We start from the raw sequence: 449460 nt of genomic DNA on the forward strand, positions 1-449460 counted from the left end.
TGCCCCTTTTGCCCACATTGAATCGCCCCAGTGGTTGACCTTGATTTCCGGCAACGGCGCGTCGACGCTGACGACGCCGTTTTGGACACGTGCCATCACCTCGTCTGAATGCAGGTAATCAAAGCGGCCTCTGGCGCCGGACAGGATAATGCACTCGGGGTCGAACAGATTGATCAGGTTCGAAACTCCCATCCCGAACATTTGGCCCGCGCGGGCCAGAACGGAAATGGATCGGGCGTCGCCGGCTTTTGCTGCTGCAAGTATATCGACAAGAGTGCGGGGATCCGTTGCTTCACTGGCGATCGTGGCTTCGCGGATCAGGGCGTATTCCCCCACATAGGCCTCGAGGCATCCGCGCTGGCCGCACTGACACAAGGCACCGTCCAACTGAACTTTGAGGTGCCCGAATTCTGCGCCGCATCCGCGTTCACCGCGATAAAGCTTGCCATCAAGGACGATGCCCAGGCCGATGCCATGTTCGATCGTAACAACCAAAAAGTTCTTCAGCCCCTTTCCCAACCCAAAAAGCTGTTCCGCCTTTGCGACCAGATTGGCGTCGTTTTCGATGAAGGCGGGGCAGGGGAGCACCTTGGACAACAGCGGGCTCAAATCCACATTTCGTTCCGTCAGCGAAGATGACCAATGCACAAAGTTCTGATTTGCATCGATAAGGCCAGCGATGCCGATGCAGACACCTGACAAATCGGCAAGGGATCGGTTTGCCGAGGCGCAGGCCTGATCAAGCACGCCGCGGATCTTCTTGGCAAACGCATCCGGGGCCATGCGGGCTTGGTCCAGCGGATGCGTGTACGAAGTGATTTCGGTTCCTTCAAAATCCACGAGAATGACTGAAACCTGCTGGCGGGCGACTTTCACGCCCGCGATCAGATGTGACGCGCCATTTAGTTTCAGCTGTACCCGCGGTCTGCCGCGGCGCGCTGATTTGGAAGGTGTTTCGCTTTCTATTTCCGCAATCAGACCGGCAGACAGCAGATCGGCAGTGGCGGACGTGATGGTCGCTGGGCTCGTCTCCAACGCGGTGGCGATGTCGATTCGCGAAATGGTGCCTGTGGCCCGGATTTTTTCCAGAACGCGCAGGCGAGTGACGTTCCTTTGGTCCGTGGCATTTGAAGAAGCTTTGCTTTTCAGCATCTTGCCCTCGCGAATCTGATCCCTGTTTCAACCTAGGTGGTTTTTTCAGTTACCGATAGCATAAATATTTTACCGACTGAAATAAATATGCTACTCAGAATTATCGGGGCCACGAATCATGAAACGATGGCTCAATGAAACCGGGAGGAAATCATGAAACGAATTCTCAGCGCCTCTGTCGTGGCGGTCCTGATGGGGACAGCCGCATTCGCAGAGCCCACGGTCGGCGTAAGCTGGTCGAATTTCCAGGAAGAGCGTTGGAAGACCGACGAAGCGGCGATCAAGGCCGCACTGGAAGCGGGCGGTGCGGAATACATCTCGTCGGATGCCCAATCTTCTTCTGCCAAGCAATTGTCGGATATTGAAAGTCTGATTGCCCAGGGCGTCGATGCGCTGATCATTCTGGCGCAGGATTCCCAGGCCATCGGCCCGGCAGTGCAGGCGGCGGCAGACGAAGGCATTCCGGTCATCGCGTATGACCGTCTGATCGAAGATGACCGTGCCTTCTATCTGACATTCGATAACGTTGAAGTCGGCCGCATGCAGGCCCGCGCGGTGTTCGAAGCGATGCCGAAAGGCAACTATGTGATGATCAAGGGCTCGCCCACGGATCCGAACGCGGATTTCCTGCGCGGCGGTCAGCAAGAGATCATCCAGGCCGCCGTTGACAGCGGCGATATCGTCATCGTGGGTGAAGCTTATACCGACGGTTGGCTGCCGGCGAACGCACAGCGCAACATGGAGCAAATCCTTACCGCGAACGAAAACAACGTTGATGCCGTCGTGGCCTCGAATGACGGTACTGCCGGCGGCGTTGTTGCAGCACTGACCGCGCAGGGCATGGAAGGCATTCCGGTCTCGGGTCAGGATGGCGATCACGCGGCGCTGAACCGGGTTGCCAAGGGTACGCAGACCGTTTCTGTCTGGAAAGATGCGCGTGAACTGGGCAAAGCTGCCGGTGAAATTGCAGTTGCGTTGAGCAATGGAACAAGCCCCGAGGACATTGAAGGTGCCATCAAATGGACTTCGCCTGGCGGAACCGAGATGAACTCGGTCTTCCTTGCGCCTGTACCGATCACCAAAGACAACCTGTCCGTCGTGGTCGATGCTGGCTGGATTCCGTTGGAAGACCTGTGCCAGGGCGTCGAAAACGGCCCTGCACCCTGTAACTAAACCAAGTTCCAAACTATAATATCTCTGGCCCGCAAGGGTGGGCCAGAGATCACAGCTGAACATGAAAGATCGGATATGACCGAAACTTCGTCTCAGCCGGTACCCCAAAAAGCAAAGGCCAACCTGTTTCAGCAACTGGAACTGGATATGCGGCTATTGGGCATGATCGGCGCCTTCATCATCCTGTGCATTGGCTTCAACATCGTGACGGATGGCCGCTTTCTGACGCCCAGAAACCTGTTCAACCTGTCGATCCAGACCGTCTCGGTTGCGATCATGGCCTGCGGCATGGTGTTCATCATCGTCATGCGCCACATTGACCTGTCGGTTGGGGCGCTGCTGGCGACCACATCTGCCGTTATGGCGATGACGCAAACCGAGCTGTTGCCGAATGTTCTGGGCATGGGATTGAACCACCCGGCGACCTGGGCGATCACGTTGGTGGTTGGCCTTGTGGTGGGCACATTGATCGGCGCGTTCCACGGTTGGATGGTGGGGTACCTGACCATCCCAGCCTTTATCGTGACGCTTGGTGGTTTTCTGGTCTGGCGCAATGTTGCTTGGTACATGACCGATGGCCAGACGATCGGCCCGCTGGACAGCACCTTCCTGATGTTCGGCGGTACCAACGGAACGTTGGGAACAACGGTCAGTCTTCTGTTCGGCCTTGCGGCCACGGCCGTCGCGATCTGGGCATTGTGGAGCGGTCGCCGGTCCAAAGCAGCCCACGGGTTCCCTGTTAAGCCGGTTTGGGCTGAAACAACACTGGCCGGGATCATTGGCATCGCCATCATGGGCTATGTCTTGATCGTCAACAGCTATGCCATCCCGACACGCCGTCTGGAACGTATGTTCGAAGCGCGGGGTGAGACCATGCCCGAGGGGTTGGTTGTCGGCTACGGCATTCCGATCTCGGTCCTGATCCTGATCATTGTGGCGGTGACATTGACCGTCGTGGCCCGCAAAACCCGCTTTGGCCGTTACATCTTTGCCACTGGCGGCAACCCGGATGCAGCCGAATTGTCTGGCATCAACACCCGTTTGATGACCGTCAAGATCTTTGCCCTGATGGGGTTTCTCTGTGCACTGTCGGCGGTTGTGGCCTCGGCCCGTCTGGCCAATCACTCGAATGATATCGGGACGCTGGATGAGCTTCGCGTGATTGCCGCTGCCGTGATTGGTGGAACCGCGCTGTCCGGCGGCATCGGAACGATCTACGGCGCAATCCTTGGCGCGTTGATCATGCAGGCGCTGCAATCCGGCATGGCCATGGTTGGCGTGGATGCGCCGTTTCAGAACATCGTCGTCGGCACCGTCCTGGTTCTGGCCGTCTATATCGACATCGTCTATCGCAAACGTCTGGGGGCGAAATGATGCAAGCACAAGAAACACAGAACCGGGCTTCGGGTCGCGGATCGGGCCAGCCTCCGCTGGTGGAAATGCGCGATATCTCGATTTCCTTCGGGGGTATCAAGGCGGTAGACCATGTGTCGGTTGATCTCTACCCGGGCGAGGTCGTGGGCCTTCTGGGCCACAACGGGGCCGGCAAATCCACCCTGATCAAGGTTCTTTCGGGCGCCTATCAGATGGACCATGGCGAAATCCTGATCGACGGCAAGAAGGTCGACATCAACAACCCCCGTGACGCGCGCGCCAACAATATCGAGACGATCTATCAGACGCTGGCGCTGGCGGACAACCTGGATGCAAGTTCGAACCTGTTTCTGGGCCGCGAAATGGTCACGCCCTTTGGTCTGGTCAACGACGCCGCGATGGAGGCGGAATGCCGCAAGATCATGGCGCAGCTGAACCCGAACTTTCAGAAGTTCAATGATCCGGTCTCGGCCCTGTCGGGCGGTCAGCGTCAATCGGTGGCCATTGCACGGGCGGTGTATTTCAACGCGCGTATCCTGATCATGGACGAGCCCACGGCCGCACTTGGCCCGCACGAAACACAGATGGTGGCGGACCTGATCCAACAGCTCAAGGCGCAGGGGATCGGGATTTTCCTGATCGACCATGATGTTCACGCGGTGATGGAGCTGTGTGACCGGGCCTCGGTCATGAAGAACGGGCAATTGGTTGGAACAGTCGATATCGCAGACGTCACAGATGACGATCTGTTGTCGATGATCATTCTGGGCAAAAAGCCCGGCGAAAAGACGGAATGAGGTAAGCGAAATGACGAGCGGTTTTTTTCAGGGAATTGAAGAAGTCCAATTTGAAGGCGAGGACAGCAAGAACCCGCTCGCATTCCGTCACTACAACCCGGACGAGATCATCTTGGGCAAGCGCATGGAGGATCGCCTGCGTTTTGCCGTGGCGTGGTGGCATTCCTTCGCGTGGGAGGGCGGAGATCCGTTTGGCGGCCCCACTTTCGAGCGCCCCTGGCACCCACAGGATGACATGGGCCGCGCCAAGATGAAGGCCGATATCGCGTTCGAGATGTTCCAGATTCTGGGACAGCCCTATTTCTGCTGGCATGATGCCGATATCCGTCCAGAGCAGGGGAACTTCGCCGACAATCTGCGCACGTTGAACGAGATCACCGACTATATCGGTGAAAAGATGCAGGCATCCGGCACCAAGCTGTTGTGGGGTACGGCCAACATGTTCAGCCATCGCCGCTGGATGGGCGGTGCCAGCACCAATCCCGATCCCGACGTCTTTGCCTTTGCTGCCGCCACGGTGAAATCCTGCATGGATGCCACCCACAAGCTGGGCGGCGAAAACTATGTGCTTTGGGGTGGGCGCGAAGGGTACGAGACGCTGCTCAACACCGACATGAAAACCGAGCTGGATCATATGGGCCGGTTCCTGAACATGGTGGTCGAGTACAAGCACAAGATCGGGTTCAAAGGTGCGATCCTCGTCGAACCCAAACCGCAGGAGCCATCAAAGCACCAATATGATTTCGATGCCGCGACCTGCATTGGTTTCCTGCGCAAATATGGGCTTGAGAATGAGGTCAAACTGAACCTCGAACAGGGTCACGCGATCCTGGCGGGGCACAGTTTTGAACATGAGATAGCCGTAGCCGCGGCCGAGGGGATGCTGGGCTCCATCGACATGAACCGGAACGACTATCAATCGGGTTGGGATACGGATCAGTTCCCCAACAACACCCCCGAGGTTGCGCTGGCCTATTACCACATCCTGAAGGCGGGTGGGTTTACCACCGGCGGCACCAATTTCGATGCCAAGCTGCGCAGGCAGTCGATTGATGCCGAAGATCTGATCGCCGCGCATGTGGGCGGGATGGATATCTGTGCCCGGGGCCTGAAAGCAGCGGCAGCGATGATCGAAGATGGCGGATTGGAACAGGCGCTGGCTGATCGGTACGCGGGCTGGAATACGCCCGAGGCGCAGGCAATGCTGACCTCTGGTCTTGACGAGATTGCAGCGCGGGTACTGGCCGAGGATCTCAATCCAACGCCGCGCTCGGGGCGCCAGGAAATCCTCGAGAACTACGTGAGCCGTTTTGTCTGATCCCCGTGGGTTCAGCCGGTCCTGAAAATAACTTGTGTACAATGCCCCGGAAACGCGTGAGTTTGCTTCAGCGTTGGCCGGGGCTTTCCCTTGCTGGGCGCAACGGCATCAAAGGCCCGTCGGGGCCGAACAGGTGGGGCGAACAGGGTTTTGGCGGATCAATCGGCAGGCAAAGCGGTGTTTCTGAGCGGCAGTCTGATGCTGCATGTGACACGCATGTCATTGACCACCAGCATTGGCCTGATGGCCATTTTTGCCGTCGACTTTGTCGATATGATCTTCATCTCGATGTTGGGCAACGATGCGCTTGCGGCGGCGGTGGGCTATGCCGGTACGCTGCTGTTTTTCACCAACGCGATTAATATCGGATTGTCGATTTCCGCCGGGGCGCTGGTTGCTCGCGAACTCGGGGCCGGGCGGGCTGAACAGGCAAGACACTACGCGTCCAGCGTGGCCGTTATTGGGCTGATTGCCGGGCTGACGACCTCGGGACTGGTCTTGTTTAACCTCAGCTACCTGCTGTCCTTGCTTGGTGCGGAAGGAGAGGTTCTGAGGCTGGCGACGCGTTATGTGTCGATCATCCTTCCGACCATGTTCGTGATGTCCATTGCGATGACGGCGATGGCCGTGCTGCGCGCTCATGGCGATGCGCGGAGGTCAATGATGGCCACGATCTACGGCGGAGTGGTGAATGCAGTTCTGGACCCGATACTGATCTTTGCGGTCGGGCTGGGGCTGGATGGCGCCGCTATCGCCTCGGTCCTGGCGCGGCTGTGCATGCTGGGGGCGGCGTTGTGGCCAGCGCATCGGGTGCATCGGGGATTTGCGCGCCCTTCACTGAAGCAGGTTGCAAAGGATTTGCGCCCCGTGCGGGCGATTGCAATTCCAGCGGTTCTGACAAATGTCGCCACGCCGATCGGCAATGCAATCGTTGTGCGGGAAATCGCGCAATATGGAACGGACGCGGTTGCGGGCATGGCGGTGATCGGGCGCCTTTTGCCGGTGGCGTTTTCGGTTATCTTCGCTCTGTCCGGCGCGATAGGGCCAATCATCGGACAGAATTTTGGTGCCGAAAAGTTCGATCGCGTGCGTGCTGCCTTTCTGGCAGGGATCAAGTTCACCGCCATTTATGTCGTTTGCATGTCGGCCATTTTGTTTTTGCTGCGCGCACCGATTGCGGATCTGTTTGCTGCCGAAGGCGAAACCCGCAGTCTGATCTATCTGTTCTGCGGCCCGTTGGCTTTGGCTTCGTTCTTCAATGGCGTGATCTTCGTGACAAATGCCAGCTTCAACAATCTGGGGCATCCGGTCTATTCCACATGGATAAACTGGGGTCGTCACACTATCGGCACTTGGGTTTTCGCGACGATTGGTTCACAGATCGCCGGCGCATCCGGCGTTCTGCTGGGGCAGGCGTTTGGAGGCGTCATCTTTGCAGTCATAGGCTGGGTTATGGTCGCGCGGGTCGTGGCGCGGTTGGAGCGCTCGCAAGCGCTCGAGCCTTTTTCAGATCAAGGTCGGCTTCATTCGCTGTTCGGGCGTCGCGGCTGGTGATCAGGTCGGATCAGTTCCCCTGATTGCGCGCTTCCAGCCGTTCCAGATTGACCACGGTTGACAGCATCAGGCGGTCATGGCTCCAATCCTGCGTTTGCTGGATCGACGCAGACCCCAATGCAAGAAGGGTGGCGAAGGTCAATGCCATCCCCAGGAACAGAGCGGGCAGGGTAGGCACCGCCGGTTGTGCATCGGTCAATGCAAGCACGCGCTGACGCAGCACGCGCTTGGCCTTGCCGCCCGTCACAAACGCAACATTCAGAACACGAGGATTGTTTGCCGAGATCGTACGCGCGCAATAATCCAGCAGGCAAGCCGTGTATTCGCGCGCGTCGATCCGTTTGCGGGCCACCACGGACTGGTCACATGCCAGTTCACGCAAGCGGCCGAACTGATATTTGAGCATCAAATAGGCTGGGTTCCAGAACAACAGCGGGCGCAGCATTTCAAAGCCCAGTTCCCATTCCACGTCACCCGCGCGAACATGCTGAAGCTCGTGCGCCAACGCAAAGCGCAGTTCGTGCGGGGTATCCAGCAGGTGGCTTGGCAGAACGACATGGCGACGGCGCAATCCGCGCACGGCGAACGGAACGGTGATGCGATCCGAAAGACGGATGTCAACCTTGGCCGACTGCCGCCAAAGAAAGCTGGATTTGACTGTCTGACGGATCATCGCCGCGTCCCGCAGAGCACGGGCCGCAAACACGGCGGCGACCAAAACAAGCAGCGTCACAAGGGCAGTGATCACCGGCTGTTGCCCCGACAACGCAAGATCCACCCACCGTTCACGGGTGTTCAGCAAGGCCTCGAACTGGGTGGCGGGCATGGCGATATCGCCGCGCAGATAGGCGGCAACGGCGATGTCGCCAAGCGCCATGGCGCTGCCCGGCCATGCATAAGAGGCGAGTGATGACACGCCAAACGCAAGAAACGGGCTGATCAGAACGCACACGCACAGCGCCTTGAGCGCACGCAACTGCGCGACATAGCTGTGGCGCAGGGCTGTTCGGGTCAGGGCTGCGCGGGCCGCCAGCCAGATGACGGCTGACAAGGCCAGCACGATGTTGAGTTCGATAAATGTGTCGAGAACCGGTCTAACCGCTGTCATTTTGCAGTCTCCTTTCTACCAGTGCTCGAATTTCCTCCAGGTCGGCTTCGCTCAGCCCCGCATCATCGACAAGCCGGGCCACCAGTGTGGCGGGTGTGTCGTCAAATAGAGTGCGGGACAGGTTTTGCAGAGAACGGGCCTGATATCTGTCCTTTTCCAGAAGCGGCTTATAGATCAGGGTCTTTCCTGTCTTGCGGCTTTCCACAAAACCTTTCTCGTCCAGAATACGCAGGATCGTGGCACCGGATGTATAGGCCAGATTGCGTTCCGAAGGCAGGCGGTCCAGGACATCTCGCACCGAGCCTTGCCCGAGGGCCCAGAGCTCGTTCATGAACTCCAGTTCAACCTCGGTCAGCAGATTTGTTGTCTTTTTCTTTCGCATCGATCTCGGTGTTGTCATGTTTAGTATGCCTGCCAGACAAGCATCCTTTCGCGATTTCTCAAAGTCTAAACTTTCCAGAACACAAAAACGCCCCAGCCGATAGACAGGAAAAGAGGTGTCCATACCGGCTGCCCGACAATGCCCAGCCATGCGAGGAAGATATAGGCGGACCCCAGAAGGGTGATGAAAAGCCGATCGCCCAATGTGGTTGTCAGCCCCAGTACACCGCGCCGTTCTATGCCATCGCGATACTTGAAGCCCTCAAGAACGCCAATCAGTGCGATGGCCGAAAAGATGCCGACAAATACGGCAAGTGTCGCCGGGGTCCAGGCCATCCAGAAATCGGGCCACAGTGGCGCAGTCCAGGAAAAGCCTTTTTCCTCTTGCTGGCCGACACTGCCCCATCCGGCCTGCTGGGCAAAGGTCGTAGAAGGAAGGAAAAGAAGGATGAGAAGAAGTTTACGCATATCAAACCTCACACACGTCCCATCGCGAAACCACGCGCGATGTAGTTGCGGACAAACCAGATGACGATGGCGCCGGGGATGATGGTCAGGGTGCCGGCGGCGGCCAGCAGGCCCAATTCATAGCCCGCGCTGGATGCGGTGCGGGTCATCACGGCGGCGATGGGTTTGGCCTCGACCGCGGTCAGGGTCTTGGCCAGCAGCATTTCCACCCACGAGAACATGAAGCAGAAGAAGGCCGCCACGCCCACGCCCGCTTTGATATTGGGCAGGAAGATCGTCACGAAGAAACGCGGGAAGGAATAGCCGTCGACATAGGCGGTTTCATCCAGCTCTTTTGGAATGCCGCGCATGAAGCCTTCCAAAATCCAAACTGCCAGCGGCACGTTGAACAATGTATGCGCCAGTGCCACAGCCAGATGCGTGTCGAACAGGCCGATCGAAGAATACAGCTGAAAGAACGGCAAGGCGAAGACCGCTGCCGGGGCCATCCGGTTGGTCAGCAGCCAGAAGAACAGCTGCTTGTCGCCCAAAAACCGATAGCGAGAGAACGCATAGGCAGCGGGCAAGGCGACGCTGACCGACAGCACCGTGTTCAACGTCACATAGGTGATCGAGTTGATATAGCCCCAATACCACGTCGGGTCCGTGAAGATGGTGATGTAATTCTCCAGCGTAAAAGTCTGGGGGAACAGGGAAAAACCCGACAGGATCTCGTTCGTTGTCTTGAAGGACATCGCCACCAGCCAATAGATCGGCAGCATCAGGAACGCGATATAGAGGATCGGGATGAGAGACCGCTTCTTCATTGCGCGTCATCCTTTGTCATGAGGGTGTAGAAGAGCCACGAAACCAGCAGCGTGATGGCGAAATAGATCAGGCTCATCGCAGCCGCAGGGCCAAGGTCGAACTGCCCCAGCGCGATTTTCACAAGGTCGATCGACAGCAGGGTGGTCGAGTTGCCGGGCCCACCGCCGGTCAGCACGAACGGCTCGGTATAGATGTTGAAACTGTCCATGAACCGCAGCAGGACCGCGATCGTCAGAACCGTCTTCATCTTGGGTAGCTGGATGTAGCGGAACACCGACCATGGGCTTGCGCCGTCGATCTTGGCCGCCTGATAGTAGGCGTCCGGGATCGACACGAGGCCTGCATAGCACAGCAACACGACCAGCGACGTCCAGTGCCAGACATCCATAACGATGACGGTGATCCAGGCCGAAAGCGGCTGTTGCGTCATGTCATAGTTGATGCCCAGAACGTCATTCAGGAAATATCCCAACAGACCGATTTTGGGCAGGGTGAAGATGTTCCACATGGACCCAACGACGTTCCACGGGATCAGCATCGGCAGGGCCATCAGCACCAGGCAGACAGGCACCCAGAAACCTTTGCGCGGCATCGACAGGGCCACGATGATGCCAAGAGGCACTTCGATGATCAGGATCAGGAAAGTAAACAGGAACTGTCGTCCAAGTGCGGCCTGAAACCGGTCCGACCGCAGGATCTGTTCGAACCAACCCAGGCCTTCCCAGAAAAACTGGTTGTTGCCAAAGGTTTCCTGCACCGAATAGTTGACCACCGTCATCATCGGCACCAGCGCGTTGAACGCGACCAGTGCCAGCACGGGCAGGACAAAGAACCACGCTTTTTGATTTTCTGTTCTCATTGGGCCCGCTCCTCGGTTGCGATCCACCCGTCGCGGTAGACGCGGGATTGTTCGGGTTTGAATTGCAGGAAAACCTGTGATCCGGGTTCGGGCACGCTGTGTTCGGTCACGGCCTTGAGGGCGGTATTGCCGACCATCGCGCTGACCACAAAGTGGCGACCGATGTCGGAAACCTTGGTCACATGCGCCGGGATGCCGGTCTCGCCGAAGCCGACATATTCCGGGCGAATACCCAGATCGGTACGGCCGCCATCACCGTGAATGGGACCTTCCAGCATGACTTCGTGCCCTTCGAACAGGGCGCGGTCGCCGCGCGCCTTGCAGGGCAGCACGTTCATACCGGGCGAGCCGATGAAATGGCCCACGAACGTGTGCTGCGGGCGCTCGAACAATTCGACCGGGGTGCCGATCTGCACCACTTCGCCCTCTTGCATCACCACGACCTCGTCCGCGAAGGTCAGGGCCTCGGTCTGGTCGTGGGTGACATAGATCATCGTCGCCTTGACGCGCTGGTGCAGTTCTTTCAGCTTGGACCGCAGCTTCCATTTCAGATGCGGGTCAATCACGGTCAGAGGTTCATCGAACATCACCGCGTTTACGTCGTCGCGGACCAGGCCGCGACCCATCGAGATTTTCTGCTTGTTGTCCGGGCTGAGGCCGCTGGCACGGGTGTTCAGCATGTCGGTGACATCCAGCATCTCGGCGATCGCATCGACGCGGCGCTTGATCGTCGCCGGATCGACGCCGCGGTTCTTCAGCGGAAAGGCCAAGTTCTCGCCCACGGTCATCGTGTCGTAGATCACCGGAAACTGAAACACCTGTGCGATGTTGCGCTGATCGGGGGGCAGGGCGGTCACGTCACGGTCGTCGAACAGGATCTGCCCTTCGGACGGGGTCAGCAGGCCCGAGATGATGTTGAGCAGCGTGGACTTGCCGCAGCCTGACGGCCCCAGCAAGGCATAGGCCCCGCCATCACGCCAGGTCACGTCGATTTCCTTCAACGCATAATCCTCGGGGCCTTTTGGCGACGGCATGTAGCTGTGGCGGAGGTTCGAAAGTTTGATCTGTGCCATGTCAGGCCACCCTTTTGCCGTCTTGGCCGAAATACCGGCAATGGGCCGGGTTCATGAAGAATGTGTGGTCCTCGCCCACCTGATAGGGATGGACTCCGGCGGCCAGCGACACCCAGGCGTCCTCGCCATGCCGAAAATGCGCGCTGGAATCCGAACCCGAAAGCTCGGTCACGATCACGCGGCCGGTCAGTTCCACGTCCGCGTCAGACGTCCGGAACGGCGTCACGCGATGCGGCCGCACCGCGACCATGTAATCTCCGTCGGCCATGTCGGTAACGGCCCAGCCACCTCCACCGGCCAGTTGCGCCTGCGCAGCGGAAACGGTGATGCGTGCGACATTGATCGGCGGGTCCGAAAAGACCCGCGCGGCGGCGATGTTCTCGGGGTTGCGATAGATGTCAGCGGTTGGCCCGAACTGGGTCACGCGGCCATCTTCCATCAGGGCGGTGTAGCCGCCCAGCAGCAGCGCCTCTTCGGGCTCGGACGTGGCATAGACCACCACGGCCCCGCGACCTGCGAACAGGTCGGGCAGCTGCTCGCGCAGTTCTTCACGCAGTTTGTAGTCGAGGTTGGCCAGCGGTTCGTCAAGGAACACGGCGCGGCTTTCTTTGGCAATGGCACGCGCCAGCGCGGTACGTTGTTGTTGCCCCCCCGACAGTTCGTGCGGGCGGCGGTGCAGCATCGGGCGCAGTTGCAGCAGGTCGGCGGCCTCTTCCACGCGGCCTTCGATCTCGGATTGCGCCATGCCTGCCACACGCAGGGGCGAGGCGATGTTGTCGAATACGGTCATATGTGGGTAGTTCACGAAGAACTGGTGCACGAGGCTGATTTTTCGCTTTTGCGTATTCAGCCGTGTGACGTCCTGCCCATCCATCAGGACCTTGCCCGAGGCGATCGGGTCCAGACCAGCCATCATCTTGATCAGAGAGGTCTTGCCCGAGCCCGTCGCGCCCAGCAGCACGTTGAAGTGGCCTGTTTGAAGGGTCAGGTTTGTGGGCTTGATATGGATGACGTTGCCGACCCTTTTGGTCGCGTCTTGAAGTTCGATCATGTCCGTGGGTTCCGGTCCTTCAGTGCAATGCACTGGTCTTGAGGTGGGGGTGCCTGACGCGGCACCCCCGGGTTTCAACGGCTTACTTTGACTGCCAGCGCTGAACCAGTTCGTCATAGTTGACGGTCTGGCCCTGCGGCTTTTCGTTCTCAAGCTTGGCCTTGGGTGAGCCCGGCTTTTCCAGCCAGAAAGATGGGTCTTGCGGCTCGTTCAGGCGCGGACCACAGCCGCCGTAGACACCGGCGCTTTCATCCGCGGCCTGCATCCGGGCCATAGTGATGTCCATCTCTTCTGCCAGACGATCCATCGCCTCTTGCGGGGTGAAGGCGCCCGAGTTCACGTCACCGATCTGCTGCCACCAGATCTGGGCCAGCTTCGGATAATCCGGCACGTTGATGCCAGTCGGCGACCATGCCACGCGGTCAGGCGAGCGGTAGAACTCGACCAGACCACCCAGCTTGGGTGCGCGTTCGGTGAACGACTCGTGGTTGACCGAGCTGTCGCGGATGAAGGTCAGACCCACATGGGACTTCTTCACGTCGACAGTTTTGGAGGTCACGAACTGGGCATAAAGCCAGGCTGCCTGGGCACGATCCGAGGGGGTCGATTTGAGGAACGTCCAGGACCCCACGTCTTGGTAGCCAACCTTCTGGCCTTCTTCCCAATAGGGGCCGTGCGGGCTGGGCGCCATCCGCCACAGCGGCGTGCCTTCGTCATCCACGGTGTTGTTGCCTTCGGACTTCGGCTTGACCATGTCGGCGGTGAAGGCCGTGTACCAGAAGATCTGCTGGGCCACGTTGCCCTGGCTAAGTGCCGGCAGTGATTGGTAGAAGTCATAAGACGCGGCACCCGGAGGCGCATAGGCCCGCAGCCATTCGTCCCATTTCCGGATCGCATAGACCGCGGCCGGACCGTTTGCAGCACCACCGCGCGACACCGAAGCGCCAACAGGGTTACAGGTGCCCGCTTCCATGCGGATGCCCCATTCGTCGACAGGCACACCGTTCGGTTCGCCCTTGTCGCCGGCACCGGCCATCGACAGCCAGGCATCGGTCATGCGCCATCCGAGGTCGGGCGCGCGCTTGCCGTAATCCATGTGGCCGTAGATCGTGGTACCATCGACTTCTTTCACATCATTGGTGAAGAACTCGGCGATATCTTCATACGCGGACCAGTTGACCGGAACGCCCAGATCATAGCCGTACTTTTCTTTGAACGCGGCTTTGTTCGCCTCATCATCGAACCAGTCCTTGCGGAACCAGTAAAGGTTCGCAAACTGCTGATCGGGCAGCTGATACAGCTTGCCGTCCGGTCCGGTGGTGAACTGAATGCCCATGAAGTCATCCAGATCCAGCGTCGGCGAAGTCGTCGCGGCCCAGTCACCGCCCATCATGTCCGTCAGCGGATAGGCCAGCTGCAAACGCGAATGGGTGCCGATCAGGTCACTGTCGTTGACATAGCCGTCATACAGGTTCCGACCCGTTTGCATTTGGGTTTGAACGGCCTGAACCACTTCACCTTCACCCAGAATCTGGTGGTTGACCTTGATACCGGTGATTTCCTCGAACGCCTTGGTCAGCACCTCGGATTCGTAGGAATGTGTCGGGATACCTTCGGACAGGACGTTGATTTCCATACCTGCGTAAGGCTGTGCAGCTTCGATGAACCACTGCATCTCGGCCATCTGTTCGTCTTTCGACAAGGTCGATGGCTGGAATTCGTCGTCGATCCAACGTTGTGCTGCGGCTTCGTCGGCCCAAGCAGGACCGTGCCCCGCAATGACGGCAGCCGCCGCCACTGCGGAAAGTAGATGTCTCCGCATCTGTCTCCTCCCAAAATTATGGTTCTCCGGCGGAAACCGGATGACGGACAGCATCAGCGATTTCTTGCGTATGTGTCAAACTAAAAATTTAGTAATTGACGTTCAGGCATCCCGGAAGAGGTGGCGCTGAACTCGTTTGCCAATTTGTGAATTCGTTGTAAGCTAGGATTGTCATTGCAAAAATTACCGCTGAGACGTGCGGCGCGAATTACGAAAAACGACTTGGAACAGTGAGGATAGGCAATGTCCCGAAGTCTGTTGAAGTACACGCGTGTTCTGGAAATCGTCGGGGACACAATCAAGGTCCGGGTTCCGATCCAGAACAAAGGAGAGCCGGCTGTCCGGTTCAACGACCTCGCTATGATCGAGACGGTGGATGGCCGAAAAACACTGGCCCAGACGATCTTCATCGACCGGGATGTCGTCACGTTGCAGGTGTTTTCCGGCACCAAGGGCATATCGACCGAAGCAACGGCAACTTTTCTCGGGCACCCGATGCAGACACCTTATTCGGCCAACATTCTGGGCCGCGTGTTTGATGGCGCCGGTGTGGCCATTGATGGAGGCCCCGACCTGTCTGCGGAACCGCACATCGATATTGGCGGACCGACCGTCAATCCGGCGGAACGCGCGGTTCCAAACAGAATGATCCGCACGGATGTGCCGATGATCGACGTGTTCAACACATTGGTCGAGAGCCAGAAAATTCCGATCTTCTCGGTTTCAGGCGAGCCATTCAACGCGTTCCTCAGCCGAATCGGTATTCAGGCCGACGCGGATATCGTGATCTTTGGCGGGCTGGGGCTGATTTTTGACGACTACCACACGTTTCGCACCTCGTTCGAAGATGCGGGTGTGTTTTCGCGCACCGTCATGTTCGTCAATCAGGCGATGGATCCTTTGGTCGAACGTCTGCTGGTGCCGGACATGGCATTGGCAGTGGCCGAGAAGTTCGCTGTGGAAGAGGGCAAACGCGTGCTGGTCCTGCTGACTGACATGACCGCCTATGCTGACGCAATGAAAGAGGTCGGCATCAGTCAGGAGAGGGTGCCATCTCAGCGCGGCTATATGGGGGACCTGTATTCGCAGCTTGCGCGCCGATACGAAAAAGCCTGTGACTATGCCAAAGGCGGGTCGGTCACGGTTCTGACCGTCACGACCATGCCCGGAAACGACGTGACCCACCCGGTGCCTGACAACACCGGCTATATCACCGAAGGGCAGTTCTATCTGCATTCCGGCGTGATCGATCCGTTCGGCAGCCTGTCGCGCCTCAAGCAGAACGTGATCGGCAAGACCACCCGCGAAGATCATGGGCAGATCATGAACACTATGATTCGTTTCTATTCTGAAAGCCGCGATGCCGCGCAAAAACAGGCGATGGCCTTCGACCTGTCAGACTATGATCACCAATTGCTGAAATTCGGCGGCCTGTTCCGGTCGCGGTTCATGGACATCAATGTTTCGATCCCGCTGGAAGAGGCGCTGGATCTGGGTTGGAAGACGCTGGCAGAGTGTTTTGCGCCGGAACAGTTGCTGATGAAGCAGGCATTGATCGACAAGTATTTCCCGAAGGATGCCAATGGCGCGGTTGCAGCTGAATAAATCGTCGCTTGCGCGCGAGCAGACACAGCTGAAAAGCTATGAGCGGTTCCTGCCGTCGCTGGACCTGAAGCGACAACAGTTGATGGCTGAACGGGCCCGGGCCCGGGAAGAGGTCGACCGCCTTGAGCAAATGGTGCAGGCGCTGGTGCAGCAGGTTGGTGAAAAGCTGCCGATGCTGGCCCAGCAGGGTGTCGCTCTGGATGGGCTGGTCAAGCTCAAGGACTACAAGGTCAAAGAGGTCAATGTGGTAGGGGTCAAACTGCCTGACCTTGATCGGATCGAAGTGGCGGTGCGCCCGTATTCCGTTTTGGCCAAGCCCCATTGGGTCGATGCCGCTGCGCTTTTGCTGCACGACGTCATCGAAGCGCGGGTGCGGGTGAAGATTGCCGAAGAACGCGTTCGCATCTTCGACAAGGCGGTGGCCACCATCACCCAGCGGGTCAACTTGTTCGAAAAGGTTCTGATCCCGCGCGCCAAGGCCAATATCAAGAAAATCCGCATCTACCTGAGCGACGAACAGATGCAGGCCGTCGTGCGGTCGAAGATATCGAAACGCAAACACGCGCAGGAGGCTTTGACATGAGCGTTGCGCGTCTGAAAAAGATGTCTCTGATCGGGCCTGCTGCCCGAAAGGCGGAAACGCTTGAGGCGCTTCAGGCCCTTGGCTGCATGCATGTTTTGCCGCTTGTTCCCACACCGAAAGAGCCGGAAAAGATCAGTGAGCGCGGTGCAAGAGAGGCGTATAAGGCATTGCGTTTCCTTGCAGAAGTGCCTGACCCGCGCCGCCAGGTCCAGCGTGCGCCTGATTTCGACATGGATCGTTTCGTGCGCGAGGTGACCGACCTCATGCAGCGCGTTCGGGATACGATGGACCGGCGTGACTTTCTGGCGCATCGCATCGCCCAGGTGCGACCCTGGGGGGATTTGGATTTTCCGCCGACCGATGCGCTGGCTGGCAACAGGCTGTGGTTCTATCAGCTGCCGCTGAAGCACCGGGATGCCCTGTCCAAGGTCAAGCTTCCTTGGGCGATATTGGAGGAAGACCACCGGTACCTGTATGCTGTTCTGATTTCACCTGACGAACCCGATGATGATGTTCTTCCTGTTCCGCGAACCCATGTCGGTTCGCTGCCGGTACACGAGCTTGAGGCCCAGTTGGAAGAGGCCGAGATCGCCCTCGAGGCGTTGGAAGCCGAACGCGTGGCGCTGACGCGCTATCTGACATTGATGCGCCGGAACCTGTCCGTCGCCGAAAGTGCCGCCGAGCTTGCCCATGCAACGCAGAAAGTGCGCGACGAAGAGGCAGTGTTTGCTTTGCAGGGGTGGGTTCCCGTGGATCAGGTGGATGCTGTTCTTGCCATGGCAAACGCCAAGGGTTCAGCCGTCCTGATTGAAGATCCGGGTTCGGGCGACGCGCCTCCGACCTTGCTAAAGCAGCCTGAAAACCGCAGGGCCGCTGTCGATCTGGCGCTGTTCTATCAGGTGCCCGGATATCAGAACTGGGACCCCAGCGTCATCGTCTCGGCGTCCTTTGCGATCTTCTTTGCCATGATCGTGGCGGATGCCGGTTACGGTGCTGTCATCCTGCTGGCGGTGCTGGCCTTTTGGAGACGGATGGACCGCACCGCTGGTCAAAGGTCCTGGCGTCTGTTCGGCCTGATCATCTCGGCTGTTACGATATTTTACGGGGTCATGGTGGGCAGCTATTTTGGGGTATCACCGGCTGCGGGTTCAATTTGGACAAGGCTCAAGGTGCTGGATTTGAACGATTTCGGCGCGATGATGATGGTCTCGATCGTCGTTGGCGTCATACACCTTGTCCTGGCCAACGCACTTGCGGCGCGCGCGGCGTGGGGGCAACGCAAGGCGGTTGCCAATCTGGGCTGGATTGCGGCCCTGATCGGCGGGTTTGTCCTTTGGCTCGGCTACATGAACGGCAAGTCGCCGGTGCCGGGCGCTGCTATCCTGACCGCCGGCATCGTGGCGATTGTCCTGTTTTCCAGCGAGCGGATCATCCAGCGGCCGATGGACTGGATCTGGCGTTTGCTCGAAGGGTTTCAAAGCCTTGCTGGGGCGATGGGCGCGTTTGGGGATGTTCTCAGCTATATGCGCCTTTTTGCGTTGGGCCTTGCTTCGGCCTCGCTGGCGATCACGTTCAATGATCTGGCGGTGTCGGTCATGCAGGCCCTTAGGGGGCCGGGCATTCTGTTTGGGCTGCTGATATTGATCATAGGTCATGTTTTGAACTTCGCGCTCGCGATGATGAGCGGCGTCGTGCACGGTTTGCGTCTCAATTACATCGAATTCTTTAAATGGGGTCTGCCGGATGAAGGCATCATCTTTCGTCCATTTGCCCGCAAGGAGGTTCAGGAATGAATGAGCTTGTTCTTACACTGGGTTGGCTGGGTATTTATGCGCCAATGGCGTTAGGGGCTGCGGCCAGCGCCATAGGGTGTTCGATCGCCGGTATGGCCAGTATCGGGGCCATGACGGAAACCGAGGGCGGCTATGGCCGTTTCGTGGGTGTATCCGCGTTTCCCTCAACGATGGTCATCTACGGGATCGTCATCATGTTTACCCTGAACCGCGACGTGACACCTGAAAACGCGGGCGGTCTGTTCGGGATCGGCATCCTGTCGGGTATCGCACTGATGTATTGCGGCATCTGGCAGGGTCGGGCCTGTGCGGCTGCGATCAATGCGACCAAGGAAAAGCCCGAGATTTTTGGCCTTGCTCTGGCCCCTGCCGCAATCATCGAAGGGTTTGGTGTTTTTGCCTTCGTGTTTGCGTTGGTCATCAGTGCGGGGATCAGCTGATGGCACAAGACAGAACGATTGCGCATGGGGTTGACGCGCTGATCGACAAATTGCGCAACGATGGGGTTGCCGCTGGTCAGGCCGAAGCCGAAAAATTGCGCGCGGAAGCAAAAGCCGAAGCCGCGCGCATCGTGGCAGAGGCAAAGCGCGAAGCCGAGGAGTTGAAAAAGAAAGCCCGCACGGAGACAGACAATTACAGGGCTGCCGGCGAAGAAGCATTGAACACCGCGATGCGGGATGCCGTGCTGACCATGAAGGCGGGTCTGACGGATCGCTTCAAGGCAGATGTCGAACGCCTTGTAACCAAAGAGATGTCCGATCCCGAGCTTCTGAGGCAGATGATCCTCGAGGTGGTAGGCCGGGCCGGGGAAGGTGCAAATTTGAATGGCAGGGTTTCCGTCGTTCTTCCTGCCCGGGTCGCCACGCAGGAAGACATCAAGCAAAACGCCGATGACATTCAATCCGGCAAGCTGACAAAATATGTTCTTGGGCTGACTGCGAAGATGCTGCGCGAGAATGTCGAGTTGCACGCAGCCGATGACGTGCAGGAAGGCATCCGCGTTCGCGCAGAAGATCAGGGTGTTGTTCTGGACCTGACGGATAAGGCGGTGGCGTCGCTGTTGATGGAGCATTTGCAGCCCCGGTTCCGTGCCGTTCTGGAAGGGGTCATCCGCTGAGATGTCAAAGCAGGACGCCTATATCGCGTTGATGTGCAGCCTTCCGGGTTCGGAACGGTTGTTCGTTGCCAGGCAGCCGCCCCTGTCACGTATCAGGCTGGACCGTCGATTGACGGCTTTGACACCGGAGGACAGCAAAGTTCTGAAGATCCTCGAGCACGCGTTGAGCTGGAGTGCCTACGACATGGATGTCACCGACGCTCAGGCGATCCAGCGCTGCAAGCAAGCGATGGTGGACATCCCTCAGCCCACCTTGCGCAAACTCTTCATGGAACGCATGGAACTGCGCTCGGCTGTTGCGGCGCTGCGCCTGAGAAAACGCGGAGAACCGGCGCCTTCAGGCCCATTCGGAGTCGGACGATGGAGCCGCCACATCCCAGCCAATTGGGGTGATCCCGGTTTTCGGTTGGAACGACTCATGCCCTGGATCAAAGAGGCAACCCAATTGCTGGAAAACGAAGATCCGCTGGGTCTGGAACGTCTGCTTTTGTCGATAAGCCACATGCAGCTCAAGCGGCACGCGGCTCGTCACATGTTCGATTTCGAGGCGGTCGCCATCTACGTTCTGATCTGGAACATCTTCGACCGCTGGGCGCAAAGCAGCGCTGCGGAAGCCGCCAAGAGATTTGAGAAACTGGCACAACAGGCCATGGCCGACTTCGCTGATGTCGATTTTGAGGGAGCAAGCGCATGACAGCCCCAATCTCAGCCAAACATTCATCGACCGCTCGCGTCGTCCTGGTTCAGGAAGGGCTTGTGCGGATACAGGCCAATCCGGACGCGACCGGTCGCCCCGGTCAACTGGTCAAAAACGAAGTGGTTTACATATTGCCTTCGCGTTCCGGCCCCGGTGGGCGGCAGGAAAGGCTCAAGGGCGAAGTGCTGCGCGTACGTGGGGATATGGCGGACGTTCAGGTCTATGAAAGCACTGATGGGGTGGCGGTCGACGACCCGGTGGAGCAATCAGGTCAGCTCTTGTCGGTCGAGCTGGGTCCGGGGCTGCTGGGGCAGGTGTTTGACGGGTTGCAGTCGCCTTTGCCCAAGGTGGCGGCAGCATTTGGTACCTTCCTGCCGCGCGGCGCAGATGTCGCTCCCTTGGATGAAAACGCGAAATGGTCCTTTACGCCGTCCGTGAAGGTGGGCGACACGGTCACTGCCGGGGACAGTATCGGAACGGTGCCCGAAGGCCATTTCAGCCACAAGATCATGCTGCCGTTCAACTGGACCGGCGCGTACAAGGTGGTCTGGGTGCAAAAAGGCGCGGCCACGATCCATGACATCGTGGCCCGCCTGGAAGATGAAGACGGTGGCGAGCATACGCTGACTCTTTCGCAGAAATGGCCTGTTCGGAGACCATTGCCGGAAAACATCCTGAAGCGCGCACTGTCCGAGCGGTTGTATCCCACGGAACCGGTTCTGACGTCGCAACGGCTGATCGACACGTTCTTTCCGATTGCACGCGGCGGCACCGCCTGTATTCCCGGGCCGTTCGGGGCGGGCAAGACCGTGCTGCAAAACCTGATCGCACGGAATGCGAAGGTTGATATCGTGATCGTCGTGGCCTGCGGCGAACGTGCAGGTGAGGTGGTCGAGACCATCGAGGAATTTCCGAAGATGACCGATCCAACCACCGGTGGCAGCCTGATGGATCGGACGATCATCATCTGCAACACGTCATCCATGCCGGTTGCCGCGCGCGAGGCGTCGATCTTCACCGGGATCACGTTGGGGGAATACTACCGCCAGATGGGCAATGATGTCTTGTTGATCGCCGACAGCACCAGCCGGTGGGCGCAAGCCATGCGCGAGACCTCTGGCAAGCTCGAGGAAATTCCGGGCGAAGAGGGGTTCCCGGCCTATCTGGAAAGCTCGATCAAGGGTTTGTACGAACGCGCCGGGGCGCTGAAAACGAATGACGGCGATCTTGGCAGCCTGACGCTGATCGGAACGGTTTCGCCTGCTGGTGGCAATTTTGACGAGCCAGTAACCCAGTCAACCTTGTCGACGGTCAAGTGTTTCCTCGGGTTGTCATCCGAACGCGCCTACAAGCGGTTTTATCCAGCGGTCGATCCGATGCTCAGCTGGTCTCGGTATACCGACCAATTGTCCGACTGGTATGACAGGAACGCCGAGCCGGGGTGGACAGCCAAAGTGCGCACCCTGTTGGCCCTGATCGAAAAAGGCGAACAGGTCGATCAGATGATGCAGGTCACTGGGGAAGAGGGCGTTACAATTGACGACTTTGTAACCCAACAGAAAGCCTTGTTCGTCGATATGGTCTACTTGCAGCAGGACGCATTTGACCCAGTCGATGCGACGGTGCCGCTTGAACGGCAGATAAAGACGTTCAAGCTTGTGTACGATGTGACGCAATCCAAAGCGGTCTTCTCGGACAAAGCCGAAGTGAGGCAGGTGTTCACGCGGCTGACCGGGCTGATGAAAAACTTTCACTACGCGGCAGAAAACACACCCGAATACAAATCCACCTGGCAAAAGATCGAAAACCTGTGCCGAGAAAAGTTCGGAGTGTGATCAGGTGAAATGATAGCCCGTAGGGGGCATATGAAATATTAATAAAAACAATATCTTATGTTGGCTAACTTTGTCCTTACTGTACCAGTCTGCACTTAGTAAAAATCAGTGCGATGGCTAACCTTATTTCAATATAAAGAGCCAAGGCATAGAAAAAAGGTTGAGGTCATAGCTACTTCCAATCTAGAAATATTGTTTCCAAAGTTGGGAAACATCAGTCAATTTGTTTGGTTTCTCAAAAAGCGCGATACTTAAATCAATCTATGCAGATGGTCGATGTGCGTAGCAATGCCAGCGGGCAGGTAATAGTGTGTCCTCTCCTCCTCACCGTCGGGACCGCGATATTCGTAGGTTTGAATTGGTTCCAGTTCGTATTGTGCGTTGCCAGTTATTACCCCAACGGCGACGAGATCAGTTTGACCGGATTTTCCCAACTCCTTCTTGAACACTGGTGCGCCGCTAGAACCCTTTAGCGCAGGAAAAGACAGTTCTAGACGGCGAGGGGCTTCCAATTGCTCGCGAAGAAAACAGACACAGTTTCCAGAACGAAGGCTTCCTAGGAACTTGGGAATATCACCACCTGTTTGCGATCTGGAATACTCATAGGTCAACAAGATGGGGTCGCTGGTGTCGAACTGAGGATCGGTTCTGAACACGAGCCTAGGTTTGAAGGAAGAGATATCTAACAGTGCTAGGTCTGAGTACGTTTCTTGGACTATCGGAGTTACGGGAAAAAGCAATGAATCAATATCAAGTGGGTGAAGTTTAGGTCCCCACAAATCAACCAAGAGGACTTCGTCTACTCCACGGATAACGTGCTCAGCCGTTGCGCAATACGTGCCGCCATCTAAGTCTACGGCAAATCCGGTTCCTAGAAATTGGAGTTTGTTGTCGACACGCGTGACAAGTGGGAAAACGGCGTCGGGTGGCAGCACTTCATTCATTCCATTCCATTCGGGCTTTCCTCATTTTCTTAAAGGAAACCGAACATAGCATTTCTTGACAATACTAAAAGATCATCTGCAAAGACGTGAAAAGCCCTGCTGACTGGCGACTTGAGTTAAAGTGTTGACTTTAAACAATAAAATGGTAGCCCGTAGGGGAATCGAACCCCTCTTTCCAGGTTGAAAACCTGGCGTCCTAACCGATAGACGAACGGGCCACGCTGGCTAACCTACGAAATCCCTAGGTTAGCCACAGCTAACCCATTGAAACATAGGCGAAAATACAAGCTGGTAGCCCGTAGGGGAATCGAACCCCTCTTTCCAGGTTGAAAACCTGGCGTCCTAACCGATAGACGAACGGGCCACGCTGGCTTGTGGAGGGCCTTTTACGGTTTCGCCGTGACCCCCGCAAGCCGAAAAACGCATGGATGAGAAAGTTTTTTACGCCGTCCGAGCGAGACGTCAATTTGCCTCTGCCGCGTCCTCGAGCCTGAGCTGCACGGATTGTCGCCCGCCCCAGGTGTTCACCTCAAGCCGGCCTGCAAAATGAAAGCGCGCGCCACCATGATTTGACAGTCTCTCGCCCATCGGACCGTCAAAGGCACCAAAGGCAATCGCATCCAGCCCACCACCCATGCCATCGGACAATGACAACTTCAGGTGCGTTTCCCCGACACGTTTGGCAAAACGCACCTGAAGATCCGGAAGCGCGTATCGCGGGGCAGGGGCTCCGGCGCCAAACGGTCCGGCCTGTTCGATCTGTTCGACAAGATCCACTGTCGCGGCAGCCGGCATAAGGGCGCCTTCCAGCTTCATATCCGCAGGGCCGCCCTGACCTGCACCTTGTTTTGCCAGCAACTCGCTGAGGCGTTCCATCGCAGGTTCCAGTTTGTCGCGCTTGACGGTAAGTCCAGCGGCCATCTTGTGACCGCCACCCTTGACCAGCAACCCTTCCGCCGCGAGCCGCTGGATCGACGCCCCCAGATCCACGCCCGAGACCGAACGCCCCGAGCCTTTGCCCTCATCACCGTCAAAGCCGATCACGATGGCCGGACGGTTGGCGGTTTCCTTCAAACGAGACGCCACGATGCCCACCACACCCGGATGCCAGCCTTCACCGGCGGCCCAGACCAGCGGCGCGTCGAGCCCGCGACCCTCGGCCTGCTCCATCGCGGCGGCGCGCACGGCGTTTTCAATGTCCCGGCGTTCTGTGTTCAGCGCGTCCAGACGTTCGGACAGGGCCTGTGCCTCGTGCAGGGAATCCGTGCTCAGCAGGCGGGCGCCCAGATCGGCCTGCCCGATGCGACCACCTGCGTTCACGCGGGGGCCAAGCAGAAAACCCAGGTGATAGCTGTTGGGCGCCGTATCCATGCGCGAGACATCGGACAGCGCGACAAGTCCGGGGCGCTGCCTTTGGGCCATCACTTTAAGGCCTTGTCGAACCAGGGCGCGATTGGCGCCGATCAAAGGCGCAACGTCAGCCACGGTTGCCAGGGCCACCAGGTCCAGCATCGATATCAGGTCAGGTCCCTTTGCGCCTGCCGCGCGGAGCTGGCGCCCTGCTTCGACCAGCATCAGAAACACGACACCCGCCGCGCAGAAATAGCCCAGATCACCGCTTTCATCCTGCCGGTTGGGATTCACGACTGCAACGCAATCCGGCAGGGTTTCGCCGCCGAGGTGGTGATCCAGAACAATAACGTCCGCCCCCGTGGCCGCGGCAATCGGTTCATGGCTGAGCGTGCCGCAATCGACGCAAATGATCAGGTCGTGGCTGGTTGCCAGTTCCCGCATTGCCGGAACATTCGGACCATATCCCTCATCAATCCGATCCGGCACATAAAGCGTCGCCTGCAACCCCATCTGTCGAAGCCAAACCAGCACCAGCGCGGCAGAGCAGCCGCCGTCAACATCGTAATCCGCGAACACCGCGATTTTCTGGCGATGGCGTACGGCGTCCAGAAAACGCGCCGCCGCCGTTTCCATGTCTTTCATGTCACGGGGATCTGGCAGCAGCTCCTTGAGCTTGGGGTCCAGAAAGCCGCGCGCCTCCATGACCAGCACGCCACGACGGGCCAGAACCTGACATACCGCACGCGGCAGGTCGGTCTGTTGAGTCATCATCTCGGCAGCCCGCTCCAGCTCGGCTTCCGGGCCAACCCAGCGCCGCCCGGTCAGTGATTGTTCTACGCCAAGAAAACTCATTGTCTGCCCCTTGTGAACCAAGGCCGGATCCTTTCGGACCCGGCCTCTTCATCTTTTTCCAAATACTCCCGCCGGAGGCAACGGCGCAAGCCGTCAGGCGTTATCGTGCGGCCACGTTGGGGTGCGATACGACATGCGGCGTACGGACCCGGTCTTTGAACGCATCAGCAGCGTCGTGGTTTCCACCCAACCCGGCTCGCGCTTGATGCGCGGCAACAGAGAACCGCCGGTTACACCGGTTGCGGCAAAGATCACATCCGCGGTCACCATCTCATCGCGCGAATAGACCCGTTCCAGATCGGTGATGCCTGCCTTGGCAGCACGGCCCCGCTCGTCATCGTTGCGGAACAACAGGCGACCAAAGATCTGTCCGCCCATGCATTTCAGCGCGGCAGCGGCAAGTACGCCTTCGGGGGCGCCACCCTGGCCCATATACATGTCGATGCCGGTCACTTCGCTTTCTGCGCAATGCATGACACCTGCCACGTCACCATCGGTGATCAGGCGGATCGATGCTCCAGTTTCGCGCACTTCGGCGATCATCGCCTCGTGACGGGGGCGTTCCAGAATGCAGACGGTGATGTCCGCAGGTTTGCAGTTCTTGGCCTTTGCCAAGGCTTCCACCCGTTCACGTGGAGACATGTCCAGATTGACGACGCCCTCGGGCAGGCCCGGACCAACAGCAAGCTTGTCCATGTAAACGTCGGGCGCATGCAGCATCGAGCCGCGCGGGCCCATGGCAATCACGGTCAGCGCGTTGGGCATGTCCTTTGCGGTCAGCGTTGTGCCTTCCAGCGGATCCAGCGCGATGTCCACGCCGGGGCCGTTTCCGGTGCCGACTTCTTCGCCAATATAAAGCATCGGAGCTTCGTCGCGTTCACCTTCACCGATCACCACGACGCCAGCAATGTCCAGCATGTTCAGCTGTTCTCGCATCGCATTCACGGCGGCCTGGTCGGCGGCTTTCTCGTCACCACGCCCCACCAGCGAAGCCGAGGCCAGCGCAGCCTGTTCCGCCACCCTTGCCAGCCCCAGAGACAGCAGGCGGTCGTTGAAATCGGTTTTGGCAGCACTCATTGTCATGTATCCTCTGGTCATTTAAGCCGTTTCTATCGGCATAGCTTGCGTTTCATACAGGCCGCAAGTTCAAACCTCTTCAATCCGCAACGCGACGGGGGCACCGGCAACCACATCCGTTTCCCGGAACCCGTCCAGCGCGACGTCCAGCGCGGCGCGGGTGGTTTTGTGGGTAACGATCAGCACAGGCGCCGTGCTTTCTGCATGGGCATACTGGCGCATCCTGTCTATGGAAACACCGGCATCGCCCAGAATGGCTGCAACCTTGGCCAGTGCGCCCGGTTTATCCAGCAGACCCAGACGAAGATAATAAGGCGCCGGCAGGCCCGTGACGGCGGGGGCCGCAGCCTCAAGCGAATTGGCCGGTCGGCCAAAGGTCGGGATTTGCAGCCCACGTGCCAGATCGCACACGTCGCCCATCACGGCGCTGGCCGTCGGGCCTTCACCCGCACCGGGGCCACGCAGAACAACCTGTTCAACCGCGTCGCCTTCGATCACCACCATGTTGGTGCCGCCTTCCAATTGCCCCAAGGGCGAGTCGCTGGGCACAAGGCAAGGCTGCATGCGTTGTTCCAGCCCGCGCGCGGTGCGCTGTGCCACGCCCAGCAGTTTGATGCGAAAGCCCATATCCTCGGCCTGATCGATATCGTCCAGACTGATGTGTTGAATGCCTTCGATCTCGATCCCGTCAAAATTTGGCTTTGTGCCAAAGGCGATCGAGGCCAGCAAAGCCAGTTTGTGAGCGGCGTCGATGCCACCCACATCCAGGTTTGGATCGGCCTCGAGATAGCCAAGCTCGGCGCATTCGTCGAACAGGGCGTTATAGCCCTGACGCTGCGATTGCATCCGGGTCAGGATGTAGTTGCAGGTGCCGTTCATCACCCCCATGACGCGGGTGATTTCGTTACCAGCCAGCCCTTCGGTCAGGGATTTGATCACCGGAATGCCGCCAGCAACAGCAGCCTCAAAGCGGATAACACGCCCCGCGGCCTCGGCCTGTTCGGCCAGTTCCTGCCCGTGAATGGCCAGCAATGCCTTGTTGGCGGTCACGACGTCTTTGCCGCTGGCCAGCGCGGCTTCGACCGAGGCCTTGGCCGGACCGTTTTCGCCGCCCATCAGTTCGACATAGACATCGATATCGTCACGTTTCGCCAGCGCAACCGGGTCGGTTTCCCAGGCATAATCCGACAGGTTCACGCCGCGGTCCTTGTTCGGATCCCGCGCAGATACGGCCACGATTTCAATCGACCGGCCCGTGCGCGCCTTCAGCAAATCTGCATGGCGGCGAACAATCTTGACGACACCCACGCCGACAGTTCCCAAGCCCGCAATTCCCAGCCGCAGTGCCTGTGTCATGTCGTGGGTTCCTTTCCGCTCGAAACTTGTCTGAATTCGGACGCCTGCCCGATCAGCGCTGCCTTATCGGGTTCAGGCCAAGGGTGCAATCCGTCACCGGGGGATTGTCGAGGTCAAATGTCACGCTTTAGTTGGTTTGCGCGTTTTGCAGCGCCTGGGCCTTTTTCGCAAGCGCCTCGCTGCGCTGCGTCAGGTCTTCCTCCACCTCTGCCGCCTGGCTTACGGGATCAATCGAAGGCCCCAACGTTTCCTGCACCGGAACAAGGCGCGGGTAGGGGGCCGATTTGACCGAGGCCGGTTCACTGCCTTCAAGTTCGGTAAAGTCTGAACACCCGGCAAACACAAGAATAAGAGGCAGAACAGGCAGCAGTTTCATGTGGCACGCTTTTCGGTTTCGTTCGTCCTTTCGTGATGCACCTTTTGCCGGCGCCGATCAAGCGGGGTTCTATATGAACATTTGTTCAGATACTGTGGGCGGATGGCACGTACTCAAGGCTCCCACTCTGACATCACAGGCCCGCGCATTCGAAAGGCGGCCCTGAACCTGTTTGCCCGCCACGGCTATGCCGCGGTTTCGATGCGGCAGATCGCGAAAGAGGTCGGCGTTCAGGCGGGGGCGCTATACAATTACACGCCGGACAAGCAGAGTTTGCTGTATCGGTTGATGCGAGAGCATATGCAGGATCTGCTTTCGGCGCTCAACGCGCTAGAGCGCTGCGATGACTGCCAGCAAGCGTTGCGCCGATTTGTCGGTTTTCACATTCGTTTCCACCTGCAACGCCCAGACGAGGTGTTCATCGCCTATATGGAACTGCGCAACCTCTCGCCCGAAAACTTCGCTGAAATCGAAGACCTTCGGCGCCAATACGAAAACGCGCTGGAGGACATTCTTCACTCTGGCCAGCAGGCTGGTCAGTTTGCGATACCGGACACCAAGATCGCCACGCTGGCGGTGATTGCCATGTTGAACGGTGTGATGACCTGGTACAGGTCCGGAGGGCGGCTGTCACTGGACGAGGTCGAACAGATTTATTGGAACATGGTGCATAAGGCGGTGACGGCCTGACAGGGCCAGACCGTCACTGTGTCAGTGCGCAGGGCGAATGAAGGTCCCGTTTCGCAGTTCGCGAAACGCTTGTTCCAATTCGGCCCGCGTGTTCATCACAATGGGCCCGTGCCATGCGACGGGCTCATTGATCGGAGCCCCCGAGATCAACAGAAACCGAACGCCTTCGGGGCCAGCCTGAACGGTGATTTCGTCCCCCGTCCCGAAACGGACAAGCGTGCGGTCACCCGACATATCCCGGATATTCACCTCTTGCCCGGCGACCTCTTTTTCCAACAGCACACCGGACGGGCGTGACGCATCTGCAAAAGCTGCCTGACCTTGAAAGACATAGGCGAAGGCTCGGCGATAAGTGTCGATGCGAAAGGTCTTCTTCACACCCGCCGGAACCGAGATGTCCAGATATTGTGGATCTGCCGCAATGCCGTCCACGGGGCCGGTTTTGCCCCAGAACTCTCCGACAATCACACGAACGGTGGTGCCGTCGTCATCAGTGACTTCGGGGATATCCTTGCTTTGAACATCCTGATAGCGCGGGTCAGTCATCTTCTGATCCGAAGGCAGGTTGCCCCACAGCTGAAACCCGTGCATCTGCCCCGAGGTGTTTCCTTGTGGCATTTCCTGATGCAGTATGCCGGACCCCGCCGTCATCCACTGCACGTCGCCCGCGCCCAAAGTGCCGGTGTTGCCCAGCGAATCCGAATGCTCGACCGATCCGGCCAGAACATAGGTGATCGTCTCGATTCCGCGATGCGGATGCCAGGGAAAACCGGCCTGATAGTCCTGCGGGCGTTCGTTCCTGAAGTCGTCGAACAGCAGGAAAGGATCAAGTTCGGAAGGGTCCTGAAACCCGAATGCGCGGTGAAGTTTCACGCCAGCCCCTTCCATCGTCGGGGTGGCCCTGCGTGTTTCCAGTGTGGGTCTAAGGGACATATTCGCCTCCGGTTCGTTTGATCAGCATGTAACCCCTGCGTGATTGCGGTCAATCAGCGTTAATTAACCGGAGCTGTGCAAAATTGCTAAGCAACCAAAGCCCTGTTGTTTCCCCTGGAAAGTCGCTAAGTCGAAGCGGAACGGACAGGAGACATCCATGCAGGACGAAGTGCTGGCAACGATTCAGGCATCATCCCCCAGACGGTGGATCGGAGTAGGGATGCTGTCGACGGTTGGGGTGCTGGTCACATACGTCGCTTTGGCATCTCCGCCCGAACCGGCGTGGCAAGTATTTCTTTTTGCTGTAGGGGGCGCGTCGCTTTGGCTGGCCTATCGTGTATGGCACGCGACCCAGGACCATATTGAACTGACACAGTCGGAATTGCGTACCGGGTCAGGTCAAATGATCGCAAAGGTGGCTGATATTGAGTCGGTGGATCGCGGCGTATTCGCGTTCAAGCCGTCAAACGGCTTTCTGGTTCGCACCAAGCACAAAGATACGTACCAATGGGCCCCCGGATTGTGGTGGCGGATTGGTCGCCGGGTAGGCGTTGGCGGCATGACGTCTGCCGCCGAGGCCAAGTTCATGTCAGAAGTCTTAAGCGCTATTATCCACGCAGACGACCGGAGGGCGCACTAGGTTGCAGGCGACCTTGGTGGAAAAGCGGGGACGGGTGAAGATGAAGTTTTGAAAGTTAATGCCGGTCGCCAGATCCCAGCCAGGTTTAAACTGAGGAATATACTCGTTGGATGTTTCCACCAGAATGACCGTGTCCTGATCCGGCATCGGCGGCAGACGGTTTTCGATTTCCTGAATGTTGTTGTCGTTCCATTCCGTGTCATAGCCGCGCACGGTCGACCAATCCACGTAGTGGCGGTTGTCGTTCTCGTCAAAACGGATCAGAGAGACACGCATGCGCACTTCAGACCGGTTGTTGACCATTTCGCCCATAAGTTCGTGAAGCGAGTCGATGTAAACATCAGTCACAGCGGCCGATTCACGTGAGATCAGATCGCTGACCGTATAGGCAGCTTTCAGGTTCGACGCGCTTTGACGAAATCCCTCGAATGCGGTGAACGTAAACGTAATCGTCCACAACAACAGCGGGAATATCATGATTGCCTCGACGGTCAGAATACCACTTTCGTCCTGCTTGAAGGCCTTGATGCGGTTTTTCACGTTTCTGAATACAAACATAGCTTTACCGTGGCTCCTGCACGAATGCGGTCGTTGCGGTCACTGCATAGTGGCCGCTTTCGTCGACCACTGTGTTTGCGATGATCGAGCTTTCCAGAACAGGATCGATACGCAGGCAGGCCCGCAAAATCATCAACTCGTTTGAGGCCCCGCTTTTGAAGTCGAGCACTGGTTTGGGGTCTTCCGAACTGTCGGTGCAGGGTATTTCGTCCGAAAGAACGATGCCATTGAATGCATTCTGGCGAAGCATTTGCAGCCGCAGGTTGGTTTTACAATTCTTGATACCGGAAATGTCGCAAATCCGGTCCTTGATTACATCGTGGCTCCAGTTGGTGCCTGTGCCCAGACGGATATCCCGAACGACCAGATCAACACCCCGTTCCAGCGCGGCGTGCTTGGTGGTGATTATCGACATCTCTCCACCAATACCAATGAATGCCAGGAAAAACGGAATGATCATGACAAATTCGATCGTCGCGTTCCCGCACTCGGATCGCTTGAAAGTACGGAGTTTTGACAGTGATTTGCGGATCATTGCGTCAGCCTCAATTTGCGGATGGACGAAGCAATCGCAGTAAACGCCTTGTCCAGATCCAATCCAGCTACATTGTGAACATGGCTGTCCGAGCTTGCGCAGGACTTGATGGTATTCAAGCCGCTGGTGGGGGCCTCGAAAGCGATGCCATAGATGATGACACCCTTGTCTTTGGCCGCGCCGCAGATGCTGGTCGTGCGCGCGTTTTTTGTGGAAGATCCCACTGATTTTCTGAGGCCGTAGTACCAGTTATTCTCGTGGTTGCTTTGCCAATAGAAGTTGTTCTTGGCGTTCCACCACAGCGAAGCTCGGGCAAAAAGCTCGGGATAAGTCAGGCGAGTGGCGGTGCCGATCTCTTCGTTAGAGGAGTTTTCATTGGGTGGATTCCCAAAAGGATGGCCTGCCGTGACATAGCTGCCGTTTTCTTCTGTATGTTGCATCCAGACCCAACGATCCGGGTTGGTCGAATAGCGGATACTATATTCACCCTTTTTCCCGTCGGGCCTTTGATAGTCAGGGTTGAACCAAACTTCAGTCAGTCCACTACGCGCGGACGAGTCCAACATGTACTGCGAAGTGTTTTGCCCGTCGGTCATTACGATTACGACCTTAAGCACGTCCGAGTCATAAGATTCCGGGCGCAGAGCGAATTTTGCAGGAACTTTGTTTTCGGTGGCCAAGGCGTTGATCACAGGCTGGAATGACGGATCCAGCATGCCGACACCCCATTTCATGCCTACGTCGATGGATGTGTTGCCACTCGCGGTCAGGGCATCGATGCGGTTGTGCAGATATTGGACATTGTCGGTGACAGCTGTAATTTCACTGCCGGCGCGAACAGGGCACACGAAATAGGCCGGGGGCTGTTCTCCATCGGTTGAGACGCCATTGACGTTTGCCCAATTGTATCGCCAAGGATCGAAATGCCCAGTGCGCTGATAGAAGGTATTCGGGCTAAGCGTCGCAGAACCGAATTGTCCGGAAGTAAAGTTCACGCAATGGGAATAGTTGTGCTCTGAGGTCACGTTGGTGAATTTACCCAGTATGTCCTGCCCGGCATTGACCTGAGTGGCATAGGGGACAATCGACATCGAAATCTTCGTTTCACCAGATTCTTCAAGCATTTTGGTGACAAAGCCCTTCGCCGCAGTTCTCAAGACTTCGATCTTCGACTTTCCGGCGGTCGCGGAAGACCTTGTCATGGACCCGGACATGTCCAGAACCAGCGAGATTTCGACAGAACCGATGGACTCTATGGCAGTGCTTGCCGCCTTCATATTCAGTTCGGTGACTTTTCCGAACCTCATAAAACGCGTCGGAACAACTGCATTGGCGGTCGCGGCCACCTTTCTGGAGCCAAATCCTTCGGTGACGGTCACGGTTTTCTCAAGATGGCCCAGCCCGGCCTTTTCCATATAGGCGTCGACAACATCCTTGGGTGGCAGCTTTTGGTCAAGATCAGCCGCAGCAAGCACCGCGCGGTCCAGCGTGGATTGCAGGCTGGCGCGGTCGCGCTCGTACGTCATCAGATCCATCGCCATGCCGGTAATGGCCAGCATCAGGATTAAAATGAGCAGGGTGAATATCGTAAAAGTGCCGTCTTCTTTTCGGGCAAACAGCCGCAACTGGGAAATCTTGTGTTTCGGCTTCGAGCCGTCGTTCTGAAGCGAGAAAATTATCATTTGATGACTCCGCCTCGCACATAGAAGTCGTGCGCCAAAGAAAGGAAATTCCGGTTAAATTTAATTTTCAAACGTGGCGTGAATTGGGCGAAAAAGGCTTGGTTTTGGCCTTTTTGCGCACTCAAGGGGTATAATTTTCACGTTTTCCCCTGGTCTGTCGATGAAATGTAGACAATCAGTTAAGCGATTGACCGGATTGGGCGACTCACCATCAGGAACTCAAGTCTCTGTTAAGAAGGTGATGAAAAAAAGTGCATTGTTTGATTGCAGCCAGACTTGAGTGGTGCGACAAAACGTCATGACGTTTCGTCATCCAGCGGTACGGAGGATTTTATGACCGGCATCCAAGAACCAAGCTTTCGCGAGAGTGTTGACCTGATGTTCAACAGGGCGGCCGCCCTGATGGAACTGCCGCCGGGGCTGGAGCAGAAAATCCGGGTTTGCAACGCGACCTATACAGTTCGGTTTGGTGTGCGTCTGCGTGGTGAGATCCATACGTTCACCGGGTACAGGTCTGTCCATTCCGAACATATGGAGCCGGTCAAAGGCGGCATTCGTTATGCCACTGCGGTGAACCAGGATGAGGTCGAAGCGCTGGCTGCGTTGATGACGTACAAATGCGCTCTTGTCGAAACGCCTTTTGGCGGATCGAAAGGCGGGCTTTGCATTGATCCCAGGAAATATGAAGAACACGAGTTGGAGCAAATCACGCGACGCTTTGCCTATGAACTTGCAAAGCGGGATCTTATTAACCCGTCGCAAAACGTTCCCGCGCCCGACATGGGAACGGGCGAACGCGAGATGGCCTGGATGGCCGACCAATACGCCCGGATGAACACCACCGACATCAATGCACGGGCCTGTGTGACCGGCAAGCCATTGAACGCAGGTGGTATCGCTGGGCGGGTCGAAGCCACCGGACGTGGCATTCAGTACGCTCTGCGCGAATTTTTCCGTCACCCCGAAGACGTCAGGGCGGCAGGCCTGTCGGGCAAGCTGGACGGCAAGCGTGTTGTGGTGCAGGGGCTCGGCAATGTGGGCTATCACGCTGCGAAGTTTCTGAGCGAGGAGGACGGTTCACGCGTTGTAGGTATCATTGAATGGGACGGAGCGCTCTATAACCCGGATGGTATCGACGTCGAAGCCGTCCGCCAGTGGATCGTCAAGCATGGCGGCGTCAAGGATTATCCGGACGCGACTCATTCAGCGGAAGGCACAAGCGTTCTGGAGGCTGAGTGTGATATTTTGATCCCGGCTGCCCTTGAGGGTGTCATCAACCTTTCCAACGCCGAGCGGATCAAGGCACCTTTGATCATCGAGGCAGCGAACGGCCCGGTCACCGCTGGCGCGGATGAGATTCTTCGCAAGAAAGGTACCGTTATCATCCCGGATATGTATGCCAACGCGGGTGGTGTGACGGTGTCTTATTTTGAATGGGTCAAGAACCTCAGCCACATTCGTTTCGGCCGGATGCAGCGTCGGCAGGAAGAGGCGCGACATGAATTGATCGTCAGCGAACTGGAGCGGCTGGACCGTTATCTGGGTGACGCGTGGTCGATGTCTCCGGACTTCAAGGCAAAATACCTCAAGGGTGCCGATGAGCTTGAACTGGTGCGCTCGGGCCTCGATGACACGATGCGTATCGCTTATCAGTCGATGCGTGAAGTGTGGCACAGCCGCGACGATGTCGAAGACCTGCGTACTGCGGCCTATATCGTGGCGATCGACCGCGTGGCCAAAAGCTATCGCGCCAAGGGGCTCTGAAGCAGGCGGGCGGGGTGATCATTTCGCCCCGCCGGTACACGCCGCGGCTTGAATGTCGATGGCGGCCCGTTAGTTTGACGGATAGTAGACACTCAGAGAAACGAATCCCGGAGACCTCCATGTTGCGTATAGCCATTGTCGCGGCTCTGCTGGCCACCCCTTTGGCCGCTCAGGAAACTAAGGAACAAAGCTGCAAGTATCAGGCGGATGTGGTGGCAGCGATCCAGAAGGCGCGGCTGGACCGCGTGAAAGAACGCGATGTGGCGCAAGCCGTGGCTGATAGTGGCCCGACATGGCCCGAGAACTACAACGCCGCGATTCCGCTGATCACACCGTGGGTCTATGAACAAAAGATGCGCGACGTGCGCAAAAAGGATCTGGGCGCTGCTTGGCTTGAGCTGTGTTTGCAGCAATAATCCACAGCCCGGACATTTCCCTGTGGACAAACGCGCGCCATCCCCTTGGCGCGCGTTCCTGTTTCTGTCAGGTTTGACCCATGTCACTGCCCCCCGGATTTCTGGATGAACTGCGCACCCGTCTGAGCCTGTCTCAGGTCGTCGGGCGCAAGGTGATTTGGGATCAGCGCAAATCCAATCAAGGCAAAGGTGACATGTGGGCGCCTTGCCCGTTTCATCACGAAAAGACGGCCTCATTCCATGTCGATGATCAGAAGGGGTTTTATTACTGCTTCGGCTGTCACGCCAAGGGCGACGCGATCAGCTTTGTAAAAGAAACGGAAAATGTTTCGTTCATCGAAGCGGTGGAGATCCTCGCCCGCGAGGCTGGCATGCCGATGCCTGCGCGGGATCCGAAAGCACAGGAAAAGCAGGATCGCCGCAGTCAGCTTGCCGATGTGATGGAACAGGCGGTGCAGTTTTTCCGCTTGCAGCTGAAAACAGGGGCGGGGGCAGAGGCACGGGATTACCTGTCGCGCCGGGGTTTGGATCAAAGCGCGCTGGATCGGTGGGAGATCGGGTTTACGCCGGATAGTTGGCAGGCGCTTTGGGATCACCTGCGCGGCAAGAGCATCCAAGAGGAGCTGATCCTTGGCGCCGGGCTGGCCAAGCCTTCAAACAAAGGCAAAAAACCCTATGACACCTTCCGCAACCGGATCATGTTCCCGATCCGTGATCCGCGTGGGCGCTGCATTGCATTCGGTGGCCGCGCGATGGATCCGAATGACAACGCGAAATACCTGAACTCGCCCGAGACCGAGTTGTTCGACAAGGGGCGCAGCCTTTACAATCAAGGTCCGGCGCGGCAGGCGGCGGGCAAAGGGCAGCCGCTGATCGTGGCCGAAGGGTATATGGACGTGATCGCGCTGGCCGAGGCAGGTTTTGGCGCGTCGGTTGCGCCTTTGGGAACGGCCATTACTGAACATCAGTTGCAGCTGCTCTGGCGGATCGCGGATGAACCGATCATTGCACTGGACGGGGATGCCGCGGGTCTGCGGGCGGCCATGCGGGCGGTTGATCTGGCACTGCCGCTGCTGGAGGCCGGAAAATCCCTGCGTTTTGCCTTGATGCCCGAAGGCAAGGACCCGGACGATCTGTTGCGCACAGAAGGCCCGGGCGCCGTTCAGGCCGTTCTGGAAGGGGCCATACCGATGGTCAAACTGTTGTGGCAGCGCGAGACCGAAGGAAAGGTATTCGACAGCCCGGAACGCAAGGCAGCACTGGACAAGGCACTTCGGGACAAGATCAAGCTGATCCGAGATCCCTCGATCCGCTTGCATTACGGTCAGGAAATCAAAGACCTGCGCTGGCAATTGTTCCGCCCGCGACGACAACCTCAAAACCGTCCTTGGCAACCGCGGGGAAAATGGCAGCCGCAGCCAACCGCGACGCCGGGCGCGCGCAGTTCGTTTCTTGCCTCATCGGAAAACGCGGATATCCAGCTGCGTGAAGCCGCTATTCTGGCGATCTCGATTCTGAATCCCAAGGTTGTTGTCCAATTTGAGCAACAGTTGGAAGAAATGGAATGCCACAATCCTGACTACGCGGCGTTGCGCGATGCTGTTCTGCGTCACGCAATTGATGATCCGGACAACCTGAAAGACCACATTATCGCATCAATGGGGCCTGACGCCCTTGAAAACCTGCTGACCCTTCGCCATGTGGCAGTCATCCCCTGTGTGTCCAAGCCAGGCGACGTTGAAAAGGCCGAGATGACACTGGCCGAGGAACTCGCAAAGATCAAAGCGCTCCGGGGGTTGGATGCCGAGATTGCCGAAGCGGCGGAAGAACTGTCCGATCTGCCCGATGAGGCGCTGACATACCGGCTGGCGCAAGCCGCCGAAGAGCGCAACCGCACGAGTCGAAGCCAGAACGAGGATAGGGCCGTTTTCGACATTGCTGACAATGGGGCGCGAATCAATCGTGACGAGAAAGACGCGTTTGCGGCGATCATGTCAGGCATCAAATTCGAGCGGAAACGCCGATAAGTGGTGTTTTCGTAAGGCACTGGAAAAGAAAAACGGGTAAACGGGTGGCCGAATCACTTATACGCGCTAATGATTCGGCTGAGACGAATCACCCATCCCTGCAGGAGCATTGAATGGCCGCCAAGGATACGAACGAAGACCGCAAATCCGACGAGCAGGAACAGGAAATCTCGCTGGACATGAGCCAGGCGAACGTCAAGAAGATGATCGCCGAGGCTCGCGAGAAAGGTTACATCACCTACGACCAGCTCAATCAGGTCTTGCCGCCTGATCAGGTCAGTTCGGAACAGATCGAAGACGTAATGTCGATGCTGTCCGAGATGGGCATCAACATCATCGAAGATGAAGAGGCCGAAGAAGAAGAGAACAAAGGCTCGACCGAACTGGTTGCCGCGGAAAGCAACCGTGAGGTTGCACTGGCCGGTTCCGGTACAGAAAAGCTGGATCGCACCGACGACCCTGTGCGCATGTATCTGCGTGAGATGGGGTCGGTCGAACTGCTGAGCCGCGAGGGTGAGATCGCGATTGCCAAGCGGATCGAAGCCGGTCGCAACACGATGATTGCGGGCCTGTGTGAAAGCCCGCTGACCTTTCAGGCGATCACCATCTGGCATGACGAATTGTTGTCCGAAGACATTCTTTTGCGGGATGTCATTGATCTGGAAACCACGTTCGGCAACCAGTTGGACGAAGACGGTGACGTTGAAGAGCCGGTCGTCGATACCTCGGCCGTGCAGGCGAACAAGCCAACCAAGGATACCGGCCCCGAGCTGGATGCGGATGGCAACCCGCTGAACAACGATGACGATGACGACGAAGACGATCAGGCCAACATGTCGCTGGCCGCGATGGAAGCGGCGCTGAAGGATCAGGTCCTGACCACGTTGGAGCGTATCTCGACCGACTTCTCGATGCTGTCTGAAATGCAGGACAGCCGGATTTCGGCCACGCTGAACGAAGACGGCACGTTCAGTGAAAAGGACGAAGAAACCTATCAGAAACTGCGGGCTGAGATCGTCGAGCTGGTGAATGGCCTTCACCTGCACAACAACCGGATCGAAGCGCTGATCGACCAGCTTTACGGTATCAACCGTCGCGTCATGTCTCTGGACAGCGCGATGGTCAAGCTGGCTGATCAGGCACGCATCAACCGCCGTGAGTTCATCGAAGCGTATCGGGGCCGTGAGCTGGATCCGAACTGGCTGGCCGAGATGGCCGAAAAGCCGGGCCGGGGTTGGCAGATGTTCATCGAACGCTCGACCGCGAAGGTCGAAGAGCTGCGCAACGACATGGCTCAGGTCGGCCAGTATGTCGGTCTGGATATCTCGGAATTCCGCCGCATCGTGCAGCAGGTTCAGAAGGGCGAGAAAGAGGCGCGGCAGGCCAAGAAGGAAATGGTCGAAGCCAACCTGCGCCTAGTGATCTCGATCGCCAAAAAGTACACCAACCGCGGCCTGCAATTCCTTGATCTTATTCAGGAAGGCAACATCGGCCTGATGAAGGCGGTGGACAAGTTCGAATACCGTCGTGGCTACAAGTTCTCGACCTATGCGACCTGGTGGATCCGCCAGGCGATCACCCGCTCGATCGCAGATCAGGCCCGCACGATCCGTATTCCGGTTCATATGATCGAAACGATCAACAAGCTGGTGCGCACGGGCCGTCAGATGCTGCATGAAATCGGCCGCGAGCCGACGCCGGAAGAACTGGCCGAAAAGTTGCAGATGCCGCTCGAGAAAGTGCGCAAGGTCATGAAGATCGCCAAAGAGCCGATTTCTCTGGAGACGCCGATTGGCGACGAGGAAGACAGCCAATTGGGCGACTTCATCGAGGACAAGAATGCTGTGCTGCCCCTGGACAGCGCTATTCAAGAAAACCTCAAGGAAACCACCACAAGGGTTCTGGCCTCGCTCACCCCGCGCGAAGAACGGGTTCTGCGGATGCGTTTTGGCATCGGCATGAACACCGATCACACTTTGGAAGAAGTCGGCCAGCAGTTCAGCGTGACCCGCGAACGGATCCGTCAGATCGAGGCCAAGGCGCTGCGGAAGCTGAAGCACCCCAGCCGTTCACGAAAACTCCGATCTTTCCTGGATCAATAAGAACAAAGGCATATCAGAACAAAGGCGCCCCTCAGAGGCGCCTTTTTTCGTTCACATTGGCTGGTTCTCGCATCACGTTGGCGCGAATGCACAAGGCCGGGGCGGTGTGCCTTTCTATATCGGTCTTGTCCACTCATGGGACAGGCGGGGGCGAGGCTTTTCAGGCTGATGACCCCCGGCCAGCTGTCCGAATGGGATGTTCCACTCGGGTCTTGAAGGCGCTGGGCGGCTGACCTGTCCACCGTTTGAAGGCCGTAGAAAAAGCTGCCTGATCGGCATACCCCAGCGCATATGAGATTTCAGACAGAGTCATGCCGTTTGTGATGAAAGTCTGGGCCAGATCACATCTTAGATCGTCCACAATATCGCGATAGCTTGTGCCTTCTTCCTTGAGACGTCGACTGAAGGTTCTGAGGCTCATCCCCAGATCAGCCGCCGCATCTTCGGCTTGCAGGATTGCGCCGGGCAGGGATCGGGTGATCAGACCTTCGACACGGGCGCGGGTCTGGTGCTTGGGGGGTGGTTTTTCGGCCAGCAGACGTTCACCGTATTCCAGCAAATGCTCCCGCAGCTTGGGATCATAGGTCGGCACTTTCAATTCCAGCGCAGATAGCGGCAGAATGATCTCAATCTTTTCAGCGCTGAAAACCACCGGGCAGCCTGCCAGCTTTTCGTAGGTTTTGGCGTGGCTTCCAACTTTGTGCTGAAAGCGCATCTCGATCGGGTGCAACTTCACCTGCGTGAGGTTTCTCATCCTGGCCAGCGCAGCGAACAACAGGAATTCCGTGCGCCGATGATAGCGGGCAAAGCTGGCGTCTTTCCAATCGGCCTCAAGGGCCGCGAAGTTGCCGGCAACACGGAAGCTGAGCCCGATGGCCGGATCGATGATGCCGTGAAAACGGGACAGGTTTTCCATCACCTGCCTCAAATCGCGGGAGTATTTACTGATATACCCTGTCACGGTCGAGGCCGACGTGACCTCGAGCCCAGTGCGTGCCGCAAATGTGATGTCACCAACGGCGTCACAGGCGTGCCGGATGAACAGGGCCTCTTTATGTGCGCTGTAGACTGCGGCAGGGGGCGCGATATCCTGCTGACGCAGCCCGGCCTGTTTCAATACCCGCTGGGATACTTTGCTGTTGCCGGCGTGGCGATCCAGTGCCTGGATCAAAAAATGTAGTCGGTCGATATCTACATCCATCGTGGTACAACACCTTACGTTCTCAAATACACTAACAGTTTACCAGGGAAATCCCTTTGTTGACTTTGGCTATTGGCAGAAAGGATTTTGCACTTGAGTACTACTTGTTGGCAAGTTCTCGAAAGCTTTTGACCGGAACGCGCATGAAGTGTAGCGCGCAGCTGTCCAAATCAGCTTTGTTGCCGGGTCGGGACCTTTATGGGGATGAGGTCAGAGCCTCGGAGAAATCACCAATCTCTGCTCAGGGCTCCCCGGCACGCTCTTTTTCCCGCAAGCGACGCGTTGTATTGCGACGCCGGGCTTGGGCCTGCTGATCCGCTGTCAAGGCTGGCTCACACCGGATCACGCTATGTACCAGACGGGCTGAATTGATCGTGAGGCACCCTGTGCACGCGGTGAAGTTCGACTAACCTATTCAGAGGTCACTATTTGGAACAAGCAATCAGGGAAGAAATTACCATGAAACAGTCATACACTTTCGCCGCGCTGGCAGCCTTGGCCTTCAGTGTTCCATTGACAGCAGATGCTGCGCGGAACGGATTTCGAACGGAACCCATAAACGCCACTGATTTTGAGGTCATCCCCCGCGGCGACATGCGTACCGAAGGCTATTGGTGCGCGGCCGCAGATTATGCGCGCCGAACCTTGGGATTGGGCTGGACGGACCGGATTTACGTGCTGCGGGGGTACGGGCCCAGTGTCACAACCGGTCGCAGAACAGCGGTTCAGTTTTCGATCAAGCAACCTCAAACGGTTGATGTGCAACCAAGCAGCTTTGTCTCGTTCGGGTTTCAGCCTGGCAACAGTGAATCTGTACAAGGTGCGAATGCACGGTGTAATTATCGACCGTTCTTCAACGACTGACAAACGCGCAGGATAGACACGATGCAGACCGAGTTCGTTTTGCACACCCGTGGACCGGGGCTGTACGAATTCACGTCCGACGTTCTGCAATGGCTTGAAAGGGTGGCGAAAGATGGGGTCTTGACCCTTTTCGTTCGCCACACTTCCTGCTCATTGCTGATTCAGGAAAACGCGGACCCCGAAGTTCAAAAAGATCTTCAGGCGTTCTTCGAACGGCTGGTTCCACCGTCAGACAACCCTGCCATGTCGTATCTGCGGCACACCTATGAAGGCCCGGACGATATGCCTGCGCATATCAAGGCCGCGCTCTTGCCGGTTTCGTTGACGATCCCGGTGTCGCAGGGACGACCTGTTCTGGGAACATGGCAAGGGATTTACCTGTTTGAACACCGCACTGCGCCGCATCAAAGGAAGGTTGCGGCGTATCTGGCCTGACCCACTATTTAGCGGTTTGAATTTCCGACTACCCAAACTCTAGCGGCTGCCCTATAGTTGTGGATAAGTAAGCCGCAGCGCTTACAAAAAGAGGCCGAACATGGGACGAGGAGACGGCGGATGCGCTGCCCGTTTTGCGGAAATATCGACACTCAGGTGAAAGATTCACGCCCGGCAGAGGACCACGTGGCAATCCGCCGACGCCGGTTCTGTCCGGCCTGTGGCGGACGGTTCACGACCTACGAACGTGTGCAACTGCGTGATCTGGTTGTCATAAAGACCAATGGTAAACGCGAAGATTTCGATCGCGACAAGCTGGAGCGTTCGATCCGCATCTCGATGCAGAAACGCCCCGTTGATCCCGAACGGATCGATCAGATGATTTCGGGCATCGTGCGCCGTCTGGAAAGCATGGGCGACACGGATATCCCGTCCAACAAGATCGGTGAGATCGTTATGGAAGCTCTGGCGCGGATCGACACTGTCGCCTATGTTCGCTTTGCGAGTGTGTACAAGAATTTCCAGGCGGCCGATGATTTCGAGGAGTTCGTCCACGAACTGCGCCCGCCGCAGCCTTCGACTGACGAGTGAACGAAACAGATAAGCGATTCATGGCGCTTGCCCTGTCTTTGGGGCGGCGCGGTCAGGGGACGTGCTGGCCGAACCCCGCTGTGGGGTGTGTCATCGTTCGTGATGACCGGATCATTGGGCGGGGCTGGACACAGCCGGGTGGCCGCCCTCATGCCGAGACCGAAGCCTTGGCTCAGGCCGGGCAGGGTGCGCGTGGTGCGACCGCCTATGTAACGCTGGAACCCTGTGCCCATCACGGCAAAACGCCGCCCTGCGCCGAGGCCTTGATTGCGGCAGGTGTATCCCGTGTTGTAGCCGCTGTCGAAGACAGCGATCCGCGCGTGGCCGGGCAGGGTTTTGCCATGTTGCGCGAGGCGGGGATTGACGTTGTAACTGGCGTTCTTGCGCAACAGGCAGAACGGGATCTGGCGGGCTTTTTCCTCAAGACTGAACAAGGCCGGCCTTTTGTGACGCTGAAGATGGCCAGCAGTTTCGACGGGCGCATCGCAACCTCGACAGGGCACAGTCAATGGATCACCGGACCGCAGGCACGTCGTGTGGTCCATGCCATGCGTGCACGTCATGATGCGGTGATGGTCGGGGCAGGGACGGCGCGCGCCGACGACCCCTCGCTGACCGTTCGGGATCTTGGGGTTGAGCATCAACCCGTCCGCGTCGTGGTGTCCCGCCATATGGATATTTCTCTGATGGGGCAGCTGGCGCGCACGGCCTCAAAGGTACCTGTCTGGCTCTGCCATGCGCATCACCCGGATGCCGAACGTGCACAGGCGTGGGAGGGATTGGGGGCAAAGCTGATCCCCTGTGCGTTGAAAGATCATCATATCGATGCGGTGGATCTGCTTCAGCAACTGGGTCAGACCGGTTTGACCAGTGTCTTCTGCGAAGGCGGGGCCGCGCTTGCGGCCTCGCTGCTGGCCGAAGATCTGGTGGACGAGCTGATCGGGTTCACTGCCGGCTTAACCATCGGGGCCGAAGGCCTGGCTGCGGTCGGGACACTAGGTCTGGAAACGCTGGAGGCCGCCCCCAGGTTCGAATTGATCGAGACGCAGGCGGTCGGCGGGGATGTATTGCACCGTTGGCGCAGAGCGTCGGAATAACGTCAACGCCAAAGATGAGCGTGCGTTGCGAACGCGCCCTGAAGCTTTGACAGAAACCGGTTGAACGGACCGGACGGTGCCGAATACCCCAGCGCCAAGCGTTCAACGGCCACTTCGACAGGGCAGGGTTGTCTGGTGATCGGATCGAAATAGCGTGGATAGTCAATCAAGGTGGCGTGCACCAAACCCATCAGCGACGGCCGTGCACCTCGCCTGACGGGGACGGCATCCAGATCGGTGGTCAGGCCCCATCCCGCATAGAAGGGCGCGCCCAGGGTCGTGACCTTCACCCCGCGCAACAATGCCTCGAACCCCAATAGCGATGTCATCGTCCAAACCTCGTCCACCTGCGTCAGCAGCGAGGCTGGGTCAGTCCGGGTCACGACAAGGTCCGCAAGAGACTCTGCGTCTATCTGGCCATCCCGCAACCCGGCTTCGACATCAGGGTGCGGTTTGTAGATCAGGATTGCATCGGGGTTGGCTTCGCGCGCTGTTTTCAGCAGGTCCAGATTGCTGCGCACCGTGTTGGTGCCCAGCAGGATCGAGGCGTCATCTTCAACCTGTCCGGGCACCAGAATTCGGTGCCCATGGGGTAGAACCGGCGCGGATTGGCCCGTGTTGTATTTGCTCAAACCATCGGCCAGCAAGCTCTCGACAAGCCGTTCAGCGCGCAATTCCTGATCCGGACGCAATGTTGCGCGCTCGCTGATCAGGTTTTCCAACTGGCTGGGCTTTGTGGGGTCATAGTAGATACCGATTTCGTCGGTTACCAGCGATAGGGGCGGAACAAGCGCCGCCCCAAGTCCGCGGGAACGCAAAAAGCCGTCTTCCACACGAACGGCCCCTTCGCTGTCGCGCGCCTGACTGGCCCAGACCATAAGGGGGCGATCCGAGGGGGCAGGCTGTGTGGCCGTAAAGCGCAACGTGCCATGCCGCCCGAAAATCTGCTGCATGTGCCGGCGTTTCCACAGACGCATGCCGGCCGCCGTCCAACCGTGCCTGTCCTGCCGCCATGCGCGGGTCTGCGCCTCCAAAATGTCCAGAACCGTTTCCAGTTCGCAGAGCTGATCGCGAAAGGGGTCGTACCAGGTCGGGTAAAGCAGCATCGCGGCCGCGAACAGTTGCGCGCGGGTCAGGTTGCGCTGTCGGCGTTGGACTGGGAATTCATCCTGCGTCAGGCCCCAGCCGGCATAGAACGGTTGGCCGAAAACGCGCGGTTTGTGACCGGCCAGGATTGCTTCAAAGCCCAGCTGCGAGGAAAGGGTATAAACCGCAACGGCACCCTCAAGCAGGGGCCAGGGGCTGATCGATTTGTCAAACCACGTGACCCGGTCTGACAGGTCCTGATCGGTGAAATGCCCCTGACGATGACCTGCCATCGTTTCTGGATGTGTCTTGATCAGAATGCGCGCGCCCGGGTTTTCCTCCTGCGCGACCACAAGCATTTCAAGAAAACGGGCACGATCGGCACCGCTTGCCGTGACGGCGGCATCGCCAACCGTCTGATCGATGACCAGTACATAACCGGGGTCAGGTGCGGCAAGATCGGGGTCAAACGCGGAATACTTGCTGAGGTGCAATTCCCTGACCCGCTCCATCGCCGCGCGTGCGCGGTTCAGCAGCGCGGTGTCGTCCAAGGGATCAGTGTTCAGCAGCTTCTCAAGGTCGGAAGGTTCTGCCGCATCGAAATGCGGGCCTGAACGGTCCAGCAAAAGACCCAAGGGCGGTTCACCGGCGCGCCCCGGGTGCAGAGACCTGAGAAAGGCATCCTCGACCCGCAGAACGGGTGCACGGTGTTTTTCGGCGATGCGCAGGCCCCGATACGCGGTCGGGCTGTTGCCCCATATGCCCACGCAATCGCCATCCTTGGGAAGACCCAGACGAATGTCATATCCGGCAAGCGTTAGAATCCGTCTCAGGCGTTTTTGCGTAAGAAACCCGCCGTTGTAGACGAACAGCCGGGTGCGCTCGGCCCCGGCTGTGCTGTCCGGATCGGGTACCATGCATCAGTTGCCGGTCAGCGTGGCGACGTTTGCGATGGGGGTCAGGCCACCAGCGATCAGCGAGATCGATTTGCTCCACTGTGCATAGGGCGCTTCGGTCACATAAATCGTATCATCGTCGCGGATCACGAAATCCCGCGCGATGAACAGGCCGTTGGGGGCCGTCAGGTTCAGCAGGTAGATCATGCGTTGATCCCCCTTCAGGTCGGCGCGTCCGGTGATGCTGCGCGCGATGTCCTGGCGCTCTTTTCGCAGAATGAAAATGCCGGTTGGATCAGAGGACAGTGTTAGCAGACCACCGACCTGAGCCAAAGCTTCCAACGCGGTAAGGTCCTGACTGTCAAAGGCCACGCGAGACTGACCTCCGGTCGCGCCGAGAGCTATGTATGATCTGCTGTCTTCTTCCACCAAAATGCGGTCGCCGCCACGCAAAGCGACGTCCAGTTTCGGGTTGCGGAACAGATCTTCGTACCAGACAGTGCCCTTTTGATCCCCTCGGATCAGTGTCACCAGTGCGATATCCGACGCTACTGAGACCCCGCCCGCCTTGGACAGCATGCCAAGCAGGGAACGGGTTGGGCGTTCGATCGGATAGATGCCGGGGGTTGCGACTGTACCCGTCAGCGAGACGGTGGAACCGTCACCCGCAACACGCCGCACTTCGATCTGTGGGTCGGGTGTCTGTTCCCGCAGCTTGTTCGTAATCAAAACGCGAAGCTGTTCGGGGGTATTGCCCGCGGCCCGAATCCGACCCGCATAGGGGACGAAAATGAAACCATCGCTGTCGACCTGAACTTCGTCCAGAATGGTCGCCGCACCGGTTTCGCCGGACAGCAACCCGTCGTCCACGTTTTCCCATATGGTCAGGCCCAGCACGTCACCGGGGCGGACAGTGTCGGCGGTCAGGGCCTGGGCGCTGCTGAACGAGGACGAAAAGCCAAACTGAGGCACGGCGGATGCAAGGCGTGTCACGCGGTCATCGACTTCGACGACAAACGCGTTGCCGCCATTCTGGACTGCGCCCGCCAGAATTTCGGTCTTGTTCGGCCCGGATTTCGGAAGTTGGCAGGCCGCCATCAAGCCGATTGCGGCTACAAGGGAAACCCCCCGCATCCATCGCTTAGGAGAGAATTGCACTGCCGGATATCCTCAGTCTTTTGTTGTTGCGGGAAGATTAGCCGGTAAGCAGCACAACTTCCAGTCACAGAGCGCCCGAATTACTCGACGATTTTCAACTGTGGCGTCGGTGCCTCGTTCTTGTTCAGAAGGGCCTGATAAGGGTCACTGCTGCTGAGCATCATGTCCACGGCGCGGCGCAGCAACTGCCGCCTGCCGCGCCTAGAATAAAACCCGCCCGGAATCTGGCTGGTTTCCAGCAGGAATTGCCGGTAACAGCGATAGGCGTCGACATCCGGCGCGTCTGGTGCCGCAAAAAATGCGGCGATCGACTGCTGTGATACGAAGTCGGTCTTGTCATAAACCGAACGTCCGAAAATACGCAGCGGAATACCCCGCCACAAGACCTGCTGCCCCGCAGTGGAATTCACGGTGACGGCCGAGTTCGCCTCATCCAGCAAACCTGCCAGTTTTCCGCCGGGGACATAGTGAACACGGTTCTGCACCCCGTGTTTCCTGGCAATGTCCATGGCACGCAGGTGCAATGGTTCACGGTGGTTTTCCAAAGGGTGCTCTTTTACAACCAGCCTGTGATGCGCCGGTGCGCCTTGCGCGAATCCTGCGATGACCAGTTCCAGAAAATCGGACATGCAAGAGAATTCGGAATGGGCCTGAACCGAACTGTCATGCCCCAGTTGCAGCAACACGAGGTGATAGGGGAAGCCCCCCCATCTGACGCGCGTCGTGGCAATGCTGCGTTGCAGGCGATGAACAGGCATCAGCATCAGGCGTTTGAAATACAACCGGAATTCCTGTGAAACCGACAGATCACGATGAGGCCGGAAATTACGGTATCCCTTGTTCAGGAACATGACGAACCAATGATAGAGGGCGCCGTAGAATATGTGTTGCCGCATATCCCCCCAATGCGATGGTGGCGGGGGCGTTTTGCCGTCCGACCGGGCCAGAGCCTGCCGCATCTGGTCGACATTCAGTGACATCAGGCGCGAGTGCCCGTTTGACCCGTCCCGCTCGTACGTAACCCACCAAGGCCGCAGGTAGCCTTCTTCGAAAACGTGAATTGTCAGCCCTTGAGACTTCGCAATCTCAACTGCGCGAGCGTGGACCGGTCTCGTGTCGCCATAGAGAACGATATCCGTGACGCCCTTGTCGGCAATCAACCTGTTCAATGTCTCGGGCCAATCGCCGGGCTTGTTCCGGAACGCGATGAAACTTGCCTTGTCGAACCAGAACGCCTGATCCCCCGCATTGAACCCAACCCGCCAGACCTGTGCCCCCGTGGCGCGCAACATCCGCCCGAGTGTTGAGAAAAACGGCCCGTGAGGTCCCTGAAGAAACAGGAAGACCCGTTTGTCTGAGCCTGAGGGCATTTGCGGCATCTAGACTGCTCTTTTGGTATTTGTTGCCGAAACTATGCCCGTTTGGGTCTTGTACGGCAAGGCGGGGCTTGCCCGCGCGGCCCATTGGGCTTACCTCGACGGTGAATAGCAGGCACAGGTTAGGAACTGAGGGTTAACGGAATGTTCACAGGGATCGTCACCGACATCGGCACCGTCACCGAGCTGGAACAGCAGGGGGATCTGCGCGCCCGGATCGAGACGGCCTATGACACGGCCGGTATCGATATCGGAGCCTCGATTGCCAGTGATGGTGTGTGCCTGACGGTGATCGCGCTGGGCGACGATTGGTATGATGTTCAGATCAGCGCCGAGACGGTTTCGAAGACCAATCTTGATACCTGGGCCGTCGGCAAACGCGTCAATCTGGAGCGAGCGCTGAAAGTCGGTGATGAACTGGGCGGTCATATCGTTTCGGGTCATGTGGATGGTGTGGCCGAAGTGGTAGCGGTCGAGGATGAAGGCGACAGCACACGTGTCACCTTGCGCGCACCAAAAGCACTGGCGCGGTTCATAGCGCCAAAAGGGTCGGTTGCGCTGAACGGAACATCGCTGACGGTCAATGACGTGAATGATTGCGAGTTCGGCATCAATTTCATCCCTCACACCAAGGAAGTCACGACCTGGGGCGATGTCGGTGTGGGCGATCGCATCAATCTTGAGATCGATACGCTGGCCCGGTACGTCGCGCGCCTGGCCGAGATGTCCTGATACGTCGCGTCGGAAAACCCCAGCGCCGTTTGTGGACTGGTCTTTGCGCCCTCAGTGGTCTATTCCGCCGAGCAAACCTGCCATGTGAAAGGCTGCCCCATGAGCTTTGAAACCCCCGGACCGGTCGAGGCCCAGTTGCGTGACGCGATCAGCCCGATCGAAGAAATCATCGAAGAGGCGCGCGCCGGCCGGATGTACATTCTGGTCGATCACGAAGATCGCGAGAACGAAGGCGATCTGGTGATCCCGGCCGAGTTTGCGGATGCCAAGGCGATCAACTTCATGGCCACCCACGGGCGCGGTCTGATCTGTTTGCCGATGACGGCAGAACGGATAGATGCGCTGGGCTTGCCTATGATGGCCGTGAACAACTCATCCCGCCACGAGACGGCCTTTACGGTTTCGATTGAGGCACGCGAAGGTGTCAGCACCGGGATTTCAGCCGCCGACCGGGCGCTGACCGTGGCGACCGCGATCAACGAACAGAACACGATGGCGCATATCGCCACCCCGGGCCATGTCTTCCCGTTGCGGGCAAAGCGGGGCGGGGTGCTGGTGCGCGCAGGCCATACCGAGGCCGCCGTGGATATCTCGCGTCTTGCCGGGCTGAACCCGTCAGGCGTGATCTGCGAGATCATGAATGAAGACGGAACCATGGCGCGCCTGCCGGATCTGGTCGAGTTCGCCAAAAAGCACAACATGAAAATCGGCACGATCAGCGACCTGATCAGCTATCGGGCGCGCAATGACAATCTGGTTGTCGAGACTTCTCGTCAAACAGTCACCTCGGAATACGGCGGTGAGTGGGAAATGCGGATTTTCACCGATCAGACCCACGGCATTGAACATGTTGTCATGATCAAAGGTGACATCACCACGCCCGAGCCCGTTCTGACGCGCACGCACGCCCTGCACGAAGCGCCGGATATCCTGGGGCTTGGCCCGAAATCATCGCGCGAGTTGCCGCGCGCGATGGAAAAGATCGCCGAAGAGGGCCGCGGAGTGGTCTGCCTGTTCCGCCAGCCGCGCAACTCGTTGTATGCGGTCGAAGATGAAGGCCCGCGCACCATCAAGCAAACCGGTCTGGGGGCGCAGATCCTGTCCAAGATGGGGATTCAGGAACTGGTGCTTCTGACCGACTCTCCTGAAACGGTGTATCTTGGGCTGGACGCGTTTGGCCTGTCCATCGTCGGCACCCGCTCGATTCTGAAGGAAGACTGAACATGGCTGAACAAGACAAACACGGAATTCTGCCGACACCCAGCTTCGACAAGCCGGTGAAACTGCTGATCGTGGCGGCTCCGTTCTACCGCTCGATCGCCGACAACCTGATTGCGGGTGCCACGGCCGAGATCGAAGCGGCTGGCGGCACCTGCGAAGTGGTCGAAGTGCCCGGCGCGCTGGAAATTCCCACGGCCATCGCAATGGCCGACCGACAGTGCAACTTTGACGGCTATGTCGCGCTTGGCTGCGTCATCCGCGGTGAGACCACGCATTACGAAACCGTCTGCAACGACTCCAGCCGCGCGATCCAGCTGCTGGGCCTACAGGGGCTGTGCATCGGCAACGGCATCCTGACGGTCGAGAATGACGAGCAGGCCGAAGTCCGCGCCGATCCGGAAAAGATGAATAAAGGGGGTGGCGCGGCCGCTGCGGCCTTGCATCTGATCGCGCTCAGCCGTAAGTGGGGCGCTTCGAAAAAGGGCGTCGGATTCAAGCCGCCGTCCGAGTCCATCCTGGTGGCGGGCGACAGCAACGGATCAACGACAGCATGACCCAGACAGACACGCCGAAACCGGCAAACCGGAAACGCCTGATGAAATCCGCAGCGCGGCTTTATGCCGTGCAGGCGCTGTTCCAGATGGAACAGTCGGGCCAGACGACCGAGCAGGTGGTCAACGAGTTTCTGGACCACCGGTTCGGCGCGGTCTACGAGGGCGACGAGATGCTCGAGGGCGACAGCACGCTGTTCCGCAAGCTGGTGGATGACGCGGTGAACTATCAGGCGCCGATCGACCAGATGACCGACCGCGCGCTGGTGGCGAAATGGCCGATCGCGCGCATCGACCCGACCCTGCGCGCGCTGTTTCGCGCGGCGGGTGCGGAACTGACCCAAAGCGGCACACCGCCCAAGGTGGTGATCACCGAGTTTGTCGATGTGGCGCGTGCCTTTTTTTCAGAAGGTAAAGAACCAAAATTCGTCAATGCCGTGCTGGATCACATGGCGCGCGAGGCCCAGCCCGAGGCGTTCTGACACGTTTACCTGAACCAGACATGCGCTAGCATTGTTGTCGAAGCGCAAGGAGGTTCGCCATGCCCAAACTGATCCGCCTGTATATCACGCAAGTCGCCTGGGGTTTCGTCATTTCGGCCGTGTTTGTCGGGGTGCTCTTGGCGCTGAACGTCGCGAACCTTCGGCATCTGATCACCGGGTCGGAAATCGGCCTGATCGCGTTGGTGATGATCTGGTTCATGAACGGCATCGTCTTTGCCGGCGTTCAGTTCGCGTACAAGATCATGAGCATGGCGGAAAAGCCGCAGGGGCCGCGCCGGGGAACACCGGTCGCACACAGCTTCGAGCCGGCAACCGTGAAACAGGAAGCCCGCGCAGGGCGCTAATATTTCAGGGAAAGTGCGGCGGGACCACCAGTCAACCGTGCGGTTTGATTCCCGAGGACCTGTATGTACAGGTGGGCGCCGGGTAATCAGGCCAGGACCTGAACAGAGCCAGCCCCCTCGGAATTGCTTAAGGCCACCAGAATGCTACCTGTCACAAGAAGGGCAGAACCCGCCACGCGCTTAAGTAGGGCGTCTGACGGGTTCGCGCAAGAGGTCAGGCGTCAACTGTTTCGTGCAATGACACACGCAACTTGCCGAAATGTTCATCCCATCCTTTGTCCAGGGCCAGGATCAGATCAAATGCTGCGACGCCTTGCGGCAATCCTTCGTGCACAAGCTCAAGACGTGTGCCGCCCAAGACCGGCTCCAATGTCCATTTGACCACGCTTACAGCGTCTCCCATCGGTTTGACGGTGAAGGTGTGTTCAAGATATTTTGGGGGGCGGGCGACACGGACCTCTCCCCAGATCAGCAAGTCGCCGCTTGTCGTGCCGAACATCTCAAGCTTCTGACCTTCTGCCAGTGTTCTTTCAGGTTTGTGGAACCATTCCGCCAAATGCTCAGGTTCCGTAAGATAAGCCCAAACGGTTTCCGGTTCCGCCCTGAGGAAAATCGATTTCTTCAATACGGCATCAGTCATTTTGTTTCCTTTCAATGGCTTCCTTGAGAGAGTTGAGGCGATCGTCCCAGAACTGGTCAAAATAGCTGAGCCAGTCGAGCACCGGGGCCATACCCTGTGGTTCAAGTCGATTGATGCGTTCCCGGCCGCGCGCTTCGACTGTGATCAACCCACCGTCGGACAGAATCGTCAGGTGTTTTTTGACCGCAGCGCGGGTCATGTCGAACCGGTCCGTCAACTGCCCGATCGTCATGTCCTGTGACGAGAGCAGTCGCACGATGTTCCGGCGTGTGGGATCGGCCAGCGCGCGAAACGCGTTTTGAGTTTGGTTCTCCATAAGCAACCCCAGAAATAGTACCTTTTGGTGTCATATTATTGCAATACCAAAAGGTACCATGTCAAGACGCAAAGGCACTTTACTTTTGTTCGCTAATTGTTCACATTTTCAGCTATGACTTTGGATCTGCAACCAGGACAGAGACTGGCACGTGGCGTCGCGCGGCATCTTGCGGCGCATGGCTTTGTTTCCGTGGAGGAATTCGTACCTGCGCGCGGGTTGCGCGTTGACGTGATGGGGCTGGGGCCAAAGGGTGAGTTATGGGTGATTGAGTGCAAATCCAGCCGTGCCGATTATCAGTCGGATTCGAAATGGCAGGGCTATTTGGAATGGTGTGACCGATTCTTTTGGGCCGTCGACACGGAATTCCCGACCGATCTGTTGCCTGATGAAACAGGCCTGATCATCGCCGATGCCTATGATGCGGAAATCGTGCGCATGGCGCCCGAGGACAAAATCGCACCGGCGCGGCGCAAGAAGATGATCCAGAAATTTGCAACGGATGCCGCGCGCCGTTTACACGCGCTTCGGGATCCCAGGCTGTAAGGTCAACCTTTGACGGCAAGGGCGGCTTGTACCGCAGCACGAATTTCGTCGGCGATTTCTTCTGCTTCTTCCGGGTCAAAATCCATCGGTATTTCGATGCCGTCAGCTTCGATGAACAGGCGGACCATACCCTGATCGGTCGGACCGATTTGCAGGTTTGCCTGAATGTCGCGTTCGGTATTGATGCCCATCTGTGCCTCCGAGACTGAGCGTTCCTGCTAGCGCGCACGGGGTTGAGAATCAAGTCACCTTTGCGGTCAGATGAGATATGGAAGACGCCGTTCTCAGACCCTTTCACCCCGATGACGCCGCGTGGCTGGTTGAACAGCACGGTCTGCTTTATGCGCGCGACGAAGGGTTTGATGACAGCTTTGCGCCCCTGGTGGCCAGCATCCTTGACGACTTCATGGCCAACAGTGACCCCGAGCTTGAAAGAGGCTGGATCGCCGAGCAGGACGGGCAGCGTCTGGGCAGTATTTTCTGCGTTGCTGTTGACCGGAATACCGCCAAGTTGCGGCTGTTTCTGCTTGTCCCGAAAGCACGAGGGCTGGGGCTGGGAAAGCGCCTGTTGCAAGCATGCACTGCCTTCGCACGCGGGGCAGGATACAAAGAAATGGTTCTGTGGACGCACGAAAGCCATACCGCCGCCTGCGCACTTTACAAGGCGTCCGGCTGGGAATTGACAGATAGCAAAGCGGTGCATTCCTTCGGTGTCGATCTTGTCGAACAAAGCTGGAAATTTCGGCTTTAATGCTCTTGCATTCCGCGGGCGTGTTCGGTACATCGCCCCTCACGAGTGCCGCCTTAGCTCAGTTGGTTAGAGCGCTGGATTGTGGATCCAGAGGTCCCCTGTTCAAGCCAGGGAGGCGGTACCACTTCTCCCCTTTTGAATGTGCTGAAAAACGTGCGGGCGCGCGGTGATTGGCGTTGATTTGATTTGGTGTCCAGACGTGACTGGCGCGCCGAAACTCAGCGCGCCAGGTTCAGTTTGAACCGCATCTTGGCCCGTTTTGCGACCGGCAGGTGCCGGTTCAGGCGTTTATTGATCAGGCCAAAGCCCCCGACAATCACCAGCGTCAGCAGGATGAAATAGAACGCCAGTATCGGGTATGGGATGAACGGGTTGAACGTCTTGTCCGCAAAGTAACTGGCGTAATACAGGGCGTCTCCGCGTTGCTGCCATGCCGGAAAGGCTGAAAAGAAGACCAGCGTTGTTGCGTGGAAAAGAAAGATTGCTTCGTTTGTGTAGGCAGGCCAGGCAAGACGCAACATGGTGGGCCAGACGATCCGGCGAAAACGGGCCCAGCCTGACATGCCATAGGCATCTGCGGCTTCGATATCGCCCTTGGGAATGGACCTTAGCGCTCCGTAAAAGATCTCGCCTGAATAGGCGGCAGTGTTGAGGAACAGCACGATCAGCGCCCCCAGCCAGGCCGAGGTGAAGGCGTCGAACATCGGGTTGGATTTCTTCAGCGACAGGAACAGGAAATAGGCGAAGAAAAACTGGATAAACAAGGGCGAGCCGCGAAACAGGAAAATGAACCATTCCGAAGGCTTGCGAAGCCATTTGTTTGCTGACGCCTTGCCGACGGCCAGGGCCGTGGCCAGAAAGAATCCGGTCGCCAGCGCCATGATCCCGAAATAGACATTCCAGATCATCCCCGACCCGATCAGCGTGAACTGTTCGCACAGGGTGAAGTCACTTTTGGGCAGTAGCCGCTCGCCGATACCCAGGGACCGCAGGCCGTAATCTTGAATCGTCTGCAAGCAGCTCATGCCGTGGTCTCCTTGCGCAGAAGCTCGCCGCCGGACGTGGCCTGCCCGTGGGACAGTTTCCGCATCAGCTTTTCAAGCCCAAGTTCAGATACGCGCGTCATGCCGAGGTAGAAGATAAGCAGGAACAGGAAGTACCACATGCGCCAGTCGCCATGCGGATACTGGGTGAACTTGGACGTCTTGGTGCCGCCAAGTTCGCGGGCCCAATAGACGATGTCTTCGATCCCCAACAGGAACAGCAGCGGAGTGGCCTTGATGAGAACCATCCAAAGATTCGACAGGCCGGGCAGGGCATAGACCCACATCTGCGGCACAAGGATGCGCCAGAAGGTCTGACGACGGGACATGCCATATGCTTCGGCGGTTTCAAGCTGCGCGTGGGGCACGGCGCGCATTCCACCAAACAAAACGTTTGCCGCAAACGCCCCGAAAACAATTGAGAAGGTAACGACGGCCAGGAAAAAGCCGTAGGTTTCATGCACCCATTCCGGTGCGGTCCCCAATGGCAGCTTGGCCGCCTGACAGACGATAAAGTCATTTCCCTGCCGGATCGGGTCGGTCCATTCGGGGCACAATATCTTGTGCCGCGTCCATTCGAATGCCTGATCCAAGGCTATCACGAAAAACAGGAAGAAAGCGATGTCCGGAACACCACGCACGATGGCAATATACCCTTTGCCCAGCCAGCTCAGCGGCGGGAAATGTGATCGGGCGGCCATTGCGCCAACAAAACCAAACGCCAATGCGACCGGCGCGGTCACCGCCAGCAATCCCAACACCTTGAGGAACGACAGGTAGAAGGACCAGTGCACGCCGTTGGTCAGGTAGCAGGAGAACCAGCGGAACGTTCCAAGCGTGTCAGGGTCAGCGCAATAGGAAAACATGAAGCGTCTTTCGAACGTCGTACCCGGTTGTTCCACCGGGCAGGGTTCGGCGCGAGGGACGCGCCGAACCGCTTGATACGGATTAGTTTGTAACGACCGAACCGTCAGCGTTGTAGGTCGGAACGCCTTCGCCGAACCACTTGATGATCAGTTCGTTCAACGAACCATCCGCTTTCATCGAGGTGATCGCCTCGTCGAACTTTCCGCGCAGTTCGCCATCCGATTCACGGATGCCCAGCCCGATGCCACCGCCCAGCGGAACGTCATCACCCACGAAGACCAGCTCTCCGGCGGACTCCTCGACGATCGGCACCAGGAAGTCCTTGTCGGCAAACACGGCATCGGCTTCACCGTTGCGGACGGCTGCGATGGTTTCTTCCGGAGTTGCAAACTCGACCAGAGTCGCGCCCGACTCGGCTACGTGGCCTGCCTGAATGGTGGCGGTCTGTGCGGCAACGACGCCGGTGGTAACATCAACATCCTCAGACGCACCGACATAGGCCGAAGCCGCAGGCGGGAAGTAGTTCTGGGTGAAGTCGATGACTTCGTCACGTTCGTCGGTGATCGACATGCCCGCGATGATGGTGTCGTAGTTGCCCGAGACCAGGTTCGGAATGATCGAATCCCAGTCGTTCTTGACCCATTCACATTCCAGGTTTGCACGCTTGCACAGTTCGTCGCCGACTTCACGCTCAAAGCCGTCGATTTCGCCCGCATCATTGATGAAGTTGTACGGAGGGTAGGCGCCCTCGGTTCCCATGCGGACCGTGTCGGCCATGGCGATACCGGCGGTCAGCGCCAGTGCGGCAGTGGACAGAATCAGATTTTTCATTGGTTGCTCCCCAGTTTGGTTCTGTTTTTGAAGTTAAGCCGCCTGAGTGGCGGAGAGAAAACCCCGAAGCCGTTCGGATTCAGGAGATGTGAAGATATCTTCGGGCGTGCCTTCTTCCTCGATCAGGCCCTGGTGCAAGAACACCACGTGGCTTGAAATGTCGGCGGCCATTTTCATGTCATGCGTCACGATGATCATGGTACGCCCTTCGGCGGCCAAGTCTTTGATCACCTTGATCACTTCCTGTTCCAGTTCAGGGTCCAAAGCCGAAGTCGGTTCATCAAACAGCAGGGCTTCGGGTTCCATGCACAGGCCGCGGGCAATGGCGGCGCGCTGTTGCTGCCCGCCGGACAATTGCGCCGGATAGGCGTCGCATTTGTCGCCGATGCCAACCTTGTCCAGATACTTGCGCGCGCTTTCTTCCACCTCGGCCCTGTCGCGCCCCAGAACGGTCACGGGGGCTTCCATCACATTTTGCAGGATGGTCATATGCGCCCAAAGATTGAACTGTTGAAACACCATCGACAGGTTGGTTCGTATGCGCAGAACCTGTTTGGAGTCGGCGGGGCGGCGCCCGTGGCTTTCCCCGGACCATTTGACAGGCTCACCCTTGAAAAGGATTTCTCCCTGCTGGCTGTCTTCCAGAAGATTGCAGCATCGCAGAAGCGTCGATTTGCCGGACCCGGACGACCCAATCAGTGATACCACGTCACCGCGATGTGCCGTGATATCGACCCCCTTCAACACTTCAAGATTTCCGAAGCTTTTGTGAAGGTCTTTGATTTCGATGACGGGTGCAGTTTCTGTCACGGGCAGTCCAGTGGTTGGTGGTGTTGGTCCGGTACTAGGACCGAAAAAAAAGGTCAATGCAATGTGCAAATGACAGAATCAAGCGGAGAAACACCCAAATTGGCCAAAATCAGTCGACAAATTGGGCAGTCGTTGATCCGCCATCTTTGGGGGGCGCCGGAGTGGGGACAGCCAAGTAGTGCGCCGCGGGAATATCGATCAACCCGCGAATATGCAGCAATCGTTGATCGTCGTCGCAAAGCTGGTCAATCGCGGCCCGAACAGCGCCTGCAATGACCTGCGGATCCCGACCCATCGACGTGATGTAGGGAAGGGTCGGAGTCGGAGTCGTTCTTGCCAGTTCGCGCAGTTTGGTCCCCAAATTGCTATGTTGTTGCAGCATCAGCCACGTCAGCATGTCCAACGCGGCAAAATCCGCTTTGCCATCTGCGACGGCTTGGGCAGACAGCGCATGCCCGCCGGTTTTCAACAGTCCGGCGGGGTGCAGGTTTGCCTGGGTCATATGTGTGATCGGGGCCGCCCAGCCGGATTGGGACAAGCCCTCATTATACGCGAACACGCCTGTGCTCAGCCCCGCCAGATCCCGGTCGTCGTCATTCCGAGACACAAAGACCGAGCAATAGTATCCGGGGGGACATCCGGGCAGGCCATAGTCCGGGGTGCCAACCAGTTGCACGTGACCATGCAATCGGGTTCGAAACGGCATGCCACAGGTTTGTGCCAGAATCAGTTTTGGGTCCCGCCAGACCGTCCACACGTCTTTGTCTCGGGTAAGGTGTTCCGGGCCTGATCCAAGTTGGGCGCGAATCAGGTTCCAGAACCTGTCATTGGCGGCTTGCAGGGCAGGCATGTCATACATGCCCAGCATGGCAATCACGATTTTGCAGCCTTTTGCCGTGCCAAAGCGGAATCCACGTCACTTACGCCTAGAAGACTGACCACCAGACGCAGCAGCGAATCTTCCTCGCTTGTGCGGTGCCCATCGGCCAACGCCACGGACCACAGTGCCTGAACGACCGCAAGCCGATCTTCATAGGCAACCGCCTCTTTGATGGCTCGGGTAAAGCGGACGGTGTCCGGGGCCTCGGCCTCAAGATCTTCTGCGCGGGCACGCAGGGCGGCGCATTCGAACGGGGAAAGGCCATAGCGTTGCGCCGAAATTCGGTCGATACGGGCCATTTCGGTATCGGAATAGTCATTGTCGGACCGTGCCAGACGCACCAGCAGGGCCGTCAGGGCCAGGCGGGCGTCATCGTCGACAAGAGGATCGGGCTGAGGCTGCGTGAGCCTGGAAAGAAATTCACTGAACATGCGTTAGATATAGCGAGCGACTAACTCACATCCAAGCGGCTTTGAACGCGTTCACGCGCAGCCTTGCTGTCGTTAAAGCTCAACCCCATGGCAACGCGGGCTTCCTCGACGATTTTCACCTCGCCTTCGTCGGTGTTTCCATCTGCCAGAACAACTTCCCACAGCGCATCCAGAGCGGCCAGGCGTTCCTTCAGATCCGTGGTCTCACGGATCAGCTTGCCGAAGGTATCGGTATCCGGCGCTGCCGCGTGAAGCTTTTCGCATGTGGCGCGCACCTTGGCTGCTTCGATCGCGTTGTGCTGGTAAAGACGGGCCAGGATTTTGTCGATCAGGCGGATCTCTTCCAGCTTGTAGTCCCGATCAGCCTGCGCCACGCGCACCATGAGCGCACCCAGAGCAAGTTCGGCATCCGGGTCCGGAAGATGTTCATGCTGGGGCGGTCTGAGCGCCTGAAGGAACTTTTTCAACATGGCAAAAGATTATTCCATATTTTGTGGTGCGCCAAGCTTAGTCTACCCGTCATAGCCCTGAATGATCACAAGATCGCCCATCGATACCGGGGCGCGCAGTGCTTTGGCTTTCTGGTATGCTTCGCTTTCGTAACAGGCAAGCGCATCCTCATAGCTGGGAAATTCGATCACGACGGTCCGGGCGCGCGCTGCGCCTTCCTTAACTTCGCGCTTTCCTCCGCGCGTCAGAAAGCGCGCACCATAAGCTGCAAAGGGTTCCGCATTTGCAGCAATGTAGGTCTTGTACGTGTCCATGTCGTCCACATCGACATGTGCAACCCAATAGCCTTTCATCAGGCTTGCCTCCTGTTCAGTTTCAAAAGCAGGGTGGTGAGAAGTGGCGGCAATTGCAATCCCACAACTTCAGGGTGATCAGTTTCGGTAGTGAATAGCGGCGTGCGCCTGATCTGTTAACCACTTGATCATCTGACGATAAGGAACCGGACCATAGCTGACGCGCGCAACCCCCAGTTCAGCCAGACGCGGTGTGCCAGGAGTGCCGGGCAGGGCGATGATGTTGACCGGCAGATTCGTACGCTCGCACAGACGGCTGATCATCGCCTCGTCTTTCAGCCCCGGAGCAAAAAAACCGCTGGCGCCCGCAGCCTCATAGGCCGAAGCACGGGCAATGGCGTCGTTCAGCATGGCCTCATCATGTGTTTCTGCCGGGGCTTTCAGGAAAATGTCGGTTCTTGCGTTGACATAGGCAGGTATGCCCGCGTCTTCGCAGGCCGCGCGCATGGCTTCGACGCGTTTGGCCTGAACAGCTGTATCGTACAGCCCGTCACCGCCGATGATCTGATCTTCGAAGTTGAAACCAACCACGCCGCAATACAGCGCACGCTTGACGTTTTGCGCAATGCCCTGTGGATCTTCGGCATATGCCCCTTCGAAATCCAGTGTCACCGGAAGTTCAACCGCTGCAACGATGCGGCGCGCATTGTCCAATGCGGCCTCAAGCGGGATGTTCTGACCGTCGCCAAAACCCTGTGCCATGGCGACAGGTGCGCTGCCTGTGGCAATGGCTTGCGCGCCTGCATCCCGCACCGCGCCGGCACTGCCAGCATCCCAGATGTTGAACAGAATGACGGGGTCGCCCTTTTTGTGAAGGCTGGCAAAGGTCTTCGCGCGTTGGGATTGATCGCTCATCGGGGCTCTCCTGTCGTTGTGTGATCAACAGTTAACCCCATGAGGGCAGACCGAGTAGAGGTTTTTTGCTCGGCAGCGTCACATTGAAGTGACGGAAACCGCACGGCCCGGTCCACGGCAAGATGGTCCGGGCCATGCTGGTGCATGGGCAAGCGGCGGTGCGTGCCTCAGGCTTCTTCTGCCGCGCCGGATACGAATTTTGCGCTGAAATTGGCCTCACCCAAACGCTTCAACAGGTTCAGCTGAGTGTCCAGCCAGTCCTTGTGGCCTTCTTCTTCCAGCAAGATGCGTTCGAACAGGGTCCTTGACCCGACATCGCCGACCTCGGCGGCCTGCAACGCGGCCTTGGTATAGAAGTCGACCGCCTCGGTTTCATCCTTCAGGTCCGCGGCAAACATGTCTTCCAGAGACCCCGCGGCGACTGGGCTTTTCTGAAACGCAAGCTCGGGCACGCCGCCAAGGAACAGGATACGCTCGATGAACGCGTCGGAGTGACCCAATTCTTCCTGCATTTCAGCGCGCATTTTTTCGGCAAGGATGTCCAGCCCCCAGTCCTCCAGCACATGGGCATGCAGCTGGTACTGGTGCGCCGCCGTCAGCTCCATATGAAGCGCTTGCTGGAGGTTGGTAATCGTTGTTGCGTTGCTCATCGGAAATCTCCTGAAACTCTGAACGGCATTGAGCCTGCGAAGCAGAAATTCTGCTTGCACATACAGTTAAGAGATCAGCCCGCACAAAACAACGCGGGGTGACAGTCCGACACAGCCCAGGGTCAGACCAGGCGCGAGGTGTCTTTCGCAGCGCGCACGAAATCGCGGAACAGGGGATGCGGATCGAACGGTTTGGACTTCAGTTCCGGGTGGTACTGCACGCCGATGAACCATGGGTGATCCGACCATTCCACGATCTCGGGCAGGCGTCCGTCCGGCGACATGCCCGAGAAGTTGAGCCCGGCCTTTTCAAGCTGCTCACGGTATTTGATGTCCACTTCATAGCGGTGACGGTGGCGCTCTTCGATCTGTGTGCCGCCATAAACTTCAGCGACTTTCGATCCTTCTGCCAGCACCGCATTGTAAGCGCCCAGGCGCATGGTGCCGCCCTTGTCGTCACCGACCTTGCGTTCGACCTTGTGGTTGCCCTGCACCCATTCCTTCAGATGGTACACGACAGGTTCAAAACGTTTCTTCCCGGCTTCGTGGTCGAATTCTTCCGAACCGGCTTCCTTGATGCCAGCCGCATTTCGGGCGGCCTCGATCACGGCCATCTGCATCCCAAGGCAGATGCCCAGATAGGGGACTTTGTGCTCGCGCGCATATTGCGCGGCCTTGATTTTGCCCTCTGTGCCACGTTCGCCAAAGCCTCCGGGGACGAGGATGGCGTGGAAACCTTCAAGATAGGGGGCGACGTCTTCGTTGTCGAAGACCTCGGCGTCAACCCATTCGACCTTGACCTTGACCCGGTTGGCCATGCCGCCATGGGTCAGCGCCTCGGCGATCGACTTATAGGCGTCTTCCAGCTGGGTGTATTTACCGACGATGGCAACCTTCACTTCGCCTTCAGCGTTGTGGATGCGGTCGCTGACATCTTCCCATTTCGCCAGATCGGGTTTCGGTGCCGGGCTGATCTGGAACGCATCCAGAACCGCCTGATCCAGACCTTCGCGATGATACGCCAGCGGAGCGTCGTAGATTGTACTCAGGTCCTGCGCGGCAATAACGCTATCAGGGCGGACGTTGCAGAACAGTGCCAGTTTTTCACGCTCTTTGGTCGGGATAGGCCCTTCAGAGCGGCAAACCAGAATGTCGGGGGCGAGGCCAATCGAGCGCAGCTCTTTCACCGAGTGCTGGGTCGGCTTGGTTTTCAGCTCGCCAGAGGCCTTGATGTAAGGCAACAGTGTCAGGTGCATGAAAATACACTGACCACGCGGCTTGTCCTGACTGAACTGGCGGATCGCCTCGAAAAACGGCAGACCCTCAATATCGCCCACGGTGCCACCGATTTCGCACAGCATGAAATCAACCTCATCCTCGCCGATGGCGATGAAATCCTTGATCTCGTTGGTGACGTGCGGGATCACCTGAATGGTCTTGCCCAGATAATCCCCGCGGCGTTCCTTTTCGAGCACGTTGGAATAGATCCGCCCCGAACTGACCGAGTCGGTCTTGCGCGCGGCCACGCCGGTGAACCGTTCGTAATGGCCCAGGTCCAGATCGGTTTCGGCCCCGTCATCGGTGACGAACACTTCGCCGTGCTCAAACGGCGACATCGTCCCCGGATCCACGTTCAGATAGGGGTCCAGCTTGCGCAGCCGTACCGAGTACCCCCGGGCCTGCAACAAGGCGCCCAACGCCGCCGAAGCCAGTCCTTTGCCCAAGGACGAAACCACACCACCAGTGATGAATATAAAACGCGCCATAGTTTTTCGGCTGCTCCCGTGAGACGTCATTATCAGCTGCCCGACGGTTTCGAAAAACCGCTGCATCACGGGACTTCACGTATAAAGGATTCGCGCCAAAAGCGCAAGAGAACCGCAAGATGCTGTTGCAGTCCTCTTCCATGTTTCTAGGTTTTGTAGGTCAGTCGGCCTGCGGGATCAGTGGCGCGTTGTCGCCCTGTGCAGGCGGCAGAAGGTCATCCGCCGACGGAATTGCCGGAGTACTTTCTTCGCTTGAAGCCGGCGCCGGCACGCCCAAACGGTCGATCACCGAGCTGCCCGAAGACTTCTGCGCCGCCAGAATGGTCAGCGTGATCGAGGTCACGATGAAGCAAGCGGCGAGGATCCAGGTCAGTTTGCCCAAAGCGGTCGCTGCTGCACGGCCTGTCATGGCTCCGCCACCACCGCCACCCATGCCAAGGCCACCGCCTTCGGACCGCTGCATCAGAACAACGGCAATCAAGCCTAGGGCCAAAAGAAGGTGGATGATGAGAACGACGTTTTCCATGGTGTTCCTGTACAGCGTGGCGTGTATCGCGTGGTATCTATGCAAGTTTGCCAGCGGGGGCAAGTGAGGAGTTCGCATCACCGCACGTGATATGTCATATCACGTCAAAGGGACTGGACAGAACGCCGATGCGTGACGCAGGCTGCGGCCCATGCCTCATGACGACCACGACCACCCGCACGCCCTTTTGCCGTCCGAACCCGCGCTGCGCGTCAAAGCGCTGGAAACGATTCTGACCCGCAAGGGCCTGATCGACCCGGCGGCTCTGGACGAAATCATCGACACCTATCAGAACAAGATTGGCCCGCAGAACGGTGCGCGGGTGGTTGCCAAAGCCTGGAGCGACCCAGCTTTCAAGGCCGCTCTGCTGGAAGACGCCACCTCGATGGTCGCGGATCTTGGCTATTATGGTCGCCAGGGTGAACACATGGTTGTTGTCGAGAACACGCCAACCCGGCACAACATGGTCGTCTGCACCTTGTGCAGCTGCTATCCTTGGCCGTTGCTGGGTATCCCGCCGGGCTGGTATAAATCTGATGCCTACCGTGCCCGAGCGGTGCGTGAACCCCGCAAGGTACTGGCCGAATTCGGCCTCACCCTGCCTGAAGACACTTCGGTGCGGGTCTGGGATTCGACGGCCGAGGTTCGCTATCTCGTTCTGCCGATGCGTCCCGATGGAACTGATGGGATGAGTGAGGAGGCGCTTGCCGCACTCGTGACACGTGACAGCATGATCGGCACGGGCCTACCGAAGGCCCCTTCATGACCCGCGTTCACGATATGGGCGGCCGCTTTGGAGATGGTCCGATAAATCCCGAGGCCGAGGATGGGCCGGTTTTTGCCGAAGACTGGCACGCACGGGCGCTGGCGGTGACACTTGCATCCGGCTTTCTGGGGCAGTGGAATATCGACGTATCCCGCCACGCAAGGGAACGGTTGTCGCCAAAGGACTATGCCCGGTTTTCATATTACGAGAAATGGATTTCGGGCCTGGCTGACCTGTTGGTTGAACGCGGCGTTCTTTCTCTGGATGACCTGCGCAGCGGCGGAGAGGATGGGCCGCATCCGTTGGCGGAACGGATGCTCAAGGCGGACGCCGTGTCAGCCGCCCTGGCCAAAGGTGGACCAGCGGACAGACCTTCGAACGTGGCGGTACAGTTTTCCGTCGGTCAACAAGTGGTCACGACCCGTCCGGCGGGAAATCGCATTGTGGATGGCGGGCACACACGCCTGCCGAATTATGCGTCCGGTGCCAGGGGTCGAATACTGCGCCTGCACGGAATCCATGTCCTGCCCGATTCCAATGCCCATGGGCTGGGCGAAGCGCCCGAACCGATCTATGCCGTGGTCTTCCCCGCTTCGGAACTTTGGACCAGCCCGGAGCATCCGGATGACGAAGTGGTACTGGACCTATGGCAAAGTTATCTGGAACCGGCATGAGCGGCTGCAACGAGCATTCAGCCCCAGAACCGGTGTTTGCCGAACCCTGGCACGCTCAGGTCTTTGCCGTCACCGTTGCCCTGAACGAGGCGGGGCGGTTCGATTGGTCCGATTGGGCGGCACGGTTCTCGGGCACGTTGAAACGCCACGGGCTCGCGCGAGAGCTGGACGGCGGCGACGACTATTTCCATGCATGGCTGGAAACGCTCGAGGGGTTGCTGGCCGAGCAGGGCGTCGCGCCGCCACAGGAGGTAAAAGGGCTACGTCAGTCCTGGGAAGAGGCTTATCTGACGACACCTCATGGGCAACCGGTGCATCTGCGTTGATGCCGGGCAGGGGGCTCTGCCCCCGCCGCCCGTTCCGTGCGGCTCCCCCGGGATATTTTCAGCCAGATGAAGCAGGGGACCGCTTTTCATCTGGCCATAAATATCCCCGCCGGAGGCATCGCGCGTTCGCGCGATTTTCATCTGCGGCGAAATATCGGTTTCCCTGCCGTTTGCGCCCCGCTATATGAGCCGGGTTTGATAACTCAGCGCAAAAGGACCGGATATGGCCAACGTGGTTGTTGTCGGCGCCCAGTGGGGTGACGAAGGAAAAGGCAAGATCGTCGACTGGCTCAGCGAACGGGCGGACGTGATCGCGCGTTTTCAGGGCGGGCATAATGCCGGACATACGCTGGTGATTGATGGCGAAGTTTACAAGCTGCACGCTCTGCCGTCCGGTGTCGTGCGCGGCGGTAAGCTGAGCGTCATCGGCAACGGCGTGGTGTTGGACCCCTGGCATTTGGTCAAAGAAATCGCGACCATCCAGGCACAAGGTGTGGAAATCACCCCCGATACGCTGATGATTGCCGAGAACACCCCGTTGATCCTGCCGATCCACGGCGAGTTGGATCGTGCGCGCGAACAGGCGGCCAGCAAGGGAACCAAGATCGGCACCACAGGTCGTGGGATTGGACCCGCTTATGAAGACAAGGTCGGGCGCCGTTCCGTTCGCGTCGCGGATCTGGCGGATGAGGCCACGCTCGAGGCTCGGGTGGACCGTGCTTTGCAGCACCATGACCCGCTGCGCAAGGGTCTGGGAATCGAGCCGGTCGACCGCGACGCGCTGATCGCCCAATTGAAAGAGATCGCGCAAGAGATTCTGCCGTTTGCTGCGCCTGTGTGGAAAGTGCTGAACGAAAAGCGCAAAGCGGGTAAACGCATCCTGTTCGAAGGGGCGCAGGGCGCTCTGCTGGACATCGATTTCGGCACCTATCCATTCGTGACCTCGTCCAACGTGATCGCTGGCCAGGCCGCGACCGGGGTGGGGATTGGACCGGGATCGATCGACTTTGTGCTGGGGATTGTCAAAGCCTACACCACCCGTGTCGGCGAAGGCCCATTCCCGACAGAACTTGAGGATGCGGATGGTCAGCGCCTTGGGGAACGCGGGCATGAGTTCGGAACAACGACAGGTCGAAAGCGCCGCTGTGGCTGGTTTGATGCGTGCCTGGTTCGTCAGACCTGCGCGACCAGTGGCGTGAACGGTATTTCTCTGACAAAACTGGACGTTCTGGATGGGTTCGAAACCCTGAAGATCTGCACAGGCTATGAACTGGACGGCGAGCGCCTCGACTATCTGCCGACTGCCGCAGAACAACAGGCGCGCTGCACCCCGATCTACGAAGAAATGCCGGGCTGGAGCGAATCCACTGAAGGCGCGCGCAGCTGGGCCGATCTGCCCGCCAACGCAATCAAGTATGTGCGCCGGGTGGAAGAGCTGATCGAATGCCCTGTGGCCCTTTTGTCCACCAGCCCGGAGCGGGACGACACCATTCTGGTGACCGACCCGTTTGCAGATTGATGAACAAAGAGCAGAAAACAGGTCTGAGCTATAAGGCGCGCCGGCGCTGGTCGTTGGTTATTCTTGTGATCGGCCTGCCACTTTACATTGTGGCGGTGGTGACGGTTCTGAACTGGCTGGAGCGCCCCCCGATATGGATGGAACTTCTGGTCTATATCGTTCTGGGCATTCTTTGGGCCCTGCCGTTCAAGTTCGTTTTTCGCGGCGTTGGCAAAGAGGACCCGGATCAATCCTGAGCCGGGCCATTGCTCGGACCAAGGCGGCTGGTCGGGCCCGGTACAATGGGCAACGCTGTGTCTTGTCTAACAACGTGCGTTTGTCTCTGGGCGCGCCATAGCAAAAGGGCCGGGGTTCACCCGGCCCTTTTTTGTCAATTGGCGCGGCAGTCAGCCTACTGCGCGCTCATCATCAGGTCGGAAGCCGATCAGGTCAGAGGCCGCAAAACGTCCGCCGCCGGCTTTTTCGATTTTTCCATCGCGCAGGAGCTGTCCGAAGGAGCGCAGGCTTTCTTCGCGATTGAACTCATCCTGCTTCAAAGAACGGACTTTGTTCATAAGTTGCGGGCGCGAGAATTGTTGCTGTCCTTCGATGAAAGACAGGTAGGCTGCGGCCGCTTCAAGCAGGTCCTGGAGCGACTGTGCACCCTGATCCTGTGCGAATTGCGCAAAACCGCCTTCTTCCGACCCGGTTTCTTCCACCTGAGTGGTCACGCGACGCGGCATCACGGGGCCATTGGATTCGCTTTGATCGTCCACGCGCTGCTCAGCAACCAGCTTCAACGGAGCCGGAGCGTCTGCTTCCGGGCGTATGCTGGTCACGTTCACTTCGGGGCGGCGCGGGCTGACCGCTGACGCAAGATCAACGCGATACTCATCAACAGGCGAGGTTTTCGGGGCCGGTTGGTCATCACGGTCGGCCTCGGTCGCGGCAACGGCGGTGCGAAGGTGCGAATAGGTTTCTCGCGCGTCGCTGCTGGAGGGATCCTCCATATGTTCACCGGTTTTGGCCATCAGTCGCGAGATATCCTGATCAGGGTCGGCGTCATCCGTCAGTTTTTGGCTTGAACGGCCTGCCATGTCTTTTTCGATTTCGGAAATCTCGGACAGCAGCTGAATTTCGTCCTCTTCCGACAATACTCCTTGCGCCTGATCGTCTTGCGGCTCGTCATCTGCTTCATCTTCGGATTCGATCGCCACGTCTTCGACGTTGAGGATGTTTGGAACATCTTCTTCGTCGATTTCCTCGTCGGTATCCTCTTCCAGATCCGAGAACAGGGGCTCAGCAGGAAGCTGCGCGTCGTCCGTTGCGACCTCGATTTCTTCATCCCGCAGGTGGTCGGGGGTCAGTTGCACCTGCTGTTCGGAATCGTTCTCGATAATCGGCGCGGCGGTTTCGAAGGCCTGTTTTTCTGATACTGCCGACGCGTCTTGTACGTCTTCGGCGTCAAGCGCTTGCAGATCCTCGATTTCTGCGGCCTCGGGCTCAGCAGGTTCAGCAAAGTCATCCGCATTGAGAGCACCTGCTTCGAACGCAGCGGCCACGGCGTCCACCGGGGGGGCGGTGTTGGCCAGCAGCGAAGTTTCCTCGTCTTCGGAATAGGCAGTGGGGGGGACGTCCGAATGGGAAACAACGGCCCGGATGCGTTGCAGTTTTGCGGCAATGCTGTCGGCCGGCGGAGATGTGGTGGCGTCGACGGTCTCCGCGTTCGTGAACGCGGTCTGCCCCGGGCTTGCTTGCGCATATTCGGGAGGGGAGGTGGTCATGGCATCTGCATTTTGCGCACGCGGGCCCTCTGCGTCAGAAGCGACTGGTGCCGGGGCTTCGGTGTTTGGAGCGGCACGCAGCAGAAGCCCGGATTCGTTTTGGCTGGCTTCGACGCGTTGCGATGCGTCGCGGCGTGCGATACGGGTCAGCATTTCGGCGTCTGGTTGTGGAGGCTCTGAGCCGAAGTAACGATCATCTGCAGCAAGATCGCGGAAATATTCGGCAATGGCTTTCATCGTTTCAAAGGAATCGTCGAATCCTTCCAAAGTGCAGGAGAAGGTTCCATATGAAACGGTCAATACCTTGTTATTCTGTACCATCAGACGCACGTCCTTTACAAACTACGAGAGCCCACTTACCCGGAATCGGGAGCACACGAAGGCTCTGAACTTTATGCATGAACCTATCATTTTGTGGTCTTAATGTGTCCAAATCCGGGAAAAATGGCCAATCTTTGGAAAAATGAACCAATTGTACGCTCTGCCGATCCAATCGGGTTGTTTGGGGGTGGTTTTGTTGGTTCCGAGGACCTGAATTTGGTGCTGAACCGCGTCACTTCTGTCGTTGCAGCGGATGGTGGAGCGGCAGTTCTGACAGAATCAGGCCGGATTCCGGATGCGGTCATCGGGGACTTCGATTCGCTGGACAAAGCAACGAAAGCCAAAATCCCGTCTGACCGGCTTTTTGCCATTCGTGAACAGGACAGCACCGATTTCGACAAGGCCTTGCGCAATGTGCAGGCTCCACTGGTTTTGGGGGCCGGTTTTCTGGGCGGACGGCTTGATCATCAGCTTGCCGTTCTGAACGTGCTGGTCAGACGTCGGGAACAGGCCTGCATTCTGCTGGGCGTGCATGAGGTGGTGTTTCACGCACCCCGCCAAATGCGGCTGCCGGTTTTGCCGGGGGATGTGGTGTCGCTGTTTCCAATGCGCCCTGTGACGGGGCGCAGCACCGGACTGGAATGGCCCATCGACGGCCTGCGGTTGCAGCCGGACGACCGGGTGGGTACCTCCAATCGCGCACTATCGGATGTTGAATTGCAGATGGATGGGCCCGGCCTGTTGGTGATGGTTCCCCGCGCCGCACTCGATCCGCTTATGCAGGTGTTTCTGTCGGGGCAGAGCGAGCGGTGGCCCGTTCGCGAAGAATAACGTACAAACCGGCGGCGACCGTGATCATGATCCCAACCGCCGCCAGCCCGTCCGGCAGGTCGCTGAAGATGGCCCAGCCAATCAGGGTCGCCACAGGGATTTCCAGATATTGCATCGGGGCCAGCGTGGCCGAAGGTGCATAGCGCAGCGACCATGTCATCAGCAGATGTGCGACAGTTCCCAAAACTCCTATCGCGATCAGCAGCCAAAACATGTCGGGGGCGGGCAAGGCGGCTGACAGGTTCCAGATACCAAGCGATGTTCCGATCACAAGGACAGGAACCAGCCCCACAGTTGCCATGACACCAGACACCGCCTGCAAGGAAATCGGATCAGTTTCCTTGGCGATTTGCCGCGTGACCAGCATGAACAGGGCAAAGACCACGGCAACGATCAACGGCAGCAGGGCAGGTAAGCCCACCTCGGCAAAGCTGGGCTGTATGACCAGTAGTGTGCCGATGAAACCGACGATGCAGGCCACCAGGCGCCGCGCGCCGACCTCTTCGCCCAGAACGTATCTGCCCAGCAGCAACATGATGAACGGCATGACAAATGCAATGGCGATGGCATCAGCCAGGGGCAGGAACTGCAACGCACTGAACATCGCGGTTATGCCGATGATGTGCAACAGCGTGCGGATGACTGTCAGGCGCAGGATACGCCCGTGCATCCGCCAGGGCCGGCCTGTTATCATCACCAACGGGATAAGAATCAGCGCTTGCACCGCGAACCGGGCTGCAACCAGCAAACCCAACGGTGTCGTTTCGCCCAACAGCTTTGCCATCGCATCCCCCAAGGGTGCAAGCACGCAAAAACCGAGCATCAAGAAGATGCCCAAGACGGGACGATCCTGAGTCATGTGCGCGACGCTATCTGCTTCGCGGCGCAGTGGAAAGGTCGAATGTCAGGCGTCGGGCAGGGGTTGAACCTTTGTGTAATCCGGCCCGGTGCAGGTGGGCAGGTTGTCATCCAGATGCAGCCAGCTCAGCCTTTCTTCAATAGACACGTGCAATGTGGGCTGCATTGCCTCGGGGGTCTCCAAAGTGGCGACGTAAAGATGCAGCACATCCGACATTTTGGCCGAGCGGAACGAGATTGGCGTGCCGCAATCCGGGCAAAAGCTGCGCTCGACTCCGGGCGAAGAGTTGAAGCGTTTCGGCTCTTCCCCGATCCAGCGCCACTGACCGTCACGAACCGCGAAATAGGTTGTCATCGGCGCGGCGCATTGGCGTCGGCAGCTGTCGCAATGACAGGTGACGCAGGACAGGGCAGGAGGGTCGATTTCGTACTTGATGCTGCCGCACAGGCAATGTCCACGCATATCGACCCCCATTTGTTGCGATCTCAGCAGTTTGGCACGTTCACGGCCAATCCACCAAGCGAGGTTTCCTTGTATTTTTCGTGCATGTCATGACCGGTCTGACGCATCGTTTCGATCACCGCATCCAGCGGCACGAAATGCTCTCCATCCCCGCGAAGGGACAAAGACGCGGCGGACACAGCCTTGATGGCCCCCAGCCCGTTGCGTTCGATACAGGGCACCTGAACCAGCCCGGCGACGGGATCGCAGGTCATGCCCAGATGATGCTCCAACGCGATCTCGGCGGCGTTTTCAACCTGTTCGGGCGTACCGCCCATCACGGCGCAGAGCCCCGCCGCGGCCATGGCTGATGCGCTGCCGACCTCGGCCTGGCACCCCGCTTCGGCCCCCGAGATGGACGCATTGTATTTGACCAGCCCGCCAATCGCGGCCGCGGTCAGAAGAAAATCTTCGATATGGCTCTCCGAGGCACCAGGAACGTGGTCCAGGTAATAGCGCAGCACCGCAGGAAGAACGCCCGCCGCCCCGTTGGTCGGTGCCGTTACGACTTGCCCACCGGCGGCGTTTTCTTCGTTGACCGCCATGGCGTAGACACTCATCCAGTCGTTGATCGTGTGCGGCGCGGTCAGGTTCATGCCGCGTTCGGCCATCAGCGCGTCATAGATACCCTTTGCCCTGCGTCGCACTTTCAGCCCGCCGGGCAGAATGCCGTCGGTCGTCAAACCGCGTTCGATACAGGCATTCATGACGTCCCACAGACGGGCGCATCCTTTGGCGAAACTGTCGGCGCAGCCGCGCGCAATCTCATTGGCGCGCTTCATCTCGGCGATGGTTTTGCCGCTGGATTTGGCCATCTTCAGCATTTCAGCCGCGGACTTGAACGGGAACGGCACCGGTGCGCCCTCATCCGTTGCCTTGCCTTCGGCCAGTTCTTCTTCGGTCAGGACAAAACCACCACCGATGGAATAGAACACCTGGCGCAGGATCACGTCCCCCTGCGCGTCCGTGGCCATCAGGATCATCCCGTTGGCGTGTCCCGGCAGGTTGGTGTCATAGTCGAAAATCAGGTCTGTATTGGGATCGAACTGAAGCGTCGGCAGGCCGTCGGGGGTAACCGTGTGCGTCTTGGCGATATCCGCCAATGCGGCCTCGGCCTTGTCGTTGTCATAGGTGTCCGGAACAAAGCCGGCCAGGCCCAGTATGGTCGCCCGGTCGGTCGCATGGCCGACGCCGGTAAAGGCGAGCGAGCCATGCAGCGAGCCCTTCAGACCCGCAAATTCAAAGGGTGAAGCACGCATCATATCCAGAAAGCGCGCCGCCGCCACCATGGGGCCCATGGTGTGGGAGGAGGACGGGCCGATGCCCACTTTGAACATATCGAAGACAGAGAGGAACATGTCAGGTAGCTGAGCCTTCTAAGGGGTTGGCGTAAATTGGAGAGGTGTAGGGTGCGGGGCCCAGACCCTCGGCCGCGATGGCCGTGTGGGTGGCGGGGCGTGTCTCGAGCTGTGCCAGGATGGTTTGCAGGGCCGGGGTGTCAGCCAGCGCATACCAGCTGCGATCTGCATCGGCCGGATACAAGGCCATCCAACGCATCATGCAGGCGACATAATAGGTCAAAACCGATGGGCATTCCGCGCAGAACCAGGCTGGCGCGCGTTTTGCCAGCGCATCCAGTAGTTGCAGGTGCTGCTTCAAACGGGGGCGGATGCCTGCGCGCAGGGTATCAGCCTGTGGTGGGGTGATGTATTTCTCGGCATAGAACATAATGCGCAGATCGGCGTGCAGCGTGTTGGACGTAAAGAACAGCCATTTCAAAAACTCGGCGCGTTCGGGGGCCTCTGTTGCCGGGGCCAGTTGCCCGTGGCGCTCGGACAGCCACAGCAGGATTGCCGCCGTTTCAAATATCGGCCCTTGCGGAGTTTCAAGCACCGGGATCAGCCCGTTGGGGTTCAATGCCCTGTACGCCGCGCTGTCCTGTTCGTTGCGACGGCGATCGACCAGCACAGTTTCATAAGGTGCCTCCATTTCTTCCAGCACCAGCCGGATCACCAGCGAGGCGTTGTCAGGGGCGTAGTGCAGGCGGTATCGGGTCAACATGCGGGCAATCTATATGACAAAGATGAGAGCGTAAGACATGATTGCGACGTTTCCGATAGGAAACGCGCAGTCTTCAGGCATCTTTACGCTTGCCGAACCGCAAATTGTGGTCGCAGTCGCGCGGCGCATTCCCTATAACTCCGGCAGGCCAAACTGGGAAAGCTGCCATGACCGGAGAACTGTCGCCCATCGACACCGCAAAATACGTGGCCGCATGTCGTGCCGCCGAGATGGTCGAGGACGGCATGCGCGTGGGTCTTGGAACGGGATCCACTGCGGCCTGGCTGGTCCGTCGTTTGGGCGAACGGGTGCAAGACGAAGGTCTGCGGATCAAGGGCGTTCCCACGTCCACCCGCACCGCGCAGCTGGCACGCGAAGTCGGGATCGAAGTCATTTCTCTGGATCAGGCCGGGTGGCTGGACATGACCATCGACGGCGCGGATGAATTCGACCCTGACCTGAACCTGATCAAAGGCGGCGGCGGCGCGCATTTGCAGGAAAAGATCGTTGCCACGGCCAGCGATCAGATGATCGTCATCGCAGATGCCGGGAAAGAGGTGGAAACGCTGGGTGCTTTCCCCTTGCCGGTCGAGGTTGTTCCATTTGGCTGGCAAACCACGCGAACACTGATCGAAGAAGCGCTGGACGCGATGGATGTACTTGGGACCTCGTCGGCGCTGCGTATGAATGGCGCGGCCCCGTTCGTGACGGATGAGGGCAACCACATTCTGGACCTGCACCTGCAACGCATCGGCAATCCCCGTCAGATGGCCCTGATCCTCAACCAGGTTCCCGGCGTGGTGGAAAACGGCCTGTTCATCGATATCTGTGACAAGGTTATCATCGGCCACGGCGACGGGCGGGTCGAACTGCGGGATATCAACGCGGGCACCCTGGAACTGGATCAGCTGCTGAGCGGATCCCGGGAAAACCTGTTTTCCGACCAAACGGACTGAGTTTTATGCAAGCCAATCGGACAAGCGTCGGCAAAAGATCGAAAATTCCACGCCCGGGGGTTGGCACCGGGGTTTTCGCGCCCAGATATCCAGAGGATTTTTGCAAGTTGAACGAAGGAACCCGGCATGAGCTTTGACTATGATCTTTTTGTGATCGGCGGAGGCTCGGGCGGGGTCCGGGCGGCACGCGTGGCGGCGGGTGAAGCCGGTGCAAAGGTCGCGCTGGCTGAAGAAGACCGCTATGGCGGCACCTGCGTGATCCGGGGCTGCGTGCCAAAGAAACTGATGGTCTTTGCCAGTGAATACTCGGGCATGATCGAAGATGCGCAAGCTTATGGTTGGGATGTTCAGCCCGGCGCGTTTGACTGGGACATGTTTCACGGCAAACTGGTTGCAGAACTGGACCGGTTGGAAGGGATTTATCGCAGCATCCTGAAAAACAACGGCGTTGAAAGCTTTGATCAGCGGGCGCGCTTGGTGGATGCGCACACGGTCGAGCTGACTGATGGCACCCGGAAAACCGCCAAACACATCTTGATTGCAACAGGCGGTCGACCGGTGGTGCCGGATTTCCCGGGATCGGATCTTGCGATCACGTCGAATGAGATTTTCCATCTGGACAAGCTGCCCGAAAGCATCCTGATCGTCGGCGGTGGCTATATCGCCAGCGAATTTGCCGGGATCATGAACGGTCTGGGCGTCAAGACCACGCAATTCTACCGCGGTGCGCAGATCCTGCGTGGCTTTGATGAAGAAGCGCGTGGGCTGATCTGCGAAGAGATGCGCCAGAACGGCATCGACGTACGGCTGGGCACCAATGTGCTGGAAATGGCCAAAGATGGCGACCAGATACGTGTCAAGGCGACGGACGGCACCGAGGATCGTTTTGACGTTGTCATGTACGCCACCGGTCGGGCACCGAATGCCGATAACCTCGGGCTGGAAGAGCTGGGCGTTGAACGTGGGCGCAAGGGCGAGATCGTCGTGGATGAATACAGCCAGACCGCCGTTCCGTCGATCTATGCCATTGGCGATGTCACCGACCGGGTCAACCTGACACCCGTGGCCATCCGCGAGGGTATGGCCTTTGTGGAAACCGTCTTCAAAGGCAACCCCACGCCTGTGGATCACGCGCTGATCCCAACCGCCATTTTCACGCAACCGGAATTCGGCACAGTTGGCCTGAGCGAGGAAGAAGCCTCGGCCCTGGAACCGATCGATGTGTATGCCACTTCATTCAAACCGATGCAGAAGGCGTTTGCCGGTGGCACGCAACGGGTTCTGATGAAACTGATCGTGTCTCAGGCCACGCGCAAGGTACTGGGTTGCCATATTGTCGCCCCCGGAGCAGGAGAGATGATCCAGCTGGCCGGAATTGCCGTAAAGATGGGCGCGACAAAGGAAGATTTCGATCGCACGGTTGCAGTACATCCCGTTATGGCGGAAGAACTGGTGACAATGCGGCAACCTGTACGCTCCGCTTGATTTGCAAGCGCGCGCACACAAGTTACAAGTGTGCCCGTGATCACACGGGCCTAAACGAAGGAAATGATACATATGGCGGGCAACAGCGGTGGCCCCTGGGGGGGCGGAGGCTCTTCAGGAGGTGGAGGAAATCGGGGTAACAACGGGGACGGGCGACGCCCACCCGAAGGCGAAGGCCCGCAGATTCCCGAGATCGACGAGCTGATGAAAAAAGGCCAGGAGCAGCTGCGCGTGCTGATGGGCGGTCGCGGCGGCGGTGGCCGTGGTGGCAGCGGTGGTCAGGGCGGTGGAGGCCCGGCCTTTACCAAAGGTACAGTTGCGATTGGTCTGGTGGCGGCTGCCGTTTTGTGGGGGCTGGCCAGCTTTTATACTGTAAAACCGGAAGAACAGTCAGTTGAGCTGTTTCTGGGTGAGTTTTCTGCGGTTGGCAATCCGGGTCTGAACTTCGCGCCATGGCCGTTTGTCACTGCCGAGGTGATTCCGGTCACCCGCGAACAGACCGAAGATATGGGCGGAGCCCGGGGCAGCGACGATGGCCTCATGCTGACCGGCGACGAAAACGTGGTCGATATCGACTATCAGGTCGTCTGGAATATCAACGACCCGGCCAAGTTCCTGTTCAATTTGCGTGATCCGCGTCAGACGATCCGCGCCGTGTCGGAATCGGCGATGCGCGAGATTATCGCGCAGAGCGAGCTGGCACCAATCCTGAACCGGGATCGCGGCATCATTGCCGAGCGCCTGCAGGAACTGATCCAGACGACGATGGACAGCTACGATTCGGGTGTGAACATCATCCGAGTGAACTTCGACAAGGCCGACCCGCCGCAGGACGTGATCGCCGCCTTCCGCGATGTTCAGGCCGCCGCGCAGGAGCGTGACCGCTTGCAGAACGTGGCGGACGCCTACGCCAACCGGGTTTTGGCTGAGGCGCGCGGTGAAGCTGCCCAGGTTCTGGAAGAAGCCGAAGCCTACCGCGCACAACAGATCAACAGCGCCATGGGTGAGGCCAGCCGTTTCAGCGCGGTTCTGGAAGAATATTCCAAAGCGCCTGATGTGACCCGCAAACGTCTGTACCTGGAGCGGATGGAGCAGGTTCTGGGTGACGTGGACAAGATCATTCTGGACGAAAACTCGACCGGATCGGGGCAGGGCGTCGTACCTTACCTGCCGCTGAACGAACTGCGCCGCAATTCCGGACAGGAGAGCAACTGATGCGTAAAGCGACCTTTATTCTGCCGATCGTTTTCATCGCGATTGTTGGTGTACTGTCTTCGATCTTTATCGTGGATGAACGTGAGCGCGCGTTGGTTCTGCAATTTGGCCGCGTTGTTGCGGTCAAGGAAGAGCCGGGTCTGGCGTTCAAGATCCCGCTGATTCAGGAAGTTGTCCGCTATGACGACCGGATCCTGTCCATCGACGTTCAGCCGTTGGAGGTTACGCCTCTGGATGATCGCCGACTGGTGGTTGATGCCTTCGCCCGCTATCGGATTTCTGATCTGGAACAGTTCCGTCAGGCCGTTGGTGTGGGTGGTATTCCGGTCGCCGAAGACCGTCTGGATCGTATCCTGCGCGCTGAAACCCGCGAAGTACTGGGTTCGGTGTCCTCGCGTGACATCCTCAGTTCAGACCGTGCCGCGCTGATGCTGCGCATCCGCAACAGCGCGATTGCCGAGGCACGTGCGCTGGGCGTCAACGTGATCGACGTGCGCCTGAAGGCAACCGACCTGCCGCAGGCGAACCTTGAGGCAACCTTCGACCGGATGAAGGCTGAACGTGAACGTGAGGCGACCGACGAGCGCGCCCGCGGTAACGAAGCTGCACAACGTGTTCGCGCGCAGGCAGACCGTACCGTGGTCGAACTGGTCTCGGATGCCCGTCGTGAGGCGGAAATCATCCGCGGTGAAGCTGACGCCGAACGCAACGCGATCTTTGCCGAAGCGTATGGTGCAGACCCGGAGTTCTTCGAGTTCTACCGTTCGCTGACCGCGTATGAAAATGCGCTGCAAGGTGGTAATAGCTCATTGATACTGAGCCCGGATTCCGAGTTTTTCAACTACCTCGCTTCGCCAACCGGACGGCGGGCACCGGCGGCTGCGGCGTCTGAATAATGGGTATGATCCTTCTGGCTTTCGGGCTGGTACTGATTGTCGAGGGGCTGGCCTATGCGCTGGCCCCTTCGCTTATAGAGCGGATGCTTGAAGCCTTGCGGGACATGCCAGAGCAAGCCCGGCGCCTGGTCGGATTGCTATGCGTGATCAGCGGTTTGGTCCTGCTTTGGGGCGCGCAACAATTGGGATTTTGACGCTGTGGTTTCACTTGCTGGTGATTTCGCTGCGATCCCGAGTTGCTCGTGGGGGCAAACTGACTACATTGGTTTGTAAGAAAGGCCGAGAACAAGCGGTCTTGGCGTGAATGTCGACAAGGAGAGCTCAAGTGCAGGCGAAAGCGCGCAGTGTATCCGTCCGGTGGGACGAAGTGAGTGTTTGGATGCGGCTGATGTGGCTGGCTTTTGCAGGTTCACTGCTGTTGCTGGCGCAATCGGTTGCAGCGCAGGCCAAAAGTGAAAGTCTGGCACCGCTGGCCGAGGAAATCAGCCCGGCGGTAGTGAACATTACCACCAGCACTTTGATCGAAGGCCAGACTGGACCGCAAGGTATTGTTCCTGAAGGCTCTCCGTTCGAGGATTTCTTTCGCGAGTTTCAGGATCGCAACGGTGACAACGGTGACAACGCGCCGCGCAGAAGTAACGCGCTGGGATCTGGGTTCGTGATCTCGGAAGATGGCTTTATCGTCACAAATAATCATGTGATTGCCGAAGCCGATGAGATACTTGTGGAATTCTTCCCCGGCGATGGCCAACCCAAGAAAGAGCTTGTGGCCAAGGTTATCGGAACGGATGAGAAAACCGATATCGCGCTGCTCAAGGTCGAGGCTTCGGGCCCACTGAAATACGTGAAATTCGGCGACAGCGACGTAGCGCGTGTGGGTGACTGGGTTATCGCCATGGGCAACCCGCTTGGGCAAGGCTTTTCGGTATCGGCAGGGATCGTTTCAGCCCGCAACCGAGCGCTGAGCGGAACCTATGACGATTACATTCAAACGGACGCGGCGATCAACCGGGGCAACTCGGGCGGGCCGCTGTTCAACATGGACGGCGAAGTGATCGGTGTGAACACCGCAATTCTGTCGCCCAACGGCGGTTCGATCGGCATTGGTTTCTCGATGGCGTCGAATGTTGTCGTAAAGGTCGTGGATCAACTGCGCAAATATGGCGAGACCCGCCGCGGGTGGTTGGGCGTCCGTATTCAGGACGTAACCGAGGACATGGCCGAGGCTATGGGCCTGGAAAAGCCGGGCGGGGCGCTGATCAGCGATGTACCGGATGGCCCCGCCAAGGAAGCTGGGTTGAAGGCGGGTGACGTGATCCTCAGCTTTGATGGCGTCGAGGTGGAAGACACGCGAGGTCTGGTGCGTCAGGTCGGTGAAGCAGAAGTTGGCAAGTCGGTCAGAGTGGTCGTGCACCGCGACGGCGGAACCCAGACCGTACTTGTGACACTGGGGCGTCGGGAAGATGCGGAACGCGCTGACACTGGCGAGGAGGAACCGCAGGAAGCTCCGATCGAAGAGAACGCGGATATTCTGGGCCTGACGATTTCCCCCCTGACCGATACGCTGCGTGCAGATTTGGGTCTGGATGGTGATGCAGACGGCCTTGTGATTACAGATGTCGATGAAGCATCTGAGGCGTATGCCAAGGGAATGCGGGCAGGTGATCTGATCACCGAAGCAGGCCAGCAAAAGGTGGAAACCATCGGAGATCTTGAAGCCCGCATGGAAGAATCGCGCGAAGCTGGTCGCAAGTCTCTGCTGCTGTTGGTGCGCAGGGGCGGCGATCCGCGTTTTGTGGCGCTGAGCCTCGAGAACTGATTGAACAGGCCGGGAAACCCTCCCGGCCTTTTTTTATTGCGGGCCAGACCGGGTATCACTGATGCGCCAAAAAAATGAGCCATACGCAGTGATTGCGTATGGCTCAGATACAGGGAGAGGTCAGTGGACAGATATCGGGGATGATTCTCTGACCTCCTACGGTAACAATCTCACGGTAGGTCAAAGCGTAATTGATGGTCTGTGAACCAGATCACACCGGATCAAATAAGATCTGAATCAGCCAATTCTCGCAGGGCTTCAAAGTCTTGGATCAGCAAACCACCTCGAGAGGCTTCGACCATGTTGTCGCGTTTCCAGATCGAGATGGTTTTGGATACTGCCTCGCGTGTGGCACCGACAAATTCGGCCAGTTCGCTCTGCGACAGGGTGATGCGCGCGGTCGGGTCGTCCTGTAAACTGGACAGGTGCAGCAGCTTGCGGGCCAGCCGAATAGGCATGGGCAGAAAGACCTGCTCGTTCAATTGCAATCCCATCCATCGCATCCGCAATCCGGCCAGACGGATCATATCCACGGCCAGATCAGGCTGTTGCCTGATCTGGTTCATAACGTCGTTGCGGCGCACACGCAGTACACGCGACTTTTCGGCCGCCGCAATGGTGGCCGTACGCGGACCATTGTCGAACAACGCGATTTCACCGAAGACTTCGCCGGGGCGCATCAAGGTAAGTGTCAGTTTGCGGCCGCTCATTGCCAGAAAGGAAACCTCTAACGTGCCTTCCAAAATGGCATAGAGAGAGTCGCCCTCGTCACCTTGTTCAAAAAGTATTTCACCTTGGGACAGAGATATTTCGGTCGCCTGCGCCGAAAGCATTTCTCTGAGCCCGTCGGAAGCTTCGGCAAGGAAGCCGCTGGTGGGAAAGGCCGTCATGTATGCACCGATCTTGGGCAGGGTATGAGAGTGGGTGGTGGCACAACTTCCCATAGCTGGGCGCTCAAGCCAAGAATTTTGTTTGTTTTGGCAGGTCTGGCGGGTGTAAAGGCCGCTATTTCTGCTCGGGATCGTCCATATAGCGTTGCAGAATGCTGAACTGAAGCATCAGGAAGGCCATCAGCGCGATGGGAAAGCCGAAGGTCTCGATCTTGACCCACAGATCCGTCGACATGGTGCGCCAGACGAATTCGTTTGCGGCGGCCAGAACGGCGAAACAAGCACACAGACGGCGCGTGAGTATCATCCAGCCTTCGTGTTTCATCGGCAGCATTTCGTCCAGAACATAGGCCAGGTAGGATTTCTTTTGCATCAGACCGATGCCGAGGATCAGGGCAAACAGACCATAGACAAGTGTGGTTTTCATCTTGAAGAACCGCTCGTCGTTGAACCAGGCTGTGAGACCGCCGAAGAAAATCACCATGATGGCCGTGAAGATCTGCATCCGGCTGAGTTTGCCGGTCAAATACCATAGGATACCCATTGCCCCCAGCATCAGGGGGACAAAGATAATCGTGGCGATAATAAAGCCGGAATACTCGATGCCGCCGATCAGAAAGCTGTCGTCGCGCAGGCGCAGGTAGATGAAGAAGAAGGCCAGCGGGGGGCCAAGTTCCAGAACCTGTTTCAGAAACGGGTTGATGTCTTTTTTGCCTGTCATCTGTACTTCCTGCTGCTTATCCGCCCATTTCAACTATTACGGCGCCAAGTGCAATCAATGCCATCAGGGCAATGCGTCTTGGGCCAACCGTTTCCTTTAGCACAAGCCAGCCGATCAGCGCAGCGAAGACTGTTGAGGTTTCGCGCAGAACGGCTGCTTCACCGACTTTGTCCAGCCGGGTGGCCAGCATGATCGCCCCGAAGGACAAAGGGGCGATGATACCGCCAGCGAGGCCGCGCAACATCAGCGGGCCAGGCGCAGGTCTGTGCGCCATCGCGCGCCACCTGAGAAATGCGTAGATCGGCATGGCCGCGCCGTCGATCATGAAGAACCAGGCCAGAAAGGTGAACGGATCGGCGGTGGCGCGAATGCCATAGGCGTCATAGGTGGTGTACAGGGCCACAAACAGGCCAGTGATGATCGCCAGTGTCAGCGCGATGCCCAGCGTATCCCTGTTGGTTTCCAGGAACCTGAAGTTGTAGGCAGCCAACCCAAATATCCCCGCCAGCAAGGTGGCCACGCCCAGCCATTGAACGGCCAAGAATGTTTCGCCGAACAGAAGATAGGCACCGATGACGGTGAACAGCGGACCCGTCCCGCGCACCACCGGATAGACGACGGTGTAAGAGCCTTTGGTGTATGCCATGGCTTGCAGGGTCTTGTAGGCGATGTGGATCAGCCAGACGAGCGCGAAGATCGGCCACATATGAGGTTCGGGCCAGGGCACCACGAAAAAGGCGAAGGGGGCGGCCATGAGGCAATAGCAGGCGTCGATCGCGCCGCGGGACAGCCACGGGTCATGCCTGCCTTTTTGCAATGCCCCGAAGACGGCGTGCAGGAACGCCGCCATCAAAGCCAGCGCCAATGCCAGCTGGTGTCCGGCTTCGGTGCCTTCGAGAGAGATCAGCCAGTCGCTCAAATACGCGGACCTTTTGCGGAGCGGAGAAGGTGGGGGGCTGTCTGCCCCCCACACCCCCCGAGGATATTTGGGGCCAGATGAAGCCTGGGATCAGCCTTTGTCGAGACCGGTGAGGGCGGCGGCGAATTCTTCGGGGTCGAAAGGGGCAAGGTCGTCGATCTGTTCGCCGACGCCGATCGCGTGGATGGGCAACCCGAATTTGTCTGCCAGGGCAACAAGAACACCGCCCTTGGCCGTGCCATCCAGCTTGGTCATGACCAAACCGGAAACGTCCGCCAGATTGCGGAACGTTTCCACCTGGCTCAGCGCGTTCTGTCCGGTGGTGGCGTCGAGTACGAGCAAGGTGTTGTGTGGAGCAGTGTCATCAACCTTGCGGATGACGCGGACGATTTTGGCCAGTTCCTCCATCAGGTCGGTGCGGTTTTGCAGGCGGCCCGCCGTATCAATCATCAGCAGATCGGCGCCCTCTGCCTGTGCACGGGTCAGCGCGTCAAAGGCGAGGCTGGCGGGGTCCGAGCCTTCGGGGGCGGTCAGCACCGGAACTCCGGCGCGATCACCCCAGACCTGCAACTGTTCCACGGCCGCAGCACGGAAAGTATCGCCGGCGGCGATGACGACCTTTTTGCCGGCCTCTTTGAACTGGCTGGCCAGTTTTCCAATTGTCGTGGTTTTGCCCGAGCCGTTGACGCCGACGACCAGCACCACTTGTGGCCGTTTGGGATAGATCGGCAGAGGCTTGGCCACAGGCTCCATCACGCGGGCGATTTCTTGTGCCAGAAGTTGCTTGATCTCTGTGGTCGACAGTTTGCGGCCAAAGCGGCCCTCAGCCATGTTCGACGTGACACGCAAGGCCGTGTCGACGCCCATGTCCGAGGCGATCAGCAGCTCTTCGAGCTGCTCCAGCATGTCATCGTCCAGGGTGCGGCGCATTTCCGTGATGGCGCCTCGATTGAACAGGCGGTTCAGGATACCCTTGGATTCCGGTATTTCCGGCGGCGGAGCGACAGGCGTGGGGTCAGCCGGGATCGGTGGCGGCGGTTCAACCGGTTGCGGTGCCGGGGCAGGCTCTGGCACTTCTGGAACGGGTTGCGGATCGGGCTGCGGCTGGGGGATCACCGGGTCCGGAGCCGCCGTTTCCTCGCCGCCATCCTCGACGATGGCTTCCAGCCCTTCTTCAAGACGAGATGAAGATTTGAACAGCTTGTCCTTTAGCTTTGAGAAAAACGCCATACTTGGTCTCCACAGGTGTTCCCTTCACCTAATGCGGATTTGCGGCAGTTGCAAAGGGTCACGCAAACGCAAGGACAAAGCCAAGCTGAGCACCCCAGTAAAGGGGCCACACAAGATAGGGCGTCACCTTGAGGGCCGGATGGTGCCGCGGCAGCAGGAACTTCTCGGTTGCGAGGATCAGATCTGACGCGATGAAGGCCATTGCGGCGGGAAAGGTCCACCGAAGGGGACCGGCATCCGGCAGTGCCAGCACCGTGATCCCCATGCCAAGAATGATGGGGATATAGGCCAGAACGGGCCCCTTCAGGTCTCCGGCGCGGGGCGCAAGCAATGTGGCCATGATGATGCCCAGAATGATCAAGGACCATACAATCGCAGGCGCGCTGAGGATCAGCCCGGCAGAACTGATCGGCAATGTCAGGAACAGAGCGATATAGGCCAGATGCCCGGCGGCAAATGCGGCGATGCCCGTCATGAAGGTGGCATCTGTTTCGCGCGACAGCAGCGCGTCGCCTGTCGCACAAAGAGCAAGCGCAAGAACCAAGAGCCAAGGCCCACCGTTCATGATGGCCGTGACCGCCAATAGGGCGACCGATGCGGTTTTCAGTACAGTGCGCAAAGAACCGGCGGGCCGGGAGGTCAGTGGCAGGTACCCAAGGGCACAGCCAAAGGCGATCCAGAACATTAGGGTTGTCATGTCATCTCCTTGCCGGTTCAGAATAATCTGATCTGGGGCGTGGCGTGAAATCAACCGCTTACGTTGAGTTAAGCGCCTTGTGATGACCCCGATCCAACAGGCGAATGGCATGACCGAAACGCTTCTGACAAAATGGAAGCATGTTCAGGTTCCTGATGATTCTCGTGACTATTGCCGCACATTCCGTGGCGGCACAAACGCCTCTGTCTGGCTCGGAGTTCGACAAGTATACGCAGGGCAAAACTCTATTTTACGGGTTCGAAGGTCAGATTTACGGGGTGGAGCGGTATCTTCCGAACCGTCGTGTGATTTGGTCTTTTCTCGACGGGAATTGCAAGGAAGGTATCTGGTATCAGCAGGGTGAGCAGATCTGCTTTGTCTACGAAGACAGGCTGGATCCGCAATGCTGGGTTTTCACTCAATCCGGTGGCGGTTTGATTGCGCAGTTCGAAGGCAATCCGCAAGCGACCGAGCTGTATGAGGCCGAGGACCTTGGGGAAGAAATGGTTTGTTACGGGCCGGACGTTGGCGTTTGATCAGTTGGCGCGCAGCTCATCATAATCGATCATAACATGGGTTTGGTAAGCCGTCCTGTCCGTCAACCCTTCATGATAGCGGCGCAAACTGCGCAGTGATGCGCGCGAAATATCGATGTCATAGTAGCGATAGAGTATGTGTCCCAACTGGATATCGGCCAAAGTCAGGCAGGAACCGCACAGGAAAGCGTTTTCAGAAAGTTGCGCATCGGCGATTGTCACGGCCCCAGATGGTGAGCATGGCTTAGAACAGTGATCCCTGATCCGGGGTGTCCGGCCTGGGTTTCTTCGAGGGTGATTTCGCGCCCGGGCCGGTGCTGAGAACACCATCGGCGAATTCGATCTCGAGCGCCGTTTGTTTGGCGGCCTGAACCTTGGTGGTGATCACATTCCCTTCGGCCCGGACGACTGCGTATCCGCGGTCCAAAGTGGCTTTGTAGCTCAGCGTCTCGCGCAGGCGGTCCGTCGCTTCGAGTTGCTGTTTGAGGCGGTCCAGTCGCGTGGTTTGGGCCGTGTGCATTCGATCGCGCAAACGATCGAGGTTTTGCCGCTGCTGGTCGATTTCTCTTTGGATCGGTCGCAAGGACAGGCGCGATGACAGGTTGCGCAGCGATTCCTGTCGCGTCGATATCAAACTTCGCAGGGTCGAGGGGCGCAGATGAGCAGACAATTCCACCACTTGCAGGCGACGGTTCTGAACCCCGCGGATCAAGGCGGGTGTGAGCCGATCTGCAATCAAATCAAGGCGTTGTCTCGGTGTGTTCAACAGGCTGTCCGGGCGCGGCAGGGCGCGGGACAGATCGCGCAGCCTTTGCGTTCGGCGTTGAACGGCATCCGTTGCCGCGCGGGACAGGCGCGCGGCTTGCTCTTCGGTCCAGGCAAGCAGTTCCATGCGCACCGGAACGGCCAGTTCGGCGGCCGCGGTGGGCGTCGGCGCGCGCTGGTCCGACACGAAATCAATCAGGGTGGTGTCGGTTTCATGCCCAACGGCCGAGATCAACGGTATGTCCGACGCGGCTGCGGCGCGGGCGACGATCTCTTCATTGAAGCCCCAGAGGTCTTCGATCGATCCGCCGCCACGGGCGACGATGATCAGGTCGGGCCGCGGCAACGCGCCGCCGGGTGTCAGTTGGTTGAAGCCTTCGATGGCGCGGGCGACCTCGGGGGCGCAGTTGGCCCCTTGAACCGCCACAGGCCAGATCAGCACCTTGCGCGGGAACCTGTCCCTGAGCCGATGCAGAATGTCGCGGATCACGGCACCGGAAGGGGATGTCACAACGCCAATGATCTGCGGCAGGTACGGCAGGGGTTTCTTGCGTTCAGGTGCGAACAGACCTTCGGATTCCAGTTGTTTCTTGCGCTTCTCCAGCAGCGCCATGAGCGCGCCCTGACCCGCGACAGAAACCTCATCGACGTTCAGGTTGTATTTGGATTGCGCCCCAAAAGCGGTAAGGCGGCCGGTGACGACGACCTCCAACCCTTCTTCGGGCACAACGGACAGGCCGGAAATCTGACCTTTCCACGTGGTGCAGGCCAAAACGTTCCGGTCGTCCTTGATGTCGTAATAAAGATGCCCGGATCGGGCTTTGAACACGCGCCCAACCTCACCGCGCACGCGGATTCGGCCGAATGAGCCTTCGAGCGTCCGTTTCACCTCACCCGAAATTTCGGACACTGTGTATTCAGGGGTGTTTTGGCCCGGAATCGGGTCATCAAGCAGGTCGGACATTTCAGCGCCTTGTTTCAAATGCGCGCCCAGCTTAGAACGCCGCGCAGGCAAGGCCAAGCAGATCGGAGAGCTTTCATGAATATCCTCATTCTCGGCAGCGGAGGGCGCGAACACAGCCTGGCATGGGCAGTGCTGCAAAACCCCAAATGTGATCGCCTGATCGTTGCTCCGGGGAATGCGGGGATCGCGCAGATCGCGGATTGTGCCGCTCTGGATATTGAAAACGGCGGGGCTGTTGTCGGCTTTGCCGAAGAAAATGCGATTGATTTCGTGATCGTCGGGCCCGAGGCGCCTTTGGCGGCCGGAGTGGCTGATCGGTTGCGCGAAGCCGGAGTATTGGTTTTTGGACCCTCGGCCGAGGCGGCAAAGCTGGAAGCGTCGAAAAGCTTCACCAAGGAAATCTGCGACGCGGCCAACGCCCCCACCGCAGCTTATGCCCGGTTTACCGAAGCCGAACCCGCCAAAGCCTATATCCGCGAACAGGGCGCACCAATCGTGGTCAAGGCTGATGGTCTGGCCGCAGGCAAGGGCGTTATCGTTGCGATGGACGAAAAGACCGCACTGGACGCCATTGACGACATGTTCGGCGGTGCGTTTGGCGGTGCCGGTGCGGAAGTCGTCATTGAAGAATTCATGGATGGCGAAGAAGCCTCGTTGTTCGTTCTTTGTGATGGTGAGGACATTCTTTCTGTCGGGACGGCCCAGGATCACAAACGGGTTGGCGAGGGCGATACCGGGCTGAACACGGGCGGGATGGGCGCGTATTCTCCGGCGCCGGTGTTGAGCGAAGAGGTGGAGGCGCGCGCGATGGAAGAGATCGTGCGCCCCACCATCGCCGAGATGAAGCGTCGGGGAACGCCGTTTCAGGGCGTTCTTTATGCAGGTTTGATGATCAAGGACGGGCAGCCAAGGCTGGTTGAATACAACGTCCGCTTCGGTGATCCGGAATGTCAGGTATTGATGATGCGGTTGGGCGCGCAGGCGATGGACCTGATGCACGCCGCCGCCGAAGGCAGGTTGGGTGAGATGCGGGTGAATTGGGCGGATGACCATGCCATCACGGTGGTAATGGCCGCCAATGGCTATCCGGGTGCTTACAAGAAAGACACTGCGATCAAAGGGCTCGAAGGCCTGCCCGAAGACAGCCGGAACATGGTATTCCACGCTGGTACAAAGAGTGTCGATGGAAAGGTGCTTGCATCGGGCGGGCGCGTGCTGAACGTGACCGCCCGTGGGAACACGCTGCAAGAGGCGCGCGACCGGGCCTATGAAATGGTTGAAGCTGTGGATTGGCCTGACGGGTTTTACCGGCGCGATATCGGGTGGCGTGCTCTGGATGGTTGACGGGGCAGGGGCTTTGCCCCCTCGGCCTTGCGGCTTCCCGGCGCTGCGCGCGTTCGCGGTCGAAATCGTCCACTGGACGATTTCCTTTCAACCGCTCACGCCCCGGGATATTTTTGGCCAGATGAAGAGGCGGATCAGCAGTTCAGGGCTTGGGCAAGGCTTTTGCGGCCGTTGAACGGGCCCCGGTCGGATGTGATCCAGCCGTCGTCGTAGAAGACGCTGACGATCCGCGTCCAGTCGGCGCTGGCCACGATCAATTCCGGGCGGTCGCCGCAGGTGCGCAGGCCACCGGAAATGAAATCTTCACCGATCCTGTGGTTGGTCAATCCGGGCAGAGCCGCGATTTCGGTCAGGGCGTTGTCTTTGTAGCGCCAGATGCGCAGCGTTTTGGCCAAGTGAGGGCGATCGACATAGGCGATCTCGATATGTCCGTCGCCGTCCAGGTCGGCTGCCCCGGTCGGGGCGAGCCAGCGGAAGCGGGTACCGATATGAGGCGTGGCCGCGATCTTGTCTCCGGCGGCGTCGTAGATCGCAAGTTGAGCCCCTGATTTGTCGTGGGATTCAACGACAATTGCTTCGCGCGCGCCGTCCAGGTTGACGTCTGCCAAACGCGGAGCGAGGTCTTCGAACACGCGATCCTGCGGCAGTCGAACAGTTACGACCGTAGTGTCGGTCGTAAATTCCATCGCGCCATATTCGATCGTGTCACCCAGGACGCCATGGGCGTAACGGGTGGTTGGTTCTGTGAAGCGGGCGTCGTTTATGGTTTCCGCCGCGCCAGCTTGTGGCAGCGCGAGCCAAAGTCCGAAAGATAGCAAAGCGCCGCGTGCCCGACGTTGCCAAAAGCGGCGGGGCAGGCGCGGCGCATCGTTGTGCATCAGATCTGCTTTTCGGGCATCTGAACGACCAGACCGTCCAGCGCATCGGTGACCTTGATCTGGCAGGTCAGGCGCGAGCGGGCCGGGTCGGGCTCATAGGCAAAGTCCAGCATGTCTTCTTCCATGTCATCCTTGGCCGGGATTTTCTCGACCCAGTCGGGGTGGACGTAGACATGGCAGGTCGAGCAGGCGCAGGCGCCGCCGCAATCGGCCTCGATGCCGGGGATGTTGTTGTCACGGGCCCCTTCCATGACGGTCAGTCCGTTGGCGACCTCGACTGTGTGTTCGGTACCGCCGTGCTCGACATAGGTGATCTTTGCCATTGCGTGCGTCTTCCTTTTGCGATGTTCGATTTCTTCCTTAGTGAAGGCATTTAGGTCTTTCCAGCCTCATTTGCGACTCAGCGCGCCGTGTATGGACTTTCTTGTTGTTTGTTCTATTTTTGTTCTCATGCTTGTTACACCCATTCGCCCTGTGGTTTCAAACCGGGATTGGCCGCGCCCGCCGTCCTGTCTGCCCTCCAGCCAACTGGATTCCCCGCCCGAGGGCGCGCGCGTGGCTGTGGCCGGGCTTGTGATCCTGCGGCAGAGGCCGGGGACGGCCAAGGGCGTGATCTTTCTGACGCTTGAAGATGAGACCGGGATCGTGAATGTGGTGGTCTGGCGCAAAATCTACGAACGGTTCCGCCGTGCGGTGATTTCGGGGCGTTTGCTGAAGGTGACGGGCCGGATGCAGCGGGCGCATTCAGTGACCCATGTGATTGCGGAAGAAATCGAGGATATTTCGGGGATGCTGGATATGCTGGTGCAGGGCGCAGGGGCGGCCTGCCGTGACGGACAATAGCGAGCGGCTGCCTTGCCGCCTTGCGCACAGCAAGACCTGTGCGCTGATGAATGTCGGTAAGTTTCCGCATATCACGCTGGGTCAAAGGCGCTTTTCCGCCAATTCGGCATTGGTCGGTCGACTCTTTGATGCCGTGTTAGTACTGCGGGCATCTCTATGCGTCGGCCTGTGTCTGAACGCAGGCGCGACGGCACGCTACTCAACATCTTCTCAGAGTCAGTTCAGATGCCCGAAGTAACACGAAATGGATCGTTCGAAAAAACCGTCCAGCTGGATGAGAGCCAGATTGCCGGTCGCCTTGGCGAACTGTTGGAGCATACGCGTTCAAAAGGATACGTGCATACCGCCAGAATGATCGAGGAAGCGTTGAGTGCCCACTCTTTCGAGCGCAGACACCTTGGGAACACCCAAAAATACCTCTCGGAATTGCAGCGTCTAAAGCGCAAAGAGATGACACGCTTGGTGCGGGAAACGGATGGGAAGAAGCAAGCGGCTTTTATTCTGACACCCCGGATGCGCGTTGACCACAGAAATCCTGCCGCGCTGCGCAGTGGAGCTTGGAGGAACACCCCGATGCCTTTCCCGGCGGAACCCGAATTCAAGTTTCGCTAGCCGAACCTGCCGTGGCCAAGGCGGACAGGGCTGATGATCCGCGTCAATCCAAACGGGTTTTCAACGCAGTCATCTCTTGAACAAGACCTCCTGCGCCTGCTTGTCACGATTGTCTCCTCGTAGCTCTGCGTGCAGAGCGCGCCCGGCCTGAACACCGGGGCGGGTGCCGACGGTCTTCAGCCATCGCGCAAAGTGGGGTTTGTCCTCCAGCACTTGCTGCTGCCCTTCCCACAGGCTGGCCCAGCCCCAGATCGACATGTCTGCAATCGAATAGAAGTCTCCGGCAACGTATTCGTTCTCGGCCAGCCGTCTGTCGAGCACCCCGTACAAACGACCGACCTCGGCCCGGTAACGATCTTTGGCATAGGGCAGGTCCTGTGGCGGGTTCAGTTGCGGGGCGTATTTCAGGAAGTGATGCGCCTGACCGGCCATCGGGCCAACACCGCCCATCTGCCACATCAGCCATTCTTCGACGGCGATCCGATCACGCTCGGTCCTGCCATAGAACTGCCCGGTCTTGCGGGCCAGATACATCAGAATTGCCCCGCTTTCAAAAACCGAGATCGGTGCACCATCCGGCCCGTCAGGGTCCACGATTGCGGGCATCCGGTTGTTCGGGGCAATTTTCAGGAACTGCGGGTCGAACTGATCGCCCTTTCCGATATCGACCAGATGCGTGGTGTAGGGCAGCTCCATCTCTTCCAAGGCGATGGACACTTTCCAGCCGTTCGGTGTGGGCCAGAAGTACAGATCAATCGGGTCGGCCATGTGTTCTCCTGATGTTGAAGGGATCATGCGGGTTTCTGCCGGTTCGGCAAGGGCCGCTTACGAAAGCGTGACCGAAACGCAGGCCGGGCTTGACCGCAAACCGCCCGGGGCGTATTGCCATACCAGAGCTTCGTGGCGATTTGTTACCGGATTGCGGGCCACGCTAAACAACACCGCTAAAAGGTCAGGATGAAAGACCCCTTTCGCTTGGCCGCGTCTGGGGTTTTTTGTTTGCCTCTGCCGGAGGCTGAAAGGGAATGAGATGAGCGAGAACTGGAACAAACGCACCCAAGCCGTCCATGGCGGTGTCCGCCGCAGTCAGTACAACGAGGTGAGCGAGGCGATTTTCCTGACGCAGGGCTTTGTGTACGAAACTGCCGAACAGGCCGAAGCCCGGTTTCTGGAATGCGGCCCTGATGAGTTCATCTATGCCCGCTATGGCAACCCGACGGTCTCGATGTTCGAACAGCGCATCGCGGCCCTTGAAGGTGGCGAGGATGCGTTTGCGACGGCTTCGGGCATGGCGGCGGTGAACGGTGCGCTGACCTCGATGCTGAAGGCCGGGGACCATGTTGTTTCAGCAAAGGCACTGTTCGGGTCCTGCCTGTACATTCTGGAAAACATCCTGACCCGTTTTGGCGTCGAGGTGACCTTTGTAGACGGCACCGATCTGGAGCAATGGAAGGCAGCGATCCGCCCGGACACCAAGGCGGTCTTCTTCGAGTCGATGTCGAACCCGACTCTTGAAGTGATCGACATCGCATCCGTGTCCAAGTTGGCCCATGCCGTCGGGGCGATTGTGGTGGTGGACAACGTGTTTTCGACGCCCGTCTTTTCGCGCGCGATGGAACAGGGCGCGGATGTGGTCGTTTATTCGGCGACCAAGCATATTGATGGGCAGGGGCGTGCGCTGGGCGGTGTCATCATCGGCACCAGGGATTTCATCCGCGGAACCGTCGAGCCGTATCTGAAGCATACCGGCGGCGCGCTCAGCCCGTTCAATGCCTGGGTCATGCTCAAAGGTCTGGAAACCATGGCGCTGCGCGTCAATGCGCAGGCCGACAGCGCACAACGGATCGCAGAGGCGCTGGAAGGGCATCCCGCGTTGGCGCGCACCCTTTACCCCGGTTTGAAGACCCACGCGCAAAATGCTCTGGTTCAATCGCAACTTGGTGGAAAAGGCGGGACCGTGTTGTCCCTGGATATCAAGGGCGGCAAGGACGCGGCTTTTGCTTTCCTGAATGCGCTGACCATTCCTGTGATCTCGAACAATCTGGGCGATGCCAAGTCGATCGCAACGCACCCGGCGACCACAACGCACCAACGTCTCAGCGATGCGCAGAAGGACGAGTTGGGCATTACGCCGGGCCTGATCCGTTTTTCCGTAGGCCTGGAAGACGCCAGAGACCTGCTGGCAGACATCCAGCAGGCATTGGAGGCTTCGCAGAAGCAAACAGCAGCACAGTGACAAGCCTCTTACCACTAGGGGTCGTCGCGTTGTCTGTGAACGGGGCGTCTTTTCGGGTGGTGTTCGCGGTTGAAGCCTGGCCTTTGTGTCTGCGAAAGGCGTATTTCGTTGCAGAATGACGGTTTTGCGCCGGTTTTTTCAATCCGGACTGCTATTGCCTGCGTATTGGGTTAAACTGGTAAATCACCTGCAGTCGTATATATTTCTACGACCAATCGAGGAACCGCAGCCGATGAACATTCACCCGCGCGACATTGATGAGACCCCGGATCAGGAAAAAGCCGCCGAGGCCCTGAAAGTTCTGCGGCAATGGGCGGAATCTGCGACGGCATCCGAGATCAGCCAACTGGATCCGGCTATTGCGCGGCTGGTGCCCGGCCTGACCCGGGTGAACTATCCTTCGCTTTCGCGCGAGTACCCGGAGGGTTTCTCGGTTGACGCGGATTACCGAGCGTCGTTGCCCGACTTGCAAAACGGCCCGTCCAGCTTGATACGCGGTGCCAAGCAGCAGATCCAGCATGTTGGCATCTCGAACTTTCGCCTGCCGATCCGTTTCCATCGGAAAGATGGGGAAGACCTGACGCTTGAGACATCTGTTACGGGCACCGTCAGCCTTGAGGCCGAGAAAAAGGGAATCAATATGTCCCGGATCATGCGGTCTTTTTACAAACATGCCGAGCGTACATTCAGCTTCGAAGTCATGCAGGCGGCGCTTGACGACTACATGACCGATCTGGACAGCTTTGACGCACGTATCCAAATGCGGTTTTCTTACCCCGACAAGGTCAAGAGCCTGAGATCGGGTCTGGAAGGATATCAATATTACGACATCGCTCTGGAACTGGTTGAGACGGGCGGTGTGCGCCAGAAGATCATGCACCTGGACTATGTCTATTCCTCGACCTGCCCGTGCTCTCTGGAGTTGAGCGAACATGCCCGTGTCATGCGGGGACAATTGGCAACACCGCATTCGCAACGATCTGTCGCGCGAATTTCCGTGGTCGTGGATTGCGATGCCGATTGTCTTTGGTTTGAAGACCTGATCGAGTTGTGCCGACGCGCGGTGCCGACCGAAACTCAAGTTATGGTCAAACGCGAAGACGAACAGGCTTTTGCCGAGTTGAACGCAGCCAATCCGATTTTTGTCGAAGATGCGGCGCGCTTGTTCTGCGCCGAATTGCTGGCAGATCATCATGTTGGTGATTTCCGGATAATAGCCAGCCATCAGGAAAGCCTGCATAGCCACGACGCTGTGTCGATTCTGACCGAAGGCCCAACCTTTGCGGCATCCAGCTTGGATCCAAGATTGTTCAACACTTTGTTTCACGTTGGGTGAACACCGCCGTGTAAGCGATTAGGATTTAATCAGAGATTTCGGCGGTAGGCGTTCTTTTGCCGCAATGCAGCAAAAATGCTGCATTTGCGCAGTCGTTTGTTGTATATCTATCGTGAATGCAGCAGCTGGATGCTTGCAATTTGATTGGCTGGCCGCCCCGAAAAGGATGCCGAGACGTGAGACGCCTTGGACTGCAAGACCGCGACCACCGTTCGAGAAATCGAAGAGGGCAAGGCGTTTTATCCATCACATTTGGGCTGCATCGTTATTACAGGAGAAGCATGTAATGAATCCGATTACCCAACCGCTGGAGTTTCAAGCTGCGGCAATTCGCATGGCTGGTTACGCAATGGTCAACCAGATGAAGATCATGCAGATCGTGGCCCGTTCAGCGTTCGAATTGCCGATGGCTCCTGTGCAAGCGTTGCACGTGGCTGCGGCGTCCCCGGAAAAGCCGGTGGAAAAGACGACAATCAAGGCAAAAGCCACTGCGCCGCGTGTGCAAAAACCTGCCGTCAAAAAGACCGCAGCAGTGAAAAAAACCGTAACGAAGGTCACCGCCGGTAAACCTGAGCCCAAACCTGCGGAGTTTTCCGCGAAGCCGCGCGCCGCCGTCACGCCAAAGGCTGAACCTGCGGCGATAGCAAAGCCCGTACCAAAACCAGCACCCAAACCGGCGCCGCAGCCAAAAACAGAATCGAAACCGGCTGCAGCTGTTGCAAAAAACGCCAAACCGGCTGCGCGGAACGCGACTGCAACCACGTCTTCCTCTCGCGCGTCGGCCCCGGCAAAAAAACCTCGTACCCGACCGGCGGCTTCTGCGACCAAGGCACCTGCTGCGCGTGCCAAAGCCGCTAAGCCTATCGAACAAACCGTTTCGACCCCAGCAAAAACCGCGCCCCTTGCTCCCAAAGCAGAAACTCAGCAGTCGGCGCCCGCTGCTGCGCGGTCAAAACCTGCGGCATCGGCAGAACAATCAAAACCGCAGGCGCGCAAAACGCGACCGCCGTCGAAACCGCCCGCAATGCCGGGAGCGGATACCAAAACAGACACGTAAACCGGGATCATCTGCTTGACACGGTCGGGCTGGCGCGCCAACGCTGCGCGTTATGATGGATCTTCGCCCGGTCGGATATGTGATTGGCTTGCTGGTCGCCATTCTTGGGGCGACCATGCTGTTTCCTATGCTCGCGGACATTATCGAAGGTCGCGGCGAATGGAATGTGTTCCTGGAAAGCGCGATAATCACAATGCTGACCGGATCCGTCCTGGCGATGAGTTGCTCGAACGGTGTGGGCGAGGGGCTGACCATCCGGCAGACCTTTTTGCTGACAACCGGTGTTTGGGTCGCGCTGCCGGTGTTTGGTGCAATCCCGTTTCTGTTCGGTGAAACCGAGCTGCGCTTTGTCGATGCCTATTTTGAGGCGATGTCAGGCCTTACGACGACCGGTTCGACCGTAATATCAGGGTTGGACACGCTGCCAAAGGGCCTTTTGTTGTGGCGCGGTATCCTGCAATGGCTGGGAGGCATCGGTATCATCGTCGTCGCGATGGTATTCCTGCCCGAATTGCGGGTTGGTGGCATGCAAATCTTCCGCTCGGAAGGATTTGAAACCATGGGGAAAATCCTGCCTCGCGCGCAGGAGATTGCGGGGCAGATTTCCCTGATCTACGTCTTCCTGACTCTTGTGTGCGTGCTGGTCTATGCCGCGTTTGGGATGAGCTTTTTTGACGCGTTAGTGCATGCTTTCACGACGGTGTCCACGGGCGGTTTTTCGAACTATGATGCCTCGTTTGGAACATTTTCAGGCCCGGCCGAATATGCTGCATCCGTCTTCATGATACTGGCGGCTCTTCCCTTTGTGCGCTATGTCCAGTTGGCCAATGGTCATACGGCGTCGTTATGGAAAGACAGTCAAATCCGGGCATTTCTGGCGACCATTCTGGTTCTGGTTGTCATCATGTCAGTCTTTCTGACCTCGGTCTTTCCGCATCATTGGGAACAGGCGTTCCGCGAGTCACTGTTCAACATCACCTCGATCATTTCGGGGACAGGATATGCCAGTGTCGATTACATGGGGTGGGGCAGCTTTCCGATCATGCTGTTTTTCCTGATCGGATTGATCGGTGGATGCGCGGGGTCGACTGCGTGTTCGATCAAGGTTTTTCGCTATCAGTTGCTGTTCGCCTCAATCAAAAGCCAGATCAAACGGATCAGGTCCCCGCATGGCGTGTTCATGCCGCTCTATGATGGAAGGCCGGTCGGACGGGACGTTCTGACATCGGTGATGAGCTTTTTCATGTTCTTCGTTCTGTCGATGGGAGTGTTGTCCTGGGCGTTGGCACTGACAGGTCTGGACTTCATTACTTCGGTGTCCGGGGCCGCGACGGCGCTGGCGAACGTTGGACCGGGTCTCGGCGATCAGATCGGACCGGCGGGTAATTTTGCAGGTCTCAACGATACGGCCAAATGGCTGCTGACAACTGGAATGCTGGTCGGGCGGCTCGAGCTTTTAGCGGTATACGCGATCTTCACCGTTCAATTCTGGAGAGGCTGATGAAAAGACCCCTTGGCGCGCAAATCTCGCATATGCTCAAGGATCGTGGCGTGGATGTGATTTTCGGTATACCGGGCGTCCACAACCAGGAAATGTATCGTGGTATCGAAGAGGCCGGCATCACGCATGTTCTGGCCCGGCACGAGCAGGGTGCCGGATTCATGGCTGATGGTTACGCGCGCGCAACCGGCCGCCCCGGCGTCGCCTATGTGATCACCGGCCCTGGTTTGTGCAACATCATGACCCCGATCGGACAGGCCTACAGCGACTCGGTTCCGATGCTGATTCTGTCCTCTTGTCTGGATGAAACGCAGGCTGTCCGGGGTCAGTTGCACCAGATGAAAGATCAGCGTGCTGCCGCCGGCACGGTTGCGGATTGGTCTGTCCAGGCCAACTCCGCCGAAGCTGCCTATGGGCTGATAGAACGGGCGTTTGAAGAATTCGAGCTTTCTCGCCCGCGCCCCAAGCACATTCAGGTGCCCATCGCGCAGTTGCAGGCAGAGGCCGACCCCGCGCCGTTCCCCAACCAGCCTGCGCTGCGCACCAAAGCCTTGCCGCCTGACGTGTCATCGGTCGCGTCCATGTTGAACCTTGCCCGCAGGCCGCTGTTCATCCTAGGTGGCGGATGCAGGTCGAATGATTGGCGTCAGATTTTGACACAGCTGGGGGCGGCCTGCTTTACCACTTATGCCGGGCGCGGGCTGCCGGGTGCAAATTATCCGCTGGACTTCGGGTCCATGTTGCCGCGTCCCGGCAGCGCCGAGGTAATCGCGTCGGCGGATCTGGTCGTTGCGGTCGGGGCCGAGCTGGGCGAGGTCGATTTGTGGCGGCAGGATTTGGGGCACAAGGCGACCTTGATACGCGTCGACCTCGACCCCGAGGTTCTTTCGGATCGCCATCGCGCCGCCATCAAGCTGCAAGTCGACAGCCAGAGCTTTGCCCGCGCCTTGTGGCACGCAACTCAGGACATGAAACCAGCAACAGGCTGGTCACCCGAGGAAGTCGCCGAGATGCGCGCCCGCTGGCGTGCCGAGGTGGATGCAGAGCGGCCCGGAATCGTGCCGATCGCGGATGCTTTGCGCGCTGCCATGCCGGCCGACACCATGATCTATTCGGACATGACGCAGTTTGCCTATGTCGCCAAAGAGGTATGGGACATGGCCTATCCTCATCACTGGCATCATCCGACGGGGTTTGGCACCCTTGGCTATGGGTTGCCCGCCGGTATTGGCGGGGCGGTTGCCCGGCGCGGCAAACCCACGGCGGTTATCGCCGGGGATTACGGGTTCCATTACACAATGCAGGAACTGGGCGTGGCGGTTGAGTTGGGATTGTCGCTGCCCATCATTCTATGGGACAATGGCAAACTAAAGGAAATCGAGGACAGTATGGTGCGCAGCCAGATCGCGCCCAACGCGGTCATGGCGCATAATCCCGATTTCTGCAAACTTGCCGAAGCCTTTGGTGCGCGCTCCTCGGCGCCTTCGAATGTAGCAGAGATGCAAAGTGCAGTAAGGGCCGCATTCGATGCGCCTGTGCCGACCTTGATCCACGTCACACCTGACATTCTGTAACGAAAATGCGCCGCACTTTCATGCGGCGCTTTTTTGCTGAGGTGCTGTCGGATCAATCCCAGCAGTGAACCAGAACCGTCATGCCGGTTGCGCGCCGGTTCAACTCATTGGGTGATATCTGTATGGTTTCTTCGCTCGATTGACCGGACACTCCGGCCTCTGCAAGAATTTCGGTCAACCGATCAACGGTGGCCGCAAGGCTGACCGAAGCGGGCAGGGTGCGCCCTTCGGACGGTGTGGGCAACAACATTCCGACGACGTTGCCGCTGTCGTTGAAGACCGGGCCGCCTGCATCACCGGGTTGGGCGTTCAGCGCCAGACGCTTGACGCCGGTCTCACCGTTCAGCCCACGTATGTCCGCGACCTGCCCGTAGGTCAGGGTGGGGCCACCCAATACGCCCTGATAGGAAAAGCCGGACACGGCCACCTCTGACTTGATGCGCGGCTTGGTGGCACTGAACGCGGCGACGCTCATGGGGGCGAGCGTTTTTGCAGGGCGCAGGACTGACACGCCAAGTTCAGGGTCAGTCAGGGCCAGTTGAACCTCTTGATCACCATCCAGAGTGATCCGCGTGCAGCTCTCCGCGGCCTCGGAAACCGTCAGTACTGTCCCGTTCTCATCCGCGAAGAAACCAGAGCGCGTCAGCCGAGGCTTACGGACCTGAAGGCCTGACACCAGATCGATGCGCTGTTCTGCGGATGCACCGGCGGCGGCATCCAGAACCGCATCCTTCGTGCGGAAGCTGGATGTCATCGCTGACAGAACTCGCAGGCGACGTGCCTCGTCTCCTTCGGGCCAGACAAGGGTGAAGCCCTTGATTTGTCCATCGGCCAATTGCGCTTGCGTAAAGGACACTTTGCCGTTGCCGCGTCCTTCAAGGGTAAACCGGTCGCGGCCCAGTTCACGAGGGCCATTCAGTGGAACGATCTCAAGCGATTGCATCACTTCGTAGAGCGCGCGGAGCGTGTTCTTGTCCCCCTCCTGGCTGATCAGGAGCGCCTTGGCGTTCAGGTCAGAAATGCTTTTGAAATGTGCGAAGGGGGCCTCATAGCGATCAAGGCTGACAGCGCCCAGAGGCATGTCGAGCACGATCCCGGCCTTGTCGTCGGAATACCGCTCCATTCCGACAGAGATCAGCGGCGCGTTGTATTCATCCATCAGGGCCTTGCGCTGCAACGTCGTCAGAACGCCCGTGGCGTCAAACCCGTTATAGCGCTGCCAATCGCTCATCGATCGGCGGGTGCCTTGCCCGAACGCACCATCAATGGTCGAGTTGTAAAACCCCGCCGCGCGCAGAGCCGTTTGCAGATCCTTGCGTTCCTGCGCGGTCAACAGACGTTCGGACTGAAGCGCCTGCGCACGGGTTTCATCCGAATCCTGTGGTGTGGCGACTGCCGGAGCCTCTTCCGGTTGTGCCGCTTGTTCAATTGGTGCCGCGACGGCGCCACGGTTCAGAACGTTTGCCCCGATGGGCCAGAACTGTTGCCCCATCGCGCTGGAAAACGCGATGTAACTGTCGCGCGGGATCTGGCCTTCGGCCCGATAGACGCGCAGCACCTGTTCGGCATCGGTCCGCGCATAGGGGCCGATGACGATCGCGTACCAGCCGCTGTTCAGGCGAAAACCGTTCACATCCGGCAAAGCACTGGCATAGGCCTGTGCCCGTTCCTGCGCTTCGCGCAGTGATGGCTGGGCCTCGACCTGGACCCAAACGCCGGGATCTTGTTGTGCGGTTGCGGCGCGCAGGCCGACCAGAAGAAACAATAGGATTGCTGAAAATACGCGTGTCATAGTCTGCCCGTCTTATGCAGTGTTCATGCTTTGGCGCAGAATACGCGAATTCATTTGCGAAAAGCCATGCCGCGAATGCGGGGAATTTACGGTGTGGCCCTGCAGATACAGGCTTGGCCCCAAGCCCCGTTGACGCCCCTTTGCCCCTTGCATAGGAAGGGCAAAACCGACCGGAACCGGGCGCAAAGGCGCCCAGAGGGAATGCCATGACCGAACCGACCAGCGCACCGCGTTCATTTCAGGAGATCATCCTGCGGCTTCAGACCTATTGGGCGTCTAAAGGCTGTGCCATTCTACAGCCCTATGACATGGAAGTCGGGGCCGGAACGTTCCATCCCGCGACCACCCTGCGCGCGCTTGGCTCGAAAGCCTGGGCTGCGGCTTACGTTCAACCGTCACGCCGCCCGACGGATGGGCGTTATGGCGAGAACCCGAACCGGTTGCAGCACTACTATCAGTACCAGGTGCTGATCAAACCCAGCCCACCGGATTTGCAGGAGCTGTATCTGGGAAGCCTCGAGGCGATTGGCATCGACATGGACCTGCACGACATCCGTTTTGTCGAAGATGACTGGGAAAGCCCGACGCTCGGCGCGTGGGGTCTGGGTTGGGAAGTCTGGTGTGACGGAATGGAAGTCAGCCAGTTCACCTATTTCCAACAGGTTGGCGGCCATGACTGCGCGCCGGTATCAGGCGAACTGACCTATGGGCTTGAGCGTCTGGCCATGTATGTGCTGGGCATCGATCACGTGATGGACATGCCGTTCAATGACCCCCAGTCGCCCAGTCCTTTGACTTACGGCGATATCTTCAAGCAGACCGAAGAGGAGTACGCCCGCTGGAACTTTGACGTGGCAAACACCGAGGTTCTGCTGCGCCACTTCGAAGAGGCCGAGGCCGAGTGCGCCGCCATTCTGAGCCAAGAGCATGTGGACCCGAAGACGGGCAAGCGCATCATCATGGCGCACCCGGCCTATGATCAATGCATCAAGGCCAGTCACATCTTCAACCTGCTGGACGCGCGCGGCGTGATCTCGGTGACCGAACGGCAGGCCTATATCGGGCGCGTCCGGGCGTTGGCCAAACAATGTGCGGATGCGTTCGTGCAGACCGAGGCCGCCGGGTTTCAGGCCTGATGAGGCAATCAGGCCAGCCCGGGCAAAAGCGCCTTGAGCCCGTCTGCGATCATGCTGACGGCAATGGCGGCAAGGATCATACCCATGAAGCGGCTCATGATCACGCGCGCGTTGCTGGACAGGCGTTCAGCCAGCCAGGCGGCGTTCCAGAACGTGATCAGAAGCAGACCGACCACGACAAGAAATACTCCCATAAAAACAAAAGCCTCGACCGTGGTTTTAACCTGATGTGCGTACAGGACCAGGGTGGTTATCGTGCCGGGGCCCACAAGAATGGGAAAGGCCAGCGGGTAAAAGGCGACCGTATCGGTTTCGGGGTAAGCTTCCTTCTCTCCTTTTGTTCCATGATGAGAGGTGCTTTCGTTTCCGTTCAGCATGTTGAGGCCGATCATCATAACGACCAGGCCGCCGGCGACGCGCAGGTGATTGACGCTGATGCCAAAAAGGCCAAGCGCCTGACTTCCGACCAGCGCAAAGGCACCGCCAAGGATCAGGCAATAGATCACCGTCTTCACCGCAATCTTGCGCTGGTCGGCAGCAGGCAGATCCTGAGTGACGCTCAGAAACACCGGCAGGTTGGAAACCGGGTTCATGATGGCAAACAATGCGCCGAAAAAACCGACAGCAAGCGTGGATTCCATGGTGTTGACCTCATTGATGCCTGTACCCGGACGAAACCTGTCCTATTTTACAAGAACTTGAAAGAGGCAGCCTGAAACATGACGGGAAAACTGCTGGCAATTGTTCTGTTGTTGTCGGCCTTGGTGGCCGGGGCCGGAATGTATTATTTGCAGATTTACGGTTTCTACTACGAGGTCGAACCGCAACCCGGCCAGGACGTGGTCCTGATGACGGACCAAAGCGATGCGCCTGTCCCGATCCCCTATTCAGACTTTCAGGCGATCGATGCGGACAGTTCTCCGATCCGCTACCGCGGCTGTTTTGAAACGGATCTGAAACCGGATCAGATGGCCGGGTTCATTGCTGTCGAAAACCCCGAACCCTTGACCGCGCCGGGCTGGTTTGACTGTTACGATGCCGTGTCGCTGGGCGATGCGCTGAAATCGGGGCAGGCGCAGGCGTTTTTGAGCGAAAAGAACATCCATTTTGGCGTTGACCGGATCGTGGCGATTACCAGGGATGGCAAGGGATATGTCTGGCACGCGTTGAACAACTGCGGTGAAAAAGCCTATGACGGTACGGTGGTGGGTGAGGAGTGCCCGAAACGCCCTGAAAACTGAGGAAAACCATGGCTGACGCCGTTTTGATCCCGGACTTCATTACTGCAACTCTGGGGTTTGCGGTGTATTTGTTGGGTGCCCGGATCAACGGCAAAGTCGCAGTTCTGAGGCAGTTCAATATTCCTGAACCGGTCACGGGCGGCCTTTTGGCCTCGCTCGTGGTCTTGCTTCTGTATCTCGCTGCCAATGTCGAGCTGTCATTCGAGTTGCAGACCCGGGACGCTCTGCTGGTTCTGTTCTTTGCCGGGATCGGGCTGAACGCGCGGCTTTCCGACTTGATTGCCGGTGGTAAGCCTTTGTTGATCCTGCTGATTTTGACGCTTGTCACGATTGTTGCGCAGAACGTTATCGGCGCGGCAGGGGCTTTCTTGTTTGGCTATCCGGCGCAAGCAGGCGTTCTGTTCGGTTCGGCCGCGTTGATTGGTGGACACGGAACCGCAATCGCATGGGCACCCGAAGTTGCCAGCGCAACGGGTCTGGACGGTGCAACCGAACTTGGCGTTGCCGTGGCGACGCTCGGACTGGTGCTTGCAGCGCTGGTGGGTGGCCCCATCGCCCGTCTTCTGGTGGAAACACGAGGCCTGTCGCCGGACCGACCTGACGAAGAACATACGGTCGGACTGCCGGAAGAAACGACCGCAGCCACCGAAATTGACCATGTGACCATCATGCGCGTGCTGCTGCATCTGAACCTTGCGATTATTCTGGGCTATGCGCTGGGCGAGGCGATTTCGGCAGCGGGGCTGAAACTGCCGCTGTTCGTGCCCTGTCTGATCATGGGCATCGTGATCTCGAATGTCCGTGCGGCCATCGCTCCGTCCGCGCCGCCGGTTGCACGGACACCGTCGCTGGCATTGCTGTCTGAATTTGCGCTTGGGGCCTTTCTGGCAATGTCCCTGATGAGCTTGCAGTTGTGGACCATCGCGGAACTGGGTGTGGCAATTGCCGTGATCATGACGGCGCAAACGGTGTTTACGGTTGCCTTTGTGATTTGGGTATTGTTTCCCCTGATGGGCTCGAATTACCGCGGAGCGGTGCTGGCAGCGGGCTTCGGAGGCTTTGCCCTGGGCGCCACACCCACGGCGATTGCAAATATGACGGCTGTAACCAAGCGATATGGGCCGTCGCCTATTGCCTTTATCGTGCTGCCCCTTGTATCCGCCTTCTTTGTGGATATCGCCAATGCCATCGTCATTCAGACGATTGTGAACTTCTAAGGACCGACTATGCCCGACCTGCTGATCGAACTGTTTTCCGAAGAAATTCCTGCGCGGATGCAAACCCGTGCCGGTGAGGATCTGAAAAAGCGGATTACCGATGGTCTGGTCGAGGCCGGTTTGACCTATTCAAACGCGGCCGCACTGACCACACCGCGCCGCCTGACACTGGCGGTGGAAGGTCTGCTGGCGCAAAGCCCGACAATCCGGGAAGAGCGCAAAGGGCCCAAGGTTGGCGCGCCGGACAAGGCGATCGAAGGGTTCCTGCGGGGCGCGGGCCTGACCCGCGACCAACTGGAAGAGCGTGAGACACCCAAGGGCGCTGTCTATTTCGCCACCATAGAGAAACCGGGCCGCCCGGCCGCCGAGATCATTGCCGAAGTGCTGGAAGCCACCATTCGCAATTTCCCATGGCCCAAATCCATGCGTTGGGGCAGTGGCAGTCTGCGGTGGGTGCGTCCGTTGCATTCCATTCTGTGCATCTTGTCGGATGAATCAGGGGCGCAGGTTGTTCCGATGCAGGTCGATGGCATTCGTTCCGGTGACACCACGGCCGGTCATCGTTTCATGGCCCCCAACCGGTTCTCGGTTACGTCTTTCGAGGACTATGCTGCCAAGCTGAAACGCGCATTCGTTTTGCTGTCACAGGATGAACGTGCCGAACACATCTGGAATGATGCGCAGAACATGGCTTTTGCCGCCGGTCTGGAAATCGTCGAAGACAAGGGACTGTTGGCCGAGGTTGCCGGGCTGGTGGAATGGCCTGTGGTGTTGATGGGGAAAATCGACGAGGAATTCCTCGAATTGCCGCCCGAAGTGTTGCAGACCTCGATGAAAGAACATCAGAAGTTCTTTTCGGTGAAGAACCCCAAGACCGGTCGGATCGAGCGTTTCATCACCGTCGCCAATCGCGAAACCACCGACAACGGCGCGACCATTCTGGCCGGCAACCAAAAGGTGCTGTCGGCGCGTCTGGCCGATGCCAAGTTCTTTTGGGAAAACGACTTGCGCATTGCCAAAGCGGACATCACCCAATGGACCCGCGCGCTGGAGAACGTGACCTTCCACAACAAGCTGGGCACGCAGGCCGAGCGTATTGATCGCATCGCTGCTCTGGCCCGTGAACTGGCCCCGGTGACAGGCGCGGATGCCGATCAGGCCGAAAAGGCTGCGCGTCTGGCCAAAGCCGATCTGAGTTCCGAGATGGTCTATGAATTCCCGGAACTTCAGGGGCTTATGGGGCGCTACTATATCAAAGCCGCAGGCGAAGACGCCGCCGTGGCCGCCGTAGCGCAGGAACATTATTCGCCTCTTGGCCCCTCGGATGACGTGCCGACCGCGCCACTGTCTGTAACCGTGGCTCTGGCCGACAAGCTGGACACGTTGACCGGATTCTGGGCGATTGATGAGAAGCCGACTGGATCGAAAGACCCGTTTGCGCTGCGCCGAGCGGCATTGGGGGTCGTAAGGCTAGTGTTGGACAACAATTTGAGAGTTGGCCTAACCTCTCGAACGATTGAGCGTCATTTGCTCGCTACTCTTATCGCGGTCAAAGGCAGTGAAGTACGTGCGAAAGGCGATGCTATTGGCCAAAGTGGGATAGCAGAATATCTGTCTAACGATCAGCTGAAGGAACTGGCTTACGCTGTCGTGGACAGCGATGGGGCGGCAACTGAAGAACAGCTTTTGGCACGACTGGACAAGGACAAGCTAAACCTCCTCTCCTTCTTCCACGACCGCCTCAAGGTCTTCCTCCGCGACGAGGGCATCCGCCACGACATCATCGATGCCTGCATCGCGATGGAGGGGAATGACGACCTCAACCTGCTGGTCAAACGTGCCCGCGCGCTGAATGCCGTGATCGCGACCGAGGATGGGGAAAATCTGGTGCAGGGGTTCAAACGGGCCAACAACATCCTGACCCAGGCCGAGGAAAAGGACGGCGTGGAATACTCCTATGGCGCGGATGTGAAATTCGCCGAGACCGACAGCGAGAAGGCGCTTTTCGCGGCTTTGAATGGAGCGCAGACGCAGATCGACGTTGCCCTGAAATCCGAAGACTTCCCAACTGCAATGGCGGCCATGGCCGCGCTGCGCGGGCCGGTGGATGCGTTCTTTGAGGACGTACAGGTCAACACCGACAATGACGTGATTCGTCGTAACCGGTTGAACCTGCTCAGTCAGATCAGGCAGGTTTGTTCCAGCGTGGCCGATCTGTCGCGGATCGAAGGTTGAAACCTCGGGCACGCAGCGATGCGTGCCCACAACGCCCTTGCACGAAGGGCGCAAGCGCTTATGCTGCAGGCAAATCAAAAGGTGCTGCAGTGCAGAATAATCCGCATACCACGCTCATTACATCCGATGCGCCGGTCACGGCCCATACCCATGGCGGGCGGGCCAAGTGTCTGCAGCGGCTGGTCCGACTGGACCTGCCGGTGCCCCGGACCGTCGCCTTGTCGTTTGATGCGGTCCATCAGATTGCGGAAGGCGACGTTCCGAACCTTGACGCGATCCTTGAGCAATTCGATCCCACGACCTTGCTGTGCGTCCGACCAAGTTCTGAAGATCCCGATTGGGGTGGGCCCGGTGCGGTTCTAAACATTGGCATGAATGATGCCCGCTATGTGGACCTGTCCGATACCATGGGGGCAGAGGCCGCTGCTGCGCTGTATCTCAGGTTCGTTCAAAGCTATGCGATCCACGTGGCGCGGCTGGACGCGGATGTGTTCGATGACATCGACATGGATGGCAGCGAAGGCCTGCGCCATTCCCTGCGCGCGTACGAAGATGAAACGGACGAAGCCTTCCCGCAGGACCGGGGTGAGCAGTTGATCGGGGTTTTACGCTCGATGGCCCGTGCATGGGACGGGACATCCGCCCGGCTGCTGCGGCAGGCCAAGGGGGCCCCGGCAGATGCCGGTCTTGGGCTTGTCATTCAAGAGATGATCCCGGGCGTCGGGCAGGGTGAGTGCGGATCAGGCGTGCTGCAACTGGTCGACTCCACCACCGGAATGCCGCAGATCACGGGGCGCTACCTGAGCCAGAGCCAGGGCCGGGATGCGCTGGGCGAAGATGTGGCAGCGCTGTTTCTTGAAAAAGACCCGCGAGGACCGTCGCTTGAAGAAGTCGCACCCAAGGCCTTTGCCGAGTTGAAAGAACAAGCCGCGCTGATGCGCGAAAAACTGCGCGAAGAAATGCAGGTCGAGTTCGTCATTCAAAACGGCAAAGTGCATATTCTGGATGGCGTCCGGGTTCAGAGAACGTCGCGCGCAGCGATGCGGATCGCCGTTCGTCTGGCTGAAGACGGGATCATACCGCCGCAAGAGGCGGTGATGCGTGTGGACCCCCATGCGTTGAATGAACTATTGCACCGGCAGGTCCATCCGGAAGCGCGGCGTGATGTGCTGACGACGGCCATCGGCGCCAGCCCGGGCGCCTCAACCGGAAAGATCGTGTTTACATCCGCAGAAGCGCAGGCCAGTGCCGCGCGCGGAGAGGCATGCGTTTTGGTCCGCCGCGAAACCTCGCCCGAGGATGTGCGCGGGATGCATGCCGCCGTAGCGGTTCTGACGGAAAAGGGCGGCATGACTAGCCACGCTGCCGTGATTGGTCGTGGACTTGGCCTGCCCTGTATCGTTGGTGCCTCAGACATGCGGTTCCAGACCAAAAAGAAGATGCTGACCGCACCCGATGGTCGTGTTTTCAAAACCGGCGATGTTCTGACCATCGATGGCAGTTCCGGTCAGGTGCTGGCAGGGCAGCCAGCCATGCTTGAGGCCGCGTTGGATGATTGTTTTCAGACATTGATGGCCTGGGCCGATGCCGAGCGTGATATTGACATCCGCGCCAATGCCGACACGCCGGCCGATGCGCAGACGGCGCGCAATTTTCAGGCTCAGGGGATCGGCCTGTGCCGGACGGAACATATGTTCTTTGAACCCGGTCGCCTGATCGTGATGCGCGAGATGATTTTTGCGCAAACGTCTTCGGGCAGGGCGGCCGTGCTGGAACGTTTGCTTCCGATGCAACGCGAAGACTTTGTTCAACTGTTCAGAATCATGGAAGGGCAGCCTGTCTGCATTCGCCTGTTCGACCCGCCTTTGCACGAGTTCCTGCCCACCACGCGCAGCGGTCAACGGGAATTGGCCGAGGCTCTGGATTTGCCGGTTTCCGATGTCGAACGCCGGGTCAATGCGATGACTGAATACAACCCGATGCTGGGTTTGCGCGGCGTTCGTCTGGGCGTAACGGTGCCGGAAATTTATGACATGCAAGCGCGCGCGATCTTTGAAGCCACGCTTGATGCCAGAAAGAACGGCGCCCCGGTCGTGCCCGAAGTGATGATCCCGCTGGTCTCTGCGAAACGAGAGGTCGAACTGGTCAAGTCCCGCATCGATTCGGTGGCGGCCGCGGTCGCGTCAGAACGAGGGCAGGAATTTGAATATCGGCTTGGTGTGATGGTTGAAACCCCGCGTGCCTGTCTGCGCGCGGAAGAGATCGCCCCGCAGACCGCGTTCATGAGTTTCGGTACCAATGACCTGACGCAGATGACCTATGGTCTGTCCCGCGACGATGCCGGCCGGTTCATGTCCGCCTATGTTCGCCAGGGTGTCTTCGGCGAAGATCCGTTTCACGTTCTTGATCCGGATGGGGTCGGGGAATTGCTGAAGCTGGGAGCCGAGCGGGGACGAGCCGCGAAACCGGATGTAACCCTTTCGGTTTGCGGAGAGCACGGCGGAAACCCCGAATCAATCGCCATTTGCAGGGATCTGGGGTTCGACTATGTTTCGTGTTCGCCGTTCCGGGTTCCTGTCGCTCGGCTGGCTGCCGCTCAACTGGCGATTTCCTCCAGACTTGGGGGTTGACAGGGGCTGAAAACCCAAGGATTAGTGGGTTATCAGAACACTCGCAGGCGAAATTTATCTTCGCTGCGGGCAAGATTCCACTTGCATTTTCCGAAAGACTGGACCTTTGCGCTCGATTGCGTTAGATGCCTCGTCGCGCCCGCCGGGGGAGGGTATGGCGCGTGAAGTGCCTGTGCGAGGTTATCTGATGCTACGTTACATAATGGCTGTTGCCACAATGGCGGCAACCGTGCTGCCGAGTGCGTCCTTCGCCGAGAGGGAAGCAATTGATACTGCAAAGAAAGAACTTGTCGCCCGCAGCGAATTGCCGGCGCAAAGCTTTCGCGACTATTTCAAACTGTTCCAGCCGCGCAAGGCGGCCAAACCTGTTGAAGTAACATACTCCAAGGACTGGCTTGACCAACAGCCCAAGGCGACCGGTGACGAAAACTGGAAGTGCCTGTCCGAGGCGCTGTACTTCGAAGCGCGAGGCGAAAGCGTGCGTGGTCAGTTTGCGGTGGCCGAGGTCATTCTGAACCGGGTCAAAAGCAGCCGCTTTCCAAGTTCACTGTGTGGTGTGATCCGCCAGGGCACCGGCAAGAAATACCAGTGCCAGTTCACCTATACATGTGACGGTCGCAAAGAGGTCATCCACGAGAAGAAAGCGTATGAGCGCGTGTCCAAGGTCGCTCGGGCGGCCATTGATGGTATCGGCCATGAGCTGACCGAAGGGGCGACGCACTACCACACGACCGCGGTTCGGCCATCTTGGTCGCGGGTCTATAAACAGACTGCGCGGATCGGTGTGCACATTTTCTACCGCCACAACTATCGGACAGCGAGCAACTGATTGACGCACCCGCGCTGGAAGCTTGATGGCGCGTGGCAGGTCGCAGTCTATATTACGGGCCAGGAGGCCCGTAATGCTTTTCACCCGACGACACATTCTGAAAACAGCCGCCGCAGTCGCCATTTTGCCGGTCGCGGCCGAGGCTGGTTATCCGCCGCTCAAGGCGCGTCTGAGCCGACAGCGCGTTGCGCCCGATGGGTTTCCTGACACGACGGTCTGGAGTTACGGTGACACAGTCCCCGGTACGATCATAAAGGTCGATCAGGGCGCACGCGTTCAGCGCAAGCTGGTGAATGACCTTCCCCAACCCACATCGGTGCATTGGCACGGAATACGCATCGATAACGCCATGGATGGTGTGCCCGGCCTGACGCAGGATGTTGTCGAACCGGGCGGCACTTTTGACTATGATTTCGTTGTCCCGGATGCGGGCACCTATTGGTACCACGCGCACAACCAGTCGATGGAACAAGTTGCCCGCGGGCTTTACGGGCCGCTGATCGTTGCAGAGGCCACGGCACCGGATGTCGATCAGGATCTGGTGCTGATGTTGGATGATTGGCGGTTGAACCCTGAGACCGCGCAGATAACGGATGATTTCGACAATGGCCATGATCTGAGCCATGCAGGTCGGATTGGGAACATCCTGACCGTCAACGGATCATTCGATCCCGCGTTTGCGGTACGCAGAAACGAGCGACTGCGACTTCGATTGGTCAACGCGTCCAATGCCCGGATATTTGATCTGGATCTTGATGGTCTTTCGGGGTGGATCGTCGCCTTGGATGGAATGCCCGTGGAAACACCGCTGCGGCTGTCGGGCTCTTTCCCGCTAGCACCTGCGCAGCGTGCGGATCTGATTGTGGATGTCGTCACCGAGGGCGAAACGGCAAGCCTGGTCAGCGTCGAAAGAGATGGTTCCTTTGGGCTGGCACGGTTCGAGGTTGGTGGAAACGCTGCCGGGGCGCACAGGCACGGCGTGTCAGCATTGCCGTCTAACCCTTTGCCTGAGATCGGAAATCTTCAAAATTCCAGAACGCACCGGATGGTTCTGCAAGGTGGCGCAATGCGCTGGCTGGAAAGCGCCCGGCTGGGTGATACGGAACTGTCGGGCCGCGAGCTGGCGCAATTGGGCAAATTCTGGGCGCTGAACGGTTACGCCGAGCGCCCCGAAGATCCGTTTCTGGATGCGACCGTCGGCAGTTTGCACAGGATCGAGTTCGTGAATGAAACCGCATTTCCGCACGCAATGCATCTGCACGGGCATCACTTCCGGCTGATCATGGACGATGGATCTCTGGGCCCCTGGCGTGATACCGTTCTGGTCGGGCGGGGACAGGCGCGCCAAATCGCATTGATCGCGGACAATCCCGGGGATTGGTTGCTGCATTGTCATATGCTTGGGCACGCTGCTTCCGGGATGATGAGCTGGTTTCGGGTCTCGTGACGCCGCATTCGGCGGTTGGAATGGCGCTTGTTTGAATGCTATAGGCCCTCGCGACGCCTATAGTAGGCAAACTATGCAACGAGCCCGAAAAGGCCTGACCCATGAGTTCTGAAATCCGTCTGGCATTCGCACACCCGTCCGAACGGTCCGAGGCGACGTCTCCTCGGGGGCCGTTGGATCGTATCTCGTTGCGCGACCATATCGTCGAAGTCGAAATCGGTGCCTTCCAGGCCGAGCGGGGAACAACCCAGCGGATCTGCTTCAACATCGTGGTCGAAGTCCGACCTCTGACAGACCCGATTGATGATGATGTGGATCGCATCCTGTCATATGACCGCGTAACGGAATCCATCGCCTATGAGCTGGCGGCCGAGCGCCTGAACCTGCTTGAGACATTGGCCGAACGCGTTGCGGAACGCATCCTGCTTGAACCTCAGGCTGTAAGAGTCTTTGTTCGCATCGAAAAACTGGATCGGGGCCCGGGTGCGTTGGGGGTTGAGATCGTGCGCGGAAAAGACTCGGTCCATCATGAGGTGGCCGAAGAAGAACGCCCGCATCCCCGCCTTGTCTTCCTGTCGAATGACGCCATCGCCTCGGAAAACCTGAAGGGTTGGATCGATCAGTTGGAGAACCGCCAGCGCCCGCTGATCCTGTGTGTCGGGGCGTCCGACCTGGCCGCTCCGCAAACGGGTCATGCGATGACGCAACGCCGAATTGACCTGTTGGCAATTGAACAGAATGCCTGGGTTCTGGCGGCACGGGACCATCGCTGTGTGGTGGTCTCAACGCGGACCGAATTGGATTGGGCGATGAAGAATGGCCAGATCTGTGTCTGGGCCCCATCCAAGATCGTACTGGATGCCGTTGACGGCCCGTCTGCCGCCCCGTCGGATGCCGTGGCGCTGGCTGCATGGTTCGCGGCGACCTTTGAAGCGAGCGAAATGATGGTGATCGGCGGCGCATTGCCGACGGAACCCAAAACGCCTTTGCGCGCTGTAGCGGTGGATCAGGCCCAGCTGTGAGAACCTATTTCAGACCACTGGTCCAGCATGGAACGACCCGTCCCGCAGGCGCTGTGCCGCTGGCGGGCCAACCCCTTTGGTTCACTCATGTCGAGGCCCTGCGGCGCGGGTCCGAACCCGAAATCGTCGCGGCCTCGGACGTTCCGTCAGATTACCTGAGCCGTTTGATCCAACCGCGGGCTGACGTGGCGGGCCTTGATATGCAGGTGCCTCATATCATGGGGATTCTGAACGCCACGCCGGACAGTTTCTCGGATGGCGGTGTTCACAGCTCGGTAGATGCTGCTCGCGTGGCTGCGGTGAATATGGTGGCGCATGGTGCCACGATTCTGGATATCGGCGGAGAGTCCACCCGTCCGGGTGCGGATTTTGTCCCGGCCGAGGAAGAAATCGCCCGAACCCGTCCGTTGATCGAAGCGATCCGGTTGGAAACAGGCGCTTTGATTTCCATCGATACACGAAAGGTCGATGTCGCCAAGGCTGCCTGCGCGGCCGGGGCAGGGTTGGTCAACGATGTCTCGGGCTTCACCTTCGATCCGGCATTGGCACCGTTCTGTGCCGCGCAGGGTGTGCCTGTCTGTGTCATGCACATGCAGGGTGATCCGGCGACGATGCAGATCAATCCGCGATACGACAATGTATTGCTGGATGTTTACGATTTTCTCGAAGGCCAGATTGCGTTGCTGGAGCGTCTTGGCCTGAGCCGCGATCAGATCGTTGTGGATCCCGGGATCGGGTTTGGGAAGACCGAGGATCACAACCTGACCCTTCTGCGCAATCTCAGCCTGTTCCACGGCTTGGGCTGCCCGATCCTGCTGGGCGTGTCGCGCAAGGGCTTTATTGGTAGCATCGGAAAAGAGCCTCGCAAGACTGCCCGCGCGCCGGGATCAATCGCGGTGGCTCTGGCGGGATTGTCTCAGGGCGTGCAGATCATCCGCGTTCATGACGTGGCCGAGACCTCTCAGGCCTTGCGCCTATGGGCTGCTGTCCGGTAATCCGGTCGCACGGCAAATCACGGAGTGACACCTATGCGCAAGCTGTTCGGAACCGACGGAGTGCGGGGCACCGCCAACACGCATCCGATGACGGCAGAGATGGCGTTGCGCATCGGGGCCGCTGTCGGGCGGTATTTCCGACGGGACGCGACAGGAGTGCACCGGGTTGTCATCGGCAAGGATACGCGTTTGTCCGGCTATATGCTGGAAAATGCGCTGACGGCCGGTTTGACGTCCACTGGCATGAACGTGCTGCTGCTGGGGCCCGTTCCGACGCCCGCCGTTGGCCTCATGACGCGGTCCATGAGGGCTGATCTGGGCGTCATGATCTCGGCCAGCCACAACCCTGCCGAAGACAACGGAATCAAGTTCTTTGGGCCGGACGGCTATAAACTGTCCGATCAGGCCGAGGTCGAGATCGAAAGGCTGATCGACGAAGGCGTCAGACCCGCCCAGGCGCAGAATATCGGCCGGGCGCGCCGGGTTGATGACGCACGGTTTCGCTATGGCGAACGTGTGAAGTCGTCGTTGCCGCGGAACGTCAGTTTGGATGGTTTGAAGGTGGTGATCGATTGTGCGAACGGCGCAGCCCACCGCACCGCACCAGAAGTTCTGTGGGAGCTGGGCGCAGAAGTGATCCCCGTGGGAATCGCGCCCAACGGCAAGAACATCAATCTCAACTGCGGATCGACCAAGCCACAACTGGCCGCAGAAACCGTTGTCGCGCATGGCGCCGACGTGGGCATTTGTCTGGACGGCGACGCGGACAGGGTGGTTGTCGTCGACGAAACCGGTCAGGTGGCTGACGGCGATCAGCTTATGGCTTTGCTAGCGACGGCATGGAAGAAATCGGGCCAGTTGAAGGGCGACGCCCTGGTCGCGACCGTCATGTCCAACCTGGGCCTGGAACGCCACCTGACAGCGCAAGGGTTGCGTCTGGAGCGAACGGCCGTCGGTGATCGCTACGTGGTCGAACGGATGCGTGAAGGTGGGTTCAACCTTGGTGGGGAACAGTCCGGCCACATCGTGATGAGCGATTATGCCACCACCGGTGATGGGTTGATGGCAGGGCTGCATTTCCTGGCGGAAATGGTTCTGTCGGGGCGCAAGGCATCTGATCTGTCTAACCAGTTCGAAACCGTTCCGCAGTTGCTGAAAAATGTGCGCTATTCCAGCGATCAAACCCCGTTGGAGGTTCAAAGTGTTCAGGCGGCCATCGCCGATGCCGAGGCGCGGCTGAACGGGCAGGGCCGGTTGTTGATCCGCAAATCCGGGACCGAACCTCTGATCCGCGTGATGGCTGAATGCGAAGACGATGGGTTGCTGACCCAAGTTGTCGACAGCATCGTGGCAGAGGTCGAAGCCGCCACAAGCTAATTCCCGAACAAAACCTTTCGCAGGCTGAACCACTGGCTGATGGCCATGCCGGTCAGGATCAGGGCCAGAGCGATGAAAAAGCGCAGGGGCAGGGCCTCGGACAGGATCCATGCGCCGAACACCATCGACCAGATCGGCACCTGGTAATTCACCAATGTCAGGAAAACCGACCCGGCGCTGCGGGTGATCGAAACGCGCAAAAGGGTGGCAAACGCGGTTGGCAGCAATCCCAGAACGATCAGGGCGATTGTCGGGCGTGGGCCTTGCCAGGTCGGCAGCCCCTCGGTGAGTAGCATTATGGGCAGAAGAAGCGCGGCGCCGACAACCAGTGTCAGGGCAGCCAGTACCAAAGGGTCAACCGGCGGGCAGCGTCGCGTCAACACGGATGAACTTGCGTAACACAGCGCCGCCGTGATGCAGGCCAGTTGCGCGACGGGTTCTGCCCCCTTGCCCAATTGTGCAAGGCCGGGTCCGATCAAAACCAGGGCCCCGGAAAAGCCAAGGCACACCCCCAGAAACCGGCGCAGGTTCAGTGGTTCATCCGAGAAGAAATGCGCCAGCGGCAGCACCATCAGCGGGATGGCAGCCATAGACAGCCCCGCAAAAGCAGATGGCACAAATTGCTGCCCCCAACTCAGCAACATGAATGGCACGGCAGTGGACAGCACGCCAATAAGGACAATCGAAACACTCAGCGCCGGTGTCAGAACCGGCAGCTTGCGACCGGTCGCCCTCATCATAAGCAACAGGGTAACAGCGCCCAGCGTGGTTCGTGAGGTGGCAACGGTGATTGGGCCATACCCTTCAAGTGCCATGGCAACGACCATGAAAGTCGCGCCCCAGATCAGGCCCAGCGTGAAGACGCCGCTCCAGTCCTGTTTTGTCGGCTGTTGAACCATTGATTGTCCTGTCGGAACGCGCGGGTGCGCCAAAAAAAAATAAACCTGACCGGCTGTTTATGTGCCTTGCCGGACCTTAGTTCAAACGAAAAAGGCGGCCACGCGGGCCGCCCTGTGAAAAGCTTCCGCCCTACTTAGTTCTTTTCTTTGTCGACCATCTTTCCGGCCGAAATCCACGGCATCATGCCGCGCAGCTTGGCGCCGGTTTCCTCGATCATATGCTCGTCATTGGCACGACGCGCCGCTTTGATGGTCGGCTGGCCAACGGCGTTTTCCAGCATGAAGTCACGAACGAATTTACCCTGCTGGATGTCGCTCAGAACCTCTTTCATGCGCGCTTTGGTCTCGTCGTATTTCAGGATACGCGGTCCGGTGACGTACTGGCCGTATTCGGCGGTGTTCGAGATCGAATAATCCATGTTGGCGATGCCGCCTTCATAGATCAGGTCAACGATCAGCTTCACTTCGTGCAGACACTCGAAATAGGCCATTTCAGGGGCGTAACCGGCTTCGACCAGAGTTTCAAAGCCGCAGCGGATCAGTTCGACCAGACCACCGCACAGAACGGCCTGTTCGCCGAACAGGTCGGTTTCACATTCTTCACGGAAGTTGGTTTCGATGATGCCCGAGCGCCCGCCACCGATGGCCGAGCAGTAGGACAGGCCGATTTCCAGCGCCTTGCCGGTTGCATCGTTGTGGACAGCGACCAGGCAGGGCACGCCGCCGCCTTTGGTGTATTCGCCGCGCACAGTGTGGCCGGGGCCCTTGGGGGCCATCATGATGACATCGACGCCTTCTTTCGGCTCGATCAGGCCGAAGTGGACGTTCAGGCCGTGGGCAAAGGCGATGGCCGCGCCCGGCTTGATGTTGTCGTGGACGTATTTTTTGTAGGTCTCGGCCTGAAGCTCGTCGGGCATGGTGAACATGATCACGTCACACCAGGCGGCCGCCTCGGCGATGCCCATGACTTCCAGGCCCTCTGCTTCGGCTTTCTTGGCCGAAGGCGAACCTTCGCGCAGGGCGATGACCAGGTTCTTTGCGCCTGAATCGCGCAGGTTCAGCGCGTGCGCGTGACCTTGCGACCCATAGCCCAGGATAGCCACTTTCTTGTCTTTGATCAGGTTGATATCGCAATCGCGATCGTAATAGACGCGCATTTCGCCGGTCCTTTCTGGTTTGATTGCGGCGGTTGTATCTGCCCGTTCGCGCAATGGCGATAGGGTTGGGCTTGAGTATTTGCGAAAAAGATGAAGAATAATTCGCGCTAATCGGAGAATGTGAAAAAATCATGCTTGATGATATTGATCGGCGCATTCTGCGCCACTTTCAAGCAGACCCGAGCCTGACAACAGCGGAACTGGCCGATCTTTGCCGGATCAGCGCGGGCGTCTGCTGGCGGCGTATCGAAAAGATGCAGGCCGCAGGGATCATCGAAGGTCAGGAGGCCGTGATAGACTGGGCCGCGATGGGATATGCCGTCGAGGTTTCGCTTCGGATCACGCTCGACAAGACGCAGGCCCGAGCTTTCGACGATTTCACGCAGGCGGCGCGTGAAGTGGCAGAGGTGATCGAAATCCAGACCTTTCTGGGTCGTGTCGATGTTCGTCTTTCCGTCATTGCAAGAGATATGAAGCACTATCAGCAGCTTTATCGCGACCGGATTCTGACCCTGCCGCATATTGCCGATATCGAGGCCCTTATGCACATCGCGCGGGTCAAGCGGGACGAGGTGCTGCCGGTATGATCGAGCTGGATGAGATTGATCGCCGTCTTCTTCGCGCGCTGCAACAGGATGCCACGCAAAGTGCCGGAGCATTGGGGCGCAGGTTCGGATTATCCCAACCCGCCACCTGGCGTCGCATTCGCCGGCTGGAAGAGGCAGGAATAATCAAGGGCCGTCGGCTGCGTCTGAATGCCGAGGCGCTGGGATTCGGTGTCACAGTCTTTCTGGGCATCAAGCTGGGGCGCAAGGGCCAAGTCAGCCTTGAAGATTTTGAGCGCGCTGTCAGTGCCGTTCCCGAGGTGCAGACCGTCGAGCACGTGCTGGGGCTGTATGATTATCGACTGCGTGTCGTGGCCCGGGACCTGGCCGATTTCGAACGTGTATTGCGGCGCCGGATCATGACTCTGCCGGGTGCAGGCGATGTCGAGGCCAATGTTCTGCTGAGCGAAGAACGTCTGCCCGGTCCCATCGGCTGACCAGAGTCAGTACTTGGTGCGGATGCAATAGCCCGGATGATGCGTCATGCGCGCAAAGGTAAGCGGCCTGTCTTCTTTCCAGGTGGTGCGCTCCATTTGAATCATGGATGTTCCCGCCGTGGTGCCCATGAATTCTGCCAGTCGCGCATCTGCGGAAATGGCGCAGAAAGCGACCTCGGCATCGGTGAAAGGTGCGGCCGTCAACAGCCATTCATGTGGCCCCTGTTCGAACAGGTCCGCGTCCTCCACATCAGGTACGGCCTCGATGTTGATCCATCGTTCTTCCATCTGGAAGGGCCGATTGTCCGCATAGTGCATACAGATTACATGTAGAACACGCGCGTCCGGTGCCACGTTGATCTGCGAGGAAAGCCATCCTGGGCTGGTGACGACATTCCTTTCAACAAGCGCATAACGATAGTTTGCATTCTGGCTTTCGACCACTTGCCGCGCCAATGACAATTCGAGTTTGGCGTGTTTGCTGGGCTCTTTCTTGACACGTGTGCCGCTCTTGCGTTTGCGCTCGACAAAGCCCTGGTCGGCCAGTTCTCTCAAGGCTCTGTTCACAGTGGCCCGGGCGCAATTGAACTCCTCTGCCAGCTGGGTCTCCGTCGGCAAAAGCGATCCTTGTGGCCAGACACGGCTTTCAATGCGTCGTTTTACTTCGTCTCGAACGAACTGGAAGCTGATCCGCTTTTGTATCGTCACGGGTGAATCTATCCCTTCAAGTATAAAGTGTGCGCATCTGTTCAGAAGCAAGTAGAAGTGTAAAGGGGAAGTGATACTGGTTGGCGTCATTTTCGTGCTTTCACGAATTTAAGCGAAAAAAATTAAGTGTTTGTTGAGCTTTACGTTGGGTCAAATTTTGCCGCGAAAGGGCTTTACCCGAACTGACAAAGCGGACAAGACTTCGAAAACGCTTTGGAGAGGATGCGCCATGCCAAGCTTGCTGGAAACTGTTGACCCGAATGGGCTCGAAGAATTCTCGGTCGTATTTACCGACCGCTCGCTGAACCATATGTCGCAGAAGTTTCAGCAGGTGATGCGCGACATTTCGGATATGTTGAAGGGAGTGTACAATGCAGATGGTGTGGCCGTTGTTCCCGGCGGTGGAACCTATGCCATGGAAGCGGTCGCCCGACAGTTCGCGCGCGGTGCAGATGTGCTTGTGGTTCGCAATGGATGGTTCTCGTACCGGTGGAGCCAGATCATTGAAAGCGGGTCTCTGACAAACTCGACCACGGTCATGAAGGCGCGCGAGACTGGCAATTCCAGCCCATCGCCTTTTGCGCCTGCGCCGATCGAAGAGGTCGTCGCCGCGATTCGCGAACAAAAGCCCGGTGTTGTTTTTGCTCCGCATGTCGAAACGTCGGCGGGGGTCATTCTGCCGGATGAGTATGTGACCGCGCTGGCACGCGCGGCGCATGAGGTGGGCGCGTTGATGGTGTTGGATTGCATTGCGTCGGGTTGCGCCTGGGTGGACATGAAAGCCACCGGTGTCGATGTTCTGATCTCTGCGCCTCAGAAGGGGTGGAGCGCGTCGCCATGTGCCGGTCTGGTCATGTTGTCTGAACGGGGCGAGGCACGTCTGGAGCAGACCAGTTCCGACAGTTTCGCCATTGATCTGAAGAAATGGCGGCAGATCATGCAAGCCTACGAAAACGGCGGCCACGCCTATCACGCCACGATGCCGACCGATGCTTTGCTGGCTTTCCGCGACACCATGGCAGAGACGCGTGAATACGGGTTCGAAAAGCTGCGTGCGGCGCAATGGGCGCTGGGTGACGGTGTGCGGTCGATGTTGAAGGACAAGGGCGTTGTTTCGGTTGCCGCCGACGGTTTCGGCGCGCCCGGAGTCGTGGTCAGCTATACCTCGGATCCGGAAATTCAGAACGGCAGGAAATTTGCGGCACTGGGTATGCAGATTGCTGCGGGTGTTCCGTTGCAATGCGATGAGCCCGAAGGGTTCAGCACGTTTCGGTTGGGTCTGTTCGGGCTCGACAAGCTGTACGACGTGGACGGCACCATCGCGCGTTTGAAACGGGTGCTGGATCAGGTTCTGTAAGCGGACCGGACCTTAGCGAACGCCGAGGCCCATCTGCATCAAAGTCTTGCGCACTGGCGGCAGGGAATAGAGCGCGCTCAGCCCCATCGCCCGTGCATCCCGCAGCGGCCGCGTCTCAATCATCGAGGCGCGGTTCAGCAGATCAATGCCTTTGACGCGCATCTCGATCTCGGTGTGACGGGCCTTGTGATAGGCACCCAGCATCTGTTCGTCTCCCAGACCTTCGGGCCGGGCCTGTGCCAAATCCAGCAGGCAACGCAGGTCGCCCAGAGACATGTTCAATCCTTGTGCCCCGATGGGAGGCACCACATGCGCCGCCTCGGCCATCAGCGCGATGCGTTCACCCGCCAGCCGTTCCGCCGATTGGCTGATGATGGGCCAGATCGTTCTGCGGGATGCTAATTTCAGCGGGCCGAACAACCCGCAGGACCGAGAGGTCATGGCGGCCTCGAATGCCTCGGGTTCCAGGTTCAGGAGTTCTACGGCCTTCGGTCCGCGTTCCATCCAGACGATGGCGGACGAGGGCTGCCCGTTCCAGTCCGGCAGAGGCACCAGCGTGAACGGCCCCCCGGATCTGTGAATCTCGGTCGAAACATTCTCGTGTGGAATGGGGTGCGTCACCGCAAATGCCAGCGCCTTCTGCCCATACCGTGTTGTGTGCACCCTGATACCGGCAGCTTCGCGCATTGGCGAGTTGCGACCATCGGCAGCAAGCACAAGCTTGCACCGGACGCGGCTGCCATCACTCAGGCTCACGCGCGCCTCGGCGGTTCGGGTGAACAGGCTGGTGGTCGCGGTGCCGGGGCGGAAATCGACATTCGGCAACTCGGCCAGCCGTGCCACCATTTCACGGCGCAACAGCCAGTTGGGCAGGTTCCAGCCGAAAGGCTGTTCCGAGATGTCGGCCGCGTTGAAGTCGCGGACGACGCGTGGCTCGGGCAAGTCGCCCCCGGCGTCAACGATCCGCATGACTTGCAATGGGGCCGCCTGTGCATCCAGTCTTGCCCACAGGCCGCATTGTTCCAGCAGGCCGCGCGCGGGCTGCAAGAAAGCCGTGGTGCGCAGATCTGACCCGTCCACGTCCCGCTCGGTGATCGGAGGGCTCGGATCAACGCAGATCACTTCAAAACCTGCCGTTCCGAATGCCGCCGCAGCGGTCAGACCGGCGATCCCGCCACCGGAAATCAGGATGTCACAGCTGTCGGACATGGCGCCTCTCATCATTCTGGGCAGAACCTAGTTCGGATCTGCCCCAAGTGCCAAGTGACATCCTGTCCCGTATTTCAGCCCCGTGAAATCAGGATGAGGATCAGAAACATCAGCGGCACCATCATAAGGGCTGGGATGTAGAGGCCGGGAAGGCCGAACAACATGATGGAACAGCCCCACATGCTGAAAATCGCAGCGGCGGTGTAACACAAGTCTTCTGCCTTGGCGTTGACCGCCTCGCGCGCCAGCCATCCAAAGACGGGAATTGCGAAGAAAAGGCGCTGCCAGATCGGCAGGCGCAGCGGCATGTCAATCGCGCTCATCGGGGTCTCCATCTGTTCGTCGCTGCAGCGCATATAAGGACGCAGATGCGTGTGCAGAACGTGCAGATCGTCGCACTGTGACAGCCTATCGCAGGCGCGCCAGGAACGCGGTCAGATCGTCCGTGTGATGGTGGATGTGATCGGCTTCATGCGGGTCGGGAGAAACATGAACCGTGCGCATTCCCATCTCGTGTGGGGCCGCGAGATTGCGTGGTTCATCTTCGAACATGGCCGCTATTTCGGTCTGAAGGCCGTCCTTTTCAAAGATCGCTTCGAACGCGGCTTTTTCGGGTTTTGGTCGGTACCCTGCATGTTCAACACCGTATATCGCGTCGAACAGGCCTGTCAGGCCGCGTGCCTCAAGGACACGTTCCGCGTAGGGCGCGCTGCCGTTGGTGTAGACGATCCGCCGGCCGGGAAGGGCGCGGATATGATCGGCCAGTTCCGCATCCGGGTCCATGTGGCTCATGTCAACCTGATGTACCGCGTGCAGGTAGGGGTCGGGGTCCAGATTATGTTCGGCCATCAACCCGGCCAGCGTGGTCCCGTATTCCCGCCAGTAATGCGCGCGCAGCCGGTCGGCCTCGGCCCGGTCAACACCGATGGCTTGCACCACGTAATCCGTCATCAGAACTTCTATCTGATCGAACAGCCGCATATGCGGTGGGTATAGGGTGTTGTCCAGATCGAACACCCATTGTGTGACATGACTAAACGAAGGTTTGACCATGGCTTGGGTTTAGGGCCCAGTCGGTCGGTTTTCAATGCTGTACTTGATCGCCGCCCCCTGTCACGGCTAGACATGTCCGAACGAGGAGACAAACGATCCCATGAGCCAGACCCGATCCCCGACCAAGGACGCCTACAGCCTTATCCTGGAAGCCATCGATGTGGGTGTTTACAAACCCGGTGATCGGTTGGTCGAAAGCGAACTGGCAGAGCGTTTCGGAGTGTCACGCACCCCGATCCGCGAAGCGTTGCAACGTTTGGAAACCCAGTCTTTGCTGGAACGGGACGGGCGGTCGTTGATCGTCGCATCCCTGGATCACAACCAGATGGCCGAGCTTTACATCGTGCGCCGGGAACTTGAGGGGCTGGCTGCGCGCCTGGCCGCAAAACACGCCACCGAAGAAGAAATCAAGGTTCTTCAGGACATGGTCGTCGAAGATGACAAGCTGATCGATGACCCAACGGCCTTGTCGCGCGCCAACCGACGGTTTCACGAACAGATTCATCTGGCGTCACACAACCGCTATCTGGTTCAGCAGCTTGATCTGGTTCACCGGACGATGGCCCTGATGGCGACCACTTCGCTGGCTGTTCAGGGTCGTGGCGAGATCGCGCAAAGTGAGCATAAGGGAATCGTCGATGCCATCGCAGCCCGAGACGAGGAGGCCGCGGGGCAGGCGTTGAAGGAACATATTTCGGTCGCCTTCATGACACGTCTGAAACAGGATGCCAGTCGTCGCGACAAGTGAACTTCAGGCCAGTGGAACGTCTTCGCTGGCCTGCCCGTGTTGGGTTTTGTCCCAAAAAAACGGATTTGTCGCCAGTTCCCACAGGGCTTTGTAGCCGGCAACCACCCCCAGCGGGAAATACAGGCACATCGTCGGAACCCACGGCAGCAAAAACCGACGTTCACGCGCGGATACAGCGATGATCCCGACGCATATGTTCAGGGCCTCGGTTGCCAGAAACAGCCAGATCAGCGCCGTCGTGATCTGCTGCGGCAGGATCTGTTCCATCGGATTGGGCATGCCCAGGGCGTACAACCAGAAAATCCATAGAACAGGAGCCAGCAGGAACTGACCCAGAGTGCCCAGAAAGAATGCCTGTAGGCCGATAAACTTGGCCGCACCCAAATCAGCATACAGTTTCCGCGGGTCCCGCATGTGCACAAGATAGGTGACCATGAACCCCTTGAGCCAGCGTGAGCGTTGCTTCACCCACGGCCAGGCGCGGAAATTCGCCTCTTCGAAGGTGGCGGTGTCCACCATCTCGGTCCGGTAACCCGCCCGGCAAAGCCGCACGCCCAAATCGGCATCTTCGGTGACATTGTGGGCGTCCCAACCGCCCAGTTCCAACAGCTTTTCGCGGCGAAAAAAGAACGTCGTTCCCCCAAGAGGGACGACCAGCCCCATACGTGCGATGCCCGGCAGGATCACACGAAACCAGCTGTTGTATTCGATGGTAAAACAGCGTGACCGCCAGTTCGTGCGCGGGTTGTAGTAATCCAAAACACCTTGCAGGCAAACCACCTCGGGCGAAGCTTGGGTGAAATGCGCAACCACGCGTTCGATCTGATCCGGTTGTGGTGCGTCTTCGGCATCCCAAACGCCAACGATGTCACCACGGCAAAAATCCAGCGCGTAGTTCATGGCGCGCGGTTTGGTGGTCAACCCGTTCAGTTCCGGTACTTCAACAACACGCATCCAACTGGGCAGAGCCACCCGCGCAAGGGCGTCGCGCGTCACGTCATCGGTCGCCTCGAGCACGAGAATGACGTCCAGCAGCGCTTTGGGATAGGTCAGCCTTTGAAGCCGTTGCACCAGAGCATTCGCGATTTCTCGCTCCTTGTACAACGGCACCATGATGGACACGCAGGGGTGACGCAGCGCGATCGCCGCCTCTGTTGGCTCGGTCGGCTTTTTCATGCGGTCGCTGAGGCAGGCCAGGGCGCCCATTATCCGAAAGGCTGCAAAAAGAACCAAACTGCCTACGGCCGCGCCCAACAAAACCATCAATCCAATCGAGGGGAACAGGGCAGAAAGACAAAGCACACCCAGCGTTGCCGCAGATGATACGAGCCGGGACCCGGCGGTCCAGTTGCGACAGCTTTGTTCCGCGTTCACACGGGTTTCGGCCGCTTTTGCGAGTGTCCGCGAGAAGTGCTGTGCAATGACCCGGTCGATCTGATGAGAATCCGCAAGAACCGGCAGGATGGAATAGTCGCAATCCTGCATCTCGGCTGCCACGGTTGCAAAACGATCGGGCCGGGCAGTGGCGACCAAAAGCAACGGGCCGATGCGCATCCAAGGGATAACATTGTGCTCAAGCCAGAAGTCCACCGGCTTCAGGTCACACAATCCGGGCATCGGTGGAATTTGTTCGAGGTCCGCGATCTGCCACCCGAACTGCATGGACAGAGCTTTCAGAACGTCCTGCCTGGTGGCATACCCCTCCCCAACCAGAATCTCGCCAAGCGGCGCTTTCTGCCTGGTCTGCAGGCTCAGCGCATGGTCCAGTTGCGAGCGCGTGATGACCTCGGTTTCCAGCAGGCATGTGCCCAGCGGTTTGCGAAATCCGGGCGCCGGGATCGGGGACGCGTTTGTAAAATCCTGAAGGTTAAGTTCAACCATTAAAAAACCCTGGCACAGTTACCTGCGCTCAGGGTTGATCAAACAAGGTTAATGTGCCGTTAACTCTGGTAACTTAAGGGTTTATGCCTGCTCTTTTTTCTTTTCCATCGCATCGGCGAAACGTTCGAACAGGTAAAAACTGTCCTGGGGGCCGGGCGAAGCTTCGGGGTGGTATTGCACCGAGTATACAGGTCTGTCAGTCATGCGGATCCCGCAGTTCGAGCCGTCAAACAGCGATCTGTGGGTCTCGACCACGCCTTCCGGCAAAGACTGCGCGTCCACAGCAAAACCGTGATTCATCGACGTGATTTCGACCTTGCCGGTTTCCAGATCCTTGACCGGGTGGTTCGCGCCGTGGTGGCCGTGGTTCATCTTGACTGTCTGACCGCCTAACGCCAGCGCCAGCATCTGGTGGCCAAGGCAGATACCAAAGACGGGCAGATCGGTTGTGTCCAGAATTTCCTTGATCATCGGCACAGCATAGGCACCCGTTGCGGCCGGGTCGCCGGGACCGTTCGACAGGAAAACGCCATCCGGCTGATGGGCCAGCACTTCGGCAGCGGTTGCCGTTGCTGGCAGCACGGTTACATCACATCCAGCCGAGGCGAGACAGCGCAGAATATTGCGCTTTGCACCATAGTCGACAGCCACGACTTTGTGGGCGGGGGCCTCTTGCCGCTTGTACCCTTCCGGCCACGCCCAGCGCATTTCATCCCAGCGGTAGCTTTGGGCACAGGTGACATCCTTGGCCAAGTCCATCCCCTCCAGCCCGGCAAAGCCGCGGGCCGCAGCCACCAGTGCTTCGATGTCGAAATTGCCCTCGGGATCATGAGCCAGCGCCACATGCGGCGCGCCCTGCTGGCGAATGGCGCGGGTCAGACGGCGGGTATCGACGCCGCCGATGGCGATGCGTCCACGGCGGGCAAGCCAGCCCTTGAGTTCTTCGGCCGAGCGCCAGTTGGACGGCTGGGTCGGATCCCATTTGACGACCATGCCAGCGGCAACCGGATCAGCGGTTTCGTCATCTTCGGGGTTCACGCCGACATTGCCGATATGGGGGAAGGTAAAGGTGACGATCTGCCCGGCATAGGATGGATCGGTCATGATTTCCTGATATCCGGTCATCGCTGTGTTGAAGCAGAGTTCAGCCACGGTCTGTCCGGTTGCACCGAAACCGATGCCGTAAAACAGCGTTCCGTCGGCCAAAGCCAGACATGCGGTGGGCTTGGACGGGGCGTTCTGGGCCATGGCGCGACTCTCCTGCAAGGTAAACCGGCGCATACCTAAGGGGGTTAAGCGCTTGGGTCAAGTCTGTTCAATTTTTGGGCTATCGTTATTTTTCAATGGGTTAAGCTTGTTCGCCCCCGGTTGTAACACGCTTTTTGTTTAGATATGTTCGGGGTTCCGTTGTCATGGGGATGGACAAGCCAAATGGACATGCGATCACGGGTGAATGCCGCCCTGAAGCAAGCAATGAAAGACAAAGCAGCCGAGCGTCTGTCGACGCTGCGGTTGATCAACGCGGCGATCAAGGACCGCGACATCGCCGCGCGCGCCTCGGACAATGAAGAGGTCAAAGGCTGCGGTGATGCAGAGGTGCTTGAAATTCTTGGAAAAATGACCAAGCAACGCAAGGAAAGTGCGCGCGCCTATGAAGAGGGTGGTCGCCTGGACCTGGCCGAGCGCGAGATGCAGGAAGTCGCCGTCATCGAAGAGTTTCTGCCCAAACAGTTGGATGATGATGAGGTGTCAAAGGCGATTCAGGCTGCAATCACTTCGACCGGTGCCGGTTCCATTCGCGACATGGGCAAGGTCATGGGCGAGTTGAAAACCCGTTATACCGGACAGATGGATTTCGGCAAGGTCGGGCCTATGGTCAAGGACCACCTCTGCGCCGCGTCAAACGGCGACTGCTGAGACATCAGGCTGAAACACCTACTGCGCGACAGGGTCGCGCAGTTTCCTGGCCAAATCGTCATAGAGCGTGATACGCTCGTCTTCCGACAGAAACGCCCCGATTTCGACCTCGCGCCCGTCTCCGACGAGCGTGACATAATGTGGCACCGGACCACCTTTTTCGTACATTTCAGGTCGTGCCCAATAGCGATTGCACGACCATTCCTGTTGGTCCTTGCCCGGGGTGTGATGCACCAGGCGGGCTTGTGAACCGGACAAGGTGAAAACCTCAAACGCACTGCGCGCGCGATAGTTCGCCTGAATCGCCAGCCAAAGCCCAAGCACCGTCAACAGCAGAAACGGTAACAGGCCCCACAACACGACCGACCCAAGCACGGCCAACAATGGGATCAAACCGAACAGAAATACGGACAGGATGGCAATCATCGCCCCACGTCGCGGCAGAGAGTTATGCGGCCAGAGGCGCAGTTCCTGTTCGGTTTCGGATGTCTGATTCCATTTGTACGGCATACCGGAAACATATCGCAGTGCCGCCTCATGTCGACGGATTTTGATCAGACCACGTGGCCCACACGCGCCCAGGACAAGGCGTCATCCAAACGGTCGTCGCCCCAGAACACCTCTTGCCTCACCACGAAGCTGGGGGCGCCGAAAACACCCAGTTTCACGGCGATGTCTGTTTCAGCTTCCAGCGCGGTGACGATATCCGGGCTGCGCGCGCGGGCCAGCGTCAGGCGAGGATCCTGCTGGCACCGCAGCAATGCTTCGGACAGGGCGCTTTCGCTGCCTGCCTCGACGCCATCCTCGAACCAGATGCGGTACAGGTTCTGGGTAAATGACTTGCCCCATCCATCCCTCATACCAAACAAAGCGACCTGATTGGCCAGGGCAAGATCGGAAATCGGATAGGGTGCGGGCAGGCTGGCGTGGATGTGATACTTGGCACAGCGCCGTTCGATATCACGCCACATATATGCGGATTTTTCGGGTTTTCCGGCGAACGGGATATTCTGCTGGGCTGACATGACCGTGCGCACATCAAAGGGCCGCCAGTTCACGGTGGCGTCATGTTCTGCGCACCAGTCGTCCAGCCGCATCACGGTAAGGAAGCTGTAAGTGCTGCCGATTGAATACCAAAAGTCGATTTCCGGCATTGCCGATCCTCCGACTGTTCTGTGGGGGTATCATAGCGGATTTTGGCACACTTGGCGAACCGATAGAGGTGGAAAACGAAAACCCCGCCACTTGGGCGGGGTTTCTTTGGATCAGATCGGGATCAGTGCGCGTGGCCTTTGTCCCAATCTTCCTGCTTGGGCAGCTGCTCGAACGTGTGTTCGGGCGGCGGTGTCGGCAGGGTCCATTCCAGCGTATCCGCGTATTCATTCCACGGGTTCGGACGTGTCTCTTTCGCACCACGGAACAGGGCGTAGAACACGATCCCGAAGAACAGCAGGAACGAGGCGAACGAGATGAACGCGCCGATCGACGAAACGAAGTTCCACTGGGCGAATGCCTCGGGGTAGTCGATGTAACGGCGCGGCATGCCCTGACGGCCCAGGAAGTGCTGCGGGAAGAAGGTCAGGTTGGCGCCGATGAAGAACATCCAGAAATGAACCTTGCCCCAGAACTCGGAGTACTGACGGCCCGTCATCTTGCTGAAGTAGAAGTACACCCCAGCAAAGATCGCGAAGACAGCACCCAGCGACATCACGTAGTGGAAGTGTGCCACCACATAGTAGGTGTCGTGATAGGCGCGGTCCACGCCAGCCTGCGACAGAACCACACCGGTCACACCGCCGACGGTGAACAGGAACAGGAAGCCAAAGGCGAACAGCATCGGTGTCTTGAACTCGATCGAGCCGCCCCACATGGTGGCGATCCACGAGAACACCTTGACCCCCGTCGGAACCGCGATGACCATCGTTGCCAGCATGAAATAGGCCTGCTGGCGCAGCGACATGCCGACGGTGTACATGTGGTGCGCCCACACGACAAAGCCCAGCACACCGATTGCGATAATCGCCCAGACCATCGGCAGATAGCCAAAGATCGGCTTGCGAGAGAAGGTCGCGATGACATGGCTGATGATGCCGAAACCGGGCAGGATCACGATATACACTTCCGGGTGGCCAAAGAACCACAGGATGTGCTGATACAGGATCGGGTCACCGCCGCCGGCCGGGTCAAAGAAGGTAAAGCCAAAATTGCGGTCCATCAGCAGCATGGTGATCGCGCCCGCCAGAACCGGCAGCGACAGCAGAATCAGCCACGAGGTGACGAAGATCGACCAGCTGAACAGCGGTACCTTGAACAGGGTCATGCCTGGGGCACGCATGTTCAGGAAGGTGGTGATCATGTTGATCGCGCCGAGGATCGAGGAGGCGCCCGATACGTGCACGGCGAAGATCGCCAGGTCCATGGACATGCCGCCTTCGGTCGTCGACAGCGGCGGATACAGAACCCAGCCCACACCCGAGCCGAGCTGATCGTTACCACCCGGGCTGAGCAGCGAGGCAACACCCAGCGAGGTGCCGGCGACATAAAGCCAGAAGGACAGGTTGTTCATCCGCGGGAACGCCATGTCCGGCGCACCGATCTGCAACGGCATGAAATAGTTGCCAAATCCGCCGAAAAGGGCAGGGATGACAACAAAGAACATCATCAGAACACCGTGATAGGTGATCATCACGTTCCACAAGTGACCGTTGGGGGTACATGGGTCGGCCATGAAGCCTTCCAGGCACATGTACTGAACGCCCGGGTGCATCAGCTCGAGCCGCATGTAAACGGTCATCGCCACCGAGATCAGACCGGCAAGGGCCGAAACGACCAGGTACAGAATCCCGATGTCCTTGTGGTTGGTCGACATGAACCAGCGCTGGAAAAAGCTGCGCTGATCTTCATGGTCGTGACCGTGAATGGCTGCGTCTGCCATTATAGGTGCCTCCTGTTGCAACTGCACCGCGCAGTCGGACCTCTCCAACGCGCGGGATTCCTGCTGGTTTTAGAATGTGAAGAGGGCACCTTCAATGGCCGAGTTTGATCTGGATCAAGATTAATTGTCGCGGGCACGCGGGTGCCGCACGATTTTCCGGCCTTGAATGTGGGGTATCTGGGCATGGCGGATGAGAATTCAAGCCCGGACTGTCGATGCGGCATGGACGTTGGCAGAGTTCCGCCTTGACCGTGGCCCGCACGCGTCTCAGAACTGTGCCGACACCCGCAATCCAGAGGTTTGAGATGGCTGATTACGACCCCGACAATATCTTTGCCAAAATCCTGCGCGAAGAAATCCCGTGCATGCGCGTGTACGAGGATGATGAAACGCTGGCTTTCATGGATATCATGCCGCGCGCGGACGGGCATCTGTTGGTGATCCCCAAAACACCATGCCGCAACGTACTGGATGCCACGCCCGAGCAACTGACGGCGGTTGTGAAAACGGTGCAGAAGATGGCCCGGGCGGTCAAGTCCGCATTCGACGCGGACGGGGTGACGATTCAGCAATTCAACGAGGCGGCAGGCGGGCAGGAAGTCTTCCACCTGCATTTCCACGTCCTGCCGCGCCACGAAGGGGTTTCCATGCGCCCGCCGGGCAAGATGGGGGATTTCGAGCTTATCGGGGAACATGCGAAAAAGATCAGCGCCGCACTCGTCTGATCATTAGGCGTTGTGAGGCCCCGTACACTCGCTGTGATCTCCAAACGCATGCAGCACGGCACAGACATGATCGTGCTGCCCGTCGCAGGCCGCTGAAATTCGGGTCAGTTCCGCTTCGAGGTTTTGCAGGCGGGCAATTCGGTCCCGCAGATCGGCCAGTTGTTTTTGGGCAATTTCGTGCGCCCGGTTAAGGTCGCTGCCAGAGGCGCCCTCAAGGGACAGCAGGCCCACGACGTCGGCCAGTGGCAATCCCAGATCACGGCAATGGCGAATGAAGATCAGCCGTTTCAACGCGGCTTCGTCATACCGGCGTTGATTGCCCGCGGTTCGCTCTGGTTTGGGTAACAGGCCTTTGTCTTCATAGAACCGGATTGTCGGAATTTTCACTCCGGTTCGGCGCGATAGATCCCCGATCGAATACATTTTTCGGTTTTGACCTCTTGAACCTCTAGTCGCTAGAGGAATTACATGCTCTGGGAAGCCGTAACAAGGGACATCAAACGATATGGCACACCAGCATTCCCACACCGGGCATGGTCACCAGCACAACCACATTGATCCAGACGCTGGCGATGCCCGCGTCGCCTGGGCGATTGCGGTGAACATGTTCCTGACATTGGCTCAGGTCATCGGGGGCATCATTTCGGGTTCTCTGGCGTTGATTGCCGATGCGCTGCACAATTTTTCGGATGCTGTTGCGCTGATCATCGCGTTTTTTGCCCGCAAGATTGCACGGCGTCCGGCCGATCCACGGATGAGCTTTGGCTATGGCCGGGCCGAAGTCGTTGCGGCATTGGTCAATTACACCACGTTGATCGTGTTGTCGGTCTATCTGTTCTACGAAGGCGTCATGCGGTTTTTTGAACCCGAGCCGATCAACGGATGGCTTGTGGTCTGGGTCGCCGCGCTGGCATTGGTGGTCGATCTCGTAACCGCTGCTTTGACGTATACCATGGCCAAGGACAGCATGAATATCCGGGCCGCATTCATCCATAATGTTGCGGACGCCTTGGGATCAATCGCCGTGATCGTAGCGGGCACTGCGGTGATCCTGTTCGGCTGGACATGGGTGGACCCGGCGGTGACGATCCTGATCGCGGTCTACATCATGTGGCATGTCAAAGAAGAGATAGGCGAGACAGTCCGCGTTCTGATGCTGGGCGCTCCGCCAAACCTGGAGCCAGAGCAGGTTGCCGCGGCGATCGAAGAAACGGAAGGGGTGGCCGAAGTGCATCACATGCATTTGTGGAGCATGCAGGAGCGGCAGCCCGCGCTGACGGCGCATCTGGTCATTGATGCGAACGCGTGGTCAGATGCCGAAATGGTACGGGACAGTGTCAGGCACACGCTGCAAGTTCGTTTCGGGTTGGGCCATGCGACGCTCGAACTGGAACAGGCTGGCCGCGCCTGCGTCGGTTCGTCCCGATTTGGCCACCAGGAAGAATAGCGGTGCCTGAAAGAGAATTGCCGTTCCGATTTGGGGTCGGAACGGCAGACTCGTAACCAAACACTTCTCGGATTTCGAGGGCGAGCCCTGGATCACCGGTTAACATACCACTCACTCTTGATTGGCAGTTCCATATTACTCGTTAACGGGGCCTTTGTATCTACCTGAGTTAAAAAATGCTTAAAGACTTCCATAAATCCACCGAATTCAGGGTTAATTGCCTTGCGCATGGGAAACAGAGCCAGCCGGCCACAGGGATTGTTGTTTGCGACAGTGGCGCGCAGCGATTCGCTGCGCAGTGATCGACAGATGGATTCAGGGTGCCACTGGGCCAAAAACGTCTGCGAAAGTCTTTTTCAGTGCGGCATCAAGGTCTGCCATCGTTACCGGCAAGCCCAGGTCGACCAATGAGGTCACGCCGTATTCGCTTATCCCGCAAGGGACGATGCCGGAAAAATGCTCCAGATCCGGTTCGACATTCACTGAGATCCCGTGAAAACTGACCCATTTGCGCAGGCGCAGGCCAATGGCGGCGATCTTGTCTTCCGCCGGTTTGCCGGTCGCTGTCAACGGCTTGTCATCACGCCGAACCCAAACCCCCACGCGCCCATCACGGATCTCGCCTTGCACGTTGAATTCCGCCAGCGCCGAGATCACCCAGGTCTCCAGCTGTTTCACAAACTGACGCACGTCGCGACCACGTTTGTTCAAATCCAGCATGACATAGGCCACACGTTGACCGGGCCCGTGATAGGTGTATTCGCCGCCGCGTTTGCTTGCGTAAACCGGAAACCGATCGGGGTCGGTCAGATCCTCGATCCTGGCCGAAGTGCCGGCCGTATAAAGCGGCGGGTGTTCCAGCAGCCAGACACATTCTTCAGCTTCGCCATTTGCGATTGCGGCGACGCGCGCCTCCATAAAGGCAACGGCGTCGTCATAGCTGGTCAGACCATCGGTGATTTTCCATTCCATGCCGGTCTCATATCCGTCTGAATCGGTCAAGAAAAGGGGTCAGGCGGCCTCGGACAGGCAACGTTGCAGCACCTGGGCATAGGTTTCAGAACCCTGTGCGCCGGTCAGCAGGTATTTCCCGCCAAAAACCATGGATGGCACGCCTGAAATTCCCCGGCTGGTCCAGAACAGCTGCTTTTCACGCACCGGGGCTATGTGTTCTCCGCTTTCAAGTGCTTGTCGCGCCGTATCCGCGTCCAGCCCGATGGATCGAACAACTTCCAGCAGAACATCCATATCGGAAACATCCCGCTGCGCTGTGAAATACGCGTCGAACAGAGCCAGTTTCAAAGGATGCTGTCGGCCAACTGATTCCGCCCAATCCAGCAACTGATGCGCTGCGAATGTGTTCACCATTCTGCTGTCATCGTCGAAGTTAAAGGCAAAGCCGAGCTCGGCCCCGATCGAGGTAAGCTTGTCCCGTGCCTGCTGACTTTGCTCGGCGGTCGAGCCGTATTTGGTCATGATATGTTCACGCAGGTTCTGGCCTTCGGGTGGCATGTCCGGGTTCAACTCGAACGGATGCCAGCGAAGCCGGGCAAGGACACCCTGTTGCTGCAACGCCATGTCAAGCTGTCGAAACCCGACAATGCACCAGGGGCACACAACATCCGAGACGATATCGATCTGAACGATCGGGAGGTTTTCGGGCGGGGGCATCGGCGGCTCCTGTCAGGTCAATGGCGTGTTGTCCAGTGGCAGAGATAAGCCCGTGGTGAAGGAATTTAAACCACTGCGTTTTTGCCTCTTCACATCGCGCGCACCAACGTCTATACGCCGCTTTACCAAGTCATTGGCAGTGCGGTCGTGGCGGAATTGGTAGACGCGCAGCGTTGAGGTCGCTGTGGGGTAACTCCCGTGGAAGTTCGAGTCTTCTCGACCGCACCATCTCTCAGTGAAAGAACAAGAAATTGAGGGCGGGCGCAAAGATTGCATCCGGTGTGGCGCCCACTGTGCGACGTCCAAAAGGGTTGCCGAAGACGACTGTACCACGTGAAAGAATTGCTTTCTGAACCTGAATCAGTTCCATGTTTTGGGCGTTCTATCGGAATGTGCAGGATTCTGTTTGGTAGCACCCCAACGGTGTCAACCTGGTCGGCCATTCTGAAACACTAACAGGCCGCAGCCTTGCTGAGCGTGACGTTTCAGGTGTTCAGGTGACGGGCGCAACCTGACCCATGACCTGAACCCAAGGCTTGGTCCTCTCTAGACCTTCTGGAAATAGACGCCCACTCCATCGATTTCGTTGATCGCGGGTGGCTCATAGCCCACCTCGTCAAGATAATCATGCACGGCCGCTTTAGCTGCGGGAACCACGTGATAGTCGTCAACGATGATCCAACCGCCTTCCGAGACCTTACCGAAAAGGTGCCGCAAAGGATCTATGGTTGATTCATACATGTCGCCGTCAAGACGCAGCACTGCAATCTGCTCACTGGGTACCAGTGGCATGGTGTCTTTGAAGAAGCCTTCAATGAACACGACATTATCGTCCAGGAGCCCGAACTTTTCAAAATTCGCCCTTACAGAATCGGCTGACACGGCCAGAGCGTCGTACTTATGGAAATCAGACCCCTTGTCGTGAGGATACAGTTCTTCATTCGGCTTGGGCAGTCCCATGAAAGAGTCACACAGAACGACACGTCTGTCATTCTGGCCATATGTAAAGAGAACCGCTTTCGCGAAGATGCTGGCACCACCACGCCATACTCCGGTTTCGACAAAATCGCCGGGAACCTGGTTGCCGATGACGGATTCCACCATGGCGCGAACATTGGCCAATCTCTTGCTGCCCACCATAGTGAAAGCAACAGACGGCCAATCCCAGCCGTATTCACGGTTTTTGGAGTCATAATCCGGTTTGGTGTCTCCAAACAGAATTGGTGGGTCTTCATAGATCGTGCCATCCAAGGCACGGGCAACCGTGGTCAGATATTGTTCCCGAAGTTCCGCGAGCATAGATTATAACCTTGCATAGATGTCTGGCTGGTTCTGACCTCTCTGCTGTGAAGTTTCAACAAGATTCGCTGGAAATCGCCTGCGGCGTTGGATAAATGGAGTCACATTTCCTGTTAACTGTGTTTTTTTTCAACTTAGACGTGCCTTAACTCTCAATTTTGACGTGCAGAGTGAAACATATCTTTTTTGACGCTAAGAATTACGCGAATGTTTGCGCCAACTTCAGCATAAGTCTTGGCAAATAAGGTCGGACCCAACCCATTTGTTAGGTCGTGAAACAACTGCCCTGCGTTTCTTTCTGCATTTGATGTTCAGTAAGCTTGTAAACCCGGGACTTTCAGGTGATGAAGCAGCACTACAACAAGTAAGGGCATATTGGTGAGCAAATTTAAGGAAGTCATCTCAACTGCTTTGCGCTCAATTTCAGGCAGTTCGAAATAGAAGAAGGTTCAACCGATTTTCTGTTCAGAGCGGAACAGATGTACCGTTGACGGCGTCAATTTTTTCGCCACGGTTGATGTTGAAGAGTATCATGAATTCGCATCGAGCGACTACGAGTTTCTGCTGGTGAAATCCCGCGAAATGATTGAGGCTGAACTTGATTGTACCTCGAAGTTCGATGTTCATAATGTCGTCGATATAGGAGTATGGCAGGGAGGGAGCGTTGCTCTCTTCGATTGTGTATTTCGGCCTGACAAACTGGTTGCAGTTGAATATTCGACGCGCGATCTGCCTCACCTTGAGGCGTATGTCGACAGGTGTTCGCGGCAGGATAATGTGCGGCTTTGCAAGGGGATAAGTCAGGCGAACATCAGTCGGTTCGGCGAATTGCTGGACGCAGAGTTCGGCAACGAGAAGATTGATCTCGCTATAGATGACGCTTCGCGCCAGTATTTGGAAACGATGTTGTCGTTCAACCTCGTTTTTCCGCGCATGTCGGAAGGGGGCATCTTCGTCATTGAAGATTGGCAATGGTCTACGATGGAACCACATTACAATTCCGACCACTTCAAAGGGAAAGAGGGGCTGGCGAACCTAGTGCTTCAAGCGTCATGTCCTGCGCCTGTCGCCCGGACATTGTTCGTGAAGTAATCGTCAAAAATCACTCTGTTATGGTTGTTCGGGCTGAGGCTGAACTGCAAAGCGGCGCTTTTGACATTACCGAGATCGCCCGCAATTGAGGCGAGATTGTTCCCCTGATGCTATAGTTCCGCATTGTTTTGGTAGGCGTGCTCTGCCGTCACGACGCCAATTGTTGTGAAGCCTGGTTTCTCAAATCAGGCTTGGTTATCCGGCGGGCAAGGCGGATGAATGGAACTTCGACAGCATAATAGATAACAGTTGCAATAGGTATCGCTACGGCAAGGGTAATAACACAGACAATGGGCACCACAAGATCCGGATTGTCCGTAAGTGTTGCGGCCCATCGGGTCAGGTTTGTGTTATAGATAAGAAACGGATGCATCAGATATAGGCTGTAACTGATCTTTCCAAGAAAGCGGGTAAAAGGGTTATAGAGAAAAAAAACGGGTCGAAGTGCCTGCGATAGCGCTAGGCTTGCAAAGGCGAAGCCCCAGCCCAAAACCAGTGCGAGTGGAACCGGTTTGTTTAGCGTTTGCGCCTGATCAAGAACCGGGCCAAACAGATACATGTAAATCAACCCGGCGATCCCGGCACCGAGCGCTAAATAGCCGACGGGGCGCTCGTATGACTTAGGTGTCCAACGGTAGGCGCACCAAACGATCAGACCCAACGCAAAGTACGGGGCGTTCGTGAAAAAGCTGGTCCAATAATAAAAATCGGGAACTTCACCCTGACTGGATAAGTTTACATACCCCCATCCCAAGCAGGCGAGCAAAAAGAGAAACACCGCTGACCAAATGTTCCGCCAAATCCAAAGGAAGGGGAACAGAAGATAGAAGATAGCTTCGACGCCAATTGACCAACCCGCCGGAACAAGACTGGTTTGTTCACTGGGGACAAACCCGAACAGAAATGTAATATTCCTGAGGATCGTACCTGTTTCGGCCTGGACCCCAATATACAGCCAAGCAAAGAGCATCACGTAGAAGAGTGGGGCAATTCGAAAAAATCTGCGCAAGGCATAGGCCCAGCTTCGATCGAAAGACACTCCCTTTGGATAAGCTAGCGACATGGACATCGCGCTTATTATGAAAAACAGCGGCACTCCCATCGCATAGTAGTCGGCACCCCAGTTTTTGTAGTAGACGCCGAGTGGATGAATGTGCACTGCGTGTACAAACACGACCGCAGACGCAGCGATACCGCGCAGTGAATCAAGGCCATGCGCCCTTTGATCTTTGAGATTACCTGTCATGATTCACTCGAGATACCGCATCCTTGCTGCCAAAAACCTTTGGCGACATTGAACGTCAGCTATAAATGGTTGGCGCCCGAAGGCAATCAAATTGTCGTTTTCAAGCATAAAGCCTTACGCATTGAACGCTGTCCACGGGGCTGCGATCGTCCGCGGAATTTGGAGTTGGCAGTCAGTTAACCGGCGGGCTCGTCCACTTGCATTGCATTTCCGGGGCCCGTAACAAAGCCGCAGGCAGGGATGCGCGCTATACATCTGCAAAGATGCGTTTTTTCCCGCTATCCTGAATTTGCGGGCCACGGGTACAGGTAGACGCGATGAGACTTGTCATATCCACGATGAAAGACGAAGGGCCGTTCATCCTGGAATGGATTGCATACTATCTTTCGATCGGCTTCACCCGTTTTATCGTCAATTCGAACGATTGTTCCGATGGCACCGACGCGATCCTCCAGCGATGCCAGGAACTGGGGTTTCTGGCGCATATAGACAATCCCGGCCCGTGGGAATTTGGACCCCAGGCTTCAGCTTATGCAAACGCCATGGAACACCCCTGGTGCAAAGAAGCCGAATGGATATTGGTCTGCGATGTGGATGAATTTCTTGATATTCGCGTCGGCGACGGAACACTGGACGATTTGTTTCGTGCATTGCCGCATGCGGACGGATTTGCCGCAATCTGGCAGCTGTTCGGGCACAACGGAATCGTCGAGTTCGAAGACAGGTTCATTGTCGAGCAATTCACCCGTGCGGGCGAGCTTGGCGCCGTCAGTCCTCACAACTTGCGGGCGTTCAAATCGCTGTTTCGCAACTACGGATCGTATCGCACAATCAGCACGCATCGACCGCGCGGTCCGATACCCAGCAAGGCGGATCGATTTGCCTGGGTCGACGGGGACGGTGATCCGTTGCCGCCGGCCATGCGAAGACGAGGGTGGGCGTATTCATCAACGGGCGCCGGGTTCGGGCGCAGGCTTTTTCGGATGAACCACTATGCGGTGAGATCTGTGGAAAGCTATCTGATGAAACGGTTGCGCGGGGATGTGAATACCTCGAGTTTTCATCCGAAGATGGAGGCAACAGGTCAGGCCTACTGGAAGCTGCATTGCTATAACGACATCGAAGAAACCTCGATCCTGTCCAAAGTTGCGCGACTTCGGGAGGTTTATGAAAAGCTGCGATCCGATACTGTTCTGGGGCAATTGCATCATCAGGCAGTTGCATTTCACAAGGAACGCATCGCAAGCCTCAGAAAAACCGAGGTGGCGCAGGATTTTATCGCTAAGTTCAGCCGCTTTCGCAGCGGGCGCTATGTCAAGGCGCTGGACCTCGGCGTGATGGAAGATGGCGATCTGTCTTTCAACGCTGAAATGTACAAGGACCCGGACATCACATTTGCCCAGGTCGCGAAATGGACGCGGCTCGGCAAGATGTCCAAGCCCGAGAACTCCAAGCCATACAATTTTCCTTGGTTCGTTCGGCTCGATGCCCTCGAAACCTCGTTCGATTACGAAGAGGCCGCCGCGCAGCACGCGCAAATTACGGATGCCAAACAGGTTTCGGTGCCATTCGATCCAAAGGATACTGTTTACCTGCCTGCTGTCCCTCCGGAAGTTGAAAGAACAAAAGACCAGCGGCAGAGTTTTCTTCGATCAATCAGTGGCAAGAAGAACTGGGTGCTGATCGGGCATGTTGAGACTGAAATCATTGAAGAAATACTTGATCTGGACGCTGTCGAGAAATTGACGGTCATAGGGCCGTGGGGGCTGTCATGGGACGGCTTCACATGTCCGGATGCAACTCAGGATCCCGAGCTACAGGAATTGGATCGCACGTTTTATGCGCTGCTGGAATATTTCCGCGATCCCATTCTCGCCGGACGATTGCACGTCTACCGGGCGCTGCCCCCTTTGATGTTGAAGCTGTTTGAAGACGAAAGCGTCGGCGTCGTCATCATCCGCGGGGTGCGGGCAGAGCAGGTGATGACCCAGCTGTTGCGCCGTATCGACCGGGTTCTTGCCCCCGGGGGCAGTATCGCGTTCACATCCTATCGCCGTCACGGAGGCGGGTCATATACGGGTATGAATGCGGCGATAAACAGTTTCATCGGGCGCAATGCTGCACGATACCGGATAACCAGCTTGCAGCCACCGTGGCTTGGCATCGACAAGTTGCCACCGCTTGGCAAAAAGGAAACATAGCTTCTGGTTCTTGAGGCTGTGGCGTGGTAGCCATGGCGCAATGAACAAAACGGGTTCTGAGTGAATGGGATACCCGTCTGCAAGTGAGGTCGAGATGTCAAACGAATCCAAGGTTATCGGTGTTGCGCCCGGCAGCCAGAAGAAACCGAAGGCTGACAAGGCGACCAAGCGCAAAAACAGCAAAGAAGCAATCCGCCGAACATTCCTTTCGCGTTTGCCAAAGGGGGGCTTGGCCGTTGAAATCGGTGTCTGGCAGGGTGAGTTCTCTCCGACCATCTTGAAACTGATCGAGCCCAGTCAGCTTTTTCTGATCGACCCGTGGAAGCATATTGGTGAGGAATCGCACACAACCGCGTTTGTGGGTCGGACCGAAGACGAAAAGATGGAGGCCATCTTCCAGAAGGTCGTAAAGACTTTCGAGGCCGAGATCGAAGAAGGCAAGGTCGGTATTATCCGCGATTTTTCGGTGCCTGCGTTGGAGCTTTTTGATGATGAAAGCATCTCGTTCGCCTATGTCGACGGAGACCATTCGTATGAAGGCGTGACCGCTGATCTGGCCGCTTTGTTTCCCAAGATCAAACCTGGGGGGATCATGGCGTTCGACGACTACCACCGCCGCGGCTGGTGGGGCGACGGCGTGATCCGTGCGGTCAACGAATTTCTGGGCCAGCACCCCCGAGAGTTGCGCATCCGCGCGATTGCCGGCGCGCAGATCGCCATTGAAAAGATTGTCCCGCAAGATGACAGCAAAGGTCAGAACGGCTAGGCGGCGGGGATAAGTGGCAGCGATGGAAAAGCCTGAAAAAGTCCTCATCACTGCGATGAAGAACGAGGGTCCCTATATTCTGGAATGGGTGGCCCATCACAAGGTTTTGGGGTTTGATCGGATCATTGTCTACACCAATGATTGTACAGACGGTACCAACCAGATTCTGAGACGGTTGCAGGACTTGGGCCATGTGGAGTTTCACAGGAACCGGGTTGGAACCGGAGGGATTCATCGGTCTGCGCTGAGACAGGCACGGCGTTTGCCGGTGGTGAAAGACGCAATGTGGATATACGTCGGGGACGCGGATGAGTTCCTGAATATTCACGTTGGAAATCACAGGGTTGATGATCTGATCGAGGCAACGCCCGGCGTTGACGTCATCTCCATCCCCTGGAAGATTTTCTCGAACAGTGGTCGGCATGTTATGCGCGATACGCTGGTGACGCGGCAATTCTTCGATTGTGAACTGGATTTCGAACAAGGCGGGGCAGGGCGCCGGTTTGTCAAATCCCTATTCAGGCAGGGCGATTTCTATCTTCGTTTCGGGTTGCACAACCCGCACCCCCGTGCCGACCTTCAGGCCGGCGTGTTCCGGTCCGTGCCCGGAGGGCACGCCACGGAACCTGCGCCCTTCGGCAACCATGTCTCGCCTCCGTTTGGTTTTGAAGTCGCACAGATCAACCACTATGCCGTCAGATCCACGCAGGCCTATCTGGCCAAGCGCAGCCGAGGTCGGGCAAATCATTCCTCGCAGACACTTGGAACCGAATATTGGGACCGCTGGAACCGTGGCGGTGCCAAGGATGAAACAATCCTGCGGTACAAGGATGAAGTGGATGCGGTGCTGGAAGAGTTTCGCGCTGACGACAGGCTTCGACGGCTGCATAGAAGAGCGTTCCGCTGGCACAAGGCCCTGATCAACGATCTGCTGAAGCTGCCCGAGTATGATGAGCTGTACCAGAAACTTCTTGAAAAACCGGCTGTGGATTTTGTCGCAAAGGACCGTGGCGTAAGGGAACGCCTGTCGTCCAGCGCGCCGTCTTCGACTGACGAAAACCGGACAGACTCCTGACAAAACAGCCCCTGGAGAAATAGACGAATGGTTGCGGATCACTCTCTTCCGACGATTGGGATGCTGTGGATGGAAGGCAGCCTGAGCTTTCTGGAGCAGATGTGCATGCTGTCATTCGTCGAATGCGGGCACAGGGTTGTTTTGTTCCACTATGGGCAAGTCGACAACGTTCCGGATGGTATCGAACTGGTGTCGGCAAACGAAATCCACGAGCCCAAGCAGTTCATCGTAAACAACCAGTTCAAGACGCCCGTGCCCCAATCCGATATCTTCAGATTGCATCTGATGAAGAAAACGGACTTTCTGTGGTGCGACACGGATGTGTTGGCGCTTGCCCCGATACCAAGGGCAGATCATGTCTTTGGGTATTTCAACCGTGATACCATCTGCAATGCCGTCATGCGGCTGCCATCCGACAGCCCCACGTTGAATGCGTATTCCGAATACTGCCAGGATCCCTATCCGATCCGCCCCTGGGTTGAAGGGGAAGAACGGAAAGAACTGGAACGCCTGAAACAGGCTGGGGAGTTGCCGCATGCGTCAGATCAGGAACACAGCGTCTACGGCCCCGGTGTCATGACGTGGTTTCTGCGCCACCACGACGAACTTAAACATGCCAGCCCCATACCGGTCTTTTATCCTTTGCCTTTCAGACGGGCAGGACAAGCCAATGATATTCACGTCCGAGAGTTCAGGGACGCGTATATCAAAGAGGAAACGCTTGCCGTACATCTGTGGGGGCGTCGGATGCGATGGTGGATTGCAAACGGGATCAAGCGGCATTCGTTTCTGGACCGACGTCTGAGGAACCTGGGGGTGAGACCGGGCGACGCGCCTTTGCCGCGCCACGGCCGTGGGGGCCTCAAACCGGTGGAGTTTCCGGCAAACCTGCCCACCTTGCGCGCTACGACCGAAGAAATCCACGACGCCACCGGCGGCGTCGTGTCCGTTGCTCTGCTCTCTAACAGGGAAGACTATCTCAAGGCGGCACAGGCTGATCTCGACGCAATTGCAGCCGACAATCTTCATGGCGCCAACACCCCGCCACGCGTCGGTTTTTCGCGCGGTTGGGAACACTATGGCAGTGATCCTGCGCGGCTGAATGCGCTTGGTATGTCTTTGTACAACTATGCGGATAGCCATCGGTCTCTACCCGATCTGCGCGCGCCAAAGACATTCGCCGAAAAACTGGTGGTCATGAAGCTGTTTGGCGAAGTCCCTGATCCGTTGATCTCTGACCGGTCCAAATACGTGGGCAGCGCCTCGGAATTGCTTGCCTGCCCACAGCGCATGTGGGAGGCGCACATTCCGGCATTGCCCGAGACACTCGACCTCGGGCCCGGCCAGTATTGGTTGAAAGGAACGATGAGCCATGGTCACAAGCTGGCCCTGTCGTTCCCGCTGGATCGTACGCAGCGCGACGATGCCAACCAGAAACTGGCCGCGTGGCACAAGACAAAAACGCCCGAAGGGTTCTGGACAGGCGAATGGTGGCGCGCCACGCAAAAGCCCCTCTATTACATCGAAGAAGACTTGTCCGCCGGGGATCGACAGGCCGGCACCTGGAAATTCTGGGTAATCGCCGGACGCGTGCAGCTGGTGCAGGTTGACCGTGACCGGGGGCGAGGGCGCATCCAGATGCTCCATGATCGCGACTACGATTACCTTGCAGATGAGCTGTATTCACCAACCAGCAGCACTGTTGAACCCCGGCCCGAACGTTTTGAAGACATGATCCGGATCGCTGAAACCCTGGGGCAAGACCTTGAATGCGCAAGCGTAGAGCTTTTCCCGGTTGGTGACAGGATTTGCTTGGGTGACATCATGTTGGCGCCGGTGTCGGGCAAGCACAAGATGCGGTCGGATGCGCTGGATCAGCGTCTGGGTGCCGCGTGGATCGGAACTCGGCTGTTTCCCGGCTGAGGCTGGACAATCCCCGGATCTTTCATGCCGCCGGAACAGTTGGCAGGGCCTATTCGACCGCGATTTCCTGGCGCAGTTTTCCAGTTGTTTTGTCAAAGATCAGAATGCGATTGTCATCGGTTGCGACGGCATACCAGTTTGCCCCGATGGTCAGGGCCTGCGCCCGGGCGCCGTCGGGCAGCGCGATCTGATCCGGCAAGGTGGGTGTGCGGTCCGATAGGCGGATGACAATCAGGGCGAATGTCACTAGAACCCCGCCAATCATCACCGCGGTCAACAGCATGACCATCCGCCGCAGCAATCGCAGTTGCGGAGTTTCCTGCGGTTCTTGAGGTTCGGAAGGGACAGTCATGGGCACCCGCCAGATTGAGTTTCAGATCGCGGCCGATCCGCCGCCTCGCCTTGATAAGGCGCTTTCCCGCGATGTGCCAGACGGGGAAAACCTGTCGCGCACCCGACTTGCGCGTCTGATCGAAGGGGGCGCGGTACAGATCGACGGTGCCGAGATACGCGACCCCAAGGCCAAGGTGGTGGAAGGGGCGCGGGTCACGATTGCCGTGGCCGAGGCCGAAGACAGCCATATCGGCCCCGAGGACATCTCGCTCGAGATTCTCTTCGAGGATGCGGACGTAATCGTCGTCAACAAACCCGCAGGCATGGTCGTACACCCTGCGCCGGGATCACCCAGCGGTACTCTGGTGAATGCTTTGCTCCACCATTGCGGAGACGATCTGTCGGGCGTCGGCGGGGTGAAACGCCCCGGTATCGTGCATCGCATCGATAAGGAAACCAGTGGTCTTCTGGTGGTCGCAAAGTCAGACGCGGCGCATCACGGTCTGGCCGAGCAATTCGCGGCGCATAGCGTCGAACGGTATTACCGTGCGGTGTGTTACGGGGTGCCGGATGCCAACGATCCTCGGTTGCGCGGTGTCAAAGGGATCAGCTTTGAACCCGGCAACATCATGCGCGTCACAACGCAACTTGCGCGACACAAGACCGACCGTCAAAAACAGGCGGTTCTGTTTCATGGCGGGCGGCATGCCGTGACACGCGCACGCGTTGTCGAGACATTTGGTGTGCCGGCGGGTCTTGCCCTGATCGAGTGCTGGCTTGAAACCGGCCGAACGCATCAGATCCGCGTTCATATGGCCCACGCAGGGCACGGGCTGGTGGGCGACCCGGTTTATGGCGGCAAGCGCAAGCTGTCCGCCAAAGCGTTCTCCGCCGCCGCCGCCGCTTTTGTAGGCGCTTTTCCCCGTCAGGCGCTTCATGCTGCTGTTTTGGGATTCGAGCACCCTGTCACCGGTGAATCCCTGCGGTTTGAGGCTGACTTGCCGCAAGATATGCGATGCCTTGTCGAACGTCTGCGCGCACCGCTGTCATAATAAGCAAACTCCTGTGAAAAAGGGCTTTTTACCTTTTCTTAACGTAAGATTAATTCCAGACTGTTAGCAGCACCTCTTGAATGGGAAGGGTTCCTTACCCATATCCTATGTTAAACATCTAAACATTTGTCGGAGGGACACAATAATGGCAAACTACGCAAATCTTCCCGCACCGACGCCCGAGGGCGGCCTGAATCGCTATATGCAGGAAATCCGCAAGTTTCCTCTGCTGGAGCCGGAAGAAGAATACATGCTGGCCAAACGCTGGGTCGAAGAGCAGGACACCGAAGCCGCGCACAAGATGGTGACGTCTCACCTGCGTCTGGCGGCCAAGATCGCCATGGGCTATCGCGGCTATGGTCTGCCGCAGGCCGAAGTGATTTCCGAGGCCAATGTGGGCCTGATGCAGGCGGTCAAACGGTTTGACCCTGAAAAAGGCTTCCGTCTGGCGACCTATGCCATGTGGTGGATACGTGCCTCGATCCAGGAATACATCCTGCGGTCCTGGTCTCTGGTGAAACTGGGCACGACCTCGGCGCAGAAAAAGCTGTTCTTCAATCTGCGCAAGGCCAAGGCCCGCATCGGTGCACTGGAAGAGGGCGACCTGCGCCCTGAAAACGTCAAGAAGATCGCCACTGATCTGGGTGTGACCGAAGAAGAAGTGATCAGCATGAACCGCCGGATGTCCGGTGGCGATGCGTCCCTGAACGCCACGGTCGGGTCCGAAGGCGAAGGCACCATGCAATGGCAGGACTGGCTTGAGGATGAGGATGCCGATCAGGCCGGTGATTACGAAGCACGCGATGAACTGGAAGCACGTCGGCAATTGCTGGCGGCGGCTTTGGATGTGCTAAATGATCGGGAAAAGGATATCTTGACCCAGCGCCGTCTGATGGATCAGCCTGTCACGCTCGAGGAGTTGAGCACTCAGTACAACGTAAGCCGAGAGCGCATTCGCCAGATCGAAGTGCGCGCGTTCGAGAAGCTGCAAAAGAAAATGCGGGATCTGGCGCGGGAAAAAGGCATGCTGGGCGTCAGCTAACAGTTGCGCCCCTGCTTGCCTCGCAGGAAGATTCTTTGCGTTCAAGCAATAACGGAAAACGCCCTCTGATGATCAGGGGGCGTTTTTTGCGAATGTTGGCGGAAACTGAACCAAAGCCCTGAATCAATGGCTGAAGGTCGAAAGCTGTGTTAGAAAAAGACGTGTTTTGTCTTTGATTTCGCAGCAGAACGAGCGCTGGTGACCCCTCGGGAAGCGCGTAATTTGAAACAAGCCGAGTACGGAGGGCGCAATGCAAAGACCGGTTCAATTTGGTGTATTGGGTGCCGCGAAATTTGCCCGCGAATACATGGCCCCGGCGATACATGCCGCAAATGGCGCGCGCTTGGCCGCGCTGGCAACCTCGGATGCCGCAAAAGCAGAGCCGTTTCAGTCCTTTTGCCCAGATTTGCAAGTATTTGACAGCTATGATGCGTTGTTGGCAGACGCCGGAATCGACGCAGTCTACATCCCGTTGCCCAATCATATGCATGCGGAATGGAGCCTTAAGGCTTTAAAGGCTGGTAAGCATGTTCTGTGCGAAAAGCCCATGACCATGAAGGCGGATGAATTCGACGCATTGATCCAAAAGCGGGACGAAAGCGGCCTGCTGGCCGCCGAGGCATACATGACCGTCCATCACCCTCAATGGCAGCTTGCAAGGAAACTGATCGCTGATGGTGCCATCGGCAATTTGGTACATGTGACCGGTGCATTCAGTTTCGACAATCGCTCTGACACTCGGAACATTCGAAACCGTGCGGAAACGGGCGGCGGAGGATTGCGTGACATCGGGGTCTACGTGATCGGTGGAGCACGCTTTGCAACCGGGCAAGAGCCTGTGTCGGTGCAATCCGCGATCCGTTGGCAGGATGATATCGACATCTTCACTGAAATTCGCGCGCAGTTCCCTGGATTTACCTATTCCAGCTATGTGTCCATACGGATGCATCCCCATCAAGAGATGGTATTTCACGGCGAAAGCGGTTTGATCCGTCTGACGACCCCGTTCAATGCGCGTGTGTTTGGCGAGGCTCGGGTTGAGCTGCACCGGCCGGGGCTTGAAGTTCAGGTCATTCGCTTCCCCGGAGCAGACCATTACAAGTTGCAGGTCGAGGCCTTTTGCCGATCAATCAGGGATGGGGCGGAATATCCTTGCCCTTTGGAATTCTCACGCGGGACGCAAGAGGTGATTGATCGTGTATTCGAGGGCGCGGTTTCACTGTAACTTGCGTTGCGGCCAACGGCTCAGCTATCCTGAGTTTCACAATTTCAGGAGATACCGATGGCCGGAGGTTGGGCACGCGACGGCGCTGTGAGCGAACAGATCGAAGCGTCGATCTCAGATGAACTGGCGCGGATGCAGGCGCAAAAGCGGCCCCAGGGCGAAAGCCTGGCCCATTGTGCCGAATGCGAGGAACCTATCCCGGAAAAGCGTCGCGTCGCGTTGCCGGGAGTAAAGCTCTGCCTGGATTGCCAGCAAGAGCGGGACGGCGCGTTCAAGGCGCGCGGCGGTGTAAATCGGCGTGGATCGAAAGACAGTCAGTTGAAGTGATCTTGGTATGGCCGCGATGAGCCCAAAGGCGACTCAGGCTATGGGCGCAGCATTTGTCGTTTGGGCGGAAAGCGGGAGTTCGCCGCACGCGCGCCCTGCAAATTGGGTAGTTCTGATAGCGGACGTTCACGCCAATCATTAAAAGCTCAAGTTAGTTAGCACGAACCGAGAAGCCTAATCTTTTCCGTTGTTCGGCACCAATATGTCCAAGTAAACCGTCCGTCTTCGACTTCCCGTGCAAGACTTTTATTGCGTGCAGATGAGCAGATTCTGGATTTCTATGTGACGTTGATGCGCTGCTTTGAGCGAGTGCCATAGCGCGATCTGATCCAACTTGTGTCTAGAACAGGAGGTCCTCAACGAGCTGTGAGATCAATTGGCTTTTGCCAGACACTCCTGCCTTTCTGTAAATCGCAGTACATTGAGCCTTAACAGTTCCAATTCGGGTTTGCCTCAGATTGGCGATTTCAGCCATAGACATCCCCTTCAGAACAAGCCATGCGATCTCTGTTTCCGCGCCGGTCAGGCCGAGCTTCTCGAAATACCCCTCTACTACGGTTGTGAACTCGCCGGACGTGATCCGGCGGGCAGTTTCGGCCCGATATGTCGCTTTTTGGGCCACGAGCGCAAGCCGGACACCCAGAAATGCACCAAGTATCAGCCCGATACTGGCGCCCGCTTCGACAAGCTCTCGCACACTCCAACGTAGCGGAACCGATGGGATGCCCAAAATAGATGCCAGGATTTCCCACAGGAAATACGCACCACACAGGCACTGGATGAGGACAAGGGTCCACACGACCCATGCACGGTTCATCATGCGCGGCACTCTGTGCAGGTCAATTCCGTTTCAGCAGGTTGCCTCATGTCAGATCACCCACCGTTTTTTCCGTGGCCGCCATGTCCGCCGCCACCTTTGGGGCCGCTGGATTTGCCATTCCCTTTGGGGCTATCGGATTTGCCAGCCCCTTTGGGGCTATCGGATTTGCCAGCCCCTTTGGGGCTGCTATGCGCATTTGGTTCGCTCGGCTGGGCACGTTTGTCTGGTTCATTGGCTGGCGGAGCAGGGCGCTCGTCGCCATGTGTTTCCTTTGAGAACCTTTGGTCTCGCAAAACCTCTCCGGACGTACGGTTCAGCACCACTTCGCGCAGTTCATTCTGATCACTCGCGGTGATGACGATGCGGCCGAGCCAAGACCGTTTTACTTCGTCGACCGTGAAACCTTCGGCCTCAATCCGCGCGATGACACCGTCAGCAACGGAAACCTGAGCCTGCGCCGGCGAGTGCAATAGCATGAACACCGCCAGGCTTGCGAGGATATATAATCTACGCATCATAAAGCTCCCGTACATTTGCACATTGGCTAAGTGGTTACCGCGCATCGTGTCAACCGGTGCGCGGTGGCTTTATGTTACCCGCGAGGACCGCCTTGACCGCCGTGGCCGCCACGACCTTCGCCGCCGCGACCTCCACGACCTTCGCCACTGCCGCCCCTTTCGCCGGAGTCAGCCGTCTCGCTGCCGGACTCTGCACTTCGGCCTTCACCATCGCGCCTTGCTGGGATCCCTTGTTCGGCCAGTTGATCGCCGATGTTCCGCCGATCTTCGGGGCTCAGGCTCGAGTGGTCGATATCCCCCAGCGCCACGGTTTCACCGGTTGAAGGGTCGACGACCTCAACCTCTGAAATATCAATGGCGTTCCGATCACGGCCGCGGGGCTGGACTCCCTGTTCTTTCAGCTGATCCCGAATTTCGGCACGTTCTTCCTCGGACAATGCTTCGAAATTCACTTCGGACAGCTCAACGGTTTCGCCTGTACTCGGGTCAACAACCGAGATGCTTTTGGCAAGTAGCGGCTGGAACGACACTGCGGTGACTAGGGCTGCAAGGATCAACGGGTTGTGAGGGAGTAAGAGAGTACGCATGTTTATTCTTCCTGTTTGTAAGATCTAACGCCGCTCGGATTGGCGCCGTGAAGCCTAGATGCAGTGAAAACTACGATCGGAATACTGGACGCGAGCCCGATTTTTGGCGCCATAAGCCAAAGTCATAGATCGGTGTAGCAGGGCCGAAATGCTCAAGATCGACACGCTCACAATGTGTTCTTCACGGTGAAGTTTTCGGTGTCAGACGTCTATATGACTTTGGCTTAGACCGCGCACTCGCAGCCTGGGTTCAATGGTTTTCAGGTGGAAAAACATGTCACTCAAGTTCCTTCAGCCGTCACGAATAGACTGGCCAGCAACCGAGAAGTGGACACAATATGCGACCAAGAATTCTGTGCTTTGTTTTGGCAAGCCTAACACCAATGGCGGCTTTGGCAGATGAGGAACCTGCGCCCGTCGATCAGCACAAATTATCGCGCATGATACAGAACAGAGAGGCAACCAAGGCGTTTCTAGAGGCCTTCTCGGCAGGGGATGAACTAACCGAGTTCAGCTTTGACGCAGCGCGCGGGGTCGGTGCTAATATCGGCGAAGGCCGTCGTTTCACGCGTATTCCCCGGGCTGATCTCGCCGATCTATCGGAGTGGGCTTCGCATTTTCCGAAGCGCGAAGGAGGGGCTAACGCGACATCTTGTATTGCCTGTCATAACGCACCGATTGCCAATGGGGCGGGTGACGTTGCAATGAACGTTCTTGTGGATCCCGCGCATACGGGCGACGCAACCAGATATCTTGAGAGAAATACACTCCCCCTGTTTGCGCTTGGTATCCCTCAGCGGCTTGCAGAAGAAATTAGCACGGACCTGTATCAACAGCGTGATGCCGCCCATCAGGTTGCCTGCACTTCGGGTCGCGCCTCAGTTCAGCTAGAGTCCAAAGGCGTAGACTATGGAACGTTGACACTTAAGCGTGCTTCGCAAGACCCCTGTTCCGTCGACACGGATTCCAGCGGATTGAGTGGCATCGACCCGGACCTCGTGATCAAACCGTTTGGATGGAAAGGTAATCATGCAACGATCAGAGGATTCACGAGGAATGCTGCGCACAACGAACTGGGATTACAGGCCGTCGAGCTTGTTGGAGACCAGGATGGCGATTTCGATGGTGTAGTGAATGAGTTGACCGTCGGCGATGTGACGGCGCTTACAGTATACATGGCGGCCCTCGAACGGCCAGTAACCAAGATTGAACTGGCCGATCTGGGTTTGATCGATCTTTCCGGGTCCGAAAGAACCGATATTCTGGCAGGAGAGGCGCTATTCGCTCAAACCGGCTGCGCCAGTTGTCACACGCCAGAGATGAGCCTTCGGGATACAACGTTCAAAGAACCCAGCGAAATTCCGGGTTTCTACGATGCCAGGTTTCCCGATGGATCTGACCCTAATACTCATGGCCTGACCGTCGCCAGTGCAATCACATTCAATCTGGCCGGAGATCAACCCAACAACTCGATTGAGCTGCTGGACGGTTCAATCCACCATCTAGGTGCAATGCGGCAGAATACCGAAGGTGAGCCAGTGGCCCGATGGTACACAGATTTTAAACGACACGATATGGGTTCCGACTTGGCAGATCCTGATGACCCTCTTGGGTTGGGGGCATCTATGTTTCTGACGCGATCACTGGCGGGTGTCGGCGCAACTGGACCCTGGCTACACGATGGTCGTGCGACCACTCTGCAAGAGGCAATTGTTAGTCATGCAGGTGACGCCTCAGACAGCGCCACTGCCTATAGCCACCTCAGCGAAAGCGAACAAACTAAAATTGTCGCCTTTCTGGAGAATCTAACCATATATAAGGCGGTCGAAGAATAAGTGCTGCCTGAGAAAAGTGGACCGGCAGATTTGGCCGGTGCCGAGTGAATTCTTGCCTCCCGGATACTGCGCGTTCAGTGAATGTCCGGAATGTGGGCAGCGACCGCTCCATGAGAGTTGAGCTGCCCACATCATCAGAATTCTGCAACCACAAACGCGTCTTCTAACTCAGCGCCCAGATACCTGACTGTACTGTCCATTTTCGTATGACCTAGCAGAGGTTGAACCGTACGCAGGTTCCTGTTTTCTTGGTTGTGCCGCAAACTCTTGGAGCGAACCACTGGTTTGGCGGGCCGCACCACGGCAAGGACGCCCATAAGCCAACGGCAGGTAAGGGCCGGGGGTCTTCAACCCAACCGCTTCTTGAACCTCAGAGTTGCCGCCAACAATCCGAATGCCGCAAATCCGATCATCCAGAGAATCCCCCAGCGCAACTCGTAGAGCGAAGCATCTCGAAGAACCACACCGCGAATCATGTCCATGAAGTGCGTCGCAGGTAAAACTTGAGCAATCATTTGGACAGGTTTGGGCATGCCGTCGAAGGGGAACATGAAGCCGGACATTAGGATTGAAGGCAGTAGGACAAAGATGGTCATTTGCATCGACTGGAGCTGGTTTTGAGCCAGGGTCGAGATCACCAGCCCAAGCGACAGGCTGGCGATGATGAACAACAAGGTCACTATAAGCAAAGTGCCCAATCCGCCGTTTATCGGGACATCGAACAGGATGTGCCCGAGGCCCAGGATGATTGCGACCTGTATCACGCCCAGAAAGATGTAGGGGATGATCTTGCCGATCATCAGTTCGATCGATTTGATCGGGGTGTTGATCAGCATCTCCATATTGCCCCGCTCGCGTTCGCGGACGATGGCGGCGGAGGTGAACAGGATCATCGTCATGGTTAGGATCACACCGACAAGACCCGGCACGATATTGACCGCCGACCGCTGCTCAGGATTGAAGTAAAGCGTCACCTCGAAGGTGGGCACCAGCCGGTTTGGTGGTTGTTTCAGCAGTTCTGTCAAAGGCATCGTGCGCAGGGATTTGATTGCGCTGGCGACCATGGTGTCCGAACCATCGACGATCCAATGGGCAACGGGCCGACTGCTGGTCTGGTCCGTTGCGTTGGGCAGACCCAAACCGACAGAGGGGCTGCGGGCAAGGCGTTGGCTGACATCGGGCGGAATGATCAGCGCGGCGCGCACGCGGGATTCAGTGATCGCGCGTTCGGCTTCTTGCGGGGTTGTTAGTTGTTCGGTGATGGTCACGACCTGCGTGGCTTGAACGATCTGCGCCAATGTGCGGGACAGCTCGGTTCCGGATTGGTCCACCACTGCTACGGGCACATGGCGCAGGTTGGTGTTGATCGCATAGCCGAACAGCAGCAGTTGGATCAGCGGGATCATGATGACCATGGCGAACGTCATCCGGTCTCGCCGTAGTTGCAGCAGTTCTTTCTTCAGTACAGCAACGATGCGGCGTGGCGAGATCACTGTTCTGGCCCCCGTGTGGCGCTGACGAACACGTCTTCCAGATTTGGTCGCTGCGGAGTCAGGGACAGGTCGGGAAACGCAGCAAGTTGGCCGCGCAACATGTCCACCGGCTGAGGTTCGGATTTTTCTACCAGCACACGTAGCCGCGACCCGACTTGCGCGGTCGACAGGATCTTGGGCTGGCCGTCCAACGCGTGTTTGACCTTGCGCAGGTCTGGGCCTTCAACTTCGACAACATCGGCCTGCAGATCGTCCATCAACTGACGCGGAGACCCGTCTGCCTTTTTCACCCCGTGTTGCAGGATCGCCAACCGGTGACAGCGCTCGGCCTCGTCCATGAAATGTGTCGAGACGATCATCGTCGCGCCCTGATCGACCAGATCGAACAGCTGTTCCCAGAATGTGCGACGGGTTTCAGGGTCAACGGCAGAGGTCGGTTCATCCAGAAACAGCAGCTTTGGTCGGTGCATGACGGTCGCCGCAAGCGCCAGTTTCTGTCGCTGTCCGCCACTCATGCTACCGCTTAGCTGATGCACATTGGTTGTCAGGTCATAGGTGTTTAGCAACTCGTCGATCCGGTTTGCCGCCGATTTGGCTGGAATGCCATAGATTTCAGCCGCAAACCGGAGGTTCTCCAGAACGGTCAGGTCGCGGTAATACGAGAAGATCTGGGTCATGTACCCGATCTCATCTTTTAACGGTTCAGCCGCGTCGGGCATTGACCGGCCCAAAACCGAGATCGCCCCACTGCTGGGGGTGAGCAAGCCGGTAAGCATCCGCATGGTGGTGGTCTTGCCGCAGCCATTGGGGCCGAGAAATCCGTAAATCTGGCCGGTTCGGATTTCGAGATCCAGATTGTTGACGGCGGTGTTTTCCCCAAACCGACGGGTCAGACCTTGCGTCGAGACGACGACGTCACTCATGGCATTTTGACCTGCACTGGTACACCGGCGGGCAGATCGGGTGTTGCAGTGGGCAGGTCAATCTCAGCCAAATAGACAAGGCGCGTGCGGTCGTCCTTGTTCAATCCGTAATAGGGGGTGAAGGACGCGTCGTCGCTGATCCAGCGGATCACGCCATCCAATGGATCGGCCAGCCCGTCAACGCGCACTTCCAGCGAATCGCCGGGTCTCAGATTGACGCGATGTGGCTCGGGAACGTAGACGCGCGCATAGGGGATTTGGCCCGTGACTATCACGGCCACCGGGCTACCGGATGTTACTCGTTCACCCAAATTCCACGGCAGGGAATCCAATACGCCGTCGCGGGTGGCCGTGACAGTCAAATTATCCAGTACAGTCTGCTCGGCGGCGATCGAGGCTTCTGCTGCCCGCACATTGGCTTCGGCAACCGCAAGGTCTTCGGGGCGGGTGCCGTTTTGCAGCTCTTTCAGGGATTGTTGAGCGCTGGCCAACTCAGCCCGCGCGGAATCGCGCAGGGCCAGATCATTTGCCACCTGAGCCTCGGTCACGACCGAGTTCTCGACCAGTCTGGCGTTTCGGTCATAGATAGCCTCGGCATCGGCAAGACGTGCAACAGCGCCCGCGACTTTGGCTTCGGCTATCGCAATCTCCTCCTCTCGCGGCCCCACCTGCAGTTTCAGAAGCGTGGCCTGGGCCTTTTCCAGTTCCGCCTGCGCCAGTGCTAACTTTGCGCTTTGCAATGTTGGATCAAGCTGAACCAGCGTGTCACCTGCCTTTACCACGGCTCCCTCTGCAACCGGTAAATCGACGACAATTTCGCTGGCTGTCGCGGTCAAGGCCACACGATCTCGTGCCAAAACGCCCAAGGCGACGCTGGTATCGGACCCAGAGCACCGGTCCAGAATGGCGGGCAGCACAGCGGCCAGTATCAAGGGTATGGGAATCGTCATATTCAGCAAGGTTACCCTCCGGTTGCTGGCCGCTATTCAGGTGGGCCGGTTACTGAACCATACAATCAGGAAATTTGATTTGTATATATCGCCCTGTAGAAACGTCGCGCAGGCAGGTGCGCCAGTCTTCGAACTTTTTCTCGATAAGGTAGGGATTGTCTTCCTACCGGAAATGCACGCCACTGCCGATATCCACCACTTCGAGATTCTGGATGTTCTGGCGGCAACATTCGACGTCGTTCGAGCCAATAATTCCGCTGGGTGTAGCGTGAGCAACGTACTAAAAGCTCACTTTGTCCCGCGAACTGCGTGTTCATACGCATCGGGGTTTTGCGCACGCAGCGAACGGCAGGTTTTATGGCTGCGACTGCAGCGCCAAGGCAGTAGGTTGAATGTCGACTCCGGGCCGTCCGTGAAGACGGCCCAAGCCTTCAGGTTTCCACCGCCTCGGCGATCGTCAAGGCATCCTCGAGTTCGACTCCTAGATACCGAACCGTGCCGTCCATTTTCGTATGACCAAGCAATAGCTGAACGGCCCGCAGGTTTCCTGTTTTCTTATAGATCTGAGTGACCTTGGTGCGCCGCATCGAGTGTGTACCATATGCGCTCGCTTCAAGGCCGATCGATGTTACCCAATCTCTGACGATTCGCGCATATTGTCGGGTGGAGATGTGCAGACGCTCGTGGAAGCGTCCGGGCCAAAGGTACTCGGAGCCGACCATGAGTTCGTCTTCCATCCATTTCTCGACCGAAACACGCGTGCCTTCCGAGATTTCGAAACGAACAGGTTTGTGGGTTTTGCTTTGCAGGACAGACGCACGTTCTTTGATTTGACCGGACGCCATGACGTCGACGACTTTCATCTTCACCAGATCACAGCCCCTCAGCTTGCTATCGATCGCCATGTTGAACAGCGCAAGGTCGCGATGGTTTTCGGCCAGGTCAAGTCGGACGCGGATCGCCCAGACGTGTTTTGGCTTGAGCGGGCGTTTCTGGCCGACGATGCGCCCTTTGTTCCAGGCTGGCCGAAACGCACGAATGGCAGGTAGGTTTGGTGTTTCCATGACTGATCCTCCGATCCGCCATGCTCGCCCAAAACGACAACCCCATGTTGCCGCTGAAGCATACCACGGGAGCCGGAAAATTGATCGCAGCGCCGACTTGCCTATCAAACTGAAAGAGTCTGAGACTTAGTCTTATTGAACTCGGGAACTTCTAGGTCTCATCTCGCGCAATAGCTGCAGCTGCTGGGATGAACATCCGTGATCGTGGTTTCGCGCAGGCGCTCCACGAGGTTTGCTTCGATATCGTCGAGGACTTCCGCAATACGTGCTTGCAGGCCTGTTTCGACGCTGCAGTCAGAAGGTTCAGCATCGCCGCCAGTCCCAGAAACAAGCCTTTCGTCGAGTGCCAAATAGACGTCCGCAAGCGTGATGCTGTCGGCTGACTTGGCCAGACGCCAACCGCCTGCATGGCCTTTCTCAGAATGCAAAAGCCCGGCTTCGCGCAGTTTTCCGAGGACTCGGCGCACGACCACAGGATTTGTTCCAGCGTGATCGGCAATGTCCGACGAAGTGCGCACGCGGTTCGGTTCTCCGGCCATGTGGCTCAGGGTATGCAAGGCAAGGGACAGGCGGCTGTTTCGCTTCATGGGCAATTCTTCTCCGGGTCAGATCCAAACGTAACAATGGCAGTTGCATTCGTCTAGTAACTGCGTAAGTTGCGTGACTGTTGCAGCAACCATTGGAGTTCAGACATGCCAGATTCCCGTCTACCCGTCACCGTCCTGTCCGGATTCCTTGGCGCCGGCAAAACCACCCTGTTGAACCGGGTTTTGAACAACCGAGAAGGGCGGCGTGTTGCTGTGATCGTCAACGACATGTCGGAAGTGAACATCGACGCCGATCTGGTGCGCGCGGACACCGAACTCAGCCGAACGGACGAGACACTGGTTGAGATGTCCAACGGTTGCATCTGCTGCACGTTGCGTGACGACCTTCTCAATGAGGTGCGTCGCTTGGCCGCTGAGCGCCGGTTTGACTACCTGCTGATCGAGAGCACCGGCATATCCGAGCCGCTGCCGGTAGCGGCCACATTCGAATTCCGCGACGAGTTTGGCGACAGCTTGTCTGATGTTGCGCGGCTCGACACGATGGTGACAGTCGTGGATGCGGTGAACCTGCTCAAGGATTTCTCCAGCCACGATTTCCTGCGGGATCGCGGCGAAGTCATGGGCGATGAAGACGAACGCACGTTGGTGCATCTTCTGACTGACCAGATCGAATTTGCCGATGTGGTGATCCTCAACAAGGTCGCTGACGCGACCGAAGGTCAGGTCGATGCTGCCCGCAAGATCATTCGCAGTCTGAACGCGGATGCCGAAATCATCGAGACGAACCATTCAGAGGTTGCCGCAGACAAGATCCTCGACACCGGGCTGTTCGATTTCGACAAGGCGCATGAGCATCCGATGTGGGCCAAGGAACTCTACGGCTTTGCAGACCACACGCCGGAGACCGAAGAGTATGGGGTGACCTCCTACGTTTACCGTGCGCGCCAGCCCTTCATCCCGGAAAAGATTCTCGCGGTTCTGAATGGGGATATGCCCGGGGTGATTCGAGCGAAGGGTCATTTCTGGATCGCAACCCGCCCTGAATGGGTGGCCGAGTTCTCTCTGGCCGGCGCGTTGTCCAGCGTCAAACCTATCGGGACATGGTGGGCATCTGTCCCCCAAGAGCGTTGGCCAGACCACGCATCAGCGCGCGAGTACATGCAGCGGCATTGGGTTGAGCCTTGGGGAGACCGGCGGCAAGAGCTTGTGTTTATTGGTTCTGGCGTTGATTGGCCTGCTCTCAAGGAAAAACTCGATGCCTGCCTCGTGCCATCGGTCATGGCTGCCGGACCAGATGCTTTGCCGCTGGACATGCCAGACCCGTTTCCCGGCTGGCGGCGCGTTGAGGACGCGGCATGAGCTTCGTCCGCAAAACATTCAAAGGCGCAGCAGTCGGCGTTGCTGTTGCGGACGACCCCGCGGGACTGCGCGCCTTTTTGCAGCCGGGATGCGCTGCGGCTATTTGGCGGCGAAACATGCCGAAAGATGTGCAGTCCTGGCTTGAATCCGTGCCCGAAGATGCCTTGCCGAATGGCCGCGTCATTCTCCCCAAGGGTGCCGTGGCCGAAACCGTTGGACATCTTTGCGATATGTCGGCCATGCCAAACGGAGGCGAACGTGCCTGGCTTGAGGCTGATATCGCGGAAATGGCGCGCATGTTCGCGGACCTGATGCAGACGGATTACCTGCGTCTGCGGCTGGACAGGATCCAAACCAACGCGTGTCGCAGGTTCCACATCGACGCGGTTACCGCCCGCCTTGTGTGCACCTATCGTGGCACGGGAACCCAATATGGTGTTTCCACGGATGGCGCCGAACCAAAGCGTGTATTCACGGTACCAACAGGCGCGCCAATCCTCCTGCGAGGCACGCTCTGGCCTGCCGAACCGCCGTCAGGCCTTTTGCATCGTTCACCGCCGATTGAAGGGACGGGCGAAACCCGTCTGGTGCTCGTTGTCGACCCAATTTTGGACCCGGACGAAGCTGAATGAAACGCAATCTCGGTCAATGCAGTCTGCGTCGCAGAAAGCGTGCAGGAGACCCGATGGATGCCTTTGACAGTTTGCCGCAACCCGTCCGACAATGGGTCGCACAAGCTGCTCTGCCATGGTCGCCCGCCTCGGTGCGCCGCATTTGGTCCAAGTCTCGGGCGCGGGGGCTGTCGGACGACGAGGCACTCGTTTCGCTTGCCCAAGCCGAAGCCCGCACACTTGCCCGTGATCGGCAATCCACCGTTTTCAAACTCAACTCCATGTCCTGAAGGAAACCCTTATGTCTTTCTTTTCCCGGTTGGCGGTAGCAGGAGCTATTGCACTCGGCACTACGCTGCCCGCAGCGGCCCAAGAGGGCGCTCTTACCATTTCCGTTGGCTTTGGTCCGACGGCCGAAGTGCCTGATCCGCGGGCCAGCTACAATGGCTGGATGTCGAACCAGACCGGCGTGACTGAAACGCTCATGGGGATCGACTATGACATGAACCTCTATCCGCGTCTGGCGGAGAGTATTGAACAGGCGTCGCCAACGACGTGGCGTGTAACCCTGCGCGAAGGGCTGACCTTTCATGATGGTAGCCCGGTAACGGCACAGGCCGTCATTGATTCAATCGCTCCGATCTCAGATGAGGAGCACCCCGGCCACAATGCACGGGCTTCCAAACTGCTCGATCTTGCGGGTATGTCGATCGACGGCGACCGCGTCGTTGTTTTTGAAACCAACAGCCCGAATGCCGCTTTCCCTTGGACTCTGTCCGAACCCGCGATTGCGGTTCTGGGTGAACCGTCCGATGCGTTTCCCATCAACGCTACGGGTCCCTACGTGTTCAAGGAAGCGGTGCCGGAACAGCTCTATCGTGCCGAGGCAAACCTGAATTACTGGCAAGGGACGCCCGGCCTCGAAGAAGTCCGCGTCGTCGCTTCGGCGAACCCTGCCACTGCGGCCTTGGCATTTGAGGCGGGCGAGATTGACCTGGTGATCAACTACCCGGAAACCGACTTTGAACGCATCAAGGAAACGGGTGCGCAGGGTTTCTCAGCGCCCACGGCACGGCTCTACTTCTTCACAGTGAACGCCAAGAATGGCCCCATGGCAAACCCGCTCATTCGCCAAGCGGTTTCCTATGCGATCGACCGTCAGGGCATCGTCGACGCGGCCCTGTCTGGCGTTGGTGGTGTCCCGGCAGGCACTGTTTTTCCCGCGGGCAAAGGCTGGGCAGCAGATATCTCTGCACCCTATGATCCTGCAAAAGCCGAGGCGCTGCTGGCCCAGGCGGGAGCGGTGAAGGAAGGTGGGACCTGGATGCTGGACGGCACACCGCTGGAAATTGATATTGTCACCTACTCCTCGCGGGCCGCACTGCCGCCGACGGCGGAGTTGACGCAAGCCTTCCTTGCAACGATTGGCGTCAAGGCCAACATAACCGTTGGCGAATGGGGAGCAAGCAATGATGCAATCGCGGCAGGTGACGCCGACCTTTTCCTGCAAGCCTGGGTGACAACGCCGCAGGGTGATCCGGGTGCCGTTCTGGAGACACTGTTGAAGTCTGATGGAAGTTCGAACTCCGGGCGCTTTGCGAATGCGCGTTTGGATGAGTTGCTTGATCTGGGGCGTCTGACGTTCGACCACGACGCACGCATGGCAATCTACGACGAGGTTCAGCACATCATTGCGTCCGAGGCCGCTTTGATTCCGGTGTTTCATGTCAGCCAGACCAATGTCGGTGTGCCGGGCCTGACCGGTTATCAGGTGCATCCCACCGAGACTTACTGGATCAATCATGAGACGAAACTGACCAAATGACGCTGAACGTGACCGGTCTGAGTGCGGCGCGCTCGGGTCGGACCATCCTTCACCCCACATCTCTGGAGATCCCACCTCGAAGCCGCATCGGCCTGGTCGGTGCGTCGGGCTCCGGCAAATCCACTCTGGGCCATGTGCTGATCGACGACTTGCGCGCGCGAGGTTACAGCGTCGCTCATGTTCCACAAAGCGCGGATGAGGCGCTCGATCCGTTGCGATCCGTGGCGTTTCACTGGCGCGAAGCGGAAATGGCACTTGGTCTCGCAACGGGCAGCACGGACCGGGTCGGGTTGTTCCAGGCGTTGAAGATCGAGGGCGGCGACATGCGCAAACGCCCTTGGGGCTGGAGCCGTGGGATGCAGCAACGTTTTGTCATTGCCATGGCGTTGATCGGCGCGCCTGATCTGATCGTGCTGGACGAGCCGACATCCGCGCTCGATCCCGTGGTGGCAGCCACAACAATGGACCTTCTGAGCGTCACTCTGAATGACAGAAATACGGCGATGCTTCTGATTACGCACGATCTTGGCCTCGCAGCGCGCTGGGTAGATACGCTCATGGTAATGGACGCAGGGCGCTTGGTTGAGCGAGGTCGCACCGAAGACATTCTGGAAAACCCGCAGACTCAGGCGGCGAAGTCGCTTTCCGCACATCGCAGTTGGTTGGCGCTGCCATGTTGACCGTGAGCAACCTCAAGGTGAAACGCGGGGCGCGTGTGACACTACACGACATCTCGCTGTCCTTGCCTGCTGGCGAGACCCTTGCCGTTGTCGGCGAGAGCGGTGCTGGAAAATCCACTCTGATTGCAGCGATCCTCGGTCTTCTGAAACCCTCAGGCGGGCAGATTACCTGGAACGGCGCACCGACGCGCATGGTCCGTCCAGCCCTCGTCATGCAAGAGCCCCGCGCGGCTTTCAATCCGGTGCTGAGCTTGCGCCAATCGATCATGGAACCGGTCGTCGCGCAGAATATCAAACTGGCGCAAGGGCGGCTGCAGCGACTTTGCGCCGAACTCGATCTGCCATTGGAAATTCTGGATCGCCGTCCCGGACAAGTCTCGATCGGGCAGGCCCAACGCGCGGGCATCCTGCGCGCTTTGATCGCATCACCCCCACTGATCCTGTTTGATGAACCGCTCTCCGCCTTGGATGCCGTTACACAGAAGCACACAGCGCGGCTGATATCCGATCTTCAAGGCGAAGAAGGCTTTGCTGCGCTGATTGTAACTCACGACCTCGGCTATGCCGTGGCCCATTCGGATCAGATCGCCGTTTTGAAAGCCGGGCGGATCGAGGAAATTGCGGATTCTGAAACATTTGCCTTGAACCCGCGATCAAAATACTGCCGCACCCTACGCGACGCTGCAATCGCACTTGGGGCACTCGAGGCCGTCGCATGATCAAAGCCATCTGTGGACTTTTGCTGCGCGCGTTCGTTGTGCTGTCTGGCACCACCATCCTCACGTTTGTCTTGCTATGGAATGCGCCGGGCGATCCGGCACAAGCCATTGCCATGGCTCGGTTCGATGCGCTCCTGACCGATGAGGTCGTTGACCAGGTTCGTCAAGAAGTCGGCTTGGACAGGTCATTCTGGCAAGCCTTCTGGGCATGGCTTGGGCCACTGCTCACATTGGACCTCGGCTTTTCATCGGTCACCGGCCGTCCTGTCTGGCCCGATCTTGCGGCGGCGATCAGCCATACTTTTCCGCTGGCCTTCTCATCACTGGCTGTCGGTCTCGCAGTGTCTATACCCTTGGCAATTCTGGCCACGAAACGTCCCGGCGGATTGATGGACAGGCTCGCCGTGGCGGCCGCCTCGCTCGGCAACGCGATCCCGGCCTATTGGCTGGGCCTGATCCTTATCCTGCTTTTCTCAGTAAAACTTGCTTGGCTACCCGCGCTTGGTGCAAGCACACCGGCTCACGCCATCCTGCCTGCGCTGACGCTTGGGCTGGGAGTTGCGGCATCGCTCACGCGGATCATTCGCTCCGGTATTCTTGAGGCGCGCGGCCAGCCTTTCCTTCCGGCGTTCAGAAGACGTGGGATTGTCGAAAAATCCATTGGAAGAGACCATGTCGCCCCCCACGCTGCGATACCCGTTGTCACTGTTTTTGGATTGGAACTGGCCTTCCTCCTCGAAGGGCTCGTCCTTGTTGAGGTAATCTTTGGCAGACCGGGCCTCGGCACGTTTCTTGTGCAAGCCATCCTTGCCCGAGACTTTGCCCATGTGCAGGCCGTTGTGGTCCTGACCGCGCTGGTGTTCGTCGCCGTCAACCTGGCCATCGACTTGACCTACCGCATCATTGATCCTCGGATCGGAGAGAGCGATGCGTAGCGTTTGGGTGCTGGCGATCGTCTTTTTGCTGCTGGCCGGTCTTGGACCCGTGCTTGCGCCTTACGATCCAACGGCAATCAATATCCCGAAACGTTTGTCACCGCCAAATTCCGATTTTCTGCTTGGGACCGACGCAATGGGTCGGGATATTCTGTCGCGTTTGCTGCACGGTGCGCGCTGGTCGCTGGGATTGGCCTTCCTGATCTCGGTCATCAGCCTTGTAATCGGCACCGCAATCGGGCTTGTCGCGGCTCTGGGCGGCAAACGTGCGGATTGGATGGTGATGCGGACCACGGACACGTTTCTTGCCTTCCCGGAGCTTGTGGCGGCAATCGTTATTGCCGGGCTGATGGGCGCCGGGACCTGGAGCCTGATCTTTGCCCTGAGCGTCACCGGCTGGATGCGCTATGCCCGCGTCGCGCGCGGCATCGGCTTGTCGGTTCAAAGCCGTGGCTACGTCGTGCAGGCCCGCCTCGCCGCTCTGTCGGCCTGGTCTATAGCCCGCTGGCACTATCTGCCATTTCTGATCCCGTCCCTCACAGTCGTCTGGACCGGCATGTTCGCCCGCGCGATCCTCGGCATCTCGGCACTCGGCTTTTTGGGATTTGGAGTGCAACCGCCGAACCCGGAATGGGGCTCGATGCTGTTGGATGTGCGGGTTCACTTGCGCTCCACCCCCTTGCAGATGGTCTGGCCCGGACTTGCGGTTGTCCTCTGCGTCTTGGCGATCAACCTGACAGGCGACGCACTGCGTGACGCCTTGGCGGAACGGGACTACCCCAAGTGAGAGATTATGACTTTCCAAGACTCGGGATCAGCCTGCGCATCCTGTCTGGGCTGCTCATGGCAGGCATGTTCGTCAGTGTGAAAGCCGTCAGCGCGGGTGTCCCGCTTGGGCAGATCGTATTTTTCCGCTCCTTTTTTGCCATTTTTCCGCTCGTAGTCTTCCTTTGGATTCGAGGGGAGTTTCCGAGTGGCCTCGCGACCGAGCGGCCCGGCGCCCATTTTCTGAGGGCCGGTTTTGGCGCTCTTGCCTTGTTTGGATCCTTTGCTGCCGTCGCACGTTTAAACCTTGCAGAGGCCATCCTGATCTCGCAACTCTCCCCGATCTTGATGGCGCTTGGAGCGGCAATCCTTCTGGCTGAGCGCCTGACCCGATGGCGCATCTGGGGCCTCGCGCTCGGATTTGCAGGCATTGTCGTGCTCATCTGGCCTGAACTGACAACCTATTCCTGGGAGCGCGGTCGGCTGATGGGGTACTTCTTAGGGTTTGCCACAGCTGTCTTGACCGCCCTAGCTCTCATCATGGTACGCAGCCTCAACAAGACAGAAAGCCCCGGGGCCATCGCGTTCTATTTCGTTCTGGCGTCAATGATAGGCGGCATCGCCACACTGCCTTGGGGTTGGGTCGTGCCCAACGGGCCGATACTTGGTTTCCTGATCTTGTCGGGTCTGTTCGGTGGTTTCGGCCACATCGCGATGACACTGGCATTTCGCTATGCCGAGGCATCGCGGCTTGCGCCCTTCGAGTACATCGCGCTGCTCTGGCCAATTCTCGCGGATGTTTTCATTTTCCGCCTGAGCCTTGCCACCAGCTTCCTACTTGCAGCGCCACTCATTTTGGCCGGAGCGGCGATCGCGGCGGCGGAAAAAGGTGGAGAGTCGCGCGGCAAGCATCTTTCCTAAAGGCTATTCTTGAATGAGACCCTCAATTTATCGGCAGCCGATCAATGTCCGCTTTGGCGAGGCTGCGCTGCCGCAAAGATGACTTTGGTGAAGGTCCGCAATGGGCCGTGTCAAACATCCAGACAAACTGACTTATCGGCAGCATTGTCCGCGTAGCGGGCATTCAAGGTCCCCTTGGGCGCGACATTGCCGGGCATGGCAAGTTTTTTCCACAAGGCAGATGTCGCCACCCTCTGTTACGGGCGTCTCAGCCCTCCATCGCCTCCAGCTCGTCAATGAAGCCCGAGATCATCGACAGGCCCTTGTCCCAGAATTTCGGGTCACTGGCATCCAGCCCGAACGGGGCCAGCAGTTCCTTGTGGTGCTTTGATCCACCTGCGCGCAGCATTTCGAAATACTTGTCCTCGAAACCTTCGGCGCCGCTTTCATAGACCGAGTATAGCGCGTTCACCAACCCGTCGCCGAAGGCATAGGCGTAAACGTAGAAGGGCGAATGAACAAAGTGCGGGATATAAGCCCAGAAGGTCTCGTACCCGTCCATGAATTCGAATGCCGGGCCAAGGCTTTCGGCTTGAACGCTCATCCACAGGGCATTGATGTCGCCCGGGGTCAGCTCCCCCTCGCGGCGGGCGGCGTGCAGTTTGCATTCAAAGTCATAGAAGGCAATCTGGCGGACCACCGTGTTGATCATGTCCTCGACCTTGCCGGCCAGCAGAACCTTGCGCTGTTCGGGCGTTTCGGCCTGGTCCAGCATCTTGCGGAAGGTCAGCATCTCGCCGAAGACGCTGGCGGTTTCAGCCAGTGTCAGGGGCGTCGAGGATAGCATCTCGCCCTGATCGGCGGCCAGCACCTGATGTACCCCGTGGCCCAGCTCGTGCGCCAGGGTCATCACGTCGCGCGGCTTGCCCAGATAGTTGAGCATCACGTAAGGATGCACCTCGGTCACGGTGGGATGCGCGAAGGCGCCCGGGGCCTTGCCGGGTTTCACCGCCGCGTCGATCCAGCCTTTCGAGAAGAACGGCGCCGCGATGTCGGCCATGCGGGGATCGAAGGCGGCGTAGGCTTCCATCACGGTTTTCTCGGCGTCCTCCCACGACACGGTGCGGGTGTCTTCCATCGGCAGCGGCGCGTTGCGGTCCCAGACCTGCATCACATCCAGCCCCAGCCACTTGCGCTTGAGCTCATAGTACCGATGGCTGAGTTTGGGATAGGCGGCCACGACCGCCTCGCGCAGGGCTTCGACCACTTCGGGTTCGACATCGTTCGACAAGTGACGCCCTGTTTGCGCGGTCGGCATCTTGCGCCAGCGATCGACGATTTCTTTCTCTTTGGCCTGCGTGTTGTGGACACGGGCAAATGTTTTGATGTTCTCCTGAAACACGCGGGCCAGTTCGCGCGCCGCGGCCTCGCGCTTGGACCGGTCCTGTTCGGTCAACAGGTTCAGGGTGCCTTCGATGTTCAGCTCTTCGCCGTCCACCGTAAAGGTCAGTCCGGCGATGGTTTCGTCGAAAAGACGCTCCCACGCGTCGCCGACAACGCCCAGATCGTGCAGGAATTTTTCCAGCTCGTCAGACAGCTGATAGGGCTTCATCGCGCGGATGCGCCGGAACACGGGCTCGTATCGGGCAAGATCCGGGTTGGCAGCAAAATGCGCCCCAAGCACATCATCTTCGATCCGGTTGATCTCGAGCGTGAAAAACACCAGAGGCGTTGTGAACACGGTGATCTTTTCCTGCATGTCCGACAGGAACTTGGCCCGCTCTGCGTCGGTGGTCAGCTGGTAATAGCGCAGACCGGCAAAGGACATGATACGGCCTGCGACGGCGTTGATCTTTTCATTGCGCTGAACGCAGGCCAAAAGGGCCGCGGCGTCCAGCTCTGCCAGCTTGCCTTCATAGTCGGCAGCAAAGGCGGCACATTCGCCTTCCAGCCAGTCCAAGTCGCGCGCCAGTTCGGGCGCCTCTTCCGAGGCGTAGAGATCCGTCAGATCCCATTCGGGAAGATTGCCCAGATTGTCGGCACCGCCCATTGCGTTTGCGTCACGGACGGGAAAGGGAAGGTCGCGCATGGATCACCTTTTGTAGACTGCTTTGCAAACATCTAGGGTTGGCGCGCGCGGATCACAAGCGGCCAATCCCAAGGTGAAAAGGTTTACGTGGAAACCAGCTTGGACGCCCCATTTGATTGGTTGGCCCGGAAATGACTGGCAAGCTGGTCCAGAACCGGGCTCCGAACGTCCGGTGCTTCCATCAGCACTTCATGTTCACCGTTCGGGATTTCGATCAATGTACCATTCGGCCAATTGGCCATGCGCGCCCGTATGGCCTTGCGATCCACGATTTGTTCGTGGCTGCCCAGAAAAGTCAGACAGGGTGTTTTTGGGGCGGGCTGTTCCATCAACCATTCGCATTCGTCCAGCGACTCGCGCAGCCAGCGGTTGGAAGGGGCACCAAGAGCCAGTTCGGGATGCGCATTCAGCTGATTTTGCATCATCCGGTACATGTCCGGGTCGCGGGTCAGCATATTCCCGTCGAAAGGTTGCGACAGGACATAGCTTTCAAGCGTCGTGGTCGGGGGGGTGCGTTCGCCAAGGCCAAGCGCGGTGCCCCAATATGCGGTAACGCGGCTCAGAGGTTTCATGACCGGAGTGAAGAAAATTCCCCACATCGGGCCGGTGAACGCGCACGCGGCAAAACACCCTTTTTCGATGACGGCACGCAACCCGATGGCACCGCCCATCGAATGCCCGACGACATACCACGGCTTGGGCAAATCCAGAGCGTTCGCAAGGTCCAAGGTTGACTGAACATCATATTGGTAATCGGTGAAATGATCGACATGGCCGATGCGTGGGTTGTCCAGCAACCGATCCGCAAGACCCTGGCCGCGCCAGTCCACGGCCAGCATCGCAAAGCCGCGCTTCGCGAATTCACCGGCGGTACTGCCATATTTTTCGATATATTCGGTGCGTCCGGGGAACATCATGACGGTGCCATGTGCGCCATCATCCGGAAGCCAGTGACCCACGCGAATGCGTTTTTGGTCAGACGTCGTCAACCAATGGGTCTTTCCACCGGCAGGTCCGCCGGCCACGTCTTCAAAAAAGGGGGCCGGCGACAACTCCATCAGGCCAGCACCGAGGCAAGCTTCATGGCAACACCCATGTCGCCGTCAATGCTCAGCTTTCCGGACATGAACGCGCCGGTCGGATTCAGCTCACCGCTGAGGATCTGTTCGAATGTCTCTGCATCAGCGCTCATGGTGACACTGGCCTCTTCATCGCTGACCCGCGCACCGTTTTCGTCCAGAACGATCGAACCCAGATCGGTGATGGCGAACTTGGCCGTGTCATCAAACGCGCCGCCATCCAGTTTTTCGTTCAGTGCGGCAGCCGCCTTTTCAAGAGTCTCGCTCATGCTTTTCCTCATATTGTTAGTGCGCCGTGAATGGACATCCCCGGTCGCAACGCTACACTGCCTATTGTTATGAGCATTGCAATTCACAATCTCAAAGGTACCGTTGCGGCACTTTTTGTCCTAGTCACGTTTTCCACCAATTGTTTCGCGCAGCAGGCGGATTCACGGGACGAGGATGAGTTGCTGCAAAAACTGGCGCAGTCGACCCCGGAACAGGCAATTGCACTGGATCGGCAGTTGCAGGCGCTGTGGTCGCAATCGGGGTCTGCGTCGGCTGATCTGCTGCTGGAGCGGGGACGCGAGGCCTTGGATGAGGGCGACGTCGACGCTGCTCTGGATCACCTGACCGCGCTGACGGATCACGCGCCTGATTTTGCCGAAGGCTGGCATCTGCGCGCATCTGCCTTTTTCGGGGTCGAGCGATTTGGTATGGCAGCCGCCGATCTGGAACATGTGCTGACGCTGAATCCAAATCACTATGAGGCTATTTACGGTCTGGGTCTGATCTTTGAAGTTATCGGGGAACCTCGGAAAGCCTACGAGGCTTATTCTCGGGCGTTGTCTATATATCCTCATCACGAAGAAGTAACCAATGCCGTGAATCGGCTGAAGCCTCAGGTTGAAGGCAAGGCGCTGTAAGGCTCGGGGCAGGGGGCGAATGTGAGCGGGTCATCCCGAATCGTGGCCGTACTTGGCCCGACCAACACTGGTAAAACCCATTACGCTATTGAACGCATGCTGGGTCATCGGACCGGCGTGATCGGTCTGCCGCTGCGCCTGCTGGCGCGCGAGGTCTATGACAAGATCGTTGCGATCCGTGGGCCGTCGGTGGTGGCGCTGGTCACGGGTGAAGAACGGATCGTACCGCCCCGCGCCCAGTATTGGGTGTGCACGGTTGAGGCGATGCCGGAAGGCATGGGCGCTGATTTTGTTGCCATCGATGAGATCCAGCTCTGTGCCGATCCGGAACGGGGTCACGTCTTCACCGACCGTCTGCTTAGGTCTCGCGGCACGAACGAGACATTGTTCCTGGGCTCGGACACAATGCGTGGCCCGATTTCGGCGCTGGTCCCCCAGGCGCAGTTCGTGCGGCGAGAGCGGATGTCACAGCTGGTTTACTCGGGCTCCAGAAAGATCAGCCGGATGCCTGCGCGCAGCGCCATAGTGGGGTTCTCGGTTGAGAACGTCTATGCCATCGCCGAATTGCTGCGCCGCCAAAAAGGTGGTGCCGCGGTGGTCATGGGGGCGCTCAGTCCGCGGACCCGGAATGCACAGGTGGAGCTGTATCAAAACGGCGAGGTTGATTACCTGGTTGCCACGGACGCTATCGGGATGGGGTTGAACCTGGATGTGAACCACGTTGCGTTTTCATCCCTGTCCAAGTTCGACGGGCGCAGGATGCGTCCGCTTGCGCCGAATGAGCTGGCGCAGATCGCAGGCCGGGCAGGTCGCGGGATGTCGGATGGCACCTTCGGCGTAACCGGAGAGGCCCCGCCGCTGGACGAGGGCGTGGCGCAGGCGATAATGGACAGCCGGTTTACGCCGATGAAAAAGCTGAACTGGCGGAACGCCGCCCTTCGGTTCGGCTCGATTGAAGCGTTGATCGACTCGCTTGAGGTCAGCCCGGATGATGAACACCTGATCAAGGCCCGCCCTGCTGATGACCTGAACGCGTTGAAATCGCTGTCGCAAGTGACCGAGGTTGTCGCCCGTGCAAGCGACGGCCCGTCCATCCGGTTGTTGTGGGATGTGTGCAGAATCCCTGATTTTCGCGGTATCAGCCACGCGGAACACGCCAGCTTGCTGGAGGTGATCTATGGCCATCTGCATGAACGGGGAACCATTCCCGACGAGTTCATGGCACGGCAGATCAGACGGATCGATCAGACCCACGGCGATATCGACGCTTTATCTAAAAGATTGGCATATATTCGCACGTGGACATATGTTGCGCAGCGGAAAGGGTGGGTTCGTGACGAATCACATTGGCGTGACGAAACCCGCACTGTAGAAGACAGACTGTCCGACGCTCTGCATGAGCGTCTCACGCAAAGATTTGTGGATCGGCGCACATCGGTTTTGTTGCGCCGGCTCAAACAGAAGGAGGCCCTTTTGGCCGAAGTAAATGACAAGGGTGAAGTGACCGTCGAAGGCGAATTCGTCGGTCGTCTGGAAGGGTTCCGGTTCATCCCGGACAAAAGCGCGCAGGGAACCGAGGCGAAAGCTCTGAAATCGGCGTCTCTGCAAGCACTCGCGCCGCAATTCCATCTGCGCGCCGATCGCTTCTACAACGCGCCCGATACTGAAATTGATTTCACTGATCAGGGTGGCCTGATGTGGGGTGAATACGCCGTTGGCAAGCTGGTTGCCGGGGCGGAACCTCTCAAACCCATGGTCGAAGTGTTCGTTGACGAAGCGGCGGGGCCGGATGTCGAGCAGAAAGTGCAGCGCCGTTTGCAGCACTTCATTGACCGCAAGGTGGCCGCTCTGTTCGAGCCGCTGCTGAACCTGTCCCGTGATGAGGAACTCAGCGGCCTTGCCAAAGGCTTTGCTTTCCGCATGGTCGAAGCGCTGGGTATCCTGCCCCGCGCCCAAGTCGCACAAGAGGTCAAGGATCTTGATCAGGACGCCCGCGGCGCCTTGCGCAAGCATGGTATCCGGTTCGGCCAGTTCACCATTTTCATGCCGCTGCTGCTGAAACCGGCCCCCACACGTCTGCGTCTCGTGCTCTGGGCGCTGTCCAGCGGGTTGCAGGAATTCCCCGAAGCGCCGCCTCCGGGCCTGGTGACCGTGCCGGTCGCCAAGGATGCACCGCAGGGCTATGACACCATGTGTGGCTACCGCGATGCGGGCGAGCGTTCGATCCGTATCGACATGCTGGAACGTTTGGCGGACATGCTGCGCGCAGAAGACAGCCGCGGCGGTTTCGAAGCGAAACCCGATATGCTGTCGATCACCGGTATGACGCTGGATCAGTTCGCAGACCTTATGCAGGGGCTGGGATACAAGGCGGAACGCGGCGAGCGGCCGAAAGTCAAACCTGCACCGGTCGAACAGCCGGCGGAAGCTGAAGCGGACAAACCGACCGCCGAAGAAGCCTCGGCAAGTGAAGTCGCGGCAGAAGAGGTCGCCGCACCCGCCGAGGCGGCAGCCGAGGCCACCGACGGCACCGAGGCGGCAGCCGAGGCTGGCGCGGACAGCCTTCCCGCGGAACCAGTGTCAGACGAACCCGAGGTTGAAGTGTTCTACACCTTCACCTGGGCCCGTCAGCGACAGCCCAATCGAGGCCCGCGCCGCGAGCAGGGGCAGGGCAAGGGCAAACCGCGCGGCAAACCGCAGGATGGCCGTGGCAAACCGCATGGCAAGAAGGGCGGCAAGCCTCAGGGCGCCAAGACCTTCTCGTCGCGGCCGCCGAAAAAGGAAAAGGCGATTGATCCCGACAACCCGTTTGCAGCCGCGCTGATGGGTTTGAAGGACGGCAACTGATCCGAAATGGCCGAGGCCAAGCTGCGGATTGACAAATGGTTGTGGCAGGCGCGGTTCTTCAAGACCCGCAGCCTGGCCGCCAAACAGGTCAGCGGCGGCCATGTCAGGTTGAACGGAAACCGGGTGCAAAAACCGGCGCAGGCCGTGGCACCGGGCGACGTTCTGACCTTTGCTCAGGGCCGTATCGTCCGCGTCGTTCGCATCGAAAAAATCGGGGATCGCCGTGGTCCGGCCCCCGAAGCGCAAACGCTGTATTTCGATATGACCGAAAAACAGGACGTTCCGCCCAAAAATCCGGGGTTTGAGGGAAAAGGTCGCCCGACAAAGAAAGATCGCCGTTCACTTGATCTTTCTCGCACCGAAGATCGCTGATCATATCTTGAAGAGTAGGCCAGACTGAATTAGCTAAACGCTCAAACCGCAAACGGGAATCCGATCATGACCTATGTTGTCACCGAAAACTGTATCGCCTGCAAATATACTGACTGTGTCGAAGTATGTCCGGTGGACTGTTTCTATGAAGGTGAGAACACGTTGGTCATCCATCCCGACGAATGCATCGACTGCGGTGTTTGCGAACCGGAATGCCCGGCCGACGCGATCCGCCCCGATACTGAACCGGGCATGGATCAATGGGTCGAATTCAATCGCAAGTACTCGGAAATGTGGCCCGTGATCGTCACCAAGAAAGATCCGCTTCCCGATGCGGAAGAACGCGACGGTGAAGAAGGCAAGATGGAGAAGTATTTCTCGGAAGCACCGGGCGAGGGTGGTTGAACGATTCGCGCTCAAACCCCTGTTTGATGCGCAAAGAACGCGGCACAACCTGTTGAAAACAGGTTGAATAGGAAAATTTACCGTGGGGTAAACTTTCGGGTGTCGTATTTTTGTGATATACTTGGTTCTTGTATGATGACCGAGATTGGGATGCGCTCCACAAGTATGCTCGCTTTGGAGATTTGAATTTGTGACAATATCGCCGCCTGTCGGGGCTGAAAAAGTCCCCGCATGTGGTGCTTTTGTTGTCTGTGTCCCGTCCGCAAGCAAGGAAAAAACTGAATGACAAAGTCGAAAAAGCTCGAGTTCCGCCCGAACGACTATGTTGTCTACCCCGCCCACGGCGTAGGCCAGATCATCTCGATCGAAGAACAGGAAGTCGCGGGATTCTCTCTGGAGCTGTTCGTCATCTCATTTGAGAAAGACAAGATGACACTGCGCGTGCCGACCAACAAGGTTACCGAATCCGGTCTACGGTCGCTCAGCTCGCCCGACGTGATCAGTCAGGCGATGAAGACGCTCAAAGGAAAGGCAAAGGTCAAACGCGCCATGTGGTCGCGCCGTGCTCAGGAATACGAGCAGAAAATCAACTCGGGCGATCTGATCTCGATTGCGGAAGTGGTCCGCGATCTGCATCGCACGGACGACCAGCGCGAGCAGAGCTATTCCGAGCGTCAGCTGTACGAAGCTGCCCTGGAACGCCTGACCCGCGAGGTCGCGGCGGTTTCCGGCGCCGGCGAAGTATCCGCTGCCAAACAGGTGGACGAAGTTCTGACCTCTCGCGCTGCCTGACAGCGAGTTCGATATGACAACAGGCCGCTCCACCATCGGGGCGGCCTTTTTCGTGGCTTGGTGAATTCCGCAAGTACCGCTAATTTCACTGTATATGCAGCAAGCTACAGGGCGGACATGAAGCAGACAGTTAGATATCTGTATATCGGACATGACCCGATTTCGGTCTGGTTTCGGTACGCTCTGATCCTGTTCGATGTTGCGACAATCATTTTCTTTGTCGCAACGGCTCACGTCCCTCATGGTCCCGGCTTGGTCCTTGCAAGCCAGTTGATCGGTTTTTTGATTTTCTTGGACTTCTCTGCGCGGCTTTGGATTTCAAAAGATCGTTGGAAGTTGCTGCGCCAGATTTATACGCTGGCGGATATTGTCGTCATCGTCTCGCTGGTTCTGGATCCGTTCCTGACGGGCAACCTGGCTTTCCTGAGGATTCTGCGGGCCTTGCGCCTGATCCACTCATACCATCTGCTCAGGGACTTGCGACGCGACAGCAGCTTTTTTCGCACCCATGAAGACGCGGTGATTGCGGCAATCAATCTGATGGTATTTGTCTTTGCCACCTCTACGGCGGTTTTGGTGTTCTTCATTCCGGAAGACGCCCAGACGCCTTACATAGACGCGCTGTATTTCACCATGGCCACCCTGACCACAACCGGCTTCGGCGACATCACGCTGAGCACCCCTTGGGGCAAGCTGTTCTCGGTGTTCATCATGGTCGTGGGTGTCGCGTTGTTTGTCCGTTTGGCGCAGGCGATATTCATGCCGCAGAAGGTACGTCACAAATGCCCAAGCTGCGGGTTGTATCGGCATGATCCCGATGCCGTGCATTGCAAGCATTGCGGTGGAACACTGCGGATCGAAACAGGCGGCGTGTCCTAGATCTGCGCGCTGATGGCAAGCAGAAACGCGATCTCGGCCAGTTGTTGCGATGCCCCAAGTATGTCCCCGGTCTGGCCGCCGATCTTCTTGCGCGCTGTCAGCGCCAAGATGGCAGCAACCGAGGCGGCAGAGAAGATGGCGGTGATCGCCGCACCCCCGCACAGGAAAACGGCGATTGGAGCGGCCAGGCCCAAGGACATGCTGACTGAAATCGCGCCGGGGGTTCCCACCGAATGGCTCAGCCCCGATTTTCTGGCGTTTGGCAGGGATGCCATCAAAACCGGCATCAGGGCGCGTGAGAACATGCAGGCTGCCAGAATCGCCCAAATCGACCCGGTTGCCAAAATTGTGGCAACTGCCGAAACACGAGCAAGCTGAGAAAAAACCAAAGCGAGAACACCATAGGTTCCGATCTGGCTGTCTTTCATGATTTCAAGTCGACGTTCAGCGGTGAACCCGCCCCAGAGGCCGTCGAACGTATCGGCCAGACCGTCCTCGTGCATCGCGCCCGTCGTCATGATCAACGTTGCAACCAATAGGGCCGCGGCAACAAAAGGGGGCAGATGAAAGACCATTGCCATCCATCCGACCAGACAGGCAATCGCTCCGACGGCCAGCCCGGCGATGGGGAAGGCCCATGCCGCCTGTGCCTGCCGCTCGAATACAGGTTCGGGCAATCGGGGCAGGGGCAGGCGGGTCAACAGCACCAGAGCCAGCGGAATATCCCACAGGGAAAAGGGATTGGTGTCGTTTTTATGCACGCCCGTGCCTTTCGGGGTCTTGTTGGTTTCGATGCTTCGGTTAAACACACAGGACCACTCTGATGCAATGAGGCTTTCATGTTGCCTGAACTGAATGATTTGAACGCGTTCCGTGCTGCGCTTGCAGCGGCTCCCGGGCCGGATGCCACCGCGGCACAGGGCGCGGCAGAGCGAAACGGACAACTGACGAAACCCCCGGGTGCGCTGGGGCGACTTGAAGACTTGGCAATCTGGTACGCTGGATGGCGAGGAGATGCCCGGCCACAGATCACGGCGCCACAGGTCATCGTCTTTGCCGGAAACCATGGAGTCACCGCACAGGGGGTCTCGGCTTTTCCGTCGGAAGTGACCGTGCAAATGGTGATGAACTTCGAACATGGCGGTGCGGCGATCAACCAACTGGCCCGGGCGGCGGGTGCGGCGATGGATGTACACGCACTGGATCTGGACAACCCGACCGCAGATTTCACCCAGGCACCGGCCATGACGGAAGCCGAACTGCTGGATGCGCTGCGCACCGGCTGGCAGGCCGTGGACCCGCAGGCTGATCTGTTGGTCGTGGGCGAGATGGGCATTGGCAACACGACCCCGGCAGCCGCCATTGCCTGCGCGCTGTTCGGCGGTGACGCGGCCGATTGGACAGGTCGCGGGACAGGCGTCGATGATGCAGGGCTGACCAACAAGACCCGCGTTGTGGCCGAAGGTGTAGCGTTGCACAAGTCAGAGGACGGCCTTGAAATCCTGCGCTGCCTCGGAGGTCGTGAGATCGCGGCGATGGCAGGGGCGATTGCCGCCGCGCGGATATTGCGCATTCCTGTGATCCTTGACGGTTTTATCTGTACCGCCGCCGCTGCCTGCCTGTGGAGGCTGTCGGACACCGCGCTGGATCACGCCGTGGCCGGCCACCAAAGCGCCGAGGCCGCACACGGTGCCGTATTGGCGAAGCTGGGCAAGGAACCGCTGCTGAGTCTTGGTCTTCGGCTGGGCGAAGGGTCGGGCGGGGCACTGGCGATCAATATTCTCAAAAGCGCCGTGGCCTGCCATTCCGGTATGGCAACCTTTGCCGAGGCAGGAGTGTCTGACGGTTGATTCATTGCCTGACCCGGGCACAGGCTTGGGTCAGGCGGACTTCTTGGCGTGTTTTTCGGCCAGCTCAAGCAGCGCGGTTTCCAAATCTTTTTCCAGCTGCTGTGCACGCTCGATGTATTTCTTGTTTTCGGCAGTTGGCAGACCCGGGACCCATAGTTCGGCGAGATCGCGAACAGACATCCGGTCATGGTGATAAAAGGTCTGTTCCGCCTGTGCGGCCTCGTACTCACTTAGCCCGACATTCTCCAGAACATAGCGGCCTGCGCGCAATGAGCTGTCGAAAAGTTCCCGCACGATGTCGTTGGCGCCAGCCTGATAGAGCTCGTACACATGCGTCCGGTCGCGGGCGCGGGCGATGATGTGAAGGTCAGGGCGCTGCCGTCTGGCATACCCGACAAGCCGCGTGACTTGCTTGTGGTCATCCATGGCGGCGACAAGGACCGACGCTTTTTCCAACCCCGCAGCGCGCAGCAATTCAGGGCGTGTAGGATCGCCCAGAAACCCTTTGACGCCGAAACGGCGCATCAACTGAATGGTTTCGATATCGTGGTCCAGTACAACCGTCTTGAACCCGCTGGCCCGCACCAGCCGGTTTACAATCTGCCCGAACCGACCAATCCCGGCGATGATGACGGGGCCTTTTTCGTCAATTTCGTCCGGCACAGGTTCTTTGGAAGTGTCGCCGATCTTTCGCGACAGAAGATCGTAGATGATAAACAGAAGCGGTGTGATCAGCATCGTCAAAGCGATGATCATCAGCAGTTTTTGGGACAGGTCGGGGGGGATGACATTCTGTTGCGTGGAAAATGCCAGCAGAACAAAACCAAACTCACCCGCTTGCGCCAAGCCCAAGGTAAACAGCCAGTGATCGCGCCCACGCAACTTGAAGGCCTTGCCCACAAGATACAGGATGATCCCTTTTGCAAGGATCAAAAGAAGCGCCAGACCGATCAGGTCAAGGGGATCATCAAAGAAATAGGCAACATCAATACCGGCACCGACCGTGATGAAGAAAAGCCCAAGCAAAAGCCCTTTGAATGGCTCAAGGTCGCTTTCCATTTCATGTCTGAACTCGGAACTGGCCAGAACCACGCCCGCCAGGAAGGCGCCCAGGGCAGGGGACAGTCCGACGAGGGTCATCAGGAAGGAAATCCCGACCACGATCATAAGCGCCAGGGCGGTATACATCTCGCGCAGGCGGGTCGCGTGGATGAAGCGAAACAGCGGGCGGGTCAGGTAGACACCGGCCAGAATGACAAACACCACTGCCCCGATCGTAACCAGCGTGACGGCCCAACCCGGCAGACCTTCGACCAGAGAAAGGCTGTGATGGTCCGCGCCGTGAAGTTCTCCGGCCCCGCGGTCAATCGAACCATCCGATTCGATATGTGGCATGGCCGGCAAGGCCAGAAGTGGAAGCAAGGCCAAGATCGGAATGACCGCTATGTCCTGCGTCAGCAGCACCGAAAACGTAGCTCGACCGCCATTTGTTCGCATCAGGCCCTTTTCCGAAAGAGTCTGAAGAACGATTGCCGTGGATGACAGCGACAAGGTCAGCCCTACGGCCAGGGCGACCGACCAGGGGTGGTTGGCGTACATTGCCACGGCAGCGATCGCAGCCGTCGACAACGCAACCTGCAACCCGCCCAACCCCAGCAACTTGTCGCGCATATCCCACAGGGCGCGCGGCTCCAGTTCCAGACCGATCAGGAACAGCATCATCACCACACCGAATTCGGCAACGTGCTGAAGGTTTTCCGTTTCCGCGCCGACAAGCCCAAGAACAGGTCCAATGATGATCCCGGCGGCCAGGTATCCCAGCACCGACCCCAGCCCCAGCCGTGCAGACAGGGGAACGGCGATGACCGCCGCTGCCAGATAGATCGAAGCCTGATATAGGAATACGTCCATAGGTGTCCTCTCGGGCCCGTTCAGGTGGGCAGGGGGGCGTCGCGTTTCAGTTGGTCCATTACGATCTGGCTATGGACCCTTGCAACGGCAGGATGCGGCAGGATGACCGAATGTAGCAAGCTGTTGAGCGCGGAAAGATCGTCACAATAGATGTGCAGCAGGTAATCTGCCTCTCCGGTCATCGTCCATGCGCTGGTAATTTCGGGGCGGGTGTCGACCATGCGGGCGAAGCTTGCAGATTGTTCAGGGCCATGTGTCCCCAGATGGACTTGAACAAAGCCTTGCACTTGCAGACCCAGTTTCAACGGGTCCAGCCGGGCGGCATACCCGGTGATGTACCCTTCGGCTTCAAGCCGCTGGCGGCGGCGCCCTGCCTGACTGGGCGACAGGTTCAGCATTTCGCCCAGTTGGTGCGCGGTCAGGTGTGCGTCCTTTTGCAAGGCGGAAAGCAATCGCTTGTCGGTCGCGTCCAGCATGTGCGGAAAAATCCTGCCTTTATTAACTTTTATGCGCGTTTTGCGCACCCATCGGCAGTTTACACGAAAACAATGCGCAGAAACAGCGTCACAAAAGTCATATTTTTGAATCAGCAAAGAAATTCCTGTTTTTGAAGGAGACGCGCCATGGGTCCTTTCCCACACAACGCCCCGAAATCTGTTATCAGCGAAGAAAACCCTGCCGGTACCGATGGGTTTGAATTCGTCGAGTTTGCTCATCCTGAACCGCAGGAGCTGCGTGATCTGTTCTCGAAGATGGGGTTTGACCTGGTGGCCCGCCAAAAAGAAAAACCCGCCGTCGAGCTGTGGCAGCAAGGGGATGTCACCTATATCCTGAACGCGGATCCCGACAGCTTTGCCGCGAGGTTCGTGGATGAACACGGCCCTTGCGCGCCATCCATGGGGTGGCGCGTTGTTGACGCGCAAAAGGCCTATGACCATGCCGTATCGAAAGGTGCAGAACCTTACGACGGCGCTGACAAAACCATGAATGTGCCTGCGATCAAGGGCATCGGCGGATCATTGATCTATTTTATCGATCAATATTACGACACATCGCCATACAATCAGGAATTCGAGTGGATCAAGGAATCCAAACCACGGGGTGTGGGTTTCTTCTATCTCGATCACCTGACGCACAACGTCTACAAGGGCAACATGGACAAGTGGTTCAAGTTCTACGGCGACCTGTTCAACTTCCGTGAAATTCGTTTCTTTGACATTCAGGGCAAGTTCACCGGGTTGTACAGCCGGGCGCTGACGTCTCCTTGTGGTCGTATCCGCATCCCGATCAACGAAGACCGCGGTGAGACGGGGCAAATCGTGTCTTACCTGAAGAAATACAAAGGTGAAGGCATTCAGCATATTGCTGTCGGCAGTGACGATATTTACGCCTCGACCGATGCAATTGCGGAAAACGGCCTGAAATTCATGCCGGGCCCGAACAAGGCATATTACGAGATGTCCAAGACCCGTGTGGCCGGCCACGAGGAACCGTTGGACCGGATGATGAAACACGGCATCCTGATCGATGGTGAAGGCGTTGTCGACGGTGGTGAGACCCGGATTCTGCTACAGATTTTCTCGAAAACCGTCATCGGACCGATCTTCTTCGAGTTCATTCAGCGCAAGGGCGACGACGGTTTCGGCGAGGGAAATTTCCAGGCGCTATTCGAATCCATCGAACGCGAACAGATCGAAAGCGGCGAGATTTCCGCAGCCTGATTGCAACGCACTGACACGCCGGGGGCAGTTCATCTGCCTTCGGCGCTTTCATGTGATGGTTGGTGCGTCAGAAGATCGATTGCCGGTTTTCAGCTGCGCGGCATCGCAAGGGTCACGTTGCGGCCCTTTTTCTGATATCGAAGCTCACTGTCGCTGATCGCGATCACTTTCCCGCCATCAAGGCGGTCTCCGACTTTCAGCTTTTTGTAACGCCCGCTGGGAAGCCGCACCAATGCGCGTCTGTTGGCTGGCGTTCCGTAGACCCCGATCAGGTTCAATCTGCGTAGGTTGATTGCGTTGTCGATCGTGGCTTGTCGTGCGACCGACGCGGTCGAAGGGATTTTGGGTGCGACGGTCTTTGGTTGGAACGATCCTGCTTCATCGGATTTCTGATCCAATGCTGCTGTGGACCCAAGATTCGAACTGTTTGAAACAGTTGATTTGGCAGGGGCCAATCCGGCAGGGCGGGATTTGGGGCGCGGTACTCTTACGACAGCCAAGGCCGTTGGTGCATCATCGACCTGTGGCTTGGTCTGAAGGCTTTCCGGGCGCGCTTTCGGCCGCTTGGATGCCAATTCCTCCAATGACCGGCCACCCAGTTGACCGCGCTCGAAATTCTCGACCAGATCAGCAGGGCGTGGCTTGGGTCGAATGCCTGCCAATCTGTCGTCGACCTCGTCGACCACCGGTTCTTCTTCGAAACGAACCGGAGTTTCAGGCGGAACCTTGGATGGGCGCCCCAGATAAACAACAACCCCCTCCGGATTTACGGTGCCTTCCGGTGTTGGCACGACCAAGCCGTTCTCATCCAGATCAAACCGAGTGCCCGCAATGTTGGGGGATACGTCGGGTTCAAAAGGAGCGTCGGTGTCAAAACTGGGGTCGGGCGGTAGGGCAACCGCATCCTCGAACAGATCGGCGTTGTCGAGTGATGCCAGATACAATTCCTGCGGTTCAACAGTTTCGGGTATTTCCGGTGCCGCTGGCGCTGTCGTGCTTATGCCCGTAACGGCCTCGACGCTTCTTTGCGTCTCGGGGTCCTGAGCGACGGATTCCACCGCGGTAGGGGCAACTTTGAGGGCCTCCAGAATGGCTGCATCTGTGGCAGTCAGATCCGGCTGCGTGCCGGTCTCGGTTTCCGAGGCCTCGTTCGCAGGCTCTTCGGCGTCATCGGTCGCAAGGTCCGGAACGACTTGTTGCGGGGTTTCCAGCGCAGCCGTGTCCAGTTCTGGTTCAGGCAGGGGCTCTGCGGCCGGTTCAGAAGTTGAAACCGCAACCTGCGCCGGGCTCTGTTCGGCCTGATCCTGTTCAGGGTCGGACCCCGATGCCAGCCATACGCCAACAAGCCCACCTACGAGAAGCACAGCGGCAAAGACCGGAATGGCAGACCGGTTTACCCTTGAAGATGCATCAAGGCTTTTCGCTGTTTCCCGGGGTACTCGGAAAGCCTCGGGCGCGGCGGTGCCGGCAATCGGATGGGTGGGCAGGCCGGAATCATCAGCCTGTTCAACTGCGTCCATTTCCACCGGAGATGGCTGGTTTTCCGGGTGTGACAGATCGGAAGCGTCCGAGGTTTCGCGAAACAACGCCTCGCGCGGGAACGCGCCCTCTTTGTCTTCGGCAGTGAACGCCACCACCACAAAACCATGTTCCGAGGCAAAGGTCCGTGCTTCGGCCAGAGTTTCAACCGCCACGGCAGCAACATAGGTCGTGTCACCTTCGGTGTGACTGTCATAACTCAGTTCCGACAGGGCGTAAGGCGTGGCCTCAGTCAGCGCAGTTTCGATACGTTCCGTCCGGTCTTGCGGTGGCACCCCATCGGTCGAAAGCTGTAGAAACCGAACCTGATCTTCTGGCAGCACGAGCTTGCAGCTCAGATCATTTTCCAGCGCAAATGCCTTTTCCCGTAACGCCTGTATCTGTGCGGACAAGTCCGGAACATCCAGCGGAATCGTACCGACGACAAACCAGTCGTCATCGGAGCGGTGGTGCAGTGTTATTCCGGTCGCAGAAAAAGACAGCGCAAAGGCGGGTTTCATATTCCGGAGGAACCATAATTATCAATGTCAATGCAAACGACTTTGCGTTTGCAGACTGACATTAAAGCAGGAACCCGCCGAGGGAAAGAAAAAGGCGGTATCCCCTCTTGTATCGCAAGGGCCCGTCAACCCATCTAGAAGCAGAGTAATTTGGAGTGATAACCTTGAAGACATTCGCTTTTCTGGCCGCGATGATGGCGGCTGCGGCTGCCGGGGCCGCTCATGCGGAAGAACGTCGCATCAGCGTTGATGCAACCGGAACAGTGCAGATTGCGCCTGATATGGCGACGATAACCCTGGGCGTGACCAACGAAAACGCCGAAGCCTCGGCTGCGATGCAGGCGACGTCGGATGCCGTTTCCAAAGTCCTGGCGCGTCTGGCCGAGATGGGTATCGAAGATCGTGACGTCCAGACACGGGATCTGTCATTGTCCCCCGTCTGGTCGGGTCGTCATGGACAGAATGGGGAGACACCCGAAATCACCGGCTTTACTGCGTCCAATCGCGTGTTTGTGCGTGTGCGCGACCTGACCCAACTGGGGAAGATCATGGACGCGGTCATTCAGGACGGCGCCAATGATTTCGGGGGTTTGAGCTTTGGCGTGCAGGATCCCAACCCGATCGAGGCGCAGGCGCGTGCCAAGGCCGTTGGCGAAGCCACGGCCAAAGCACAGCAGTTAGCAGAGGCAGCGGGTGTGACGCTTGGTCCGGTTCAGTCGATCTCGGAACAAACAGCTGGCATTCGTCCGATGGCAGAAATGCGCGCGCTGAGCATGGCGGATGCGGGTGGTGTTCCCGTTGCGGGAGGCGAGGTCTCGGTTTCCGTCAGTGTCTCGATGGAATTCGAGATTTCAGACTAAGATCACGCTTTCGCACGGGCCATCAGCGGTTTGCGCTGCTGGCCCGTGCCGTCAAAATTGTCGGACGACAGCCAGGCTTCGAATGCATCGCGAATGCGCGGCCATTCGGTGTCGATGATCGCGTACCATGCCGTGTCCCTGTTGCGGCCTTTGTAGTGGGTCGCCTGCCGAAACACCCCTTCGAAAGTAAATCCCAGCCGTTCAGCGGCATTGCGTGACGGTGCATTCAGTGCGTCGCATTTCCACTCGTATCGGCGATAGCCGAGCTCATCGAAAACCCGCTTCATCATGAGGTACATGACCTCGGTCGATTGCGGCTTGCGTTGCAGCAGCGGCGAGAAGTGGATGTGGCCGACTTCGATGGCACCCGCTGCGGGTTCGATCCGAAGATAAGAGGCCATGCCCACCGGTACTTCGTCCGCATCCAATACGGTATGAAACATCGGGTCCGCATCCATGCAGTTGGCGCGGGCCCAGTCTTCAAATTCCGGTTCGCTGACAAACGGGCCATAGGGCAGGTATGTCCAGTTGCGGCCATCCCTGTCATTGGCAAACGCCCGAAAAAGTCCGGGCGCATGGCGATTCACATCCAGCGGCACGACAGAACAGTACCGGCCTTCCATCGGTGTATAAGGCGGCGTCGGGCGCGGAAAGTCACCCGACACCGGCAAACCGATGGGCTGGCCAAGGTCGTTTGTGTCGTGCCCGGCCATTGTCAGGCGCTGGCCTTGGCGAGGGCCTGATCAAGGTCCGCGATCAAGTCGTTCACGTCTTCGATGCCGATAGACACCCGCACAACACCGGGGCCCGCGCCCGCGGCTTCCTGTTGTTCCGGCGTCAGTTGTCGGTGGGTGGTCGAGGCCGAGTGGATGATCAACGAGCGGGCATCGCCCAAATTGGCCACGTGGCTGAAGATTTCCAGCGCGTTGACCAGTTTGATACAGGCGTCATAACCGCCCTTCACCGCAAAGGTGAACAGTGCACCGGCGCCACGCGGATACTGTGATTTGACCCGGTCCTTGTAAGGTGATGACGGCAATCCCGCATAGGTGACGTATTCCACGCGGTCATCCGCTTCCAGCCACGCTGCGATTTTCTGGGCGTTTTCGACGTGACGCTCCATCCGCAGCGACAGTGTTTCGATCCCCATCAGCGTGTAATGGGCTGCCTGCGGGTTCATGGTCATGCCCAGATCACGCAGACCGATGGCAATGCCGTGGAAGGTGAAGGCCAGCGGGCCAAAGGTCTCGTGGAACTTCAGGCCGTGATAGGCAGGCTCGGGTTCGCTCAGTGACGGGAATTTGTCATTCGCGGACCAGTCGAACTTGCCAGAATCCACGATGCACCCGCCTGTGACGGTTCCGTTGCCGGTCAGGTACTTGGTGGTAGAATGCACAACCAGTGTCGCGCCGTGCTCGATCGGACGGCACAGGTAGGGCGTGGCCGAGGTGTTGTCGACAATCAGCGGAATGCCCGCTGCATCAGCAACATCCGCCAACGCACGGATATCAGACACGTAACCGCCCGGATTGGCGATGGATTCGCAGAACACGGCGCGGGTGTTTTCGTCGATGGCATCCTTCACGGCGTCCAGATCATCGGTGTCCACGAACTTGGCGGACCAGCCAAAGCGTTTGATCGTCTGGCTGAACTGCGTGACCGTACCGCCATACAAACGGGTCGAGGCGACCACGTTGCAGCCGGGCCCCATCAGCGGGAACAGCGCCATGATCTGCGCCGCATGCCCGGACGAGCAGCACACCGCCCCGACGCCGCCTTCAAGCGTCGCCACGCGTTCCTGCAGAACGGCGACGGTTGGGTTGGTCAGGCGGGAATAGATAAAGCCTACCTCTTGCAGGTTGAACAGGGCCGCTGCGTGGTCCGCATCCCGGAACACATAGGCCGTGGTCTGATAGATCGGTGTCTGGCGTGCTCCGGTCGCCGGGTCGGGGCGGGCACCCGCATGAATTTGCAATGTGTCGAAACCGTAGGTCGGGCCGTCAGACATCGTGAAAATCTCCTGTTGGTATCTGTCTTGCGGAATCTGTAGGCCATTGCCCGCCTGCGCACAACGATCCTGTCAGCGCAGCCAGAGGCCTTTGCTTTTGATCGCGTTGCGCAGTGCCTGTTCCCGCCGCGGCAGATTGTCCTGATCAAAGAGCGCACGGATTTTTTCGCCTTTGCCCTGAAGAACCAGCTTTTTCAGCGGATCATACTGTTTGAGCACTTTTTTGACCTTGTTGGGGGCCACGACGGTTTCCAGCACATCGATCACGTGATCGCTTTCGCGGGCATAAAGCAAAGGGAACAGGCGATAGTGGCAGCTGACGGACCCATCCAGAAGCCCGTCCGGCAAAGCATCTCGCCCACCGCCGAAAGAATGAATGACCAGCGGCAGAGCTGCCTGATCCAGCCATGGGTCAAGGTTCTGGCCCGTCAGTTCGGGAATGTTTTCATCCCGGATCGTTCTTGCGTAGTCCAGGTACCGTTCACCGAACATCCTGGGGCATTTGTAAAAGAAGTAACCCGCGTTGAAGTAAAGGTATCGCCGCCAGTAACCATCGGGTTGGTCCGGATCCACCGAGCTTTCGAAATCCAACCCGAAGCGTGCATAAAGCGCCCGCCAGATACCGTCAAAGCCGGGGCCGTACAGCGTCGGCTTTGGCCACGTGCCCTCGACCTTCAGTGAGGCTCCAGGGCGGTCGAAATCGAACGGAACGCTTGTGATGTCGCCGGTGATCAGCGTGTCCGTATCGAAGAACACAAAGGGTTCATCTTCCGGCAGGGCCAACAAAGCCTCGATCTTGTTGCCATATGGGTAGCTTTCGCCAAAAACATGCGAGTCGAAGGGCAGGATTTCGGCATCTAGCTGTTTCAGGGCTTTCAGAACGTCTTCGTCCTGGATGCCGGGGTTGTGGGTCCAGCGCGGGCCCGGGTTGGGTGTGGCGACAAACAGCCGGCCTTTGAACCCGGGCGAACAATGGCGAAGCGAGGCCGCGAACAACAGGGCCTCATATTGCAGGCGGTTGTTTTGCCCGACAACCGCGATGTTGAATTTCCGAGAACTTGCCTGCATCTATGCCCATTCCTGAAAGCTGCCGGAACCGGCACCCTTTGATCCGGGTTACAGCAAGCGGGGTGGGGCGTCAAAAGCCGAAAGTTTGATTTCTTGTTATCTATGGCATTCCTCTCATCGCGCCGAGGAAGGGCTCAGCAAGGTCATTTCGCGGATTTTCCGAGGTTGGCCCGGTTCATGTCGAAAGGTGAAATCGGTGGCGTGCGATGCTCACAGAACCTTGTTTGCCAATCCCCGCACATCCCTTTCTTGGCCAAATCCTGCCTTTGGACCCAATGTTTCAACGCTTTTCATGCTTAATCCGCGGGCGAAGTGCCCAAAAACACAGTTGTTTTTGCAAGGCTTTTCATTTTTTGACCATTTGGCAAATTTTACCAATTGATAAAAAATTTATTTGTGGCAAGCTGAGAGCATAACAAACATATCTACAGGGAGTAGAGTGATGGCACAGGGCCAGATGGCACCCGGTATCGTAGCCGGGCGGCTTTCAAGCGATGAGCTGACCTCGAATTTCACCGATCTGCACCCGCCGCTTGCGCAGCATGAGGCCGCAGTAGCCGCAGATCGCTGTTATTTCTGCTATGACGCGCCATGCGTGACGGCCTGTCCAACGGATATCGATATCCCGTTGTTCATTCGCCAGATTCAAGCCGGTCAACCGCAATCAGCAGGGCGCACGATTCTGGAACAGAATATTCTGGGCGGAATGTGCGCTCGGGTCTGTCCAACCGAAACGCTGTGCGAAGAGGCCTGCGTTCGCGAGGCCGCCGAAGGCAAACCGGTTGAGATCGGGCGCCTGCAACGTTTCGCCACCGATGAAATCATGGCCTCGGGTGTGCATCCGTTTGAACGTGCGCCTTCGACCGGCAAGACAGTTGCCGTTGTGGGGGCCGGGCCTGCGGGTCTGGCCTGTGCCCATCGGCTGGCGATGCTGGGCCATGACGTGGTGATCCACGAAAGCAAGCTCAAACCCGGCGGCCTGAATGAATATGGTATCGCGGCCTATAAATCGACCAACGATTTTGCACAGGCCGAGGTGGACTGGCTGCTGAAAATCGGAGGGATTGCAATCGAGACCGGTTCGGTTTTGGGCGAAAGCATCTCATTGGATGGGCTGGTCGAAAACTACGACGCGGTGTTTCTGTCCATCGGTCTTGCCGGTGTCAACGCCTTGCGTGCAGGCGGCGTCGACAAGGACGGTGTGCGGGCCGCGGTCGATTTCATATCGGACGTGCGGCAGGCCAGCGACCTTGCCGATCTGCCCGTTGGACGGAATGTGGTCGTCATCGGCGGGGGCATGACGGCTGTGGATGCCGCCGTGAAATCCAAGCTTCTGGGCGCCGAAAACGTCACGATTGCCTATCGCCGCGGCCGGGATGCCATGGGGGCCAGCCGGTACGAGCAGGACCTGGCAGCGTCGCATGGCGTTCGGATCATGACCAATGTTCAGCCGGTGGCCATCCACGGCAATGGTACCGCGACCGAGATCGAGCTGGAATATACATCCAGCCAGAACGGTCAGCTCATCGGCACCGGAGAAACGATCCGCTTGCAGGCCGATCAGGTTCTCAAGGCCATTGGACAGACCTTGGAGGGCGCGCCCGAAGGCCTGACGCTGGATGGCAACAAGATCGCCGTCAGCGGCGCTGGCCGAACCTCCTTGGCTGGTGTCTGGGCCGGCGGTGACTGCGCTGCGGGCGGCGAAGATTTGACCGTAACGGCCGTTGCCGAAGGTCGGGACGCAGCGATGGACATCCACGCAACGCTCGTTTCGTGATAGGGTGGGGTATTCACCCCATTCCTTTCGCTGCTGAGGTATTCCCATGTCCCAGATCGAACAAGCCGTTGCTCAACACTATACCACCGGTGCACTGACCGAACGCGTCCGCGCGGCGCTTGAGGCCAGCGGCATCGACCCGGATGCGGCCACGGTCGCTGATCTGAAGGCGGGGGATGAATTCCATACAGGCGGCGTTCTTGCGACCGACAACCTGTTTGCGCAACTTTCCCCGACCCATGCGACACGCGTTCTGGATGTCGGATGCGGTATCGGAGGCACATCCCGGTACATAGTGGACAAATATGACTCAACGGTGACAGGGGTCGATCTGACGCCCGAGTTCGTGGAAACCGCAACTGCGCTCAGCGATCTGGTCGGACATTCCGAAAAGACCAGCTTTCACGTTGGCAGTGCTCTGGACATGCCTGTGCCGGATGCCGGGTTCGACCTTGCCGTCATGATGCATGTGGGCATGAATATCGAAGACAAAGCGGGGCTGTTTGCGGAAGTGTCACGTGTTCTGGCCACCGGTGGCACCTTTGCCCTGTTCGACGTCATGGGCGGAGAGGTGGATGAGCCGCTGGATTTTCCGCTTCCCTGGTCCACTTTGCCGGAAACCTCCTTTGTTCACGCGCCGGAGGTATACAAAGACGCCGCGGCCGCGGCTGGTCTTGAGCTGGTTGCCGAAACAGACCGCACTGCGTTTGCGATCCAGTTCTTCGAAGACGTGTTTGCCAAGATAGCCGAGACCGGACCAGCGCCGCTGGGAATCCACCTGATGATGGGCGAAACGGCGCCCGAAAAGTTCCAAAACTACGTCAAAAACCTCAAGGCCGGGCGTATTCGCCCGACCGAAATGATATTCAAAAAAACCGGCTGAGCCGGGAAGGGAGAAGCCATGGCCGATCTGACGACAAACTTTCTGGGTATTTCCAGCCCCAACCCGTTCTGGCTGGCCTCTGCGCCGCCGACGGACAAGGAATACAATGTGCGCCGTGCATTTGAGGCCGGGTGGGGCGGGGTTGTCTGGAAAACGCTGGGCGCCGAAGGACCTCCGGTTGTGAACGTGAATGGCCCGCGCTATGGCGCAATCTACGGGGCCGACCGCCGTTTGCTGGGCCTGAACAATATCGAGCTGATCACGGATCGCCCTCTCGAAGTGAACCTCGAGGAAATGGCGCGGGTCAAATCCGATTACCCGGATCGCGCCTTGATCGCGTCGATCATGGTTCCGTGCGAGGAAGAAGCATGGAAGGCCATTCTGCCACGCGTGGCAGAAACCGGTGCGGACGGGATCGAGCTGAACTTCGGCTGCCCTCATGGGATGAGCGAACGCGGCATGGGCTCGGCCGTGGGGCAGGTTCCGGAATATATCGAGATGGTCACGCGCTGGTGCAAACAGTATTACGACCGCCCGGTCATCGTTAAGCTTACGCCGAACATCACTGACATCCGCAAACCGGCTGCGGCAGCCAGAAACGGTGGCGCGGATGCGGTGTCGCTGATCAACACCATCAATTCGATCACCAGCGTCAATCTGGACACGTTCAGCCCTGAACCGTCCATTGACGGCAAAGGCAGCCACGGTGGGTATTGCGGCCCCGCCGTCAAGCCCATTGCATTGTCGATGGTGTCCGAGATCGCGCGGGCCGAGGCGACGCGGGGCCTGCCGATTTCCGGCATCGGCGGCGTCACCACTTGGCGTGACGCGGCCGAGTTCATCTCGTTGGGTTGCGGCAACGTTCAGGTGTGCACCGCTGCGATGACTTATGGCTTCAAGATCATCGACGAACTGACGGCAGGGCTGTCGGAATGGATGGATGAGAAGGGTTATTCCAGCATAGATGAAGTGATCGGACGTGCGGTGCCCAATGTCACCGACTGGCAGTATCTGAACCTCAACTACGTCGCCAAGGCGAAGATCAATCAGGATCAGTGCATCAAGTGTGGCCGGTGTTATGCGGCCTGCGAAGACACCAGCCACCAGGCGATTTCCATGTCCGAGGACCGCGTCTTTGAGGTGATGGATGACGAATGCGTCGCCTGCAACCTCTGCGTCGATGTTTGTCCGATCGAAGGCTGCATCGATATGGTGCCGATGGCAGCGGGCGAGGTTGATCCCCGGACCGGAAAAGAAGTTCAGCCAACCTATGCGAACTGGACGACGCATCCGAACAACCCGATGGCCAAGGCGGCCGAATGAGGGGATTGCGACAGATCGTAAAGGGGCCGTTTTTTCGGCCCCTTTTTTCAGGGGCTCAGAAGTTTGCGGTACAACGTGTCAACAAAAGTTTCTGCGCCCTCGAACGGATCTTCGTTGCCCAGAATTGCACGAACCTGAACATCGAAATCTGCATAGTGCTGCGTCAAGGCCCAGATCGAAAACACCAGGTGGTAGGGGTGCACCCGCGCGATTTTTCCCTGATCCATCCAGCCGGTAAGGATCGTGACCTTTTCGTCGACCAGTGTCTTGAGGTCATTGGACAATGCATCGTGAATACGCGGCGCGCCCTGTACAAGCTCGTTGGCAAAAAGGCGGCTTTCCCGTGGTAGCTCCTGACTCATCTGCAACTTGCGCCGAATGTATGCCAGGATTTCCTCCATCGGATCGCCATTGGCGTCCAGATCATGCAGCGGAGCCAGCCAGGTATCCAGCAGGCCGGACAGCAATTCAGTATGGATCGCTTCTTTTGATGGGAAATAGTACAGCAGGTTCGGCTTGCTCAGACCTGCTTCTGCCGCGATCTGGTCTACGGTTGCGCCGCGAAACCCGTGGGCTGAAAACACGTTCAGAGCGGCCTCTAGAATCGCGGCGCGGTTCTTTTTCTGAATACGGGTTGGTGCGCGGTCTTTTGGCATGTTTTCAGCGTGTCTCTTTTTTCGTCGAACAGGTGCGGGACGTACTGAAAATTTCAGCTGAACCGCGCAAATTCTTGACTGATACCGAACCCGTGATAGCGTGAGTTTGACCATATGGTCAAATCAAGACATCAAAAGCGAGCCAACTCGCCAGCAAACAGGGAAGATGAACATGGCAGCTCCGGCGCAGAATCTCAGGATCAATGGCGACAGGTTGTGGGACAGCCTGATGGAGATGGCCAAGATCGGCCCGGGTGTCGCTGGTGGCAACAATCGCCAGACCTTGACGGATGAGGACGCGGAAGGCCGCGCCTTGTTCCAGAAATGGTGCGAGGAAGCAGGGTGCACCATGGGGCTTGACCAGATGGGCAACATGTTTGCCCGCCGCGAAGGCACTGACCCGGACGCGCTGCCGGTTTACGTGGGATCGCATCTGGATACGCAGCCGACAGGCGGTAAGTTTGACGGCGTGCTGGGTGTCCTGGGAGGGCTGGAACTGATCCGGACGCTGAACGACCTGGGGATCAAGACGAAACATCCGATCGTCGCCACCAACTGGACAAACGAAGAAGGCACGCGTTACGCGCCGGCGATGCTGTCTTCGGGCGTATTTGCCGGGATGCACACGCAAGACTGGGCATACAACCGCGAAGATGCTGAGGGCAAAAAGTTCGGGGATGAGCTGAACCGGATCGGCTGGCGTGGTGATGAAGAGGTGGGCGCCCGCAAGATGCACGCGTTCTTTGAACTGCATATCGAACAGGGCCCGATCCTTGAAGCCGAAGGCAAGGATATCGGCGTCGTCACCCATGGTCAGGGGCTGAGCTGGACGCAGATCACGGTAACAGGCAAGGACGCGCATACCGGATCGACACCGATGCCGATGCGCAAGAATGCCGGGCTGGCCATGGCGCGGATCCTGGAGAAAGTCGACGAGATCGCATGGTCTCATGCTCCGCATGCGGTGGGCGCGGCGGGGCATATCGATGTCTACCCGAACTCACGCAATGTGATCCCGGGCAAGGTGGTGTTTACGGTCGATTTCCGCTCGCCCGAGCTGGAGGTGATCACCGACATGGAAAACCGCCTGCGGGTGGCTGCCGAGGACATCGTTGACGAAATGGGTCTTCAGATCGAATTCGAGAAAGTCGGCGGGTTCGATCCGGTGAAATTTGACGATGCTTGCGTATCGGCCGTGCGAAACGCAGCCGAACGGCTGGGCTATTCGCACACTGATATCATCTCGGGCGCGGGGCATGATGCCTGCTGGATCAACCGGGTTGCGCCGACCGCGATGATCATGTGCCCCTGTGTTGACGGGCTGAGCCACAATGAAGCCGAAGAAATCAGCAAGGAATGGGCCGCAGCCGGGGCGGATGTACTGCTGCATGCCGTGGTCGAGACTGCCGAAATCGTGGAATAGGGGGCGCTGCCCCCGTCGCCCTAAGGGCGACTCCCCCGGGATATTTTTGGCCAGATGAAGCAAGCGGCGCAGACCGCATCAGGGAGTTCAAAATGAGTACTGTCATCAAAAACGGAACCGTCGTCACCGCGGATTTGACTTACAAGGCGGATGTATTGGTCGAGGGCGGCGTGATCACCGAAATCGGTATGAACCTGACGGGGGACAAGGAACTGGACGCAACCGGCTGTTTTGTGATGCCGGGCGGGATTGATCCTCATACCCATCTCGAAATGCCGTTCATGGGCACCTATTCCAGTGATGACTTTGAAAGCGGGACGCGGGCGGCCCTGGCGGGCGGTACCACCATGGTTGTCGATTTTGCACTGCCCAATCCGGGTGAAAGCCTGCTGGATGCGCTGAAACGTTGGGACAACAAGTCGACCCGGGCGAATTGTGATTATTCGTTCCATATGGCGGTGACCTGGTGGGGGGAACAGGTGTTCGACGACATAAAAACCGTGATCGAGACGCGCGGTATCAACACCTTCAAGCATTTCATGGCCTACAAGGGCGCGCTGATGGTGAATGATGATGAGCTGTTCGCCTCGTTCAAGCGTCTTGCCGAGCTTGGCGGTACCGCCCTGGTGCATGCCGAGAATGGGGATGTGGTGGCAGAACTGAGTGCCAAGCTGCTTGCTGAAGGCAATACCGGCCCCGAGGCACATGCGTATTCGCGCCCGCCGCAGGTGGAAGGTGAAGCCACCAATCGGGCGATCATGATCGCGGACATGGCGGGTGTCCCGCTGTATGTTGTACACACCTCGTGCGAAGAGGCGCACGAAGCCATCCGCCGGGCAAAAATGCAGGGTAAACGGGTGTGGGGAGAGCCCCTGATCCAGCACCTGACATTGGACGAAAGTGAATATTTCAATCAGGATTGGGACCACGCGGCGCGACGGGTCATGAGCCCTCCCTTCCGCAACAAACAGCATCAGGACAGCCTGTGGAATGGCCTGCAATCGGGAACGCTGAGCGTGGTTGCAACCGATCATTGCGCCTTTACAACCGAACAGAAACGCTTTGGCGTCGGGGATTTCACCAAGATCCCGAACGGCACCGGCGGGCTGGAAGACCGGATGCCGATGCTGTGGACACATGGGGTCAACACTGGGCGTCTGACGCCGAATGAATTCGTGGCTGTCACTTCAACAAACATTGCCAAGATATTGAATTGCTACCCTAAAAAGGGTGCGGTTCTGGTTGGGGCGGATGCTGATCTTGTTGTCTGGGATCCTGAGAAAAGCAAGACGATCAGCGCCGCGTCGCAGCAATCTTCGATCGACTACAATGTGTTCGAGGGCAAAGAGGTCAAAGGTCTGCCGCGCTTTACCCTGACGCGGGGTCAGGTGGCGGTGCATGACGGTGAAATCCGGACGCAGGAAGGTCATGGGGACTTTGTCGCGCGTGAGGCGAACACCACCGTCAACAAGGCGCTGAGCACCTGGAAAGAGCTGACCGCCCCAAGACCCGTCGAGCGGACAGGAATTCCGGCGACCGGTGTTTGATCAGTTGGGGCCACTTTGCTGGCGGCCCTGACACCACTCTTTTCAAGGCAATAAAATGAACACTGAAAGCACGACCCAGCCCGTCATCGAGGCAAGGCAGCTGGACCTGACATTCCAGACCAATGATGGGCCAATACACGCGCTTAAAGACGTGAACCTGACAATCGACAAGGGCGATTTCGTCAGTTTCATCGGGCCGTCCGGCTGTGGCAAAACCACCTTTCTGCGCTGTATCGCAGCCCTTGAGACTCCTACGGGCGGGACGCTGACCGTCAATGGCATGACGCCTGATGAGGCGCGTCGAAACCGGGCGTACGGGTATGTCTTTCAGGCGGCGGGCCTATATCCTTGGCGCACCATTGCAAAGAACATAAAACTGCCTCTTGAGATCATGGGATACCCTGCTGCCGAACAGGATGAGCGGGTGAGAAAGGTTCTGGAACTAGTTGATTTGGAAGGGTTTGGCGGCAAGTTTCCCTGGCAGCTGTCCGGTGGGATGCAGCAGAGGGCCAGTATTGCTCGGGCCCTTGCGTTCGACGCGGATATCCTGCTGATGGACGAGCCGTTCGGGGCGCTGGATGAGATCGTGCGGGACCATCTGAACGAGCAGCTTCTTGAGCTTTGGGCGCGTACGGAAAAGACGATCGGATTTGTGACGCATTCGATTCCCGAGGCGGTTTATCTGAGTACAAAGATCGTGGTGATGAGCCCACGGCCCGGGCGGATCGCCGATGTGATTGACAGCCCGCTGCCCAAGGAACGGCCGCTGGACATTCGCGACACCCCGGAATTCATCGAGGTCGCGCATCGGGTGCGCGAAGGTTTGCGGGGTGGGCATTCCAATGACGGCTGAGCTGAATGCGGATAAGATCCGGCGCGCGGCGCCAGACGATGTGCCTGCCTGCGCCAAGGTTGTTCATGACTGGGCCACGCAAACGGACTGGATGCCCGACGAACTTCCTGTCGACGAGCTGGCAAAGCTGATCAGTGACGTATTCGACAGCCGCGAAATGTGGGTCGCAGGTGATCCGGTCGATTGCTACATGTCAGTGGACCCGGCACAGAATAAAATCGGCGCGCTGTATTGCAGCCGGACGGGGCAGGGTATCGGCAAGCGCCTTGTCGACAAAGCAAAAGAGGGCCGAAATTTTCTCTGGCTGACGACGCACCGGCCCAATACGGCGGCGCAACGTTTTTATCGCCGTGAAGGGTTTGAAGTGACGGCCGAGGAACCCCCTGTGCCGCCGGATACCGTGCCCGTATATCGGATGGAGTGGCGTGCATGAAGCAAGTCACCGCCGTATTCACCGTCATCGCCGCAATTGTTTTGTTCTGGTACGTGGCCTGTATTCCGATGAACATAAAGGGCGTGTTGACCGAACAGGAACGCGCGGGGGCCATCGTGCAGCCGCCATCCGCCAAGGACCGGCGGGACATGTCTGAGGTTGGTCTTGTTTTGAACAACACATTCGCCATCCCGGCCACGTGGGAACAGGACAGGCCTCGTTTGCCGGCCCCGCATCAGGTCGCCGTGGAAATGTGGGAAACGACGGTCCAGAAAAAGATCACTTCGAAACGGTCGCTGATCTATCATGGCTGGGTCACGCTCAGCGCGACGATGCTTGGGTTTGCGATTGGCACCGGCCTGGGGATCCTTCTGGCCGTGGGTATCGTGCATAGCCGCGTGATGGACCTGTCGGTCATGCCATGGGCCATTGTCAGTCAAACCATTCCGATCATCGCGCTGGCGCCGATGATCATTGTGGTGCTGTATTCCGTTGGTATCCAGGGCATCATTCCCAAGGCGATAATATCGGCCTATCTGAGTTTCTTTCCGGTTGTCGTCGGCATGGTCAAGGGCCTGCGCAGCCCCGATGCGATGCAGCTGGACTTGTTGCGGACGTATAACGCCAGCCGGTCTCAGGGCTTTTGGAAATTGCGCCTGCCGGCATCCATGCCGTATCTGTTCACCTCGCTGAAAATCGGGATCGCCGCGTCGCTGGTCGGCGCCATTGTTGGTGAGCTTCCGACAGGGGCTGTTGCCGGTCTGGGCGCGCGGTTGCTTGCCGGCAGCTATTACGGTCAGACGGTACAGATCTGGTCGGCCCTGTTCGCGGCTGCCATTCTGGCGGCGTGCCTGGTCGGGTTGCTGGGGCTGATTGAACGGGCCGTATTGAAACGGATGGGGATGGCGCAATGATACTGGTTTTGTGTGCTGTCCTGCTTTGGCTTTTGGGCTGGTGGTTGAACAGCCGGTTGGCCTGCGGGCCTTATGCTGACACCCGAATGGTGCGGTTTCTGGCCCCGCTGATCTTTGGCCTGACGGTCATCGGGATCTGGGAGCTTCTGGTGCGCGGGCTTGAGGTTCCTCTGGTCATCCTGCCAGCGCCGTCGGTGATTGCGGTGCGGTTTGCGGACAGCCTTCCGATCCTGTGGGCTGACTTTGTGCAGACCATCATCAAGGGCGCGCTCAGCGGCTATGTCATCGGGTGCATCGCGGCCTTTCTGATGGCGATTGCGGTGGATCGCTGGGATTTCCTGCGTCTGGGCCTGTTGCCGGTCGGCAATTTCGTGGCCGCCCTGCCGATTGTCGGAACCGCCCCCATTCTGGTGATGTGGTTTGGGTTCGACTGGCACTCCAAGGCGGCGGTGGTGGTTGTGATGGTGTTCTTTCCGATGCTCGTCAACACCGTGGCAGGCCTGCGGGAAGCCACCTCGATGCAGCGCGATCTGATGGAAACCTATGCCGCAACCTATTGGCAGAGCTTCATGAAACTGCGTTTGCCCGCAGCGATGCCTTTCATTTTCAACGGGTTGAAGATTTCCACCACTTTGGCTCTGATCGGCGCTATCGTGGCCGAGTTCTTCGGTTCACCGACACTTGGTATGGGGTTCCGGATCTCTACCAGTGTCGGGCAATTGTCGCTGGACATGGTCTGGGCCGAAATCGTTGTTGCGGCACTGGCCGGCACGGCCTTTTATGGGCTGGTGGCGGGGATCGAAAAAGTGGTGACCTTCTGGCACCCGTCACAGCGCGGATAAAACAAAGAAATCAACAGACCCCGAAATTGGGGCACAACAAGCAACTAGGAGAAATGAAGATGAACAAGCTACTCAGCGGGGCGGTTGCCGCCTTTAGCCTGGCAGCCAGTGCGGCGCTGGCGGCGGATGAGGTGACATTGCAACTGAAATGGGTCACGCAAGCACAGTTCGCGGGCTATTATGTTGCCAAGGACAAGGGCTTTTACGAAGAAGAGGGGCTGGACGTCACCATTCTGCCCGGCGGGCCTGACATCGCTCCGACGCAAGTGATTGCAGGCGGTGGTGCCGATGTGACCGTCGAATGGATGCCTGCCGCGCTGGCTGCCCGTGAAAAAGGGCTGCCGCTGGTGAACATCGCGCAACCGTTCAAAAGCTCGGGCATGATGCTGACCTGCTGGAAAGACGCCGGGATCTCGTCGCCCGAAGACCTCAAAAACCGCACGCTGGGTGTCTGGTTCTTTGGCAACGAGTTTCCCTTCATGAGCTGGATGAGCCAGTTGGGCATCAGCACCGATGGCAAAAGCGAAAACGGAGTGGAAGTTCTGAAGCAGGGCTTCAACGTCGACCCGTTGCTTCAGCGTCAGGCGGATTGCATCAGCACCATGACCTACAATGAATACTGGCAGGTCATCGATGCCGGTGTCAGCCCGGATGAGTTGGTGACCTTCAAATACGAAGACCAGGGCGTGGCAACGCTGGAAGACGGTCTCTATGTGCTGGAAGAGAACCTGAGCGATGCGGCTTTCGCCGACAAGATGGAGCGGTTCGTGCGCGCGTCGATGAAGGGCTGGAAATATGCCGAGGAGAACCCGGACGAAGCGGCGGAAATCGTTCTGGAAAACGATGCAACCGGTGCCCAGACGGAAGAGCACCAAAAGCGTATGATGGGTGAGATCGCCAAGTTGACCGCAGGGTCGAACGGCGCGCTGGACCCGGCTGATTTCGACCGCACCGTCAACACATTGCTGGCAGGCGGGTCTGATCCGGTTATTACCAAAAAGCCCGAAGGGGCCTGGACACATCAGATCACCGATGCTGCACTGAATTGATCTCAGCCTTTCCTTCGGGAGTTGAAGCGCGGTCCCAAGCGGGGCCGCGTTTTTCATTCTAAATGCCGGATATGTGTCTGTACTCGACCTGAAATCAGAGTAGTATTTACCTGTAAACGAGCGCATTTCATACGAAATGTGAATTCAATGGGATAAAATGCAGGGATTTGCATCAGAATTCAGCTCTGCTATCGCGCTGATCTTTGAGGGAGACTCAGAGCTGTGGGCGATTGTGCTGTTGTCCCTGAAAGTATCCGTGTTTGCGGTTCTGATTTCTGCCCTGATCGGCATGCCCGTCGGTGCCGCCCTGGCTGTGGCCAGGTTTCCGGGGCGGAGGATGCTGATCGTTCTGATGAATGCCCTGATGGGGTTTCCGCCCGTGGTCGTGGGGCTGCTGGTCTATCTGATGCTGTCCCGTTCCGGCCCGTTGGGTGTGCTAGAGCTTTTGTATACCCCGACGGCCATGATCATTGCGCAGGTCGTGTTGGTCACTCCCATTATCGCGGCATTGACCAGGCAGGTGGTCGAAATGCTGGCCGAGGAATACTCTGAACAGCTGCGATCATTGGGCGTGTCGCGGCTGGCATCGGTTCCCGTGCTTCTCTGGGATGCGCGGCTGGCACTGGTTACGGCCTTGCTTGCGGGGTTTGGGCGCGCCATTGCCGAGGTCGGTGCGGTGATCATCGTGGGCGGCAACATCAATCATGTGACGCGCGTGATGACGACAACGATCGCGTTGGAGACGTCAAAGGGAAATCTGGCGCTGGCTCTGGCGCTGGGGGCAATCCTGATTGGGATCGCGGTGGCCGTGAACGCGATGGTCAGCGCGGTCAGCCTGCGGGCCGAACGGGAAGGGGTACGTCATGCGTGACCTGTTCTGCGACGCGGTGAATTGCCTGAAAGTCGAGAACCTGCAAATCCGCAGTAACGGCAAGGCGTTGTTGGACGTCTCGTCATTGGTTCTGGATGGGCCGGGGCCAACCTTGATTCTTGGCCCCAACGGTGCAGGCAAAAGCCTGTTGCTGCGCTGCTTGCACGGTTTGATCACGCCGGATCGGGGGCAGGTCGTCCAGGGTGGAAAACCGCTGGGCGCGGCACAGAAAGCCCGCCAGGCGATGGTGTTTCAGAAACCGGTTCTGCTGCGTCGATCAGTTGCGGCCAATCTTGACTTCGTTCTCAAGCGTCAAGGCATGGGGCGAAGGGCCCGTAAGGCCCGTATCGCCGAATTGCTGGCCGAAGGCGGGCTGGACGGCAAGGCCAGACAACCCGCGCGGTCATTGTCCGGGGGAGAAGCGCAGCGATTGGCGATTCTCCGTGCGCTGGCGCTGGACCCCGAGACCTTGTTTCTGGACGAGCCCACCAGCGCCTTGGATCCAAGCGCGACCCAGATGATCGAACGAATGATATTGCGGGCATCGGCTCGGGCCGTGCGGATCGTAATGGTGACGCATGATATCGGTCAGGCACGTCGTTTGGCCTCGGACGTGGTCATGATGCAGGGCGGGCATATCGTGGAACATGGTGTGGCAAAACAGGTTTTGGATTCACCCGAAAGCGATGCGTCGCGCCGCTATTTGGCGGGCGGATTGGTTACTTGAAACTGAGAAAGCGGAGAGAGTGATGTTCCGAAAAGCAATTCGGGCAGCGGCGGTGGCTTTGGGCCTGTTGACCAGCGCGGTTTCGGCGGAAGAGCCGTATATTGTGGTGCAGTCGACCACGTCCACACAGAACTCGGGACTGTTGGAATACATCCTTCCGTGGTTCGAAGCCGATTCAGGTATCGATGTTCGTGTCGTGGCGGTTGGAACCGGTCAGGCCATTCGCAACGCCATCAACGGGGACGGGGATGTTCTTTTGGTTCACTCCAAACCAGCCGAGGAGAAATTTGTTGCTGACGGTTGGGGCGTAGAGCGGAAGGATCTGATGTACAATGATTTCGTTCTGGTCGGCCCCAAGTCTGACCCTGCCGGAATTCGCGGCGGCGCCGATGTGTTGGCCGCGCTGTCGAAAATCGCCGAGGCCGAAGCGCCGTTTGCATCACGCGGTGACGACAGCGGAACACACAAGGCTGAACTGGGCTATTGGTCCGCAGCCGGGCTGGACCCTGCCGAAGCTTCGGGTACGTGGTATCGCGAGACCGGATCTGGTATGGGCGCGACGCTGAACGTGGCCAGTGGAATGGATGCCTATACGCTGACGGATCGGGCGACGTGGCTGTCGTTTGGGAACCGGGGAAATCTTGAGGTATTGGTCGAAGGGGATCCACGCCTGTTCAATCAATACGGCGTGATTCTTGTGAACCCTGACAAGCACGCGCATGTGCGAGCAGCTTCCGGCCAACGATTTATCGACTGGCTGACGGGGCCGGACGGGCAGGAGGCGATTGCGTCGTTCAGGCTGGACGGGCAGCAGGTGTTCTTTCCGAACGCCGACTAAGCCGGCCTGCGGCGGGCGCATCCCGACAAGGTAAAAGGCGGGTGAGGGCTCAACCGCTGGCACCGTTGTGGTGTATCGTGCCCAGGCCCGACAGGTCGTAGCCACCGAATTCACGGGCCCTTTGCGCAAATTGATCCGAGCGCAGCAGCGTTATCAGTTTCTGCATTGGCGGATCAAAATATGACCTGCGCCAAATCGCCAGATCCAGCCTCTCGGAATGGGTGGGGACGAAACCCAGGTTGTAAAGCCCTGCCAAAGCCCCCAGCCCAAAGCCGGCCTCGGCCTTTTCGCCGTGAAGGGCGATGGCCAGTTCCTCTTCGGTGCGTGCGCAGCCGGGGGTTGCGTCCAGATCGTCTCGGCTCATGCCATGGGCTTCCAGTTGGCTATCGAACAGGTGTTGGCTGGCCGCACTGTCCTGACGCATGATCACGCGGCGCGATTTGAGATCCTTGAACGATCTGATATCCGATATGCCCGGGGCAAGAAGCAGCCCGCGCTTGCGTCGGGCGATTTCGTACAACACCACCGGCCCTTCGCCCAAGGCGTCCCGCAGGGATTTTTCGTTGAACCCTCCGTCTTCGTGGATATGCAACACGGCCGCCTGTGCGCTGCGTTCGCTCAGCCGTGTCAGCCCGTCAAAGGAGCCGTCGTAATAGGTGGCAAGCCCCGATCCGCTTTCACGCAGCGCCCAGTCCAACAGAGGATCATGGCTGCCTGCTACAATCGGAGGCAGGGGCGGTTCGGCGACCTGCGGACCGGATCGCGACGCGTTGAGCCAAGCAATGATCTCGGCCCGCGGGAACAGCAGCTTGCCCATGGCGCGAACACAGGGCACCTCGCCCGAGGAGGCAAGATCATAGGCTTTGCGCTCGCCGATGCGCAGCAAATCGGCCAGTTCGCGGGTGGTCAGGTATTGCGACATTCAGTCGAGGCGCACGGCAGAGCCGGACGTGGCGTCGGCGGCGGTGAAACCGATCCGATCCAGCACGGCAGGGGCTGCCACTGCAATGACGACCATCGCGGCGACCGCGGCAAGAAAGGCTTTCATGGTCTCCTCCAGTTCAGTTCCGGGCACCCGTTGCGCGGCGCAGAAAAGCAATAAGATCCTGACGATCCTGAGCTTGTGTAATTCGCTGCATCGGCATCTTGGACCCCGGAATGTAATGGTCAGGCCCTTCGTCGAAAAGAGCATTTATCGTTTCGTCATTCCAAATGATATCAGAGCCTTGCAGCGTATCCGAGAACAAATATCCCGGTAACGTGCCCGCGCGTCTGCCGAAAACCCCGTGCAAGGAGGGACCTGCGCGGCGCCGGCTGTCGGGGGTGAGACTGTGACAGATCGAGCATTTCCGCGCGAACTGACGCTCACCATTGTCCATCTCGTCGGGGTTTTGCAAAAAACTCGGCTCGGCAGAAGCCATCTGTTGCCGGTTGGACAAGGCGTTGACCGGCCAACTGTACATGGCCTCGTCGATCCCGCCAGCATGGATGTTTTCACCATCGACCGAAAAGGCCAGGGCCCAGACTGGCCCCCGCAACGTTGCACGAAAGTCCTGCGCGATGCGCCAGTCCGAGGTATCGATGACCATGATATAGCCTTCGCCGTCACCAACGGCCAGAAACCGACGATCCGGGCTGAGCGCCATGGCAAGGATCGGACGACGATCCAGAGTGAAATCGCGTTCTTCACCGGTGGAAAGGTCCAGAATTCGGGTCACTCCGTCAACGGCACCGTAAGCGATCCAGTTGTCCTGTTCATTCAGGACCAATTCGTTGATGCCGAACCCGTGTTCGATGAGCCGGATGATCTCTTGTCCAGTCGAGATATCCCAAATGCGCAGCGACCCATCCATGCTTGCTGAATAAAGCTGTGTGTCGTCAGAAGAAAACACCACGGCATTCACACCGCTTCCGGTCGGTCCAAGAGTTGTGGGCGCGGCTCCGTTCACGGGCCAAATCCCAATCGTTCCGTCCCAACTGGCGGTTGCGACGTGGGTCTTGGATGCTGCCAGACCCACGATCTTGCCCTGATGTCGCCCAACCACGTCGCCACCGGGCCACTTGCGCAGGGTGAAGTCATCTCCGGCCGAGTAGATGGCCGTGCCATTGAAGGCAACGGCGTTCACGGCGGCTTCATGACCTTCCAGCCATTCGGGGGTCCGATCAGCCCACAGTCCGACGGAATTGTCGAAACTGGCTGTTGCGATACGCCCGTCCGGGGCTGTGGCGATCCCCATGATTGGGCCGCCGTGTCCCTTGAGTGTGAAGAATTCGGCCAAGGCGGGCAGAGGGATCAGCGCCAGGGCCAGAACCAGCCCCCGCATCTATTCAGCAGGCGAGGCGGCGGTTTTGCCTGCCTCTTTTTCCTGAACTTCTTCCAGCCACAAAGAGTGGTGTTCACGGGCCCATTGTTCTTCGACCTCGCCGGTGCCCATGGCGTCAAAGGCGCCCTCCATTCCGACAGAGCCGAGATAGATATGCGCCACGATGATCGCAATGAACACATAAGCAACCATCACGTGCCAGACCTGGGCATATTGCATTTCTTCCTGCGGCGACATCTGCTCCGGCAAGTTCAGGCCCATCATTTGTGGAATACCGGTCGCATTGGCGATCTGGAAGGTTTTGGCAAACAAGGGCATCTCGAATGGGAACAACAGCGACAGACCCGACAGGCTGATGGAGACGCCCAGCAGGATGCAGGCCCAGAATATGATCTTTTGACCGGCGTTGAACTTCTTTGCCGGTGGGTGGCTGTTCTTGGTGAACAACCCGCCACCTGCGGCCAGCCATTTCAGATCGACGCGGTTGGGGATGTTATGGGCAATCCAGTTTACCGTGACGATGATCAGGCCCAGCATGAAGGCCCAGGCCAGATTGTTGTGCAACCACTTGCAGCCCTGTGCGAGGGCCGCAAAGCCCTCTTTCCCGAAAACCGGGATCAGGTAGTCGCGGCCATAAAGCGTCAGCAGGCCCGTGACGCCAAGGATCAGGAACGACCCGGCAAACAGCCAGTGGCCGAACCGCTCGAACCCATTGAAACGCGTGACCGTGCGGCCGGTTTTCTCACCATCGATGCGAATTTTGCCTCGGATCAGGAAAAACAACAGGATGATGCCCAGCATCCCGGCAACGATATAGGTGCCGTATTCGCGCAGCGGTCCGGTGCGGAAGGTCAGCCACCACATGCCGCCATCCTGAATCAGCACGCTGTCTGCCGGACCATGAGAAGACACCGTCACATCAGCCGAGCCATAGCGCAAAGCGCGATACACGTCACTGTCCGAGGCCACACCGCGCGTGCCAAGCTGACCCAGCAACCCCTCGGCATTGCCCTGACCTGTGTTCTCGGAACGATAGCTGTTGTCGACGGTTTCACCACGCTGCCGGGCGAGAATGTCTTCCAGGGTTGTTGCTCCGCCGGTCGAGGTGCGCTCATCTGCCGTGGGTTCAGAGGTCTCTTGCGCCCATGCGGCTCCGGTCAGAAAAATCGAAACCAGCAGATACTGGATCAGACGCATAGGGGTATCCTCCTGTGCAATTTCATATCAGCGGTCAAACCCGCCAATTTGCTGGTGAAAGACGGCGCCGACCGGTGCGAGCGCTTCGCGAAGATCATCCTTGGCCGGACCATACACGTCCAACCCCACTGGCGTCAGAAGGGCCAGAAACCGTTCAGCGAAGTTAGCACCAAAATTTTGCATATGTATCATGGCATCTTCGGAACTAGCATAGCGTTCATAGATATAAACAGCCGAACCGGTCATGTGCCATTCATAGCTTCTGGCGCCGGTTTCTTGCAGCGTGGCCGCGACCATTTCCGCCATAAGCGCTTCGAACTCATCCTTTTTATCCAGATCGAGGTCAAGCTTCAGCAGCCAGTAAACATGATTGGTCATGCGCGCCTCTCAAATTTGTTTGCTGTGACGTTGCAGGAAACGGATCCCCGATCACATCACCTGAAAAGCCCCCCGCAAAGGGCGGGAGGCTGTTTTGTCAAAAGCCCGATTTCAACCGTCTTTCTGGTCGTAGGCCGTGCCCCAACCCCAGGCGCCCGAGCCGAAACCGCGCGCCACGACGCGCTCACGGTAAACTGCGGAAACCACGTCGCCGTCACCGGCGAGCAGGGCCTTGGTGGAACACATTTCGGCGCAGATGGGCAGCTTGCCCTCGGCGATCCGGTTGCGACCGTATTTGGCGAACTCTGCGGTCGAGTGCGTTTCCTCGGGGCCGCCGGCGCAGAAGGTACATTTGTCCATCTTGCCGCGCGATCCGAAGTTACCCGCCTGTGGATATTGCGGCGCGCCGAAGGGGCACGCATAGAAGCAATAGCCGCAGCCAATGCACAGGTCCTTGGAGTGCAGGACGACCCCTTCTTCGTTCTGATAGAAGCAGTCGACCGGGCACACCGCCATGCAGGGCGCATCCGAACAATGCATACAGGCGACCGAGATCGAGCGTTCGCCCGGGTTGCCGTCATTGATCGTCACCACCCTGCGGCGGTTGATGCCCCACGGCACCTCGTGTTCGTTCTTACACGCGGTTACGCAGGCGTTGCACTCGATGCAGCGTTCAGCGTCGCAGAGAAACTTTGCTCTAGCCATTAATCGTCCTCCTTACGCTGCCCAGATCTTGCAGAGAGTCGCCTTGGTCTCCTGCATCTGGGTTACTGAATCATAGCCGTAGGTCTGGGCGGTGTTGGTACTTTCACCCAGCACATAGGGGTCTGCACCTTTGGGGTATTTCTCCCTGAGGTCCTCGCCCTGGAAATGGCCGCCGAAGTGGAACGGCATGAAGGCCACGCCGGCACCGACCCTGTTGGTCAGCATCGCCATCACCTTGACCTTGCCGCCCTCGGGGCCTTCGACCCAGACCTGTGATCCGTCCCGAATGCCAAGGTTGTTGGCATCGCGCGGATTGATCTCGACGAACATGTCCTGCTGAAGCTCGGCCAGCCACGGATTGGACCGGGTTTCGTCACCGCCGCCTTCATATTCGACCAGACGACCAGACGTGAGGATTATCGGGTAATCCTTTGAAAAGTCGTTCTTCTGGATCGATGCATAAAGGGTGGGCAGGCGATAGGCCTGACGGTCCTCGTAGGTGGGATAGTCCGCCACCAGATCGCGCCGATTGGTGTAGAGCGGCTCGCGATGCAGTGGGATCGGATCCGGGAAGGTCCAGACAACCGCGCGGGCCTTGGCGTTCCCGAAGGGCGCACAGCCATGTGCGATCGCGACCCGCTGGATGCCGCCGGACAGGTCGGTTTTCCAGTTGGTCTTTGGTCCGGCCACGGCGTCGATGGCCGCGCGTTCCTCGGCCGTCAGATCACCGTCCCAGCCAAGATCCATCAGCATCTGCATCGTAAACTCTGGATAGCCATCCTGAATTTCCGATCCAACGCTATAAACCCCTTCGGCCAGCAGGTTGTCGCCGTCGCGTTCCACGCCGAAACGGGCACGGAAGGTCAGGCCGCCTTCGGCCACCGGTTTGGACATGTCATAGAGGTTTGGTGTCCCCGTATGACCCATCTCCGGCGTTCCCCAGCAGGGCCAGGGCAGGCCATAATACTCGCCGTCGTTTGGTCCACCAATGGCTTGCAGTGTGGTTCTGTCGAACGTGTGCTGGTTGGCCATATGGCTTTTCAGACGTTCCGGCGACTGACCGGTATAGCCGATGGTCCAGAGGCCCGAGTTGAACTCACGCGTGATGCTTTCAACATTCGGGGTTTCGGGATCTTCCATCTCGATATTGCGGAAGAACCGATCCGCCCAGCCGAATTTGTTGGCGAACTTGGCCATGATGACCTCGTCCGGCAGGCTTTCGAACAGCGGATCGACCACCTTGTCGCGCCATTGCAGCGACCGGTTCGAGGCCGTGACCGAGCCACGGGTTTCGAACTGCGTACAGGCGGGCAACAGGTAGACGCCATCGGTACGGTCATGCAAAACGGCGGAAACGGTGGGATACGGGTCGATCACGACCAGCATGTCCAGCTTTTCCATCGCCGTCTTCATTTCCGTCATCCGGGTCTGCGAGTTGGGCGCGTGGCCCCACAGAACCATGGCGCGGACATTGTTGTCCTGATCCATGTTGGCCGGGTCTTCCAGAACACCGTCAATCCAGCGAGAAACAGGAATGCCGCGCTCGTTCTGCAGCGGTTTGTCCTTGCCGTCCTTGTCCTTGATCGTGGCGAATTGACCGGCCAGCCATTCAGGTTCTTCGCCCCAGACACGGGCCCAGTGACCCCATGCGCCTGCGGACAGGCCATAATAGCCGGGCAGGGTATGGGAAAGAACACCAAGGTCCGTTGCGCCCTGAACGTTGTCATGACCGCGGAAGATGTTGGTGCCACCACCCGAGGTTCCCATGTTGCCCAGTGCAAGCTGAAGTACGCAGTACGCGCGGGTGTTGTTGTTGCCGTTGGTATGCTGCGTCCCGCCCATGCACCAGACAACCGTTCCGGGACGGTTGTTGGCCATCGTGCGGGCAACCCGCTTCAACTGCGACCCCGGAGTGCCGGTGACACGTTCCACCTCATCCGGGTTCCACTTGGCAACTTCTTCGCGGATCTGATCCATGCCCCAGACACGGGTGCGGATGAACTCTTTGTCTTCCCAACCGTTGTCGAAGATGTGCCAGAGGATACCCCAGATCAGCGCAACGTCCGTGCCGGGGCGGAAACGGACATATTCATCCGCGTGCGCCGCAGTGCGCGTAAAGCGCGGGTCGCAGACGATCAGCGGGGCGTTGTTCTGCTCTTTTGCGCGCAGAATATGCAGCAGCGAGACGGGATGCGCCTCGGCCGGGTTGCCGCCGATGATGAAGATCGCCTTGCTGTTGTGCATGTCGTTGTAGCTGTTGGTCATGGCGCCGTAGCCCCATGTATTCGCAACGCCCGCAACAGTGGTCGAGTGGCAGATCCGGGCCTGATGGTCCACGTTGTTCGTGCCCCAGTAGGCGGCGAACTTGCGGAACAGATAGGCCTGTTCGTTGTTGTGCTTGGCGGAACCCAGCCAGTACACGCTGTCAGGCCCGGATTCTTCGCGGATGCTCATCATGCCGTCGCCGATCTCGTTGATCGCCTCTTCCCAGCTGATGCGCTTCCACTCTCCGCCTTCCTTTTTCATCGGATATTTCAGGCGGCGCTCGCCATGGGCGTGCTCGCGAACGGCGGCACCCTTGGCACAATGGGCGCCCAGGTTGAACGGACTGTCCCAGCCGGGCTCCTGCCCGATCCAGACGCCGTTCTGAACTTCGGCAACCACCGTGCAACCGACCGAACAATGCGTGCAGACGGACTTGATGTTCTCGACAGCCGTGTTGGCTGCGGTCTGGGCGCTGGCTGGCGTCACGGTTCCACCCGTGGCGCTGATCGCGGCAAGGCCGCCGATCGTCAGGCCCGAGCCACGCAGGAATGCGCGGCGATCGACGGTTTTCTCGCCGACCTGGGACAGGATACTTGTCCGCTGGGGGCGTCTCGCAACCCCGTTGGTCTTTTTCCTAAGCATTTGTTTCCTCCCTTGCGCGCCGTGTATGCCACGGCTGGCTTGGTACTGCTGAAGCCGACGTCGGGGCCAATCGCAACCGTCAGTCGGGTGTGAAAACGTCCGATCCTAGAACCGGGTGCTTTCGATGTAGGCGCGTGTATGCGCGGTATCCTGGATGCGGGTATCGTCTGTCGGCGCTTCGGCCGCTTCGGCTTTCCCAGTCAGGCTGGCGGCGGCAACAGCAGCAGGCGCTGCGGTTCCGGCCAGTTTGAGGAAGTCGCGGCGTGTGGTGCCTTCTTCCTTGGTCTTGCTCATGGGCTCCTCCTGTCCCAATTGCGGTTTGGTGCCCACGGGGCACCGGCGATTTGCGGGCTACCCCGCTGTCATCCGGAACGCTTCGCGCTCGATCTCCATGAATACCCGACCGGCGGTGCCGACGGATGCATAGAGAACCGAGTTTTCAGCAGCTTCCAAATCCGAATAGAAATGTGCGGCCCATGGGCCGATATGTTTGCTCCAGAACGCTTTCTGGTCTTCAAGCGATGCCGGGCTTCTAAAACGCCCAACGATCATGCCTGCCATCATCTCCATCAATGAGGCGATGTTGTCCTCGGGCTCGAACACGTTCTGGGCGCGTGTGATCCCACGCACCGCCATGTCATTGCGGAGCTGCGCAAGAGGTTTCTCGTTCAGAAAACCCGTGAGGTAGAAGCTGGCATATGGCAGCAATTCGCCCCGACCCAAACCGATGAACAATGCATTGAATTCCCGCTCCGCGGCGGCGGGCTTGGTGACCTTTGCAACCCGCGCCATGGCTTGGATGGCCTGACCAAGATCTGTGTCATCCCCGCTGAGGCCCGCCATTTGATCCAGCAGCATCTGGTCGGGTGGACCGGCCAGCAGCAAGCCCAGAAAGTTGTAGAAATCCGCGCGCAGGCGATCCTCGGCTGAAACGTCCAGAGTGTGCGCGTCACTTGCGGTCATTCGGTCATCCTTCAAATTCAAATGTCATTCGACGTGGCGCCGGGGGAAGGTCGATTTCTTCCGGCTCGTCCGCGCGGGCGACGGAAACCGGCTCGGGCCCGGGATCGGGTTCGACCGGCGCGGCCTCGGGTTCAGCGCGCGTATCGGCTTCGCTTTCAGCAGCATCGTCTTTGGCCTCTTCCGCGTCGGCCGCCAGTGCTTCGATATGTGCCAGCATGCCCTTTCCAACCTGATAGGCGGTTTGCATGTTTTCGATCACGCAGGCCGCATCGGTGTAGTCCTCGCCGTAATCAACCAGCCCGTCGACATTGGCCAGAACCGGGTTCAGCCGCCACAGCCGACGCAAGGCACGTCGGCGCAGGCGATCGGGCACGGCCTTGGCCATGAAGCCCGAAACATCGTCGCCGGGTTGCAGGGTCTCTGGGTCGGGAAGGTTGAACTCGGCAAGGATCTCGGCGTCATCCTTTTCTTCCAGCTCCGCTTGCCGTTCTGCGATCACCTGTTCTTCAAGGGCCAGTGCCTCGGCCTTGGCTTCGGCCTGAACGGCGGCCTTTCGGCGAGACCAGAAATCATCGGGCCGGTTCATTGCAGCGCCTTTCTCGGGGCGCGATACACGTCCGACGTCTGCCGGATACGAGCATCACCCTTACCGTCTTCAACCAGATCTGTCCGCTTCTTGTCGCGGCGGCGCTTGACGAACACTTCGTGCTGATGGTGTTTCAAAGTAAAATCGCGAACCCAGGCAATCAGCCCTTCGGTCATCGGGATCTTCTCGACAATTTCTTCACCGGTATCCGCGTAATCCTGTCCCTCGAACGGAGAGGCGGTGATCAGAACTGCATTCAGGGGAGTTTCGCCTTTCAGTTCGTCCCGCAGCACAAGGTACAGCGAAGGCTGCCCATCCGACAAGTTAACCATGTAGGCTTCGGTTTCATCCGCCCAGAGCGTCAGGGGCAAGGTGGCCGCGTGATACTCGACAGCATCGCCTTCGCGGCGCAGTTCCTGCCAGTCGGCCGGCCCCGCGCCGGGTAAAAGGGCCACAGCGCGCCAGTTCCACCGGGCCCACCGTGTGACCCCGGGTGTCTTGCGCACGATGACGCCAACCGGCATTTCAGTCTGGCTTGCGGCCTTGGCCACTGGCTCCTCCCCGAAAGGCTCTCCCCTGCCTTTCCAAGTCCACTATGGTACACAAACTGGCTGTGTGCCAAGCCTAAGCTCTACGACTTTGGTCGTAGTCCAGGGTAGCAACTGCGTGAGCAGGCCTGTGAATGCTTGTGTTTCGTGGCAATTATTGCCGAAATTCAACCCTATGCAGGAAACGCGGCAAGGGGTTGAAGTTGCTTTCCCGGGGGTACAGCCTAGTGTGCATGGAACCGGGGCGGTTGCCCGAGGAGAGGATATGGCCACGAAACTACTGCTATGTGATTGCGCCGGAACACAGGCAATCGATCCGGACAAGATCGAAAGCGCCTGCGGCGTTGCCTGTTCCAAGTTGCATACCGCGCTTTGTACCGATGAGTTGCAGTCCGCCGCCGCCTTGATGAAAGAAGGTGATACCGTCATCGCTTGTGCGCAAGAGCATGACGTTTTCCGGTCACTGGCCGAAGACCTGAATATCGACGTGCCCGGATTTGTCGATCTGCGCGATCGGGCCGGGTGGTCAGACCAAGGTGCGGATGCGACCCCCAAGATGGCCGCTTTGGCGGCCGAGGCCGTTCTGGCGCAACCGGTCACACCCAGCGTGGATGTCTTCAGTGAAGGCACCTGTTTCATCATCGGACCCGGTGCGGTGGCCTTTGATCTGGCAGAGCGTCTGGCGGAGTCGTTGGCAGTGACCGTCATGACGACCGATTTGTCAGAGCCTCTCTCGCGCGCCTATGACGTGGTGCGGGGGCAGCTTCGTTCGGTTTCCGGTGCGCTTGGTGGGTTTTCGTTGCGTCTGGACGCGCTTCAGCAGGTCGTGCCCGGTGGGCGCGGCGCGTTTGCTTGGACCGATCCAAAGGACGGTGCGCTTTCTTCGTGTGACATTGTCATCGATCTGGCAGGAGAAACGCCCTTTGTTCAGGCCCCGGACAAGCGCGAAGGCTATCTGCGGGCTGATCCCAGGGATGCGGTTTCCGTGGAACGTCTGGCTTTTGAAGCCGCGCAATTGGTGGGGACATTCGAAAAGCCACTTTATGTGCGGGTGGAAGAAACCCTGTGTGCCCATTCCCGGGCCGAGCAGGTGGGCTGTACCAACTGTTTGGATATCTGCCCAACCGGTGCGATTTCCCCGGCGGGCGAGCATGTGGCGATTGACCCGATGGTATGTGCAGGCTGTGGTGCTTGCGCCGCGCTGTGCCCTTCAACGGCCATAACCTACGAAGACCCACCTGTTTCGGCGCTGTTGTCGCGGATGCATATTCTGGCCCGTACCTATCGACGGGCCGGCGGCACCGCGCCTCGGTTGCTTGTCCATGACGCCCACGGGGCCGAAATGATCCGGTTGGCGGCGCGTTTCGGACGTGGATTACCTTCGGACGTGATCCCATTGGAATTGAATGTGATATCTGGCTTTGGCCATGCCGAGATGCTGGCTGCTCTGGCGCATGGGTTCGCGCGGGTGGACGTGCTGTTGGCACCGACGACCGAACGCGAGGCGTTGAACCGGGAGCTTGAATTGGCACATGCCATTGCAGGCCCCGAGGGTATAGGCCTGATTGACGAAACAGACCCCGATGCGATGTCCGATCTGCTGTACGGGCAAGCGGTGCCCCGGCCTTTGTCCGATCCGGTTCTGCTTATGGGCAATCGCCGGCAAATCGCGCGGCTGGCAGCACAGGCGCTGAACCCGCAGGCTGAATCGCCTTTGCCGCTGCCCGAAAATGCGCCTTACGGGGCGGTTGCAGTGAATACCGACAGCTGCACCCTGTGCCTCAGCTGTGTGTCGCTGTGCCCATCCGGTGCGTTGATCGACAATCCGGACAAGCCGCAATTGAACTTCCAGCAAGATGCCTGTCTGCAATGCGGGATGTGCAAGACCATATGCCCCGAGGATGCGATCACGCTTGTTCCACAACTTGATCTCAGCGATGCGGCCCTGTCACAGCAGGTTCTGAACGAAGAAGAACCTTTTGCCTGCGTGGAATGCGGGGCATTGTTCGGCGTGAAGTCCACGGTTGAGCGGATCATGGAGAAGCTGTCGGGCACGCATCCGATGTTCGCGACGTCGGATCAGGCGCGGATGATCCAGATGTGTGACAATTGCCGGGTGAACGTGCAGTTCCAACAGCAAGACAATCCTTTCCAGTCAAAGCCCAAGCCTCGGGTCGTCACGACCGAGGATTACTATTCAGACAGAAAGGATCACTGAAGTTTCAGGGGTGCGCCCAGATCCGCAGCGTCGATGCGCGATACGAACGCCAGGATCGCGTCAAGATCGTCCAATGTCATCTCAACCGGGTGAATAGGAGACGGGCGTTCGGGATCGAAAGGCGGTGTCAGACCGTCGATCTGTGTGAATGCGGGGTGGGGGTTCAGGGCGAAAAACGCTTCGAATCGCTGCGACCAGTCGGGCATTGCGCGCAGAACGGCGAAAGAGGGCGTCGACCCCAGGCCATTCATGCGGTTCCTTGGCCCGATGACATGACAGCGCCCGCAATGGGTCATCGAAAGTTCTTCGCCAAGTTGGGTGTCGCCTTCAACGATGTCACCGGACTCAACCACGGCAATATCAAAACTGGCAGAGTAGGGCCCTCCGTCTGCCGGGGCAAAGCTTTCCACCGTGCGCTTGCCGATATCCGATTTCAGCCATTCAAGAAAACGGGTCTGGCGGTCGTTGTCTTCGATACGCAGGTGATAGATCACGTCGTTGCGGGCAAAGACCGGATCACCGGGCGGCGCGGTTTCCAGCACCATGACCCCGGCGTCGTCTGCAATAACACGGATCCCGGTCTTGAGAGAGAAGCGAGGAAGGATATGTTGCAACAGGCCGGAGTCTTTAACCTCTGCCGGGGCCGCAAGGCCAATCGCCTCTTGTGACCAAGAGGGGGTGGCAGAGAGCGTCAGGCTCAGGCACAAGAGGACAAAGCGCATGGCTCAACGTAACTTCGCGGGGCGGGATGCGTCAAATGTACAGACAAAGACGGAGACACGTGCAATGAGCGGCGAGTCGATACGCACGCCCCTGTCAGCAGGGCGGATCAAGGGGAACAAGCATGAGTGTTCGTGACGCGGTTCTGGCGAACCTGAAAAAGATCACCGACCCGGTTTCCGGGCAGGACATCGTAAGCGCAGGCATCGTGCGCGCCTTGAATGTGGAAGGCGACACGGTACGCTTCGTGCTTGAGGTCGACCCGAAATATGCGGAAAAGATGGAACCCGTCCGCGCCACGGCTGAAAAGGCCGCTCAGATGGTGGAAGGCGTGGCAAATGTTTCGGCCTTGATGACCGCGCATTCCGACAAGGCACCGCCGGATCTGAAACCGAAACCAAAGCCATCGCAAACCGGGCCGCAGGCAGTGCCGGGTGTGGATCGGATCATCGCCGTTGCGTCCGGCAAGGGTGGGGTTGGCAAATCCACCGTTTCGGCCAACCTTGCCTGCGCATTGGCTGCGGAAGGCCGGCGTGTAGGTCTGCTGGATGCGGATGTTTACGGGCCGTCGCAACCCCGGATGTTGGGTGTCTCGGGTCGTCCGGCCAGCCCTGACGGCAAGACAATCCTGCCGCTGCGCAACCACGGGGTAACCATGATGTCGATGGGTTTGATGACCAACGAAGGTCAGGCGGTTGTCTGGCGCGGGCCGATGCTGATGGGTGCGCTGCAACAAATGATGAGCCAGGTGCAATGGGGCGCGCTGGATGTTCTGATCGTCGATCTGCCGCCCGGCACCGGTGACGTGCAACTGACGCTGAGCCAGAAGTTCCAGGTGGATGGTGCCATTGTCGTCTCAACGCCGCAGGACGTGGCCCTGATTGATGCCCGCAAGGGGATCGACATGTTCAACCAGCTCAAGACACCCATTGTCGGGATGATCGAAAACATGTCCACGCATATCTGTTCGAACTGTGGGCACGAAGAACATGTTTTCGGTCATGGTGGTGTCAAGTCCGAGGCAGAGGCGTTGGGCGTGCCGCTGCTGGGTGAAATCCCCTTGCATCTGGACATCCGCGTCGCCGCCGACGGAGGCGCGCCCATCGTGGTCAGCAAACCTGACAGCCCGCAGGCCGAGGCATTCCGCAAGATCGCCCGCGACATGATCGCCAAAGGCAACGCATGAGCCAGCCGGTTTTCCCACCCTTGCTGACGGGCCACTCGGTTCAGGGTGGGGAAGACCCGTTCGAGCGCGCGCAGGCCATGGCTGCGCTGGGCTGTGATGCGGGGACGGTTGTCTACAATATTCAGGCGGATTTCCTGCGCGTGGCAATTGTTTTTGCCCCCGAGGTGCCATTGCAGGATGCGGTGGCGATGCTGCCGCTTTGTGCTGTGGGATTTCAGAACGCGCTGGGCGCTTTGGCCCCGCCAGAGGTTGCGGTGCATCTGGGTTGGGATGGTCTGATTTGCGTGAACGGGGCGCGGTGCGGCCGGTTCCGCGCGGCTGCGTCAACATCAATGCCCGAGGAAGAGCCGGACTGGCTGGTCGTCGGTTGGGAGCTGACGCTGTTGCAAACAAGTGATGCGCCGGGTGAAACCCCTGATATCACCGCGCTGTACGATGAAGGCTGTGCCGAGGTTTCTGCAACGCAGCTGGTGGAAAGCTGGTCACGACACATGTTGACCTGGCTCAACCGTTGGCAGGAGGATGGCAACGCGTCCTTGCACGCCGAATGGATGGGCCTGCTGCGCGGCGTGGGCGAACCGCTGATCGACGGTGGCGTATTCCTTGGAACGGATGAACGTTTCGGGATGCTGATCCGCGACGGGGCCGACACGCATCTGCGCCCACTAACTGACTTGTTGGAGAACCGAGAATGAAACTGGCCCGAGCGATCCATTTCGACGAAAGCGACATGAACGTGTTTCATTCCCCGGCGCGCACCGGAGAGTGGTGCGTTTCGGGCGGGTTTGAGTTTTCCAACTGGGGGCAGGGCGATCTTGAAGGCAAGGCTCGACAGGCATTTGCGAATGGCTGGCTGGGGTTGGAAACCTTTGGTCGGGTGACTTTTGTCGCCGTGACGCAGATCGAAGCCTCAGAGAAAGATCAGATTACGCATAACCTGGCCGAACATTTTGTGCAGTTCTATGGCGCACCCTCGGTCGAGGCCGCATTGGGCGTTGCGCAAGCTGAAATCGACCACATGTCAGAGTTGTGCGAAGACCATCCGGCCAACACGCTGTTGACCGTCGCAAGGGAACTGACAGAGACAGGCGTGCACGAAGCCTTTCGCGTGATCACTCCGCAGGACGCGGAACTGGAAGCGTTGGCCGTTCACGGGTCGCTGGACGATTAGATCAGGTCGACAAACCCGCCGAACTGCCCGCGTTTGAAGATCAGCCCTTTGCCGGTGCGATACATGACCTGATCTACCTGACCCACGATGATCAGATGATCCCCGGCGTCATGACGGGCATGAAGGCGGCAATCGAACCGGGCCAGACACTGGGCCAGATGTGGACGCCCGGCCTCATCCTCGGTCCAGTCCGCATGTGAGAAATCCGCCCCATCGCGTGCAAACCGCAACGCCTGATCCTGCTGATCCTGCGCCATGACGTGGATCGAATAGAGATCACAGGTACTGAACGTATCAAATCGGAACGATTCCTTGGCCAGACACCACAGGACCAGTGGCGGATCCAACGAGACTGAGGCAAATGAATTCACCGTAATGGCACGCGGGCCATTGTCGGATTGCGCGGTAATCACCGTGACACCGGTGCCGAAGCACCCCAGCGCTTCCCGAAAGGCGGGGCTTTGATCCGGGGTCGGTCTGAAGGTCTTTTCGGTCATCGCGCGCTTAATCCTTGGCCGCGCATCAGGTGCCATGCGTGGCCCGGATTGTCCATGAAAAGCTGACTGCCGGGTGCAATTTGTGCCGTCAGTTCATATCTTCCAGCAAACGACCGTGTTTGCGGGTTTCCATAATCACTTCGCCAAAGGTTGTCAGACCGCGGGCTTGCAGGATCGGCAGCATCTTGATCAATGCCTCGGCCGTGGCAACCGCGTCGCCCAGTGCGGTATGGCGCAACGTTTCGGGGATCGTGATTTCCAGCCGTTCACACAAGGCATCCAGTGTGTGCGTATCGCTTGCCCCGAACAGCACCGCAGACAGCAAAACCGTGTCGAGTATCGGATGATCCCACTCGACACCCATCCGTTTGGCATGGCGGCGCAGGAACGCCATGTCGAACGGGGCATTGTGCGCCACGATCACCGCGTCGCGCGAAAACTGATGGAATACGCGCCCGGCTTCGGCAATATCGGGCGCCCCCTGAACCATGCGATCGCTGATCTTGTGTACTTTGGTCGAGGCCGGGGGAATCGGAATGCCGGGATCAACCAGCATGTCCAGATGCTCGCCCTGAACGATTTTGCCATTCAGAACGCGTACTGCGCCGATCTGCACGATCTCATCCTTGTGAGGTAGCAAACCGGTTGTTTCCGTGTCGAAAACCACGAAACACAGATCCGACAGGGGGCGGTTCTCGAACGCATCATCCCCCGGTGTATTGAGAAGTTCGAAATCATAGACCAGCGGGCGGGCATCGTCCGGTGACATATGTGTCGCGCTGTCTTCGAAGACAAGCATATATCCGGGTGCATCCCCCAAGGGTTTCATCCGGGCGGAATAGGTCTGCCGCCCGTCCACGCTGGAGAGGGTGCAATAGACGTCCTTTCCGGTTTTGCACATCTTGGCATATGCGTCCGTCAGGCCGGTGGCTTCGAGATATTCAAAAAGAGATGCGTTCAGACGAGGATGCGCGATCTGGGCAAGAACCTCGGCGGCCTGACCGTCGTACAGAACGATCTGATGTTTCGGACTGGCCAGCAGCATGGCCACCGGGATTTCCGTCAGCAGCGCGGTCAGGCGCTGTTTTTCTGCGGCCAGATGCGCGGTTTCGGCGGCTACGGCCTCGGCCGTGCGCATGGCGTTCGAGGCCAGTTGTTCCGCCAATCCCGCCGCAGCCGGGGCAAGATCGCCCAGATACCGCGCGGCCTGCATGTCTAGGTCGGTGCTTACACCGGCATGTGCACGGGCACGCAACTGGGCGGAAAGCCGTTCGATCGGTTTGGCGACGTTGTCGTCGAACAGCAGCCAAACCCCCGCGACCAGCGCCAGAAATCCAAATCCGATCAGGATTTCGGCAAAGACGAAATCATTCAGCAGCCCGGGGTTTCCCGCGCGGGAATAGGTGATCCAGAGAGCGGTGGCGCTGATGGCAACCCCGCCCAGGGCGAGGAGGCAGAAGAACAGAAAAATCCTGAGCCTCAAACTCAATCCGGTCAGCATGATCACACCCCGCAAGTGGCTGCGATGACGGGGTCATTGGTTCCGGCTGCAATCCAGTCAGCGTTCACCAGACGCCCGTCCTCGGCAAATTCGGCACCATCCGCCAGGTTGGCGCGGCGGCCTTCTGCACAATTCACGGCCACCGGCAGTTTCGAAACCGGAGCCCAGCGGCCAAAGAAGTAAAGATCGACAAGCCGTTGTTCCGGAACGTTTTCGTTTGTGCGCACCGATACGGTGTCGATTGCGGCAAACCGGTCAACGAACGGCACCGCGTAGGTCCAAGGACGATAAAACGCGCGGCTTTCGACCTCTTGCACGATGGTCATCTCTTCCGGCAGTTGGTCGCGCGTGCGATCGTACCAGGAATATTCGCTGGTGATGGTCATCGCGATCATTCCAAGACCGGCCGCAACCGGCGTTGTCCATTTTGGCAAACGCCCTCCGGTCAGCTTGTTCAGCAGAAGAACGATGCCGGCACATGCGACCCCTGCGAAAATCGTGCCGATCAGTTCCAGAAACATGTGGTCTCTCCGTTGGTCAGTCGCATGTCAGCCCAGCATTCCCTTGCCGTGGCCAACTGCCGATTGCATCGTTTTTACCACCACGAAAGCATCACGCAGATGACTTCGCTCAAAGTCCGACAATTCAGACGGTGGCAGGTAGTTGTCGGGCATCGCTCCGGATTTAACCAGCCGCACCTGATGCTCCAGCCGGGTTTCAGCGATCAGATCATAGGCGTCCAGCAAGTCACGCGCACCAGAAGGGCTGAGCACGCCACTGGCCTCGGCTGCTTTCAGACGGGCGCGGGTGTTGGCCTCGGTCAGCTCGCCTTGCAGTGCGTAGATGCGCGCCAGATCGACGACGGGCACAACTCCGTTGTGTTTCAGATCCAGCGTATTGCGATGCTCGCCCGAGCGGATCGTCGCGAAACCGCGCAGCAGGCCCAGGGGGGGCGTGTGCTTCAGCGAGTTCGAAATCATGTGTGCGACGAAGATCGAGTTTGCCCTGGCCACTGCCAGAGTGTCCGCTTGCAGATCGCCAAACAACTCAAATGCGCCGCCGATGGGGCGCAGGTCGAACATGACCGAGGCCAGCATCTGCGCCTCGGGGTTTGGCTTAGCAATCCAGCCTTTGAAATAGTCGCGCCAGACACGAACCGGCTGGCACCAGCGCGGATTGGTCGCCATCATGTCGCCGGGGCAGTAAAAGTACCCGCAGACGTCCAGCCCGTCAGAGACGAATTTGGCCAGTTTGGTGAAATAGGACATATCGGCGTCGGTGACGCTATCGTCCAGCATCAGGCAATTGTCCTGATCCGATACGCCGGTTTGTTCTTGCCGTCCCTGTGAGCCGCAGGCCAGCCACAAATAGGGTACAGGTGGCGGACCCAGTTCAGATTCGGCCAATTTCAGCAGGCGGCGGGTAACCGTGTCTGCAATATCGGTGATCAGCCGCGTGACAATCTCGTGTCGGTTCCCGCCGGCAACCAACTGAACCAGCAACTGCGGAATTTCCGCCGTCACCCTCGCCATCTCTTCGGCACTGTCAGCCTTTGCGATCCGACCAACCAACTCGGCCGAGTTGACGGCCTGATAGCGGGTCAGATCGGTCTGCGTCACGATCCCGACCAGACGACCGCCTTCGGAAACAGGGATATGGCCAATGCCGCGCTCCATCATGATATGCAGAACGTCCGAGCCGATATCGCTGGGCGACAGCGTCACGGGATTTGCAGTCATGATTTCGGAAATCCGTGTGGTTGCGGGCAACCCGTCCGCAACATATTTGCCCGAAATGTCCCGCAGGGTGGCGATACCTTGCAACTTCTCTCCATCTGTCACGCATAGCGACGAGATGTGTTTGTCGCGCATGATCCGTGCCGCTTCCTGAACTGTCGTGTCCGCAGGGCAGGTGGCGGGATCGCGCGCCATCAGAACGTCAATCGAACTGGTCGCAAGGCTTTGCGGGCCGCTGCGACCTCCACGGGTTCGATTGAAGAATTTGGCGACGACATCGTGGTTGTCGATCAAACTGCGCACCAAATCCGGTGGTAGAACCATCAGGACCGACGGCGTATGAGCACGGGCTTTGGTGGCGGCTTTGCCGTCTTTCAGCAGGCCTCTCTCGCCGAAGGAGTTGCGCAGCCCCAGATGAGAGACGATGGCCCCGTTCTCATCAGTAATCTCAACCTGTCCTTCGTAGATCAAGAACACCCCGGGCAACTTGTGACCCAACTCATAGACAGAAGCGTCCTCCTCAACTTCCCAGACCTCGATCTGTTTGACGATCTGATCCAGGGCGTCGGAAGGCAACACGTCATAGGGGTGAACGGATTTCAGAAACCGGGCAATTTCATCATGGGACAGGGGCATGTGTTGTCTCCGGTGTTCTGGTTAAAAAATCCCGCCCAGTGGTGTGCCGGGCGGGAACAGTGGATCGAAAGACGCGGTCGAAGGCAAGAACCAACGACCGCATCAAGCTCACTTATTCTGAGCTGCGCCCGCACCACGGGGAATGCGCACACTTTCGACCAGATCTTTGATCTCCTGCGGGGTCTCTTTGGTCATGCCTGCAACAACGTAGGCAACCGCAAAGTTGATCATAGCACCGATTGCGCCGAACGAGGTCGACTTGATCGGACCCAGCAGCGGGTCTGCATCAGTGAATGAGTTGGTGCCCGGAATGAACAGCCAGCCCTTGTGCAGGAAGATGTAGACCAAGGTCACAACCAGACCAGCCAGCATACCCGCAACCGCGCCGGTGTTGTTGATGCGGGTCGAGAAGATCCCCATCATCAGCGCCGGGAAGATCGAGGCCGCCGCCAGACCGAAGGCCAGGGCCACGGTTTGCGCCGCAAATCCGGGTGGGTTCAGGCCAAGGTAGGTTGCAACAACGATGGCTACCGCCATTGCGATACGCGCAGCCAGCAGTTCACCCTTTTCAGAGATTTGCGGGTTGATCGCACCTTTGACAAGGTCGTGGGACACCGCTGACGAGATCGCCAGCAACAAGCCCGCAGCGGTTGACAGAGCAGCCGCAAGACCACCGGCAGCGACCAGACCGATCACCCAACCCGGCAGGTTGGCGATTTCGGGGTTGGCCAGAACCAGGATGTCACGGTTGAACTTGGTCAGCTCGTTACCGACCCAGCCTTTTTCTTCCGCGATGGTGGCCATCGCTTCGGACTTGTCGTTGTAGTACTGGATCTTGCCGTCGCCGTTCTTGTCTTCCCAATCCAAAAGACCGGTTTTCTGCCAGGTTTTCATCCAGTCATAGCGCGGATCGGTGTCGATTTCCTCGACTGAGACAGCGCCACCTTCGATGCCGCCATTGGGCCACATCATGTCGGTGATGTTCAGACGTGCCATTGCGCCAACCGCAGGGGCGGTCAGGTACAGCAGAGCGATGAAGACCAGAGTCCAGCCAGCCGACCAACGTGCGTCAGAGACTTTCGGCACGGTGAAGAAGCGCATGATGACGTGCGGCAGACCCGCAGTACCGATCATCAGCGACAGGGTGAACAGCACCATGTTCAGCGTGTTCGAGTGGTGGGCCGTGTATTCATTGAAACCCAGCTCGGTCACGATGGCGTCCAGCTTGGTCAGAAGGGGCTCACCACTGGCGGTGTCACCAAACAGACCCAGGGCAGGGATCGGCGTGCCGGTCAGCTGCAGCGAGATGAAGATTGCCGGGATGGTGTAGGCTGTGATCAGCACGCAGTACTGAGCAACCTGGGTGTAGGTCACACCTTTCATCCCGCCAAACACCGCGTAGGCAAAGACCACACATGCACCGATCAGCAGACCGGACGTGTTAGACACCTCGAGGAATCGGCCAAAGGCCACACCCACACCGGTCATCTGACCGATCACGTAAGTCACCGACGCAACGATCAGGCAGATCACGGCAACGACACGCGCGGTCTGGCTGTAGAAACGGTCGCCGATGAATTCCGAGACGGTGTATTTGCCGAACTTACGCAGGTAGGGCGCAAGCAGCAGTGCCAGCAGCACATAGCCACCGGTCCACCCCATCAGGAAGGTCGAGTTGTCATAGCCGGTGAAGGCAATTAGGCCCGCCATCGAGATGAACGAGGCCGCAGACATCCAGTCTGCCGCTGTCGCCATACCGTTGGTGACCGGGTGAACGCCGCGACCGGCGGCGTAGAACTCCGATGTGGAACCCGCGCGGGCCCAGATCGCGATGCCGATGTATAGCGCGAATGATGCGCCAACAAACAGCAGGTTGATGGTAAACTGATCCATAATCCCCGCTCTCCCTTATTCTTCGTCCACGCCGAATTCGGCGTCCAGCTTGTTCATGCGCCAGGCGTAGTTGAAGATCAGCACCAGAAACACCAGGATCGATCCCTGTTGTGCGAACCAAAAGCCCAGATCGGTTCCGCCTACGGCAATCCCCGACAGCAACGGACGCAGCAGAATGCCGAATCCAAACGACACCAGCGCCCAGATCGCGAGGCTGATGTAGATGAGGCGCAGGTTGGCCTGCCAATAGCCCTTATCGGACTCGGCAGTCTGCGCGGAGTTTGTTGAATGATCCGCCATCGCGGGTTCCTCCTTCGCTTCCTCGTTGGACGGCCCGATGCCCACATCCTCCAGTGCGTCGGACCGCTTCTCACTTGCGCCAGACGCCATGTGACGTCAGGCAAAACTCCTCCAGTCCGCCAAAGCGGTCCTTTGAAGTATTCTGTTTGGGATCAGAGCCTTGCGGCCCTAAATCCACCCCCTATTTCATGACTTCGTCAACGATCCCTTCAAGGTCATTGGCAATGTCTTCGATCCTGCCCATGGCGTTTGTACGCTGCAGCACGCCCTGACCGTCATAGTAGGCGATCAGTGGTGCCGTCTGCGCGTGGTACGCTGCAAGGCGCGAGGCCACCGTTTCGGCATTGTCGTCGGCGCGGCGCTTGAATTCGGTATGGCCACACTTGTCGCATTTGCCTTCTTCGGCAGGCTTCTTGAACTGGTCATGGTAGCCTTCACCACAGCCGGCGCAGGTGTAGCGGCCCGAAATACGGGTCACCATCTCCGCGTCTTCCACCTCGAGGCTGATCGCGGCGTTGATCTTCTGGTTGTTCGATGCCAGCAGGCTGTCCAGCGCTTCGGCCTGAACCGTCGTGCGCGGGAAACCGTCCAGAATGACGCCTTTGGCGCAATCCGGCTGTGCCATGCGGTCGCGCAGGATGGCGATGACGATCTCGTCGCTTACCAGATCGCCGGCTTCCATAACGGCTTTTGCCGCTTTGCCGGCTTCGGTTCCGGCCGCGACCGCTTCGCGCAGCAGGTCACCGGTGCTGAGTTGTACAAGTCCGAATTTCTCTTCCAGCATCCGGGCCTGAGTGCCCTTCCCGGCACCCGGAGGGCCGAGAAGGATGAGAACGGCGGGCGTGGTGATCGTGGCAGCGTCCATCATACCCTCACTTGTTCGCACGGTTTTCGATCAGGTCTTCGACCACCGACGGATCGGCCAGTGTCGAAGTGTCGCCCAAGGATCCGAAATCGTTCTCGGCGATCTTGCGCAGGATACGGCGCATGATCTTGCCCGAGCGCGTTTTCGGCAGGCCGGGTGCCCACTGGATCACATCCGGGGATGCAATTGGACCGATCTCGGTGCGGACCCATGTGCGCAGCTCTTTCATCAACTCGTCCGAAGGCTCGCGATCATTCATCAACGTGACATAGCAATAGATGCCTTGCCCTTTGATTTCATGAGGGTATCCAACCACGGCAGCCTCGGCCACTGCAGCATGTGCAACCAGCGCGCTTTCCACCTCGGCGGTGCCCATGCGGTGACCGGACACGTTGATCACGTCGTCTACACGACCGGTAATCCAATAGTCGCCATCTTCGTCGCGGCGGCAGCCGTCACCCGTGAAATAGTAGCCTTTGTAATCCGAGAAATAGGTTTTCTCGAACCGCTCATGATCGCCCCAGACGGTGCGCATCTGGCCGGGCCAGCTGTCTTTGATACACAGAACGCCCTCGACACCGTTGCCTTCGATTTCAACACCGGATTGCGGGTCCAGAACCACCGGTTCGATGCCAAAGAACGGCTTCATGGCCGATCCGGGTTTCATCGCATGTGCACCGGGCAGCGGCGTCATCAGGTGGCCGCCGGTTTCGGTCTGCCACCAGGTGTCGACGATGGGGCATTTGCCTTTGCCGACAACCTCGTTGTACCAGGTCCAGGCTTCGGGGTTGATCGGTTCACCCACGGTGCCCAGAATGCGAAGATCGCTGAGGTCGCATTTTTCGACAAACTCATTGCCCTGACCCATCAGTGCGCGGATCGCAGTGGGGGCGGTGTAGAATTGGTTGACCTTGTGCTTTTCACAGACCTGCCAGAAACGCGAGGCGTCGGGATAGGTGGGTACGCCTTCGAACATCAGCGTGGTCGCGCCATTGGCCAGCGGGCCATAGACGATATAGCTGTGCCCGGTGACCCAGCCCACGTCAGCGGTGCACCAGTACACGTCACCTTCGTGATAATCGAATGTGATCTCTTGCGTCATCGAGGCGTAAACAAGATACCCCCCCGTGGTGTGCACAACGCCCTTGGGCTGACCGGTCGAACCTGACGTGTAAAGGATGAACAACGGATCTTCGGCGTTCATTTCGGCTGGGGCGCAATAGTCGTCAGCCTCGAGCGCCATTTCGTTGTAGTCAAAGTCGCGACCGTCGATCCAGGTGGTCTGACCGCCGGTGCGCTTGACCACAAGGCATTTTACCGTGTCTTTGCAGTGCAGCAGGGCGGCGTCTGCGTTGGATTTCAGCGGCGTTTTGCGGCCGCCACGCGGTGCTTCATCCGCAGTGATCACGACCTTGGCGTCGCACCCGTTGATGCGCGCGGCCAGAGCGTCGGGCGAGAAGCCCGCAAAAACGATCGAATGAATTGCGCCGATCCGCGCACAGGCCAGCATGGCATAAGCGGCTTCGGGGATCATCGGCAGATAGATGACCACGCGATCGCCCTTGCGCACGCCAAGGGATTCCAGAATGTTGGCCATCCGGCAGGTGCGGCGGTGCAATTCTGCGTAAGAGATATGCTGGGCCGGGTCATTCGGATCATCCGGCTCCCAGATGATCGCGGTCTGGTCGCCGCGGGTTTTCAGATGACGATCCAGGCAGTTGGCCGACACATTCAACGTGCCATCGGCATACCAGTTGATCTTGACCGAGCCAAACTCGTAACTGACGTCCTTGACCTGGGTGAAGGGCTTGATCCAGTCGATGCGCTTGCCTTGCTCGCCCCAGAACGCGTCGGGGTCGCTGATTGAGGCTGCGTACATGTCAGCATACTTTGCCGCATCGACATGCGCACGAGCGACAGTTTCTGCGGATGGCGGATAAGTCTTGGCATCTGCCTGGGCAGCGGTGGTCATCTTTGAGGCTCCTCCCTCTGGACTGGATTGCTTGTGGATTTTTTGCCTGTCATTCAGGCAATGTCGATCCTGTTCCTCCCCAAGTTTGAATATTACCGCGTTCTGAAAATAAATAAATAAATTGGTGTAATCCTTGGATTTCTTTGTAAAGAAATTTCAACAATATGGCCAAATCTGTAAAAAAATCGGCAAAAGAATCACTAAAATATAACAAAAACAGCCACTTAAAAGTAACGAGAATTGAGGGCGCTGTGTGTCAATTGTGGTTGCAACGACAGGTGACCTCAAGGCTTCTGTCGTCTTGGGTCGTTTCTGGGGCTTATTCTGCAAAATACGCAAATCCCGGTGAGGGTTGGCACAATCGAATGTTGGCGCTAGCTTGATCGGCAAGCGCCTCGGTAGGGGGCGCACCTATGGGAGACGATACTATGAAAAAGATGTTGAGCGGTGCCGCAGTCGCCGCCCTTGGCGTTGCTTTTGTGACCGAAGCCGCGGCGACAGAATGGAACGCATCCGTCTGGGGCAAGCGCCGCGCCTTTACGGAACATGTTGAAAAGCTGGCCGAACTGGTCAGCGAAAAAACCGGTGGCGAATTCACCATCAATGTCAGCTATGGCGGGTTGTCCAAACCCAGGGAAAACCTGGACGGGATCGAAATCGGCGCCTTTGAGATGGCGCAGTTCTGTGCCGGCTATCACCGCGACAAGAACCGGGCGATCACCGTTTTGGAACTGCCGTTCCTGGGTGTGAACAACCTGCAGGAAGAAGTTGCGGTAAGCCATGCGGTATACGACCATCCGGCGGTCAAGGAAGAGATGGCGCAATGGAACGCCCGCGTCATCATGACCTCGCCAATGCCGCAGTATAACCTTGTCGGCACGGGCGAGCCGCGGGATGAACTGGCTGAATTTGACGGAATGCGGGTCCGGGCGACCGGTGGCCTTGGTCAGGCCTTCGAGGCGGTCGGAGGGGTGCCGACATCGGTTCCGGCGACCGAAGCCTTCAATGCGATGGAATCGGGCGTCGTCGACACCGTGGCCTTTGCCCAGCACGCGCACCTGTCATTCGGAACGATCAACGAAGCGGACTGGTGGACCGCCAACCTGAATCCGGGAACGGTGAACTGCCCGGTTGTCGTCAACATCGATGCCTACGAGGCCCTGCCAGCCGAACATCGTGAAGCTCTGGACAGCTCGATTGACGAGGCGATCGATCACTACCTGGCGAATTACGGCGGCTTGCTCGAACAATGGGACAGTGTCCTTGAAGAAAAGGGTGTCCAGAAGGTCATGATCGACGAAGCGGTAATTGAAGAGTTCCGCACAAAGGCCGCTGATCCGATCCGTGAAAAATGGATTGCGGACATGACCGCACAGGGCCTGCCGGCGCAGGACCTTTACGATCTTGTCCAGACGACGCTGAAGCAACAGCGCGGCGGCAACTGATCCATAAGGCTGGGTGCTTTCAAGGCGCCCGGCAACAAACAACAAGGAAACACCGGAATGGCAGGACAAGCCACGGTTCTGGTAGACGGCAGCCGTCTGAGCCAGTTGGATCAGCGTTTGCTCGTGCTCGAACGGTTTCTGGCACTGATCAGCGGATTGGCGGTTTTTTCACTGATGGTATTGGCCGTTGTGTCGGTCAGTGGTCGAAATGCGCTGAATGCTCCTTTGCCGGGCTATGTGGACTGGATCGAACAGGCGATGCCTCTCATCGCTTTTCTGGGCATTTCATATGTTCAGCGTGATGGGGGGCATATCCGGATGGATATCGTCATATCCCGCTTGCACGGTCGAGCTTTGTGGCTGTTCGAACTGCTCTCGGTGGTTCTGATCCTGATCCTGATGCTGGCTTTGGTTTGGGGCAGTTGGTCTCATTTCGACCGGTCCTTTGATTTTGGCGCCCCAATGTGGAGCCGGGACAGTTCGATCGACATCGGTATACCATTGTGGCCGGCCAAGCTTCTGGCACCCGTTGCATTTTCCGTTCTCTGCCTGCGCCTTGCGCTGCAAGTCTGGGGGTATGGTCGGGCGTTCTGGCTGGGGCTGGACGCTCCGGCGGCCGTTCCGTTGATACAGGATGCAGCTGCGCAGGCGGCGGCCGAGGCCGAACAGTTCGAAGGGCAGGACTGATAGATGGACACGATTGATATTGGCCTCTGGGTCACTGGCGGCCTTCTGGTCCTCGTCGTGGCGGGCATGCGGGTTGCCTTTGCAGCCGGTTTGGCAGGGCTTGTCGGACTGGTTTGGATTTTCTGGGCCAAGTTCGGTTACGATCCGGAACGGTTTGGCAAGGCGCTGACAGTGGCGGTCAAGACCGCGGGGCAGGTGCCACATTCCAAGGTCGCGTCCCACACTCTCAGCCTGATTCCGACCTTCATCCTGATCGGGTATCTGGCATATTACGCGGGGCTTACCCGCGCTTTGTTCGAGGCCGCAAAACGCTGGGTCGCATGGGTGCCCGGCGGGTTGGCGGTTTCGACCGTTTTCGCCACGGCCGGCTTCGCTGCGGTGTCCGGTGCTTCGGTTGCGACGTCCGCCGTCTTCGCCCGTATCGCGATTCCGGAAATGTTGAAGGTGGGCTATAACAAACGCTTTGCAGCAGGCGTGGTTGCCGCGGGCGGGACGCTGGCCTCCCTGATCCCGCCTTCGGCCATTCTGGTGATCTACGCGATCATCGTCGAGCAGGATGTCGGGAAACTGCTGTTGGCGGGTTTCATTCCGGGTGCGTTTTCCGCAATCGTGTACGGCCTTCTGATCGTCGGGATTGCAGTGATCTTCAAATCCGTTGGCCCGCCGGTCACGGGGTTTTCCTGGAAACAGCGCTTTGCAGCACTTCCCGGTGCCATTCCGATTGTCGCCGTCATTCTGATCATCATTTGCTTTGTCTACAATCCGTTTGGTGAAAAAGCATGGGGCACTCCGACGGAAGGCGGTGCCATTGGTGCCTTCATCGTATTCTGTTTCGCCTTGTTCCACGGAATGCGCTGGGCCGAGCTCAAATCCGCACTTTTGGAAACCGCCAAACTGACGGCGATGATCTTTTCGATCATCTGGGGCGTTCTGATCTATGTGCGCTTTCTTGGGTTCGCCGACCTACCGGGTGCCTTCTCGGATTGGATTACGGGGCTCGAGATGTCGCCCATGATGATCCTGATCTGCATTCTGCTGGCATACGCGGTGTTGGGCATGTTCATGGACGCGATCGGGATGCTGCTTTTGACCTTGCCCGTCGTCTATCCGGCGGTAATGGCCTTGAATGGTGGTGAGACCGTCAGTGCCGCCGACAGCGCTTTTGGAATGTCCGGCCCGATGTGCGCGATCTGGTTTGGCATTCTGGTGGTCAAGATGGCCGAGTTTTGCCTGATTACACCGCCCATCGGGCTGAACTGCTTTGTCGTTGCCGGTGTGCGCCCGGACCTGAGCGTTCAAGATGTGTTCAAAGGCGTCACGCCCTTTTTCATCGCGGACGCCCTGACCATCGCGATGCTTGTGGCATTCCCGGGTATTGTCCTCTACCTGCCATCGCTTGCGGGATAGCTCGGAAGCGAGGCTCTGCCTCGCGCTCCGGGATATTTGTGGCCAGATGAAGTTCGGATCCCTTGCTTCGTCTGGCTGAAAATATCCCGGGGGAGGCGCGCGCAGCGCGGCGGGGGCAGAGCCCCCAAGATCGCGTGCTACCCAGCTCGCATCAACATTCCGAACAGATCGCGCGGATCGTCCGGGTCGGCCAACATGTCCAGAGGTTCAAAGAAGGTTGTGCCTTCAATCGCCTGTTTCACAAAGCGCAGGGCCGAGAAATCCTCGATGGCAAAGCCTACACTGTCGAACAAAGTGATCTGCCGCTCATCGGTGCGGCCCTTGGCGGCGCCGGTGATGACCTGCCACATCTCGGTCACAGGGTGATCGGCGTCCAGCGCCTGAATTTCACCTTCGATACGGGTTTGTTCAGGGTACTCGACGAAGATGTCCGAACGTAACAGGATGTCGCGATGCAACTCGGTCTTGCCGGGGCAATCGCCTCCGATGGCGTTGATGTGCACGCCGGGCCCGACCATGTTGTCGGTCAGGATCGTTGCGTATTTCTTGTCTGCCGTGCAGGTGGTGATGATCTGGGCACCTTCAATGGCGTCTTCCGGCGTCTTGCAAGGGATGACGGTCAGGCCCTTGCCCTGCAAGTTCGCAGCGCATTTCGACGTGGCATTCGGGTCGATGTCATAAAGCCGAACGGTGTCGATCCCGCACATTGCCTTGAAGGCAAGGCACTGGAATTCGGACTGTGCGCCATTGCCGATCATGGCCATTGTCCTGGCATTTTTCGGGGCCAGATAGCGCCCGACCAATGCCGAAGTCGCAGCCGTGCGCAGCGCGGTCAGCATTGTCATTTCGGTCAACAGCGTCGGATATCCTGTATAGACGTCTGCCAACAGACCGAATGCAGTTACTGTTTGCAACCCCTCGGAGGTGTTCTTGGGATGGCCGTTCACGTATTTGAACCCGTACGCCTCACCATCCGAAGTCGGCATCAACTCAATTACGCCATGAGGAGAATGCGCCGGAATGCGAGGTGTCTTGTCGAAGCTTTCCCATCGTTTGAAATCGGCCTCGATCTGAGCGGCAATCTGCGTGATCATCTGTTCGACGCCAATGTGGTGTACCAGTCGCATCATGTTGTCGACGGAAACGAATGGTACCAGGGCCTTGTCTGAAGGTTGCATGGTGCTCTCCTATCGGCGGGCAAGGTGAACGCCTGCAATCATGCAGCGCACGGACCCACCGGCGGTTTCAATTGTTGGAACGGACAGCGGCAACGGTTTTGCACTGTCCTGGATTGTTGCGATTTGGTCTGGTGTGAGGGCGGCAAGTGCCCTGCTGGACAGGGCCAGAACCAACCCATCCCGTCCGGTCAGTTCAATGGCGTTACCTGCGAACTCGGCGATCTGGTCGTGCGTCAGGTCAATGACCGTTCGACCGGATTCTTCCAGCCGATTGCGAACGGTCATGCGGCGGGCCGGGTCCGAAATCATGTCGAGGCAAATCAGGGCGTAATGCGTGCCGATACCCATCAAAACGTTGGTGTGATAAACGTCTCGGCCCTTGGCATCGCGGGCTTCGAAGGCGATTGGTTCATAGTTGAAATGTGTGCAGAACCGTTCCAACAGGACTGGATCGGCGCGATTGGACGTCACCGTGTAGGCGATACGGGTCACATGATCCAACACCATCGCGCCGGTTCCTTCCAGGGCCAGGTTGTCTTGTTCCAGCCCGGAATAGTCGATGACATCCTGCACACGGTATTCCTGTTTGAGCAGTTCGATTACATCGGTCCGGCGTTCGCGTCTGCGCGATGGTACGAACATTGGGTAGATCGCCACATGGCCGCCGGGATGCGTCGAGAACCAGTTGTTTGGAAAAACGCTGTCAGGTGTGTTGAGGTCGCCGAAATCGTCAAACACATGAACAGTGACTCCGGCGTCGCGCAATTGCTGCACCGCCCGATCATGTTCATCCCTGGCCGCTTCCGACGTGGCCGCGGCGGATGCGGTGCTCAGCGTTTGAAAGGCATTGTCATCGCGTGTTTCCGGGTTCGACGCAAAAGCGTGCGGCCGGATCATGACAGCGGCAGATGGCGCTTGAAGAGACAGCATCAGAAACTCCGGGTGGGGCGATCGAAGATACGGCGACCCATCAACGAGGCGGCCAGATCGACCATCAGTTTTGCGGTTCGGCCCCGCTCATCCAAAAACGGGTTCAGTTCGACCAGGTCCAGCGAGCAGACAAGCCCGCTTTCATGCAGCAGTTCCATCACCAGGTGGGCTTCGCGCTCGGTTGCACCGCCGGGCACAGTCGTGCCGACTGCGGGCGCCACTGCCGGGTCGAGGAAATCGACATCCAAAGAAACATGTAGCAGAGCGTTTTCTGCCTTCACGCGATCAAGAAAGGCCAAAAGGGGGGCTTTGATACCGTTTTCATCAATGCTGCGCATATCCGCCAGCATGGCGCGGTCTTGTTCCAGCGCCGCCCGTTCCGCCGGGTCAACAGAACGCAATCCGATCATGCCGACGCGATCCGTCGGTATGACGGCCGGCAAAGGGGGGAAATCCTCGAATCCGGGTCTGCCGGTGAAATACGCCACCGGCGTGCCGTGCAGATTGCCGCTGCCGGTACTGTCCGGAGTGTGAAAGTCGCTGTGGGCGTCAAGCCACAGTACAAAAAGAGGGCGGTCGATCCGAGCAGCATGGGCGGCCATTCCGGCCACCGTACCCATGGACAGGGCGTGATCACCACCCATGAAAATCGGAATGCCCTGACCCGCCGCGTCTTGCGCAGCTTTGCTGAGAGCTTGCGTCCACCCCACGCATTCGGGCAGGGCGAACAGGTGCGGGTGTTGGGGAATGTCGACGTTTTCGGCCTGCACGTCGCCCCAATCGTGAACGGTGTGACCAAGATCTGACAGCGCCTCATCCAACCCTGCCACGCGATACGCATCAGGTCCCATCCGGCATCCCTGACGACGCTTCCCGGCGTCCATTGGGGCGCCGACCAGTATGATATCCTTGATTTCCATGTGTTCATTTAGGCCGTCGGACTGTCTTGCGTGAAGTCGGCAAAATGCTCAAAATGGTCTCGGAAAATCCTTTATGAGAAGATGCCATGGACGAATTGGACAATCGGCTGCTCAATGCGTTGCAACGGGATGCACGGGCAAGCCTGTCAGAGCTGTCGGAAACACTGGGCGTGACACGCACCACGGTCCGCAGCAGGTTGCAGCGGCTGAAACAGTCCGGTGAAATCGTCGGCTTTACCGTCCTGACGCGTCGCGATCTGGCGCAAAGCCCGGTGCGCGGGTTGATGATGCTCGAGATCGAGGGGCGCGGGACGGAACGCGTCATGGCCCGGATCGGAGCCATGCGTCAGGTGACGGCAGTTCATTCGACAAATGGCAGTTGGGATCTGATCGCCGAGATCAGTACGGAAACCCTGGCCGAACTGGATGAGGTTCTGTTTCAGATCCGAAGGATCGACGGCGTGACGCGTTCGGAAACGAACCTTTTGCTGTCAACACGCAAGGGGCGGCTCTAGCGCTTTGAGATAAAACCAAAATGTGCCAGAGTCCGTTGGCAGATGATGTCTGAATCGCCGACGGGCGGGTGAGCCGCGCGTGGTATCTGCGATCAGAAACTGGCGGGGACGTGCAGCATGACCAATGCGGAAAGTGACGGTGAACCTCTGGCCGTACACTGGGCCGAAAAGCTTACGGCCATGTTGGAAAAACCCTGGCTGCGGATTGCGATACCGGTTCTCGTGACCGGGATCGCGCTGACGGTTCTGCATGATTTGTCGGCGCATGTGAAATGGTCAGATGTCCAGACCGATATCGCAACGACGTCGTGGAAACTGATGTTTTTCGCCTTGTGCTGGACTGCGTTCAGTTTCCTGTCGCTGTCGCTCTATGATGTGTTTGCCGTGCAAAGTGTAGCTGGCGGCAAAGTGCCATTGCCTGTTGCCGGAATGGCAGGGGCCAGCGGCTATGCCGTGTCGAACTGTCTGGGTTTTTCCTACATTACCGGAACTGCGATCCGGTATCGGATATATGCGTCGCTGGGATTGGATCTGGGGCGGGTGGCCGGGGTTATCGCGACATCCTGGGTCGCGTTCTGGATGGGGCTTGTTCTGGTTCTGGGTGTGTTGCTGACCGTGCATCCGGACGGAATTTCCAAAGTGATGCCTGTCAGCGAAACGGTGGAAACCGCCATCGGGCTGTGCCTTTTGGGGGCATTGGTCGCGATGTTCATATGGTTGTCCAGCGGCGGCAGGCGGTTGGCCGTCGCAGGTATCGGGTTTGACTTGCCGGGTGGCAAACTGGCCAGTCTTCTGACACTGGCCGCCATCGGAGATCTGGTTGGTGCGTCCATGGCGCTCTATGTCCTGATGCCGGACGATCTGGGCGTTGGCTATCCCTATTTCTTCACGATCTACATCGCCGCCATCGCCGTTGGAATCCTCAGCCACGCGCCGGGCGGGCTTGGGGTGTTCGAAGCCACGCTGATCGCGGGGCTCGGGGCGTCGGGACGTTCGGATGTGATCGCAGCCTTGTTACTGTATCGCGTCGTTTACACCTTTTTGCCGTTCGGTATCGCCAGCGTGTCCATTGCGGTCGCGTCCGCACTGACGCAAAGGCACAGGATCGGCGGCGCCGCGACATGGGTCTATCGGGTCATCCGTCCCATTGTTCCGATGGTGGCAGCCGGGGTTGCGGCCGTGGCGGGGGTGGTTCTGCTGATATCCGGCGCATTGCCAGCGGGCACGCAGAACCTTGGCGTTCTGAGAGAGGTCTTGCCGCTGTCGTTTGTCGAGGCATCGCACCTTGCCGGCAGTGCTGTCGGCGTGCTGCTTTTGCTGGTGTCCCGCGGTTTGTTTCGAAAGCTCTACCGCGCATGGGTGGTGGCCATGTTGTTGATGGTGGCCGGGTTCTTTGCCTCGCTGGCAAAGGGGCTGGACACTCACGAAGCGCTGTCGATGCTGGGCACGATTGGCCTTCTGGCGATGTTCCGCGGGGCGTTTTATCGGGTCAGTGGCGCGTCGATCTTCAGGCTGAATATTCCTTGGTTGGTCAGTGTCGTGGCGCTGTTGGCGGTGATATTCTGGATCGGATTGTTCGCCTATTCCCATGTCGAGTACCAGAACGCCCTGTGGTGGGAGTTTGCCTGGAACGGTGACGCTTCGCGCTTTTTGCGCTCCAGCCTCATCGTGGCGGTGATCGTGGGCGTCGTGGCCGTGAACTCTCTGTTCGGGCGAGAGATTCCGACGCCTGTGCGCACGGAAATCCCGGAGGTCGTTGAACAGCTTGTGATGGAGTGCGAAGATACCGAATCCCAAATCTCGCTTACCGGTGACAAGCAGTTCCTCATCTCACCGGATCAGACCGCATTCATTGCGTATGCAGACACGGGCAACGCTCTGATCGCGAAGGGAGAGCCGGTTGGCGATGAAACGGCGGGGCGGCAGTTGATCTGGCAACTCAGGGAAATGGCGGACCGAGAAGGAAAACTGTGTGCCTTCTACAGTGTTTCAACCAAGTACCTGCCGACATTTCTGGATCTGGGCCTGTCGATCCTGAAGATTGGTGAGGTCGCGCGGGTTCCGCTCAAGGATTTCTCGCTGGATGGAAAGTCACGCAAGCGGTTCAGACAGGCCAGAAACCGGGCCGAGCGGGAGGGCTATGTATTCGAGATCATCTCGAAAGAAGACCTGGCCCCGGTTTTGCCGGAACTGCGCGCGATTTCAGACCATTGGCTGGCGCAAAAGGCGGGTGCCGAAAAGGGCTTTGCGTTGGGGGGCTTTGACGATCAGTACCTGTCATATTTCGATCATGCGGTTCTGCGTGACGGTAAGACAGGCAAGATCATGGCCTTTGCCAACCTGTTTCAGGGCGGCAACAAATCCGAGTTGTCGCTGGATCTGATGCGCTATGAGCCTGACAGCCCGAGCTTTGTCATGGATGCGCTTTTTGCCGAGATGATGAACTGGGGATCGCAGCAGGGGTTCCACTGGTTCTCATTGGGTGCGGCGCCGTTCTCAGGCATCGAAAACCGTCAGCTTGCATCGCTTTGGAACCGCATCGGCGGCTTTGTCTATGAGCATGGCGAGCAGTTCTATCATTTTGAAGGTTTGCGCGCCTTCAAACAGAAATTCGATCCGGAATGGAGCCCGAACTATCTGGCCAGCCCCGGCGGGCTGGCCGCCCCCCGCATCCTTTACGAGGTCAATATATTGATCTCGGGTGGGCTGCGCGGGTTGGCCAAGTAGCGCCTAGTTCAGGCTGGCCCGGGTCGGGGTTTTTTCAAGCAGATCGCCCCAATCGGTGCGATAGGCCATTTCCGCCAGCACGGTTTCAGGCAGGAATTCCTGGTTTTGCCGGATCTGCCATCCGCCGCCCAGACCCTTGTAAACGGCAACCAGATTGCTGGACACCTGCTGCCGCGCTTCGATCAGATTTGCCTGCGACCGCAAAAGCGCGGTCTGCGTGTTCAAAATGCGAGAATAGCTGGCGATTCCATCCCTGTACTGGCTTACGGCGATATCCGCGGCCTTGCGCGAAGCTTCGACGCTTTTCTGATAGAACCCAACCTGTTTTCGCGCTTGCGCATAGGCGACCATTGCGCTTTCCACCTCGGAATACGCGGTCAGAACGGTATTCTGATAATTGGCAATCAGCGCTTGGTATGCCGCATCCTGCGCGCGGACATTGTTTTTGATGCGGCCATAGTTGAGCACGTTCCAGACCACGCCGGCACTGGCCAGACCGGTGGTGCTGTTGCCGCTGAACAGATCGCGCCCGCCCGATGCCTGCAAACCGATTGCGCCCGACAGCACGAACTGAGGATACAGGTCAGCCATCGCGATACCCACCTGTGCCGATTGAGTCGCAGCGGCCAGTTCCGCCGCGCGGACATCCGGGCGGCGGCGCAGCAATTCTGCCGGCACCCCAACGGCCACATTTGTTCGCGCTGACGGGATACGGCCGGAATTCCCCAGCAGGTTGGTCATCCGGGACGGTGTGGCCCCCAGCAGCACGGCCAGCGCATTCTTGGTCTGTTGCAGGTCGCTTTCCAACTCGGGCACCAAGGCCTTGGTATTGTTGAGTAGGGCAGTGGATTCCTGAACGTCCAGTTCGGTCGTGACCCCGTTGTTGAACCGCAGCTGGGTCAGGTCCGCCGATTCCTGCTGCAATTTGATGTTTTCCCGGGCGACCGCCAACGATTCCTGCAACGCGCGGATATTGACATAGAGCGCGGCCACGTCGCCGGTCAGTGTCACCAATGCGTCATCATAGTTTGCGACCTGCAAAGCCAGATTCGACCGCGCCGCCTGCACGCCGCGCCGTTGTGCGCCCCAGACATCCAGCTCCCACTGGGCGTCGAACCCAACTTGAGACGTCGAGAATTCGGTATCCAGGGGGATGATCCGGTTGATATCGGCAACAGGCCCAAGATTGTCGCTGATTTGCCGCCGCTGCAAAGACGCGCCTATGGCCTGGGATTGCGGGTACAATTCGCCGAAAGCGATCCCCAACTGTGCCCGCGCTTGAAGCACCCGCGCGCCCGCGACCTGAAGCGTCAGGTTCTGGGCATAAGCTTCGGCAATCAGCCGGTTGAGGGTCGGGTCATTGAATGTCTCCCACCATTTGACCACGGGTGCGCTGCGCGATGTCAGGCCGCTTTGGCCGACGCTGGGGCTGTTTACCTCGATCCATTGCTTGACGACCGGAGAGTTCGGGCGCACGAAATCGGGCCCCACGGGCGTGCAGGCCGCGAAGGTGGCGGCGCAAAGTGCAGTTCCCATCAACCGGCGGAGTGTCATGGCGCGCATCCTCAGATATCCAGCGGTCGAATGAAGTTGGCGAAGGAATAGAGACGGATGTTGATGCGTCTCAGGAACTCAAAGCTTTTGCCCATGCCGGTGTAGATCGCCACGGCGGCGTGGCCGCCAGCCGGGAAAGTGTGCCCTTCCGGGATATCGACGGTGATCTGCACGGCAATTCGACCGGGCAGTTTCGGCAGTTCAAAGCCGGGCAGGCGGCCTGAAGGGATCAGTTGCCCCTGGCGCGTGGCCCACCAGATCGCCTCGACCTTGCCCGTCAGGATTTCGCCCGGGTAAAGATCCAGCGCCACTTCGACCTCTTGCCCCGGTTCCACGAATTTCAGGTTCTGCTGGCGAAAGGTCGCAAGGATATAGGGGCTGTCCTCGGTAACGAAACTGGCAATCGCGCCCAGTCGAACATCGCCGACGACCAGACCAGGGCGGGCTTGTTGCGATACGATCATGCCGTTTTCAGGCGCGTAGATCGTTGTGTTTTCAAGAAAATACTCAGCTTCGGCCAACTGCGCCCTTGCCTGAAGAATACCGGTGTTCACGCCGTCTATCTGGGACTCCACGGCCAGTTGCGCCTTTTCCAGATTTGCTTCGGCCTGTTTGACGGCAGCAAGGTCTTCGGTCACCTGCTCGTTCCAACGGTCCAGTTCGTCTTGCCGCGCTCCACCGGCGGGCACAAGAGTTTCGTACCGGGCTTGCTGAGTCTGCGCATAGGCCAGCTGCGCGTTTGCGCGTTCAACAGCTTCGGTCGACGCGATCACATCCTGTTCCAGAATTTTGGAATTCTGTTCAGCGGCGACCAATTGCGCCTGCGCATTGTCTACCGCCAGTGAAAATACCGTGTCATCAAAGCGGTAGAGCGGATCGCCCTTGGTGACCGGTGTGTTCGGTTCCACAAGAACTTCGGTCAGGATCGTCGGCTGTGTCAGTTTGGGAATGATCTGTATGGTCGAACGCACCACGTGGCTGTCGGCCGAGAAGGGCTGAAAGAACCGCAATGCGACCAGAAAAATCAGCAACAGGTGCGCGCCAACCCAAAAGGATACGATGCCCCAGGCGATGTTGAATTTCAGCAGTTCCAGCTTGAAGAAAATAAGCCAGACGAAAATGATGTAAAATAGCGTTATGCCAAGGGCGACAAACATGTTTTGTGACTTCCTCTGGCCTTAGCTTTGCTGCGGATCGTCTGTGTCCAGACGACCTTGATATTCAGGCCGGACATCACCACCCAGACGTTTGATTTCATCACGAATGGCGTCTTTTTCCTCGTCAGGGCCACGGCGAATGTCGACCGTAACGCCATCATGGAACGCCCACATGAAGGCATGGACCCAGGGCACCACGGCCAGAAATCCCATCCAGCCCATGATCTTTACGGCCTCGGCATGGGGATGGTTGCGCTTGATGGCAATCCGACCCGGAAGACCCATGAGAAAGAGAAACAGTGCCATCACCGCCGCCAGAAGCAGGATCAATGCCACGAAAGTCAGATAGTCATAATAGCCAAGCGGTTGTCCCAGTAATCCCATGCTCGCGCCTCCTTTTGGGGAAGGTTACGGTATCTTCAGTTGCCGGCGTCCAATTCGTCAATCAACTTGTAGCTTGTCGGCGGGTCGGCGCAGATACCCGGCCCGCATTCCAGCAAGGTTGAACCCGCGTTCAGCACCGCCAAAGCCAGCATGACGAAAAACGCGATCTTGGCCAGAGCATTTCCGCCGAACCTTGGTTCCTGACCAGAAGGGTCCGCGTATTGGCGATCAAACAACAGCATGATCGACGTGCCCAGCAACACAAGGAAAAAGGCGATCCCGGCCCAGGTATAGTAGTGCAGGCCCAAAACAGGAGAGCCGTAGTGCCCGGTGCCGGGTACGATATGCAGAAGTATTTGGCGGATCGATACAGTGCCGCCATACAAGGCCGCAATCAGCACGATGGCATAGTGTTGCGGCCGTGGACCGTAGAGCAGGTTCAAACCAAGCCCTACGCCGACGGCAACAAACCCAACACGTTGCAGCAGGCAAAGCGGGCAGGGCAGCTCATAGAGGACAAGCTGATAGAAAAACGCCAGGGCCAGTACAAGGCAGACGGCAAGCATACCGATCGCGTTGAGGGTGCGGGACAGTTCAGGTGTCATGGCAAGCCCCTCAGAGTTGAATTGTAAGCGGTGTGGTGGCGTGGAATTTCAGCCAGTAGATACACATGGCCAACGTGACGAAAAACAAGGCGTTGCCAGCCTTGGTCAACTTGAAATAGTTCAGCCCCATCGTGGCGATAAACAACGAAAATAAAAGCGCAATCATGGCCCGGTCCTCCCCTCCCGTGCACAAATTCTTGTATGAAGGATAGTGTCAGGCCAAGTTCGATCTGGCAAGCCGCGCAACTCGCCCGGACGTTGTTATTTGCCCGCCTCTAGTCGCAGATGATGACACCAGTCTGCCACTCGCGACAGTGCTCTGGCAGCTTGCCGGGCAAGGGCAGGTCGCTATAGACCGTGTCAAGTTCGGCAATTGATCCTATCCGCGCCGGGGCCGAGCGTTGAAACTTCGAATGATCGGCAACCAGATAAGTGCGGCGCGCCTTCTCGATGATGGCCTGGCTGACCTGAACCTCCTGAAAGTCGAAGTCCAAAAGATCGCCATCCGTGTCGAGGGCCGAACATCCTATGACAGCGATGTCAAATTTGAACTGCCGGATGGCCGATACGGTCAGGTTGCCGATCAGCCCACCGTCTGTTCGACGTAAAACGCCGCCGGCCATGATGATTTCGCAGTCCGGGTTTTCGACAAGAATGTTTGCAACGTTCATGTTGTTGGTCACCACCAGCAGGTTCTTGTGGTTCAGCAACTGCCTTGCCACGGCCTCGGTCGAGGTTCCGATGTTCATGAAAATTGATGCGCCATCCGGGATATCAGCCGCGCAGGTCTGAGCGATGCGGGTCTTGGCGTCCGCGTTCAGCGCGCGGCGGTCCTCGTATCCGATATTTGAAACACCCGAGCGGAGAACCGCGCCCCCGTGAACCCGGTCCAGCTTGCCCGCGTCTGCAAGCTCGGTCAGGTCGCGCCGGATCGTCTGAACGGTGACGCCAAAGCGTTCAGCCAGCCCCTCGACGGTAACGCGCCCTTCGGTGCTGGCGATTTCCAGAATGTCGGATTGGCGAAAAGACAAGGACATGGGCAGTTCCGGTGTAGAGGATTGATTTTCGTTTTTGTTCTTTTTGTCGATTTTGGCAAGCCAACTTGCTTGAAAATCATATCTGTGTTGCAAAAAGAAAAAAAACGAACATAAACATTGACGAAGCGAAAGTCATTCTGGCTAATGCCCGCAACCGTGTCAGGCAGGGAATCAATGGATATGCAGTCAACGGACAACCAGATCACAGACCTTTTCATCATCGGTGGCGGGATCAATGGCTGTGGAATAGCGCGGGACGCCGCCGGGCGGGGTCTTTCGGTGACGCTGGCCGAGATGAACGATCTCGCTTCTGCCACGTCCTCTGCCTCGACCAAGTTGTTTCACGGCGGATTGCGGTATCTTGAGTATTTTGAAATTCGCCTGGTGCGTGAGGCCCTGATCGAGCGTGAAACCCTGCTGCGCGCGATGCCGCATATCAGCTGGCCCATGCGTTTTGTGCTGCCCTACCACAAGGATATGCGGTTTGATTCCGAAACGCCGACCTCGCGGTTGCTCAGCACGGTCATGCCGTGGATGCGTGGGCGGCGTCCGGCTTGGCTGATCCGGTTGGGCCTGTTCATGTATGACAATCTGGGCGGGCGCAAAATCCTGCCAGGCACGACGTCATTGAACCTGCGGTCAGCGCCCGAGGGGGCCCCGTTGCAGGACAAGTTCGAAACGGCTTATGAGTATTCCGATTGTTGGATCGAAGACTCGCGATTGGTGGTCCTGAATGCGCGTGACGCCGAGTCGCGCGGCGCGCAGATCATGGTCCGAACCGAGGTGACCTCGGCCGAGCGGGTCGGTGATCTTTGGGAAGTGTCCGTTCGGGATCGGAACAGCGGTGAGACCCGTTTGGTCCGGGCCAAAATGCTGATCAATGCAGGTGGGCCCTGGGTGGGCGACATCATTCAATCCAAGATCCGCGTGAACTCACGCGAGGGCGTGCGGCTTGTGCGAGGCAGTCATATCGTTACGCCCAGGCTTTACGATCACGATAAATGCTACTTTTTCCAGGGCGAAGATGGCCGCATCATTTTCGCCATACCATACGAGCAGGATTTTACCTTGATTGGGACAACGGATCAGGATCATCCGGACCCGTCCACCAAACCGGTCTGCACCGAGGCCGAGCAGGATTACCTGTGCGCCTTTGCATCGAAGTATTTCAAAAAAAGCATAACGCGCGACGATGTCGTGTGGACCTATTCCGGCGTGCGGCCGCTTTATGATGACGGCGCAAGCAGTGCCACTGCAGCAACGCGGGATTACACGTTGAAAGTCGATGTGCAGGGCGGGGCACCTGTTTTGAATGTGTTCGGCGGCAAGATCACGACCTATCGCAGGCTTGCAGAAAGCGCGCTTGAGAAGGTCGGTGAGTTTTTTCCGAACCTGCCCGGCCCCTGGACCGCTGGTGTCGCTCTGCCGGGGGGGGATTTTCCGGTGGATGCCGTCGAATCCCTGAAAGGCGATCTTTTGGCGGCCTATCCCTTTTTGACCGAAAGCTGGTCTGCCCGCCTGATCAGAGCTTACGGGACCGAAGCAAGGGATGTTTTGGGTGATGCAAAACAGGTATCCGATCTGGGAGAGGATTTTGGCGCAACCCTGACAGCGAAAGAGGTCGCGTGGTTGATGGACAAGGAATATGCCCGTTCAGCCGAAGATGTGGTTTGGCGCCGTAACAAGCTGGGCTTGCGGCTGAGTGCCGAGCAGATTGCGCGGATCGATCAATGGATGTCCGAACGGTCCGCGGATAAGGGGTAGCCTGAAAACGCCTCGATGCTGTCAGCGTATTTGCAAAAAAGCCCCATCAGTTCAGATGGGGCTTTCTGTGTTCAGGCGGCTTTTTCCGTAGGGTCGGGGTCGCTCTTGCTGCCCTTCAACCATTCCCGCATGCCTTGCATCAGGGCATAGAGCACGGGCACCACGATCACACCAACCAGCGTTGCGGCCAGCATCCCGCCAAATACCGCGACACCAATCGCCTTCTGGCTGGCGGCACCGGCTCCGTTCGCAGCCAGCAGGGGGACAACGCCAAGTAGAAAGGACAGCGCAGTCATCATCACAGCGCGAAAACGCTGATACGCAGCCTCTGCGGCGGCCTCTTTGATGGAAAGCCCCTTGGCGCGTTGCTCCATGGCGAACTCGACGATCAGAATACCGTTCTTCGAGGCCAGCCCGACAAGCATGATCATACCGATCTGTGTATAGAGGTTGATGTCACTGCCCACGATGGCCACCGCCGCCACGGCCCCAAACAAGGCCACGACAACGGAAAGCAGGATTGAAACAGGTAAGGTCCAACTTTCGTACTGACCCACCAGGAACAAGTAACCGAACAGGATGGCAAGCCCGAGGATGATGATCACCAGACTGCCCGAAGCTAGCTGCTGCTGCGCTGTCCCCGTCCATTCGAACGCATAGCCCGGGGGCAGGGCGGTTGCGGATTCTTCGGTCATCACGCTGATTGCATCTCCGCTGGACAAGCCGGGTGCAGGGACCGCCGTCACCGTGGCCGACCGGAACAGGTTGTGGCGCTTCAGAAGGACCGGACCCAGCACGTTTTCAACGTCGATCAGTGTCCCCAGCGGCACCATGTCTCCGTTTTGAGAACGGACATAGAGGTTCGCGATATCTTCGACATTGTCCCGATAGGTCCCATCGGCCTGAATCATCACGCGATAGACACGGCCGAACAGGTTGAAGTCATTGACATAGTAAGACCCCAGCTGAGCCTGCATGGTCTGAAAAATCTCGGCGACCGAGACATTCAGCGTTTTGGCTTTTTCGCGGTCCAGATCAACGAACAGCTGCGGGACGTTGGCGCGGAAGGTCGTATAGGCCTGCCCGATCTCGGGCCTCTGATTGGCCGAATACACGAACGAACCCACGGCCGATGCCAGATCCTGCGGAGTGCCACCGCCGGTTTGCTGAACTTCCATCTCGACACCGGCGGACATACCAAGGCCCTGGATGGGCGGTGGGTTGAAAGCAAGGACCGAAGCTGCTGATTCACCGTTCGCGATCGCCAGCACTTTGGCCAGAATGGCGTCCGCGCTCAGATCGTCTTCCTGCCGTTCGCTCCAGTTTTCGAGGTTGACGAAAATCGCAGCGCCGTTGGTGATCGTGCCGTTCAGCATCGAAAAGCCGTTGACCAGAACCGTGCTCGCGACGCCCGGGATTTCACTTATCTGTTCATCCAGACGTGCGGTCACCGCCTCGGTCCGTTCCAACGTTGCGGCATCAGGCAACTGTACATCAACGAACAGATAACCGTTGTCTTCAAGCGGAATGAATCCGGCCGAGGTGTTGGACATGATTGTCCCGGTTCCCATGCCAAGCCCAACCACGATGGCCAGCGCAATGGCCGGAAAAACCAACAGCTTTCGTACAATGGCCACATAGCCGTTGCGTACGGTGCCGATGAAGTTTTCGAACATCGCGAGCACCCCTTTGGGAGGGCCGGACCGGGGACGAAGAACCAAGCCGCACAGGGCAGGCGAAAGGGTCAGTGCGTTGATGGACGAGATTACGACAGCGGTCGAGATCGTAATGGCAAATTGGGAATACAGCCGCCCCGAGATGCCGGGCATGAACGTGACCGGCACGAACACCGCCAGTAGAACCAATGTGGTCGCAATGACCGGACCCGTGATCTGGCCCATGGCTTTGCGGGTCGCTTCAGCAGGGGGCAACCCTTCATCCGCAATGATTCGCTCCACGTTCTCGACGACGACGATGGCGTCATCCACCACGATACCGATGGCCAGCACCAAGGCGAACAGCGAGATGGTGTTCAGCGACATCCCGAACGCCAGCAGGAAGGCAAAAGTACCGATCAGGGATACCGGGATTGCCACCGCCGGAATGATCGTTGCGCGCCAACTTCCCAGGAACACGAACACGACCGAAATAACCAGAATGAAGGTCAGGATCAGGGTCGAGACCACGTCGTTCAAAGACGCCTCGACAAAGTCGGTCGTGTTGAAGGGGACATCATATTCGACATCCGTCGGAAAGGCGCGGGATAGCCGCGCCAATTCCGCCTGCACACGTTCCGAAACCGCCAATGCGTTTGCACCGGGGGCCTGATAGATGCCGATGACCGTGGCTGGAACCGCCTGAAAATAGCCCGAAGCCGCATAGTATTCTGCGCCAAGCTCTACCCGGGCGATGTCTTTGACGCGGACGATGGCACCGGCGTCGCCTGTCCGGATGACAATGTCACCGAATTCCTCTGCGGATGTCAGGCGGCCTTTGGATTTGATCGTGTACTGAAACGTCTGCCCTTCGGGAACGGGTGGCGCACCGATCGAACCGGCGGACACTTCGATATTCTGTTCCCGGATCGCATTGATGACATCCCCCGGTGTGATGGACAGCGCCGCCATCTTGTCCGGGTCCATCCAGATCCGCATGGCGTATTCAAGATTGGTCAGAACATCGGCCTTGCCGACGCCCTGCACGCGGGCCAGCGCATCGCGCAGATTGATCGAGGCATAGTTCGACAGGAACACACTGTCATAGGTCCCGTTGGGTGAGGTCAGAGTGACCAGCATCAGCATGTTGGTCGAAGATTTCTGTGTCACAACGCCGGACGAAGTCACTTCGGCTGGCAGCGACGACATGGCCTGCGCCACCCGGTTTTGAACGTTGACCGATGCGATGTCGGGATCGGTTCCGACCTCAAAGGTCACATCCAGCGAATAGGACCCGTTGTCCGATGATCTGGACGTCATGTAGATCATGTCGTCCACACCGTTGACCTGCGCCTCGATCGGCGCGGCAACGGTGTTTTCAACGGTCTCGGCGTTTGCGCCGGTATAGGTGGTCGAGACATTGACCACGGGCGGGGTGATATCGGGAAACTGCGCGACCGGCAGAACAAGGTATCCGATACCGCCCATGATGGTCAGCACCAGCGAAATGACGAGCGCCAGCTTGGGCCGGCTGATGAACAGGGCTGAGAACATCTGTTACTCTCCCGGTTGCTCAGAGGCGACGACTGCGTCAACAGCGACGCCGGGGCGAACCCGTTGCAGGCCTTCGACAATGACGCTTTCGCCTTCGCGCAGGCCGTCCAGCACGATAATCGCGGTTCCGACCGTGTCACCGGTGGTGATGTAGCGCTGTTCAACCATCTGCTTGTCGTTGACCACCAGGACAAACTCGCCCCGCTGATCGCGCTGCAAGGCGGCTTGAGGCACCAATACCTGCAAAGTCGGTTCCAGCGCTTCGATCTGCACATTCACAAAGGCGCCGTCCAGAATCAGCCGGTCTGTGTTGTCGAACTGGGCGCGAATGGTAATGGCGCCGGTCAATGGGTCGATACGGTTGTCAACGAATACAATTCTGCCGACTTCATCCATCTTAGTGCCGTTGGGCAGGATGACGTGCACATTCGGGCTTTGCGGGCTTTCCGCCAGCGATGCCGAGTTTTCACCATAAGTCTGCAAGACTGAGGTGAAGAGCTTTTCGTTCAACGAGAAATTCACGTATATGGGCGTCTCGCTGACGATATTGACCAGAGGAGGGTTGTTTGGGCCGACCACATCTCCGACGCTGGTCGTGATCCTGCCGATACGGCCGTCGAATGGCGCATGTATCTGCGTGTAGCTCAGGTCAAGCTCGGCCTGCTGGATCGCAGCATTGGCCGCCTTCACCTCTGCCTCGGCGACCAGTTCGTTGGCGCGGGCAATGTCGCGTTCTGACTCTGGTGTCGCGTCGCGTTTGTAAAGTTCTTCTTTTCGCGCCAGATCGACCTTTGCCAGTTCAAGATTTGCTTCGGCCCGGTTCAGATCGGCCTTTCGGGCCTCAAGCGTCGCCTCGTACAGGTCGGGTTCGATAGTGAACAACAGATCACCTTCTTTGACAGTCGCCCCATCCTCGACCTCGCGGCTATTGAGAAACCCGTTCACCCGCGCCACGATATCGACCTTGTTGATTGCCTCGGCACGTCCGATGAACGTGGCTTCGTCGGTGATTTCCTCGGTATAGGCCGCCGCTATGGAAACCTTTGGTGGTGCCCCTTCTTCCTGCGCGGTCGCCGGATGCGCCAAACCCAAGGACATCAGCATGAATGCGGCGGCCAAATGCCTGCTGATCTTGTTGGGTGAAAGGAATGCTGGGGACATGGCGAAAGCCTCGTTCGATGCAGAAACAAAAGATACCGACCCAGTCGCCACGGCGACGCGAGTCGGAGGAACCTGATCTCAGGATGACTTTTTTGCGCCGATATCTCAAGCGTGATGAGTCCCGCGCCGGTCAGGGCAGAGGTCAAAAGTTCAAGCACTTATGCTGGCTTAGGCCCTGATGCGGCCGCAGGGCCCAAGCAAAAGGGGCCCGAAACGGGCCCCCGGAGTCCATTGTGCCGGACCGATCAGTCGCGGGTTCCCGCGAACCTGTCCTGCCATTCTTCGCGCTGTTCATCCGTTATCTTGGCGAACAGAACGTCTGGCACGGTAAAGTCGTGGCCGGACGGCAAGGCGTTCAGCGCGGTGGCAACATCATCGGGCCAGCTGGTATCCAGCGTGTTCATCGCGCTCAGCATGCGGGCCGAGGTGTCGGGGATGAATGGTGCGCTGAGCACGGCGTAAAGCCGGATCAGATTCAGGCCAAGACGTACCTGCACGGCGGCCTGCTCGGGGTCTTCTTTGAACGTGGACCACGGAGCTGCGGCCTGTAGATATTCATTTCCGGCAACCCAGATTGCCCGCAGCTCCTGCGCGGATTTGCGAACCTCCATCGCTTCCATATGGCCTTCATAGGCGCGGACGCGTTTGGTAAGCTCTTCGATCAAGGCCTGCTCGCGGGGGCCGAACTGTCCACCTTCGGGCACGGTCTCAGCAAATTTCGAGCGGCAGAATTTGGTGATCCGGCTGACAAAGTTGCCCAGAACGTCTGCAAGGTCCTTGTTCACCGATTGCTGGAAGTTCTCCCAGGTGAACTCGCTGTCGCTGCTTTCGGGCGCATGGCTCAGCAGCCACCAGCGCCAGTAATCGGCAGGCAGAATGTCCAGCGCCTGATCCATGAACACGCCACGGCCCTGGCTGGTCGAAAACTGGCCGCCGTCATAGTTCAGGTAGTTGAACGACTTGATGTAATCCACCAGCTTCCAGCGTTCGGGTGATCCGGTCTCTTCATTATGCGCGTTGGTTCCCAGGATGGTGGCCGGGAAGGACAGCGTATGGAACGGCACGTTGTCCTTGCCCATGAACTGGACATAGCGCACGTCGTCCGCGCCCCTGTCGGTGCGCCACCAGCGTTCCCAATCCGCATCGGTCCTGCCATTGGCATCGGCCCATTCCTTGGCGCAGGCGATGTATTCGATGGGGGCATCGAACCAGACGTAAAAGACCTTGCCTTCCATCCCCGGCCAATCCTGATCGCCTTTTTTGACCGGTACACCCCAGTCCAGATCGCGGGTAATGCCACGGTCCTGCAAGCCGTCGCCGTCATGCAGCCACTTCTTGGCAATCGAAGTGGTCAGGACCGGCCAGTCCGTCTTGCTGTCGATCCACGCATCCAGTTTGTCCTTCATCGCGGATTGACGCAGATACAGGTGCTTGGTTTCGCGCACTTCCAGGTCGGTCGATCCGGAAATGGCCGAGCGTGGCTCGATCAGGTCCGTCGGATCCAACTGCTTGGTGCAGTTTTCGCACTGGTCGCCGCGCGCGCGATCATAGCCGCAATTGGGGCAGGTGCCTTCGATATAGCGGTCAGGCAGAAAGCGACCATCGGCGTTGGAATACACCTGTTTCTCGCTGACTTCGCGGATCAGGCCCGCGTCATCCAGCTTGCCCGCAAAATGCTGGGTCAGGCGCTTGTTCTGCTCGCTGGACGAACGGCCGAAGTGATCGAAGCTGAGGCCAAACCGGTTGGCGATATCAGCCTGAATCGCATACATGTCGGCGCAATACTCCGCCACCGGCTTGCCGGCCTTGGCGGCGGCCAGCTCGGCGGGTGTGCCGTGTTCATCCGTGGCGCACAGGAACATGACCTCGTTCCCCCGGCCACGCTGGTATCGTGCGTACAAATCAGCCGGTAATTGCGAGCCGATCAGATTGCCGAGGTGTTTGATCCCGTTGATGTAGGGGATCGCCGAGGTGATGAGAATCCGAGCCATGATCCGTTTCCGCGTAACTGTCTGCGCGCCCGTCTACATGATGTGATCGCCCAGCAAAAGCCCGGCTTTGGCCTGCTTGTCGATTTAGACCCCGAAGGCAACGAAAATCGAGCTGCCGCAACGATCTGGATCGCGTTCCGGGGCCATGCCCAAGGCTTTTGGGCAAGCAGAGGGGCTCCAACGCCTTGAATCCGAGTCGCAGTGCCCCGTCCTTGTTCCATACCGAACCGACCGAAAAGGCCAGGGTGATCACAAAAGACATTCAAAGAACAGCGGGGGTGCCCAGTTTTTCACTCTTCCCGTGATCGTTTCAGAAGGCGGCCAATCGTGAATGAGGTGCGCGGGGCGTAAACATAATTCGTGCGCTCCTCGGGGGTGGGGCGTGACCGCATCCGCGCCAGACCAAACACGATCAGAAACACATGCCCGAACGCCACGAAGGCAAACAGGGCACCGGGGCCAAATTGCTGGATCAGGGTCGACGTTATGTAGGGCGATGCAATTGCCCCCAAGGCAAACCAGAACATCAGGGCAGCCGACAGTTCCACCCGTTCCTCGGCCGTGGCAAAGTCGTTTGCGTGGGCGGAAGAGACCGAGAAGATCGGAAAGGTTGTCAGGCCGAAGAACACGGCCGCCGACATAACCCCGATCGTTCCGGTGCCGCTGGCTGCCATGGTGACGCCGCAGCTGAGTACCGCGGCAGCCGACAGCCAGATCAGCACCCAGCGCCGGTCATATTTGTCAGCCAGCCAGCCGACGGGGTATTGAGCAAGCGCACCACCCAATACGAAAGAGGCTAGGAAGAATGCGATCTGATCGACGCCAAGTCCGACCTCTTGCCCGTAAACCGGACCCACCATTCGGAACGAGGCCGAACTGAGCGCGGCCACGATCACGCCAGCCACGGCCAAGGGTGAGCTGCGCCAAGCCAGCTTGGGTTTCAGGCGGGGCGCGTCAGGTGTTTTGGGTTGGCTTGCTTTGGTCAGCGTCAGCGGCAGCAGTGACGCACAGCACAGGATCGCCAGCAGGTTATACGAGACGTAAGAGGCCGGGGGCAGAACGGCGATAATCAACTGGGCGCACAGGGATGCGCCCATATCCGCGATCCGGTATGTGCCCATTGCACGTCCTCGGGTTTCATTGGTGACCTTCGCGTTCAGCCAGGCCTCGATCACCGTGTACGCGCCTGCCACACAGGTGCCCGAGGCCACACGCAGGGCGGCCCAGATATATGGGTTTTCGGTCAGCGTATGTCCAATGAGGCCCATCGCGCCCAACGCGGTGCAAACTGCAAATGCGCGCGAATGACCGACATTGCCCATCAGACGTGGTGCCCACCAGCAGCCGATGAAAAACCCCAGAAAGTGCGAAGACCCCAAAAGACCGATCTGTTCGGTCGTGAAATCCAGCGTGATGCCGGAAATGGCATCGAGTGGCCCGACGCCTCCTGTGGAAAGCTGAAGCAGAATGACCGAAAGAAACAGGGCGGCAAATGAAATGATCGTGCGCATGGTGGTCTCAGATTGGCAGGGTCGCCGCACAATGCGCGCATCAATTCGACTTTAGCGAGTCGTTTTTTGCCGTTCGGCGATCAGGTCGCGCGTATGATCTCGGCGCGGATGTCCAGGCCGACAGTGTCGTCAACCAGGTCAGGATAGCCCGAAGCTCCGAAGTCGTGCCGGTTCAGGGCGCCCTTCAAGCCAATGGTCAGGCGGCTCAGATCGTTCACTGCACTTCCTGCCTGCCGGTACAGATTGGCCTCCAACGTGATCGGGCGGGTCACGCCGCGGACCGTCAGATTACCCGTGATCCGTGCGCCATCTGATATTCGCCCTTCCGCGCCTAGCTGTATGTCCGTTGACACAAACCGGATCGTTGGGTGCTGCTTCGCGTCCAAAACGCTGGGGCTGAGCATGGGCATACGTGCAAAGGGAAGCCGCGTTCTGGCTTTGCTGACGTCCAGTGTCACCGTGACCTGGCTGTTCTGTAGCCGACCTGTGTCAATCTGAACATCGGCGGTCCGGATCGGCATCGTCCCTGACTGTGCCACCCCCGCAAGATCAAACGTGAACCCGACCCGGGTGCCTTCATCCGACAGGATGTATGGCCGCAATGCGGCTTGTGCCGCCTGGGTCAGGGGCAGGGTTGCCAGCCCGGCTAGCAGGTTGCGACGGGTCAGAAGGATCATGCCATGACGCTTTCCCGTGTGGGGCGGGATCTTCTGAGCAGCATCAGAACGATCGCAATGTTCAGACCATTCCAAAAGATGCCATTCACGAACGCCAGTTGGTAGCTTCCGGTGAGGTCGTAGATCCATCCTGACATCCAGCCACCGAGTGCCATGCCAAGAATGGTCATCATCATGACGAACCCGACCCGCGAACCAGCTTCTTGCGGCGGCATGTATTCGCGGACAATCAACGCATAGCTGGGCACGATGCCGCCCTGTGCCAGACCAAAGAGCAGGCTGATGGCATAAAGCGACACCATTCCATCGTAGGGCAGGAACAGGAACAGGGCGATACATTGCAGGAGCGAACCGATCAAAAGCGTCAGGACCCCGCCAAGCCGATCTGCCAACAAACCCGAGATGATCCGGCTGACAACACCACCCAATAACATCAGTGACAGCATCTCGGCTCCGACCGCGGGCCCATATCCCAGCCCGACGCAATAGGAGACGATATGAACCTGTGGCATCGACATGGCGACGCAACAACCGATCCCGGCCAGGCCCAGAATATATTGCAGCGCGCGCGGTGACACACCGACACTTCGTGCATTGATTTGGGCGGATGCTGCGGCGGTGCTGTGTGCCTCGACCGGAACCCTGCGGCGTAGCAGCAGCGACAGGGGAATGACGACGACAAGCGTCAGCACGGCGAGCGTCAGATAGACCTGTTGCCACCCATCCCGCGCCAGAATTCCGGACAGCATGGTGGGCCAGATGGCGCCGGACAGGTAATTCCCACTGGCGACCAACGCGACGGCAATGCCGCGCCGTTTCATGAACCAATGTGAGATATCTGCGATCAGCGGGCCAAACCCAATCGATGTGCCCAGCCCCAGCAGGAGATGCGCCGCGGATAGCAACATTATGCTCGGTGCCAGCGTTGCCAGCACATAGCTCAGCGCACTCAAGACGGCTGCTCCGATCAGGGCGCTGGTGACGCCCAGCCGGTCCACCACCTGCCCCAGCCACATGTTGCCCAGGGCAAAACCGATCATCGCCAAAGTGTACGGCATCGAGGCTTCGGCACGACCGGCCCCGAATTCGGCTTCGACTGCGGGCATGACCACGATCACGGCCCACATGCCCACATTCGCCACTGTTGCAATGGCGAGCGTGATCAGAAGGCGAAGCCAGGAATAGCGGCTGTCATGGATCGGATGGCTCATGTGGTGACGCTAGGGCGCGGCCCGCGTTTTGACCAGTCACATCTTGCGTGATCCGTGTGGCTTTATGCCGGTGTGTCTTCGGTTTCGATCCGTTCCAGATGTAACCCGGCACGGGCGGCGGTCATGGTGGCCTGCCATGTGACCGGGGGCAGGGCACGGGCGCGGCGGCGTGTCAGAGCCCAGATCCGAGCCTCATCCCGATGGGTGGCCGCCATGTGCCAGCGCGTTTCAACCCCTTGCGCGCCGCCATCTCCGGGTGTCAGCAGCAAACCAAGCGGAGCCCGCCCCATCGCACCCCCCTGTTCGGCGGCCAGATGCATCCGGCGTATCGGCGTGAGCCCCGGTGCGCCGGGCAGGTCGCCGATGATCAGCGGAATGGCCCCGCTGCGCAGCGCCTCCTCCAGGCACCACAGCAGATCTTCGGCACGGGTGGGATGAACAAAAATGAACCGGGCCGGATCGGCAAAGGCCATCATCCCATCGGGGTTCAGCTGGCCGGGTTCCCAGGCGGGGGAAATCCACAAGACCGGCCCCTGCGTCTGACTGGCCAGCCACATGGCAAAGCTGCGCCGGGCGGGGCCGCATGCCTCGTGCACGCGGCCCAGTTCCAGGGTGATCTGCGGATGGAGCTTTACCCCCGGCGCCTGACGCGCAGTTTTGTGGCCAAGAAGTTGAGTGGACATGCCGGAATGCTAGCATGTTCCACTTTTGTTCTCAAGTGGTCAGGGCCGTCAACGAGACAGGATCAACTTGCCATTTGCAAATTGCACGCTCGAGAAACGATGCAGATATTCCATCCCCAAAAGCGATTTATCCAGCTCGCCCTCATTGACCCAGGCCGATACGTTCTGGTCGGTAATGGGGCCTGCGGTCAGGGTGTCAAGCCGCACCGGCGCCGTGCGCACCTCGCCGTTGGCGGTCAGGGCGCGGCCGAAATAGTTCAGTTGATCGGGATCGATGCCTACACGTTCTGCATCCCGGGCACTGAGAACGATCTGGCTGGCGCCGGTGTCGACAAGAAAGTTGATCGGCTCACCATTCACCAAAACCGGAAGGTAATAATGACCATCATAGGCACGAGGCACCTCGATCGCGTTGCCGGTGACGGTCATCTGCGGGGCAGGGCCAACCGAAGACCGGATGTCTTCCCACAGGCCGATGACGGCGATGACGCCAACAAAAATGAACACCCAGGCCATCACCTGCTGCAACGTCTTGTTCAGGGACTGGCGGTTTTGCGAAACGAACCAGAACGCGACGGCCAGCCCAAGCACGACCAGATAGACCAGTTGTCCGATATCGACGCTGTCCACAGGGTTCACCCCACTCAAGTTGCACGTCACATATATGGGGGTCTAAGACGCAAAACCAAAGGCCTTGAGGCCATCGAGAATGAACTGCACCGACAAGGCCGCAAGCAACATCCCCAGCAGCCGGGTCAACACGTTCAGCCCGGTCTTGCCCAAAACCCGCGCGACCGCGCCAGAGGTCAGATACATCACGAAGACCATTGCCAGCACAACCAGCATCACACCGATGACAATAGCAAGGCCCTGAATGCCCGGCTGCTGGCCCGCAAGCAGAATCATCGTTGCAATCGATCCGGGGCCTGCAATCAGCGGGATGCCCAGGGGAAAGACGGACGGGTCCGGGTGTTCCTCTTCCTCGGCGCTGCTTTCGCGTCGCTTGGTGCGGCGTTCAAACAGCATATCCAGCGCGGTCAGGAACAGCAGGACACCTCCTGCAACGCGGAATGCCTCCATCGAGATGCCGACAAACCCCAGAAGGGCTTCGCCAAAGGCGGCAAACAGGGCCAGGATGAAACCCGCCGTCAGGCAGGCCCGAATGGCAATGGACCGGCGCGTGTGCCAGTCCATACCCTGAGTCAGCGCCACGAAGATCGGCGTTTGCGCGGGCGGATCAAGGACCACGAAAAGCGTTGTGAACGCGGTAATCAGAAATGCACTGTCCATTGTTATCTGCTGCTCCGTTGCAGGTCTTGCAGGATACGCAGGGCATCCTGCGAACAACCCGATGGGACATAGACGTGATCGTGGTGATACCCCGCGACCATGTTCGCGGGAATGCCGGCCCGTGCCAGCGCGCTGGAAACGGCGGCGGTCAAACCAACACCTTCCAGCGAGGAATGAACCTGCAACGTGATGCACCGCATCGCGACGGCATCTTTCGGTGCCGCAGCGATCGGGACGACAAGAGACAGCCCTTCGGCCTCGGCGCAGCTGGCCCGCGTGCCCTGTGGCCAGGGTTTGTCTTCAGGCCATACGACAAAGGCAAATTCACCGGGCTGCAAGTCGGGATGCATACCCGCGATCATGGCGTTGGTGTCCGTGATGGGCGTGCTCATTCGGTTTCCGCCCGTTCAAGCCGTTCGGCGGCCGCGACCCACAATGCCTCGGCTTTTTGCATGGCCTCGGTGACTTCGGTGAACTTGCGGTTCCAGGTTTCCAGGTCGTTGATCCTGTCGTCCTCGTACAGCGCCGGATCGGCCAGTTTGGTCGAAAGCTTGTCATGCATTTCCGTCAGCTTTTCGATCCGGTCCTCGCATTTGCGCAGATCCGCACGCAAGGCCAGTATCGTCTCGCGCGGGGGGCGTTTCGATTTGACCGCCCGGGGCTTTTCCCTGACGGGTCTGTCGCGCGCCAGCAGCAGGGACCGATAGGCTTCAAGGTCGCCGTCGAAAGGTTTGACACTACCGTCCGAAACCAGCCAGAGTCGATCCGCGACAAGGCTCAGCAGGTGCATGTCGTGACTGACCAGAACCACCGCGCCGGAATAAGCCGTCAGCGCCTCGACCAGCGCCTCGCGGCTTTCGATGTCAAGGTGGTTGGTCGGCTCGTCAAGGATCAGCATATGGGGCGCGTCGATCGTGGCGAGCAGCAGTGAAAGCCGCGCTTTCTGTCCGCCCGACAGGCGCCCGACCTCGGTTTCCGCCTGATCCGCATTCAACCCGAACCCGGCCAGTCGCGATCGCCACTTGTCCGGCGCTTCGTCAGGGCGCAGACGGCGCAGGTGGTCCAGCGGCGTTTCGTCCACGTAAAGCTCATCCACCTGATGCTGCGCGAAATACCCGATGCGCAGCTTGTTGCTGCGGGTCATCTTGCCCGCCATGAGGGGCAGCCGGTCCGACAGCAGCTTGGACAAGGTCGACTTGCCCTGTCCGTTCTTGCCCAACAGCGCGATACGGTCATCCTGATCGATACGCAGGTTCAGGCGGCGCAACACTTCGGTTTCGCCATAGCCGGTGACGCCGCCTTCGATCTGGATGATCGGTGGCGACAGTTCCTCGGGTTCCGGAAAGCTGAAGGCGCGCAGGGCGGCCTCTTGCGGGGTCGAGACCAGTTGGATGCGTTCGATCATCTTCAGGCGCGACTGGGCCTGAACGGCCTTCGACGCCTTGTAGCGGAACCGATCAACAAAGCTTTGCAGATGTGCGATGCGGGCCTTGGCCTTGGCGTTTTCCGATTCCGCCTGTGCCAGCCGTTCCGCACGGCGTTCCGCGAACTTATCGTAGGGCACGGCGTAATAGGTCAGCTTGCGGTCTTCCAGATGCAGGATCGAACCCACGGCGCGGTTCAGAAGGCCGCGGTCGTGGCTGATGATGATCACAGTGTGCGGATATTTGGCCAAATAGCTTTCCAGCCACAGCGCGCCTTCGAGGTCCAGATAGTTGGTCGGTTCGTCCAGCAGCAGCAGATCGGGCTGAGAAAACAGCACCGCCGCCAGCGCAACGCGCATCCGCCAGCCGCCCGAGAAATCCGAACAGGGGCGCTGCTGGTCTTCGTCGTCAAAGCCCAACCCCTTGAGGATCGAAGCTGCGCGGGCCTCGGCGGACCAGGCGTCGATATCGGCTAAACGTGTCTGAATTTCAGCGATGCGTATCGGGTCTTGGGCGCTTTCGGCCTCGGCCATCAACGCACTGCGTTCGGTATCGGCGGCCAGAACCGTATTGATCAGCGAGACGTCAGAGGAGGGCACCTCTTGCGCCACGCCACCGATCCGAGCGCGTTTCGGGACCGAGATATTTCCCGATTCCAAAGCCAACTCGCCCCGGATCAGGCGGAACAGCGTGGTTTTTCCGGTTCCGTTCCGACCGACAAGGCCAACCTTGTGACCATCGGGAATCGTCGCGGTTGCGCCGTCAAACAACGGGCGACCTTCAACGGTATAAGTGATGTCTTCGATCCGTAACATGGGGCGCTCTTAGCAGAGCTGTGTTGCCACCGCCAGCGGCTCGGCATGTTCAATCTATAAGCAATGTGATAGCGCTGTGTCGTTTGCTATTCGGAACGGTTTTCACATGCGCGCGGCCCGGACACCTCCGCACTTGGTCACTCTGATTTTTGCCACGGCACTGTCGGTTTTGTCACTGAACATGTTCCTGCCGTCTTTGGCCCACATGAGTACGGATTTCGGTGTGGATTATGGCTTGGTTAACCTGTCGGTTGCCGGGTATCTGGCGGTCTCAGCCGTGTTGCAGCTGATCATGGGTCCGCTTTCCGATCGTTACGGGCGCAGACCGATACTTTTGATGTGCATCACCATCTTCGTCATCGCCTCAATCGGATGCTCTCTGGCCGAGGCCATTTGGACGTTCCTGGGCTTTCGTCTTTTGCAGGCCGCGGTGGTGGCTGGGTCAGTTCTTTCCAGCGCATCGATCAGAGATCGGTATCCGCCGAACGAGGCTGCAAGCAAACTGGGGTATGTGGCGATGGCCATGGCTTTGGCCCAATGCTTGGCCCTATGCTGGGTGGGACGCTCGACATGCTCTTTGGCTGGCGCTCGGGGTTTGTTCTTTACACTGTGCTGGGGGCAGGGCTGCTGGTTTTGCTTTGGTTCGACATGGGCGAGACCAATACAAACCGCTCTTCAACTTTTACAGCCCAATTGCGCGAGTATCCGGATCTGTTTCGCGCCCGCCGATTCTGGGGCTATGCCTTATGCGCATCGTTTTCGATTGGTGGGTTCTACAGCTTCATCACCGGCGCGCCATTGGTGGCTGCCGCGTGGTTTGATCTGAGCCCTGCCATGTTGGGACTTGGGATTGGTATCATAACAGGCGGGTTCATGGTCGGTAACTTCGTTACTGGTCGGATCGCGGTACGGACACGTCTGACCACAATGATCCTGATCGGCCGCGTTGTGGCTTCGACCGGGCCATTCTGCGGATTGCTTCTGTTCATCGCCGGGCAGGGGTCAGTCTGGGTATTCTTCGGTTCAGCCATCTGCGTTGGGTTCGGCAATGGACTGACCAATGCAAACGCTTCGGCAGGGGGCATGTCCGTGCGACCCAAACTGGCAGGCAGCGCGGCAGGGTTGTCCGGGGCGATGGTGGTCGGGCTTGGCGCGATCCTGACCTCGATGACGGGCGCGTTTGTCAGCCCTGAAAACGGGCCGTTTCTGGTTCTGGGCATGATGTGGGCCAGCAGTTTTGCAGGTTTGCTTGCAGTGCTTTACGTTCGGCGTCTGGACCGGGTAGACCCTTTGCCGGATACATTCTGAGCGCCAAAGCGGCAGGCAAACCATCATAACACTTTTCATGAGCGAAAGACCGTGGTACGCGGCGCGCGATGGATTTCGGCGCGGACCCGCGCCACATTGTAAGGAGAGGCCGACATGGCACTGGAACGTACATTCTCGATCATCAAACCCGACGCAACGCGCCGCAACCTGACTGGCAAGATCAACGCCAAGTTCGAAGAAGCCGGGCTGCGTATCGTTGCGCAGAAGCGCATCCACATGACCAAGGAACAAGCCGGCAAGTTCTACGAAGTACATGCCGAGCGTCCGTTCTATGATGAACTGTGCGAATTCATGTCGTCGGCTCCGGTCGTTGTTCAGGTTCTGGAAGGCGAAGGTGCCATTGCGAAGAACCGTGAAGTCATGGGTGCAACCAACCCGGCGGACGCAGCACCGGGCACCATCCGCGCGGAATTTGCTGAATCGGTTGGCGAAAACTCGGTCCATGGTTCGGATGCACCGGAAACAGCGGCTGTTGAGATCGCATATTTCTTCTCGGGCATCGAACTGGTCGGCTAAGCCGGTTTTTTGCCGAAAGATCGGGCCGCTCCGCCAGGAGCGGCCTTTTTTGTTCAGACCTGCTTTAGATCTTTGGGTGCAACGCGGACCCCGATGGCATCCAGATCGGCAACCATCCGGTTTTCCGGCGCGGCGCTGTTGCCGGCCTTGATCGCGTCGAAACGCTGTCGCAACTTCTTTTTCTCTTCACCCTTGCAATCATTCCAGGGGCGTCCCTGAAGCCCCATCACCAAAACATAGTAGCCGATGAAATGTGCTTTGGTACCAGCCCGCAAAAGCCGGGCATAGGCTTCATCCGGTCCCAGCTGTCGCAGTTCATCAGCCGAGTGGATGCCGGCGCGCGCGCAGGCCTGCTCGAAAGCCGGGCCAAGGTTGCGGATCGAAGAAACTGGATCGCTCATGAGCCTGTCTTAATTGCACCTCTGGGGTCTGTCACCCATGTTTGCGCGTTGGCGAAACATAATGTCTTGCTGTCTTCTGGTGTTTCCGCTCTCATGAAGTCATCCTGCCTCGGCGGTCCGGGTTTCAAAAGCCAACAGATACCAAAAGCGGGTCGGTCCAGGGCCAGACAAGCTGCTGACCAAGGTAAAAGCCGAATACGCTGAACGTGATGAAGGATCAGAACCGTCGAAGAAGGAACCAGCGTGCAGAAGATCGTTGAGACAAATGTCAATGAACACCTGAAAACGCCCCGGATTGGTGGATCATGACCGAATCTTCAGGTGTTCAGTGCATTCTGTCCCGATCCATTGACCAAGCACGTGTTGAAAAGCTCATTCCCGGGTTCACGATTAGGATCGGCCCACCAACGGAATCGAGATCTTTCGTGCTTTTGGATTGCCACGATCAATCGTTGCGGAATTCAGGGCGTATTCTGTTTGAGGTCGCAGAAACATTGTGGCTTTTCCAGAATGGCCGTGCGCCGCTGTCTCAACGCTGCAAGGGGCAGGGGCGTTTTGTGCAAGACCTGCCGAAGGGTCCGGTGAAAGCGGCTTTGAAGGGTTTCCCCAAACTGCGCGCGCTGATGCAGATCGGAACCGGAGAGATTCAGACGAAACCCCTGGCCGTATTGGATGAACTGGAGAAAACGCTGGTCAGGGGAACGGTCTGGTGCCTGTCTTCGCAGACGGGTCAGGCAGCAATCGTTCAGCTTCAGCGGCTGCGGGGGTATGAGACAGAATTTCAAAAGGTGAACACCGCGATTTCCGCCTTGTCCGGGGGCGGGCCGGGTGTCGAAGCGCTTTGTGCCGGACTTTTCCCGGGCATGGCCGCCTATCGCGCCAAGCCAGAGATCAAGTTGGGAAAAGCTGAGCCATCTATTCAGGTCGCGGCGGATATCATTCAGACATATCTGCAAGTTGCCCGGCAAAACGAAGATGGGGTGATAGCCGACATCGACACAGAGTTTCTGCATGATTACCGGGTGTCATTGCGAAAGGTCCGATCCGTGATCAGCCTGTTCAAAGGCGTATTTTCCGACGCGCAGACAGTGCAATTGAAGCGTGTCTTTTCCGATCTCATGGCCGCCACCGGGCGTATGCGTGATCTGGACGTCTACCTTCTGGAAAAAGATAAATACTTCAGCCTTGTACCGCCCAGTCTTCACACTGGCCTGCAAGAGATGTTCGACCTTTTCGAGAAGGAGCGCGCCAAGGAACTGTCACGCTTGTCCCGCCGGTTGCGCAGTGACGAATACAACGCCCGTATGTCCGATCTGACGGCGATGTTCAACGGAACAGACCGCCTGACGCCCGGATCAAACGCGAAACGGGCAGCACATGAATACGCGTGCGCATTGACCTGGAAACGGTATCGCAAGGTCTGCAAAATCGCACGCGGTATCACCGACGAAACTCCGGACGAAACCGTGCATGACCTTCGTATTGATTGCAAGAAACTGCGCTATCTGATGGAGATATTTGGGCCTCTGTTCGATGAAAAGAGCTTCAAGAAAATCATCAAGCCATTGAAAAAGCTACAGGACAATCTGGGCGTGTTCAACGACTGCGCTGTTCAGCAAAATTCCTTGCTGGCCTTTGTCGCGCAGCACAGCGACACGCGGGGCCATGTGGATGCGCGGATGGGCCTGGCCGTTGGGGGATTGATTGCGGTTCTGGATCAGCGCCAAAAGGCCGAGCGAAGCCGCGTGATTGCCAGCTTTCAGAAATTTGACGGGCCAGATACCCGGCGCCTGTTTCGGATCTTGTTTCACCGAAAAGAGGAGTGAGGAATGAAGATCATTGCCTGTTACAGCAACAAGGGCGGTGTCGGCAAAACCGCTACTTCGGTGAACCTGGCTTATTCCTATGCGCAGGCGGGGCAGCAGGTGCTGTTGTGTGATCTCGACCCCCAGGGCGCTTCAGGGTTCTACTTTCGGGTGAAGCCATCAAAAAAACTGAAGGATGCGCGGTTTTTCGAGGATGTGGGGCGGTTTATCAAGGCGATCCGGGCCAGTGATTTCGAAGGGCTGGACGTTCTGCCGGCGAACCTGACCTTCCGCGACTTCGACGTGTTCCTGTCGCGGATGCGAAACAAACGCTCGCGGCTGAAAAAAGCTTTGATGGCGGCGGGCAGCGATTATGACGTGATCATTCTGGATTGCCCGCCCAACTTTTCGACTTTGTCCGAAAATGTCTTCAAAGCTGCCGATGAAATCGTCGTGCCCGTCATGCCGACAACCCTGTCCGAGCGGAGTTTCGATCAGTTGGTAAGTTTTTTTGAACAACGCAAGCTGCGCAAGAAAAAGCTGCGCGCCTTTTTTTCGATGGTGCAACACCGGAAGGTTTTGCATCAGGAAACCATGAAGGCGATGCGCAAGCTGTATCCGAAACGTTTTTTGCAGGCGGTGGTTCCTTTCGCTGCTGATATTGAAAAGATGGGTCAGTATCGTGCCCCGGTCTGTACCTATGCCGGGCGCAGTGCGGCCTGTGCGTCTTACAGGGCGCTGTTTGAAGAGCTGGAAAACGGAGTGATTTCGAACCAATGAGCAAGGAAATCGAGCGCAAGTTTCTGGTTTCAAGCCTGCCGGACCTGAGCAAAGCGAAAAAAGCCGTCGTAAGGCAGGGTTATCTGACGGCCCCCGACGATTCCACCGAGCTTCGGCTGAGGCAAAAGAACGATGCGTATTTCCTGACCTTGAAAGGGGTTGGCGGCCTGGTCCGGGTAGAACGAGAGGCAGAGATCACCGCGGATCAGTTCGAAACCTTCTGGCCGGAAACCGAAGGGCGCAGGGTTGAAAAAGAGCGCTACACCGGCCATTTGCCGGATGGTTTGCTGTTCGAGCTGGACGTCTTTTCAGGCGATCTGGCGCCGCTGCGCCTGGTCGAGGTAGAGTTCACCTCGGAGGAGCAGGCCAAAGGATACGTGCCACCGGATTGGTTCGGTGCGGATGTCACCGCTGACACGCGTTACAAGAACAAAACCATGGCGATATACGGTGTTCCGGATTAACGCAGTTGTGCCAGATTGATCGTGGTTTCCAGCCCGGGGTCGCAGTTCCGGGCGGCAAATTTTCCGCCGTGCATATGTGAGATTGCGGCCACCAGAGCCAGGCCCAAACCCGCATTCCGCTCCGTCCGCGCGGGGTCAAGTGTCACGAAGGGAAGCTGAAGGCGACCCAGTTCTTCGGGCGGTACGCCGGGGCCACGATCCCTGACGCTCAGTTGGGTGAAACCGTCGCGAGTACCGATCGAGATCGTGATTGCAGTATGTTCCGGCGCGTAACGCATTGCGTTTTCCAACAGATTGGAAAGAGCTTGCGACAGAAGCGGCCGGTGCCCCTGAATGGCCGGGGCGGAACCCTTGACTTCAAGCTGCACGCCTTGATCGGCGGCGACCGGGTCATAAAGCTCGACAACATCACCAACAAGTTGCTGCAAATCGATGGTTTCGAATTGCTCGCGCCCCAGGCCGGCCTCGGCCCGAGAGATTTCGGTGAGCTGCCCCAGAACCCGCAGGACGTGATCGATTTCACCCGTCGCCCGCGCAATGTCGATCTCGCGATCCAAGTCGCTTTTGTCGGGTTCAGAGAGGGCCTCGACCCTTTGCCGCAGACGAGACAAAGGTGAGCGGAGATCATGTGCAATCGAATTAGATGTGGTCCGAAGGTTGCTTATCAACTCCTCGATCCGGTCAAGCATGTTGTTCAATGTGCCCGAAACCTGATCGAATTCGTCCCCGGTTCCTCGCAGCGGCATCCGTTTTGACAGGTCGCCTGAAACGATATTCTCGGCCGTACTGGCGATATCCGAAAGGCGTGAAAACACCAAACGCGTGAACAACCAGCCGGTGATGACGCTCAGAACCAAAGCAATCCCAAGCGCCAACGCAACCGAGCGAAACAAAACCCTGTCGAATTGCTGGCGCGACGCTGCATCCCGCCCGACCAGCAGGCGCTCGCCGCCCGGCAGGCGGATGGATGCAGCTGAAACCGGCACAAGCTGATCATTGTCGGCCCGGCGCAATTCCAAGTCTACCCAACCGCTTCCAGCGGCAATGTTCACCGGCCAGGACTTGAGATTGCCGACAAGTTTGACCCCCAACCTGTCTGTCAAAAGGTAAAGCGCGTCCCGCTCGGCGGCACTTGGCAAACGGCGCTCAATTGCAGTGATCAAACCTATCAGCCCACGCCTTTCGTATTCATCCGCAAGCCCTGTCAACTCGGCTGATACGACCGAGCGGGTTTCGGCCTCGATGCTTCGATTGGCGGTCACATAGACGATGGCGAGTACAGACGCCGTCAGAATCGTGCTCAGAAACATGCTGGTTGCAACCAGCCTTGTGCGGGAATTGTTCAGGGAAAGCCGAAGGTTATCCATCGGACATCATGTAACCCGCTCCGCGGACGGTTTCAATCAATGGCGCGTCACCGCCTTCATCCAATTGGCGCCGCAACTTCGAAATATGCACGTCCACGACGTTGGTGTTTGGGTCAAAATGATAATCCCAAACGCCTTCAAGCAACATGGTGCGCGACACCACGCGGTTTTTGCGGCGCAGGAAAAATTCGAGAATCTGAAACTCACGCGGTGTCAGGGTGATCTCGTGCCCGTCGCGTGTGACCTTGCGGGTCAGCAAATCCATCTGAAGGTCTTTGCAAGTCAATGTAGGCGTCTCTTCGGATTCCTGAGGGCGACGCAAAAGGGCTTCGATTCTGGCGTGCAACTCCTGAAACGAAAAAGGCTTGACCAGGTAGTCGTCAGCGCCCGAGCGCAGCCCTTTTACCCTTTCGTCCACGGCGCTCATCGCCGTCAGCATCAAAACCGGGGTTTTCAAACCGGCGGCCCGCATCGACTTGATCAGCGACAGCCCGTCCAGACCGGGCAGCATCCTGTCAAGAACAATGGCGTCAAACCCACCGTCCGTGGCATGGTACAACCCCTCACGACCGTCAGCAGCGGTTTCGACCACATACCCCTCTTCGCCAAAACCTTTGGCGATGAAGTCCCTGGTGTCAGCATCATCTTCGACGATCAACAGACGGCGGCTCATGGTCGGGATCCTTTCTTTTGATATTTAAACACAAATTTTAACTAAAGCATATGGTTAGAAGAAGTTCTTGCCGGGTGCTGGGCCGGCACCCGGCAAGCCCGGCGGATAGTGGACAACTCTGATCCGCCGGGTGAAGCGTGCGCCGAAAATCCCCATCAAGCGGCGCACGCATGTTCAAGGTCAGGCCAGTTCGACCGCGACAAAAATCTGGCTGCCGCCACGGTTGATCAGCACCAGGGCAGGATCGGTTTTTTCACTGTCCAGCGCAGCCTTCAAAGCATCCGGAGTGACAGTGTCCTGATTGCCGAGCTTGACGATCACATCGCCGCGTTGCAGGCCGGCCTTTGCCGCAGGGCTGTCGGGCTTCAGGTCGGTGACGACAACGCCCTCGACGGTTTCAGCAACACCATTTTCTGCCCGAACCGCTTCGGTCAGGGGGGCCACGGTCACACCCAGTGTTGTTCCCGCAACTTCCGCCTCGACCGGTTTGTCGGCCTCGGCCGATGCGGCCTGATGCTGGCCAACCGTCAAGGTCACAGTTTCCATCTTGCCGTCACGCAAAACGGTCAGAGTGCTGTCGGTGCCGACCTTGGTCGTGCCCACAAGGATGGGAAGGTCACCGCTGGACTCCACGGCATCGTCGTTGAAGCTCAGGATAACGTCTCCCTGCTTCAGGGCGCCGTCTGCTGGGCTGCCGGCAACCACGTCAGACACCAGCGCACCCGAGGAAGCCTCGATTCCCAACGCTGCCGCAAGTTGTGGGCTTACGTTCTGGATCGACACGCCCAGCCAACCGCGGCTCACCTGTCCGTCATCCCGCAGATCGGCCGCGATGTGTTCAACGATGTTCGACGTGACGGCAAATCCAAGCCCCACAGAACCACCGCTGGGCGAATAGATGGCCGAGTTCACACCGACCACTTCGCCATCCATGTTGAACAGGGGACCGCCCGAGTTGCCCTTGTTGATCGCTGCATCTGTCTGGATGAACTCGGCATAAGGGCCTTCCGAGATGTTGCGGCCTTTTGCCGAAACGATGCCCGTGGTCACGGTCGAACTGAGGCCGAAGGGGTTGCCGATGGCGACCACGTCTTCACCTACGCGGATCTCGTCACTGTCGCCAAGCTCCACGGCTTGCAGGTCAGTTCCTGCGTCGATTTTCAGAACCGCGATATCCGTCAACGGGTCCGTTCCGACCACTTCGGCTTCGAAGGTACGGTCATCGCTGAGCCTTACGGTCACGGTCGAGGCATTGTCGACGACATGGTGATTGGTGACAATGTATCCGGCTTCGTCCAGAACAAATCCCGAACCCAGGCCCTGAGACGGGCCGCGTTGCGGCATGTTGAACCCTTCGGGGCCGCCGAAGCGTTTGAAGAATTCACCAAAAGGGTGTCCTTCGAAGTCAAAGTTTTGCCCCTGGGTTGGGGTCGGCGCTGTATCTTGTTCAGCGATGATGGTTACGACCGAGGGTGAAACGGTCTCAACCAGATCGGCCAATGCCTCGTCCGCCATGGACGGTATAGCCGTCGTTGCCAGTAGGGCCGCGCCGAGCGCGCTGACACCCACCCAGTTGGAAGTGCGAGGAAGTAGAAGCGAGGATTTGCGGATGCTCATTTGTGTCTCCTGATTATCGTCGCGCAGTTGCGGCTGCGCGTTGAGACAACAGATGCATGCTCAGAATTGGCGTTTCCTGACTGATCAATTAATAAATCTTAATTTTGCCACAAAGCCGGTGTTGGGTTGCGGTCGACGTCGATCGGGATTCGCGGAATTTCACCGATCCGCACCAGAGCGAATCGGAGGATTGTTGCTAAAAATGGCGTCAAACTTTCAAAAATATTGAATTTGTTTTGTTTTGTTGACAATCATCCTTCCGAATGATGGAGAAAAAAGCTGCTCTTCCAATGGTTGTGGGTGGGTCTGTGTGAGGCATGGCTTGACACACTAAAAATCTTTTTGAGTGCGGATATCGGTGAATAAGTTTGCGCTTAATCACGAATCGCTACCTCTTCCGAATTTGAAGAGTCTCCTTTAAGTTGATCCTAGTCTCGCGCGATGTTGCGTAAAAGCCATTCGCAGAAGACCCAAATTAACCATTCCTTCCAATTTTACGTTGTTTCGAGCGATCGGATAAGTGAGGATGAAGATGCCCAAGTGAGGGGAGCCAAAAGCGCTAGGGGGCGCTGGCGGCTAACTCGATCACCAAAAGTGATAGCGGCGTGTTAACGAGGGGGTCTTGTTTAGGTTTGGCTGTTTGGGAGTCGGAGTGTTTCTGAAAGCACACTGGCCACACTTTGGAGATTGAGCAAAGTGGTAGTCCTGTTTTGGGCACCGGCCCGGTCGATAAGACCGGGCCGTGTTTGTTCAGGGGGCATGTTTTTTGCGCCAGGCCTTCCAGTCATCCAGGGTATCCAGATCCAAAAGTGCGTTTCGGCCGGGCAGCGGATGCAGATGAACAAAGTCTTTATGCTCCCGCACGATCTCTTGTGCACCGTCGTCCCCCTGCAACTGTGAAAGTTGACCAAAAAGGGATCTGTCAAACACCACCGGATGACCGGGCTTTCCATCCTCGGTTGTACCACGCCAGACCAGGTAGTCGGGATGGGTTAGTCGCGCTTTCAGGATTGTTGTCAGGTCAGCCTGAGTCAGATCGGGCAGATCGGCCAGCAAAACCATCGCGGCGGGAGCATCCGGCGGCAGTTTTTGGATTGCGGCGCGCAAACTGGCGTTCATGCCTTCTGCCGCATCCCGGACCGGAACGATCCGAACATCCATGCCATCAAGTGCGCCATATCTGGGATTTGGTTCAGGGGGCAGGGCGACAATCACAGGACCCACGGCGGAGGCTGTGCGTGCCGAGCGTGCGACCAACGGAATACCGTTGATCGGCTGCATCAATTTGTCGATGCCGCCCATGCGGCTGGATTGACCCGCCGCCAAAAGGATAATGGGTATTTCGGTCATTTCGGTACAATGCCGTGGGCCCGAGCGCGAGTCATCCCCTCATTCGGGCGCCATCTGCGTCAAACAAGGGTGTCGAGATGACCTTTGCCTTGCGGATCTGGCCCAGTATTTCGATCTTGACTTCAAGCCCTTCTGCTGCGCGTTCGGTTGGCAGAAAACCGATGGCGACGGACTTGCGGGCATAATGCGAATAACCGCCCGAGGTGCAGAAGCCCACGACAGTGCCATCCAGCCAGATCGGTTCATAGGCGTTCACGTCGGCGTCGTCTGCGTCGACCTCGAAGGCCACCAACCTGCGCGCGGGGCCTGTAGCACGTTCCGTCTCGGCGACAGTGCGCCCGATAAAATCGACGGTCTTGTCGAAGGCGACGAAGCGGTCGAGCCCGGTTTCGGCGGGGGTGTAGTCGGGTGAGAATTCGCGCATCCACGAGCCGAAGAACTTGTCGAGCCGCAGGCTCATCATCGCGCGCATGCCGAAGGGCACCATGCCGTGCGATTGGCCGGCCTGCCATAGGGTCCACCAAAGCTGGCGCTGCGCCATCGGATCGCAATAGATCTCGAACCCCAGGTCGCCGGTATAGCTGACCCGCTGCACGATGCAGTCGGTCATGCCAACGACCATGCGGCGCACGTCCATGAAGCGCATGCCGCTGATATCGGCGCGGGTGCAGGCGGCCAGAACCTCGCGGGCTTTGGGGCCTGCGATCTGGAAGCCGTTGCGGCGGTCAGAGATGTTTTCAACGGTTGCGCCGTCTTCCTGATGTTGCTGAAACCAGCGCATGTGGAAGTTCTGCGCACCATATGAGGCGGTGAGTTGGAATTCCTCCTCGCCCAGGCAGGACACGGTGAAATCGCCGATCAGCTTGCCCTTGGGCGACAGCATCGGGGTCAGCGACAGGCGGCCCGGGGCGGGGATGCGCCCGGCCAAGATCCGATCCAGCCAGTCGCGGGCGCGGGGGCCGGTGATAAGGTATTTGCCGAAATTGTGCACCTCGTTGATGCCCACGCCCTCGCGCACGGCGCGCGCCTCGCGGCCCGTTGCGGCGAAGGCGTCCGAGCGGCGGAAGGACGGGGTTTCATAGGTCGGTTCGCCCGCTTGCGCGAAATAGTTGGCGACCTCGAGCCCGTATTGCTGGCCCCAGACGGCGCCCAGATCGCTGAATATGTCATACATCGGCGTGGTGCGGTTGGGCCGCGCGGCGGGCAGTTCCTCGTTGGGGTAGGCGACAGAGAAACGCTTCTGATAGTTCTCGATCACCTTGGGGCGGGTGTATCCGGGGGTGATCCAGTCGCCAAACCGGGCCACGTCCATGGCAAAGACGTCGCGCTCGGGCTCGCCCTCGATCATCCATTGCGCTAGCGTCAGGCCGACGCCGCCGCCCTGGCTGAACCCGGCCATCACGCCGCAGGCCGACCAGTAGTTGCGCACGCCCGGCACCGGCCCGACCAGCGGGTTGCCGTCGGGGGCAAAGGTAAAGGGGCCGTGGATCACCGATTTCACACCGGCCTCGGCCAGAACCGGGAAACGGCGATAGGCGAACTCGATCGAGTCGGTGATCTTGTCGAAATCATCGGGCAGCAGCTCGTGCCCGAACTCCCAGGGCGTTCCGTCCACCGCCCAGGGCTTGCAGGGCTGTTCGTAGAACCCGATGCACAGGCCGCGCCCTTCTTGCCGCAAATAGCTTTCACCGGCCGGGTCCATGACATGCGGATGTTCGCCGCCCGCGTCGATGATCGCCTCGATCTGAGGGATGTTGTCGGTGACGAGGTATTGATGCTCCATCGGGTGCAGTGGGAAGTAGATGCCCGCCATCGCGCCCACCTCGCGCGCCCAGAGGCCGCCGGCGTTGACGATATGCTCGGCGTGGATGGTGCCCTTGTCGGTGACCACGTCCCATGTGCCGTCGGGGCGCTGGTTGGTCTCGCGCACCATGCAGTGGGTCTCGATCGTGGCTCCGCCCATGCGCGCGGCCTTGGCATAGGCGTGGGTCGTGCCCGAGGGGTCGAGGTGCCCGTCCAGCGGATCATAGAGCGCGCCGATGATGCCGTCGGTGTTTGTGATGGGGGCGATCTTCTTGATCTCGTCGGGGCCGACGATCTCGGTCTCCAGCCCCATGAAGCGATGCTTGGCGCGTTCGGCCAGCAGCATGTCGAACCGGTCCTGGTTGTCGGCCAGCGTAATGCCGCCCACATGGTGCAGCCCGCAAGACATGCCAGTGATCTCTTCCAACTCCTTGTACAGCCGGATGGTATAGCCTTGCAGCGCGGCCATGTTGGTGTCGCCGTTGAGCGTATGAAACCCACCCGCCGCGTGCCATGTCGATCCGCTGGTCAGTTCCGACCGCTCCAGCAACATCACGTCGGACCAACCCAGCTTGGTCAGGTGATAGAGCACCGAACAACCGACGACGCCGCCCCCGATGACGGCAACCTGACAGGTGGTTTTCACAGTGTTCCTCCCTATGATGTTGGAAAAAAACTGTCGAGCCGATGGGGATATTACTCGTCTGTTAGCGACAACAAGTGTCGCATGTCATCTATTGCGCCGGCTTTGGAATTGCACAGCCTTCTCGCTCAGCCAAAGCGCGTCGATACTTGTAACCGAGGGCAAACAAACAGGCAGCCTGCGCCTCGTTCAGCACGACATCGCCCGGTGGTTATTCGGCCTCGAAGGCCGCTTTTTCACTTTATTGCACGGCTGCAACAAAGTCGGTGTGATCAAACTGGCCCATCTCGCCCAGCTCCGTGCTTGGGCCGGACTTTGCGATGATCGGAATATCCGCGCCCGGTTCAGCGCAATTGGGTCGTTCGGTTGACGACAGGCGCTTGGGCAGCGCGCGGAACATTTCAGAAAAATCGCAGGCGCTACAGGGGGCGCACTTTCAGTCCGGTGATGCGGTTGCCTTCACGCGCCGTGACCTCGAACCGGAAACCGTGGAACGAAAACACCTGACCGACGTCAGGGATCATTTGGGCCTCGTGAATCACCAGACCGGCCAGCGTGTTCGCCTCGTCATCCGGCAGAGACCAGTCCAGTGCCCTGTTGGCATCCCGGATTGTCATGGAACCTTCAACCAGATACTGGCCATCTTCGGTGCGTGTTACCGGCACCTCTTCGTCTATGTCGAACTCATCGGCAATCTCGCCCACGATTTCTTCAAGAATATCTTCAAGCGTGATCAGGCCTCGCAGTGACCCATATTCATCCACAACCAATGCAAAATGGCTGTGCATCCGCAGGAATTCCCGCATCTGGTCGTCCAGCGTCGTGGTTTCGGGCACAAAGTAAGGATCGTTTGCCACCTTTCCGATGTCAAAGCTCGCCAAACGGTCGGTCTCGCCGTCGCTGCTGCCTGCCTGCGCATACATGGCGCGAAAGAGGTCCTTGGCGTGGACAACGCCCACGATGTTTTCCGGCTCGTCCCGGAACACAGGCAGACGGGTGTGGGGGCTTTGCAGACATTGTTTCAGGATCGCCTCGGGGGCGGCATTGGCGTCGATCATCTCGATATTCGATCGGTGCAGCATGATCTCTTCCACCGTTCGGTCGCCCAAATCCAGCGCACCCAAGATGCGGTCGCGGTCTTCCTTTTCGACCACGCCTTCGGAATGACCAAGTTGCAAGGCGCCGGCAATCTCTTCGCGTACAGCCAGAATGTTGCTGTCGGGATCGATCTGCACGCCGAACAGGCGCAACACACCGCGCACTAACAGCCGCACCGCGGCCACAATGGGTGAAAACACCGTCACGACGACGCTGATGATCGGCGCGACAGCTGCCGCGGCCTTTTCGGAATTGGTGATGGCGTAGGTCTTGGGCAGCACTTCGGCAAAGATCAGCACCAGCAAAGTCATGACCAGGGTCGCCAACGCCACGCCGCTTTCGCCGAACAAACGGGTGAACAAGGCCGTCGCCAGCGAGGCCGCCAGGATGTTGACAAGGTTGTTACCCAGAAGAACCGAGCCGATCAGGCGTTCATTGTCATCGGTGATTTCCAGCGCCTTTTTCGCGCCCCGTGATCCCTTGTCGGCCTGCGCCCGCAGTTTTCCGCGAGAAGAGGCTGTAAGCGCCGTTTCCGAACCCGAGAAAAAGCCGGACAAAACGAGCAACAAGAGGATCGCGCCTGACGTAAACCAGAATGCGCTGTCGATCAGAGAAGATGAGGGTTCCATTGGTCCTTGGTGGGTTAGGGTGACGCATCCGTTATGGGGATGCCGCGCTGCTGGATCAAGGGCTTAGCCCCGGTCTTCGTCAGGGTCTTTGCTCAGCGGGTGGTGTTGCAACACCAGTTCCGACAGCCGTTCATCCAGAACATGAGTATAAATCTCGGTCGTTGCAACGTCGGCATGACCCAACAAGGTCTGGATCGAACGCAGATCAGCGCCGTTGGCCAGCAGATGCGTGGCAAAGGCATGGCGCAGGGTATGCGGGGTGACTTTCTCGGGCGAAACGCCACCCTGAACGGCCAGTTCCTTGACCAGCAGAAAAAACCTGTGCCGTGTCAGGTGGCCGGACTTGCCGCGCGACGGAAACAGAAAACGAGACCTTTGACCGCCTTTCTCGACGGTCTGGTCTTCGGCTTCGTCCCGCGCGGTCAACCAGGCAGCCAAAGCATCCCGCGCCGGTGGGGACAGGGGCACCATGCGTTCCTTGCCGCCTTTGCCCATCACCAGCAACATACGCGGATCGCCACGGGCCGAGGAAACGGGCAGGGACACAAGTTCGGTCACACGCATCCCGGTGGCGTAGAGAACTTCCATCAAACAGGTATTGCGTACGCGATCAGCCTTGCTGCGCCCGGTTTGTCGGGCGGCTGCCAGAAGACGGTCGACTTCGGGCACGTCCAGCGTTTTGGGCAGTCGCTTCTGCCGCCCCGGACCTTTGATCTGGATGGCGGGGTTCGTCTCGCTCCAGCCTTCCTCGAACGCAAAGCGGTACAGCTGTTTTATCGCCGACAATCGCCGCGCGCGGGTGGAACGCGACAGGCCCTGTGCCTGGCAGTCGATCAGATAGGCCTTGATCTGATCACGATCTGCCTGATCGAATCCGGATCCCCTGTGCTGCAACCAGGATGCAAAATCTTTCAGATCGCGCCCATAGGCCAGCAACGTGTTTGTCGCCGCGCCAAGTTCCGCCGCCTGGGCCTGTAGAAAGGTCGAAATCCATAGCTCATTTGTCGCCGGAATAGCCATCTTCAGCGCTCTTGCAGGATCAACAGGCTCAGCGCAGCACGCCGCGCGGTGTCTTCCAGGCCCACGCGTCGGAAGGTTGCGATTGCTGCGGTCAGATCCACCAGATTGCCCCGTGCACCATGCGCAAACAGCTGCATGGCTTCCAGTATGGCTTCACCAAGCTGACCATTGTCCAGCAAGGCGTCAATGTCGTTGGGTACGGGCGCCGCCCATGCAAACCCCTGAGAAACCGCGTCGGCCAACGGAGAAGGAGAAACCGCCCGCCCCGGATCACCCTGCGCCAGCGCCGCAAGAAACAGGGTATCGATCGAGTTGTCCGGTGCTGATTGCTCAGCCTGTTCGTACAGGCCAGACAGCATCAGAATGCGCCAGCGCAGGTTTTCAGTCGCCGGCACCGAAACCTTCGACAGACGCTCGGCGAACAATTCGGCGAAGGGCACTTCAAGCCCGACGCTGCGCATCTGCTGCCAGACCGGTGGCAGCGTTTTTCCGATGGCTTCAGCGTTTCGCGTATCCAACGCGCTTTCAAATCGTTGGATGGCCGCGACCCGGTCCCAAACTGCGCCGGACGCTGCCGGGGACCTTTCGGTATAAAGTCCAAGCAATTGATTGGGCGTCAAGGCGCCAATGCGTGTAAGCCGTTCGGCGGCTTCGATCTGCGCTTTCCATCCGGCCACATCCCGAAGATCCGCATTGGCGAAAGCGCGTGGCAACGAGGCGGAAGGAAGCCGTTCTCCGATCGCTTCGAAAAGTCGGAAACTCAATGGATCCGGGTTTTCAGGCTGGGGCAGATAAGCCGCGCCTTCATAGAGTTCAGGGCTTAGAAAACGATCCAGAACCGCCAGCTCTTCCGGTGGCAGGATGTCCAGGGCATGCGCGGCCTCAAGCGTCAACGCGGCCGATGCCCAATCTCCGCGTCGGGCTTTGCAGAACACTTGCGCGGCGTAGTCCTTTGACAGATGCGGTTCGGCGATAAGGGCGGTGCAGCTGCGATCCTCATCACCGGTCAGCAGCGTTGCGTCAAACCAGCGCTGAAACCGATCCTGTGTATCGGTCGGCCCGGCCAGTTGAACCAGTGATTGCACGGGGTCAGCCGCGCCCAGTTGCATCAGTCGGTCCAGTCGCGCCAGCAGCATAATCTCTTGCGCATCAGGGCCCGCCGGTGCTCGGGTTTCCGACAGAAGCAATGTAAACAACAGGCGTTGCATGGCCGGGTTGTCGCGCACGGGCGTCTTCGCGATCAGCTCCGCCAGCCGGTTCGCATCGCTGCCTTGCCACAAATCCACGGGCAACCCAGTGACGGATGATGCGACCAGGCCCAAAGGTTGCGACAACGCTTCAAGCGGCGTGACCTCAATTTCGGGCAATCCGCCGTTCTGTGCCACCGGCGGTTCCAGCAATACGGTTCCGGGCAGGTTTTCCGGCGGATCCGCAAGCCACTCGATCGCGGATAACGGGGTCTGCGCATGTGCCGATCCCGCCAGAAAGACCGCCAACAGCGCCTGTTTAGTTGACATCCAATACGACCGGTTCGCGGATTTCACTTTGAGGCGCAGAAAAATCCGCGCCAAAGAATGGGCCAACATAGGCGTAGGCGACCAGCCCAATGAATACCAGGCAAAGAACATATATCAGGAATTTGATCAGTCGGCCCATGGCCCCACGCTGCCTCAATTTTTGATTTTGGCCAAGTTATAACTGGCATTTTTCCCAAGATCACGTCATTCACGTTTAAATGAGCGAAATTAAGCATAACACACATTCAACAGACACACAGGGTGGTTTTGATCTGCACAAAACCGTGGTTCTGGTGGGGATGATGGGGGCTGGCAAAACTGCGGTGGGTCGCGCGTTGGCCGCACGTCTGGGTGTTCCGTTTCTGGACAGCGATGCCGAGATCGAATCAGCCGCCAACATGACCATTCCTGAAATCTTTGAGCGTGACGGCGAACCTTTCTTTCGCACCAAGGAATCGCAGGTCATCGGGCGCTTGCTGGATGAACAAAAAGGCATTCTTTCAACGGGTGGGGGGGCGTTTCTCCAGCCGGAAAACCGTCGCATCATCGCCGAAAAGGGCGCTGCCGTCTGGCTGCGCGCGGATCTGAATGTTCTGTGGAACCGTGTGCGCCACAAAGACACCCGTCCTCTGCTGCGCACCGACGATCCCTATGCGACGCTGAAATCCCTCTACGAGGCCCGCGTGCCGGTTTATGCTGAGGCCGATCTGACAGTGGATTCGGATGGCGAGACCTCGATCGAAAATATGGTAGGCCGCGTTGTCGACGCTCTGTTGGCGCGCCCTGATGTTTTGGAACTCAAATAAATGCACCAAACAGTACATGTGGACCTGGATGACCGATCCTATGATGTTGAAATCGGTCCGGATCTTCTGACGCGGGCAGGGGGCTGGATATCTCCACTTCTGGCCCGGCCAAAAGTCGCGGTTCTGACGGATGAAAACGTGGCCGGTCTGCATCTTGAGGCGCTGCGCGCCGGGCTGAATGCCGCGGGGATCGAGATGACCGCACTGGCGCTGCCCGCCGGAGAGGCAACCAAAAGCTGGCCGCATTTCGAGCGCGCCGTCGAGTGGCTGCTCGCGGAAAAAGTCGAACGCCGGGATGTCGTCGTGGCTTTGGGCGGCGGCGTCATCGGAGATCTGGCAGGCTTTGCAGCGGCGGTTCTGCGGCGCGGTGTTCGCTTTGTGCAGATTCCAACGTCCTTGCTGGCGCAAGTGGACAGCTCGGTCGGTGGAAAGACCGGGATCAACGCACCACAGGGCAAAAACCTGATCGGCGCGTTTCATCAACCCTCGCTGGTTCTGGCGGATACCTCTGTTCTGGGGACCATGACCCAAAGAGACTTCTTGTCAGGCTATGGCGAAGTCGTGAAATACGGGTTGCTTGGCGATGCGAAGTTTTTTGATTGGCTTGAGGCGCACGGGCCAAGCGTTTCCTCGGGTGACATGGCGGCCCGGGTACACGCGGTGACGCGCTCGGTGCAAATGAAGGCCGACATCGTCGCGCGGGATGAAACCGAACAAGGTGACAGGGCTCTTCTCAATCTGGGGCACACGTTCTGCCACGCCCTGGAGGCCGCGACGGGATATTCCGACCGCCTTCTGCATGGCGAAGGTGTGGCAATTGGCTGCGCGCTGGCGTTTGAGTTGTCATCGCGCCTGGGTTTGTGCTCGCAAGAGGATCCAAGCCGGGTGCGCGCGCATTTGCGTGCCATGGGGATGAAGACGGATCTGGCCGATATTCCGAGCGAATTGCCAAGCGCCGAGGCGCTGGTGGATCTTATGGGACAGGACAAGAAAGTCGTGGATGGCCAGCTTCGGTTTATTCTGGCGCGTGGGATCGGAGAGGCGTTCGTGACCTCAGATGTACCGAAAGATGCGGTTCTTTCGGTCCTGTCGGATGCGCTTGCCACGGCTTGACCTGAAGGCCTAGCGCCCCTGAATGACCATTAGTTCACCGATGTTTTCGCGCGTGATGTAACCCATCATGCGACCGCCCCGAGTGACCACAGCGATGGCCGGAGCGCCGTTGTGCAAGTGCTCCAGAACGGTCTCGAGCCCGGTGGTAAGCGAAACCGAGGGGACCGCCGCGTCCATGATCGACGTGGCGGGTGCTGATCTGGGTTGGTCACTTGCCAGCGCAGCAAACAGCCGTTCACGCGTGACGAATCCCAGCAGGGCCTGGCTTGAGTCCAATACAGGGAATTCGTGTTGAGTGGTGTGGATCACGGCTTGCGCCGCCGTGCTCAGCGTATCGTCGGGGGAAAGCGCGTGAAACTCGGTGATCATCGCGTCCCGGGCCAGAACCCGGCGCGCTGCGGATCGCAGGGCGACGTCCTGGCTTTCGGCGTTCGCGGCGATGAACACGAACACGGCGATGAGCACCAGAAACGGGTTGCCTGAACTCAGCCCCAAAAACCCCAGACCCACCGCAACGATCTGACCTCCGACCGCAGCCACGCGTGTTGCTTTGACGCGGTCCATGCGCAGGCACAGAAGGGCGCGGAATACGCGCCCTCCGTCCATGGGGAAGGCCGGGATCATGTTGAATACGGCCAGCAGCAGGTTGATGTAGGCCAGCCTGTTCAGAAACCCGATACCCGGTGAATCGATCTGGGAAAGCGTCTCGATCGGCACTCCTGCTCCGAAGGCGACCAGTATGACCCAGATCACGATGTTCACCGCCGGACCTGCAAGTGCCACAAGCACTTCTTGCATCGGTTTTTCCGGCATCCTTTCAAGCCGGGCCAACCCGCCGATCGGCAACAGTGTTATGTCTGGGGTCTTGATTCCAAAGCGCCGCGCCATGAGGGCATGACCGAACTCATGCGCGACCACACAGGCAAACAAGGCCAGAACAAACAACAGGTTGTCTATGGCGGCCGGCAGGCCACCGGCGGAATAGGCCGCAAAGCCCACCCAGGCCAGAAGCAGGAAAAACGTGACATGGACCCTCAGTTCGGACCCGAGCAACCGGCCGAGAGAAAAGGACCATGTCATGTCGTGTCTCCGAATTTTCTAGAACGGAATCTCGTCGTCGTCGATTCCACCCGATGCCGGTGCCGGGGAACTGGACGGACCGCCGTAAGGATCTCCGTACCCGCTGCCACCGGCTTGGCCGCCGCCGTAACCACCGCCGCTGCCGCCGCCTTCGCCGCGGCTGTCGAGCAAGGTCAATTCACCGCGGTAGGGGCGCAGAACAACCTCGGTTGTATAACGGTCTTGCCCGGACTGATCCTGCCATTTTCGGGTTTCCAGCTGGCCTTCGATATAAACCTTGCTGCCTTTGCGCAGGTATTGCTCTGCAATACGGGCCAGCGGTTCCGAGAAGATTGCGACCGAGTGCCATTCCGTGCGTTCGCGGCGTTCGCCCGTGTTGCGGTCTTTCCAGTTCTCTGACGTGGCAATGCGCAGATTGCAAACCTTTCCGCCGTTCTGGAACGACCGGACCTCGGGGTCGCGGCCAAGATTACCTACCAGAATGACCTTGTTGACTGAACCCGCCATGTAATTCCTCGTTCTGTTTTCGCGTATGTGCGCCGAATCTGGCGCGACTTGTTTCGTGAGACCCTATACGGCCTGCATCATGGATGAAAACAGTAGATACAACAGTGTTGGGCAAGAGTCTTACTTTGGCCTTTACCAAGCTTTCATTTTTTGTGGGAATACCTATAATCCGACTGGTTTCTTATCGAGCAGGATAGGCATTGATGCGTTCTTGGGTTGCTGGGTTTTCTGTTGTCTGCCTTGTGCTGGCCGTTTTGCCTGTGCAGGCGCAAACTCTGTCTACCAAAAGCCGCAAGGATATCTTCCTCAAACAGTCCAAGATTCTGGATTCCCGTGCGGCGACGCAGTATCGCGATTCCGCGCGGTTGAAACCAAAGACATCCCGTGCGCATACCGGCAAGCGATATACTGGCAAGTATCGCGGCCAGTATCTGGATCTGGCGAAACAGGCTGCCCGCCTTCACAACATTCCCGAAGACTTGTTCCTGCGCCTTGTTCAGCAGGAAAGCGGATGGAACCCGCATGCGAAGTCTCACAAGGGTGCTCTGGGATTGGCGCAATTGATGCCTCAGACCGCCGAGCTTCTGGGGGTCAACCCGCATGACCCCAAGCAGAATCTCGAAGGTGGGGCCAGATACCTGTCCTGGCAGTATCGCAAGTTCAAATCCTGGCCACTGGCTTTGGCCGCCTACAATGCCGGCCCAAAAGCGGTGGAAAAGCATGGCGGCATTCCGCCATACAAGGAAACCCAGAACTACGTGAAGGTAATCTGGGGCGGTTAAACCCGATGCCGCGGCGCAGAACGTCCGGTTCTTGATCAGGCTCAACCAGTCCAACTAATCTGAAAGGGTATCGTCCAGTAACTGGTGAGGTCGCCTCATGCCTGTTGACCACCCTGAGATTCCGCAAGAAACGCTGGCCAACTGGCAGCAACTGGTTGATCTGGTCGCGGAATTGGCGGATGTGCCCGCAAGCCTGATCATGAAAACCGACGCACCGGATCACGCGGTGCTGATCACTTCGGATCATCCCGAAAACCCGTATCCGGTTGGTTTGAGTTTCCAGTTGAATCCCAAACTTTATTGTCAGGGCGTCCTGCAGCGGGACGGAGAGCTGGTGGTTGAGGATGCAGCCTGCGATCCGGATTGGGCGGACAATGACGATCTGGAACATGGGATGACATTTTACATCGGCCTGCCGCTTAAATGGCCCGATGGATCGGTGTTCGGAACGATTTGTGTTCTGGATCGAAAGCAGAACCGGCGTGCCTTGTTGTTCCGCGAAGGGTTGGCGCAGTTCGCACGCATGGTCGAGTCGGATTTGGCTTTGTTGCAAGAGGTTTACCTGCGCCGCGCGCTGGAAGAGAAGCTCAACGAAACACTGGCGCAGCTTGAAACCCGTGTCGCGGATCGTACCCGTGAGTTGCAGGAAACCAACACGGCGCTGCGCGTCCTGCTGTCCAGTCTGGATGACGAACGCAAAAACCGCGATCACGAAATTGTCGAACAGGTGCGCGGCCGAGTTCTGCCCTATCTGGAAAAGGCTCGAACGCAGCTTTCAGGGGACGAAGCAAAGTATGTCTATCTTGAGTTGGCCGAGAAGAACCTGAACGAGATCACGTCTTCATTGTCGGACAAACTGACGGATGCGTTTGCAGCAATGACCCCGACCGAGATCGAGATTGCGCAGATGGTCATGTTTGGAAAAACAACCAAGGACATCGCCAAGGCCCTGTCCCGAGAAACATCGACAATCGATTTTCACCGCAACAACATTCGCCGCAAGCTGGGCCTTGAAGGGCGCAGCCAGAACCTGCGCAGTCATTTGCTCTCGATTTCGTGAACACGGAATATGGGGTTTTCCCCCATATTCCGCCCCCATTTTTTCGGTCTGAGCCAATATGCCCTGGCTTGTTACCTTTGGTTGGGACGTGCGGAAAACCTGCACATGTCCAACAGAGAGGTACACAAAAATGGATCGCAAAGATCTGAAACCAACCATCCTGAACGGCGACAAGGATCATCTGGCGCCGGGGCTGTCTCGCCGTTCGTTCTTTATGGCGGCGGGGGCTGCCGGTGTCGGTGCGACTGCTTCCGTACTGGGCGCAGGACCGGCTCAGGCACAGTCTCAGGCGTGGCTACAGCCGGGCAACAACAACCACGTGATCGATCTGCAAGGCGCAACGGGTCAGGCCAGCACCGGGACGGTTGGCATCGACTATTATGGTCATTGTGCGATCAAGATCACCTCGCCCAATGGTGCAACAGCGCTGTTTGATCCCTGGCGCGATGATCCGTCGGGCGCATGGGGGCTTTGGTTCCGCAACGAATTCCCGCAAATCCCGGTGGATATCACCCTGTCGACCCATGCCCATTTTGATCACGATGCGATTGAACGCCCAAGTTCGACCATGGTGCTGGATCGCATGGTGGGCAATTTCGAGTTTGCAGACATCAAGATCACCGGTTTTGCCGACAAGCACGCCTGTGTCGCGCCGGGATGGTATGATTGGACCAATGCGCTGGCCGAGTTCGGCGTGGAAGCCTGCCCGCCGAACAACGTGGGCCACATGGATATGGTCGTCTATCTGGTCGAGACCGGCGGCATTCGAGCGCTGATCTGGGGCGACAACCGCCACAACCCGCCGCAGGAGTTCTGGGACGCGATCGGACGGGTGGATGTTCTGACGCTGCCGGTTGATGGCTCGGAACATATCCTCAGCTTCGATCAGGGCAACGACATCGTATCCAAGCTCAAGCCCAAGGTGATCATCCCCACACATTACCTGAATGAGGTCACATCCTACACGCTGACCACTCTGCAATCCGCCGACGACTGGGTGAAGGGGCAGCAGAGCTACAAGATGCTTGACAGTGCCAGCCTTCAGCTTGAAGCCGGTGACATTGCCGGAATGAACCAGGAATTCATGCATTTTGGCAACAACGTCATGACCGGCTGACGAATTACCGGGGTCGCCACTCACGCCACTCCCAAGCGCCGCCTGTCTCCCCAAGAAACCACGGCGCCAAAAGAAAGGGCCGGTCCCTGACCGGCCCTTTTTCAAGGTTCAGAAACGGGTTTACTCCGCCGCGACTTTGATTACCGGCTCCATCCGGGCCAGAATGTCTTCGGCCAGGTGGCATTTGATCTGGTGCCCATCCGCCAGCGTCTGCACCGGCGGCACATGGGATTCGCACCGACCGTCAGGCACCTCGGATTTCCATCGGCAACGCGTCTGGAACGGACAGCCTGGTGGCGGGTTCATGGCCGAGGGAATATCGCCTTCCAGAACGATATGCTGCTTTTCGATCGAGGTATCCGCAATCGGAACCGCGCTCAGCAGCGCCTCGGTATAGGGATGATAGGGCGGGGCAAAGACCTGATCCGTGGTGCCCAACTCTACGACATGGCCCAGATACATCACCATGACCCGGTCACTGAGGTAACGCACGATGGACAGATCGTGGCTGATGAACAGCAGCGTGGTCTTGTGCTGTCGCTGTATCTCCATCAACAGATCCGTCACGGCAGCCTGAACCGACACATCCAGCGCCGAGACGGGTTCGTCCGCCACAACGATACGCGCATCGCCGGCAAAGGCGCGCGCGATACCCACGCGCTGTTTCTGCCCGCCGGACAGCTGTCGCGGCATCCTGTCTGCAAAGGCGCGCGGCAGCTTCACCAGATCAAGCAGTTCCAGCATCCGCTTCTTTCGCTCGGCTTCAGAGTTTCCGACACCAAAGATTTCAAGCGCCCGGATGATCTGACGGCCGACGGTCATCGACGGATTCAGCGTGTCGAACGGGTTCTGGAAAACCATCTGAACTTCGCCGATCGTCTTGGCATCGCGTTCTTCGATGGGCACCTGTTCGATGTTGCGGTTGTCCAGCAGGATCTGCCCGTCTGTGGCCGTCTCCAACCCCATAAGGACCTTGGCGAAGGTGGACTTGCCGCAGCCGGATTCCCCCACGATGGCCAGTGTCTCGGATTCGTGCGCCTCGAAGCTTAGCGTTTCGTTGGCCTTCACAACCTTCTTCTCACCGCCGCCAAACAAGGCATTTGCCGCAACCTCGTAATATTTCTTGAGGTTGTCCATTTTCAGAACCGTTCGGCCGATTTCACCCTTTTCTTTCTGATCGGCCAGCGCAAGTGGGGCGTTCCAGTCGATTTCCTGGAATTTAAGGCAGCGGGTGTGGTGCCGGTCATTTCCCGGAACGGCCTCCATCAGGATTTCCTTCGCGTCACAGCGCCCCTCTTCGAAATAGTCGCACCGCGGTCCAAAGTTGCAACCCGGAGGCCGCTCGTGGGGCAATGGGAAGTTCCCCGGAATAGCCACCAGCGGACGCGTGTTCTTGTCAGCCCCCGGCAGCGGGATCGAACGGAACAGCGCCTGTGTATAAGGGTGCTGCATCTCGTCGAACACATCCTTGATCGAGCCACGCTCGACCGCTTCACCCGAATACATCACGCACAGACGGTCGCAGGTTTCCAGAACCAGCCCGAGGTTGTGCGAGATAAACAACATTGAGGTGCCGTATTTCTTGCCCAGATCCTTGACCAGTTCGACCACAGCGGCCTCGACCGTCACGTCCAAAGCGGTTGTCGGCTCGTCCAGGATCAACAGCGCCGGTTTCGACATCAGCGCCATCGCAATCACGATCCGCTGCTGCTGACCACCCGACAGTTGGTGCGGAAATGAATTCAACATCCGCTCGGGGTCTGGCAGGCGAACATCCGTCACCACTTCCAGCGCGCGGGAATAAGCCTCTTCCTGACTCACTCCCTCGTGGATCATCGGCACTTCCATCAATTGTTTGCCGATCTTCATCGCCGGATTCAGCGATGCCATCGGCTCCTGATAGATCATCGCGATTTCATTGCCGCGAATGTCGCGCAACTCTTCGGCCGACATCTCTGCCAGATCGCGGCCCTTGAACTTTATCGTGCCTCCGACGATGCGACCGTTCTTGCCAAGATCCTGCATCACGCCCAGTGCCACGGTCGATTTGCCACAACCGGATTCACCAACCAGCCCCACGGCTTCGCCGGGCTCTACGCTGACCGAGAAATCCATCACGGCGGGGATTTCCCGCAGGCGGGTAAAGAATGAGATGGACAGCTTGTCGATCTCCAGGATCGGGCCGTCATAATCCGCCATTTTGCTCATTTTGCTTACTCCTCACCAAATGCGGGGATCCCCTTCATCTGGCCAAAAATATCCCGGGGGGGTCCGGGGGGCTGGCCCCCCGGCCTCGATCACATCAGTCCTTCAGGCTTTCCTCGCGAAGGCCGTCAGCCAGCAGGTTCAGACCAAGAACCAGCGACAGCAGGGCAAAGGCAGGAGGAAGGGCAGGGTGCAGGTAGATCGACAGCAGCTTGCGCCCCTCGTTGATCGTGGATCCCCAGTCCGGGCTTTCCGGCGGAAGGCCCAGTCCGAAGAAGCCCAAAGTCCCCAGAAGAATGGTGGTGTACCCGATGCGCAGACAGAAATCGACGATCAGAGGGCCACGGGCGTTGGGCAGGATTTCCCAAAGCATGATGTACCACGGCCCTTCGCCGCGTGTCTGGGCCGCAGCCACGTAATCGCGGGTTTTGATGTCCAGCGCCAGGCCGCGCACGATACGGAAGACCGTGGGCGAGTTGACGAACACCACCGAGACGAACACCACCAGAATACCGCCGGGGATATCGAACAGGTCCAGATAGGTCGGCAGACCCCAGATCCGGTAGGCCTCGGTATTGATGATGTAGCCACCGGTCGAAATCAGCGACAGATACAGCCAGATCGCAACACCCAGAACACCGATAAGCAATGGCGTGCGGAAATTCGGGCGCGTGTAATAGCGCGAATTCAGCAATACGCCGATGAACAGGATCGGGAACACGAACAGCACGGCCGCCATGTAGTTCGGCACCCCGGTCGCCACGATTTCCGGCGTCACCAGCAGGTAGAACAGCAGGATCACCGGGAAGGCGAGGATCAGGTTGGCGAGGAAGGACAGGAACGTATCAAAACGGCCCCCATAGTAGCCGGCGGGAAGCCCCAGCGTAATGCCGACCATAAAGGCGAACATCGTTGCCAGCGGTGCAATTTGCACCACAACCCAGGCCCCCTTGACCATCCGGCTGAATACGTCACGCGCCAGATTGTCACCGCCCAGAAGATACCAAGCATACTCGCCGTCCTCCAGATTTGGCAGAGGCGTTCCCGGCACTTTGTTCTTCATGCCAGAGATCTGTGTCAGCGGGTCATGGGTCACGATCAGATCAAGCGCGCCGAAGATGCCGGTAAAGACCCAGAACATCACAAGGCCAAAGCCGATCATTCCGATGGGACTGTCATACAGTTTGCCGTACAACCCCAACCGTCGTTTGAAGGCGATGGACATGGCGAACATGATGATCAGCGCGACCCATACAGGCAGGAATTGCTGGGAAATGGCGCCGATGATCCCTGCGCCAGTGCCCATCAGGATGCCCAGCACCAGATAGGCCACGGCCAATCCCACGCTGGCAAGGAAACTGTAATGCAGCGCAAGCTGGATCAATCCACGGACACCGCCGCCAGAACTGACGGATCCATCCGGATTCACGACAATCTGCTGTTCAGGCAAAAAGATACTGGCGATGATCCAGACCAGGATCGACAGCAAAAGTGCAGCCAGTGCAATCATCAGCAGCGGGTTCAGGAAGGCGATAGAGCCGGTCCAGGTTAGTGGTTCCATAATCTCACCCTCCTTATGAAATGCGAATGCGCGGGTTGAGGTAAACGTAGCCGATATCCGAGATCAGCTGCGTTATCAGAACCACGAAGACCGACACGACCGAGATCGCCAGCAGAAGCTGGATGTCGTTGTTGCCAGCGGCCTGAACCAGCGCCCAGCCGAAACCCTTGTAGTTGAACAGGGTTTCAACAATCACCACGCCGTTCAGCAGCCATGGGAACTGCAGCATGATAACCGTGAACGGCGCGATCAACGCGTTGCGCAAGGCGTGTTTCATGACGATGTTCGGGAACGAGACACCCTTCAGCCGTGCGGTCCGGATGTATTGCGCCGTCATCACTTCGGTCATCGAAGCGCGGGTCATCCGGGCGATATAGCCCATACCGTACAGCGCAATGGTGAGAACCGGCAGGAAGAAGTTCTCGAATGTCGGGTTCTCCATCGCTTGCGTCGCGGTTCCCTTGAACCATTTCAGCCCCACGGTGGACGAGGTGAAGATCGCGATGAAGATAACGCCCGATACGTATTCCGGTGTCGCCGTCGTGATGATTGAGAAGGTCGACAATGATCGATCCAGGGCTGATCCCTCTCGCATCCCGGCCAGTACACCAACGATCAGTGCAGATGGCACCATCAGGACCAAAACCCAGAACATCAGGTAACCTGTATTGCCCAAGCGCTTGCCAACGATGGTTCCGACTTCTTCCTTGAAAACGGTTGAGTATCCCCAATCGCCCTGAAGAACACCACAATATCTTGCCGTGTCCTCTGCCGTCGAACCGGGTCTTGTGCAGGTTCCCACGAACTGGCCATCTTCCAGGGTATTCTGGAACCCGGGCATCACGCCCAACCATTGGCCGTATTTAACGAGTGTCGGCTGCAAGTAGCCGCGGTTTTCCAACCAGGCTTCGACCTGCTCATCCGACATACGCTGGTTGCCCTGCGTTTTCGCCAGCTTTTCAAGGTTCGGGTATAGGTTGGTCAGGAAAAAGACGACGAATGTCAGACATAATGCCGTAAGCAGCATCACTCCGAACCGTCGTAGGATAAATAGTCCCATGGTGGCCCCTGTTGTTCAGGTATTCCGCAGATCATTGGACCATTTTCTGGCCTCGGACGTCCGACCCCGCGTCGGCAAGTCTGCGGCTGGAAAGGGGCGCCCGTGTCAGGCGCCCCTCGTGTGTGGATTGCAGTGCTTAGGCAGCCCAGCCCCACTTGTAGTGATGGTGTTCGAAGGTCACATGCATGTCGGTTCCAACAAGACCCTCTTTCATGTGGCGATAGAGCGAGCGCCAATAGGGCTGAATAGTAACCCCATCTTCCTGAAGCAGTGCTTCGCCGCGCGCCATGACTTCGCGACGCTTGTCCGCGTCGGCAATGGCCAGCGCCTCTTCCAGAATGGCGTCAAACTCGGGGCTAGCATAGCCGAACTCGTTCCAGGCTTCGCCCGTACGATAAGCAAGCGCCCAAATCTGAACACCCAACGGACGCGGGTTCCAGTTGGTCGAGCTGAACGGGTACTTGGCCCAGTCGTTCCAGAAGGTATTGCCCGGCAGAACGGTCCGCTTGACCTTGATTCCGGCATCGCGCAGCTGCGCGGCAACGGCATCTGTGGTGTTGCGACGCCAGTCATCGTCGATCGAGATGATCTCGTGCTCGAAATCTCCGAAACCGGCTTCGTCCATCAACGCCTTGGCTGCTGCGGGATCAACCTTTTGCGGCGGAAGCTCGGCATATTCTGGATGCAGCGGCGCCACGTGATGGTTCTCCGCCGGCGCTCCGCGACCGCCGTAGCCCAGTTCCAGACAAACTGAATTGTCTACGGCCATCTGAAGGGCCTGTCGGACACGTTTGTCCGCATAAGGCTTTTGCCCGTCGATCTCGGCCAGCTGGTTGGGACGAATAACGATGGTCGCGGCGGTCACCACTTCTGACTTCACATAGCCAAGCCCGTCCATCACGTCGATGAATTCACCCACCGATTCATACAGCATGTCGACTTCGTCGGATTCCAGCGCCGCCAACCAGGCAGAAGGGTCGGTTCCGTAGTCGATGTACTCGATACGGTCCAGGGCAGGGCGGCCATACACTTCTTCACCCCACCAGGTGTGATCCGGGTTGCGAACCAGAACGGCTTTAACGCCAACCTCAAGTTCGTCCATCAGATATGGGCCGGTTCCCACATTGTTCAGCAGGTCAGTCTCGCTGAACGAGCTGTGAACAATCGCGCCGGGATAGTCGGCCATGCCCGGAATAAGGGTGATATCCGGCTTTGGCAGGTTCAGTTTGACCGTGGTTGCGTCGACGACTTCGATGACACCCTCACCGGCCTGACCGGTATCCGCGTCAATCAGGGTTGCAAAGCGGCCCGCCATCGAGTTGGTTTCCGAGCTCTTGTCACACCAGCGCGCGATGTTGCGGGCAACGTCGTCAGCCGTGAAATCGTCGCCATTGTTCCACTTGACGCCCGGACGGACATTCAGAGTGTAAACGGTCGCGTCGTCGTTGACTTCCCAGCTTTCCAGCAGCATGCCGCGGAATGAGCCGTCCGAGTTGTACTCGACCAGATATTCCAGCGTGCCGCGCGTCACGTTTGCGATCTGCGACCAGTCATAGGTTCTGGGATCTTTGAGGGCGCGGACTTCCTGCTGCACACGCAGCGTGCCGCCTTCCTGTTTTGCTGTTTCGGCCAAAGCAGGTGTCGGCAATCCGATCATGCCATAGGCCGCTGCGGCAGTAACCCCAAGACTGGTTGCGCGGGTCATGAATTCCCTTCGGCTTAACTTGCCGTCGCGGTATTCCTGAGCGTGCATCGCTGCCGCCCAGTGCACCTTGTCTTCGGTGGATACGGTATTCGTCATGGATGTCTCCCTGTGACACTGATTTTGTTGATTGATTATGGCTCTACGCGACCCGGTTTCTTACGGTCGCCAGAGTGAAGGATTTTGTTTTTTGGACTCTGTTCATCCCCATGTCGTTATTCGGCACCAGATTTCAGATAAGGTCAATGTTCGAAATCGTCATAAGTAGTACAAAAACGACATTCGCGATCAGTTGAAGTCGTGGAGAAGCATTTCTTCTGGCAGCCCAAAGCGATGTCGGTTTCCCCATTGTTTTCTTAGTTTGTTAAGGGAAATCGCAGCAAATCATTAAGTTCTCTTAAGCTTTGAGACTTGGCGGGCGCCTTGTTCGTGCAACGTCAGACGTGCCGGGTATCACACAGAGGGATCGACGTGATTCCAGGCCTTCATACGGGCGCGGAACCAGGTGCGCTGACGCTTGGCGAATTGCCGCGTCGCAATGGTTGCGCGCTCTCGCGCCTGATCCAAAGTCATCGCGCCGTCCAGATATGCCCTGAGTTCCGGCACGCCTATGGCCTTGCAGGCCGGAAGGGTGGGATCGAACCGGTCCTGCATGGCACGCACTTCCTCGATCGCGCCCTGTTCCAGCATCTGGTCAAAGCGGCGTTCTATCCTGTTCAGCAGCCATGCTTTATCAACGTCAAAAACGACCGGTAGGGTCTCGTTCAGCCGAAGTGCCGGTGGGGGCGTTTCGGCTTGCCAGGACAACAGGCTGCGACCTGTGGCGCGCTGCACCTCCCATGCGCGTTGCACGCGGGCACGGTTGTGTATGTCCAGCTTTGCAAGCGTGTCTGCATCGACCCCCTCCAGAAGGTTTGCCATGGGCATCTGATCGGCCTCGGCCCGAACTTCGGGTGGCGTCGCAGGGATTTGAGCCATGCCTTCGGTCAGGGCCGAGAAATACAATCCCGTCCCACCGACGATGATCGGGCGTTGATGCCCCGTTAGCAGGGGCAGGACCTCGCGCAGCCAATGGCCGGTGGAATAATCCTGATCATAGGCGACGTGCCCGTACAACAGATGCGGCGCGCGGGTTTCTTCCTGGGCGGACGGACGGGCCGAGATGACGCGCCAGCAGTCATAAACCTGGCTTGCATCCGCATTGACGATAACCCCGCCATGCCGTTCGGCGATCTCCAGCGCCAGCGCTGATTTCCCGGATGCCGTAGGCCCCGCGATCAGAACCGGCTTGTCGTCCGGAACAGGCGGCAGTTGCCGAAAAAGCAGGTCTGTTGATCGCCGGGTCATGCGCGGTTGCCTCTATCCTCACCAACCGCATTGAACCTGCGGAGCTTTTGCTTCATTTTGCGCCGGAAATTAACCCCGTGCCAGCCCGGAGCGCAACATGAGCCTTTCCCCTTCTTCTGAAACAGCCGAGACCCCGAAAACAAAGTACAATCGGGTCATGTTGAAAATCTCAGGCGAGGCGTTGATGGGGGATCAGGGATTCGGCTTGCACCCGCCAACCGTTCAACGCATCGCGCAAGAAGTGAAATCGGTTCACGATCTGGGCGTTGAGATTTGCATGGTCATCGGTGGCGGAAACATTTTTCGCGGCCTGAGCGGTTCAGCGCAGGGCATGGAGCGGACTACGGCGGATTATATGGGTATGTTGGCCACGGTGATGAACGCGCTGGGGATGCAATCCGCACTGGAAGAGATCGGAGTGTTCACCCGCGTGATCTCGGCCATTCGCATGGACGAGGTGTGCGAACCCTATATCCGCCGCCGGGCTGTTCGGCACCTCGAGAAAAAGCGGGTCTGTATTTTCGCCGCCGGTACTGGCAACCCGTATTTCACGACAGACACCGCAGCCACCCTGCGCGCCAACGAAATGGCGTGCGAGGCGATCTTCATGGGCAAGAACGGAGTGGATGGGGTGTATGACAAAGACCCAGCGGAACATGCTGACGCCGTACGCTATGATACCGTGACCTATGATGACGTGCTGGCCAAACGTTTGCGGGTCATGGATGCTTCGGCCATTGCCTTGGCACGCGACAACAATCTGCCCCTGATCGTCTTCGGACTTGATGAGCCCGGCGGCTTCCGAGGAATTCTCGCGGGCGAAGGGACCTATACCAAGGTTCAGGGTTGAGGCGAGAGGAATCGCCGGACAATTCCGCAAGCTTTCAAAGCCCCGGCGTCGAGCCGGGGCTTTTGCGTTTTGCTTTCGCTTGACGGTTGTGGGCGGCCCTGTCTAAGTATCGGTGTCCTTCCAAGGCGAAGGGCTGCCCCGTGTTTCGTCGGCCAAAGGCCCAAGCACAGGCTGGGCTGGAAGACCTGCCATGATTTCTGAGATGTCCGGAAACATGCGCGGGCATCTCATTGATCTGACTGCACAACTAAGGAGCAATGAGGCATGAGCTCTCTGGATATCGATTTCGTTCGGGCGCAGTTCCCGGCCTTTTCAGAACCCAGCCTGCAAGGGCAGGCGTTCTTCGAAAATGCAGGTGGGTCTTACACCTGCAAACCAGTGATCGACCGGCTGACGCGGTTCTACACGCAGCGCAAGGTTCAGCCTTACGCCCCATATGAGGCCAGCCACCTTGCGGGCGCCGAAATGGACGAGGCGCGTGCGCGTATGGCTGCCATTCTGGGCGTCGACACGGATGAACTGAGTTTTGGTCCTTCAACCACCCAGAACACCTATGTTCTGGCGCAGGCGTTCCGGCAATGGATGAAGCCCGGCGAGGCGATCGTCGTGACCAATCAGGATCACGAAGCCAACTCTGGCCCATGGCGTCGTCTGGTCGAGGCCGGGATAGAGGTGAGGGAATGGCAGATCGACCCCGAAACCGGGTCGCTGAACCCTCAGGACCTGGAAAACATGCTGGATGAAAAAGTGCGTCTGGTCTGTTTCCCGCATTGCTCAAATGTCGTTGGCGAGATCAATCCGGTCACCGAGATCACTGCCATTGCGCATGCGGCGGGTGCGTTTGTCTGCGTTGATGGCGTATCCTACGCCCCGCACGGATTTCCGAATGTTGGCGATCTGGGGCCGGATATCTATTTGTTTTCTGCGTACAAGACCTATGGCCCGCATCAGGGGTGCATGGTCATCCGCCGCACATTGGGTGACTTGTTGCCCAACCAAGCACACTATTTCAACGGCAACGTCCTGTACAAGCGGTTCACCCCGGCTGGCCCCGACCACGCGCAGATTGCGGCCAGTGCAGGCATGACGGATTATGTTGAGCTGCTTTGCGCCCACCATGGCGGGCCTGAGACGGGCGCGGCGGAGCAGGGCGTATTTGTCCACGATCTGATGCGATCACACGAAGAGTCATTGCTGCAACCGGTTCTGGATGCGGTAAAGGATCGAAACGCTGTGCGCCTGATCGGTCCTTCCGACGCCAGTCGGCGCGCGCCCACCGTCGCGCTTTCGTTGAACCGTCCGGCTGAACCGGTTGCGGCGGAACTGGCGCAATACGGTGTCATGGCGGGTGGCGGAGACTTCTATGCAGTGCGTCCCTTGCAGGCGATGGGCGTCGACCCGGCGCAGGGTGTTTTGAGGGTCAGCTTCACCCACTACACCACGAAGCAGGAAATTGATCAGCTTTTAGAGGCTCTTGAGCGCGTTTTGTGATCCACTACTCTTGAGGGTGCGTAGAAATCAAAAAACCTCAAGGGCGTATTGTGAAGCAACAGCAGGCTCCGATCATTTTGTGGTTTCGACGGGACTTGCGCCTGTCGGACCACCCCGCGTTGACTGCAGCGGCCGAAAGTGGCCGTCCGGTCATTCCTTTGTTTATTCATGACCACCTTGTCGAACAGATGGGGGCCGCGCCGAAGTGGCGGTTGGGTTTGGGGTTGGAGGCTTTCACAGCGTCACTGGCCAATATGGGCAGCCGACTGATTTTCCGACGCGGCGACGCACTTGAACAGGTGCAACAGGTCATGGCCGAGACCGGCGCAACCTCAGTCTTCTGGTCTCGCGCTTACGATCCGGCCTCAATCGAACGCGACAAGACGATCAAGTCTGTGCTTACAAAAGAAGGAGTGACGGCAAAGTCATTTGCCGGGCATCTTCTTTTCGAACCCTGGACTGTCGCTACAAAAACAGGAAACCCGTTTCGGGTCTACACGCCCATGTGGCGTGCGGTTCAGGGGCGGGATGTACAATTTCCCGACGCGCGGGTTGCCGATTTGCAGGCCCCGTTGTCGTGGCCCGCTTCTGACAAATTGAGCGATTGGCAGATGGGGGATGCCATGAACAGGGGCGCGGCTGTCGTTCGCCCTCATGTAAAACCCGGCGAACAGGCCGCTCTGGATCACCTCGAGGCTTTTCTTGGGCGAATTTCTCACTATTCCAACAATCGGGACAGGTTGGATCAGGACGGAACATCCAACCTGTCGGAGTACCTGTCTTTGGGTGAAATCGGGCCGCGTACAGTCTGGCATATGGTCCAAAGGGCCGCACTGACTGGAACACCCGGGGCCGATGCCTATCTACGTCAACTCGTCTGGCGCGAGTTTGCCTATCACCTGATGTATCACACGCCCCAACTGGTGGCTTCCAACTGGAAGCCGGAATGGGACAGTTTTCCCTGGAATACCGATCCGGCTCACCCCGAAGCCACTGCGTGGCGGCAGGCCAGAACTGGAATACCTGTTGTCGATGCCGGGCTGCGGCAAATGTATGTGACGGGTCGAATGCACAACCGGGCGCGGATGATAGTCGCAAGCTATCTGACCAAGCATCTTATGACCCACTGGAAAATAGGGATGAATTGGTTTGAGGATTGCCTGATCGACTGGGATCCGGCCTGCAATGCCATGGGCTGGCAGTGGGTTGCTGGATCTGGGCCCGATGCATCTCCGTTTTTTCGGATTTTCAATCCCCGGACGCAAGCCGAGAAATTCGATCCCGACGGGAACTATGCGCATCGTTGGATTGCCGAAGGGTATTCCGAACCCAGCAAGACCGCCCTGTCGTATTTTGATGCCGTCCCGCGTTCATGGGGGCTGCGTCCGGATGCGGATTACCCAAAACCCATAGTCGAATTGCCCGAAGGGCGGACTCGCGCGTTGCGCGCATATGAAAGCCGAAAACCCCACTAAGGAACTGAAAACTTGCCAGAAACAATTTCGCCGCCTAGCTTTATACGCGTACCGCAGAGGGGAGAGCGGATGATCCTGACGACGACCGAAGGGCAAAAAGACCTGCCCAGATATTTCGCCCAAGTCTTTAAAATGTTGAACCGGATGGAATCCGGGCGTCTTGATATCAGACTACCCGACGGTCGCACGTTTCGCGCAGAAGGCGCAAAGGCCGGGCCGGTGGCACAGGTCGATATTCACGACGACGATGTCTTTGCGCGCCTGATCCGCGAAGGTGAACTGGGTTTCTCCGATGCGTATCTGGACGGACATTGGAGCACACCCGATCTGCGGTCTTTCATGGATCTTGTGCATCTTGGAACCGAGACCGTTTATGACGGGTTTACGGGCCAGTTTCTTGTTCAGGCCTATGAACGGCTGCGGTTCTGGCTGCACAGAAACAACAGGGCGCAAGCCAAAAAGAACATCTCGTATCACTACGATCTGGGTAACGAATTTTACAGTTCTTGGCTGGATGACACGATGACCTATTCCAGCGCGATTTTTGAATCTGGGCAGGAAAGCCTCGAGAAGGCCCAGATCGCCAAATACGCAAGTCTTGTGGATGAGATGGGCGCCAAACCGGGTGACCATGTACTGGAGATCGGATGTGGCTGGGGCGGCTTCGCGGAATATGCCGCAAAGGAACGAGGTTTGCGTGTCACCGGCCTGACCATCAGTGAGGAGCAATTCAAGTACGCCAAGGAACGTATAGAAAAAGCTGGTCTATCAGATCGGGTTGAATTCAAGCTTCAAGACTATCGGGATGAACGCGGGGTCTATGACGGCATAGCTTCCATCGAAATGTTCGAGGCCGTGGGTCAGAAATACTGGCCGGTCTATTTCGAAACAGTTCGTGAGCGGTTGAAGCCCGGCGCTCAGGCAACCTTGCAAATCATCACGGTGGGTGATCACCGCTGGGATTTTTACAAGAACGGCGTTGATTTCATTCAGAAATATATCTTTCCCGGCGGGATGCTTCCGTCGCCGACTATCCTGCGTCAGCAGATCGATCAGGCCGGGTTGAAAGTCGTGCGTTCGAAGGAATTCGGGAAAAGCTATGATCTGACTCTGCGCCGTTGGTATGAAACGTTCAACGACAAATGGGATCAGATCTCGGACATGGGGTTTGATGAGCGTTTCCGCCGCATGTGGAATTATTATTTGACTGCGTGCGGTGCGGCCTTTGACACGGGCAATTGCGATGTGACACAGATCACAATAGCAAAACCAAGTTAACTCACGGACCGTCACATGCCCACTGCCTCGCGTCTCGTCGCCGCTGTTTGTCTCGTCGTGCTGGCCTTTCTTGTTTCAAGCATGGTTATCGAAAACGGCGAAGAGGGTAAGGACTATGGTTACTTCACCTATGTGAACATGGCTCTTGGTGCGATCTGTGGTTGGAAAATCATGGGCAAGCGCGCTGGGCGTGGTTGGACAGCGGGAATTAATAACGGCTTGACCGGCGTTGCTTCGCTGGTTTTCTGGGCGCTGTTTGTGCAGGGGTGCTACCGCATGTTCGACCTTGCGATGCGCAATCGATATGGCGGCCCGTTCGAAGCTGTGATGGCCATTTTTTCGATTGGTATCGATTATGGCAAGCAGCTGATCTATCCCGAAATTCTGGTTACACTCGCAATTGGCGCCGTTGTCGCCGGTCTGGCCACGGAACAGGCCAGCCGCAAATGGCGCTGAACCGTTTCGTCACAAGAGAGATTGAATTTGTCTGATTTGTTCTTCTATGGAACGTTGCGGTATCTGCCGTTGTTGCAACGTGTCCTGGGCCGTCCGCTGAGCGAAATAACGTTTCACGCTGCCAAGCTGTGCGATCACGCTGTTCACGCGGTCCAGGGGCAGGATTTCCCGATGATACTTCCCGCCAAGGGTGCCGCTGCCGAAGGTCTGCTGGTGCAGGGCCTGTCCTCCGATGATCTGGCCAGACTGGCTTATTACGAAGGATCCTTCGACTATGACCTGAAATCGTTGAAGGTCATTCTGGAGGACGGGGGCGAAGCACAGGCGCAGGTCTTTTTCCCGACCCCGGGCGCGTGGCAACCCGGTGAGTTGTGGTCGTTGCAGGGCTGGGCGGACAAATTGGGCGAGGTTACGGCGCTCGCCGCCGAAGAAGAAATGGCCTATTTCGGCAGAGTCGACCCCAAAACCATGGCGCGCAGCGTCCGCGCAATTCAAACCCGCGCCTGGGCAAAGATCATGGCCAGGCAACGACGAACCGGCGATCCGCGGAACATAGCCGAAGACGTGATCGTCCACCGGCACGAACGCGTTTACGTCGACTATTTCGGGATGGAGGAAATAGATCTTCAACACCGGCAGCATGACGGCAGCATGGGTCCCGTGCTGCACCGGGGCGGTTTGATGCAGGGCAGCGCGGTGTCCGTTCTGCCATATGACCCGATCCGCGACACCGTGCTTTTGGTCGAGCAGTTCAGACCGCCGGTGTTTTTGATCGATGATCCAGAGCCCTGGCTTTGGGAAGCGGTTGCCGGGATGATCGACCCCGGAGAAACGCCGGAACAGACGGCACATCGCGAAGCCATGGAGGAAGCCGGAGTTCAATTTGACAGGCTGGAATATGCGGGCGGGGCGTATTCCTCCAGCGGGTCGTCGACGGGTTTCATGTATCTCTATGTCGGGCTTGGCAACTTGACCCAGACAACCATCACCGGTGGCCTGGACACAGAAGGCGAAGATATTCGCAGTCGGATACTGCCGTTCGACGAGTTCATCGATATGACAGACCGTCATCTTTTCAAGGATTTGCAGCTGGTGTCTCTGGCTTACTGGCTGGCCCGCCATCGGGATCGTTTGCGCGCATGACTATCGCGCTTGTGGTCCCGGCAGTGCGCCTGTAAATCTTCGAAGATACCAAATGACAAGAGGCGACCATGCGCATTGCACGAGATCTTGCTGACGCAGTAGGAAAAACACCGTTGATCCGGCTGCGCCGTATCAGCGAAGAGACCGGATGCGAGATTCTTGGCAAAGCCGAGTTCATGAACCCGGGTCAGTCGGTAAAGGATCGTGCTGCTCTTTTTATCATCAAAGATGCCATCGCACGCGGGGATCTGAAACCGGGCGGCACCATCGTGGAAGGCACCGCCGGCAACACCGGTATTGGTCTGGCTTTGGTCGGTGCGTCGATGGGGTTCAAAACGGTTATCGTTATCCCCGAGACCCAATCGGAAGAAAAGAAGGATATGCTGCGTCTGGCGGGCGCACAGTTGGTTCAGGTACCCGCGGCCCCGTATCGCAACCCCAACAATTTCGTGCACTATTCCCGCCGTCTGGCCGAGGAATTGGCGCAGACAGAACCCAATGGCGCAATCTGGGCCAACCAGTTCGACAATGTGGCGAATCGTCAGGCACATGTGGAAACCACGGGCCCCGAGATCTGGGACCAGACAGACGGCAAAGTTGACGGGTTCGTCAGCGCGGTCGGGTCGGGTGGGACATTGGCAGGCGTTGCCGAAGTTTTGCAACCCAAGGGCGTCAAGATCGGTCTTGCAGATCCCATGGGGGCTGGCCTGTATTCGTATTACACAACAGGCGAGATCGCGATGGAAGGTGGGTCAATCGCCGAAGGTATCGGGCAGGTGCGTATCACCAAAAACCTTGAGGGGTTCACGCCGGATTTTTCTTATCAGATCACCGACAACGAAGCGCTGCCCTACATCTTTGATCTTCTGCGTGACGAAGGCCTCGTCATGGGCGGCTCGACCGCGATCAACATGGCAGGGGCGGTGCGCATGGCCCAGGAAATGGGGCCCGGCCATACCATTGTAACCATCCTGTGCGATTATGGCACACGCTATCAATCAAAGCTGTTCAACCCCGAGTTCCTGCGTGAAAAAGAGCTTCCGGTTCCGGATTGGATGACCGAGGCACCGCGCAGCATTCCCGGCGTTTTCGAGGACGTGTGATGCTTGGACAGGTCCGCCTGTTTCTGACCCTGCTATTCCTGTGCTTTGTCGGGTTTTCGAATAGCGCTGTTGCACAGCTGACGGATCGTCAAAGTGAGTATTACCAAGGCTGGGTCAAAACCGCGAGCCGGGCCGAAGCCGTCATCGAGGCGAACCGGGCGTCTGACGCTGCGCTGGAGAATTTACGTTCTGAAATAAATGGTTACAGGGAAGACTTCAATCGAGCTCGTGGTGCGAATACCGACCGTATAACGACGCTGGAAAGCCAGATAAAAGCGTTGGGGCCCAAACCCGAAGGGGACACGACTGAACCTGAAGACATAGCAAATCTTCGCGTGCATCTTGAGGAACAGCTCAACAGCCTGCGTGTTCCGCGCATCATATCCGAAGAGGCGTATAGCCGTGCGAACGGGCTGATCAGCGAAATTGATCAGATCCTTCGCGCGCGCCAGAAAAAAGAGTTCTTTGAACAGGGCCCTTCGCCGATCAACCCGGCATATTGGGGTCCGGCATGGGTGGATGTCAAAGAGGCCGTTCAAGGCCTGGTAAACGAAACGATCACGAATTTGCGTTCAGATGTCGTGCGCGAGCAAATTCGCGCTCGTGGGCTCGCAATCTTCATACTTCTGGTCATTTCAGCCGTGCTGCTGATCTTTGGCAAACGGTGGTCTGAACTTGGAGGCGACTACCTGAGGTTACTCGGCGGGGCCGGGACAGGGGTTTGGTCGTTCGTAATCTCACTATTGCGAATTCTGTTGCCATGGATCGGTGTGGTGGCTGTGGTCACGGCGATCAGTCTCACAGGCGTTCCGGGTCTGCGGGGCAGCCTTTTGCTTCAGAATGTTCCGTATTGGGCAGCGATCGTGTTTTTCTATGACTGGATTGGTCGCCAGGTATACGTGATCGGCGCGTCGCAAGGGTTCAAACGTCTGTCCGCTGCGCGCATCACTGAACTGCGCGTGTATATCGATCTGCTTGCCCTGATGCTGGTTTTGCACGAATTGGCGTTTTTGTTCGAACGGATCGAAAACATTTCCGACGCGACTCGCGCCGTAGTCAGTTTCCCGGTCATTGTCGCGACGGCTTTGTTGTTGTTGCGAGTACGTCAGATTCGAACAACTGACGGGCCTCCGGATCAAGCTGCCTCGACCCGTTCCGCGGGTTTCAGCCAACTGGTCGAGTTCCTGCGCCGGGCTTTGTTCCTTTTGGGGATCATGTCTCCCTTGCTGGCTATTTTCGGATACACCAATGCGGCCGAAGCAATCGTGTTTCCTGCCGTCAAGACATTGGTGCTGATCGGGGCCTTGGTCATCCTGCAACGGTTCATCAGTCAGATTTACGGTTGGGTCACCGGGCAGGGCGAAGCCGCAGGGGATTCGCTTTTTTCCGTGCTGGTCGGGTTTGCATTGGCCATCTTGGCGCTTCCCATTCTGGCGATCTATTGGGGTGCGCGGGAAACCGATCTGCTGGAAGCATGGTCGCGCCTGCTGCTTGGTTTTGATATCGGTGGCGTCACAATTTCGCCCAGCAACTTTCTGACCTTTGTTGCCGTGTTTGCAATCGGTTATACGCTGACGCGTCTGTTGCAAAGCGGGCTGCGCAATTCGCTTTTGCCGAAAACCAACATAGATCCGGGTGGCCAAAACGCGATTGTCGCTGGTTCGGGATACGTTGGCATATTCCTTGCCGCGTTGGTGGCAATCATGGTGGCCGGTTTTGATCTGTCATCGCTGGCGATCGTCGCTGGCGCGCTGTCTGTTGGCATCGGCTTTGGTTTGCAGACAATCGTGTCGAACTTCGTTTCTGGCATCATCCTTTTGGTCGAGCGTCCGATTTCCAAGGGGGATTGGATCGATGTGAATGGCATGATGGGATATGTTAAGGACATTTCCGTTCGTTCGACCCGGGTCGAGACGTTCGACAGGACGGATGTTATCGTTCCGAACTCTGACCTGATCAGCGGTGTTGTAACGAACTATACCCGCGGCAATACGATCGGGAGGGTGATCGTTCCGGTGGGTGTTGCATACGGAACTGATACGCGTCTGGTAGAAACCATTCTGGGCGAAATCGCCAACAGCCATCCGATGGTTTTGGCCAACCCGGCACCAAGCGTCGTGTTCCAGGGGTTCGGAGCAGATTCCTTGGATTTTGAAATACGGGCGATCCTGCGGGATGTGAATTGGGTTTTGTCGGTGAAATCTGACATGAACCATGAAATCAACCGTAGATTCTCGGAAGCAGGGATCGAGATTCCGTTCGCACAACGTGATGTCTGGCTGCGAAATCCCGAAACCCTGCGGGCATCTGACCCGAGCAAGCAGGAGCCTTCCGCACCTGTGCAGGATAAGCCACGCAAAGTTGCAGAGGCTCCGGCGGATTTGACCGAGGCGGATATGGACCCGGATGCCGGTGATGAGATCTGAGGGACCAGATCGCAGCACGTGTTGACCTGTGATCACCCGTCGGTGGGTGCATTGATTAAATTGCGCTATTCCCCTGAATTCGTCGAATTGGGGCCTTGCAAATCCGACGGCATTCGTCCAAATATCGCCGGCACGGAGAGGTGGCCGAGTGGTCGAAGGCGCACGCCTGGAAAGTGTGTAGGCGGGAAACCGTCTCCAGGGTTCGAATCCCTGTCTCTCCGCCACCATCACCATTGCGAAACTTGAACTGCACCTGTCCGCGAACGCGATGCACGATTACAAGCTGTCCTGCTGCGCTTCGACCCAGCCGGTGCCTGACCTGCCGCCGAGTTTTTCGACGAGAAAATCCATGAAGATTCGTGTCTTGGGCGTCAGCACGTTCGAGCGCGGATAGATCAGCCACAGCCCTGCATGATCATTCAGCCGCCAGTCAGGCAAAACCTGCCTGAGCCGCCCGGAGCGCAGTTCATGGGCCACGCTCCAGAGTGAGTTGATCGAAAGCCCCGCTCCGGCAAGCGTTGCCTCGCGTTGCGCGGTGCCATCATCGACGATGGTTCGGCTGATCATCGCGCGCGGGTTCAGGACCGCCTTCTGACCAGCAGGATCAACCAGTTCGCGCCGGTCGAGATTGGCCCACGCGATGAAGCGATGCGCCGTCAGATCCTCAGGTTTCGAAGGCACTCCGTGCCGCTCGAGATATTCCGGCGCAGCGCAGAGCAGGCGGATGTCATCTGAAAGTTTGCGCCCCTTGAGGCTGCTATCGGCCAGCGGCGCGTTGCGCAGGGCTAGGTCGAAACTGCCCTCGATGGCGTCGAAGGGCTTGTCCGACAGTCGTAGGTCCAGCGTCAGGTCGGGATAGCGTTGATGAAACTCGGGCAACAGCGGCATGATGTGCAACTGGGCAAAACTGCTGGGGGCTGCGAAACGCAAGGTGCCTGTGGGGCCGGTATCCGTGCCTCCGAGGGCAGCGCGCGCTGCATCCGTCTGGGCGAGAATTTCACGCGCATAAGGCAGAAACTCCGACCCTTCCAATGACAACGACACCTTGCGCGTGGTGCGGTGCAAAAGCTCGACGCCAAGTTCGTTCTCAAGCTTGGCCAGCCTGGCACTCGAAACCGCCGGTGCAAGGCCAAGCTCGCGCCCGGCGGCGCTGATATTGAGCCGTTCGGCCGCCATGACGAACAGGCGCAGGCTGTCGGTATCCATATTGATTATATCCAAAATGCGAAAACTGAACTTATTTTTCACCATCTTTTTCTTGGTCTTGCAAGTGATAAGTCAGGTGCACACCGACACACACCCCAACGGAGACATAAAATGAATGCGATCACCGAGGTGAAGACCGATATCAATGCGCAGATCATTGAGGCCTTCAATTCTCGCCATGCCACCAAGATCTTCGACCCTGAACGCAAGGTGAGCGACGCTGACTTCGAGACGATCCTCGAGGCCGCCCGCCTGTCGCCCACCTCGTTCGGGCACGAGCCCTTCCGCATCCTGATGATCCAGTCGCCCGACAAGCGCGAGCTGTTCCGCGAGTTTTCATGGGGTGCCAACGGGATGATGAACGGGTCGACCGGCCAGCTTGGCACCGCCAGCCATTTCGGCATCATCCTTGCGGCGACGGGCGAACTGATGCGCGCCGGATCGGATTATCTGCAAGACCACTACCGGCAAGTGAAGCAGCTGCCCGAGGAAGTGATCGAGATCTTCAACGGCGCATACGGCAAGTTCCAGGCCGAGGATCACAAGATCACCTCTGACCGCGAGATCACAGACTGGTCGGGCAAGCAGGCCTATATCGTGCTGGCCAACATGATGACCGCCGGTGCGCTGATGGGGATCGACAGCTGCCCGATCGAGGGCTTCGACATGGAGCGAACGACGCAGACGCTGGCCGAACATTTCGGCGTCGATACCGCGAAATGGAAACCGGCGGTGATGTTCGCCTTTGGTCATCGCGCGAAAGATCCTGAATTTCCCAAGACCCGCCGCACGATGCAAGACACCGTCGCTTGGTTCTGACCCCGAAGGAGATACACGATGACCTATTATTCCGTTCTGGACGTCACCCCCACCGCCGAGGACTGGATCCCCGGCTACCTGCCCACCGCCAACGAACGCGTGGCGGCACATGGCGGCAAGTATCTTGCGCGTACCGCGACCCACGCGCAGATGGAAGGCGAGGATCAGCCCGCCGGGCTGAGGATCATCATCGAGTGGCCTTCGGAAGAGGCGGCCCGCGCCTTCATGGCGGACTCGGCCTATGCACCGCATCTGGCCGCCCGCACCAAGGGCTCGGTCAGCCATCACTACCTGATCGCGGGGCAGGACGACCTCGCCTGAATGCAGCTCTGGCCCGGTATGCCGGGCCGGCACCCCTAAGGAGGCTTTCATGACCCGGACCGGAACCGTCAATTATCATGTTCACAAGCCCGCGCCGCAGGCATTCGTGCTGGACGCGGACAGCATCGCTGGCAATCTGGTCTCGCCCGAACTGGCCGCGACCGAGGTGGCGCTGACCGATCTGCGTGCCGGGCGAGCAGGGGCCAGCTTTGTCTCTGACGGGTTCGAATTTGGTGTGGCACCGACGCGGGTGACCAGTTTCGAATCCCTCGGCTGGCAAAAGGTTTACGACCGCGAACTGGCCGAGTTGCTCTGCGACCGGATCGGCGCGCGCGAGGTGCTGTTCTTCGACCACACATTGCGCATTGACGACCCGGCAGCCAACCGCCGCCCCGCGCGCAACGTGCACAGCGACCTGAGCCCGCAAGGTGCGCACCAGCGGCTGGTGGACATCCTCGGGCCCGAGCGGGCGCGCGATTGGGCGGCGGGGCATTACGCCTTCGTTAACCTGTGGCGGCCGGTGGAAAACCCGATCAACACCGCCCCGCTGGGTTTCGTCCGCCCCGCAACCGTGGACGACGCGGACTGGATCGACATCGACTTGATCTATCCCGACCGGCGCGGTCGTATCCTCGGTCTGGCGGCCAATCCGCGTCATGATTGGGTGTATCTGTCGCGCATGACGCCGGACGAGATCGTCTGGTTCAACATCTACGACAATCGCGGCCGTCCAACGGTGGGCCACAGCGCGATTGATCTTGCCGAAGATCCCGATCGGCAAACCATCCGCAAAAGCCTGGAAAGCCGGGCGCTGGTGCGGTTCTGAGAAAGGCAGAAAATGCTGGACAAATCCAACACGCCAAACTTCGCGCCGCTCAACCGCGCGTTCAACGCGGTGTTCCGCCCTGGTAGGCTGAGCATTGGGCTTGTGGTCCCGCTCGAGGCAAACCGCAACGATCCGGTACCTACTATGACGCGCCATCTGGCGCGCGCCGCGCTGGCCGACGAACTGGGCTTTGCCGCGCTTTGGCTGCGAGACGTGCCCTTCAACGTGCCCTCGTTCGGCGATGCGGGGCAGGTGTTCGATCCTTTCGTCTATCTCGGCGCGCTGGGTGTTGCGACGCGCGACATCGCGCTTGGCGTGGCTTCGATCGTGCTGCCATTACGGCACCCGGCCCATGTGGCCAAGGCGGCAGCCTCGGCCGACCAGCTGTCGGGCGGGCGGCTGCTTCTGGGTGTGGCCTCGGGGGATCGTCCCGAGGAATACCCGGCGCTGAACAAGGATTTCTCTGATCGCGGGGCGCGCTTCCGTGACAGCCTCGCCTATATCCGCGCCATGGCGCAGGATTACCCGCGACTGGATAACCCGCAAGGCGACCTCTCTGGTGGTATCGACATGTTGCCTAAGCCTGCTGCCGGGCGCTTGCCGCTGCTCATCACCGGTGGCAGCCAGCAGACGCCAGAGTGGGTGGCGCGCCACGGTGACGGCTGGATGACCTATCCGCGTGGTGCGGCGGCGCAGTCCCGCGTTGTGGCCGACTATCGAGCGCGCGTGGCACAGGCCGGCTTGCCCGACAAACCGGTGATGCAGTCGCTCTATGTTGATCTGGTGGACCAAGCCGACGCTCCGCCGCGCCCGATCCATCTTGGGTTCAGTGCCGGCACCGATTACCTGCGCCGCTACCTGCACGAGATCCGCGATTTGGGCATCAACCACGTGGCACTGAACCTGCGCTTTAACGTGGCCGGGATCGAACCCACCCTGCACCGGCTGGCCGGCGAGGTCCTGCCCGAGTTTCACGACTGATTTCATCCCCAAGGAGGCCTCAATGCCCAAGACTATACTGATCACCGGCGCGACCGACGGCATCGGCCTGTTGACCGCCAAGACACTGGCGGCCGAAGGTCACCGCGTGCTGCTGCACGGACGCAGCTCTGACAAGCTGAAGGCCGCCGCACAGACGGTTGGCGGCAACCCCGAGACCTTCCGTGCCGATCTTTCCGATCTGGACGAAGCCGCCGCGCTTGCTGACACCGTGCGCGCCCGGCACGACCGGCTGGACGTTCTGATCAACAATGCCGGTGTCTACAAGACTCCGCACCCGCACCGGGCCGACGGGATGGATGTTCGGTTCGTGGTAAACGCGCTGACGCCCCATGTGCTGACCCGACGGCTGTTGCCGATCATCCCAGCCGAAGGGCGCGTGGTGAACCTTTCATCGGCCGCGCAGGCGCCGGTGGATGTAGAAGCGATGCACGGTAAGCGGCAATTGAGTGACATGGAGGCCTATGCGCAAAGCAAGCTGGCTATCACGATCTGGTCACGGGAAATGGCGCGCGCGCACCCAACGGGCCCAGTCTTTGTCGCGGTCAACCCTGGCTCGCTTCTGGCCTCAAAGATGGTCCGAGAGGGTTTTGGAATGGCCGGCAATGACTTGGCGATCGGCGCTGATATCCTGCGACGGGCCGCGCTGTCGGACGAATTTGCCAATGCCTCGGGGCTGTATTTCGACAATGACAGCGGGCATTTTGCTGATCCACACTCAGCGGCGGCCGACCGCGATCACGCGGCGCGGGTCAAGGATGCTATCGCGGCGTTGACCGACGGCGGAGTTTAGACCTGCGATATGCCCGTTGCTCTTGCGCCGGCTTTGAGGCGTTCGATCCCGCTTGGGCCAGGCACAGTGTTTCGACCTCAGTGGCCATGCCTCCGGCAAGCCAAAGCGGCAGGTGGGCGTCTGGGACCTGCGATGCGCGCAGTTTGGACTACCGGAGCAGGTTTTCGACAACAGACCCACCGCCTTCGTCACTACATCTGATGGGCACCAGATATTATTATCTCTTTGCAGAAATTCCCTCGTGCGCCCGCAAAACTCTGAGGACGAGATTGGTGAAAAGATGCTGGCTCAAAATTCGGACCATATTGCGTGCACGAGATTTGAAGACGCAGCTATTTGGCTGGGACAGTTACAAGAGGGTTTTCAGATGACCCTAGACGCTAAAGTCCGGCGCCTTTGACAAAACAATGCTACAATATCTTGTCACCGCATGACGAATGGGTTCGACATTGGCTGTTCCGACGTATTTAGCCAGACGGTTTTGGTCCTTGTGTAATCGTGAATTGCCTCGATCCCGGCTTCCCTGCCATAGCCGGATTGATTGTAGCCACCAAACGGAGCAATCGGGGACACCGCGCGATACGTGTTGATCCAACAAATTCCCGATTTCAGACGGGATGAAACCCGATGGGCGCGGGCAACATTTTCAGTGAAAACGCCAGACCCAAGCCCGAACAGCGAGTCGTTGGCCAATGCGATCGCTTCTTCTTCCGTGTCGAATGGCAGCAAAGACATTACAGGGCCGAACATTTCGACCTTCAGCGTCTCGGTCTCTGGGTTCGAACATTCCACCAGCGTAGGGGCCATGAAGTTGCCCGGCCGGTCCAGAGGTTTCCCCCCGAAGCGGATGCGTGCGCCTTGTTCTGTGGCTTTCGCCAAAGTCGCCTGAATTCTTTCCACCTGAGCTGTGGTGCATAGCGGGCCAATATGGGTGGCCGTTTCCAATGGATCGCCGATTGCGACGCCCTTCATCTTCTCTTCGATCTTGTCAACAAGCGCTTCCAGTATCGAGCGATGTATCAACCCGCGCGAGCCGGCCACGCAGCTTTGACCCGAGGCGCCGAAGTTTCCCGCAATCAAACCATTGGCGGCGCCATCCAGATTGGCATCATCAAAAACGATGATCGGGGATTTCCCGCCCAGTTCCAAAGTGGTCACCGCAAAGTTCTCAGCCGAATTGCGCACGACATGGCGCGCTGTTTCCGGGCCGCCGGTGAATGCGATCCGGTCCACGTCCGGGTGCCGGGTAAGCGGGATGGCGCAGTTTTCGGCATCCCCCGTAATGACAGAGACGACACCGGGCGGAAAGCCAGCTTCATCGATCAGCCGCGCGAACTCCAGCATCGGAGCGGGCGCAATTTCAGAGGCCTTCAACACGACCGAACAGCCTGCTGCTATCGCGGGGCCAAGCTTGGTCGCGGTCAGGAACATCTGTGCGTTCCAGGGGACGATTGCGAGCACCACGCCAATCGGTTCGCGCTTGGTGAAGACGTGCATGTCCGGTTTGTCGATCGGAAGAACCGCCCCTTCGATCTTGTCCGCAAGCCCTGCATAATATCGATAATAGTCACCGACATAGGCTGTTTGGCTTGCCGTCTCGGCAAGCAGCTTGCCGCTGTCTGTGGTCTCAAGCTGGCCCAGGTGTCCGGCGTTTTCCTCGATCAGTTCGGCAAGTTTGAACAACAATTTGCCGCGTGCGGTTTGCGTCATGTCGCGCCACGCGGGATCATCAAGTGACCGACGCGCGGCGGACACGGCGCGGTCAACGTCTTCGGGTGCGGCACAGGCGAAACTGGACCATTCTTGGCCCGTCGCCGGGTTTTGCGAATGCATCACTTGCCCGCGTGCCCCTCCGGTCCACGCGCCGTCGATATAAAGCTGGAAATGTGGTTTCTGATGCATCATCGATCCTTACTGAAACTTTGGCATGACGTCGTCGATGAAACGGGCCAGCGATGCGCGTTTGCGTTCGAAACTCATACCGCTGTCTATCCAGAACGAATACTCATCATAACCCAGATCTTCATAACGTTTCAGACGTTCCGTGACCCCATCCGGGGTTCCAACAGTCAGATCGCGCGCCAGGTTTTCCGGTGCCATCATCGTGTTGGCCGCAATCTCTTCATCCGTCAACGTCTGGATCAAGCCCTGCCGGACTGGCCGCTTGTTTTGAAACCAGGCCCCGAAGTAGTTGTAGAAGCGCGACAATTCCCGAGTGGCTAGACCCAGATCATCATCGTCGCTGCCAACGTAAGTGTGATGCAGCAGCATGATCTTGGGGCGCGGCCCCTCATGGTTTGCGCACGCATCTTCAAAGCGGCCCATCAGCGTTTCAATCTCATGCATGCCCTGCCAGAGCGGTGTGACCTGAATGTTGAAGCCGTTCTGCACACCGAATTCATGACTGTTCGGATCCCGCGCCGCGATCCAGATGGGCGGCCCGCCGGGTTGCACCGGTTTGGGGGCCGAGGTGGTGGCGGGGAATTTGAAATACTCTCCATCATGGGCACAGTCACCCGCCCACAGCCGGGGTAAAAGCGGCGCGATTTCCCGCATGCGCTGGCCAGCATCCCAGGCATCCATTCCCGGCATCATCCGTTCATATTCATACGAATAGGCGCCGCGGGCGATGCCCAGCTCGATACGGCCGCCTGTCATCAGGTCCGCCGCAGCCGTTTCGCCCGCCAGTTTGATCGGATGCCAGAACGGCGCAACAACTGTACCCGTGCCAAGCCGCACATTCTTGGTGTGATGTGCGATATCGACCAAAGACATCAAAGGGTTGGGCGCGATCGTAAAGTCCATCCCGTGGTGCTCGCCGGTCCAGACGGCGCGCATTCCCGCCTCATCGGCCATTTTACACAGCGCGATGAATTCTTCATACAGCTTCTCATGGGGTTGATCGGGGCTCAGCCGTTCCATGTGTGCAAAAAGGGAAAACTCCATCCATCAGGTCCTTTCAGAAAAGCTGTGCACGTCGCCTTGCTGCGCACTGCCCAGATACAGTGAGAAGTCGCGGGTTCGGCTTTCCAGCGCGAAACGAGAAATCATGGTGGTGATTGGCGTCGTCGAGTAGGCAAGGGTTGCCAGGTCTTCAATCGCGACGGCCTCAAGCTTGCCGTGTTTGGGAAGTTCCGGCGCATTGCCCAATATGTAGACATTATGCGCTGTGGCATCGTCATAGACCGAGTAGACGACGCCAAGACATGCGTCGATGCCACGATCATGCAGATCCTGCCGAAGGCTGTCGCGCAACTGTCGCCGGTCGGACAATGTGACCTGCGGCGGCCTGAAACCGGCTTCCGTTTTCTCAAGCAGCACGCGGCCTTCGTGTTCGATGATTGCGCCACAGACAATCTTGCGCCCCGTCGGTTCAAGCGCCCCCCGTTCCAGCCCAAGGCTGAAATACTGCCCGTTCGCGTAGCCCAGCGCCGGGCGGTCGTTGTGGGAATAGGTTTCGACCTGTCCGATCAGAACGCAATGGTCTCCTGCCTCGATCACTTGGTGGGTCCGGCAGGAGAATGTCGCGACCGCGCCGTTGATCAAAGGGATCTCTCGCGCGTCGAGGTCATGGTCGGTTTTGGCGAACCGGTCACCTTTGAAGCCGGCGAAAGTGTTGGACACATCCTCTTGCCCCTCGGCCAGAACACTCACCGTGAAATGGGTGCAGGTCGAGAATTCGCCGTATGAAGACAAGTTCTTGCCGGGGCAGACGATCAACAGCGGCGGGTCGAGCGAAACCGAAGTGAAGGAATTTGCCGTGAAGCCCAGGGCCATGCCAGAGGCGCTGCGCGTGGTAACGACGGTCACGCCGGTCATGAATTTGCCGAATGCCCGCCGGAGGTCGCGGGGGTCGAGTTCGGTCATGATTGCACCTCGCTTTGAAAGCTGGAAATGGCGGCGTTGACCTGACTTGCATGTGTCATCGGCATCATATGGGCCGCCCCATCGATGATCAGCGCGCGGCCGTTCGGGGTGATTTCAGCCATTTTAAGCGATATGTCTGGGGTGGAGTTCGGCTCCTGACTGCCGGTTACGAACAGCGCGGGGCAGGCGAGTTTCTCCAGCGCGTCGCGCCGCGGATTTTCGTCTTGGGCAAAAACCGTATAGGCCAGCTTGTAAGCAGCCGGATCCATGGCCGTCAGCCATTCGCAGCAGGCATCATGTTCAGGCGAACCGATGTCACCAAACCACCGGCGCAGCGTGCTGGTTGGGTCAACCGGTGTTTCCCCATCCAGTCCCGCCGCACGTTTCTGAACCGCCAGTGCGGCCTTTGCGCTGCGTTCAAAAACGGCATTCATTGCCACGACGCCGCAAATCCGGTCGGGCGCCTTGGTGGCAAGATCCAACGCGATCATCGCGCCCATCGAGTGGCCGACAACAAGGACCGGACCGTTCAGATTGCCCAGCACGTTCCCTGCGGCATCACTGTATTCCGACAGTTCCGCACCGAAAAATCTCAGCGGGCTTTCGCCGTGACCGGGCATGTCCGGTGCCGTCAGGCGCGCTTCAGAGGCCATCCCGTCCAACTGCGCGCCCCAGGCTTCGGCCCGCAGGCCAACCCCGTGCAGCAACAGGATGTCCGGACCTGCGCCTGTCTGGATGGCGGCCAGCCCGCCGATTTCAGACCGCGGCCGGGTTGTCCACGTCATGACCCAAATCCTTGAGATCCTGATACCGGTCGCCGATCCGGTGATGCGGTCTGCCCGAGGTTGCCGCCCCCAGCACGACGACAATTTCGTCGTCGCGCGGTGCGTCCGGGATCGAGAATTGAACGGTCAGGTAGTGAGACCGCCGCCCGGCATCGTTTTTGTCCATCAATGGCACCATGATCGGCGCATTTGCGGGGCCGCGCGTGTTCGTGAAAGCCAGATAGGATTTCGCGCTGACAGCCTGCCGGTAGTGATTGCCGAACCGAAGGGTATGAATAATGCCCGAGGCGTGCTCGACCTCGCCATTCAATCCGACGACGGCTGCCTTGCCATAGGCTTCGATTGCGTCGCCACTGCCGGCCAACGCGATCATGCGGTCCGTCATCATCTTTCCCAATACGGGGCCATATGCTTGGATTTCCGGTTTGAGGTCTTCGACATATCGACCCGCCCAGGGATTGGTAATCACTGCGGCCACGGCAAACATGCGCCATGGCATTTCCGCAGGGCGAAATCCCTCGACAAGAACCTCCTCGTCGTAGGTAACAATCTTGCGTATTTCCGGCTTCATCACACCTCTCCTGTCGCGCTGGGAAAAGGTAGAAACGGGTGTGATTTTTGACAAACGATTGAATTATGTGCTTTCGCATTAAAAAGATTAATGGCTAACTTGATCAATGGCAAAATCACTTCCCCCCCTGACCTGGTTCCGATCCTTCGAGGCGGCGGCCCGGACCCTGAGTTTTACCGCGGCGGCCGAGGAAATCGGCCTGACCCAATCGGCCGTCAGTCAGCAGGTGAAATCCCTTGAGATCCGTCTGGGGACAGCGCTTTTCATAAGGCATCCGCGCAGTCTGGCCCTGACGGATGCAGGGCGGAAACTGCTGCCCGAAGTCGGCAGTGCGCTTGAGGCGCTTGCCGCCGCCGCCGGAAGGGCTGACGCTAGCGCACCAGGAGATGTCCTGACAGTGGCCACATCTGTCAGCGTCGCGCAATGGGTCATCGCCCCAAACCTCGCGGACTTCACCACCCGCAATCCCGAGATCAGTGTGCGGCTGCTCAGCGCAATCTGGCCTGACGATTTTCACGCGTCGCAAGCTGACGTTCAGGTCAGGTTCGGATCGGAAAAACAAGTGGGCAGGGGGGCCGAACGTTTGTGGCCGGACAGGCTTGTCGCTCTCAAGGCGCCGACGATTGCAGGGGATCCGTTTGACCTTCCCCTGATAGAGGCAGTCGGCACTTCAAGCGGATGGAAGACGTGGTTCGACAAGCAGGGCGTACAGCGGCAGCCTGCCGTTTTCGTCGATACGTTCGGCATGGCGCTTCAATTGGCGGTTCATGGCAGCGGGGTTGCCCTGATCAGCGAGTTTCTGGCGAAACATGCGATGATAACCGGTCTTGTCGAAAGCGCACATGACAGCACCGTCGACTGCAACGAAGGGTATTATCTTTCCGCCAATGCCAGCAGTCCGGCGGCCACATTGTTTCGGGGCTGGTTGCTTGAACAGATAAGTGTTTGATCAGGCGCGGGCCTAGGATCGTTCGTGCACCACTCAGGGCTTGACGAATACTTTGCGTGGTCGTTTGCACAGACACTCTGCGGGACCGTTTTCCTTGATCAGGATGGTTTCGGTGATCGCAAGCCCCCAATCATCCATCCAGAGCCCGGGCATGAAGTGAAATGTCATGCCAGCTTCAAGGATCGTATTGTCTTCGTCCCGCAGCGAGATCGTGCGTTCGCCCCAGTCCGGAGGATAGCTGAGGCCGACAGGATAGCCACAGCGAGCACCGCGTTCGATCCCCGCACGTTCGAGAGGCGCCGCCAGCGCTTTGGCGATATCCTTCGCGCGATTGCCGGGGCGTGCAGCCTCCAGACCGGCTTCCAACCCCTCGACCAAGGCGGCCTCGGCCCTTTTGAGATAGTCAGGCGGTTGACCCAGAAAAACCGACCGGCAGAACGGAGCATGATACCGGCGATAGCAGCCAGAGAGCTCGAAGAAGGTGCATTCGCCCGATTTGAACACATCTCCATTCCAGGTCAGATGCGGCGCGGCGGCATCTGAGCCGGACGGCAAAAGTGGGACGATGGCTGCGTAATCCCCCCAGTCATCACCGACGCCCGTGATTGCGTCATGGTAGATCTGTGCGACCAGCTCGTTCTTGCGCAGGCCGGGTTCAACGCGCTCAAGCACGCCGTCAGTTACAAACTCTGAAATCCGGGCCGCCTTGCGCATCAGGGCGATTTCTTCGTCGGATTTCACGACCCGTTGCCAATTGACCAAGGCCGTTGCATCGATCAGGCTCGCCCTGGGCAGTTCCGTCGTCAGAGTAATATGGGCTTTGGCCGAGTAGTAATAATTGTCCAGTTCCACCCCAATTCGGCTTTGGCCGTGTCCGCAGTCCGCAATAAGTTTGGCCAGATCCTGCATTGGATGCCGTGTAGTCGACTGCACGAAGTGATCCGCGTATCCGAAAACCCGATCGTCCCCCATCCACACCGTGCGCAGCGCACCGTTTGCATCCTGCCGGCGCCCCCACCAGATCGGGTCCGCGTCAAGAAAGATCAAGGCACCCTGGTGAACGTAAAATGACCAACCCTCATACCCGGTGAGCCATCCGATGTTCGAAGGGTCTTCGACAAAAAGGCAGTCAATTCCCTTTGCGGCCATCTCCTTTCGGGTCTTGGCAAGACGGCGATCATATTCCGCCCGGCTGAAGGCTGGATCAGAGTGGGTCATTGGCGCCTCCGGTCAACAAAAGACTTTGGTTGACAGAACCCTACCGATCCGCTCACGTCAACGAACGAAAATTCAGGGGGCTGCATGAAAGCCGATATCAATCTACACCGAACGGGCCATAGCACCGGGCCATTCAAGCGGTGTCGTTTCAACGGTTCAGCCTGCATGCGGCGCCCCACCTCTGAGGTCGCCGGATGAGAGGGTTCGAGCCAGCAGAGTTCGCAGCGCGCGCCGAACGCGCACAGGTGATGATGAATGCCGCGGGCCTGTCGGCGCTGCTACTGACCACGGAAACCGACGTGCGTTACTTTACCGGATACCTGACCAGATTCTGGGAAAGCCCGACCCGTCCGTGGTTCCTTATTCTGCCTGCGGTTGGAAAACCGGTTGCGGTCATCCCCTCGATCGGCGCCTCGTTGATGGGGCAAACCTGGATCGACGACATCCGAACATGGAGCTCACCCGACCTTCAGGATGACGGCGTCTCGCTTTTAACGGATGCCCTGACGGAATTGACACCCCTCAAAGGCCGTATTGGAATGCCCGATGGTCACGAGACGCACGCGCGTATGCCCGTGTCGGATATTGAACGCCTGCGAAACAGGCTCGGTTCGCGCCACATCACCGGAGATCACGGTATTTTGCGCCAACTTCGCATAGTCAAATCCGAGGCGGAAATCGCCAAGATCGAAACCGCATGCGCCATAGCCGGTCGGGCCTTCGCCCGAGTTCCCGAGATTGCTCGGGCAGGCGTGCCTTTGGATGAAGTATTTCGCGGTTTCCAGATACTCTGTCTGGAAGAGGGTGCCGACTGGGTGCCGTATCTCGCAGGTGGGGCAGAGCAGGGCGGTTACTCTGACGTAATATCGCCGGCGTCTTCGTCCCCCTTGGAGGATGGCGATGTACTGATGCTTGATACCGGCTTGGTCTGGGATGGCTATTTCAGTGACTTCGACCGCAACTGGTCGGTCGGCCCAGCAATACCCGACGTGAAATCTGCTTACGCTAGGCTGATTGAGGCGTCTGATGCTGCTTTCGAGATTGCCCGCCCCGGCGCCACCGCAGCAGAGCTGTTTCATGCCATGAACACCGTGCTGACCAAGGCATCCGAAAGCACAGATGCCGGTCGGTTGGGGCACGGGTTGGGAATGTCGCTGACCGAATGGCCGTCGCTCATCCCGACGGACCAGACAGTTCTTGAGCCAGGCATGGTGCTGACCTTGGAGCCGGGCGTTGCCGTTGGTGGCAAGATCTTGGTTCACGAAGAAAACATCGTCGTAACAGACGATGTTCCGCGCTTTATCAGCCCGCGTATCGGGCCGGAGATGATCCAGCTATGACCTACGTGCCTTACACGCTTGACGAGGACGACCCGCAAGCCCCGCCGCTTGGATTGATTGTTCTTCAAGTCGACGAGACGATTGAGCCGGAGTTCAGCACGATTTTCTCGGGCCGGAAAAGCCCGTTGTATGTAACACGGATACCCAGCGGCATTGAAGTGACACCGGAAAGCCTGGCCGAGATGGAAGAGGCCCTGCCGGCGGCGGCGGGATTGCTGCCCAGCGCGCGTCCTTTCCGGGTGGTGGGTTATGGCTGCACGTCAGCAAGTTCCGTCATTGGATCAAAGCGTGTGGAGGAACTTGTCAAACAGTCGTGCAATACAAAAGAGGTTACGAACCCTTTGCGCGCGGCCACGGCCTGCGCCGCGGATCTTGGCGTGTCCAGGTTTGCGCTGCTGTCGCCTTATGTCGAAGAGGTCAACGCACCGCTGCGTGCCGCGTTTTCAGAAAACGGAATAACCATGGATGTTTTCGGGACATTCGGGCAGGCCGAAGAGGCAAAGGTTGCTCGGATTTCGGTGCAGTCCGTGATCGAGGCCGCGACGAAACTGGGATCTGATCCGTCGGTCGAGGCCGTTTTCCTCAGCTGTACCAATCTGCGCACGATGGAAGCCATCCCCGAGATTCGCAAGCGGATCGGCAAGCCTGTTCTTTCAAGCAATCAAAGTCTTGCATGGCATATGGGTCGTCTCAATCTTGCTGATTGAAACAGCAAATATGATATGAATATTCGCAAAAGCGTCATCTAATGTTGCCAAGTGCCTACTGCATGGTCTTAACTGCTGACTACAGATCAATGAAATCCGCAACTCTCGGATAATCATTTGACGCAACAGGGGGTCTTGTGACCGACACAAATACTGATGCCGCGTTTGTTGAATTCCAACGCGTACAAAAATCTTATGATGGCGAGAATCTCGTTGTCAAAGATCTCAACCTTGCAATGCCTAAAGGCGAATTCCTGACCATGCTCGGGCCGTCCGGGTCTGGAAAGACTACCTGCCTTATGATGCTTGCCGGATTCGAAACCGCCACACATGGCGAAATCCTTCTTGACGGGAAGCCAATCAACAATATCCCTCCACACAAGCGTGGGATTGGCATGGTCTTCCAGAACTACGCCCTGTTTCCGCATATGACGGTGGCCGAAAACCTTTCATTCCCCTTGGAAGTTCGCAAATTGGGCAAGTCTGAACGGGATGAAAAGGTTCAGCGTGCCCTGGATATGGTTCAGATGGGTGCGTTTGGTGGGCGACGCCCGGCTCAGTTGTCTGGCGGTCAACAACAACGAATAGCCTTGGCGCGCGCCTTGGTTTTTGAACCCGAACTGGTGTTGATGGATGAACCCCTGGGCGCACTGGACAAACAGCTGCGCGAGCATATGCAGTTTGAAATCACGCGTCTTGCGCATGAGCTTGGAATTACCACGGTCTATGTGACGCATGACCAGACCGAAGCGTTGACTATGTCGGATCGTGTCGCTGTGTTCGACGATGGCCGTATTCAGCAGCTTGCACCGCCTGATCAACTTTATGAAGAACCAGAAAACAGCTTTGTTGCCCAATTCATCGGGGAAAACAACACCTTGGAAGGTGTCATTAAATCGATTGATGGCGACACATGCCTTGTCCAACTTGATGATGGCTCTGAAATTGACGCGGTTCCGATCAATGTTCGCAATCCGGGTGAAAGGACAAAGGTGTCAATCCGGCCTGAGCGGGTGGAATTCAACAAGGATCGCTTGCACGCCGATGCTCATACGCTGAAAGCGACTGTCAAAGAATTCATCTACATGGGTGACGTATTCCGTTTCCGCATGTCCGTTGCAGGAAATGATGAATTCATCGTCAAAACACGGAACGCGCCAGACGCAATCCGCCTGACCCCAGGTCAGGAGATCGAGATCGGCTGGCTGGCTCAGGATTGTCGTGCGCTCGACGCATAGGCCAAGTCGCGCGGAACAAGCGCGACCTCACTGAGGGACCGGCTGGTGAAAACCCGTGCATCAGTCGACCACACACATAAACGGGAAGAACTGGGAGTAATTCATGAAGAAAACCAAAACATTGTTGACAGCAGCTGCAGTTGGGGCGGTTGCCGGCGGTGCGTTCGCCGAGGAGATGACGATCGTTTCCTGGGGCGGCGCTTATTCCAAATCGCAGCTGAAGGCGTATCACGAGCCCTATTCTGAAAAGACAGGTGTCACCATCCTGAATGATGACAGCTCGGCCGAAGCGGTTGCAAAACTGCGCGCGATGAACGAAGCCGGCAATATCACCTGGGACGTGGTCGATGTTGTGGCCGCAGACGCAATTCGTCTGTGTGACGAAGGGCTTGCGCTGGAAATCGACTTTGACACCCAGCTTGCGCCTGCGCCGGATGGCACACCTGCCTCGGAAGATTTCGGCGACCTGTTGGTCAGCGACTGCTTTATTCCGCAGATCGTGTATTCGACCACCTTCGGTTACCGTACTGACCTGGTCGGCGATACACCCCCAACCGATATCTGCGCTGTATTCGATCTGGAAGCTTACCCCGGCAAGCGCTCGTTGGAAAAACGCCCGATCAACAATATGGAATGGGCCCTTTTGTGCGATGGCGTCGCGAAGGAAGATGTCTATGACGTTCTGGCCACTCCGGAAGGTCAGGATCAGGCGCTGGCCAAGTTAGACACCATCAAAGACAGCGTTGTCTGGTGGTCTGCGGGTGCCGACACGCCGCAGCTGCTGGCCGATGGAGAGGTTGTCATGGGTTCTACCTATAACGGCCGTTTGTTCAGCGTAATCGAAGAGCAGAAGCAGCCGGTCGCCATGCTTTGGGACGCTCAGGTGTTCGATCTGGATGGTTGGATCATTCCCGCCGGTCTGAGCGAAGAGCGTCAGAAGCGCGCGCTGGACTACATCATGTTCGCGACCGATACCCAGCGTCTGGCGGATCAGGCCAAGTACATCTCGTACGGCCCGGCCCGTGCATCGTCGGCTCCGCTGGTGGGTAAGCATGCCGAACTGGGTATCGATATGGCACCCCATATGCCAACCGATCCGGAAAACGCCAAGAACACGTTCCTGTACAACTATGAGTTCTGGGCGGACTACCGTGACGACATCGACGCCAAATTCCAGGCGTGGCTGGCGCAATAATCCAGTTTTGAATTGGTGACACTGTCAGGGGCGGGAAACTGCCCCTGACCCCAAAAAAGCCAAGGGGCAACAATGACCGACGCCACCCAAAACGCGGGCCCTATGCTGGCCGCTGATGGAACACCGCTCAAGCAGTCGCTGGCGCGGTCGCTACGCAGGCAAAAGCTCCGGGCGTTGCTGTTGGTCGCTCCGCTTCTCCTCTTTGTCCTGTTTTCATTCATCGTTCCCATTGCATCGATGCTGTTCAGGTCCGTTGAAAACAGTATCGTGTCCGACACGCTTCCCTTGACCGTGGAAGCCCTGAACAACTGGGACGAGCAGTCAGGTGAGTTGCCGGGTGAGGATGTATACGAGGCCTTTGTCCGCGACATGATTGTTGCGATTGACAACAAAGAGCACACAAGGCTCGGTTCGCGTTTGAACTACGAAGAGACTGGCATGTCTTCGATGTTCCGCAGGTCCGGGCGCCAGATCAAAAAACTGGACCCTGAAACGGATGGGCCGTTCAAGGAAAAATTGATCGAGATTCATGACGGATGGGGAGATCCGCAAACCTGGCGAGTGATCAAGACCCACTCACCAGCGATTACCAATGGTTACTTCCTGAATGCCGTCGATATGCGCAGAACCCCGGAAGGCGCACAGGCCCAACCCGAAGACAAGCAAATCCTGATAAAGCTTTTTGGACGTACTCTGTTCATGTCGCTCGTAATAACAGGTGCTTGTATCCTGCTTGCTTATCCTGTCAGTTATTTGTTGGCGACACTTCCGATGCGGGTATCGAACCTGTTGATGATACTTGTCCTTTTGCCCTTCTGGACGTCCCTTCTGGTTCGAACGTCCGCCTGGAAGGTCATGTTGCAGCAACAGGGGGTTATTAACGATACCCTCGTTTGGTTGGGGCTGGTCGCTGATGACGCTCGCCTGATCATAATCAACAACCAGATCGGCACCATCATCGCGATGACACACATCCTTTTGCCGTTCATGATCCTGCCAATGTATTCGGTGATGCAGACCATTCCGCCGTCTTACACGCGTGCGGCCAAATCCATGGGTGCAACGAACTGGACGACGTTCTGGCGCATCTACTTCCCGCAATCCGTGCCCGGAATCGGTGCCGGTTCGATCCTCGTGTTCATTCTGGCGATTGGGTACTACATCACGCCCGAGATCGTGGGCGGCACCAAGGGCGTCTTCATCTCGAACCGGATTGCCTATCACATCTCGTCCTCACTGAACTGGGGGCTGGCTGCGGCCTTGGGTACGATCCTTCTGGCGGTCGTTCTGTTGCTCTACTGGGTCTACGACAAGATCGTGGGCATCGATAACGTGAAGTTGGGATAATCAAGATGGCAGCACTGACACCGATATCCCGCAAACCCATGTCCATGGTTTTGCCCAGTGTCGCACTTGCCGGGGCATTTGCCGGCATTTTCGTCGGGGCCGGAAATGGTTCGGTCCTTCTGGGCATACTGGGCGGAGCCGTCCTGATCGCGGGGCTGGCCTGGGTCTACATAAATATCGTGAAGAACGAAAACCTCGCACGCTTGATCAATATCATCGGATTCGGTGTCGTGGGTTTTTTAGTGGCCGGGTTGATGGGCGGTGTATTGGGGCTGCTCGGCGGCTGGTTTTTCGCCTGGTTTATCTATTGGTTGTATGAGGGGCGGTATCGGCGCAAGCTGCTGCCGTATCTCACGGCACAACAGGTTTTCTATCACTACCTGTTTCGCGTGATCTGTGGTGCGATCTTCGTCTTTCTGATCACGCCGATTCTGGTGGTGTTGCCGTTGTCTTTCAACGCGCAGGACTTCTTTACCTTCACGCCCGAGATGCTGCGGCTTGATCCGGAAGGCTATTCGCTGAAGCATTACCGAGATTTCTTCACCAACAACGAATGGCAACGCAGCTTCAAGAATTCGCTGATCATCGCGCCGATTGCGACGGTTATCTCGGTAACGTTGGGAACGCTGGCCGCGATCGGGCTCAGCCAGTCTCACGTTCCAGGACGCCGTGCGATCATGGGAATTCTGATTTCGCCTATGATTGTTCCGCTGATCATCTCGGCGACGGGTATGTTCTTTTTCTACAGTGATATCGGACGTTTCCTCGAAGGTACACTTGGCATGAACAAGAACTTCGTAGGCTATCTGAAAGTTATCCTGGCCCACGCAGTGCTAGGTATTCCCTTTGTGATCATCACCGTGACGGCGACCCTGGTGGGCTTTGATCGATCTCTGACACGGGCGGCGGCCAATATGGGCGCAGGGCCCGTTAGGACCTTCTTCAAGATACAAATGCCGTTGATTTTGCCGGGCGTAATCTCGGGCGGCCTGTTTGCCTTCATCACATCGTTCGACGAAGTGGTCGTGGTCTTGTTTGTGGGATCCGCCTCGCAAAAGACATTGCCGTGGCAGATGTTCACCGGCCTGCGGGAACAGATCAGTCCAACCATTCTGGCGGTCGCGACAATCCTTGTGGTCCTATCCATTGCCCTGCTGACGACGGTCGAACTGTTGCGGCGCCGGTCAGAGCGTCTGCGGGGTCTTTCACCCGCTTGACGCAGCAAACCGTCTGATCTAACGATTCACCTGTTCATCTCTGCCGCGATGGCGTCGCGGCGACTACGGAGGTGATCGGCTCTCGGACCCCGAGACCGCCTGTCCTGAACGCCGGGACATGTGGCCGGGAAAATGCATGTCCGGCATAGATGAGAGACCAAAGATGACTGACATTTCTAACCGCCCTCAGTTCTTCACCTGCCATAATGGCGACAAGGCCCCGTTGCCGTTCAGCAAATCCGAATATGACCGCCGTCTTGGCAAGCTGCGCGCGATCATGGCCCAGCGGGATATCCCGGTGGTGCTGCTGACATCGATGCAGAATATCGCCTATTATTCGGGCTTTCTGTACTGTGCGTTCGGGCGCCCTTATGGCTGTGTTGTAACCCAGGACAACTGCACCACCGTTTCCGCCAATATTGATGCCGGACAACCCTGGCGCCGGTCGGTTGGAGACAATGTGATTTATACAGACTGGAAACGCGACAACTATTGGCGGGCAGTTGCGAGCCTGATCGGGAATGCAAAGCGGATCGGCATCGAAGGCGACCACATGACGCTTGCGGCGCGCGACACGGCGCTGAACACGCTGGACAAGCCAGAGTTGGTTGACATCGCGGCCGACACCATGGCTGCGCGGATGATCAAATCCGCTGAAGAGATCGAATTGATCAAGGGTGGAGCGCGCACGGCCGATGTGGGTGGTGCTGCGATCCATGCCGCAATCCGCGAAGGCGCAACCGAAATCGAAATTGCGATGGCTGGTCGAGACGCGATGGAAGTGGAAATCGCGCGGGCCTATCCGGATGCCGAATACCGCGACACATGGGTTTGGTTTCAGTCGGGTTTGAACACCGACGGCGCGCATAACCCGGTCACCAAACGCGCGTTGCAAAAAGGTGATATCCTGTCGCTGAACACCTTTCCGATGATCTCGGGCTATTACACCGCCCTGGAACGGACCCTGTTTCTGGGCGAGCCGGATGCCGACAGCCTGCGCCTGTGGAAGGCCAATGTGGCCGCGCATGAACTTGGATTGAGCCTGATCAAACCCGGTGCCACATGTTCCGGTATCACCGCCGAGATCAACCGGTTTTTTGCCGACGAAGGCCTGCTTCGATATCGTTCCTTCGGCTATGGGCACTCGTTTGGTGTTCTGAGCCACTACTATGGTCGCGAAGCCGGTCTGGAACTTCGCGAAGACATCGACACAGTGCTGGAACCCGGCATGGTGGTCTCGATTGAGCCGATGCTGTGGATCCCCGAAGGCCAGCCCGGTGCTGGCGGTTACAGGGAACACGATATTCTGGTGGTGGGCGAAGGCGGAGCCGAAAACATCACAGGCTTCCCCTACGGGCCGGGACACAACATTATCGACGCCTGAGGTTTTGGGTGGAGCTTCCGCTCCACCCGCTTTTCACGTGCGTCGGGCACGTTCGTGAAAAATGAAACCCAGAAAATTTAACAGCAGCTGCGCCGCCAGAATCTGAGTGCTTTCAGTGGGGTCATAGGCGGGGGCCACCTCGACCAGATCGATGCCCACCACGTCACCCCTTTTCGCCAGCCCCTGAAGGATTTCCAGAATGTCGTAATACAAAAAACCTCCATGGCTCGGAGTTCCGGTTCCGGGCGCGATCGAGGGGCAGAACGCATCGATATCGATCGTTACATAGTACCGTTTGCCTTCGGGAATGCGGTCAAGAACGGCCTCTGTTCCCAATCTGCGAACCTGCCGCACGGACAGGATGTCCGATCCGCGCGCACGCGCGTCGTCATACCCTTCCTTGGCGGTGGACGATACGTTTCGAATGCCCAACTGGGTCATCCCTGAAACATAGTCTTTCTCGATCGCGCGGCGCATGGGATTTCCGTGCCCGTTGGTGACGCCGTGACGTTCATCTACAAAGTCCAAATGCGCATCGATTTGAACAACATGGATCGGGCCGTTTTCGGCGCAGTCGCTTTCAAATGCGGAAATGCAGGGGATGTTGACCGAGTGATCACCGCCAATCACCAGCGGAAGTGCCCCGGCCTCGAGAATTTTTTGCACGCCAAAGGCTATGTTCTTGTGGCTCGTCTCGGTCTTGGTGTGGACAATATCCGCATCGCCCAGGTCGACGATCCGAACCGAGCCGTCCAGATAGGTCGCGTCATCCTCATGATCATAGGCGCCGGCATGGCCAAAACTGAAAAGTGTCGATGCCTCTCGCACGGCCCGAGGACCAAAACGCGCGCCGGGGCGCCACTGAGTTCCAAAGTCGAACGGCGCGCCGAGCACGCAAACGTCGGCGTCAATTTTGTCCCAGTTCTCGATATATGGAGATTTTGCAAAGGTCGATATTCCGACAAAAGGAAGATTCAGTCGCCCGGACGCATATCCATGTTCCTGCACTTTTGGTCCTTTCGATTGTTGTGCCGTTTTCCTGCATGTGAACATGAGGACACGCCGTATTGAAACGAAATTCTCTTTGAACGGCGGGTTTTGGGGGGATCAGACGAAGTTTTCTTTCAGAAGGGCGGGCTTGCGTTCAAAGCTGACCCGGCCCAGCCCATCAGAACGCTTCAAGATCAGTCAAAAGATAATCCCGTTGATGGTTGCCTTGCCTTCGTGTCCCATTCCCAAAGAACGAATGAAAGATCCCATTCGGCCTCAGCGATGCTCTGGCAGGTTTTCCTGTGCGGCAAGACGGTTTTTGATCCTTCCGGGCCAGAAAATCATAAGCGTTAACAAAAATATCGATTTGATATAAAGTTGTGGGGTTATTGATTGGTAACGCGCGGGTATTCGTGTGGCACAGACACTTTATGAAAAATATGGCGGTTTCAAAACGATCAGCCGGGTCGTGATGACCTTCTATGAAATGGCGTTGGATTCGGATGAGATCGGCCATCATTTCGAAGACATTGATATGCCGCGCCTGATCGACCATCAAACCAAGTTCGTCTCGTCTTTGATTGGCGGACCCGCATCCTTCAGTGATGACAGGATCGAAGCAGTTCATCGGCATCTAAACATTTCGCACAACGAGTTCGACGTCATGGCCGAGCTGTTTGGCGACGCGCTGAGTCAGCATGGCATGTCCGATGGAGACATCAAAACTGCGCTGACCGCAATCGAAGGCAAACGTTCGATCATCGTCACCCGGAACGCGGCATGAGCATTCTGGCGATAAACGAGCAATTGCTGCGTGCGATCGGAGTCGGCGTCGCCGTGGTGCGCGCATCCGACCTGCAATTCGTGTTTCACAACGGACCTTTCACGGAATGGTTCGGCACTCCTGAACAGGGGAGTACCCTAAGCGACGTTCTGTCGGATCTCGACCCCAAAGAACTGGAGGACGTAAAGCAGTCCGGCCTTCGGTACTCGGTCGAATTGCAGATAAAGCCGAAACGCAGGACCTTGATCTTTGCTGTCACGGTCTCATTGGCCAATGGCTTGTCCGAGCAGGTGCTGATTGTGGAATGTCAGAACATCACCCGCATTCGAGAATTGGAAAGCATGATCGACAGCTATTCCACCATGGTCGAGCGCAACACCCGAGAGCTTGAGCGCGAAAAGGAAAGAGTGGAACGGCTGTTGCTGAACCTGATGCCCCGAGCCGTGTATGAAGAGTTCAAGACGTTCGGCGTTGTCACACCGCAGCTGTATCAGCAGGTTTCGGTAGTTATGCTGGATTTTGTCGGGTTCACGGATTTTGCGGCCAAGACCGACCCGACGGTCACCTTGAGTGAACTGAACGACATCTTCACGGCCTTTGACCGGATCGTGGAACAATTCGGGTGTGAGCGGATCAAAACGATCGGAGATGCTTATCTGGCCGTGTCAGGTATGCCAGATCCAACACCGGATCATGCGACCGCCGTGGCGCATTGTGCGGTAAGGTTCCTGCGCTATCTTGAACGCCGCAACGAAAGCCATCCGCATAAGTGGCAGGCCCGGATCGGATTGGGAATGGGGGCGGCGGTCGGATCGGTCGTGGGCATTCAGAAATATGTCTATGACGTGTTTGGCCCTGCCGTAAACATCGCATCCCGGTTGCAGGTCTTTGCCAACCCCATGAACATCGTGGCCCCTGAAGAGATGAAATATGCCCTGATTGACGAGTTTCAGGTCTCGGAGCTTGGGTGCGTTGATATCAAGGGGATGGGTGAGATGGATCTGATCAATGTGACATCGGGCTTGAGTATGCCTCAGGGCAGTCGTTCGTTCTGACCGTGTCACTCGTCCTGAGGGATCAGGCCCAAACCGCGCAGGTAGATGCCGATACCGCTTTCCAGCAAGTCTTCGGGAGGAAAAGGCGAAGTCGCGCCGGTATTTCGGGCATACAGTTCGACGACTCCGTGGCTCATCGCCCAGATGTGGGCGCTGAACATCGACGCGGGCGGGCGCTTGTCAGGCGGAATATGCTGGGACAGGTCCGCGGCCGCTTTTTCAAGAACAGCCTTCGCCCGGTTGGCTGCCAAGGACAGTTCGGGTGTCCGGTTCAGGGAAATCCCGCTTTCGAACATGGCGATGTAATGCCCGGGATTTTTGCGCGCAAAGGCCAGATATGCACGCCCCGTTGCTTCAAAAGCGGCAAGGGCTGAAGGCTGTCCCTCGTCATAGGCGTATTGCATCAGGTCTGCGAACATCTCAAACCCCTGCCGTGCGGCTTCGGCAATCAGGTCCTCGCGCCCTTGAAAATGACGATAGACGGCGGCAGGCGTGACACCGGCGGTTTTGGCCGCCTCGGACAGCGTGAAACCGGTCGGGCCCTTGTCTTCGATCAGGGACAAGGCAGCCTCGATCAGGGCTTGCTTCAGGTTTCCGTGGTGATAACCGCGTTTCGTCATCCCGGCCTCAGTTGCATTGATTGCGTGTTGGAAGACAAGGACATAGACCACCGACGCATTGTCGTCCAATACATGATCGTGAAGCCATCGACGGGGCAGGGCAGAGAGACAATTTATGCCTCCCACATATCCGGGCCACCGCAGATACGGGCATCAATCTCGCCGATACTCTTCTTGTCCTTCTCATCATAGTCCAAGGCATGCAGAACCGTTCGGATGGCCGCAAGCCGCGCGCGTTTTTTGTCGTCAGAACGCACAATCGTCCACGGGCAGGCATCAGAATGCGACCGGGTCAGGGTTTCCGAGATCGACTGCGTGTATTCATCCCATTTGTTCAGCCCTGCGACGTCGATCGCGCTGAGCTTCCAATGCTTCAATGGGTCGTTTTCGCGCGCCAGAAAACGGTTCAGTTGTTCCGCGCGCCCGACATTGAGCCAGAACTTGAACAAATGGATGCCGTCATTCACCAGGCCCGTTTCAAGCGGCAGGACCTGACGGAAGAACCTCTCACGCTGTTCCTGGGTGCAGAAGCCAAAGACATTCTCGACGACACCTCGATTGTACCAGCTGCGATCAAAGAACACGATCTCTCCAGCGGCGGGCAGATGCGGGATGTAGCGCTGAAAATACCATTGGCTGCGTTCGGCGTCTGATGGTTTGGCCAGCGCAACGTTGCGCGCGCCGCGCGGGTTCAGGTTTTCGCGAAACCGTTTGATGGTGCCACCTTTGCCGGCGGCATCGCGACCTTCGAATATGATGGCAACCCGCTGGTCGGTTTCCTTGACCCAGGATTGCATTTTGACCAATTCAATCTGAAGCAGGTCCATCTGCTCATCATAATCTTTGGTCTTCATTTTTTCGGAATACGGGTAGGTCGGGTTCAGAATATCGCCCTTTTTCGCGTTTTGAATCTCTTCCCGTACAGATTTGGGCGCGTCTTTCTGAAAATACTTCTCGATAGAGCCTTTTCCTGACCGGGCCATATGTCACCTCGCGATAAAATCCATATCTGACTATGGATTAGAGCGTGGGTTAACGCAAACCCGCGCGCTGCGCCGCGCGATCAATCGCGGCGGCAACCTCGGGCGCCGCGACCACCTGTGGCATGTGACCGACACCCGGTAGCTCGATCAATTCGGCCCCGGGGATCTGTTCGATCAGGCGTTCAGAATGCCATTCAAGACCAACGGTGTCGTCGGCCGTTCCGTGGATGATTTCCGTCGGAACGGAGATCTCGCTATATCTGGGTTGCAGTCGGGTAATTTCGTCCAGCAGGTTGGCGCGCTGCTTGGCGTTTGCATGCATCGAGCCACGCCGGATCGTCAGCCCGGGCCCGAAATGTTCCGCATAGCCTTCGGGCGCCGTTTGCGGTGCAAAAACTTTGTCCAACGCCTGTGTGACGTACCATTCGGGCACGAAAGAGCTGATCAAGGGCAAGGCCAGCACATTGCCCGCCGTGGTTGACGCAAGCCGGTTGAACCCATCCAAAGGCGTTTCCCATGGGATGGCGGCCGGGGCGATCAGAACCAGAGCCGAGATATTCTCGGGCCGGGTCACGGCCCAGGCCAGCGAGACCGATCCGCCATAGCTCTGCCCGGCCACGATGGGTTTTTCCGCACCAAGCTGAGCCGCCGCCCGTTGCAGGATATCCGCCTGTTCAATGATGGTTTCGCCATCCGGATTGAAGCTTTCGGAATAGCCCAGGCCCGGTCGGTCAAAAACGATCACGCGGTATGACCTAGCCAGAATGGGGGCCAGCGCGAAGGTCATGTCGCGCGTGTTCCCGCTGGAACCGTGGATCAGAACGACATCAGGGCCGTCCCCCATGACCACGGCATGCACGGCGATGCCGCCCACATCCAGAATCCGACCCTCGGGGGGGAAAGCCGCCTCGGCCAGCGCTTCGTTCCGGGCGCTGCGCCAGGTTGTCAGTATGACAAGGCCCAGAACGGCCAAGCCAAGGGATATCAGGACTTTAGTGGCCAATTTTCGTTATGTCGAATGGCGTGGTCTGATAGATTTCGTTGATCCAGTTGCCGTACAGCAGATGTGCATGACTGCGCCACCGGTTCTGCGGTGTTTTGGTTGGATCATCATCTGGGTAATAGTTTATCGGCACGTTGATAGGCGTGCCGTTGCTGACGTCCCGATCATATTCCTGTTTCAGCGTGTCACTGTCGTATTCGAAGTGATTAAAGATATACAGCGCGCGATGGCCGGGATCTTCGACCAGACAGGGGCCGACATCGTCGCTGCCCAACAGGGTCCTCAGCCCCGGTGCGCGATCGATTTCATCCTGTTTCATTTCCGTCCATCGGCTGACCGGAACGACGCAGTCATCCGAGAAACCGCGCAGAAACGGAGACGCCGGGTCCAGGTTGCGATGCCGGAAACACCCAAAGGCTTTTGCGTCCAGCATGTGCTTTTTGACACCGTGAAAATGGTTGATCATCGCCATCCCGCCCCAGCACACACCAAAGGTGGAATGTACGTTGGTTTGCGTCCAGTCGAAAATCTCGCTGATCTCGTCCCAATAGGTGACATCCCGAAATTCCAGATGTTCGATCGGGGCACCGGTGATGATCAGGCCGTCGAATTTCTGATCCTTGATCTCCTGAAACGGGCGATAGAACTCGGACATATGCTCGGCGGCGGTGTTCTTGGTCCGGTGTTCGGTCATGCGGATCAAAGACAGATCGATCTGCAACGGGGTTGCCCCGATCAGACGCGCGAACTGGTTTTCGGTCTGGATTTTCTTGGGCATCAGGTTCAGTAATCCGATGCGCAGCGGGCGGATGTCCTGACGCATTGCCTGATCTTCGTCCATGACCATGACGCCCTCTTTGGTCAGGACGTCAAAAGCAGGCAGTTCCGATGGGATTTTGATGGGCATGTGTTAGGCTTCTAAGAGATCAGTGAAAACTGATAGTTAGGCGTTATTGCGCGTGGTCTCAAGTGTGTGCTCGATCAACTCATCGAAATCAGCGGCATCGCGGATTTTTCCGATGTCGTTGGCGGCAATCGTCACGCCCCAGTTGTTCGCCATGGCCTCGTAACGCGGCTGGCGGTGCGCCAAGGCCTGTGCATAGGTCCAACGGACGAAATCATCGGGATCAACATCCGCTTCTGAACAGCCTTGCAGGTCCAGATAATCTGTCCAGGCCTTGGTCAGGAATTCCGCCTGATAGGACATCGGCTTTGGGGCTTTGTCAAAACGGCGTACTAGCTCTGCCGTGTGTTCCTCATCCCCCTTCAGCCAGATCATCAGGGTGTGTTGCGAAAGCTCGGACAGTACCCGATCGTTCGGATCTTCGGGGTCTACCCATTCGCAGATCGACCCACCGGTGTCGCAGATGAAATGGGGGTACTTGTACAAACGCTCGGCCCGGTCGATGAAATACTCAGTATCCAGCAGAGCGTGTATTTCGGCCAGCCGAAACTGTTCCTGCCTGCGACGGTATTCCGGCATTTCTAATCCGCCTAGGGCAGGGTTGCCCGGTTTGCCCAGATAGGCTGCGACCGGAGTCAGGTTCGCGAACGAGATATTAGAGCCGATGTAAATGGAATCCGACAGGAGCAGGTCACGCAAGAACGGGACTTTCATCGCCTCGGCCTTCGCATTGTCGGTGATGTACTCGCCCATGTACCGGGTGCCGATGCGATAGTCGATCGAGTAGTGAAACCAGTTCCCCGAGTCCCGAAGTATGTTCGAGACATATGTCTTGCCCAGACCGGACATGCCAAAGAACAGCACCTTCTTGCGGCTTGCCGTGCGCCAGTCTTTGGCTGAATTGTAGATCATCTTGTGCTGTCCCTTTTTTGCCTTTGCTAAATCGGGCAGCGCACGGCGTCAATCACGGCGGCCAGCTCGGTTCAATACCAGAAGACCCATGGCAAGGATGACAAAGCCGAAATAGGCATTCGGCGGCAGCGCTTCGTTCCGCAGAATTGCGCCAAGCACGATGGCGACAGGAGGGATAACAAGCGTCACCAGCATCAGGTTGCCGCTGCCCGCCATTGTCAGGACTCGATAGTACAAAAGATATGCCCCCGCTGTTGCCACAATGGCGTAATAGCCAATCGCAACCCAGGTAATCGCGGGTAGGGCAAGTGTTGGCACCCCGTCCGTCATGAGCGCCAGCGGCAGGATCAGCACAGTCGAACCGGTCAGCATTCCTGCTGCCGCGACTACGGGATGAAGGTCAGACAGATGATGCCGCGCCCAAGCCGCCGCAAAAGCATACGACAGCGTTCCGGCCAACACGGCAAGCTGCGCTGTGTTTTGCAGGCTGAAAGACGTGAAGGTCTTTAGTCCGATCGTGATCGAGACACCGAGAAAACCCAAAACGACTCCGATAACCCGGGCTTGTGTCAAACGCTCATCTTTGAAAAACAGCGCCGCAACCAGAACGCCAAAGATGGCTGTGGTCGCGTTCAGAATGGCCGTAAGACCAGAATCGATGTAAAGCTGACCCCATGCCATCAAGCTGAACGGGATGACATTGTTCAGCAATCCCATGATCAAAAATGCACCCCAGATGCGCAGAGAGCGGGGCAGTGAAAGCCCCTTGCCCCAAGCCACCAGCCACAGCACCAGCATCGCCCAGAACGTGCGGTGCAGAACCGATGTCATAACGGGAATGGAGTCCAGAGCGATCCGGATGGCCACAAAGGATGCGCCCCAGATCACGGCCAGGAGAAGAAGTTCGACCCAGGCGCGCCGAGAAAGGTGTTTTTGCGTGTTCATGGCCGCACAATTTCATTCATTCGACAGATATACGACCCGAAACCTGCGCATAAAAAAGACCCCGCTGAAACAGCGGAGCCTAAGATGAAAACACCTTGGATTTAGTTCAGAGCGTAAGTGATCTGAAACCCAACACTCCAGGCGCTGTTGCCGCTGAAGGTGGCTGTTTGGCCAAAGGCGCCATCTGCCGTTGCATCACCGATGTCAGTGTAGCGTACGCCACCGGAAATTTTGGCATTCTCCAACGAATATGTTCCGCCCAGACCAATGCTCCAGAACCCGTCGGTCGGGCCCAGGTTGGATACAGGAGTGCCCTGAGAAGACTCATAGCCTAGTGTTACAGCACCGCTGAACTCTTCCGAGAATTGATACCCCAAGCCCAACGAATAGGTGAAGGTCGCATCGTCGTAGTCAACAAGGTTGCTGGTCGGCGGATAGTTTGGCGGGTTGTACACCAGCTGTGGCCAGTCGACCCAACGAACAGAACCAAACAACAGCGTTTTAGGCGCGACGCCCGTCTGGAAGTCCAGGTTGATCGACTGGGGCGTCTCAATTTCGCTGTTTGTGTTGAAGGTGGCCACGGTCCCGGGTGGAATCGGAGGGAACGGTGGTGGGTTCAGAGATTCTGTTTGCGATAGATCGTGGCTGATCTTGGAGTTGTATGTCAGTGACACACGTGCTGCGATTTCCGGTTTCTCCCATGCAACCCCGATAACGTAGCCGAATGCAGTGTCGGCATCGGTGTCAACCTGGTACCCTGCTGCAAGCGGGACGGTGACAGAAGCCTTCACACGCTGTGCTCGAATACCGCCGATTGCGCTGAACCCGCCATCGAATTTGTAACGCAGCAATGCCGTAATGGCGTCCGTGTCTGCTGTAGCCCTCAAAACATCAGTACGACCACCCGGAATAGGGTTGATCGAAAGAGGGTAGGTGTTTGCGTATTCAATGTCCGCCCCAAAGGGCTGGTCATACATGATCGCGAAATCGAGCTTTTCGGTCAGAGACGTTTTATAACCCAGATGCGGTGTGAAAAAGTCGTTCGCAACCTCTCCGGAATCGACCGGCTGCCCGATGTTTGGTCCAGCCAGAGCAGGCATGGTGCCCGTTACGCTGGGGTTGGTGTATCCCAACCGAAACTGGACTGCTGACCCTTCTTCGAAGATCAGGTTGATGCCCTGACCGCTTCGATCAAGGCCGCCTGCGTATCCTGCCGTCGCTCCAACGCACAAAGCGCAGGTCGCGAGTAGTGTTTTTTTCATTCTGTCCTCCCTAACAATCTCAGGCGGGTTTCAATGGCGTTTGGCTGAGTGTTACGAACGCCTATCCCGTGTATGATGAGCGATACTCTCTTTTTGGTTACTTTAAGGTCAACTGGTGACGGTGCGTTACGTATTGCGACTACTGTTTTCAACTGTTGCTAAACTGTTACGGCTTTCAGACCAGATATTCAGGAATATTCCTGAAAAGATGATCGCCGCACCGATCAGAACCCAATGGTCAATGGGTTCGTGGTACAGGATCATTCCGACCACAGCGATGGTGGGAAGCCTCGCAAAATCAAATGGGATCACAACTGTCGCCGGGGCGATCGCCAGCGCGTTTGTAATGCAGAAATGTGCCAGCAGCCCCGCCAGACCGACCAGAACCAAAAACGGAGCGGTTTGCGCCGTGGGCAAGGCAATCTGCCCGTCAAAACCGGCCGCGATGGCCCCAAGCACCGCCTGCATGGAAGTAAGCCAGAAAACGATGCACCCGATGCTGGCAAAACGAGTGAGGTTTTTTGTTGTAATCGTTGTAAATGCGAAGAAAATCGCAGACGCGGCTGCGGTAGCAAGGCCAGGGCTTAAAGGCGCACTGCCTGGGCGCGTGACAATCAGAACGCCAGCAAAACCGATAAGTGCTGCCGTTATTTTGAGGGGCGTCAGACGTTCGTTCAGCAGCAGCGGCGACAGCAGGATCACCCAAAGCGGCTGTGTGAATTCCAGCGCGAATACCTGCGCCAAAGGCGCAACAGCGACCGCATAGAACCAAAGATTCTGCCCTGTGAAATGCAGGGTGTTTCGCAGGGCGTGCAACCCCAGGCGTTGCGTGGAAACCTGAACCCAACCGCCTGTGGCCGTGAGTACGAGGGCGACAACAAGAAACCCGACAAGGCTTCGATACATCATGATCTCGAAGGTGTCGTGCACGAGGCTCAATTCGCGACCGGCAACCGCCATCGAGGAGAAGGACGCGATGGCTCCGGTCATCCACAAGGCGGCTTTGAATGTGTTTTTTTGTGTCTGATTCACGTACCGCACCCCGGCCTGGCCGCGCGGTCACGGCCTCGGTATCGGGGCTTTCGCTACGCGATCAATAAGATTGAATTCGTTGAATCATTGAAACGCTTATGAAGCGTCAGGTTCAAGGCCGTGCCCGGCTTTTTCAGGCACGACTAGGGCAGATTTCCCGGGATCGGGTCGTTTTGGCGTCGACCGAGGTTGCGTTTTACCGGATCATTCCCACTCGATGGTTCCGGGGGGTTTCGAGGTGATGTCATATGTGCATCGGTTGATGCCTTTGACCTCGTTGATGATCCGGGTTGCCGTTTCGCCAAGGAACTCATGGCTGAACGGGTAATAATCCGCCGTCATCCCATCGACCGAGGTGACGGCCCGCAACGCACAGGCATAGTCATAGGTGCGCCCGTCACCCATCACGCCGACGGTGCGGACGGGAAGGATGGCGACGAAAGCCTGCCAGATGTCATCATAAAGCCCGTGTTTGCGGATCTGATCGATGTAGATCGCGTCGGCCTCGCGCAGAATCTCCAGCTTTTCGCGGGTGATCTCGCCAGGGCAGCGAATGGCCAGACCCGGACCGGGGAAGGGGTGGCGCCCGATGAAGCTCTGTGGCAGACCAAGCTCGCGACCCAAGGCACGGACTTCGTCTTTGAACAATTCGCGCAGCGGTTCGACCAGTTTCAAGCCCATCTTTTCCGGCAGGCCACCCACGTTATGGTGGGACTTGATCGTTACAGAAGGCCCGCCCGAGAACGACACCGATTCGATCACATCGGGATAGAGAGTGCCCTGAGCCAGGAATTCGGCGCCGTCGATGGTATCGGCGTGTTGCTGGAACACGTCGATGAACAGCTTTCCGATGATTTTGCGTTTGGTCTCGGGGTCGCTCTGACCTTCCAGTTCGCCAAGGAACAACTCGGATTCGTCGGCGTGGATCAGCTGAATGTTGTAGTTGTCCCGGAACATCCCGACGACTTCTTCGGCCTCATTCTTGCGCAGCAGCCCATGATCGACAAAGACGCAAGTCAACTGATCCCCGATTGCTTCGTGAATAAGGATCGCGGCAACCGAGCTGTCAACGCCACCGGACAATCCGCAAATGACCTTTTTGTCTCCGACTTGTTCGCGGATCTTGCGGATCATCTCTTCGCGATAGGCGCCCATGGTCCAGTCGCCCTTGAACCCGGCCAGCCTAACGAAGTTTTCATACAGTTTCGCACCCTTCGGCGTATGGTGTACCTCGGGGTGAAACTGCACGGCATAGAAGTGCCGCGATGGATCGGCCGTGATCGCATAAGGTGCGTTGGGCGAGGTTCCGAATACCTCGAACCCCGGTGCGATTTCACTGACATGGTCGCCGTGGCTCATCCAGACTTGTTCATCGCCGTCCGCGAACCAGCCTTCCAGAATATCCAGTTTGTCTTTGGGTGTAACAAATGCCCGACCAAACTCGGCTGTGCCATGGCCACTTTCGACCTTGCCGCCAAGCTGATGCATCATCACCTGCTGGCCATAGCAGATGCCCAGGATCGGAACGCCATAATCAAAAATCTCTTGCGGCGCGCGGGGCGAGCCCTCGCGCGTCACGCTGTCCGGACCGCCCGAGAAAATCACGGCGCGCGGCGCCATTTCCCGCACGAAATCCATCGTGACATTCTGGTAAGGGTGAATTTCACAATAGACGTTCAGCTCGCGCAGGCGGCGGGCGATAAGCTGCGTAACCTGGCTGCCGAAGTCGATGATCAGAAGGCGGTCGTGGGATGTCTGGGTCATAACCGGCTCATAAGTTGCAAGCCTTGCATGTGCAAGCGGTATGGCGTCATTTGGAGCAAAAGCTGAGTCAAACCGGCGGAAAGATCAGGTGCCATGTCGAAGATCGAGTTCAGAACGGCTGCTGTGGTAGATGCAGACGAGGTAACGCGCTGCCTGGAAAGGGCTTATGCAGACGCGATGAGCCGGATCGAGGATCTGCCTGACGTTACTGCCGGAATCGCGGATGACATCAAGACCCACCGCGTCGTGCTTGCGATATCCGGCGGTATAGTCGGGGTCATCGTTTTTGACCAGGTTGACGATGCAATCATGGTGTTCAACCTTGCGGTTGCGCCCGAAGCCCAAGGGCAGGGGGTTGCGCGGCAATTGATGCAGTTTGCCGAAGAAGAAGCACAGGCGCGGAATCTATCCAAGTTGAAGTTGCGAACTCATAAAATGATGAAAAACACGATTGCGATGTATCGGCACATGGGCTGGAAAGTGTCGGATCAGTCGGGCAGCGGCCTTACCATGGAGAAAGCTTTGGCGGTCGATCCTGACTGACCGGTTGCTTCTTGGTGGGGCGGCGATGTCGCTTTTCCCCCCAGAGCGCCGCAATCCCTATGCTTGAGTTCCGGCAAACCTGTATCAAAACGCTCAATCTAACCAATCAGACGGGATTTTCTCATGGCAGAGGCAAACACCCGGCGCAGGGCGAGAGGTGGCGGTGGCGCTGCCCGCCGTGCCGAGCGTACCGCAGTTCGTATCGAGACTGCGAAATACATCGAACGCAACATTCCGAATTTCGAGATCCTCAACGAAGAGGCGCTTGAGATTATCGAAAACAACGCTGAAACCGTGCTGGAAGAAATCGGCGTCAACTTTGTCGACAATCCAGCTGCTTTGGAGCGGTGGCGTGACGCGGGCGCAGATATCGACGGTGAGCGTGTGCGCATTCCGCGTGGTCTGGCACGTGAGCTGATCAAGACAGCCCCCAGCCAGTTTACCCAGCACGCCCGCAACCCCGAAAAATCGGTTGTGATCGGTGGCCGCAACATGGTTCTGGCCCCGGTTTACGGACCTCCGTTCGTGCGTGATGCACAGGGTGGGCGCCGCTATGCAACCATGGACGATTTCAACAAGTTCGTGAAACTTGCCTACATGTCCAAGTGGTTGCACCACTCGGGCGGTACGGTTTGCGAGCCGACCGACATTCCGGTGAACAAGCGCCATCTGGACATGCTGAAGGCGCATATGACCCTGTCTGACAAGCCTTTCATGGGCTCGGTAACCGATCCCAGCCGGGCACAGGATTCGGTTGAAATGTGCGAAATCCTGTTCGGCAAGGAGTTCGTGCAGGAAAACACCGTGATGACCTCGCTGACCAACATCAACTCGCCGATGACATTCGACGATGTGATGATGGGGTCGTTGGAGGTTTATGCGCGCAACAATCAGGCCTGCATCATCTCGCCCTTCATCGTGGGCGGAGCGATGGCGCCGGTCTCGGTGGCCGGTACTTTGACCCAGGTTCTGGCTGAAGTCATGGCCGGTGTTGCCTACAGCCAGATCATCCGTCCGGGTGCTCCTGCGATTTTCGGCGCGTTCGTGACGTCGATCGATATGAACTCGGGCGCACCCACCTTCGGCACACCAGAAGCCGCGCATATCACGTATGGTGCAGGCCAGCTGGCGCGTCGTCTGAACCTGCCATACCGCTCGGCCGGGTCGTTCTGCGGCTCGAAACTGCCGGATGCGCAGGCGGCTTACGAAACAGCGAATTCGCTGAACATGGGTCTGCTTTCGGGCGTGAATTTCATGCTGCATTCCTGCGGCTGGCTGGAAGGCGGTCTGGTCGCCGATTTCGAGAAGTTCGTCATGGATGCGGATCAGTTGGGCGTGCTGCATTCACTGGCCAAGGGCGTGGCCTATGATGAAAACGCGCAGGCCATGGACGCAATCCGCGAAGTAGGGCCGGGTGGTCACTATCTCGGCTGTGCCCATACGCAGGCCAACTTCAAGGAATCCTTCTGGAAATCCGAAGTGCTGGACTACAAGCCATATGAAACCTGGCAGGAAGAGGGTGCGCGTGACACGCGGGCTTTGGCCACGGCGCGAGTAGAACATTTGCTGGCCAATTATCAGCAACCACAGATGGACCCGGATACCGCGGCGGCGCTGGAAGCCTATATCGCCGAGAAAAAGGCCTCCATGCCGGATGCTTTCGCCTGATTATTGAAGAACCGAGGCGCGGCTGGCCTGATACAGCTGCGCCTCACCCAACAGCGCAATAAGCAGATCCAGATGCCGCACCAATGAGTAGGCGGCATCATCTTCTTTTCGCAGTTCATTTACCTCTTTCTCCATCTCAAGCAAACGCAGCAGCGCCTGACCTGAACCGGGCAGCGACCCGTATCCCAGAATACGTTGCAGATGCCTGTCCCGATTGTAATCCCGCGCCCCGAATCTGGCAGCACGCGCCAACATGCGTGGGCGGCGGAGGGTTGCGATCATTGTCATCAGGTCCTGCATGTTATGTGTCCTTTTTTCGGAAATTGATGGATCCTGTTTTTGCACAACTTAAGCGGGTGTTGCCTTGGTCAGAGTCTCCCCGAACGATGGTTTCACGACTGTTTATCTTTTTGAATCAAATCTGGTTCTTGCCTTGTGTGGTTAACGAACGAGTAACGAATGGACCTCTAGTTAGATTTGGTTAACCCACATTCCGAGGGCGAAAAGTGGCAGTTTGTTTTGTCGACGAGGGCAAATAATTATGGAAAACAACATGGCTTTCACCATTCCGGCATGGGTTCCAGAAGGGGCGCAAAGATACCTTGCTCATACCGAGACCGGTCGCTCGATCCGCGATATCGCGCGATCAGCCGGGTGCCATGCGTCAACTATCCTCAGGCAAATTCGACGCATCGAAATGCGCCGCGACGATCCATTGGTGGATGCGGCCTTGCAATCGCTCGCAGAGACACATTTTTCAGCTTCGGAGTGCGCCGACGGCCCGGCAAGCGGGTCAGAAAACGCGGCTGAAGAAGAATTTGAAAATGAGGCACTGCGTGTGTTGCGCCGCCTGAGCGAGACGGGTTCGGTCCTTGCCGTGGCCGAGGAAATGGACAAGGCGGTCGTCGTACGCGACACCGGCAATGCCGGGGCTACAAGAACCGCAGTCGTAGAATGCAGGATCGCGCAGGCCTTGGCTTTGAAAGACTGGATCACCTGCGACAATCCCGGACGCATTTCGCGATATCGGATTTCCGCAGCGGGACGAACGGCGCTAAGCCATTTGATCGCCAAGGCAGAAAACAAGGCACGTGCCGGGACTGACTTTGGTTTTGCCGAAGCTCAGAGTAGCTTTCAGGGCAAGCCTTCGGGCGGGTCCGCCGAGCGGGTCAAACGCATTCGGTACAGTGCTGCGGAAAGCCCGCTGATAGCATTGTCGCGCAGACGGGATCGTGACGGAAAACCGTTTCTGGATGACTCACTTGTCAGCGCCGGCGAGCGCTTGCGCGAAGATTTTGAGCTGGCACAGATCGGCCCTCAGGTTTCGCAGAACTGGGATCGTTTTCTGACGACAGGTGGTCGAAGCAGCTTTGACAGTGAAAGCCATGGGGGAAAGGGGGCTTCTGATGCGAAGGACCGCGTTGCACGTGCCTTGTCCGACCTGGGGCCAGGTCTGAGTGATGTTGCGTTGCGATGCTGTTGCTATCTGGAAGGGTTGGAGCTGGCGGAAAAGCGAATGGGTTGGTCAGCGCGGTCCGGCAAAATCGTCCTGCGGATCGCCCTGCAACGGCTGAAACGGCATTATCAGGAACAGGCGGAACGAGATCGGATGATCGGCTGAACAGAAAAAAGGCCCGGTGTATACGGGCCTTTTCTTTGGATTTGCGGCTTAGGCCATTTCAGGTTCTGCTGACGCCTTCAGGTGTTTCATCAGGTTTTCCGGCGAGGACACGCCATAGGGATCTTCTGGGCAGTTATCCATCAGGCCGGGCTCTTCGAACCACGCCTCGACAACGCCATCATTGACGATGGCCGCATAGCGCCACGAGCGCATTCCGAAACCCACGTTGTCCTTGTCGACCAACATGCCCATTTTCCGGGTGAACTCCCCCGATCCGTCGGGGATGACTTTCACGTTCTTCAGCTCCTGATCCTGGGCCCATTTGTTCATCACGAAACTGTCGTTGACGGACATGCAGTAAATTTCGTCGATTCCCATGGCTTTGAAATCGGCATAGCCGTTCTCAAACCCAGGCAGCTGATAAGTCGAACAGGTCGGGGTGAACGCACCCGGCAATGAGAACAGGATCACGCGCTTACCGGCGAAATAGTCAGCTGTCGTCTTGTCTTCCCAACGGAATGGGTTTGGTCCTTCGATGGAATCGTCACGGACACGGGTGTGAAAGGTCACGTCGGGCAGTTTTGCGCCGGTTTTCATAGTCAAACTCCTGTGATTCACATATGATTTTGGTGTGAATTAAAACAGTTCTAAACCGCATTCAATCGCGTAAACGCTGCGATTGCGAATAAGGCCAACGTCTTGCTATATATTGAAATTAAATCGCAAATACGAATACGCGCATGATGTCTTTCTGCGCTTGCGAGGGTTCAACGCATAGCGGCTATGCGCCGCTGGTCTAACACCGCGCTTCTGACTATGTTATGAGCAACAAGAGTTGACCCAAAGTCAGGAAAACGACCGTGCGAGATCTGAAGATCCCCGAAGAGCGCCACCCGGAAAAAGCCCATCGTCCGGACAATGCACAGCCCAAAAAGCCGAACTGGATCAGGGTCAAGGCACCCGGTGGCAAGGGCTATGCGGATACGCGGCGGATCATGCGCGACAACAATCTGGTGACGGTCTGCGAAGAAGCGGGGTGCCCCAACGTAGGAGAATGCTGGAGCCAAGGTCATGCCACCATGATGATCATGGGCGAGATTTGTACGCGCGGCTGCACCTTCTGCAACATTGCAACCGGTCGCCCCGACGATCTTGACGCATTTGAACCCGGTCGCGTGGCCCATGCGGTCGAAAAACTTGGCCTGAACCACGTGGTGATCACCTCGGTGGACCGTGACGACCTGCAAGACGGAGGGGCCGAGCACTTTGCGCAGACAATCCGCGCGGTACGTCATCGTTCTCCGAAAACCACGATCGAGATTCTGACGCCGGATTTCCTGAAATGCGACAACACTGTCCTTGAGACCGTGGTCGAAGCGAAACCGGATGTGTTCAACCACAATCTGGAAACGGTACCGGGTCTCTACCCCGAAGTGCGCCCGGGCGCGCGGTACTTTCATTCCCTGCGTCTGCTACAGCGGGTGAAAGAACTTGATCCGTCGATCTTCACCAAATCGGGCATCATGGTCGGGTTGGGCGAAAACGAACAGCAAGTGCGTCAGGTCATGGATGACATGCGCGCGGCGGATATCGATTTCCTGACCATCGGCCAGTACCTGCAACCGACACCGAAACATCACGGAGTGGATCGGTTCGTAACCCCGGAAGAGTTCGCATCTTACGAAAAGGCGGCTTATGGCAAGGGGTTCCTGATGGTATCCGCGACGCCTCTGACCCGGTCTTCATACCACGCGGGCGACGATTTCGCCCGGCTTCGCGCGGCCCGGCAAGCAAAGCTACAGCAAGCGTGACGCCGGAGCGGATCGCGCAGCTCATCCGCCTGCGCCACGAGTTTCACCAACAGCCAGAGCTTTCGGGGCAGGAGAAGCATACCGCAACGCGGGTTGCAGATCTTTTGCGCCAAGCGGGTGCGGACAGGGTTCTGTGCGGCATCGGCGGGCACGGTGTTGCGGCCGTTTACGAAAGCGGTATTGCCGGACCCACGGTTGGAATTCGATGCGAGCTGGATGGGCTGCCAATTCAGGAACTCTCGGATCTGGAATATACATCTCAGATTGCAGGCAAGGGTCATCTGTGCGGCCATGATGGCCACATGGTGATGGTTCTCGGGGTGGCGGAGGCGTTGAAGGAACAGCGCCCAAAATCTGGCCGCGTGGTTCTGATCTTCCAACCCGCCGAGGAAACCGGACATGGTGCGATTGCTTATCGGGCCGATCCTCAGTTCGCTGAGGTTTCGCCCGACATCGTGCTGTCTCTGCATAATTTGCCGGGGCTGGAGCTGGGCGCCGTGGAACTGTGTGAAGGTCCCGCGAACTGTGCCTCGCGCGGGATGCAAATCGTTCTGACAGGCAAAACCTCACACGCAGCCGCCCCTCAGGACGGCGTGTCACCGGCAGGTGCTTTGTCGACGTTGATGCCGGCATTGGCCAGATTGGGGGCGGGTGGCGACTTGGATGACACCTACGCTTTGACCACGGTCACCCACGCCTCACTGGGTGAGCGCACAGTTGGTGTCGCACCGGGGAGGGCCGAATTGTGGGTGACACTGCGCACGGTTTCGGACGCGCGGATGGAAAGCCTGATGGCCGAGGCCGAAGCTTTGGTCAAAAACACGGCGAAGGCCGAGGGGCTGGCGTTCGAAATCAGCTATGACGAGGTGTTCGAAGCCTGCGCCAATGACCGAGAAACCGTTGCGGTTTTGGCCAAAGCCTGTGCCGATCGGGACGTCGCGTGCCGGCTGGTCGATCGGCCACAGCGTTTTTCCGAAGACTTCGGCCAATTTGGCAAAGGCGCGCAGGTGGCCATGTTCTGGTTGGGGGCGGGGCAGGACCATCCGCAACTGCACAACCCGGATTACGATTTCCCGGATGCGCTTATTCCGATTGGAACCGGGATTTTCCTGAGCGCGATTGATGTCGTGCTTGGCAAAACCTGCTAGTCACGATCCACTTATTTGACCAGATCGCCAACGATTCCAACGGCTTCTATAACTGTCTTTGTATCATCAGATATCGAGAGTATTTCATCATCCACCCGGATATAGCGCTGGCCGGGCCCCAAAGGCTTGAGCTTCCAGTTGTCGAGATCGTCGATATAGTCAAAACTCAGATCACCCGGCAGCTTCTGCCCGCGCGTGTATCTTTTGATTTGACCGGGCGGTACGGCTTTGCCGTTTGACTTGATGGATTTCTCTACCTTGTTTTTATTGGCACCTTGCCCTTTGCCCTTGTTGTCTTTTGCAGCACCCGAACTTGCAAGTGCCACGATCGCCATAACGACAACAGCTGTCGCAACTACACGCTTCATCCATAATCCTCCCGTGCTGACAGAAAGAGTAAGGGCGCGCGAATAAGTTTGTCTATTATTATTCGGTTTTTTGAATTTGGGGCGCTGGGTAGCCACTCAAATTGCCTGGGTAAAGTGCGGCTAGTCCTCGGTGAACCGGACTTTACCGATAAACGGCAGGTTGCGGTTGCGCTGAGCGTAATCGATCCCGTAACCCACGACGAATTCATCCGGAATTTCAAAGCCTATCCAGTCTGACCGGAAATCAACTTCGCGACGGCTGGGTTTGTCGAGCAGGGCAATCGACTTGAGCCGTTTCGGCTTGCGGCTGCGCAGCAGGTTGGTGACGTGGTTCAGCGTGTGCCCGGTGTCGACGATGTCTTCGACCACCAGCACGTCGCGGCCTTCGATCGCACCGCGCAAGTCCTTGAGAATGCGCACTTCCCGGCTGCTCTCCATCGAATCGCCATACGAGGACGCCTCAAGGAAATCCACTTCGATCGGCAGGTCCAGTTCCCGCACCAGATCGGCGATGAAAACGAAACTGCCGCGCAGCAATCCCACGACGACAAGCTTGTCCGTATCGCCGAACTCATCCGTAATTTCGCGGCATAACTCTTCGATCCGCGCCGCGATGGCCTTGGCCGAGATCATCTCATCTATCACATAAGCGCGGTTAGTCATCGCAGCCCCCTTGATCTTTGGCGCGCAACATACGACATGACGCGCCATTGTCACCTGCAAATACCGGACATCATGCCAATCCATTCGGAAACCCGCCACCTGCCATACACAGCCCAGCAGATGTATGATCTTGTTGCGGATGTGGGCAGCTACCCAAAGTTTCTGCCCTGGTGCGCCGCGGCCCGGATCCGCAAGACCTATGCGGTTGGTGCGGCCGCGGTGATGGAGGCAGATCTGGTCATCTCGTTCAAGGTGTTCCGCGAACGATTCGGCAGCCGGGTGACCCTGTTTCCAGATCAGAAGAAGATCGATACCGAGTATCTGGACGGGCCTTTCAAATACATGAAATCCGACTGGCAGTTCGAGGACGCGCCCGACGGGGGGTGCAACATCTCGTTCCATGTGGATTTCGAATTCAAGAACGCCATCCTTCAGGGGATCATCGGCGTTGTGTTCAACGAAGCCATGCAGCGGATCGTCCGCGCATTCGAGGCGCGTGCGAAAGAACTCTACGCCTAGGTCTTTACGCGGCAAGGGCGCACGCTAGACTGCGCTCATGACGGATTTCACAGCAGCATTGGCCACCTTCGCGGCGGGCCCGGTTTCAACGACGGCTCAAGCGCGGATTGTCACGTCGCTGTCCGTTCTGGATTGGATGGCGGTTGGTCGTGCAGGGGCGTCCGAGCCGGTATCCTGCATAGTACGCGATATGGTTCTGGCCGAGGGCGGGAACGCTCAGGCCCATCTGTTCGGAGGGGGCGCGGCCCCATTGCGCGGCGCAGCTTTGGTGAATGGAACGATATCCCACGCGCTGGATTACGATGACACGCATTTCGCGCATATCGGGCATCCGTCAGTCGCCATCCTGCCTGCGGCCCTTGCCGTGGCCGAGTGGGATGACCGCATTCTGGTCGATCTGCTCGAAGCCGCGCTGGTCGGTATGGAAACGTCAATCCGTGTCGGCCTGTGGCTGGGCAGGGGGCATTATCAGGCCGGGTTCCACCAGACAGCGACATCCGGTGCATTCGGGGCCGCTGTCGCCGTGGGGCGGTTGCTTGGATTCGACAAGGTTCAGATGCGGTCCGTATTGGGTTTGACGGCAACGCGCGCGGCCGGGCTGAAGGCCCAGTTCGGAACAATGGGCAAGCCTTACAATGCCGGGCTTGCCGCTTCGGCAGGGGTCGAGGCGGCTGTGCTTGTTCAGCGTGGATTTCAACCCAACGCCGACGCGCTGGAAGGCACGTATGGATTTGGCGCGACACATCAGGGTGCAGCGGATCAAGGCGCGCTGGATGGTTTGGGTGATGAATGGTTGTTCGAAACGGTAAGCCACAAGTTCCACGCCTGTTGTCACGGCCTGCACGCGGCGTTGGAAGCGGCGCGCGCGCTGGACATCGCGGAACCCGAAGTGGCCGAGGTCAAAATCAAAACCCATCCCCGTTGGATGAGTGTGTGCAATCAGCTGTCGCCCACAACCGGGTTGGGGGCCAAATTCTCTTACCGGACGGTCATTGCAATGCAGGCGCTGGGGTATGATACGGCTTTGCCGGGCAGCTACACCGACAAGGTCTGCGCGGACCCGCGCATTGCGTCTCTGCAAGATCGCATCACGGTCGAAGCAGATGAAAACCTGTCGGAAACGCAGGCGCATCTGGCCTTGCTGCGTCGCGACGGTATCCGCCGCGAGGCGACGCATGACCTGCTGACCCCAATGTCGCTGTCTGACCGCGAGGATCGTGTGCGCGCCAAAGCGTCGAAGCTGATCGGAACGGATGAGGCGGACGCGATCTGGTCGATGCTGCGCACCGGCGGTCGCGCCCGTGATCTGGCCGAACGTATGGCGGGTTAAGTCACGCTCCAGTGCAGTGGAAAGCCCGGGTCGAACACCGTGACAGGTCCATCGCCCGTGTCGATCTTTGACGGGTATGCAACCGGCTCGCCTTTGGTCAGGGTCATCGTCTCTTCGTTCACAGGCAGGCGGTAAAAGCCCGGCCCGTTGAGCGAGACGAACGCCTCGAGCTTGTCCAGCGCTCCTTCGCTGTCGAACATCTCGGCAACCAGAGACATGGTATTCGTCGCGGTGAAACACCCCGCACAGCCGCAGGCCATTTCCTTGTTTGCATCCGTGTGCGGAGCGCTGTCCGTGCCCAGGAAGAACCTCGTGTCGCCCGACGTTGCGGCAGCCAGCAGGGCCAGGCGATGTTCCTCGCGCTTGGCGACCGGAAGGCAATAGTAATGCGGTTTGATCCCGCCCACCAGAATATGGTTGCGGTTGATGATCAGGTGGTGCGCGGTGATCGTCGCGCCCAGATCCGTTTCGTTGGCTTTGACATAGTCCACGCCATTGGACGTGGTGATATGTTCCATCACCACGCGCAGACCCGGCGTCGATTTTCGGATCGGGTCCAGAACGCGGTCGATGAACACGGCCTCGCGGTCAAAGATGTCGATCTCGGCGTCGGTCACTTCGCCATGGACACACATGGGCAGGCCGATCTCGGCCATTTTCTCCAGAACCGGGCGCACTTTGTCAAAGTCACGCACGCCCGAGGCCGAATTGGTCGTGGCCCCTGCGGGGTACAGCTTGACCGCTTTTATCAGCCCGCTGGCATGGGCGGCGGCAACGTCCTGCGCATCTGTATCCTCGGTCAGGTACAGGGTCATCAGTGGCTCGAACACCATGCCTTCGGGCAGGGCGGCCAGGATTCTGTCGCGGTAAGCGGCGGCCTGATCCCCGCGCACGACCGGCGGCACGAGGTTCGGCATAATGATCGCACGGGCGAAATGACGTGCAGTTTCGGGCAGAACGGCCTGCAACATGGCGCCATCGCGCAGATGCAGATGCCAATCGTCGGGGCGGCGGATCGTGAGGGTATCAGTCATGGCCTTCCGCTAGCATAGCTGCCCCGAAAGACCAACCAGCCCGGAACGAGTTGCCGAAAAAACTTGTCAACCAACCGGAACGTCGTAGCTCTGACAGGGGCTGGGGCCTTGACGCAAAGGCGCTTGCGTGACCTGTTTGTCCGCGAAGTAGAGGGGATTTCCATGACGCAGCCAAATTCCATCGATGCCGTGCAGCAGATGCTGGGACGTCAGGGCTATGTTTGCGGGCGGGCCCTTGCCACGGTTGTATTCCTGTCGCTCAAGCTTGGACGCCCGTTGTTTCTGGAAGGCGAAGCCGGAGTTGGAAAGACGGAAATCGCCAAGGCGCTGGCATCCGGTCTGAACCGCCGTTTGATCCGGTTGCAGTGCTACGAAGGTCTGGACGCGTCCTCTGCCGTTTACGAATGGAACTTTCCGGCGCAGATGGTTGCGATCCGAACGGCCGAAGCTTCGGGCGGGGCCGACCGGGGCGCGTTGCAGGCGGAACTGTTTTCGGATGAATACCTGATCGAACGCCCTTTGCTGCAAGCAATGCGCCCCGACGAAAACGGAGCGCCAGTTCTTCTGATCGACGAACTGGACCGGACCGATGAACCGTTCGAAGCCTTTCTGCTGGAAGCTCTCAGTGATTTTCAGGTCACGATCCCTGAACTGGGCACCGTTGCAGCACCCCAACCACCCATTGTGATTGTCACGTCGAACCGGACCCGCGAAGTGCACGATGCGCTCAAGCGTCGCTGCCTGTATCACTGGGTCGATTATCCCGATTTCGAACGCGAGATCGAAATTCTGCACGCGCGCGCGCCCGAGGCCGCCGATGCGCTCAGCCGCGAAGTCGTGGCTTTCGTTCAGCGTCTGCGCACCGAGGACCTGTTCAAGAAACCCGGCGTGGCCGAAACCATTGACTGGGCCAAATGTCTGCTGGCGCTGGACGTGATGAACCTTAGTCCCGAGGTGATCGGTGACACGCTGGGGGCGATCCTGAAATATCAGGACGACATCCAGAAGCTGCAAGGGTCTGAGGCCAAGCGCATTCTGGATGAGGCCAAAGCGACGCTTGAACCGGCCTGACGCGCTATGGCCGAGCAAATCCCGCTGGAGATTCCCGACAACCCGAAGCTGGCGCAGAACATCACCCATTTTGCCCGCGCGCTGCGGAAGGCGGGGCTGCCGATTGGTCCAGGGCGGGTGATCGATGCAATTCGTGCGGTACAAGCCGCGGGTTTTACCCAGAAACGGGATTTCTACTGGACGCTGCACGCCTGTTTCGTGAACCGCCCCGAACATCGCACGGTGTTTGCGCAGGTTTTCCGAATGTACTGGCGCGACCCGCGATACATGGAACACATGATGGCCATGATGCTTCCTGCCATTCGGGGTGTGCAAGAGGAACGCAAAGCGGATGCCGGTGAAAAGCGCGCAGCCGAGGCCCTGCTGGAGGGTGTCGAACGTGACACGCCCCAGCCGGCTGCGCAAGACGAGGGCGAAACCGAAATCGAGATTGACGCCACGCAAACGGCATCGTCCGAAGAGCGTCTTCGCAACCTGGACTTCGAACAGATGAGCACCGCAGAAATCGCGCAAGCCAAGCGCGTATTGGCGCGGATGACCCTGCCGGTCAAACCCATTGAATCGCGCCGCGGACAGGCCAGCCATCTGGGGCACCGTATCGATCGTGCCCGCACCTTGCGCGCAGCCATGCGGCAAGGGGGCGAATTGCGTGATATCGCCCGGCTGCAACCCAAACCGCGATGGCCAAATCTAGTTGCGCTTTGCGATATCTCGGGCTCGATGAGCCAGTACAGCCGAGTCATTCTGCATTTCCTGCACACGGTCTCGAACGCCAAGGGGGCGGGTTGGGCCAAGGTTCATGCCTTCACGTTCGGCACGCGCCTCACCAACATAACCCGCCACTTGCATCATCGGGATGTCGACGCAGCGCTCGCCGCTGCCGGGGCCGAAGCACAGGACTGGGAGGGGGGCACACGCATCGGCGACTGTCTGCATCAGTTCAACAGAGATTGGTCAAGACGTGTCATGGGGCAAGGTGCGGTTGTTCTTTTGATCACCGACGGTTTGGAACGGGGTGACCCGGAGAGCCTTGAGAAAGAGATCGAGCGGCTGCACCTGTCTTCCAAACGCCTGATCTGGCTGAACCCTCTGCTGCGCTGGGACGGGTTTGCCCCCAAGGCGCAGGGGGTGGCGGCCATGCTGCCCCATGTCGACAGTTTCAGGGCAGGGCACTCGATTGCCTCGCTCGAGGATCTGGCCGCCGTGATTTCACAACCTGACGACCAGGGGCAGAAAGCACGGCTGATGGCCGCGCTTTCCGATTAGACCGTTACGACAACTGTTCTTCGTTGCACTTCCGGGCCATTTCCATGGCCTTGTAGGTGCCGGTCAGATCGACGGTAAAGGCATAGGATGTCTCGGGGAACACGATCATGACCTTTTTCTTGGCCAGATCATCCGCGAATTGCGGGTTGTCTGACAGAACATAGCCCCCGGAATAGCCCTTGGTGATGTTGCCTTTCATACCTGTGGCTTCACCCAGATAGATGTTGTCCCCGATCAGGATGGCCACTTCTTGTGTTTCGCCACGTTTGATGTCGGTATCGGCTTTGGTGAATACCCCCACATACCCCACGCCGCGATCTTCGGTCAGGCCCATCTGAACGACGTTTTCCGCGTCGTCCACGGCCTCGATCAGGCAGGATTTCTTTTCGTTGTCGATGAAGACTTTCCAGCCCTCGACCTCTCCATAACGTTCGAATGTGTCAGCCCACGCTGCGGTCGAAGTCAAAAGGCCAACCACTGCGCCCAGTGCAAGATAATGTTTCAACTGCTTGTCTCCGAAAAAATGTGTTTGGTATGCAGCTTGGGCAACTGGCCCGCTGCCCGCACAAGCTAAAACCCGGGCCCATAACAATCAATACTATGATTTATTGAATATTGTTCAGGCTTTAGCATCGGCTTGCAAGGTTCAACATAGACGTTTTGACAGGGGCGTTGCGCTTTTCATCCCGCCAATCCTGCCTATGTTGGAGACAGACGACGTCTGGAGGTCCTGATGGAACGATTCGACAACAGCCCGGAAACGGCATTGAAGTGGCACCGCAATGGCAGCGGCGCCGCGCTTGCCACGGTTGTCGAAACCTGGGGCAGCGCGCCACGCCGGGTGGGTTCCCAGCTGGTGATCGGCGGCGATGGCCGGATCGAGGGCTCTGTGTCTGGCGGCTGTGTCGAAGGCGCGGTGATCGTCGAGGCGCTTGAGGCCATTGACGAAGGCGAAGCCCGCTTGCTGGAATTCGGGGTGAGCGACGAAGATGCCTTTGCGGTCGGGCTGGCCTGTGGCGGGACCATTCGCGTTCTTGTCGAACCCGTTGGAAAGGTACTGCCCGAACCGATGCTTGCGGAACTGGTTGCAGCCCGCGCAGCGCGTGAACCCATCGCTTACGAAGTCAATATCGATACCGGGCACAGAGCCTTGCGTCGTAACGCCTATGCGGAACGGCTGCGCATGGATCGGTCTGGTTTTGAAGAAGATGGTCAGACCTTTGTGGCCGTTCACAACCCGCCGCTGCGATTGATCGTTGTTGGTGCGGTGCATATCGCACAGGCATTGGTGCCGATGGCGCGAATTGCCGGGTATGATCCGGCCATAATAGACCCGCGCGACGCGTTTGCATCCAGCGCCCGTTTTCCGGGGGAAACGATCCTTACGGATTGGCCGGATGAGGCCGTTGCAAAACTCGGGTTGGATGCGCGCACCGCAATTGTCCTGCTGACACATGATCCAAAGCTGGATGATCCGGCGCTGCAAGCTGCACTGGATGCGGGCGTGTTTTACATTGGTGCATTGGGATCGACACGTACCCACGCCAAACGCGTCGAGCGTATGAAAGCAGCCGGTTTCAGCCAACAGCAAATCTCGAGGATTCATGGGCCAATCGGGTTGGATATCGGGGCTGCCGGCCCATCCGAGATTGCCGTTGCAATTCTGGCGCAGATGACGGCCGTTCTGCGAGGCAAGGCATGAGGTTTGGTCCGGTACCCGTCTCCGAAGCAAAAGGCGCCATTCTGGCCCATTCGGTGACGGCTGACGGTCAAAAGCTGCGCAAGGGGCTGTCACTGCAAGCAGAGCATGTGGCGCAGTTGACGCAGGCGGGCATCCGCGAAGTGATCGTTGCGCGCCTTGAACCCGGCGATTGCCACGAAGACGAGGCCGCACGTCGTTTGGCCGCAGCTCTTGCGCCAGATGCGGCGTCGGCCAATCTGCGCGTGACCGACGCGTTCACCGGCCGGGTCAACCTGTTGGCGGACGGGCCGGGCGTGGCGGTTCTGGATGTGGATGCGCTGGAAATGTTCAATCAGGTCAACCCGATGATCACGGTTGCGACGGTTCCGCAATACCAGCAGATGGGCCCGAAGGGCATGGTCGCCACCATCAAGGTTATCTCATATGCCGTGCCAGAGGCTGATGTTCGGCGGGCCGCCAATTTGGCGCAAGGGGCCGTGCGCCTGGCAAGACCCGTTCACAAGACGGCAGGTTTGATCGTCACGGATATCCCCGGCGGCCCGCCCAACGACAAGGGGATCGCCGCCATTCGCGGACGGACCGAAGCACTGGGTCTGGATTTGTGTGATGTGCAGATCGTGCCGCATCGCGTGGATGCGCTGGCCAAGGCGGTTACCAGAACGACCGGTGATCTGCTCATGATCCTGACCGGATCCGCGACCTCGGATCCGGACGATGTTGCCCCGTCTGCTGTTCGGTTTGCCGGCGGGCGGGTGGATCGGTTCGGGATGCCGGTTGATCCGGGAAACCTGCTGTTTCTGGGTGCGATGCAGGATCGACCGGTGATCGGGTTGCCCGGATGCGCGCGATCTCCGGCGTTGAACGGGGCGGATTGGGTTCTGTCACGGGTTGCCTGCGGGATCCAAACGACCGGATCGGATATTGCCGGAATGGGTGTCGGAGGATTGCTGAAGGAAATCCCGACCAGACCGCAGCCGCGCGCCAAACGAAAAGAATGATCCGCCGCTGATCCTGAGCGGGGCTGAATTCTGAGGTTGACCCCAGAGGCTTTGACCGAACCGGCTTATGGTTTTCTGACCTTTGGCAATACGCCGGGTCGCCAATACGCACCGGTATCTTCCCGCGCTTTCTGATAGGCATCCACTCTTTCTCTGGCGGTCTCTCCGCCGGCGTCAAACAAATGGCCCAGCAGGCATTCAAGAACAGCCATTGCCCCCGAAAAACTGGAAAACGGGTGTAGGGTTCGCGTGCTGACAGGCAGGACGACATCCGGCTCAACCCCCGGTGCGATGACCTCGCTATCCGACAACAGGACGATGCGCATCGACCGGTCACGAGCATACCGCATCGCCTGAATCGTGTCGGCGGAATAGGGGTGAACCGTGATGGCAAACAGACAATCCTCGGCGGTGGCTTCGACCAGATCGTCGATGGCCGAACCCATGTGGCGGGGCACCAGCTGAAGCCCGGGATGGGCCATGCGGGCGGCGTAGTGAAAGTAATAGGCCAGCGCGTGGCTGGATCGTGTGGCCGTCACATAACAGCGGCGCGCCGACCTGATGTGCGCGACGGCCTGTTGCGTCAACTGGGGGGCCATGAGGCGCAGCGATCTGGCCACGACATTTATTTCGTTCTGCGCAAATCGTGCCTGCGCCGCACCAAACTGTCCTTGTTCCTTTAGGTGTTCCAGCCAATCCTGCCCAAACCTGTCCTCACCATCGGTTGTCAGAGCGTTTCGAAATGGGCGCCGAAAAGCGTCAAAGCTGTCATACCCCATGCGTTGCGCCAGCCGGATCAGAACGTTCGAGCTGATGCCGATGCGATCGGTGGTGGTGCGGATCGAATTCAACGCGAACTCGGCGGGATGATCGATGATGTACTTTACAGCGACCTGCATTTGCGCAGGCATTTCATCGATCTCGCGGCGCATTTGCGTAACGATGGCAGTTAGAGCGCGGGTCATGTGGCAAGCAAAACATATGTTTTCTAATTGGTAAATTGAAAACGAAACTTGAGCTCATTAGCTGAGGACAGAGGAACACGAGGGCGCAATGACCGAGAGCACAGTGAAAACCACCTCGAAACCATATATACTGGTTGCTCCGAACGGGGCCCGGCGGGGCCGCGCGGATCACCCGGCCTTGCCAGTCACGACGGATCAGATCGTCACAACGGCGCGGGGCTGCCACGAGGCTGGGGCGAATGGCATACACCTGCATGTACGGGATGCCGACGGACACCACACGTTGGATGCCGGATTGTATCGCGAAACAATCGCGGAACTGAAAAGGGTGGTGCCGGGCATGGATGTTCAGATCACCACCGAGGCAGCAGGCGTGTTCGATGTCTCGTCGCAGTTTGACTGCCTGCAACGGGTCCGGCCTGAATGGGCCTCGATTTCAGTCCGGGAAATCGCGCGGGCCCTTGATCTTGCACCTCGGGTCTATGCGCTATGTGCGGCTCAGGGCACACGGGTTCAGCATATTCTCTACGACACGGAAGATGTGAAGCTGCTGGAAGACTGGCTGTCAAAAGGTATCGTCCAGCCGGACCAGACAGACCGGTTGCTTGTGTTGGGGCGCTACAGTCAGAATCAGCAATCCGTGCCAGCGGATCTGGATGCGTTTCCGTCCAGCCCGGCCAATTGGATGGTGTGCGCCTTTGGAACGCAGGAACATGACTGTCTGGTCGAAACCGCGCGGCGCGGCGGTAACTTGCGTGTTGGATTCGAAAACAGCCTGACGGCACCGGATGGCACGCTCTGGGCGGATAACGCGGCCTCGGTCGCGGCTTTGGTTGAAACACTTGGAAGGACCGGAACATGAGTCATGTTTTCCCACGCCACACCAAATCTGAACTTCCCGTCGCGGCGGGTGGCGACGGCGCTTATCTGATCGATGCCGACGGCAAGCGATATCTGGATTGCGGCGATGCGGCCGTGTCCTGTCTGGGGCATTCCAACCCGGCAGTGATCCGGGCCGTGCAACAGCAGGTGGAACAGATCGCATTTGCCCATACCGGGTTCATGACCTCGGAACCGGCCGAGGCATTGGCCGATCTGCTGATCCACCACGCGCCGGGGGATCTGGACCGGGTGTATTTCGTATCGGGCGGGTCCGAGGCGACCGAAGCGGCCATCAAATTGGCGCGCCAGTATTTTCTGGAAATCGGGCAGCCCGAGCGCCGCCACGTGATCGCGCGCAAGCAAAGCTATCATGGCAACACTCTGGGGGCCTTGTCTGCCGGGGGAAACGCCTGGAGACGGGCTCAATTCGCGCCGATGCTGATCGAAATGACCCATATCTCGGCCTGTTATGAATATGCCGAAAAGCCCGAGGGTGAGAGCAGCTTTGACTACGGTCAGCGCGTCGCCAACGAGCTGGAGGCGGAAATTCTGCGCCTTGGTCCCGAAACGGTTATGGCTTTCATGGCCGAGCCGGTTGTCGGTGCTACGCTTGGCGCAGTGCCGGCGGTTGAGGGGTATTTCAAACGCATCCGGCAAATCTGCGACCAATATGGCGTGCTGCTGATTCTGGATGAGGTGATGTGCGGCATGGGGCGCACCGGTCATCTGTTCGCCTGTGATCACGACGGTGTTGCACCGGATATTCTTTGCATCGCCAAAGGGTTGGGCGCAGGATATCAACCGATCGGGGCGATGCTGTGCACCGATGAAATCTATGGCGCAATTCGCGATGGATCAGGGTTTTTCCAACATGGGCATACCTATGTCGGCCATCCTGTCGCTACGGCCGCGGCTCTTGCGGTGGTCCGTGAACTGACAGAGGGTAATTTACCGGCGCGCGCCGGACGCATGGGCAGCAAACTGCATTCCGCACTGGAAGCCGCGTTTGGACAGCACCCGAACGTGGGCGATTTGCGTGGCCGTGGCCTGTTCCGGGGTGTGGAATTGGTGGCGGATCGCGAGACGAAGACGCCCTTTGATCCGTCGTTGGGTATTGCCGGAAAGATAAAGAAGGCGGCGCTGGCCGAAGGGTTGATCTGTTATCCCATGGCGGGCACTCGGGATGGCCGGAACGGAGACCATATACTTCTTGCGCCGCCATTCATCATAGATGACGAGCAGATAGGCGAACTTGTCACCAAACTGGAACGCTCTTTTTCAGCCGTTCTCTGACAATACCGTGAGCACCCTGTTTGCCTGCGACACGTTTGCTATGTGTCGTGGGCAATGGATCTGGAAAAGGCGACGTCCATGGTGCTGGATATCTGGCGCAGTTTCCGAACGCTCCCTGTGTGGGTGCAGGTCTGGGTAGCCGTTGTTTTGGTACCGGTAAACCTGCTTCCGTTGGCATTTCTGGATCAGCCACAGGGGCACCTGATTGCATTGCTTGCAATTTCAGGCATGGCGCTGAACGTGCCTATCATGTTGGGTGCACGCGGGATGAGCGGTGCGATGGCCTTGCCGCACATTCTGTGCTGGGTACCGTTGGTCATCATCGTGACGCTTCTGCTGTTTTCCGAAGACCCCCTGAGCCCAGCCTTTGCCGGCTTTCTCCGGGTGCTTCTGATCGTCGATATCACCTCGCTGGTGTTCGATTTCCGGGATGCGGCCCGTTGGTTGCGCAGCAGGCAAGCGCCCTGAGCAAAAAAGCCCCTTCAAGAGAGAAGGGGCTTGGACCGTTTCGATCTTTGGACCGGATTATTTTTGCGGCAGCGGGCCGATCATCATGATCATCTGACGGCCTTCCATCTTGGGCATGTTTTCAATCTTGCCCAAGTCCTTGACGTCCTCGGCAACGCGCTCCAGCAATTCGCGGCCCAGGTTCTGGTGTGCCATTTCGCGACCGCGAAAACGCAGGGTAACTTTGACCTTGTCGCCGTTTTCCAGAAACTTGAAGACGTTGCGCATCTTGACGTCATAGTCATGCGTGTCGGTGTTGGGTCGGAACTTGACCTCTTTCACCTCGATGATCTTTTGCTTCTTGCGGGCTTCGGCTTCGCGTTTCTGCGTTTCGTATTTGAATTTGCCGAAGTCCATGATCTTGCAGACCGGTGGGTTCGCATTGGGCGAAATTTCGACCAGATCAAGACCGGCATCGGCGGCCATCTGCATGGCTTTGGCGGGATGAACCACCCCGACATTTTCACCTTCGGCGCCAATCAGGCGAATTTCGGGGGCACGGATCTTATCATTGACGCGCGGGCCGGTGTCTCGTTGTGGCGGCGCGTTGTGAGGTCTGCGAGCTATGGGTTCATTCCTTTGATAATTGCAGAATTTCGAGCCCGGAATTTAAACCGGGCCGGGCCACACTTCAAGCGGCATAAACACCGGCAGTTGCGAAAAAACAGTGTTTTGTCCGCTGATTTTTGCGTTCGGGGCTGCAAAGCTCCGAACGCATGGTGCCTTTAGCCGACAAAGGCCTTTTCGATCACGAACTCTTTGGGTTCGGAATTCGCGCCCTCGCGCAGACCAAAACCTTCAAGGATTTCCTTGATGTCCAGGTTGAAAGCCAGCGACCCGCAGACCATGGCGCGATCGGTTTCGGGCTTGATTCCGCCTTCAATGCCCAGATCGCTGAACACGGTGCCATCCTTCAGCAGGTCGGTGATCCGACCCATCTTGGGGCTCTCTTCGCGCGTGGTTGTCGGGTAATAGCGGATCTTGTCAGCAAAGCCTTCGCCAATAAGTTCAGCCAGCATTTCATCCTGACGGATGCTGTCGATCAATTGGCGGCCATATTCCAGTTCGGCCACTTCGCGGCAGGTATGGGTGATGATCACCTCGTCATAGTCTTCATATGTTTGCGGTTCGCGCAACAACGAAGCAAACGGGGCAAAGCCGGTGCCAGTGGCAAAGAACCACAAACGCTTGCCCGGCAGCAGGGCGTCATGCACCAACGTGCCAACCGGCTTGGGGCGCAGGATGATCTGGTCGCCGGGCTTGATATGCTGAAGCTTCGACGTCAGCGGGCCGTTCTGAACCTTGATCGAATAGAACTCCAGCTCATCGTCCCACGACGGCGAAGCGATTGAATAGGCGCGCAGCAATGGTTTGCCATTGTCGCCCAGCAGACCGATCATCACGAACTCGCCCGAGCGGAAACGCAGCGTGGCGGGGCGCGTCACCTTGAAAGAGAACAGGCTGTCGGTCCAATGCTTGACCTCGGTTACAGTTTGCGCGTCCGGCAGGACCGGGGCCTTCACGGCAGTTGCTTCGCTCACGGGCTTCATCTCTGTCATCGTTTACCTGCCGGTCTGCTAAACCGACATCTCCGTTTAATCTTTGATCCAAGTCAGGAAAAGGGGACAGATTGCCCCCTTTGCGTTTCAAGCTGGCGATGGGCGGATTTTAACCGCGCAAACGCGCCTGATAATTGTTCTCTTTCCAGTCGGCCCGGGAAAGCCACTGATCTTCGGGCTGGCGATCTGCCAGGTCTCCGTCAATCTCAACTTCGTCAAAGCCGCAGCGGCGCGCCATAGCATACTGATCTGCCAGAACATGACCCTTGGCGCGCAAGCGTCCCGTATAGCCCTTAAGGCGCAAGGTGCGGGCGATGGTAAAGCCGCGACCGTCGGCAAAGGATGGAAAATCCACCCGGACCAGCTTGGCACTGCCCAAGCGGTCAAAAAGCTCATCCGGGTCCGTGTCCGAGCTGACGTCCAGCGCAACCACGTCATTTGCGGCATCATCCAGAGTGACAAAGCCGTCGGTCCAGTCATCGGGCGAAAAGCCCTCATCCGTTACGATTACGTTCATGTTTTCTCTCCGATGCGCACCATCTTGCCATCGACAAAATGAATGCCGCATTCTTCCTTGTTCTGATCGCGCCAGCGGCCGGCGCGGGGGTCTTCGCCTTCCTTCACCGGCGAAGTGCAGGGCGCACAGCCGATCGAAGGGTATCCTTTGGCCACCAGCGGATGCCGGGGCAGGTTGTTTTCTTCCATATAGGCGCGCACATCGTCCGGCGCCCAATGGGCCAGCGGATTGACCTTGATCCGGCCCGTGCCGTCTTCGACCTCGAAAAACTCGAGCGCGGCGCGCGTGCCGGACTGAAACCGTTTTCGGCCGGTAATCCAACCGCAATACCCGGTCAGGGCTTGCTGCAAAGGAAAGGTCTTGCGAAGGTTGCAGCACGCATCCGTATCCCGCAGGCGCAGCGCGCCATAGGGGTCTTCGCGTTGCAGTTCTTCGTCATCCGCCCGGATGATCCGGATGTTCCTGAGCCCCAGGCGCTCGCTGACTTCCTGCTGGTACTCCAGCGTTTCGGTGAACAGCAATTGGGTATCCACGAACAACACCGGCGTCATCTTGTCGATCACGGCAGCCATGTGCAGCAGCACCACCGATTCCGCGCCAAAGCTTGAGACCAGAGCAAGCGCATCGATCTCTTCAAGGGCGCCATGAATCACGTCATGGGCGCTGTGGTGACGGAACCGGGCATTCAATGCGTTGACCTTCTCGGTCAGGTCGCTGCGGTCTTTGCCCAGTTCCGTTTGGATCAGATCAAGCGGCATTCGCCCGAGCCTCGGGGTAGAGGGCGGCCTTGAACGGCTCCATGCCGACGCGGCGATAGGTCATAAGAAAGGTTTCTTCAGCACTCTCGCGCAGATCCAGGTAGGTGTCGACGATGCGTTCCACGGCCGGCACGATCTCGTCATAGGCAAAACCCGGACCGGTGCGGTCGCCGATCGCGGCCGTCTCGGTGGCGTCGCCACCCAGGGTGATCTGGTAGTTTTCGACGCCTGCACGATCCAGGCCCAGGATGCCGATATGGCCCACATGGTGGTGGCCGCAGGCGTTGATGCAGCCCGAGATCTTGATCTTCAGGTGCCCGATGTCATGCTCCAGCTTCAACTCTTCGAAGCGGGTTGCAATTTCCTGAGCAACCGGGATCGAACGCGCCGTCGCCAGCGCGCAGTAATCCATGCCGGGGCAAGCGATGATGTCGCTGATCAGGCCGATATTGGCGGTGGCCAGTTCGTGTTCCTTCAGCTTGGCGTGGATCGCGGGCAGGTCCGATTTGTGGACATGCGGCAGGATCACGTTCTGCTCGTGGCTGATACGCAACTCATCATAGGCGAATTCTTCGGCCAGATCGGCCATCACGCGCATCTGCTCGGCGGTCGCATCACCCGGCGTCTGACCGTGTTTCTTGATCGAGATCGTAACGATCGCGTGGTCCGCGTTCTTGTGGGGCGCGATGTTGGTATCGACCCACGACCGGAAAACCGGATCGTTGGAATAGGCGCTTTCAAATGATGCAATCGAACCTTCGCGGAAGGCCGGAGGCGCAAAATGGCCCTTGATCTCATCCAGCAGCGCCATGTCGGCGCCCTTGAACTGTGGGCGAACCTGCAAGAAACGTTCATTCACCTTGGCGCGGATGGTGTCGATGCCGTGTTCATGCACGGTGATCTTGATGCGCGCCTTGTACTTGTTGTCGCGGCGACCGATCTGGTTCCAGACCGACACGGTGGCTTCCAGATAGGCCAGTAGATCATCGAATGCGACGAATTCGGACAGTTCCTTGCCGATCATGGGCGTACGGCCCAGACCGCCACCGACGATGACGCGCGCACCCAGAACGCCGTCACGTTCGACCAGTTGCAGGCCGATGTCATGCGCTTTGATCACGGCGCGGTCGTTTTCCGAACCGGTGATCGCGATCTTGAACTTGCGCGGCATGAACTGGAACTCCGGGTGGTCGGTCGACCACTGGCGCAGCAGTTCGGCATAGGGGCGCGGGTCGGCGACCTCATCCGCAGCGGCACCGGCGAAATGGTCGGCGGTCACGTTGCGGATGGTGTTGCCCGAGGTCTGGATGGCGTGCATGCCGACCTCGGCCAGCGCGTCCAGCATGTCTGGCACATCTTTCAGTTTCGGCCAGTTGTACTGGATGTTCTGACGGGTGGTGAAATGGCCATAACCCTTGTCCCACTTTTCAGCCAGCAGGGCCAATTGGCGCATTTGTGCGCTGTTCAGCGTGCCGTAGGGAATGGCGACCCGCAGCATGTATGCGTGCAGTTGCAGATACAGGCCGTTCATCAGGCGCAGCGGCTTGAATTCATCTTCGGTCAGCGAACCGTCAATGCGGCGCTCGACCTGAGCGCGGAACTGCGCGTTACGCTCTGCCAGAAAATCTTTGTCAAACTCGGAGTAGCGATACATGTCTAGCTGTCCTTGGTTGCAGCCCCGAACCTGGGGCCTTGAAGGGGAGAGAGAAGGGCCAGAGGTCAGGCCCGGGGCTGCGGGGAAGTTTCCTGTTTGCCGTGGGCATAGTTGGACGGACCAGTGCGGCGGAAGTCTTCCCGGAAATGGGTGGGCTCGGGGCCGTTTTCGCCAGCGACGGCATCGGCCAGATAAGCGCCCACGATTTTGTTTGCCTGACGCGCGGCATCCAGCAGGCGAACCTGCGCATGCGCCTCGTCGGTGATCAGTTCTGCCTCGCTCAGGTCACGGGACCAGCGGTCATCTTCGGTCAGGTAAATCACGTCACCTTCGAGCAAGTCATTTGCAGTGACGACTTTGGGGGTAAAAGCGCGGGCCATCAGGCAAGCTCCTTGTTGAATTCGGTTACAGCCTGCGCCGCTTCGCGCGGGGCAAGGCCATAGAAGGTCAGGGCCGGTCCATCCATTTCGGCGGCGGCCAGATCGGTGGGCAACTGGTCCAAGGTGGTGGCCAAAATCCGTTGGTCGGGACGCGAGGCATTCTCGACCAGGGTAATGGGGGTGGTGCGATCGGCGCCGTGCATGATCAGACGGCCCTGAATGAACCGAGCGGATTTCTTGCCCATGTAGATTGCCGCCACGGAACCGGCCTGAGCCAGAGCGTTCCAATCGTGATCCGCGAATCCTTGCATGTCGTGCCCGGTCAAAAAACGCACCGATGAGTTGCGTCCACGGCGGGTCAGGCTTTGACCGATGCCAGCCACTGCGGCAGAGGCCGCCGTGATGCCGGGAATGATCTGCCAGGATATGCCGGCCGCATCGACGGCTTCGATTTCTTCGTCCAGACGACCAAAGATTGTGGGATCCCCCGATTTCAGGCGCACCACACGGTTGCCATTCAGGGCGTGTTCAACCAGAAGCGCGTCGATATCGCTTTGCTTCCACGAGGGGCCGAACCCGGCCTTGCCGACATCGACCAAAGCGGCATTCTGGGCGGCAATGTCCAGCACGGGCTTGCTGATCAGGCGATCATGCAGCACCACATCCGCGCGCTCGAATGCGGCCAACGCTTTGAGCGTCAGCAATTCGGGGTCACCGGGCCCGGCGCCGACAAAGTCGACATGACCTTTGGGCTTGGTTGTGTGAAAATCCTGCATCGGATCGTCTCGGGCATTGTTTGACTTGACCCTCAATATAGGAAATATTCCCACCAAAGCGCCATATCGCCGCTGAAATAAGGACAAATGTTCCGATTTTCGGGAAAATCGGAACAGGGGTGTCGAAACAGAAGGAAAATTGGAATGTCGGTGCGGATAGATGACACGGATCGAAAAATTCTGGCCGAGCTGCAACGGGACGCAGGCCAATCATTGGACGAAATTGCGGCTCGGGTCGGCAGTTCAAAGACGCCTGTCTGGAATCGCATTCGCAAGCTCAAGGGGGCGGGAATCATCGGCCAGCAAACGGTGCTGCTGGATGCCGAGGCACTTGGGTTCGAAGCCACCTTTTTTGTTTTGATCCGCACCTCGGAACATGAGGCGGACTGGCAACGTAAATTCCTGAAAGCATTGAAGGATCACCCCGAAGTGCAAGAGGCGCACCGGTTGGCGGGTGATATCGACTATATCCTGAAAGTCCGGGTCAAGAACGCACGTGCCTATGATCAGTTCTATCAGTCGCTCATCTCGGAGGTGCGTGTGCACAATGTCACGGCGTTGTTGTCCATGGAAGAGATCAAGTCCACGACGATGCTGCCGCTGAATGCGTTGGCAGAGGGGGCTTAGAACCCACGGCCATACCCTTCTGCCTGTGTCTTTCATGGGGCTTTGAGCCAGATGAACTGATGGGTGTTTTCATCCTGCCGGAAGCAAAATCGCCGGAAGCGTCGTGTAGATGTGCGAGATGTGATGGCTAACGTCTGACCAGCAGCTGATTCAGCCCGTGAAAGTGATAGCTGTCCGAGAAAAGCGGCGGCGCAGCCAGTTTCAGGTTTGGACAGCTTTCGAACAGGATCGGCAAAGCAATGCGCATTTCCAGACGCGCCAGAGGTGCGCCAACGCAGAAATGAATTCCGCCCCCAAAGCTTGTGTTGACTTCAATCGGACGGCTCGGCTGAAACGTGTGCGGTTCAGCCCAGACAGCGGGGTCGCGGTTGGCCGCGCCAAGCAACAGTGCCACTTGATCGCCACGTTTGAATGAATGGCCGAACAGGTCCACGTCCTCATACGCGTAGCGTGTGAACATGTGCAAAGGCGGATCATAGCGCAGGATTTCTTCGATGGTTGCGTCGAGTCCATCCGGTGCCAGGGCGTCGGGGGCGGTACGGGTCTGCAACAGGGTTTTCACCCCGTTCCCCAGTGAATGCACGGTAGCCTCATGGCCTGCGTTGAGCAGCAGGATGCAGGTGGCAACCAGCTCGTCCAGTGACAGTTTCTGGCCTTCTTCCTCGGCGCTTATCAACCGGGTTATCAGGTCGTCCCGTGGATCATTGCGCCGCAGCTCTATGTATTCCTTCAGGAATTCGGTGAATTCCCGAGATGATTTGGCGGCCCTGTCTTCGGTGTCCTGCGTGCGATTGGCCTGATACATGGCAACCATATCGTGAGACCACTGCAACAGATCGGGCGCCATGGCTTCGGGGACGCCCAGAAGCCGGCAGATCGTGACCACCGGAACCTGAGTGCAATAGGCTTCCAACAGGTCGAACGTGTTCCGAGGGAAGTCCTTGATCAGGCCGTGGCACAGATCTTCGATGGAAGGTTGCAGCGCAGAAATCGCCCGTGACGTGAAGGCGCGCATCACCAATGATCGAAGGCGTGTGTGCCTTGGCGGTTCTGCCTCAAGCAGTGAATGGGCCTCGATGGCCAGCCAGGGCGCCAGATGGGCGGGACCTTGCTCTGCCAGTTCGGGCGGTACCTCGCGGCCAAATCTGCGGTCCCGAAATAGGGTGCGAACCGCGCGGTTTGAAACCGCGGCGACCACACCATAGTCCTGCCAATAGAACAGATCGCCCGAGCCTCGCGCCTTGTCGTAGAACGGGTAGGGGTTTTGGACGAAACCCGGGTCTGTCGGTGATTGCGAAAAAGACTTCATGCGCCGCACACTTGCCATGCGGCGCATTGAATGCAAGACCCTGTCTATGCACAGGGTTTGGTTCATTTCCGGTTTTTTGCTCGCCGTTGGGCTATTGTCGGGGTTTGTCTGGTCTTATGGATATCGACAGGCCCTGTCTCAGCTGAGCGAGAAGGCAGAGGCAGATCTTGAGCTGGCGGCTGACCGGCTGAGCACGCAGATGCAAGTGTATCAGGAACTTGCCGTGCTGATGGCAACTCATCCCGTTTTGCATGAACTGGATACGCAGGCCGGTATTCGCCAAGCCCGGGCAACGCTGCTGGACGTCGCTGACAAAACGGCCGCCGTAAACATGATGTATCTGGATACGAACGGACAGGTGCTGGTATCGGCGCAGCCTGTGTCCCAGCGCAACATGGCCCATCATCCGGCTTTCCGCCGTGCGATGCAGGGCGCCTTGGGCAGTGCGCATGAGGTTGTACCTTCCGGCGAAGACCGGATCTATTCCTATGCCGCCCCCACTTTTGGCCCGTCTGGCCAGATCGAAGGCGCGTTGATGGTCGTTGCTGATGTTCAGGACGTTGAACAAACGTGGCGTGGCAGTACCGAGGCGGTTTTCTTTGTCGATTCAGATGGTGTCGTTTTCATTTCCAACAGATCCGACCTGCTGTTCTGGCGCCGGGCGGACGGTGAGGCGGGATTGACGCCGCCAGATGGTGCGGCCGTCGATTTTTCTTCGAAACAGGTCGGCAGGCACGAGTTGTGGCATTTGAACTGGGGGCGTTACCTGCCGCGCGATGCGCTGCATCTGACCCTTGATTTGCCGGTGATCGACATGACGGCCGAGGTTCTGGTGGATGTGGCGCCAGCCCTTCAGCTTGCCAGGCTTCAGGCGGCGGCCGTCGCGGCGATCTGTCTGGCCTTTGGGGCCATGCTCTTTCTTGCCATGGAGCGGCGGCGGGCATTGGCAGAAGCGAATACCGTTCTGGAAAGCCGTGTGGCCAAACGTACCCATGACCTGACAGTGGCAAATGCCAGTTTGCGCAAGGAAGTGGCGGAACGGGAAGAAGCCGAGGCGGCGCTGCGGCGGGCCCAGGCAGACCTGGTGCAGGCGGGAAAGCTCAGCGCTTTGGGGCAAATGTCGGCGGGCATCAGCCATGAACTGAACCAGCCGCTTATGGCCATACGACAATTCGCGGATAACGGTTCAGCGTTCATGACGCGGGGAAAACCTGAAATGGCTGCCGAGAACCTGGGACGGATCTCGGAAATGGCGGCGCGGATGGCGCGGATCATCAAGAACCTTCGCGCCTTTGCCCGCAACGAAAGCGAACCGATGGGGCGGGTTGACCTGATTCAGGTTCTCAACACCGCTGTTGAACTGACCGAGGCCCGCCTGCGAGACGACGATGTAACCCTGAACTGGACCCCCCCGAATGGCGCTGTGTATGTTTGGGGGGGTGAAGTACGTTTGGTGCAGGTGTTCGTGAATCTGATCAACAATGCGGCGGATGCAATGCTGGGGCGACCAAAACGGATTATTTCGATAACGCTGCGAAAAGGCGCACGATTGAGCGTTTCCTTGCAGGATACTGGCCCGGGCATTGAAGACCCCGACCGAATGTTCGAGCCCTTCTATTCCACGAAAAGCGTTGGATCGTCAGAAGGTTTGGGGCTGGGGCTTTCCATTTCCTACGGGCTGGTTCAAAGCTTTGGTGGGGATATACGGGGCGCGAACACGGCGGATGGGGCCATGTTTACCGTCGAACTGGAACCCTGCGACAAGGAAGAGGCCGCATGATGCGCAGGGTTTTGTTGGTCGATGATGATGCCGCCGTACGCGAGGCCCTGTCTCAAACTCTAGAATTGGCGGACTATCAGCCAACGACCGCTGGATCCTTTGTGGCGGCCAAGGATCACATCAGCCCCGAGTTTCCCGGTGTCATCATCTCGGATATCCGCATGCCGGGGCGGGACGGGTTCCATCTTTTGTCTTATGCCCGAGAGGTCGATCCGGATCTTCCCGTGGTTCTTCTGACGGGTGAGGGCGATATTCCCATGGCCGTCGACGCCATGGGAAAGGGTGCGTTCGATTTTCTGGAAAAGCCGTGCGCCGCGTCCGATCTTCTGGAGGTGCTTGAACGCGCCTTTGCAGCCCGTTCGCAGGTATTGGAGCAAAGAGCGGCGAAATCCGAGCTGGAACGAGGAGACCCCGCCGCGCGTTTGCTGTTCGGCCTGTCGCCCCAGGCCGAGGCCCTGCGCGAGCGGGTTCGGACCGTTGCGCCAACAGGTGCCGAAGTTCTTGTGACAGGACCGCCAGGCAGCGGCATCTCGAAGGTCGCCGAGGTCGTGCATCTGATGTCGCCAGCAGGGCAGGGACCATTTGTCAAACGCACGGCCTCAAGCCTCAGCCCCGACGACTTGGCCGAGAGCTGTGAAGATGCGGCAGGTGGGTCATTGTTTCTGGACGAAGTCTCGGCCATGCCCCATGCCACGCAATTTGCGGCGTTGGAGATCATCGAGCATGGACCAGGCGGGCGTATCATTGCGGGAACGACCGCTGATCTTTCAGCGCTGAGTTCTGAAGGCCGGTTCAATGCAGACCTGTTTTACAGGCTGGATGTCATGCGGGTGCGTATTCCATCGCTGGCAGAACGCCCCGACGACATTCCGGTGATCTTCCGCCATTACGTTGCACAGGCCGCAGAACAGGCGGGGATCGTGGCGCCGGAAATCTCGTCCGAGCATCTGGCGTCGCTAATGGCCAGCGACTGGCCGGGGAATGCGCGATCCCTGATGTCAGCCGCGATGCGCTTCGTGCTGGGAATGCCGGAAGAAGTCGCGCAGGCAACTGATCTGGGGCTCAGCGAACAGATGGCGCGGGTGGAGCGGTCGCTGCTCATCGCGGCGCTGGGTCGTCACAACGGTAAGGCATCAGATGCGGCGAAGGCATTGAAACTGCCGCGCAAGACATTTTACGACAAGCTGGCACGGTACCAGATTCGGGCCGAGGATTACCGGCGGTAACGGTCGGGCTCCCGCCACCTTTTTCCGCATTAACATGCGTCTAAAGCTGTTGGGCCGGGCAGCCCGCTGTCGCGGGCTGCGGTTTCGCACCAGTTGATTCGGGTGTTTTGATTCGCAGGGTGTGCGGATTTCCGCACAAACTGGAAGATTGCTGTGCGGAATCTCGCACTTGGGGTTTCGAATGCGTCGACGGAGCGTAGTAAGGCGCTCCATAACCTGCTGAAATAAAATATCTAAATAGAAAATCGAGGGGCAAAAAACAAATCGTTGAGTGGATCGTGCCGATTCGTTTCACTTCGCTGCATCTGATACCGAATTGGTGTCGAAGGACAATTTCAAGGAAGTCTGGGAGGAAAAGACAGATGAGATTCCTGACAACGGCAGCAACCGCTCTGGCCCTGACAGTCACTGCGACCGCAGGCGTGGCAGCCTGTGACGATGGTGAAATCGTCGTCAAGTTCGCGCATGTGACCAACACTGACAAACACCCCAAGGGCATTGCCGCATCGCTGCTGGAACAGCGCGTCAATGACGAGATGAACGGCGTGATGTGCATGGAGGTCTATCCGAACTCGACCCTGTACAACGACGACAAGGTGCTGGAAGCGATGTTGCAGGGCGACGTTCAGCTGGCCGCACCGTCGCTGTCAAAGTTCGAGAAGTTCACCAAGCAGTTCCGCCTGTTTGACCTGCCGTTCATGTTCAAGAACATCGATGCTGTGGATGCATTCCAGGCTTCGGCCGATGGTCAGGCGATGAAGGACAGCATGCAGCGCCGTGGCCTTCAGGGGCTGGCCTTCTGGCACAACGGCATGAAGCAGATGTCGGCCAACAAGCCGCTGGTCGATCCGTCGGATGCAAACGGTCTGAAGTTCCGCGTGCAGTCTTCGGACGTTCTGGTGGCACAGATGGAGGCCATTGGTGGCAGCCCGCAGAAAATGGCGTTCTCGGAAGTTTACGGCGCGCTGCAACAGGGGGTTGTGGATGGTCAGGAAAACACCTGGTCGAACATCTATGGCAAGAAGTTCTTCGAAGTGCAGGACGGCATCACCGAGACCAACCACGGTATCATCGACTATCTGGTCGTAACCTCTGTGGACTGGCTGGACAGCCTGGATCCGGACGTGCGTGACCAGTTCCTGACCATTCTGGCTGAAGTCACGGAAACACGGAACAAGGAAGCCTTTGCCGTGAACGAAGCAGCCAAAGCTTCGATCGTTGAAGCAGGCGGTGTCATCCGCGAATTGACCCCGGAACAGCGTCAGGCCTGGGTTGATGCGATGAAGCCTGTTTGGGACCAGTTCGCAGGTGACGTGGGTCAGGACAAGATCGACGCGGCTCAGGCCATCAACGCCGGCTTCTGAATCTGGCTAAAGGCAGAGCGCGTCCGGGGACTGGGGAGTATTCGACGCGCTGGCCGGGCGGGCTGAACAAGCCCGCCCAACACTCTCTCATCACAAAAAATGCGGGGACAGAAAGATGTCTGGTGCGAATTCCGGCCAAGGCGGGCTGGTCGACCATATCGAAGAAACCCTGATCGCGTGTCTGTTGGGCCTGATGACGGTCGTGACATTTGCCAACGTGATCGCGCGGTTTGTTTTCAATTCCAATATCCTGTGGGCGCTTGAACTGACGGTGTTCACTTTTGGCTGGCTGGTGCTGCTTGGTGCTTCTTACGCGGTCAAGAAACACTCTCATCTGGGTGTTGATGCGATCCTGAACATGCTGGCCCCGGCGCCGCGTCGCATTCTGGCGCTCATCGCCGTGGGGTGCTGTCTGGTGTTTTCGCTGCTGTTGCTGAAAGGCGCCTATGACTATTGGGCGGTATTCGCGGATCTGCCGCCGACATCCGGACGCTGGTTCCCGACCGGGTTCAACTTCGACGCCCGCAGCCAGAGCTTCTATGAGGTTGACGATATCCCGATGGTCGCTCCGCTGCGGTTTCTGGAAGACCTGATCAACTATGGCGAAGGGTACGAGAAGCTTCCCAAAGTGGTGCCCTATTTGGTGCTGCCGGTATCGATGCTGCTGCTGGTGATCCGGTTCGCCCAGGTTGCCGTTCAGATCTGGCGTGGTGAAACGGATCGCCTTGTCGCCAGCCACGAAGTCGAGGACGAGATCGAAGAAGTCCGCGCTCAGCAAGGAGAGCACAACTGATGGACGTCGTACTTCTTTTCTCGATGGTCGTCGGCCTGCTGCTGATCGGTGTGCCGATTGCGGTTGCGCTTGGCCTCAGCTCGACCCTGTTTCTGCTGATCTACTCTGACAGTTCACTCGCTTCTGTCGCGGGCACGCTGTTCGAAGCTTTTGAAGGGCATTTTACGCTGCTTGCGATCCCGTTCTTCATTCTGGCGTCGTCCTTCATGACAACAGGTGGTGTCGCACGACGGATCATCCGGTTCTCGATCGCCTGTGTCGGGCATTTGCCCGGCGGGCTGGCGATTGCGGGCGTCTTTGCCTGTATGCTGTTCGCAGCCCTGTCCGGGTCGTCTCCGGCGACCGTGGTCGCCATTGGCTCGATCGTAATCGCGGGGATGCGTCAGGTGGGCTATTCCAAGGAATTTGCCGCCGGTGTGATCTGCAACGCGGGGACACTGGGTATTCTGATCCCTCCGTCCATCGTCATGGTCGTATATGCCGCCGCTGTTGAAGTCTCGGTTGGGCGCATGTTCCTTGCGGGGGTTATTCCCGGTCTGATGGCTGGTTTGATGCTGATGATCACCATCTATGTCATGGCCAAGGTCAAGAACCTGCCCAAGGGTGAATGGAAAGGCTGGGGAGAGATCTTTACCTCGGCCCGTGAGGCCGGTTGGGGTCTTTTCCTGATCGTCATCATTCTGGGTGGTATCTATGGTGGCATCTTCACCCCGACCGAGGCCGCCGCAGTCGCCGCAGTCTACGCGTTCTTCATTGCCAGCTTTGTGTACAAGGACATGGGCCCGCTGAGCACGGAAGAAGGCACGCAGAACCTGCCGCTGCTGAAAAAACCCTATGCGCTGATCACGGCTTTCTTTCACCCGGACACCAAGCATACGCTGTTCGAGGCGGGCAAGCTGACGGTCACGCTGCTGTTCGTGATCGCCAACGCGCTGATCCTCAAGCATGTTCTGACCGACGAACAGGTGCCGCAGCATATCGCCGAAGCGATGCTGTCGGCGGGCCTTGGCCCGGTGGCTTTCCTGATCGTGGTAAACGTGATCCTGCTGATCGGCGGTCAGTTCATGGAACCGTCTGGCCTGCTGGTCATCGTGGCGCCCCTGGTGTTCCCGATCGCTATCGAGCTGGGCATCGACCCGATCCATCTGGGTATCATCATGGTGGTCAACATGGAGATCGGGATGATCACGCCTCCGGTCGGTCTGAACCTGTTCGTGACTTCGGGTGTTGCGGGTATGCCGATGATGAGCGTTGTGAAGGCGGCGCTGCCCTTCCTTGCGGTGCTGTTCGTCTTCCTGATCATGGTGACGTATATTCCGTGGATATCGACCTTCCTGCCCAACACCTTCATGGGGCCGGAAATAATAACCAACTAGACTGCCTGAAAACTGAACAAAGCCGGGTGGTGTCAACTGCCCGGCTTTTTCGTGTCTTGAAACCGCGCGATGGGTTCTTATCTGAGGCATAGAGGACGACCTCTGCTTTCTGGGACATCATTCGGGACGACCCGTACGGATATGAGGTTGTCTTATGCCCTGGATCTTTCTTCTGTTTGCTGGCCTTTTGGAAATTGTCTGGGCGGTTGCCATGAAGCAGTCGGCCGGTTTTACCCGATTGTGGCCGACGGCCGTGATGGGCGTTTCGATGTTGGGTTCATTTGGTCTGCTGGCGCTTGCAATGCGGGACTTGCCGTTGGGGACCGCATACACGATCTGGACTGGGATCGGTGCGGTGGGGGCGTTCAGTGTCGGTATTCTGTTTCTTGGCGAAGCCCTGACACCTGTGCGGATCGCAGCTGCGGTTCTGATCGTGACAGGCCTTGTGGTGATGAAGCTTTCCTGAAGCCCTTGACTGGCCAAGCCAAAGTACTTCGGCAGTTTGCAGTACACACACGAAGCTCGGAATTTTGACCGGCTCTGACAAACGCATTTTGTGTGGCTTCTAAAAAGGCGAACGCCGGATTTGATGGCGGCGGATGTCGCATCGCATAGGTTCTGGCGCGGGATTGCGGAGTTGTCTCACAAGGTCGCAATCAGCCTGTACAGGGCGGCAACCCGACCGTGCTGGAACAGATGGAAGCCCTGCGTAAGGCGGGGTGTCAGAAAACATATCGCGCCAATACCCAGTGTAATTTGTTCCCTTCCCATCGCTCAGATCGGAATCCCGCGTGTCTTCGTCAACTCACGGAGTTTCGTGCGCAAGGCAGGATTTTTGTACGATCAAAGGGGACGGGCCTGTTGTAGTGAACAACCCTGACCGCAACGCGTTGAAGCGACGATCTATTGAAAAAACCGATCCTTGAGCCGAAGAAACTGTGGGACGAAGTCTGGAATTAGGCGTCTTCCAGCGCTTGAATGATTCCCGAGAAATCAGACGCTTTCAGGCTGGCCCCGCCCACAAGTGCGCCATCGACGTTGGAAACTGAAAATATATCCGCCGCGTTGCTGGGTTTCACCGAACCGCCATAAAGCAGGCGGACAGAACGGCCCACGCCTTCGCCAAAGCGGCGCTCTAGCCGGGCGCGCATGAAGTCGTGAACTTCCCCGATTTCTTCCAGGGTGGGAACTTTGCCGGTGCCAATTGCCCAGATCGGTTCATATGCGACGATCAGGTTCTCGCCGGTCGACTGATCCGGGATCGACCCGGACATCTGGCCGCCGATTATGTCGAGCGTATTGGCCGCTTCGCGCTGCTCAAGGCTTTCGCCGACGCAAATGATCGCCTTCAGACCTGCATCCATTGCTGCGCGCGCCTTGGCCCGCACATCTTCGTCATGTTCACCGTGGTCCACGCGGCGCTCGGAATGGCCCAGGATGACCGATGTTGCACCGGCATCCACCAGCATATCCGCACTGATATCGCCGGTATGTGCGCCTGATTTCGCGGCATGACAGTCCTGACCACCGACAGAGATGGCGGTGCCCTGAACGGCAATTGATGCGCGGCTGAGCAATGTTGCCGGTGGGCAAATCAGGATATCCACCGATGCCGCCGGGTGGATCTGAGACAGCGCCTTCAACTCGGTCAACTCAGCGCCGGTCCCATTCATTTTCCAGTTTCCAGCCGCCAGCTTCTGCCGCATTTCGGTATCTCCCTGATCATCCGATGATTTTAGCATGCGGATAGCATTGTCGGCATCATCTTACAATTCTGCTCGCATGCTGATGCCGGACGGAAACATTGAAGATCGGTCCGCATGCGACGTTCAAATGAAAAGTGATGAGGCGGGCTTAGCCTTGTTGGCCGATGCTTTCGTCAAATTTGATCGACTCACCGCAGCCGCAGGCGTCGACGACGTTCGGGTTCTTGAATTTGAACCCGGATTCCAACAACGACACTTCGTAATCGATTTCGGTTCCAAACAGAAACATCTGGGCCATTGGCGCAATCATGATGCGCGCGCCATCCTGTTCGACGACTTCGTCATGGGGATCTGCCTGATCGACGTATTCCATGGTGTATTCCATGCCTGCACAGCCGCCTTTTTTGACGCCGATGCGCAAACCAGCGTGACCGCCCGAGTCCATCAGGCGGGTAATCTGCTCTGCGGCTTTGGGCGTCATGGTCACAGCCTGTTTGCCGGGGATGCCGAACATGTAAGTCTCCGTTGTCGCGCGTTACACCCAATCTAGGGGCCAAGGCTCGTTTGCTCAAGGCAATGTCGTGTAAAGAAATTGAATTCGCTGGAAAGCTTAGTGTTTCTGCGTCGCCGCTCCGCAAACTTGCTTTGATACGTGAGGCGGGGTTAGCATCGGTCTTATGAAGTTTTGGAACCCTGCCCGAATAGATGGCATGACATGAAGTGGTATAAATATGAATAATTTAGAGTCGAAAGTTAAATTAGCTTTACTTGCGCCCGCACTTTTTTTCGTAAGCGTGTGTGCGATGTCCGACGAAGCTTGGGCGGCCACGGGATCCGAACGGCACCCGGTGAATTGTGCAACGGCGGAAGGGGATCTGCGCGCAATTGCATCGGAAAAGAAACATGCGGAAGACAAACAACTGGAAAGCATTGCTGCCATAACACCTGCCGGGGCTCTGTTGGGGCTGGTCACGGGAACCGAGCAAAAAAGGCTGCAAATGCTGTCAGGTGACTACGTCAAGCAATTGGACGCCAGAGCGGCAGAGATCAAGGAAACCTGCAATCAGAATTGATCGTCGTTGTCGGAACAAAAAAGGACCGTTCTCGGGCAAGAACGGCCCATATTCTTGAGCTGGGAAGCGGGGGGCGGTCATGGCATACCCAGCCGAAGGCACCGCATACGCGAATGCCACCTTCGGGTGTTATCCGTCAGGAGTGTGACAGGGACTGCACGATAGGATGACAAAAACACCAAAGTTTCGTGACAGTCGGCTGGGGGCAAGTGCCTGATGGCTACATAAAGCCCAATTCCAGGCGCGCCTCATCTGACATCATCTCCATGCCCCAAGGCGGTTCCCAGGTCAGTTCGACATCGACTTCCTTGACGCCCGCAACAGGCTCTATGGCCTCGACAATCCAGCCGGGCATGTCGCCCGCGACCGGACATCCGGGTGCCGTCAGGGTCATGATGACCTTCACAGCGTTGTCCGGAGAAATGTCGATCGTATAGATCAGGCCCAGGTCATAGATGTTGACCGGAATTTCCGGATCGTAAACCGTGCGGCACGCTTCGACGACAGCCTCGTACAGCGGGTGTTCAATCGTTGATGGCGCAATCAACGGGGTGCCTTCAAACTGTTCGCTCGGGTGGGTCATCTTTGCCTCGGGTCAGTTGCCTGAGTGATTATATAGGGAATACCTGCAACAGCGTCCAGTAGGGGCGTGACGCTCGGGTGAGCGTCACTGTGTCTTAGTCATTGATGTCATGCGTGAAGGTTTTGACCTGACCATGCGGCAAGGCAAAAAGCCGGCGCAGGACAAGCCATGCGATCAACGAAAGAACTGCAAAGATCAGCGCAATCACATGCAATGACAATGTCAGACCGGGGATGATGAGGATGAGACCGGTGATCGCGGCCCCGATTGCAAAGCCCAGAAAGATGAATCCGGGCAGAACGATTTCCAGGATCCCCAGAGCCAGCGCGGCGGCCAGCCAGATCCACCAGGTCAGCCAAAAGGGATCAGCCATCATCTACCTCCTTTGAGCATTTTGAACGCGTCACCAAAGGCTTCGAGAGCATTGGCAGGCACAACTATGGTCTGCTTGCCGGAACCGTTGCCCAGTGCATTAAGGGCTTCAACCTGCTTCAACGCAACCTGATACTGCGCAGCCTCGATGCCATTGTCCTGAATGGCCTTGGCGACGACGCCTGTCGCGTAGGCCTCGGCCTCGGCCTGAATGCGTCGCGCCTTGGCGGTTTGTTCGGCTGCGTACAGCTCGGCATCGGCGTGCAGTTCGACGGCGCGTTTTTGGCCTTCGGCTTCGGTCACCTGCGCACGGCGGGCGCGTTCTGCGTTTAGCTGTTGCAGCATGGCATCGCGGGTGGCCTGATCCAGATTCACATCCAGAATCTCGGCCCGGGTCACTTCGATTCCCCAATCATCCACTGCGGTTTCAACGCTTTCTTGAATGCGTGTGATCAACTGTGCACGGTTCGACTGCACTTCGTCCAGATCCATCTTGCCGATCTCGGCACGAACGATACCGGCAACCGTGGTTGCAATCGCTCCGTCAACGTCGCGGATACGATAGACCGTCTTTTCCGGTTCGAGAATGCGGTAGAAGACAGAGGTGTCGATTTGCACCAGCACGTTGTCCTTGGTGATCGCGTCCTGTGTCGCGTTCGGCAACTGGCGTTCAAGGATCGAGATTTTGTGGCGGGCAACGTCCAGTAACGGAACGATGAAATTGATGCCGGGGCCAAGCACCGAATGCAGTCTTCCAAACCGTTCAACCACGTATTTTTCGGATTGCGGAACGATCTTGATGCCCTTGAAAATAATGATAACCACCAGCACGGCGGCCAGCAGGTAAATGATGTTTGATGAAAGCAGTCCGATGATCTGATCTTCGGTCATTCTGTCCTCTTTTTATTGTGTACTATGGTATACATATGGGGATCGAGTCGCTCGATTTCAACTCTGGTATGGAGGGAAAGCCGGCGGATGCAAACGCCTCACTACGGGAATTCAGCATTGAGCCGAACTGCTGTGACTGCTTTGCATCCCGGCTTGTTTGCGGTATCGGGCGGGGATGAAATTGATAATCGATACAGACCCCGGCATCGACGATGCCATGGCGATCGCCTATGCCGCCGCTGCGCCTGAATTTGACCTGATCGGCCTGACCACGGTTTTCGGCAATACGCATGTTCATCAGTCCAGCCGCAATGCCCGTTTTCTGCTGGACAAGCTGGGCCTGGACCTTCCGGTGGCGGAAGGCGCGCCTTTCCCTTTGGGGGCTGACATGCACGTCCCATCGGACCATGTCCATGGTCCCGAAGGGTTTGGTGACCTGACTGAAATTCCCGAGATCGGACGGAACCATGATCTTCCCGCCGCAGAGTTTCTGGCCGAGATGGCCCGGAAGCACAAAAACGAACTGGTCGTGTGTGCGGTCGGACCGCTGACCAATATTGCCAACGCCATGCGATTGGACCCGGAATTTGCCGGTAACCTCGGCCGGTTGGTGATCATGGGCGGTGCCGTCTACTGCAAGGGCAACGTCACCGACCATGCAGAAGCCAACGTCTATCACGATGCGGTTGCCGCGGATGCGGTCTTTTCCGCACCGCCCGAGACCGTGCTGGTTGGTTTGGACGTTACCCTGAAAACACTTTACGAGACCGCGGACTTCGACGCGCTGGCTCAAAAATCGCCCGGCATGGGATCTTTTCTGCGTGATATCTCTCGATTTTACCTGAAATTCTATAAAGAAATCGGCGGATTGGAAGGGTGCGGCCTGCATGATTCAACCGCCGTGATCGCCTGTTCGCACGGGGCCATGTTCGACATGGTCGAAACCGGGCTGCGTGTTGTGACGGAAGGCGACCGGATAGGTGCGACGCAACCTGACCGGGATCGTCCCGCAGTTCATGTTTGTCGTGATGTGGATGGGGCGGGTGTCGTGCGTCTGTTTACTGACCGCGTTGCATCCTTGCCCTGACGGGTTGCAAAGACCGATCGGATCGGGCAAATCCTGCCCGGTTCGGCGATCCGAGGCGATGACATGACCCAGCAATTCTCTTTCAAGCTCAAGGCCACAGACGGCAAGGCGCGCACCGGTGTTATAAGCACTCCGCGTGGCGAGGTGCGGACACCTGCCTTCATGCCGGTTGGTACCGCGGCGACAGTCAAGGCGATGATGCCGGAAAGCGTCCGGGCCACCGGGGCCGACATCCTGCTGGGCAACACCTATCACCTGATGCTGCGCCCCACGGCCGAGCGGATTGATCGCCTGGGCGGGTTGCACAAGTTCATGAACTGGGACCGACCGATCCTGACGGACTCGGGGGGGTTCCAGGTCATGTCGCTGGCCGGCTTGCGCAAGCTGACCGAAAAGGGTGTGACCTTCAAATCCCATATTGATGGATCGAAGCACGAGCTGACGCCAGAAAGATCAATGGAAATTCAGCGCCTTCTGGGTTCCGACATCGTGATGTGCTTTGACGAATGCCCTGCATTGCCTGCAAATCGCGACCGGATCGCCGAGTCTATGCGTTTGTCGATGTGTTGGGCCGAGAGGTCCCGTGACGCATTCGGGGATCGTCCGGGGCATGCTCTGTTCGGAATCATGCAGGGCGGTCTGGAGCGGGATCTGCGGGAAGAAAGCGCCGAGGCGTTGAAGAAGATTGGTTTCGAAGGCTACGCCGTTGGCGGTCTGGCAGTGGGCGAGGGGCAGGAGGCCATGTTCGACTGTCTCGATTATGCGCCTGATTTCCTGCCCATGGACAAGCCGCGTTACCTGATGGGCGTTGGCAAGCCGGATGACATAGTTGGAGCAGTGGCGCGCGGGATCGATATGATGGATTGCGTTCTGCCCTCGCGCTCGGGCCGTACCGGTCAGGTGTTCACGCGCCATGGCGTGGTGAACATCAAGAACGCGCGTCATGCGGATGATCCGCGCCCGCTGGATGAAAACTGTACTTGCCCGGCCTGTTCGAACTATTCACGTGCCTATCTGCACCATGTGTTCCGCGCCAACGAGATGATCTCGGGCATGTTGCTGACCTGGCACAACCTGCATTACTTTCAGGAAATCATGCAGGGCATGCGGGACGCGATCGCTGAAGGCTCCTTCGAGGCGTGGCAGGCCGCGTTCCACGCGCAACGCGCACAGGGCGACATCGAACCCCTGTAACCTGTCCGTTCAGGTGACAATTGCGGGGTTTTCCGGTATTCTGAAACCACTTTGTTCAAAGTTGTTTTGTTTGTGACCCGGAGAATTTTTGATGTTCCGCTTTTTCCTCGGCGCAGTCATTTTTTGCGCATCCCCTGCCGTTGCTGACGTCTGGACCTTTGAGACCCCATCCGAAAACATTCAGTGTTCGGTGGGGGAAAGCGCCGAGACCTCGGACATTCGGTGTACGATCATAGAAAGATACGGCCCTCCGGCGTTGCCGCGCCCCGCGAACTGTCAATCTGACTGGGGGCATGATTTTCAGATGTTCGACACCGGTCCCGTGGAATTGCTGTGCCAGCCACTGAACCGGAGCCGGGACGGATTTGACCGTGCGGAATACGGTGTAACCGGTCGGTTCGGAGGATTTACCTGCACCTCCTCCACGAAAGGTCTGGAATGTCGCAACCTGGATGGCCACGGTTTTTTTCTGTCCCGGGCAGTGCAGCAGGTGTTCTGACCCCGAAATTGCGCATTGCATATGCATGCTACACTAATTTCGGTGGATATGTTCCCGGGACATCTTGCAGTCCCGAAAACCTCGGTTCATGCTGCGAAACGATACATGGCGATAAGGTTGAAAAAGGGCGATGAGGCCCCACCTTTATCGTCCAAGACAGGAGATGGCCGGATGTTGCCTCGATGAGGGACAAGCGCCATCTTGCCAACGATAAGGATAGAGCATGCAAGAGCCTCTGAATTCCTCATACCCCGTCCTGCCGCTGCGCGATATCGTGGTGTTCCCACATATGATCGTGCCGCTTTTCGTGGGCCGAGACAAATCGGTCCGCGCGCTGGAAGAGGTGATGCAGGATGACAAACAAATTCTGCTGTCCAGCCAGATTGACCCCAGCGTCGACGACCCGGATGAGAACGGTATTTACCAGTCCGGGGTTCTGGCCAATGTGTTGCAGCTGCTGAAACTGCCCGACGGCACCGTCAAAGTGCTCGTCGAAGGGCAGGCGCGCGTGCAGATCACCGAGTTTCTTGAAAACGAAGAGTTTTTCGAGGCGCGGGCGGAATATCTGACAGAAATCCCGGGTGACGTCACCACGACCGAAGCCCTGTTGCGCACCGTCGCGGACGAGTTCGAGCGCTATGCCAAGGTGCGCAAGAACATCCCCGAAGAAGCGCTGACGGCCGTGGGTGAAACCACCGAGCCGGCAAAGCTGGCCGACCTTGTGTCGGGCCATCTGGGCATCGAGGTCGAACAAAAGCAGGACCTGCTGGAAACACTCAGCGTCAGCGAGCGGCTTGAAAAAGTCTATGGCCTGATGCAGGGCGAAATGTCGGTTCTGCAAGTCGAGAAAAAGATCAAGACCCGCGTCAAATCCCAGATGGAGAAGACCCAGCGCGAGTATTATCTGAATGAGCAGATGAAGGCCATTCAGAAAGAGCTTGGCGATGGCGAGGACGGCGCGAACGAGATCGCCGAACTGGAAGCCAAGATCGCCGAGACCAAGCTGTCGAAGGAAGCGCGCGAGAAGGCGGAAGGCGAGCTGAAGAAGCTCAAGAACATGTCGCCCATGTCAGCCGAAGCAACCGTGGTGCGCAATTATCTGGACTGGATTCTGTCTTTGCCGTGGGGCACCAAATCCCGCGTCAAAAAGGATCTGGGTCGTGCGCAGGATATACTGGACGCCGATCACTATGGCCTTGAAAAGGTCAAAGAGCGGATCGTTGAATATCTCGCCGTTCAGCAGCGTTCGAAAAAGCTGAAAGGCCCGATCCTGTGCCTTGTCGGCCCTCCGGGCGTGGGCAAGACCAGCTTGGGTAAATCCGTCGCCAAGGCCACGGGGCGCGAGTTCATTCGCATTAGCTTGGGTGGGGTGCGCGACGAATCCGAGATCCGCGGCCACCGCCGGACCTATATCGGTTCGATGCCCGGCAAGATCATTCAGGCGCTGAAAAAGGCGAAAACCACGAACCCGCTCATCCTGCTCGATGAAATCGACAAGATGGGGCAGGACTTCCGTGGTGATCCGGCCTCGGCGATGCTCGAGGTGTTGGATCCGGAACAGAACAACACGTTCATGGATCACTATCTTGAGGTCGAATATGACCTGTCCAACGTGATGTTCCTGACCACGTCCAACAGCTATAACATGCCCGGGCCGTTGCTGGACCGGATGGAGATCATCCCACTGGCCGGCTATACCGAGGATGAAAAGCGCGAGATCGCCAAACAGCACCTGATCGCCAAGCAGGTCAAAAACCATGGTCTGAAAACCAAGGAATTTGAGCTGACCGATGACGCGCTGCAAAAGATAATCCGCACCTATACCCGGGAGGCCGGTGTGCGGAACCTCGAGCGCGAAATCGCCAAGGTGGCACGGAAGGCGCTGACCAAGATCATCAAGAAAGAGGCGGAAACCGTTACGGTCACGCCTGAAAACCTGGATGAATTCCTGGGCGTGCCAAAGTTCCGTTACGGTCTGGCCGAACAGGACGATCAGGTCGGTGTCGTGACTGGTTTGGCCTGGACCTCGGTCGGGGGCGATCTGCTGCATATCGAGGCGCTGAAGCTTCCCGGCAAAGGTCGGATGAAGACGACAGGCAAGCTGGGCGATGTGATGAAAGAATCCATCGATGCGGCGTCGTCATATGTGCGGTCGATTTCTCCCAAGATCGGAGTCAAACCGCCTCAGTTCGACAAGATCGACATCCATGTGCACGTGCCGGATGGCGCAACGCCCAAGGATGGTCCGTCAGCGGGTCTGGCGATGGTGACATCGATCGTATCGGTTCTGACGGGCATTCCCGTACGCAAGGATATCGCCATGACGGGCGAGGTTTCGTTGCGCGGGAACGCAATGCCGATTGGCGGCTTGAAGGAGAAACTGCTGGCTGCGTTGCGCGGTGGTATCAAGACGGTCCTGATCCCAGAGGAAAACGAAAAGGATCTGGCGGATATCCCGGATAACGTAAAGGAAGGGCTGGAAATCATCCCGGTCAAGCACGTCTCGGAGGTTCTTGAGCATTCTCTGGTTCGTACACCGGAGCCGGTTGAATGGGACGAAGCCGCCGAGGAGGCCGCCGCTGCCGCAGCAGCCTCGTCAGAGGCGACGGGGCCATCGGCCACGGCACACTAAGCAGATTGAGCGAATGAAAAGGCGGGGCGAATGCCCTGCCTTTTTTACAATCCAATGACGGGTTGCTTTGGATTAAGAATTTCTTCTTCTGCTATGTATTCATTGAACTTTTTGGGTGGCAACGCCGAGCGGACGGCAAGAACGAAAATGCTCGACGAAAACAGGATGCAAAGCAGAAGGTCCCACCCAAACGGGATCTGCTTCAACGAACCGGCTCCGAATTGCCCAAGGAATGAGATCAGCCCAAGGCCTGAGAAATAAGGCACAAGCCACAGGGCCTCGGTAACGTCCATTTCGTCCAAACGTCCTCGGAACCGGATCAGCAACAGAGCTTTCCCGACAATCAGCGCGATGCCAAGCCGCCAGACCGTGTCCCATCCGCTCCAATAGACGATCAGCGTGGCGATGGCGAAGGCCGTCAGCGCGACAAGTCGCACGGCCGGTATTCGGATCGATCTGGGATGATCTGGCATCAGGTTTCGCAGGCAAACCACGGCTATGGGCCCGACGGCAAATGACAAGACGATGGCCGCACCGTTCAGGGCAATGACGGTGGTAAAGGGTACTGTCAGCAGGAAAACCGTTCCGATCAGAAAGTTCAGCCCCAGCGCCCACAGCGGAACCCCGAATGACGACAAAACCTGCAACTGTTTGGGCAGGAAACCGTTTTTTGAAAGGGCGAGGGCGATACGGGCGTTCGATCCGGTTGCGACCAGCCCGTTTCCAAAGGGGCCTATCACGGATCCGACATTCAGCAGGCTCAGAAACCAGACCAGCCCGACAGACATGATGATGGCGTCCAGTGGTCCTTCGCCCCCAAAGCTCAACTGTGCCCATCCTTTGGACAGCATGGATGGGTCCAGCGCACCGATGAAGGCCACTTGCAAACCAAGGTAGATGATGGCGCAAAGAACAATCGACAACACCAATGCGGCCGGAATTGCAAATTTTGGATTTCGAACTTCGCCAGCCATATCAACCACATGGCGAAAGCCGATGAATGAAAAAATAACGCCCCCGGTGGAAACGGCGGCCATGATACCCTGCGCGCCGTAGGGCGCAAAACCATCCGGTTGGGTGAAGTTCTCGATGTTGAAACGGCTTGCGACAAGCAGAATGGACAGGACAAAAGGGATGGCGATCTTGGCCCAGGTCAGCGCAGCATTGACGCGCGTGAAGAACTTGACCCCAAGCGCATTCACCGCGACGAACAGGAGCATGAAAACCAGCGCAACGAAAATACCCGCCCCGGTCAAATCACCTGTCTCGGCCGTATGCAACCGAGGCGCATACGGCGCCAGGTATTTCAGCATGGCCTCGACTTCGATGGGCGCTGTGGTGTTATAGCCGATCCAGGCGGTCCATCCCATGGCCATCGAAACGATGTTGCCATGCGAAAACTGAGGCACGCGCGCGATCCCTCCGGGAATGGGCAGCATGGCGGAAATCTCTGCGAAGGTGATGGCCAAAATGAACATGGCAACCGCGCCGATTATCCACGAGATCGTGGCCGCGGGCCCTGCATGCTGAACGGCCAGAAGGGGGCCGAATAACCAGCCCGAGCCGATGATTCCTCCGACTGAAATGAAGGTCAGTCCCAGAAGGCCAATGTCGCGCTTTAACCCCGTCATGGTGACCTCAGCCTTAGTGTGTGGCCTCTAATCGGGCCAAATAGGGCACGATAGCCGCCGAACGCGCGACATGGCAAGCCCGCTGGTTCCAGGCGAAAATCCGAAAAGGGGGTGGTGGGTGATAAGAGATTTGAACTCCTGACATCTTCGATGTGAACGAAGCGCTCTACCACTGAGCTAATCACCCATGACACGCGGTCATATCTTCCCTGGCGGGGCGCTGCAAGCGAAATTGAACAATTCGCGAGGGCAAAAAACAGCGAGTAAACAAAAAACTGGATTCTGACAAAAAACTGCAAAACGCCGCTTGACGCTGCCCGACCGTGGCCATAATACACCCAAACGTTCAGCAATGAACATGCAGCGGGCGGTTGTAGCTCAGTTGGTTAGAGTACCGGCCTGTCACGCCGGGGGTCGCGGGTTCGAGCCCCGTCAACCGCGCCATCGCTGCCAACCTTGGTCCAGGGCAAAGGCCATGAAATAGATGCGCGGTTGTAGCTCAGTTGGTTAGAGTACCGGCCTGTCACGCCGGGGGTCGCGGGTTCGAGCCCCGTCAACCGCGCCATTTTCTTCTCAAAATCATGAGTTCGCCAGATAGCCAGGCATTGAGCTGTTCGATTCCATGCCCATCGTTTGATTTGGTCGGCGAAAACCTGTACGTTCACTAAATGTTCTAACTTTTCTGTTGGAGACTCGGGCAAGCTCGCCTATCTCTAAACCACTTGTTTGTTGGGGGCCGGAAATGGCTGAGCTGAAGAATATAGAGGTGCGCGGCGCGCGCGAGCACAACCTCAAAGGCATCGATGTCGACATCCCTCGGGATCAGTTGGTGGTGATCACCGGGCTGTCCGGTTCGGGCAAGTCGTCGCTGGCGTTCGACACGATTTATGCCGAAGGTCAGCGCCGTTATGTCGAAAGCCTGTCCGCCTATGCGCGGCAGTTTCTCGACATGATGGAAAAGCCCGATGTTGACCATATCAGTGGACTGTCTCCGGCGATCTCCATTGAACAGAAAACGACCTCGAAGAACCCGCGCTCGACTGTGGGAACCGTAACCGAGATCTATGACTATCTGCGTCTGTTGTTCGCCCGCGCAGGTACGCCGTACAGCCCGGCCACCGGCCAGCCGATCGAGGCGCAACAGGTGCAGGACATGGTCGACCGCATCATGGCGATGGAGGAGGGCACGCGGGGTTATCTGCTGGCTCCGATCGTGCGCGATCGCAAAGGTGAGTACCGGAAGGAATTTCTGGAACTGCGCAAGCAGGGGTTCCAGCGCGTGAAGGTGGATGGTGAGTTCCATGAGCTGGATCAGCCCCCGACATTGGACAAGAAGTTCCGTCACGATATTGACGTTGTGGTCGACCGCCTGGTTGTTCGTGAAGGCATGGAAACGCGTTTGGCCGATAGCCTGCGCACCGCTCTGGATCTGGCGGACGGAATCGCGATTCTGGAAACGGCCCCACGAGAAGGAGAGCCGGAACGGATTACCTTCAGCGAAAACTTCGCCTGCCCGGTCAGCGGTTTCACCATCCCGGAGATTGAACCGCGCCTGTTTTCGTTCAATGCGCCATTCGGAGCCTGCCCGGATTGTGACGGCTTGGGGGTCGAGCTGTTCTTTGACGAGCGTCTCGTGGTGCCGGATCAGACGCTGAAACTGTATGACGGGGCCCTGGCACCATGGAGGAAAGGCAAGTCGCCGTATTTCCTTCAGACCATCGAGGCCATCGCGCGTCATTATGAGTTTGACAAGAACACGCCTTGGAAAGACCTGCCCAGCAAAGTGCAGCAGGTGTTCCTGCGAGGCTCGGGCGATGAGGAGATCCAGTTCCGCTATGACGAGGGCGGACGGGTGTACCAGGTGACACGCAGCTTCGAAGGCGTGATTCCGAATATGGAACGGCGTTATCGCGAAACGGATAGCGCGTGGATACGCGAGGAATTCGAACGGTACCAAAACAACCGCCCGTGCGGCACCTGCGAAGGGTATCGTCTGCGCGCCGAAGCCTTGGCCGTGAAGATCGCGGGGCTGCATGTCGGTCAGGTGGTGCAAATGTCGATCCGCGAGGCGCTTGCCTGGATCGAAGATGCTCCGAACCATCTGAGCGCTCAGAAGAATGAGATCGCCCGGGCGATTCTGAAGGAAATCCGCGAGCGGCTGGGTTTCCTGAATAATGTTGGTTTGGAATACCTTACGCTATCTCGTTCAAGTGGAACCCTGTCAGGCGGCGAAAGTCAGCGTATCCGTTTGGCAAGCCAGATCGGATCGGGCCTGACCGGGGTGCTTTATGTATTGGACGAGCCCTCGATCGGCTTGCACCAGCGTGACAATGACCGGTTGCTTGGTACGCTCAAGAATCTGCGGGATCAGGGCAACACCGTGATCGTCGTCGAACATGACGAGGAAGCCATCCGCGAAGCCGATTATGTGTTCGACATCGGCCCCGGTGCGGGCGTGCACGGCGGGCAGGTGGTCAGCCACGGCACGCCCGAGCAGATCGCAGCGGATGCGGCCTCGATCACGGGGCAGTACCTGTCGGGCGTACGCGAGATTCCGGTGCCCGCCGAGCGGCGCAAGGGGAACAAGAAAAAGGTAACGGTGGTAAAGGCTTCGGGCAACAACCTCAAGAACGTGACGGCCGAATTTCCTTTGGGCAAGTTTGTTTGTGTCACGGGTGTATCTGGCGGCGGTAAGTCGACCCTGACGATTGAGACGTTGTTCAAGACCGCCTCGATGCGCCTGAATGGCGCGCGGCAGACGCCTGCGCCGTGTGAGACAATCAAGGGTTTGGAGCATCTGGACAAGGTCATCGATATCGATCAACGCCCGATCGGGCGGACTCCGCGGTCGAATCCGGCAACCTATACTGGGGCCTTCACTCCGATCCGAGACTGGTTCGCCGGGCTGCCCGAGGCGAAAGCGCGGGGATACAAGCCGGGCCGTTTCAGCTTCAACGTGAAGGGCGGCCGCTGTGAGGCCTGTCAGGGGGACGGCGTCATCAAGATCGAGATGCACTTCCTTCCCGACGTCTATGTCACCTGCGAAACCTGCAAGGGCGCGCGGTACAATCGCGAGACGCTTGAGATCAAGTTCAAGGGCAAGTCCATTGCGGATGTGCTTGATATGACGGTGGAAGACGCGCAGGAGTTCTTCAAGGCCGTGCCATCGATCCGCGACAAGATGGATGCGCTGGCCCGCGTTGGTCTTGGCTATATCAAGGTGGGTCAACAGGCGACCACGCTGTCGGGTGGTGAGGCGCAGCGTGTCAAACTGTCCAAGGAACTGTCGAAACGATCAACCGGGCGGACGCTCTATATCCTGGACGAACCGACCACGGGTCTGCATTTCGAAGATGTACGCAAGCTGTTGGAAGTGCTGCATGAATTGGTCGATCAGGGCAATACCGTCGTGGTGATCGAACACAATCTGGACGTGGTGAAAACCGCCGACCATATCATCGACATCGGGCCTGAAGGCGGCGACGGCGGTGGTGAGATCGTAGCCGTCGGAGCACCCGAAGAGATCGCTCAAGTCGAACGCAGCCATACCGGTAGGTATCTGAAAACCATGCTCAACCCGGATCGGGTGGCGGCGGAGTAGGCGGCTTCAGGCTGCCTTCACTCCACCGCCTTCCCAGTCAATTTTTCTTGGTTGGGCAGGTGCTGATGCCCAACACCGAGTATATCGGGCATGAATTCAGCAGACCGGTGACCAACGGCACGATGCCGATCCACATCCAGGTTCCGTATCCCAACAGAGCCCCCAGAATAAGCGCGGCGCCTAATGCGATCCGAAGCGTTTTGTCGAGCCCACCCATGTTTTTGGTCATCACGTAAGAATCCTTTCCAAAAGGTTGCACCCTTTGGATATCAAACATTCCATGGATGGAATATGACTTGGATCAACTTCGCCCGCGCTTTTCAAACCGAGGCAGCATGGCGCTGAAATCGCGGCCCAGACCGTCCTCGTTTTCGACGAATTGCTCGTAAAGTGCAGTCGCGGCCTGTCCCATAGGTGTATCCGCATCCGCACTGGATGCGGCCTGTTGGCTGAGGCGCAAGTCCTTCAGCATCAACTCGGCTGCAAATCCAGGAGTATAGTCATTATCGGCTGGGCTTTGCGGGCCAACGCCAGGGGCAGGGCAATAGGCGTTCATCGTCCAGCTGTACCCCGATGAGGTGCTGACCACATCGAACATCTTTTGGCGGTCCAGACCCAGTTTGTCGGCCAGGGCAAAGGCCTCGCACGTGGCGATCATGGTCACGCCGAGGATCATGTTGTTGCAGATCTTGGCGGCTTGGCCGGCTCCGGCTTCGCCGCAGTGAACCGCTTTCTGCCCCATGATGTCGAACAAAGGAGCCGCCTTTGCAAAGGCGTCGTCTGACCCGCCGGCCATGAATGTCAGGGTGCCACCTGCCGCGCCGCCGACACCCCCCGAAACCGGAGCGTCGACGAACAGCAGACCAGCGTCGCAGGCCTGTTCCGCGACTGCGCGCGCGCTGTCCACATCAACTGTCGAGCAATCGATCAGCACGGCACCCTTCGCCATGGCGGGAATGATCTGATCTGCAACGGCCCGCAGGATGGCGCCGTTCGGCAGCATGGTTATGACTGCATCGGCAGACGCGACGGCTTCGGTCGCGGTACCGGCTTGAGTCACCCCGTCAACGGCAACGCCGGCCGTGTCGAATCCGAGAACCTGATGGCCGGCCTTTGCCAGATTGGCCGCCATGGGCGCCCCCATGTTTCCCAGCCCTATGAACCCGATCTGCATCTCTCAGTCCTCCTCGAATGTCAGGGTGTCCGCACCCAATGGCTGCAACATTTTCGAGACGGCCACCAGCGGGACGTCCATATCGGAAAACTGCCAGTTCGGGTTGCGGTCTTTGTCTATGATCTGCGCGCGGATACCTTCCAGAAAGTCACCATGCTCCATCGCCCGGTGGGTAAAGCGGTATTCCATCTCCAACGCGCGCCGCATGGTCAGCGAGGGGCCACGCAGACGGTGCAGCATCTCGATCGTGCAGGCCGCGGAGAGCGGTGCGTTTTTCGTTATTTTTTCCAGAGTTTTGTCTGCAAATTCCTGACCGTCATTGCGCAGGCTGATCAGGATGTCGCCCAGAGTTTCACCGGAAAAATGATTGTCGATATCCGTCAGCACCCCTGCCAATTCACCATTGGGTGGCGTTTCGGCATGTTCGGCCACCAGTTCGGCATTTCCAGACGCTTCCAGAATTTCGATCAGGTCAGACCATTGCGACTGGGGGATGAAATGGTCGGCAAACCCCGCAAAGATCGCGTCCGCAGGCCCCATCCTGAAGCCCGTGGTCCCAAGGAATTCACCCAGCCGCCCCGGTGCAAGGGCCAGCATCAATGACCCGCCGACATCCGGAATTAAGCCAATCGAGCATTCGGGCATGGCAATCCTGGAGCTTTCTCCGACGACACGGTGGCTGCCATGGCAGCCGATGCCGACACCCCCGCCCATGGTAAACCCCTGAAGAAAACTGATGACTGGTTTGGGATATTCGAAGATCAGGGCATTCAGGCGATATTCATCACGCCAGAACTTCTGGCCATACGCATAATTGCCTTTTGTGCCCGTTTCATAAAGTTCGGCGATGTCACCCCCTGCACAAAAGGCTTTTTCTCCTTCAGCGTCCAGAACGATCAGGTCAACGGCATCGTCTTCCCGCCAGTTGCGCATCGCCGTGTCGATGGCCATGCACATGTCATAGCTCAACGCGTTCAGCGCTTGGGGACGGGTGAGGGTGATGCGACCGGCACGGCCTGTGGTGCGGATTTCAATGTCTGACATCGGGGCCTCAGCGATTGGCGAGCAGTTGGCGCGCGACGATCACGCGCATAATCTCGTTCGTGCCTTCCAAAATCTGATGCACGCGAAGATCGCGCACAAGCTTTTCGATGCCGTAATCCGCAAGATATCCGTACCCGCCATGAAGTTGCAGGCACTGATCCACCACTTTCGACCCGGTTTCGGTTACGAATTTCTTCGCCATGGCACAGAATTTCGTGGCATCGGGCGCGCCGTTGTCCAGTTTCCACGCCGCCTGACGCAGGAAGGTGCGTGCCGCCTGTAATTCGATCTCCATATCCGCCAGACGGAACTGAAGGGCCTGGAACTGATCGATGGATTGGCCGAACGCCTTGCGCTCGGACATGTATTGCAGGGTCATATCCAGCCCGGCCTGAGCAGCCCCAAGAGAACAGGCCGCGATATTGAGCCGCCCGCCATCGAGGCCCATCATCGCGTATTTGAAGCCGTCGCCTTCGGTGCCCACGAGGTTGCCTGCGGGAATTTTGCAGTCGTCGAACTGAACCTGCGCAGTGGGTTGGCTTTTCCAGCCCATTTTCTGCTCCAGCGCCCCAAAGCTGAGCCCCGGCGTGCCGTCCTCGACATATACGGTCGAGATCCCCTTGGGCCCGTCCTGACCGGTGCGTACCATGCAAACATAGGCATCCGAATAGCCACCGCCCGAAATGAACGCCTTGGTACCGTTCAACGTATATCCTTCGTTGGTGCGTTCGGCGCGGGTTTTCAAGGCCGCCGCGTCAGAGCCGGAACCGGGTTCGGTCAGGCAATAGCTCAGAACCGTATTCAGGCTCAGAACATCCGGCATGATGCGCGCCTTTAGGTCGTCATCCGCGAAATTGTCCAACATCTTGGCGCACATGTTGTGGATCGACAGGAAGGCGGCGACCGACGGGCAGGCCATCGACAGCGCCTCGAAAACCAGCGTGGCATCCAGGCGGGTCAGATTTGACCCTCCGCTTTCCTCGGATACGTACAGCGCGCCGAAACCAAGCTCGCCTATCTGGGGCCACAGGGTTTTGGGAATGGTTCCGTCCGCTTCCCACTGGCGCGCAAAGGGGGCGATGTTTTCCTGCCCGAACGCGTGCGCCATGTCGAATATGGCTGTTTGCTCCTCGCTGAGTGCGAAATCCATGACGCTCCCTCCCGTCGGCAATGAATTGAACGGTTGTTTATTTCTGAATTCTTACAGAAATTTTGCAGGCGCAACAATGAGTCGGTTGAAACGGGTCACAAGCCGGAAACGTTCAGAGATCGGCGTGAAATTCCTCGATCAGGTGGCGCACGACGGCTTGCCCCGGATCATCACCGCGCGCTGATGCCTCGGCATGAATACGGCGTTGGCGCGTGGCGGAAGTGCCGTTTTCAGCAATCTGCCTGAGCCGTGCAAGCTCGGTCATCGTGCCAAGTGCTTCGGTGTCTTCTGCCAACAACCCCATGAGGTCGCCGATCAGTTCAGACATGGGCTTGACCGAACGGTCGCCGAAATCGATCAGCCCTTCGCCCACTCCGTAGCGCTGTGCGCGCCAGCGGTTTTCACCGATCAGGAAACGATCATATTGCCTCCAGCGCAGGTTGCGGTCTTTCAGACGGCACAGCATCCGGGTCAATGCCTGAACCAGTGCGGCCAACGACAAAGTGTGTTCCAGACGGGGTTGAACATCCATGATCCGCGTTTCCAAAGTTGGGAAACGATGTGAGGGGCGTAGATCCCACCAAATCTTGGTGGTGTCTTCGATGACCCCAAGCTCGACCAGAATGCCTGTGTTCCGTTCGTACTCGCCCCAGCTAGCGAACACGGGTGGCAGCCCGGTGCGGGGCAGGTTGTCGAACACCGTCAGCCGGTATGAAGACAGGCCGGTATCCTCGCCGTTCCAATAGGGCGAAGATGTGGACAACGCCAGAAGATGAGGAAGAAAGTATGACAGTTGCGGCATCAGATCGGCACGCAAGGCAGGGTCCTCGACCCCGACATGTACATGCATCCCGCAGATCAGCATCCGCCGGGCAACGCCGCCCAATGCATGTTGCAGTGCGTCATAGCGTTCTTTCCGCGTGTGGTGTTGATCCTTCCAGTTGGCAAAAGGGTGGCACGAGACGGCGATAGGGGACAGGTTGTATTCAGCAGCCCGTTTCGACACGCATGACCGCAGCCGCTTCAGGTCTTCGCGCGCCGAAGCGACCGTGGCGTGCGGTCTGGTTCCAACCTCGATTTGACATTGCAGGAACTCGGGGCTGACCTGACCTTCGAAATCGCTTTGGCAGGCCGCCATCAGCGCTTCGGGGGCTTCGGACAATTGCAGGCTGTCACGATCCACCAACAGGTATTCTTCTTCGATCCCGAGTGTAAATTCCTGCTGCATGGGGGCCCTCGCAGTTGTCAGTCCCATCAGTGAATACGGAAATTTACGTTTTGCCAAGGGTTTGACAGGCTTGCCCTTGCAGAGAAACGGTTCGCAACGGTAAGGAACATTGCATCACAGATCGCGGAGCCAGCGCCTTGAAACCCAGAAAATTCCCGAAGATCAACGCCGCCCTTGAAGAATTGGGGGTGAAACTGGTCGACAGAGTTGCGGAACAGGATGAACGGGCGCGGCTGGAAGCCTTCGAAGCGGCGGGTGGGTTGACGCGCCCCGCCTATGCGTTGTCGCCAGGGATGGAAGGGTTCGACATCTCTCAACTTGTGGCGGAATTCGAGCGTCACAAAGCTGCCCTGGAGGCGCTGAAAGATCCCGCACGCAACCTGACCGGTTATCGTACCGGCAATGGTTACTATGACAGCCCGGATGCGGATGCATTGTATCTGATGATCCGCCGCTTTCAGCCCAAACGCGTGATCGAAGTCGGATGCGGCAATTCCACCCGTGTGACCCGTCAGGCAATCATCGACGGCAATCTGGATACCACCATTACCGCGGTTGATCCGTACCCACGCGCCGATATCGACCATGTGGTCGACCGGTTCGAGCAGAAACGTCTTGAAGATACAGACCCGGCCCTGTTCGCAGAGCTGGAGGCCGGAGACATTCTGTTCATCGACTCCAGCCATGTTGTGCGGATGAGCAATGACGTCGCCCATCTGTTCTGCCGCATTATACCGTCGCTGAAACCCGGGGTGGTGATCCACGTTCACGATGTTTTTTTACCTTACGAATATCCCAAGCGCTTCTTCTATGATTGCCCGGGCTGGGGAGAGCAGTACGTATTGCACAGCTTGCTGCAATCTGGCGCGTACTCAATGCTTTGGCCGGGATATTACCTGCAACAGGATCGGCCTGATGCCGTTGTTGCCTTGCCGTTCCTGGCCGAGGGGCGGGCGCAAAGCATCTGGGTGCAGCTCAAAGAAAACTGAAACCAAAGTGATCCATTGCGGTAAAAGGTCCGTACCCCTTTCCATAACACGCTGGAGAGGAGAAGACAGCTATGTTCCGTCGTACATTCATGGGCGCAGCCGCCGCACTTGCATTTGCTATGCCGCTCAAGGCTCAGGCCGCTGATATCGTCGACACCGCAGTTGCCGCCGGGTCGTTCAACACTCTGGTCGCCGCCGTTCAGGCTGCAGGCTTGGTTGACACCCTGAAAGGTGACGGTCCGTTCACCGTATTTGCACCCACAGACGAAGCCTTTGCTGCGCTTCCTGAAGGCACTGTCGAGACGCTTTTGAAACCAGAAAACAAAGATCAATTGGTCGCGATTCTGACCTATCACGTGGTACCAGCCAAGGTTATGTCCGGTGATATCGCGGGCAAACGCGCCAAGGTTCTGACTGTTCAGGGCGACCGGCTGAGCGTCAACGCCAAAAACGGTGTAAAAGTGAACGACGCCAAGGTCGTACAGGCCGACATTGAAGCCAGCAATGGCGTCATCCACGTCGTCGACGCGGTAATCCTGCCGGAATAAGCGCTGTCTTCCGAAGACAAGAAAGCCCCGGCGATCGACCGGGGCTTTTGCTTTTCAACCCGGGTGGATCAGACCAGTCGAACCTGCGTGCCGACTTTTACCAGCGGATACAGCTCTTCTACATGCTGGTTGTACAGGCCAATACAACCTGACGAGCTCTGACGACCGATCTTGCGGGTGTCGTGCGTGCCATGGACAAGATAGGCAGGCCAACCCAGATACATGGCGCGGGTTCCCAGTGGGTTGCCAGGATCGCCACCTTCCATCCGAAGCGGCAGCGAAGGATCACGTTCGCGCATTGATGCCGTAGGTGTCCAGCTTGGGAATTCCGTCTTACGCACAACTTTCGTGTACCCGCGTTTGGTAAGCTCTTCGCTCATGGGTACGGAACTTGGGTACAGTTTGTATGTGCCGTCAGGCCCCCAGTAATGGACTGCGCGGCTGGTGATATCGGCCAACAGGCAACCAACGCCCAATTCATCGAAATGGTCCTGCCAGTTCTGCTGCGAGAAGGACGATATATTGCGTCGGACTGGCAATTGCGTACTGATCGCGTCTTCCGTTTCAGGGAAAGCATCCGTGCTTTGTGCCCGAACAAGGGCAGGTGTTGCCACCAAAGAAGCCACGCCCAGCAAGGCAGAGCGACGGGTCATACGGGATTGGGACAAGGTTGCCTCCGATAAGTTCACTGCTCAGTACATCGTTCACGCCAAAATATGGGTCTTGGTTGAATTTTTCCAGAGTGAACCACTTGAATTTCCTGTGACCGAGCGGACGAAAGCTGGTTTTCGGCGGAAAGATGCAAAAAGCCCGGCCATTTAACGGGCCGGGCTTCAAGCGTCAGGAAACAGTGGGATCAGTCCATTGCTTTGAAGTTGAACTCGCCACCTTCCTTGATGCCCGACGGCCAGCGTGCGGTCACGGTTTTGGTGCGGGTGTAGAACTTGAAGCTGTCCGGGCCGTGCTGGTTCAGATCGCCGAACATGGATTTCTTCCAACCGCCGAAGGTGTGATAGGCCAGCGGAACCGGAATCGGAACATTGATGCCGACCATTCCGATGTTCACACGACTAGCAAAGTCACGTGCGGTATCGCCATCGCGGGTAAAGATCGCGGTGCCGTTTCCGTATTCGTGATCCATCGCCAGTTTAAGGGCCTCTTCGTACGAACCCGCGCGCACGGTGGACAGAACCGGGCCAAAGATTTCCTGTTTGTAGATGTCCATCTCGGGCGTCACGTGGTCGAACAGGTGCGGGCCGACAAAGAAGCCGTCCTCATAGCCTTGCAGGCTGAAGTCGCGGTTGTCGACAACCAGTTTCGCACCCTGTTCGACGCCTGAATTGATCAGGCCCAGAATGCGCTGTTTGGCGGCGGCGGTCACAACCGGGCCCATGTCAACGTCATCACCGGCAGTGTAGGGGCCAACCTTCAGCTTTTCGATGCGCGGCACCAGTTTTTCGATCAGTGCGTCCGCGGTCTCTTCACCCACGGGAACAGCAACCGAAACGGCCATGCAACGTTCGCCAGCCGCACCGAAACCGGCGCCAACCAGCGCGTCCGCCGCCTGATCCAGATCGGCGTCGGGCATGACGATCATGTGGTTCTTGGCACCGCCGAAGCACTGTGCTCGTTTCCCATTCGCGGTTGCGCGGCTGTAGATATACTGTGCGATCGGGGTTGAACCCACAAAGCTGACGCCCTGAATGATCTCGCTGTCGAGGATGGTGTCGACCGCTTCCTTGTCGCCGTTCACGACCTGGAAAACGCCTTTGGGCAGGCCTGCTTCGACGAACAGTTCAGCCAGCATCAGGGGCACGGACGGGTCGCGTTCGGACGGTTTCAGAACAACGGCGTTACCGCAGGCCAGGGCAGGGCCAACGTGCCAGAGCGGCATCATGGCCGGAAAGTTGAACGGCATGATCGAGCCGACAACACCCAAAGGCTGGCGCATGGAATACATGTCAATGCCGGGGCCCGCGCTGTCGGTAAATTCACCCTTCAGCATCTGCGGTGCGCCAATGCAGTATTCGATCACTTCCAGACCACGCTGCAAATCACCCTTGGCGTCGGGGATGGTTTTGCCGTGCTCACGGCTCAGCGCTTCGGCCAGTTTGTCCATGTCGCGGTTCATCAGGCCGACCATGGCCATCATGACGCGCGCGCGCTTCTGCGGGTTGGTTGCGCCCCATGCGGGCTGGGCGGCGGCGGCGGCCTCGATCGCGGCGGTGGTTTCCGCCGCACTGGCCATCGGGCACTTGTATTGAACTTCGCCAGTTGCCGGGTTGTAGACGTCGTCGAAACGACCGGACGTTCCGGCGACCATTTCGCCGTTCAGGAAATGGGTCAGGTCTTGCATCAATAGCTCCTCCGATAAATTTGCGCGCAGAATAGGCTTGCAGAAATCCTGCGAACAGAGGCAATGTCTCAAAAGAGTTTTGCAAAAATGCAAAAGGGATCAAAATGACCCCAAATTGGGATGATATGCGGATTTTCCTGGCTGTTGCGCGCGAGGAAAGCCTGTCTTCCGCTGGTCGTATCCTGAAGATCGACCCTGCCACCGTCGGTCGGCGCATTGCGCGCCTGGAGGCGACGCTGGATTCCACATTGTTCACCAAGTCGCAGCAAGGCTATGTTCTGACCCCGGCGGGACAGCGGCTGTTGGAACACGGGCTGCACGCAGAAGAGGCGATGCGCGCGGCGGCCGGGGCGGTAACAGGACCAACGAAAACGCTAAGCGGGCAAATCCGGATTGGTGCGCCGGACGGCAGTGCCAACTACCTGCTGCCGCAAGTGTGTGCCAAAATCAGCGACGCAAACCCTGATCTGGACATTCAGATCCTTGCGCTTCCGCGTGTGATCAACCTGTCCCGTCGCGAGGCGGATATGGCGGTTACGGTCAGTGCGCCGACCGCCGGTCAGCTGCTGGTGAAGAAAATCAGCGACTACAAGCTGCACATGGTCGCGACCGAAGAGTATCTGAAGCGACATGATCCGATCCGGAGCATTGCTGACCTGAAGGGCCACAGGTTGATTGGCTATATCCCTGATATGATCTTTGACCGGGAACTTGATTACCTGAATGACATTGGCGTTGACCGTGTCGCTCTTGCATCGAATTCGGTATCGGTTCAACTGCGGCAGGTCTGCCTGGGAACAGGGGTTTGCGTGGCGCATGATTTCACGTTGCCGTTCCACCCGGGGCTTCGGAAAATCCTGACGGATCAAGTGAGTTTGACGCGCAGCTTCTATCTGGTCAGGCATCAGGGTGACCAGCGCAACGAGCGGTTGAACCGCTTTGCGGATGCCCTGACACGCGGTATTCGCGATGAAGTGCTTCGTTTGGAAGCAGGCCCCGACGCTTGACAGGTCGCGGCAATCGCGCAACGCTTTGGAATAAGTGTTATTATTCCGGAGGTATTCTTCATGCTAGTTCAGGCCATCCTGAAGTCCAAAGCGACAGATGGTGTCGTGACCGTGGCGTCAACGGCGACAGTCTCAGAGGCCTCGAAGATTCTTGCGGACAAGCGGATCGGTACGGTCGTTGTTTCCGACGATGGTGGCGAAACTGCGGCCGGCATCCTGTCGGAACGCGACATCGTCCGGGAATTGGCGGCCAGCGGCAGTGGTTGTCTGAACCAACCAGTAAAGTCTTATATGACCCAAGACCTCGTCACGGCGACGCGCCAGACCACCGTGGAAGACATCATGTCCCGCATGACAGAGGGGCGCTTTCGCCACATGCCGGTGGTTGAAGATGGAAAACTCGTAGGCATTGTCACTTTGGGTGATGTGGTGAAGGCTCAGCTTTCCGAACTTGCGATGGAAAAAGATGCCCTTGAAGGCATGATAATGGGGCACTGACGACAAGGGTTGCCCAAGCAATCACTTGCACCTGCAGCAAAGTTATGTTTGCTTGCGCAGAAATTTTGTTGCGCAGGAGGGCGCGATGCGGGTTGGATTGTATCCTGGAACCTTTGATCCCATCACCATGGGGCACATCGATATCATCCGTCGGGCGGCAGCTTTGGTGGACAAACTGGTTATCGGTGTGGCCATCAACCGGGACAAGGGCCCTCTGTTCTCGCTGGAAGAGCGCGTGGCCATGATCGAAGCGGAATGCGCCAGGCTGTCCGAACAGACCGGAACCGAAATCATCGCGCATCCCTTCGAAAACCTGCTGATTGATTGTGCGCGGGATGTAGGCGCGCAAATCATCGTACGCGGCCTGCGTGCGGTAGCCGATTTCGAATACGAATTTCAGATGGTCGGCATGAACCGGGCTCTGGACGATTCGATCGAGACCGTGTTCCTGATGGCCGAAGCGCGCCATCAGGCGATCGCGTCCAAGCTGGTGAAGGAAATCGCCCGGCTGAACGGGGACGTGTCGAAATTCGTCACGCCCCGTGTCAATGATGCGCTGAAAAAAAGGTTAGGCTAAGGCACCCATTGCGGCCGCAGTATCCAGCATCCGGTTCGAAAAGCCCCATTCATTGTCATACCACGCCAGCACACGAACCAGCGTGCCATCAGTGACTTTGGTTTCAGCCAGTGACACGGTCGAGCTGTGCGGGTCGTGATTGAAGTCGATGGAAACCAGAGGACGGCTTTCCGCGGCAAGAACGCCGGGGATTTTGGCAGCCGCATCGACGAACAGTTGGTTGACCTCTTCTTCAGTCGTCGGGCGTGAAACCTCGGCCACAAGATCAACGACCGAGACATTGGGGGTTGGAACACGGATGGCCTGACCGGTCAGTTTTCCTTTGAGTTGCGGCAGCACTAGCCCCACGGCAGCGGCCGCACCGGTTGTCGTAGGGATCATCGACAGCGCCGCCGCTCGGGACAGGTAGGGATCTTTTCCCACTGTATCATGCACCGGCTGGCTGGCAGTGTAAGCGTGAACAGTGGTCATATTGCCGTGCTTGATACCAAGGCCGGCATCCAGAGCCGCAGCAACAGGAGACAGGCAGTTGGTGGTGCAGGATGCGTTTGAGACCACCAGATCATCGGCGGTCAGTTCGCCATCGTTGACACCAAAGACGATGGTTTTCACACCGCCGTCACCTCTGGCCGGGGCAGAGATCAGAACTTTCCGGGATCCGTTCTTGAAGTGACGTTCCGCCGCCTCGCGCGTACGAAACACACCCGTACATTCCAAAACGACGTCAATGTCCGACCAGGGCAGATCCTCGGGGTTGCGCTCGCTGCTCAGCCGAATTGGACCACGACCCACGTCAAGTCCCGCATCGCTGAGCGTAACCGGGTTGGGGTAGCGGCCGTGAACGCTGTCAAATTCAAACAGGTGCGCGTTCATTTCGGGTTTGCCAAGATCGTTGATCGCGACGATCTCAACGTCCGTACGTCCGCTTTCCATCACCGCGCGCAGAACCCCGCGCCCGATCCGTCCAAATCCGTTGATCGCCAGTTTCAAGGTCATGGTCTGCTCCGTCCAAATGTCTCAGTAAGATGAGTTAGCGCTAACAATGACAGATCAAGCGAAATGTCAAGGAAAACCTCTGTCACCGCCAGAAAGCGAGCCAGTCCAGAAAGTCGTAAAGCTTCTTGCCGAGGAAAAGCAGATGTTCGGTGCCGTACAGCGCAACATCCAGCATAATACCGCCGAGAAGAAGAAGGCCGAGCCAGATAGCGATTTGGTTGGTCATGGCTGTCCCGAACGTAAAATGCCCGCTCAGATAACCTGAGCGGGCATCAAGGTACAAGCGAAGTCCGAAGGGTCAGTTAAGGCGGCCCATCGCAACAGCTACGTCGGCCATACGGACCGAGAAGCCCCATTCATTGTCGTACCAGGCCAGAACGCGGACCATACGGTCATCGACGACGCGGGTCTGATCCGGTGCAAAGATCGAGCTTTCCTCGGTGTGGTTGAAGTCGGTCGACACCAGCGGAGCGGGCTCATATCCCAGAACGCGCTGCATCGGGCCTTTGGCGGCCTCTTCGACGATGGCGTTGATTTCCGCCGTGCTTGTGTCGCGTGAGGCACGGAACGTCAGGTCCACCGCTGAAACATTCGGGGTAGGGACGCGAATGGCGGAACCGTCAAGACGGCCTTTCAGGTTTGGCAGAACTTCACCCAGCGCCTTGGCGGCGCCGGTCGAGGTCGGGATCATCGACATTGCAGCAGCGCGGGCGCGGTAGAGGTCGCTGTGGCGACGGTCCAGTGTTGGCTGGTCGCCCGTGTAGGCGTGGATGGTCGTCATGATGCCGTGTTCGATACCGACGCCCTCGTCCAGCACCTTGGCCAGCGGGGCGAGGCAGTTGGTCGTGCACGAACCGTTCGAAACCATGTTGTCATTGGCGGCCAGCGTGTTGTGATTGACGCCGAAAACAATGGTCTTGTCCACGTTCTTGCCCGGAGCCGACAGAAGAACCTTGCCAGCGCCACGTTCCAGATGCGTTTTGGCCTTAAGGCCATCGTTGAACTTGCCGGTGCATTCAAGGACGACGTCACAGCCTTCCCAGTCCAACTCGGTCATGTCGTAGGTCGAGAACATCTGCATCGGGCCGCGACCCAGATCCATGGTATTGCCGTCAATGGTGACGTCGCGCGGAAAACGCCCGTGAACACTGTCATATTTCAGCAGATGAGCCGAGGTTTCCAACGGGCCAGTTGCGTTGACTTTGATCACTTCGATGTCGTTGCGCCCGGACGCGGCGATGTGCGACAGGGTGCAGCGGCCAATACGGCCAAAACCATTGATACCGACCTTGATGGTCATATGACGTCTCCAGATGCACTTGCTTTGAGGGCCATATAACGGCGAAAAGGGAATCTCAAAAGGGCAAAAACGGCATATTTTTAAGGTGTTAGCGCAAACCTGCGCCGGTTGCGCTAACGCTTGCGCTAGCCGTTGGATCAGGTAGGGTCCGGTTGGCGACAGCAGATTGAAGGGAAACGCGATGAGTGGTCTTTTGGCCCTGTTGGATGATGTGGCGGGCATTGCCAAAGTTGCGGCGGCATCAGTGGACGATGTGGTTGCGGCGGCAGGCAAAGCGGGGGCCAAAACCGCCGGTGTGATCATTGATGACGCAGCAGTGACGCCGAAATACGTGCAAGGTTTCGCCCCGGCGCGTGAACTGCCGATCATCTGGCGCATTGCGCGCGGGTCGATCTTCAACAAGATCATACTCTTGCTGCCCGTCGCCTTGTTGCTGGCCAATTTTGCGCCGTGGCTGATCACGCCCTTGTTGATGCTTGGCGGGTCATATTTATGTTTTGAAGGGGCCGAGAAGATTTTTCATGTGCTGTTTCCTCATGGCAGCCACGTGATTGAGGACGATATGAAAAACCGCGATCCGGGCCACCTGGAAGAGCAAAAGGTCAAGGGCGCCATCAAGACCGATTTCATTCTGTCTGCCGAGATCATGACCATTGCATTGGCGGCGATCGAAGCCCCGAACCTGTGGATGCAGGCCGCGACGCTGGCCGTTGTCGGGATCGGCGTGACGGTGGCCGTCTATGGGTCCGTCGCGTTGATCGTGAAAATGGATGATGTGGGGCTTTATCTGGCGCAGAACGCGCCAACACCTATCGGTCGCGGTCTGGGCCGAGGGTTGGTCAAGGCAATGCCAGGAGTGATGAAAACACTGTCCATTGTCGGAACTGCGGCGATGCTGTGGGTGGGGGGCTCGATCGTCATCCACGGGATGGAGGTTCTGGGCTTTGGCTGGCTGGGCCATCATATCCACGATTGGGCATATGCCATTGGGCATTCCGTGTCTGATCAATGGGTTGGTGCGGTTGAGTGGGTATCCAAGGCCACGATGGATGGCGTATTTGGTTTGGCCTGGGGATTGGTTTTGATCCCGGTGGCGACCAAGATAATCATGCCCCTGTTCAGCAAATCCGAAATGCATTGAAACCAAAATGAAAAGGGCGGCCAAGGCCGCCCTTTGCTCGATCAGAAGGGACTGTCTTACAGTCCCAACAGTTCCTTGACCTTGGCCACAGTTGCTTCGGCCGTGATGCCGAAATGCTTGTACAGCTCACCGGCAGGGGCCGAGGCACCAAAGCTGGACATGCCGACGAAGCCTGCCTTGGCTTCGCGGCCACGCTCGCCCAGCAGCCAGCGATCCCAGCCACCGGCGCGCACGGCGGCCTCGATGCCGACGCGGACCGGACCGGCAGGCAGTACCCGCTTGCGATAGGCTTCGTCCTGCTGTGCGAACAGCTCCATGCAGGGCATCGAGACGACGCGGGTGCCGATGCCTTCGGCTTCGAGCATCGCTTTGGCTTCCATGGCCAGCGAAACCTCTGAACCAGTTGCAATCAGGATCGCCTGACGCTTGCCCTCGGCCTCGGCCAGAACATAGGCGCCTTGTGCGGTCAGGTTCTTGGTCTTGTGATCCTTGCGCACGGTCGGCACGCCCTGGCGGGTCAGCGAAAGAACCGAGGGGCTGTCCTTGAATGTCAGTGCCAGTTCCCAGGCTTCTGCGGTTTCGATCGTATCGGCGGGGCGGAACACATAGGTGTTCGGCGTCGCGCGCGAGATGGCCAGATGTTCAACCGGCTGGTGGGTCGGGCCGTCCTCGCCCAGACCGATCGAGTCATGGGTCATTACGAAAACCGAGGGGATCTTCATCAGGGCCGCCAGCCGCATGGATGGGCGGGCATAATCAGTGAAGGCCATGAAGGTCCCACCATATGGGCGGATGCCACCGTGCAGCGCCATGCCGTTCATCGCAGCGGCCATGCCGTGTTCGCGAATGCCGTAGTGGATATAGCGGCCCTTGCGGTTTTCCGGCAGGAACACGCCCATATCGGCCGATTTTGTGTTGTTCGATCCGGTCAGGTCGGCCGAGCCGCCAACAGTCTCGGTCATGATCGGGTTGACGACGTTCAGAACTTTTTCGGACGAGGCGCGGGTGGCCAGTTTCGGCTGCTCTTCAGACATCTGCTTTTTGAACGCACGAATGGCGCCAGCCAGCCTCTTGGGGGCCTCAAACGCATAGGCGCGTTTGAATTCGGCCTGCTTCCTCTCGGAAAGCTGGGCAAAACGTTCTTCCCAAGCCGCACGTTCGTCTGCACCGCGTGCACCAATGGCTTCCCAAGCGGTTTTGACGTTGGCTGGAACTTCGAATGTGTCGTGCGGCCAGCCATAGGCCTCTTTCGCGGCTTTCAGCTGATCCTGATCTGTCAGTGCCCCATGACCTTTCGAGGTGTCCTGCGCAGCATGACCCAGAGCGATATGGGTTTCACAGGCGATCATGGTTGGTTTCTTGGACTTTTTCGCCTGAACAATGGCCGCATCGATGGCTTTGGGGTCATGGCCGTCGATCTCAATCACGTGCCAGCCAGAGGCCGCAAACCGGCGGACCTGATCGGTGCGATCGGCGATATCGACAGTGCCGTCGATGGTGATGTTGTTGTTGTCCCAGAAGACGATCAGTTTGCTCAGCTCATGGCGGCCGGCCAATGTGATCGCTTCCTGACTAACACCTTCCATCAGACAGCCGTCACCCGCGATCACGTAAGTGTAGTGATCCACGACCTTCTTGCCGTAATGCGCGCGCTGGATTTCCTCGGCCATGGCAAAACCCACGGCGTTCGAGATACCCTGACCAAGCGGGCCGGTCGTGGTTTCAACACCGTCGATCAGAAAGTTTTCAGGGTGGCCCGCGGTCTTGGCGCCCAACTGGCGAAAATTCTTGATCTCTTCCAGCGTCACATCGGCATGACCGGTGAGATAGAGAAGCGAATAAACCAGCATCGAACCGTGACCAGCCGACAGGATGAACCGATCGCGGTCCGGCCAGTTCGGGGCCGAGGCGTCGAATTTCAGGTGCTTTTCGAACAGAACGGTCGCAACATCGGCCATGCCCATCGGCATACCGGAATGGCCGGAATTTGCGGCGGCGACGGCGTCAAGGGTCAGGGTGCGGATGGCCGCAGCTTTGTCCCAGTGTTCGGGGTTGGCTTTGCGCAGCGCAGTCAGGTCCACGGGCGTTGTTCCTTTGGATAAAAAGCAGATTGCGCGCTCAATACCATTCAGTACCCAAAGTGCAAGCGGAACCGGGCTTTGGCAACGCCCGATAGGTGAAGAGCGCGGCCCAAGTGATTGAAACCAAACAGTGGGTATTTTCTGTCGCATTCCGTTAGACTGTCGGCAAGCGGGATTCGGTTTTGATTCGGATCACTTCGCGACAGAATGAACCTTGATAAAGAGGTGACAGGGGCATGAGCCAGTTAGAGGAACTACAGCACCGTATTATTGCTGCGATGGACCGTATCAGTGCGGGCGTCGAAGGGTTGGGCGGTTCGTCCCGGAATGCTGAAGTAAATGAGAGGCTTCAGGCCGAACTTGAAGACGAGAGAGTTGCCAATGCGCAGCTTCAGGAACGACTGAAGACGCTGAAAGAGCAGCACGAAAAACAAGTGGACGCGCTGCGTGCTGATCTGGAAGAGCTGCGCACGGAACCAGCGGGTGCCGCCGACGCGGATGCGCTGCGCGCAGAGCTGGAAGAAGCCCGGGCGAAAATCGCGTCTGTCGAAGCGGCCCGCGCCGAGCTGGCTGAGGCCAAGGCGGCCTTGGACAACAATGCCGAACTGGACGCGTTGAAGGCCGAGAACGAAAGGCTGCGCGCCGAACTTGACGGCATCGAAGATCCTTCGGCGTTGAAAGCCGAGCTTGAGCAATTACGTGAATTGCTTGCTCAGGCAAAGGAAGTCGAGGCGGAAAACAGCCGCCTCAAGGCAGAGCTTGAAGATACGGTACGGGTCGATGATCTGAGCGCCGAGCTTGAGATGCTGCGGGCCGAACGGGCCAGCCATGGCGCTGCGATGTCCCGGCTGGATGACGATCTGCAACGTATGCGCAAGGCGAACGAGCAGTTGCGGAATTCGGTCGAAGAGTTGCGTTCCGCCGCCGCAAAAGGGCTGACGGATGCTGAATTGCTGAACCGCGCCACCGTTGCCGAGCTAGAGGCGACACGTGCGGCGCAGGCTTCGGACGCCGCCGAAGCGCAGGCCGTGTTGGCACGGTTGGAACCTCTGCTGTCGCAGGCAAAACTTGTAGAAGGTGAGGTAGAGTAATGCCCGAGGTAACCATTCATATTGGCGGGCGGAGTTTTGATGTGTCCTGCCGGGACGGGGAAGAACCCTTTCTGCACGCGGCCGCCAAAATGCTGGATGACGAAGCGCAGGTTCTGTCCGATCAGATTGGGCGGATGCCGGAAGCGCGCATGTTGCTGATGGCCGGTCTGCTGCTGGCTGACAAGACGGCGGCGACGGAAGACAAGGTCAAGTCGCTGGAGGCCAGGCTGGCCGAGGCCGAGGCCGAGCTTCAATCGCTGAGAAATGCGCCCGCGCCGGAACCTGAACGTATTGAAGTCGCGGTGGTGCCTCCATCCGTTACGGATACGCTGGCCGAGCTGGCAGCACGTGCGGAAGCGCTGGCTTCGGTCGTCGAGGAGAAGAAGGCACAATGACCTATCTGCGCAATTTCTTCTGCGGTGCTTTGCTTGTTTTTCCGGCAACGGCGGCACTCGCCGAAATCGACATTCTGTCTGTCACCTTTACCTGCGAGAACGGCGTGCCGTTGCCGGTGACCTATTTCAACGCGCCTGACGGTTCAGGCGCGGCGGCGACGATGGTGGACAACACTCTGGTCGCGATGCGCCAGGTCGAAAGCGGATCGGGCATCCGCTATGAATCTCTCGGAGCCGAAGGAACCTATATCCTGCGCTCAAAAGGCTGGAACGCGTCAATCAGCTATTTGGCGGCGGGCGCCGCCAATGAGCAGGCGATTTATCGGGACTGTTCCAGCCGGTAGGCAGGATTACGCGTTTGCTTCGCGGATTTTGTCGGCTGCTTCTTTGTTGTAGCCGACACCGTTTTCATCAAAAAGCGTGTCCAGCTCACCCGAAAGGGTCATCTCGGTGATGATGTCGCAACCGCCTACGAATTCGCCTTTGACATACAGCTGCGGCACGGTCGGCCAGTCGGAATAATCCTTGATGCCCTGACGCACGTTTTCGTCGGCCAGAACGTTCACGTCGGTGTATTCGACGCCCATATAGTTCAGAACTCCGGCCACGCGGGACGAGAAACCACATTGTGGCATCTCTTTGGTGCCTTTCATGTACAGCACCACGTCATTGGCTTTGACGGTTTCGTCGATCTGGGTTTTCACATCGGTCATTTTGCGTTTCCTATTCGTTTCTCCAACGGGAGAGTCATATGTTCGCCTCGAAAGAAGGCGAGAAGCTTATTCCGGCACTTTGGTGGTGAGCGCCAGCGCGTGCAATTCTCCGTCCGGGCCGTCCATCTTGCCCTTCAGAGCTGCGTAAACAGCGCGCTGTTGCTGAACCCGGTTTTTGCCGCGAAAGCTTTCATCCACCACCATGGCAGACATATGAACACCGTCATTTCCGCCGACCTGAATCTCGGCGTCGGGAAAGGCTTCGCGCAGCAGGTGTTCGATTTCGTGGGCGCTCATCGGCATGTAGGTAACTCCAGAAGGTCTTTCCCAAGATGTAGAGCGCATGAACCGGGCGTGCAAGAGCACTGGCACATGCAAAAACAACCAATCCCGCACCGGGTCACGACGCCGGTTTCGATTGGCATTCGCGTTGCGTTGTCAGGCGACAGCCTCGGCAAAGCTGTTGCGGTAAATCGCGGCAAGTTCATCAAGCGAGGCTTCCGAGCTGCCGATCTTCACCGTATCGCCGGTGAAACGACCAACCGCATTCAGCGGAACGCCGGTCTGACCGGCCGCAATCATCAATGCCTCGGCCTGATCGAAATTGCACGCCACAAGATAGCGGGCCTGATCTTCACCGAACAGGAATTCAGTCGGGGCGTCGTCAAGACATACGCCAACGCCTGCGGCTTCTGCCAGTTCGAAGGCAGCCAGAGCGATGCCGCCATCGCTGAGGTCGGTGCAGGCCCTGATCATCTCGCGGTTGGCGCGGATGAAATCACCGTTGCGCTTTTCGGCATCCAGATCGACATGCGGGGCGTCGCCGTCTTCGCGGTTGAACACCTCGGCCAAAAGGGCGGATTGACCCAGATGCCCCTTGGTTTCACCGATCACCAGCACGACGTGGCCTTCGCGCACTTCGTTGCCGATGACCTCGTCCGAATGCTGCAACAGGCCGACTGCGCCAATGGTGGGGGTCGGCAGAATGGCCTGTCCGTCGGTCTCATTGTACAGAGAGACGTTGCCCGACACGATCGGCATATCCAACGCGCCGACTGCGGCGCCGATGCCCTGTATGGCACCGACAAACTGGCCCATGATTTCGGGCTTTTCGGGATTGCCGAAGTTCAGGTTGTCCGTGGTGGCCAGCGGCTTGGCGCCGACGGCGGTCAGGTTGCGATAGGCTTCGGCCACCGCTTGTTTGCCGCCCTCAAAAGGGTTTGCGCGCACATAGCGCGGGGTCACGTCGGATGTGAAGGCAAGCACCTTGTCGGTCCCGTGGACGCGGACCAGGCCCGCACCCAGACCCGGCGTGCGGACGGAATCCGCCATCACCATGGTGTCGTACTGCTCGTAAACCCACTGCTTGCCTGCGTAGTTGGGCGAAGCGAGCAGGGCGCGCAGCCCGTCAATCGGGTCGATCTGGGGCACTTCGGCCAGTTCTTCTGCCTGTGGCGTAGGCTCCCATGGGCGGTCGTATTCCGGCGCGGTGGAAGACAGTTTGGACAGAACCAGATCGGCTTTGACTTCGCCGTTATGCATGATCAGAAAGCGGTCTTCGGCAATGGTTTCGCCAACGATTGCGAAATCAAGATCCCATTTTTCGAACACGGCGCGGGCCTCGGCCTCAAGCTCGGGCTTGAGGACCATCAGCATACGCTCCTGAGACTCGGACAGCATCATTTCATAGGCTGTCATGTTTTCTTCGCGCTGAGGAACGTTCTCCAGATCAAGACGCACGCCAAGGCCACCCTTGTCACCCATTTCAACGGCCGAGCAGGTCAGGCCCGCCGCGCCCATGTCCTGGATCGAGATCACCGCACCGGTCCGCATCAGTTCCAGCGTCGCCTCCATCAGGCGTTTTTCGGTGAAGGGGTCGCCGACCTGAACCGTGGGGCGCTTTTCTTCGATTGTGTCGTCGAATTCGGCGGATGCCATGGTTGCACCACCCACACCATCACGACCGGTTTTTGCGCCCAGATAGACGACAGGCATACCCACGCCCGACGCGGCCGAATAGAAAATCTTGTCACTGTCAGCCAGACCGGCCGCAAAGGCGTTCACAAGGCAGTTGCCATTGTATGCAGGGTGAAAGCGCACTTCGCCACCGACGCAAGGCACGCCGAAGCAGTTGCCATAGCCACCGATGCCCTCGACCACGCCGTTGACCAGTTGACGGGTCTTGTGATGGCCGGGTTCGCCGAAGGACAATGCGTTCATTGACGCAATGGGACGCGCGCCCATGGTAAAGACGTCGCGCAGGATGCCCCCCACGCCGGTCGCCGCACCCTGATAGGGTTCGATATAAGACGGGTGGTTGTGGCTTTCCATCTTGAAAACCACGGCCTGACCGTCGCCAATGTCCACCACGCCTGCGTTTTCACCGGGTCCGCAGATCACCTGGGGCCCAGAGGTGGGCAGGGTGCGCAGCCATTTCTTCGAAGATTTGTAGGAACAGTGCTCGTTCCACATGGCCGAGAAAATGCCGAGCTCGGTGAAAGTAGGTTCACGCCCGATGATCTCGAGGATCATGTCATATTCCTCGGGCTTGAGCCCGTGTGCGGCAATCAGATCGGGTGTGATGGCGGGCTCTTGCATCTTCTGTCCTGTGTCCAAGTGGGCCGAGATTGCGCGCCTTGTAGGGCAAGCGCGCGCGTGTGGAAAGGGTCAAGACGGCGCAGGTTGCGTCTTTCAAAGAAAAACGGAACCGGCATCACTGCCGGTTCCGGATGAATACGCTCCAAAATGGGTGCATGCAGCTGGCGTGGCCCGCGAGGGTTACGCCGATCCCTGATCCTTGTTGAGCTGCGCTGCGGCTGCGGCGCCAACAGCCGTCTTCTGTTCTGGGGTCAGGTTTTCATTGTCGTCCAGACCCGGAATTGCAACGCGCACCTCGCGGCGGGCAAAGTCGATGCCGTTTTCCTTGAAGGCCGCCTTGACCCGGTTGAAGATCTCCTTGCGCAATGTGAACTGCTTGCCGGGCTTGGCCATGAACTTGCCACGGATGATCATGCCGACATCGTCAAAATCGAACACACCTTGCGATTTGAACGGTTGCAGGAAGCCATCCTTGTGGGTCTCGTCCTCCATCATCTCAGCACCGATCTTCTTGAAGATCTTCTTGACCTTGTTGGGATCGGTGTCGAATGGCACGGTGAATTTCAGCTTCATGATCACCCAGTCGCGGCTGAAATTTGTCAGCTTCTGAATCTCACCGTAGGGAATCGTGTGTACGGGGCCGCGATGGTGACGCAACTGCATCGAGCGAACCGAGATTTTCTCGACAGTTCCCATCGTGCCGCCGACATCGACATATTCTCCGACGCGGAAGGCATCGTCGATCAGGAAGAAAACCCCGCCCACGATGTCAGCGACCAGCTTCTGCGCACCAAAACCGATCGCCAGACCCAGAACACCGGCACCGGCCAAAAGCGGCGTGATATTGATGCCCAATGCGCCCAGCGCCAGCAGGCCAAAAATCACGGCAATCGTAATCTGGGCCGTGATCCGCATCAGAGGCAGAACCGTCGCCAGACGAGAGCCGCCGGCACCGCCGCCTTCACCGCCTGCCTCTTCGTCCAGGGCCTCGGCCGCCGTCTGTTCCCGGGCCAATCGGCGGTTGATCCAGAGCGAGACGACCTCGTTCAGGATATAGCCAACGGCGATGATCAGCAGGAATTCGATCACGGCACCGCCGACTTCGGCACCGACACCGGCCGAAGCGACATTGCGTAGGTCAAGATGCCATGCGCGTGCAATCATGAAAACCACGACCAAGCCGGCGATAACGCGACCAATCCGGATATAGCTGCGTTTCGCGGAACGGTAGGCGCGTTCGGCAAGGGGGCCTTCGCCCGACATTGGCGGTTGCAAATGCCGCACGAGACCGCGGATCAGCGTATCCAGCGCAGGCGCAATCAACAACCAGAACATCGTCGTGAAATGCGCACCGCTGGTCAGCAATCTCAGTGTTGCCGGATCACGCTGCGCGACCAGGAACTCGACCAGCAGCCAGATTGCCACCGAAACGCCGATGGCAAAATAGGGGTAATAATGCGCAACTTCTTCATCGAATTTCGTGTGATCCGGGTCTGTCCCAAGCATCATCTGCGACAGTCCTTCGCGCGCGGTCCACGCGATTACGGCGATATAGACGTGAATAGCAGCGTTCAGCCAGAAGCCAATGCGGGTATCGTCACCCGTGACGCCATTGAGCGCGTTGAACCGTACGACGAACAGCGTGAACCCGATCAGGATCAACAGGCCGATCAGGTTGCGGTGCAGGTACTTTGCCCAGTGGTCGTCGATATTGACCAACCGAAATTGCGGCTTCTCCGGTGCCAGAACAAACCGGGACGCAGCAGCACCCAAACGCGGCACCCAGATAAGATAGATTACAAACGGTGCAGCATAGGTGATCTGTTCCGTCGTCAGAAGGCCGCGGCCAACCGCGCGGATCACGACATAGAAAACGATCAGCCCGGCGATTTCGCGGCAGAACCGACGAAACAGGTATCTGACGGCGCCCCAAAGGTCGGCCTCGTCCGCGGCTTCGGTTGCTTCATGCCAGCGACGGGTCAGGAAGATGAACAGCTTTTCCGCAATGAACCCGACGACAAGCACAGAGAGGACAAGCCCCATAAGTGTAAAGACGCCAGTCGTTCCGAACGTATCGCTAAAATTGCTGAACGCAGTAATCTGCGCCGTCACTATGTTGGGAAGCGTGGTCAGGACATGTGTCCAGGACGCGACCATGGCTGCCCAGATCTCGCTTATCTCGGTCAACGGGTCTTCTACGTTTTCTTTCTCGGCGGCTTGTTTCTCCGCCACGGCATCAAGGCGTTCCAACAGAATTGCGCGAACCTGGTCATCGGACATGCGAGCAACAAGATCGTCGACCTGTTCGGGCGTGAGGTCTTCCGGAATGGTCACTGTAGAAGTTGAACCGGCGTCCTGCGCGTATAGTGGCACTGCTATGAACAATGCGGAGACGAGCGCGAAAACTAGGCGGAGTGGGTGGAACATGTATTTTCCCTCAAACACGAAATTGTATCGTTTTTTGGGGATCATATGCCTATGCGTGTATTTTTCCCAGAGCTTTCGCTGACTTAATGCAGGGTCCGGCCAAAAAAAAGGCCGAGCAATAAGCTCGGCCGTAGTCCAACAGGGAGGTATGAAGATGATGAGCGTTTCAGCATCACCGCCTTCGAGTGCTCATTTAGGGGTCAGTTTGTGAACGTTCAAGGCAATTAACCCTGTGATCACTTCATGTCCGTTATGCTATTTACGCATAGCTACATTTTTCCCATCTGTTTCAGTTGCTTACGCTGTGCGATGATTTCGTCCTGCACGAAATCGCGAAATGCGCCAACGCGCTTTGAGTGCCGCAATTCTTCCGGATAGGCCAGATAGACCGGAACATCTGCGGTTTCTATGTCTGACAGGATGGGCACGAGGTGCGGAAAATCCTGTGTGACGTAATCGGGCAGAACACCGATGCCCAGATTGTGCAAAACGCCCTGAAGCACACCAAAATAGTTGTTCACAGTCAGCAAGGACCCGGGATTATAGGTCATCAGGTGGCGCACCATGGCGGCACTGGCCCCAACCTGCGGCGCCGCAGGGGTCTGACAAATCAGACGGTGGTCTTTGATCTCTTCCAGAGACTGCAACATGCCGCCGTGGTTTTCAATATAATCCTGGGTTGCATACAACATCATCTGAACTGTCATCAGACGCTTGCGCACCAGGTCGGCCTGGCTGGGCTCTTTCATGCGGATGGCGACGTCCGCTTCGCGCATCGGGAGATCCAGAACGCGTTCTTCAAGCATCAGGTCGATGTTCAGATCAGGGTATTGCTCATAGAGTTTGGGCAAGCGCGGTGCCAGCCAGAGTGTACCAAAGCCGAAGGTCGTCGTGACACGCAGAACACCAAAGACCTCTTCCTCGCTGTCCCGAATACGCGCGGCTGCGGCATCCAGCCGTTTCGACATGGCGGATGTGGCGTCAAACAACAACTCGCCCTGTTCGGTGAGAATCAGCCCCCGCGCGTGACGATGGAACAGGGTGGCATCCAGAGACTCTTCCAATGCGCGGATCTGTCGGCTTACGGCGGATTGAGACAGGTTCAGCTTGTCTCCGGCGTGCGTAAGGCTGCCCGCATCGGCCACCGCGTGAAATATTCTAAGCTTGTCCCAATCCATCACCGCAACTTTCGTTATCTTTCAGAAGCCCTATATGAAATAGGTAACAAGTTCTACATTCAATGGACGAAATCGTTACATATCAGTGGATAAATTCTATACAGGTCAGAAATTATGACCTAAAATGAAGCCAAGTAAAGCACACTGATCTGACGAGGGGAGACGTCTGATGAGCCAGCCACAGATAACGCTGAACGACCGGTTCGATCTTGAGAAAAACCCGGTTCTTCTGAATGGAACGCAGGCGCTTGTGCGCTTGATGCTGATGCAAAAGGCCAGAGACCGGCAAGCGGGCCTTAACACCGCGGGATTGGTCACCGGATACCGCGGGTCGCCTTTGGGGGCAGTGGATCAGCAAATGATGCGGGCCCAAAAGCCTCTGGCCGAAAGCGATATCACGTTTCAGTTCGGTTTGAACGAAGACCTGGCGGCTACCGCGCTTTGGGGCAGCCAGCAGGCGGGTCTGCGCGGCGACGGCAAATTCGATGGGGTCTTCGGGCTTTGGTATGGCAAGGGACCGGGCGTTGACCGGTCCGGTGACGTCATGCGCCACGCAAACATGGCAGGGACAGCCAAACATGGCGGTGTGCTCATGGCGATGGGCGATGACCATACCGGTGAAAGCTCGACGGTGCTGCATCAGTCGGAATGGTCGCTGGTCGACATGTACATGCCGATCGTCAGCCCCGCTGGCGTTCAGGAAATCCTCGACTATGGAATTTATGGATTTGCACTCAGCCGTTTCGCGGGGGTCTGGGTGGGTCTGAAAACGATGAAGGACACGATCGAAGTCACCTCGGTTGTGGATGGAAGCCCGGACCGGATGCAAATGGTCATCCCAGAATTCGACATGCCGGAAGGTGGGTTGAACATCCGATTGGGCGACACGCCGCATCTGCAGGAAACGCGTGTCATCGATTACAAAAGGTTCGCGGCCGAAACGTTTTCACACGCCAACAAACTGGACAGGCGGATGTGGGGCAAACCTGGCGCCAAGATCGGCTTTGTCGCGGCGGGCAAGAACTGGCTGGACCTGACACATGCGCTTTCGCTTCTGAATATCGACGAAGCCGAGGCCGAGCGTCTGGGGATTACCACATACAAGGTGGGGCAGACATTCCCGCTGGATATGGCCGGATTCCACGACTGGGCCGAGGGGCTGGACCTGATCGTGATCGTCGAGGAAAAGCGCAAACTGATCGAGGTTCAAGTCAAAGAGGCCATCTTTGACGACCGGCGCGGACGCCGGGTCTATGGGTGGTACAAAGGCGGTGCCGGGACATTGCACCGCGAAGAACTGTTCCCGACGCGCGGTGCGCTTGACCCGATCATGATCGCTGAAAAGCTGGGCGAGATCCTGATTGAAGAGGGGCGCGAAACCGATGGTATCCGGGCCGGGCTGGCGTCTTTGTCAGAAGCGCGCCGGGCCGACAACGCACAGGAAATAGCAACGCGGCTTCCGTATTTCTGTTCCGGCTGCCCGCATAACAGCTCGACAAGGGTACCGGAAGGCAGCCGCGCCTATGCCGGTATCGGCTGTCACTACATGGTTCAATGGATGGATCGCGAGACGACCGGTTTCACTCAGATGGGTGGGGAAGGCGCCAACTGGATCGGCGAGGCGCCGTTCTCGACGACCAAGCACGTATTCCAGAACCTCGGCGATGGCACGTACAACCATTCGGGCGTTCAGGCGATCCGGGCTGCTTTGTCCGCAGGAACGAACATCACCTTCAAGATCCTGTTCAACGACGCGGTTGCCATGACCGGCGGGCAGGACAATGAAGGCGACCTGACCGCCGAACGGATCGTTGCCGAGGTCAAGGCAATGGGTGTCCGAGAGGTAGCCCTGGTTCACGATGAAAAAGAGGACGTCAACTTCAAGGCTCTGCCTGCCAGCGTTCAGACATACGAGCGTGCCGATCTCATGCAGGTGCAGGAGAAGTTTCGCGAGATCGAGGGCGTATCGGTCATCGTCTATGTACAAACCTGCGCGGCCGAAAAGCGCCGCCGCCGCAAGCGCGGCACGTTCCCCGATCCCGACAAGCGTGTGTTCATCAACACCGATGTCTGCGAAGGCTGCGGCGATTGCGGTGTACAGTCAAACTGCGTGTCGATCGTTCCCAAACAGACCGAGCTGGGCCGCAAGCGGACTATTGATCAATCGAGCTGCAACAAAGATTACTCGTGCTTGAACGGTTTCTGCCCGTCTTTCGTGACGCTTGAGGGCGCGAAAATTCGCAAAGAGGCGACGACCGAAATTGATCTGCCAGATTTGCCAACACCAGATCTGCCGAAGATCACCGGCACGCACAATGTCGTGATTACCGGCGTCGGCGGTACGGGTGTCGTCACCATTGGCGCCATCCTTGCGCAGGCGGCGCAGATTGACGGAAAAGGCGCGGGCATGATGGAAATGGCGGGGCTGGCGCAGAAAGGCGGCGCAGTCCACATCCACTGTAGATTGGCCAACCGCCCCGAGGACATCAGCGCGATACGCGTCGCCACTGGCGAGGCCCACGCGCTGATCGGCGGCGATCTGGTGGTCTCGGCCGGCGCAAAGACGTTGGGCCTGACGCGCACCGGACGTACGGGGGCCGTCGTGAACAGCCATGAAACGGTGACGGGCGACTTCACGCGTGATACCGAGTTCCGCATTCCGGCGGATCAGCTGGAACTGGCCCTGCAAGCGCGGCTGAAAGAAGATGTCTCGCTGTTTGATGCGACCGAACTGGCGCGCGCGGTGATGGGGGATTCAATCTATTCCAACATGATGATCTTCGGCGCGACCTGGCAGCGCGGGCTGTTGCCGGTCAGCCATCGGGCGATCTTTGAGGCCATCGAATTGAACGGCACGGCGGTCGAACGCAACAAGCGTGCGTTTGATATCGGACGTTGGGCGGTTCTGCACCCGGAAGACGTGCAATCCATCCTTGCGCCGACCGTGGCTGAGATGCCTAAGACACTGGATCAGATCATCGCGTTTCGCGCGCAGCACCTGACGGAGTATCAAAGCGCCCGGCTGGCCAGGCGGTACCGCAAGCTGGTGGACAGTGTCGAGGACGCGGATGTGCGCGAAGCGGTGGCAAAAGGGTATCACAAGCTGTTGTCGTACAAGGACGAATACGAGGTTGCGCGCCTTCTGCTGACCAGTCGGGAAAAAGCGGCGGCCGAGTTTGATGGTGATTTCAAGATGACCTTTCACCTTGCCCCGCCGATATTCGGCGGATCAGGCAGCAATGGCAGGCCGAAAAAGCGTGCCTTCAGCGAATCCATCCTGACTGCATTGAAGCTGTTGACCAAACTCAAGGCATTGCGCGGCACACCACTGGACATTTTCGGGTATTCATCCGAACGCAAGATGGAGCGCGCCCTGATCCGACAGTATGAAAAGGACATGCGCGAGGTTCTGCCCCTGGTGTCGCAGGACACCCGTGATGCGATTGCCGCCCTGGCCCGTTTGCCGCTGGATATCCGCGGATTTGGGCCGGTACTGCGGGAAAATGAGGCCAAGGCTGCGAAACGGCGAGAAGAGCTGCTGGCCGTCATCCGCAGCGGTGGGCCTGAATTGCAAGCTGCGGCAGAGTAATTCGTCACAAGGGTGTCACGATAGCTGGTCAAACCTGTTGCTTGTACTTATTTTGCGGGCAGCAAAACGGAGCCCTTCATGTCTTCTCGTCGTCATGTCGTTCGTGACATCTCGTATGCGCATTCCGCCGAAACCAAGGGGGGGCGGTTGGTCATCAGGCTGATGGAGAACACCACGGGACGGTTGCGTCTGATCAAACGGGCCGACGGTTACGAACAAGAAGTCGCAAAGGGTCGGGATTTTTGGTCGGTCATGGTCGATCGCTATGGATTGACCTTGGATGTCGTTGGTGGCGCACTAGCGAATATCCCCAAGGAAGGTCCGCTTATCCTGATTGCAAACCATCCATATGGAATTCTGGATGGGCTGATGATGGGGCATATATTGTCTCAGACCCGTGGTGATTTCCGAATTCTCGCAAATCGCGTTTTCCGCAAGGCCGAAGACCTGAACCGTATCGTTTTGCCTGTTTCGTTTGATGAAACCAAAGAAGCGGTGAAACTGAATCTGGATACGCGGAAGACCGCATTGAATTACCTTGGCGATGGCGGCGCGATCGGGATTTTCCCCGGGGGTACGGTCAGCACCGGCGTCAATCCGTTCGCGCATCCCATGGATCCGGGTTGGCGCGGTTTCACGGCCCGAATGGTGGCCAAGTCCAATGCCACCGTCGTTCCGGTGTTCTTCGACGGGCACACGTCACGTCTGTTTCAGATTGCAAGCCATATGCACAACACCCTGCGTATGGGGTTGCTGATCAAGGAATTCAAAAAACGTGTCGATACTCCGGTCAAAGTGGTGATTGGCACGCCTATCGGGCGCGACATTCTGGATCCGCTGGGCAAGGATACGCGCAAGATGATGGATTTCCTGCGCAAAGCGACGTATGAGCTGTCTCCGACACCGCTGAAGTCTTATGACTATGGCTATGAATTTGAGGAACGGCATCGCGCCTGAAGGGGCTAATGGCAGTAGGCATCTTTGATTCCGGATTGGGCGGTCTTACCGTCCTGAGCGCCGCGCAGACACGTCTGCCTGACGTTGATTTCCTGTATTACGCGGACAGCGCGCATGCCCCTTATGGTGTGCGCGATGCCGAGGACATCTATCAGCTGACCCGAAAGGCCGTGCAGAGCCTTTGGGATCGCGGCTGCAACTTGGTGATTCTGGCCTGCAACACCGCCAGCGCGGCGGCGCTGCGTCGGATGCAGGAAGAGGGCGTGCCCGAAGGCAAACGTGTGCTTGGTGTCTTTGTCCCGTTGATCGAGGCCCTGACCGAACGGCAATGGGGCGACAATTCCCCACCACGCGAAGTGGCGGTCAAGCATGTCGCCTTATTCGCCACGCCCGCCACTGTATCCAGCCGGGCCTTTCAGCGCGAGCTGGCGTTCCGGGCAATTGGCGTAGATGTCGAAGCGCAGGCATGTGGTGGCGTCGTGGATGCCATTGAAGACGGTGACATGATCCTGGCCGAGGCGCTGGTGCGCAGCCATGTGGAAGCCCTCAAGCGCAAGATGCCTGAACCGCAGGCGGCTATACTGGGCTGTACGCATTACCCGCTTATGGCTGACGTGTTTCAGGCGGCATTGGGACCTGACGTACAGGTCTATAGCCAGGGGGAGCTGGTTGCGGAAAGTCTTGCGGACTATCTGCATCGCCACCCTAACATGCTGGGTAACGGCCCGGGAGGGTTCCTGACGACGGGGAAACCCAATGTGGTGAGCGATCGGGCGACACAGTTCCTCCGACGACAAATCACATTCGAGGCCGCCTGACTTCGGTCAAGGACGCGGCCGCTCTGCTTTCATTTATTCAAGACCGTCGCATCGGCGGTCGTAACATGTGACACACGTTGAGAAGAGGTCTGACATGACCCATAAAATCGCAATTCTGGGCGCTTCGGGCTATACCGGTGCGGAATTGGTGCGGCTGATCGCCGAACACCCCAACATGGAAATCGCCGCGCTGGCCGCCGAACGCAAGGCGGGGATGACCATGGCGCAGGTTTTCCCGCATCTGCGCCACATGGACCTGCCGGATCTTTGCAAGATTTCCGAGATCGATTTTTCCCGGATCGATCTGTGCTTTTGTGCCCTTCCGCACAAGACAAGCCAGGAAGTGATCAGTGCGCTGCCCAAGGATCTGAAGATCATCGATCTGTCTGCTGACTTCCGGCTGACTGACCCGGATGAATATGAAAAGTGGTACGGAAACCCGCATACCGCTCTCGAGCAGCAGGAAGAGGCCGTTTATGGCCTGACCGAGTTCTATCGCGACGAAATCCGGGGCGCGCGGCTGGTGGCGGGCACAGGGTGCAACGCGGCAACCGGTCAATACGTTCTGAGGCCGCTTGTTTCTGCCGGGGTGATTGATCTGGACGATATCGTGCTGGATCTGAAATGTGCTGTATCCGGGGCAGGGCGGTCGCTGAAGGAAAACCTGCTGCACGCCGAACTGAGCGAGGGCACCAACGCCTATGCCGTCGGCGGGACCCACAGGCATCTGGGCGAGTTCGATCAGGAGTTTTCCAAGCTGGCCGGTCGTTCGGTTCATGTGCAGTTCACTCCGCACCTGATCCCTGCAAACCGGGGCATTCTGGCCACGACCTACGTGAAAGGTGACCCGAATAGCATCTATGAAACGCTTGCAAAGGCCTACGCGGATGAGCCTTTCATTCAGATGCTGCGGATGGGCGAGACACCGTCGACTCACCACGTGCGCGGGTCCAACTTCTGTCATATCGGAGTTGTGGCAGATCGGATCGAACGGCGCGCGAACGTGATCGCGGCGCTGGATAACCTGACAAAAGGTAGCAGTGGCCAAGCCTTGCAGAACGCCAATCTGATGTTAGGTGAGACTGAAACCCGGGGCCTGATGATGGCACCGTTATTTCCGTGAGGACGGTATGAAAACGCTCAAGAAACGTCGCCGAGTACAAGTCATTCTGGTAGCTGTCGTTGCCTTGGTGGCATCGACGGCGTTGATTGGCTATGCCATGCGCGACGGGATCAACTTTTTCCGCTCGCCAAGCCAGGTGATTGCCGAACCACCCAAGCCGACCGAGGTCTTTCGGATAGGCGGCTTGGTCGAAGAAGGTTCAATCATCCGTGGGCAGGGCGAAACCGTACATTTTGTCGTCACCGACGGCGGCGAAAGCGTCAAGGTTTCTTTCACCGGGGTTCTGCCTGATCTGTTTTCGGAAAATCAGGGCATGGTAGGCACTGGGCGTTACGTGAACGGTGTGTTCGAAGCCACTGAAATTCTTGCCAAACATGACGAAACCTATATGCCAAAAGAAGTCATGGACGCGTTGAAAGAGCAGGGCGTGTATAAAGGGGCTGAAGAAAGCTGATCTGACCGATATTCGTGTTGAGGGCGTTGCGCGCGGGATGCGGGCAGCGCCCTTGGTCGTTCAGGCTTGTTAATTCTTTTTCGGGATCGTCAGCGCCATTCAACGAAATGAGGGCGCTATGCAAACGGTTCGGCAGATTGCCAGTGAAATTGTGCGCCGGGAAGGCGGGTACGTGAATGACCCGGACGATCCGGGCGGGGCAACCAAGTTCGGTGTCACGATCCATACGATGCGCAGGCTTGGATTGGACCTGACCGGGGATGGGCTGGTTGACGTGGCGGATGTCCGGGCGCTTACTCGGCGCGAGGCGGTCGACATCTTTGTTCAGCACTACTTTGAAAAGCCACGCATCGCGCTGTTGCCGGATGTTCTGCATGCCCCTGTTTTTGACATGTATGTCAATGCCGGTGCGCAAGCAGTAATAATCCTGCAACGGCTTTTGCGTGATATGGGGTTTGACGTAGTGGCAGATGGCGTGATCGGCGCGCAAACGGCGCAGGCGTGCGAAGACGCGGCCCAACCAGATCCCAACGCGTTGCGCGATGCGTATGGCGTGGCGCGGCGGAACTATTACTTTCGGCTGGCCGACAAACGACCGGCATCCAGAAAATACGCGCGCACCCGATCCGGTGGCAAAGGAGGCTGGATCAAACGGGCCGAAGAGTTTCTGTCGCCACGCTATCGACTGAAGGAAAGTGAATTCATGGAAAGGGTTGCGGCATGGGGTTGATCTCGGGGGTATTGGCGCTGCTGTTCGGGGGCGGTCGCAACGCTGTGCGTGAGACGGTTGAAATATACCGGGAAAACGCCGAGTCCCGTGCCGAGCGCGCGACAGAGTTGCAAAGTCAGGCAATGACGCAGTTCGGCCGAGAGTTCGTGGTTCCTCAAAAAGGCCTGTTCGACCGCGTCATGGATGGCGTGAACCGGTTGCCGCGCCCGGCCTTGGCGCTTGGAACGCTGGGATTGTTTGTTGCCGCGATGGTGGATCCGCTGTGGTTCGCTGAACGCATGCAGGGCATTGCGCTGGTGCCGGAACCTCTTTGGTGGTTGCTGGGCGTGATTGTCTCTTTTTATTTTGGCGCGCGCCATCAGAGCAAAATGCAGGATTTTCAGCGGGATATAGGCGCAGCCATGCAGCGGTTGCCGACGGTCATGGGGAACATAGAAACGGTGCGGGCCATGCGCAGCGACAGCCCGGGCGTCGCCGACCCCGGCCCCGATGCCAACCTGATACAGAACGCCTCGCGTCCTGATGCGAATCCAGCATTGACCGATTGGCGCAAGCTTCGGGCGCTTTGACCCGCGACACTATGTGCCCCCGGATCATGCGAAAGTTAATGGCCCCCGGTTCGGCCTCGCAGTATATTCCGGGGCATGATTACAGAGCTTGGCCACTTCGCCCTCATCCTCGCCTTTTTCGTCGCCATCGTGCAAAGCGTGGTGCCTCTGATCGGTGCGTCAAAAAACTGGACCGGCTGGATGGCTTTTGCCGAGCCTGCTGCCATCGTCCAGTTTCTGCTGACTGCATTTTCCTTCGGTGCGCTGATCTGGGCTTTCATCGTGTCGGACTTTTCGCTGCGGATCGTGGTCGAAAACAGTCATTCGGCCAAGCCGATGATCTACAAGATCAGCGGGACGTGGGGAAACCACGAAGGATCGATGCTGCTTTGGGTGCTGATTGTCACGCTGTTCGGAGCGATGGCGGCGTTCTTTGGGGGCGGGTTGCCCCCAAGCCTGAAGGCGCGTGTGCTTGCGGTTCAATCTGCCATTGCCGTGGCATTTTTTGCTTTCATACTGTTTACCTCGAACCCGTTTGACCGGCTGGCAATTGCGCCGTTTGACGGGCGGGATCTGAACCCGTTGTTGCAGGATCCCGGTTTGGCCTTCCACCCGCCATTTCTGTATCTCGGTTATGTGGGGCTGAGCATGGCGTTCAGTTTTGCGATCGCCGCGCTGATCGAAGGGCGTATCGATGCGGCATGGGGGCGCTGGGTTCGCCCATGGACGCTGGCTGCCTGGGTGTTTTTGACAATCGGCATCGCACTGGGGTCCTGGTGGGCCTATTACGAGCTGGGCTGGGGCGGTTTCTGGTTCTGGGATCCGGTTGAGAACGCCTCTTTCATGCCGTGGCTCCTGGCGGCAGCGCTGCTGCATTCGGCAATCGTTGTTGAAAAGCGCGAGGCGCTGAAAAGCTGGACCATCCTGCTGGCAATCATTGCCTTCGGGTTTTCGCTTATAGGAACATTCATCGTTCGTTCGGGGCTGCTGACTTCGGTTCACGCCTTTGCCAATGACCCGGAACGCGGGGTGTTCATCCTGTTCATTCTTGTGGTTTTCATCGGTGGGGCGCTGACTTTGTTTGCCGCGCGGGCGCAGGCGATGGAGGCCAAGGGTGTTTTCGGCATGGTCAGCCGCGAAAGCGCGCTGATCGTAAACAACGTCCTGCTGGCGGTCAGTTGTTTCGTGGTCTTTGTCGGTACGATGTGGCCGATGGTGGCCGAGATGATGTTTGATCGCAAACTCTCGGTCGGGGCGCCGTTTTTCAACGCTGCATTCTCTCCATTCATGGTTTTGCTGGGATTGATCCTTCCCATCGGGGCCATGTTGCCGTGGAAACGCGGGCGGATTGGAAAAACGGCCTGGTCGCTGCGCTATGCCTTTGGTCTGGCCCTGGCGATTGCCCTGCTGGTTTGGGCGATGCAGACCGGCCGCAGCGCTTTGGGGCCGGTGGGTCTGTTCCTTGGGGCGTGGATTACATTTGGCGCCATCGTTGATTTGTGGAGCCGTACGGGGCGCAACGGCAGCCTGAAACGCTTGTTCCGCCTGCCAGGTGCGGATTGGGGTAAAGCCGTCGCTCATACCGGGCTGGGTGTTACCATCTTTGCCATTGCAGGCCTGACTGCATGGGAGGACGAGGATATTCGCGTCGCCCAACCCAACCAACCTTTCGAAGTGGGACAGTTCACGCTGACGCTGCAAGATGTCCGTCGGGTCGATGGGCCGAACTATTTTTCGACCACGGCGGATGTTCTGGTTGAAAAGAATGGCCGCCCGATCGGGACATTGCACCCGGAAAAACGGGATTACCCCGTTGCGCGGATGCCCACGACCGAAGCGGCGATCGATTATCGTTTCCTCGGGGACCTTTACGTCGTGATTGGAGATCAACAGGCAGATGGCGGCTGGGTGATGCGAACCTATATCAAGCCGCTTGCAAACTGGATCTGGGGCGGCTGTATCCTGATGGCGCTTGGCGGTGTCCTGAGCCTGTGTGACAGGCGCTTCCGTGTGGCCGCAGGCGCAAGAAAAACCCCGGTCGGCGGAGTACCTGCGGAATGAAACGCCTTGTTCTGATTCTGATGATGCTCGCAACACCCGTCTTTGCGGTGCAGCCTGACGAGGTTCTGGATGATCCGGTACTGGAACAGCGTGCGCGGGATCTCAGCGCCGGACTGCGTTGCCTCGTGTGCCGCAATGAGAGCATCGACGAAAGCAACGCGGATCTCGCGCGTGATCTGCGCGTGTTGTTGCGGGAACGGTTGATGGCTGGGGATACGGACGAACAGGCGATCGCGTTTATCGTTGATAGGTATGGCGAATACGTACTTCTGAAACCGACTGCCAGCGGCTCGAACCTGTTTTTGTGGCTGGCCGGGCCAATCATGCTGTTGATCGCTGCCGCGGTTGGGTTGAACTTTCTCCGTACCCGGGCCAAGGCCCGTGCTTCGGTGGACTCTGCCGCGTTGAGTGAGGACGAAAAAGAACGTCTGCGTCAAATTCTTGAAGACTGACGCGTGGTTCTGCTTTTCCCGTCCCGTCCGGGCCAGTAAGTGTGCAAAAACACATGGCGCGACGGGAGGGTTTTCATGAATTACGAAACGGTTGCTCTGGAGATTGCAGACGGTCTGGCAGTTCTGACGCTGAACAGGCCGGACAAGATGAACGCGCTGACCACCCAGATGCGGGCAGAGATTACGCACGCCATGAAAGATGCAGCGATCAAGGCGCGCTGTGTCGTCATCACCGGTTCGGGCCCTGCGTTTTGTTCCGGGCAGGATCTGGGCGATGCGTCTTCAACCGGCAAGATCGATCTGGAACGGTCGCTGCGCGATGAATATGAACCGATGCTGGAGACGATCCACAATTGCCCGGTGCCCACGATTGCCGCGGTGAACGGACCGGCGGCCGGGGCAGGCGCGAACCTTGCCCTTTGTGCCGATGTGGTGATTGCCACCGAAAGCGCCTACTTCCTACAGGCATTTGCCCGTATCGGTCTGCTTCCCGATGCCGGGGGAACATGGTTCATGCCCCGTCAGATGGGGTTGGCCAAAGCAATGGGCGCGGCCTTGTTTGCCGAAAAGATCACGGCAAAGCAGGCGGATGAATGGGGCATGATCTGGGAAGCCGTGCCGGATGACGCTTTCGCCGATCATTGGCGCAAGAGGGCAGAGTATCTGGCAAAAGGCCCCACGGCCGCCTATGGCGCGATCAAGCAAGCCATTCGCGGAACGTATGAAAACACTCTGCAACAGCAGCTTGCGACCGAGGCGCACCTGCAAGGCGAATGTGGCCGTTCGAGGGACTTTGCCGAAGGTGTTGTGGCCTTCATGGAAAAACGCCCTCCTAAATTCGAAGGGCGCTGATCAGGCTGACATCATGCGCGGCGGCGGCGGCGTGTGCGACGTTCCGGTGCCGCATCGTCATCCGTCCCGTCCGAGGCGGATGTGAACGGACCCAGCGCATCAGTGATCTGATCGAGCGTCGGGCGTTCACCACGAGGCGTGGTATCCAGCGCCTCACGCATCTTGCGCAGGTGGTCGGGCATGGTTCCGCAGCACCCGCCAATGATGGTCGCGCCGGCATCCCGCGCCATGGCGGCATACTGCCCCATCAGTTCGGGCGTGCCGTCATAATGGATGTGGCCATCCACGTATTTCGGAATTCCTGCATTGCCCTTCGAAATCAGCGGGCGTTCAGTGCCTTGCGCGCCAAATCCCAGTACGGTGCGCAGAATGTCGGATGCGCCGGTGCCGCAATTGGCACCGAAAGCGATGGGGGGATTCGGCAGAGTTTCGACCAGCTGGGCCAGATCGGCCGAGGTGACACCCATCATCGTGCGTCCGGCAGTGTCAAAGCTCATTGTGCCGCACCAGGGCATGTCGGTCAGGGCAAAGGCTTCGGCGGCGGCGCGAAACTCTTCGGGGGCGCTGATGGTTTCCACCCACAGAACATCCACCCCACCTTCTTTCAGCGCTTCCGCCTGTTCATGGAACATTTCCACGGCTTCGGCGTGCGACAGGCTGCCGACCGGCTCCATGATTTCACCAGTCGGGCCGACCGATCCTGCAACGACGACAGGTCGTCCGGCCTTGTCGGCGATTTCGCGCCCCAGCTCGGCGCCGATGCGGTTCAGCTCGCCCACGCGGTTGTGCGCGTCATGCAGTTTCAGCCGTGCCGCTGTGCCGCCGAACGTGTTGGTCAGGAACAGATCGCTGCCTGCATCAACCGACCCCTGATACAGAGCCCGGATCTTGTCCGGGGCATCCACGTTCCAGAGTTCGGGAGCGTCACCAGATTGCAGGCCCATGTTGAACAGATTCGTTCCCGTGGCACCATCGGCCAGAATGGCGTCATTGGATTCCAGAAGCTTGCTCAGCGCGTTTGTCATAGGGTTGTTCCAGGAAAAGGCGCAAAACGCCGTTAAAAAAAGAGACGCCCCGTGTCTCATGACCAAGGCGTCAAATCAAATTCATAAAACTCATGAAGATCATGAGTCGGACGCCCTAGGCTCAGTTGGTCTCGCTCAGGACCTGTGCCTTGGCTTCGGGCAGAAGCTCGGCCATTTTCGCGCGGATTTCCTCGTCCGAGGACAGGTTGCCCAGATCGCCGGAAACCTTGCGAACGACATCTTCGTGCCCGGCTTCCTCGAAGTCGGAAATCACGACCGTTTTTGCATATTCTTCGGCGTCGGCACCGGATTTACCCAGTTTTTCAGCAGCCCACAGACCCAAAAGCTTGTTGCAGCGGGCTTGTGCCTTGAACTGCATCTCTTCATCATGGGCAAACTTGGCTTCAAAGGCGTTTTCGCGTTCGTCGAACGTCGTCATAGGGCAAGGACCTCTTGGGTTATGTCTTCTTTCCTGATGATATGACTATACGACGTCCCATGCGCAAGGGATTTGCGCTGCGTCAAAGCCTCTCGGGTACATGAACTTGCGGGAAATGGGTGCTTGGACTATGAGGACGCCAACGTGAGGGGACTCAATCCCTCTGTGCAGAGTGGAAAGGTCGCTTATGGCGCGTCGCAAGAAAATCTATGAAGGCAAGGCCAAGATTCTGTACGAAGGCCCCGAACCGGGAACGATCGTCCAGTATTTCAAGGATGACGCCACCGCCTTCAACGCGGAAAAGAAGGACGTGATCGACGGCAAGGGTGTGCTCAACAACCGCCTGTCGGAATTCTTCATGACCGGCCTGACCCAGATTGGCATTCCGAACCACTTCATTCGCCGCCTGAACATGCGTGAACAGCTGGTTCGCAACTGCGAAATCGTTCCGCTGGAAGTGATCGTGCGCAACTATGCCGCCGGATCGATGTCCAAGCGCCTGGGCATTGAAGAGGGCACGCAACTGCCGCGCCCAATCGTCGAGTACTGCTACAAGGACGATTCGCTGGGTGATCCGTTGGTCACCGAAGAACACATCGCCGCGTTTGGCTGGGCCAGCCAGCAGGACATGGACGATATCCTCAGCCTTGCCTTGCGCGTGAACGATTTCATGAGCGGTGTGATGCTGGCGGTGGGCATTCGTCTGGTCGACTTCAAGATCGAGATCGGCCGCGTGTTTGAAGGCGATTATCAGCGCCTGATTGTTGCTGACGAAATCAGCCCCGACAGCTGCCGCCTGTGGGATATCGAAACCGGTCAGAAGCTGGACAAGGACGTGTTCCGCCGTGATTTGGGCAGTTTGACCGACGCCTATTCCGAAGTTGCACGCCGACTGGGTGTCCTGCCCAGCAACAATGTCACCAAGCCGACGCTTATCAACTAGGAACGGCCGGACTAGAATAATACCAAAGCGCCGCAACCGTGTTTGCGGCGCTTTTTCGTTCGCGGTTGAAATTGACAGTTTCTCGTTTCCCCAGCATGTTTGCCTCGGGCAGGCACAAAAGGTTCAGGATAGGTGTCAAATGGCGGAACTGTTTGATCAGACAGTATTTCTGAAGTTTCTGGCCGCCGTGCTTGCAATCTTCAATCCGCTTTACAACATCCCCATTTTTCTGAGCATGACCAAGAACTGCACTGCGGCAGAGCGGCGGCACGTTGCGGTTGTTGTCATGATCTCGGTTACCGTCATTGCGCTAACCGCTGTCGTGATCGGGGAAGAGGTGCTTGGGGTTTTTGGCATTGATGTGCCGGCTTTCCGGATTGCCGGAGGGATCATCATCTTCGGAATCGGGATGTCGATGTTGAAGGCCGAGGACCGGCCGCCGGGCGATCAGGCCGCGATGGACGACGGGCACGAGCGGAAACTGAATTTTGCGGTCGTACCGCTGGCGATACCTTTGACCATAGGGCCGGGCACGATTGCCATCACGATCGTTTTTTCGCACCAACTGTCGAACGGCGCCGAAATCGTGACGCTGGGTTCGGCGATCCTGATTGCCTGCGCGATCGTGGGGCTGGGATTGTTGTTCGCAGATCAGATCTCGCGCCTGTTGGGTGAGACAATGATCAACGTCCTGACCCGGATCATGGCCATCCTGCTGGTCGCCGTCGCGGTCGAGATGGTTCTGACTGGCACGTTCCATGCAATTGACGCGCATTACCCGGGATTGGCCAAAGAAGGCGGATAGTTGGATTGCTGCGGCAAACTGCTTTGCAAACAGGGTTGTCGAAAGCCATTTGGCGCGCTATCCCCCGCGCAACGAAATGGGCCTCGGATTGCGGCCCGCAGGTGGAGTTGCCAAAATGAAAGCACGGGTTCATGTGATGCTCAAGAACGGGGTGCTGGACCCGCAGGGCGAAGCGGTTCGGCACGCATTGGGCGCAATGGGCTTTGATCAGGTCGAAGGTGTGCGTCAGGGCAAGGTGATCGACCTTGAACTGGCCGACGGCGCGACCGAAGCAGATGTGACCGAGATGTGCGAAAAGCTTTTGGCCAACACGGTTATCGAACGCTACGAGATCGAACTGGTCTGATGGAATGCGGGCCGCGCGTCTGATCACCTACCGTCAGCCGCTTGAGGTAACGACGATCCCGGATCCCGCACCTGCGGAAGACGGCGTGGTCGTGCGGGTGCTGGCCTGCGGCGTGTGCCGGTCTGACTGGCACGCGTGGTCTGGTTCGGACCCGGATGTCATCCTGCCCATGACGCCAGGGCACGAGTATTGCGGCGAGGTGGTTTCCGTCGGCGCGCGCGTCACCCGGTGGCGTGTCGGGGATCGGGTGATTGCGCCTTTCATTCTGGCCTGTGGCCGGTGTCCGGATTGTGCGCAGGGTCATCAGACGATCTGCGCGGATCAGGTTGTGCCGGGGTTCACCTGTGACGGCGCTTTTGCGGAATATGTCGCAGTGGCCCATGCCGACGCGAACCTGACATCCTTGCCGGACAGCATCGCGCCGGACATCGCGGCCGCGTTGGGTTGCCGCGTGACGACAGCGTGGCAGGCATTGGTCGGCCGGGCACAGGTTCAGGGCGGTGAATGGATTGCCGTCTTCGGCGGCGGCGGTGTCGGAATATCCACTTTGCTGCTGGGCAAGGCGCTTGGTGCACGTGTGGTAATTGTCGACATCACGGATGACAAACTGAACTATGCCAAGGCTCTGGGCGCAGATGCGGTGGTCAATGCGGCAACCTGCGATGCGCCCCAGGCGGTGAAGGATATCACCGGTGGCGGTGCCCATGTCGCGATCGAGGCGCTTGGCGTCGAAGCTACGACCGTTTCCGCTATGCGTTCCCTGCGCAAAATGGGGCGCATGGTGCAGATCGGGATGCCTGCTGGAGATCACACCCAGATGGCGTTGCCGATGGATGTGCTTTACTCTGGCCAGCTTTCTGTCTTTGGCACACGCGGAATGCCAAGCTGGCGCTATCCGTCTTTGTTGTCGCTGATCGCGGGCGGTGGAATTGACCTGAGCCCGTTGGTCACGCGAAAAATATCTCTCAACCAGGTGAGCGCCGAGCTTGCCGCCTTTGACCATCCAACCCCTCCGGGCGTTGCGGTCGTCACCGATTTTGTCTCGTAGGAGGGCCCGCCATGCGCGCAGCCGTAATCGTTTTCCCCGGATCGAACTGTGACCGAGACCTCGCGGTCGCTTTTGAGCAGGCCGGTTTTCAGGTCGACATGGTCTGGCACAAAGATGCGGCGCTGCCGGACGGTATTGATATCGTAGGCGTTCCGGGCGGGTTTTCTTACGGTGACTATCTGCGGTGCGGTGCAATCGCTGCGCAGTCGCCGATCTGCAAGGCCGTGGTCAACCACACCGAACGCGGCGGTTATGCGGTCGGGATCTGCAACGGATTTCAGGTTCTGACGGAAACAGGTATCCTGCCGGGGGCGCTGCTGCGCAATGCCGGGCTGAAATACATCTGCAAGACTGTGGGCCTGAAAGTTGAAACCAGCGACAGCGTCTTTACCGGTGGCTATAACGCAGGCGACGTGATCGGTATTCCGATCGCGCATCACGACGGCAACTATTTCGCGGATGACGCAACGCTGGCGGCGTTGAGAGATCAGGACAGGATCGCATTCACCTATACCGAGAACCCAAACGGCTCGGTCGGTGATATCGCGGGGATCCTTTCCGAAAACCGTCGTGTTCTGGGTATGATGCCGCATCCCGAGCGCGCGGCCGATCAAGGGCATGGCGGCACTGACGGGGCGGCGCTGTTCCGCGCATTGTCAGGTGTGTTTGAAGCGGCGTGACTTGAGGTCACGCGCGCCCGCGCGTAACGTCTGATCATGAACTCGGACGTGCGATCAGGCTGGTCAAAGCTGCTGAAACCGTTTCGCGGCGCCCCGTTGGGGTGGCGGCTGCGGCTGGCTGTTATTGTATTGATGGTGGCAACAATCGCAACGGTTTGGATCACCAACCGCTTGTTGACCGACAGGTTCACCGAATCCACCCGCAACCGGGCCGAGCTTCGCCTTGCGCTGTATTCCGGCAATTTGCTGAGCGAACTGCGCCGCAACTCGATCGTGCCCCAGTTGCTGGCGCGGGACCCGACACTGATTTCGGCGCTGCAATCCAGGGACTATTCGTTATCGACGCAGCGTTTGATTTCGTTCGTTGAGGAAATCGGTGCGGCGTCGTTGATGCTGTTGGATGGTGACGGGCGAACGGTTGCGGCGACGGATCGGAACAGGCTGGGCGAGGCGCACAGGAATATTCCGTATTTTGTGGACGCGATCCGGTCAAATGCGACGATCTTTTCCGTTATTCCCAAGGAATCCGGCGGATACAGCTTTGTCTATTCGCGCCGGCTTGAAAACAGCGCGGAAATACTGGGCGTGATCGTTGTCGAAGTTGATCTGCAAAAGTTTGAACAGGCATGGGCCGGTATTTCGGATGCGGTGATGGTCACTGACAGCACCGGAACCATCATTCTGTCCACCGAACCGCGCTGGCGGGGTCTGGATGAGGGGGCGGCCCTGCTGCGTCAACCGCCGCAAGGGGCGATCCAGCGGGCCATTCGGGCGACGACCGATTGGACCGCTTTGCCACCTGACGCCTACCTGCAAGGCGAGGCCGTGATGCGTCTGGAAACGCGCATCCCGTTCCGCGGCTGGCAAATGACATCATTCACGACCTATGCCTCGATCCGCGAGAAAGTGAACAGCGTTCTGGCGCTCGAGATCATGGGCTTTGCGATTCTTCTGGCGCTGACGTTCTACGCGCTGAGCCGACGGGCGACGCTGCGCATGACCCTGTTTCAGCGCGAGTCGGCAGAGCTTCGCGCATTGAACGCCAGGCTACAGCGGGAAATCGCTGAACGCGAACGGGTTGAAAAGACGTTGGATTTGGCCGAACAGACCCTTGCCCAAAGCTCGAAACTTGCAGCTCTGGGTGAGATGTCAGCGGCGGTCAGTCACGAGCTGAATCAACCTCTGGCTGCAATGAAAACCTATCTGGCCGGTGCCCGTCTGCTGTTGCGTCGAAACCGGCCCGAAGAGGCATTGGCCAGCTTTGGCCGGATCGATGGCCTGATCGAGCGGATGGGGGCGATTACGCGGCAGCTCAAATCTTACGCGCGCAAGGGGGCAGATGCGTTTTCACCTGTAAATCTTGGCGAAGCGCTGGCCTCGGCCTTGTCGATGATGGAGCCACAGCTGCGTCAGCGCCATGTGAAGATCACCCAGATCCTGCCGGAAGAACCGGTGGTGGTGATGGGGGATCGGATGCGGATCGAGCAGGTGATGGTCAACCTCTTGCGCAATGCGCTGGACGCCACCAAATCAGTGGCAGAGCCGGATGTGGAAATCATCTTGGCGGCGGGTGACACGGCTGTACTGACGGTACGCGACAACGGGCATGGGATCGAGGATATCGAGAACCTGTTCGAGCCGTTCTATACCACCAAACAGCCCGGAGACGGGGTGGGCCTGGGGCTTGCCATCTCGTCGGGGATCGTGAACGACCATGGGGGACGGCTGACTGCGCGCAACGGCCAATACGGTGGCGCGGTGTTTGAAATGCAGTTGCCAGCACTGGGAAGCGACGGCCTTGAGGCCGCGGAATAACGAGGAATGACTATGGCACAGGCCATGAAAATCGCCATTGTGGATGACGAACAGGACATGCGCCAATCGATCAGCCAATGGCTTGCTTTGTCCGGATATGACACGGAAACCTTTGCCAGCGCCGAGGACGCGCTCAAGGTTCTGGGGCCGGATTATCCTGGGATTGTTATTTCGGACATCAAGATGCCCGGAATGGACGGCATTCAGCTTCTGAAAAAGCTGATGGGCGCCGACAGCACCCTACCGGTGATCATGATCACCGGCCACGGTGATGTGCCGATGGCGGTTGAAGCGATGCGCGTTGGCGCGTTCGACTTCCTTGAAAAACCGTTCAACCCCGATCGGATGTCCGAACTGGCCAAACGCGCCAGCAATGCGCGCCGTCTGACTCTGGACAACCGTGCCCTGCGGCGCGAGCTGTCCGGCGGCACCCAGATCATGAACAAGCTGATCGGTGCCAGCCCGGTCATGGAGCGGCTGCGTGAGGATATTCTGGATCTCGGCCAGGCTGACGGCCATGTGTTGATCGACGGTGAAACCGGTACCGGGAAAACGCTTGTGGCTCACGCGCTTCATGCCGTTGGCAGCCGTGCCGGCAAGAAGTTTGTTCTGGTGTCCTGCGCCGCGCTTGAAGAAGACGCACTGGCCAAGCGCCTGTTTGGCCCCATGATGCCCGAAGATGCGCAACTGCCCGCCATCGAAGAGGCGCGTGGCGGCACGCTGGTTCTGGAAGATGTGGAAGCGTTGAGCGATACGTTGCAGGCCAAGCTGCTGAGCGTGATGAACGAGCAGGGCACACCTGCGGAGACCCGGATCGTTGCCATCTCGAACCTGCAGGAGGCGGGCAAGACGTCGGAAGACGTGCTGCGCCCGGACCTGTTCTATCGCCTGGCCGCGCTGCGCATCACCATGCCGCCGTTGCGGCAGCGGGGCGAAGATATCCTGACCCTGTTTACCCGTCTCAGTGAGCAGTTTGCCGAAGAATACGGTTGCGATGCCCCCCAGGTGAGCGCGCAGGAAGCTGCGCAATTGTTGCAGGCGCCATGGCCCGGCAATGTGCGTCAGTTGATCAACATTGCCGAACGGGCGGTTCTGCAATCGCGCCGTGGCTCGGGCACCATCGCGTCTTTGTTGATGTCCGATCACGAAGAGATGCAGCCGGTGATGACCACCGAGGGCAAGCCGTTGAAGGAATATGTCGAAGCGTTCGAACGTATGCTGATTGATAATACGATGCGCAGGCACAAAGGCTCTATTGCGTCAGTCATGGACGAGCTTTGCCTTCCTCGCCGGACGCTGAACGAGAAGATGGCCAAATACGGCCTTCAGCGTTCGGACTATTTGTAAGCGATGCGATTTGGGGGCTCTGCCCCCGTCGCCTATGGCGCCTCCCCCGGGATATTTTTGGCCAGATGAAGGGGGCGGCGACGCTGGTTTGGGCACGGAATGAAGTTTGCCCATTGTCTTTTCCACAGGGTTGCTTTTATTGTGTCGGAACGGGCCGGGCGATTTTGACGCCTGCAAGTCCCGAATCTTTGAGTTTCGCTGCTGATCCGTTGGTGAGGGTCAAGACCTCGCGGTTCAGCAGACCGATTATGCCCCTTAAGGGGCAGTGGAGTACCTGAGCCCGGGATCACTGGGCGAAAGGAATAAATGGGCAGGCTGCGTTCAGACGCGCCTGTCGGAGAAGAACCGCGATGACGCGCGCGCAACGATTGAGAGAACGGGCAGGGGGCCACAGCGCCAGACCCTGCCGCGCGCCGTCTGATATCGCCCTGACAAGACACCTCCCCAAAAGCGCCTGTCCGCCTGGACAGGTCAGGACAACGCGTTTGGCGCGGTGCACCAAGGACAAATGGCTAAGAAAATGCTTATCGATGCCACCCACGCGGAGGAAACCCGCGTCGTGGTGGTTGACGGAAACAAGGTCGAGGAGTTCGATTTTGAATCCGAAAACAAACGCCAGCTTGCCGGCAACATCTATCTTGCAAAAGTAACGCGGGTTGAGCCGTCGCTTCAGGCGGCCTTTGTGGATTATGGCGGGAACCGGCATGGCTTCCTGGCATTCTCTGAAATTCATCCGGATTATTACCAGATCCCCGTCGCCGACCGTGAGGCGTTGATGGAGGAAGAGCGCGCCTATGCCGAGGCCATGAAGGCGCGGGATGAGGCTGAGGAGGCCAAATCCAAGAAGCGGCGGACCCGGTCTCGCGCGAAGGCTGCTGACGTGAAATCGGATGATCCGGTTGAAACGATGGAGGTTTCGACCGAACCAACCGGCATGGAAACCATCGATCTGGACGAGGGTGAAGAAGCAGATGTTGATGTTCCGGAAGGAACGTCGCCGATGGAAGTCGTCGCTGAAACTCCGGTAGAGGAGCCGGTTGACGATGACGCGCCGGCCACTGAAGAAGCAACCGAAACCGCATCGGATGAGGCAGCACTTGACGACGTTGCCGAGGAAGCCACTGAACAGGCTGTCGATGTGTTGGACGACGACGCAGAGGATCAGGCCGAAGAGCCAGTGGAAGCCATTGAAGACATTCAATCGGAAGGGCATGAAGCCCAATCCGAGCCGGAGCAAGCAGAAGAACCTGTTGAAGCTGCGGATGATGAACAAGACCCTGATGAGGACGTTGACGAAACCAAAAGCACAGACGCTGCATCAAAAGACGCATCGATTGAATCGGTTGCTGATGATGATGACAGCGAAGACATTCGTCCTCCGCGCAAACCGCGCCCGCGTCGCTACAAGATACAGGAAGTCATCAAAGTACGTCAGGTCCTTCTGGTGCAGGTTGTCAAGGAAGAGCGCGGAAACAAGGGTGCTGCGCTGACCACCTATCTTTCGCTGGCAGGACGGTATTGTGTTCTGATGCCCAATACCGCACGTGGTGGTGGCATCAGCCGCAAGATTACCAACGCGGCGGACAGGAAAAAGCTGAAAGAGATCGCAACGGATATCGATGTTCCGACCGGGGCGGGTTTGATCATTCGAACTGCCGGGGCCAAGCGAACCAAATCCGAGATCAAACGCGACTATGAGTACCTCCAGCGTTTGTGGGAGCAGATCCGGGCGCTGACACTGGAATCCATCGCGCCGGCAAAGATCTATGAAGAAGGTGATCTGATCAAACGGTCGATCCGAGATCTTTACAACCGTGATATCGACGAAGTCTTGGTCGAAGGCGAGGGCGGGTACCGCATCGCCAAGGACTTCATGAAGATGATCATGCCGTCACACGCCAAGAACGTGAAACGGTACGAAGATGCGCTGCCTCTGTTCGCGCGCTATCAGGTGGAAAGTTATCTGGCCGGGATGTTCAATCCTACCGTACAGCTGAAATCCGGTGGCTATATCGTAATCGGCGTGACGGAAGCACTGGTGGCGATCGACGTGAACTCGGGCCGTGCCACCAAGGAAGGTTCGATCGAGGAAACCGCACTCAAGACCAACCTCGAGGCCGCTGAAGAGGTTGCACGTCAGCTGCGCCTGCGCGATCTCGCCGGTCTGATCGTCATCGACTTTATCGACATGGACGAGCGCAAGAACAACTCGGCTGTCGAAAAGCGTTTGAAAGACAAACTGAAAACGGACCGCGCCCGCATCCAGGTTGGTCGTATTTCGGGTTTTGGTCTGCTGGAGATGAGCCGTCAGCGTCTGCGCCCCGGCATGATCGAGGCAACGACACAGCCGTGCCCGGCCTGTCACGGCACCGGTCTGATCCGCTCGGACGACAACATGGCCTTGTCGATCCTGCGTCAGATCGAAGAAGAAGGTACCCGCCGCCGTTCGCGCGAAGTCCTGGTGCGCTGCCCTGTCAGCATCGCCAACTTCCTGATGAACCAGAAGCGAGAGCATATTGCGCAGATCGAGGCGCGTTATGGGCTTTCAGTGAGGATCGAAGGGGATATCCATTTAGTCAGCCCGGACTTCTCGATGGAGAAGTTCAAGACGGCCAGCCGGATTGTTCCCGAGGCCACGGCGCCTGTTGTTTCTGTCGATGCGTCGCTGATGGATCTTGTCGATTCATCGGACGCGGAAGAGACCGAAGAGGAAATCGCTCAGACCGAAGAAGAGGCAAAGCCCAAGCGCAAGCGCCGTCGTCGTCGTCGCAAGAAAGGTTCGGGCAATGGCGATGCGCCGGAGCAGGCCGCGGAAGAGGGTGACGCGCCTGCACAAGAAGACGCAGAGAGCGATACGCCTGACGTCGAAAGTGCTGAGCCGGCTGAAGCTGAGGCTTCGGAGGAAGAAAAACCGGCAAAGCCCAAGCGCAAACGCGCCCCGCGCCGTCGCAAGAAAGATGCGGTTGCCGAAGAAGTTGCGGATCAGCCTGAAGAGCGATCTTCCACGACGGCCGACGCTGCAACGGAAGAGCCGGCAGCCGAGGAAACCGGCGAGAGCATCGCGGGCGAAAGCGCCGAGGTAGCGGCAGAGCCGGTTGAGGAGGCCGCTGAACCAGCCGAAGCCCAGGCTGACGCTCCTCCGTCGGAAGAGCAACCTGCAAACGGTGTGGATGCGGCACAAGCGGTTGAAGAAGCGGATGAGGCGGAAAAGCAATCTGCGGAAGCCTTAGAAGCCGCTGACGTTGCAGAAACCGAAGATCCTGCCGAAGCCGGGCCAGCGGAAGCAACGCCCGAGCCGGTGCTTGAAAGCGTGGCGGAAGAGCCTGAACCCGTACCCGCCAAGCCCAAACGACGCGGTTGGTGGTCGCTGGGAAGTTAATGAAAAAGGCGGGCTGATCGGCCCGCCTTTTTTTGACCTGCAACGAAGGTCAGCTGGATTTTTGGATCAGATAGATCTGATGTGCGCCGTCAGTGTCCTGCGAAAGCAGTGTATGCCCGGCCTCGGCACAAAAATGCGGAACATCCACGATGGCCGCAGGATCATCGGCCAGCACCCGCAGAACGGCACCCTCCGGCATGGATTTCAGTCGTTTGCGGGCTTTCAGGACGGGCAAGGGGCACAACAGGCCCAAAGCGTCCAGGGTATCTGTAATCTCTGACATGATTTTCGGGATAGGGTGAAGTTGTAATATTGTCCAGATTCCGAGCACGAGGATGTGACTGTTTGGCCCCGTGACGGATCGCTCTTCATCACATATGTGCAGAAACATGTTCGGAATCGAAATCATAGACGCGGGACTGCTGCCCGCCATGTTCGTCGCGCTGCTCGGCGGCCTGATCAGCTTTCTGTCGCCTTGCGTATTGCCAATCGTACCGCCTTATCTGGCGTATATGAGCGGCGTTACCATACACGAGATGCAGGACGAGGCCCGCGCGCGGCGCAAGGCGACCATGTCGGCGCTGTTCTTTGTCATGGGCCTGTCGACCGTGTTTCTTCTGCTTGGCTTTACCGCATCGGCCTTTGGCGCGTTTGTGCTGCAAAATCAGGTGCTGTTCGCCAAGTTGTCCGGTGCCGTTGTCATCGTCTTTGGCCTTCACTTTCTGAATGTCTTCCGGATTCCTTTTCTGGATCGCGAAGCACGGATTGAAACCGGTGATTCCGGTGGGTCGGTCTTTGGCGCTTACATCCTTGGCCTGGCTTTTGCATTCGGCTGGACCCCGTGCATTGGTCCTCAACTGGGTGCGATCCTGTCACTGGCGGCGAACGAAGCGTCTGTCGCGCGTGGCACGTTTCTGCTGGGGGTTTACGCTGCGGGTTTGGGTATTCCGTTTTTGTTGGCAGCCATGTTCCTGAATCGCTCCATGACCGTGATGAACCGGATCAAACCGTATATGGGCACGATCGAAAAGATCATGGGTGGACTGTTGCTGTTTGTGGGCATCATGCTGATAACGGGGCTTTTCACCCGTTTCAGCTGGTGGTTGCTGGAAACTTTTCCGGCGCTGGCAAATTTCGGGTGATCAACTGACCCTCTTACCTTGGCTTCAAGCCTGCGTTAACCTGCGCATCAGAAGGTAAGGGCATGAGCAGTCACACAAATCAGCCGCAGGTGCGCAGACGTCGGGTGTTCTATATCCCCGGCTATGATCCGATGCCGCCCCGGCGATATCGCGAGCTGTATCGCAGTGAATCGCAGAAGCAGGCCCGGATCTCGGGGTACGAGATCGCCATATTCCCAAAGACAACGGACGGACGTTTCGGCTGGCGTGTGACCTCGGAACAAGATGGCCTGACTGTTGAAACGGAATTCGAGGTTCTGGTGTGGTCCGACATCGTGCGCGACAGCATGTCGGCCTCGATCCCGGCGACCTATTGGCAATTGGCCCGCACGGCGTGGATCTACATATCAACCGGTACGTTGTGGCGTCTGATGCGATTGCGCAAGGGCCCGGTGATCGCTGCGTTGTATCCAGTGGCGATGTTGGTGTCTCAGCTGCTGATCGCGCTTGCGTTGGCATGGGCGTGCATAGCCATGGTAGGTTGGTGGGGGATATTCCCCGGAGCGGCCATCGCCGTCGCATTACTGCTGTGGTTTCGCAAGGTCGATAACCGGCTGTTTGCGTATTACCTGATGCATGATTACGCCTATTCAGCGCAGTTGAGCGGGCAAATGCCGGTCGAGCTGCGGGACAGGTTGTCTTCGTTTCGTGAAGCGATCCAAGAGGCGCTGAATTCCGATGTGGATGAGGTGCTGGTCGTTGGCCACAGCTCGGGCGCGCATCTGGGGGTGTCTGTTCTGGCCGAACTGATCCGAAAAACGAAAGTGCACGAGCAAGGCGTGGTGCTGTCGTTTCTCAGCCTGGGACAGGTGGTTCCCATGGTCTCGTTTCTGCCCCAGGCACACGATTTGCGGACCGATCTGCATTTCCTGTCCACACGGTCCGAGCTCAGCTGGATCGATGTCTCGGCCCCCGGTGATGGCTGCGCCTTTGCGCTGTGCGATCCGGTTGCGGTCACGGGGGTGGCCGATGCTGATAAACGCTGGCCGCTGGTCCTGTCAGCGGCTTTTTCGCAAACCTTGTCTCCGGAACGCTGGAAAGCTTTGCGATGGCGATTTTTTCGCCTTCATTTTCAGTATCTTTGCGCCTTCGACAAGCCGGAAAGTTATGATTATTTCCGGATAACGGCTGGCCCGTTGACGCTGGGGCAAAGGTTTGCGGATCGTGAGGCTTCGCGCAGCCGCATCGAGACGCCTGTCTCCAAGTTCACCTCGGTAAAGCCATGACCATGACCCCGCCCAAGCCAGATCCGCGCCCCGAGAAGGTTTCGTTGCTGCGCTATGTGAAACTGTTCAGACATGACCTGCTGTCGGCGCAGCCAGCCCGGCTGTATCGCGCGTGGATGGCAGAATTCAAAACTCCGTTCTTCCGGTCGTTCCTGATCAATCAACCGGATCTGGTTCAAACGGTCCTCAAGAAACGGGCTGACGATTTCCCCAAATCCGGCAGGATCAGCGAAGGCCTGCGGCCGTTGCTTGGCAATTCGGTGTTTCTGACCAATGGCGAAACCTGGAAACGACAGCGGCGGATTATCGATCCCGCGTTCGAAGGGGGACGCCTGAAGGATACATTCCCGGCCATGCTGGCCGCCGCCGAGGTGTGTGTGGAACGGCTGCGGCCTCATGTCGGCGGGGAACTCGAATTCGAAGAACAGACAAGCCATGCGGCGGCGGATGTGATATTTCGCACCCTGTTTTCCGTTCCTATCGACAACGCTATCGCCAGCCAGGTGTTCGAAAAGTTCCGGGCCTATCAACGCGCGCAACCTTTGCTGAATCTGGCAGCTTTTGTTCCCTTGCCAAAGTGGCTGCCCCGGTTTCATTCCGAGGCGACCAAACAAAGTGCGCGGGATATCAGGGCGCTGATTTCCGAACTGACCAGAACACGCGCAAAGGCCATCAAGGACGGAACGGCACCTGATGATCTTGCGACCAAGATCATGACGACGGCTGATCCCGAAACCGGGCAATTCTTCGACCCCGAGGAAATGGTTGATCAGGTGGCGATCTTTTTTCTTGCCGGGCATGAGACCAGCGCGTCAGCCTTGGCCTGGACGCTGTACCTGATGGCCCTTTACCCGGAATGGCAGCAGAAGGTTGCAGAGGAGGCCGCTGCTCTGGATGATCCTTCATTTGCCTCTGTTTCAAAACTTCGGATCAGCCGGGATGTGTTCCGCGAAGCGCTGCGCCTTTATCCTCCGGTGCCCATGATGGTCCGCGAGACCACGTGCCCCGAACGGTTCCGTAACCGGGATGTGCCGGTTGGCGCGCAGATCGTGATCAGCCCGTGGCATTTGCACCGTCAGGCGCGTTTGTGGGACGATCCGGACGGTTTTGATCCCAACCGTTGGGGCACGGAAAACGGCAAGCGGTGCCAGCGCGACGCTTACATCCCGTTCTCAGTAGGCCCTCGAGTGTGCACCGGGGCCGGGTTTGCAATGGTCGAAGGGCCGCTGATCCTGTCGATGCTCTTGCGCCGCTACCGGTTCGAAACAATCCCGGGAAAAACACCTGTTCCGGTCGCTCACCTGACGGTTCGATCCAAAGATGGCATATGGTTACGCCTGTTTGAGCGCTAACAACCTACCATCGGTTCACGCCCTGTTGTATGCGGGGAAGAACATCGGAATCATCATTGAACGGGAAAACAATATGTCCAAAGCAGAACAGCGCGCGCAGATGATCAACGGCACGGGCTTTATCGCGGCACTGGATCAAAGCGGCGGATCAACCCCGAAAGCGCTTGCGTTGTATGGCGTCGAGGCATCCGACTACAGCTCGGAGGAAGAGATGTTCGGTGAAATCCAGAAGATGCGTGCCCGCATCATTCTGGCCGACGATTTCACAAAGGACAAAGTGATTGGCGCAATCCTGTTCGAACGTACCCTGGGCGAAGAGATCGAAGGCCGCAAGGTTGCCGATTACCTTTGGTCGGTCAAAGGTATCGTTCCTTTCCTGAAGATCGACAAAGGCCTGGAAGACCAGGCAAATGGCGTTCAGATGATGAAACCGATCCCCGGTCTGGCCGAGACCCTGGCCAAGGCCGATGGTGTGTTCGGAACCAAGGAGCGCTCGGTCATTCACGAAGCGAATGCCGATGGCATCGCGGCGGTGGTTGCCCAACAGTTCGACGTCGCCCGCGAAGTCACCGATGCCGGTATGGTTCCGATCGTGGAGCCCGAAGTGAACATCCATTCGGAAACTAAGGCCGAGGCGGAAGACATCCTGAAGGCTGAAATCCTCAAAAACCTCGATCAACTGGCCGAGGGCCAGGAAGTGATGCTGAAGCTGACGATCCCGACAAAGGCAAACCTGTATGACGCGCTGGCTGACCACCCGCGGGTCTTGCGCGTTGTGGCCCTGTCGGGCGGTTATTCGACGGAAGAAGCCTGTGATCTGCTGGGCCGGAACGGCAAGATGATTGCATCCTTCTCGCGGGCCTTGACTGAAGGCCTGTTGAAGCAGCAGTCAGATGCCGAATTCAACGCGGCGCTGGGTGCGAACATCGACAAGATTTTCAAAGCCTCCGTCTAACCTTTCAGACAGGTTTGGTGAAAGAGCGGCGCATCTGTGCCGCTTTTTTTCTGCCGATGCAGGTCTCGGCATGATCATTGACCAGCCCCATGGCCTGCATGAACGCAAACACGGTTGTAGGGCCAACAAACTTCCATCCCCGTTTCTTGAGATCTTTCGACATGGCCACCGACTCGGGCGATGTGGACGCTGTTTGCGGAGGCGGAGGCGTTTCAGCCTCGTAACGCCAGACATAGGCCGCCAGAGATCCTTCGGCCGCCACAAGGTCCTGCGCGCAACGCGCATTGTTGATCACCGCTTCAATCTTGCCGCGATGACGGATGATCCCAGAATCCTGTAGCAGGCGTTCCACATCTTCATCAGAAAACGCGGCCATCCTGTTGAAATCAAACCCGCAAAAGGCTTTCCTGAAGTTTTCGCGCTTGTTCAGGATCGTTCGCCAGCTAAGGCCTGACTGAAAGCTTTCGAGGCACAGTTTTTCAAACAGCCGTTGGTCGTCGCCGACAGGGTAACCCCATTCATTGTCGTGATATTCAAAGAACTCGGGCGCGGCCTGACACCATGCGCATCTTTGCTGCCCATCCGGCCCGGTAATAGTGTCGCTCATGGTTGTACCCTTTTTGTTCCCACTCACGTTACACGTCGAGGTGAGGGCGTGACAAGTCTCAATCAGGGTTTCGGAACCAGTTCAGCACAAAGACGCGTATGGCCGATGCAAGACCCGTTTCCGGGTCGCGAGCCACATCTATTTCAGCCGCCAAGACATTGATTGGCTTACCTTGTTCCTGAGCGATCTCGCGAAAAGCACGCCAGAATTCATCCTCGAGTGATACCGAGGTTCGGTGTCCTTTCAGGGTCAAAGAGCGTTTGACAGGACGGCCGCTCATTCGTCCAGCTCATGATTGTCGAGGTCGCGCTTTTGTTTTTTCTGTTGAAGCTTCACGACTTCTTTTTCAGCTTTTGTACGCCCAAATGCGACGGTGTTCCGGTCAGCGCGGGCCTTTCTTTCGGCCCGCGCTTTTTCCTTTCGATACCGGTTCAGATTGACCGGCTTGCCCATCAGTCTTTTGGGCCGATCATCTGTTCGGGGCGGACGACGGCATCAAAGGTCGCTTCGTCCACAAAGCCCAGCGCGATGGCTTCTTCCTTGAGCGTGGTACCGTTCTTGTGGGCGGTTTTCGCAACTGTGGTCGCATTGTCATAACCGATGGTGGGGGCAAGCGCCGTGACCAGCATCAGCGATTCCTTCATCAGCTTGTCGATGCGCGGCTCGTTCGCTTTGATGCCCATCAGCATCCGCTCGGTAAAGCTGTCGGTGGCATCCCCCAACAGCTGGATCGATTGCAGCAGGTTGTAGGACATCATCGGATTGTAGACGTTCAATTCGAAATGCCCTTGTGACCCGGCGAAATTCATCGCCGCGTTGTTGCCCATCACATGCGCGGCGACCTGCGTCAGCGCTTCGGCCTGCGTCGGGTTTACCTTGCCGGGCATGATCGACGAGCCGGGCTCATTTTCCGGCAGGATCAGTTCACCCAGGCCGGAACGAGGCCCGGAGCCCAGGAAACGAATGTCGTTTGCGATCTTGTAGCAGCTGCCGGCAATCGTCGCCAAAGCGCCCGAAAGGAAGACCATAGCATCATGGGCGGCCAGCGCTTCGAACTTGTTCGGCGCCGTCACGAAGGGCAGGTCGGTGATTTGGGCCATATGGCCTGCGACGGCTTTGTCCCAGCCGTGCTGGGTGTTCAGGCCGGTGCCAACGGCCGTTCCGCCCTGGGCCAGTTCATAAATCCCCGGCATCGCCGCATGTACGCGTGCGATTCCCTGACGAATCTGGTGGGCATAGCCACTGAACTCCTGACCCAAGGTCAGCGGTGTCGCGTCCTGTGTATGGGTTCGGCCGATCTTGATGATGTCCTTGAACTCCTCGGCCTTCTGCTCGAGCCCGGACGCCAGTTTTTCAAGGCCGGGAAGCAGCACGTCGCGTACGCTCATCGCTGTTGCGATATGCATGGCGGTTGGGAAGGTATCGTTCGACGATTGCCCCATGTTGCAGTGGTCATTCGGGTGTACCGGGTCTTTGGATCCGATCTTGCCGCCCAGAATCTCGATGGCTCGGTTGGCGATGACCTCGTTCGCATTCATGTTCGACTGGGTGCCGGAACCCGTCTGCCACACGACCAACGGAAAGTTGTCGTCGAACTTGCCCTCGATCACCTCGCCTGCGGCCTGGATGATCGCATCTGCTATCTTTGCTTCCAGCTTGCCCGTTGCCTTGTTTTCCATGGCGCAGGCTTTCTTGATTACGCCCAGCGCGCGCACGATGGCGACCGGCTGTTTTTCCCAGCCGATGGGAAAATTCATGATCGAGCGCTGCGTTTGGGCGCCCCAATACTTGTCGGCAGGAACCTCGAGCGGGCCAAAGCTGTCGGATTCTGTGCGGGTTTGAGACATCGGTCACTCCGTCTGGTATGCAGTTGTATGCCGTTTAGCCGCAGCCACGCCGTGACGCAATCGGCCAGTTGCGCGCACCTTAAACTTAAGGGCGTCAAAGGTATAGGCGCGGGGTGCGTCACTTTAATCGTTGTTGGCGGGGAATGTGCATTGTTTGCGGATACCTCTGGGCTACAATGGAGCAATAGACGCCATGGAGGACAAAATGCCAAATTTCCATCGCTTTACGCTTGAAAAAGCAGTCGCGATACTTGCAGTTTGCGCTTTGTGGCTGTCGGTTCTGAGCGCAGCGGCCCGCGCGGCAGACATTACACCGTTCATAGGAGATTATATCGGTTCAGCCGAAGTCGTGGACGCGGATGGCACGACAACGCCCCGCGACATGAGCGTTTCCATCGTCGAGACCAAGAACGGTTTCAACGTCAGTTGGCGGACGACGACATACAAGCTGGATGGACGCGTAAAGGAACAGAAGTTCTCGATTGATTTTGTTCCGTCAGACCGCCCGGATGTGTTTTCGGCGGCGATGAAACGCAATGTCTTTGGTCACGAAGTCCCGCTGGACCCGATGAAGGGCGAGCCATTTGTATGGGGCCGCATCGTCGACGAAACACTGACTGTGTTCTCTTTGTTCATTGACGAGGACGGAGGATATGAGTTGCAGCAATTCGACCGCACGCTTGCCCAAGGCGGGCTGAACCTCGCGTTTTCACGATTCATAGATGGTCAAAAATCACGGTCGGTCGAGACTTTCCTAATGAAACGATAAACCCCGCGCCGGGCGGGGTTTGAAGGTTCATTTCCGGAAGCTGTCCAGCGACACGATATCCGCATCGTGATGTATTTCTTCTTCTTCGACTTCGATGTCGTCTTCGATGATCTGATCTTCTTCGATTTCGTCTTCCGGGCTTTCGAAGCGAAGGCCGAATTCCACGGATGGGTCCACGAAAGTCTTGATTGCGGAATAAGGGACGTACAGCGGTTCTGGGGCATCGCCAAAGTTCAAAGTGATGCCAAAGCCGAGGTCACCAACTTCGAGGTTCTCGAACCAGTGCTGCATGACGATGGTCATTTCTTCGGGATAGCGTTCACGCAGCCAGTCGGCGATTTCCACACCATCTTCACGTGTGTCGAAAGTGATGAAAAAGTGGTGCGCCCCGGGTAGACCGGTTTCAGAAACTTCCTTCAGCACTGTTTTGATCAGGCCGCGCATGGCGGTGTGCATCAGGTTTCCATAATCGATGCCTTGCGACATGTGTGATCCTCAAAAGTGGTTATGCTCAGCATAGGGGTTTTGTTCGGAAACGAAAGGGCGGGTACGACCGGATTGATCAGATATTGTGTGCAGCCAGGCCGGCAATCGACATCAGGGCAAGCACGGTTCCCATCCCTAATTTCAGTCGAAAAATCAAGGTCCCAGCAAGGATAGTTAGACCGAATGCGGTAAAATTCAACGCGGAAATCTGCGGCATGGGGATTGCCAGAGGACCCCATGATTTTTCAGACACTGATTCGAAAAGAACATTCAGGGCGAACCACACGGAAAGGTTGAGAATCACTCCGACGACGGCCGCAGTGATTCCATGCAGGGCCGCGGACAGGCGGGGACGCGCGGCCAGACTGTCGAGATATGGGGCCGCAAGAAAAATCCAAAGAAAGCACGGAACGAACGTCGCCCACAATGCAACTGTACCGGCTGCAAGCGCCAGCGTGAACCCGCCGGTCAGTTGCCCGGTCAGCATGGCGACAAACTGTGTGACAAGTATGAGCGGCCCCGGAGTCGTTTCCGCCAGACCCAGCCCATCAATCATCTGATCCGTGCTGATCCAGTGGTACTGGTCAACAACCGTTTGAGTCATATAGGCCAATACGGCATATGCGCCGCCAAAGGTCACAACGGCGAGTCGGGCAAAAAACCACCCCAGATCGCTCAGCAGTTGATGGCCTGTGACGCTCAGAGCGACGAGCGGGCCCAACCAAAGGGGCAACCAGACAGCAATCGTTCGCAGAGACCGCGCCAGATGTGGTGTTCCTTCTCGCGTGGGAGTTTCTACGGGTCCTTTGAAGGTCACGTACCCCCAGGCTGCGGCAACGAATATGATCGCCGGAAAAGGAAGGTTCAGCAGAAAAATGGCCAGGAAGGACAGAATTGCGATTGTTCGATGCTCGCGATCATTCAATGCCTTGCGCGAAAGATTGCGGAGCGCCTGCAAAACGATGACGATGACGGTTGCCTTGATGCCCGTGAAGGCCGACTGCACCAAGGGAACATCGCCAAATGCTGAATAGAGCGCGACCAGAACCGCAATCACCAACGCGCCGGGCAACACGAACAAGCTGCCGGCAATCAGCCCGCCGGCAACGCCGCGCAGACGCCACCCCGCATAAGTTGCCAGCTGCATCGCCTCGGGGCCCGGCAGCAACATGCACAGAGACAGGGCGCGCAGGTAAGTCTGTTCATCCAGCCAGGGTCGGCGTTCTACCAATTCCTGATGCATCAAGGAGATCTGAGCCGCAGGGCCGCCGAAAGACAGCAAACCGATCCTGCCAAAGACCTTGGTAATCTCGGCCAGTGTCGGTGTCATGACGTTCGCCCGGTGGGCCAGTCATGGCCTTCGTCAAATCCATCGCGCGCCCAGCGATACATCGCGTCGTAAAGATTCATCCCGGCTTTCAGGATTTCATGGTCATCGCGATACTGCCTTGAAAGCCCGACGGACACCGCCAACAATCCCGCCGCTTCAGGCGCAAGCGCGTGCCGGTTCGTGTCCGCCGCCCGGATGACTGTCGCCAACCGGTCCAGCGCAGGGGAGTGAAGCCCGAATTCATCCAGCATGGTGTCAAACGTGCAATTGTCCCCTCGGTGGCTCCAGAACGTGTTCTCGATATCAAAAGGTGACGCCCCGAAAACAGTCGCAACGCTTTCGACTTCGCCGGGTGCCACAAACAGGAACTTGGCGTCGGGATCAACAAACCTGCGTATCAGCCAGGGACATGCGATTCTGTCGATCTTGGGTCGGTGACGCGTGACCCACAACGTGTTGCCACCAATTCGATCAGGAATGCGTGCTGCGGGCACACGTGGTGCATCGGCCATGTCGCGCCAGGCATGCATTCCACCTTCCAGATATTCGGCTTGATGCCCTTCGCTGCGCAACCAGGAGACAACGCCCTGGCTCAGCTTTTTGCCTTTCTGACAGATAATCACGGCTGGGCGATCGGAGATCTTGCACGAAAGCTCCCGAAGATCTGCGGCCGGGTGCCGGATTGATGCGGGGATCAGATAGGGATCTTCTTTAAAATCGTCATTCAGGCAGACGTCGAATAGAACGGGCGCATTCGGAGTACCGATCAGACGCAGGAGTTGTTTGGGAGAAATAGAGTTGGGCGATGCCATGGCATGTTTCCTTGTGACCGCGGATACATGCGAAACTTGGGCTGTCGCCTCACGGGGCGTTCGCAATCTTACCCCATGGCACTTGCTAGCGCGCAAGTGTCATGGGGGTCAAGATTGCTTTGGGTTCACGCCCAATCCAGACGTTGCCCGGTCATGCATACGGGCAGGGTGTCCGATGGAAACTGGCCCAGTTCTTCAAAAAACGAGATGAAGTCAAAATGGTTGTAGGCTTCAACCATCTTTTTGTCCTTGAACCGCGCCATGACCTGGCCGGTGACTTCCAGCGGCGCGCCATTGTCAGCACGAAAAGTACGCACATGCAGAATGGCGGACACCCAGTCGCCGTTTTCGATGATCTTGGGCAATTCGACCTTGATGTCCCCCAGAATATGACGGAAGGCCATGACCAGATCCCGGAAATCGTCCGCACCGACCTGCATTTCCGGAATCAGCCCCTCGGCCATCGTTTCGGGTGCGAAGAACTGATCAATTGCTTCGGTGTTTCCATTTTCCCAAACCTCGGAGTACCACTTTCTGAGTATCTCTGAATTCGTCATCCCAGTTCTCCTGTCCAAGTGCTGGCAAGATGGCAAAAAGGAATGAATAAACTCTGAATCCGCCTAAGGGCGGGAAAATAAAATCAGACATGTGGGTGATTAATGCAGGTTTCTGTTGCCAGGTACCTGCGAACCCCGCCTTACGCGGCTAGGCGCAAGGGCTTAAGTTTCGGTCTTGCTACTGCTTACGCAGCAACTGCAACCGGAGCACGATTGTCGTTTGCAATTGTACTGTTTTCGCCGGTAACGGTGGCAGACAGCCGAGACAAAGCTAACCCCTTTAGACGTTCGTCGATCCTATTTCGGCCCCAAAATCCCCAAACGAAGGATGGTTGGTGGAGCCGCCGGGTACCGCCCCCGGGTCCGATCCGCTTATTACGAGCGCGTTTATGTCCATAGTCCCGAAGGACGACTCTTATATAGGTGAGGTGATGGGGGGATGCAAACTCAGAATGAACGCAGCTGTGTTTAACATTTCCAATCTGTTAGGTGGCTTTGTTGAAGTTTGCAGCAATCAGCCAGACGGCCAGAACCAGTTCGATTCCCCCAAAGATCAACGCCTTGGCCAAGGGGGGATTGTCCAGCGCGACCGACACAAACCGGCCCAGCGCTGCACCGGAATAGACAATGCCCAGCATGACATAGGCCATTGGGTTGTTCAGCCAGATAACGGCAATCCCCGTCACAACAAACAAACCACCGACCGAGGCGCGCATCTCGGACAACCCCATCGTGCTGTTGGTCGGGGCCAAATCCAGGGCCGACGCGGTGTGGGCCGGCGCCAGAAACCCGAATGCGCCGAACCCGATGGTCAGCAATGCCGCGATGACGTTCAGAGTTGCGACCATTCCGGCCCCCTTACGGTTCAGGCCGCGTAGGCGGCGTCAAAGAATTCACGTTCCAGCTCGACAGCGCGATGGAACAGTCGCGTGACCTCGGCCTGTTCGGCCGCATCCAGCGTCGGCCAGACGTTGTCCAGCTGACTGCGCAGATATTCCACGACGCTTTCGAACCCTTCGCCCGCATGTAGCGTGATCCATTCCGCAAACCAGAACGGCAAGCCTTCTTTGGGCGGGTTTTCCGGGCTGGCCCAGCTCAGGTAAACCCATTCCGCCACGACGAGTACCGCCAGCATGTTCTGATAACGGCCAGAGGCTGCGGCTTCGGCCATCAGATCCTGAAACGCGCGTGTGGCGGGCGCGGGCTCGGTGCTGGGCTCAGTGCCCAAAGCGTCCATCGCGCGCAGGAAATAGGTGTTCTCGGGGCCTGTGATCACCGCCAGAAATTGCGCGGCCGGTACGCTGTCGGCAAGGGTCGGCGCATGCGCGATGGCGCTGGCCAAAAGACGCACGAAACCGTCGACGAACTGATAATCCTGTTGCAGATACCAGCGCATCTTGTTCTCGGGCAGGGTGCCGTCAGACAACTCGCGGGTGAAGGCATGGGATGTGGCGGCCGTCCAGTCGTCGATTTTGCCCTGACGCAGCACTTCGGTTGGGCGGGTTTGGTCCTGCATTCGGAAGCTCCAGTTTTGTTTCGATGCAGACAAAGCGCGTTTCAAAACAAAGTACAAGGTCAGCCAAGGGCGGACCAAAGACCCAGACCACCGACCAGAATGAGGCTCAGGGCCCAGATGAGCTCCAGGTTGAACCAGCTGCGCGACAGGAATTGCAGTCCGAGCCAACGATAGACCGCATAGGCCAAAAAACCGCCACCCAGAACCATGGCGGCCGTATGCAGCGCGGCGACGCCCAGAACCAAAAGGGTGTTCGTGGTCATGATCTGAGAAATCGCTTGATGGCCCGCGTCCAGTTCATCCACGGCACACAGGCCCAGATAGATTGGAACCAGCATCAGGGCAGCCCCGTGGGCAAGCGCCACAAGAAAAGACCACAGCGCGAGCCTGCTTGGCGGGATCCGCGAAAGAAAGCGGGGGTGACGGCGGGTTATCGCGATGTACAGGCCCATGCCAATCACGACCAGAGCCGCGCCGATGCGGATTTCATTTTGATAATCGACCAGTACGGCCATCAGGGCAAAAGGGAGAAGTACGCCGAGCATGGCCACGAAATGCCCGCCAGCCAAAGCCGCGAGTGCACCCCAAAGCGCGGATTGGCGTTGTTCCATCAAAGCCGAAGACACTGCCAGTGGCCAGCCCATACCGGGGTTCAGGCCGTGATAGGCTCCGCTCAGAACAACGGCCAGCCACAGGCCAGCCGTTGATGACATCAAAAATTCCAACTCAGACCGACGGATAGCAGAAGCTGTCGGTTGAACAGTCTCCGCCCTCCAACCGGATCTGGTGGCTGCGATAGCCCTTGGGGAACTCTACCCAGAACTTCGGATCCAATGTCAGACCACCATTTTCGCCGACATCAGCCTTGACCATGGCCGCACCACCTTCCTCGGGGTAGAACTGATCGTCCCACGTGGAATAAAGCGAATTGGTCCAATAGACGCGTTTGCCGTCGCGGCTGATTTCGACCATCTGTGGACCATAGCCAAAGGTTTGACCATTTGGATGCTTTGTCTTTTTGACGATTCCGCCGATCTCGACCTTGCCTGCCAGGGTTGGGTTCATCGGGTCGGATACATCGTATTGATGCATCTCGCCGGTTCCCCAGCACGCGACATAGAGGTACTTGTCGTCCAGGCTCAGGTCGATATCAGTGACCAGCGGCGGAACGGCTGAGAAGCCCTTCAGAAGGTCAGGAAGATCATCAGGATCAGCGGGTTGCGGATCGATTGTTATGGTCTTCTTGGCTTCGAACGTGCCGTCATCATTGCGCCACCAGGTGAAGATCGCACCTTGCAGGTTGGTCGTATCGACGACAACACCGCAGAACCCGTATTGCTTTACGGGATCATGCGCGGGGCGGATTTCCAGGGCCATCTGATGGTTTTCGCCCAGATCGATGGTTTGAATATTCGTCCGGTTCCGAAGGTTCCAGAAATGGATCCGGTGGCCGTACTTGTTGGACAACAGATCCTCGGCCACCAGCCCGTTTTCGAATTGCGGCGGCAGCCCCCATTCGGAACTGACCATGTAGTCACGCGGCAGGTTCCACCAGAAATCATAATGCTTGTCCTGCACGCCGCGCTCGATCTCATAGCGCCCGATGATATCGAAGGTCTCGCAATCCATGATGAATATACCCGGAGGGCCATCTGTGCCGTCGGGGCCGCCACCACCAAGGGTGCTGACATAGATGCCCTCAGGCCCGCAATGGATCGTGTGCGGGCGGGAATACCCTGTCTTTGCAAAGACTTCTTCGGGTTCGATGATCTTGTGAATCTTGGCCTCAAGCGGGTTCTTCACGTCAATGACATAAATCCGGCTGGACCGGATGCCCGGGATGATCAGATAGCGCCGCTCCAGAAACGCGTGACCGCTCAGCGGCGACAGGGAAGAAGAACAGGCGTTCCAGCCAAAGTGGTGAAATTCGTCGCCCTTTTCGGGCATGATCACCTGATGCACGATCTTTCCGAAATCGTCCGAGCTTGGATCGACATTCACAACCGCCAGCCCGTCGGGTTGAGAAAAGTCAGGGCTGAGCATCAGCGTGAATGCAAGCGTCTCAGCGGGGCCCTCCATCGCAAGTTTCGCGGATGGATAAAAACTTGGGTCCGGTCTTTGGTTCATAACGTCCTCCCGTAAGTCATTGAACTTCAATTCATATTGAAAGTTCCGATCTTGGCGCCGGATGACAATCTGCCCGTTCGTATGCCCCTTGTTCTGATCTTGTTTCGAATGCGGCCCTCAGGTCGGTTTACGTTTGCTTTCGGCTACGTCGTGGGCCAGCCGTCGTGTGTAATGTTCCAGATCAATAAGTGCGGAGTCTACGGTGTCCGCGTCTTTTGCCTCAAGCGCGTCCACTATTCTGCTGTGCAGTCCGATGATCTCTTCGCGGGATCGCGCCGTGAACGTGATCATGTTCATCAACGGTTGCATCGCTTCCACGGCGCCTGCCAGCTGATAGGACAGGACCGGGTTGCCAGCCCCATCCACCAGCGCGCGATGGAAAGTCACGTCCGAGGCGCAAAATGCTTCGTCCGTCAGGCCCGGTTGAGACTGGCGGAATATTTCTGCCCGCATGGTTGCCAGGTGATCTGCCGTACGCCGCTGCGCGGACAAAGGCGCACAGGCCCTTTCCAGGGCATATCGCGCCTCGCATGCGGTATCGAAGCTGACCGCATTCATCGACAGCAGCAATGTCGAAGTCGTGACTTGCTGAGAATAGGCATCCTCAAAGCTCAGGCGATTCACGAACGCCCCGCCGGAAGCGCCGCGTTGAGTGCGGATTAAGGATTGCGCGGCCAGCCGTTTCAATGCTTCCCGCACGGTCGGGCGAGAGACCTGGAACTGATCCGACAGCTCGGCTTCGGACGGCAGGCGCGCGTCCACGATCAGTTCGCCCGATACAATCGCATCCCGAATGGCCTGGGCGATCTGGGCAGACAGGTCTGCGGTTTTTCGGGGCGCGGTTTTCATCTTCAGACGACCTTGGGCAAATTTTTATTTGTCTGACATTTAAAAGTCTGACATTTGAAAAGCAAGGGAGTTGAGTCGGGAGGCCGAAGTGAGTCGTACGTGGCTGCGCAGCGGAATGTGGCTGGGCTTTTATGTTCTGATCTTGTGGGCGTGGTGGGTCATGTTCTCGATGAGCCGGGACATGGACCTTGATCTGATCGGCCGTCCGGGGCCGATGGGGCAGGCGATGGCCGCGATGGATCCGCGCATGGATATGTACATGCCCATGGCCGAGTTCGGGCCGCTGTTTTCAATGTGGGCGATCATGATGGCGGCCATGATGCTGCCGACCCTGATCCCGACCCTGCGCAATTACGATGACCTGATCCGCAGCGCAAATGGCAGCCGCGCCGGCTGGCTGGGGGTTCTGGCCGGGTATTCCATCGTCTGGGTCGGGTTTGCGGCCGTGATCGCAGGAATTCAGTTGGTCCTGCTGTTTGGCGGCGTTGTCGACATGCTGGGAATTGCCAAATCCGGATGGGTCGCGGGCGGCTTGATGATTGCCGTGGGCGCCTTTCAGTTTTCCCGCGCCAAAGAGGTGTGCCACGGTGTCTGCCATGCCCCCATGACCTATTTCCTGGGTCATTGGAGAACCGGTTTTGCAGGTGGCGTGCGCATGGGCCTGGGTCTTGGCGCCTTTTGCGTCGGCTGTTGCTGGGGCTTTATGGCGCTCGGCTTTGTCGGCGGTGTGATGAGCCTGTTGTGGATGGGGCTCGCGACCCTGTTCATGGTTTTGGAGAAACTTCCTCAGATCGGGCACGCCGTGACCCGTCCAATGGGGTTTGTGTTGATTGCGGGCGGTCTCGTCCTGCTCGTGTATCCAATTAGCTACGGAGGATAAGCCAATGGCTAAAAACAGAAAACCAGACGCCGATCGGCTGCCCGTCAGCCAGCGTATCGACAGCCGCATGCCCAATCCCAAGCGGCGAGAGATGAGCCCGACGGAATGGGCCATCAAGGGCGAGTTGATCCTGAATTGTTCATGCGACGTGTTCTGCCCCTGCGTGGTGTCGCTGGGCGCACATCCCCCGACGGAAGGTCACTGCCATGCTTGGATGGGCATCATCGTTGATGAAGGCCACTATGAAGGCGAGGATCTGTCGGGCCTGAATGTCGGGTTGCTGGTCGATATTCCGGGCCGGATGGGTGAAGGCCAGTGGAAAGTCGCCGCTTATGTTGACGAGCGCGCAAGCGGCAAGGCTTATAACGGTTTGTTGCAAATCTTCAGCGGTCAGGCGGGCGGCACGACCGGTCTGTTTACCATGCTGGTCAGCGAGATCATTGGGGCGGAACGGGCGCCGGTCCAGATTGAGCGCGACGGAAACAAACGTCGGATCGCGATTGGTCGCAAAATCCAGGGAGAGATCGAGATGCTTGCGGGCAAGGACCCGGAGCATCCGGTGATGGTCTCAAATTCCAAATACTGGATGGGACCTGACATCATCGTGGCGCGTGGCACCAAATCGAAGGTGCGCGACTATGGCCGGGTCTGGGACTTTGGCGGCAAGTCCGCTGAAATCTGCCCGATCGACTGGCACGGGCCCAAATGATGATCACGGGTGGGTATGCGCAGGAAATGGCGCGTTACAATCACTGGCAGAACAAACAGTTGGCAGAGTTTTTGCAATCTCTGACACCGAAGGAGCTGACCCTTGAACGCGGGGCGTTCTTTGGCTCGATTTTGGGCACGGTGAACCATCTGCTGTGGGGCGATTGGATGTGGATGTCGCGTTTCGAAAAGCGCGACGGGCCAGATGGCAATATTCACAAGGCAGGCGGAGGTATCCATGAAAGCGTATACCTGTGCCCGGATCTGCCAAGCTGGTTGGCGTTACGCGAAAAGATCGATGCGCGTATCCTGAACTGGGCAGAAGGGCTGGGGGATGATCCGCTGACCGGCTCGTTCACGTGGTATTCCGCCGCAAAAGAGGCTGATGTCACAATGCCTTACGCGCTGTGCGTGATCCATTTCTTCAATCATCAGACCCATCACAGGGGGCAAGTGCACAAAATGCTGACCGAGACGGGCTCGGAAGCGCCTGTCAGTGATATCGTCTTTATGCCGCAGGAGGTATGAATGCCGCAGATTTCCGCCTCACGCCGCTTGCGGCGCACTCCGTTCTCTGAAGGAGTCGAAGCTGCCGGGGTCAAGGGCTATACGGTCTACAACCGCATGTTGTTGCCGACGGTTTTTGAAAGTGTTGAAGCCGATTACCGGCATCTGAAGACCCATGTGCAGGTCTGGGATGTGTCGTGCGAGCGGCAGGTTGAATTGCGCGGCCCTGATGCTGCGCGTCTGATGCAGATGCTGACCCCGCGCGATCTGCGCGGTATGCTGCCGGGGCAATGTTTCTATGTGCCGATCGTTGACGAAACCGGCGGCATGCTGAACGACCCGGTGGCGGTGAAGCTGTCCGAAGACCGCTGGTGGATCTCGATTGCCGACAGTGATCTGTTGCTGTGGGTCAAGGGGATCGCCGTTGGGTACCGTCTGGATGTGCTGGTGGATGAACCGGACGTGTCGCCGCTTGCCGTTCAGGGCCCGAAGGCGGACGAACTGATGGCCCGTGTCTTCGGGGACCGAGTGCGCGACATCCGTTTCTTCAAATTCGACATGTTCGAGTTCGAGGGGCGCGATCTGGCCGTCGCGCGATCCGGTTATTCGAAACAGGGTGGTTTCGAGATATACGTGGAAGGTGGCGATATCGGCATGCCTTTGTGGAACACCCTGTTTGCCGCCGGCGAAGACCTGCACGTGCGCGCGGGCTGCCCGAACCTGATCGAGCGCATTGAGGGCGGGTTGCTGTCCTATGGGAACGACATGACCGACGACAATACCCCGCATGAATGCGGTCTGGGAAAGTTCTGCAACACGCATACCGCGATCGGCTGTATCGGTCGGGATGCCCTGTTGCGTGTCGCCAAGGAAGGGCCGGTGCAGCAGATCCGGCCAATCGCCATCGCCGGTGAGCCTGTACCGGGCTGCGATCGTCCCTGGGACCTGTTTGCAAGCGGCAAGCGCGTGGGGCAGGTGACATCGGCGGCTTGGTCTCCGGATTTTGAAACCAATGTGGCGATCGGTATGGTGCGCCTGAGCCATTGGGATGCCGGGACGGAACTGGAAGTGGAAACACCGGCCGGGATGCGCCGCGCGACCGTGCAGTCGCATTTCTGGATCTAGCAGAATCAAGGACGCTGCCGCGTCGACCTCGGGATATTTTGAACCAGCTGACGACATGGGCTGGTCGCTGAACACGAAAGGAATGACAGATGTTCAATGCACTTGTGATGGACAAGGATGAAGAGAGCGGACTTGCTACCGGCTCGATCAAACAATTGTCGGTGGATGATCTGCCGCATGGTGACGTCACGGTTGCGGTCGAATATTCCACGGTGAACTACAAGGACGGCCTGTGCCTGTCTCCGAAAGGGGGCGGGCTGGTGCGAGCCTATCCGCATGTCCCCGGCATTGACTACGCCGGCACGGTCGAGGCCTCATCGGATGACCGCTACAAACCCGGTGACAAGGTTGTTCTGACCGGATGGCGCGTGGGCGAGGCTCACTGGGGCGGCTATTCGCAAAAAGCCAACGCGCGGGCCGATTGGCTGGTGCCGCTGCCCGATGGGCTGACAACGCGTCAGGCAATGGCCGTGGGCACTGCCGGGTTCACTGCGATGCTGGCGGTCATGGCGCTGGAGGATCATGGGCTGACCCCGGATCGTGGACCGGTATTGGTGACCGGAGCCGCGGGCGGCGTCGGATCGGTGGCCACGGCCATTCTTGGCAATTTGGGCTATGAGGTCGCCGCGGTCACCGGACGGCCCGAAACCGGTGACTATCTGAAATCACTTGGTGCGACGACCATCGTGCCGCGCGACGACCTGAACGAGACTACAAAACGTCCCCTGGAAAGCGAAACATGGGCGGGCTGCGTTGATGCTGTGGGCGGCGCCATGCTGGCGCGTGTTCTGGGCCAGATGAAATACGGATGTTCAGTTGCTGCGGTTGGTTTGGCAGGGGGCGCTGCTTTGCCAGCGACGGTGATTCCGTTCCTGCTGCGCGGCGTGAACCTTTTGGGCATCGACAGCGTGATGCAGCCCTATGACAACAGGGTGCGCGCGTGGAAACGGATCGCCACGGATCTGCCGATGGACAAGCTTGAGGCGATGGTTCAACCGGCCGGTCTGTCCGATCTGCCGCAACTGGGCGCCGACATTCTGAAAGGTCAGGTCAAGGGGCGCGTCGTGGTGGACGTGAACGCCTGAGGCTGACCCATGAACTCAACCTGGCCGAAGAAACTCGGCTAGGTTCCGGAAAAGATGTTTGCCCAAATTGGTCGCAACACCTCTGGCCATTGATACAATTCCCGATCATGATTGCTATACATCCCAATTACGATGGCGTAAGACCCATCCAAAGATTACCTGAAGACGGGGAGTGAGCAGAATGTCTGACGACTTCGAACTGGACACCGATGATCTGCAGCGCCGCATGGATGGCGCAATGGCCAATCTGAAAACCGAATTTGCATCATTGCGAACAGGGCGTGCTTCGGCCTCGATGCTGGAACCTGTCATGGTTGACGCTTACGGTTCGATGACACCGATCAACCAGGTGGGCACCGTGAACGTGCCCGAACCGCGAATGGTCACTGTAAACGTCTGGGACAAGTCACTGGTGGGTAAGGTGGAAAAGGCCATCCGCGAAAGCGGCCTTGGGATCAATCCGCAATTGAACGGCACCATCATAATGCTGCCGATACCCGAGTTGAACGAAGAACGTCGCCGCGAGCTGAGCAAGGTCGCCGGTCAATACGCGGAAAACGCACGCATTGCGATCCGGAACGTGCGTCGCGATGGTATGGATCAGATCAAGAAGGCCAAGGCGGACGGCATGTCGGAAGATGACCAGAAGCTTTGGGAAAGTGAAGTTCAGGACATGACGGATGAGATGATCAAGGCCGTAGATGCTGCGCTCGAAACCAAGCAAGCCGAAATCATGCAGGTCTGAGCCGAACTGATGCCAAAAGACCCGCAAACCGAGCTGGAGTCCGGCCCGCGCCATGTGGCCATCATCATGGATGGCAATGGTCGTTGGGCGCAGGCGCGCGGCCGTCCCCGGCTGTTCGGCCACCATGCCGGTGCGCGGCGCGTGCGCGAGGTTGTCGAGGCCTGCCCAGGTTTGGGGATCAAGTACCTGACGGTGTTCGCTTTTTCGACCGAAAATTGGAAGCGGACCCAGGTCGAGGTGGCTGGCCTAATGAACCTGTTCCGCCGCTATATCATCAAGGAAACCCGGACACTTGCGGATAATGGCATCCGCGTTCGGTTCATCGGGGATCGGGTCCGGCTGGATTCCAAGTTGATCGAGTTGATGGACTCGCTGGAAGAAGAAACCAAGAACAACGATCTGGTTCATTTGACCGTCGCGCTGAATTACGGTGGGCGCGACGAGGTCGCACGCGCCACCAAGCGTCTGGCGCGGGATGTGGCTGAAGGGCGGCTGAAACCCGAAGAGGTAGATGAAGAAACTCTTCCTAAGTATCTGGATACGCGGGTTCTTCCTGATCCCGACCTTGTTATTCGAACCAGCGGTGAAGCGCGGATTTCAAACTTTCTTCTTTGGCAATCGGCTTACTCGGAATATGAATTCATCGACACCCTCTGGCCGGACTTCACTGCTGCTGAGCTGGCCCGTCTGTGCCAGAATTACGGCACCAGAGATCGGCGGTTCGGAGCGGTTGTGGCATGAGAGACGGCCGATGGTCTGACCTGACAACACGGGTTCTTTCTGCTGCAGTTCTGGTCGTGATCGGATCAATCGAAGTCTGGCTTGGCGGGTGGTGGTTCGAAACCTTCATTGCCGCAGCCTGTGGTCTGATGACGTGGGAATTGGTTCGAATGATCGACCCGCAAGCCCGCGGCGTGGCCGTTCAATTGGGGATTCTGACAAGCATCACCGTGGTTCTAAGCTATCATCTGCCGCCGATTTACACTTTGCCGGTCGTGCTTGCGCCTGCGCTTGTGGGAGTGGGGCAGATCAGTCGTTCGAAGGTTCTGTTCGGGATGTTCGTGGTCTGGATCGTCGGGGCCGGGCTGGGTTTCATTTCGATCCGGGAAAATTCCGGTTTTGGCTGGATGGTTTGGCTGATTGCTGTCGTGGTCGCCACGGACGTCGCGGGCTATTTCGTGGGCAAGGCGGTTGGTGGCCCGAAATTCTGGCCCAAGGTCAGCCCGAAGAAGACGTGGTCGGGAACCGCCGGAGGGTGGGCCGCCGCGGCATGTGTCGGCGCGGTTTTTGCAAGCCTGGCCGGCTTTGGATTCGCTTTTGTCGTTGTTTCCGTTTTGGCTTCAATGGCAAGTCAGGCCGGTGATATTGTCGAAAGCGCGGTCAAGCGCAAGTTCGGTGTCAAAGACAGTTCGAACCTGATACCGGGCCATGGCGGCTTTCTGGATCGGTTCGATGGCATGATGGGTGCCGCGCTGTTTGTTCTTATCGCGGGGCTGATCTATTCGCCGGGTGAAATGTAATGCGAAAGGTATCTGTTTTTGGAGCCACCGGGTCGATCGGGCAGAACACGATTGATCTGATTTCGCGCGCACCGTCCGAGTATGACGTCGTGGCCTTGACCGGTGGTGTCAATATTCAAAGGCTTGCGGATGACGCGCGTCGGCTCGGTGCCGATATTGCCGTCACCGCTCATGAAGACCGGCTTGATGACCTGCGTTCCGCTTTGTCCGGCAGTGGCGTCGAGGCGGCTGCGGGCCCGCGTGCCATTGTCGAGGCCGCGGCCCGTCCGGCGGATTGGATCATGTCGGCCATTGTCGGCTCGGCCGGGTTGGCGCCGGGGATCGAGGCGTTGAAACAGGGGACGACCCTGGCACTGGCCAACAAAGAGACATTGGTCTGCGCAGGATCATTGGTTCTGGAAACGGCCAAACAGCATGGTGCGCGATTGCTGCCGGTCGACAGCGAGCATTCGGCAGTGTTTCAGGCTTTGGTCGGTGAAGACGTCGAAACAGTCGAGCGTGTGATCATCACCGCCAGCGGCGGGGCGTTCCGAGATTGGCCCCTGAAAGAACTGGTGAACGCGACTGTTGAACAAGCTTCCAGCCATCCGAATTGGGATATGGGGCAGCGTATCACTATCGACAGCGCATCGATGTTCAACAAAGCGTTGGAAGTCATCGAAACAAAAGAATATTTCGGTGTCGAACCGGATCAGATCGAAGTGCTGGTTCATCCGGAATCCATAGTACACGCCCTGGTTGGCTATCGTGATGGTGCGATGATGGCCCATATGGGGGCACCCGATATGCGCCACGCCATCGGTTACGCGCTGCATTGGCCCGAAAGACGGGAATTGCCGATACAGCGCCTTGATTTGGCCAAGCTGGGGCAACTGCGTTTCAACGCGCCGGATCTGGCACGTTATCCCGCATTGAAACTGGCCCGAGACGTGATGGCGCGTGGCGGCCTGGCGGGTGCTGTTTTCAACGCCGCGAAGGAACGTGCGCTGGATCATTTCATCGCGCGCCGGACCGGATTTCTGAATATGGCTGATGCCGTCGCCGCGGTTCTCGACAGGTTCGACGCGTCAGACAGCCTTATTGATGCCCCGATGACCCTTGATAACGTACAGCAAACAGACCATCTGGCACGTCAGTGGGTCGATGACGCTGTGGTGGAACGAGCAGGATAGAATTTTGGACGTACTTTCCCTAATCCCGCAATTTGGCAATCTTCTCTGGACGATTGTCGCGTTTGTCATCGCATTGTCGGTCATCGTCGCGGTGCACGAATACGGCCACTACATTGTAGGGCGTTGGTCCGGCATCCATGCCGAAGTGTTCTCGATCGGGTTTGGCCCGGTTCTCTGGAGCCGTGTCGACAAACGGGGGACCAGATGGCAGATCGCGTTGCTGCCGTTTGGGGGGTACGTAAAGTTCCTGGGCGATGCCAATGCAGCATCGGGCAAGGATGAAAAGGCGATAGAAGGCATTGCCACCCAAAGCCCGGAAGAGCTGCGCCGCACCATGCACGGTGCCCCTTTGTGGGCACGGGCCGCAACGGTCGCGGCCGGACCTGTCTTCAACTTCGTCATGTCCATTCTGGTGTTTGGCCTGATTTTCTGGTCACAGGGCGTATCAAAAGAGCCGCTGACAGTTGGATCGTTGCAACCCTTGCCGGGCACTGTGCAGGAACTGAGAGAAGGTGATGTGATCACGGCCATCGCCGGTGTTCCGACACCTGACTATGATGAAGAGGGGGCCTGGCAGGACTTTATTGAGGCGCTGCCTGTGGAACCGGTTCTGGATTACACGGTGATCCGGGACGGTGAAACGCTGGATGTACAAGCACCATGGATGTTTCCACCCCTGATCCGCCAAGTGGCCCCACGCAGCGCGGCGATGGATATTCAGCTGAAACAAGGCGATGTCATCACGGCGGTGAACGAGGAGCCGATCTTTGCCTTCGAGCAGCTGAAGGATTTTGTCGAAGGGTCCGATGGCCGGGTTCTTCTGTTGGACGTCTGGCGGGATGGGTCCGAGCTGGAATTCGCATTGGCCCCGCGACGCACGGATGAACCTCAGCCGGATGGCGGTTTCGTCACCCATTGGCGGATTGGGATCATCGGGGGCATGATGCTGGAGCCGGCAACTGAACCGGCTGGTATTCTGGATTCACTGACCGGCGGTGTCAGACAGACGGGCCGCATTATCGAAGGGTCGCTGTCGGGTATATGGCACATGGTGACGGGGGCAATCAGCACCTGCAACATCTCGGGGCCGATCGGAATTGCCGAAACCTCGGGGGCAATGGCCAGCCAGGGGGCGCAGAACTTCATTTTCTTCATCGCGGTTCTGTCGACGGCGGTCGGATTGCTGAACCTGTTTCCGATCCCGGCATTGGATGGCGGGCATCTCGTGTTCTACGCCTATGAAGCCATTGCAGGGAAACCACCCAGTGATGGGGCCTTGCGGGTGCTCATGGGGGTAGGGATCACCTTAATTCTCACCCTCATGCTGTTTTCAGTGAGCAACGATCTGTTCTGCTAATTGTGGCGCGCGGCGCAAGATTGGGCCGCAATATTGCCTCATTCTGACGTTATGGTTTTTGCGTCTGAGGGAAAAGCCATGACCAAAACGCTGAAAAAATCGTATCAGAGCTTTAGCTTCCTGTTCGTGCTGAATTGGGATGTTCTGCTGAGCTTTGCGGTTACGGCGTTGGCTATGGCAGGTGCCGCCTATCTGGCGGCCATGTGATTCTTACCGAAATTAACGTCGTCAATTTGAATGGCAGTCTTCGCGGCTGCTTCTATTTCGCCTTTTGACAAGCTCATTCAATCCCGCTACTCAGCATTAAAGTCTTAAATTCTGGGTAGAGCATAAAATGACTGACAGGCGAGGGGCGGGCACATCCTGCGGGCAGCAAATGCCAACAAACAATATTTTGTGGCAGGCGCTAGCGGTTCTTTTCCTTTTTGTTGCTGCAAGCTTAATGACTTTTCCGCATGCAGCACAGGCGCAAAACTATACGATCAATTCGTTTGATGTTGAGGGCAATCGCCGGATTGAAACCGGTACGATCATCGCCCGAACGGGAATCGAACCTGGCCAGACTGTAACAGCGGGCCAGCTCAACGATGCCTATCAGCGTTTGCTTGACAGTGGTGTATTTGAAACAGTTGAGCTGACGCCGCGGGGGTCTACGCTGGTCATCACAGTTCAGGAATATCCGACGATCAATCAGATCAGCATCGAGGGTAACGCCCGTGTCAAAGACGACGTGTTGTTGGACGTTATCGAATCTCAGCCGCGCCGCGTCTTTACCCCGCAGTTGGCCGAGTCTGACGCCGACATGATTGCTGAAGTGTATTCAGCCCAAGGCCGAGTTGCCGCGACCGTAATCCCTCGGATTATCCGCCGTAGCGACAACCGAGTTGATCTGGTTTTTGAAGTGGCAGAAGGCACGACCATTGAAGTGGAACGTGTCAGCTTTGTTGGCAACCGTGCCTTTTCGGACCGTCGTTTGCGCCGTGTTCTGGAAACCAAGCAGGCAACCTTCCTGCGGACGTTCTTCCGGAACGACACGTTCATCGGCGATCGTATCGAGTTCGACAAGCAAGTCATTCGGGATTTCTACCTTTCACGAGGCTATGTCGACTTCCGCGTGAACAGCGCCAACGTCGAGTTTACCCGTGAAAGGGATGCTTTTTTCCTGGTGATGAATGTAACCGAGGGTCAAAAGTTCTCGTTCGGTAAAATCACGACCGTCAGCGAAATTCCGGGCGTCGATCCGGCACCTTATCAGGACGCGCTGAAGATCAAACCCGGCGTGACATATACGCCGACGCTTGTTGAAAACTCGATTACAAGACAGGAGCGACTGGGCCTGAAGCAAGGCGTGGATTTCCTTCGGGTGGAACCACGTGTTACGCGCAATGA

At 58.1% G+C, this 449460-nt stretch carries 439 protein-coding genes, 8 tRNA genes, 1 other RNA gene, 2 pseudogenes and 1 riboswitch (2 of these 451 running past the window's edge); of the genes and pseudogenes, 228 read left to right on the forward strand and 222 right to left on the reverse strand.

What is annotated here, in order from left to right; all coding sequences use genetic code 11:
* On the reverse strand, positions 1-1152 hold the 5' portion of the coding sequence (locus FIU92_RS05010) for an ROK family transcriptional regulator (protein WP_152457514.1). It extends 66 nt beyond the left edge of the window; only the first 1152 of its 1218 coding nucleotides appear in the window; it begins with the start codon at positions 1150-1152; its stop codon lies off the left edge, out of view.
* A 153-nt stretch (positions 1153-1305) separates the two neighbouring features.
* Between FIU92_RS05010 and xylF the strand changes: the two genes are divergently transcribed.
* The 5 genes from xylF (at position 1306) to FIU92_RS05035 (ending at position 7368) form a co-directional block, all read left to right on the forward strand.
* Entirely contained in the window at positions 1306-2325 is a 1020-nt protein-coding gene (gene xylF, locus FIU92_RS05015; protein WP_152457515.1) for a D-xylose ABC transporter substrate-binding protein, read from the forward strand.
* 75 nt (positions 2326-2400) lie between these two features.
* Positions 2401-3699: a sugar ABC transporter permease gene (locus FIU92_RS05020; protein ID WP_152457516.1), complete on the forward strand. Its 1299-nt coding sequence runs from the start codon at positions 2401-2403 to the stop codon at positions 3697-3699.
* Complete coding sequence (locus FIU92_RS05025) at positions 3699-4496, forward strand: ATP-binding cassette domain-containing protein (protein WP_152459839.1); 798 nt, start codon at positions 3699-3701, stop codon at positions 4494-4496. The genes FIU92_RS05020 and FIU92_RS05025 overlap by 1 nt, the downstream gene beginning before the upstream one ends.
* A 10-nt stretch (positions 4497-4506) precedes the next feature.
* The gene (gene xylA, locus FIU92_RS05030; protein WP_152457517.1) at positions 4507-5814 is read left to right on the forward strand and encodes a xylose isomerase; all 1308 of its coding nucleotides are present in this window, start codon (positions 4507-4509) and stop codon (positions 5812-5814) included.
* Positions 5815-6012: 198 nt separating this feature from the next.
* Positions 6013-7368, forward strand: a complete 1356-nt coding sequence (locus FIU92_RS05035; RefSeq protein ID WP_152459840.1) for an MATE family efflux transporter — start codon at positions 6013-6015, stop codon at positions 7366-7368.
* Positions 7369-7378: 10 nt separating this feature from the next.
* Here FIU92_RS05035 and FIU92_RS05040 read toward each other — a convergent pair whose 3' ends face one another.
* From FIU92_RS05040 to FIU92_RS05075, 8 genes are all read right to left on the reverse strand, one after another.
* On the reverse strand, positions 7379-8476 hold the full coding sequence (locus FIU92_RS05040) for a M56 family metallopeptidase (protein WP_152457518.1): 1098 nt from the start codon (positions 8474-8476) through the stop codon (positions 7379-7381).
* Positions 8463-8858 (reverse strand): BlaI/MecI/CopY family transcriptional regulator, encoded by a 396-nt coding sequence (locus tag FIU92_RS05045; RefSeq protein ID WP_152459841.1) that lies wholly within the window; start codon positions 8856-8858, stop codon positions 8463-8465. Before FIU92_RS05045 ends, FIU92_RS05040 begins: the two co-directional genes overlap by 14 nt.
* A 65-nt stretch (positions 8859-8923) precedes the next feature.
* On the reverse strand, positions 8924-9325 hold the full coding sequence (locus FIU92_RS05050; RefSeq protein WP_152457519.1) for a DUF2160 domain-containing protein: 402 nt from the start codon (positions 9323-9325) through the stop codon (positions 8924-8926).
* An 8-nt stretch (positions 9326-9333) separates the two neighbouring features.
* Positions 9334-10131, reverse strand: coding sequence for a carbohydrate ABC transporter permease (locus FIU92_RS05055; protein ID WP_152457520.1), 798 nt, complete (start codon positions 10129-10131; stop codon positions 9334-9336).
* Complete coding sequence (locus tag FIU92_RS05060) at positions 10128-10991, reverse strand: carbohydrate ABC transporter permease (protein WP_152457521.1); 864 nt, start codon at positions 10989-10991, stop codon at positions 10128-10130. The genes FIU92_RS05055 and FIU92_RS05060 overlap by 4 nt, the downstream gene beginning before the upstream one ends.
* Positions 10988-12064 carry an ABC transporter ATP-binding protein gene (locus FIU92_RS05065; RefSeq protein WP_152457522.1) on the reverse strand — a complete coding sequence of 359 codons (1077 nt, stop codon included), beginning with the start codon at positions 12062-12064 and terminating at the stop codon, positions 10988-10990. The genes FIU92_RS05060 and FIU92_RS05065 overlap by 4 nt, the downstream gene beginning before the upstream one ends.
* Before the next feature lies 1 nt (position 12065).
* Positions 12066-13115, reverse strand: a complete 1050-nt coding sequence (locus FIU92_RS05070; RefSeq protein ID WP_152457523.1) for an ABC transporter ATP-binding protein — start codon at positions 13113-13115, stop codon at positions 12066-12068.
* A gap of 82 nt (positions 13116-13197) precedes the next feature.
* The gene (locus FIU92_RS05075; protein ID WP_152457524.1) at positions 13198-14937 is read right to left on the reverse strand and encodes an ABC transporter substrate-binding protein; all 1740 of its coding nucleotides are present in this window, start codon (positions 14935-14937) and stop codon (positions 13198-13200) included.
* Positions 14938-15180: 243 nt separating this feature from the next.
* On the opposite strand from FIU92_RS05075, the gene FIU92_RS05080 reads away from it, so the two are divergent.
* Genes FIU92_RS05080 through FIU92_RS05110 form a run of 7 tightly spaced genes read left to right on the forward strand, consistent with a single transcriptional unit; the run spans position 15181 to position 22567 of the window.
* Positions 15181-16542 (forward strand): V-type ATP synthase subunit B, encoded by a 1362-nt coding sequence (locus tag FIU92_RS05080; protein WP_152457525.1) that lies wholly within the window; start codon positions 15181-15183, stop codon positions 16540-16542.
* Positions 16520-17125, forward strand: a complete 606-nt coding sequence (locus FIU92_RS05085) for a V-type ATP synthase subunit D (protein ID WP_152457526.1) — start codon at positions 16520-16522, stop codon at positions 17123-17125. The genes FIU92_RS05080 and FIU92_RS05085 overlap by 23 nt, the downstream gene beginning before the upstream one ends.
* Complete coding sequence (locus FIU92_RS05090) at positions 17122-18918, forward strand: V-type ATP synthase subunit I (protein WP_152457527.1); 1797 nt, start codon at positions 17122-17124, stop codon at positions 18916-18918. The genes FIU92_RS05085 and FIU92_RS05090 overlap by 4 nt, the downstream gene beginning before the upstream one ends.
* Positions 18915-19358 (forward strand): ATP synthase subunit C, encoded by a 444-nt coding sequence (locus tag FIU92_RS05095; RefSeq protein WP_152457528.1) that lies wholly within the window; start codon positions 18915-18917, stop codon positions 19356-19358. The genes FIU92_RS05090 and FIU92_RS05095 overlap by 4 nt, the downstream gene beginning before the upstream one ends.
* The gene (locus FIU92_RS05100) at positions 19358-20035 is read left to right on the forward strand and encodes a hypothetical protein (protein WP_152457529.1); all 678 of its coding nucleotides are present in this window, start codon (positions 19358-19360) and stop codon (positions 20033-20035) included. The genes FIU92_RS05095 and FIU92_RS05100 overlap by 1 nt, the downstream gene beginning before the upstream one ends.
* Before the next feature lies 1 nt (position 20036).
* Positions 20037-20729, forward strand: coding sequence for a hypothetical protein (locus tag FIU92_RS05105; protein WP_152457530.1), 693 nt, complete (start codon positions 20037-20039; stop codon positions 20727-20729).
* The gene (locus FIU92_RS05110) at positions 20726-22567 is read left to right on the forward strand and encodes a V-type ATP synthase subunit A (protein WP_152457531.1); all 1842 of its coding nucleotides are present in this window, start codon (positions 20726-20728) and stop codon (positions 22565-22567) included. Before FIU92_RS05105 ends, FIU92_RS05110 begins: the two co-directional genes overlap by 4 nt.
* A gap of 251 nt (positions 22568-22818) precedes the next feature.
* Here the strand turns inward: FIU92_RS05110 and FIU92_RS05115 are convergent, their stop codons facing one another.
* The 7 genes from FIU92_RS05115 to FIU92_RS05145 all read right to left on the reverse strand — a co-directional run bounded on the left by FIU92_RS05115 (position 22819) and on the right by FIU92_RS05145 (position 28525).
* Positions 22819-23511: a trypsin-like peptidase domain-containing protein gene (locus tag FIU92_RS05115; protein WP_152457532.1), complete on the reverse strand. Its 693-nt coding sequence runs from the start codon at positions 23509-23511 to the stop codon at positions 22819-22821.
* 143 nt (positions 23512-23654) lie between these two features.
* A tRNA-Glu gene (locus FIU92_RS05120) sits at positions 23655-23729 on the reverse strand.
* A gap of 71 nt (positions 23730-23800) precedes the next feature.
* Positions 23801-23875 (reverse strand) — tRNA-Glu (locus FIU92_RS05125).
* Between the two features lie 98 nt (positions 23876-23973).
* The gene (gene recJ / locus FIU92_RS05130) at positions 23974-25716 is read right to left on the reverse strand and encodes a single-stranded-DNA-specific exonuclease RecJ (protein ID WP_152457533.1); all 1743 of its coding nucleotides are present in this window, start codon (positions 25714-25716) and stop codon (positions 23974-23976) included.
* A gap of 93 nt (positions 25717-25809) precedes the next feature.
* Positions 25810-26793, reverse strand: coding sequence for a class II fructose-bisphosphatase (gene glpX / locus FIU92_RS05135; protein ID WP_152457534.1), 984 nt, complete (start codon positions 26791-26793; stop codon positions 25810-25812).
* 69 nt (positions 26794-26862) lie between these two features.
* Entirely contained in the window at positions 26863-28149 is a 1287-nt protein-coding gene (locus FIU92_RS05140; protein ID WP_152457535.1) for a homoserine dehydrogenase, read from the reverse strand.
* A 127-nt stretch (positions 28150-28276) separates the two neighbouring features.
* Positions 28277-28525: a hypothetical protein gene (locus FIU92_RS05145; RefSeq protein WP_152457536.1), complete on the reverse strand. Its 249-nt coding sequence runs from the start codon at positions 28523-28525 to the stop codon at positions 28277-28279.
* Between the two features lie 102 nt (positions 28526-28627).
* Between FIU92_RS05145 and FIU92_RS05150 the strand changes: the two genes are divergently transcribed.
* Entirely contained in the window at positions 28628-29215 is a 588-nt protein-coding gene (locus tag FIU92_RS05150; RefSeq protein ID WP_152457537.1) for a TetR/AcrR family transcriptional regulator, read from the forward strand.
* Between the two features lie 21 nt (positions 29216-29236).
* Here the strand turns inward: FIU92_RS05150 and FIU92_RS05155 are convergent, their stop codons facing one another.
* Positions 29237-30148, reverse strand: a complete 912-nt coding sequence (locus tag FIU92_RS05155) for a pirin family protein (RefSeq protein ID WP_152457538.1) — start codon at positions 30146-30148, stop codon at positions 29237-29239.
* A gap of 157 nt (positions 30149-30305) precedes the next feature.
* Between FIU92_RS05155 and FIU92_RS05160 the strand changes: the two genes are divergently transcribed.
* Complete coding sequence (locus tag FIU92_RS05160; RefSeq protein ID WP_152457539.1) at positions 30306-30788, forward strand: hypothetical protein; 483 nt, start codon at positions 30306-30308, stop codon at positions 30786-30788.
* Here the strand turns inward: FIU92_RS05160 and FIU92_RS05165 are convergent.
* The 3 genes from FIU92_RS05165 to FIU92_RS05175 are packed head-to-tail and all read right to left on the reverse strand — an operon-like array spanning position 30747 to position 33563.
* A complete protein-coding gene (locus tag FIU92_RS05165) occupies positions 30747-31346 on the reverse strand; it encodes a TadE/TadG family type IV pilus assembly protein (protein WP_152457540.1) in 600 nt (199 codons plus the stop codon). The two genes, FIU92_RS05160 and FIU92_RS05165, sit on opposite strands and share 42 nt — an antisense overlap.
* Before the next feature lie 4 nt (positions 31347-31350).
* A complete protein-coding gene (locus FIU92_RS05170; protein ID WP_152457541.1) occupies positions 31351-31881 on the reverse strand; it encodes a TadE/TadG family type IV pilus assembly protein in 531 nt (176 codons plus the stop codon).
* A complete protein-coding gene (locus tag FIU92_RS05175; protein WP_152457542.1) occupies positions 31878-33563 on the reverse strand; it encodes a Tad domain-containing protein in 1686 nt (561 codons plus the stop codon). Before FIU92_RS05175 ends, FIU92_RS05170 begins: the two co-directional genes overlap by 4 nt.
* 333 nt (positions 33564-33896) lie before the next feature.
* On the opposite strand from FIU92_RS05175, the gene FIU92_RS05180 reads away from it, so the two are divergent.
* From FIU92_RS05180 to rpoD, 4 genes are all read left to right on the forward strand, one after another.
* Positions 33897-35327, forward strand: a complete 1431-nt coding sequence (locus FIU92_RS05180; RefSeq protein ID WP_152457543.1) for a Glu/Leu/Phe/Val dehydrogenase — start codon at positions 33897-33899, stop codon at positions 35325-35327.
* 119 nt (positions 35328-35446) lie between these two features.
* Positions 35447-35743, forward strand: a complete 297-nt coding sequence (locus FIU92_RS05185) for a hypothetical protein (protein ID WP_152457544.1) — start codon at positions 35447-35449, stop codon at positions 35741-35743.
* A gap of 80 nt (positions 35744-35823) precedes the next feature.
* A complete protein-coding gene (dnaG, locus tag FIU92_RS05190; protein WP_152457545.1) occupies positions 35824-37770 on the forward strand; it encodes a DNA primase in 1947 nt (648 codons plus the stop codon).
* A 113-nt stretch (positions 37771-37883) separates the two neighbouring features.
* Positions 37884-39872: an RNA polymerase sigma factor RpoD gene (rpoD, locus tag FIU92_RS05195; RefSeq protein ID WP_152457546.1), complete on the forward strand. Its 1989-nt coding sequence runs from the start codon at positions 37884-37886 to the stop codon at positions 39870-39872.
* Between the two features lie 160 nt (positions 39873-40032).
* On the opposite strand, the gene FIU92_RS05200 is transcribed toward rpoD, so the two are convergent.
* Positions 40033-41073: an AraC family transcriptional regulator gene (locus FIU92_RS05200; RefSeq protein ID WP_152457547.1), complete on the reverse strand. Its 1041-nt coding sequence runs from the start codon at positions 41071-41073 to the stop codon at positions 40033-40035.
* A 459-nt stretch (positions 41074-41532) separates the two neighbouring features.
* On the opposite strand from FIU92_RS05200, the gene FIU92_RS05205 reads away from it, so the two are divergent.
* The 4 genes from FIU92_RS05205 to ribD all read left to right on the forward strand — a co-directional run bounded on the left by FIU92_RS05205 (position 41533) and on the right by ribD (position 44060).
* The gene (locus tag FIU92_RS05205; protein WP_152457548.1) at positions 41533-41937 is read left to right on the forward strand and encodes a hypothetical protein; all 405 of its coding nucleotides are present in this window, start codon (positions 41533-41535) and stop codon (positions 41935-41937) included.
* A gap of 21 nt (positions 41938-41958) precedes the next feature.
* Positions 41959-42372 carry a secondary thiamine-phosphate synthase enzyme YjbQ gene (locus FIU92_RS05210; protein WP_152457549.1) on the forward strand — a complete coding sequence of 138 codons (414 nt, stop codon included), beginning with the start codon at positions 41959-41961 and terminating at the stop codon, positions 42370-42372.
* 120 nt (positions 42373-42492) lie between these two features.
* Positions 42493-42963 (forward strand): transcriptional regulator NrdR, encoded by a 471-nt coding sequence (nrdR, locus tag FIU92_RS05215; protein WP_117869416.1) that lies wholly within the window; start codon positions 42493-42495, stop codon positions 42961-42963.
* A gap of 20 nt (positions 42964-42983) precedes the next feature.
* Complete coding sequence (gene ribD, locus FIU92_RS05220; RefSeq protein ID WP_254705360.1) at positions 42984-44060, forward strand: bifunctional diaminohydroxyphosphoribosylaminopyrimidine deaminase/5-amino-6-(5-phosphoribosylamino)uracil reductase RibD; 1077 nt, start codon at positions 42984-42986, stop codon at positions 44058-44060.
* Between the two features lie 2 nt (positions 44061-44062).
* On the opposite strand, the gene FIU92_RS05225 is transcribed toward ribD, so the two are convergent.
* From FIU92_RS05225 to FIU92_RS05235, 3 genes are all read right to left on the reverse strand, one after another.
* A complete protein-coding gene (locus FIU92_RS05225) occupies positions 44063-46063 on the reverse strand; it encodes a capsular polysaccharide biosynthesis protein (protein ID WP_152457551.1) in 2001 nt (666 codons plus the stop codon).
* A gap of 3 nt (positions 46064-46066) precedes the next feature.
* Positions 46067-47200, reverse strand: a complete 1134-nt coding sequence (locus FIU92_RS05230; protein ID WP_152457552.1) for a polysaccharide biosynthesis/export family protein — start codon at positions 47198-47200, stop codon at positions 46067-46069.
* 80 nt (positions 47201-47280) lie between these two features.
* Positions 47281-48570, reverse strand: a complete 1290-nt coding sequence (locus tag FIU92_RS05235) for a capsule biosynthesis protein (protein ID WP_371419742.1) — start codon at positions 48568-48570, stop codon at positions 47281-47283.
* Positions 48571-48720: 150 nt separating this feature from the next.
* Here FIU92_RS05235 and FIU92_RS05240 point away from each other — a divergent pair, with 150 nt between their 5' ends.
* The 5 genes from FIU92_RS05240 (at position 48721) to FIU92_RS05260 (ending at position 51927) form a co-directional block, all read left to right on the forward strand.
* Complete coding sequence (locus FIU92_RS05240) at positions 48721-49308, forward strand: riboflavin synthase (RefSeq protein ID WP_152457554.1); 588 nt, start codon at positions 48721-48723, stop codon at positions 49306-49308.
* Positions 49309-49407: 99 nt separating this feature from the next.
* Positions 49408-50529: a 3,4-dihydroxy-2-butanone-4-phosphate synthase gene (gene ribB, locus FIU92_RS05245; protein ID WP_152457555.1), complete on the forward strand. Its 1122-nt coding sequence runs from the start codon at positions 49408-49410 to the stop codon at positions 50527-50529.
* Positions 50530-50531: 2 nt separating this feature from the next.
* Entirely contained in the window at positions 50532-51083 is a 552-nt protein-coding gene (locus FIU92_RS05250; RefSeq protein ID WP_152457556.1) for a 6,7-dimethyl-8-ribityllumazine synthase, read from the forward strand.
* Positions 51080-51562, forward strand: coding sequence for a transcription antitermination factor NusB (gene nusB / locus FIU92_RS05255; RefSeq protein ID WP_152457557.1), 483 nt, complete (start codon positions 51080-51082; stop codon positions 51560-51562). Before FIU92_RS05250 ends, nusB begins: the two co-directional genes overlap by 4 nt.
* A 59-nt stretch (positions 51563-51621) precedes the next feature.
* The gene (locus FIU92_RS05260; RefSeq protein WP_152457558.1) at positions 51622-51927 is read left to right on the forward strand and encodes a hypothetical protein; all 306 of its coding nucleotides are present in this window, start codon (positions 51622-51624) and stop codon (positions 51925-51927) included.
* A gap of 214 nt (positions 51928-52141) precedes the next feature.
* On the opposite strand, the gene FIU92_RS05265 is transcribed toward FIU92_RS05260, so the two are convergent.
* Positions 52142-52567 carry an SRPBCC domain-containing protein gene (locus FIU92_RS05265; protein ID WP_152457559.1) on the reverse strand — a complete coding sequence of 142 codons (426 nt, stop codon included), beginning with the start codon at positions 52565-52567 and terminating at the stop codon, positions 52142-52144.
* On the reverse strand, positions 52560-52883 hold the full coding sequence (locus tag FIU92_RS05270) for a helix-turn-helix transcriptional regulator (RefSeq protein ID WP_152457560.1): 324 nt from the start codon (positions 52881-52883) through the stop codon (positions 52560-52562). The genes FIU92_RS05265 and FIU92_RS05270 overlap by 8 nt, the downstream gene beginning before the upstream one ends.
* A 114-nt stretch (positions 52884-52997) precedes the next feature.
* Here FIU92_RS05270 and FIU92_RS05275 point away from each other — a divergent pair, with 114 nt between their 5' ends.
* A complete protein-coding gene (locus FIU92_RS05275; protein WP_152457561.1) occupies positions 52998-53429 on the forward strand; it encodes an MmcB family DNA repair protein in 432 nt (143 codons plus the stop codon).
* A 2-nt stretch (positions 53430-53431) separates the two neighbouring features.
* On the opposite strand, the gene FIU92_RS05280 is transcribed toward FIU92_RS05275, so the two are convergent.
* Positions 53432-53620, reverse strand: a complete 189-nt coding sequence (locus FIU92_RS05280; protein ID WP_152457562.1) for a DUF6324 family protein — start codon at positions 53618-53620, stop codon at positions 53432-53434.
* 77 nt (positions 53621-53697) lie between these two features.
* Here FIU92_RS05280 and FIU92_RS05285 point away from each other — a divergent pair, with 77 nt between their 5' ends.
* Both FIU92_RS05285 and FIU92_RS05290 read left to right on the forward strand, forming a co-directional pair.
* A complete protein-coding gene (locus FIU92_RS05285; RefSeq protein ID WP_152457563.1) occupies positions 53698-54180 on the forward strand; it encodes a GNAT family N-acetyltransferase in 483 nt (160 codons plus the stop codon).
* A 47-nt stretch (positions 54181-54227) separates the two neighbouring features.
* Positions 54228-54304, forward strand: a tRNA-His gene (locus FIU92_RS05290).
* A gap of 94 nt (positions 54305-54398) precedes the next feature.
* On the opposite strand, the gene FIU92_RS05295 is transcribed toward FIU92_RS05290, so the two are convergent.
* The 12 genes from FIU92_RS05295 to secG all read right to left on the reverse strand — a co-directional run bounded on the left by FIU92_RS05295 (position 54399) and on the right by secG (position 63642).
* Positions 54399-55205 carry an ABC transporter permease gene (locus FIU92_RS05295; protein WP_152457564.1) on the reverse strand — a complete coding sequence of 269 codons (807 nt, stop codon included), beginning with the start codon at positions 55203-55205 and terminating at the stop codon, positions 54399-54401.
* Positions 55202-56089 carry an ABC transporter permease gene (locus tag FIU92_RS05300; RefSeq protein ID WP_152457565.1) on the reverse strand — a complete coding sequence of 296 codons (888 nt, stop codon included), beginning with the start codon at positions 56087-56089 and terminating at the stop codon, positions 55202-55204. The genes FIU92_RS05295 and FIU92_RS05300 overlap by 4 nt, the downstream gene beginning before the upstream one ends.
* An 82-nt stretch (positions 56090-56171) precedes the next feature.
* Complete coding sequence (locus FIU92_RS05305) at positions 56172-56921, reverse strand: transporter substrate-binding domain-containing protein (protein WP_152457566.1); 750 nt, start codon at positions 56919-56921, stop codon at positions 56172-56174.
* A 33-nt stretch (positions 56922-56954) separates the two neighbouring features.
* On the reverse strand, positions 56955-57731 hold the full coding sequence (locus FIU92_RS05310) for an ABC transporter ATP-binding protein (protein WP_152457567.1): 777 nt from the start codon (positions 57729-57731) through the stop codon (positions 56955-56957).
* A 109-nt stretch (positions 57732-57840) separates the two neighbouring features.
* Complete coding sequence (locus FIU92_RS05315) at positions 57841-58599, reverse strand: phosphate/phosphite/phosphonate ABC transporter substrate-binding protein (protein ID WP_371419743.1); 759 nt, start codon at positions 58597-58599, stop codon at positions 57841-57843.
* 5 nt (positions 58600-58604) lie between these two features.
* Positions 58605-59042 (reverse strand): TerB family tellurite resistance protein, encoded by a 438-nt coding sequence (locus FIU92_RS05320; RefSeq protein WP_152457569.1) that lies wholly within the window; start codon positions 59040-59042, stop codon positions 58605-58607.
* Between the two features lie 20 nt (positions 59043-59062).
* Positions 59063-59512 carry a TerB family tellurite resistance protein gene (locus FIU92_RS05325; RefSeq protein ID WP_152457570.1) on the reverse strand — a complete coding sequence of 150 codons (450 nt, stop codon included), beginning with the start codon at positions 59510-59512 and terminating at the stop codon, positions 59063-59065.
* A gap of 42 nt (positions 59513-59554) precedes the next feature.
* Positions 59555-59848 carry a DUF1330 domain-containing protein gene (locus FIU92_RS05330; protein ID WP_152457571.1) on the reverse strand — a complete coding sequence of 98 codons (294 nt, stop codon included), beginning with the start codon at positions 59846-59848 and terminating at the stop codon, positions 59555-59557.
* Between the two features lie 75 nt (positions 59849-59923).
* Positions 59924-60700 carry an isocitrate lyase/phosphoenolpyruvate mutase family protein gene (locus FIU92_RS05335; RefSeq protein ID WP_152457572.1) on the reverse strand — a complete coding sequence of 259 codons (777 nt, stop codon included), beginning with the start codon at positions 60698-60700 and terminating at the stop codon, positions 59924-59926.
* Positions 60701-60867: 167 nt separating this feature from the next.
* Positions 60868-61350 (reverse strand): bacterioferritin, encoded by a 483-nt coding sequence (locus FIU92_RS05340; protein ID WP_152457573.1) that lies wholly within the window; start codon positions 61348-61350, stop codon positions 60868-60870.
* A 122-nt stretch (positions 61351-61472) separates the two neighbouring features.
* Positions 61473-63116, reverse strand: a complete 1644-nt coding sequence (locus tag FIU92_RS05345; protein ID WP_152457574.1) for a CTP synthase — start codon at positions 63114-63116, stop codon at positions 61473-61475.
* Between the two features lie 160 nt (positions 63117-63276).
* Positions 63277-63642 (reverse strand): preprotein translocase subunit SecG, encoded by a 366-nt coding sequence (secG, locus tag FIU92_RS05350; RefSeq protein ID WP_152457575.1) that lies wholly within the window; start codon positions 63640-63642, stop codon positions 63277-63279.
* Between the two features lie 151 nt (positions 63643-63793).
* Between secG and nthA the strand changes: the two genes are divergently transcribed.
* The 5 genes from nthA (at position 63794) to FIU92_RS05375 (ending at position 67163) form a co-directional block, all read left to right on the forward strand.
* The gene (nthA, locus tag FIU92_RS05355; RefSeq protein ID WP_152457576.1) at positions 63794-64408 is read left to right on the forward strand and encodes a nitrile hydratase subunit alpha; all 615 of its coding nucleotides are present in this window, start codon (positions 63794-63796) and stop codon (positions 64406-64408) included.
* On the forward strand, positions 64405-65082 hold the full coding sequence (gene nthB, locus FIU92_RS05360) for a nitrile hydratase subunit beta (RefSeq protein WP_152457577.1): 678 nt from the start codon (positions 64405-64407) through the stop codon (positions 65080-65082). The genes nthA and nthB overlap by 4 nt, the downstream gene beginning before the upstream one ends.
* Positions 65079-65408: a nitrile hydratase accessory protein gene (locus FIU92_RS05365; RefSeq protein WP_152457578.1), complete on the forward strand. Its 330-nt coding sequence runs from the start codon at positions 65079-65081 to the stop codon at positions 65406-65408. Before nthB ends, FIU92_RS05365 begins: the two co-directional genes overlap by 4 nt.
* 223 nt (positions 65409-65631) lie before the next feature.
* On the forward strand, positions 65632-66927 hold the full coding sequence (locus tag FIU92_RS05370) for an adenylosuccinate synthase (RefSeq protein ID WP_152457579.1): 1296 nt from the start codon (positions 65632-65634) through the stop codon (positions 66925-66927).
* The gene (locus tag FIU92_RS05375) at positions 66927-67163 is read left to right on the forward strand and encodes a DUF2842 domain-containing protein (RefSeq protein ID WP_152457580.1); all 237 of its coding nucleotides are present in this window, start codon (positions 66927-66929) and stop codon (positions 67161-67163) included. The genes FIU92_RS05370 and FIU92_RS05375 overlap by 1 nt, the downstream gene beginning before the upstream one ends.
* A gap of 150 nt (positions 67164-67313) precedes the next feature.
* Here the strand turns inward: FIU92_RS05375 and FIU92_RS05380 are convergent, their stop codons facing one another.
* The gene (locus FIU92_RS05380) at positions 67314-69011 is read right to left on the reverse strand and encodes a hypothetical protein (RefSeq protein ID WP_152457581.1); all 1698 of its coding nucleotides are present in this window, start codon (positions 69009-69011) and stop codon (positions 67314-67316) included.
* 123 nt (positions 69012-69134) lie between these two features.
* On the opposite strand from FIU92_RS05380, the gene FIU92_RS05385 reads away from it, so the two are divergent.
* Positions 69135-69842 (forward strand): thiamine diphosphokinase, encoded by a 708-nt coding sequence (locus tag FIU92_RS05385; protein WP_152457582.1) that lies wholly within the window; start codon positions 69135-69137, stop codon positions 69840-69842.
* Here the strand turns inward: FIU92_RS05385 and FIU92_RS05390 are convergent.
* The 4 genes from FIU92_RS05390 to FIU92_RS05405 are packed head-to-tail and all read right to left on the reverse strand — an operon-like array spanning position 69787 to position 73263.
* On the reverse strand, positions 69787-70701 hold the full coding sequence (locus tag FIU92_RS05390; RefSeq protein WP_152457583.1) for a DMT family transporter: 915 nt from the start codon (positions 70699-70701) through the stop codon (positions 69787-69789). The two genes, FIU92_RS05385 and FIU92_RS05390, sit on opposite strands and share 56 nt — an antisense overlap.
* A gap of 45 nt (positions 70702-70746) precedes the next feature.
* A complete protein-coding gene (locus FIU92_RS05395; protein ID WP_152457584.1) occupies positions 70747-71163 on the reverse strand; it encodes a GFA family protein in 417 nt (138 codons plus the stop codon).
* 23 nt (positions 71164-71186) lie between these two features.
* Positions 71187-72560, reverse strand: a complete 1374-nt coding sequence (locus tag FIU92_RS05400) for an L-serine ammonia-lyase (RefSeq protein ID WP_152457585.1) — start codon at positions 72558-72560, stop codon at positions 71187-71189.
* A gap of 1 nt (position 72561) precedes the next feature.
* Positions 72562-73263, reverse strand: coding sequence for a glutathione S-transferase family protein (locus FIU92_RS05405; RefSeq protein WP_152457586.1), 702 nt, complete (start codon positions 73261-73263; stop codon positions 72562-72564).
* 167 nt (positions 73264-73430) lie between these two features.
* Between FIU92_RS05405 and rpiA the strand changes: the two genes are divergently transcribed.
* The 6 genes from rpiA (at position 73431) to FIU92_RS05435 (ending at position 79634) form a co-directional block, all read left to right on the forward strand.
* Positions 73431-74219, forward strand: coding sequence for a ribose-5-phosphate isomerase RpiA (rpiA, locus tag FIU92_RS05410; protein WP_152457587.1), 789 nt, complete (start codon positions 73431-73433; stop codon positions 74217-74219).
* A gap of 126 nt (positions 74220-74345) precedes the next feature.
* Positions 74346-75704 (forward strand): glutathione-disulfide reductase, encoded by a 1359-nt coding sequence (gor, locus tag FIU92_RS05415; protein ID WP_152457588.1) that lies wholly within the window; start codon positions 74346-74348, stop codon positions 75702-75704.
* Positions 75705-75776: 72 nt separating this feature from the next.
* The gene (gene hflK / locus FIU92_RS05420; protein WP_152457589.1) at positions 75777-76919 is read left to right on the forward strand and encodes an FtsH protease activity modulator HflK; all 1143 of its coding nucleotides are present in this window, start codon (positions 75777-75779) and stop codon (positions 76917-76919) included.
* Positions 76919-77815, forward strand: a complete 897-nt coding sequence (gene hflC / locus FIU92_RS05425) for a protease modulator HflC (RefSeq protein WP_152457590.1) — start codon at positions 76919-76921, stop codon at positions 77813-77815. Before hflK ends, hflC begins: the two co-directional genes overlap by 1 nt.
* Positions 77815-78009: a DUF2065 domain-containing protein gene (locus tag FIU92_RS05430; protein ID WP_152457591.1), complete on the forward strand. Its 195-nt coding sequence runs from the start codon at positions 77815-77817 to the stop codon at positions 78007-78009. The genes hflC and FIU92_RS05430 overlap by 1 nt, the downstream gene beginning before the upstream one ends.
* A 110-nt stretch (positions 78010-78119) precedes the next feature.
* Positions 78120-79634 carry a Do family serine endopeptidase gene (locus tag FIU92_RS05435; RefSeq protein ID WP_152457592.1) on the forward strand — a complete coding sequence of 505 codons (1515 nt, stop codon included), beginning with the start codon at positions 78120-78122 and terminating at the stop codon, positions 79632-79634.
* Positions 79635-79855: 221 nt separating this feature from the next.
* On the opposite strand, the gene FIU92_RS05440 is transcribed toward FIU92_RS05435, so the two are convergent.
* The 5 genes from FIU92_RS05440 to FIU92_RS05460 form a co-directional block, all read right to left on the reverse strand.
* On the reverse strand, positions 79856-80524 hold the full coding sequence (locus FIU92_RS05440) for a Crp/Fnr family transcriptional regulator (RefSeq protein ID WP_152457593.1): 669 nt from the start codon (positions 80522-80524) through the stop codon (positions 79856-79858).
* 115 nt (positions 80525-80639) lie between these two features.
* A complete protein-coding gene (locus FIU92_RS05445; protein ID WP_152457594.1) occupies positions 80640-81245 on the reverse strand; it encodes an inner membrane-spanning protein YciB in 606 nt (201 codons plus the stop codon).
* Positions 81246-81261: 16 nt separating this feature from the next.
* On the reverse strand, positions 81262-82164 hold the full coding sequence (locus FIU92_RS05450) for an EamA family transporter (RefSeq protein WP_152457595.1): 903 nt from the start codon (positions 82162-82164) through the stop codon (positions 81262-81264).
* Between the two features lie 90 nt (positions 82165-82254).
* Positions 82255-83394, reverse strand: a complete 1140-nt coding sequence (ftsY, locus tag FIU92_RS05455; RefSeq protein WP_152457596.1) for a signal recognition particle-docking protein FtsY — start codon at positions 83392-83394, stop codon at positions 82255-82257.
* A gap of 58 nt (positions 83395-83452) precedes the next feature.
* A complete protein-coding gene (locus FIU92_RS05460) occupies positions 83453-84091 on the reverse strand; it encodes a lysoplasmalogenase (protein ID WP_152457597.1) in 639 nt (212 codons plus the stop codon).
* Between the two features lie 155 nt (positions 84092-84246).
* Between FIU92_RS05460 and FIU92_RS05465 the strand changes: the two genes are divergently transcribed.
* The gene (locus FIU92_RS05465) at positions 84247-84627 is read left to right on the forward strand and encodes a hypothetical protein (RefSeq protein ID WP_152457598.1); all 381 of its coding nucleotides are present in this window, start codon (positions 84247-84249) and stop codon (positions 84625-84627) included.
* Here the strand turns inward: FIU92_RS05465 and FIU92_RS05470 are convergent, their stop codons facing one another.
* Positions 84628-84849, reverse strand: coding sequence for a glutathione binding-like protein (locus tag FIU92_RS05470; protein WP_152457599.1), 222 nt, complete (start codon positions 84847-84849; stop codon positions 84628-84630).
* Positions 84850-84871: 22 nt separating this feature from the next.
* The gene (xseA, locus tag FIU92_RS05475; protein WP_152457600.1) at positions 84872-86356 is read right to left on the reverse strand and encodes an exodeoxyribonuclease VII large subunit; all 1485 of its coding nucleotides are present in this window, start codon (positions 86354-86356) and stop codon (positions 84872-84874) included.
* A 75-nt stretch (positions 86357-86431) separates the two neighbouring features.
* Between xseA and purD the strand changes: the two genes are divergently transcribed.
* Entirely contained in the window at positions 86432-87700 is a 1269-nt protein-coding gene (purD, locus tag FIU92_RS05480; RefSeq protein ID WP_152457601.1) for a phosphoribosylamine--glycine ligase, read from the forward strand.
* Positions 87701-87834: 134 nt separating this feature from the next.
* Here purD and FIU92_RS05485 read toward each other — a convergent pair whose 3' ends face one another.
* Together FIU92_RS05485 and FIU92_RS05490 are read right to left on the reverse strand one after the other, a co-directional pair.
* A complete protein-coding gene (locus FIU92_RS05485) occupies positions 87835-88578 on the reverse strand; it encodes a VCBS repeat-containing protein (protein WP_152457602.1) in 744 nt (247 codons plus the stop codon).
* Positions 88578-88901, reverse strand: coding sequence for a 2Fe-2S iron-sulfur cluster-binding protein (locus FIU92_RS05490; RefSeq protein WP_152457603.1), 324 nt, complete (start codon positions 88899-88901; stop codon positions 88578-88580). The genes FIU92_RS05485 and FIU92_RS05490 overlap by 1 nt, the downstream gene beginning before the upstream one ends.
* 127 nt (positions 88902-89028) lie before the next feature.
* On the opposite strand from FIU92_RS05490, the gene FIU92_RS05495 reads away from it, so the two are divergent.
* Together FIU92_RS05495 and FIU92_RS05500 are read left to right on the forward strand one after the other, a co-directional pair.
* Positions 89029-89421 (forward strand): OB-fold nucleic acid binding domain-containing protein, encoded by a 393-nt coding sequence (locus FIU92_RS05495; RefSeq protein WP_152459842.1) that lies wholly within the window; start codon positions 89029-89031, stop codon positions 89419-89421.
* A gap of 225 nt (positions 89422-89646) precedes the next feature.
* Positions 89647-90033 (forward strand): hypothetical protein, encoded by a 387-nt coding sequence (locus tag FIU92_RS05500; RefSeq protein ID WP_152457604.1) that lies wholly within the window; start codon positions 89647-89649, stop codon positions 90031-90033.
* A 69-nt stretch (positions 90034-90102) separates the two neighbouring features.
* Here the strand turns inward: FIU92_RS05500 and FIU92_RS05505 are convergent, their stop codons facing one another.
* Entirely contained in the window at positions 90103-90801 is a 699-nt protein-coding gene (locus FIU92_RS05505) for a glutathione S-transferase N-terminal domain-containing protein (RefSeq protein WP_152457605.1), read from the reverse strand.
* 122 nt (positions 90802-90923) lie between these two features.
* A riboswitch (SAM riboswitch) is annotated at positions 90924-91001 on the forward strand.
* A 62-nt stretch (positions 91002-91063) separates the two neighbouring features.
* Between FIU92_RS05505 and metZ the strand changes: the two genes are divergently transcribed.
* The 5 genes from metZ (at position 91064) to FIU92_RS05530 (ending at position 97737) form a co-directional block, all read left to right on the forward strand.
* The gene (metZ, locus tag FIU92_RS05510; RefSeq protein ID WP_152457606.1) at positions 91064-92269 is read left to right on the forward strand and encodes an O-succinylhomoserine sulfhydrylase; all 1206 of its coding nucleotides are present in this window, start codon (positions 91064-91066) and stop codon (positions 92267-92269) included.
* Between the two features lie 232 nt (positions 92270-92501).
* A complete protein-coding gene (gene folE2 / locus FIU92_RS05515; RefSeq protein ID WP_152457607.1) occupies positions 92502-93605 on the forward strand; it encodes a GTP cyclohydrolase FolE2 in 1104 nt (367 codons plus the stop codon).
* A gap of 112 nt (positions 93606-93717) precedes the next feature.
* Positions 93718-94662, forward strand: coding sequence for a hypothetical protein (locus FIU92_RS05520; RefSeq protein ID WP_172978472.1), 945 nt, complete (start codon positions 93718-93720; stop codon positions 94660-94662).
* A 52-nt stretch (positions 94663-94714) separates the two neighbouring features.
* A complete protein-coding gene (locus tag FIU92_RS05525) occupies positions 94715-96163 on the forward strand; it encodes a TrkH family potassium uptake protein (RefSeq protein WP_152457609.1) in 1449 nt (482 codons plus the stop codon).
* A complete protein-coding gene (locus FIU92_RS05530) occupies positions 96163-97737 on the forward strand; it encodes a 5-guanidino-2-oxopentanoate decarboxylase (protein WP_152457610.1) in 1575 nt (524 codons plus the stop codon). The genes FIU92_RS05525 and FIU92_RS05530 overlap by 1 nt, the downstream gene beginning before the upstream one ends.
* A 52-nt stretch (positions 97738-97789) precedes the next feature.
* On the opposite strand, the gene FIU92_RS05535 is transcribed toward FIU92_RS05530, so the two are convergent.
* Positions 97790-99529, reverse strand: a complete 1740-nt coding sequence (locus FIU92_RS05535) for a serine protease (protein WP_152457611.1) — start codon at positions 99527-99529, stop codon at positions 97790-97792.
* A 206-nt stretch (positions 99530-99735) separates the two neighbouring features.
* Here FIU92_RS05535 and FIU92_RS05540 point away from each other — a divergent pair, with 206 nt between their 5' ends.
* The gene (locus tag FIU92_RS05540) at positions 99736-100665 is read left to right on the forward strand and encodes a glycine--tRNA ligase subunit alpha (protein WP_152457612.1); all 930 of its coding nucleotides are present in this window, start codon (positions 99736-99738) and stop codon (positions 100663-100665) included.
* 8 nt (positions 100666-100673) lie between these two features.
* On the opposite strand, the gene FIU92_RS05545 is transcribed toward FIU92_RS05540, so the two are convergent.
* Positions 100674-101306 carry a MarC family protein gene (locus FIU92_RS05545; RefSeq protein WP_152457613.1) on the reverse strand — a complete coding sequence of 211 codons (633 nt, stop codon included), beginning with the start codon at positions 101304-101306 and terminating at the stop codon, positions 100674-100676.
* A gap of 78 nt (positions 101307-101384) precedes the next feature.
* Here FIU92_RS05545 and FIU92_RS05550 point away from each other — a divergent pair, with 78 nt between their 5' ends.
* The 9 genes from FIU92_RS05550 (at position 101385) to glmM (ending at position 113658) form a co-directional block, all read left to right on the forward strand.
* Positions 101385-101906 (forward strand): DUF6446 family protein, encoded by a 522-nt coding sequence (locus FIU92_RS05550; RefSeq protein ID WP_152457614.1) that lies wholly within the window; start codon positions 101385-101387, stop codon positions 101904-101906.
* Positions 101907-101914: 8 nt separating this feature from the next.
* Positions 101915-103123: a sodium/glutamate symporter gene (gene gltS, locus FIU92_RS05555; protein WP_152457615.1), complete on the forward strand. Its 1209-nt coding sequence runs from the start codon at positions 101915-101917 to the stop codon at positions 103121-103123.
* Positions 103124-103132: 9 nt separating this feature from the next.
* On the forward strand, positions 103133-105358 hold the full coding sequence (gene glyS, locus FIU92_RS05560) for a glycine--tRNA ligase subunit beta (protein WP_152457616.1): 2226 nt from the start codon (positions 103133-103135) through the stop codon (positions 105356-105358).
* Positions 105359-105447: 89 nt separating this feature from the next.
* Positions 105448-107988, forward strand: coding sequence for a putative PEP-binding protein (locus tag FIU92_RS05565; protein ID WP_152457617.1), 2541 nt, complete (start codon positions 105448-105450; stop codon positions 107986-107988).
* Positions 107989-108175: 187 nt separating this feature from the next.
* The gene (locus FIU92_RS05570) at positions 108176-108817 is read left to right on the forward strand and encodes a cell wall hydrolase (protein WP_152457618.1); all 642 of its coding nucleotides are present in this window, start codon (positions 108176-108178) and stop codon (positions 108815-108817) included.
* A 73-nt stretch (positions 108818-108890) separates the two neighbouring features.
* Positions 108891-110264, forward strand: a complete 1374-nt coding sequence (locus tag FIU92_RS05575; RefSeq protein WP_152457619.1) for a multicopper oxidase family protein — start codon at positions 108891-108893, stop codon at positions 110262-110264.
* Between the two features lie 101 nt (positions 110265-110365).
* The gene (locus tag FIU92_RS05580) at positions 110366-111286 is read left to right on the forward strand and encodes a dihydroneopterin aldolase (protein ID WP_152457620.1); all 921 of its coding nucleotides are present in this window, start codon (positions 110366-110368) and stop codon (positions 111284-111286) included.
* Positions 111283-112281 (forward strand): dihydropteroate synthase, encoded by a 999-nt coding sequence (folP, locus tag FIU92_RS05585; protein ID WP_152457621.1) that lies wholly within the window; start codon positions 111283-111285, stop codon positions 112279-112281. Before FIU92_RS05580 ends, folP begins: the two co-directional genes overlap by 4 nt.
* Positions 112282-112314: 33 nt before the next feature.
* Positions 112315-113658 carry a phosphoglucosamine mutase gene (gene glmM, locus FIU92_RS05590; protein ID WP_152457622.1) on the forward strand — a complete coding sequence of 448 codons (1344 nt, stop codon included), beginning with the start codon at positions 112315-112317 and terminating at the stop codon, positions 113656-113658.
* Here glmM and FIU92_RS05595 read toward each other — a convergent pair.
* Positions 113655-114557: a DMT family transporter gene (locus FIU92_RS05595; protein WP_152457623.1), complete on the reverse strand. Its 903-nt coding sequence runs from the start codon at positions 114555-114557 to the stop codon at positions 113655-113657. The genes glmM and FIU92_RS05595 overlap by 4 nt on opposite strands.
* A 134-nt stretch (positions 114558-114691) precedes the next feature.
* Positions 114692-115714, reverse strand: coding sequence for a ketol-acid reductoisomerase (gene ilvC, locus FIU92_RS05600; protein WP_152457624.1), 1023 nt, complete (start codon positions 115712-115714; stop codon positions 114692-114694).
* A gap of 131 nt (positions 115715-115845) precedes the next feature.
* Between ilvC and FIU92_RS05605 the strand changes: the two genes are divergently transcribed.
* Positions 115846-116301 (forward strand): Lrp/AsnC family transcriptional regulator, encoded by a 456-nt coding sequence (locus FIU92_RS05605; protein WP_152457625.1) that lies wholly within the window; start codon positions 115846-115848, stop codon positions 116299-116301.
* On the forward strand, positions 116298-116756 hold the full coding sequence (locus tag FIU92_RS05610) for an Lrp/AsnC family transcriptional regulator (RefSeq protein WP_152457626.1): 459 nt from the start codon (positions 116298-116300) through the stop codon (positions 116754-116756). Before FIU92_RS05605 ends, FIU92_RS05610 begins: the two co-directional genes overlap by 4 nt.
* A gap of 6 nt (positions 116757-116762) precedes the next feature.
* Here the strand turns inward: FIU92_RS05610 and FIU92_RS05615 are convergent, their stop codons facing one another.
* Entirely contained in the window at positions 116763-117464 is a 702-nt protein-coding gene (locus FIU92_RS05615; protein ID WP_254705361.1) for a GntR family transcriptional regulator, read from the reverse strand.
* 229 nt (positions 117465-117693) lie between these two features.
* Between FIU92_RS05615 and FIU92_RS05620 the strand changes: the two genes are divergently transcribed.
* The gene (locus FIU92_RS05620; RefSeq protein WP_152457628.1) at positions 117694-118821 is read left to right on the forward strand and encodes an aminotransferase class V-fold PLP-dependent enzyme; all 1128 of its coding nucleotides are present in this window, start codon (positions 117694-117696) and stop codon (positions 118819-118821) included.
* 12 nt (positions 118822-118833) lie between these two features.
* Here the strand turns inward: FIU92_RS05620 and FIU92_RS05625 are convergent, their stop codons facing one another.
* The 3 genes from FIU92_RS05625 to FIU92_RS05635 all read right to left on the reverse strand — a co-directional run bounded on the left by FIU92_RS05625 (position 118834) and on the right by FIU92_RS05635 (position 121083).
* Positions 118834-120030, reverse strand: coding sequence for a UbiH/UbiF family hydroxylase (locus tag FIU92_RS05625; protein WP_152457629.1), 1197 nt, complete (start codon positions 120028-120030; stop codon positions 118834-118836).
* Between the two features lie 74 nt (positions 120031-120104).
* Entirely contained in the window at positions 120105-120353 is a 249-nt protein-coding gene (locus FIU92_RS05630) for a hypothetical protein (RefSeq protein ID WP_152457630.1), read from the reverse strand.
* Between the two features lie 85 nt (positions 120354-120438).
* The gene (locus FIU92_RS05635) at positions 120439-121083 is read right to left on the reverse strand and encodes a pyrimidine 5'-nucleotidase (protein ID WP_152457631.1); all 645 of its coding nucleotides are present in this window, start codon (positions 121081-121083) and stop codon (positions 120439-120441) included.
* A gap of 100 nt (positions 121084-121183) precedes the next feature.
* Here FIU92_RS05635 and FIU92_RS05640 point away from each other — a divergent pair, with 100 nt between their 5' ends.
* Complete coding sequence (locus tag FIU92_RS05640; RefSeq protein ID WP_152457632.1) at positions 121184-121831, forward strand: GntR family transcriptional regulator; 648 nt, start codon at positions 121184-121186, stop codon at positions 121829-121831.
* Between the two features lie 3 nt (positions 121832-121834).
* On the opposite strand, the gene FIU92_RS05645 is transcribed toward FIU92_RS05640, so the two are convergent.
* Positions 121835-123712 (reverse strand): glycosyltransferase, encoded by a 1878-nt coding sequence (locus tag FIU92_RS05645; protein WP_152457633.1) that lies wholly within the window; start codon positions 123710-123712, stop codon positions 121835-121837.
* An 81-nt stretch (positions 123713-123793) separates the two neighbouring features.
* Positions 123794-124960: a glutamine-hydrolyzing carbamoyl-phosphate synthase small subunit gene (carA, locus tag FIU92_RS05650; protein ID WP_152457634.1), complete on the reverse strand. Its 1167-nt coding sequence runs from the start codon at positions 124958-124960 to the stop codon at positions 123794-123796.
* A gap of 183 nt (positions 124961-125143) precedes the next feature.
* Here carA and FIU92_RS05655 point away from each other — a divergent pair, with 183 nt between their 5' ends.
* Positions 125144-125629 carry a GatB/YqeY domain-containing protein gene (locus FIU92_RS05655; protein ID WP_152457635.1) on the forward strand — a complete coding sequence of 162 codons (486 nt, stop codon included), beginning with the start codon at positions 125144-125146 and terminating at the stop codon, positions 125627-125629.
* An 18-nt stretch (positions 125630-125647) separates the two neighbouring features.
* Here the strand turns inward: FIU92_RS05655 and FIU92_RS05660 are convergent, their stop codons facing one another.
* From FIU92_RS05660 to ctaD, 3 genes are all read right to left on the reverse strand, one after another.
* Positions 125648-126139 carry a DUF2244 domain-containing protein gene (locus tag FIU92_RS05660; protein WP_152457636.1) on the reverse strand — a complete coding sequence of 164 codons (492 nt, stop codon included), beginning with the start codon at positions 126137-126139 and terminating at the stop codon, positions 125648-125650.
* Positions 126140-126183: 44 nt separating this feature from the next.
* Positions 126184-126783, reverse strand: coding sequence for a 2-hydroxychromene-2-carboxylate isomerase (locus tag FIU92_RS05665; RefSeq protein ID WP_152457637.1), 600 nt, complete (start codon positions 126781-126783; stop codon positions 126184-126186).
* Positions 126784-126905: 122 nt separating this feature from the next.
* Entirely contained in the window at positions 126906-128564 is a 1659-nt protein-coding gene (ctaD, locus tag FIU92_RS05670; protein ID WP_152457638.1) for a cytochrome c oxidase subunit I, read from the reverse strand.
* Positions 128565-128869: 305 nt separating this feature from the next.
* Here ctaD and FIU92_RS05675 point away from each other — a divergent pair, with 305 nt between their 5' ends.
* Positions 128870-129289, forward strand: a complete 420-nt coding sequence (locus FIU92_RS05675; RefSeq protein WP_152457639.1) for an HIT family protein — start codon at positions 128870-128872, stop codon at positions 129287-129289.
* A 3-nt stretch (positions 129290-129292) separates the two neighbouring features.
* Here FIU92_RS05675 and FIU92_RS05680 read toward each other — a convergent pair whose 3' ends face one another.
* Positions 129293-129676, reverse strand: a complete 384-nt coding sequence (locus FIU92_RS05680) for a MerR family transcriptional regulator (RefSeq protein ID WP_371419734.1) — start codon at positions 129674-129676, stop codon at positions 129293-129295.
* Between the two features lie 118 nt (positions 129677-129794).
* Here FIU92_RS05680 and FIU92_RS05685 point away from each other — a divergent pair, with 118 nt between their 5' ends.
* The gene (locus FIU92_RS05685; RefSeq protein WP_152457641.1) at positions 129795-130736 is read left to right on the forward strand and encodes a cation diffusion facilitator family transporter; all 942 of its coding nucleotides are present in this window, start codon (positions 129795-129797) and stop codon (positions 130734-130736) included.
* 315 nt (positions 130737-131051) lie between these two features.
* On the opposite strand, the gene lipB is transcribed toward FIU92_RS05685, so the two are convergent.
* Entirely contained in the window at positions 131052-131708 is a 657-nt protein-coding gene (lipB, locus tag FIU92_RS05690; RefSeq protein ID WP_152457642.1) for a lipoyl(octanoyl) transferase LipB, read from the reverse strand.
* Between the two features lie 39 nt (positions 131709-131747).
* Entirely contained in the window at positions 131748-132407 is a 660-nt protein-coding gene (locus tag FIU92_RS05695) for a DsbA family oxidoreductase (RefSeq protein ID WP_152457643.1), read from the reverse strand.
* 141 nt (positions 132408-132548) lie between these two features.
* Here FIU92_RS05695 and FIU92_RS05700 point away from each other — a divergent pair.
* Positions 132549-132635 (forward strand) — tRNA-Leu (locus tag FIU92_RS05700).
* A gap of 318 nt (positions 132636-132953) precedes the next feature.
* Here the strand turns inward: FIU92_RS05700 and FIU92_RS05705 are convergent.
* A complete protein-coding gene (locus FIU92_RS05705) occupies positions 132954-133658 on the reverse strand; it encodes a TylF/MycF/NovP-related O-methyltransferase (protein WP_216646564.1) in 705 nt (234 codons plus the stop codon).
* Positions 133659-134273: 615 nt separating this feature from the next.
* Between FIU92_RS05705 and FIU92_RS05710 the strand changes: the two genes are divergently transcribed.
* A complete protein-coding gene (locus tag FIU92_RS05710; protein ID WP_152457645.1) occupies positions 134274-134798 on the forward strand; it encodes a class I SAM-dependent methyltransferase in 525 nt (174 codons plus the stop codon).
* A 148-nt stretch (positions 134799-134946) separates the two neighbouring features.
* On the opposite strand, the gene FIU92_RS05715 is transcribed toward FIU92_RS05710, so the two are convergent.
* Positions 134947-136044: an acyltransferase gene (locus FIU92_RS05715; protein ID WP_152457646.1), complete on the reverse strand. Its 1098-nt coding sequence runs from the start codon at positions 136042-136044 to the stop codon at positions 134947-134949.
* 317 nt (positions 136045-136361) lie between these two features.
* Here FIU92_RS05715 and FIU92_RS05720 point away from each other — a divergent pair, with 317 nt between their 5' ends.
* From FIU92_RS05720 to FIU92_RS05735, 4 genes are all read left to right on the forward strand, one after another.
* Positions 136362-138245: a glycosyltransferase family 2 protein gene (locus FIU92_RS05720; protein WP_152457647.1), complete on the forward strand. Its 1884-nt coding sequence runs from the start codon at positions 136362-136364 to the stop codon at positions 138243-138245.
* A 94-nt stretch (positions 138246-138339) separates the two neighbouring features.
* Positions 138340-139011 carry a class I SAM-dependent methyltransferase gene (locus FIU92_RS05725; protein ID WP_152457648.1) on the forward strand — a complete coding sequence of 224 codons (672 nt, stop codon included), beginning with the start codon at positions 138340-138342 and terminating at the stop codon, positions 139009-139011.
* Positions 139012-139033: 22 nt separating this feature from the next.
* Positions 139034-140086 (forward strand): glycosyltransferase family 2 protein, encoded by a 1053-nt coding sequence (locus tag FIU92_RS05730; protein ID WP_152457649.1) that lies wholly within the window; start codon positions 139034-139036, stop codon positions 140084-140086.
* Positions 140087-140113: 27 nt separating this feature from the next.
* Positions 140114-142009, forward strand: coding sequence for an ATP-grasp fold amidoligase family protein (locus tag FIU92_RS05735; protein WP_152457650.1), 1896 nt, complete (start codon positions 140114-140116; stop codon positions 142007-142009).
* A 49-nt stretch (positions 142010-142058) separates the two neighbouring features.
* Here the strand turns inward: FIU92_RS05735 and FIU92_RS05740 are convergent, their stop codons facing one another.
* A complete protein-coding gene (locus FIU92_RS05740) occupies positions 142059-142361 on the reverse strand; it encodes a DUF6476 family protein (RefSeq protein WP_152457651.1) in 303 nt (100 codons plus the stop codon).
* Here FIU92_RS05740 and FIU92_RS05745 point away from each other — a divergent pair.
* The 4 genes from FIU92_RS05745 (at position 142360) to FIU92_RS05760 (ending at position 145988) form a co-directional block, all read left to right on the forward strand.
* A complete protein-coding gene (locus FIU92_RS05745; protein WP_152457652.1) occupies positions 142360-143394 on the forward strand; it encodes an RluA family pseudouridine synthase in 1035 nt (344 codons plus the stop codon). The genes FIU92_RS05740 and FIU92_RS05745 overlap by 2 nt on opposite strands.
* Before the next feature lie 145 nt (positions 143395-143539).
* Positions 143540-144436: an RNA polymerase sigma factor RpoH gene (rpoH, locus tag FIU92_RS05750; protein WP_152457653.1), complete on the forward strand. Its 897-nt coding sequence runs from the start codon at positions 143540-143542 to the stop codon at positions 144434-144436.
* 250 nt (positions 144437-144686) lie between these two features.
* Entirely contained in the window at positions 144687-145661 is a 975-nt protein-coding gene (locus tag FIU92_RS05755; protein ID WP_152457654.1) for a Gfo/Idh/MocA family protein, read from the forward strand.
* 57 nt (positions 145662-145718) lie between these two features.
* Positions 145719-145988 (forward strand): DksA/TraR family C4-type zinc finger protein, encoded by a 270-nt coding sequence (locus FIU92_RS05760; protein ID WP_152457655.1) that lies wholly within the window; start codon positions 145719-145721, stop codon positions 145986-145988.
* Positions 145989-146328: 340 nt separating this feature from the next.
* Here FIU92_RS05760 and FIU92_RS05765 read toward each other — a convergent pair whose 3' ends face one another.
* The 3 genes from FIU92_RS05765 to FIU92_RS05775 form a co-directional block, all read right to left on the reverse strand.
* Positions 146329-146808 (reverse strand): helix-turn-helix transcriptional regulator, encoded by a 480-nt coding sequence (locus FIU92_RS05765; protein WP_152457656.1) that lies wholly within the window; start codon positions 146806-146808, stop codon positions 146329-146331.
* 53 nt (positions 146809-146861) lie between these two features.
* Complete coding sequence (locus FIU92_RS05770; RefSeq protein ID WP_152457657.1) at positions 146862-147323, reverse strand: hypothetical protein; 462 nt, start codon at positions 147321-147323, stop codon at positions 146862-146864.
* A gap of 77 nt (positions 147324-147400) precedes the next feature.
* Entirely contained in the window at positions 147401-147913 is a 513-nt protein-coding gene (locus FIU92_RS05775; protein WP_152457658.1) for a hypothetical protein, read from the reverse strand.
* Between the two features lie 383 nt (positions 147914-148296).
* Here FIU92_RS05775 and FIU92_RS05780 point away from each other — a divergent pair, with 383 nt between their 5' ends.
* Complete coding sequence (locus FIU92_RS05780) at positions 148297-149748, forward strand: di-heme oxidoredictase family protein (protein WP_172978473.1); 1452 nt, start codon at positions 148297-148299, stop codon at positions 149746-149748.
* A 134-nt stretch (positions 149749-149882) separates the two neighbouring features.
* Here FIU92_RS05780 and FIU92_RS23185 read toward each other — a convergent pair.
* From FIU92_RS23185 to FIU92_RS05810, 6 genes and pseudogenes are all read right to left on the reverse strand, one after another.
* Positions 149883-149990: pseudogene (locus FIU92_RS23185) on the reverse strand (integrase); the annotation flags it as partial.
* A gap of 105 nt (positions 149991-150095) precedes the next feature.
* Positions 150096-151241, reverse strand: coding sequence for an ABC transporter permease (locus tag FIU92_RS05790; RefSeq protein ID WP_152457661.1), 1146 nt, complete (start codon positions 151239-151241; stop codon positions 150096-150098).
* Entirely contained in the window at positions 151238-152164 is a 927-nt protein-coding gene (locus FIU92_RS05795) for an ABC transporter ATP-binding protein (RefSeq protein WP_152457662.1), read from the reverse strand. The genes FIU92_RS05790 and FIU92_RS05795 overlap by 4 nt, the downstream gene beginning before the upstream one ends.
* Entirely contained in the window at positions 152161-153114 is a 954-nt protein-coding gene (locus tag FIU92_RS05800) for an HlyD family secretion protein (RefSeq protein ID WP_254705373.1), read from the reverse strand. Before FIU92_RS05800 ends, FIU92_RS05795 begins: the two co-directional genes overlap by 4 nt.
* Positions 153115-153545: 431 nt before the next feature.
* Complete coding sequence (locus FIU92_RS05805) at positions 153546-154178, reverse strand: tyrosine-type recombinase/integrase (protein ID WP_152457663.1); 633 nt, start codon at positions 154176-154178, stop codon at positions 153546-153548.
* A 158-nt stretch (positions 154179-154336) separates the two neighbouring features.
* A complete protein-coding gene (locus FIU92_RS05810; RefSeq protein ID WP_152457664.1) occupies positions 154337-154765 on the reverse strand; it encodes an Rrf2 family transcriptional regulator in 429 nt (142 codons plus the stop codon).
* Between the two features lie 105 nt (positions 154766-154870).
* Here FIU92_RS05810 and FIU92_RS05815 point away from each other — a divergent pair, with 105 nt between their 5' ends.
* The 9 genes from FIU92_RS05815 to FIU92_RS05855 are packed head-to-tail and all read left to right on the forward strand — an operon-like array spanning position 154871 to position 162541.
* Positions 154871-156085 (forward strand): GTP-binding protein, encoded by a 1215-nt coding sequence (locus FIU92_RS05815; protein WP_152457665.1) that lies wholly within the window; start codon positions 154871-154873, stop codon positions 156083-156085.
* Positions 156082-156717, forward strand: a complete 636-nt coding sequence (locus FIU92_RS05820) for a DUF1826 domain-containing protein (protein ID WP_152457666.1) — start codon at positions 156082-156084, stop codon at positions 156715-156717. The genes FIU92_RS05815 and FIU92_RS05820 overlap by 4 nt, the downstream gene beginning before the upstream one ends.
* A complete protein-coding gene (locus FIU92_RS05825; protein ID WP_152457667.1) occupies positions 156714-156986 on the forward strand; it encodes a DUF6525 family protein in 273 nt (90 codons plus the stop codon). The genes FIU92_RS05820 and FIU92_RS05825 overlap by 4 nt, the downstream gene beginning before the upstream one ends.
* A gap of 11 nt (positions 156987-156997) precedes the next feature.
* Positions 156998-158521 (forward strand): ABC transporter substrate-binding protein, encoded by a 1524-nt coding sequence (locus tag FIU92_RS05830; protein ID WP_152457668.1) that lies wholly within the window; start codon positions 156998-157000, stop codon positions 158519-158521.
* Entirely contained in the window at positions 158518-159201 is a 684-nt protein-coding gene (locus FIU92_RS05835; protein WP_152457669.1) for an ATP-binding cassette domain-containing protein, read from the forward strand. Before FIU92_RS05830 ends, FIU92_RS05835 begins: the two co-directional genes overlap by 4 nt.
* Positions 159195-159920 carry an ABC transporter ATP-binding protein gene (locus tag FIU92_RS05840; RefSeq protein ID WP_152457670.1) on the forward strand — a complete coding sequence of 242 codons (726 nt, stop codon included), beginning with the start codon at positions 159195-159197 and terminating at the stop codon, positions 159918-159920. Before FIU92_RS05835 ends, FIU92_RS05840 begins: the two co-directional genes overlap by 7 nt.
* Entirely contained in the window at positions 159917-160855 is a 939-nt protein-coding gene (locus FIU92_RS05845) for an ABC transporter permease (RefSeq protein ID WP_152457671.1), read from the forward strand. The genes FIU92_RS05840 and FIU92_RS05845 overlap by 4 nt, the downstream gene beginning before the upstream one ends.
* On the forward strand, positions 160848-161642 hold the full coding sequence (locus FIU92_RS05850) for an ABC transporter permease (RefSeq protein WP_152457672.1): 795 nt from the start codon (positions 160848-160850) through the stop codon (positions 161640-161642). Before FIU92_RS05845 ends, FIU92_RS05850 begins: the two co-directional genes overlap by 8 nt.
* Positions 161639-162541 (forward strand): DMT family transporter, encoded by a 903-nt coding sequence (locus FIU92_RS05855; RefSeq protein WP_152457673.1) that lies wholly within the window; start codon positions 161639-161641, stop codon positions 162539-162541. Before FIU92_RS05850 ends, FIU92_RS05855 begins: the two co-directional genes overlap by 4 nt.
* A 247-nt stretch (positions 162542-162788) precedes the next feature.
* Here the strand turns inward: FIU92_RS05855 and FIU92_RS05860 are convergent, their stop codons facing one another.
* The 3 genes from FIU92_RS05860 to FIU92_RS05870 all read right to left on the reverse strand — a co-directional run bounded on the left by FIU92_RS05860 (position 162789) and on the right by FIU92_RS05870 (position 165957).
* A complete protein-coding gene (locus FIU92_RS05860) occupies positions 162789-164609 on the reverse strand; it encodes a M3 family oligoendopeptidase (protein ID WP_152457674.1) in 1821 nt (606 codons plus the stop codon).
* Positions 164610-164692: 83 nt separating this feature from the next.
* Entirely contained in the window at positions 164693-165667 is a 975-nt protein-coding gene (locus FIU92_RS05865) for an alpha/beta fold hydrolase (protein WP_152457675.1), read from the reverse strand.
* A complete protein-coding gene (locus FIU92_RS05870; RefSeq protein WP_152457676.1) occupies positions 165667-165957 on the reverse strand; it encodes an SCP2 sterol-binding domain-containing protein in 291 nt (96 codons plus the stop codon). The genes FIU92_RS05865 and FIU92_RS05870 overlap by 1 nt, the downstream gene beginning before the upstream one ends.
* 30 nt (positions 165958-165987) lie before the next feature.
* On the opposite strand from FIU92_RS05870, the gene FIU92_RS05875 reads away from it, so the two are divergent.
* From FIU92_RS05875 to FIU92_RS05900, 6 genes are all read left to right on the forward strand, one after another.
* Positions 165988-166596, forward strand: a complete 609-nt coding sequence (locus FIU92_RS05875; RefSeq protein WP_152457677.1) for a tetratricopeptide repeat protein — start codon at positions 165988-165990, stop codon at positions 166594-166596.
* A 21-nt stretch (positions 166597-166617) separates the two neighbouring features.
* Positions 166618-169443, forward strand: a complete 2826-nt coding sequence (locus FIU92_RS05880; protein WP_152457678.1) for a helicase-related protein — start codon at positions 166618-166620, stop codon at positions 169441-169443.
* A 6-nt stretch (positions 169444-169449) separates the two neighbouring features.
* Entirely contained in the window at positions 169450-169815 is a 366-nt protein-coding gene (locus FIU92_RS05885; protein ID WP_152457679.1) for an RNA-binding S4 domain-containing protein, read from the forward strand.
* A gap of 66 nt (positions 169816-169881) precedes the next feature.
* Positions 169882-170220: a ferredoxin FdxA gene (gene fdxA, locus FIU92_RS05890; RefSeq protein ID WP_152457680.1), complete on the forward strand. Its 339-nt coding sequence runs from the start codon at positions 169882-169884 to the stop codon at positions 170218-170220.
* Between the two features lie 282 nt (positions 170221-170502).
* On the forward strand, positions 170503-171012 hold the full coding sequence (locus tag FIU92_RS05895) for a CarD family transcriptional regulator (RefSeq protein WP_152457681.1): 510 nt from the start codon (positions 170503-170505) through the stop codon (positions 171010-171012).
* Positions 171013-171129: 117 nt separating this feature from the next.
* On the forward strand, positions 171130-171891 hold the full coding sequence (locus FIU92_RS05900; protein ID WP_152457682.1) for an ion channel: 762 nt from the start codon (positions 171130-171132) through the stop codon (positions 171889-171891).
* Here the strand turns inward: FIU92_RS05900 and cobS are convergent.
* Entirely contained in the window at positions 171888-172652 is a 765-nt protein-coding gene (cobS, locus tag FIU92_RS05905) for an adenosylcobinamide-GDP ribazoletransferase (protein ID WP_152457683.1), read from the reverse strand. The two genes, FIU92_RS05900 and cobS, sit on opposite strands and share 4 nt — an antisense overlap.
* Positions 172653-172730: 78 nt before the next feature.
* Here cobS and cobT point away from each other — a divergent pair, with 78 nt between their 5' ends.
* On the forward strand, positions 172731-173741 hold the full coding sequence (gene cobT, locus FIU92_RS05910) for a nicotinate-nucleotide--dimethylbenzimidazole phosphoribosyltransferase (protein WP_152457684.1): 1011 nt from the start codon (positions 172731-172733) through the stop codon (positions 173739-173741).
* Positions 173742-173771: 30 nt separating this feature from the next.
* On the opposite strand, the gene FIU92_RS05915 is transcribed toward cobT, so the two are convergent.
* Complete coding sequence (locus FIU92_RS05915; protein ID WP_152457685.1) at positions 173772-175652, reverse strand: monovalent cation:proton antiporter-2 (CPA2) family protein; 1881 nt, start codon at positions 175650-175652, stop codon at positions 173772-173774.
* Between the two features lie 20 nt (positions 175653-175672).
* Positions 175673-176128 (reverse strand): Lrp/AsnC family transcriptional regulator, encoded by a 456-nt coding sequence (locus FIU92_RS05920; RefSeq protein ID WP_152457686.1) that lies wholly within the window; start codon positions 176126-176128, stop codon positions 175673-175675.
* A 147-nt stretch (positions 176129-176275) separates the two neighbouring features.
* Here FIU92_RS05920 and hppD point away from each other — a divergent pair, with 147 nt between their 5' ends.
* A complete protein-coding gene (hppD, locus tag FIU92_RS05925) occupies positions 176276-177373 on the forward strand; it encodes a 4-hydroxyphenylpyruvate dioxygenase (protein WP_152457687.1) in 1098 nt (365 codons plus the stop codon).
* A gap of 89 nt (positions 177374-177462) precedes the next feature.
* Here hppD and FIU92_RS05930 read toward each other — a convergent pair whose 3' ends face one another.
* Positions 177463-179412: a hypothetical protein gene (locus FIU92_RS05930; RefSeq protein ID WP_152457688.1), complete on the reverse strand. Its 1950-nt coding sequence runs from the start codon at positions 179410-179412 to the stop codon at positions 177463-177465.
* Between the two features lie 155 nt (positions 179413-179567).
* Here FIU92_RS05930 and FIU92_RS05935 point away from each other — a divergent pair, with 155 nt between their 5' ends.
* A complete protein-coding gene (locus tag FIU92_RS05935) occupies positions 179568-180272 on the forward strand; it encodes an SIMPL domain-containing protein (protein ID WP_254705362.1) in 705 nt (234 codons plus the stop codon).
* Between the two features lie 2 nt (positions 180273-180274).
* On the opposite strand, the gene FIU92_RS05940 is transcribed toward FIU92_RS05935, so the two are convergent.
* The 3 genes from FIU92_RS05940 to FIU92_RS05950 form a co-directional block, all read right to left on the reverse strand.
* Positions 180275-180985, reverse strand: a complete 711-nt coding sequence (locus FIU92_RS05940) for a GNAT family N-acetyltransferase (protein WP_152457690.1) — start codon at positions 180983-180985, stop codon at positions 180275-180277.
* Positions 180986-180987: 2 nt separating this feature from the next.
* The gene (locus FIU92_RS05945; RefSeq protein WP_152457691.1) at positions 180988-182280 is read right to left on the reverse strand and encodes an O-acetylhomoserine aminocarboxypropyltransferase/cysteine synthase family protein; all 1293 of its coding nucleotides are present in this window, start codon (positions 182278-182280) and stop codon (positions 180988-180990) included.
* A gap of 72 nt (positions 182281-182352) precedes the next feature.
* Positions 182353-183348 (reverse strand): hypothetical protein, encoded by a 996-nt coding sequence (locus FIU92_RS05950; protein WP_152457692.1) that lies wholly within the window; start codon positions 183346-183348, stop codon positions 182353-182355.
* 442 nt (positions 183349-183790) lie between these two features.
* Between FIU92_RS05950 and FIU92_RS05955 the strand changes: the two genes are divergently transcribed.
* The 3 genes from FIU92_RS05955 to preA are packed head-to-tail and all read left to right on the forward strand — an operon-like array spanning position 183791 to position 187331.
* A complete protein-coding gene (locus FIU92_RS05955) occupies positions 183791-185125 on the forward strand; it encodes an NAD(P)-dependent oxidoreductase (RefSeq protein WP_152457693.1) in 1335 nt (444 codons plus the stop codon).
* A gap of 46 nt (positions 185126-185171) precedes the next feature.
* Complete coding sequence (locus tag FIU92_RS05960; RefSeq protein ID WP_152457694.1) at positions 185172-186008, forward strand: methyltransferase domain-containing protein; 837 nt, start codon at positions 185172-185174, stop codon at positions 186006-186008.
* A gap of 18 nt (positions 186009-186026) precedes the next feature.
* Positions 186027-187331 (forward strand): NAD-dependent dihydropyrimidine dehydrogenase subunit PreA, encoded by a 1305-nt coding sequence (gene preA, locus FIU92_RS05965; RefSeq protein WP_152457695.1) that lies wholly within the window; start codon positions 186027-186029, stop codon positions 187329-187331.
* 47 nt (positions 187332-187378) lie between these two features.
* Here preA and FIU92_RS05970 read toward each other — a convergent pair whose 3' ends face one another.
* Positions 187379-187987 carry a TetR family transcriptional regulator C-terminal domain-containing protein gene (locus tag FIU92_RS05970; RefSeq protein ID WP_152457696.1) on the reverse strand — a complete coding sequence of 203 codons (609 nt, stop codon included), beginning with the start codon at positions 187985-187987 and terminating at the stop codon, positions 187379-187381.
* 172 nt (positions 187988-188159) lie between these two features.
* Here FIU92_RS05970 and FIU92_RS05975 point away from each other — a divergent pair, with 172 nt between their 5' ends.
* The 10 genes from FIU92_RS05975 (at position 188160) to FIU92_RS06020 (ending at position 197484) form a co-directional block, all read left to right on the forward strand.
* Positions 188160-189410: a Zn-dependent hydrolase gene (locus FIU92_RS05975; RefSeq protein WP_152457697.1), complete on the forward strand. Its 1251-nt coding sequence runs from the start codon at positions 188160-188162 to the stop codon at positions 189408-189410.
* 92 nt (positions 189411-189502) lie between these two features.
* Positions 189503-190957, forward strand: a complete 1455-nt coding sequence (gene hydA, locus FIU92_RS05980) for a dihydropyrimidinase (RefSeq protein ID WP_152457698.1) — start codon at positions 189503-189505, stop codon at positions 190955-190957.
* 55 nt (positions 190958-191012) lie between these two features.
* Entirely contained in the window at positions 191013-191810 is a 798-nt protein-coding gene (locus FIU92_RS05985; protein WP_152457699.1) for an ABC transporter ATP-binding protein, read from the forward strand.
* Positions 191800-192243 (forward strand): GNAT family N-acetyltransferase, encoded by a 444-nt coding sequence (locus FIU92_RS05990; RefSeq protein WP_253283446.1) that lies wholly within the window; start codon positions 191800-191802, stop codon positions 192241-192243. Before FIU92_RS05985 ends, FIU92_RS05990 begins: the two co-directional genes overlap by 11 nt.
* Positions 192240-193157, forward strand: a complete 918-nt coding sequence (locus tag FIU92_RS05995; protein WP_152457700.1) for an ABC transporter permease — start codon at positions 192240-192242, stop codon at positions 193155-193157. The genes FIU92_RS05990 and FIU92_RS05995 overlap by 4 nt, the downstream gene beginning before the upstream one ends.
* Positions 193154-193999, forward strand: coding sequence for an ABC transporter permease (locus FIU92_RS06000; RefSeq protein WP_152457701.1), 846 nt, complete (start codon positions 193154-193156; stop codon positions 193997-193999). Before FIU92_RS05995 ends, FIU92_RS06000 begins: the two co-directional genes overlap by 4 nt.
* A 59-nt stretch (positions 194000-194058) precedes the next feature.
* Entirely contained in the window at positions 194059-195048 is a 990-nt protein-coding gene (locus FIU92_RS06005) for an ABC transporter substrate-binding protein (protein ID WP_152457702.1), read from the forward strand.
* Positions 195049-195205: 157 nt separating this feature from the next.
* The gene (locus FIU92_RS06010; RefSeq protein WP_152457703.1) at positions 195206-195919 is read left to right on the forward strand and encodes an ABC transporter permease; all 714 of its coding nucleotides are present in this window, start codon (positions 195206-195208) and stop codon (positions 195917-195919) included.
* On the forward strand, positions 195912-196646 hold the full coding sequence (locus FIU92_RS06015) for an ATP-binding cassette domain-containing protein (RefSeq protein WP_152457704.1): 735 nt from the start codon (positions 195912-195914) through the stop codon (positions 196644-196646). The genes FIU92_RS06010 and FIU92_RS06015 overlap by 8 nt, the downstream gene beginning before the upstream one ends.
* Before the next feature lie 22 nt (positions 196647-196668).
* On the forward strand, positions 196669-197484 hold the full coding sequence (locus FIU92_RS06020) for a substrate-binding domain-containing protein (protein ID WP_152457705.1): 816 nt from the start codon (positions 196669-196671) through the stop codon (positions 197482-197484).
* Positions 197485-197533: 49 nt separating this feature from the next.
* On the opposite strand, the gene FIU92_RS06025 is transcribed toward FIU92_RS06020, so the two are convergent.
* The 11 genes from FIU92_RS06025 to FIU92_RS06070 form a co-directional block, all read right to left on the reverse strand.
* Entirely contained in the window at positions 197534-198406 is an 873-nt protein-coding gene (locus FIU92_RS06025; RefSeq protein ID WP_152457706.1) for a helix-turn-helix transcriptional regulator, read from the reverse strand.
* Entirely contained in the window at positions 198407-198532 is a 126-nt protein-coding gene (locus FIU92_RS23115; RefSeq protein ID WP_256367494.1) for a hypothetical protein, read from the reverse strand.
* Positions 198533-198545: 13 nt separating this feature from the next.
* Complete coding sequence (locus FIU92_RS06030) at positions 198546-199808, reverse strand: c-type cytochrome (RefSeq protein WP_152457707.1); 1263 nt, start codon at positions 199806-199808, stop codon at positions 198546-198548.
* Positions 199809-201005, reverse strand: coding sequence for a formate dehydrogenase subunit gamma (locus FIU92_RS06035; RefSeq protein WP_152457708.1), 1197 nt, complete (start codon positions 201003-201005; stop codon positions 199809-199811).
* Positions 201006-201032: 27 nt separating this feature from the next.
* Positions 201033-201383, reverse strand: a complete 351-nt coding sequence (locus FIU92_RS06040) for a putative quinol monooxygenase (protein ID WP_152457709.1) — start codon at positions 201381-201383, stop codon at positions 201033-201035.
* Between the two features lie 111 nt (positions 201384-201494).
* The gene (fdh3B, locus tag FIU92_RS06045; protein ID WP_010439472.1) at positions 201495-202088 is read right to left on the reverse strand and encodes a formate dehydrogenase FDH3 subunit beta; all 594 of its coding nucleotides are present in this window, start codon (positions 202086-202088) and stop codon (positions 201495-201497) included.
* 12 nt (positions 202089-202100) lie between these two features.
* On the reverse strand, positions 202101-204995 hold the full coding sequence (locus FIU92_RS06050) for a formate dehydrogenase subunit alpha (protein WP_152457710.1): 2895 nt from the start codon (positions 204993-204995) through the stop codon (positions 202101-202103).
* A gap of 105 nt (positions 204996-205100) precedes the next feature.
* Positions 205101-205289, reverse strand: coding sequence for a ubiquinol-cytochrome c reductase iron-sulfur subunit N-terminal domain-containing protein (locus FIU92_RS06055; protein WP_152457711.1), 189 nt, complete (start codon positions 205287-205289; stop codon positions 205101-205103).
* A gap of 57 nt (positions 205290-205346) precedes the next feature.
* On the reverse strand, positions 205347-205958 hold the full coding sequence (locus FIU92_RS06060) for a molecular chaperone (protein ID WP_152457712.1): 612 nt from the start codon (positions 205956-205958) through the stop codon (positions 205347-205349).
* A gap of 4 nt (positions 205959-205962) precedes the next feature.
* A complete protein-coding gene (locus tag FIU92_RS06065) occupies positions 205963-206544 on the reverse strand; it encodes a DUF3306 domain-containing protein (protein WP_152457713.1) in 582 nt (193 codons plus the stop codon).
* On the reverse strand, positions 206541-207095 hold the full coding sequence (locus FIU92_RS06070; RefSeq protein ID WP_152457714.1) for a DUF3305 domain-containing protein: 555 nt from the start codon (positions 207093-207095) through the stop codon (positions 206541-206543). Before FIU92_RS06070 ends, FIU92_RS06065 begins: the two co-directional genes overlap by 4 nt.
* 262 nt (positions 207096-207357) lie before the next feature.
* On the opposite strand from FIU92_RS06070, the gene FIU92_RS06075 reads away from it, so the two are divergent.
* Positions 207358-209310: a 4Fe-4S binding protein gene (locus tag FIU92_RS06075; RefSeq protein WP_152457715.1), complete on the forward strand. Its 1953-nt coding sequence runs from the start codon at positions 207358-207360 to the stop codon at positions 209308-209310.
* Here the strand turns inward: FIU92_RS06075 and FIU92_RS06080 are convergent.
* A complete protein-coding gene (locus FIU92_RS06080; RefSeq protein WP_152457716.1) occupies positions 209304-210032 on the reverse strand; it encodes a cytochrome c in 729 nt (242 codons plus the stop codon). The genes FIU92_RS06075 and FIU92_RS06080 overlap by 7 nt on opposite strands.
* 122 nt (positions 210033-210154) lie before the next feature.
* On the opposite strand from FIU92_RS06080, the gene FIU92_RS06085 reads away from it, so the two are divergent.
* From FIU92_RS06085 to FIU92_RS06095, 3 genes are read left to right on the forward strand one after another with little or no spacing between them, the layout of a single operon-like run.
* Positions 210155-211216 carry an Mrp/NBP35 family ATP-binding protein gene (locus FIU92_RS06085; protein WP_152457717.1) on the forward strand — a complete coding sequence of 354 codons (1062 nt, stop codon included), beginning with the start codon at positions 210155-210157 and terminating at the stop codon, positions 211214-211216.
* Positions 211213-211911, forward strand: a complete 699-nt coding sequence (locus FIU92_RS06090) for a biotin/lipoate--protein ligase family protein (RefSeq protein WP_152457718.1) — start codon at positions 211213-211215, stop codon at positions 211909-211911. Before FIU92_RS06085 ends, FIU92_RS06090 begins: the two co-directional genes overlap by 4 nt.
* Complete coding sequence (locus tag FIU92_RS06095) at positions 211908-212387, forward strand: DUF6505 family protein (RefSeq protein WP_152457719.1); 480 nt, start codon at positions 211908-211910, stop codon at positions 212385-212387. Before FIU92_RS06090 ends, FIU92_RS06095 begins: the two co-directional genes overlap by 4 nt.
* Here the strand turns inward: FIU92_RS06095 and FIU92_RS06100 are convergent.
* The 8 genes from FIU92_RS06100 to acs all read right to left on the reverse strand — a co-directional run bounded on the left by FIU92_RS06100 (position 212384) and on the right by acs (position 221787).
* Positions 212384-212884: a flavin reductase family protein gene (locus tag FIU92_RS06100; RefSeq protein WP_152457720.1), complete on the reverse strand. Its 501-nt coding sequence runs from the start codon at positions 212882-212884 to the stop codon at positions 212384-212386. The genes FIU92_RS06095 and FIU92_RS06100 overlap by 4 nt on opposite strands.
* 88 nt (positions 212885-212972) lie before the next feature.
* Positions 212973-214385, reverse strand: a complete 1413-nt coding sequence (locus FIU92_RS06105) for a PolC-type DNA polymerase III (RefSeq protein ID WP_152457721.1) — start codon at positions 214383-214385, stop codon at positions 212973-212975.
* 2 nt (positions 214386-214387) lie between these two features.
* Complete coding sequence (locus FIU92_RS06110; protein WP_152457722.1) at positions 214388-214906, reverse strand: hypothetical protein; 519 nt, start codon at positions 214904-214906, stop codon at positions 214388-214390.
* A gap of 27 nt (positions 214907-214933) precedes the next feature.
* Entirely contained in the window at positions 214934-216757 is a 1824-nt protein-coding gene (locus tag FIU92_RS06115; RefSeq protein ID WP_152457723.1) for a DUF294 nucleotidyltransferase-like domain-containing protein, read from the reverse strand.
* A gap of 108 nt (positions 216758-216865) precedes the next feature.
* Complete coding sequence (locus tag FIU92_RS06120; protein ID WP_152457724.1) at positions 216866-218650, reverse strand: sodium:solute symporter family protein; 1785 nt, start codon at positions 218648-218650, stop codon at positions 216866-216868.
* A gap of 15 nt (positions 218651-218665) precedes the next feature.
* Positions 218666-218950 (reverse strand): DUF4212 domain-containing protein, encoded by a 285-nt coding sequence (locus tag FIU92_RS06125; protein ID WP_152459845.1) that lies wholly within the window; start codon positions 218948-218950, stop codon positions 218666-218668.
* Between the two features lie 181 nt (positions 218951-219131).
* Entirely contained in the window at positions 219132-219815 is a 684-nt protein-coding gene (locus FIU92_RS06130; RefSeq protein ID WP_152459846.1) for an adenylate kinase, read from the reverse strand.
* A gap of 7 nt (positions 219816-219822) precedes the next feature.
* Positions 219823-221787 carry an acetate--CoA ligase gene (gene acs, locus FIU92_RS06135; RefSeq protein ID WP_152457725.1) on the reverse strand — a complete coding sequence of 655 codons (1965 nt, stop codon included), beginning with the start codon at positions 221785-221787 and terminating at the stop codon, positions 219823-219825.
* Positions 221788-222215: 428 nt separating this feature from the next.
* On the opposite strand from acs, the gene FIU92_RS06140 reads away from it, so the two are divergent.
* Genes FIU92_RS06140 through FIU92_RS06150 form a run of 3 tightly spaced genes read left to right on the forward strand, consistent with a single transcriptional unit; the run spans position 222216 to position 225326 of the window.
* Complete coding sequence (locus FIU92_RS06140; RefSeq protein ID WP_152457726.1) at positions 222216-223232, forward strand: C4-dicarboxylate TRAP transporter substrate-binding protein; 1017 nt, start codon at positions 222216-222218, stop codon at positions 223230-223232.
* Between the two features lie 57 nt (positions 223233-223289).
* On the forward strand, positions 223290-223919 hold the full coding sequence (locus FIU92_RS06145; RefSeq protein WP_152457727.1) for a TRAP transporter small permease: 630 nt from the start codon (positions 223290-223292) through the stop codon (positions 223917-223919).
* Between the two features lie 3 nt (positions 223920-223922).
* Positions 223923-225326, forward strand: coding sequence for a TRAP transporter large permease (locus FIU92_RS06150; RefSeq protein ID WP_152457728.1), 1404 nt, complete (start codon positions 223923-223925; stop codon positions 225324-225326).
* Between the two features lie 137 nt (positions 225327-225463).
* On the opposite strand, the gene FIU92_RS06155 is transcribed toward FIU92_RS06150, so the two are convergent.
* Genes FIU92_RS06155 through rocF form a run of 3 tightly spaced genes read right to left on the reverse strand, consistent with a single transcriptional unit; the run spans position 225464 to position 228354 of the window.
* The gene (locus FIU92_RS06155; protein WP_152457729.1) at positions 225464-226504 is read right to left on the reverse strand and encodes an ornithine cyclodeaminase; all 1041 of its coding nucleotides are present in this window, start codon (positions 226502-226504) and stop codon (positions 225464-225466) included.
* Positions 226505-226513: 9 nt separating this feature from the next.
* Positions 226514-227434 (reverse strand): citrulline utilization hydrolase CtlX, encoded by a 921-nt coding sequence (gene ctlX / locus FIU92_RS06160; protein WP_152457730.1) that lies wholly within the window; start codon positions 227432-227434, stop codon positions 226514-226516.
* Positions 227434-228354, reverse strand: a complete 921-nt coding sequence (gene rocF / locus FIU92_RS06165; RefSeq protein WP_152457731.1) for an arginase — start codon at positions 228352-228354, stop codon at positions 227434-227436. Before rocF ends, ctlX begins: the two co-directional genes overlap by 1 nt.
* 86 nt (positions 228355-228440) lie before the next feature.
* Between rocF and FIU92_RS06170 the strand changes: the two genes are divergently transcribed.
* Together FIU92_RS06170 and mprF are read left to right on the forward strand one after the other, a co-directional pair.
* Complete coding sequence (locus FIU92_RS06170; protein WP_152457732.1) at positions 228441-228869, forward strand: Lrp/AsnC family transcriptional regulator; 429 nt, start codon at positions 228441-228443, stop codon at positions 228867-228869.
* Positions 228870-228986: 117 nt separating this feature from the next.
* Positions 228987-231596 carry a bifunctional lysylphosphatidylglycerol flippase/synthetase MprF gene (gene mprF / locus FIU92_RS06175; RefSeq protein ID WP_371419735.1) on the forward strand — a complete coding sequence of 870 codons (2610 nt, stop codon included), beginning with the start codon at positions 228987-228989 and terminating at the stop codon, positions 231594-231596.
* Between the two features lie 3 nt (positions 231597-231599).
* Here the strand turns inward: mprF and FIU92_RS06180 are convergent, their stop codons facing one another.
* From FIU92_RS06180 to FIU92_RS06200, 6 genes are all read right to left on the reverse strand, one after another.
* Entirely contained in the window at positions 231600-233150 is a 1551-nt protein-coding gene (locus FIU92_RS06180; protein ID WP_253283777.1) for an efflux transporter outer membrane subunit, read from the reverse strand.
* A gap of 11 nt (positions 233151-233161) precedes the next feature.
* Entirely contained in the window at positions 233162-234307 is a 1146-nt protein-coding gene (locus FIU92_RS06185) for an HlyD family secretion protein (RefSeq protein ID WP_152457734.1), read from the reverse strand.
* Between the two features lie 21 nt (positions 234308-234328).
* On the reverse strand, positions 234329-234691 hold the full coding sequence (locus FIU92_RS06190; protein WP_152457735.1) for a DUF3302 domain-containing protein: 363 nt from the start codon (positions 234689-234691) through the stop codon (positions 234329-234331).
* A 35-nt stretch (positions 234692-234726) separates the two neighbouring features.
* Positions 234727-235296 carry a disulfide bond formation protein B gene (locus FIU92_RS06195; RefSeq protein WP_152457736.1) on the reverse strand — a complete coding sequence of 190 codons (570 nt, stop codon included), beginning with the start codon at positions 235294-235296 and terminating at the stop codon, positions 234727-234729.
* Positions 235297-235306: 10 nt separating this feature from the next.
* Positions 235307-235462: a DUF5993 family protein gene (locus tag FIU92_RS22730; RefSeq protein WP_171116330.1), complete on the reverse strand. Its 156-nt coding sequence runs from the start codon at positions 235460-235462 to the stop codon at positions 235307-235309.
* A 109-nt stretch (positions 235463-235571) separates the two neighbouring features.
* The gene (locus FIU92_RS06200; protein WP_152457737.1) at positions 235572-236333 is read right to left on the reverse strand and encodes a DeoR/GlpR family DNA-binding transcription regulator; all 762 of its coding nucleotides are present in this window, start codon (positions 236331-236333) and stop codon (positions 235572-235574) included.
* 180 nt (positions 236334-236513) lie between these two features.
* On the opposite strand from FIU92_RS06200, the gene glpD reads away from it, so the two are divergent.
* On the forward strand, positions 236514-238097 hold the full coding sequence (glpD, locus tag FIU92_RS06205) for a glycerol-3-phosphate dehydrogenase (RefSeq protein WP_152459848.1): 1584 nt from the start codon (positions 236514-236516) through the stop codon (positions 238095-238097).
* Between the two features lie 71 nt (positions 238098-238168).
* Here glpD and FIU92_RS06210 read toward each other — a convergent pair whose 3' ends face one another.
* The 11 genes from FIU92_RS06210 to FIU92_RS06260 all read right to left on the reverse strand — a co-directional run bounded on the left by FIU92_RS06210 (position 238169) and on the right by FIU92_RS06260 (position 252069).
* Positions 238169-241306 carry an efflux RND transporter permease subunit gene (locus tag FIU92_RS06210; RefSeq protein WP_152457738.1) on the reverse strand — a complete coding sequence of 1046 codons (3138 nt, stop codon included), beginning with the start codon at positions 241304-241306 and terminating at the stop codon, positions 238169-238171.
* A gap of 3 nt (positions 241307-241309) precedes the next feature.
* Positions 241310-242410: an efflux RND transporter periplasmic adaptor subunit gene (locus FIU92_RS06215; protein ID WP_171228881.1), complete on the reverse strand. Its 1101-nt coding sequence runs from the start codon at positions 242408-242410 to the stop codon at positions 241310-241312.
* Positions 242411-242712: 302 nt separating this feature from the next.
* Positions 242713-244458 carry a methionine--tRNA ligase gene (gene metG / locus FIU92_RS06220; protein ID WP_152457740.1) on the reverse strand — a complete coding sequence of 582 codons (1746 nt, stop codon included), beginning with the start codon at positions 244456-244458 and terminating at the stop codon, positions 242713-242715.
* Between the two features lie 290 nt (positions 244459-244748).
* Positions 244749-245969, reverse strand: a complete 1221-nt coding sequence (locus tag FIU92_RS06225) for an MFS transporter (protein WP_152457741.1) — start codon at positions 245967-245969, stop codon at positions 244749-244751.
* Between the two features lie 80 nt (positions 245970-246049).
* On the reverse strand, positions 246050-246646 hold the full coding sequence (locus FIU92_RS06230) for a YceI family protein (protein WP_152457742.1): 597 nt from the start codon (positions 246644-246646) through the stop codon (positions 246050-246052).
* Entirely contained in the window at positions 246643-247857 is a 1215-nt protein-coding gene (locus FIU92_RS06235; RefSeq protein ID WP_152457743.1) for a CynX/NimT family MFS transporter, read from the reverse strand. Before FIU92_RS06235 ends, FIU92_RS06230 begins: the two co-directional genes overlap by 4 nt.
* A gap of 62 nt (positions 247858-247919) precedes the next feature.
* The gene (locus FIU92_RS06240) at positions 247920-248540 is read right to left on the reverse strand and encodes an ImuA family protein (RefSeq protein WP_152457744.1); all 621 of its coding nucleotides are present in this window, start codon (positions 248538-248540) and stop codon (positions 247920-247922) included.
* Positions 248541-248588: 48 nt separating this feature from the next.
* Positions 248589-249170 (reverse strand): TIGR02281 family clan AA aspartic protease, encoded by a 582-nt coding sequence (locus tag FIU92_RS06245; RefSeq protein ID WP_152457745.1) that lies wholly within the window; start codon positions 249168-249170, stop codon positions 248589-248591.
* A 42-nt stretch (positions 249171-249212) separates the two neighbouring features.
* Positions 249213-249830: a MarC family protein gene (locus FIU92_RS06250; protein WP_152457746.1), complete on the reverse strand. Its 618-nt coding sequence runs from the start codon at positions 249828-249830 to the stop codon at positions 249213-249215.
* A 2-nt stretch (positions 249831-249832) separates the two neighbouring features.
* Complete coding sequence (locus FIU92_RS06255; protein ID WP_152457747.1) at positions 249833-250222, reverse strand: ACT domain-containing protein; 390 nt, start codon at positions 250220-250222, stop codon at positions 249833-249835.
* On the reverse strand, positions 250219-252069 hold the full coding sequence (locus FIU92_RS06260; protein ID WP_152457748.1) for an ABC-F family ATP-binding cassette domain-containing protein: 1851 nt from the start codon (positions 252067-252069) through the stop codon (positions 250219-250221). Before FIU92_RS06260 ends, FIU92_RS06255 begins: the two co-directional genes overlap by 4 nt.
* 181 nt (positions 252070-252250) lie before the next feature.
* On the opposite strand from FIU92_RS06260, the pseudogene FIU92_RS06265 reads away from it, so the two are divergent.
* Positions 252251-253377, forward strand: a pseudogene (locus FIU92_RS06265) (Bcr/CflA family efflux MFS transporter).
* Positions 253378-253491: 114 nt separating this feature from the next.
* The gene (gene ndk / locus FIU92_RS06270) at positions 253492-253914 is read left to right on the forward strand and encodes a nucleoside-diphosphate kinase (protein WP_068334875.1); all 423 of its coding nucleotides are present in this window, start codon (positions 253492-253494) and stop codon (positions 253912-253914) included.
* Between the two features lie 53 nt (positions 253915-253967).
* Here the strand turns inward: ndk and FIU92_RS06275 are convergent, their stop codons facing one another.
* Positions 253968-254315: a TfoX/Sxy family protein gene (locus FIU92_RS06275; RefSeq protein WP_152457749.1), complete on the reverse strand. Its 348-nt coding sequence runs from the start codon at positions 254313-254315 to the stop codon at positions 253968-253970.
* Between the two features lie 557 nt (positions 254316-254872).
* Between FIU92_RS06275 and FIU92_RS06280 the strand changes: the two genes are divergently transcribed.
* The 3 genes from FIU92_RS06280 to FIU92_RS06290 are packed head-to-tail and all read left to right on the forward strand — an operon-like array spanning position 254873 to position 257364.
* Positions 254873-256141, forward strand: a complete 1269-nt coding sequence (locus FIU92_RS06280; protein WP_172978474.1) for a CHAD domain-containing protein — start codon at positions 254873-254875, stop codon at positions 256139-256141.
* A 3-nt stretch (positions 256142-256144) separates the two neighbouring features.
* A complete protein-coding gene (locus FIU92_RS06285; RefSeq protein WP_152457751.1) occupies positions 256145-256900 on the forward strand; it encodes a ParA family protein in 756 nt (251 codons plus the stop codon).
* Positions 256897-257364 (forward strand): CYTH domain-containing protein, encoded by a 468-nt coding sequence (locus FIU92_RS06290; protein WP_152457752.1) that lies wholly within the window; start codon positions 256897-256899, stop codon positions 257362-257364. The genes FIU92_RS06285 and FIU92_RS06290 overlap by 4 nt, the downstream gene beginning before the upstream one ends.
* Here the strand turns inward: FIU92_RS06290 and FIU92_RS06295 are convergent.
* The 5 genes from FIU92_RS06295 to FIU92_RS06315 all read right to left on the reverse strand — a co-directional run bounded on the left by FIU92_RS06295 (position 257361) and on the right by FIU92_RS06315 (position 264820).
* Positions 257361-258731 (reverse strand): ATP-binding protein, encoded by a 1371-nt coding sequence (locus tag FIU92_RS06295; protein ID WP_152457753.1) that lies wholly within the window; start codon positions 258729-258731, stop codon positions 257361-257363. The genes FIU92_RS06290 and FIU92_RS06295 overlap by 4 nt on opposite strands.
* Entirely contained in the window at positions 258724-259404 is a 681-nt protein-coding gene (locus FIU92_RS06300) for a response regulator transcription factor (protein WP_152457754.1), read from the reverse strand. The genes FIU92_RS06295 and FIU92_RS06300 overlap by 8 nt, the downstream gene beginning before the upstream one ends.
* A 180-nt stretch (positions 259405-259584) precedes the next feature.
* Complete coding sequence (locus FIU92_RS06305; protein ID WP_152457755.1) at positions 259585-261021, reverse strand: DegQ family serine endoprotease; 1437 nt, start codon at positions 261019-261021, stop codon at positions 259585-259587.
* Positions 261022-261771: 750 nt separating this feature from the next.
* Positions 261772-262371, reverse strand: a complete 600-nt coding sequence (locus FIU92_RS06310; RefSeq protein ID WP_152457756.1) for an NTP transferase domain-containing protein — start codon at positions 262369-262371, stop codon at positions 261772-261774.
* Between the two features lie 31 nt (positions 262372-262402).
* Positions 262403-264820: an FAD-dependent oxidoreductase gene (locus FIU92_RS06315; RefSeq protein WP_152457757.1), complete on the reverse strand. Its 2418-nt coding sequence runs from the start codon at positions 264818-264820 to the stop codon at positions 262403-262405.
* 13 nt (positions 264821-264833) lie between these two features.
* Between FIU92_RS06315 and FIU92_RS22735 the strand changes: the two genes are divergently transcribed.
* A complete protein-coding gene (locus FIU92_RS22735; protein ID WP_172978475.1) occupies positions 264834-265187 on the forward strand; it encodes a hypothetical protein in 354 nt (117 codons plus the stop codon).
* Positions 265188-265236: 49 nt separating this feature from the next.
* Here FIU92_RS22735 and FIU92_RS06320 read toward each other — a convergent pair whose 3' ends face one another.
* The 4 genes from FIU92_RS06320 to FIU92_RS22740 form a co-directional block, all read right to left on the reverse strand.
* Positions 265237-266544, reverse strand: coding sequence for an HlyC/CorC family transporter (locus FIU92_RS06320; protein WP_152457758.1), 1308 nt, complete (start codon positions 266542-266544; stop codon positions 265237-265239).
* 63 nt (positions 266545-266607) lie between these two features.
* Positions 266608-267564: a site-specific tyrosine recombinase XerD gene (locus tag FIU92_RS06325; RefSeq protein WP_152457759.1), complete on the reverse strand. Its 957-nt coding sequence runs from the start codon at positions 267562-267564 to the stop codon at positions 266608-266610.
* Between the two features lie 2 nt (positions 267565-267566).
* Entirely contained in the window at positions 267567-269081 is a 1515-nt protein-coding gene (locus FIU92_RS06330) for a hypothetical protein (protein ID WP_152457760.1), read from the reverse strand.
* Positions 269071-269220, reverse strand: a complete 150-nt coding sequence (locus tag FIU92_RS22740; protein ID WP_171168466.1) for a hypothetical protein — start codon at positions 269218-269220, stop codon at positions 269071-269073. Before FIU92_RS22740 ends, FIU92_RS06330 begins: the two co-directional genes overlap by 11 nt.
* 79 nt (positions 269221-269299) lie before the next feature.
* On the opposite strand from FIU92_RS22740, the gene FIU92_RS06335 reads away from it, so the two are divergent.
* Entirely contained in the window at positions 269300-269887 is a 588-nt protein-coding gene (locus FIU92_RS06335) for a shikimate kinase (protein WP_152457761.1), read from the forward strand.
* Positions 269888-271000 carry a 3-dehydroquinate synthase gene (gene aroB / locus FIU92_RS06340; protein WP_152457762.1) on the forward strand — a complete coding sequence of 371 codons (1113 nt, stop codon included), beginning with the start codon at positions 269888-269890 and terminating at the stop codon, positions 270998-271000.
* A 9-nt stretch (positions 271001-271009) separates the two neighbouring features.
* On the opposite strand, the gene FIU92_RS06345 is transcribed toward aroB, so the two are convergent.
* Together FIU92_RS06345 and ssb are read right to left on the reverse strand one after the other, a co-directional pair.
* Complete coding sequence (locus FIU92_RS06345) at positions 271010-272080, reverse strand: site-2 protease family protein (RefSeq protein ID WP_152457763.1); 1071 nt, start codon at positions 272078-272080, stop codon at positions 271010-271012.
* Positions 272081-272098: 18 nt separating this feature from the next.
* Complete coding sequence (ssb, locus tag FIU92_RS06350) at positions 272099-272587, reverse strand: single-stranded DNA-binding protein (RefSeq protein ID WP_152457764.1); 489 nt, start codon at positions 272585-272587, stop codon at positions 272099-272101.
* Positions 272588-272790: 203 nt separating this feature from the next.
* Between ssb and FIU92_RS06355 the strand changes: the two genes are divergently transcribed.
* The 3 genes from FIU92_RS06355 (at position 272791) to FIU92_RS06365 (ending at position 275546) form a co-directional block, all read left to right on the forward strand.
* Positions 272791-273369, forward strand: a complete 579-nt coding sequence (locus FIU92_RS06355; protein ID WP_152457765.1) for a lytic transglycosylase domain-containing protein — start codon at positions 272791-272793, stop codon at positions 273367-273369.
* 97 nt (positions 273370-273466) lie between these two features.
* Complete coding sequence (locus FIU92_RS06360; RefSeq protein WP_152457766.1) at positions 273467-274429, forward strand: LuxR C-terminal-related transcriptional regulator; 963 nt, start codon at positions 273467-273469, stop codon at positions 274427-274429.
* A 130-nt stretch (positions 274430-274559) separates the two neighbouring features.
* A complete protein-coding gene (locus FIU92_RS06365; protein WP_152457767.1) occupies positions 274560-275546 on the forward strand; it encodes an MBL fold metallo-hydrolase in 987 nt (328 codons plus the stop codon).
* Between the two features lie 120 nt (positions 275547-275666).
* Here the strand turns inward: FIU92_RS06365 and FIU92_RS06370 are convergent, their stop codons facing one another.
* The 5 genes from FIU92_RS06370 to miaA form a co-directional block, all read right to left on the reverse strand.
* Positions 275667-277754: an ABC transporter ATP-binding protein gene (locus FIU92_RS06370; RefSeq protein ID WP_152457768.1), complete on the reverse strand. Its 2088-nt coding sequence runs from the start codon at positions 277752-277754 to the stop codon at positions 275667-275669.
* A 94-nt stretch (positions 277755-277848) separates the two neighbouring features.
* On the reverse strand, positions 277849-279312 hold the full coding sequence (locus tag FIU92_RS06375; protein WP_152457769.1) for an ABC transporter permease: 1464 nt from the start codon (positions 279310-279312) through the stop codon (positions 277849-277851).
* Between the two features lie 13 nt (positions 279313-279325).
* Positions 279326-280372 carry an ABC transporter permease gene (locus tag FIU92_RS06380; RefSeq protein WP_152457770.1) on the reverse strand — a complete coding sequence of 349 codons (1047 nt, stop codon included), beginning with the start codon at positions 280370-280372 and terminating at the stop codon, positions 279326-279328.
* Positions 280373-280508: 136 nt separating this feature from the next.
* Positions 280509-282173: an ABC transporter substrate-binding protein gene (locus FIU92_RS06385; RefSeq protein WP_152457771.1), complete on the reverse strand. Its 1665-nt coding sequence runs from the start codon at positions 282171-282173 to the stop codon at positions 280509-280511.
* Between the two features lie 354 nt (positions 282174-282527).
* The gene (gene miaA, locus FIU92_RS06390) at positions 282528-283421 is read right to left on the reverse strand and encodes a tRNA (adenosine(37)-N6)-dimethylallyltransferase MiaA (protein WP_152457772.1); all 894 of its coding nucleotides are present in this window, start codon (positions 283419-283421) and stop codon (positions 282528-282530) included.
* 97 nt (positions 283422-283518) lie between these two features.
* Between miaA and pyrH the strand changes: the two genes are divergently transcribed.
* The 9 genes from pyrH to FIU92_RS06435 all read left to right on the forward strand — a co-directional run bounded on the left by pyrH (position 283519) and on the right by FIU92_RS06435 (position 293867).
* A complete protein-coding gene (gene pyrH / locus FIU92_RS06395; RefSeq protein ID WP_152457773.1) occupies positions 283519-284271 on the forward strand; it encodes a UMP kinase in 753 nt (250 codons plus the stop codon).
* 264 nt (positions 284272-284535) lie between these two features.
* Positions 284536-285762 carry an aminotransferase class V-fold PLP-dependent enzyme gene (locus tag FIU92_RS06400; RefSeq protein WP_152457774.1) on the forward strand — a complete coding sequence of 409 codons (1227 nt, stop codon included), beginning with the start codon at positions 284536-284538 and terminating at the stop codon, positions 285760-285762.
* 50 nt (positions 285763-285812) lie between these two features.
* Positions 285813-287237: a deoxyribodipyrimidine photo-lyase gene (locus FIU92_RS06405; protein ID WP_152457775.1), complete on the forward strand. Its 1425-nt coding sequence runs from the start codon at positions 285813-285815 to the stop codon at positions 287235-287237.
* 69 nt (positions 287238-287306) lie between these two features.
* Positions 287307-288515, forward strand: coding sequence for a cyclopropane-fatty-acyl-phospholipid synthase family protein (locus FIU92_RS06410; RefSeq protein ID WP_152457776.1), 1209 nt, complete (start codon positions 287307-287309; stop codon positions 288513-288515).
* A 15-nt stretch (positions 288516-288530) separates the two neighbouring features.
* Positions 288531-288971, forward strand: coding sequence for a TrgA family protein (locus FIU92_RS06415; RefSeq protein WP_152457777.1), 441 nt, complete (start codon positions 288531-288533; stop codon positions 288969-288971).
* Positions 288972-288998: 27 nt separating this feature from the next.
* On the forward strand, positions 288999-290114 hold the full coding sequence (locus FIU92_RS06420; RefSeq protein WP_152457778.1) for an NUDIX domain-containing protein: 1116 nt from the start codon (positions 288999-289001) through the stop codon (positions 290112-290114).
* Between the two features lie 68 nt (positions 290115-290182).
* Positions 290183-291217: a cysteine synthase A gene (locus FIU92_RS06425; RefSeq protein WP_152457779.1), complete on the forward strand. Its 1035-nt coding sequence runs from the start codon at positions 290183-290185 to the stop codon at positions 291215-291217.
* Positions 291217-293643 (forward strand): DUF3772 domain-containing protein, encoded by a 2427-nt coding sequence (locus FIU92_RS06430; protein ID WP_152457780.1) that lies wholly within the window; start codon positions 291217-291219, stop codon positions 293641-293643. Before FIU92_RS06425 ends, FIU92_RS06430 begins: the two co-directional genes overlap by 1 nt.
* A gap of 134 nt (positions 293644-293777) precedes the next feature.
* Positions 293778-293867: transfer RNA gene (locus FIU92_RS06435), tRNA-Ser, on the forward strand.
* 52 nt (positions 293868-293919) lie between these two features.
* On the opposite strand, the gene FIU92_RS06440 is transcribed toward FIU92_RS06435, so the two are convergent.
* Positions 293920-294849, reverse strand: a complete 930-nt coding sequence (locus tag FIU92_RS06440; protein ID WP_152457781.1) for a LysR family transcriptional regulator — start codon at positions 294847-294849, stop codon at positions 293920-293922.
* 111 nt (positions 294850-294960) lie between these two features.
* On the opposite strand from FIU92_RS06440, the gene FIU92_RS06445 reads away from it, so the two are divergent.
* From FIU92_RS06445 to FIU92_RS06465, 5 genes are read left to right on the forward strand one after another with little or no spacing between them, the layout of a single operon-like run.
* Positions 294961-295668 carry an NAD(P)H-dependent oxidoreductase gene (locus FIU92_RS06445; protein WP_152457782.1) on the forward strand — a complete coding sequence of 236 codons (708 nt, stop codon included), beginning with the start codon at positions 294961-294963 and terminating at the stop codon, positions 295666-295668.
* 18 nt (positions 295669-295686) lie between these two features.
* Positions 295687-295989, forward strand: a complete 303-nt coding sequence (locus tag FIU92_RS06450) for a DUF1330 domain-containing protein (RefSeq protein ID WP_152457783.1) — start codon at positions 295687-295689, stop codon at positions 295987-295989.
* 49 nt (positions 295990-296038) lie between these two features.
* Entirely contained in the window at positions 296039-296815 is a 777-nt protein-coding gene (locus FIU92_RS06455) for a CmcJ/NvfI family oxidoreductase (protein ID WP_152457784.1), read from the forward strand.
* 12 nt (positions 296816-296827) lie between these two features.
* Positions 296828-297796: an LLM class oxidoreductase gene (locus FIU92_RS06460; RefSeq protein ID WP_152457785.1), complete on the forward strand. Its 969-nt coding sequence runs from the start codon at positions 296828-296830 to the stop codon at positions 297794-297796.
* Positions 297797-297818: 22 nt separating this feature from the next.
* Positions 297819-298607, forward strand: a complete 789-nt coding sequence (locus tag FIU92_RS06465; RefSeq protein WP_152457786.1) for an SDR family NAD(P)-dependent oxidoreductase — start codon at positions 297819-297821, stop codon at positions 298605-298607.
* Between the two features lie 423 nt (positions 298608-299030).
* Here the strand turns inward: FIU92_RS06465 and FIU92_RS06470 are convergent, their stop codons facing one another.
* Genes FIU92_RS06470 through FIU92_RS06490 form a run of 5 tightly spaced genes read right to left on the reverse strand, consistent with a single transcriptional unit; the run spans position 299031 to position 303830 of the window.
* Positions 299031-300509: an aldehyde dehydrogenase gene (locus FIU92_RS06470; RefSeq protein ID WP_152457787.1), complete on the reverse strand. Its 1479-nt coding sequence runs from the start codon at positions 300507-300509 to the stop codon at positions 299031-299033.
* Positions 300510-300518: 9 nt separating this feature from the next.
* The gene (locus tag FIU92_RS06475) at positions 300519-301553 is read right to left on the reverse strand and encodes an LLM class flavin-dependent oxidoreductase (RefSeq protein ID WP_152457788.1); all 1035 of its coding nucleotides are present in this window, start codon (positions 301551-301553) and stop codon (positions 300519-300521) included.
* 3 nt (positions 301554-301556) lie between these two features.
* Positions 301557-302474 (reverse strand): flavin reductase family protein, encoded by a 918-nt coding sequence (locus FIU92_RS06480; protein ID WP_152457789.1) that lies wholly within the window; start codon positions 302472-302474, stop codon positions 301557-301559.
* On the reverse strand, positions 302471-303259 hold the full coding sequence (locus FIU92_RS06485) for an alpha/beta fold hydrolase (RefSeq protein WP_152457790.1): 789 nt from the start codon (positions 303257-303259) through the stop codon (positions 302471-302473). Before FIU92_RS06485 ends, FIU92_RS06480 begins: the two co-directional genes overlap by 4 nt.
* Positions 303231-303830 carry an amino acid synthesis family protein gene (locus tag FIU92_RS06490; RefSeq protein ID WP_152457791.1) on the reverse strand — a complete coding sequence of 200 codons (600 nt, stop codon included), beginning with the start codon at positions 303828-303830 and terminating at the stop codon, positions 303231-303233. Before FIU92_RS06490 ends, FIU92_RS06485 begins: the two co-directional genes overlap by 29 nt.
* Positions 303831-303936: 106 nt before the next feature.
* Here FIU92_RS06490 and FIU92_RS06495 point away from each other — a divergent pair, with 106 nt between their 5' ends.
* A complete protein-coding gene (locus FIU92_RS06495) occupies positions 303937-304779 on the forward strand; it encodes a LysR family transcriptional regulator (protein WP_152457792.1) in 843 nt (280 codons plus the stop codon).
* Between the two features lie 33 nt (positions 304780-304812).
* Here the strand turns inward: FIU92_RS06495 and FIU92_RS06500 are convergent, their stop codons facing one another.
* On the reverse strand, positions 304813-305997 hold the full coding sequence (locus tag FIU92_RS06500; protein WP_152457793.1) for a M24 family metallopeptidase: 1185 nt from the start codon (positions 305995-305997) through the stop codon (positions 304813-304815).
* A 194-nt stretch (positions 305998-306191) separates the two neighbouring features.
* Between FIU92_RS06500 and FIU92_RS06505 the strand changes: the two genes are divergently transcribed.
* The 7 genes from FIU92_RS06505 (at position 306192) to FIU92_RS06535 (ending at position 314425) form a co-directional block, all read left to right on the forward strand.
* Entirely contained in the window at positions 306192-307337 is a 1146-nt protein-coding gene (locus FIU92_RS06505) for a Xaa-Pro peptidase family protein (protein ID WP_152457794.1), read from the forward strand.
* Positions 307334-308044 carry an aspartate/glutamate racemase family protein gene (locus tag FIU92_RS06510; RefSeq protein ID WP_152457795.1) on the forward strand — a complete coding sequence of 237 codons (711 nt, stop codon included), beginning with the start codon at positions 307334-307336 and terminating at the stop codon, positions 308042-308044. Before FIU92_RS06505 ends, FIU92_RS06510 begins: the two co-directional genes overlap by 4 nt.
* Before the next feature lie 137 nt (positions 308045-308181).
* Positions 308182-309282, forward strand: a complete 1101-nt coding sequence (locus FIU92_RS06515) for an ABC transporter ATP-binding protein (protein WP_152457796.1) — start codon at positions 308182-308184, stop codon at positions 309280-309282.
* 103 nt (positions 309283-309385) lie between these two features.
* Entirely contained in the window at positions 309386-310477 is a 1092-nt protein-coding gene (locus FIU92_RS06520; RefSeq protein ID WP_152457797.1) for an extracellular solute-binding protein, read from the forward strand.
* Between the two features lie 72 nt (positions 310478-310549).
* The gene (locus FIU92_RS06525) at positions 310550-311824 is read left to right on the forward strand and encodes an ABC transporter permease (RefSeq protein ID WP_152457798.1); all 1275 of its coding nucleotides are present in this window, start codon (positions 310550-310552) and stop codon (positions 311822-311824) included.
* Between the two features lie 5 nt (positions 311825-311829).
* Positions 311830-313041 (forward strand): ABC transporter permease, encoded by a 1212-nt coding sequence (locus FIU92_RS06530; protein ID WP_152457799.1) that lies wholly within the window; start codon positions 311830-311832, stop codon positions 313039-313041.
* 163 nt (positions 313042-313204) lie between these two features.
* A complete protein-coding gene (locus tag FIU92_RS06535; RefSeq protein WP_152457800.1) occupies positions 313205-314425 on the forward strand; it encodes an aminopeptidase P family protein in 1221 nt (406 codons plus the stop codon).
* Positions 314426-314458: 33 nt separating this feature from the next.
* On the opposite strand, the gene speB is transcribed toward FIU92_RS06535, so the two are convergent.
* Positions 314459-315433 (reverse strand): agmatinase, encoded by a 975-nt coding sequence (speB, locus tag FIU92_RS06540; protein ID WP_152457801.1) that lies wholly within the window; start codon positions 315431-315433, stop codon positions 314459-314461.
* Between the two features lie 397 nt (positions 315434-315830).
* Here speB and FIU92_RS06545 point away from each other — a divergent pair, with 397 nt between their 5' ends.
* Together FIU92_RS06545 and FIU92_RS06550 are read left to right on the forward strand one after the other, a co-directional pair.
* Positions 315831-316199: a group 1 truncated hemoglobin gene (locus tag FIU92_RS06545; protein ID WP_152457802.1), complete on the forward strand. Its 369-nt coding sequence runs from the start codon at positions 315831-315833 to the stop codon at positions 316197-316199.
* On the forward strand, positions 316196-317254 hold the full coding sequence (locus FIU92_RS06550; protein ID WP_152457803.1) for an adenylate/guanylate cyclase domain-containing protein: 1059 nt from the start codon (positions 316196-316198) through the stop codon (positions 317252-317254). Before FIU92_RS06545 ends, FIU92_RS06550 begins: the two co-directional genes overlap by 4 nt.
* Positions 317255-317259: 5 nt before the next feature.
* Here FIU92_RS06550 and FIU92_RS06555 read toward each other — a convergent pair whose 3' ends face one another.
* The 9 genes from FIU92_RS06555 to guaA form a co-directional block, all read right to left on the reverse strand.
* On the reverse strand, positions 317260-317874 hold the full coding sequence (locus FIU92_RS06555) for a TetR/AcrR family transcriptional regulator (protein ID WP_152457804.1): 615 nt from the start codon (positions 317872-317874) through the stop codon (positions 317260-317262).
* 113 nt (positions 317875-317987) lie between these two features.
* Positions 317988-318857, reverse strand: a complete 870-nt coding sequence (gene ppk2 / locus FIU92_RS06560; protein WP_152457805.1) for a polyphosphate kinase 2 — start codon at positions 318855-318857, stop codon at positions 317988-317990.
* A 49-nt stretch (positions 318858-318906) separates the two neighbouring features.
* Positions 318907-319860, reverse strand: a complete 954-nt coding sequence (locus FIU92_RS06565) for an alpha/beta fold hydrolase (RefSeq protein ID WP_152457806.1) — start codon at positions 319858-319860, stop codon at positions 318907-318909.
* Entirely contained in the window at positions 319850-320767 is a 918-nt protein-coding gene (gene metA / locus FIU92_RS06570; RefSeq protein WP_152457807.1) for a homoserine O-succinyltransferase, read from the reverse strand. Before metA ends, FIU92_RS06565 begins: the two co-directional genes overlap by 11 nt.
* A 36-nt stretch (positions 320768-320803) precedes the next feature.
* The gene (locus FIU92_RS06575) at positions 320804-321676 is read right to left on the reverse strand and encodes an ATPase (protein ID WP_152457808.1); all 873 of its coding nucleotides are present in this window, start codon (positions 321674-321676) and stop codon (positions 320804-320806) included.
* A 48-nt stretch (positions 321677-321724) separates the two neighbouring features.
* Entirely contained in the window at positions 321725-322621 is an 897-nt protein-coding gene (locus FIU92_RS06580; protein ID WP_152457809.1) for a DMT family transporter, read from the reverse strand.
* Positions 322622-322722: 101 nt separating this feature from the next.
* Complete coding sequence (locus FIU92_RS06585; RefSeq protein WP_152457810.1) at positions 322723-323883, reverse strand: OmpP1/FadL family transporter; 1161 nt, start codon at positions 323881-323883, stop codon at positions 322723-322725.
* 126 nt (positions 323884-324009) lie between these two features.
* Positions 324010-324873, reverse strand: coding sequence for a DMT family transporter (locus FIU92_RS06590; protein ID WP_152459849.1), 864 nt, complete (start codon positions 324871-324873; stop codon positions 324010-324012).
* A gap of 246 nt (positions 324874-325119) precedes the next feature.
* A complete protein-coding gene (gene guaA, locus FIU92_RS06595) occupies positions 325120-326679 on the reverse strand; it encodes a glutamine-hydrolyzing GMP synthase (RefSeq protein ID WP_152457811.1) in 1560 nt (519 codons plus the stop codon).
* 93 nt (positions 326680-326772) lie between these two features.
* Between guaA and FIU92_RS06600 the strand changes: the two genes are divergently transcribed.
* Both FIU92_RS06600 and FIU92_RS06605 read left to right on the forward strand, forming a co-directional pair.
* Positions 326773-327222 (forward strand): GNAT family N-acetyltransferase, encoded by a 450-nt coding sequence (locus FIU92_RS06600; protein WP_152457812.1) that lies wholly within the window; start codon positions 326773-326775, stop codon positions 327220-327222.
* 123 nt (positions 327223-327345) lie between these two features.
* Positions 327346-328890 (forward strand): trimethylamine methyltransferase family protein, encoded by a 1545-nt coding sequence (locus FIU92_RS06605; protein ID WP_152457813.1) that lies wholly within the window; start codon positions 327346-327348, stop codon positions 328888-328890.
* Here FIU92_RS06605 and FIU92_RS06610 read toward each other — a convergent pair whose 3' ends face one another.
* Positions 328891-329190 carry a DUF6477 family protein gene (locus FIU92_RS06610; RefSeq protein WP_152457814.1) on the reverse strand — a complete coding sequence of 100 codons (300 nt, stop codon included), beginning with the start codon at positions 329188-329190 and terminating at the stop codon, positions 328891-328893.
* 241 nt (positions 329191-329431) lie between these two features.
* Here FIU92_RS06610 and FIU92_RS06615 point away from each other — a divergent pair, with 241 nt between their 5' ends.
* Positions 329432-330511 carry a DUF6456 domain-containing protein gene (locus FIU92_RS06615; RefSeq protein WP_152457815.1) on the forward strand — a complete coding sequence of 360 codons (1080 nt, stop codon included), beginning with the start codon at positions 329432-329434 and terminating at the stop codon, positions 330509-330511.
* A gap of 48 nt (positions 330512-330559) precedes the next feature.
* On the opposite strand, the gene FIU92_RS06620 is transcribed toward FIU92_RS06615, so the two are convergent.
* Positions 330560-331108 carry a peroxiredoxin gene (locus FIU92_RS06620; protein ID WP_152457816.1) on the reverse strand — a complete coding sequence of 183 codons (549 nt, stop codon included), beginning with the start codon at positions 331106-331108 and terminating at the stop codon, positions 330560-330562.
* 263 nt (positions 331109-331371) lie between these two features.
* On the opposite strand from FIU92_RS06620, the gene lipA reads away from it, so the two are divergent.
* Both lipA and FIU92_RS06630 read left to right on the forward strand, forming a co-directional pair.
* Positions 331372-332322, forward strand: a complete 951-nt coding sequence (gene lipA / locus FIU92_RS06625) for a lipoyl synthase (protein ID WP_152457817.1) — start codon at positions 331372-331374, stop codon at positions 332320-332322.
* Positions 332319-333470, forward strand: a complete 1152-nt coding sequence (locus tag FIU92_RS06630; RefSeq protein ID WP_152457818.1) for an amidohydrolase — start codon at positions 332319-332321, stop codon at positions 333468-333470. The genes lipA and FIU92_RS06630 overlap by 4 nt, the downstream gene beginning before the upstream one ends.
* Positions 333471-333481: 11 nt before the next feature.
* Here the strand turns inward: FIU92_RS06630 and FIU92_RS06635 are convergent, their stop codons facing one another.
* The gene (locus FIU92_RS06635; protein WP_152457819.1) at positions 333482-333934 is read right to left on the reverse strand and encodes a hypothetical protein; all 453 of its coding nucleotides are present in this window, start codon (positions 333932-333934) and stop codon (positions 333482-333484) included.
* 24 nt (positions 333935-333958) lie between these two features.
* On the reverse strand, positions 333959-334501 hold the full coding sequence (gene hpt, locus FIU92_RS06640; RefSeq protein WP_152457820.1) for a hypoxanthine phosphoribosyltransferase: 543 nt from the start codon (positions 334499-334501) through the stop codon (positions 333959-333961).
* 72 nt (positions 334502-334573) lie between these two features.
* Between hpt and FIU92_RS06645 the strand changes: the two genes are divergently transcribed.
* Together FIU92_RS06645 and FIU92_RS06650 are read left to right on the forward strand one after the other, a co-directional pair.
* On the forward strand, positions 334574-335020 hold the full coding sequence (locus tag FIU92_RS06645) for a type II toxin-antitoxin system RatA family toxin (RefSeq protein ID WP_152459850.1): 447 nt from the start codon (positions 334574-334576) through the stop codon (positions 335018-335020).
* 37 nt (positions 335021-335057) lie between these two features.
* Positions 335058-336350 (forward strand): MmgE/PrpD family protein, encoded by a 1293-nt coding sequence (locus FIU92_RS06650; RefSeq protein WP_152457821.1) that lies wholly within the window; start codon positions 335058-335060, stop codon positions 336348-336350.
* Here the strand turns inward: FIU92_RS06650 and pyrC are convergent.
* On the reverse strand, positions 336347-337384 hold the full coding sequence (gene pyrC / locus FIU92_RS06655) for a dihydroorotase (RefSeq protein WP_152457822.1): 1038 nt from the start codon (positions 337382-337384) through the stop codon (positions 336347-336349). The two genes, FIU92_RS06650 and pyrC, sit on opposite strands and share 4 nt — an antisense overlap.
* A 162-nt stretch (positions 337385-337546) precedes the next feature.
* Here pyrC and FIU92_RS06660 point away from each other — a divergent pair, with 162 nt between their 5' ends.
* Together FIU92_RS06660 and FIU92_RS06665 are read left to right on the forward strand one after the other, a co-directional pair.
* Positions 337547-338455 carry a MoxR family ATPase gene (locus tag FIU92_RS06660; RefSeq protein ID WP_152457823.1) on the forward strand — a complete coding sequence of 303 codons (909 nt, stop codon included), beginning with the start codon at positions 337547-337549 and terminating at the stop codon, positions 338453-338455.
* A 6-nt stretch (positions 338456-338461) separates the two neighbouring features.
* A complete protein-coding gene (locus FIU92_RS06665) occupies positions 338462-339721 on the forward strand; it encodes a VWA domain-containing protein (RefSeq protein WP_152457824.1) in 1260 nt (419 codons plus the stop codon).
* 4 nt (positions 339722-339725) lie between these two features.
* Here FIU92_RS06665 and FIU92_RS06670 read toward each other — a convergent pair whose 3' ends face one another.
* Entirely contained in the window at positions 339726-340226 is a 501-nt protein-coding gene (locus FIU92_RS06670; RefSeq protein ID WP_152457825.1) for a hypothetical protein, read from the reverse strand.
* Positions 340227-340454: 228 nt separating this feature from the next.
* Between FIU92_RS06670 and FIU92_RS06675 the strand changes: the two genes are divergently transcribed.
* Positions 340455-341423 (forward strand): XdhC family protein, encoded by a 969-nt coding sequence (locus tag FIU92_RS06675; protein WP_152457826.1) that lies wholly within the window; start codon positions 340455-340457, stop codon positions 341421-341423.
* A complete protein-coding gene (locus tag FIU92_RS06680; RefSeq protein WP_152457827.1) occupies positions 341420-342421 on the forward strand; it encodes a molybdopterin-binding protein in 1002 nt (333 codons plus the stop codon). Before FIU92_RS06675 ends, FIU92_RS06680 begins: the two co-directional genes overlap by 4 nt.
* Positions 342422-342486: 65 nt before the next feature.
* Here the strand turns inward: FIU92_RS06680 and FIU92_RS06685 are convergent, their stop codons facing one another.
* Positions 342487-343386 carry a MurR/RpiR family transcriptional regulator gene (locus tag FIU92_RS06685; RefSeq protein WP_152457828.1) on the reverse strand — a complete coding sequence of 300 codons (900 nt, stop codon included), beginning with the start codon at positions 343384-343386 and terminating at the stop codon, positions 342487-342489.
* An 88-nt stretch (positions 343387-343474) separates the two neighbouring features.
* Here FIU92_RS06685 and FIU92_RS06690 point away from each other — a divergent pair, with 88 nt between their 5' ends.
* The 3 genes from FIU92_RS06690 to FIU92_RS06700 are packed head-to-tail and all read left to right on the forward strand — an operon-like array spanning position 343475 to position 346029.
* Complete coding sequence (locus FIU92_RS06690) at positions 343475-344248, forward strand: 3-keto-5-aminohexanoate cleavage protein (protein ID WP_152457829.1); 774 nt, start codon at positions 343475-343477, stop codon at positions 344246-344248.
* The gene (locus FIU92_RS06695; protein WP_152457830.1) at positions 344245-345561 is read left to right on the forward strand and encodes an aspartate aminotransferase family protein; all 1317 of its coding nucleotides are present in this window, start codon (positions 344245-344247) and stop codon (positions 345559-345561) included. Before FIU92_RS06690 ends, FIU92_RS06695 begins: the two co-directional genes overlap by 4 nt.
* Positions 345562-345615: 54 nt before the next feature.
* Entirely contained in the window at positions 345616-346029 is a 414-nt protein-coding gene (locus FIU92_RS06700) for a hypothetical protein (RefSeq protein WP_152457831.1), read from the forward strand.
* Positions 346030-346086: 57 nt separating this feature from the next.
* On the opposite strand, the gene infC is transcribed toward FIU92_RS06700, so the two are convergent.
* The 7 genes from infC to cobA form a co-directional block, all read right to left on the reverse strand.
* Entirely contained in the window at positions 346087-346635 is a 549-nt protein-coding gene (gene infC, locus FIU92_RS06705) for a translation initiation factor IF-3 (protein WP_152457832.1), read from the reverse strand.
* 158 nt (positions 346636-346793) lie between these two features.
* On the reverse strand, positions 346794-347627 hold the full coding sequence (locus tag FIU92_RS06710; RefSeq protein WP_152457833.1) for a ferredoxin--NADP reductase: 834 nt from the start codon (positions 347625-347627) through the stop codon (positions 346794-346796).
* Positions 347628-347736: 109 nt separating this feature from the next.
* On the reverse strand, positions 347737-348144 hold the full coding sequence (locus FIU92_RS06715; RefSeq protein WP_152457834.1) for a DUF934 domain-containing protein: 408 nt from the start codon (positions 348142-348144) through the stop codon (positions 347737-347739).
* Entirely contained in the window at positions 348141-348902 is a 762-nt protein-coding gene (locus FIU92_RS06720) for a phosphoadenylyl-sulfate reductase (RefSeq protein ID WP_152457835.1), read from the reverse strand. The genes FIU92_RS06715 and FIU92_RS06720 overlap by 4 nt, the downstream gene beginning before the upstream one ends.
* Positions 348892-350556: a nitrite/sulfite reductase gene (locus FIU92_RS06725; RefSeq protein WP_152457836.1), complete on the reverse strand. Its 1665-nt coding sequence runs from the start codon at positions 350554-350556 to the stop codon at positions 348892-348894. Before FIU92_RS06725 ends, FIU92_RS06720 begins: the two co-directional genes overlap by 11 nt.
* A gap of 65 nt (positions 350557-350621) precedes the next feature.
* Positions 350622-350936 carry a DUF2849 domain-containing protein gene (locus FIU92_RS06730; RefSeq protein ID WP_152457837.1) on the reverse strand — a complete coding sequence of 105 codons (315 nt, stop codon included), beginning with the start codon at positions 350934-350936 and terminating at the stop codon, positions 350622-350624.
* Complete coding sequence (gene cobA / locus FIU92_RS06735) at positions 350936-351712, reverse strand: uroporphyrinogen-III C-methyltransferase (protein ID WP_152457838.1); 777 nt, start codon at positions 351710-351712, stop codon at positions 350936-350938. Before cobA ends, FIU92_RS06730 begins: the two co-directional genes overlap by 1 nt.
* Positions 351713-351856: 144 nt before the next feature.
* On the opposite strand from cobA, the gene FIU92_RS06740 reads away from it, so the two are divergent.
* A complete protein-coding gene (locus FIU92_RS06740; protein WP_117869097.1) occupies positions 351857-352339 on the forward strand; it encodes an Lrp/AsnC family transcriptional regulator in 483 nt (160 codons plus the stop codon).
* A 127-nt stretch (positions 352340-352466) separates the two neighbouring features.
* Here FIU92_RS06740 and FIU92_RS06745 read toward each other — a convergent pair whose 3' ends face one another.
* The gene (locus FIU92_RS06745) at positions 352467-353648 is read right to left on the reverse strand and encodes a cytochrome P450 (protein ID WP_152457839.1); all 1182 of its coding nucleotides are present in this window, start codon (positions 353646-353648) and stop codon (positions 352467-352469) included.
* Here FIU92_RS06745 and FIU92_RS06750 point away from each other — a divergent pair.
* From FIU92_RS06750 to FIU92_RS06775, 6 genes are all read left to right on the forward strand, one after another.
* Positions 353647-355428, forward strand: a complete 1782-nt coding sequence (locus tag FIU92_RS06750) for an ATP-binding protein (protein WP_152457840.1) — start codon at positions 353647-353649, stop codon at positions 355426-355428. The genes FIU92_RS06745 and FIU92_RS06750 overlap by 2 nt on opposite strands.
* Positions 355425-356654 carry a sigma-54 dependent transcriptional regulator gene (locus FIU92_RS06755; protein WP_152457841.1) on the forward strand — a complete coding sequence of 410 codons (1230 nt, stop codon included), beginning with the start codon at positions 355425-355427 and terminating at the stop codon, positions 356652-356654. Before FIU92_RS06750 ends, FIU92_RS06755 begins: the two co-directional genes overlap by 4 nt.
* Before the next feature lie 362 nt (positions 356655-357016).
* Positions 357017-358018 carry a DctP family TRAP transporter solute-binding subunit gene (locus FIU92_RS06760; RefSeq protein ID WP_152457842.1) on the forward strand — a complete coding sequence of 334 codons (1002 nt, stop codon included), beginning with the start codon at positions 357017-357019 and terminating at the stop codon, positions 358016-358018.
* Between the two features lie 115 nt (positions 358019-358133).
* Positions 358134-358811, forward strand: a complete 678-nt coding sequence (locus FIU92_RS06765; protein ID WP_152457843.1) for a TRAP transporter small permease — start codon at positions 358134-358136, stop codon at positions 358809-358811.
* Complete coding sequence (locus FIU92_RS06770) at positions 358811-360187, forward strand: TRAP transporter large permease (RefSeq protein ID WP_152457844.1); 1377 nt, start codon at positions 358811-358813, stop codon at positions 360185-360187. Before FIU92_RS06765 ends, FIU92_RS06770 begins: the two co-directional genes overlap by 1 nt.
* A 154-nt stretch (positions 360188-360341) precedes the next feature.
* Entirely contained in the window at positions 360342-360653 is a 312-nt protein-coding gene (locus FIU92_RS06775; protein WP_152457845.1) for a multidrug efflux SMR transporter, read from the forward strand.
* 490 nt (positions 360654-361143) lie between these two features.
* Here the strand turns inward: FIU92_RS06775 and tpiA are convergent, their stop codons facing one another.
* Positions 361144-361893 (reverse strand): triose-phosphate isomerase, encoded by a 750-nt coding sequence (gene tpiA / locus FIU92_RS06780; RefSeq protein ID WP_152457846.1) that lies wholly within the window; start codon positions 361891-361893, stop codon positions 361144-361146.
* Between the two features lie 148 nt (positions 361894-362041).
* The gene (locus tag FIU92_RS06785; RefSeq protein ID WP_152457847.1) at positions 362042-362407 is read right to left on the reverse strand and encodes an iron-sulfur cluster assembly accessory protein; all 366 of its coding nucleotides are present in this window, start codon (positions 362405-362407) and stop codon (positions 362042-362044) included.
* Positions 362408-362696: 289 nt separating this feature from the next.
* Here FIU92_RS06785 and FIU92_RS06790 point away from each other — a divergent pair, with 289 nt between their 5' ends.
* Positions 362697-362966: a hypothetical protein gene (locus FIU92_RS06790; RefSeq protein WP_152457848.1), complete on the forward strand. Its 270-nt coding sequence runs from the start codon at positions 362697-362699 to the stop codon at positions 362964-362966.
* 220 nt (positions 362967-363186) lie between these two features.
* Here the strand turns inward: FIU92_RS06790 and FIU92_RS06795 are convergent, their stop codons facing one another.
* The 3 genes from FIU92_RS06795 to FIU92_RS06805 all read right to left on the reverse strand — a co-directional run bounded on the left by FIU92_RS06795 (position 363187) and on the right by FIU92_RS06805 (position 364812).
* Positions 363187-363549 carry an SUF system Fe-S cluster assembly protein gene (locus tag FIU92_RS06795; protein WP_152457849.1) on the reverse strand — a complete coding sequence of 121 codons (363 nt, stop codon included), beginning with the start codon at positions 363547-363549 and terminating at the stop codon, positions 363187-363189.
* Positions 363550-363643: 94 nt separating this feature from the next.
* Positions 363644-363922 carry an NfeD family protein gene (locus FIU92_RS06800; RefSeq protein ID WP_152457850.1) on the reverse strand — a complete coding sequence of 93 codons (279 nt, stop codon included), beginning with the start codon at positions 363920-363922 and terminating at the stop codon, positions 363644-363646.
* Positions 363922-364812, reverse strand: coding sequence for an SPFH domain-containing protein (locus tag FIU92_RS06805; RefSeq protein WP_152457851.1), 891 nt, complete (start codon positions 364810-364812; stop codon positions 363922-363924). The genes FIU92_RS06800 and FIU92_RS06805 overlap by 1 nt, the downstream gene beginning before the upstream one ends.
* 175 nt (positions 364813-364987) lie before the next feature.
* On the opposite strand from FIU92_RS06805, the gene FIU92_RS06810 reads away from it, so the two are divergent.
* The 4 genes from FIU92_RS06810 to lon all read left to right on the forward strand — a co-directional run bounded on the left by FIU92_RS06810 (position 364988) and on the right by lon (position 370224).
* Positions 364988-365899 carry a nucleoside hydrolase gene (locus tag FIU92_RS06810; RefSeq protein WP_152457852.1) on the forward strand — a complete coding sequence of 304 codons (912 nt, stop codon included), beginning with the start codon at positions 364988-364990 and terminating at the stop codon, positions 365897-365899.
* 63 nt (positions 365900-365962) lie between these two features.
* A complete protein-coding gene (gene tgt / locus FIU92_RS06815; RefSeq protein ID WP_152457853.1) occupies positions 365963-367093 on the forward strand; it encodes a tRNA guanosine(34) transglycosylase Tgt in 1131 nt (376 codons plus the stop codon).
* A 91-nt stretch (positions 367094-367184) separates the two neighbouring features.
* Complete coding sequence (locus FIU92_RS06820; protein WP_152457854.1) at positions 367185-367592, forward strand: DUF6636 domain-containing protein; 408 nt, start codon at positions 367185-367187, stop codon at positions 367590-367592.
* A gap of 223 nt (positions 367593-367815) precedes the next feature.
* On the forward strand, positions 367816-370224 hold the full coding sequence (gene lon / locus FIU92_RS06825) for an endopeptidase La (RefSeq protein WP_152457855.1): 2409 nt from the start codon (positions 367816-367818) through the stop codon (positions 370222-370224).
* Between the two features lie 44 nt (positions 370225-370268).
* On the opposite strand, the gene FIU92_RS06830 is transcribed toward lon, so the two are convergent.
* Positions 370269-371855, reverse strand: a complete 1587-nt coding sequence (locus FIU92_RS06830; RefSeq protein ID WP_152457856.1) for an APC family permease — start codon at positions 371853-371855, stop codon at positions 370269-370271.
* A 112-nt stretch (positions 371856-371967) separates the two neighbouring features.
* Positions 371968-372042, reverse strand: a tRNA-Val gene (locus FIU92_RS06835).
* Between the two features lie 180 nt (positions 372043-372222).
* Here FIU92_RS06835 and FIU92_RS06840 point away from each other — a divergent pair.
* From FIU92_RS06840 to uvrA, 3 genes are all read left to right on the forward strand, one after another.
* A tRNA-Asp gene (locus tag FIU92_RS06840) sits at positions 372223-372299 on the forward strand.
* A gap of 44 nt (positions 372300-372343) precedes the next feature.
* Positions 372344-372420: transfer RNA gene (locus FIU92_RS06845), tRNA-Asp, on the forward strand.
* 177 nt (positions 372421-372597) lie between these two features.
* Complete coding sequence (uvrA, locus tag FIU92_RS06850; RefSeq protein WP_152457857.1) at positions 372598-375456, forward strand: excinuclease ABC subunit UvrA; 2859 nt, start codon at positions 372598-372600, stop codon at positions 375454-375456.
* 37 nt (positions 375457-375493) lie between these two features.
* Here the strand turns inward: uvrA and FIU92_RS06855 are convergent, their stop codons facing one another.
* The 5 genes from FIU92_RS06855 to FIU92_RS06875 all read right to left on the reverse strand — a co-directional run bounded on the left by FIU92_RS06855 (position 375494) and on the right by FIU92_RS06875 (position 380052).
* Positions 375494-375685 (reverse strand): DUF2892 domain-containing protein, encoded by a 192-nt coding sequence (locus FIU92_RS06855; RefSeq protein WP_152457858.1) that lies wholly within the window; start codon positions 375683-375685, stop codon positions 375494-375496.
* A gap of 72 nt (positions 375686-375757) precedes the next feature.
* Entirely contained in the window at positions 375758-376630 is an 873-nt protein-coding gene (gene mmsB / locus FIU92_RS06860) for a 3-hydroxyisobutyrate dehydrogenase (protein ID WP_152457859.1), read from the reverse strand.
* Positions 376631-376633: 3 nt separating this feature from the next.
* Positions 376634-377674: an enoyl-CoA hydratase/isomerase family protein gene (locus FIU92_RS06865; RefSeq protein ID WP_152457860.1), complete on the reverse strand. Its 1041-nt coding sequence runs from the start codon at positions 377672-377674 to the stop codon at positions 376634-376636.
* A 7-nt stretch (positions 377675-377681) separates the two neighbouring features.
* On the reverse strand, positions 377682-378824 hold the full coding sequence (locus FIU92_RS06870) for an acyl-CoA dehydrogenase family protein (protein WP_152457861.1): 1143 nt from the start codon (positions 378822-378824) through the stop codon (positions 377682-377684).
* A 112-nt stretch (positions 378825-378936) separates the two neighbouring features.
* Complete coding sequence (locus FIU92_RS06875) at positions 378937-380052, reverse strand: carboxylate-amine ligase (RefSeq protein WP_152457862.1); 1116 nt, start codon at positions 380050-380052, stop codon at positions 378937-378939.
* A gap of 137 nt (positions 380053-380189) precedes the next feature.
* On the opposite strand from FIU92_RS06875, the gene FIU92_RS06880 reads away from it, so the two are divergent.
* On the forward strand, positions 380190-381041 hold the full coding sequence (locus tag FIU92_RS06880; protein WP_152457863.1) for a class I SAM-dependent methyltransferase: 852 nt from the start codon (positions 380190-380192) through the stop codon (positions 381039-381041).
* Between the two features lie 71 nt (positions 381042-381112).
* Entirely contained in the window at positions 381113-381589 is a 477-nt protein-coding gene (locus FIU92_RS06885; RefSeq protein WP_152457864.1) for a fasciclin domain-containing protein, read from the forward strand.
* 68 nt (positions 381590-381657) lie between these two features.
* Here FIU92_RS06885 and FIU92_RS06890 read toward each other — a convergent pair whose 3' ends face one another.
* Together FIU92_RS06890 and FIU92_RS06895 are read right to left on the reverse strand one after the other, a co-directional pair.
* The gene (locus tag FIU92_RS06890; protein WP_171116564.1) at positions 381658-382242 is read right to left on the reverse strand and encodes a L,D-transpeptidase; all 585 of its coding nucleotides are present in this window, start codon (positions 382240-382242) and stop codon (positions 381658-381660) included.
* Between the two features lie 203 nt (positions 382243-382445).
* Entirely contained in the window at positions 382446-383945 is a 1500-nt protein-coding gene (locus FIU92_RS06895; RefSeq protein ID WP_152457866.1) for a CoA-acylating methylmalonate-semialdehyde dehydrogenase, read from the reverse strand.
* A 104-nt stretch (positions 383946-384049) separates the two neighbouring features.
* Between FIU92_RS06895 and FIU92_RS06900 the strand changes: the two genes are divergently transcribed.
* The 3 genes from FIU92_RS06900 to coaD all read left to right on the forward strand — a co-directional run bounded on the left by FIU92_RS06900 (position 384050) and on the right by coaD (position 386027).
* Positions 384050-384952 (forward strand): LysR family transcriptional regulator, encoded by a 903-nt coding sequence (locus FIU92_RS06900; RefSeq protein WP_152457867.1) that lies wholly within the window; start codon positions 384050-384052, stop codon positions 384950-384952.
* Positions 384953-385012: 60 nt separating this feature from the next.
* On the forward strand, positions 385013-385450 hold the full coding sequence (locus FIU92_RS06905; RefSeq protein WP_152457868.1) for a CBS domain-containing protein: 438 nt from the start codon (positions 385013-385015) through the stop codon (positions 385448-385450).
* Between the two features lie 85 nt (positions 385451-385535).
* Positions 385536-386027, forward strand: a complete 492-nt coding sequence (gene coaD / locus FIU92_RS06910; RefSeq protein WP_152457869.1) for a pantetheine-phosphate adenylyltransferase — start codon at positions 385536-385538, stop codon at positions 386025-386027.
* On the opposite strand, the gene gap (FIU92_RS06915) is transcribed toward coaD, so the two are convergent.
* The 3 genes from gap (FIU92_RS06915) to gap (FIU92_RS06920) form a co-directional block, all read right to left on the reverse strand.
* Positions 386019-387023 carry a type I glyceraldehyde-3-phosphate dehydrogenase gene (gene gap, locus FIU92_RS06915; protein ID WP_152457870.1) on the reverse strand — a complete coding sequence of 335 codons (1005 nt, stop codon included), beginning with the start codon at positions 387021-387023 and terminating at the stop codon, positions 386019-386021. The genes coaD and gap (FIU92_RS06915) overlap by 9 nt on opposite strands.
* An 82-nt stretch (positions 387024-387105) precedes the next feature.
* The gene (locus tag FIU92_RS22745; RefSeq protein ID WP_171116107.1) at positions 387106-387249 is read right to left on the reverse strand and encodes a hypothetical protein; all 144 of its coding nucleotides are present in this window, start codon (positions 387247-387249) and stop codon (positions 387106-387108) included.
* 72 nt (positions 387250-387321) lie between these two features.
* Complete coding sequence (gap, locus tag FIU92_RS06920) at positions 387322-388323, reverse strand: type I glyceraldehyde-3-phosphate dehydrogenase (RefSeq protein ID WP_152457871.1); 1002 nt, start codon at positions 388321-388323, stop codon at positions 387322-387324.
* 181 nt (positions 388324-388504) lie between these two features.
* On the opposite strand from gap (FIU92_RS06920), the gene FIU92_RS06925 reads away from it, so the two are divergent.
* Positions 388505-389464: a DUF808 domain-containing protein gene (locus FIU92_RS06925; protein WP_152457872.1), complete on the forward strand. Its 960-nt coding sequence runs from the start codon at positions 388505-388507 to the stop codon at positions 389462-389464.
* Positions 389465-389520: 56 nt separating this feature from the next.
* Here FIU92_RS06925 and tkt read toward each other — a convergent pair whose 3' ends face one another.
* Positions 389521-391545, reverse strand: coding sequence for a transketolase (gene tkt / locus FIU92_RS06930; RefSeq protein WP_152457873.1), 2025 nt, complete (start codon positions 391543-391545; stop codon positions 389521-389523).
* Positions 391546-391781: 236 nt separating this feature from the next.
* On the opposite strand from tkt, the gene FIU92_RS06935 reads away from it, so the two are divergent.
* Genes FIU92_RS06935 through FIU92_RS06945 form a run of 3 tightly spaced genes read left to right on the forward strand, consistent with a single transcriptional unit; the run spans position 391782 to position 393375 of the window.
* Positions 391782-392636, forward strand: coding sequence for a hypothetical protein (locus FIU92_RS06935; RefSeq protein ID WP_152457874.1), 855 nt, complete (start codon positions 391782-391784; stop codon positions 392634-392636).
* Positions 392636-393031, forward strand: coding sequence for a cell division protein ZapA (locus FIU92_RS06940; protein WP_152457875.1), 396 nt, complete (start codon positions 392636-392638; stop codon positions 393029-393031). Before FIU92_RS06935 ends, FIU92_RS06940 begins: the two co-directional genes overlap by 1 nt.
* Complete coding sequence (locus FIU92_RS06945) at positions 393028-393375, forward strand: MliC family protein (protein ID WP_152457876.1); 348 nt, start codon at positions 393028-393030, stop codon at positions 393373-393375. Before FIU92_RS06940 ends, FIU92_RS06945 begins: the two co-directional genes overlap by 4 nt.
* A 6-nt stretch (positions 393376-393381) precedes the next feature.
* Here FIU92_RS06945 and grxD read toward each other — a convergent pair whose 3' ends face one another.
* From grxD to FIU92_RS06970, 5 genes are all read right to left on the reverse strand, one after another.
* Positions 393382-393744: a Grx4 family monothiol glutaredoxin gene (gene grxD / locus FIU92_RS06950; RefSeq protein WP_152457877.1), complete on the reverse strand. Its 363-nt coding sequence runs from the start codon at positions 393742-393744 to the stop codon at positions 393382-393384.
* A 66-nt stretch (positions 393745-393810) separates the two neighbouring features.
* Positions 393811-394047, reverse strand: coding sequence for a BolA/IbaG family iron-sulfur metabolism protein (locus FIU92_RS06955; RefSeq protein ID WP_152457878.1), 237 nt, complete (start codon positions 394045-394047; stop codon positions 393811-393813).
* Between the two features lie 135 nt (positions 394048-394182).
* Complete coding sequence (purL, locus tag FIU92_RS06960) at positions 394183-396342, reverse strand: phosphoribosylformylglycinamidine synthase subunit PurL (RefSeq protein WP_152457879.1); 2160 nt, start codon at positions 396340-396342, stop codon at positions 394183-394185.
* A 180-nt stretch (positions 396343-396522) separates the two neighbouring features.
* Complete coding sequence (locus FIU92_RS06965; protein WP_152457880.1) at positions 396523-398769, reverse strand: mechanosensitive ion channel domain-containing protein; 2247 nt, start codon at positions 398767-398769, stop codon at positions 396523-396525.
* Positions 398770-399038: 269 nt separating this feature from the next.
* Complete coding sequence (locus FIU92_RS06970) at positions 399039-399947, reverse strand: LysR family transcriptional regulator (protein WP_152457881.1); 909 nt, start codon at positions 399945-399947, stop codon at positions 399039-399041.
* A gap of 169 nt (positions 399948-400116) precedes the next feature.
* On the opposite strand from FIU92_RS06970, the gene FIU92_RS06975 reads away from it, so the two are divergent.
* The 10 genes from FIU92_RS06975 (at position 400117) to FIU92_RS07020 (ending at position 411531) form a co-directional block, all read left to right on the forward strand.
* On the forward strand, positions 400117-403536 hold the full coding sequence (locus FIU92_RS06975; protein WP_152457882.1) for an indolepyruvate ferredoxin oxidoreductase family protein: 3420 nt from the start codon (positions 400117-400119) through the stop codon (positions 403534-403536).
* Between the two features lie 78 nt (positions 403537-403614).
* Positions 403615-404493, forward strand: coding sequence for a lysophospholipid acyltransferase family protein (locus FIU92_RS06980; protein WP_152457883.1), 879 nt, complete (start codon positions 403615-403617; stop codon positions 404491-404493).
* Between the two features lie 8 nt (positions 404494-404501).
* Positions 404502-405311 carry a glutamate racemase gene (locus tag FIU92_RS06985; protein ID WP_152457884.1) on the forward strand — a complete coding sequence of 270 codons (810 nt, stop codon included), beginning with the start codon at positions 404502-404504 and terminating at the stop codon, positions 405309-405311.
* Between the two features lie 94 nt (positions 405312-405405).
* Positions 405406-406434, forward strand: a complete 1029-nt coding sequence (gene argC, locus FIU92_RS06990) for an N-acetyl-gamma-glutamyl-phosphate reductase (protein WP_152457885.1) — start codon at positions 405406-405408, stop codon at positions 406432-406434.
* Positions 406435-406441: 7 nt separating this feature from the next.
* A complete protein-coding gene (gene ccmE, locus FIU92_RS06995; RefSeq protein ID WP_152457886.1) occupies positions 406442-406888 on the forward strand; it encodes a cytochrome c maturation protein CcmE in 447 nt (148 codons plus the stop codon).
* A 118-nt stretch (positions 406889-407006) separates the two neighbouring features.
* Positions 407007-407618 (forward strand): holin-associated N-acetylmuramidase, encoded by a 612-nt coding sequence (locus tag FIU92_RS07000; RefSeq protein WP_152457887.1) that lies wholly within the window; start codon positions 407007-407009, stop codon positions 407616-407618.
* A complete protein-coding gene (locus FIU92_RS07005) occupies positions 407609-408187 on the forward strand; it encodes a holin family protein (protein WP_152457888.1) in 579 nt (192 codons plus the stop codon). The genes FIU92_RS07000 and FIU92_RS07005 overlap by 10 nt, the downstream gene beginning before the upstream one ends.
* Before the next feature lie 75 nt (positions 408188-408262).
* On the forward strand, positions 408263-410227 hold the full coding sequence (locus FIU92_RS07010) for a heme lyase CcmF/NrfE family subunit (protein WP_152457889.1): 1965 nt from the start codon (positions 408263-408265) through the stop codon (positions 410225-410227).
* Complete coding sequence (locus FIU92_RS07015) at positions 410224-410679, forward strand: cytochrome c-type biogenesis protein (RefSeq protein ID WP_152457890.1); 456 nt, start codon at positions 410224-410226, stop codon at positions 410677-410679. The genes FIU92_RS07010 and FIU92_RS07015 overlap by 4 nt, the downstream gene beginning before the upstream one ends.
* A 75-nt stretch (positions 410680-410754) precedes the next feature.
* Positions 410755-411531 (forward strand): enoyl-CoA hydratase-related protein, encoded by a 777-nt coding sequence (locus tag FIU92_RS07020; RefSeq protein ID WP_152457891.1) that lies wholly within the window; start codon positions 410755-410757, stop codon positions 411529-411531.
* An 11-nt stretch (positions 411532-411542) separates the two neighbouring features.
* Here FIU92_RS07020 and bmt read toward each other — a convergent pair whose 3' ends face one another.
* On the reverse strand, positions 411543-412556 hold the full coding sequence (bmt, locus tag FIU92_RS07025; RefSeq protein WP_152457892.1) for a betaine--homocysteine S-methyltransferase: 1014 nt from the start codon (positions 412554-412556) through the stop codon (positions 411543-411545).
* Positions 412557-412677: 121 nt separating this feature from the next.
* Positions 412678-412995 (reverse strand): DUF1476 domain-containing protein, encoded by a 318-nt coding sequence (locus tag FIU92_RS07030; RefSeq protein WP_152457893.1) that lies wholly within the window; start codon positions 412993-412995, stop codon positions 412678-412680.
* Between the two features lie 187 nt (positions 412996-413182).
* Here FIU92_RS07030 and purC point away from each other — a divergent pair, with 187 nt between their 5' ends.
* From purC to FIU92_RS07070, 8 genes are all read left to right on the forward strand, one after another.
* On the forward strand, positions 413183-413938 hold the full coding sequence (gene purC / locus FIU92_RS07035) for a phosphoribosylaminoimidazolesuccinocarboxamide synthase (protein WP_152457894.1): 756 nt from the start codon (positions 413183-413185) through the stop codon (positions 413936-413938).
* Between the two features lie 139 nt (positions 413939-414077).
* Complete coding sequence (locus tag FIU92_RS07040) at positions 414078-414743, forward strand: MarC family protein (protein ID WP_171328517.1); 666 nt, start codon at positions 414078-414080, stop codon at positions 414741-414743.
* Between the two features lie 115 nt (positions 414744-414858).
* On the forward strand, positions 414859-415089 hold the full coding sequence (gene purS / locus FIU92_RS07045; protein ID WP_117872765.1) for a phosphoribosylformylglycinamidine synthase subunit PurS: 231 nt from the start codon (positions 414859-414861) through the stop codon (positions 415087-415089).
* A 4-nt stretch (positions 415090-415093) separates the two neighbouring features.
* Entirely contained in the window at positions 415094-416137 is a 1044-nt protein-coding gene (locus tag FIU92_RS07050; protein WP_152457896.1) for a zinc-dependent alcohol dehydrogenase family protein, read from the forward strand.
* A gap of 11 nt (positions 416138-416148) precedes the next feature.
* Positions 416149-416817, forward strand: a complete 669-nt coding sequence (gene purQ / locus FIU92_RS07055; protein WP_152457897.1) for a phosphoribosylformylglycinamidine synthase subunit PurQ — start codon at positions 416149-416151, stop codon at positions 416815-416817.
* A gap of 132 nt (positions 416818-416949) precedes the next feature.
* Positions 416950-418632 carry an ATP-binding protein gene (locus tag FIU92_RS07060; RefSeq protein ID WP_371419744.1) on the forward strand — a complete coding sequence of 561 codons (1683 nt, stop codon included), beginning with the start codon at positions 416950-416952 and terminating at the stop codon, positions 418630-418632.
* Positions 418633-418644: 12 nt separating this feature from the next.
* On the forward strand, positions 418645-419979 hold the full coding sequence (locus tag FIU92_RS07065) for a sigma-54 dependent transcriptional regulator (protein WP_050603452.1): 1335 nt from the start codon (positions 418645-418647) through the stop codon (positions 419977-419979).
* Between the two features lie 508 nt (positions 419980-420487).
* Positions 420488-423358: a ribonuclease E/G gene (locus tag FIU92_RS07070; RefSeq protein ID WP_152457899.1), complete on the forward strand. Its 2871-nt coding sequence runs from the start codon at positions 420488-420490 to the stop codon at positions 423356-423358.
* 49 nt (positions 423359-423407) lie between these two features.
* Here the strand turns inward: FIU92_RS07070 and FIU92_RS07075 are convergent, their stop codons facing one another.
* Entirely contained in the window at positions 423408-423641 is a 234-nt protein-coding gene (locus FIU92_RS07075; RefSeq protein ID WP_152457900.1) for a sulfurtransferase TusA family protein, read from the reverse strand.
* A 106-nt stretch (positions 423642-423747) separates the two neighbouring features.
* On the opposite strand from FIU92_RS07075, the gene FIU92_RS07080 reads away from it, so the two are divergent.
* The 4 genes from FIU92_RS07080 to FIU92_RS07095 all read left to right on the forward strand — a co-directional run bounded on the left by FIU92_RS07080 (position 423748) and on the right by FIU92_RS07095 (position 428072).
* Complete coding sequence (locus FIU92_RS07080) at positions 423748-424500, forward strand: cytochrome c biogenesis CcdA family protein (protein WP_152457901.1); 753 nt, start codon at positions 423748-423750, stop codon at positions 424498-424500.
* Between the two features lie 62 nt (positions 424501-424562).
* Complete coding sequence (locus FIU92_RS07085) at positions 424563-425765, forward strand: hypothetical protein (protein WP_152457902.1); 1203 nt, start codon at positions 424563-424565, stop codon at positions 425763-425765.
* A 2-nt stretch (positions 425766-425767) separates the two neighbouring features.
* A complete protein-coding gene (locus FIU92_RS07090; RefSeq protein WP_152459851.1) occupies positions 425768-427117 on the forward strand; it encodes a cytochrome P450 in 1350 nt (449 codons plus the stop codon).
* A 73-nt stretch (positions 427118-427190) separates the two neighbouring features.
* Positions 427191-428072: a fructose bisphosphate aldolase gene (locus FIU92_RS07095; protein WP_152457903.1), complete on the forward strand. Its 882-nt coding sequence runs from the start codon at positions 427191-427193 to the stop codon at positions 428070-428072.
* A gap of 4 nt (positions 428073-428076) precedes the next feature.
* Here the strand turns inward: FIU92_RS07095 and FIU92_RS07100 are convergent, their stop codons facing one another.
* From FIU92_RS07100 to fumC, 4 genes are read right to left on the reverse strand one after another with little or no spacing between them, the layout of a single operon-like run.
* Entirely contained in the window at positions 428077-428679 is a 603-nt protein-coding gene (locus FIU92_RS07100; protein WP_152457904.1) for a DNA-3-methyladenine glycosylase I, read from the reverse strand.
* Between the two features lie 58 nt (positions 428680-428737).
* The gene (locus FIU92_RS07105) at positions 428738-428959 is read right to left on the reverse strand and encodes a ribbon-helix-helix domain-containing protein (protein ID WP_152457905.1); all 222 of its coding nucleotides are present in this window, start codon (positions 428957-428959) and stop codon (positions 428738-428740) included.
* On the reverse strand, positions 428956-429132 hold the full coding sequence (locus tag FIU92_RS07110) for a DUF4169 family protein (protein WP_152457906.1): 177 nt from the start codon (positions 429130-429132) through the stop codon (positions 428956-428958). Before FIU92_RS07110 ends, FIU92_RS07105 begins: the two co-directional genes overlap by 4 nt.
* Positions 429132-430526: a class II fumarate hydratase gene (fumC, locus tag FIU92_RS07115; RefSeq protein WP_152457907.1), complete on the reverse strand. Its 1395-nt coding sequence runs from the start codon at positions 430524-430526 to the stop codon at positions 429132-429134. Before fumC ends, FIU92_RS07110 begins: the two co-directional genes overlap by 1 nt.
* 205 nt (positions 430527-430731) lie before the next feature.
* On the opposite strand from fumC, the gene FIU92_RS07120 reads away from it, so the two are divergent.
* Positions 430732-431295: a hypothetical protein gene (locus tag FIU92_RS07120; RefSeq protein ID WP_152457908.1), complete on the forward strand. Its 564-nt coding sequence runs from the start codon at positions 430732-430734 to the stop codon at positions 431293-431295.
* Positions 431296-431322: 27 nt separating this feature from the next.
* Here FIU92_RS07120 and FIU92_RS07125 read toward each other — a convergent pair whose 3' ends face one another.
* From FIU92_RS07125 to FIU92_RS07170, 10 genes are all read right to left on the reverse strand, one after another.
* A complete protein-coding gene (locus tag FIU92_RS07125; protein WP_152457909.1) occupies positions 431323-431781 on the reverse strand; it encodes an SspB family protein in 459 nt (152 codons plus the stop codon).
* A gap of 76 nt (positions 431782-431857) precedes the next feature.
* Positions 431858-433111: a chromate efflux transporter gene (chrA, locus tag FIU92_RS07130; protein WP_152457910.1), complete on the reverse strand. Its 1254-nt coding sequence runs from the start codon at positions 433109-433111 to the stop codon at positions 431858-431860.
* On the reverse strand, positions 433108-433923 hold the full coding sequence (locus FIU92_RS07135; RefSeq protein WP_152457911.1) for a sulfurtransferase/chromate resistance protein: 816 nt from the start codon (positions 433921-433923) through the stop codon (positions 433108-433110). Before FIU92_RS07135 ends, chrA begins: the two co-directional genes overlap by 4 nt.
* A gap of 125 nt (positions 433924-434048) precedes the next feature.
* Entirely contained in the window at positions 434049-434480 is a 432-nt protein-coding gene (locus FIU92_RS07140; protein WP_152457912.1) for an ester cyclase, read from the reverse strand.
* A gap of 101 nt (positions 434481-434581) precedes the next feature.
* Positions 434582-434929, reverse strand: a transfer-messenger RNA (tmRNA) gene (gene ssrA, locus FIU92_RS07145).
* 36 nt (positions 434930-434965) lie between these two features.
* Complete coding sequence (locus tag FIU92_RS07150; protein ID WP_152457913.1) at positions 434966-435328, reverse strand: DUF4345 family protein; 363 nt, start codon at positions 435326-435328, stop codon at positions 434966-434968.
* Positions 435329-435345: 17 nt separating this feature from the next.
* Positions 435346-435996, reverse strand: coding sequence for a TenA family protein (locus tag FIU92_RS07155; RefSeq protein WP_152457914.1), 651 nt, complete (start codon positions 435994-435996; stop codon positions 435346-435348).
* A 59-nt stretch (positions 435997-436055) separates the two neighbouring features.
* Positions 436056-436709 carry a hypothetical protein gene (locus FIU92_RS07160; RefSeq protein WP_172978476.1) on the reverse strand — a complete coding sequence of 218 codons (654 nt, stop codon included), beginning with the start codon at positions 436707-436709 and terminating at the stop codon, positions 436056-436058.
* Positions 436710-436722: 13 nt separating this feature from the next.
* Positions 436723-438123 (reverse strand): selenium-binding protein SBP56-related protein, encoded by a 1401-nt coding sequence (locus tag FIU92_RS07165; RefSeq protein WP_152457916.1) that lies wholly within the window; start codon positions 438121-438123, stop codon positions 436723-436725.
* A 117-nt stretch (positions 438124-438240) separates the two neighbouring features.
* Positions 438241-438972 (reverse strand): FadR/GntR family transcriptional regulator, encoded by a 732-nt coding sequence (locus FIU92_RS07170; protein ID WP_152457917.1) that lies wholly within the window; start codon positions 438970-438972, stop codon positions 438241-438243.
* A gap of 115 nt (positions 438973-439087) precedes the next feature.
* Between FIU92_RS07170 and FIU92_RS07175 the strand changes: the two genes are divergently transcribed.
* The 12 genes from FIU92_RS07175 to bamA form a co-directional block, all read left to right on the forward strand.
* Positions 439088-439852: a DUF2182 domain-containing protein gene (locus FIU92_RS07175; protein ID WP_152459852.1), complete on the forward strand. Its 765-nt coding sequence runs from the start codon at positions 439088-439090 to the stop codon at positions 439850-439852.
* Positions 439853-439856: 4 nt separating this feature from the next.
* A complete protein-coding gene (locus FIU92_RS07180) occupies positions 439857-440561 on the forward strand; it encodes a DUF1326 domain-containing protein (RefSeq protein WP_152457918.1) in 705 nt (234 codons plus the stop codon).
* A complete protein-coding gene (locus FIU92_RS07185) occupies positions 440558-441088 on the forward strand; it encodes a DinB family protein (protein WP_371419736.1) in 531 nt (176 codons plus the stop codon). The genes FIU92_RS07180 and FIU92_RS07185 overlap by 4 nt, the downstream gene beginning before the upstream one ends.
* Positions 441089-442192: a dimethylsulfoniopropionate demethylase gene (locus FIU92_RS07190; protein ID WP_152457919.1), complete on the forward strand. Its 1104-nt coding sequence runs from the start codon at positions 441089-441091 to the stop codon at positions 442190-442192. It begins immediately after the preceding gene.
* An 89-nt stretch (positions 442193-442281) separates the two neighbouring features.
* On the forward strand, positions 442282-443277 hold the full coding sequence (acuI, locus tag FIU92_RS07195; protein WP_152457920.1) for an acryloyl-CoA reductase: 996 nt from the start codon (positions 442282-442284) through the stop codon (positions 443275-443277).
* Between the two features lie 181 nt (positions 443278-443458).
* Positions 443459-444022: a ribosome recycling factor gene (gene frr / locus FIU92_RS07200; RefSeq protein ID WP_152457921.1), complete on the forward strand. Its 564-nt coding sequence runs from the start codon at positions 443459-443461 to the stop codon at positions 444020-444022.
* Between the two features lie 9 nt (positions 444023-444031).
* Positions 444032-444763, forward strand: a complete 732-nt coding sequence (locus tag FIU92_RS07205; RefSeq protein ID WP_152457922.1) for an isoprenyl transferase — start codon at positions 444032-444034, stop codon at positions 444761-444763.
* On the forward strand, positions 444760-445542 hold the full coding sequence (locus tag FIU92_RS07210) for a phosphatidate cytidylyltransferase (protein WP_152457923.1): 783 nt from the start codon (positions 444760-444762) through the stop codon (positions 445540-445542). The genes FIU92_RS07205 and FIU92_RS07210 overlap by 4 nt, the downstream gene beginning before the upstream one ends.
* Positions 445542-446714: a 1-deoxy-D-xylulose-5-phosphate reductoisomerase gene (gene dxr / locus FIU92_RS07215; protein ID WP_152457924.1), complete on the forward strand. Its 1173-nt coding sequence runs from the start codon at positions 445542-445544 to the stop codon at positions 446712-446714. The genes FIU92_RS07210 and dxr overlap by 1 nt, the downstream gene beginning before the upstream one ends.
* A 4-nt stretch (positions 446715-446718) precedes the next feature.
* Positions 446719-448071 (forward strand): RIP metalloprotease RseP, encoded by a 1353-nt coding sequence (gene rseP, locus FIU92_RS07220; RefSeq protein ID WP_152457925.1) that lies wholly within the window; start codon positions 446719-446721, stop codon positions 448069-448071.
* 78 nt (positions 448072-448149) lie between these two features.
* A complete protein-coding gene (locus FIU92_RS23120; protein ID WP_256367495.1) occupies positions 448150-448278 on the forward strand; it encodes a hypothetical protein in 129 nt (42 codons plus the stop codon).
* A gap of 235 nt (positions 448279-448513) precedes the next feature.
* Positions 448514-449460 carry the beginning of an outer membrane protein assembly factor BamA gene (bamA, locus tag FIU92_RS07225; RefSeq protein WP_371419737.1) on the forward strand. Its footprint extends 1306 nt past the window's final position, so 947 of the gene's 2253 nt are visible here — the first part of the coding sequence; its start codon is at positions 448514-448516; the stop codon falls past the right edge of the window.

This window comes from Ruegeria sp. THAF33 (assembly GCF_009363615.1).
GTDB lineage: Bacteria > Pseudomonadota > Alphaproteobacteria > Rhodobacterales > Rhodobacteraceae > Ruegeria.

What these genes read in the sequence shown, in the direction of transcription:
- xylF (WP_152457515.1), top strand. Translation starts at nt 1,306, where the DNA reads ATGAAACGAATTCTCAGCGCCTCTGTCGTGGCGGTCCTGATGGGGACA.
- FIU92_RS05020 (WP_152457516.1), top strand. Translation starts at nt 2,401, where the DNA reads ATGACCGAAACTTCGTCTCAGCCGGTACCCCAAAAAGCAAAGGCCAAC.
- FIU92_RS05025 (WP_152459839.1), top strand. Translation starts at nt 3,699, where the DNA reads ATGCAAGCACAAGAAACACAGAACCGGGCTTCGGGTCGCGGATCGGGC.
- xylA (WP_152457517.1), top strand. Translation starts at nt 4,507, where the DNA reads ATGACGAGCGGTTTTTTTCAGGGAATTGAAGAAGTCCAATTTGAAGGC.
- FIU92_RS05035 (WP_152459840.1), top strand. Translation starts at nt 6,013, where the DNA reads ATGCTGCATGTGACACGCATGTCATTGACCACCAGCATTGGCCTGATG.
- FIU92_RS05040 (WP_152457518.1), bottom strand. Translation starts at nt 8,476, where the DNA reads ATGACAGCGGTTAGACCGGTTCTCGACACATTTATCGAACTCAACATC.
- FIU92_RS05045 (WP_152459841.1), bottom strand. Translation starts at nt 8,858, where the DNA reads ATGCGAAAGAAAAAGACAACAAATCTGCTGACCGAGGTTGAACTGGAG.
- FIU92_RS05050 (WP_152457519.1), bottom strand. Translation starts at nt 9,325, where the DNA reads ATGCGTAAACTTCTTCTCATCCTTCTTTTCCTTCCTTCTACGACCTTT.
- FIU92_RS05055 (WP_152457520.1), bottom strand. Translation starts at nt 10,131, where the DNA reads ATGAAGAAGCGGTCTCTCATCCCGATCCTCTATATCGCGTTCCTGATG.
- FIU92_RS05060 (WP_152457521.1), bottom strand. Translation starts at nt 10,991, where the DNA reads ATGAGAACAGAAAATCAAAAAGCGTGGTTCTTTGTCCTGCCCGTGCTG.
- FIU92_RS05065 (WP_152457522.1), bottom strand. Translation starts at nt 12,064, where the DNA reads ATGGCACAGATCAAACTTTCGAACCTCCGCCACAGCTACATGCCGTCG.
- FIU92_RS05070 (WP_152457523.1), bottom strand. Translation starts at nt 13,115, where the DNA reads ATGATCGAACTTCAAGACGCGACCAAAAGGGTCGGCAACGTCATCCAT.
- FIU92_RS05075 (WP_152457524.1), bottom strand. Translation starts at nt 14,937, where the DNA reads ATGCGGAGACATCTACTTTCCGCAGTGGCGGCGGCTGCCGTCATTGCG.
- FIU92_RS05080 (WP_152457525.1), top strand. Translation starts at nt 15,181, where the DNA reads ATGTCCCGAAGTCTGTTGAAGTACACGCGTGTTCTGGAAATCGTCGGG.
- FIU92_RS05085 (WP_152457526.1), top strand. Translation starts at nt 16,520, where the DNA reads ATGGCGCGGTTGCAGCTGAATAAATCGTCGCTTGCGCGCGAGCAGACA.
- FIU92_RS05090 (WP_152457527.1), top strand. Translation starts at nt 17,122, where the DNA reads ATGAGCGTTGCGCGTCTGAAAAAGATGTCTCTGATCGGGCCTGCTGCC.
- FIU92_RS05095 (WP_152457528.1), top strand. Translation starts at nt 18,915, where the DNA reads ATGAATGAGCTTGTTCTTACACTGGGTTGGCTGGGTATTTATGCGCCA.
- FIU92_RS05100 (WP_152457529.1), top strand. Translation starts at nt 19,358, where the DNA reads ATGGCACAAGACAGAACGATTGCGCATGGGGTTGACGCGCTGATCGAC.
- FIU92_RS05105 (WP_152457530.1), top strand. Translation starts at nt 20,037, where the DNA reads ATGTCAAAGCAGGACGCCTATATCGCGTTGATGTGCAGCCTTCCGGGT.
- FIU92_RS05110 (WP_152457531.1), top strand. Translation starts at nt 20,726, where the DNA reads ATGACAGCCCCAATCTCAGCCAAACATTCATCGACCGCTCGCGTCGTC.
- FIU92_RS05115 (WP_152457532.1), bottom strand. Translation starts at nt 23,511, where the DNA reads ATGAATGAAGTGCTGCCACCCGACGCCGTTTTCCCACTTGTCACGCGT.
- recJ (WP_152457533.1), bottom strand. Translation starts at nt 25,716, where the DNA reads ATGAGTTTTCTTGGCGTAGAACAATCACTGACCGGGCGGCGCTGGGTT.
- glpX (WP_152457534.1), bottom strand. Translation starts at nt 26,793, where the DNA reads ATGAGTGCTGCCAAAACCGATTTCAACGACCGCCTGCTGTCTCTGGGG.
- FIU92_RS05140 (WP_152457535.1), bottom strand. Translation starts at nt 28,149, where the DNA reads ATGACACAGGCACTGCGGCTGGGAATTGCGGGCTTGGGAACTGTCGGC.
- FIU92_RS05145 (WP_152457536.1), bottom strand. Translation starts at nt 28,525, where the DNA reads ATGAAACTGCTGCCTGTTCTGCCTCTTATTCTTGTGTTTGCCGGGTGT.
- FIU92_RS05150 (WP_152457537.1), top strand. Translation starts at nt 28,628, where the DNA reads ATGGCACGTACTCAAGGCTCCCACTCTGACATCACAGGCCCGCGCATT.
- FIU92_RS05155 (WP_152457538.1), bottom strand. Translation starts at nt 30,148, where the DNA reads ATGTCCCTTAGACCCACACTGGAAACACGCAGGGCCACCCCGACGATG.
- FIU92_RS05160 (WP_152457539.1), top strand. Translation starts at nt 30,306, where the DNA reads ATGCAGGACGAAGTGCTGGCAACGATTCAGGCATCATCCCCCAGACGG.
- FIU92_RS05165 (WP_152457540.1), bottom strand. Translation starts at nt 31,346, where the DNA reads ATGTTTGTATTCAGAAACGTGAAAAACCGCATCAAGGCCTTCAAGCAG.
- FIU92_RS05170 (WP_152457541.1), bottom strand. Translation starts at nt 31,881, where the DNA reads ATGATCCGCAAATCACTGTCAAAACTCCGTACTTTCAAGCGATCCGAG.
- FIU92_RS05175 (WP_152457542.1), bottom strand. Translation starts at nt 33,563, where the DNA reads ATGATAATTTTCTCGCTTCAGAACGACGGCTCGAAGCCGAAACACAAG.
- FIU92_RS05180 (WP_152457543.1), top strand. Translation starts at nt 33,897, where the DNA reads ATGACCGGCATCCAAGAACCAAGCTTTCGCGAGAGTGTTGACCTGATG.
- FIU92_RS05185 (WP_152457544.1), top strand. Translation starts at nt 35,447, where the DNA reads ATGTTGCGTATAGCCATTGTCGCGGCTCTGCTGGCCACCCCTTTGGCC.
- dnaG (WP_152457545.1), top strand. Translation starts at nt 35,824, where the DNA reads ATGTCACTGCCCCCCGGATTTCTGGATGAACTGCGCACCCGTCTGAGC.
- rpoD (WP_152457546.1), top strand. Translation starts at nt 37,884, where the DNA reads ATGGCCGCCAAGGATACGAACGAAGACCGCAAATCCGACGAGCAGGAA.
- FIU92_RS05200 (WP_152457547.1), bottom strand. Translation starts at nt 41,073, where the DNA reads ATGGATGTAGATATCGACCGACTACATTTTTTGATCCAGGCACTGGAT.
- FIU92_RS05205 (WP_152457548.1), top strand. Translation starts at nt 41,533, where the DNA reads ATGAAACAGTCATACACTTTCGCCGCGCTGGCAGCCTTGGCCTTCAGT.
- FIU92_RS05210 (WP_152457549.1), top strand. Translation starts at nt 41,959, where the DNA reads ATGCAGACCGAGTTCGTTTTGCACACCCGTGGACCGGGGCTGTACGAA.
- nrdR (WP_117869416.1), top strand. Translation starts at nt 42,493, where the DNA reads ATGCGCTGCCCGTTTTGCGGAAATATCGACACTCAGGTGAAAGATTCA.
- ribD (WP_254705360.1), top strand. Translation starts at nt 42,984, where the DNA reads ATGGCGCTTGCCCTGTCTTTGGGGCGGCGCGGTCAGGGGACGTGCTGG.
- FIU92_RS05225 (WP_152457551.1), bottom strand. Translation starts at nt 46,063, where the DNA reads ATGGTACCCGATCCGGACAGCACAGCCGGGGCCGAGCGCACCCGGCTG.
- FIU92_RS05235 (WP_371419742.1), bottom strand. Translation starts at nt 48,570, where the DNA reads ATGCCCTCAGGCTCAGACAAACGGGTCTTCCTGTTTCTTCAGGGACCT.
- FIU92_RS05240 (WP_152457554.1), top strand. Translation starts at nt 48,721, where the DNA reads ATGTTCACAGGGATCGTCACCGACATCGGCACCGTCACCGAGCTGGAA.
- ribB (WP_152457555.1), top strand. Translation starts at nt 49,408, where the DNA reads ATGAGCTTTGAAACCCCCGGACCGGTCGAGGCCCAGTTGCGTGACGCG.
- FIU92_RS05250 (WP_152457556.1), top strand. Translation starts at nt 50,532, where the DNA reads ATGGCTGAACAAGACAAACACGGAATTCTGCCGACACCCAGCTTCGAC.
- nusB (WP_152457557.1), top strand. Translation starts at nt 51,080, where the DNA reads ATGACCCAGACAGACACGCCGAAACCGGCAAACCGGAAACGCCTGATG.
- FIU92_RS05260 (WP_152457558.1), top strand. Translation starts at nt 51,622, where the DNA reads ATGCCCAAACTGATCCGCCTGTATATCACGCAAGTCGCCTGGGGTTTC.
- FIU92_RS05265 (WP_152457559.1), bottom strand. Translation starts at nt 52,567, where the DNA reads ATGACTGATGCCGTATTGAAGAAATCGATTTTCCTCAGGGCGGAACCG.
- FIU92_RS05270 (WP_152457560.1), bottom strand. Translation starts at nt 52,883, where the DNA reads ATGGAGAACCAAACTCAAAACGCGTTTCGCGCGCTGGCCGATCCCACA.
- FIU92_RS05275 (WP_152457561.1), top strand. Translation starts at nt 52,998, where the DNA reads ATGACTTTGGATCTGCAACCAGGACAGAGACTGGCACGTGGCGTCGCG.
- FIU92_RS05280 (WP_152457562.1), bottom strand. Translation starts at nt 53,620, where the DNA reads ATGGGCATCAATACCGAACGCGACATTCAGGCAAACCTGCAAATCGGT.
- FIU92_RS05285 (WP_152457563.1), top strand. Translation starts at nt 53,698, where the DNA reads ATGGAAGACGCCGTTCTCAGACCCTTTCACCCCGATGACGCCGCGTGG.
- FIU92_RS05295 (WP_152457564.1), bottom strand. Translation starts at nt 55,205, where the DNA reads ATGAGCTGCTTGCAGACGATTCAAGATTACGGCCTGCGGTCCCTGGGT.
- FIU92_RS05300 (WP_152457565.1), bottom strand. Translation starts at nt 56,089, where the DNA reads ATGTTTTCCTATTGCGCTGACCCTGACACGCTTGGAACGTTCCGCTGG.
- FIU92_RS05305 (WP_152457566.1), bottom strand. Translation starts at nt 56,921, where the DNA reads ATGAAAAATCTGATTCTGTCCACTGCCGCACTGGCGCTGACCGCCGGT.
- FIU92_RS05315 (WP_371419743.1), bottom strand. Translation starts at nt 58,599, where the DNA reads ATGCTGGGCATGTATGACATGCCTGCCCTGCAAGCCGCCAATGACAGG.
- FIU92_RS05320 (WP_152457569.1), bottom strand. Translation starts at nt 59,042, where the DNA reads ATGTTCAGTGAATTTCTTTCCAGGCTCACGCAGCCTCAGCCCGATCCT.
- FIU92_RS05325 (WP_152457570.1), bottom strand. Translation starts at nt 59,512, where the DNA reads ATGTTGAAAAAGTTCCTTCAGGCGCTCAGACCGCCCCAGCATGAACAT.
- FIU92_RS05335 (WP_152457572.1), bottom strand. Translation starts at nt 60,700, where the DNA reads ATGAGCGATCAATCCCAACGCGCGAAGACCTTTGCCAGCCTTCACAAA.
- FIU92_RS05340 (WP_152457573.1), bottom strand. Translation starts at nt 61,350, where the DNA reads ATGAGCAACGCAACAACGATTACCAACCTCCAGCAAGCGCTTCATATG.
- FIU92_RS05345 (WP_152457574.1), bottom strand. Translation starts at nt 63,116, where the DNA reads ATGGCGCGTTTTATATTCATCACTGGTGGTGTGGTTTCGTCCTTGGGC.
- secG (WP_152457575.1), bottom strand. Translation starts at nt 63,642, where the DNA reads ATGGAAAACGTCGTTCTCATCATCCACCTTCTTTTGGCCCTAGGCTTG.
- nthA (WP_152457576.1), top strand. Translation starts at nt 63,794, where the DNA reads ATGCCTCATGACGACCACGACCACCCGCACGCCCTTTTGCCGTCCGAA.
- nthB (WP_152457577.1), top strand. Translation starts at nt 64,405, where the DNA reads ATGACCCGCGTTCACGATATGGGCGGCCGCTTTGGAGATGGTCCGATA.
- FIU92_RS05365 (WP_152457578.1), top strand. Translation starts at nt 65,079, where the DNA reads ATGAGCGGCTGCAACGAGCATTCAGCCCCAGAACCGGTGTTTGCCGAA.
- FIU92_RS05370 (WP_152457579.1), top strand. Translation starts at nt 65,632, where the DNA reads ATGGCCAACGTGGTTGTTGTCGGCGCCCAGTGGGGTGACGAAGGAAAA.
- FIU92_RS05375 (WP_152457580.1), top strand. Translation starts at nt 66,927, where the DNA reads ATGAACAAAGAGCAGAAAACAGGTCTGAGCTATAAGGCGCGCCGGCGC.
- FIU92_RS05380 (WP_152457581.1), bottom strand. Translation starts at nt 69,011, where the DNA reads ATGGTACAGAATAACAAGGTATTGACCGTTTCATATGGAACCTTCTCC.
- FIU92_RS05385 (WP_152457582.1), top strand. Translation starts at nt 69,135, where the DNA reads ATGGCCAATCTTTGGAAAAATGAACCAATTGTACGCTCTGCCGATCCA.
- FIU92_RS05390 (WP_152457583.1), bottom strand. Translation starts at nt 70,701, where the DNA reads ATGACTCAGGATCGTCCCGTCTTGGGCATCTTCTTGATGCTCGGTTTT.
- FIU92_RS05395 (WP_152457584.1), bottom strand. Translation starts at nt 71,163, where the DNA reads ATGCGTGGACATTGCCTGTGCGGCAGCATCAAGTACGAAATCGACCCT.
- FIU92_RS05400 (WP_152457585.1), bottom strand. Translation starts at nt 72,560, where the DNA reads ATGTTCCTCTCTGTCTTCGATATGTTCAAAGTGGGCATCGGCCCGTCC.
- FIU92_RS05405 (WP_152457586.1), bottom strand. Translation starts at nt 73,263, where the DNA reads ATGTTGACCCGATACCGCCTGCACTACGCCCCTGACAACGCCTCGCTG.
- rpiA (WP_152457587.1), top strand. Translation starts at nt 73,431, where the DNA reads ATGACCGGAGAACTGTCGCCCATCGACACCGCAAAATACGTGGCCGCA.
- gor (WP_152457588.1), top strand. Translation starts at nt 74,346, where the DNA reads ATGAGCTTTGACTATGATCTTTTTGTGATCGGCGGAGGCTCGGGCGGG.
- hflK (WP_152457589.1), top strand. Translation starts at nt 75,777, where the DNA reads ATGGCGGGCAACAGCGGTGGCCCCTGGGGGGGCGGAGGCTCTTCAGGA.
- hflC (WP_152457590.1), top strand. Translation starts at nt 76,919, where the DNA reads ATGCGTAAAGCGACCTTTATTCTGCCGATCGTTTTCATCGCGATTGTT.
- FIU92_RS05430 (WP_152457591.1), top strand. Translation starts at nt 77,815, where the DNA reads ATGGGTATGATCCTTCTGGCTTTCGGGCTGGTACTGATTGTCGAGGGG.
- FIU92_RS05435 (WP_152457592.1), top strand. Translation starts at nt 78,120, where the DNA reads ATGTCGACAAGGAGAGCTCAAGTGCAGGCGAAAGCGCGCAGTGTATCC.
- FIU92_RS05440 (WP_152457593.1), bottom strand. Translation starts at nt 80,524, where the DNA reads ATGACGGCCTTTCCCACCAGCGGCTTCCTTGCCGAAGCTTCCGACGGG.
- FIU92_RS05445 (WP_152457594.1), bottom strand. Translation starts at nt 81,245, where the DNA reads ATGACAGGCAAAAAAGACATCAACCCGTTTCTGAAACAGGTTCTGGAA.
- ftsY (WP_152457596.1), bottom strand. Translation starts at nt 83,394, where the DNA reads ATGGCGTTTTTCTCAAAGCTAAAGGACAAGCTGTTCAAATCTTCATCT.
- FIU92_RS05460 (WP_152457597.1), bottom strand. Translation starts at nt 84,091, where the DNA reads ATGACAACCCTAATGTTCTGGATCGCCTTTGGCTGTGCCCTTGGGTAC.
- FIU92_RS05465 (WP_152457598.1), top strand. Translation starts at nt 84,247, where the DNA reads ATGATTCTCGTGACTATTGCCGCACATTCCGTGGCGGCACAAACGCCT.
- xseA (WP_152457600.1), bottom strand. Translation starts at nt 86,356, where the DNA reads ATGTCCGACCTGCTTGATGACCCGATTCCGGGCCAAAACACCCCTGAA.
- purD (WP_152457601.1), top strand. Translation starts at nt 86,432, where the DNA reads ATGAATATCCTCATTCTCGGCAGCGGAGGGCGCGAACACAGCCTGGCA.
- FIU92_RS05485 (WP_152457602.1), bottom strand. Translation starts at nt 88,578, where the DNA reads ATGCACAACGATGCGCCGCGCCTGCCCCGCCGCTTTTGGCAACGTCGG.
- FIU92_RS05490 (WP_152457603.1), bottom strand. Translation starts at nt 88,901, where the DNA reads ATGGCAAAGATCACCTATGTCGAGCACGGCGGTACCGAACACACAGTC.
- FIU92_RS05495 (WP_152459842.1), top strand. Translation starts at nt 89,029, where the DNA reads ATGCTTGTTACACCCATTCGCCCTGTGGTTTCAAACCGGGATTGGCCG.
- FIU92_RS05500 (WP_152457604.1), top strand. Translation starts at nt 89,647, where the DNA reads ATGCCCGAAGTAACACGAAATGGATCGTTCGAAAAAACCGTCCAGCTG.
- FIU92_RS05505 (WP_152457605.1), bottom strand. Translation starts at nt 90,801, where the DNA reads ATGGCCGACCCGATTGATCTGTACTTCTGGCCCACACCGAACGGCTGG.
- metZ (WP_152457606.1), top strand. Translation starts at nt 91,064, where the DNA reads ATGAGCGAGAACTGGAACAAACGCACCCAAGCCGTCCATGGCGGTGTC.
- folE2 (WP_152457607.1), top strand. Translation starts at nt 92,502, where the DNA reads ATGAACATTCACCCGCGCGACATTGATGAGACCCCGGATCAGGAAAAA.
- FIU92_RS05525 (WP_152457609.1), top strand. Translation starts at nt 94,715, where the DNA reads ATGATGGATCTTCGCCCGGTCGGATATGTGATTGGCTTGCTGGTCGCC.
- FIU92_RS05530 (WP_152457610.1), top strand. Translation starts at nt 96,163, where the DNA reads ATGAAAAGACCCCTTGGCGCGCAAATCTCGCATATGCTCAAGGATCGT.
- FIU92_RS05535 (WP_152457611.1), bottom strand. Translation starts at nt 99,529, where the DNA reads ATGACACGCGTATTTTCAGCAATCCTATTGTTTCTTCTGGTCGGCCTG.
- FIU92_RS05540 (WP_152457612.1), top strand. Translation starts at nt 99,736, where the DNA reads ATGACCGAACCGACCAGCGCACCGCGTTCATTTCAGGAGATCATCCTG.
- FIU92_RS05545 (WP_152457613.1), bottom strand. Translation starts at nt 101,306, where the DNA reads ATGGAATCCACGCTTGCTGTCGGTTTTTTCGGCGCATTGTTTGCCATC.
- FIU92_RS05550 (WP_152457614.1), top strand. Translation starts at nt 101,385, where the DNA reads ATGACGGGAAAACTGCTGGCAATTGTTCTGTTGTTGTCGGCCTTGGTG.
- gltS (WP_152457615.1), top strand. Translation starts at nt 101,915, where the DNA reads ATGGCTGACGCCGTTTTGATCCCGGACTTCATTACTGCAACTCTGGGG.
- glyS (WP_152457616.1), top strand. Translation starts at nt 103,133, where the DNA reads ATGCCCGACCTGCTGATCGAACTGTTTTCCGAAGAAATTCCTGCGCGG.
- FIU92_RS05570 (WP_152457618.1), top strand. Translation starts at nt 108,176, where the DNA reads ATGCTACGTTACATAATGGCTGTTGCCACAATGGCGGCAACCGTGCTG.
- FIU92_RS05575 (WP_152457619.1), top strand. Translation starts at nt 108,891, where the DNA reads ATGCTTTTCACCCGACGACACATTCTGAAAACAGCCGCCGCAGTCGCC.
- FIU92_RS05580 (WP_152457620.1), top strand. Translation starts at nt 110,366, where the DNA reads ATGAGTTCTGAAATCCGTCTGGCATTCGCACACCCGTCCGAACGGTCC.
- glmM (WP_152457622.1), top strand. Translation starts at nt 112,315, where the DNA reads ATGCGCAAGCTGTTCGGAACCGACGGAGTGCGGGGCACCGCCAACACG.
- FIU92_RS05595 (WP_152457623.1), bottom strand. Translation starts at nt 114,557, where the DNA reads ATGGTTCAACAGCCGACAAAACAGGACTGGAGCGGCGTCTTCACGCTG.
- ilvC (WP_152457624.1), bottom strand. Translation starts at nt 115,714, where the DNA reads ATGCGCGTCTATTACGATCGCGATTGCGATATCAACCTGATCAAAGAC.
- FIU92_RS05605 (WP_152457625.1), top strand. Translation starts at nt 115,846, where the DNA reads ATGCTTGATGATATTGATCGGCGCATTCTGCGCCACTTTCAAGCAGAC.
- FIU92_RS05610 (WP_152457626.1), top strand. Translation starts at nt 116,298, where the DNA reads ATGATCGAGCTGGATGAGATTGATCGCCGTCTTCTTCGCGCGCTGCAA.
- FIU92_RS05620 (WP_152457628.1), top strand. Translation starts at nt 117,694, where the DNA reads ATGCCAAGCTTGCTGGAAACTGTTGACCCGAATGGGCTCGAAGAATTC.
- FIU92_RS05625 (WP_152457629.1), bottom strand. Translation starts at nt 120,030, where the DNA reads ATGTCCGACAGCTGTGACATCCTGATTTCCGGTGGCGGGATCGCCGGT.
- FIU92_RS05630 (WP_152457630.1), bottom strand. Translation starts at nt 120,353, where the DNA reads ATGAGCGCGATTGACATGCCGCTGCGCCTGCCGATCTGGCAGCGCCTT.
- FIU92_RS05635 (WP_152457631.1), bottom strand. Translation starts at nt 121,083, where the DNA reads ATGGTCAAACCTTCGTTTAGTCATGTCACACAATGGGTGTTCGATCTG.
- FIU92_RS05640 (WP_152457632.1), top strand. Translation starts at nt 121,184, where the DNA reads ATGAGCCAGACCCGATCCCCGACCAAGGACGCCTACAGCCTTATCCTG.
- FIU92_RS05645 (WP_152457633.1), bottom strand. Translation starts at nt 123,712, where the DNA reads ATGGTTGAACTTAACCTTCAGGATTTTACAAACGCGTCCCCGATCCCG.
- carA (WP_152457634.1), bottom strand. Translation starts at nt 124,960, where the DNA reads ATGGCCCAGAACGCCCCGTCCAAGCCCACCGCATGTCTGGCTTTGGCC.
- FIU92_RS05655 (WP_152457635.1), top strand. Translation starts at nt 125,144, where the DNA reads ATGGACATGCGATCACGGGTGAATGCCGCCCTGAAGCAAGCAATGAAA.
- FIU92_RS05660 (WP_152457636.1), bottom strand. Translation starts at nt 126,139, where the DNA reads ATGCCGTACAAATGGAATCAGACATCCGAAACCGAACAGGAACTGCGC.
- FIU92_RS05665 (WP_152457637.1), bottom strand. Translation starts at nt 126,783, where the DNA reads ATGCCGGAAATCGACTTTTGGTATTCAATCGGCAGCACTTACAGCTTC.
- ctaD (WP_152457638.1), bottom strand. Translation starts at nt 128,564, where the DNA reads ATGGCAGACGCAGCCATTCACGGTCACGACCATGAAGATCAGCGCAGC.
- FIU92_RS05675 (WP_152457639.1), top strand. Translation starts at nt 128,870, where the DNA reads ATGGCTGATTACGACCCCGACAATATCTTTGCCAAAATCCTGCGCGAA.
- FIU92_RS05685 (WP_152457641.1), top strand. Translation starts at nt 129,795, where the DNA reads ATGGCACACCAGCATTCCCACACCGGGCATGGTCACCAGCACAACCAC.
- lipB (WP_152457642.1), bottom strand. Translation starts at nt 131,708, where the DNA reads ATGGAATGGAAAATCACCGATGGTCTGACCAGCTATGACGACGCCGTT.
- FIU92_RS05695 (WP_152457643.1), bottom strand. Translation starts at nt 132,407, where the DNA reads ATGCCCCCGCCCGAAAACCTCCCGATCGTTCAGATCGATATCGTCTCG.
- FIU92_RS05715 (WP_152457646.1), bottom strand. Translation starts at nt 136,044, where the DNA reads ATGACAGGTAATCTCAAAGATCAAAGGGCGCATGGCCTTGATTCACTG.
- FIU92_RS05720 (WP_152457647.1), top strand. Translation starts at nt 136,362, where the DNA reads ATGAGACTTGTCATATCCACGATGAAAGACGAAGGGCCGTTCATCCTG.
- FIU92_RS05725 (WP_152457648.1), top strand. Translation starts at nt 138,340, where the DNA reads ATGTCAAACGAATCCAAGGTTATCGGTGTTGCGCCCGGCAGCCAGAAG.
- FIU92_RS05730 (WP_152457649.1), top strand. Translation starts at nt 139,034, where the DNA reads ATGGAAAAGCCTGAAAAAGTCCTCATCACTGCGATGAAGAACGAGGGT.
- FIU92_RS05735 (WP_152457650.1), top strand. Translation starts at nt 140,114, where the DNA reads ATGGTTGCGGATCACTCTCTTCCGACGATTGGGATGCTGTGGATGGAA.
- FIU92_RS05745 (WP_152457652.1), top strand. Translation starts at nt 142,360, where the DNA reads ATGGGCACCCGCCAGATTGAGTTTCAGATCGCGGCCGATCCGCCGCCT.
- FIU92_RS05740 (WP_152457651.1), bottom strand. Translation starts at nt 142,361, where the DNA reads ATGACTGTCCCTTCCGAACCTCAAGAACCGCAGGAAACTCCGCAACTG.
- rpoH (WP_152457653.1), top strand. Translation starts at nt 143,540, where the DNA reads ATGGCAAACTACGCAAATCTTCCCGCACCGACGCCCGAGGGCGGCCTG.
- FIU92_RS05755 (WP_152457654.1), top strand. Translation starts at nt 144,687, where the DNA reads ATGCAAAGACCGGTTCAATTTGGTGTATTGGGTGCCGCGAAATTTGCC.
- FIU92_RS05760 (WP_152457655.1), top strand. Translation starts at nt 145,719, where the DNA reads ATGGCCGGAGGTTGGGCACGCGACGGCGCTGTGAGCGAACAGATCGAA.
- FIU92_RS05765 (WP_152457656.1), bottom strand. Translation starts at nt 146,808, where the DNA reads ATGATGAACCGTGCATGGGTCGTGTGGACCCTTGTCCTCATCCAGTGC.
- FIU92_RS05770 (WP_152457657.1), bottom strand. Translation starts at nt 147,323, where the DNA reads ATGCGTAGATTATATATCCTCGCAAGCCTGGCGGTGTTCATGCTATTG.
- FIU92_RS05775 (WP_152457658.1), bottom strand. Translation starts at nt 147,913, where the DNA reads ATGCGTACTCTCTTACTCCCTCACAACCCGTTGATCCTTGCAGCCCTA.
- FIU92_RS05780 (WP_172978473.1), top strand. Translation starts at nt 148,297, where the DNA reads ATGGCGGCTTTGGCAGATGAGGAACCTGCGCCCGTCGATCAGCACAAA.
- FIU92_RS05795 (WP_152457662.1), bottom strand. Translation starts at nt 152,164, where the DNA reads ATGAGTGACGTCGTCGTCTCGACGCAAGGTCTGACCCGTCGGTTTGGG.
- FIU92_RS05800 (WP_254705373.1), bottom strand. Translation starts at nt 153,114, where the DNA reads ATGACGATTCCCATACCCTTGATACTGGCCGCTGTGCTGCCCGCCATT.
- FIU92_RS05805 (WP_152457663.1), bottom strand. Translation starts at nt 154,178, where the DNA reads ATGGAAACACCAAACCTACCTGCCATTCGTGCGTTTCGGCCAGCCTGG.
- FIU92_RS05810 (WP_152457664.1), bottom strand. Translation starts at nt 154,765, where the DNA reads ATGAAGCGAAACAGCCGCCTGTCCCTTGCCTTGCATACCCTGAGCCAC.
- FIU92_RS05815 (WP_152457665.1), top strand. Translation starts at nt 154,871, where the DNA reads ATGCCAGATTCCCGTCTACCCGTCACCGTCCTGTCCGGATTCCTTGGC.
- FIU92_RS05820 (WP_152457666.1), top strand. Translation starts at nt 156,082, where the DNA reads ATGAGCTTCGTCCGCAAAACATTCAAAGGCGCAGCAGTCGGCGTTGCT.
- FIU92_RS05825 (WP_152457667.1), top strand. Translation starts at nt 156,714, where the DNA reads ATGAAACGCAATCTCGGTCAATGCAGTCTGCGTCGCAGAAAGCGTGCA.
- FIU92_RS05830 (WP_152457668.1), top strand. Translation starts at nt 156,998, where the DNA reads ATGTCTTTCTTTTCCCGGTTGGCGGTAGCAGGAGCTATTGCACTCGGC.
- FIU92_RS05835 (WP_152457669.1), top strand. Translation starts at nt 158,518, where the DNA reads ATGACGCTGAACGTGACCGGTCTGAGTGCGGCGCGCTCGGGTCGGACC.
- FIU92_RS05840 (WP_152457670.1), top strand. Translation starts at nt 159,195, where the DNA reads ATGTTGACCGTGAGCAACCTCAAGGTGAAACGCGGGGCGCGTGTGACA.
- FIU92_RS05845 (WP_152457671.1), top strand. Translation starts at nt 159,917, where the DNA reads ATGATCAAAGCCATCTGTGGACTTTTGCTGCGCGCGTTCGTTGTGCTG.
- FIU92_RS05850 (WP_152457672.1), top strand. Translation starts at nt 160,848, where the DNA reads ATGCGTAGCGTTTGGGTGCTGGCGATCGTCTTTTTGCTGCTGGCCGGT.
- FIU92_RS05860 (WP_152457674.1), bottom strand. Translation starts at nt 164,609, where the DNA reads ATGCGCGACCTTCCCTTTCCCGTCCGTGACGCAAACGCAATGGGCGGT.
- FIU92_RS05865 (WP_152457675.1), bottom strand. Translation starts at nt 165,667, where the DNA reads ATGGAGTTGTCGCCGGCCCCCTTTTTTGAAGACGTGGCCGGCGGACCT.
- FIU92_RS05870 (WP_152457676.1), bottom strand. Translation starts at nt 165,957, where the DNA reads ATGAGCGAGACTCTTGAAAAGGCGGCTGCCGCACTGAACGAAAAACTG.
- FIU92_RS05875 (WP_152457677.1), top strand. Translation starts at nt 165,988, where the DNA reads ATGGACATCCCCGGTCGCAACGCTACACTGCCTATTGTTATGAGCATT.
- FIU92_RS05885 (WP_152457679.1), top strand. Translation starts at nt 169,450, where the DNA reads ATGGCCGAGGCCAAGCTGCGGATTGACAAATGGTTGTGGCAGGCGCGG.
- fdxA (WP_152457680.1), top strand. Translation starts at nt 169,882, where the DNA reads ATGACCTATGTTGTCACCGAAAACTGTATCGCCTGCAAATATACTGAC.
- FIU92_RS05895 (WP_152457681.1), top strand. Translation starts at nt 170,503, where the DNA reads ATGACAAAGTCGAAAAAGCTCGAGTTCCGCCCGAACGACTATGTTGTC.
- FIU92_RS05900 (WP_152457682.1), top strand. Translation starts at nt 171,130, where the DNA reads ATGAAGCAGACAGTTAGATATCTGTATATCGGACATGACCCGATTTCG.
- cobT (WP_152457684.1), top strand. Translation starts at nt 172,731, where the DNA reads ATGTTGCCTGAACTGAATGATTTGAACGCGTTCCGTGCTGCGCTTGCA.
- FIU92_RS05915 (WP_152457685.1), bottom strand. Translation starts at nt 175,652, where the DNA reads ATGGACGTATTCCTATATCAGGCTTCGATCTATCTGGCAGCGGCGGTC.
- FIU92_RS05920 (WP_152457686.1), bottom strand. Translation starts at nt 176,128, where the DNA reads ATGCTGGACGCGACCGACAAGCGATTGCTTTCCGCCTTGCAAAAGGAC.
- hppD (WP_152457687.1), top strand. Translation starts at nt 176,276, where the DNA reads ATGGGTCCTTTCCCACACAACGCCCCGAAATCTGTTATCAGCGAAGAA.
- FIU92_RS05930 (WP_152457688.1), bottom strand. Translation starts at nt 179,412, where the DNA reads ATGAAACCCGCCTTTGCGCTGTCTTTTTCTGCGACCGGAATAACACTG.
- FIU92_RS05940 (WP_152457690.1), bottom strand. Translation starts at nt 180,985, where the DNA reads ATGGCCGGGCACGACACAAACGACCTTGGCCAGCCCATCGGTTTGCCG.
- FIU92_RS05945 (WP_152457691.1), bottom strand. Translation starts at nt 182,280, where the DNA reads ATGTCTGACGGCCCGACCTACGGTTTCGACACATTGCAAATTCATGCG.
- FIU92_RS05950 (WP_152457692.1), bottom strand. Translation starts at nt 183,348, where the DNA reads ATGCAGGCAAGTTCTCGGAAATTCAACATCGCGGTTGTCGGGCAAAAC.
- FIU92_RS05955 (WP_152457693.1), top strand. Translation starts at nt 183,791, where the DNA reads ATGGCACAGGGCCAGATGGCACCCGGTATCGTAGCCGGGCGGCTTTCA.
- FIU92_RS05960 (WP_152457694.1), top strand. Translation starts at nt 185,172, where the DNA reads ATGTCCCAGATCGAACAAGCCGTTGCTCAACACTATACCACCGGTGCA.
- preA (WP_152457695.1), top strand. Translation starts at nt 186,027, where the DNA reads ATGGCCGATCTGACGACAAACTTTCTGGGTATTTCCAGCCCCAACCCG.
- FIU92_RS05970 (WP_152457696.1), bottom strand. Translation starts at nt 187,987, where the DNA reads ATGCCAAAAGACCGCGCACCAACCCGTATTCAGAAAAAGAACCGCGCC.
- FIU92_RS05975 (WP_152457697.1), top strand. Translation starts at nt 188,160, where the DNA reads ATGGCAGCTCCGGCGCAGAATCTCAGGATCAATGGCGACAGGTTGTGG.
- hydA (WP_152457698.1), top strand. Translation starts at nt 189,503, where the DNA reads ATGAGTACTGTCATCAAAAACGGAACCGTCGTCACCGCGGATTTGACT.
- FIU92_RS05985 (WP_152457699.1), top strand. Translation starts at nt 191,013, where the DNA reads ATGAACACTGAAAGCACGACCCAGCCCGTCATCGAGGCAAGGCAGCTG.
- FIU92_RS05990 (WP_253283446.1), top strand. Translation starts at nt 191,800, where the DNA reads ATGACGGCTGAGCTGAATGCGGATAAGATCCGGCGCGCGGCGCCAGAC.
- FIU92_RS05995 (WP_152457700.1), top strand. Translation starts at nt 192,240, where the DNA reads ATGAAGCAAGTCACCGCCGTATTCACCGTCATCGCCGCAATTGTTTTG.
- FIU92_RS06000 (WP_152457701.1), top strand. Translation starts at nt 193,154, where the DNA reads ATGATACTGGTTTTGTGTGCTGTCCTGCTTTGGCTTTTGGGCTGGTGG.
- FIU92_RS06005 (WP_152457702.1), top strand. Translation starts at nt 194,059, where the DNA reads ATGAACAAGCTACTCAGCGGGGCGGTTGCCGCCTTTAGCCTGGCAGCC.
- FIU92_RS06010 (WP_152457703.1), top strand. Translation starts at nt 195,206, where the DNA reads ATGCAGGGATTTGCATCAGAATTCAGCTCTGCTATCGCGCTGATCTTT.
- FIU92_RS06015 (WP_152457704.1), top strand. Translation starts at nt 195,912, where the DNA reads ATGCGTGACCTGTTCTGCGACGCGGTGAATTGCCTGAAAGTCGAGAAC.
- FIU92_RS06020 (WP_152457705.1), top strand. Translation starts at nt 196,669, where the DNA reads ATGTTCCGAAAAGCAATTCGGGCAGCGGCGGTGGCTTTGGGCCTGTTG.
- FIU92_RS06025 (WP_152457706.1), bottom strand. Translation starts at nt 198,406, where the DNA reads ATGTCGCAATACCTGACCACCCGCGAACTGGCCGATTTGCTGCGCATC.
- FIU92_RS23115 (WP_256367494.1), bottom strand. Translation starts at nt 198,532, where the DNA reads ATGAAAGCCTTTCTTGCCGCGGTCGCCGCGATGGTCGTCATTGCAGTG.
- FIU92_RS06030 (WP_152457707.1), bottom strand. Translation starts at nt 199,808, where the DNA reads ATGCGGGGGCTGGTTCTGGCCCTGGCGCTGATCCCTCTGCCCGCCTTG.
- FIU92_RS06035 (WP_152457708.1), bottom strand. Translation starts at nt 201,005, where the DNA reads ATGCGTCTGATCCAGTATCTGCTGGTTTCGATTTTTCTGACCGGAGCC.
- FIU92_RS06040 (WP_152457709.1), bottom strand. Translation starts at nt 201,383, where the DNA reads ATGACCAATCATGTTTACTGGCTGCTGAAGCTTGACCTCGATCTGGAT.
- fdh3B (WP_010439472.1), bottom strand. Translation starts at nt 202,088, where the DNA reads ATGGCTAGAGCAAAGTTTCTCTGCGACGCTGAACGCTGCATCGAGTGC.
- FIU92_RS06050 (WP_152457710.1), bottom strand. Translation starts at nt 204,995, where the DNA reads ATGCTTAGGAAAAAGACCAACGGGGTTGCGAGACGCCCCCAGCGGACA.
- FIU92_RS06055 (WP_152457711.1), bottom strand. Translation starts at nt 205,289, where the DNA reads ATGAGCAAGACCAAGGAAGAAGGCACCACACGCCGCGACTTCCTCAAA.
- FIU92_RS06060 (WP_152457712.1), bottom strand. Translation starts at nt 205,958, where the DNA reads ATGACCGCAAGTGACGCGCACACTCTGGACGTTTCAGCCGAGGATCGC.
- FIU92_RS06065 (WP_152457713.1), bottom strand. Translation starts at nt 206,544, where the DNA reads ATGAACCGGCCCGATGATTTCTGGTCTCGCCGAAAGGCCGCCGTTCAG.
- FIU92_RS06075 (WP_152457715.1), top strand. Translation starts at nt 207,358, where the DNA reads ATGGCCACGAAACTACTGCTATGTGATTGCGCCGGAACACAGGCAATC.
- FIU92_RS06080 (WP_152457716.1), bottom strand. Translation starts at nt 210,032, where the DNA reads ATGCGCTTTGTCCTCTTGTGCCTGAGCCTGACGCTCTCTGCCACCCCC.
- FIU92_RS06085 (WP_152457717.1), top strand. Translation starts at nt 210,155, where the DNA reads ATGAGTGTTCGTGACGCGGTTCTGGCGAACCTGAAAAAGATCACCGAC.
- FIU92_RS06090 (WP_152457718.1), top strand. Translation starts at nt 211,213, where the DNA reads ATGAGCCAGCCGGTTTTCCCACCCTTGCTGACGGGCCACTCGGTTCAG.
- FIU92_RS06095 (WP_152457719.1), top strand. Translation starts at nt 211,908, where the DNA reads ATGAAACTGGCCCGAGCGATCCATTTCGACGAAAGCGACATGAACGTG.
- FIU92_RS06100 (WP_152457720.1), bottom strand. Translation starts at nt 212,884, where the DNA reads ATGACCGAAAAGACCTTCAGACCGACCCCGGATCAAAGCCCCGCCTTT.
- FIU92_RS06105 (WP_152457721.1), bottom strand. Translation starts at nt 214,385, where the DNA reads ATGCTGACCGGATTGAGTTTGAGGCTCAGGATTTTTCTGTTCTTCTGC.
- FIU92_RS06110 (WP_152457722.1), bottom strand. Translation starts at nt 214,906, where the DNA reads ATGTTTCTGGAACTGATCGGCACGATTTTCGCAGGGGTCGCATGTGCC.
- FIU92_RS06115 (WP_152457723.1), bottom strand. Translation starts at nt 216,757, where the DNA reads ATGCCCCTGTCCCATGATGAAATTGCCCGGTTTCTGAAATCCGTTCAC.
- FIU92_RS06120 (WP_152457724.1), bottom strand. Translation starts at nt 218,650, where the DNA reads ATGGATCAGTTTACCATCAACCTGCTGTTTGTTGGCGCATCATTCGCG.
- FIU92_RS06125 (WP_152459845.1), bottom strand. Translation starts at nt 218,950, where the DNA reads ATGGCGGATCATTCAACAAACTCCGCGCAGACTGCCGAGTCCGATAAG.
- FIU92_RS06130 (WP_152459846.1), bottom strand. Translation starts at nt 219,815, where the DNA reads ATGGACGCTGCCACGATCACCACGCCCGCCGTTCTCATCCTTCTCGGC.
- acs (WP_152457725.1), bottom strand. Translation starts at nt 221,787, where the DNA reads ATGACCACCGCTGCCCAGGCAGATGCCAAGACTTATCCGCCATCCGCA.
- FIU92_RS06140 (WP_152457726.1), top strand. Translation starts at nt 222,216, where the DNA reads ATGAAAAAGATGTTGAGCGGTGCCGCAGTCGCCGCCCTTGGCGTTGCT.
- FIU92_RS06145 (WP_152457727.1), top strand. Translation starts at nt 223,290, where the DNA reads ATGGCAGGACAAGCCACGGTTCTGGTAGACGGCAGCCGTCTGAGCCAG.
- FIU92_RS06150 (WP_152457728.1), top strand. Translation starts at nt 223,923, where the DNA reads ATGGACACGATTGATATTGGCCTCTGGGTCACTGGCGGCCTTCTGGTC.
- FIU92_RS06155 (WP_152457729.1), bottom strand. Translation starts at nt 226,504, where the DNA reads ATGCAACCTTCAGACAAGGCCCTGGTACCATTCGTTTCCGTCGACAAC.
- ctlX (WP_152457730.1), bottom strand. Translation starts at nt 227,434, where the DNA reads ATGCTGTCTCTTCAAGCGCCATCTGCCGCTGTCATGATCCGGCCGCAC.
- rocF (WP_152457731.1), bottom strand. Translation starts at nt 228,354, where the DNA reads ATGGAAATCAAGGATATCATACTGGTCGGCGCCCCAATGGACGCCGGG.
- FIU92_RS06170 (WP_152457732.1), top strand. Translation starts at nt 228,441, where the DNA reads ATGGACGAATTGGACAATCGGCTGCTCAATGCGTTGCAACGGGATGCA.
- mprF (WP_371419735.1), top strand. Translation starts at nt 228,987, where the DNA reads ATGACCAATGCGGAAAGTGACGGTGAACCTCTGGCCGTACACTGGGCC.
- FIU92_RS06180 (WP_253283777.1), bottom strand. Translation starts at nt 233,150, where the DNA reads ATGACACTCCGCCGGTTGATGGGAACTGCACTTTGCGCCGCCACCTTC.
- FIU92_RS06185 (WP_152457734.1), bottom strand. Translation starts at nt 234,307, where the DNA reads ATGTTTGTCGCCCTTGGCATAACGCTATTTTACATCATTTTCGTCTGG.
- FIU92_RS06190 (WP_152457735.1), bottom strand. Translation starts at nt 234,691, where the DNA reads ATGGGATTACTGGGACAACCGCTTGGCTATTATGACTATCTGACTTTC.
- FIU92_RS06195 (WP_152457736.1), bottom strand. Translation starts at nt 235,296, where the DNA reads ATGACACCTGAACTGTCCCGCACCCTCAACGCGATCGGTATGCTTGCC.
- FIU92_RS22730 (WP_171116330.1), bottom strand. Translation starts at nt 235,462, where the DNA reads ATGATTGCGCTTTTATTTTCGTTGTTTATCGCCACGATGGGGCTGAAC.
- FIU92_RS06200 (WP_152457737.1), bottom strand. Translation starts at nt 236,333, where the DNA reads ATGTCCTTGTCTTTTCGCCAATCCGACATTCTGGAAATCGCCAGCACC.
- glpD (WP_152459848.1), top strand. Translation starts at nt 236,514, where the DNA reads ATGCAGTCAACGGACAACCAGATCACAGACCTTTTCATCATCGGTGGC.
- FIU92_RS06210 (WP_152457738.1), bottom strand. Translation starts at nt 241,306, where the DNA reads ATGTTCTCAGCCCTGTTCATCAGCCGGCCCAAGCTGGCGCTCGTCATT.
- FIU92_RS06215 (WP_171228881.1), bottom strand. Translation starts at nt 242,410, where the DNA reads ATGCTGATGTCCTTGGGTTTGGCGCATCCGGCGACCGCGCAGGAAGAA.
- metG (WP_152457740.1), bottom strand. Translation starts at nt 244,458, where the DNA reads ATGGCTCGGATTCTCATCACCTCGGCGATCCCCTACATCAACGGGATC.
- FIU92_RS06225 (WP_152457741.1), bottom strand. Translation starts at nt 245,969, where the DNA reads ATGCGCACGATCATTTCATTTGCCGCCCTGTTTCTTTCGGTCATTCTG.
- FIU92_RS06230 (WP_152457742.1), bottom strand. Translation starts at nt 246,646, where the DNA reads ATGATCCTTCTGACCCGTCGCAACCTGCTAGCCGGGCTGGCAACCCTG.
- FIU92_RS06235 (WP_152457743.1), bottom strand. Translation starts at nt 247,857, where the DNA reads ATGAGCCATCCGATCCATGACAGCCGCTATTCCTGGCTTCGCCTTCTG.
- FIU92_RS06240 (WP_152457744.1), bottom strand. Translation starts at nt 248,540, where the DNA reads ATGTCCACTCAACTTCTTGGCCACAAAACTGCGCGTCAGGCGCCGGGG.
- FIU92_RS06250 (WP_152457746.1), bottom strand. Translation starts at nt 249,830, where the DNA reads ATGGACAGTGCATTTCTGATTACCGCGTTCACAACGCTTTTCGTGGTC.
- FIU92_RS06255 (WP_152457747.1), bottom strand. Translation starts at nt 250,222, where the DNA reads ATGAGCACGCCCATCACGGACACCAACGCCATGATCGCGGGTATGCAT.
- FIU92_RS06260 (WP_152457748.1), bottom strand. Translation starts at nt 252,069, where the DNA reads ATGTTACGGATCGAAGACATCACTTATACCGTTGAAGGTCGCCCGTTG.
- ndk (WP_068334875.1), top strand. Translation starts at nt 253,492, where the DNA reads ATGGCACTGGAACGTACATTCTCGATCATCAAACCCGACGCAACGCGC.
- FIU92_RS06275 (WP_152457749.1), bottom strand. Translation starts at nt 254,315, where the DNA reads ATGAGCGATCCAGTTTCTTCGATCCGCAACCTTGGCCCGGCTTTCGAG.
- FIU92_RS06285 (WP_152457751.1), top strand. Translation starts at nt 256,145, where the DNA reads ATGAAGATCATTGCCTGTTACAGCAACAAGGGCGGTGTCGGCAAAACC.
- FIU92_RS06290 (WP_152457752.1), top strand. Translation starts at nt 256,897, where the DNA reads ATGAGCAAGGAAATCGAGCGCAAGTTTCTGGTTTCAAGCCTGCCGGAC.
- FIU92_RS06295 (WP_152457753.1), bottom strand. Translation starts at nt 258,731, where the DNA reads ATGGATAACCTTCGGCTTTCCCTGAACAATTCCCGCACAAGGCTGGTT.
- FIU92_RS06300 (WP_152457754.1), bottom strand. Translation starts at nt 259,404, where the DNA reads ATGAGCCGCCGTCTGTTGATCGTCGAAGATGATGCTGACACCAGGGAC.
- FIU92_RS06305 (WP_152457755.1), bottom strand. Translation starts at nt 261,021, where the DNA reads ATGAGCATCCGCAAATCCTCGCTTCTACTTCCTCGCACTTCCAACTGG.
- FIU92_RS06310 (WP_152457756.1), bottom strand. Translation starts at nt 262,371, where the DNA reads ATGACCGAAATACCCATTATCCTTTTGGCGGCGGGTCAATCCAGCCGC.
- FIU92_RS22735 (WP_172978475.1), top strand. Translation starts at nt 264,834, where the DNA reads ATGATGTTGGAAAAAAACTGTCGAGCCGATGGGGATATTACTCGTCTG.
- FIU92_RS06320 (WP_152457758.1), bottom strand. Translation starts at nt 266,544, where the DNA reads ATGGAACCCTCATCTTCTCTGATCGACAGCGCATTCTGGTTTACGTCA.
- FIU92_RS06325 (WP_152457759.1), bottom strand. Translation starts at nt 267,564, where the DNA reads ATGGCTATTCCGGCGACAAATGAGCTATGGATTTCGACCTTTCTACAG.
- FIU92_RS06330 (WP_152457760.1), bottom strand. Translation starts at nt 269,081, where the DNA reads ATGTCAACTAAACAGGCGCTGTTGGCGGTCTTTCTGGCGGGATCGGCA.
- FIU92_RS22740 (WP_171168466.1), bottom strand. Translation starts at nt 269,220, where the DNA reads ATGGGCCGACTGATCAAATTCCTGATATATGTTCTTTGCCTGGTATTC.
- FIU92_RS06335 (WP_152457761.1), top strand. Translation starts at nt 269,300, where the DNA reads ATGAGCGAAATTAAGCATAACACACATTCAACAGACACACAGGGTGGT.
- aroB (WP_152457762.1), top strand. Translation starts at nt 269,888, where the DNA reads ATGCACCAAACAGTACATGTGGACCTGGATGACCGATCCTATGATGTT.
- FIU92_RS06345 (WP_152457763.1), bottom strand. Translation starts at nt 272,080, where the DNA reads ATGACATGGTCCTTTTCTCTCGGCCGGTTGCTCGGGTCCGAACTGAGG.
- ssb (WP_152457764.1), bottom strand. Translation starts at nt 272,587, where the DNA reads ATGGCGGGTTCAGTCAACAAGGTCATTCTGGTAGGTAATCTTGGCCGC.
- FIU92_RS06355 (WP_152457765.1), top strand. Translation starts at nt 272,791, where the DNA reads ATGCGTTCTTGGGTTGCTGGGTTTTCTGTTGTCTGCCTTGTGCTGGCC.
- FIU92_RS06360 (WP_152457766.1), top strand. Translation starts at nt 273,467, where the DNA reads ATGCCTGTTGACCACCCTGAGATTCCGCAAGAAACGCTGGCCAACTGG.
- FIU92_RS06365 (WP_152457767.1), top strand. Translation starts at nt 274,560, where the DNA reads ATGGATCGCAAAGATCTGAAACCAACCATCCTGAACGGCGACAAGGAT.
- FIU92_RS06370 (WP_152457768.1), bottom strand. Translation starts at nt 277,754, where the DNA reads ATGAGCAAAATGGCGGATTATGACGGCCCGATCCTGGAGATCGACAAG.
- FIU92_RS06375 (WP_152457769.1), bottom strand. Translation starts at nt 279,312, where the DNA reads ATGGAACCACTAACCTGGACCGGCTCTATCGCCTTCCTGAACCCGCTG.
- FIU92_RS06380 (WP_152457770.1), bottom strand. Translation starts at nt 280,372, where the DNA reads ATGGGACTATTTATCCTACGACGGTTCGGAGTGATGCTGCTTACGGCA.
- FIU92_RS06385 (WP_152457771.1), bottom strand. Translation starts at nt 282,173, where the DNA reads ATGACGAATACCGTATCCACCGAAGACAAGGTGCACTGGGCGGCAGCG.
- miaA (WP_152457772.1), bottom strand. Translation starts at nt 283,421, where the DNA reads ATGACCCGGCGATCAACAGACCTGCTTTTTCGGCAACTGCCGCCTGTT.
- pyrH (WP_152457773.1), top strand. Translation starts at nt 283,519, where the DNA reads ATGAGCCTTTCCCCTTCTTCTGAAACAGCCGAGACCCCGAAAACAAAG.
- FIU92_RS06400 (WP_152457774.1), top strand. Translation starts at nt 284,536, where the DNA reads ATGAGCTCTCTGGATATCGATTTCGTTCGGGCGCAGTTCCCGGCCTTT.
- FIU92_RS06410 (WP_152457776.1), top strand. Translation starts at nt 287,307, where the DNA reads ATGATCCTGACGACGACCGAAGGGCAAAAAGACCTGCCCAGATATTTC.
- FIU92_RS06415 (WP_152457777.1), top strand. Translation starts at nt 288,531, where the DNA reads ATGCCCACTGCCTCGCGTCTCGTCGCCGCTGTTTGTCTCGTCGTGCTG.
- FIU92_RS06425 (WP_152457779.1), top strand. Translation starts at nt 290,183, where the DNA reads ATGCGCATTGCACGAGATCTTGCTGACGCAGTAGGAAAAACACCGTTG.
- FIU92_RS06430 (WP_152457780.1), top strand. Translation starts at nt 291,217, where the DNA reads ATGCTTGGACAGGTCCGCCTGTTTCTGACCCTGCTATTCCTGTGCTTT.
- FIU92_RS06440 (WP_152457781.1), bottom strand. Translation starts at nt 294,849, where the DNA reads ATGGATACCGACAGCCTGCGCCTGTTCGTCATGGCGGCCGAACGGCTC.
- FIU92_RS06445 (WP_152457782.1), top strand. Translation starts at nt 294,961, where the DNA reads ATGAATGCGATCACCGAGGTGAAGACCGATATCAATGCGCAGATCATT.
- FIU92_RS06450 (WP_152457783.1), top strand. Translation starts at nt 295,687, where the DNA reads ATGACCTATTATTCCGTTCTGGACGTCACCCCCACCGCCGAGGACTGG.
- FIU92_RS06455 (WP_152457784.1), top strand. Translation starts at nt 296,039, where the DNA reads ATGACCCGGACCGGAACCGTCAATTATCATGTTCACAAGCCCGCGCCG.
- FIU92_RS06460 (WP_152457785.1), top strand. Translation starts at nt 296,828, where the DNA reads ATGCTGGACAAATCCAACACGCCAAACTTCGCGCCGCTCAACCGCGCG.
- FIU92_RS06465 (WP_152457786.1), top strand. Translation starts at nt 297,819, where the DNA reads ATGCCCAAGACTATACTGATCACCGGCGCGACCGACGGCATCGGCCTG.
- FIU92_RS06470 (WP_152457787.1), bottom strand. Translation starts at nt 300,509, where the DNA reads ATGCATCAGAAACCACATTTCCAGCTTTATATCGACGGCGCGTGGACC.
- FIU92_RS06475 (WP_152457788.1), bottom strand. Translation starts at nt 301,553, where the DNA reads ATGGAGTTTTCCCTTTTTGCACACATGGAACGGCTGAGCCCCGATCAA.
- FIU92_RS06480 (WP_152457789.1), bottom strand. Translation starts at nt 302,474, where the DNA reads ATGACCGAACTCGACCCCCGCGACCTCCGGCGGGCATTCGGCAAATTC.
- FIU92_RS06485 (WP_152457790.1), bottom strand. Translation starts at nt 303,259, where the DNA reads ATGACGTGGACAACCCGGCCGCGGTCTGAAATCGGCGGGCTGGCCGCC.
- FIU92_RS06490 (WP_152457791.1), bottom strand. Translation starts at nt 303,830, where the DNA reads ATGAAGCCGGAAATACGCAAGATTGTTACCTACGACGAGGAGGTTCTT.
- FIU92_RS06495 (WP_152457792.1), top strand. Translation starts at nt 303,937, where the DNA reads ATGGCAAAATCACTTCCCCCCCTGACCTGGTTCCGATCCTTCGAGGCG.
- FIU92_RS06500 (WP_152457793.1), bottom strand. Translation starts at nt 305,997, where the DNA reads ATGACCCACTCTGATCCAGCCTTCAGCCGGGCGGAATATGATCGCCGT.
- FIU92_RS06505 (WP_152457794.1), top strand. Translation starts at nt 306,192, where the DNA reads ATGAGAGGGTTCGAGCCAGCAGAGTTCGCAGCGCGCGCCGAACGCGCA.
- FIU92_RS06510 (WP_152457795.1), top strand. Translation starts at nt 307,334, where the DNA reads ATGACCTACGTGCCTTACACGCTTGACGAGGACGACCCGCAAGCCCCG.
- FIU92_RS06520 (WP_152457797.1), top strand. Translation starts at nt 309,386, where the DNA reads ATGAAGAAAACCAAAACATTGTTGACAGCAGCTGCAGTTGGGGCGGTT.
- FIU92_RS06525 (WP_152457798.1), top strand. Translation starts at nt 310,550, where the DNA reads ATGACCGACGCCACCCAAAACGCGGGCCCTATGCTGGCCGCTGATGGA.
- FIU92_RS06530 (WP_152457799.1), top strand. Translation starts at nt 311,830, where the DNA reads ATGGCAGCACTGACACCGATATCCCGCAAACCCATGTCCATGGTTTTG.
- FIU92_RS06535 (WP_152457800.1), top strand. Translation starts at nt 313,205, where the DNA reads ATGACTGACATTTCTAACCGCCCTCAGTTCTTCACCTGCCATAATGGC.
- FIU92_RS06550 (WP_152457803.1), top strand. Translation starts at nt 316,196, where the DNA reads ATGAGCATTCTGGCGATAAACGAGCAATTGCTGCGTGCGATCGGAGTC.
- FIU92_RS06555 (WP_152457804.1), bottom strand. Translation starts at nt 317,874, where the DNA reads ATGACGAAACGCGGTTATCACCACGGAAACCTGAAGCAAGCCCTGATC.
- ppk2 (WP_152457805.1), bottom strand. Translation starts at nt 318,857, where the DNA reads ATGGCCCGGTCAGGAAAAGGCTCTATCGAGAAGTATTTTCAGAAAGAC.
- metA (WP_152457807.1), bottom strand. Translation starts at nt 320,767, where the DNA reads ATGCCCATCAAAATCCCATCGGAACTGCCTGCTTTTGACGTCCTGACC.
- FIU92_RS06575 (WP_152457808.1), bottom strand. Translation starts at nt 321,676, where the DNA reads ATGATCTACAATTCAGCCAAAGACTGGCGCACGGCAAGCCGCAAGAAG.
- FIU92_RS06580 (WP_152457809.1), bottom strand. Translation starts at nt 322,621, where the DNA reads ATGAACACGCAAAAACACCTTTCTCGGCGCGCCTGGGTCGAACTTCTT.
- FIU92_RS06585 (WP_152457810.1), bottom strand. Translation starts at nt 323,883, where the DNA reads ATGAAAAAAACACTACTCGCGACCTGCGCTTTGTGCGTTGGAGCGACG.
- FIU92_RS06590 (WP_152459849.1), bottom strand. Translation starts at nt 324,873, where the DNA reads ATGACCGGAGCCATCGCGTCCTTCTCCTCGATGGCGGTTGCCGGTCGC.
- guaA (WP_152457811.1), bottom strand. Translation starts at nt 326,679, where the DNA reads ATGACCCAGACATCCCACGACCGCCTTCTGATCATCGACTTCGGCAGC.
- FIU92_RS06600 (WP_152457812.1), top strand. Translation starts at nt 326,773, where the DNA reads ATGTCGAAGATCGAGTTCAGAACGGCTGCTGTGGTAGATGCAGACGAG.
- FIU92_RS06605 (WP_152457813.1), top strand. Translation starts at nt 327,346, where the DNA reads ATGGCAGAGGCAAACACCCGGCGCAGGGCGAGAGGTGGCGGTGGCGCT.
- FIU92_RS06610 (WP_152457814.1), bottom strand. Translation starts at nt 329,190, where the DNA reads ATGCAGGACCTGATGACAATGATCGCAACCCTCCGCCGCCCACGCATG.
- FIU92_RS06615 (WP_152457815.1), top strand. Translation starts at nt 329,432, where the DNA reads ATGGAAAACAACATGGCTTTCACCATTCCGGCATGGGTTCCAGAAGGG.
- FIU92_RS06620 (WP_152457816.1), bottom strand. Translation starts at nt 331,108, where the DNA reads ATGAAAACCGGCGCAAAACTGCCCGACGTGACCTTTCACACCCGTGTC.
- hpt (WP_152457820.1), bottom strand. Translation starts at nt 334,501, where the DNA reads ATGACTAACCGCGCTTATGTGATAGATGAGATGATCTCGGCCAAGGCC.
- FIU92_RS06645 (WP_152459850.1), top strand. Translation starts at nt 334,574, where the DNA reads ATGCCAATCCATTCGGAAACCCGCCACCTGCCATACACAGCCCAGCAG.
- FIU92_RS06650 (WP_152457821.1), top strand. Translation starts at nt 335,058, where the DNA reads ATGACGGATTTCACAGCAGCATTGGCCACCTTCGCGGCGGGCCCGGTT.
- pyrC (WP_152457822.1), bottom strand. Translation starts at nt 337,384, where the DNA reads ATGACTGATACCCTCACGATCCGCCGCCCCGACGATTGGCATCTGCAT.
- FIU92_RS06660 (WP_152457823.1), top strand. Translation starts at nt 337,547, where the DNA reads ATGACGCAGCCAAATTCCATCGATGCCGTGCAGCAGATGCTGGGACGT.
- FIU92_RS06665 (WP_152457824.1), top strand. Translation starts at nt 338,462, where the DNA reads ATGGCCGAGCAAATCCCGCTGGAGATTCCCGACAACCCGAAGCTGGCG.
- FIU92_RS06675 (WP_152457826.1), top strand. Translation starts at nt 340,455, where the DNA reads ATGGAACGATTCGACAACAGCCCGGAAACGGCATTGAAGTGGCACCGC.
- FIU92_RS06680 (WP_152457827.1), top strand. Translation starts at nt 341,420, where the DNA reads ATGAGGTTTGGTCCGGTACCCGTCTCCGAAGCAAAAGGCGCCATTCTG.
- FIU92_RS06685 (WP_152457828.1), bottom strand. Translation starts at nt 343,386, where the DNA reads ATGACCCGCGCTCTAACTGCCATCGTTACGCAAATGCGCCGCGAGATC.
- FIU92_RS06690 (WP_152457829.1), top strand. Translation starts at nt 343,475, where the DNA reads ATGACCGAGAGCACAGTGAAAACCACCTCGAAACCATATATACTGGTT.
- FIU92_RS06695 (WP_152457830.1), top strand. Translation starts at nt 344,245, where the DNA reads ATGAGTCATGTTTTCCCACGCCACACCAAATCTGAACTTCCCGTCGCG.
- FIU92_RS06700 (WP_152457831.1), top strand. Translation starts at nt 345,616, where the DNA reads ATGGATCTGGAAAAGGCGACGTCCATGGTGCTGGATATCTGGCGCAGT.
- FIU92_RS06710 (WP_152457833.1), bottom strand. Translation starts at nt 347,627, where the DNA reads ATGACAGAGATGAAGCCCGTGAGCGAAGCAACTGCCGTGAAGGCCCCG.
- FIU92_RS06715 (WP_152457834.1), bottom strand. Translation starts at nt 348,144, where the DNA reads ATGAACGTAATCGTAACGGATGAGGGCTTTTCGCCCGATGACTGGACC.
- FIU92_RS06720 (WP_152457835.1), bottom strand. Translation starts at nt 348,902, where the DNA reads ATGCCGCTTGATCTGATCCAAACGGAACTGGGCAAAGACCGCAGCGAC.
- FIU92_RS06725 (WP_152457836.1), bottom strand. Translation starts at nt 350,556, where the DNA reads ATGTATCGCTACTCCGAGTTTGACAAAGATTTTCTGGCAGAGCGTAAC.
- FIU92_RS06730 (WP_152457837.1), bottom strand. Translation starts at nt 350,936, where the DNA reads ATGGCCCGCGCTTTTACCCCCAAAGTCGTCACTGCAAATGACTTGCTC.
- cobA (WP_152457838.1), bottom strand. Translation starts at nt 351,712, where the DNA reads ATGCAGGATTTTCACACAACCAAGCCCAAAGGTCATGTCGACTTTGTC.
- FIU92_RS06740 (WP_117869097.1), top strand. Translation starts at nt 351,857, where the DNA reads ATGTCGGTGCGGATAGATGACACGGATCGAAAAATTCTGGCCGAGCTG.
- FIU92_RS06750 (WP_152457840.1), top strand. Translation starts at nt 353,647, where the DNA reads ATGCGCCGCACACTTGCCATGCGGCGCATTGAATGCAAGACCCTGTCT.
- FIU92_RS06745 (WP_152457839.1), bottom strand. Translation starts at nt 353,648, where the DNA reads ATGAAGTCTTTTTCGCAATCACCGACAGACCCGGGTTTCGTCCAAAAC.
- FIU92_RS06755 (WP_152457841.1), top strand. Translation starts at nt 355,425, where the DNA reads ATGATGCGCAGGGTTTTGTTGGTCGATGATGATGCCGCCGTACGCGAG.
- FIU92_RS06760 (WP_152457842.1), top strand. Translation starts at nt 357,017, where the DNA reads ATGAGATTCCTGACAACGGCAGCAACCGCTCTGGCCCTGACAGTCACT.
- FIU92_RS06765 (WP_152457843.1), top strand. Translation starts at nt 358,134, where the DNA reads ATGTCTGGTGCGAATTCCGGCCAAGGCGGGCTGGTCGACCATATCGAA.
- FIU92_RS06770 (WP_152457844.1), top strand. Translation starts at nt 358,811, where the DNA reads ATGGACGTCGTACTTCTTTTCTCGATGGTCGTCGGCCTGCTGCTGATC.
- FIU92_RS06775 (WP_152457845.1), top strand. Translation starts at nt 360,342, where the DNA reads ATGCCCTGGATCTTTCTTCTGTTTGCTGGCCTTTTGGAAATTGTCTGG.
- tpiA (WP_152457846.1), bottom strand. Translation starts at nt 361,893, where the DNA reads ATGCGGCAGAAGCTGGCGGCTGGAAACTGGAAAATGAATGGGACCGGC.
- FIU92_RS06785 (WP_152457847.1), bottom strand. Translation starts at nt 362,407, where the DNA reads ATGTTCGGCATCCCCGGCAAACAGGCTGTGACCATGACGCCCAAAGCC.
- FIU92_RS06790 (WP_152457848.1), top strand. Translation starts at nt 362,697, where the DNA reads ATGTCCGACGAAGCTTGGGCGGCCACGGGATCCGAACGGCACCCGGTG.
- FIU92_RS06795 (WP_152457849.1), bottom strand. Translation starts at nt 363,549, where the DNA reads ATGACCCACCCGAGCGAACAGTTTGAAGGCACCCCGTTGATTGCGCCA.
- FIU92_RS06800 (WP_152457850.1), bottom strand. Translation starts at nt 363,922, where the DNA reads ATGGCTGATCCCTTTTGGCTGACCTGGTGGATCTGGCTGGCCGCCGCG.
- FIU92_RS06805 (WP_152457851.1), bottom strand. Translation starts at nt 364,812, where the DNA reads ATGACCGAAGATCAGATCATCGGACTGCTTTCATCAAACATCATTTAC.
- FIU92_RS06810 (WP_152457852.1), top strand. Translation starts at nt 364,988, where the DNA reads ATGAAATTGATAATCGATACAGACCCCGGCATCGACGATGCCATGGCG.
- tgt (WP_152457853.1), top strand. Translation starts at nt 365,963, where the DNA reads ATGACCCAGCAATTCTCTTTCAAGCTCAAGGCCACAGACGGCAAGGCG.
- FIU92_RS06820 (WP_152457854.1), top strand. Translation starts at nt 367,185, where the DNA reads ATGTTCCGCTTTTTCCTCGGCGCAGTCATTTTTTGCGCATCCCCTGCC.
- lon (WP_152457855.1), top strand. Translation starts at nt 367,816, where the DNA reads ATGCAAGAGCCTCTGAATTCCTCATACCCCGTCCTGCCGCTGCGCGAT.
- FIU92_RS06830 (WP_152457856.1), bottom strand. Translation starts at nt 371,855, where the DNA reads ATGACGGGGTTAAAGCGCGACATTGGCCTTCTGGGACTGACCTTCATT.
- uvrA (WP_152457857.1), top strand. Translation starts at nt 372,598, where the DNA reads ATGGCTGAGCTGAAGAATATAGAGGTGCGCGGCGCGCGCGAGCACAAC.
- FIU92_RS06855 (WP_152457858.1), bottom strand. Translation starts at nt 375,685, where the DNA reads ATGACCAAAAACATGGGTGGGCTCGACAAAACGCTTCGGATCGCATTA.
- mmsB (WP_152457859.1), bottom strand. Translation starts at nt 376,630, where the DNA reads ATGCAGATCGGGTTCATAGGGCTGGGAAACATGGGGGCGCCCATGGCG.
- FIU92_RS06865 (WP_152457860.1), bottom strand. Translation starts at nt 377,674, where the DNA reads ATGTCAGACATTGAAATCCGCACCACAGGCCGTGCCGGTCGCATCACC.
- FIU92_RS06870 (WP_152457861.1), bottom strand. Translation starts at nt 378,824, where the DNA reads ATGGATTTCGCACTCAGCGAGGAGCAAACAGCCATATTCGACATGGCG.
- FIU92_RS06875 (WP_152457862.1), bottom strand. Translation starts at nt 380,052, where the DNA reads ATGCAGCAGGAATTTACACTCGGGATCGAAGAAGAATACCTGTTGGTG.
- FIU92_RS06885 (WP_152457864.1), top strand. Translation starts at nt 381,113, where the DNA reads ATGTTCCGTCGTACATTCATGGGCGCAGCCGCCGCACTTGCATTTGCT.
- FIU92_RS06890 (WP_171116564.1), bottom strand. Translation starts at nt 382,242, where the DNA reads ATGACCCGTCGCTCTGCCTTGCTGGGCGTGGCTTCTTTGGTGGCAACA.
- FIU92_RS06895 (WP_152457866.1), bottom strand. Translation starts at nt 383,945, where the DNA reads ATGCAAGACCTGACCCATTTCCTGAACGGCGAAATGGTCGCCGGAACG.
- FIU92_RS06900 (WP_152457867.1), top strand. Translation starts at nt 384,050, where the DNA reads ATGACCCCAAATTGGGATGATATGCGGATTTTCCTGGCTGTTGCGCGC.
- FIU92_RS06905 (WP_152457868.1), top strand. Translation starts at nt 385,013, where the DNA reads ATGCTAGTTCAGGCCATCCTGAAGTCCAAAGCGACAGATGGTGTCGTG.
- coaD (WP_152457869.1), top strand. Translation starts at nt 385,536, where the DNA reads ATGCGGGTTGGATTGTATCCTGGAACCTTTGATCCCATCACCATGGGG.
- gap (WP_152457870.1), bottom strand. Translation starts at nt 387,023, where the DNA reads ATGACCTTGAAACTGGCGATCAACGGATTTGGACGGATCGGGCGCGGG.
- FIU92_RS22745 (WP_171116107.1), bottom strand. Translation starts at nt 387,249, where the DNA reads ATGACCAACCAAATCGCTATCTGGCTCGGCCTTCTTCTTCTCGGCGGT.
- gap (WP_152457871.1), bottom strand. Translation starts at nt 388,323, where the DNA reads ATGACCATCAAGGTCGGTATCAATGGTTTTGGCCGTATTGGCCGCTGC.
- FIU92_RS06925 (WP_152457872.1), top strand. Translation starts at nt 388,505, where the DNA reads ATGAGTGGTCTTTTGGCCCTGTTGGATGATGTGGCGGGCATTGCCAAA.
- FIU92_RS06935 (WP_152457874.1), top strand. Translation starts at nt 391,782, where the DNA reads ATGAGCCAGTTAGAGGAACTACAGCACCGTATTATTGCTGCGATGGAC.
- FIU92_RS06940 (WP_152457875.1), top strand. Translation starts at nt 392,636, where the DNA reads ATGCCCGAGGTAACCATTCATATTGGCGGGCGGAGTTTTGATGTGTCC.
- FIU92_RS06945 (WP_152457876.1), top strand. Translation starts at nt 393,028, where the DNA reads ATGACCTATCTGCGCAATTTCTTCTGCGGTGCTTTGCTTGTTTTTCCG.
- grxD (WP_152457877.1), bottom strand. Translation starts at nt 393,744, where the DNA reads ATGACCGATGTGAAAACCCAGATCGACGAAACCGTCAAAGCCAATGAC.
- FIU92_RS06955 (WP_152457878.1), bottom strand. Translation starts at nt 394,047, where the DNA reads ATGCCGATGAGCGCCCACGAAATCGAACACCTGCTGCGCGAAGCCTTT.
- purL (WP_152457879.1), bottom strand. Translation starts at nt 396,342, where the DNA reads ATGCAAGAGCCCGCCATCACACCCGATCTGATTGCCGCACACGGGCTC.
- FIU92_RS06965 (WP_152457880.1), bottom strand. Translation starts at nt 398,769, where the DNA reads ATGTTCCACCCACTCCGCCTAGTTTTCGCGCTCGTCTCCGCATTGTTC.
- FIU92_RS06970 (WP_152457881.1), bottom strand. Translation starts at nt 399,947, where the DNA reads ATGGATTGGGACAAGCTTAGAATATTTCACGCGGTGGCCGATGCGGGC.
- FIU92_RS06975 (WP_152457882.1), top strand. Translation starts at nt 400,117, where the DNA reads ATGAGCCAGCCACAGATAACGCTGAACGACCGGTTCGATCTTGAGAAA.
- FIU92_RS06980 (WP_152457883.1), top strand. Translation starts at nt 403,615, where the DNA reads ATGTCTTCTCGTCGTCATGTCGTTCGTGACATCTCGTATGCGCATTCC.
- FIU92_RS06985 (WP_152457884.1), top strand. Translation starts at nt 404,502, where the DNA reads ATGGCAGTAGGCATCTTTGATTCCGGATTGGGCGGTCTTACCGTCCTG.
- argC (WP_152457885.1), top strand. Translation starts at nt 405,406, where the DNA reads ATGACCCATAAAATCGCAATTCTGGGCGCTTCGGGCTATACCGGTGCG.
- ccmE (WP_152457886.1), top strand. Translation starts at nt 406,442, where the DNA reads ATGAAAACGCTCAAGAAACGTCGCCGAGTACAAGTCATTCTGGTAGCT.
- FIU92_RS07000 (WP_152457887.1), top strand. Translation starts at nt 407,007, where the DNA reads ATGCAAACGGTTCGGCAGATTGCCAGTGAAATTGTGCGCCGGGAAGGC.
- FIU92_RS07005 (WP_152457888.1), top strand. Translation starts at nt 407,609, where the DNA reads ATGGGGTTGATCTCGGGGGTATTGGCGCTGCTGTTCGGGGGCGGTCGC.
- FIU92_RS07010 (WP_152457889.1), top strand. Translation starts at nt 408,263, where the DNA reads ATGATTACAGAGCTTGGCCACTTCGCCCTCATCCTCGCCTTTTTCGTC.
- FIU92_RS07015 (WP_152457890.1), top strand. Translation starts at nt 410,224, where the DNA reads ATGAAACGCCTTGTTCTGATTCTGATGATGCTCGCAACACCCGTCTTT.
- FIU92_RS07020 (WP_152457891.1), top strand. Translation starts at nt 410,755, where the DNA reads ATGAATTACGAAACGGTTGCTCTGGAGATTGCAGACGGTCTGGCAGTT.
- bmt (WP_152457892.1), bottom strand. Translation starts at nt 412,556, where the DNA reads ATGACAAACGCGCTGAGCAAGCTTCTGGAATCCAATGACGCCATTCTG.
- FIU92_RS07030 (WP_152457893.1), bottom strand. Translation starts at nt 412,995, where the DNA reads ATGACGACGTTCGACGAACGCGAAAACGCCTTTGAAGCCAAGTTTGCC.
- purC (WP_152457894.1), top strand. Translation starts at nt 413,183, where the DNA reads ATGGCGCGTCGCAAGAAAATCTATGAAGGCAAGGCCAAGATTCTGTAC.
- FIU92_RS07040 (WP_171328517.1), top strand. Translation starts at nt 414,078, where the DNA reads ATGGCGGAACTGTTTGATCAGACAGTATTTCTGAAGTTTCTGGCCGCC.
- purS (WP_117872765.1), top strand. Translation starts at nt 414,859, where the DNA reads ATGAAAGCACGGGTTCATGTGATGCTCAAGAACGGGGTGCTGGACCCG.
- FIU92_RS07050 (WP_152457896.1), top strand. Translation starts at nt 415,094, where the DNA reads ATGCGGGCCGCGCGTCTGATCACCTACCGTCAGCCGCTTGAGGTAACG.
- purQ (WP_152457897.1), top strand. Translation starts at nt 416,149, where the DNA reads ATGCGCGCAGCCGTAATCGTTTTCCCCGGATCGAACTGTGACCGAGAC.
- FIU92_RS07060 (WP_371419744.1), top strand. Translation starts at nt 416,950, where the DNA reads ATGGTGGCAACAATCGCAACGGTTTGGATCACCAACCGCTTGTTGACC.
- FIU92_RS07065 (WP_050603452.1), top strand. Translation starts at nt 418,645, where the DNA reads ATGGCACAGGCCATGAAAATCGCCATTGTGGATGACGAACAGGACATG.
- FIU92_RS07070 (WP_152457899.1), top strand. Translation starts at nt 420,488, where the DNA reads ATGGCTAAGAAAATGCTTATCGATGCCACCCACGCGGAGGAAACCCGC.
- FIU92_RS07075 (WP_152457900.1), bottom strand. Translation starts at nt 423,641, where the DNA reads ATGTCAGAGATTACAGATACCCTGGACGCTTTGGGCCTGTTGTGCCCC.
- FIU92_RS07080 (WP_152457901.1), top strand. Translation starts at nt 423,748, where the DNA reads ATGTTCGGAATCGAAATCATAGACGCGGGACTGCTGCCCGCCATGTTC.
- FIU92_RS07085 (WP_152457902.1), top strand. Translation starts at nt 424,563, where the DNA reads ATGAGCAGTCACACAAATCAGCCGCAGGTGCGCAGACGTCGGGTGTTC.
- FIU92_RS07090 (WP_152459851.1), top strand. Translation starts at nt 425,768, where the DNA reads ATGACCCCGCCCAAGCCAGATCCGCGCCCCGAGAAGGTTTCGTTGCTG.
- FIU92_RS07095 (WP_152457903.1), top strand. Translation starts at nt 427,191, where the DNA reads ATGTCCAAAGCAGAACAGCGCGCGCAGATGATCAACGGCACGGGCTTT.
- FIU92_RS07100 (WP_152457904.1), bottom strand. Translation starts at nt 428,679, where the DNA reads ATGAGCGACACTATTACCGGGCCGGATGGGCAGCAAAGATGCGCATGG.
- FIU92_RS07105 (WP_152457905.1), bottom strand. Translation starts at nt 428,959, where the DNA reads ATGAGCGGCCGTCCTGTCAAACGCTCTTTGACCCTGAAAGGACACCGA.
- FIU92_RS07110 (WP_152457906.1), bottom strand. Translation starts at nt 429,132, where the DNA reads ATGGGCAAGCCGGTCAATCTGAACCGGTATCGAAAGGAAAAAGCGCGG.
- fumC (WP_152457907.1), bottom strand. Translation starts at nt 430,526, where the DNA reads ATGTCTCAAACCCGCACAGAATCCGACAGCTTTGGCCCGCTCGAGGTT.
- FIU92_RS07120 (WP_152457908.1), top strand. Translation starts at nt 430,732, where the DNA reads ATGCCAAATTTCCATCGCTTTACGCTTGAAAAAGCAGTCGCGATACTT.
- FIU92_RS07125 (WP_152457909.1), bottom strand. Translation starts at nt 431,781, where the DNA reads ATGTCGCAAGGCATCGATTATGGAAACCTGATGCACACCGCCATGCGC.
- chrA (WP_152457910.1), bottom strand. Translation starts at nt 433,111, where the DNA reads ATGACACCGACACTGGCCGAGATTACCAAGGTCTTTGGCAGGATCGGT.
- FIU92_RS07135 (WP_152457911.1), bottom strand. Translation starts at nt 433,923, where the DNA reads ATGGCATCGCCCAACTCTATTTCTCCCAAACAACTCCTGCGTCTGATC.
- FIU92_RS07140 (WP_152457912.1), bottom strand. Translation starts at nt 434,480, where the DNA reads ATGACGAATTCAGAGATACTCAGAAAGTGGTACTCCGAGGTTTGGGAA.
- FIU92_RS07150 (WP_152457913.1), bottom strand. Translation starts at nt 435,328, where the DNA reads ATGGTCGCAACTCTGAACGTCATCGCGGCATTGCTGACCATCGGGTTC.
- FIU92_RS07155 (WP_152457914.1), bottom strand. Translation starts at nt 435,996, where the DNA reads ATGCAGGACCAAACCCGCCCAACCGAAGTGCTGCGTCAGGGCAAAATC.
- FIU92_RS07160 (WP_172978476.1), bottom strand. Translation starts at nt 436,709, where the DNA reads ATGTCATCAACGGCTGGCCTGTGGCTGGCCGTTGTTCTGAGCGGAGCC.
- FIU92_RS07165 (WP_152457916.1), bottom strand. Translation starts at nt 438,123, where the DNA reads ATGAACCAAAGACCGGACCCAAGTTTTTATCCATCCGCGAAACTTGCG.
- FIU92_RS07170 (WP_152457917.1), bottom strand. Translation starts at nt 438,972, where the DNA reads ATGAAAACCGCGCCCCGAAAAACCGCAGACCTGTCTGCCCAGATCGCC.
- FIU92_RS07175 (WP_152459852.1), top strand. Translation starts at nt 439,088, where the DNA reads ATGTGGCTGGGCTTTTATGTTCTGATCTTGTGGGCGTGGTGGGTCATG.
- FIU92_RS07180 (WP_152457918.1), top strand. Translation starts at nt 439,857, where the DNA reads ATGGCTAAAAACAGAAAACCAGACGCCGATCGGCTGCCCGTCAGCCAG.
- FIU92_RS07185 (WP_371419736.1), top strand. Translation starts at nt 440,558, where the DNA reads ATGATGATCACGGGTGGGTATGCGCAGGAAATGGCGCGTTACAATCAC.
- FIU92_RS07190 (WP_152457919.1), top strand. Translation starts at nt 441,089, where the DNA reads ATGCCGCAGATTTCCGCCTCACGCCGCTTGCGGCGCACTCCGTTCTCT.
- acuI (WP_152457920.1), top strand. Translation starts at nt 442,282, where the DNA reads ATGTTCAATGCACTTGTGATGGACAAGGATGAAGAGAGCGGACTTGCT.
- frr (WP_152457921.1), top strand. Translation starts at nt 443,459, where the DNA reads ATGTCTGACGACTTCGAACTGGACACCGATGATCTGCAGCGCCGCATG.
- FIU92_RS07205 (WP_152457922.1), top strand. Translation starts at nt 444,032, where the DNA reads ATGCCAAAAGACCCGCAAACCGAGCTGGAGTCCGGCCCGCGCCATGTG.
- FIU92_RS07210 (WP_152457923.1), top strand. Translation starts at nt 444,760, where the DNA reads ATGAGAGACGGCCGATGGTCTGACCTGACAACACGGGTTCTTTCTGCT.
- dxr (WP_152457924.1), top strand. Translation starts at nt 445,542, where the DNA reads ATGCGAAAGGTATCTGTTTTTGGAGCCACCGGGTCGATCGGGCAGAAC.
- FIU92_RS23120 (WP_256367495.1), top strand. Translation starts at nt 448,150, where the DNA reads ATGACCAAAACGCTGAAAAAATCGTATCAGAGCTTTAGCTTCCTGTTC.